Source organism: Niallia sp. FSL M8-0099 (genome assembly GCF_038006945.1).
Taxonomy (GTDB): Bacteria; Bacillota; Bacilli; order Bacillales; family Cytobacillaceae; genus Niallia; species Niallia circulans.
Genome location: NZ_JBBOWF010000002.1, coordinates 57,672 through 519,044 on the forward strand (window position 1 = coordinate 57,672; position 461,373 = coordinate 519,044).

Sequence of the window (461,373 nt, forward strand, 5' to 3'; positions counted from 1 at the left end):
GAGAAATTCCCAGAATAGGTGCATAATGATAATTATCTTCTAGTACTTCAACATACATCATATTTCTATCAGAAAAAATATCCTCTGTGATATTTTCCACTGTTTTAAATTCGATATCTTCTAATACAAGTTCTTCTTTTTCTGGTGCATCTCCTAATTTTTCAAGAAGAGAATTAAAGCCAAGTTCTTTAAAAATCTCCTTTAATTTCTCTATTTGCATGCCCGGAAATTCTGTATCTTCTAATGTTATGGTTAAAGGAGCTTCTCTGAAAATAGTAGCAAGTTCTTTACTCATTAAAGCTTGGTCCTTAAATTCTTCTAACTTTTCCTTCAGCTTTTTACCACTTACTTTGTCAATAGATTGGACTAAATTTTCTAAGGAATCAAATTCCTTCAGCAGTTTGATAGCTGTTTTTTCACCAACACCAGGAACACCCGGAATATTATCTGAGCTATCCCCCATTAGACCTTTCATATCAATAATTCGGTCAGGTGTCAGTCCATATTTTTCTTGGATATGGCTTGGAGTATAGGACTCCATATCTGTAATTCCTTTTCTGGTGATATAGACAGTTGTCTTATCCGAACTTAATTGGGTTAAATCTTTATCTCCAGAAATAACAACCACTTCAAAACCATCTTTTTCTCCTTGAAGAGAAAGTGTTCCGATAATATCATCAGCTTCATAATTTTCTAATTCGTAATGATGGATACCATAGGATTTCAACAACTCTCTAATATAAGGGAATTGCTCCGATAATTCTGGTGGCGTTTTTTGACGCCCCCCCTTATATTCACTAAACGTTTTATGACGGAAAGTTGTTTTCCCTGCATCAAAGGCAACAAGAGCATGTGTTGGCTTTTCTTCTTCGATAATTTTCATAAGCATCATAGTAAAACCATAAACAGCATTAGTGTGCACACCTTTATCATTGTTTAATAGAGGCAAAGCAAAAAACGCTCGATACGCAATACTATTACCGTCAATTAAGATTAATTTCTTTTTCAAGAAATCCTCCTCCATCCTTTTAATAAGGTATATTTTCTCGTATATAAACGGGGATTATTACACGACTCAATACTATTTATTTTACATGACATATTCATAAATGTAAAAAAGCAGAGATTGTGATAAAAGAGGTCTTACTAGACACGTGCATATTTCACCCTACAAGGAAATATGCGTGCAGTACACATCTTTTAACAACAAACTCCGCTATTTTTACAGAAGAAAAAAACAATTTAGGTATATCGACACTGGCATGGATTAGAGGATCACAATTCTACCACCAATCATTTACGATTCCTTTCCTGCCATACCCACTATTAAAAGGGGAAGCCAAAAGCGGGGTAGCTTTCAGCTTAAGTCCTTAACCAAATGGATAAGGGGGACTTCAAAAATAATTGTACCAACAAAGTGTAAACCCACCATAAACCAAATGTAAAAACAATGTAAAGGAGGTAGAAAAGCGGAGGAGGCTGTTTATCGGTGTACAAACTGGAGACTATCGACTGAGATAAAGGATACACGACGAACGATAGAGAGTCGATGTTGACTTATCGTAGGGAGATCGTCGCAAGTTTGCTAACCGATAGGCTCCGCAGCTAGACAATGAAAAGCGGAAGGTACCGTTTAGCGCCTTGTAAACTGGAGCGATTCTCTCAAGATAAAGGATACACCATGAACGCTAGTGAATGGATGTTGACTTATCGTAGAGATAATCGTGAAGTTTAGCTGGCGCTGGTACCTGGAGCTAGACAAGTAGAAAAGCGGAGGAGGCTGTTTATCGGTGTACAAACTGGAGACTATCGACTGAGATAAAGGATAATCTTCTTTCTGAAAATAATTAAAACCCCAAACAATTATACGAAATTTTCAGCACTTTACGTATAATCGTTTGGGATTATATTTGGTTAAAAAACTTAATCTCCAGTCTATTTCCTAAAATGGAAATTCCTTATGTAAAATAACAGTGAAGGTCGTTCCTTCTCCCATTTTACTCTCTACTTGAATGGTTCCTCTATGAAGTTCTACTAAATGCTTCACGATCGCCAGTCCTAATCCAGTACCTCCAGAATTTCTACTTCGAGCTTTATCCACCCGATAAAAGCGTTCAAATATTCTAGGAATTTCTTCTTGCTCTATTCCAATCCCAGTATCTTGGATTTTCACTTCGATTTTCCGTTTCTTTTCCACGACATAGACAGTGATTTCTCCATCATTCGGGGTATAGATGACCGCATTCGTTATAAGATTTAGAAAAACTTGCGTTAATCTACTTCTATCACCCTCAATTTGAATAATTTCATTCGCTTGAGGAAAAAATAGCTTAATATTTTTCGCTTCTGCTCTACCTTTCAACATTTTTGTCGCTTTATTGAGAATTTCCACCAGATTAAACTCCTCTTTATTTAAGGCAAAATGGTGTTGTTCCAATTTTGATAGATCGAGAAGGTCTTGAATTAACGTCTGTAATCGGTGACTCTCTTTTAAAATAATTCGTAAAAATTCCTCTAACGTCTCTTTATCTTCCATAGCACCGTCAAGAAGTGTTTCCGAGAAGCCTTTAATAGAAGTAATAGGTGTTTTTAATTCATGTGAGACATTGGCTACAAAGTCTTTACGAATTTGCTCGAGCTTTTTCAATTCTGTTATGTCATTAAAAACAAGTAAAATCCCCATCCATCGGTCATTCGTCCCTATAATAGGCACTCCGTATACTTGGAAACTTTTTTTCTCATTTTTAATTTCAAGGGTCATTTCTCGGATTACCTTATGCTCAGTCATAAATATTTCTTCCGCTAGATCCATCACTTGTCTGTATGGAATGACTTTGTAGTATTGTTTATAGAGATAATCAGCAGAACGGACAAAGAACATATCCTTATAGGATTTATTGATTAAATTGATATATCCTCTGCTATCAATTAATAGTAATCCACTACTAATACTCTCAATCAATGTTCCTAAACGATCTTCTTGAATTTCTTGTGCTTTTACCATCTCTTGCATATCTTTAGCTACTTTATTTAGCGAAGAACTAAGTACTCCTGTTTCATCTACTCGATCTTCATAGGTTCTCGCATGATAATTACCATTCGCTAAATCGACAGCAACTTTAGTAGCCGACTCAATGGGTCTTATATAACGATAAATTAATTTATAGCCAATTAAATAAATCACTAAAAGCGACAAGAAAAATGAAGCAAAAATAATCCAATTAATGTGCTGATAAGCATTTTCTATTTCTTCGATTTTTGCACCAATTAATAGATATCCTAATCTCCCCTCTTCACCAGTTAACTTTTGTTGATAAAAATGAAAGTTAGGATTTCCATTAATAGTTACCGCTTTAGCTTTTTCATTTGAAAGCAGTCTCTGCATTCGATTTTCATATTCTGTATCTGTCTGCAGTTCTCCTTCGTTGAAGAGAATCTCTCCAGTTTCATCCATAACAGTAATTTGTATATCTAATGCTTCGCTATATTCTTGTAATAAACGATTATTAATGTCTAACCCTTCGCCATTTTGCATTATTTGATTTGCGATTAAAGTGCCTTCTCGTTTCAATCGACTGTCAAAGGAGTCCATAAACGTCTTTTTATTATATGATTCGATAAATATTGCTACGAACAAAAACACGATAAATATAGTAAATAAAACACTCGCCATTAATCGAGATTTAAAGCTCTTCATTTACTTTGGTTCCTCTAACTTATAACCTAATCCACGAATCGTTTTAATATATATTGGTTTTTTCGTATTCTCTTCAATTTTTTCACGTAAGTGACTAATATGTACATCTACAATTCTTGTATCTCCGACGAAGTCATAATTCCAAACTGCACTTAATAGTTGATCCCTTGTAAGAACTCTTCCCTTATTTTTAACAAGATATAATAATAACTCAAACTCTTTCGGAGTTAACTCTAATAAGTCTCCTTTGAAATATGCTTCATAATAATTAGGAAGAACTCTTAGTTCGCCTATTTTTATACCATCGTCCTCTTCTTCGTCTACTTCATCCGAGGCTGCTGGCACTTGCATTTGAATTCGTCTTAATACAGCTTTAATTCGAGCAATGACTTCACGGGGGCTAAAAGGTTTAGTCATATAATCATCTGCACCTAGTTCAAGCCCTAAAACTTTGTCAAACTCATCGTCTTTAGCTGTTAACATTAAAATAGGAGTTAACACTTTCTGTTGGCGTAATTCTTTACAAACATCCATCCCATCTTTTTTTGGCAGCATTAAATCTAGTAAGATGACATCTGGATTAGCAGTTAGTGCTAGATTCAATCCTTCTTCTCCATCCATGGCAGTTAATACATCATAACCTGCCTGTTGTAAATTATACTTAAGTAGAGTTACGATAGATTGTTCATCATCTACAACTAAAACCTTTTTCTTCATATACAGCCTCCAAATATGTTAATTCCCCTAAAGTCCCCTTATACCTATTTTCATTATAATATATTGTTCACTAAAAATGGAAAAAACATTTATTTCCTGTTTACAAATAGGAAATAGTACTTAAACCTTTTCGTATTCTCTCTGATAAAGCATCAAGCTTTATTGATTAAATGAAATACAAAAAATCGGCTAGCTCTTTTTTATCGAGCTGCCGACTTTTATACTTAATTTAATACTGTCAATACACTACGAACGGAGTGAACAGATTTATCTAGAGCTGCCTTTTCTTCCTCTGTTAACTCCAGTTCGATAATTTGTTCGATTCCGTTTCCGCCAAGAATTGTAGGTACACCTAGATAAAGATCGTTATAGCCATATTCTCCTTCTAAATAAGCGATGGTAGGTAGGATACGTCTTTGACTTTTAATTATAGCTTCACACATATCTACCACAGAAGCTGCTGGAGCATAATAAGCGCTTCCGTTTCCAAGTAAATTTACAATTTCCGCTCCGCCAATTCTTGTTCTTTCAATAATCTCATCCAAGCGATGTTTTGGAATTAGTGCTTCTAATGGAATACCACCTGCATAGGAATACCGTATAAGCGGAACCATATCATCACCATGTCCGCCTAATACAAATCCTGTAATGTCCTTAACGGAAAGATTTAACTCCATTGCCACAAAGCTTCGAAAGCGTGCTGTATCTAAAACACCCGACTGCCCAATTACTCTATTTTTAGGAAAGCCCGATTCTTTATAAACAGTATATGTCATAGCGTCAACAGGATTAGTGAGCACGATAATAACAGAATTAGGCGAATATTGAACAATTTCCTTAGTTACCGATTTCATAATTGCTTGATTTGTCTGCACAAGATCATCTCTACTCATACCTGGCTTTCTAGCCATACCAGCAGTTATTACGACAATATCAGAATCAGCTGTATCTTTATAGTCGGAAGTTCCCGTTATATTTGCATCAAACCCTTGTACAGGACTTGCTTCAAACATATCCAATGCTTTTCCCTTTGTGGAGTTTTCATTTCGCGGAACATCTAATAATACGATATCACCAAGTTCTTTTTGAGCAAGCAAAAAAGCAGTTGTGGCCCCAGTAAAGCCTCCACCAATGATGGAAATTTTCTTACGTTTAACCATATTATTTCCCCCTTATTAGACCGAGAATGAATGAAGCCCCCAATAAGCAGATACTAAGCAGAGTCCCCTTTTACTCTATTTAGTAAATACTTTTCCCAGCTTATCTCATTCTAATCCAATACCGTAAATCTTCTATTTTGGACAAAAAGGAAGAAGAGATGAGACAATCTCTTCTTCAATTTGTTATTAATTCATGTTCTTAATTAATTCATCACCGAACTCGGAACATTTCACTTCTGTAGCACCATCCATTAGACGAGCAAAGTCATATGTAACAACTTTGGAAGCAATTGTTTTTTCCACGGATTGAATCACTAATTGTGCAGCTTCAGTCCAGCCTAAATGTTCAAGCAATAGAACACCTGAAAGAATAACAGAAGATGGATTTACTTTATCTAAACCAGCATATTTAGGAGCAGTTCCGTGTGTAGCTTCAAAAATAGCATGGCCAGTTTCGTAATTTATATTTGCTCCAGGAGCAATACCGATTCCACCCACTTGTGCTGCTAAAGCATCAGAAATATAATCTCCGTTTAGATTCATTGTCGCAACTACATCAAATTCTTTTGGACGAGTAAGAATTTGTTGTAAGAAAATATCAGCAATAGAATCTTTAATAATGATTTTACCTTCTGCTTCTGCTTGAGATTGCGCTTTATTTGCTGCATCAGAACCCTGTTCTTCTTTAATACGATCATACTGGGCCCATGTAAATACTTTATCTCCAAATTCTTTTTCAGCTAATTCATAACCCCAGTTTTTAAATGCGCCTTCTGTATATTTCATAATGTTTCCTTTATGTACTAGAGTTACCGATTTACGACCTTCTTTAATCGCATAATTAATCGCAGCTCTTACTAAACGACTTGTTCCTTCTTCTGATATCGGCTTAATTCCAATTCCAGATGTTTCAGGGAATCTAATTTTATTAACTCCCATCTCTTGTTGTAAAAAGTTAATTAATTTAGAAGCAGCCTCTGAGCCCTTCTCATATTCAATTCCTGCATAAATATCTTCAGTATTTTCACGGAAGATAACCATATCTGTATCTTGAGGTCTTTTTACCGGAGAAGGAACTCCTTCAAACCATCTTACTGGACGTAAACAAACAAAAAGATCCAATTCTTGGCGCAAGGCAACGTTTAAAGAACGAATACCGCCACCAACTGGTGTAGTCAATGGTCCTTTTATAGCAATTAAATACTCTCTAATTACATCCAATGTTTCAGAAGGTAACCATTCCCCTGTTTCATTAAATGCTTTTTCACCAGCTAATACTTCTTTCCAAACAATTTTCTTTTCCCCATTGTATGCTTTTTCAACAGCTGCATCCAAAACTCTTGATGATGCTGCCCATATATCTGGTCCAATTCCATCTCCCTCAATATAAGGTACAATCGGATTTGCTGGTACATTTAATACTCCATCTACTACTGTAATTTTTTCTCCTTGCATGTTTCTATCCCTCCGTAAAAAATAGTTTCCTTTTCCAATGTAACAACGTTCATTGGAAAAAGAATGAAATAAATTTATTATAACAAGCTTTTATAAGCTAATTATATTTACTATTCTGACGAATAAAAAAGGAAAACGCCAATACGCAAAGTAAATTAACCCATCATTAAGTATATATTATTCTATTACTCTATGGGAAATTATATCCTTTTTTTATCGCTCTTGAACTGGAATATATTCCAAACGCTCTGGCCCAATATAATCTGCTCTAGGTCGAATAAGGCGATTATTATCATACTGCTCCAGAATGTGAGCCAGCCAGCCAGAAACTCTGCTTACTGCAAAAATCGGGGTGAATAAGTCATGATCAATACCTAAACTATGATAAACAGAAGCTGAAAAGAAATCTACGTTTGGAACTAAATTTTTCTCTTCTTTTAACAGTGTCTCAATCTTAACACTCATATCATATAATTGAGGTTCACCCGTCAATTGTGTTAATTTTCTTGCCATTTCCTTTAAATGTTTGGCACGAGGATCGCCCTTTCGATATACTCGATGGCCAAATCCCATTATTTTTTCTTTGTTGGCCATCTTTTCTCGAATATATGGCTCCACATTTTCAATGCTTCCGATTTCTTTCAGCATTTTCATTACTGCCTCATTTGCCCCGCCATGCAACGGTCCTTTTAATGCCCCAATAGCTGAAGTAATTCCAGAATATACATCAGACAATGTAGCTACACACACTCTTGCAGTGAATGTAGACGCATTCAATTCATGATCAGCATGAAGTACAAGTGCTTTATTAAAGGCTTCAATAGCAATCGCCTCTGGTTCTTTGCCATTAAGCATATAAAGGAAATTAGCAGCAAATCCTAAATCTTTTCTTGGCGAAATTGGTTCCAGCCCTTTTCTTAATCTTGAAAAAGCTGTTACGATAGTCGGAATTTTCGCTTGAAGTCTTACAGCTTTTAAATAGTTTGCTTCAGAATCCATTGCATCGGCGTGTTCATCATACGCTCCTAGTAAAGACACACTTGAACGAAGTACTGCCATTGGATGTACGTTATTTAATGGCATTAGCTTCATTTGTTCAATCAAAGAAACAGGTAATTCAGCATTATCTGCCAATTCTTGTTTTAGCTTTGCCAGTTCCGTATCAGTTGGCAACTTTTGATGCCATAATAAAAACACTACTTCTTCAAAACTGGAATGCTCTGCTAACACATCAATATCATAACCCACATAAGCAAGTGAATCATCTATAATGGAACTGATAGAAGATGTTGTAGCAATAATCCCCTCAAGCCCTTTTGTAACAGCCATACATATCTCTCCTTTACAACTTTTCTTTAATAGTTAGTACAACTCATTCAAACTCCCAGTATTGTCCCTGTTGTAGTTACCAATATTGTGAAAATCTGTAAAACAAAACAATGGAATTCATCTTAAATAAATGTTTACTATTTTGTTAGATTAACTGAATATGTACCAAAAAATCAATTAATAATGTAATTCGGATTTATTTTATAAAAAGATGGAGGGAGTTTTTTTCAAAAATTAAAGTGAGCATAAACTAATTGAAAATGCTTACATTTCCAATTAAAAAAATAAACTATTTGGTACGTTATAGATGAGATAAACTGTAACTACACATTCATTATAAACAAAAAACTTCAAAATGTCTCATATTTTATACTTAAAAACTGTAGATATAGTAAAAAAATTTTTTTCTAATTCTCCTTTACACTATATTTCTTTCTTTTTAAAATTATACCATAAATTCCTATATCCTGTCTTTTATCTTACAACGGTAAATTAGAATAAGAGAGCGGATTAGGTTATCCACTCGACTACTTTAATGGCTGCATACGCTATTCCCGCCCCAATCAATGGTCCTACTGCCACTCCATTGAAAACCGATACAGACAAAATGGTTCCTAGAACAAGTGCTGTTGTAATTTCTGGAGAATCGGCTAATAAACTAACTCCTCCTTTTGCGAGCAGAGCAACCATAATTCCAGAAATTAAAGCTATCCATGCATACGGTGATTTAAAGGTAGCTGTAAGATCTTTAAAACCAATATCTCCAGTGGCTATCGGAACAAGAACAGCTATCGTAATAATCGTTACGCCCCAATTGATACCTTTAGATTGAATCAATGAAAATAACTTACTATCTACCCCAATTAGTTTCAGCACTAATAAGAAAATAACTGCGATAATCAAGGAATTGTTTTTAGCTATAAGAGCAATTGCTAACAGCAAATATAGAAATAAATATGGCTGGCTAAATAAAAACATAACTAACTCTCCTTTTCGAAAGCAATTGACTTAAAAATTCTCTCTTCTTTATTTAAATTAAAAAGCAGGAATTTCGATTAAAAAAGCATAAGTATAGAGAATATAAATAAAAAGGAATATATATAATCTATATCTAGTTCCTAATCACTAATGACCCATTTTCTATTATACTAAAAACGGGAGGATTGACTTTGAATTTAACTTATCTTAACCGAACAATTCGGTTTATCATAGTGATAGCAGCTACTTTCCTATTATTTGTTAGCTTTTTTTATTTATCCAAAGTAACTTATCCTTTTATTATTGGATTTCTGATTGCTTTTTTAATGAATCCACTCGTTAATTTTCTACAATTCAAATGCAAATTACCAAGGGCTTTTGCTGTTGTTTTAAGTATTTTACTCATTTTATCCGTTTTTGCTGGTTTGGTTTCTTTACTAATTGCTGAAATTGTAGCAGGAGCTGCCTATCTTGGAGAAGTTGTTCCCAAACATATAGACATCATTATTCGATACATAGAAGATTTGTTCGCAGCGCAAATTATTCCATTATATAATAAAATTTCTCAAACGTTCAATAATCTCGGTACTGGTCAACAAGATACCATTATGACAAATATAGATAAAGTGGGCGAACAAGTTGGAACGGTAATGGGAGATTTTTTACAATCCTTCTTTCTTAATATTCCTATTTTCCTGTCCTGGTTTCCAAATGCAGCAAGCGTCCTCATTTTTTCTCTATTAGCTACTTTTTTTATCAGCAAGGACTGGGGACGGTTATCATTAAAAATTGGAAAGTTCTTTCCTTCCAAGTGGTTAAATAGTGGTAAAACAGTATTCTTTGAATTAAAAAAAGCTTTGTTTGGTTTTTTAAAAGCCCAATTAACGCTTGTTTCCATTACGACTGTCATTATTCTAATTGGTCTGTTAATACTTCGAGTGGATTATGCTATTACTATTGCACTGTTAACTGGAATTGTAGATATTATCCCCTATCTCGGTACAGGGTTAATCTTTGTTCCATGGATTATTTACGAAATTATCACAGGGCAGATTGTGCTGGCAATTGGATTGTCCGTGCTATATATTATTGTTTTAGTTCAAAGACAAATCATGGAGCCAAAAATCCTTTCTTCCAATATCGGACTTGATCCATTAGCTACTTTAATTGCCTTATTTGTTGGTTTTAAGCTTTTTGGTTTTATCGGACTTATTGTTGGTCCAGTTTCCCTCGTTATCGTGACTTCCCTGCATCGAGCAAATGTATTTCATGATATATGGAAATTTATTAAAGGGGATAGTGAAATACCAAAATAAACGTATATAAAAAAAGAAGCTGGAATATTAACATTCCAACCAATTTATACCGAACAATTATACGGAGATGCTAAAAAACACTTCGTATAATTGTTTGATTTTTTATTCATTAAAAAAGGTTTGTAGTAACGAGCCGCAGACTGAATATACTTCACTTTTCATAGGACTATATCTAAGCCGCTTTGTTTTGCCCCACCTTTTCTATACTTAGTATGTTATCCATTTAATAAGGCCCTCTAATAGCGTTTTTGACCTTTTCCTCATAAAATATTCTCAATCTCTGTAATTCCTCTGTATTAAATGGTTTTTCCTCTAATGCCTTTAAATTCTCATTGATTTGCTGACGATTTTTGAAACCAGGAATGACACAAGAAATACTCGGTTGATCCAATATCCAGCGTAATGCTGCCGCTGCCATTGATTGACGACTTTCTCCAATCCAAGCAAGCTCATCTGCTAATGCAACGCCTTTTTCAAATCCAAGTCCAGCAAATGTTTCTCCTACATTAAAAGCTTCCCCATTCTCATTAAATTTACGATGATCATCTTCTCTGCTACCGTTTTGTGGGGCTGATTTATTTTTTATTTTTTCTGAATTTTATACTTATGAATAAAATAATTATAGCAAACATATTTTTTGTTAATCTAGTTATTTACTATTCGTAAAATTTGTATTATACGAATAATTAAAACAAAAAAATCTCCCCCCTTTTTTCAATTGACGAGTGAAACAAATATACTGAATCTTATAATCCTGCAATACCAAATAATAAAACAGTAAATATCACTCCAAATGACTTCATTTTCTTACTCCTAAAATAATGAATATGCATTTCTTTTCTTAAAAGTTAAACATTTCTTTATATTCCATATCTAATTGATATTCCGCATTGGATAAAAAGTAAATAATATTTAGGATTTCATTTTCTGGTGTATCATAATACTCGCTAGTAATGATTGAATTGTCCGAGAAATCAAAGGAATAGAGATTTTTTTGAAGCTGATAGAATACGAGATTTACTGAATAAAAAAGGTGTGTTAATAGAGGATACTTCTCAAGGGCCTCAGAATTTGAGTGATAAAAAATAAATAGATAAATAAAAAATAATTTATTCGTTTATTAAATGTTTTAGGAGAGTTATAAACGTATAAGAGCCTTGTCACATAAGCAAGTGTAGGAAGGCTCTAACTTATATAATAATAGATGTAACACATAGGGAGAATACTAGTATGAAGTTTACTTAAAAAAATTACTTCAACCACGTTGACTAACTACTTCTCCTTCTGGTGAAGGATTTTTCAATGTAGGACATCCTTATCATTTTAGTAAGAGATAATTTTATTAAAGACACTCATCATTTTTTCTTAAAAAATCCTATGAGTGTCTTATATTTCTACTATCTTGTTTATATTATTTGTTGTTAAACTCAATGAAATTATTAATAACAGTATCTAAGAACTTTTTTGTGCTTTTATCAGTTAATTCGCCTGTTTCATTTATTTTTTCATGAACTCTCCCTATATAAACTTCATTGCCAGGCATTAAATTTATTGCTAAAGATGGATTGGAAAGAATTTCTCTTAAATGAATTTGAGCTCTGACACTTCCTAAAATTCCAGTAGAGGATCCTATTATTAATCCAGGCTTGCCCTTAACAATAAGTTCATCGTCATACGACAGCCAATCAATAGCATTTTTCAAAGCACCTGAAATGGAAAAGTTATACTCTGGAACTGCGAATAACAGTGCATCTGAGTTTTTTATTGTTTCTTTAAATATTTTAACATTTTCTGGAATTCTATGTTTCTTATAATCAACTGAAAACATTTCTAAATTATTCACAAATACTGGATTTATCTCAAGTCTATCTGAATAGTATTTTTTTAACCATCTAACTAGTTTAAGGTTGTATGACTTGGAACTTGTACTACCAATAATAGCTTTAACATTAATAGTCAAATTTCCACCTCCTGTTTACGTTAGGACATTGCAAATTAAATTAAATTAATAGATTTTTGATTAGTTGTTTTATGTTTTCCTTTAACTTTCTGCATATACATATTCATAACTAAAGGACATGTTATAGCAGTTAATATAGCAGTGGTAATTAATACTGTATACATCTCATTGTTAAAGATACCTATTGATAATCCTGTAGTTGCAACAAATATTTCCATCCCACCTCTAGCATTTAAACATAGCGTAATCATCCACAAATCATTCCAACTAAATTTGTAGTATTTTAGAATAAGTGATGGAATGAGTTTTACAATCATACCTATAATTAAAAAAATTACTGTAAATAATAATATTTCTGTGTTTTTAAATATTAATATATTTCCATGATGACCTACCATCGCGAAAAATAATGGAGTAAAAACTTCATTTGAAAAACCGCTTAATCCTTTTTTTAATTTCATTCTATATTGTGGAATAGACGCTATTGTTAATCCAAATAACAATCCTCCCAAATAAAGGTTAATTTTAGTGACAAATTGAGTATATACACTAAAGCCTAAGAATGCTGGCCAAAATAGAAAATTAAGCTTTTTTCTACTAATAATATTTATCAGTATCCTTCCTATTAACATTAGTAGAATTACACCTAATACCATTACAAATACATTCTTAGTTATAGTAAGTACTGAGTATTTTGTAGATTGAAAAGATGTAATTAAAATTCCTATTGATAACAGAATCCAACCAACAAAATCTACAACGATAGTCGAGAATAATAGAAACTGTCCGTTTTTACTAGATGCTATTCCCCAATCATTAAGAACTCTAGAGATTATAGGTACTGCAGACATCATCAAACAAATAGATATAAATATCCCAACATGGAACAAAGGAATATCTGGTTTAATCATTACCATAGGCACTAACCATAAAATCGCGTAACCAAAAATAATAGATGTAAGTAAACTTATTAGCGTATGCCATGAAATCGTCCATTTTAATTTTCGAGGAAAGTTTGACATTTCAGCTCCAGACAATGACAACATTGTTAGAAATCCAAATAGTGTTACTATTCCCATAACCGTTTGGTCAAGATTTTCAAATTTCATGGGGAATATAAAATTATAAATATTTGGTAACATCCATTTCATAAAAGATGGTCCCCAAATTAACCCCGCCAAAAACTCCCCTACAACCTCTGGACAATTTATTTTTTTAAAGAGAAATCCTAGCACCTTAGCAGTTAAAAGCAGAACAAACATCTGGAGAATTACTTGTGCTATTATTGAATCGTTCATAGGTCCCTCCAAGTTATTATTTTCTATAAATCATAGCTTAAATTTCAAGTAATCCTCACAAACACTTATTCTTATATTTGTTTAATACGTTTAATGAATTTTGAAAGTTAACAATTCCATATCCTGCTGCATTTTTATCATCTGATATGTCAATAGCTCCTTCAATTAATAGTTTCTTAATTTCATTTGGAGAAAGTTGATTATCTTGCTCTAATAATAAAGCAACTAAGCCTGCCGATATCGGAGTAGCCATTGAAGTTCCAGACATATTAAAATAATATTCATTGACTCTATTTTTGGGGCTGATTATATCACTATATGAGCCTGGTGACCTTAAAGATATAATATTTGAACCAGGTGCTACAAGATCAGGCTTATTAAAACCATCTTTAGTAGGTCCACGACTTGAAAAGTTTGCTATAACATCATCATTGTTTTCAACTGTATTCATATCATCAGTTGCACCAATAGTAATTAATTGTGGATGTATGGCTGGACTACCAATAGTGCTACTCTTTGGTCCTTCATTCCCAGCTGCAACTAGGACTACTATTCCCATTTCCCAAGCTTTTTCTAATGCTTGACACAATGGATCCTCTTTATAAGACCTTAATGGACTTGTTCCTAAAGATAGTGACAATATATGAATATTATAAGTATTCTTATTATCAATAACCCATTCAATTCCTTCAATTATATTAGATATAGTACCTCTACCTCGTCCATCCATAGTCTTAATGGCAATAATATTTGCTTCTGGTGCAGTGCCTTCAAAAATTCCATCACTCGATAAACCATTTGAAGCAACACAACCAGCTACATGTGTTCCATGTCCATTATCATCATATGGCTCAATTTTATGATTTACCAAATCTTTAAAAGCAACTATCCGATTGTTAGGTGTAATTAGATCCTCGTGTGGATGTACTCCAGTGTCTATAATCGCTACATTTATTCCCTTACCTGTCAATGATTGCGGATTTAATTTCCTATCAACCTTATTAACTCCTGTGCTAGGAACTGCTGTATCTAATAGTAACCATGCAGGTCTATCAAGATTAATTCTGATTATTGAATCATGATTATTAAGTTCATTTAAATAATCTAGTGAAGTCTCTATTAAGTAAGTATTAATATTAGAGAATTGTTTTTGAACGTTACATCCACAATCCAAAAGAAAATTTTGTACTTTTGCTTCATGATCTTCATTAAATTGAATTAATAACTTAACCTTTTCATGATTGTCTCCTTTCGTCTCGACATAATTAATCAATGATTCATCACACTTTTGATAATTTTTTTCCAATATAAAAACCTCCTCAATTACCCTTTAATTACAAGTAATTGAGGAGGTCGAAAAAACAACTTCTTATTCAGGTTGACAACATAAAATTCCTTCGCCTTTTTCTATTTCATTCTTTAAACTAGAAAGTACTCCTTGCCACGCCATTTCGTGCCATTTAACTGCTTCATCCCACTCTTCTCCGTCTTTCCAACCCTTATGAAGTACTTTTACTATAGTTTTATCATCTTGTTCTTCTAAGTAAACATTTACTATTGTTAAATCATTATCTGAATTCATTATGGAAGCAAATTGATCTGGTCCCTTCCATGTAAACACCAATTCTTTGTTTGGAACAATACTTTTTACTTTACAACCTTTTGTGTTCATACCTTCTTCATTGCCAGGATCAAAGTAGAGTTCGAAAGCACCTCCAACTTTTGGTTCAATTACTGTAACAGGTGCAAACCATTGAGAAACTCTGTCTGAGATTGTCCAAGCATGCCACACAAGGTCTTTAGGGGCATTTATTACCACTTCTTTTGTTATTGAAGAATTAGAAATCTTGTTTTCCAAAAAAAAACCTCCCTAATGGTTGTTATATACTAATTTTACCATTAGAGAGATGGTTTTCAAGAATTTTTAGAATTTTTTCATTAATTTTTTGTATTTTTTTCAATTAATGGTTGTGATTGTGATTTTTATCTTTGCAAAAATTCCCTATATGTGTTCTAACTTTTTTTAAATATGCTACAGGTTTACCGTCAGGATCTTCCATATTATACAACGGAATCTTAATATCGCCAGTACCTCCACCTTGTCCGACTGGTGGTACATGTGTAATTTTATGTGTAAGTTCGATTGGTTCTTTATTAAAGACTGTCATGCCAATATCTTTTAAATTAAACTTAGCATAGTTATTCATTTGGCAATGTTTTGGTGCCCCGCTTTCAACGCTTGGAACTGCTGTTCCTGGTAAAACCTGACCTTGGGAAACCTTGTAATCTTCATTAATACTAACTTCTATTTTACCAAGTTTTTCACTTTCTCCCTTAACATCTAAACCCTTCATTTTAATATCAATAGATGCATCATTCCAGTTTGAGCAAGAAGGATGGTCACGTTGAATCATATAAGTACCTTTTAACTCAATCGTTTCTTCCCCAACACCAGGAACTTCAATAGTATCCCAAGTAACAAAGTCTAGAAGATCTTCACCGCCTTCTGGCATTTTAAATGGTTGTAAGTCTTCTATTTTCTTAGCTGTTGCACAGCAACCATGAGGTGCTGCGTCCTCTCCTCTAATCTCAGCTAGGGAAACTCCCGAAATGTCCGCCAGTGATTCGACAAATTCATCCCAACTTACAATTGGCTCTACATCTGGATGTTCACCTGTAACAATGCACCAAGGAACAACTTTTTTAATTAAGTCACTTGGTTCATCTGTTTCCACAACTAGAGTGGCTGCTCTATTGGCAGCATTCACATAACCAAATTCAACATCCTTTGTAAAATCCACCAATGATTTTAATAAATTTGTTGCTTGATCTGAATTAAGAGTTTCACCGACAAATGGAGTCATTGTTAAATGAATGGTATACTTCATACTTTTACCTCCTGAGAATTTTTTACCAATTGCAATTGGATAACTTTATTCTAGCAAGGTTATAAAAGCATCTTTTGTTCTAGTTTGCTCTCATAAATATTTTTTCATATTTTTTATATAAATGTTCAAGAGATAGAATTATCGGAGGATCTGCAATATTTTTTTCTCTTAGTTTTAATGGATAAGTTAAGTTAATAGAATTATCCTTTACACTTATTTTTTCTAAATGCATACAGCGATATAGATTATCTGTATCTATTGGAAATCTTAGTCCGTCCTTTTTATTAGCTCCTGCCACAAATAGATAAAATTCACCATTAGGGACGCCATCAATTAAAAAATCACCATCCCTATTTTGTATAGAACAAGCAATAGGCTCACCAGAAGGTATAAACTCATTAAATAATCCAATAAAAATAGTTCCTACAAAATTTGGAGGTGCTATAATTCTTCCAGTAATCTCCCCTCCATTAACCTTTTTATGTTGTAACTCTTTGAAATCTAAAATACTAGTTTTTTCTTTATATGTTGAAGGAGATATTCCTACTTCTGATTTGAATTTAGAAGTAAAAGTACTCAAACTATTGTAGCCTACATCAAAACAAATATCTGTTAGCCTCAAATTAGATTCATGTAACAATTGCTTACTTTTATATAATCTAATGGACATTAGATATTTCCTTGGCGGAATTCCCGTTATTTTTTTAAATACTCGATTAAAATGAAACTTACTTAAATTTACTGAGTTTGCGATAGAATCTAAGGTTAATGTATCGTCTGAATAGTTGTTTTTCATATATTCAATTGATTTAAGTACAATGTCATACTGATATTTATTCATTACATTTGGGAACATAGTCAATCAATTCCTTTATTTAAAATTTTTAAATAAACATTATTTAGTTATCAACCACATACTGGCAAGCCAAAAAGGCTTGCCTAATTAGTAATTATTTATTAACTACCTCATATTTTTTTAAAGCTTTTTTCAAGGAATCTGGTACTTCAATGACCTTAAGTTGTCCGTCTTCTTTATATAAACAAGCAATCTCTTGCTCACCTCTACACACCAACTCTAATGGAGTCGAGTCCTCACTAACTTTCCAATATTCAAATAGCATCTTGACCTTATTTAATTTAGTACCACCTGAAAACATTTTAATTTCAACTCTATCAAATGCAAATAATTCTGAAAGGTATTGGCAAGAAACTTTTGTAGTAACTAAATACAATCCTCTTTGCAACAAATCTATAATATCTGGTGCTTTATCTTTCAAAAAGAATTCTCTACATATCCCTTGCCATTTAACATAATTGGTATAGTAAACGTTGCCCACTAGATTCGTCTCTTCAAAACTAACTGTATGTTGGTAACTATAATTTTTCAATAATTAAACCTCCATAGCTAAAGTTATAATAAATGATCTATCTTCATCGTACACATTCGCTAAATAAGAATAAATTAGTGTATTGTCAGAGTTAAACACCACAAAATTTTCATTGATAGAACTTATAGTGACAGGATGATTATAGAGTTTTCCGGATTTTTTTAACGATTCCATAACAGTCCATGCCATAGTAGCACTTATCTCAAGGGCTTCCCCTGTTTCATCTGAAAGATACTTTGCCAATCTGAAATACTTTTGTCCTAGCAAACCTTCCCATCTCAGATTCTCTACTATAGCAATATCGCAACCAATATCTTTATTACTAGAAGCTGCTAAAACTAGATTATCTACTTTAGAACAAGATACTTTAATTTCATCTGTTTCAGGTTTATTGTCACTTCTTCTAAGAATGCGAGCAAAATTGGATACCACTTGTTTTGCATACATGCTATTATCAATTTTCTTAATGGCTTTATCTAAAAATACTCTTATATTCAGATTTTTTTCACTTTCATTTATCTTTCTCTCTAAAAAGGAACCTAGTAAATACGGATTCCATTCTTTTATTGGTAATTCTTCTCCAATAGTTTTCAACAAAAGCCCCTTCCAAGTCTCTAAAACAGTACCATCCTCCGAAGTTACTTGTAGGTCATATTCTAATAAATCATCGTTTTTATTTTTCTCAATACCTGTGACAATGAGATATTCATGCTGGTCTATGTTTTTGTTAATTCTTACACTTTCCACAGAAACTGGAATCAAATGCTTATGTGGAAAACATGCTTGTAGAGAATGAAGAAACGAATCTCTAGGGCCGATTGATTTGGTTATTAAATTTTGCGGGAAATATTTACCAAACCAATTTTTATATTGAGTATTTTCTACTAGTGAGATACTCTTTAAAGCTGTTACAAATTTATAGCAAACAATATTTTTAAATCTACCTTTTTGAAATAAAGTATTTTTATATAATGCTTCTGAAGGATTAGGTGTTAAAATATTATGTTTACTTTCATTATCAAAATGAATTAAAGGACTAATTCTATTACCTGAACCATATTGACAGATTCCAGTTACATGGTCTAAGAGATAATTTGTTTTCTCTGATCTAATACTTAGTTTTACCTTGTTTTTACCTATTACAAGCCCTGATATTCTAATTTTAGTTCCTAAATTATCCACTGTAATAGGGTAATTAAATTTTAATTCTTTAAATATAGGCATTTGATCTTTTTTACCTAAAATGGAATTTGAAACCTGGGAGAATGCTTCTATCATCATTACCGCTGGAAATAGCTTTTCATTATTAATTTCATGTTCATTTAGATATTGATCTTGATCATTGTGCAATTCTACTTCACTAATTAGTTCAACTCCCGGATACTCTATTAATTTATTTTCTAAAAATCTCCCCAAAAACTGAACCTTATTTGAGTTAAATTGCATCGTTGATAACTTTCCCATCCTACTGCTTACAATTACACCGGTTTTTTTTATATCGCTTTGTACAAGATCTAAGAACATATTAATTCCATTATCAATATTAATTGGAATTATTCCTTGTCTTTTTAAATAATCAATAGTTCCAATTTTTTCTCCCATACCACTTCCTTCCCAAACTGACCATTCAAGGCACAACGATTTACAGTAAGGATTAGCTATTGAAAATTCTTCTGTTACTATTCTTAATAATTCATTTGCAAACCCATAATGAGAATCTCCTTGCATCCCTGATTCACCAATAATTGATCCAAAGGTTATTAACATTTTTAAATCTTTATTGGTAACTTCACCAAGAATATTCTTAAGTCCAGTAACTTTAGGCGAAATTGTATCTTGGATATCTTTTATACTTAATTGGTTAACCAATTTTGGATGGTTGACTCCAGCTGCATGAATGATTCCTGTAATTTTCCCTATTTTATTCTGAATCTCACTAATAGCTTTTTTAACCTTTTTTTGATCTGTAATATCCACACTAATATAACTAAACTCAATATTATTTCTTAATAATTGATTTAGATTCTCCGCTAATTCTTTATTTTGTTTTGGATTTGATCTACCTAGCAAAGCAAGTTTAGAACCTGTTAGTTTAGAAAGAGCCTTAGCACATTCAGCACCAATTCCTTTTCCTCCGCCAGTTACCAAAATTACATCCTTTTTATCCAGATTTATTAAGTCTGAATCAACTTTATATTCAAGTGCTTTTAAAAAAGGAACCTGCCTTCGATTTTTACTTATATATCTAGCTTCAATAAATCCATCAGAGGCTGATATTTCATCGATAACTTTTGTATAACTTATAGCATCATTTTCAATTTTTATTAAACAAACAGTTATTTCAGGATTTTCTAGGTAGAAGGATTTCCAAAACGAAGATATTCCATCGACACCAGAAAGTACAACTACTCGACCTAATTTTTCTTTTCTGTTCTTTATATCAGTAAGAGCTTGTTCTAATAATTGGAAATCAATCTCATTAGATTGATGTATTACAAGACCACTTCCTATGTTTCTTTTATTCAACTCACTCATAAGTAAATTGACCATCTTTTTATCCTTGGAGAGGATTGTCCAGTCACCTTCTCCTTTTTTTATTGTGCACTTTTCTAGTTTTTTACTTTTCCATTCAACAGTAAATGGTCTTACCCATGAGTCTATTCCATTTATTTCTTCCACCACTGTATTATCTTGCTGTTGTTGATCATGAAGATAATCTTTTATTTCTTCAATAGTTGCATTTGCAAAATCAGTTGGAGAAACAGGTGGCGGAATATTTAAGATCCTAGATATTTCTACAATAATTTGACTTACTGAAATAGAATTTAAATGAAGATCGTCTAACATTTTATAATTATTATTAATAGTCTCAGATGGAAGCTCCGTATTTTTAGAAATAACTTCTTTAATAACTTTTATTGTCTCAGAGCTATTTTCAATCTCTACTTTCAGTTTTTCCTTACCTTCATTCTGACTTTTATCATCTAAATTATTTGTTGAACATTCTATTTGTTCACATGGAGATTCAAAGAATTGCTTTTTTCCAGAATAAACTTGATAATTTCTCCTTTTATAAAGAAGTTCCCAGTTAATTTTTTTACCTAATGCATAAGAAGCTGCCAAAACATTTAATGCAGAGATACCAGTCTCATCACCAATATTCAAGGAAGTACTTGGAACCTTAGTTATCTCATTAATAATTGGCGATAATGTATTACCTGCACCAATTTCAATAAACAAATCAACTTCATCTTTAATTTTATTTATTGCTTGTTCAAACAAAACTGGTTTAACTAATTGATTAACCATCAATTTTTTCAACTTAGTGCTTTCATTAATTAGGACTCCACTAACTGTTGAAATTATAGGTTTATTTGGTTTTTGAAATTGTATTTTATCTAGTAAAATACTAAAATCTGAAACAATTGGTTCCATAAGTCTAGAATGAAATCCTCTAGTAACTTTTAATTGTTGATTAAAATAACTTTTTTCATTTAATATTTCGGTCACCACTTTAATACTCGTATATTCTCCAGCAATTACTATTTGATTGGGACTATTTATTGCAGCAACATCAAACTTATAATTTTTTCGTAGTTGTTTTAATAGTTTTAATGGAGCATTTGTAGAAACCATTACTCCGGACTGAGTATGTTGCATTAATTCTCCTCTTTTTTTAACAATACTCATTAAGTTTTTTTCGTTTAATGCATCTACACAATAAAGGGCACTAAATTCTCCCAAACTATGCCCTAATACAATATCTGCACTAACTCCCATTTTATCTAAAAATTTTGTCCCTAAGACACTGACTTGAGCAATTAACGGTTGAGCGATTTCGGTATTTACTCTTGCAGTCTCAACAAGTTCACGATCAATATCTTTTAATTCTAGAGATGGGAAAAATTTTGAGATATATCCTGCATTTGGTGCAATAGGAGATCCTTGTCCAGGAAAAGCAAAAGCTACTTTTCCTTCACTTTCTTTACCATTGAAATAATATATTCCTTTTCCTATACTTAAAATTGTTTCTTCATTACCTACCATTTTCAAAACAGACGTTAACTTATTTTGTAATTCTTCAGGAGTTCTAGCGATAATCGCTACTCTGTGCGTTTCTTTCTCATTACCATTTTTTTGTGTTTGAATTGATAAATCAATAAATTCCGATAAAGATATTGATTCTAACTCTGAAATCATTTTTTCTAATTTACTTGCTAAAACTGCGTTATTATCATCACTAAAAATAAATACTTCAACATCTTGATAGGTACGAATGTTTTTCCTTTCATTATGAGAAAATTTATATTTGGGTTTTTCTTTATCATTTTTTTCAATAGTAATATGAGTATTGATTCCACCGAAACCCATTGAGCTTACACTAGCGCGAAGCGGCTTATTTTCCGGCCAAATTATTGGGTCTTTTGTGATTTTTACATTTGAATCTATTGCATTAATTAATGGATGTGGAGCATAACAAGCTGTTGCAGCAGGAATTATTTTTTCATTTAATGCCATCACAGCTTTAATTAAACCTGCTATGCCGGAAGCTGCTTTAGTATGACCAATATTAGCTTTTATTGAACTAATATATGTCGTATTATTGTCACCTTCTTTCATCTTTAAAAGTGTTCTTAATTCTGTCTCATCACCAACTTTTGTTCCAGTACCGTGACCTTCAATATAGGAGACACTGCTCAAATTGTAATTTGCTTTTTTATACGCTCGTTCTAAAGCAAGTGCTTGTCCATTTATTTCAGGTCTTGTAATTCCTCCTTTTCCGTCTGAAGAGATTCCCCAACCTTTAATAATTGAATAAGGCTTAATGTTTCTAAGAAAAGCGTCCTCTTCTCTCATTAGAACTACAAATCCACAGCCCTCTCCTGGCCAAAAACCATTAGACATTTGATCATAAACTAGCATATTATCTTCTGCTAATGCACCATTTTTAGCAAACCCAATTATTTCAAAAGGATCAACACTTAAATCAACTCCACCAACTACTGCTAAATCAAGCTCTTTTTTCTCAAGAGCAGAACAAGCATTACTAATTGCCAATAATGAAGAGCTACATGCACCATCAAGTGTAAATCCCCCTCCCTTAAAATCATAATAATTACAAATTCTTCCAGATATTGTATTTGATAAACCTCCAGCTAAAGTATCCTCATTAACCTCTGGAAATGGTTTTAAATACTCTTCCTTTATAGCTAAAAGAACTTCGTTCAACTTCTCACTAAAGCTTGAATCTTTTTTCAGTGCAGTCTCCAATACTCTTTGAACATATGGCCATCTAAGCCTCATAAGATTTGCTCTTGTAAACTCTCCAGTTAAAGAGTTACCAATCAATACCCCTGCTCTATCTTTAGGTATTCCATCACCATTAACAAATCCTGCATCATTAAGTGCCCTTGAAGCAACATCTAACGCCAACCAATGAGTTAAATCTGTACTTCGAAACGTTTTACCAGAGATTTTAAATTTGATTCTATCAAAATTGTAGTTATTGATTAGCGCAGCTTTTTTTGAATAAGTTTTATCTATATCTCTTTTGTCACTTGAATAATAATCATTTAAATTAAGTCGATTGTTAGGGATATTTCTGAAAACCCTTCTTTTAGAAAGGGCAAGTTCCCAAAGTTCCTTTGGAGATTTAGCATCTGGATATTCGCAAGCCATACCTACGATTGCAATTCCTGTTGACATAGTGCACCCTCCTTATTATTTAAATTTATTTTTCCTTTAACCAAATGGTATGTTCCCCTAATTACACAAACTATTAATAGAGCAAAAAATAGTGTAAAAACAACATGAAAGAGCATTAGCACACCATAAACTAAAGCCACAGAGAAACCAAACATCACTTGATTAAATGGTTTTATTGGAGTAGTACCAGGATCAGTTATCATATAAAACGTAAATAGGAGAAAAGCTAATCCTGTAACAGGTAATAATGCACCTACTAATGATATATCAGTGACTAAACTTCTAATGATAGCTTGAAAGGCAAAACCTAGAAACCAAGCTATGATTAATGGAGTCCTTTTAGTTAATTTAGTGTTTAGGATTGACCCTAATATCAAAATGATTATAGGTAAAACAATATCTCCATATTCATAAATATGTTCAGTAAAATGATATGGAGGAGCAATAGATACCCATGGAAATAAAAGCAATGTTAATGCTATACCGGTATTTGATGGGTTTAAAAAGTGTCTCACCTTTCCATTAATCCTTGCATTTATTAAGGTTTTTGATGTTATAGCTAAAGCAGATGCAAAAGCAAATGGAAGTATATTGTCCCCTGAATAAATAAGCATACCTATTGCTAATCCGGTGATATGTGCTGGTAATAAAAACGAAATAGCTTTATTTATAGAACCATAGAATGCTGGTGTTCTTTTATTTATAACTGCATCCGATAACTCTATTAAAATTTCACATAAATAGGCGGTAAAGAGTGAAACAAATAATTGTAGTAATGATTGTTCAAATCCAAGAACAGTATGTCCCAGGATATTTAAAACAGTAATTGCAATAGCGAAACCTCTTAATGCTTTTATTCGTAAGCTCATTACTTTTTACCCTCACTTAATGGTAGCCATATTGTTTGCCAACCAGAATTTACTTTAATAGTTTCAGTCACTATCTTTCCATTACTATTTCTCCAAGTAATCTTGGCAGAAGCATTTTTTAAATCTAGATCTCCTAAACCAAAATGAATTTCGTTACTTCTTTTTCCAGAATGACCATTACCACCATCAACTTGTGCAATTAAAGTTTTACCATTAGGTAAAAACACCTCAACAACTGCACCTAGTGCATACCTCTTTCTTTTTCCAATTGCTTTCCCTTTCGATACCTTTATTGAGTTTTCTTTATTAGCAATAGGAAATACAATATCTAATCCAATAAATTTATTATTTGTTTTAGTTTTATTGATATATAGAAATGAATCGTCCCATTGACTTGCCATTGCATAATCAAGTTGACCATTTCCATTTATGTCTGCAATAGCAATCCCTCTTGTTACATGCTTTTGTCCTTCCCCAAAAGCATTAGGTACATTTATATATTTATTCCGGTTCGTTTTTACAAAGAAGGCATTATCATCTTCTCCACTTAAGTCAGCACCATCAGTAAAAGTTGGCCATACTTTCGGATATTTAAGTAATTGATCATTTAAAGTAGCTAGTTCTTGTAACTCATTCCACTTATTCTTTGTTCCTTTCACAAAGCCAGTTGCTTGAATGATTTCTTTTTCTCCATCATTATTAAAGTCTGCTGCTTTGATATCCCACCCCCACGAACTCTTATTCAGTCCCAGTTTTACACTTTGGTTTTCGAATGGTGCAATTCCCTTTTCTGCTAGATCCCATTGCCCTGTATTTATAAATGCAAAATGAGATTCTAACAAAGCATATTCAGCACCAATATTACTTATCAATATATCTAGCAAGCCGTCATTATTTAAATCTACAAATTCTACTCCCATACCTTTGAAAGAATCTTTACCTAAAACTTCAGATTTCGGTTTTTTCCATGAGTCCTTTCCAGTAAGTGAAATAAAATTAAGTTTTCCTGGCTTTGAGTGGTTAAGCAAAAACCGATCTGGACCAAAATCATTCGCAAAATATATTTCTGGAAGAGAATCCTTATTTAAATCTGCCGTACCAAGAGCTAATGTCCACCCAGTTAGTAGTTCAATAGGTACTTGATCTGAAGCATCCTCATACTTAACATTAAATTTATTTTTATCTTTTCCTTTCCATAGTAAAATTCGATTTTTTCCTCCGTTAAAAGCTTGTGACATTGAATCTTGCATTTGAGCTTGATTTTTTGCTAACGGATTTAAAACACCTGAATTTTCTGGAAAATAATTTCCCACTATAAGATCTAAGTGACCATCTCCGTCTATATCCTCTACTGATAGCGCATTTGTGTACCACTCTTCATCAGTGTCAATTAGTTTTTGTGCCTCGAAACTATCTTTTGTTAAAGTATTCAAATGTGTATTTTTCTTTTGTAAGAACACCACTGGAGCCCGTCCCCAGTAATAAGCAATTATATCCATGTAGCCATCTTCATTTATATCTAATGGAACGCATCCCATAGGTGCAGCAATTGAAGATTTATCATCCAAATATTCTAATTCAAACTTTTCATATTTATTGTTTGCAGATTGAATGGTAACGTTATTGTAGCGTGGGTCAACTAAGCATATATCATCAGATAGTCCATCATTGTTAATGTCGTTAATAGCAATACCTGCACCTACCGAAGATATCCATGATTTTATTTTTTCATAACTTGGATTTACCTCTCTAATCATCCTTTCCTCTTTATCTTTTATATTTCCACTAATAGCATACTCATCAAAATCAAAATTCTCTTTTGCTTCCCCTTTGGAATCCAATATGTGCATAGAAAAAAAGAGAGTTACTACAATAACAATAGAAATATATTTTTTAATTGTTCGTTTAAAGTGTGATTTTGGATTCATTTTTAATAACCAGCTCCATTCATATAAAATTCAGCTTGAATAATATTTCTCCAGTTATCATAAACAGTTAAATTGTTTGTAACTTTAGATGCTTCTTCTAATGCAAAAGCTGTGAGCTCTGATAACGCTTTTGAGTTCATACCACAAATACTTAAACTTACTAGCTCTGTGTTTGCAGATGGAGTATTTGCTTGATATCTAGCAGTTGCAGCAAACGCTATTCCTTGAGCTAAACATGGAAAATATTCGCCAACTATTTTCTTTAAATTTTTTAGAGTTTCAATATTTAATGGTCCTGCATATGCTGCTCCAAGACCAACACCACTCCATAAATCACTTCTAATTTTTTCTTCAAAAGAATCAACTGTTTTACTAATTTCGTATATGTCCCCACCTTTAACAAACCAGAGACTTCTACCAAGTCCTTGAAAATAAACATTACTTAAATTAACATTTTGTTTAATTATCCTAGGTAGTTGTTTTTTATTAATGTACTTGTCCCAGTCAAAGTATCCGTAATAAAATCCCATTCCATCAACAATCAACCATTTTAATAATGGGTCATGTTTGTTGAATGCCTTTTTAAAAAGAAGAGGAAATTTTGCATATGCCCATCCCGCTCCGATATGTAACATATAATTATGATGTTTTCCGGCACCCTCTAAAAAATGCTTAAATCGAGAACGTTTAAACATACTTATACTATCTTGTATAATCAAGGCCATTGCAGCACCTTCATAAGCAAAACCCCTAAATTGTTGAGGTACACTTTCTAACTTACCTGTAAAATTATTTGGAAAGTTAATAACAAAGTGATACCCATCAAGAAATGTACTACCAACTTTCTCTAAATTATCTTTTGCATTTTGCTCCTTTACTTGAAATCCACGTTCTGTAACTTTCACCAATTTATATGGAATCTTTAACATTCGTTTGAACATGGGTTCACCCCTCTATTATCATTACAATTTTTTTACAATACTAAGAAGTTCAACTTTTAAACATTGAACTGCATCTTCTCTTGGAATCCTCAGAAAACTAGCAAGATACTGTATCTCATCTTCAAAAATCTTTAATAACTCTTCCATAGCCTGATAATTACCTTCATTCTCCAAATATACTAATTGATTGAAATTAAGAGGTTCTTTCTTAGATAATGAAGCGCTCGTTGCTTGCATTTGTTCACCGCCTGTTGAGAAATTTTTAGCTCTTCAGCTATTTCTTTTTCTGTATATCCCTCAATAACTACCTTATTAACTACGTATCTACCTTTTCTGTTCGGTATAGTATTTATCACTTCATCAACAAAAATCTTAGAAACTAAATCATTTTCAAATGTAGATATACTCCCAAAATAATTCGGATCCTCAAATTTCACCTCTCTTTTCTGAATTTGCTTTGAGACATACTGCATTCTCCAAGCAGCTCTCCTTAATAGAATCGAATAATCTTCTTTATTATGGGTGTATAACTTATTGCTCATTTCTGACCACCCTCCCCCTCTATAATTCTAGTAATTTATATTTGGAAATTAACAACCAAAAAAGTGAAATATTATGTTGTATTTTTTAAATTATTTTTACTATTTAAAAAAAGGAGGGATAATTATGGATGATCTTCAATTCTGGATTACAACTATAGGAAATTTTGGATTTCCTGTTGTAATCACAATGTATTTATTAATTAGATTTGAAAAAAAAATAGAGGCTTTAGAGTCTACTATTCAGGGATTAACCGAAGTAATTAGAACATGGAATAAGTAATTCGAAGTAAACATCAATAAAAACACCCGGATGGGTGTTTTTATTGAAAGAACTACTTGTTAATAAAAAGCAGAGATAAAAAACTGATGATTGGATTCAATCATCAACAAATGTACTATTTTACAATCATGAAAATCACTTTTACCTTAAAATAGCTTTCAGTTATCTGGCATTATTGACCATGTAATATCTATAGCATAATTTAGAGGACTTCCATCTGAATTTATATACCCAAATGCCGGATCAAGAATAATCTCCAATGCATCATAAGGTAAAGTAATTACATAAATTCCTTGGCCTGTTTTTTCACTGTCTGCTTCAATAAGAGTTGTATCCTTTAATACGTTTGACTGGACTTCGTTTATTATCGTTGGTAACATTCTCCACTGGTTTCAGTTTTAATGACATTCCAGAAAAATTCTTTTTGTATCTATACTTTTAAATTTTCCACTTGATACTTGTAGCTTCCAGCAATCCCTAACTTTACTTGTATCTTTAATAACAATTGTCTTATCGAAAGTTCAATAAGTATATTGTTTATCACCACTAAGTGTTAGTTCAGATAATTCACTATTACTTGGAACACTTAAAATCTCTAATGCTCCTACTTTCGTTTTAAATGTTTATGTACACTTACTCCTCTACCATTTTTACTTACTGGTGTAATTGAATAATTGTAAGTTATATCAGATACTAAAGCAACCTCATTATAATCTAAGTATTGCCCTGTATAAATTGGATTTCCATCCCTAAATCATCTATATTTGCAGACGATAACGATTTGCTGGAAGGGTACCACTGCCTTTAGCGTTATTCCCGTTTGAACTTTTATCAGATACTTCTCTTTTTGTGCAATCATCAAGAACCCACCTATTAAACAATCATTTGGATAGTTATAGAAGAAGCTAATACATTAGAATTTGATCAAATACTAAAGACTCTTCAAATTAATCCAAACGTAATTTTAGTTGTCCTAGAATTATCAAATAGCTAATTAATTGGGTTTAGCAAAACAGATTTGCATTTCTATAAACGAAAAGAGATTATTATCATTACCCATAACAAAATAATTAACAATTCTCTTTGTTCATTACCTATATTAGTCGAATAATTAGCTATAGAAAAAACCCGTAAGAAGTAGTGTACACATCTATCCTTACGGGTTTAAAAAGCTCTATACAAATAGCACCTCTATTTACATTTTTCTCTGAGTATGGCTAATTTCTATGTTATCATTTCATGTAGATCTTTACTACAAGTAGAACAGATTCCATTCGCAGCGGGCTTCATCCCTTTAAAGGTCATCCTTGCAGAGACTTCAATAGCAGTGATTTTAGATTTGCAAGGAATGTAATTAACTATACATCCTCCAATTTGACAATAGGAAGTTTGAACAATCCATCCTAATTCCCCATCATTTAAAACATCAAAGACACATTGTTTTGATTCAATTATCAACTGAATTTGATTCTCTATTCTTACTATTTCATTTGCTAATTTCTTTGCATTATCTATCATTTTGCTATTTTTATCATCCATTTCCCATTCCTCCTCATATAATTAATGGGAAATTCTTTTAACTCTTCCATTAAACTTTTGATTCCAATAGCCATTAGACATATCTGCAATTGCAACTCCGGTAGAGCTTTGGGCGCCGATGAATTTCCCTTCTCCTAAATAAATCCCAACATGCCCATCTTTTTTATAAGTATCAAAGAATACGAGATCTCCTGGTTTAGCAGCTTCATAATTAACCGCATTCCCCATTTCTTTAAGAGTGTCTGTTGTCACACCGGTTCTATTGCCTAAGGTTACTCCAACTTGTTCAAATGCCCAATGAACAAAGCTAGAACAATCAAAATACCCTCTACTTATATCCTCTTTGCTCCTTCCTCCTCCAAATACGTAATAAGAATTATTTATCCACTTAGATCCTACTGTTGTAACATCAATCCCACTATTATTATTAATATTTAGATCGATTGTAGATATGTCCTTTTGGAACTTAAAGCTCTCTGCTAACTTTATAACTTTATCAACATACCAATCTGCATGGTTATAGGCCCATATTGCCTTCTCTTTGTTATTTTCAAATCCATGAGAGGCTAAGTAATACGCTGCGCTTGCAATGCTGTCCGCTGGATTCCATGGGTCTGCTTTTCCATCATTATTAGCATCAATTCCAAACCCGTTTCCTCTTTTTATGGTTTCTAAATCGGTGATGTCTATATCTTCAGATACTAAACCTCCACCAATATCGTACTTAGATCCTACCCATGAAGAAGGCATAAATTGCATAGGTCCTATGGCTCCAACACTGGATTCCATGGTAACATGAGTAGAAAAGGAGGTTTCTACAGCATGTATAGCCGCTAAGTAATACCATGGTATGTTATAGGTCTGTTCACCATAAAGATAATATGGCATATATTCTTCTGGTACCTCTTTAGATGATGTAATGCTTTTTTGGTAAAAATCACTTTCAAATCGTTCTCCATTTACCCTGGCAATTTCATTAGTAATAGCGGCTTCAATCATCTCTTTATCCTTTGATAAAGTTTTGCTTTTTAATTCTAATTTTTCTTTTTCTTCTTTATAAGTATCCTCTTTTTCCTTCAATGCATCTATTAACTTACTGTAAGCTTCCTGTTGTTGTTGCAATTGTTCATTCAAATCGCTAAATTCATTGAGTAATGTTTGTTTTTCCATTAAATACGTAAAATCTCTGTTCAAATCTTCTACGAAATTAAAGTTCTTTACGTTCTTCTTTATAATAATATCTTCATTTATCCCGGCCAAATTATCCGAAAGAAAGGGTAGATCATTCACCGAACTTTTCTTTTTTTCCCGATATTCATGTTCTTTCGCGGCCAGTTCATCTTTAACTTTTTTTACCTGCTGTTTATTTAAGTCTATTGCTTTTTTTAAATGATTTAGTTGCCTTTTTTTTAAAACTAATTCATTTTGGGTTATATTTATAGCCTTATCCATCTTTACAATTTGTTCTTTCAAATTTTTATTATATTCATCAATCGAATCAATCGTTGTTATTTCTTTTTCACTCTCATTTGCAGCAACATGGATTGGTCCATTTATCAACCCTATGGATAACCCAATAGCAGAAAGAAAAGTGATACTTTTAATTTTACTACTCATTTTAACCCTCCCCAAAAAATAACCCCAAGAATACATAGAAATGAATGTCTCTCTATGAATCTTGGGGTTATCCCATTTGAATTTTCAATTTGTTCAACATATTCATGTATTAACACTTTAAATAATCAATTAAAATTAGGATTAATTGAGGTAATGCTAGCACAATGCCCATATTCAGACCAAAAAGTACTTTTCCTATACACATTTACTTCTCACTCTCTATCAAACCTTTGTTAAATCAAGTGATTACTTTTTCAAACATTACTCTTTGGTAGATAAAGCTACTGCTAGGATCCCCAAATACCCTTTTGTCGAGCTATTTCTTTTTTGAATACGGTTTATCATCTCAACAAGCGTTTTTTTCTCTTCTCTACTACTTTTTTCTATAATTAATTCTGCTAATTCTTTACTCTCAATTTTTTTTTAATAAAGGGTATTTCAATATATTCATATTTACTTAATTCATATCTAATTACCATATCTGTATAATCTGTAGGAAATTGAATAAAGTCGTTTTTAACTAATTCTGAAGATAGAGACATTTGTTTCTAAGCCCCCTATTCTACTTCAGCAATTGTGTCATTAATCGCATTTGCAAATTCTTGTAAATTCCCTCTTTCCAGTATAGAAATCTCAATAGGTAAAGATACCCCTCCATTATTCGATACATTTAACGAACAAGTATAACTGTTAAACAAGGGAACAATACCGATAAGAATAAGGACTAATCCTATGAAAAAATCACCATTAACAAAAGAAGGAAGTCCTAATATGAATGTAAAAAACAGACCAAACAAAAATCTCTTTAGATGAAATTTTGTTGATGTTGAAACACTAGCTATGTTCTTTAAGGACATAGTAACTTCATTTTTTCCTATAGGCATTAAACCTAAAACGGTATTACGATCATACCCTTTAAACCGTTTATTAGTTAATAATAAATCTGTTGTTAACCATCTTAATAAAACATTCGTACAGTATGTGCCTTCTTTCAGTTTTTTCTCTCTTTCCATGACGCTTTTTCTCCTTTCAACAAAAAAATCCCCCTAGAATAAGACATACAGTTTATATGTCTTCATCTAGGGGGATTCCCTCTTCGTTATTTATATAGGTAAATTATAGCAACCATATAACGAAAAGTCTAGTTGTTATTAATTTTCATTAATTTAATGTTCCTTTATCCTATAAGCACTTTTATTTTCTTATTTTCATAAGAATCGTGCTTATGTACTTATCAAAAACAAAACAAAAAGAAGAGATTATTAATCTCTTCTCTGTTCAGTAAGATGATACTTTTCTTAATCGCTTAGGGGATCTTCTATGAAATATCCTTCTATCTTCCTGTAAGGAAGCTGCTTGCTCTTTATTTGAACCTATTGATTCATAATATCTTTTTTTAGCTTCATTAAAAATCTCTTCTATAGCCTTAGTTATCTTATCCATTTGGCGTTCAGTAATACAGTCGTCTAACTCTACCATTAAATCATTAACTTGTTTTTTTTCTTCTTCCGTTAGGATATCATTCAGTTTCATGATTTCTCTCCTCTCGTCTATCTTACCTCGACTATATTCTATGCTCTTCTGCACTATACTACGATTATTGTTATAAATATTATAACATATCGAAATCATGTTGAAAAAATAAACACTACAGATCCTGATTTATCTTTCTGTTTATTTCCTCTATTCTGCTTTCCTTCTTTGATTGAAGTGATTCTTCAACTTTAATAATTGCATTTTCACCTACATATCCACCTAAGATTGATGTTAAAATTACTCGTTCCGTTCCATTTGGATCACTGAATAAAATCGTAACAATAGCTCCAACAGCTCCAAAACAACCATCCAATAAGAAACCCGGATAGAATGTAGACTGACCTAGCAATATGGGACAGTAATAAAACACCTTCTTAGGCTGCCATATTACCAAACTCTATTGGTGTGTAGTAGCCTAATTTTTCTTGAATACGTTCTTCGTTATAATATCTCATAAATTGATCTACACGCTCTTTTACTTCTTTTAAAGATAAAGAATGGAATTTAACATACTGAAATTCCTCTGATTTTAGATTAGAATGAAAGGACTCAATGACGGCATTGTCCCAACAGTTTCCTCTGCGTGACATACTACTGACTAAATTTTGCTCTCTGACCCGACTTTGATACGCATAAGAAGCATAGACACTGCCTTGATCGGAGTGGATGATTATTCCTTCAGGATTCCCTCGTTTTTCTAGTGCTTCATCCAAGGTATCCATTACTAAAGAAGTTTGTTGATGGGGATAAAGCTTATAGGCAACGATTTGATTGTTATACAAATCCATGATGGTAGATAAATATAAAGTATCTGGACCATATTGAATATAGGTAATATCCGTTACCCATTTTTCGTTAGGATTGCTTGCATAAAATTCTCGCTGTAATAAATTGGGCGCAACAATGACCGATTCCCCCTGTGATTTCCACCTTCTCTTTTGCTTTATTCTACACTGAAGATGATATTTTTGCATAATCCGTTGAACAGTATTACGGTTTAATTTAATTTGATAATTACGCTTTAACAGCTCTTTGATCTTCCGGTGTCCATATCGGTACTTTGTTTCTTTGCAGAGGGAAATAATTGTTTCCTCCTCCTTAGATAACTCCATTGGTTGCGAAGATGCCCAGCGATAATACGTAGATCTTGGAACATGTAAAGCAGATAAAATAGCTGATACAGTATATTTTTTTCGTAATGTCTGTACTAATTGGAGGACAATTTCCTTTTCAACTCCTTTTCGATTTCCAAATACTTTTTTAAGATTTCATTTTCCTGCTTTAAGTGATTCATTTGACGTTCTTTTTTATCTTCATCACTTGAATTATCTGGACCATGCCCGTATGAATACTGTTTTCCTATAGGTTGATCGAATCGATGAACTTGATTTTCCCGATACCATTTCATCCACGTTTTGATTTGAGAAACATTTTTAATTCCATATTTCTGCATGATTTCTTGATTCGTAAACTGACCACTCATCTTATCTTTAACAACTGCCCATTTAACCTCACTTGAATATATGTTTTTGCCCACGCAAAACACCTCCGAGTTAGTACTTTGTTTAAGTGTACCATTCGAAGGTGTTTTATAGTGTCTCATTTATTTAGGTTAGTCTAATGTAAGTTTATTATTCCTCGGTTTTTTTATTGTCCCATACCTCTTTGCGTGAGTTAAAACTCCCATACCAAATCCAATACAACCAGCCAAAATTATTTTATTTAACATGCCTATTCACCTCTCTTGAAAAATTTGCGCAAACACAAAAAAGCCTTTGAGGCAATAGACAATAAATACATGCGTTACATGTATTATGCCTATTAGCCCAAAGGCTGCGTGTTTATTAGTTAAGACGCTAATCCTAAATAGGATTGCCAAAAAAGAAAAAAGAAAAAATGGTTATAGATTTATTATACGATTTTCTTTCTTATAACACTACACAATTTAAAAAGAGATAGTAAACCTATCCCTTTTTACTAGATATAAATTTTCAAGTCTAAGGATTTTTATTATTTGATCACTTCTCACCATAAATTAAAATCCACATAATTTTTTGCTGACTTTAATGTAGAAAATAATAGTCGTACGTCTCCCGCTTCTTCTAATGGAACGTACTCTCCTCCTATAAATGGATAAAACATACCAATTATCCAACCGTCCCCATCTGGATTTTCTAGAACCAGATACTTAGGTATTTCATCACCATAATAAGTAATTGTTTTATGATAGCTAAAGAATCTATTAACGTCTTCTTCTCTCCAATCTATCATTATGTCCCCTCCTAAACTATTCTTACCCTCTTAACAAATTCTAACTTCTACCGATTCATTTTGGTTCATTTGCTGATATCTTAGTATTAATTCATCTAACTCTTTACTCTTCTTTATTGCTTCGGGAGAATTAAATCCCTCTGAGAATGCAATTTTTAACATTTCTTCTCTTACCCGCTCTATTTGATCTCTTAGTTTATACATGAGTATTCCTCCAATTTTATTGTTTTAGAATATCTTTGTATTACTTAACAAAACCATTTAAGTCAGTATCTGCATAACCAGGGATGCTCCAAATATTTAATTGTTTTTCTTTTGCTATATTTTCTGCATCCTTATAGACATCAATAAATTCATATTCATCAAATAAGTAAGCTAATTTAACATATCCCTCTTTTAATAAATATGACTGAATACTAATTTGATCTAAAAAGACATGCGCCAAAATTCTTCCGTACTTATCCTTTTCATCAGCATTAGGATCCAATTGATAGGTAATTTCCTTTCCTTCTATAAGGTTAGCCAGATATTCCTTACCTTCTTGTCCAAATGGCTCATTCTTCCCTTTTGTAATTTCAGGTCCATTTATTCCGATTAACCTCAAAGCGGTATACTTATCTGCTTCCAAAACTAAAGTGTCAGCATCTATCACTTTTTTTACTATAGCTTTGTGTTTTTCTGTTTTAATATCAGCTGCCTTTTCACTAGAACGATTGACATCATTAAAGTACTTCTTAAACGAAATCTCCTTTTCTACCTGATTATCAGTCTTGTAGTTCTCTTTAGACTGGTATGTAACTAGGCTATCTGTTGAACATCCACTTAATAAAAATAAAATAAATAAAGTGGAAATAATCTTTCTCATCTAAACCCCTCATTTCCAAAAAAGAGAGCACTCCAATATACTAAGACTTTACTTAGTAATTGGGGTGCTCCCATTTCTCAATATATTATATTCACTCTTCTAATTTCCTATATATTTATAATAAGGATAAAAATAGAAAAATTCAACCCAAAAAACTAAACTTTCCTTTCAGAAAAGGCAAAGCTAAATTGCTTCTATATCCTCCATGATTTTCTTAGTTTTTTCATTATTATTGATTCCACTGGCCATGGAATACCACCAAACTAAATCTTTTCTTCTTTTCTTATTATCTATTCTTGCTAACTCCATAACTAATTTAGTCACAACTTCTTTTTCTTCTTCAGTATAACTAATCATTAAATAATCCTCCTATATAGATACTTTTTTGGTATTTATATCTGCTAATAATTCATTTTCCATTAAAGTTAATGACAAAAGTGTTAAATCATCTATTTTTTCATCATCTTTATTTCGTGTGATCCCCTTTTCTTTTAGGAATTCGATTATTCTTTTTCTCTCTCTTTCCACTCTTATATGTATTTCACGATCGTAATACATCTCAGTTCCTCCATTTCACCTGTACCAATTATTACTAATATGATTTCAAAAAAATATCAGAATTTTTAATTTTCTTCATAGTAATCATCAGAGAAATCTGGTACATCCTTTTGGTTTTCACAAATATTTTTAATCTTTTCGATATCAAATAAATAAGAAACCTCTTCGCTAATATCATAATCAAACTCATTTGCAACAAATATAGCAGCTTCTTCATTTTTATAGATCATTAAACGAAATGAACTAAACTCCGATTGTGCCTCTTCAACATATAATCCATTATGCGTGGAAAATTCATAAGTTTTAAAACATGAAGTTTCAACTTTAAAGTTCACCTGTTCTACAGTATTTATTAAAGTTTCCATTCTTTTGCCTCCCTTTTTATTAAAAAACCAATGATAAATGCCAACTGGATCTCTTTTAGAAAAATGAAATTTGTCCTGACCTACTTACTTTAAATGTAACCTCACTTTTCTCCCTTGTTTCCTCATTAATATCAAAAGATTTTCTTTCGTAGCAACCAAAGTGAGCGTTCTTATTGTTATACCGAGAAACATAAAGATAATGCTTACCATTTTCAAATAAGTAATAACTCATTCCAGGGACTAAGTTAGCACAATCTGAATTTCCTAAGTATTTCCCTTTCATTAATTACATTCCTCTCCTTTCTGTGATAAACACAAAAAAGCCTTTGGTCCTTTTATTAACCTAACAAAAATATTGTTAAGTAAAAATCAAAGGCCCAAAGGCTTCGTGTCTATTCGAATATGCTTATCATAAAGATAGCTAAAAATAAAAATTACAAAAAAATGTATATATAAATTCTAGTTGATTATTTTGAAAAAAGCAATAATTACTGATTATTTACCACTTAATTTCTTATATTGGTGGGAATTTACACAGAACTCTTTTATTATCTTTTCTAGTTGCTCCTTTGTAGGATGAACAATACTCTTAGTTGTATAAATTTTTTCAATAATTAGTCCCCCACCATACACTAGCCTCACTTCAACAGTTCCGGTTAGACTAAATCTTGTGACTTCAACTCTTAATCCATACTCATTATCCTGCAGATAGTATGTAGTTTTCTTAATTTTATATTTACCATGCGAAAATGGTATAATGGTTTCTTTTTTCTTAATATAGTAGTTTTCTTCATTCATGGGAAATCCTTTCTGTTACTTATTATAGTAATGTAGAAATCCACCTGTCTTTTAATACTTATAAATATTATTTTACTTATTTTTTTGAATATAAACTACTGTATAGTATTTCCATTGTTTTTTACCCTTATAGAAAGAGGTGAAAAAATGAATAACTTAGTAAAAACCATTGGAGAAAGAGTCCGTTATTTCAGATTATATAGAGGTTTTACACAAGAGGAACTAGCTGAAAAGGCAAATGTTCACTATACATATATTGGTGGTATTGAAAGAGGAGAAAGAAATATCTCCCTGGAAACGCTTAACAAAATTACGGAAGCTCTTGAAATTTCACCTACTGATTTATTTGAACAAAACTATCTAAAAAAAGAAACTGACAGGACAGTATTATTAAAGCTTCATCAGGAATTATTAAGTACAAGAAGTACAGAAGAGATAATAATTGTCCATCAATTAACCCAAAACATTTTGCAATTAATTGATAGAAAATGATATTGTCAAATAAGATATAAAATAAAACAAAGTTAGTAAATGTGTCTTTGAAATATAGATGAACCGCTTTATTTTTTCAACGGTTATACCAAAATATAATAGCCTAACTACAATTCATTATGTAGTTAGGCTATTTAAGTCACTAGTTCACTTTTTTCTATGTTATACAATATTTCTATCGATTGCTTAAAAGATGACATTATAAAAATCAATAAGTTTAGCATATCGTCTTTCTCCATTTCTCGATTGATTTCCCATCCAGAAATCTAAAATTTATTTACAGAGCCAACTCAATTACAGTATTGAATAGCAAAACAGAAATGTGTATATGCTTTAACGTTTTTAAAGTTCTCTTTACATCGTTCAATAATACTACTTACCTAAAATTCTGTACATAATTATAAGACTTAATTTAATTGTTAATGACATAGTGTTAAATGTACTAACAAGCTGTATTCCTGTAATAAAGTAACTGATAATAAGGATTACTTTTTAAATTGATATGTATATAACTTTTATTGGAGGTTAAAATGTCGGACCGATTTTTCAATATATTTATTCCCTTAAAAGAACTTCATGAAATCATGGATGATGCTTATGTAGTAATAGACACTAATGTTCTACTCATGGCTTATCAATGGAGAGATACTACATATAAAGTCGTTTATGATATATTATCTGAAATATCTAAACAAAATAGACTAAAAATACCACACCAAGTAGTTTAAGAGTTTGCAAATAATAGAGCCGAAGTTATCCAAACTTTATATCAAGAGATACATGACAAATTGCTTAGCAAATTAGAGAAAGAAAAGCAGCCACAAAATACGATAAAAACTGTCGTTCCGGCATATGATATGTTTGATAATAAGATATTTAAACCAATACTTGATTCTGAAGAAAGATACTTAAATGCAATAAATGAATTAAACACTGCAAAAAAAGAATATAAATTATCATTAGTTAATGACTTACAGAAATTAGTGAAAAGTTTATTGTATAAAGATCCAATTAGCGAAAAATTCAAAGCATTTTTTGAAAATGGTTATATTGATGAAATCGAGATAGATAGTCAAGAGCTAACAGAAGAGTTAGCTAGACGAAAAAAGCACAATATCCCTCCAGGTTACAAAGATAATGGACATAAAGGTGATTATCTCATTTGGCAATCTATTTTAAGTTTGAAAGATAAACCTGTTATATTTGTAACAGGAGATGTGAAAGCTGATTGGGCTTATACAAGGGGTGAAGATTTTTTAGGTGGAAGGAGAGAACTTATTGAAGAGTTTTTTGAAGAAAATAATAAAACCTTACATATTATAACACCATTACAGTTTGCAGAAGCTGTGTCTTCCAGAAAAGGTAAAGCTCTAAATGAAGACGTAAAGGAAGATTTAAGGTATAAACAAAAAGAACTGGATATATATAAAGTGTTTAATTTAGGTTTTCCTACAACAAGCATAAGAAAAAAATATAAAGATCAGTTGAGTCAACAAAGAAAAGCTTCAAATAACTTTAAAAAACTTTCGAATGAGATAGAATATTATTATCATAAGGATATAATTGAGGAAAATTTATATTACGATTTAAAACATGGTCTTGAAGTTATAAATGATGATTTTCTGACAGGTGATATCAATGTTCATGATTTTCTTTATAAGTTAGATGAATTTAAGGAAAAATTATATCGTTCTTTAAGTAATTAAAGAGGTACTGCCGACAAAACGCAGATATTATACGCTAAGACATTTTTTGGATATAAAAACCCTGATTTTTCTACGCTAAGCAGAAGGATCAGGGTTTAATATTTTTCTTCGTATTCTTTTGGTTTCGTAGTTTCCAAATAATGTCATGTTGAACTAACGCACCCGTTTGTTTAAGTACATTGTTTCACATAATTCACAAAGAAAGCCGGTTTTCTTATCGAAAAACAGCTTTTTATTATCTATTTATTTTTTCAATTGTTATATTCAAGATAACTGCTGAGATAACATAAATTTGATTCATAAAATCCAATCCAGTTACAAAAATGGATATAGATATAATTCTTTAAGTTGTTTTCAGATAACCTTCATTTTGAATGTCTATTTTAACATTAATATTAATCTTCATGTTTTTAAAGTAATCTGACCTCCAGTTTTTTAATTCATCACGAGGGATTTGATTTCTAAAAAACTGACCCATTCCGAATACATCAGCCTCATTCTCTTGAAGTTTTGTAAATAATTTATTATACCTCTCAGAGATTAGAGTATTAATTTCCTCTTTAATTAAATTCAAACTGGGTTCTCCTTTTGTTTCCAATATCACAACTCTCATTTTTATTAGACTTTCCATATGTGCATCATTATTCACTAGTCTTCCTATATTGTCAGTTTTAGAACCCAGTAGCATGACTGTAGCATGTTCCATTACTTCCATTTTTCCATTACCACTCTCCCCTTTAAAAACATTGTACAGCAGGGTTTCGTTTGAACTGATTTGCTCGACCATTTTTCCTCTTTTTAATATGGCAGAACCGATTTGATCCATAGTCGTATCTTTTCCCGAACGAATCAAAGGTATAGCCACATCATGTGTATAAGAATGTATGCCTCGGAAGACCTCCCAAACTCTTGTAAGGGCAATGTCAGGATTCCAGCCTGCATTTTTTTCGAAATAGTTATAAGTGCTGAGCCCTTTTTTTTCGGCATTAATTTTAATGTTATTGAAAAATTCTTGAAGATCCTCATCACATATTGCAACTAAAGCTTTTGGGGAAACGTCTCTTGAACGCATAAATCCTGCAATTATATCGTTTATTCCATCCTCAGCAGTTTCTTTCTCAATAAAGATTAGCTTTACATGCAATAAATACACATCGCTCTCCATATTTCTACTAATTGTATCCACTGCTTTTGAGACCGTTTCAGCTTTAGCAGATACAATTTTCGTTTCCATACTACCATCTATAGGCTCTGGTATATTCAGGATCACCAAATATTGGTCGTCAACTTTCTTAACACCTATCGACACTGGTAGTAGACGATGATTTATATCCTTAATATCCCAACAACCGCTCAATATCAAAACCATAGTTAAACTACAAATTAAATAAATGACTTTTTTATTAGATAGTTTCATTTGTATCCTTCCTCTTTAATCTTCTTCCAATATAGTAAATAGAAAGAGGTACAACAATTATAACGTATGACCTTAAAAAAGAATTCATAAAAAGGATATTTTCAACATCCTTCCAGTCTGGAATCCAAAAGCAAACGAAAAAGATTGCTACAGACAAACCGAACAATAGGTAGCTAGGTCTACTTTTAGGAATGTAATAGTTGATTATTCGAATTGCTTTCCACATTAAGAGAGAGAGATACAAAATAATAAAAGCAATAAGGCTTAAAAGAAAAAACATTGTAACTCGATCAAACATTAACCAATCAATATTTATAGAATCCACAATAAGTACAAAAGGAAGAAATGCTTTTGATGCAGTCGCTTGTCCCAAAGTAAGAATTGGAATGTATACTGAAAAGAGAAAGAAAGGAATAAGAAATATCGCAGACAAAATAACATATTTTCTTTCATAAGAGAAAAATGGTTGTACAAATCCAAGAAAGAGAAACCCACCGGCGAATGCAAAATAACTCTCGAAGTAAGCAGGCTTACTAATGAATCCTAAGTCTGTGTCAAAAGGTATGGCATATCTCCAATCAACATTCTGAAATGACATGATTAAGACAAACAATAATATTGGAAAAAATAATATAAATAATAAAAATGCAGTTCGTAAAATGGCTTCGATACCTTTAGATGAAATGTATGCAGAAACAGACAACAATAATAGTATAATTGTCAATAATGGGGTATGGGATAAAAATACCAAGGTTACGATTTCTGCGTATGCTCTGACCGTTATAATAATGGCCATGATTAGATAAAGTAAAACGGGAGCAAAAAATAAAAAAGTTACCCTTTTTTTGCTTTTCGAAAATATACTTAAAATATCCTTTTTTGGAAAAAAGCTGAGACCTTTCATATAAGTCAACAAACATACAAAATGTACAATAATCCCTATTAGAATTGGGAACCAATGGCCTTGTTCTGTACTAGCAATAATATCAGCTGGAAACATAAAAAAAATTAGTCCCAGATGACAAAGCACATACATTATCATAACATGTAGACTTCTTACCACTATTGTTCCTTCCTTCCTATATTTAAATAGAGATAGGACTTGCCAAAGGTAGTTAAACTTGCCAAATAAGAACTAATAAAAACTAGACCTACTACTAATCCTAAAACTCCAAATAGTGAAGAAAGAATTACATTAATATATTTAAATGATCTGATTGAAAGCGAGCTTTGAGCCCCCACAAGGGTTGAGTTAGCAATTGTTGTTGCTGCAAGAATGATGATTAAGAGATTGCTGACTAATTTAGCTTCTACAACTGCTTGTCCTAATATAATTCCTCCAACCATTGTAATTGTGGGACCTACTAATTTTGGAAGCCTTATGCTTGCTTCTAATATCAGTTCTAGAACAACCAACATGATTATAACTTCAACAAGTGCTGGATAAGGAACCCCTTCTCGACTTTGAGCTACAGAAAGTGCAAGCTCTATCTGTAACGCTTCCGGATTTACAGCAACAAGAGCAACATACATTCCTGGACTTATTAGAGCAATTAATGCACCAATTACTCGGAGGCAACTGATAGTTATCATAATGGGAAATGGAAAATTACGATCACTCTCAACAATAAACATATCCCAAAGGAGATTAGGCAGTATTAAAGCAAAAGGTAATTGATCAACTAATATAACAACTCTTCCCTTTTTAAGAAATTGTGATGCATGAAAAGGAAGTTCTGTCGTATTAAATTTTGAAACTGTATCCCAAGATGAAAACCCCAGCATTTTTGACATGCTTTGTAAGTTACTGATATCCATACTCTTATTCTTTTCAATAAGACTATTTATATTTTCAACAAGTTCTTTATCCACTAGACCATTAATAAATAGTAAAGAAATTTTTGTCTTCTGATTTTTCCCTGTTGTGAAGGAATGAACAAGAAGTTTATTTGAAGTAAGTTGTTTACGAAGGAGTCCAATATTTGTGTCAATATCTTCTGTGAAGGAGTTTGAAGGTCCTTGAATTACACTTTCATTTGATGGAACTTCAATTGAACGATTTAACCCCTTAGGAACAGGTTCGTAAATAATAAACTTTTTTGTATGTTCTATATATATAATAAGTTTACCTTCAAGGACTGATGTAATAGCCTTTTTTGTATCGTCTTCAAAAAGTTCACCCATTAAAATAAATATAGATTCTGATGTTTTCCCTTGAGAAATTAAACCCTCTGACTGTTTTTGAAGAATTGTTTTTGTTTTTGTCATATCTACTAAAGTAGATAGTCCTAGTAACAAAACTTCCTTTTTTAAAAGGTAATCACGTTTTATAAAAAAGTCATCATTACCCCCTAACGCTTTTTTAATATCTAAAACTATTTGTTCCATAACATTTTTCCTTTCATTTCCTATATGTTTAATATGCACTTAATTTTATATAATTATTCAGGGGGAAAATTGATACTGGAACAATTTATATAACTTCTAAATGTTTAAGAAAATAAAAGGAAGTGAATGAACGCAAATTGGGAATACGAACTATTGTCCTTAGAAGAAAAAATTAAGATACAGAAATCTGGAAAAGTTGAAGTGTAGAAGTTTAGGATGAAGAGGAATACAATATTATTGTTTATAAACAGTTTGAAATAATTTTTATAATAAAAGTACATACCAGCTAAGTTACGGAATTTTTGAATAGCCACACAAATATCCCCATTTCAGGTGGGAACGAGGAATTTGTGTGAACAATCTTGATGATTGGGATTTGTTTTTATTAATAGCGCTATTCAACTAAACTCCCTCTATAAAAGAAGGGAAAACGCCGGATTACTCTTGTTTTCTTAGATTTTCATAGTTATTTACCTGTCGGTAAATGTCCTTATAGCTGGAGGATTCTCACTTGAAAGGATATATTTGGACTCTGAGAGAAAAAAGAGCTATAACCCATCAACCACCTTCTTACAACCATTGGTGGATGAGTAAAAATATGATTGCACTGGTGGATCTCCACATTTCTCATGGAGGTCAACCCTCCCATATCTCACAGAGTCTTCGCTCCAAAATTCCTTCGTCCAACCTTTCCATGAGGTGGATGTCAGTCATGCTGCCCGACAGGGTCCTTGCCCGTATTTTAGTTGTTTTACTGACTAATCCGTGCTTCAAATGTTTAAAACAATTAACCTACTAAATAATTTCAATCAAGAAAAGAAATTAAGCTGCTACCTGTAATACGTCCATATGAGGAATGTCCGATAACATGCGTTCTTCACTAAATTCGCACTGCTTTTTACCGATGGTAAATAAAATACGTATGAGCTTATTACATATTGCAATTCAATTAGAGATTGCATCTTCTTCAAAGGATTATTTGGACGCTTTGTAAAATACTCATGTAATGCTTTAAAAGCGGTATTTTTAGCGACCAAAGGCATTGCAACTCGAAAGAGGAGAGCTCTTAATGTCTTCCTACCTCTCTTGGTAATTTAGGTTTGTCCTTTATGCTTACCAGATGTATTTTCCTTAAGACTAAGCCCAGCTAGTTTGATAATCTGCCTTGGGTGGGAATAGTAACTTAGGTCTCCTACCTCTGAAAAAAAGCCTGCAACCGTGTCTTTCCCTATTCCCTTAATAGCCAACATTTGTTCAACACCTGGAATTTGTTCAAGAAGTTTATCTATGTTAGATTCCAGTTCTTCGAACTTTTCTTTTATTAGTTCATATTTGTCTATTAACGTGCGAAGCTCTAACTTAGCCATATCAGAACCTTCCCTAATACCAATTGAAGCAACTGCAATCTTCTTTAGTTCTTTTATTTTACTGAGTCCCACTGCACGTTTAACAGCTTTTCGAAGATGTACTAGTATCTCCTGTTCGGAGAGAGCTACTAACTCATGTGGCAATAAATTTAGTTTTAATAATTGTATAGCAGATTTACCTTCCCAATCCTTAAAAGACGGTAAGAAACTCTGGAAAATAGCGGTCTATCCAATTATGGACTTGCCCTTGAACTGCTTGAAGATCAACAGATAGAAGATCACGTATTTTTCTAGCCACACGAAGTTCTGCATATCTCCCGTCTTTGACCAACTGTGCGATAACTCTTGCATCCTTTACATCATTTTTAGTTGGAGAATTATCATCTAACTCTTTACTTTTCTTTACATGCAAAGGATTTACAACTACAAACTTGATATTTTTCGCCTTAATGAAGTGAGCTAAATTCAGCCAATAGTGACCTGTCGGCTCCATTCCTACGATCACTTTTTCCATATTGTTTTGATTCATTAACTTTTTTATCCACTCTAAGAAACAGTTAAAACTAGAATCTGTATTTTCAAAGTATAAAGGTGCTGAAAATTCTAAACCTCTAAAGTCTTGGGCTCTTGCCACATGCTTGTATTTAGCAATATCAACACCTATAATTAATGTTTGAGAAGTAATTTGAGCAATCTTTTCATTTTGGTTATAATTCATTTGAATAGCCTCCTGGTATATGTGTTTGTTGTCCTTTTTGCCGCCAAGCTTTGGACATTCATATCATACCAAGGGGCTTTTTTATGTTCAAACCTCATATTTCTTCATTACAGGAATGCTGCCCAGTAGTGTAAGTACACCTTTTCACAATCTCCTATATCCATTTCCTCTATATAAAAAAATACCAAAAACGACCGTTTTTGGTTGTAGAAAAGAGATTATCTAAAAATATTCAAAAACTACTTAAAACACATAACCAAAAATATAACCAAAATCAAATTACTAATATATCTATTTAAATACCCTTTATGGTATAGTAAATGTATTAAGTAAGGGGGGATTTGTGTTGAAATTTGGATATGCACGGGTAAGTACGCAAGATCAGTCATTGTCATTACAACTGGATGCTTTGAACCATTATGAAGTGGAACAGATTTTTGAAGAAAAAGAATCAGGTAAGAGGAAAAACCGGCCTCAATTGGACGAGCTACTTAAAGTTCTGCGTAAGGGCGACACAGTAGTTGTCTACAAATTAGATCGTATCAGTCGAAGTACCAAACATTTAATTGAACTCATGGAGCAGTTTGAAGCTAAGGGAATTCATTTCGTGTCTATTCAAGATAAAATTGACACAACAACAGCTATGGGGCGATTCTTTTTCAGAATGTTAGCCAGCATAGCCGAATTAGAACGGGACATCATTAGTGAACGAACTAAAGATGGACTGGTAGCTGCTAGAGCTAGGGGAAGAAATGGAGGTAGACCGAAGGTTGAACCTAAAAAAATCATGCTTGCCATGAAGATGTATGAAAGTAAAGACTACTCCTTATCTCAAATTAAAGAAGCCACAGGAATAGGAGCAACAACGTTATATCGTTACTTAGGAACAAAAGAAAAATCTGGCAAGGAGGTATAACATGAGAGGGAAAGAGCTGTTAACCTCCGATCAGCGAAATATGTTTGTGTCTATTCCTGATGATATGAATGAGCATGACATAGAAATGCACTATACTTTTACCTCAGAAGATCTTGGATTTATTAATAAGCACCGAAGAGACCATAATCGCTTAGGGGTTGCTTTACAGCTCGCTGTCCTTCGGTATCCAGGTTGGACTTTATTTCAGATTAAAGACATTCCCAGCCCAATACTCGATTATATTGCAAAACAAATTGATGTCTCCCCTCAAGAATATACCCAGTATGCAAAACGGGTAGCAACTCGAAATGAACATCTAGAGGAACTTCGGCAACATTATGGCTACCAAAACTTATCCTTTGGGGCATATCGAATAATTGCACAATTTACTCTTAAACTTGCTCTTGAGAACGGAAATACAGACTACTTGATTCGCTCAACAATTGAAGAATTGCGAAGACAAAAAGTAATTTTGCCAGCACTGACAACAATAGAAAGGATTGTATGGGAAGCTCGTCAACGGGCAGAAGAACGAATTTTTAAATCTATCATCTCTACATTAAGTGAATCTCAAAAACAAAAGTTAGATCACTTACTTGATGCAAGTTCCACCAATTCAAAGACACCCCTTGCTTGGTTGCGAGAAGTTCCCGGTCAATCTTCTCCAGATGCCTTCTTAAAGGTTATAAAACGTCTTCAAGTCATACGAACTTTGCAACTTAATGTGGATATTAAAGAAATTCATCCAAATAGGGTCTTACAGCTAGCACGATTGGGTTCCAAATATGAACCCCGTTCATTCCGTAGATTTAAAGAGAATAAGAAATTTGCGCTTTTAGTTTTACACCTCCTACAACTTAGCCAAAACCTTACTGATCATGCCTTTGAGATACATGATCGGCAAATTAGCCTATTGTTATCAAAAGGACGTAAAGCTCAAGAAGAGATTCAGAGGTTAAATGGTAAATCAGTTAATGAAAAGGTTATTCACTTTGCAGATTTGGGAACAGCATTGATTCAAGCAAAAGAACAAGGGAAGGACCCATTTGAAGCCTTAGAAGCTATTATGCCTTGGGAGGACTTCGTAAACTCAATAGAAGAGGCGAAGCAATTATCACGCCCTATGGATTACGATTACTTAGACTTACTAAAATTTCGCTTTAACTACTTACGTAAATATACTCCAACATTGTTAGAAGCCCTAGAATTCACTTCTACAAAATCAGGAGAGCCATTGCTTCAAGCTATTGAGACCATTAAAGAGATGAACAAAAATAATAAACGAAAAATTCCAGAAGGAGCTCCTTTGGACTTTATCTCGAATCGCTGGCAAAAGCACGTTTATGATGATGATGGTAATATAAATCGCCAATATTATGAGATGTCTGTTCTTACCGAGTTAAGAAATCTTGTACGCTCAGGTAACGTTTCTATTAAAGGAAGTCGTCAGCATCAAGATTTTGATAATTATTTAGTGACAAAAGAAGCATGGGAGCAAAACAAGCACCTTAATGGACTTACCGCACCACCTTCTGTTGATGAATACTTAAAATTGAAAATAGATGCATTACATGATCGGCTTGAATGGATTAAAGCGAATATCACAGAATTAGATGGGGTTAATTTTGAAGACGGACGGCTGCATCTCCATCGTTTGGAGAAAAACGTTCCAGAAACAGCACGAGAATATAGTTTATCTCTATATCAACTGATACCTCGTGTGAAGTTGACAGATTTGCTTATGGAAGTAGCAAGTTGGACGGGATTCGAAAAGCAGTTCCTCCATGCTTCTACGCTGAATCCACCGAAAGAAGAAGAAAAGCCTGCGATCATGGCAGCGATTATGGCTATGGGAACAAACATCGGTCTTACTAAGATGGCAGAAGCGACACAAGGGGTTTCTTACCGGCAAATGTCCACAGCCTCACAGTGGCGTTTATATGAAGATGCTATGAATAAAGCACAAGCCGTTATGGTGAATTTTCAACACCAGTTAAACTTGTCGTCGTACTGGGGCGATGGTACAACTTCTTCTTCAGATGGAATGCGTGTTCAAGTAGGAGTTTCATCCTTACACGCTGATGCAAATCCACATTACGGCACAGGGAAAGGAACAACCATTTATCGGTTTGTTAGTGACCAATTTTCTAGCTTCTATACGAAAGTGATTAATACAAACGCAAGAGACGCTGTTCATGTTATAGATGGTTTATTGCATCATGAAACCGACTTGCATATTGAAGAACATTATACAGATACGGCTGGTTATACGGATCAAGTATTCGGATTAACTAATTTGTTAGGATTTCGATTTGCCCCAAGACTACGAGACCTTGCAGATTCAAAACTTTATTCATTTGAAAAGCCAGACCAATATCCAGAAATGGAGAAGTTGCTTCGTGGAAGAATTAACACCAAGATCATTCAGGAAAATTATGATGATGTATTAAGGTTGGCACATTCCATTCGTAAAGGAACGGTCTCTGCTTCTCTCATTATGGGGAAATTAGGTTCTTATTCTCGTCAAAATAGCCTTGCGACAACTTTAAGAGAGATGGGTCGCATAGATAAAACCTTGTTTATATTAGATTATATTTCTAGCGAAACATTGCGTCGGCGAATTCAACGTGGATTAAATAAAGGAGAAGCTATGAATGCATTGGCACGAGCTATTTTCTTTGGGAAACATGGGGAACTTAGAGAAAGAGCAATACAAGATCAATTACAGCGTGCCAGCGCCTTAAACTTAATTATTAATGCTATTAGTATTTGGAATACCGTGTATCTATCACAAGCAATTGAACATTTTAAAAATACAGGAAAGTATCAAGAGGAATTGCTCCCGCACATATCACCATTAGGATGGGAACATATAAACTTTCTAGGAGAATATTCATTTATACCTGAGATTTTGAACTCAATACATTCCCTAAGTCCACTTAGGATATAAAAAAACCCTAATTTTTCTGCTTAGCATAGAAAAATTAGGGTTTTCATATCCAAAAAATGTCTTAGCGTATAATATCCGCGTTTTGTCGGCAGTACCCCTTAAAGATATAAGGGATGGCAGTATTGAATAATTCATGCTGCCATCTATATTTTTTGATGATAGGAAGAGGCTTAAGTTCATATAAATGAGATTTTCAAGCATTCATCTTCAAATTTTTTGTAAAAACAGGCTAATTGTTCTTTGTTTAACGCATTATCTTTATTATCTTCTATAAAGTTAGCTGCATTAGGATTGGGAATAACTCTTATTAGAGTAATCCCTTCTTCTATTGCGTATTTTACAAGTTCTTTCATATAGTAAGTAGCAATCCCACTCTTACGATAACTTTCTTTAACCCACAATAGTTCTAACTTTATACTTGGTTCTTCTTTTCGTATTTCTTGCATTATTTTACTATTTTTGAAAAAATCCATAATAAAGATAGGCTCAATTATTCCTTCCTTTTCTTTTACTAAACAAAATTTATAGCTACCATTTTTACAAAAAAAGTTTCTTTCGTTAGTTCCTGGAATCTCTGCATCATTTGTTTTTAATGTTAAATTTTCCGGCTTAATACCCTCAATCTTCGGTATATTAAATTTATCTACTATTATTATTTCTTCTGAATACATATTAACCTGCCTTCTACACTTCCATATGGTGTTCGGAGTAAAAGGGGAACCTTTAACCTAGCCCATTCTCTTATAATAATTTCTGCAAAAAGGAGCTATACTTCTAGGATTTACTGCCCCTCATTAATTCAACAATGTCTTTCGTTACTAAATTCACATAAAAAACCGTTCTACCTCTGTGAATATTTCCCCTACCTAAATTAGTTATCTAAAATCTATATATTCGATAAAGTTCACTGCATCCTTTTGTGTTTTAGCAGAAATGAAATGGCTTTGTTTATTAAAAGATATTTTATTTCTGCTACCGATATCATTGTCTGAATTACTTTTTCCAATAAAACGAGTTTATTCAGATAAAAAGTTTAGTGTTTTTCGTTAACATACTCTAATAGAATTTCAGAAACCAACTCTTCTAAAGTAAAATTCCCCTCAGAAGCAATCTGTTTCAAAGAATCCTTAACCTGGGTAGGTATTTCTATAGATAGCAACTCATATTCAGAATCTATATAAATTCCTTTAACCGTTGAGATTATAGAACCTTCCACCATATACTTCTTAATAGTTTTAATCGTTTCTTCATCTAAAGTTTCGTACGGGAAACAATATGGTTTAATTTCTAACTCGATTGTTTGTTTATTTATGTTCATTTTCATATTTGTTGGGGTGATATATTCATAACATTTATCTAAGAAAGAGTATATATTAGATTCAACATTATATTCATAAGGGAACTCAAATTTAGCAAATTTCCTTTTGGAAATTATCGAACCTCTTTCAATTAAATAAACCGGTTTAAAACCATATTGCTCAATTTTCGTATATGGAATCTTATTTCCACTAGCAGTTAATAAAAAGTAATCTTCATCTTTCCCAACCATCAATCTTCCATGTTCATCACTTCTTTCATGAATAAACAATTGAAACCAACCATGTTTATTTGGTTTGGAATAAAACTCTTTATTATTTCTACTTCTCATATTTTTATAATTTTTTTGAAAACGTTCAAGCTCCGTTTGTTTAATAAAATATAATTCCCTACCTCTATAAACTTCTTTCTCTGCAGTAAGTTTACCATCCTTTATATAGTTAAATACCGTTACAGTAGATACACCTAATTGTGTAGCAACTTCACCAGTGCTAAGTCCTGGCTTTTTTAATTTGTCTTTTACCTCTTCTACTTCATCTATATAAAAGTACTTCGTATTGTCAATTTGCCAACTTTTTTCATTCACTGCTGTTAATATGCCTTGTCTGGAATATGATAAAACTGTGTTCTCAGCAACACCTAATAATTCCGCAGCCTGTTTTGTAGTAATTTGCTTTTTCTTATCTTCTTGGCCCATTTTATTCTCCCCAACTAATCATTATTAAAATAGTGTATACATATCATTTAATATTAACTCAATATTATAATCTATTTATATGTTACCATTTACTATAGTCAATATTCAATTGGGGAATAATTCTAATTTATGTATTAATTCTTGCTTTGTTTATAATACTCACTAGCATTCTCTAAAAAATCTGTAATACATTCTTCTACCTTTTTTCTTGTTGGTTTTTCTAATGTAATACTTTTAAAAGTTTTATCAATAACTACCCCTCCTCCCCCTATCAATAATTTAATCTCCACTGTATCTTTTTCTCGACTCAAACTTCCTCTTTTATCTACAAATCTACTAACTTGCACTCTAAGACCATATTTGGATTTTTGTAAGAAATAAGTTTTCACTTGCACTTCATATTTACTTACAAAAAAAGTACTTTCATCTAATGCTCGGTATAAACTTTCGCTAATCAAAAAATCCACCTCTTCCTTTTATCATTAATCAGATTATAATATATATCTTAATATTAAACAAAGGTTTAATGTCTATTTTATATAAAAAAAATACAATACCTACTATTTTATATTAAAATGTATTTCAAATATTAATTTTATTTATATGTATATATAGTAGACAAATAAAGTATTTTTCTACTATATTAGAGGTATACATTAAATAAAATAAAATCTATATAATTACAAGTTATCCAAACCCATATATTTCCTTTTATAAGCAAACAAATTAAAAGAAGGGATAAAAATGATTTATATATATTACTACATCCAAAAAAGGATATGGATAAACGGAAAAATAGAATGGAAAATACGATTGAGGAATATAGCAGAGATTTATTAATCATGTACAAACAATTATTAGAAAATGTATCCAGTTTGGGTTGGACATATCTTCACTGCAAAAACTATTTCAATTATTTAAAGTACTTCATCAAATACATATCCGAAAATTTCAAGAGTGGCTATCGATAATGCCGTTAGGAGAGGGGCATAACGTTAAATCGGAAAATGACCGTTCTTAAAGGATTATTTTCGTTTTTATATAAAATGAAATATATAGAGATTCCGTTACATAGCCCATGTACCGAAACTTACTTCACTGATTACTAGACCTGTATCCCCTAAATTTCTATAATTCATTTCCATTAGCACCTCCACCAGCTATGATATTTTTGATTTTTCTTGAATGGCCACTATAAAAAAGAAGCTAGAATTTCCTCAAGTAAAATACCCTATTTTTCTCTAAATAGATAACCACTTCTATAGAAATTATATCAATTGCATATAAGTTTGTATATTAAATAAACAAACCAACTTTATCAATCACCTCTGTTTGGTTAATAGATAAACTGTAGTATAATTAATCAATTAGTAGAGGGACCTTTCAGAAAGAAATGATATCCTATGAAGTGCAGAAAAAATAGAATACGAGGGGATTGCGAACAGGATGCATATTACTTGGAATCAGCAGTTAGTAAAAAAAGAAAATAAGTCACTTTGTTTAAATTTAATCAAAAACACTGCTCCTATTTCTCGAGCAGATATTGCCCAGCAAACAGGATTAACAAAAGGGACTGTTTCCTCCTTAGTATCAGAGCTTATTAACGAACAATTGATCTATGAATCAGGACATGGTGAATCTAATGGCGGAAGACGACCTGTTATGCTGCTATTTAATGAGATGGCCGGTTATTCCATTGGTATTGACTTAGGTGTTAACTACATTTTAGGAATTTTAACTGATTTGCAAGGGAATATCATATACCGTATAAATGAAAAATATGAAAATTTATCTTATGAAGATACACTCCGGACAATAAAAAAGATTATTACTACTTTAATAAACGCTGCTCCTAAATCTGTTTATGGAGTAATTGGCATAGGGATTGGGGTACCAGGGATTACAAATATGGACGGTGACATTCTCCTCGCTCCAAACTTAGGTTGGAATAATGTTTCACTAAAGAGCCAGCTGGAAGAAGAATTCCATTTTCCTGTGTTAGTTGAAAATGAAGCAAACACTGGGGCCTATGGAGAAAAGAAATTCGGAGTAGGTCAGCCTTATCAAAATTTAATCTATGTAAGTGCAGCCATTGGAATTGGCGCTGGAATTATCATTAATGGAGAATTGTATAAAGGAGCACTCGGATATTCTGGAGAAATCGGCCATATGACCATTCAAAAGGATGGATTAGAATGCCGCTGCGGCAATAAAGGTTGCTGGGAACTTTATGCTTCCGAACAATATCTACTTAACAAAGCTGTCGAATTAAAGTTAAGCATAAATGGTCAGGTTTATTTGAATGATTTGATTGAGCTTGCCGACCAAGGAAATACCCAAGCTATCCATTTATTTAATGAAGTTGGCTATCATCTAGGTGCTGGAATTATTAATATTATTCATATCTTCAATCCAGAGCAAATCATTATTGGCAATCGACTTACCCTAGCTAAAAAATGGATAGAGCCACAAGTGAAAAAAATAATTAACAATTATACTCTACCCTTTCACCATTCCCAGCTTGCTATCCAATTCTCTGATATCAATTTTGCTTCCTCTGCATTAGGTGCTGCAGCCTTTTCAACTGAGAATTTTTTAAAATTTATGCTTCATCCAGAATAATAATACCTCTTTAGATTTAGATGAAGCATATATATATTAAGTTATTCTGGCTTTATTATTCGATATTTACTACTTAAAAGTAAGTAAACTAGAAAAGGATAAACAATTATCACCTTAGATACTTTCGCCTTTTTAATCGATGTATTCCAAAAATTCAGCCATTTTTAGGGTGAAAAAGTCCATCTGCCACTAAGGAAACCGTTGCATTTGTAGTAATTAATCCATTTGGATGAAGGGATTTCTCTACAAATGTCGCTTCATCTATTTTATATCTTATCTGAAAAAAAGCGCTGTATTTTATTAACATCTTCTCTTTCCCGCTCATTTCTTCCACTCAAGTCCAATTTATGCGGCAACTCGATAGGAATCACTATAAAAATGCTATAACCCTTTTTAACAACACGTTTCCATTTTATACCATTTTCTCATCTTTCCTATTATCTACTTTTATAAAATATTTTTGGACATTATTCTTCAGCTTAACAAAATTTCGAATACTGCCCATTAGAATAGACTGCTATCGTTTATAAATAATCACGGTTAGATCCCAACATTACTTCCTGACTCAAGGTTGAATAAATATTTAGCCTCTTTCCAAACGATTAGAGATACTTGGATAAAGAAATTCTCCAAATAGAATACAAAAATCCCAACTGGTTGAGCATAATGAAATTTTCCGGGAAATATTATTTTGATAACATGTTCCATCTTTTTTCCTATGTTTAACCTCGGCTTCTGGCCATTCTAGAAAATGATGGGTTTACCAAAGTGAATATTTAACTATTTATATTTATAGGATAATAGTGAGGATTTACCTCAACCTACTACTAAGGGGACTAAATAAAACTATAAATCTACAATTTCTTTAAGGATTAGTGGAAGATCTTTTAAAATTTAATCTGTTATTATTAGAGAGTATGTTTAAACACCTGAGTATGCCATAAATCCTCCATCAACTGGCACACTAATCCCCGTAACAAATCCACTTGTTTCTTCATTCACTAGCCATAGTAATGTTCCCAATAAGTCCTCTGGTTTTCCTAATCTTTTTACTGGTGTATGAGCTAATATTTTCTTCGTCCGCTCTGTATAAGACCCGTCTGGATTTTTAAGCAGTGCTTCATTTTGCTTTGTTAAGAAAAAACCTGGAGCAATTGCATTGACCCTAATTCCTGTTTCAGCCATATGAACAGCTAACCATTTTGTAAAATTCTCTATCCCAGCTTTAGCTGCACTGTAAGCAGGTACTTTCGTCATTGGACTTGGAGCGCTCATAGAGGATATATTTATAACTGTTCCACTTTTTCCAACCATTTGTTTCGAAAATATTTGGGTAGGAATTAATGTACCGATTATATTTAAATTAAATACAAAGGAGAATCCCTCCATTGTTAAATCAAAAAAACTAGTAATTCCTTCTTTATCAAGATCTTCTAATCGCAGAATTTCTTCTGAAGTAATTCCCTTTGGATGATTTCCTCCAGCCCCATTAATAAGAATGTCGCAGTTTCCAAAAGTATCAAAGACTATTTTTTCCGCTTCCTTCACACTATTTACATCTACAACATCACATGCTATAGCAATCGCCATACCACCTTCGTTATTAATTTCCTCCGCTACCTTTTGCGCTTTTTCATATGTACGATTCAAAATGGCTACCTTTACTCCTTGTCTGCCTAACTCTTTCGCCATACAGCCACAAAGTACGCCCCCACCTCCAGTAATAACTGCTACTTTTCCGGATAAATTCTTCATTAATGGTAACATTTTATCTTCCTCCTAACTTTTTTCTTATAATCTCTAAACTACTTCTCTTTCCATCTATATGTATCCTTCTAAATCAAAATTTCTTTTGAATGAAATGAAGAGTTTTTAAACTATTTTTTATATAGAGTCATTTCTTAGTACTTCTCCTTTTAAAACACTTTTAAAATCGATCTCGATTCTTTCATTTATGAACCTCGAATAGGTGATGCATCATATTTTTCACTTATATTGTTAGAAGGAGATCTTTTCAAAAAATTACGATCTATATGTTTAAGCAGCTCTCTAGAATTAAACGTCATTATCCATGCAAGCAAACTAGCAATGAAAACAATTAAAAAATCAGTAGTGATTACTGTTGCAACAGCAGTTAAAAAGAGAATCAATATATTACCTATTGTTTCTTTCCATTTTATGAATAGATAATACGCAGACAACTTTATTAAATCCCTTATTCGAAAAGTATATTTCGCATTAATTATTAACATATTTATACTAAGCATTGTCCAGATAAGCGTAAGTGCAAGCACAACAATAAAAATGATTTGATTAACTGGTGTTATGGTTATTTGAAGGTATTGTAAGTCGATGAATAAGACAAAGAATACAGCTAAGATTATTATCCACAGAAAAAATGTGCCTTTTAAATTCGATCGATATCCATAGAAAAAGTCAGTTGTCGGTGATAGCTCTTTCGTTCTTACTAATTTCTCCATCGAATAAAGCAGTCCAGATATAGCAGGTCCAGACGGTATTAAGGCAAGAGCATAGATGAGTATATTTGAAAACGATGGTGTTAATGTCATGAAGAAAAAAATAAAGATGAGATTTGTTACGACAAAATAGATATTCGTTAGTAAAATCCAGTACACATAATTACAAAATGTATATAAAATTCCTTGCCCAAACTCTCTTTGCTGCTTCATCCCTGTCACCTTCTTTCAGAATATAATAATATTACCAGCAGTGTGTGTTTCTTTATTCCCCACTGCTGGTTAGCCTCACATAACAGAACTCTTAGGAGTAGTTTTAAGTTAGTTCTTCTTGCTGCCCTTCATTAGGATGGCTAGGAATTAACTTATCCATTTTATTTATTTGTTATTTTTCTTGTATTCTTGATATGTCTTATTTGCGGTATCCACATATTGCTTTAATCCTTGACTTTGTAATTCTTTTACAAAAGCATCAAACTCACTTAAATCACGTGTTCCCAAAATAAACTTTAATGTATTTTGATTCGTATAGTCTTTTAAAGGTGTACTTTGTAATGTTGCTTTTTCTCTGTCTTCAATTGAATATGGAATTAACGGATCAGTTGGAATTGGTGTTTTTACTGCTTTCATATCATTTTGGAACTTAATCTCTTCTTCACTCATCATCGAATGAAGTAAATCGGTTGTTCCTCCATAGGAAAAAACTCCACCAGAGAATCCATAGTCAACCCGTAAATCCTTTGTTCCCTTTGGATTTAATCCATTGTAATTAATATCATCCATTAATTTTCTTACTCCATCTTCCTTCGTGAATGTTGTTCCTTCTACTCCCCATTTAGTGAATTCCTGCCCTTCATCACTGTAATATAGCCAGTCAATAAACTGAAGAATTGCTTCAAAGTTTTCACTTTCTTTAATTTTGGAGGTAATCATTACACCATTTTCTAATCTAGAGCCTGACATTAATTGACCAGCAGGACCGCCGGGAACAGTAATTTTGGAGATAGAATATTTACCTTTACCTAACGTTTTATCCATATCAACTCGATGGAGGTTGATTGTTTGAGAATTTCCATTTATAATGAATGATTTTCCTGTTACAAATTTCTGTACCGCTTGATCATCGCTTTGTGTAAAGCTCTCTTCATCTAACAATCCTTCTTCTACTAATTTGTGAAAGTATGTGAGCATTTCTTTATAGTTATTTGTTGTTGCTGCATACACAAATTTATCAGCATCTTGATCATACGATAATCCATTTCCAAATCCCCAACCAGCTTTCGTTCCGAAACTTGTTGCAGCAATATTTAGTGTACTGTTAAATGTAAAACGATCAGAGAATGGAATAGAATCTGGATAGATTTCTTTTAATTTCTTCATTGCTGTATATAATTCATCCCAAGTTGTTGGAATAGCAATATTATTTTCTTCAAAGATATCGGTTCTTACAATTAACGTATAATCTGGCCAAACCTCTTCATGTAAACCTGGCAAGACATAGAACTTCCCATCATTTTGTCGTAATGTATCTAATTCTGGACCCATATCCCATTTTTCAATTTTTTCTTTGAAGTGAGGCATTTTATCAATGTAATCGCTTACCGGAAGTGCCGCCCCCGATGCCACGAAGGCAGCTTCTTCTCCTGGATAGGTTTTTGGAATAACGATTGGGGCTTCTCCTGAACTAATTAACAAACTTCTCTTTTGCGTATAATCACTTAATGGAACAATTGTCGGCTTCAAGGTAACATTCGTAATTTCTTTTATCTTATCCCATAATAGCCAGTCTTTTTTATACGGATATGTCGGCTGATCCATAAATAAAATAGATAAATCAAATGGCTCTGTTGCTTTAAATGTGTCACCTGCGGTATATGATTCCATTGCACCTTTTGTTGCTACTTCCACTTCCTTACTTGCTGAATCATCCTTTGAACAAGCAGCAGCAATTATTACGAACACTATTAGACCTAGAAATAACCCAACCTTTTTCCAACTTTCTTTCATGGCATTTCCTCCCCTTATATATATAGGAAAAGCGTAAGTTGTTTCCTTGAAACAGGCATATGGAATAATAACCTACGCTGAACTCCCTAACTTCGGCAAGTCCTATTTTGACTATTTAATAGAGCCTAGCATTACACCCGAAACAAAATATTTCTGTACAAATGGATATACCGTTAATATTGGCAATATCGTTAAGACCATTGTTACGGATTTAATATTAGCGGAAATTTGAGTTAAATTATCAGCTGAAGTAGCACCTGCTGACATTCCACCTGTTGTTCCCGCAATCATATTCCGCAAATAAATCGTTACTGGAAATAATTCTTTTTTATCTATATAAATAAAAGCGCTGAACCAAGAGTTCCAATAAGCTACTGCGTAAAATAACACCATAGTGGCGATTACTGCTTTACTCAGGGGCAATACTATTTTTAGTAAAATACCATATGTGCTTAAACCATCAATAGAAGCTGCCTCTTCTAATTCTTCTGGCATATTTTCAAAAAAGGATTTCATGATCAGCATATTATAAATACTAATTGCACCCGGAATGACAATAGCCCACATTGTATTGGCAAAGCCTAATGAGTTGATTAAAACATAATGGGGAATTAAGCCGCCATTAAAGAACATCGTAAATACGGCAAATACAGTTAAAAACCTGCGTCCTACTAATCTTCTTTTAGAAAGCGCATATGCAAACATTGTTGTTAAAAACATGGAAATTATTGTGCCTACCACTGTGTATACAACCGTATTTTTATAATTAATCCAAAACATGGTGTCAGAAAGAACCTTCTCATATGTGTCTACATTGAATCCTTTTGGTATTAAATTTACCTGTCCAGAATTGATATAAGACTCACTACTAAAGGATTGTGCAACTACATTTATAAATGGATATAAAGTACAAAATATAATAATTAAGAGAATACAAACATTAAAGACTTTAAAAACTTTGTACTGTTTCGATTCTTTCATTAAATCTCCCTCCCTACCATAAACTTCTTTCTGTTAGTTTTCTTGATATGCTGTTCGCCGTTAATACAAGCACTAAGCCAATAATAGATTCAAATAATCCAATAGCTGCTGCATAGCTAAAATTATTGGATTCTAAACCAACACGATATAAATAAGTTGAAATAACATCAGAAGTTTCATAGGTTAATGGGTTATAAATTAATAAGATTTTTTCAAAGCCAATTGCAAGAAAGCTGCCAATATTCAAAATCAATAGGGTAACAATAGTTGGCAATATCCCTGGTATCGTAATATGAAGGGTTTGTTTCCATCTGTTCGCACCGTCAATTTTTGCTGCTTCATATAAGGAATCGTCAATCGTTGTTAATGCCGCTAAGTATAGAATGGCCCCCCATCCCATCCCTTGCCAGACTTCAGAGGTAACATAAATTGTCCGGAACCATTCTGGACTTTGGATAAAGCTTATTTTTTCTCCGGTGAAAAATTCGACTATTCCATTAATGGAACCGTTTAGAGCTGTTAATTGCAAGATCATTCCAGCAATAATAACAATAGATAAGAAATGCGGTAGATAGGAAGCTGTTTGTACAAACTTCTTAAACTTTTTGGATTTAACTTCATTCAAAAGAAGAGCGAATATAATGGGCATAGGAAAACAAAATAACAAGGTAATTCCGCCCAAAATTAATGTGTTTTTAAATACATTCCAAAAAACTGGGTCGTTAATAAACATATTAAAGTAATAAAATCCAACCCATTGTTCACCATAAATTTTTCCACCTGGCATATATCTTCTAAAAGCAATAACATTTCCTAACATTGGACCATATTTAAAAATAATTAAATAAATAAGCGGTAAGACTAATAATGAATAGAGCTGCCAATCCTTTCTAATTGCAGCTAATGTTGTTTTAAATTTGTTTCTTTTTGTCTTCATAGTTTTATTTACATGTGAATGCACAACCTCTGTTTCCATAAGTACCCCCCTCTGTTTTAATAATATCTATAGCCTTTTGCTAAATCTTTCTATAGCAGCTGACTATTATAAAGCTTCATCTTTTTAGAGGATGAAGCAAACACACATAAAAATTAAAGCGCTTACTTTTTTTGCATCAATACCCCCTTATAAAATAGCTAATAGATGGTGCAAGCAATATTTATGATGATAATCTCGGTAATGGAGTGATTAGTGAAATGAGAAAATTTAACTTGTTGTATGAAGTAGATTTTTTGTCAACTTGATTTTAACCATACTAGTATGGCAGATTAACCAAAAAAATATTGTTATTTAAATAATCTGAAACAGTGGCTTTTCTTTTATGTAATGTACAGGAATATGCGGAAAATTATTTGCTATTAGATTGGTTAAGTATTCCATGCCAGGTTCTTCACTAACTGCATGCCCAATTAGGATAAATGCTTTTTTCTTTCCTTGTTGGAGGGCATCTCTGACATACTCAGGAGACTCCCATTCTGGTCCTTCTCCTGCAATAATCAGGTCTAAATTTTGATTTTGAAATAAAGGGATCACTACTTCACCTCCTCCGCGATAACCTGCTAACAAGCCAATTCTTTGGCATTTCATGGATAACTCCCCCACAACTCTTACAAACGGGGCATCAAGCTTATCTTTCACGTATTTTGCAATATCAGCGACAGTTTTCTTTGGTGTGACAATAGTGGTTGCAATGGACAGATGCTCTTCGACATGATTCTCCCATTCCAGTTTTTGAATTAATCCCGCCATAACGCCATCTGGATTGTAACAATGATAATAATCATGAAAGCGAAAAATATGGATAGCAGTATCTTCTATTAATTGGAGCTTAGTCATGTATACTGAATCTTTCTCATATAATTTTTTCCAATTCTCATGGCTGTAAAATGGTCCTTCATGGCTTATAATCATATTTGCTCCAATAGATATCGCTTTCTCCAATACTTGCTGCGTCAACATGAATGCGGTTACAATTCCTTTCACATACGAATCTGCTGACCCTTTTATTAATACATCTGTTGTGGATTCAACCATTTTTGCGGGCTCCAATAACTTATCTATTACTTCTTGAATAGTTGTCATTCTATCTCTCCCATCAAGTTAATCCAATTATACCACGCTCAAGTTTGTTTATTCAATATACAAACTATATTTTTTTTACAACTTTTACTATATTTTATAATCAATAAGTCATTGACTTCCTCTTATTCTGTGATCGCTTTATTCATATTCTGTTTTTGCAACCGCTGAAAAAGCAGAATGCTACTCGACATTAGTATACATGCTGCGGAAATTCCACTAAAAAAAGGGAGAAGTCCAGGAATATATAATAATAGAAAAATATCTGCTGCTAACCCAAGTATAATCAATAATGTAATATGGATATTTAGAATTCCTAGAAAAAAGGAGTATTTAAAGTAATCGATGAATCTTAACTGATAATGTACATAGACAGGAAAGAAGAATAAAAGAGTGATAGCATATATGCATGTAATAAGTAGTAAAATACTTATGGAAACAATCCGAATAAATCCCCCTAAATTTAAGATTAGATAGTAATCTACATACAAGATTATACCAGCCACTATAAATACGAATCCAAAAGTATTACTTTTGATAAATTCGCTTTTATAGACAGATAGATATGTTTTCCAAATAGGAACTTCCGTTTCTTTCCGAAACCATTTACGGACAATGGTAAAAAGTGCAACTGTTGCTGGCATAAAACCAAATAGGAAAAGACCACTTGCAGTGAACATAATCCATAACAAATTAACGGAAGCCAGCTTCATTATCCATTCACAGATGGTATATAATTTTCCCATTGGTTTTGTTGTCATACTATCCCCTCTTCTTTCTTTTTCCTTCTAAGCATTGTTTTCTTATTTGCGGATTAGAACCTTTTCTGCCGCTCGTCTAACCAAAGTATGTTTGTTACACCTCTTGGATGATATTTGCTTCCCGCAATTTCTCCTGAAATTATTTGATCGCTCCAACTCCAAATGGATGGTTCTGGATATGTGAGCCATTCCACATAGAGCCGTATATACTTTCTTGATAGGAAAAGCTTGATATGGTTCCTTTTTTAAGCACCAATTTAAATATTGTGTTTCGGAGAACGGCCAAATTCTAATTCTAATCCATCCCCTATACCTGGAAAACCTAATGTAAAGTTTGAGAATGCTCCAATCGGAGAATGGTGCGCATCAAAAAAATATTTTTGAAGTCGGATGAACCCCTCCCTTTATTATCCTTTTACAGACCCAGCTGCTAAACCTTCTACAATTTTATTACTTAATAAAATGAAAGCGATTAAAATAGGAATAATGCTAATCATTAAAGTTGCTCCAATTGCTCCCCAATCTGTTAAATATTGACCTACGAAGTTATTTACACCAACTGTTAATGTCTTCCATTGATCAGAGCTAATGAACGTATTAACAAATACAAATTCATTCCAATTATAAATCATATTTATAATAACAACTGTAGCCATAACAGGAGTCGTCATTGGCAATGTGATTTGAAAGAATATACGGTGAATCGAACAACCATCCATTACAGCTGCCTCTTCTAATTCTCTTGGCAGTGCCTGATAGAATCCTAATAAAATCATGATAGTTAGCGGCAAATTAAACGCTGTATAGGATAAAAGAATAGAAATAGGATTATCAATTAGCTCCAAGTTATTAAAAAAACTAAATAAAGGGATTAACGTAGAATGTAATGGAATCATAATGCCTACCATAAACAAACCAAGAACAAGTTTACTTAACTTCCAGTGCATTCTTGTAATCGCAAAGGTAACAAAACTTGCTAATATAACCGTCAAAACTACTGCTACAACTGTAATCCATACACTATTGAAGAAATATAAGCTGATATTTCCTTGGGTCCATACTTTTACATAGTTCCCCCATTGTGGGTCTTTCGGAAGAGCAAATGGAGATAAGCCGAAAACTTCTTGATTCGTTTTTAAGGAAAAGAAGAATAACCAAACGAGTGGGTATATTTGAAAAATGGCAATTACTCCAAGCACTAGATACAAAATACCGTATCCAATCTTACTTCCCAGAGATCCTTTCGTTTTAGGAGATGTGGATAATTCAGTTTTATTTTGTTTTTTCAGGATTACTTCACTCATGATTACCTCTCTCCTTAATACTGAGCATCTTCTTTTGATGCTGTTAATTTTTGTATAACCCATGTCATCACAAGACAAATGATTAATAACGCAAAGCCAATGGCACTACCGTAGCCAAAATCATATGTTTTGAATGCTTCTTTATACATATAAGAGGCCATCACTTCACTTGCTCCATTTGGTCCTCCACCAGTCATAACATAGATTAAATCAAAATATTTTAAAGATCCTACAATGGCTAAAACAATAGTTACTTTTATTACTGGTGCAATTAATGGAATTTTGATTTTATAAGCAATTTGTAATGGGGTTGCCCCATCAATTTTAGCTGCCTCAATAATTTCATCTGCTACTCCTTTTAAAGCTGCATAATAAATAATGATGTAAAATCCAGCATATTGCCAAACAATTGGAATGAAAATGGAGTATAGTACTAAATTGGGATCCGCAAGCCATAAGGGTGTATTTTCTACTCCAAACATGGTTAAAAGCTTGTTCAGCATTCCATTTGTTGGATCAAAAATTTTCAACCATAGCTGTGCAATAGCTACAGACGATAATAACATCGGAATTAAATATATTTTGCGAAGAATTCCAGCTCCCTTAATCTTGCTTGCTAATATAAGTGAAATTACTAAATATGCAATAAGACTTACTGCAGAAAAAACAGCTAATAAAACGGAATGATACGTACTAGACCAGAACATTTTATCTTTCATAAGCTGTATATAATTATCTAAGCCAATAAAAGTCTTAGCCCCGATACCATCCCAATCCATTAAGCCATAATATCCTGTTAATACAATAGGAATATAGATTAAAACCAAAATGAGCAACAGTGCAGGGAGCACATAAAGAGTGATTACCCATTTGTTTGACATCACGTTTTTCATTTTCTGCTTTCCCTCCTTATTGATTGGGAGGAGCTTTGTTAAATGATATATAATTGTTCATGAGTTATTCATGTAACCAATATCATCGTTTAACAGAGCTTTCTCAAAAATCAATAATGTATCTTCCCAATTATCTAAAGTGATTATCTTTTAAATAGTGGAATCCACCTTTTTTATTCGATAGATTCCACCCATTCTTTATTATTCTTCTTCCGCTAAAGCTTGCTCTTGTTTGGCTGTAAATTCTTTTGGTGCTGCCTGACCGCCAAATAGTGATTGGATCATATCTAAGTGCACTTGTGCAACACTAGAGCTCATTTGAACATCTGCATATAATGTTAAATTAGAAGCATTTCCAAGGTCATTTAAAATATCGATATACATTTGATCTAGTTCAATATTGGAAGTGTCTACAACTGTCGCTGGAATTACACCTGCATCCTTAACAGAATTTTTGCCCCATTCTTCTACTAAATATGCGACAAATTTTTTCGCTTCGTCTTTTACCTTTGATTTTTCAGAAACAAATAGTCCAACCCCAGGGCCACCTACAAAACTGTTTATGTCTCCTTTTCCGCCTACATATGTTGGAAACTTAAAGTATCCTACTTTATCTTTAAATTCTTGCGTAACATCTGGGCTTGTTGTATAGTTTGGCAATTCCCAAGTCGCCATTAAATACATAGCTGCTTGTTCATTCATAAAGTACCCTTTTGCCTCATCATTTGAAAGACCATTAAACCCTTTGACAAATCCGCCCATATCTACTAATTTTTTTACTTCTTCGGCTGCTTGAACAAGCGCTGGGTCTTCAAAGCTTCCAGTACGATTAATTGCATTCGTTAACACTTCAGGCCCACCAATTCTATCTGCAAGATACATATACCACATAGAACCAGTCCAACGGTCTTTATTACCTAAAGTAATTGGTGTAACGCCGTTATCAGCTAACGTTTTAACAATATTTAAAAACTCATCATACGTTGCAGGAACTTCTAAATTATATTTCTCAAAGATTTCTTTATTGTAATAAACAGGTGTGATATTTAATTCAAGTGGAAGACCATATGTTTTCCCATCCATAGCAAATGCCTCTGTTGTACCTGCAACAAATTGGTCTTTAAAATTGCTATCAATTATATCATCTAACGGAGCAAACATTTCTCCTTTAACGAACGGCTGCATATATCCTGCTGCCCATGTCACCCCAATATCTGGTAGTTCATTTGAAGCTGATAATACTTTAATTTTATCTTTATATTGCTCGTTTCCAAGAATTTCTGTCTGAATTTTTACATCTGGGTGGTCTTTTTCATACTGTTTAATGATATCGTTTACAATAGTGTACTGTGCTTTTGAACTTCCCTCTGGCCAAAGATGCATGAATTTAATCACTGTTTTATCTCCATTTTTTGAAGCGTTTTCATTTTTGGAAGATGTCGATGAAGAACATCCTGCTAAAACTAAAACCAGCAATAAAGCAACAGATAGACATGCTGACAGTGCTTTTCTATGAAACATTTAAACTACCCCCTATACTTTCCTTTTTAATTATTCCTTCTAACAATCTAAAGTCTATCATTAATGATTTTTCTAAAAAAGGTAACAATGATTAGGAAAAGTTCTACTATTTTTAGAAAGCCCTTTCATTATTTTTCGTTATTTATTTTTCGGTAACTGCTCGGTGTTATTCCTTCTAATTCTTTAAATATTTTAATAAAATATTTGGCCGTTTTGTATCCTGACTCTTCTGCAATATCCGTAATGGAAAGTTTTGTGGAGATAAGTAGATTTTTCGCATGCTGAATTCTTCTTCTGGTGATATATTCACTAAACGTTAACCGAATCTCTTCCTTAAACAGCACACTAAAATAACTTGGATTCAAATACACATGGGCAGCTACGTCACGTTGTGTCAATTCCTCATTTAAGTGATTATCAATATATTGCAAGGCTTTCTGGATTGGCTCTCTTACTGATTCATTTGTTACTCTTGCATCAATCAGCTTATTATCAACTACTCTTGAGATAATATCATTTCTGTCTTTATCTCTATCAATCTTAAGAGCATCTTCGACGGCTTCTATTAATTTCTGTTTACTAATTGGCTTTAATAAATAATTAATAACGCCTAAGCGAAGAGCTTCTTGCGCATATTCAAATTCTGAATATGCTGAGATAACAATAACAACAGGCAGATGTTTTTGGCTTTTGATAGTTTTCAACATCGTTATTCCAGTTATTTTAGGCATGCGAATATCTGTTAGAAGAATATTTATTTTTTGTTTTTGCATTATATCAATGGCCGATTCTGCATTTTCCGAAATTAAAATTTGATATTGACCGCTAGACCAATTCTCTAGTGCTTTTTTGATTCCTTCTCTCGATCTCGGTTCATCATCAACAATCAATATTGTTTTTGCATGCATCTTACATACCCCCATCTTTTGGAATTTCAAAAGAAATGAATGTACCTTTATTCTCCATACTTTCTATCATTAATCCCTTTTGCTGTCTTTCCTGATAATAGAGCGTAAGCCTTTTATATACATTAGAAATAGCCATTCCCTTACCTGTGATTGAAGTAATTCCTTCCTTTTCCATCGATTCCTTAATCTGCTTTAATTTAGACTCGCTTATGCCAATTCCATCATCTCTAACTATTACCTTTATGTTATTATCTATCTCTCCTTGTTGCACAATAACGTCAACAGTACATTGTCCTACCTTATTCTCTGCTCCGTGCAGGACAGCATTTTCTACTAATGGTTGTATTAAAAATTTGGGGATTTTCACTTCTTCAAATACCTTTGGAAGCTGTATTTGCCAATTCAGTTGTTCTCCAAATCGCATTTTCATTATTTCCATATAGTCTTCAATATGGGCAATCTCCTCTTTTATGCGAACCCACTCATCCTCTGTAGATCGTGAAATGGTATAGCGAAATAAATTAGACATGGTAACAACGAGTTCGGCTAATTCTTCTTCGTCATTTTCCTCTAATGACCAATGGAGAGCATCTAATGTATTAAATAGAAAGTGAGGATTAATTTGTGCTTGCAAAGCTCTTAATTCACTACGGTTTCGAGTAATTTCTTTTTGATAAACCATGGTGATTAAATGGTTTGTTTCTTTTACGAGCTGATTGTATGTACTATTTAATTCATTTATTTCATTTACAGAGGGAATCTTTGGTGTCAGCGGCAAAGACCCTTCACTTGCAAATCTCATTGTGTTCGTTAAGCGGATAATCGGGCGAGTAATCATGTTAGAAAGAAAAAAAGAGCATACAAAGAAAATCATTAATCCAATTATGCCAGCAAGAAGAATGCTTGTGCGCACAACCGTTATGCCTTCCGTTAGCGTATTATAGGGAGTTAAAATAAGGACAGTCCATCCTGTCATATACGAAGAATTTTTCGTAATCATGTAATCCCTTTCATTTATCTGCACCGTTTTTTTCTTAGTCTGTAAAATGAACTCACTTGATTGCTCATAATTAGTAATAATCGGTTTACTTAATTCATCTAAAAGAATAAAATACTGATCCGTTTTGTCTGTTAATGTTTGATTAGCAAACTGAAAATAATTAGCATAAATACTAAAGAGTAAATACCCTCCATTTGTAAAACTGCGATTAATTAAATTTACTCTTCTTATAGCAAGAAAATAATTGCTGTCATTTGGATCTTCTCCAATCCAAACTAGACTTCCCTTTGCTTGGTCCGCTTTTTCTACCCAATTAGCATGCAAATCGGTCATTATTTTTGCATCATCAAGTGGTAGTATTCGTTCCTGTTCCCTGGTAAATAATTGAAATGAAAAAATCCCATCAGAATTGGCTGTAATTGTATTAACAGTGCCCATTAATTCTTGTTTTTCATAGAAGGTCACTTTCTTTTGTTCGTATTCCTTTGTTAGCAGCTTTTGTACTTTATCATTCGTCGCCGCTAATTTCGAGGCCATATTTAATTGCTCATACAGTGTCTCAATTCTTCCACTTGCTTCCACTGCGACTTGCTGAATTTGTTTTTCTGCATTATTTTCTAATAAAGTAGATACTTGATTAAATATCAATATACTTACAAATAAAAGCACGACTATCATTACGGATAAAAATACAAATAAAATTTGATTTCGGAGTGTATTCCATTTCCTTAATAAGCTGAACATAGATTTTTATCGCCTTTCGCCCCATTTGCAACTTATTATACCAAAAATCCTTTTTACTTTGTTTATTCATTATACAAATAAACATAATAATTATTCTGCTATCTAAAATTTTTATCTTTTATTTAACCAAAAAAAGAGCCTGACTATTTACTATTGTAAAAAATTCAGCCTCTTCTTTTATTCTTATTTATATGAATGGATAATGGTAACTCGATTTCTCTTTTGCAGCTTTCTTTGTATATTTCTTATAAATAAATTCTTTCCAATTCTTCTCGTTGGCGGAAATAGAATAAGGACACCTGCAATATCTGTTAAAAATCCTGGAAACAGCAATAAAAGCCCGCCAATAAGAATACAAAAGCTATCTAATATCGCATCTCCTGGCATGATTCCCTGATTTATTTGCATTTGTACATTACGTATCGCCTTTAAACCTTGTTTCTTCAGTAAAATACCGCCTAGAATTCCAGTGCCTATTGCAATAATTAAGGTTTCTGGTATACCAATTATGTTTCCGGCTATCAGAAAAACCACAAGTTCAATTAGTGGTAATAGCAGCAAGCTGATCATAAAATTTCTCAAATTGTCACCATCCTCCTTTTCATTTCCTTTTTTTATTATACCTTTTTTTTATCTGGTCTGATAGTAAGCTGCCTTCCTTTTCCCTGTTAAATAATGTAATAACGCGTTGCTGCTTATAGTCGATACCTTGGATATTTAAGAACTGAAAAAGAAGAGTAGCCATTGCCTAAAGATTATTAGGTATGGCTACTCTTCCAATTTTTATGCTTTACAGATTAAAGTACGCTCGCATGTCCGCTATATACGTAGCCGCTACGAGAATCAACTGTAATATCTAAGCCATCTTTTAAGATGCTAGTTGCGTTTTCTACTCCTACAATAACAGGAATTCCAATATTTAATCCTACAACCGCAGCATGACTTGTTAAGCCACCTTCTTCAACGATTAAGGCACTGCATTTTTCTAATGCTGGTACCATATCGCGATCTGTAGCATTTGTTACAAGAATAGAACCGAAATTAACTTTATCTAGTGCTTCTTTTGCACTAGTAGCAATTACTGCTTTACCAAAGGCTGTTTTGCGGCCAATTCCTTGTCCTTTAGCAAGTACATCGCCAATTACATGGATTTTCATGATGTTTGTTGTACCTGCTTCTCCCACAGGAAGCCCAGCAGTAATCACAACTAAATCACCATGTGTAACAATTGAGCTGTTAACACCTTCTTGAACTGCTACATCTAGCATTTCATCTGTTGATTCTGATTTTTGGCTAAGACGTGGATATACTCCCCAAACTAGCGCTAATTGTCTTTGAATTTTTGCATCATATGTTACTGCAATAATTGGAGCTTCTGGACGATATTTAGAAATCATTCTTGCAGTATGACCACTGCCAGTTGGTGTGATTACTGCTTTTACTTCTAAATTTAACGCTGTATGAGCAACAGATTGTCCGATAGAGTCTGTAATCGAATGCTCTGAATCTTTGCTGCGTTTTGAGAGGATTTCTTTATAGTTTAATGCCTCTTCTGCTCTTGCTGCAATATTATTCATTGTTTGTACTGCTTCCACAGGATATAATCCTGCAGCTGTTTCTCCAGAAAGCATAATAGCATCTGTTCCATCAAAAATTGCGTTTGCTACATCACTTGCTTCTGCACGAGTTGGACGTGGATTACGCTGCATCGAATCAAGCATTTGCGTTGCTGTAATAACAGGTTTCCCTAATGTATTACATTTTTTAATTAGCATTTTTTGAACTAATGGTACTTCTTCAGCAGGAATTTCTACCCCTAAATCTCCACGAGCAACCATTAGCCCATCAGAAACCTCAAGGATTTCATCAATATTATCCACACCTTCTTGGTTTTCGATTTTAGGTATGATATGGATATGAGAAGCATTATTATCTTCTAATAATTGCTTAATTTCTAGAACATCAGATGCACGACGAACGAAAGATGCTGCAATGAAGTCAATTCCTTGTTCAATACCAAAAAGGATGTCATTTGCATCTTTTTCCGTGATACCAGGAAGATTTACAGCAACACCAGGTACGTTTACACCTTTTTTATTCTTCAAAGTCCCTGAATTTAATATTTTTGTATGTATTTCTCCAGCAGCTTTGTCTATTTTCGTTACTTCAAGGCCGATTAAACCATCATCTAATAGAATTTTGCTACCTGGCTCCACATCATCAATTAAACCTTCGTAAGTAACAGAGAATTTCTCTGTAGTACCTTCAACTTCTGTCATAGATACGATAATATCATTACCAGCAACTAGTTCAATAGCGCCATCCTTCATGTTGTTTGTTCTAATTTCTGGACCTTTTGTATCTAAAAGAATCGCGATATTGTTACCAGTAATTTCAGCAGCTTCACGAATGTTTTTTATTCTTGCTCCATGCTCTTCAAAATCACCATGTGAAAAGTTAAGGCGTGAAACATTCATTCCAGCTTCCATTAATTGCGTTAATTTTTCTACGCTTTCACTTGCAGGACCAATAGTACATACAATCTTCGTTTTACGCATTAATAATAACCTCCGATAAATATTAGTAAAAAATAATAGCGAACTAAAACAGCATTTTAGGAATTTATGGATGATCTAATCATAAAATGCACTAGATAATCATAAATTCCTACTGATTTAAATGGATAATTCTTTTGATAAGTGATATAAATTATTATCAATCGTATGTTTACGTGCTAACGCTTCAATGATATCATAATCAACCAATTGATTTTTTTCGATACCAACAGCTCTTCCACCTTTGCCTTCTACTAAAAGCTCAACTGCATATGCACCTAGACGACTAGCTAACACACGGTCTTGGGCTGTAGGTGATCCACCACGCTGCATATGTCCTAACACAGACACACGAGTATCGAAATCTGTATTTTCTTCAATCAATTTACCGATTTCAACACCGCTGGCTACTCCTTCAGCTACGACAATAATACTATGCTTTTTACCACGCTCTTGACCTTTTTTCAATCTGCCTACAATTTCCTCCAAGTTAAAGCCTTCTTCTGGAATAAGAATTGTTTCAGCACCACCAGCTAAACCAGCCCATAATGCGATATCCCCAGCATTTCTTCCCATTACCTCAATGATGAATGTTCTCTCGTGAGATGTAGCTGTATCACGGATTTTATCAATCGCATCAATAACTGTGTTTAATGCAGTATCGAAACCGATTGTGAATTCTGTTCCTGGAATATCATTGTCAATTGTTCCTGGAACTCCAACACAAGGGTAACCTTGTTCTGTAAGCGCCTTCGCACCCATATAAGAACCATCTCCACCAATGACTACTAGTCCATCGATATTATGTTTCTTTAATTGCTCAATCCCTTTTTGTTGTCCTTCTTTTGTTTTAAATTCTTCACAACGTGCAGAGAAAAGGAAGGTTCCACCACGATGGATTATATCACCAACTGAACCAACTTCTAATTTTCTGAAGTTGCCACTAATTAGCCCAGCATAACCACCAACTACCCCATATACTTCCACACCATGGAATATCGCTTTACGAACTACGGCTCTAATAGCTGCGTTCATTCCTGGTGCGTCACCGCCACTTGTTAATACACCAATTCTTTTAACTGTCAATTTCCTCACCTCATAATTTCATTAACAAATAAATTATGTAGCATAACATACATATACTATTATATAACAAATTACTTGTCTGTAACATTTTTCACAAAATTTACATATATAATTTATGTAATGCTAACTTTTGTAAATTAATCAAGAAATTGGCTTTTCTCTATTAATTTATCTTACATTTATCCAATTATCCATTAAACAATTCTACCATATCATGAAGAATCGTGTATCTCAACTTAATATGAAAAAAAAATAAAAGACGGAATAATCAGCAAAATGCAAACGTTTTATCTATCACTATTTTGTAGCTATTTCCCCTTATCGCAAACTTTAAACCTATTAACTGGCATTCAGAAAAGAAAAATCATAAAAATAGTGTTAATAGTTTTAAAATAAAATAAACATTTTTTATTCTGCAAACTACATTTTTACCTTCTTACCGCATTTTCATACCAATAAAAAAAGAAGAAAAAACAAAAATACTTCCCAAATTGGATCGGACAAACGTTTTCCGCTATTTGATTATGTGTGTTTAGATTAGAACTCGTCCATAACGTTATAATTAAACGATGCACTGGGTGGGAAATTAAAACCTTTTGACGCATAAAAAATGAATAAAAACCCCCCAACAATCATACGAAATAGTTTTACTATCTCCGCATAATTATGGGGGGTTATCTTCGCTTGGAAATTTATTCTTAGTCTCGTTTAAAAACTCTTATCAATGATTTAAATAGACACCCATATTTTTAAACTTAGCATAGCGGTTATTCACAAGTTCTTCCTTTGTCATTCCTTTTAATTCTTTCAGAGATGCATATAATACTTCATCAATTTGTTCTGCTTGTTCTTTTATATTATGGTGTGCTCCACCTTTTACTTCCTTAATGATGGAATCAATAATGCTTAACTCTTTTAAGTCAGGTGCAGTAATCCTCATTTTTTCAGCTGCTTGTTTAGCCTGCCCAGCATCTTTCCATAAAATAGATGCGGCTCCTTCTGGTGTAATAACTGAGTATGTGGAGTTCTCTAGCATGTGAATATGGTTACCAACGCCAAGTGCTAAAGCACCACCACTACCACCTTCTCCAATTACAATACAGACTATTGGGACTTCCATCGATGCCATTTCAAATAAATTTTTGGCAATAGCTTCACTTTGTCCTCTTTCCTCTGCAGCTTTACCAGGGTATGCACCTTTTGTGTCAATAAAACAAATAATGGGACGATTGAACTTATCCGCTTGCTTCATTAGACGCAGGGCTTTTCGATATCCTTCTGGATGAGGCATTCCAAAATTTCTGCGAATATTTTCCTTTGTATCTTTTCCTCTTTGATGGCCGACAATCGTTACTGGTAACCCTTTGTATTTCGCAATTCCACCTACAATTGCCTCATCATCTCCAAAGCCTCTATCTCCATGTAATTCGATAAAATCAGTAAACAAATGGGGAATATAGTCAAGGGTCGTTGGTCTATTTGGATGTCTAGCAATTTGAACTCGATCCCAAGGCTTCATATTATCGTATACATCTTTTTCCAATTTTTTTAAGCGTATTTCTAATTTTTCAATCTCTGTACTTAAATCAACATTTGCATTTTCCGAGAAGTCTTTTAATTCTTGGATTTTATCTTTCAATTCATTAATTGGTTTATCAAAATCTAATCCTACCATTCTAATTCACCACCTGTTTGATGCATTTCAAGCACGAGGCTAAGCTTCTCTTTTAATTCTAATCTAGGTATTACCGCATCTAATTGACCATGCTTTAGTAAAAACTCTGCCGTTTGGAAGTCCTCCGGAAGCTCTTCTCCTATCGTTTGTTCAATAATACGACGTCCCGCAAAACCAATTAATGCACCTGGTTCAGCAAAATTATAATCTCCAAGTGAGGCAAAGCTTGCAGAAACGCCTCCTGTTGTTGGGTGGGTCATAATGGTAATATATAAACCGCCATTATCGCTAAATCGTTTTAATGCTACACTTGTTTTCGCCATTTGCATAAGACTTAGCACGCCTTCTTGCATTCTTGCTCCACCAGAAGCCGTAAAAATTATAAAGGGTACCGAAAGCTCATCAGCCTTTTCGACAGCGAGGGTAATTTTTTCTCCAACTACTGAACCCATACTTCCCATCCGGAAAGAAGAATCCATTACAGCTATTACTACTTTTCTGCCATTTATTTCGCCTGTTCCTGTAACAACAGCTTCATTCATATTCGTTTTTTTAATATCGCCGGCAATTTTATCTTCATAACCAGGAAACTGCAAAGGATTTCCGGTTCTCATTTCTGCATTTAGCTCAACAAAAGTTGCTTCATCCAAAATGCAATTCATTCTTTCATAAGCCTTCATAGGCAGATGATACCCACAGTTTAAACAAACCTTATGATTCTTCTGTAATTCACGTGTATACATTATTTTCTTACAATTAGAACATTTTGTCATAATCCCTTCTGGAACTTCATTCTTTGATAATTCTGAAGGTAATGTTGCATACTTAAGTTTTTTTGATTTCGAAAATATTCCCTTAATCAATATGGAAACCTCCCCATAAGTAACAATTTAGATTTGAATCGGATTCCTATCATTTCCAAGCACCAATAATCAGTTAAAATTATTGTAATTACTAAATACACTCCATAATTGCATTTGATTCTTTTTTTTTAATGAATCTAAAAGAAGGAGGTAATCCTCCCTCTTCCATTCTTTCGCAGGAATTGTTAGTGAATGATAATAGTCATTTAAAATAGTCCATAAACGATGGACCAAGAAATTATCAGCTATTTTAATGATTTGAAAGAAAAACTCACTTTCTGATATTTCTCGTTCATTTACCAACTGTTTTAAATGTGCCAATTCATCTTCTGTAATTTTTTCCATGGCAATATATAGAGCATTTAATTGAATATAGTTCTTTGTTTCCAAAACGTCTTGTTTTGCTTTATCATTCTGCAATATAAAAGTACTGATCAATTCTACTAATTTATGACCTTGAAAATCACGAAGAAAGGTTCCTTCCCCTTTTCTTGTTTCAATCAACCCAAGCAGCTCTAATGCTCTCAGAGCTTCCCTGATGGATGATCTGCCTGCATGCAGGGTTTCACTCAATACTCGTTCAGAGGGAAGCTTGTCCCCTGGTTTCAGGCCGTTTTGATCAATCATTTCTCGTAAATGATTCACGATATCCACATATAATTTGGATTCCTTTGAAGATGATTCATTCACCTTATGTCATCACTCACTTCTTTCTTGCCTTTTTTGGCAATGTTATAAGAAAATAAATAAAGTATAAGTACAAAATATCCAATCCAAAAATTTAGGCTAAGTGGTCTGACCAGTCAGCTTATTAAACAATATAACAACTTTTTAAAGTTGTAAAGTTTTATTCGGATAAGAAAACGCGATTAGCACCTAGTAAAGTAGATAATTCAACGATACATTCCTTACTTGGTGAAATTTTATATTCTTCGTTTAAAACGATGTTTTTTCCTGTTTCCTCATAATGAATAATAACTGGAGTAGTTCCCGGGAATTTTCTCATAACCGCCAGTAACTCTAATCTTTGGTTCATCATATGCTTCTCATTCATCACTTTAATAAACAACTTATGTTCCTTTTTAGAAAGTGACTGGACAATCGTCCTCATCGATTCAACTAATTGAATAACAAATTGTTTACTGCCGTTTCTTTCTTCACATTTCCCTTCTAAATATACGATTTCACCCGAGTTAAGCAGACTTTGATATTTCTTAAAAATAGTTGGAAATATAACACCTTGCATTTCTCCGCTCTGATCACTCAGCTGGATAAATGCCATCGGCTCCCCTTTTTTAGTGCGAATGATATTTATTTCTGTTATATAGACAATGCTTTTATGTTTTTTTCCTACTTCCATTCCATTAATAGCAATGGTTTGCAAAGTTGCTTGATACGGCTTATAGATAGACACAGGATGGTCTGATAAGTAAAATCCTAAGGCATCTTTTTCTAAAGCTAATTTATCTTCCACTCTGAGTGGTTCTACTTCTACATATTTCGGTTTAAAAAAGAAATCATCCTCACTAAATAAATCATTTTGCTCTTCATCCTCTGGATGAACTAATTGGGCGTGCTGTATGGCTACATCAATAGATGCCAGCAAAATAGCACGATCTACTCCGAATTCATCGAAGCTTCCGGAATAAATAAGCATTTCCAAGACTCTTCTGTTAACCGTCTTCGGGGAAACTCGTATACAAAAATCAAACAAATCTTCAAATTTTTTCTGACTTCTCGCCTTTAATATTTCTCTTAATACATTTCCGCCAATACCTTTTATGCCTGCTAAGCTATAACGGATTTTATTCTTTTCTACACGGAAAAAGTAATTACTTTGATTAATAGAAGGCGGAGTCAATTCAATATTCATCTGTTTTAACTCTTGAATATACTGAATTATTTTCCCTGTGTTTCCAAGGGAAGATGTTAATAGTGCCGCCATAAAATACAGGGGGTAGTTTGCTTTTAAATAGGCAAGCTGATAAGCAATCATACTATATGCTACTGCATGACTTCTATTAAAACCATAGTTGGCAAAACGCACAATTAACTCATATATTTCATTCGCTGTTTTTTCATGATATCCTTTTCTTTCTGCTCCTTTTACAAAATGAATTCTTTCTTTTTCCAGAATTTCCTTTTGTTTCTTACTCACAGCTCGTCTCAACAAATCCGCCTCTCCTAGTGAGAACCCAGCCATTTTAGAAGCGATTTGCATAATTTGCTCTTGATAAACAATCACTCCATAGGTGCTCTTTAGTATCTCTTCTAAATCAGGATGATAATAGTTTATCGATTCTTTGCCATGTTTTCTATTGATGTAATGCGGTATATTCTCCATAGGTCCAGGACGGTAAAGCGCATTAACAGCTACAATATCTTCAAAATTAGTTGGCTGTAACCTCTTTAATACATTGCGCATTCCTTCTGATTCTAATTGAAAGATCCCTGTTGTATCTCCTCTACTTAATAGCTTGAAAACATTTGGGTCATCAATTGGTATTTTTCTTATATCTATTCTTTTCTTTGTTGCTTTATAAAGCATATCAAGAATAGCTTCAATAAAAGAAAGATTTCTTAAACCAAGAAAATCCATTTTCAATAAGCCAAGTTCCTCTAAATATTCCATGCTATACTGTGTTAAATAAATATCGTCATGACCACCTTGAATCGGAATAATATCAACAAGGGGCTGTTGACTAAGAACCACGCCGGCAGCATGGGTTGATGTATGCCTTGGAAGCCCTTCGATTTTACATGCAGTATCAAATAGTTTTTGATTTCGAGGAGATGATTCAACAAATTGCTGCAAACGGATGGATTCTTGATAGCTTTGTTTGAGATTAACACCTAGTTTAGATGGGATCATTCTTGACAGTTCATCCAACTCTTTAACAGATAAGCCAAAGGCTCGCCCAACATCACGCAAAGCTGCTTTAGCAGCAAGCGTACCAAAGGTAATAATTTGCGCAACATGCAGCTCTCCATATTTATTTTTCACATATGAAATAACTTTATCCCGCTTATTATCAGGAAAATCAATATCGATATCTGGCATGGAAATTCTCTCTGGATTTAAAAATCTTTCAAAAAGCAATTGATATTTAATAGGATCTATATCTGTAATATGTAAAACATAGGCAACGATTGATCCCGCAGCTGACCCCCTTCCAGGACCTGTTAGAATTCCGTTCTCTCGCGCAAACTTCATAAAATCCCAAACAATTAAGAAATAGTCACTATAATTCATTCTCCCAATGATGTCCAATTCATATTCCAACCGTGCTGTGTGTTCTGGAGAAGGATGAGAATATCTGTCATTTAAACCAGCCATACATAATTCTCTTAAATAACTAAGAGCATTTTTTCCTGCAGGTACAGTATATTTAGGTAAGGTAGCAAGTATGCCATTCATTTCAATCTGACAAGACTCTCCTACCTTCCATGTGTTTTCCAGAATATCTGGTTGATCATTGAATAATGTGATCATTTCTTCTTTGTTTTTTAGATAATGCTGATTAGAACTCCATTCATCTTGCTCTATATCGGAAAGCTTCTCCCCATTTTTGATTGCCTTTAAGCATTCATAAGCAAAATGGTCCTCCTCCTCCAGGTAAAATACATTATTTGTTGCTACCAGCTTGACTTTTTCTTCAGAAGCTAATCTGAGTAACTTTTCATTTAGTGCATCTTCCACCGCAATGCCGTGTCTTTGAATAGATAAAAAGCATTGACCAGGTTCAAAAATGGACTTCCATAGCATTAATGTATTTCTTGCTGATTCCGTATCATCCCTCAGTAAATTTTGTTCAATCTCCCCTTCAAATCCAGGTGAGATTGCAACGAGACCTTTAGCATAATGCTTTAACCATTTCACAGGAATTCCCTGTGGATTTTTTGTTTGAACAGCACTCGTAATTTTCAATAAATTTTTAAATCCTAGACTAGTTCTAGCTAATAAGACCAATGGATAAACATTATCTTCTTCCCATTCACTTATTACATCTACTGTTAGTCCGATAATCGGTTTTATCCCTTGCTTTAATGATTCTTTATAAAAAGAAGCTGCACCATACATCACATTGCGATCTGTTAAAGCAATAGAACGATAGCCATGCTTTTTAGCATTTGTAACTAACTCTTTTATCGAAAGCGTGCTAGATAAAAGGCTATATGCACTAGATACTTGAAGATGTATAAAAGACATAAATTAATTCACCACTTTTCTTAAAAAATTTTTTTCCTTATAACAAAAAAATATATAAAAATGCTAGAGAAGATGTCATTTTTGCTTTATTTACAAACCTTTTTACCACTTTAAAGGCTATTCCCTTAAAAAAGCAATCATTGTTATTCTATCTTATTAGTTTGCCTCAAAATAAAAGACTTTTTCCTTTCATTATAGATGTTCACAGCAAAAAAAGAAAATATGTTCTCTTTATTAAGGAATGACGTGAAACTTCAACACTTGTATAATCGACCTTTAAATTCATTCATAAATGCAATAGATTGTCCATAATAATAAGAAGAAGAATAGAAGATTACAAGATATGAGAAAAATATACAACCGTGAGAATAAATATTTTGCTCTATGGAGAAGACTTCATTCTATTTGATTTATTGCCTGCTTAGAAACAAAAACTAATAAAAGTTAGAGAGGTAAACGTATGAATCAACAACCATTCTTCCCTACCTTCATCGAAAGCTACTTTATTGCCTTAGGGGTTATTTTAGGAGGCGCACTTTTAGGTGGACTTGCTGCATTTCTAACCGGAAAACCACTCCTTACTGAAATCATACGCATTTCTGGAATCATCAAAATTTGGGCGATTGTTACAGCGATTGGCGGGACCTTTGATGCTATTGATACGATTGAAAAAGGAATCTATGATGCTGGCACAAAAGACCTATTCAAACAAATCTTATTAATCGTTTCTGCTTTCGGAGGAGCTCATACAGGCATTACAATTATTAAGTGGATTACACAGGAGTATATATAAATGAGAATTCCACCATATTATAAAAATCAGGCTGTACAACGTTTTTTTGCCGGAATGGTTATCGGTGGAGTAATCAGTTGGTGTATTTTTGTCTTTATTTTCGGTGTATGGCAGGAACGATATAGCTCGGAAATTAAAACACAAAAAGCAACTATTGAGGATTTAGAAAGAGAGAAAAAAATATGGCAAGAGGAATTTGCTGCACAAAATAAAACGACCGAAGAAAAGCTGACAGTGGAGGATATCGTTGTAAAGATAAACAATACAGATAAAGAAAAATATGATATTAAACCCTTTAATGCCTTAGAAATGGAAGATGCCATTAAAGAAGATTTATCGACCATTATTGCAAAAGACCTCGATATGGTCTATAAAAGTCGCGCACTGTTAAAAAAGTCGATTGAAAACAAAGTAGTTGTTTCCGATAAAAAGCGTTATAAATTTAAAGTAACAGAGTTGATTATTTATACAACGGTTCATGTCGAATTAAGAGTCACCTTTGGCGATTAAAAAGAGGTGCAATCCATTATAACGTAACGGATTGCACCCTTTTTCTTTCTTGTTGAATAATTAAGCCATAAGAAAACTACCTTATTTACAAACTGCTTCTAAATCCTTCACTACTTTACAGGCATCCTCCCATTGATAAATGGTTGCGCCTGAGGCCATTGGATGTCCTCCACCATTATATTTTTTTGCAATTCCATTAATAACTGGTCCTTTTGAACGCAATCTTACACGAATTTGATCTGCTTCTTCAATAAAAAAGACCCATGCTTTTAAACCTTTTACACTCCCTAGACTGCTAACAAGTAACGATGCCTCTGCAGGAGTTGCCTGAAATTGAGCTAATATTTCCTTATTGAGCTTCATACTTGCTACTCCATTTGCATGAACTTGAAAATTTTGCAGAACATAGCCACTCAGCTTGACAATATGGGGATCGAGTTCATACATTTGGTCATACATTTCTGTGCGCGAAAAAGAATATTTGATTAATTCTCCGGCATAAAGAAATGTTTTTTCCGATGTACTTGGATATAGAAATCTCCCAGTATCTCCAACAATTCCCGCATATAGCAGCCTTGCAGCCTCATCACTCATCTTTAGCCCCTGATCTTCTCCAAACAAATAAAACTCATAGATCAACTCACTTGTCGAACTAGCTGCAGTCTCTACCCAAACTATATCGCCATATGCATCATCATTTGGATGATGGTCGATCTTTATTAGCATTTTCCCAGTCAGATAGCGCTGGTCACATACTCTTTCTTGATTAGCTGTATCACATACAATGACCAGCGCATCAGCATAGGTGCTGTCATCAATGACATCGAGTCTTCGTAAAAAGTTTAAGGAAGCTTCTTCTTTTCCTACCGTATAGACGTTTTTATCGGGATAAGAAGTTTTTATAATTTCTGCTAATCCACCTTGCGATCCATATGCATCTGGATCTGGACGGACATGTCTATGAATAATGATAGTATTAAAGGCTCTTATCGCATCTAGTATTTTCTGTTTCATTTATTTCTCCTTTCATTAATGACGATCGATTAATTGACACATCATCATCGCTTTTCCAACAAGTACTCCGTGGTTAAAAACTTCTACATCGACTTTCCCAAATTTTCGTCCAACTTCTAAAATTTTGGGAACTATTTCAATAACACTATCCATTTGAACTGGCTTGATAAAATAGATGGTCATATTTTCGACAACTAAATCACCTTTTTTAAACCCTCTAAGTACTCTGTTCGCCGCTTCGGAAACAATCGTTGTAAACACCCCATAAGATATGGTCCCTAAGTGATTCGTCATCTGCGGAGTTACTTCACAGGAAAAGGCTGTTTCCCCTTTGTTTTTTCCTTTAGTCAACAAGACATGCTTTGTGACAATATCATCAATCGTTTCGCCAATTTGAGGCTGTCTTTGGTTCATTTGCAGCGCTTTTAATACATCTTGTCTACTAATAATCCCTTCTAGCTTGTTTGCTTCATCTACAACTGGCAAGACTTCAATTCCTTCCCATACCATCATATGCGAACAAGAAGCAACACTTGTTTTGCCACTAACCGTCATTGGGTGTTTTGTCATGACTTTATCGATCGTCATATCCATCGATTTTCCAATGATATCCTTTGATGTAATCATCCCTTGTACTTTTAAACTATGATCCACTACTGGGAACCGACCGTGTAACGTTTCTTTATTATATTTATGCCACAAAGCAACATCATCCGTTGTCTTTAAGTAAATCGTTTCTTTAAGCGGTGTTAAAATATCTTCTACTAAAACAATTTCTTTTTTTATGAGCTGATCATAGATTGCCCGGTTTATCATTGTTGCAACAGTAAATGTATCATAGCTTGTTGAAATAATCGGGAGCTGCAAATCGTCTGCTAAACGTTTCACATGTTCCTCTGTATCGAAGCCACCTGTAATTAAAACCGCAGCACCAGCTTTTAATACATGTTCATGTGCCCGCACACGGTTCCCTATAATCAAGAGATTTCCAGGACCTGTATAGCGCATCATTGCATCTAATTTCATTGCCCCAATAACAAAACGATTTAAGGTTTTATGTAAACCAGCTCTCCCACCAAGAACTTGTCCATCCACAATATTAACTACTTCTGCATAGGTTAACTTCTCAATATTTTCTTTCTTCTTTCGTTCAATTCTAATTGTACCAACTCTTTCAATGGTACTTACATACCCTTTATTCTCTGCTTCTTTTATCGCTCTATAAGCTGTTCCTTCACTTACATTTAATGCTTTCGCAATTTGTCGAACAGAAATCTTTTCTCCTACTTGTAATTCATCAATATAATTTAATATTTGCTCATGTTTTGTAGCCAAATTACCACCCTCTTTTAAGAAAAGCACACTGCTTCTCGCAGACAAACTTAGAAAATTCTATTGGTTAAACTCTCTCGTTTGTTCTATGCGAAAACTGCCTGTACTAGACATTTTCATACCATTTATTTCTATTTATTACAATTTATCCATCTATGTTTCAATAGTTTTCGGCTAACTATTAATTTCTTTCATTTAAAGCTGCCTTCTTTAATATCTATGATTTCCCTAGGTAAAAAATCTATTGAAAAAAGCTTGTATATCTTTATTATAGAGTGAACTACTAGGGTATTCAATGAATTCTCTGTTAATCGCCATTAAAACATTCAGTCATTTTGTTTTTTGAGTGGAGTATGTCTTTTGTGGACATCTTTATTTCTTTAAAAAAATCTGATTGGTATTAAAATATTACATGCTAAAAGGGCTGGAAGAAAATAATTCCAGCCGTAAATAAATCGAACCACATTATACGGATATCGGCAATAAAGACCCGCATAATCATTTACCAGCATACGGACCCTTATTTATTGATAACGGGAGATAGATTTTCGTTTTAGTTCTATCTCTCTCCTCTTTTCATCTTATTGGTAATAATAGATTTTCTTCTTTTTCTGTGCTTTACTATAGGACCTTTTGGCTAGTCGTGGTTTTTTAGGGGTATATAGTAATGCAGTTAAATTTCCCGCTACTACCATTAAGGCAAAGGCTAGCCATGTAACCGAAAATATTCCTTCAGCCCCGTTACTGAAGGGAGAAAGTCTTGGCATTCCATAATATAAAAGGACACCACATAATAATATACATAGTAAATATCTATTCTTATTCATAGTCGCTAAAACCTCCTTGATACTATCCTATGCGGACAAGGACAAAAAAAGTATTTAAAAATTAGCTAAAGCATCTGATCACACAGAAAGTTTCGTAAGTCTAAATATTTACATACACGACTTATGTTGATAATCTTATAGGATAAGAATAATATTTAACTGGTCCTACAATATAAGGAAATGGAAAAAAGTATAGACTTGTTAAGAAACACTTGGAGGTAGGTTGAATTGGAAAAAAAAATAGCGTCTCTAGCAAATTGGATGAAGCAGGAAGAAATTGATTTCACTTTTTTAACTTCTACAGATAATATTTTCTATTTTAGCGGATTCTATAGTGATCCACATGAAAGATTATTGGCTTTGATTGTCTTCCCAGAAAACGATCCGATATTAGTTTGTCCTGCAATGGAAACAAATGATGCTAAAAATGCCGGGTGGAGCTATGATATCATCGGCTATAGTGATACAGAAAATCCATGGGAGGCTATTCAAAGTATGGTTCAAAGCCGTACAAACCGTACAACAAAAGTAGCTCTTGAAATAGATCACATGAATGTGGCAAGATATCAGGCACTTCAAACGTCATTTCCAAACATTGAAGGATATGTTTCAGCAGAAGAAAAAATTAATACTTTGCGCATGATAAAAACATCAGATGAATTAGCTAAGATAAAAGAAGCTTGTAAATGGGCTGATTTCGCTATAGAAGTAGGCTGTAATGAAATAGCAGAAGGCAAATCTGAAATGGAAATTCTAGCTGCAATTGAATATGAATTGAAGAAAAAAGGAATTGGTAAGATGTCCTTTTCAACCATGGTTTTAACTGGTGTGAACGGCGCTTCCCCTCATGGTAATCCAGGAGAGACAAAAATCAAAAAAGGAGACCTAGTATTATTTGACTTAGGGGTTGTTGTTGATGGATATTGTTCCGATATAACCAGAACAGTGGCATTTGGCGACATTAATGATAAGCAAAAGGATATTTATGATACAGTTTTAAAAGCTCAGCTTACAGCGATTGAAGCCTCTAAGCCAGGCGTTTCTTGTGCTACTGTTGATCTAGCTGCTCGAAACACAATAAGAGAAGCAGGTTATGGCGAGTTTTTCCCTCACCGTTTAGGGCATGGATTAGGGATTAGTGTTCATGAATTCCCTTCCTTAACTGAAACAAATTCCCTAGTTTTACAAGAAGGTATGGTATATACAATCGAGCCGGGAATTTATGTACCGAATGTTGCAGGAGTTCGGATAGAAGATGATGTTTATGTTACAAAAGATGGAGTGGAGATTTTAACTAAATTTCCGAAAGAGCTTCAAATTATTCAATAAATGGTAAACAAGAAAATCCGCCTGTTTTTTAATATCTGTCATGCGGATGTTAACCACAAACCTGTTTTCTAAATAACCCCAACGATAATTCGGAGTTTCCCCTAGCATCTCCGTATAATCGTTGGGGTTTATATGTGAATGAAATACTCATGCCCCCAAAAAAACGAATCTATTATCTTCTCTTTTAATGTACTTGCACCTAAATTTATATTTTACATAAGATACCTAAACTTAAAAAGGAATAAATGGGGGAGAAGAGAATGGTTAAATATGTAGATTATACAGATCCAAAAATCCAATACCATTTTGATGTAAATAAAAGTAATTTTTTCACAAGAGATAGTCATAACTATATTAATGTTTTAGGAGAACAACAGTTAAATTCGTTAGAGAATGTGTCATTGCTAGATATCTATTTAAGCAGAGATATTGTAGTTGAACCACATATTCACCAAAATGCGGCAGAGCTCGTATACTGCATTTCCGGTTCTGCTACTGTTTCACTATTAAATCCTTTTACAAAAAAAATCCTAAACTATACCATTACGCCTGGCCAAGTAGCTAATGTTCCCCAAGGCTGGTGGCATTATGAAATCGCAAATACAAATAAGACACATTTATTAGCTATATTCAATGCACCTACACCTGAAGCAATCTTTGGCTCTGATTTACTTCGTCTAACTCCTCCAGACTTAATGGCACATACTTATTCATTGGATCTTCATAAGTGGAAATCCACCATCTCTCCCATTAATAAAACAACAATTCTTGGCCCAGTGATTAGTAGAAATAGTTCTAGTCAAAATTATTATGCAGACGCCCCTTATCCTCAGCCTATCTACCAGCCTTACTACATTCCAAGAAATTACTAACAAGTTGAGTGCAGATGATGGATTAAAAATTAGGGCAGTTATTTATTTAAAAAGGACGATTTGTTTTGCAACAGTACTCACAGGCTGAATGGTATATATTGCTTTCCACCAGGAGAGCGTTGAGGGAGGTTCAGCCTCCTCCATTCAGCCGCAGGTCATAGTAACTTAAAACTAGTTTATCTTAAATGATAGGTGGAATTAGTTATTATTCGCCTATCATTTAAGGCTCAGGCTCTTCCTACAGTCTTTTTTGTTTAGTCCTTTATTTGTTTCTGCTCTTTATCCAAGAAGGCATCAACCGCACCGTCGTTATAGGATTCCATCACTTGGGCAGTTACTTCTTCGCTTCCTTTTTCATCAAATTGAAAATCATTCTGTATACTTTCATTTTGTTTGTGCATCTCTATTCCTTCCTTTCTTATTTTTCCCCCTATTATTTGATTGAAAAGTTAAACTTATGCATGAATTGGGTATATAATAGAAGTAGATAAACTTAAGGAGTGAATGCTTATGAACGTAAACTATCAAAACATTATTGTGGCAGTAGATGGTTCTGATGAGGCTGATAACGCTATAAAGAAAGCGATTTCAATCGCAAAAGAAAATAATGCTAGGCTTGTCATTGCCCATGTTATTGATACGAGATCTTTTGCAACAGTAGCTGCGTACGATCAATCCATTGCAGCTAAATCAGATGAATTCGCTAATGAGCTCTTAGATAAATATATTGTTCAAGCAACTGCAGCAGGAATTGAGAATGTTGTAAAGGCAATTGAATTCGGTTCTCCAAGAGCAGTAGTTCCTCGAGAAATTGCGACAAAGTACAAAGCTGATTTAATTGTGTGTGGAGCGACAGGTTTAAATGCCGTTGAGAGATTTATTATCGGCAGTGTCTCTGAAGGAATTACCAGAAATGCTCCTTGTGATGTTTTAATTGTTAGAAGCAGTGATCAATAGAAATAAAAAGAAGAAAGTTCTATTATTGAAAGCAGTGTTTGCAATCAAATAATAGAATTTTCTTCTTTTACTTCACTTCTTCTTTTTCCCAAACGCAAAGCTTTGCTTTTTCAATCGCCTGCTTTATTTGGGTAAATCCAGTTCCGCCAGCACTATTTCGTCTTTCAACTGCCGTTCTGGGATTCAATACATGGTAGATATCCTGTTCAAATAAGCTGCTCGCCGCTTGTAGTTCTGTAATACTTAAATCCTGCAAATAACATTTTTTATTCACACAGTATAGAACCAATTTCCCTACTACTTCATGTGCCTCTCTGAATGGCATCCCTTTTTCTGATAAATAATCAGCTAATTCTGTAGCATTAGAAAAGTCATTTTTCGTGGCATTTTCCATTCCTTGCTCATTAACCTTCATTGTTTGAATCATACCAGCAAAAATGCGCAAAGAGCCAACCACCGTTTTTACGGTATCAAACATCCCTTCTTTATCTTCCTGCATATCTTTATTGTATGCTAAAGGCAAACCTTTCAATACAGTTAACAAGCCCATTAAATTTCCATAAACCCGTCCGGTTTTTCCTCGGATTAATTCAGCCATATCTGGATTTTTCTTTTGGGGCATAATGCTGCTTCCCGTGGAAAAACTATCGTCTAATTCAATAAATTTAAATTCTTGAGAAGACCAAAGAATAATTTCTTCACTAAAGCGCGATAGATGCATCATTAAAATAGAACTAGTCGATAGAAATTCTAGAATAAAGTCACGATCGCTTACTGCATCCATACTATTTTCATAAATGGAATCAAAGCCAAGTAAGTCAGCACTATAGGAACGATCAATAGGAAAGGTTGTTCCTGCTAAAGCACCTGCACCTAGTGGTGATACATTAATTCTCGTTACATTTTCCTGATATCGCTGTTTGTCTCTTTCAAACATCCAGAAATACGCCATTAAATGATGCGCAAAAGAGATAGGCTGGGCACGCTGAAGATGTGTATAACCAGGCATTACTGTTTCAATATGATGCTCTGCCTTTTCCAGCAACGAGCTTTGCAGCTCATTCAATAATTGGATAATTTGTTTCACTTGTTTTCGCAGGTAAAGATGCATATCTGTTGCAACCTGATCATTTCTACTTCTACCAGTATGGAGCTTCCCACCTACAGGACCAATTAAATCCGTTAATTTACTTTCTAAATTAAGATGGATATCTTCTAGTTTTACAGAAAAAGATAATTCATCCTTTTCTGCTTGCTTTTTTAGAGTAAGTAATCCATTTTTGATTTTCTCTGCCTCTGCTACTGACAATATCCCTGTCTTAGAGAGCATTTCCACATGGGCAATGCTCCCTTCTATATCTTCTAACACTAGTTCTTGATCAAAGGAAATGGACGCCCCAAATTCATCTACCCATTCCTCGGCAGATTTTGTAAATCTGCCTCCCCATAACTTCTTCACACAGACACCTTCTTGTCGTTTTCCACAATGCTTTGAACCTTTGTAGGAAGTCCCCAAAGTTTAATGAAGCCAACCGCTGCTGCATGATCAAACTCATCGTCGGAAGTATACGTAGCAAGTTTTTCATCATATAAAGAATACGGTGATTTTCTTCCTTCTACAATCGCATGCCCTTTAAATAGTTTCACGCGAACCGTTCCTGTCACGTTTTTCTGGGTTTCTTGCAAGAAAGCTTGCAATGCTTTTGTAATTGGAGAGAACCAAAGTCCCTCATAAATAACTTCTGTGATTTTCTTTTCGATAACTGGTTTAAAATGAGCTACTTCTTTTACAAGCGTAATATCTTCTAATTCTTTATGTGCTTTCATCAATGTTAAAGCACCTGGACATTCATACACTTCTCTTGATTTAATTCCTACTAATCTATTTTCTACATGATCGATTCTACCCACACCATGTTTTCCAGCGATCTTATTTAACTCAAGAATTAGCGCAGATAAAGAATAAGTAATACCATCTATGCTGACAGGAACACCTTCCTTAAATTCAATTTCAATAATATCTGCTTGATCAGGAGCATTTTCGAGACTTACCGTTAAGTCATACGCTTCTTCTGGAGGGGCAGCCCAAGGATCTTCTAAAATTCCACATTCATTGCTTCTTCCCCATAGATTTTGGTCTATAGAAAATGGACTATCCAAGTTAACCGGGATGGGAATATTTTTTTCTTTTGCATAAGCAATTTCTTCTTCACGAGACCATCCCCACTCACGGACTGGTGCTAATACTTTTAAATTAGGATTTAATGCTTGGATAGATACTTCAAAACGCACTTGGTCATTTCCTTTTCCCGTACATCCATGTGCGACCGCAACAGCATTTTCTTTTTCTGCAACTTCTACTAATTTTTTGGAAATTAAAGGTCTTGATAATGCAGAAACAAGGGGATACTTTCCTTCATAAAGGGTATGTGCCTGCATAGCAGTAAGTGCAAAATCCTGTGCGAATTCTTCTTTTGCATCGATGACATAAGATTGAACTGCACCAACCGAAAGTGCTTTTTGTTGTATAAAGTTCAAATCCTTTCCTTCACCAACATCTAAGCAGCAAGCTACTACATCATAACCTTGATCCTGTAACCATTTTATTGCTACAGATGTATCTAATCCTCCTGAATATGCTAAGACTACTTTTGGATTTGCCATTACCTAATTCCTCCTATATGCGAATAAATATTCATTTATTTATATTTTTATTCAAAAACTATATGTATCACTTTAACAACTTTCCCTAATAATTTCAATAGAATTTTTATAAAAATTTAAATAATTTTATTTTTATACACACAAAAAGATAGGAAGTCTCAGTATACATCCTATTAATAAACTAATTATTTGTATCTATAAAAATAAACTTAATCTTTTATGCATTATTTTATACATTTCATTAGTAGATAAATTCTATTTTTATATATAAAAATAGGTCAACCCTTTTCTTTACTTGAAAAGTTATTGACCTTTTTATTATTATTTATGCAATTCGCTGACAACATGACTTAATTCAGGAAGGATTAATTTGTTCATCGCAAGCCGTACAGCACCTGTAGATCCTGGAGTACAAAAAATGACCGTATTATTAATCGTTCCAGCAATCGCTCTTGATAATATAGCACTAGAGCCTATATCTTCTGTATAGCTTAACATTCGAAACAGTTCTCCAAATCCATCTAATTCTTTTGTTAGGAGAGGTTTAATGGCTTCGATGGTAATATCCCTGGGTGAAATTCCTGTCCCTCCATTTAAGAGAATACAATTAATTTCAGCTGATTGTACCCCCGTCATTATTTCGTGTACAATTTGTTCTTTCTCATCCCTTACGATGACATACTTTTGTATAGAATGGTTTTCCTGTTCTAACAGATCAATCATCAATTTTCCGCTTTTATCATTTTCCTCAGATCTTGTATCACTAACGGTTATCACTTTACAGCCAACCTGTAAGTATTGATGCTTCGTATGGATTTGTTTATTCATATTCCCCACTCTTTCGCTCGTTTTCTTTCTCCACTGTAAAATATGCTTTATGTGCCTTATCCAATAATAACGTGGCTTTGTCGCGTGTAAATAAATGAAGGCGATGCATTGGTCTTGTCATTGCAACATATAAAAGCTTTAAATCTATTTCTTCTTGGGAAAAAGACTCATTTAACGTAAAAAGAAGAACTGCGTCAAATTCCAGTCCCTTGGAAAGGTAGCTTGGTACTATAATTAAATATTTCTTTTCAAGCTCTTCATTTTCTTGAAGAAATTGGACATTAGGCACTTTTCTTTTTTGCATCTCTTTCAATATTGCTCTACATTCTTCCTCTGTTTTACCAATAATAGCAATGGAGTGATAACCGTCATTATGCAGTCGATCTGCTACTTGAATCATTCTGTCAATCAATTCTTGTTTTTGCTCATATAAATGAACAGTCGGTTTTTCTCCATGGCGGACAACTGGTTTCACTTTGGGCAAATCTTCATTGACTAAATGCAAAATTTCATTTGCCAAAAACATAATTTCAATCGTAGTCCGGTAGCTTTTTTGCAAGGTCATATAATTCGCGCGCGGAAAAATAGTTTGCTGTAATGTCTGCCAGTTCTGTAATCCCCGATAGGAGTGAATCCCTTGTGCTAAATCTCCAACAAGGGTAAACATATCTGTTTCTAGTCCTGCTTTTAAGGCATATAGCTGAAATTCGCTATAATCCTGCACTTCATCAATGACAATATTCTTCGCTCGATATTCTTTATCTATGCCTAATATTTTATACTGCAAATAAAATAATGCCCCTAAGTCCTCGATTTCCACTTTCTTTTGTTTTAATATCTTTCGCTGGAAGGCAATCAAATAATCTAATTGCTTTTCTGTTAGCGAATCTTCCGTATATTTTCTAAGGAGCTCCTTATCCGCAAATAATCTGGAATAATACTCATATAAATCGGTTGTCTCCATTGTCTTCATATATCTTCTAACAGCAGTTGAAGCTTCTTTCTTTACAGTTGCTATTCTTTCTGCCTTCGTGTCTAGAAAATAGACAACTTTCTCTTTCCGCTTTGAATCTTCTTTTATCTTTAAGGCACGATCTAATGCATCTTCATACTTTTCTTCCAACTTACTTAAAATTATTTTCTTTTTCCGTTTTAAATCAGCTTGTAAGATTCCCTTTATTTTCTCCTTCCGTTTGATTAAGGGAAGATAATCGTATTCCTTCTTAAATAAACGCTCCAGTTTCTTTGCTCCATATAACGGGAATTTTTCTACCCGAAAATCTTCTTTTGGACTCATTTCATTACATATATCCACTAAATATTTATCCATTACCTTTTTATATTCTAAAGATCCTTTATAACGGGAAAGCCACTTAACCAGTTCTTCTTGTTTGTTCTTATGATTTATAAATGTTAGTAATTTCTTATTTGACTGAATTACTTTCATTTTCTTTCCAATGCATAGTAAAACATAATCTAGGAATGTCGTTTGACGAATCTTCTCTACTCCCAAATCAGGCAGCGCTTGTGCAATATAACCGATAAACATATTATTTGGCGCAATAATCATTAATTGCTCAGGCTGAAAATATTTTGCATAGTTATAGATAAAATAGGATATTCGGTGTAAAGCAATAGTGGTCTTTCCACTTCCGGCCGCTCCTTGGACAATGATTGGCCGATTTAGATCTGCTCGAATTATTTCATTTTGTTCAGCTTGAATAGTTGAAATGATCTCTGTTAGTCGCTGGTCTGCTTTTCCAGCAAGAGATTGCTGCAATAATTCATCTGTTGTAGTTAAATCAATATCCTGATAATGAAGGAGCTCTCCTATTTCAATTTTAAATTGTCTTTTTAATGATAAATGCCCTTCAATCGTTTCTTCATTCACTTCGTATGAAACTTCGCCCAATCGTCCATCGTAATAGACATTTGCAATTGGTGAACGCCAGTCTACAATTATTGGTTTTTGTGTGTCCTTTTCAAAAAGCGAAGTTTTTCCTAAATAATAGACATTCTTTTGGGATTTCCCTTTCATTTGATAATCAATCCGCGCAAAATAGGGAGTATCTAAAATACGTTTTAAAATACTTAACTCGGTTGTTGCAAGCTGTAAAAACTTACTATTCGTTAAATAGTTGATATAACTCAAACTACTGTCAAGCGCCTCTTCATTGCTTATGGATTCTCGCACATTTTCCTGTAATGTCCCTTGATTGATCTGCGCCTCATGCAAAACAATATTCATATAATTTTTCGTATATTCAAGTCTTTCCCTTTCCTGTTCCCATTCGTCTAATGAAAAGTCTTCCATAGTTTCCCCTTTCTCCATTTATAAGAAAATTTCCATCCGCACCTTTTTGGTCCCGGTTGCTACACTTATCTTAAAGACGGATAAATTCCATCTCGTTTACTTAGTAAATAGCTTTTTTGATAAAAATGATGTGCCAATTCCGTCATCTCTTTCGTAAAATGGTAATTCGCCGCTGCTCCTATTATGGTACCAGCCATACTCGATTTCCTTTTAAAAAATAAGATAAATGAAAGCTTTATCAGCTCACTTAATAAAGAGTGCAGCATCTTTTCCTGAACTATTTCATCCTTTCCATCATAAAAGAAACCTTGCTGTTCTTTCTCTAATTCATCCATTAGCTCATTCCATGCTTCTTTTCGCTGCTCATGCGGTAAACACCCTGCACAGAAAACTTTCAATGCTGTCATGATTTCATTGGGACTATCAGCTGGTCTCCCATATAGCGAAGCAAGAACCTGAACGGATCGAAGATTAATAATAAGCATCGAGAGAAAATCGCCCATGAAAAAACCAGTATGCTTCGAAGCCAAAGCCCCTTGGGCCGAGGCAAGCATCCTGTAATGAGCCATTTGTTTTTCTGCAATGGATTGTAATTGGTCTATACTCAATTTTGTCATATCTCTTAAAGTGAAGATGGATTCATTATGTACTCTTGCCTGCTGCATAATTTTTTGAGCGGTGTTTCGTTGAAATGTGGAATTAATTAAGATGGCATGAAGATGGAATAAGATATTATTAAGTGATCGTACAATTTTTTGTTTTTGCCATTCAGGTAAATAGGATAAGCCAGTATTTATGTAATCAGAATAAAGATGGAGAATTTTGATTGATCGTTCACTTTTCCGTTCATTTTCCCATTGCTCTAATTTATCCAAATAATAAGCTTCAGCTTTTGTAAGCATTTAATCCCCCCTGAATAATAAGAATCATTCCTTATTTTACTAAAAGAAGCCAATAAAAGACAATATATTTATCCATTCAAGTAGTATTCCTTTTTTAATAGGAAAAAGACAATCTTTCTCGTACATTATGCTACGAAAAAGATTGTCTTCTAATTTTTCATCCTAGACCTTTGTACGCTTAACTTAAATACCAGCTAATCTACAAACGTCTCTTGCAATCATTACTTCTTCATTTGTTGGGATTACCATTACTTTTACTGGAGAATGTGGATAGTTAATGAATGACTCTTCACCAGAGATTTTATTCAATGTTGGATCCCAATAAACTCCCATAAATTCAAGCCCTTGAAGAACTCTAGCACGAACAATTTCACTGTTCTCACCAATACCAGCAGTAAAAATAATTGCGTCTACACCGTTCATTCCAGATGCATATGATCCAATGTATTTATGGATGTTATCTGCAAAAATTCTCAATGCAAGTTCCGCACGATCGTTGCCTTCTTTTGCTTGCTCTGTAATATCACGTAAATCACTGGAGAAACCAGAGATTCCTAAAAGACCACTCTTCTTATTTAATACTTGTAATACTTCATCAGCAGATTGATCTGTTTTTTCCATGATAAACGGAATTAACGCAGGGTCAATATTACCAGAACGAGTTCCCATTGTAACACCTGCAAGAGGAGTGAATCCCATTGAAGTATCAACAGACTTTCCACCTTCAATAGCTGCAATACTAGCACCATTTCCTAGGTGACATGAAATTAAGCGTAATTGGTCAATAGGACGGCCTAATAATTCAGCAGCACGTTGAGACACGTATTTATGGCTTGTACCATGGAAACCATATTTACGAATTCCATATTGCTCATAATATTCATATGGAAGGCTGTATAAATAAGATTTTTCCGGCATTGTTTGATGGAATGCTGTATCAAATACTGCTACAGCCGGAACATTTGGCAATACATGTTGGAATGCACGAATACCAGTTAAGTTAGCTGGATTGTGTAAAGGTGCTAATTCAGATAAAGTATCAATTTTACCAATTACATCATCTGTAATTACTGCAGAATCAGCAAATTCTTCTCCGCCGTGAACAACACGATGACCAATTCCTTCGATTTCATCTAAAGATGCGATAATGCCTAATTCTGTTAATTTGCCTAAAAGAATCTTAACAGCGACATCATGATCAGGAATTTCTGTAACTTCCTTGATTTTTTCTCCGTTGACAGAGATATTAAATACAGCATCAGTTAATCCAATGCGCTCTATTAAACCTTTTGTAATTACTTCTTCACTTGGCATTTCGAACAATTGAAACTTTAGTGAAGAACTACCAGCATTAATCGCAATTATTTTTGCCATAAAATGATTTACTCCCCTTTTGTATAACAACTTTTTATTTACTTTGCCTGACATTGAACAGATCGAATCATACAACAGACAAGATTTACTTCTTTCAGTTTTTCATTAAAACATTCTACTAGAAACATTTCAAGCACATTATGCCCAGTTATTCATTTTTTTTTAGATTTTCGTCGATTTTTCGAAAAAAAGACAAATTTGCGCCGATTATCTTCTATATAATAAAAGGAAACTGTCTTATAACACTTAACGTAATTTAAATTATTATCCTTACTTATTTGCTTGTATCCATGTGTCCAATTCACTTAAAACTTGTTCCATTGCACGCATATTAGAGAAGCTTGGAACTTTTGCAAGTAAAACTTGCTTTGGTGCTACTATATTATTCCCCTTTTTCTGTAGAATCAATATACTTTTTGCGGACTGTTTATTTTTGAAAAGCGTTTCCGGCAATTGCATTATTGCTTGTATGTGTACTTCTTCTTTTATATAGTCATGAAGTTTAGCCGCTTGCTCTGACTCAAATAAGTTATTAGGAATAACAAAGAAAGCATAGCCCCCAGGCTTAACATAATTTATACTTTGTTCGATGAACAAATGATGTGCATATGTATGCCCATCTTCCGCTTTCACTTTAAATTCATTCGCACGAATATCGTTCGGATAATACCCTACTGGTAAATCACTTACGACAACGTCGACTGGATCAATAAACAAATGCTCTAAGCTATCTTGGTTAAAAAATTCAATCGGTTGTTCCTGAAGATTCGCATTTACTAATGCTAACTGTAAAAGCAAGTCATCAATATCAACACCGTAGGCTGCAATATTCTTACCGACTTGATGGTTCATCACAGTTGTTAATAGATTGCCTGTCCCAACTGCCAAATCTAATAACCGAAGCTCTTCACTCGTATAAAACTTTTGTACTAAATAACCAAAGAGGATTCCAATTGAATCTGGTGTCATTTGATGATTAGGCTGTGTATTTTCTTTCATTCCTTTTAAAATGACTAATTGAAATGCTTTACGAATTTCCTCTTTTGAATATTTAGCCAAGTGAATCGTTTCATATGATTTTTTTAATCTTTTTTTACTTAATTCACTTAACTCTTCCTGTAAAATCGCTTCTTGAAAAATATTCTCTCCTGTTAAAGCTAAAGATTCTAAATACGTATATTCTAGTTCTTCTTGTATAATCAATGCTGTTTCATTAAAAACTGTAAATAATTCTTCTACTGGAGAAATGTTCATGTTATCACCTAATTATTATAGATTTCTTATAAAATAAACCAAATAAAAAGAGTCTGTCCCTTTTAAAAGGCCAAACTCTAGCTTATCATACGGTTAAGAAATTAACCAGATAATCGATTGTATTATCTGCCGTTCGGCAAATTAATTAGCTTCTTTTACTGCTGCGATTGCTGCCTCATAATTTGGATGATTGCTTCCTTCACTTACATATTCTACGTATGTTACCGTATCATTAGCATCTACTACGAAAACAGCACGTGCTAATAATCGCAATTCTTTCATCACAACACCATATGCTTCCCCGAAAGACAAGTCTCTATGGTCTGATACGGTAATAACATTTTCCAACCCACTTGCTGCACACCATCTTCTTTGCGCAAAAGGTAAATCGACACTTACTGTTATTACTTCCACATTTTCAAGCTTGGAAGCTTCTTCATTAAATTTTCTTGTTTGCGCATCGCACACACCTGTATCAACAGAAGGAACTACACTAAAAAGACGAATCTTTCCTTTTGAGCTAGCTAAAGTCACTTCTGACATATCATTCGCTAATACAGTAAATTCGGGAGCTTTGTCTCCAACTTTAATTTCGTTCCCAATCAGTGTGACTGGATTATGTTTAAATGTTACATTTGCCATTTGTCTCTCCTCCATATTCATATGTAATTACTATCATCATATCGATAGTTGCTACTATTTGCAAAAAATACGAACTGTTTAAGGATATTTACAGGCAAAGTGAAACGAGCTCACCGATTCTTGTGAACTCGTTTTGCTAACAATTAAATTCGCAGTTTGCTGAACATTAAAATTCAATATCTTCTTTTTGTTGCTGTGATTGTCCTTCACTACTGTTGGAATTAGAAGATAAATCTTTCTTGGCAAACATTTGCTGAATTTTATCAACAGCTTGTGGAGCAATATCCAAGATTTTTTCATAAAGATGGGTACTTTCATCTAAGTGGACCATTTTTACTCCTTGAGCATTTACAATTAAAAATGCAATTGGTGTAATACTAACTCCACCACCGCTACCTCCACCAAAAGGATGCTTTGTTAAAGAATCATTTAATGAATGATTCTCTAACGTAAATTCGCTCCCTCCGGCCGCAAATCCAAATCCAACTTTAGAAACAGTTAAAATAACGCTGCCATCTGGTGTTTCGACAGGATCGCCAATAATCGTATTGACATCAATCATTTCTTTTAAATTTTCCATCGCAGTTGTCATTAAGCCTTGAATCGGATGATCTGACATTTTCCTATTCCTCCATTGTCTATTGTTTACTTTGGATAGACGTTTCATTTGTTTTAAAATTAGGGAAACCATCTTTCCAATATTTCACCAGTTTAATTCCTGCCATCATAGCATGCCCTAACCGAAATTGAATCATACAAGAAAATAATGTTTCAGAGGCAACTCCCTGAAATTGAGGATAGATATTTATTTTCGGCATATCACGCAGCTTCATATAATTACTCATCATTCCGATGATACTGCCTTTTACTGCCCAAATTGCACCCGAAACCATCCCTGTATGCGCCGCATCTCCTAGGCCCACAATGGAGCTCCATTCTATATTCTTTATTGTTAGTTTTGCTAAAAACGCTCTTACTATGCGGTGAAAATGAACAACATGATTTAATAACTCTTGGGAATTTGATAAAAAATTTAATAAATCTGAGCCAGAAAATTGTTTCGTATCCTCCATTGTCTCTTTTTTGCCTGTTATTTCTGTTTCTTCTTCTATTACTAATGAAGGAGAGTCCTCATCTATTTTGATTAGTGGTATCGTCTTCTTATACCGAATAATTCCAAATAACGCACGAACTTCTATTTTTAAATCATCGTTATCTTTCTTATGGTAATAGCGGATATGTATCGTTAATTTAAAAAAACATAAAGATAGTAGAAGTAATAAAAAAGCACCAATAATAATAGCTAGAATGAAAAGAACTTTCATTTTGGCAACACTTCCCTTCAGCTTATTATTATTGGATAAAGCAGCCAAAATTAAACATGCTAGGTCTGCAGTTAATTACCAGAAAGCGTGTTTCACAAAATCAATAAAAAAACCCAAACAATTATACGAAAATTACCATTTCCGTATAATTGTTCGGGTCTATATTCGTTAAAATACTGCAATCCTCGTCTCATTTTTGTTATCGGTCATGTACTACTGCCGTATCAGCAAATATATCATGAAGTCCTTGTTTCTTTGGTAAGAAGGCAACTAATGCATATAAAATGAAAAAGCTGCTAGAGATAAATCGACCTATCCACTCACGGAAAAGAATAGTATCCCATGTTAGTTTTTCTTTGTTTATCGGTACAACTTTTAATCCAAAAATCATTTTCCCTAATGTTTGTTTCAAAAACTTTGTCATTAACACAAAATATAAATAAAACGTAATAGCTGTACAAATGTTTACTGTTGAGAAAATCCCTGATTCGTATAACGGGATATCGGCTATTCGTAAAATCGGATAGATTAGAATTCGATTGACACTTGAAACAATAATTAAATCTGCTAGATATGCCCAAAAGCGCATCCAGAATCCTGCATACACATAAGGAGCTTCCCCCAATGGCAACTTCTTTTCTTTTGGTACATTTGGTGTCTGCTCATCCCTATCTACTGTTTCCTTATATGAAATAGTAGATTCTGACACTGTTTCTCCCTTTAAAGAAGTTTCAGTTTCCAACTTTTCATGTTCATTACTCAATTAGTTCCCCTCCTATTCTGCATATAAATACATTAGTCGAGGTGAGTTAGCATTTGTGACGATTTTTAATATATTTGCTAATTCTTTATCCTCACTTGTAATTAATTTTTTCGCAGTCACGCCAAACAAGGAACCAAAGCCAGTATTGTCCGTATACTTAACAACCGCAGCATCATTTAATTGATAGTCTGCTTTCATCTTTTCTACCACATCATCAAAATAACCAAAATCATCAATTAAATTTAATTCCTTCGCTTGTCTTCCATCATAGATACGACCATCTGCGATTTTCTTCACTTCTGCCTCTTTCATACCTCGTCCATCTGCGATGACTTTAACGAAACCAGCATATGAATTATCAATTAATCGTTGTAAAATGTCTCTTTCTTCCTCTGTCATTTCTCTAGTAGAACTCATGATATCCTTGTATTTACCACTTTTAATTGTAACAAATTCAACACCATACTTTTCAGCTAGACCTTCAAAATTATATCCACTCATAATAACACCAAGCGAACCAGTTAATGTTTCAGGACTTGCAAAAATTTTATCAGCAGGGGCTGAAATATAATAACCTCCAGAAGCTGCCATTGATCCCATTGAGACATAAACAGGTATTTTAGCTTCCTTTTGAATTTCCACTATTTTATCGTGAATCTGTGCACTTTCCACTACTCCTCCACCTGGAGAGTTCACTTTCAAAATAACCCCTTTTACACTTGGATCTTCTTTTATATAATCCAGCTTTTCCATAAAGGAAGTATGGTTATATCCAGCTGCTGAAAAAAGAGAATCAGCATCACCAGTATCCTGTATCGTTCCAGACACTTCTAAAACTGCTATTTTATTAGCGATATTTCCATCCTCTATGTATTCTTCTACATAAGGCGCTTTACCTTCACCTAGAAATTGTCCAAATAACTCTTCCACATCGGTTGTAAATGCTATTGATACCAAACTAGTAATAATGGAGAAGGCAAAAATAACACCTGCTATGCCTAAAGCTGCCCAACGTTTTCCATTCATTCACTCAAAACCCCCTAATATTCGTTCTCTTTCCTTTACGTTCTACCAAGAAAAATGTTTCAGAAAAATGCATAATTCCAACTATAGTATTTTATTATTTTTCTCTTATGCTATTCCTTTAGCTTCTTCTTTCTTTTTTGCTGAAGAAAATAGCTTTGTTCGCGAAAGAGAATAAATCGTTAATGCAGACCAAATAAATATAAATGCTAATAAGTGTGCCGTTGTAAATGGTTCGTGATAGACAAATACACCAAGAATTAATGTTAATGTAGGTGTTAAGTATTGTATGAATCCTAGCATGGATAAAGGAATCCGCTGCGCTCCCTTAGCGAAAAATAATAACGGAACAGCTGTCAACACGCCTGATATAATTAACAAAAAGTCTAAACTGGTTGAAACAGCCAAAAAGGCATGATTCCCTTTTGCAAATAAATAACCGATATAAAGGAGCGCAAATGGGGTAATAAACATGGTTTCCAATGTTAATCCTACATCGGAATCAACTTTGATTAATTTTTTTGCCAAGCCATATAAACCAAATGTCATTGCTAAAGAAATTGCTATCCAAGGAAAGGCTCCATGGGCGAATGTAATAATACAAACTCCGATTGCAGCTAATAGTACGGATACATACTGGATCTTCGATAATTTTTCTTTCATCACAAAAATGCCTAATAATACACTTACTAATGGATTTATATAATACCCAAGACTCGTTTCGATTATTTTGTTGGCATTTACCGCCCAAATATAGATAAACCAGTTACAACTAACTAGCACAGAAGCTATAAATAGCATAATCGCCTGTTTTTTTTGATACTTAAATGATCGTAGTGTTTGAAAAAACAATGTCCATTTCCGTGTAATAGTAAGTAAAATACACATAAAAATAAACGACCAAAATATTCTATTTGCAAGAATTTCATCTGCTCCTACTCCTTGCAGATGTTTCCAATATATCGGAAACAGCCCCCATATTAAATAGGAAATCCCCGCAAAGATGACCCCAATCCGAACATTATTTTTCTCCATTTTTCATCGCTTCTTTCTATAATCGAAATATTCCATATTATATACATTTTTTTGGAGGCTGACAATCAATCTTTTTTAGAAATCTTTGTAATGGATTAACTTCCTCTGTTAAATACGTTCGTACATTATTTCATTTCCAACAATAGTTTTCGTTACTTCGATTTGCTCTATTTCATGTGAGTTCACGTGAAATATATCCATATTTAAAATCGTAAAATCCGCTACATACCCTTTCTCAATCTTCCCCCGATCCTCTTCATGACAAATAGCATAGGCACTCCCTTTTGTATACAGGCAAACTGCTTCATAAATCGTCAAAGCCTCTCCGGGAATATATCCTTTTCCTTGTTTATCCTCTTGGTTAGATCTTGTCACTGCTGCTTGAATTCCTACTAAAGGATTCACATTTTCAATTGGAGCATCTGAACCACCTGCACAATGCAATCCTTCTTCTAATAATGTTTTCCAAGCATAACAGTATGCTAAATTTTCCTCTCCCAGTCTATCGATAACCCATGGGAAATCGGAAGCTACAAAGCTAGGCTGGATATCTAATATTAAAGGTAATCCCTTCATACGTTCGATTAAATCCTTGCGCAGCATGGTTGCATGGATAAGACGATCTCTCCCAGACCCTTGCAAGGGATACTTTTCAATAGCATTCAACACCATCTCAAAGGCAGCATCCCCAATGGCATGTACAGCAATCGGATTTTCTTTTTCTCTTGCCTTTGCTACTAGGTCATCTAACGTTTCTTGGGTAAAAATACTTACTCCATTTGTCGAAGGATCATCATGATACGGTCTACTTAAAAAGGCAGTTCTTCCTCCGAAAGCGCCATCTGCAAATATTTTCATGCTACCAAACTCTACCCATTCGGAACCACCTAAGTATTTCCCACCATCTTCTTTCATCTCTTCAAACACTTCATGGTGCACAAGCAGATGAGCTCTAAATAGATTGCCCTCTTCTTCTATTACTTTTTTAAAGGACTGATATGTTCCTTTATATCCATGATAGTAATTTAAGTCTTCTGTATGAGCTCCAGTAAGGCCTAATCGGTAAGCATCTTTAATTCCTGCTCGTAATGCATTCTCCACATATTCGTCTGTTACTTTTGGTAGAACACTTGTGATTAATTCTTGAGCTTGATCTTTAAATACGCCATTAAGGTTGCCTAATTCATCCTTCTCGATAACTCCACCAAATGGAACTGGTGTATCATTTGTAATATTGGCAATCTTCAAAGCATATGAATTCACCGCAATCGCATGCTTGCATATTCGGTTAAGGAGAACGGGATGATTGGGAACATGTTGATCAATGTCCTTAGCTGTCAGGACTTTCTGTTCAGGCCACATGTTTTCGTTCCAACCATCTCCGATAACCCATTCGCCTTCTTTAATATCCTTTGCATAACTAGCTAGCATTTGTAAAGCTTCCTCTTTCGAGGTGCAAGCAGATAAATTTAGTCTTAAAAGTTTTTCTCCGTGACCAATTAAATGCATATGACTATCAACAAAACCTGGTAGAAGCACATCACCTTTTAAGTCTATTTCTTCCTCTATGCTTTCTCCATGTTTTTCTAACAAATATTCCTTATCACCATAGTCTACTATATATTGTCCATCTGTTAAAATAGCTTCTACCAGATCTCCTTCTTCTTTAAGTGTATATATTTTCCCACCATAAATAAGTTTTCTCACGTCAATCCCTCCCCATTTTCACTTTTCTTTTTACAAAAAGGACACTCTTAAAAGTGCCCTTTTTGTCTCCCTGCTTCAATTCAATATACTGTTTTAGTACTTACTATTTTTTTCATTCTCTCTTAATTCAACTCGTCTAATTTTACCTGAAGTTGTTTTTGGCAGCTCATTCATAAATTCTATTTTACGAGGATATTTATAAGGAGCCGTTAATTTCTTGACATGGGATTGCAGCTCTTTCGTTAATTCCTCGTTTCCTTCCATTCCATCTCTAAGAACGACAAATGCCTTCACAACATTCCCTCTTATTGGATCTGGACTTGCTACGACCGCACATTCTTTCACCGCTTTATGTTTAACAAGAGCATCTTCCACTTCAAATGGTCCAATCGTATAGCCAGAACTGATAATAATATCATCTCTTCTACCTTCGAACCAATAATAACCATCTTCATCTTTTCTCGCACGATCCCCTGTGACGTAATACTCCCCGCGAAATTGATTTTGTGTTCTTTCTGGTTCTTTTAAATATTCCTTAAACAACGCTGGCGTATCTTTGTGAACTGCTATATCTCCAACTTCACCAACTGAACAAATTTCACCATCTTCATTGATGATTTCCACCAAATTTCCTGGTGTTGGTTTTCCCATGGAGCCAGGTCTTAATTCGACTCCTTTTGTTATCCCAACTAATAATGTATTTTCTGTTTGTCCATATCCATCACGTACATCTAGGTGGAAATGTTCTTTAAATACATCAATTACTTCCCTGTTTAATGGTTCGCCAGCAGAAACAGCACTTCGTAATTGGTTTAATTGATACTTATGAATATCCTCCACTTTCGCCATTAGACGATACTCTGTTGGTGTACAACAGAAAACATTCACTTCATATTTCTCCAAAAGTTGTAAATATTTTTCTGGATTAAATCGTCCATGATAAACAAGTCCAATTGCTCCAGATCCTAATACTGATAATAAAGGACTCCATACCCATTTTTGCCATCCAGGTCCTGCTGTTGCCCACACTAAATCTCCTTCTTCAATACAGAGCCAATTTGGAGCAGCTGTTCTTAGATGGGCATATGCCCATCCATGCGTATGTACAACACCTTTTGGATTCCCCGTTGTTCCTGAAGTATAGGAAATAAAAGCCGTATCTGTTTTCAATGTAGGAGCTAACTGCAGCTCGTCAGAAACATCTTCTGCTCTTGCATCTAAATGCATCCAGCCTTCTTTTCCTTCTCCCAGCACAAAGCGTTTAATCATATGTATATCTTCTACTAGTTCTAATTCGCCTATGAAAGGATAATAACTAACAACTGCTTTTACGTCTCCATGCTTGATCCGGTATTGCAAATCTTTGGCCCGCAGCATTTCAGAACTTGGTAAAATCGTTAACCCTAGTTTTAAAGCTGCTAAATATACTTGATATGCTTCTATTATTCGTGGAACAATAACAAGCACGACATCTCCTTTTTGTAACCCTTCATCCTTAAATACATTTCCTATTCTATTTGCTGCTTTCATTAAAGAGGAATATGTAACTTCTTTTGTTTCGCCTTCTTCGTTCTCCCATTTCAACGCTAGCCTATCTGGATTCTGGGCAAATTTCTCAATCTCCGAAACAAAATTATATTGTTTGGGAGCTATTAAATCTTCCGTCTTCATAACCTATTCCTCCTGATTCTAATTGTAAATACTTAACCCATTATACTACCCCATTTGTATTTTTTAAATTATTTAAATTTCAAAGCACTAGGAATTTGATAGTTTTTCAAAGAATTACTCTAAAATCTACATGAAAGTTCAATAGAAACTCACTCTGCAAAATGATAAAGTGTTTCTTTTTATAAAAATATCGTAAAGAAAAGAGCAAGGCATAACACCTTGCTCTTTGTAGCCATTTTATTCAATTATTTAGAGAAACCGCCGCCTAATTGTTGCTCAGCCATTTGAACTAAACGTTTAGTGATTTCACCACCAACTGAACCGTTAGCGCGAGAAGTTGTTTCAGCACCTAAGTTTACACCAAACTCAGTAGCGATTTCATATTTCATTTGATCTAGAGCTTGAGAAACTCCAGGTACTAATAATTGATTTGAATTGTTGCTGCTTGCCATGTGTATCACCTCCTTGTGATAATAGAATGTGTAATACACATGGCATTCATTCGTTTTAATTACTGGTAATTCTTCACAAAAATATTGGGGATTTTTGTTAGCAAAAGTTATGATGCTCCACTTAGAAAAGGGAATCCATTTCTGTGTTTATTTTATTTTCTTCTCTTTTCAGGATTATCGTTTCCACATTTTTGACTGCTTCTTCAATCAAAGGCTCAAAATCAGTAAAGCTTTCGTAATACTGTATTTTTTCCTTTTTCGGTTTTGTTTTTGGAGAAGAAGGTACAAATACTGTACAACAATCCTCATATGGACGAATGGAGATATCATGGGTATCAATTTTCTTTGCCCATTCAATAATTTCCGTTTTATCTGTTGTTATTAAAGGTCTTAAAATAGGAGTATTTGTCACGTCATTGATTGCATACATACTTTCTAACGTTTGGCTCGCCACTTGACCTAAGCTCTCACCCGTAATGATAGCTAGTGCTTCTTGTCTTTTCCGAATTTCGTCTGTGATTCTTAACATAATTCTTCGTGTTGCAGTCATCGTATAGTTCTCTGGAATTTGTTTATGAATCAACTGCTGGATTGTCGTAAATGGAACAATATGCAAGACAAAATGTCCGTTAAAACGAGCCAGTTTCTCCGAAATATCAATTACCTTTTGTTTAGCTCTTTCACTAGTAAATGGCGGACTAAAGAAATGTACTCCCTCTACTTCTAATCCCCTTTTCATGGACAAGTATCCAGCTACCGGACTATCCAATCCTCCAGATAACATCAACATCGCTTTTCCACTTGTTCCTGAAGGTAATCCTCCTGCTCCTGCTATATTTTCACAGGAAAGATAGATCGCTTCTGTTCTGACTTCAATTTGGACATTTATATCAGGGTTTTTAACATCTACTTTTAAACCAAGGATATTTTTTAATAAATGACCACCAATCGCCTGATTTATTTCATTAGTATCAAGTTCAAACCCTTTGTCTGCACGTCGAGCACTTATTTTAAAAGTAGATCCTTCCTCATATAAAGAAGTAACAATATCTAAAGCAGCCGCTTTGATTATTTCGATATCTCTTTCTAGCTTTATTGCAGGACTAAAAGATTGAATGCCAAAGATATTTTTAAGAACTTTGGAAATCTCCTCCACATCTTCCCCATTTAATAATACATACATTCTTTCTCTTTTTGCTTCAATAGACACAGCTGGAAACGCCTCTAAAGCCTTGGCGATTGTCCGTCTTAATTTATCTACAAATTGTTTTCTATTTCTTCCCTTTGTTGATAGTTCCCCATAGCGTATTAAAATACGATCATATTTCATTTCATTACACCTCTCAACCATTCTTTGATATCTTGTATAGCAGCCACTACTTTTTCCATTTCTTCCATTGTGTTTGCATACGAAAAACTAATTCGAAAAGAGCTTTCAGCAATTTGTTCGGATACACCCATACCTAATAATGTCTTACTAACTTTATTAGTTTTGGAGGAACATGCACTCGTTGTAGAAATATAAATATCACGTTCTTCTAACGCATGAACAAATACCTCTGCTTTTATTCCTTCAATAGAGAAATTAAGAATATGGGGCACACTTTTTCCTAGAGCTGGCGAATGGATAGAGACACCATCTATTCTAGCTAGCTGTTCACGCAAATAAAGATTTATCTGTGTTAGGACAGACATTTTCTTTTTTTGATTTTGTAGCTGCATTCGTAATGCCTTGGCAGTTGCTACTGCTCCAGCTACATTCTCGGTCCCACTTCTAAAAGCATTTTCTTGACCACCACCTGCTAATAGCGGTTGAATCCTTTTACCTTCTTTTATATATAGAACGCCATTTCCTTTAAGTCCATGAAATTTATGAGCTGAAATCGTATAAGCGTCTATATTTGCTTTCTTTAAAGAAATTGGCTGCTTTCCAATTCCTTGAACGCCATCCACATGAAAAAAAACATGCGGATAATTAGATAAAAACCTGCCTATTTCTTCAATCGGCTGAATTGAACCTACTTCATTATTAACATGCATCACCGAGACAAGGATGGTTTCTTTACGAATCTGTTTGATTATATCCTCTGCAGAAACTTGTCCATATTCATTAACGGGTACATACGTAATAGTAAATCCATCTTCTTCTAATTGTTCCATTACCTTGTGAATAGAATCATGTTCAATAGTTGTCGTTATTATATGATTTCCTTTTCCTTTAAACGTACGCGCTATCCCTTTTAAAACAGTATTATTCCCTTCCGTTCCTCCTGAAGTAAAAAATATTTCATTACTTTTTACTTCTAAGAGCTCAGCAATTTGTTCCCTTGCCTGTATTAGTAATTTCTCCGCTTCCATTCCTATCCCATGGATCGAGGATGGATTCCCAAAATACTTTTGAGATACAGTAGTATATGCATCAAGAACTTCTGAAAAAGGTTTAGTTGTAGCACTATTATCTATATAGATCATTACATCGGGAGTTCCTTTCCTTAAAAAAGTTAACTTTATTTAGTTAAATGGATATATTTATTAACAGCCATTTTGCTGTATCACATCATAAAAACAAAATCTTTTCTAGAAGGTAGTTTCCTTTTAAAAGAGTATTTATCGATTGAAAACTGCAACTGCTTTTTTATGTTCTTTGACAGGATATCCGATAAGTCGAACACTTCACAACAGATGCCCATTACATTTAGGTAATAAGCCCCACCATGAAAGTTTTACTTTATAATGCTACCATATGTTAAAACTTTTGCAAATACACGGATAAGCTACTATGATTTCTTCATTACATAAAAAAAGTCTGAGTTTATTTCCTCAGACTTTTTTGCACATATTGCATTAGCTTTCTAATGTTGATTTTCTTTCCATTCATTTGACCAAGCTTCGATTTTATTCATACTGCCTGGCTCTATTTCTTCGATGGTGGCTGCTGCATATTGCAATGCTTCTTTATAGCGATAGTGTCTAAAATGAGCTTCTGCTTCTAATAAACCTTGATGGACTTTTTGATATTTACGACGATACCTGTTTCCATATTGAATAATTTTCTCTGCTAAATAAACTGTTTCAACCAATTCAATTGTTACATTTACTAGCATTGTCACTTTTTCTTCGGTCACATCAATTATCTTTTTCACTTCAACCATATTTAATGGCGTATGTTCTAGCATTCTTTTTGCTTGATCAATACTCTCTTTTGCTTCTTGCATTAGTTGATTGTATTCCTCTGTGACACCTGGCAAATTGCTATTTGTCACGCTTCTTACCGCATCTGCCACTTGTTTACTTAATTCTCTTAAGCGATTATGGGCAGAAACTTCGTCTTTACGAAGAGCATGCAGCTTTTCAAATAGTGCTTTTTGTTCTAAAGAGGCACTTTCTAACTGTTCCTTTAAATCTTTTAACTCTTCTCCCAAAAGTGTATGTGCTGCAGATTCGGTCAGTAATTTATGCTCTAATACTTCATATTGCTTGAATAGAAAATTTAATTTCTTCTCCAACTTAAATTGAAGCTCAATATCTTCATTATCTAAATTATAGTTCTTTTGTAACAAGCCAACCTCGACTTGAAGCTGCGCATTTCCTTGCTGCACATCTGCTAAGATTTCTTTTGTTGCATTCATATTGATATGGCAATAATTTTTTGCCAGCACTTCTTTTTCTAATAAGTCATAAAGTAAATCTAGCTTATCCTGAATTTCAGAAACAACCTTCTCTACGGCCTCCACATTTCCTTCCTTTAAATCTGTTTCTGTGGAAGCAAGTTCATTAGTTAAACTTGCTATTTCTTCATCCATCTGCAAATGTTCTAAAATGTATCCTTGCTCCAGCATATCTGCATAGCCATCTTTTAACTCATCAAGTTGTTCAGGCAGCTTCGTTTGACATTCTATTAATAATGGAGGAATTTTTTCAATCAAATAAGTAATAGTAGATAAGCGATCTTGGATTTTATAGACTATTTCTCTTGCTTCTAAATAATCTCCATTATTCGTTTTCTCCTCATAAGTAATAAATAATTCCGCTATTTCTTGAAGCATTGTTTCAATCTTTTTCTCTGTATCACCAAAAGTATGGCGATGGGCTAAAAGATTTTTTTTACTGACACGATAGGATTCTTTTAGTTCTTCCATTTCTGTGCGGTTTTTTTCTTCACTACCGACAAGGTTATTAAGCTCTTCTAATAGTGTATCAATTCTTTTATCCACACTTTCCATTTTCATCCGAATTATATCTTGTGTCTTCTTCGCTCTTGGAAAATTATATTTATCAATATAACTCTCTGTATCAAAAAGCAGCTCTTCAATTTCAGGTAATTCAGCCGTAACGATATCGTCCCATTCTTGTCTCCATCTTTCAAATAACTCTTCAGTTTGTCCAATCATATTCAATTGTTTAACCTTCGCGAGTTCTTCCAGTACTGGACGATTCATGATATTTATTTTCCAGTTTTCTAATTCATCGACTCCGTTATAATACTTTCTTTTAATAAAATATCCCGCTACGAATAGGCAAATAATTATCCCTATTCCTCCAATTATGTAATTCATTTGAAGCCCCCTGTTCATACACCGGCCATAATTCCGTATCTATTTTCACTATTTTTTATCAAAATTAAGCAGCAGTAATCCGTAAGTAACAACAATGGATTAAATGCCCTAAAAAACTAAATAGGTTCAACAAATCTGTACGATAACAAAATAAGAAAAAAAATTAAGAGATGTCTCCCTATAAGCAAGTAAAATTCTTTGTATTTATGATAACATGTAAACGACAATTTTTGACTATTATTTTACGTTTTTTTCATAATTTTGTATTCTTTTTTCAAAGTTCGATAGTTATCTTAATTATATAAGGATTAATTCAAAAAAACACGCAGGAAAACTTCTTTATTTACCTTGCTGTTAAATTAAGTATATATTGAATATAGAAGGAATAGAAAGGATGGTAATTACGTTGAAGAAGGACGGACATATTCATACACCATTTTGCCCCCATGGAACGAAGGATTCTCTTAGACAATACGTTGAACAAGCAATTATGCTCGGTTTTACGGAAATGACTTTTACAGAGCATGCGCCATTACCAAAAGGTTTTATCGATACCACACCAACACAGGATAGTAGTATAACGCTGGAAGCACTGCCATTCTACTTAAAGGAAGTTCAGCATATCAAGAAAGAATATGAAGAAAGAATAAAGATCAATATAGGACTCGAGATTGATTATATAGAAGGATTCGAACTAGAAATAAAAGATTTTCTAGCTGAATGGGGACATTTTTTAGACGACAGTATCCTAAGTGTTCACTTTTTGAAAGATCCATTATCTAATCGCTATGATTGTGTGGATTATAGTCCTGAGTATTTTGGACATATGGTGAAACAGTATGGGGGAGTTTCAAGACTATATGACTGCTACTATCAAACACTTCTTAAATCGATTAAAGCAGATCTAGGCCCAGCCAAGCCAAAACGACTAGGCCATATCACCCTTATACATAAATTCCAGCAGCTTTATCCCCAGGAGCAGAACTTTCAAACCATTATTTTCACCATTTTAGATGAAGTGAAAAGCCATGGATATGAACTGGATTATAATGGGGCAGGCGTAAATAAGCCATATTGCAAAGAACCATATCCTCCTAAGTGGATTGTCAAGGAAGCGATAAACCGTCAAATCCCTTTAGTATATGGATCTGATGCTCATCAGGCAAAAGATTTAGGGCAAGGCTGGGACGTTATGTTATGGAATAATCAATAATTCTTTTTCGTTCAAACAAACAACATCGCGAATCCATCGGTGGATCTCTTCTATATACTTTCTTTTAAAGTAGTCCTCATTTAGAAAAATATGAAGAACCTCGGTCACATAATAAGAGTGTATAAAGGGCATCGAGAGTAGTCCTTTTAATTGAATGATACTATAAGAAATAGATTGTTTTCTAAATTCTTTGCTCTCGATCCCCTTTTCAAGGATTTGCGTAAAAATATATCTTTCTTTCACATAATAGGTGGACATTATTTCTCTTACAACTTGGGAATCGATGGATACCTCTCGTAAAACAAATCTTGTCAGCTGTGGATTTTTACATTGATAGGAAATAATGCAATCCACCATTTTTTTTAATTTCTCTGTTGGACTATCAGACTGGAGAAATACTTCTTCAAGCAGTTCTAAATACGTTTCAAAAAAGTTCATATAGCAATACTCTAATAATCCTTGTTTCCCATTGAAATAATACGATATATTGGCAATATTTACATTTGCTAATCCAGCAATATCACGTATAGAAGTACCATGATAGCCTTTTTGATTAAATAAAGAAATGGCTGCTTCTACAATGGCATCCCTTGTTGAAATTTCTTTCATCTAGTCTACCTCTTTTCTGTTGCGAATCATTAAAAAGTATGGTTGAATAATAAAAACTTCTATATAATTGAGAAAGACTGTTTTTATGAAGACAATCGTTTTCTATTTAATTACAATTTCTTTATCAGCGGAAAGAATCCTTTAAAAACCTTCCGACAAAGTGCTGGATTCTTCTGTATTTATCGTCAAAAAAACACATTTAAAACGAGAAAGATTGGTGATATACATGTTTAGTGTCGAAACATATAATGGTAACCGTGAACAACAGTATCAATTAGTTGAAAAGCAATTACGTGCTTTATTAGAGGGAGAACATAATGCTATTGCGAATCTTTCTAATGCATCCGCATTATTGAATCAATTTTTGCAAAACATCAATTGGGTAGGTTTTTATCTAGTGGAAGAAAATGAACTAGTTCTTGGACCATTCCAAGGATTACCTGCTTGTGTTCGAATTCCATTTGGGAGAGGGGTTTGTGGTACAGCCGCTCACAATAAAGAAACAGTAAGAGTTGAAGATGTCCATCAATTCCCTGGCCATATTGCGTGTGATGCCGCTTCTCAATCCGAAATTGTAATCCCATTAGTAAAAGAAGATGGCACATTAATTGGAGTGCTTGATATCGATTCCCCAGAAAAGAATCGATTTGATGAATTGGATCAAAAATACTTAGAATTATTCGCTTCTACTTTAGTTAAGTATTTATAATAATAGGAATAATTTTGTTATTGTCAGCTTGCAAAAAAGGTGTTTTATCTTTCCTCTGGAGAAAGGTAAAACACCCTTTTATTCTCTAAATAAGAAGAGTATTTTGAATGATAACCTTATCTTTTCCTGTTTCTTTTGCCGTATACAAGGCTTTATCAGCACGCTTAAAAAGAGTATGATACGTATCATTACTTTGTTTATTCCAATAAGCAACCCCGCATGAAATGGTTACTGCTGGTTTAGAATTTCTCCTTACCTTTTTTACTAATCTTTCTGCAATAGTTACACCTAAAGAGAGAGGAACTCTAGGGAGGTAAATAGCTAATTCCTCTCCCCCCCATCTAGAGCCAATATCAGAACTTCGAATATTATCTTTTATAATATTCGCTACCTGAATAATAATATCATCGCCAATTTGATGACCATATGTGTCATTTATCAATTTAAAATCATCAATATCGATTAAAATAAACGTTCCTTCTTTATCTTCCAGTAAAGACATTTGGATTTTTTCATCCAAATAATTTCTTGAATATAATTTTGTTAAATGATCTGTAACAACCATTTTTTCTAATTCTTCTCTTAACAAAGAATTGGTTAAGGCAAGGGTAGAATGATGAATCAATGATTGTAATAGTTTAAATGTATCAAAAGAAAAATGATAGGCAGAAGGATGCATGACAATCGCAACCCCCTTTAATACACCTGTCTGCATCATTGGCACAGCCATAATGGATTTATATCGTGCTCCCTCAAGCTGCATACTAAAATCTCCTAGAAACAGAGAATCTTTCTCGATCTGAATTTTTTCTTTAACATATTTAATATATTGCTGTGATTCTTGATTAAAAAAGAAAGAGGAGCTCCCGGACAGCACTTTTGTAGAATTGTTTTCAAGTGAAAATAAGATAAATCCTACTTCTTTTGCATCAAAACTAGCAGATATTCTTTCACAAATATAGTTCATCATTTCATTTAAACGTAAATTGGAATTTAATTGATGAGAAGCCTCATTAATTAGTTGCAAATCAGTAACTAATTTTTTAGATTGTTGATATAACTGAGCATTTTCCAAAGCCCCTCCTGCTGTATTAGCTAATAAAGAAATAAATTCCACTTCGTTTTTCGGAAAGGAGATTGCATTCGGAACAATAATTTGCAAAACGCCATATACACCTTGTTTTCCTTTCAAAGGTGCATAGATAACCGAACTTTTTTCCCCTTTCAAGTTTTCGAATTGTAATTCAGCTGTAACATAAGCCTCCATTGCAGCCATATTTTCGCCATTGTATTCTAAGTCCTTAACTGGTAAATCTGTTGGACTATTGTTATCATGGGAAAGCAGAAGAAAATAATGATAGAATGGGTAAACTTCCTTTAAAGTGAAGATAACTTCTCTTAATACGTCTTCCATCATCATGGATGAATGAAACTTCTCCGTCACTTTAAATAACTGCTTGTATTTCTTTTTTTCTTTCATTGTATCCACAATATTCTGCATGTTTGTAAAAAAGATTCCAACTTCTTTACCTGCCATACCAAACAAAAGACTCTCTCCATGGGGGTCATCCAATAGTTCCTTCTTCATTTTAATTGCTAAAATATAATCAACTTGTTCTTTTTCCTTGTTCTTAAGTGCTAACAACATATAATCATGTACCGAATCATCTTTTATAGAAGTTCGAGAGAATTTATATTCACATAGAAAAGATATGTCTTCATTCAGATAAACAGCCTGCTCCTTGCAATTCTTTATTACAGTTGAAGACACAATCGTCCAATTCGCATTCCATTCTTCGATAGAATATAAAGTTACTTCAACGGCACCAAGTACTTCTTGGATTGCTTCAAGTGCTGCTTGCATGATGATGCCGATGTTTTCATTTATCACTTTCATACTATATAAATCAAAAAAACGACTTTTTAACATTATTATTTTTTGGTGGCCAAGGAAGTCCATGTATTTATCACCTAATTCACCTAACTATTCTTTCTTTGATTATTTATTCCTATTTTTAGCTAGACAAAATAAACCAATATATTCCATCTCGTCGTAAATAAATTCCATCCATTTTAGTTATTCAATAATAAATATAGTTTTGGAATTCAATCGTAAACAAATTTCTGAGAAACAAACCACATAATTAAAAACAGGGAAATAATTTCTTTGAGGACGTAAACTAATAATGCTAAAAACAAAAACAGTTCTAATTACTTATAATATATACCTATTCAAACAGGAGGAATATTACTCATAAAAGCCTTCAAAGCATTACAACACAATAGGCTTTTCATGAAAATATGTATATGAACAAGTGATTTCTGGGAAATATCACCTAAATGTATAAATCTAGTTAAATTATACTAATTATATCATATTGGCAATAAATAGGTAGAAAAAAATATAAGTGATATTCTAAAATTTTTCCTAATAGTAACCTATCAGCAAATACTACTTGACTTTTCACCTATAAAAAACATATAATATTCTTTGTGTAAAATAGCGCAGCATATGTAAACACTTTTTGTCTTATTTTGTTCCTCAAATATTAATTTGATGGTGTATTGGGTAACCCTTGGCTGCTAGGGCGAAGGTACAGGAAGACAAAATAATCAAAAAGAAATGTTACATCTGTTTTTATTTTACCAAATAAAAACATGAAGGAGGAGTCAATTATGGCTCGTTATACAGGTCCAAGCTGGAAACTTTCTCGTCGTCTTGGTATTTCTTTAAGTGGAACAGGTAAGGAGTTAGATAAACGCCCTTACGCTCCAGGACAACACGGTCCAAACCAACGTAAAAAATTATCAGAATACGGTTTACAATTACAAGAAAAACAAAAACTTCGTCACATGTATGGTGTGAACGAACGTCAGTTCCGTAATCTTTTTGATATCGCAGGTAAAATGGCTGGTAAGCATGGTGAAAACTTCATGATCTTATTAGAAACTCGCCTAGATAACGTTGTTTACCGTTTAGGTTTAGCTCGTACTCGTCGTCAAGCACGTCAATTAGTTAACCATGGTCATATCTTAGTAGATGGCAAACGTCTTGATATCCCATCATACCGCGTTAAGGCTGGTCAAACTATCACTTTACGTGAAAAATCTCGCAACCTTGAAGTTGTTAAAGAAGCAGTAGAAGTAAATAACTTCGTACCTGATTTCTTAACTTTTGATGCAGATAAATTAGAAGGTACATTCACTCGTTTACCAGAACGTTCTGAATTACCAGCTGAAATTAACGAAGCTCTTATCGTTGAGTTCTACTCTCGTTAATAGAATTGCTAAAAAAAGTCCCTTTTTCCTTTTGGAAACAGGGCTTTTTTTATGATATATTTCTTTTTCTAGTCACAATTGTTTTTTCCTCCCAAAGGAAAAAGTAGTTCTCCCCAATTAGTCTTCTCTTTCAATTTTGGTCTTTTCACTAAAATATTGTTTATATATAATCCCTCTTCATAAAAAAATGTCGCTACTTGCACTTGGTGAAAAAAAGGAAAGAATAAATCTTTTATTCTCATTTCTATATCCCTTGAATATTTAATATTCGGCAGGCTAATTTGAATAACAGTCTTTTCTCTTTTTTGTTGATATACAAGCCAATATTCATGGACAACCTGGTTTATTATTTGCTGAAATCCCCATTTTTCCTTCTTCTTTTCTTCCCTGCTAGTAAGACTTATTTTATCACCTAATATCTCTTGATTCTTAAATAGTTCTATTATACCGTCTTTTTGGAAATCCACACTCCATTCGGGGGAAACAAGATCTCCTGTTAGAATTGTCGGAAAGCAGTCCATTCGATCTTCTACTTTTGTTTGTTGATTTAAATAATCTATTATCGCCATATAGGATGACCGACTATCACATTGATTCACTTGCATGAGGATTTGTTCATATATATCCTGGCGTAAATTAATTAAAGTAACAACATTATTTTTCCACTTCACTTTATCAAAAAGCATTTGAAATTCCGGAATCACATAGCTGCTCTCAAAACGACTTAAAGGGTATTGAAAAGCGATGGAATAATGATCCTTTTCATAATACTTCATCATAAACATTCGCATTACAACATACTCTAAAAAAGGAGACGGTACATTTAAGACTTCACTGTTTAGTTTCATCGATTACACAGGAAAAGTAAGTCTATTACATCTTCCCGTTTCTCCCTCCTTCAACAATTGTTTATTTTAAGTATAAAACAATTTATTGGATAAACAGATTAGAAATGGAAAAAAATATATCTTTTTCACATTTTAGACAATATATTGTAACAAAATGTTGCCATTAAAAATGCAGGATAATGAAAAATAATTCCTCATTTCATTAAACACCATTATTTCTTTTCCAAAAAACCATCCTAAAAGTTACCTTTTAGGATGGTTGCCATTAAAACTTAATTAAATAATATTTTTTCTTGCCTCGTCGAATCACGGTAAACTGTCCTTCAATTCGATCTTCTTCTGTAAGTGCATAATCTAGTTCCTGTTTGCGCTCTCCATTAATATAGACAGCACCATTTGTTATATCTTCTCGCGCTTGTCTTTTTGAGGATACAATACCAGCAGCCACTAGTATATCAACAAGCAGAGCTTCTCCTTCTGTATGTTCATATGTTGGCACATCTTTAAAGCCTTGTTTGATTTCTTCTGCCGTTAAATTTTTTATGTCTCCACTAAAAAGCGCTGCCGTTATTTTTTGTGCCTGTTCTAGTGCAGCTTCTCCATGAATTAATTTCGTCATCTCTTCCGCTAATGTTTTTTGTGCTTTGCGGAGATGAGCCTCTTCTTGCACAGATTTTTCTAATTCCTCAATTTCCTCTTTAGAAAGGAAAGTAAAGAATTTTAGATACTTAATCACATCAGCATCTGCTGTGTTAATCCAAAATTGATAAAATTCATAAGGAGTGGTTTTTTCAGGATCTAACCAAATAGCACCACTTTCCGTTTTACCAAACTTTGTACCATCTGCCTTTGTCACAAGCGGAATGGTTAAACCAAACGCCTTAGCCCCTTCTGACATGTTCTTTCTAATTAATTCTAATCCTGTGGTAATATTTCCCCATTGGTCGCTTCCGCCAATTTGCAATTTACAATCATGATGTTCATATAAATGTAAAAAGTCTAATGCTTGTAAAATTGTATACGTGAATTCAGTAAAGGAAATTCCTGTTTCTAAACGATTAGCAATGGTATCTTTTGCTAACATATAATTTATTCCAATGTGTTTTCCATAATCACGTAAGAATGTAACAATATCCATTTTCCCTGCCCAATCATAGTTATTGACCATAATTGCAGCATTTGTTCCCTCAAAATCAAAGATTCTTTCCAATTGTCCTTGCAAGCATTTCACATTATAGCCAATAACATCTAATGTTTGCAGCTTTCTTTCTTCGCTTTTTCCACTCGGATCCCCAATTAAACCTGTTGCGCCACCTACTAATACAATAGGACGATGTCCTGCGTTTTGAAAACGTCTTAACGTTAAAAACGGTAATAGATGTCCAATATGCATGCTATCAGCAGTAGGGTCTACTCCACAGTATAAACTAGTCATTTCTTTTTCTAATTGTTCTTTCAAGCCTGCTTCATCTGTCTGTTGGTAAATAATACCTCTCCATTGAAGATCTTCTAGTAAATTCATGTATATTCCTCCATTTTAAAGTAAAATATCCTTGTCCTATTTTTCGTTATTGGTTAAATAACACAAAAAGTCCCTGCATCTAATATGCAGGGACGCCAAATCAGCGCGGTACCACCCATAACTTGAGAAAATAGATTCTCCACTTCATTAGAATAACGGTCCACGCCGTTCACTGCTACTAATTTAAAATAACTTTCCCAGTGAAAGCTCCAGGAGGTAATTCATTCTTTTATTTATGCCATTTTGCACCGACCAATGGCTCTCTGTTTATAGTGATAAAAGAACTACTTCTTCCCTTCAAAGCAATAACGAATCAATATATAGTTAGTTTATTTTTATCACATAAAAGCTGTTAATGTCAAACAATTATTCGAAGAAACAGGAAAAATATCGAACTCTGTCTATATTCCCCTCTCCTTTATGCTATAATGTATGTGATTTTAGGGGGAATGATACCATGAACGAAAGGCCGAAGTGGAAAAATGCTTTAAACCATTTTAAAAACTTCTTCACCAATAAACGAACACTGAAAGGAGCCCGTTTAACTTATGAAGTAACATGGAATGTGACTTTGCTCTTTATCATCATTACTGTGGTAGGGGGTGCATTTGGGCTCGGAATTGGTGCAGGATACTTTGCATCACTTGTTAAGGATGAGCCAATCCGTCCTTACACAACTATGCAGAAAGATATTTATAATTACGAAGAAACTTCAGAGCTATTCTTTGCTAACAATGAGTATTTAGGAAAAGTGCCTACAGACCTTGAGAGGGAAGAAGTAAAAATTAAAGATGTTTCTCCCTATTTAAAAGATGCTGTTATTGCTACTGAAGATGAAAATTTCTACACTCATAACGGAGTAGTTCCAAAAGCAATCTTCCGTGCATTATTTCAAGAAGTAGCTAACTCTTCTACGCAATCTGGTGGAAGTACGTTAACACAACAGTTAATAAAGAATCAAATTTTAACTAACGAAGTCTCTTTTGAACGAAAAGCAAAAGAAATTCTCCTAGCACTGAGGCTAGAAAAATTCTTTGAGAAGGATGAAATATTGGAAGCTTACTTAAATGTTTCAACCTTAGGAAGAAATTCATCTGGCAGAAACATTGCAGGTGTACAGTCTGCAGCAAATGGTATATTTGGTGTAGATGCAAAGGATTTAACTTTGCCTCAAGCTGCATTTATCGCAGGGCTTCCACAAAGTCCATTTGGTTACACTCCTTTTACACAAGAAGGAAAATTAAAAAAGAATTTAGAACCAGGTTTAAATCGCATGAAAACAGTTTTAAACCGAATGTATGACCAAAAGAAAATCTCTAAACAAGAATATGATACTGCCATGAAGTACGACATAACAAAGGATTTTATCGGACCGCAAAAAAATCCAATTGAAGATTATCCGGCGGTAATGATTGAAATCCAACAAAGAAGCATAGAAATTATTGCCGAATTGTTAGCAAAAGAAGATGGATATACAAAAGAAGACTTACAAGAAGACGATGTATTAGCAGAACAATATACTACACTTGCTGACCGTCAAATCCACCAAAATGGATACAAAATTCATAGTACTATTAATAAGAAAATCTATGATATTCAACAAAAGACAGTCAAAAACTTCTCTCTTTTTGGACCAGATAAAAAACAACAAGTGATTGATCCAGAAACAAAAGAAAAAGTTACTATTATGGAACCTGTAGAAACTGGAGCCATTCTAATTGAAAACAAAACGGGGGCTATCATAAGCTTTGTTGGAGGGCGTGATTATAATCGAGAAGCAACAAATCATGCCACACGCAGTGTCAGACCAAATGGTTCCACAATGAAACCACTTTTAGTTTATGGTCCAGCAATTGAACTGGGAACATTATCTCCTGGAAGTGTTTTACCAGACGTTCCATTAAGATTAAATCCTAGTAAACCAGGGAGTATTTGGCCAAACAACTATGACTCGCGATTTCATGGTTTAGTAACAGCAAGATATGCACTACAGCAATCATACAATGTTCCAGCAGTAAAAGCATATATTGATATATTGCCACAGAAACCAATTAAATTCTTAGAAAAAATGGGCGTTTCGTCATTAACTCCTGCTGACGCTTCAAACAGGGCTACTGCTATCGGCGGACTGGAGGATGGTATTACTGTTGAAGAAAATACCAATGCCTTTTCTACCTTTGCTAATAGTGGGAAATTTATCGATGCTTATATGATTGACAAGATTGAAGATAAAGATGGCAATGTTATTTATCAGCATGATGTAAAACCTGTCGATGTATTTAGCCCACAAACCGCATACTTAACATTAGACATGATGAGAGATGTGATGAATCGCGGAACAGCCGCTGCCGTAAACAGCCGCCTAAAATTTAATTCTGACTGGGCAGGTAAGACCGGAACAGCCCAAAACTTTACAGATTCTTGGTTAGTTGCGACAAATCCAAATGTAACTTTTGGAGTTTGGACAGGTTATGATACACCAAAATCTTTAGAAACATCTGGTTTATCATACAGTAAACGTAATAACTACTTGTGGGCAGATTTACTAAATGCTGCATATGACGTTGCACCTGATCTTGTAGCCCCGTCCAAAAGCTTTAAAATGCCTGGAGGAATCGTAAGACAATCTGTATGTTCTATTTCTGGACTACTGCCTTCTGAAGGGTGCTCAAAAGCCGGATTAGTGACAACTGATTTATTTAAGTCAGGAACGGTTCCATCTAAGAGGGACGACAGTTTAGTTACAGGTAAATATGTAAAAATCGGTGATAAGAAATACATGGCTTTAGATTCTACTCCAAGTGAATTCGCTGAACCAGGATTAATGCTAAATCCAGACTATATCGAAAAGCTATTTGGTATTCGGATCAGCGATCCAAGTATTCTGAGCGAGAACAATCAAAAGCTTAAAAATCTTATCATTCCAAGCAATAAAATTGAAGAGAATGGGAAGACTCCTAGTCCACTAAAAATCAATCTTAAAGGTGACACTATTACATGGAGCAAGCATAGCGAAAAAGATGTAATTGGTTACCGGGTCTATAAAAATGGCAAAAAAGTAAAGAGTTTAAAAACAGCAAATACGTTAAGCTTTAAAGGTGGTAATGGAAAATATATCGTTAAAGCAGTTGATATTGCTGGTAAAGAATCAAAGGCATCAAATGAAGTGGTAATTGGCAATTCGCAAGAAAAACAAAAGGATCAATCTAAACAGGAAAATCAAGAAAAAAAGACGAGCACTAAAGAGCAAACAGCGAACAAGCCAAATAATGACAAACCCAAAGACGACAAGCCAACAGAAAATAACCAGCAAAACAATAAAGAACAAACAGAAAAGCCTGATAAAAAGACAGAAAATAATTAACTCCAATAAGGTTAGAACATAAGTATTTCAATCAAATATAACCTCAAACAATTATACGTACACACTAAAAAGTATTTGTATAATTGTTTGAGGTTTTTATTTATTTTAAGAAAGAAGGTTTGTGGTAATACCCCGCAGACTAAAATACATTTCGCTATCCATAAGATGAGCGCTAAGCCTCCTTGCTTCGTTAGTTCCTGCGGGAAGCCAGAACAAGCTTTAGCCTCCACACGCTAAAGCTTGTTCCCCGGCGCATCGAGTGTCTGTAATAGAATGACTTGGTTTCGCCACTAAATTCTTTATCCATTAAATATTTTATTCCAGCCACTTTCCTCGTTTCCTTTTTTTCTTCAACAAAAAAGACCAAAACTGGATGTACAATCCAGTTTTGGTCTTTTCCGTATCTGAACTTATTTTGTAGATTTTCGAGATTCTATACGGTGTGGAAGTGTAACAATATGATCTTCTACTGTTTCTTTATTCATATATTTAGTAAGCAATCTCATAGCCACAGCACCGATATCATACAATGGTTGTACAACAGTTGTTAGTTGCGGGCGAACCATTAATGTTAATTTTGTATTATCAGAGGTAACAATTTCAAAATCCTCAGGAACTTTATAGCCTTTGTCTTCTGCTCCATGAATGACACCTAGCGCCATTTCATCTGAGCCAACAAAGATTGCCGTTGGTTTATTATCACCTTCGATTAATTTATCGAAAGCTTCCATACCAGATTCATAGCTATAATCTCCTTCAACAACTAAAGACTCATTAAATTCGATTCCAGCTGCTTCTAATGCCTTTTTATAACCGCCTAATTTCTCATTTTTGTTGATTGGTTCTTCTAAGGATCCAAGGACAATTCCAATAGACTTATGGCCCTTTTCAACAAAGCTAGTTACTACATCATACGTAGCTTGCGCATAATCAATGTTAACAGAAGAAATCTTTTTGCTTTCTTCGATACTAGCCGCAAGCACAATTGGTACAGGAGACTTTTCAAATTCAGTAACATGTTCCTCAGTTATATTGCCACCCATAAATACAATACCATCCACTTGTTTGCCTAACATGGTATTTAATAAGTGCAGCTCTTTATCTTTATTTTGATCAGAGTTACTTAAAATAATATTATATTTATACATTGTAGCAATATCCTCAATTCCTCTTGCTAATTCCGCAAAGAATGTGCTTGAGATATCAGGGATAATTACTCCAACTGTAGTGGTTTTCTTACTTGCTAGCCCTCTTGCTACAGCATTTGGACGATATCCTAATCGATCAATAACTTCTAATACCTTTTTTCTTGTTGTTGGCTTAACGTTTGGATTTCCATTAACAACACGGGAAACGGTTGCCATAGAAACACTAGCTTCTCTTGCGACATCATATATTGTGATATTCATTGTGATTTTTGCACTCCTTTTAGTCGAACTATTTCTTTCTATTATTTTATGGCAAGAAGCTACTTTCTTAATCATAAAAGATTCCCAATTTAGCTAATCTTGTCTAATTATGTACTAATGATACGATATAGCAGGAAAACCCGCAATGACAAGCTTTCATTTTTTTTCAAAAAAAACGACTTTTTTTCGCTTTTTTAGCAAAAAAAATTTTTTATTAAACATTCTTCCATTCAGTTTACCATAAAATGATGAAAAATATAAATGAATTTGTCATACTATCAAATTCTTATTAAAAAAAGTATTTCTATAAAAAAACTCGTAAGTGTTTCTAAACACTTACGAGGCATTTATCATATTTTTATGCATTTACATATGGTGTAGCTTGTAACGCACGGTAAAATTCATCGAATTGCTCAATATCCATTTGCTGTGCTGAATCAGATAATGCGACAGCAGGATCTGGATGAACTTCTGCCATTACTCCATCTGCCCCAATTGCTAAAGCTGCTTTCGCACAAGGTAATAATAAATCCTTTCTTCCAGTTGAATGTGTTACATCAACAAAGACAGGAAGATGTGTTTCTTGTTTTAAAATTGGAACAGCAGAAATATCCAATGTGTTTCTTGTTGCCCGTTCATACGTACGAATACCACGTTCACAGAGGATAATCTGATCGTTTCCTTGTGACATTATATATTCTGCGGCATTGATAAATTCTTCAATGGTTGCCGCTAAACCACGTTTTAATAGAATCGGTTTTTTTACACTTCCTGCAGCTTTTAACAGCTCAAAGTTCTGCATATTACGAGCACCAATTTGAATAACATCAATATAATCTAACGCCGTTTCAATGTGTTCCGTACTAACAATTTCACTAATTACTGCTAAATCGTATTCATCTGCCACTCTTTTTAAGATTTTCAAGCCTTCTACACCAAGTCCTTGGAAATCATATGGAGATGTTCTTGGCTTAAACGCGCCACCACGAAGAAGCTTTAACCCTTTAGCTTGTACGGACGCTGCCACTTGAGCAACTTGTTCATATGATTCTACTGAGCATGGCCCAAACACAAATTTAGGTGTACCGTCACCAATTTTTGTTCCTTTTATATCAACAATAGTATCCTCTGCTTTTTTCTTACGAGATACTAATAACGCTTTACTGTCATCTTCTTGTTGTAATTGTAAGCCCATTTTGAAAATTTGCTTAAACAAATGTGAAATTGTCCCATTATCAAATGGTCCATCATTTTTATTTAAAATATGATCGAGCATTTTTCTCTCGCGAACAGGATCATATCGATGTGCACCGTGGGTAACTTTTGTTTGGGCTATTTTTTGCACAAGGCTTGCCCGCTCATTAATTTTTTCTAAAATTTCTAAATTTAATTCATCCACTCGATTACGTAATTCTTCTAATTCCTTATTACTCACAATCATCTCATCCCTTCATTAAAAGCACAAATCCATGTAATTTCCTTTACACTATTTGCTTAGATTCTTTATACAAATGCAAAAATATGTTACATTTCTCTTAATTGGGTTAATTATAAATCATATTTATCCCATTGTCACTAATTTTATTTAATGCTTAAACGCTTTTAAGTGTTAAAGCGTTAATTTTTGTTAAGAAGTTAGATAATTGTTTCCTATAATCTATTTTATTTTTTTATAAACAATCTTTAAATAAAAAGAAGGTGTTTTCTATGCAAAAACATGAAAAACTATTTGCATTAGATATTGGTACTCGATCAGTTGTCGGAATTATCTTGGAAAAAAAAGAGGAAAGTTATCATGTAGCTGATTTATTATCCATCGAACATACAGAAAGAGCTATGTTAGATGGTCAAATACATGATGTGTTAGCTGTTTCCAAAATTATCAAAGAAATAAAGGATCAGTTAGAAATCAAACATGGACCTTTAGAAAAAGTGAGTGTCGCGGCTGCTGGAAGAGCCTTAAAAACAGAACGGGCTTCTTATGAAATGAATATAGAAAGAAAGCCGCTCATTACAAAAGAAGATATTTTACATATGGAGTTAACAGCTGTACAGCAGGCACAAAGCTCTGTCGCAGAAAAAAACGAGCGAGATAAAAGCCAATTTTATTATTGTGTGGGCTATTCCGTACTTCAATACTCTTTAGATGATCAAGCTATGGGTAGCTTAATTGATCAGCAAGGATCAATAGCGAAGGTAGAAATTATCGCAACTTTTTTGCCTAAAGTAGTTGTTGAATCATTAATCGCTGCCTTGCATCGAGCAAATTTAGAAATGCAGGCATTGACGTTAGAGCCAATTGCTGCCATTAATGTCCTAATTCCTCCATCTATGAGAAGATTAAATGTAGCTTTAGTAGACATTGGAGCAGGAACATCAGATATAGCCATAACCGATACGGGGACCGTTATTGCCTACGGGATGGTACCTGTCGCTGGAGATGAAATAACAGAAGCAATCAGCGATGCATATTTATTAGACTTTCCATTAGCCGAACAAGCCAAAAGAGAATTATCTCAAAAAGATCAGATTTCTATTTCTGATATTCTTGGCTTTACAACGGAATTGCATAAGGAAGAAGTAATTAAGGAAATTGAACCTGCTTTAGATAAATTAGCAGATACGATTTGCCGGGAGATTCTTTTACTAAACAATCATAAATCGCCTAAAGCTGTAATGCTTGTTGGTGGCGGAAGCCAAACGCCAGCTTTACAACAAAAAATGGCAGAAATGCTTAATCTGCCTTCTAACCGGGTTGCCATCAGAGGCATTGATGCAATTACTCATCTTACCTTTGAGGAAAATTTCCATTTAGGGCCGGAGCTTGTTACACCTGTTGGAATTGCTATCGCTGCTGAAAAATCACCAGTCCAATATAAAACGGTTTATATAAATGAGCAGCCAGTAAGACTATTTGAAGTAAATAAATTGACCGTCGGGGATTGTATTTTAGCCTCTGGCATTCGAATGAACCAATTATACGGAAAGCCAGGTAATGCAATGATTGTTACACTCAATAATCAAAAAATTACCATACCCGGAAGTCATGGTGAGGGACCCACTATTTTTAGAAAAGATGTCCCATGCTCTTTAGAAGATACAGTAGAAGATGGCGAAACATTAACGGTTTATCGTGGGAAAGATGGAGAACAAGCCAAAGTTCAAATAAAGGACTTACTAGATGCGGAACCTGACAAAGAAATAAAGATCAATAATAAAAGCTACACGCTTCATACCAAAATTCTTTGCAATGGGAACCCTGTTTCTGCTGAACATCCGATTGCTGACAAAGATATTATTGAATACCGAGCAGACACTACTATTCAAGAAGCTCTTGAGTCGCTTCATTTAACGAATTTAATGGAGGAGTTAAGACCTTTCCATCTGTTGATTAACGGTAAAGAGACGATCCTTCCTGCTTTCTCTGGGAAGATTGTAAAAAATGGACTTCCTTGCCGATTAAACCAATTGCTTAGTCACAAAGATGAAGTTATCCTGGAAAAAAGAAAAACACCAACTGTTCAAGAATTAGCCGAAAGAAAACAAATTTTAATGTATCAAGTGCTTCCAGTTTATTTTAATGACAAAAAGATTACACTTACAAAGCAGCTAGCACAAATACAAAGAAGAGGACAAATCCTCCAAATGGAAGATCTTTTATTCAGCGGGGATGATATTCGTATAGAACAGAAACCATTTGAAGGCTTTTTATTTCAGGACTTATTTGCATTTGTTGATATCAATATGCCACAAAGCGGCGGAGGAACTTTTCAACTATTGCGTAATGGTGAACAAGCTACATTCTTAACCCCTATAGAAAAAGGGGATAAATTATCGATTGTTTGGCCAGCTAAAACGAAAAGCTCTTCTATAAATAATTAATATTTTACATAAAAAAGGAATTCAGAATATACTCCTTCTGAATTCCTTTTTTATCGAATGTTTATAACTTATTTTCTTCACTAACTTGTTGTAAAGAAGCTGCGGTAATCTGCCCGTGAGATGCATGCCAAACAATATTATTATGAACAAAAAGCAATGCTTGTGGTGATTCATGTCTTACTTCATATTTTTCAGCAATATAATTAGATACATCTCTTGCATCTTGCACAGTTAAATAATAAGTATCAACAGCATTATTTTTCCCTTCATATTGCTTATATTCATCGAAAGCACTTGCACTAATTGGACATGTTACACTATGTTTAACCAGCCAAAAAGCATCTTTATTCTGAACTAACTCTTCGAACTTTTCGATAGTTTCTATTTTTTCCATTCTTAAAAAATCATCCTTTATCTATTTATTTATCATAAACATATAAAAAACAGTCTATATACCGTTTCCTTCTTGCATTGTTCTAAAAGACTTGGCTCTCATTGAACGCAGAAAGCAATGTGTATATAGACTGGATACTTTATCTCACTTTTATACAAAATAATGATTAATGGTTATACTTACTTTCTGTTTCATCAAATGCACGTTTGGTTTCTTCTAACTTTTGCTGAATTTCATCAAACTCAGCGTTTTTTAAGCTTGAACTTAAATCAGATGCTTCTTCTTTCAGCTCATCAAAACGGGCTGACATATTCTCTTGCCCTTTTGTATTTTTTACTTTATCCATAATTTCAGCAGACGTTTTAGTAACAGTATTACTAATTTTGCCTGTTTTGTCTTTAGCAATAGAAATAAACTCTGATCCTTTTTCTTTTACCGTATCAGTTAACTCAATTCCTTTTTCCTTGAGCATGCCAGCTTGTCCGTTTAAATCATGAAGCAGTTCTCTTCCAGGCTTTGGTGCAAGAAATAAAGCAGTTGCCGCACCGACAACCCCACCTACTATAGCACCTAATAGAAAATCCTTTGAACTTGAGCTTTCATTTGCATGGATTATTTCTTGTTCTCGCTTCATCGTAACATCCTCCTTTAATTACTTCTTACTCGTGTTCGGCTTTGTTCAGCCTTCTTAGCTCTCCATTGATCTCTAATATTCATAAACACCTTGCTATATTGAACAATTTGAGCTATTTTATCTTGATTTTTTACAAGGGTGTTTTCCACATTATTTGTAATCGCTTGAACCGATTGATTAAACCCTTGTACACTCGTACCAACATCTTTTACTGCATCAACCACAGAATTTAAACTTTCAGATTTCTGTTGAATATCTGCAGCTAAATCATTCGTTTTTTGCAATAAAATAGTTGTTTCTCTTGTGACACCATCCAGTTGCCTTTCTAACCCGACAAGTGTTTTAGAAACACTATCCAGTGTAGTATGTAATGACTTCAATGTTCTCGCAACATAAATGACAAGAATCGTAAACGCAATAGCTATTAAAGCTACACTTAAGTATAAAAGATTTACCATATTTATCGCACCTCCACTTTATTGGTCTTTTCCCAGATTCGCGTTTGCTAAAACCTTAGTTTTATTATAATTGGAAAAACTTTCAGAAACAAATGATTCTTTAGCAAGAGTAAACCTACATTCGAAGCAAGTAATTTCTTCTCCCTATTTTTCTATTTTGAGTTTTTTTATTTAAGGAAAAAATATTTTCGGGTACAATAAGAGAGTTATCACATTTTTTTAAATTTTGGAGGTACATATGAAGGATCCACGAATTGATCAACTAGCAAAAAATTTAATTAATTATTCCATTCGCTTACAAAAAGGCGAAAAAGTTCTTATTGAAAACTTTGGACTTCAAAAGGAACTTGTAAAAGCGCTTGTGCGTGAAGCATATGCAGCTGGTGGTTATCCTTTTGTTTCACTGAAAGATAATGATATTAATCGCTCCTTGCTTTTAGGCGCTCAAACAGAACAATATGAAATGATGGCCCAATTCGAAGCAAATGTCATGAGTAATATGGACGCGTACATTGGGCTTCGAGCTGGTGATAACATTAATGAGCTTGCAGACGTTCCTGCAGAACAAATGAAAATTGAAGGTGCAACCATTGGCAAAAAGGTACATAGAGAAATTCGTGTACCAAACACAAAATGGGTAGTTCTTCGTTATCCAAGCCCATCCATGGCCCAGCTTGCGAGAATGAGCACCGATGCATTTGAAGATTTTTATTTCAACGTGTGTAACCTAGATTATGGAAAAATGGATAAAGCAATGGATAATCTAGTAGAATTAATGAATCGCACGGACAAAGTTCGCTTAACTGGTCCTGGCACTGACCTAACTTTCTCTATTAAAGATATTCCGGCAATCAAATGCTCTGGTCAAATGAATATTCCTGACGGCGAGGTTTATACTGCACCTGTACGTGATTCTATTAATGGTGTACTAACCTATAATACACCTTCGCCTTATCAAGGATTCACTTTTGAAAATGTCAGCCTGAAGTTTGAAAACGGAAAAATTGTCGAAGCAACATCTAATGACTCCGAAAGATTAAATAAAATTTTAGATACAGATGAAGGTGCTCGTTATATTGGCGAATTCGCTATTGGAGTAAATCCGTATATTCTACATCCAATGCAAGATATCTTATTCGATGAAAAAATCGATGGAAGTTTCCACTTTACACCGGGTCAAGCCTATGATGATGCTTATAACGGCAATGATTCCAATATCCACTGGGATATGGTAAATATTCAACGCCCTGATTATGGTGGTGGGGAAATCTACTTTGATGATGTACTCATAAGAAAAGATGGTAAATTTGTTATTCCAGAATTAGAAGTATTAAATCCAGAAAATTTAAAGTAAACTAGAAAAAGGAGATCAGAATATTTTCATTCTGATCTCCTTTTTCAATTTATGATTTGTTTTGATCTATTCTTTATGCTCTTCTCAAGCTGTTACCAGACTCATCCAAGTCAGTTGGCCATTTTCTTTAAGTTCACGGATCCACAAGTAAACAAGGTCTGCATAGGTAATTTTTTATGTCCCTTTAAAGGTGTCCATCGTATGCCATGCTTTTCTTTTGCATCAGGAACAAGTTGATCTAAAGCAATCATTTCTAATTGGTCTCTTTGAATAACTGTTTGGAAAGCATAATTTCACCTCTAAAAAATATCTATCTACATTTTAAAACCAAGAGCAGTTAAAATTCTAGACTAACATGATGAAACCAGGTTGATCGGAGCCGAAGGGGCGAGACTCCTATGGGAGATATGCAGTGACCCCCAAAAATTAAACACATTATTTTAACCTATGGTCTGAGTTCGATATTCTGTTGGACTCAGACCATTTAGTTTTGTTTTAATTCGTTTATGGTTGTAGTAATAAATATATTTTTCTAGTTCTTTTAAAAAATGCTCTTTATTTTTAAATTCCATGGAATAGAAAAACTCTGATTTTAGAATGCCAAAAAAATTCTCCATTACCGCATTGTCGTAACAGTTTCCTTTTCGCGACATACTTTGTGTGATTTTCCGTTCCTTTAAGGATTCACGATAAGACTTCATCTGATAATGCCATCCTTGATCCGAATGTAACAGGAGATTTGTATATTTCTTGGGCAAGCGCTTCATAGCCTTTTGTAACATTTCCGATACTAGCGAATAGGTCGGTCTAGATCCTGTGGTATACGTAATAATCTCTTGGTTAAATAAATCTAAAACAGGAGATAAATAGACCTTTTCGCCAAATAGCTTGAATTCGGTGATATCTGTTACCCATTTTTCATTCGGTTTTCTTGCAGTAAAGTCTCTTTTCAATAGATGGGGAGCAGTTTTTCCTACTACTCCTTTATAAGACTTATATTTAAGCCTAGTATTTTCATGATTCTTTGCACTTTTTTGTGATTGATTTTATATCCCCTGTTCTTTAATTCACTCCAAACACGACGATATCCATAACGGCCTTTATTTTCAACAAAGATAGAGGTAATCTCCTTTTTCCAATTTTCATCGGGATCTGGCTGATTCATTAACTTAACTCCATAGTAATACGTACTGCGACGAATATTCGCTATTTTGCATAACTTATTCACCGGATATTCATGCCTTAGTTCATACACGACCTTTATTTTGTCTTGTTTGGTGACTTTTCCTTGTCTTGAACTAAGGCATTCAACTTTTTTAAATACGCATTTTCCATACGTAATCGTTCTAATTCTCCCTTTATTTCTTTGATTTCATCTTTCTCTGCTTGTCCTTTTTTCTCCATGGTAGATTTCTCCTCTTTCCTGGAAACAAAGGCTACTTCCCCTAGACGATTATACTTCTCCTCCCACCGTTGGATAGTATACGGGGAAGGTAAGTTAAAGTAAGTGGCAGTATTCAGATAAGATGCCCCTGTCTCTACACGATATTTTAGTACCTCCAGTTTAAAGGAGGGTTCATACACCGTGCAACTATTTCGGGGCATTAGTGCCTCTACTCCATGCATTTGATATAACTTCCACCACTTTATGACTGATTTTTTATCGATCCCGATACGATTAGCAACTTCAAGAAAGGAAAATTTGCCACTTTCATATAGTACAATAGCTGATATTTTTTCTTCTATAGTCCACCGTTTTCTTTTATCCATACAAAAGCCCCAATTCTTGTGGTGTCCAATAATTGGGGTGCAGTTCAGATACGAGAAAGTCCGAGCGTATGCAACAAAGCGGCTCGGCACTCATGGATAGCGAACCCCTGTAGCGGAAGTCAACATCCCTATTAGAAGGAGTCACAAAAAAAGACCATAGACAAAACCTCAAATTTAAAAGAGTTTGTCTACAGTCTGAAGGAATCTGAATGTAAATTCTGATCCCTTTTTATTACCCTAATGTTTTTTCATAAGCACTTTGATATTTTTGAATATCTCCTGCACCCATAAACAAGATTACACTATTATCATGTTTTTTCAGAGAAGAAACTGTCTCTTCTGAAATAATTTTGCTTCCAGGTACCTTATCAGCTAAATCTGTAATACTTAGCTTTCCGTGATTCTCACGTGCAGAACCAAATATATCACATAGATAAGTAGAATCAGCTAAATTTAAGCTATCTGCAAATTCTTGAAGAAATGCTTGAGTACGAGAGAATGTATGTGGCTGGAATACAGCAACAATTTCTCTATCAGGATACTTTTGACGAGCAGCCTCCACCGTTGCTTTTATTTCGGTCGGATGGTGAGCATAATCATCGATAATAACCTGTGTACCAATTGTCTTTTCTGTAAATCTTCGTTTTACTCCTTCAAATGTCATTAAGCGTTCTTTAACGATTTCTGCATCTAGTTCCTCATAATGACTAAGCGTAATAACAGCTAAAGCATTTAAGATATTATGGTCCCCAAATGTCGGAATGGAGAAGGTGTTGTAATACGTATTACGTACATAAACTTCAAAAGTTGTACCTTCAGTTGTTTTTTCCACATTCCTCGCTTGGAAATCATTCTCATCTCCAAAACCATAAAATACAACTGGCACTTTTGCTTGAATCTTTTGTAAATGTTCGTCATCCCCGCAAGCAAAAATTCCTTTTTTAACTTGCCATGCCATCTCTTGAAAGGCAGAAAAAACATCTTCCACATTGGCAAAATAATCTGGATGATCAAAATCAATATTGGTCATCAATGCATAATCAGGGAAATAGGATAAGAAATGTCTGCGATATTCACATGCTTCAAAAGCAAAATATTCTGCTCCAGTTACCCCTTTCCCCGTACCATCACCAATTAAATATGCTGTAGGCTTTGCCCCCTTCATTACATGGGAAAGCAAACCAGTTGTAGATGTCTTTCCATGTGCTCCAGTTACAGCTATACTTGTAAATTGCTTCATAAAATCTCCAAGGAAACGATGGTATCGAATCACTGGAAGACCCAGCTTTACTGCTTCTTCTACTTCCTCATGTGTATCCGGAAATGCATTTCCTACAATAACATTCATTCCTGGTTGAACATTTTCACGTTGAAAAGGAAGAATTTTTATTCCAGCTTGTTCTAAAGCAATCTGAGTGAAAAATCTTTTATCCACATCAGAGCCTTGTACCTCAAAACCCATATCATGTAAAATTTGTGCTAACGCACTCATACCCGACCCTTTTATACCTACGAAGTGGTAAATAGTCATATAAAGAACCTCCAACTACGCATATCTTTTAACAGTATATGATATCCTCATTCAATTTGCTCATTGCATTTATGTATGCAACTTTGTTCACTTTATTTTTCTCATTCCATTAATTATTCATGTTTCTACAATACATTAACTTTTTTTTCCTTTTTTTATTTCACATTTATACATTATACCATCTTTCATGATGAAAAACTACGGAACAATATAATTCCAATCTATGGAAGCATTTTACGAAGTAATCCTTTCTCCGGTTATTCGTTTTCCTGTAATAACAGCAATTCACTTTCTGTTATTAATACGTCTCTAGGCTTTGTTCCTCTAGCTTCTGATATAAATCCCTGCTTTTCCATCATATCAATTAATCTCGCTGCTCGATTATATCCTATTTTGAATTTCCTTTGCAGACTAGATGTAGACGCTCCACCCTGTTCAATAATAAATTCACAAGCTTCGTAAAATAATTCATCTTCTTCTTCAGACATTTGAACTTTTTTTAACAGGTCTTCTTGTTCAAATAAATATTCTGGTTTTCTTTCTTTCCTAACATGTGCCACTACCTGATCAATTTCTTCATCTGATACAAATGTACCTTGCAATCGAACGGGCTTTGATGTTCCATTTTCTAAAAATAGCATATCCCCTTTACCCAAAAGCTTCTCGGCACCACTAATATCGATGACGGTACGTGAATCAATTTGAGAGGAAACAGAAAACGCAATTCGTGTTGGAACATTTGCCTTAATTAATCCTGTAATAACATCAACTGATGGTCTTTGTGTAGCAATTAATAGGTGAATCCCGCACGCCCTTGCCTTTTGAGCTATTCTACTAATCGCTTCTTCTACATCCGCAGGTGCCATCATCATTAAATCTGCTAACTCATCAATTACGATCACTAAATATGGCAATTTCTCACTATACCTTTTATGCTCTTCTGCTAATTGATTATATTTTGTAATATCTCTAACACCAGCATGTGCTAATAGCTCATATCTTCTTTCCATCTCTTCGACAGCCCATTTTAGTGCAGCAGTTGCCGTCTTTACATCTGTAATAACAGGACTTGCTAAATGGGGAACATAATTATATGGAGCTAATTCAACCATTTTAGGATCTACTAATAAGAGCTTCAATTCCTCTGGTTTTGCTTTGTATAGTAAGCTCACAAGCATTGTATTAATACACACACTTTTTCCAGATCCAGTCGCTCCAGCTATTAATCCATGTGGCATTTTGCGTAAATCTGTAACGATTGGTTTTCCTGAAATATCCAATCCCATTGCTACCGTTAAGGGAGAGGCTGAACTTTTAAATTCTTCACTTTCCAAAATCTCTCTTATAAGTACAGGTCGACTTTTTTGGTTTGGGACTTCAATTCCTACTGTATGCTTTCCAGGAATTGGCGCCTCAATTCTGATATCTTTTGCAGCCAAACTTAATTTTAAGTCATCAGAAAGATTGGTAATTTTGCTAACCTTAACTCCTGGTTCTGGTTGTACCTCATAACGTGTTACAGAAGGTCCTTGTGTAACATTTACCACCTTTGCATGAACATTGAAATTGGTAAATGTATCGTTTAAGAGCATAGTCTGCTCTTCAATCCAACCATCCTTTTCTATTTGCAAAATGGGTGGATTCAATAAATTTTCTTCGGGAAAAACGTAATAAGGTAAGTCATTTTGTTCCTCATCTTCTTTTTCTATCATAGAGGGAACTACTACTTCTGCCTGCGACTGTGGCTTTGGCTCCTCACATATTTTTTTCTCGACTTGTTGATTTGCCAATCGTTTTCTGTCTTTATTCAGCATCAACACATTAAAAGGTAAAGGACCTTTACGAGAAATTGTCTTCTTCTCCTCTATTTTCGCCTGGGAGGCTTCTTCCTTTTTTTCTACTACTAATTCTTCATCATTTTCCTGATAAACTTCTTCTACTACTTCCGCTTCTTCAAACTTTAACAATGATTGATTATTATCAAGTTCTTGGTCTTCTATTAAACTTTCTACCTGCTCATTTACTTCCTTTTCTGCTTCCCTGGCAAAAACGCTTAGAGAAGCAACATTCTCTATCTCTAATGCACTATCGGCTCTAGAAGTTATTTCTTCAGCGAAATATTCCTCAGCTTTTATAGAAAAAGATGTATCTTGCTCCATTATCCTGTCCACTGTTACCGTTTCTTGCGCAACAGCTGTCTCAGCTTTATGCAGTTCAACTGTCTCCACATGAATTTCGCCATGTTGTTGTCCAGCTTCTTGCGTTTCTGCTGACTCTATGTTACGTTCCGCTTCTTGAAGTTCTGCTACTTCCACATTCTTTTCCGCTTCTTGTAGTTCAGATGATTCTACATTTCTTTCCTCTTCTTGCGGTTCTGCTGCTTCTACATTCCTCTCTGCTTTTTGTGATTCAGCTATCTCCACATTCTGTCGAACTTCTTGTGATTCAACCACCTCATCATTCATTCCAGCGAATGTTAGTAGTTCTTCATTGCCTCTTGTTTTGTTCTGTTCTTTCTGGTTAATCCTCGCTTCTTTCGAAATTTCAACTTTTTTTTCTATTATTGGTCGTGATTCCGTAGTCCTTATCGATTTCCTTTCTGGACGGTTATATCCATATATCGGAGAAACAACTTCTGTAGGTTTGAAAGGACGATTAGTACTATATGTATTCGATACTTTTTCTTCCTTCTGATCGCTTTTCGTCTGTTCTGCATATGGTCGTTTAAATGGTTGATCGTTTTCACGTCTATTCTCTTGGAAGGCTTGCCTAGGTTCCCTTCTTTTCCTTCTATCCATCTCTTTCTTATCATCTATCTCTTCATCAGGAATTAGTGGAAAGCGAAAGTTCCCTTTCGGATATTGATAAATAATCTTTGAATCTATCTCTTTCTTCCATGCCGTAGACTCCATTTTCGGTTGCTGTTCTGCTTCAACCGATTCTTCAACTTGGTTCAGCTCCTCTTCTTCACTAGCAAACTGTTTAAATACTTTTTTGAACCAATTCACACGTAATCACTCTTTCTTTCCAATCTCATTACTATTTTAACAGTTATGTTCAGAATTTCGAGCACTATTTTTTAACAACTCTCCCTTTCCCTCTTTAGCAGAAGGTTAAACAAAGATAAATTCCCTCTTTGTTTTTTTAAATTGCCAACGCTCCAACAACTCTGGTTCTATAACTAGATACATTTATATATAGCAATTAAAAAAGAGACACTTTTTGAAAGTTTGTATATCCTAATTGCCTCTTTCATTAAGTCTCTCTTTTTTTCAGGTTAAAACAGGGAACTTATAGAAACATTCTAGCTTTTCAATCTACATAATTGTTATTTTAGTATAAAAATATTTCAATTAGATGTCATTCAAAAGTAAATTATAAATCGATTTGATTACATTGTCCCTATTCTTTTCCTCTTTTTTTATTTTTACCTAAAATAAATATAGGCTCTAATTCGCCACCCTCATACAGGAAAGATAGTGCTGTAATTGGAACTCTTCCGCTCGCAAAGAAACTCATCGTCATTTGAGCGAGGATATCGTATCCTGTTTCATTCCGAATATCACCTATAATAAGTACATCTTGATGAGGAACAGCTACCGTCATTGTGCCTTCACACTGATCATACATATCCTTTAAAAAGGCATCATTTAATATTCGACTTGCATCATAGCCATCATTGCTGTTTATAAAATAAAAAACATTACCAGCAACACTATCTGCTTTTACATTTGTGGATAAAGATCTTACATTAAAAAGAGCCATTTCCTTAATCGAAGCGGAAGACCAATTTTCTTTTTCCATCAATCTCTCATCAATAAGACGATAGGTATTCCCCATATCCAAAGCATAATATACTCTGGTTTCTGCCGTATGCTCTTCTGTTATAAAGGGAATTTCCTCATTTGATTGTTGAGGAAAAGAAGTAGAACGAATCACAGGAAATATTTTTTTCTCTTTTCCTTCTATTTCTTCATCTTTTTCAATTGCTCCTAAGCCATGTTCAATATAATAAACAATCTCATCGACTGCTTTTTCTTTTTTTGTTTCCCATTTTGCAATTATTTCAGGCAAGGAAACGGTAACTCCCTTTCCCGTTGCTTTACTTTCTATACGTACTTGATCTTTTTTACTATCAAATGTAAAAGTTCGATCCTCGTTACTTATTCGCTGCATGAGCATATCCTTCATTTTTTTACTTGTCATTTTCATTCTTGTTTCACTTCCGTCCTCTTCAATTTCTTCCTATTTATTATACTCTAAATGAATCGATAATCATCTTTTTAATAGGCAGTTTTTCTTGTAATCAATGGAAAAAGGTTATCTCCACTTAAAATATAGCAGGGAACTACGTCCCTTTCCAAGCTACATTTTATATAGGAGACAACCTTCTATAAGATAAACGTTTATTTTTACATATTACAGCAAAATAAAGAAAAAAATTCTCTACTGACTAAATAAGCCTTGACTATCCTTACTTGTGTTGAGAATAGGATAAATCATTCTATCGCCTATTGTTTTCCCTATAAAGATTCAATGAACTTTTCAATTTCTTCCTGTGTTTTTCGATCCTTGCTTACAAATCTGCCAAGTTCTTTCCCGCCCTCAAAAGCGATAAAGCTTGGAATACCAAATACATCTAGTTCTATACAAGTATCAATAAATTTATCGCGATCAACATGTATAAATGTATATTGATCAAATTTCGCTTCTACTTCTGACATAAATGGTTCGATAAATCGACAGTCTCCACACCATTCTGCTGAAAAAAGAAATATATGTTTCTCTGGACTATTTTTAAGCTCTGCAAATTCGTCTGCTGATTGTAAATGTTTCAATGTAAATGCCCCCTTCATAATATGTACCCTTTCATAAATAGTATCAGAATTATAGGTTCCTCACTACTAATATGCTTTCCTATTGCTACATTTTTATCACTTAATAGGAAAGCTTTTTCTATTTAAATTCAGCTAATTTCCAAAGTTCCTCTAGCTCTTATTTTCCTTGATATTCCAGTTGACCTAGAAGCAATTCAACAACATGTTCAAACATAGCAGTCCTATTAATTCTGCCGTTTGTGAATATTCCTATAGCACCTTCTGTTGAGCGAACATTTTCCTTTTGGGCATATTCATCCATAACCGGACCTAGTTCTCTTCCTGCAACTAGTTTTGTTTCAATTTCCTTTGGTAGTGGAATTCTTGCTCCACTAGCTATATAGGTGGTTCCATCCCTCCCAACAAGCGCTCCCCAATTAGTTAAAAAGAGAATACCATTTGTTCGGTGGACGCCTCCTTCTAAGCCAATCCCTATCTCGCCGGCTCCTTCCTGCAATGCAGCCTTCGCTCGGTTAATGGCTCCTTTGATCGTTTCCTCATCTGAAAATGGCTGTTCGCTTACCCCAGAGCTCACATTAAATGTAGCAAACTCTATAGTCATATCTTTTTCTAAACAGTTTTTTACTGCTTTTACTTTTGCTTTATTATTGGTGCCAATACAAACTTTCACTTTGCTTCACTCCTAATATAATGACCAAACAGTTTATAAAAAAGGTATCTCACATATACCAATCGTATTGGAGATACCTTTAATTAAATTTTTTAAGATGAATTATCTATAAAATAGTTTTGTTTTTTATTGATTTGCACGTAGTGTTTCAATGGTTGTATGATCCGTCGTTTTTACTAATTTAGTTAACAGTTCTTTTGCAGCCGCATAATCATCGATGTGGATAATAGAAGCACTTGTATGAATATAACGTGAGCATATGCCAATAACAGCACTAGGTACACCATTATTTGAAATATGAACCTGTCCCGCATCCGTTCCGCCTGGTGAAATAAAGTACTGATAGGCAATATTATTAGATTCCGCTGTATCTAAAATAAATTCTCTCATCCCTTTATGCATAACCATCGTTGCATCATAAATGCGTAACAATGCTCCTTTTCCAAGCTGACCAAATTGGTTTTTATCACCTGATGCATCATTTGCAGGACTTGCGTCTAAAGCATAAAATACATCTGGCTTAATCATATTAGCTGCAGTTCTAGCTCCTCTAAGACCTACTTCCTCTTGCACAGTAGCCCCAGAATATAAGATATTTGGAATCTCCTCTTCTTGAAGATTCTTTAACAATTCAATCGCTAAACCACAACCATAACGATTATCCCATGCTTTTGCCATAATTTTCTTTTCATTAGCCATTGGCGTAAATGGACAAATTGGCACAATCATTTGACCAGGCTTAATCCCAATTTTCAATGCATCTTCCTTATCATCCGCTCCGATATCGATCAGCATATTTTTTATATCCATTGGTTTACTTCTTAAGGCTTCGTCCAATAGATGTGGAGGAATCGAACCGATTACCCCAATAACAGGTCCTTTATTAGTTATAATCTGTACTCTTTGTGCTAAAAGGACTTGACTCCACCAGCCACCGATAGGCTGAAAACGAATCATTCCGTTATCCGTGATTGCTGTAACCATAAAACCAACCTCATCCATATGTCCGGCAACCATAACTGTTGGTCCATTTTCCGTTCCTCTTTTTACCCCAAAGATACTGCCAAGGTTATCTTGCACGATTTCATTTGTATAAAGACTTAATTGTTCTTTCATAAATTTTCGAACTTGATGTTCATTTCCAGCTACTCCCGGAAGTTCCGTTAATGTTCGGAACATATCTAATGTTTGTTGTTCCATTCTAGTTAAACCCCTTTAATAACTATGTATTTTAATAATATATTTATTGTACCGAAATATCTAACTGCATACCACTACTTTCCTCTACCCAATTAGAAATTATCCAATTTAAAACTTAGAACCAGTTTTCAGGAAGAAGTCGGCTAATCATTTCTTCTATGATATAAATTAGTTATAATAACAATATCTACTTTTTTGTAGTTTGAAGTACTTAGCCTAATACAAGAAAATACGACACAAAAAATAAGGAGTTCTATTATGAATTGGAAACATATCATAGGCGGTGTTGTGGCAGGACTAGCCGCAAGCTATATCGTAAAAGAAGTCATTGCTAAAAATAGTAGTCTTTCGGGTGACCAGGTCTTATCTTTAGCTAAAACAGCTTTTAAAGAAAAGGGACCGATTAATGGATCTTGGATAAATATGGAGAAAGAAATACTTCATACGCGCGAATCTTCCCTTACTGTTTATAGAGGTGGTATCACGCGCTTGAATGGTGATACCCAAGAAGTATATGAATTCATTTCAGATAGTGAGACAGGCAGAATTCTTGATGTTAATCAATTATCTTAACTTTTATTTTAGCGATAATAAGTGGCTTTTAACAAATATAAAACCCAACCAACGATACGAAATGTTTTTGGAATTCCGCATCATTGGTTGGGTATATCTCGGCTGGAAAGCTTACTCTCCAACCTCTTTTCCCCTTATTTAAATTGCACTTCACAACGATAAATTCTATTGCCTCTATTGGAAAATTTCTCTTCATATTCAGTCATGATATTGCCCTCATAATCGCTGTTATGCAAATCAAGGCTTACATATTTTAAAAGCATTCCATATTCAGAAAAACTCTTAAGAGAGTATTCAAACAGCCCTTGGTTATCTGTTTTAAAATGCACTTCTCCTTTATCAATTAGGACTGATTGATAAGAATCCAAGAACGTTTTATACGTTAGTCTCCGTTTTTCGTGTCTTGTTTTTGGCCAAGGATCTGAAAAATTCAAATAAACTCGGGCAATTTCTCCTTTTTCAAAATAATCCTTAAGCTTTTCTGCATTTATATTCATTAACTTCAAGTTTGGTACTTCTGCTTCAATTAATCGATCTAACGCAGAAACTATGACACTTTCCTGAAGTTCTACGCCGATATAATTAATGGAAGGATTTGCTTTTGCCATTTCTGTGATAAATCTACCTTTTCCAGTTCCAATCTCAATATGGATCGGCCCTTTTTGACTAAATGCCTGATCCCATTTACCTTTCCAATCTTCCGGGGTTTGGATAACATATTGCGGATATGCGCTTAATTTATCTTTCGCCCATGGTTTATGTCTTAATCGCATGTGGACACTCCTTATTAATAACTATCGTTTCAAACAATATCATGCATTATACATCGATGCAATACTCTTTTCTTGGCAATTGATTATTTTTGAAGGATAAATTTACATTAGGAACATTTGAATAAAGAAAAAAAGAATTCACAACCTATAAGTGAATTCCTTAACTGGTATTTGAAAAGAATGATTTTACTCTTTTCATACTAGAACCTATAGAAAGGGTGTTCTAAGTATGCCTATAAACCACGAGCATCAATTAGCATTATTAGCCGATATTCTTAGTAATCAACAAACAGACTGCTGTGGATCTGTAGCGGAATGCGAGCAGATCGAGAGATTGATTACTTCTTTAAGAACCAATGATCAAATTGATCAAAATATCCTTCCGATTTTAGAGGAAGTACATCTTTACAGCAAGCAAGGTGTCAATGCCTCCAATTTAGACAATCATATTCATTCACACCAAGACCAATTATCGCAATGGGTAGATGGAATTAACAATTTATCTTAAAAAGGTAAATGGCCGATTAATCAATGTCATGTAAAAATTGCATCCATTTTTGCATTTCGCTATATCGGCCTTTTTTCTTATACCAACGTATGGAATTAATCGTTTGAGCAATAACATACCATTTCATTCTTAAGGATAAATGATCGGTTAGTTCATACCCGTAAGTATGTAACCAATTTTTCCAATCTTCTTTTGGAATATACCAATAAAGTAACATGCCTAAATCAATTGCTGGATCTGCAATCATTGCACCATCCCAGTCAATTAAATACAACTGGTTGTCTTCAGAAAGCAGCCAGTTGTTATGATTTACATCACAATGACAAACGACATGCTCTGTTGTTTTGATAAATGGAAGATTCTCCTCTAAAAATTGGATATAACGAGTGATATCTTCGTTATCTTTTAATTCATCGTCTATTTCTGCTTTTATGACTGACAAAATCATTTCAGGATGAAAAGATGTTTTACCTAGTCTTTTGAGCATCTCTAATAAAGGCTTAGAGGTATGAATTTTTTTGAGTAACATGGTTACTCTTTCATCCGTCATATCCGAATGACCAAATTCTCTACCAATCAGCCATTGCTGGGCAGTAAAAACATCTCCGTTTTCAAATCTTTTTGTCCAAACAAGTTTTGGGACAATTCCTTCTGCTGACAGCACAGCTAAAAATGGAGACGAATTTCGTTTTAAAAAAAGCTTCTGTCCATTATTTTGTGCAAAAAAGGCTTCGCCTGTTTCTCCACCTGCAGGAGTTATTTCCCAATCTTGCCCTAATAAATGTTCCAAAATTGTTCACCTACTATATATTATGCTCCAAAAAAAAGATGAGAAATTCCTGTTTGAGTCTTTTTTGTCCTAAATTTGTAGGAAGAACAAACAAAAATGGTTATTAGCTATTCATCAATTATAGTAAATTATACTCATCGTACAGCTATCAATCTTTAACTAGCACATATGTGCCTAAAATTTAATGAGATAAAAAAGAAAAAGGACATAGTATCCATACAATTATACTATGTATCCAATATTTCCAATCATTTTATATTAAATTTTACTTAAATACTTATTTTTAATTGAAAGTTTCTCATTTAAATATTATCTCTTATTTCATTTTTTAGTCAAGTGAATCTCCAGTTAAAATAAATATTTCTATTAAAAAAATATCGGATTCTCCTATTAAGAACATCTCTTGTTAAATTCCCACTATTCAAGCAATAGATAATCTCACTTGCCAAATAGCATACTATTTGGCAAGTATCGTTACACTGCTTGGGTTAACTATTAGGCTATCTCCATGTATTGTTGGATAGTCGTCTTCATATACGATTCCGTCTTCCACAAGTATCTTCCATTCATCTTCCGGACAAAAGCCTTCCTCGGCAGAATCATTACCATTTATCAATACGATGATAGTTTCCCATTCTCCAAGTTGCTGCAAATCATCTAAACAATACTGGATAATGTTATTTGCTTGCTGATTTATGGTTACATGTTTTTGGATTTCCTGCACAGATCGTAAGCGAAAAGCACGATTATTTTTTCTTAGGGAAATTAATCCTTTTATATAGTCAACATTCATTAAGAATTGGTCTTTTCTATTCCAATCTAACTGATTAATCTCATCAGGCGATTGATAACTATTTTCCACACCAAATTTTGTGCGGAAAAATTCCTGTCCTGAATGCAAGAAAGGGATTCCCTGACTTAGAAGAACGAGAGAAGTTGCCAGTCGATGTTTTCTTCTTTTCTCTTCATCTGATGCCTCTGGAAAACAAATATCAATTTTATCCCATAATGTATGATTATCATGTGATTCCACATAGTTTACAGATTGCCCTGGTTCAAGAAACATGCCACCCTCTTTATAGATTCCAACGCTTCCAGCTAATAATTCAGCAATTTCTCCTTTATATTGCTTATTTCCAAGCGCGTACCCTCGATCATATTGATCAAAGGTGCTCCCCTTTATTTTATCTCTAAATTGATCATTAAACTGGCCAATTCCAGGCAGCGACTGTTGATTAGCAATAATGGCTTTCTCATCATGGTTGATAGGAGTTGCAAGATCCCAGCCTTCTCCAATAATTAAGATACTCTTATCAATATTATCACAAATTGACCGGACTTCATTCATAGTTTGGCAATCAAGTATCCCCATCAAATCGAACCGTAATCCATCTATTTGATACTCTTCTATCCAAAAACGAACGGAATCCACAATGAATCTCCTTACCATCGATCGTTCAGAAGCAATGTCATTCCCTACTCCAGTTCCATTTGCTGGCATACCATGCTTATCATAGCGGAAGTAATAACCTGGAACGATTTTTTCAAAAGAGGAATCTTCCTTTTTATAGACATGATTATACACAACATCCAAAATGACACGAATGCCTTGTTCCTGTACAGCATGAATCATTTCTTTCAATTCATTAATTCTTACATAAGGATCCATTGGGTTTGTTGAGTAACTGCCCTCTGGAACATTATAATGGGAAGGGTTATAGCCCCAATTATATTTTTTTAGTACCTCTAACTCATCAATTTCTTCAAAGTCATGTACTGGGAGAAACTCTATATGGGTAACACCTAAGTTTTTAATATAGGTTAGTCCTGACAGATTGTTTCGGGGCGTACGCGTATTTAATTCTGCCACTCCAACATATTTGCCCTTTTGCTGAATTCCACTGTCAGGATGTATCGTTAAATCGCGAATATGCGCTTCGTAGATGATACTATCTACACTCTGTTCTAACGGCGGCAAGACTGGTTTCTGCCTTTTGGTTTTATTTAAGTCAACGATTACTCCTGTTTCCCCATTTACAGAAACAGCGACAGCATATGGATCAATCGCTTCTTTCCATTCCAAGTTAATAAGGACTAGATAGCTGTAATAATAACCTTCCAAATCTGCTAAATAGGTTGTTTTCCAAACGCCTTTTTCTTGTCTTTCCATCTCTACGATTCGTCTTTCCTTACTAGATGAATCTGGGGATTGCAGCACTAATTTCACTTGTTGGGCAGTGGGAGCCCACAGATAGAAAGTGCTCTGATCGGAAGCATAATGAACACCTAGTGGTCCATCATAATAAAATTGCTTATCAAATAAAGGTGTTCTGATAACCGCACCTATCTGTAAATCTGTCACACCTTTATTTCCATCTTCAACTTCATATTTTTGTCCGATTTGTATCTTATCATGCGCACGGCATTTGTACTTGACGAAATGCTGCATTTTTTCTTTGGATTCAATCACAAGATTAGTAGCTTGTTTATCCCCTCTTAATATAAATGATGTTGATTCCCCATGAAAATACGAATAGGGAAGTAGAACAGTTATTAATGACATTTCATCTAAATAGGCAAAGAAACTCCTTCTTATCGATAACAAATCCCTCAACTCCCTTTTCTCATGAACATCCATCTATTCTCAACTTCCCCATTATTGCTTATGATTCCTCTGTATCCCATTCATACCTTCTTTTTGAATTCGTCAAACCATAATGTAAAAGACTTTCTGCTGCTTTTAATTGAATTGCTTTAATTGGCGAATGGTTATTTCTCATTTTATAAAACCAATCTTCATAGTTTCTTTTTTCGATAATTTTCAAATCATATGGTGGTGCTGGAAAATCAACATAGCCATTTCGAGTAAGAATTACTTTTTGTACAGGTAAAGTGGTGTCATACTTTTCTAGAATACCCTTTACAATTTTCTCTGTTCTGTTTATAGATATGACAGGACTAAGAATCTTTTTCTCCTTATCCCCCTTTTTTTTAAGCCAAAATTTATCATTCGAACCAACAAATACTGCTGAGTTCTCCGCTTCTAGAACATGTATACACCAAACTTCTGTTGGTGTAACTATAATGGTGTCCAATTCAACCGGAGCATTCTTCAATTGGAACAGCGGTTGATAGAGAACCAAAAATGTATCTGGGAATCTTTGCAAGAAATATTTTAATAAATCATCATAATAAAGTGTTTTTTTTACTTCTGACATTTCTGTGAGCGTAGAACTGGCCCATTTTAGCTGAAATTCAAATAATTGATTTAGAAATTGCTGTTTTAACTCATCGATTGATTGTGGATGTTTATATTTTTTGGCATCGTAATCGAAGTCTAGTTCTTCTTCATCTTCTTCCTTTTTTTGGCTATCATTTATTTTTGCCACTTCTGTTTCTTCCAACTTATTGCGATTTAAGATAGTTTTCTTTACTCTTTCCAGCAAAGTCGGTTTTTCCATTAACCAGTTGTCTTCTATTGGGTTCTCTATGTAAAAGAGACTTCTGTCTTTTGTATCAAAAGCTCTCTTTAGCCCTGTCCACTGTTGCTTTTTTAAACGAACGAAACGTGATGGATACAAGACGATGTTCTGCTCATATCGCGAAACGTAATCTTGTAATTTGATTAACTGCGCCAAGCTTTTCCCCCCTATATTACATGTTTCTATTGCTTGTGATTATGAAAGCTGTAACTTTTTATTATCTCATATTTAGGTATTTTATCCATATGTGTTTGAAACAGATGAATACTATCAATATTAGAAATTAAATTTTTAGGCAATGCAAACTCGTTTAACTCCTGCTCTGAAAAGATGGAGTCTTCCTTCCATTTTCTTGCTAAAGTCATATGTGGATGAAATGGCCGCGTTTCTAACTGAAAACCAGCCTTGCTGCTTGCAGCAAAGACCTGATTTCTTAACTCAACCAGTTTCTGCTCTTCTTTCATCCCTGCCCAGAATATCCTCGGACTTTGTCGCTGGCCGAAAACACCCAAATGATCTATATGTATTTGAAAATCGGTACTTAAAGGGAATTGATTTAAAAGAGTTTGTAACTTTTCCCTTTGTTCATCGGAGGCACTTCCTAAAAAGGCAAGTGTAATATGATAATCTAAAGGATGTACCCATCTTTTAAAAGGAAATTTTATTTGTAACTCTTTTCGCATCTTTTCTATTTCATTTATAACTTGTACATCTGGCTTAATACCAATAAAATAATGCGGAATAGTCGTTTTCATATCTAATCTTCCTTTTAGCCTTTTTCTCCAGAGTGTTGTTTCCTCATAAAATTCATTAAATTCCGGCCCCTTAATGCATGACCTGGCATCCTTTATAAGAAATATACTTTATGGAGAACAGCCTGTCTTTGTTTTGTCTTTGCTCCTAGTAACTTTATTCTATTATATAACCTATCGGATTAATTTTAACCGTATCTGTACGATGTTTTAGAAATATATATCTTACTATACCTTATTTTCCATTGAATTACTTTCTTAAAAAAAATGAGTTGTCTCAGAGACATGGCTATTAGCCAGACTGAAACAACTCATTTTTATTTTTATTTAGCAAATGCTAATTGCTTATTTGTCCACACTCACTAATGATTGCTTCAACAAATAAATTTTGGAGTTTTTTTGTCATTTCTCCAACTTTTCCTTCCTTAACGGGGACATTATTCACAGAAACGATTGGTGTAACTTCGGAAGTTGTGCTGGATAAAAAAACTTCGTCTGCATCGATTAAATCTTCGATAGAAAATGCCTTTTCTTCAACCTCAATCCCATTTTCGCCACATAATTGAATAATTTTTTGTCTAGTAATTCCATTTAATATAAATTGATTCGCTTCATGTGTTTGAATCTTTTCTCCATTTACAATCCATATATTTGAAGAGCTTCCTTCTGTTACAGATAATTCTCTATACTGGATGCTTTCATAACAATCTGCTTCTGTAGCTTTTTGTTTCGCCATTACATTACCAAGCAAATTTAAACTTTTTATATCACATCTTGACCATCTAATATCTTCTACTGTAATGGTACTCACCCCATTCTCTAGATTATCAAGTGGTCTATTTAACATCTTAGTATAAGCTACAAACGTTGGAGTAACAGCTTCTGTTGGGTAACTATGATTTCGCGGGCTCACGCCTCTTGTGAATTGCATATAAATGATACCGGTGCTTAATGAGTTTTTGGCAATTAATTCTTCTAAAAGAGTGGTTAATTCTGAGATAGAATAAGAAATAGCTATGCCTATTTTTTCACTGCTTGCAGATAATCGTTCAAGATGTTCCTTTGCCATGAACATTTTACCATTGTACACACGGATTACTTCATATATTCCATCGCCAAACTGATAACCTCTATCTTCAATATCTACTTTCGCTTGTTCTCTTGGTATAAATTCCCCATTCATTAACACCATTCTCATTTTCTCTTCTCCTTTAATAAAACTTTATTTAGCTAATTCATATATTGCTTGTGCATAAATAGCAGTTGCCTTCAACAAATCTTCTATATACATATATTCATCTTTTTTGTGTGCAATATCTTCTCTTCCTGGAAAGAGTGGTCCGAATGCAACCCCTTTTTCTAGCGATCTGGCATAAGTGCCTCCACCAATTGATAATAGCTTCGCCTTTTCACCAGTTTGCTCTTCATAGACCTTACTTAGTGTCTGAATTAATTCAGAGTCTTTTTCTACATAATGCGGTTTAGAATCCGAAAAGTTTTCAAGACTGAAATTATATTCTGCTAGTAATTTTATTAATTTTTCTTTTGTTTGATCCATATCATTTGTGACAGGATAACGTACTGTCTGTCCTATTTTTCCACCATGATCTGCCTGATAATCCAAAATCCCAGCATTTAGGGTCAGCTCTCCTGTTATCTCATCCTCATAATCGATACCAAGTTTTTTTCCTCTAGAGTCATTCACAAAGAAGTTTTTTACAAATTGAAAATAATGGTCCGCTTTTTCATCCAATTCTAACTCTACGAGAAAATTAGCCAGCTTTAATCCAGCATTTATCCCATTATTAGGCTCTAGACCATGTGCTGAAACTCCTTCTAACTCTAAAACTAAATCGCCATTATCAACTAAATAGCGGCCAGGGATATTTTCAAGTTTCAAATAATTTTGATATCGTTGAATAACCTCCGTTTGCGCTCCTTCTTTGACTTCTAACACAGCTTGCGCAAAGTCTGGGACCATATTATATCTTCTACCTGATGAAAAACGGAGAATTTTAACTTCACCAGAATCGCTAGATGCTTCCGTGTATTTTTGTACGATGTCAAAATCAGAAATTCCTTTTTCCGCATAAATAATCGGAAAATCTGCATCAGGGGCAAATCCGATTGTAGGCATACTTTCTTCTTGGAAATAAGTATCTACACATCTCCAATCACTTTCTTCATCGGTTCCAATAATCATTCGAATCTCTTTCGTTAAGGGAAGGTGCAGCTCCTTCACAATTTTCATTGCATAGTAAGCAGCCATTGTAGGGCCTTTATCATCTAAAGCGCCTCTTGCGAATATTTTACCATCGCGAATCTCTGCCTTGTAAGGGTCACTTGTCCATCCATCTCCCTCAGGAACAACATCTACATGGCAAAGAACCCCAACGCTTTCTGCCCCCTCACCATAAAGTAAATGTCCAGCAACATTTTTTACATTCTTACTAACAAAACCATCTTTTTCACCTAATGATAGCATATAGGTTAATGCCTCTTTCACGCCTTTTCCAAAAGGTGCATCCTCTGTTGCATTTTCTTCATCTAACACACTCTTTATTTGTAACAGCCCTTGCAAATCCTTAATAAAACTATCTTTACGATTATGTACTTCATTTAACCAATCAATTGAACTCATAGCTGCCTCCTTGCAAGCTTATAAATATATTATAGGAAAAACATATCATAAAACGCTTTATATGAAAAATAAAAGCTTTAAATCCCTATTTCACTAAATTATTATTAAGTATAGTATACCTTTTATTAAAAACAAAGCTATACTATATTTAATCTAGCATATGGAAGGAATGTATTTAATTGGGATATGTAGAAGATTTAAGAAAGCTTGTCGGAAAAATGCCTGTTATTCTCGTTGGAGCCGTAGTTATCCTGTTCACTAAAGACCAGAAAGTACTTTTGCAAGAGAGAAAACATCCTAAACATGTGTGGTGTTTACCCGGTGGATTAATGGAATTAGGAGAAAGTACAGAAGAAACAGCAAAACGAGAAGTTTTCGAAGAAACGGGTCTTCAAGTAATGAATCTTCAATTACTATCCGTTTATTCTGGAAAAGATTATTTTGCGGTGGCAGCAAATGGAGATCCATTTTACACTGTAACAACTGCCTACTGCACTTCAGAATATGAAGGAAAGCTCAAAAATGATCAAGAAGAGGCATTCAGTCTCCGATATTTCAATTTTGATGAACTACCAGAAAAAATGGTCGGGAGCCATCGAAGAATGATTGAGGATTTTAAAATGAATATAAAGGAAATTTAAAAAAGCTTATCCGTTTTATTTTTTATTCCATTTGGTTTATCAACCATAAAAATCGGGAAATAAAATTATTTACTTACTTTTTGCATTTTTATTCATATCATAAACATAAATTCCATATGATGAATGTAAAGAACCCTGCAGGGGGTGGTAAATTAAGACATAAATAAGCAAATATTTTGTAAATTAACGCAAATAATGTAGAATATATTAGTAAATAGGGGTACAATATTTATATAGAATTTCATTCTATTAACTATTTCACTATTTATTTAACCAGTTGAAAAGGGGTTGTCTGTGGAAAAGAAAATTACATACGCTTGAAGATTTTACTCTTCAAATAAGCTGTCGGTCGCTGGAATTTGCCAAAGGTTTGAAAAAAGGATAGGGAGTGGTTTATTGAAACCTTCAACTAACCGGATGTTAAACCGTATCAAATCCGTCTACATGTTTATTAGTAAGCGTGGAACTGTTACAACACAAGAGCTAGTGGAGGAATTTGGTATTACTCCGCGAACGATTCAAAGAGATTTGAATGTGTTAGCTTATAATGACTTGGTACAAAGTCCAAGTCGTGGAAAATGGACAACAACTAGAAAAAAAGTAAAAATGACATCCTAAAACGAATGGAACGAACTTAAGATTAAAATTTGTATAATAAAAAGCAAAAACCTTACTAGATTTTCAGGAAAGGATTGATATTTTCCTAAAATCCAAGTAAGGTTTTTACTTTCATTCCGCTAATAGGAGCTATTAAAACCCCATGTAATTATTTTACTTCATAGTTTCTTAACAGCTCTATTTCTTCTTCTGTCAACTCCCGATATTCTCCAAGCTCTAGTGTTTCATCCAGTTCTAGTGGTCCCATGGAAATCCGTTTTAAATAAACAACTTTTTTCCCAACACTTTCAAACATTCTTTTCACTTGATGAAATTTCCCTTCTGAAATCGTTAGTTCAATATCAGAAGTTTCGCCAGCTTTTAATATTACTAGGTGACCAGGCTTCGTAAGGTATCCATCATCTAAAACAACACCCTTTTTAAACGCCTCGACATCCTCTTCGCCTACTTCCCCTCTGATAACAGCAAAGTACGTTTTCGGAACATGTTTTTTGGGAGATAATAAACGATGCGCTAATTTCCCATCATTTGTGAGCAGAAGTAATCCCTCTGTATCCTTATCCAACCTACCTACAGGAAAAGGATTATAAACGGAATCCTCTATTTGCAGAATGTCTACCACTGTTTCTTCTCTTGTATCTTCAGTTGCAGAAATAATGCCAGGCGGCTTATTCATCATTAAGTAAATAAACTCTTTATATTCGACTATTTCATTATTTAACGATACTTCGTCCTTTTCAGGATCTACTTGGTGCTTTGCATCTTTAATAATTACATCATTTACTTTTACTGCCTTATTTTTCAGGAGCATTTTCACTTCTTTTCTGCTTCCATACCCTAAATTAGCGAGCATTTTATCTATTCGCATATAAACTCAACCTCTATCTATTATTTCTGTTTTTAAAGGCTCTTTTCTATTATTTATAAGCTTGCTTCCTATTGTTTCTACTAAATTAAAAAGGAAGTCTTAGTTTTTGTTTTATTTTAAAAGCTTGCTCTCCAAAAATGCGATAAACCAATTTGGAGCGGTAAGCTAAATAAACGTACATGAGGACTCCAAAAACAGCTACAATTACAACCATTAATAAAGAAGCTACAACAGACTCTGTTGATAAAAATAAACGGAGTAATGAATAGACAATATCTGTTATGATATACATCATTATCGAAAATCCAATGATGAGAATGCTTCTTCGAATAACTATTTTATAGGAATAATTTGCATATGCTTTTATTACTCCTAAATTAATTAAGATAGATACTGTATACCCTAATGAAGTTGCAAGGATAGCGCCATTTGTTTCCCATCTTTCTATGAACGGGATATTTAAGCTTAATTTAATTAAAATCCCTACTAATAAACTTAATATAGTAAATCGTTGCTCATTTAACCCTTGTAAGATGGACGCGGTAACTGGATAAAGGGAAAAAAGAATGGCAACAGGAGCATACAATCTTAGCACTTCTGCACCCATTAGAAGATCTTCTGTCCCATAAAACAACCGATACACCGGCTCTGCTAGAACAGAAAGGCCAATACATGCTGGCAAAGTAATAAATAATAAGACTTGGAAAGTTTGATTTAAGTTTGTGGCAAGACCGGTATGATCCTCTTTTATAAAGGCTCTTGTAATCATTGGAATTAATGCCATTGAAAAACCAGTTGCAAGCGATACAGGAATAATAATGATTTTATGGGTTTGGTAATTAAAAATATTTAAGGCTGTTTCAGAAATTGAACTTAGCCCAATACTACTCATCGCACGGTTAAAAGTGACGGTATCGATTGCCTGAAATAAAGGATTCGCAACTCCCACGAAAACAAACGGAGCAGCAGACAAAAGAATTTCTTTATACATAGAGCGCAGACGAATATCTGTCTGCATGCCTTTATCATATAATAAAAGATTATCATACTCGTCTTTACTTTTTCTCCAATACAATAACAGCACAGCAAGTCCCCCTATTGCTCCAACAAACGCAGCAAAAACGGAAATACTTACTGCTGTAATCAACTTTCCTTTTAATAAAAACAGAACAATAGCTGACCCGCCAAGTAAGAAAACAATCCGAACAATCTGCTCGATTACTGTCGAGACAGCTGAAGGTGCCATTGCATCATGTCCCTGAAAAAAGCCTCTGATTAAACTCATAAATGGAACGACAATCAACGCAAAGCTAACTGCGCGGATAACTGTTGTAACCTGCCCTACGGTTGAGGTCAAGTCATCGTCTGATATAATAAGCCCGGCTAGAAAGGGAGCTGCTGCATATAAAGCTAAAAAAGACAGAACCCCACTTGCCAGCATGATCATTAATCCTGACTTAAATAATCTTCTTCCAACTTTATATTCTCCCATTGCATTATATTTCGAAATAAATTTACTTACAGCCAATGGAATACCAGCTGTTGCAATACTTATTACAATAGTATAAGCTACATAAGAATATTGATATAGCACTGTCCCTTGTTTTCCGACAATCATATTGAATGGTATAACATAAAATAAACCTAACGCTTTGGATATGATAGTCCCAAGTGTTAAAATAAATGTGCCTTTAAGCAATTTTGATGACATAAAATCCCTTCCTTAAACGAAGCTCTCTTAAAACGTTACACAAATAAGTATTTTACCATGAAAATAGGCAATAAAATATATTCGACTAAAAGTAAATATGAACATTTTCTAACACACTATTAGTAGTGTACCCTTTCTTAAAAAGAAACGCTACTTTTAATAAAAAGCATGATGCTGATATGGCTCACAATAAAAGGAAATAACCTCTTTTTTAAATAAATGAGTCACTGACATATTCCTTTAAAAGATAGATACAAACTAAAATAATAGCAAAAAAAACGATACTTCTTCAAGAAAGTAGGATGTAATATGCAATATGATGTAATCGTGATTGGCGGAGGACCATCAGGATTAATGGCTGCAATTGGAGCGGCGGAACAAAAGGCGAAAGTATTACTAATCGATAAGGGAAATAAGCTTGGCAGAAAATTAGCAATTTCAGGAGGAGGCCGTTGTAACGTGACCAACCGGCTTCCAATAGAGGAAATTATAAAACATATTCCCGGAAATGGTCGTTTTCTCTACAGTGGATTTTCTGAATTTAACAATGAAGATATTATCGCTTTTTTCGAAAACCTGGGAATTGCTTTAAAGGAAGAAGATCATGGAAGAATGTTTCCTGTCTCTAACAAAGCACAATCAGTCGTAGATGCCTTATTAAGCGAACTAGATAGATTAGGGGTAACCATTCAGACAAATTCCCCAGTTAAGACAGTTAACTATCATGAAAATAAAACAAAAACGGTGATTCTACAAAATGGTGAAACTAAAACCTGTAAGTCACTAATCATTGCAGTTGGTGGTAAATCTGTTCCACATACTGGTTCTACAGGGGATGGTTATGCATGGGCTAAAAAAGCAGGGCATACAATAACGGATTTATTTCCAACAGAAGTACCTATCACTTCGAAAGAAGCATTTATTCAAAATAAAACCTTACAAGGGGTTTCGCTAAGAGATGTAGCATTAAGTGTGCTTAACCCAAAAGGCAAGCCTATTATTACCCATCAAATGGATATGATTTTCACCCACTTTGGCATTAGCGGCCCAGCTGTATTACGCTGCAGCCAATTTGTCGTGAAGGCAAAGAAAAAATGGAATTTAGAGGAAGTGAAAGTTTCCATTGATTCATTTCCAGATAAAAAAGAAGAAAAGCTTTTACAAGATACAATGAAATTACTAAAAACTGAACCAAAGAAAGCAATTAAAAATACGTTAAAAGGTCTATTGATAGAGCGCTATTTATTATATTTGCTGGAGCTAGCAAATATCGATCCAGCTGCTCCATGTGCGACTATTTCTCAAGATAAAATAAGAGTATTTGTTGGTCTATGTAAAGCTTTCACCTTTGATGTAAACGGAACGTTACCGATAGAAAAAGCTTTTGTCACTGGCGGTGGTGTATCTATTAAGGAAATTGCACCTAAGACAATGGAATCGAAAATGACGGAAGGATTATTCTTCTGTGGTGAAATATTAGATATTCACGGATATACTGGAGGTTATAATATTACATCAGCTTTTGTAACGGGAAGGCTGGCAGGTGTCAATGCTGCTTCAGTTGCTAAAAGCGAGTAAAAAATAAGCAGAGGTGCTTTCCATAAAGTCACTCTGCTTTTTATTTTTCTCTTTTTTAAGTTCTGTAAATAATCATGGAGGAGAAACAATAGATTTGATCCTCCTCATCCTCTTGCATGGCCGCGACATTGTATTTGATATCGATTAATTTCTTCTCATCTATTTTCTGTAAAAATTTATTCATCTGTAATTCTAGATCCTTCTCGTGCTCTTGATCAAATAATTTTACTTTAATCATCTTTTCTTCCTCTCCCTATTATTTTGTAGATTATAATTAAAGGATAGACAAAATTCTTACTATTCAATCAATTTCACGAAAACTTTTAACTTTCTTTTAATTTCTTAAAAAACTATTCTTATACTTTCATAGTGTAGACACTTTTAGCTTTCATTTAAGTTTTATGTATAAACGAAGTCCATATAAAAAAGCTCAAAGAATGAAGGTAAATAATACCTTATCTTTGAGCTCTTTCGCTTATATTAAGCTTATCAGCCTTTAAATTGTTTTGCCATGCCAATTTAGCATGCCGCCTTCCATATTTACCACTTTGTAGCCTTGGTCTTGCAAATAGTAACATACATTTTCGCTTCGTCTGCCTGAGCGGCAAATCATGATATATTCTTTATCTTTTGAAAAGTAATCTAAATTTTCAGGGATGCTATTCATCGGAATGTGTTTTGCTCCAGGAATAATTCCTTCTGCTACTTCTTCGTCTTCCCGAACATCAACTAATTCTAGCTTTTCTTCATTAGTCAGCTTTTCCTCTAATTCCTCAGTAGTAATTGTTTTTATCGTATCCATTTTATTTCCTCCATTATCACCTTTTATACTGTGTATATAGTTTCTCTCATTGTAATATAGATTATATGACTATGTTATGCAATTAGTCTGCCTAATTGACAGAAAGAGGAGGCTGTCAAAAAAGACAGCCTCTTCCCTTTTAATTTGCAACGATATTAACTAATTTACCAGGAACAGCAATAACTTTACGTACTTGCTTGCCATCAATTTGCTCTTTAACTTGGCTATCCTCCATAGCAATCTGCTCTAGAGCATCTTTATTAGCATCCGCCGGAACCATTAGTTTCGCTTTCACTTTACCGTTAATTTGAATGACAATTTCGACTTCATCATCAACCAATTTTGCCTCATCATATGCTGGCCATGCTTCATAGGCAATGGATTGGTTAGAACCAGTAATGATCTGCCATAGCTCTTCTGTAATATGTGGGCAAATTGGAGAAAGCAATTTCACGAATCCTTCCACATATTTCTTCGGAATACGATCTGCTTTATAACATTCATTGATAAACACCATCATTTGCGAAATGGCCGTATTGAAGCGAAGTGCTTCAAAATCCTCTGTTACCTTTTTCACTGTTTGATGATAAATTTTATCTAGCGCCTTCATTTCCTCTATATCTTGAACTTTAGAAGTAAGCTCTCCATTATCATCCACTAACAATCGCCAAATTCGATCTAGGAATCTTCTTGAACCATCAAGTCCATTTGTTGACCATGCAATTGCAGCATCTAATGGTCCCATAAACATTTCATACAGACGAAGTGTATCTGCACCATGACTAGCTACAATTTCATCTGGATTTACGACATTTCCTTTTGATTTACTCATTTTTTCATTATTTTCACCGAGGATCATTCCTTGGTTGTATAATTTTTGGAATGGTTCTTTCGTAGGAACAACACCTAAATCATAAAGTACTTTATGCCAGAAGCGTGCATATAGAAGATGCAAGACAGCGTGTTCTACTCCACCGATATACATATCGACTGGAAGCCATTCTTTAATTTTTTCAGGATCAGCAATCTGCTCGTTATTTTTTGGATCAATATAACGCAAGTAATACCAGCTGCTTCCAGCCCATTGCGGCATGGTATTTGTTTCACGTCTGCCTTTTTTTCCAGTAACAGGATCTACAACGTTTACCCATTCTGAAATATTTGCTAACGGAGATTCACCTGTTCCAGATGGCCTAATTTCAGATGTTTCTGGAAGTGTCAAAGGTAATTCCTCTTCTGGAACACCTGTCATTGTGCCATCTTCCCAATGGATAATAGGAATTGGCTCGCCCCAATAGCGCTGGCGGCTAAATAGCCAATCACGAAGTCTGTAAGTGATTTTCTTCGTTCCTATTTCTTTCCCTTCTAACCAAGTAATCATTTTGACAATAGCTTCTTCTTTATTTAAACCATTTAGAAAATCAGAATTTACATGTTCCCCATCACCAGTATAGGCCTCTGTTTCTACATTTCCTCCAGCTACCACTTCTTTAATTGGTAAACCAAATGTTTTAGCAAATTCATAGTCTCTTTCATCATGTGCAGGTACAGCCATAATACTTCCTGTACCGTAGCTGACAAGGACATAATCAGCGATCCAGATTGGCATTTTTTCGCCATTTGCTGGATTGATCGCGTAAGCACCAGTAAATACACCCGTCTTCTCTTTCGCTAAGTCCGTTCTTTCTAAATCACTCTTACTTTTAACCTTTTCTAAGTAAGCTTCTACAGCTGCCTTTTGCTCTGAAGTTGTAATTTTCTCTACTAAAGCATGTTCAGGAGCAAGCACAGCATAAGTTGCACCAAATAATGTATCCGGTCTTGTTGTAAAGACAGTGAATGTCTCATCATGATTGTCAATTTGGAAGGTAACTTCTGCTCCTTCTGAACGGCCAATCCAATTTCTTTGCATTTCTTTAATACTTTCTGGCCAATCTACTTCATCTAAATCTTCTAACAAACGATCAGCATATGCTGTTATTTTTAATACCCATTGACGCATCGGACGTCTTTCAACTGGATGTCCACCACGTTCACTCTTACCATCAATAACTTCTTCATTAGCTAAAACCGTTCCTAATGCTGGACACCAATTTACTGCTACTTCATCAACATAAGCTAAGCCCATTTCATACAATTTGAGAAAAATCCATTGTGTCCACTTATAATATTCTGGATCTGTTGTGTTAATTTCGCGATCCCAATCATAGGAAAAGCCTAATGATTTAATTTGACGTCGGAATGTGTCGATGTTTTTTTGTGTAAATTCAGCTGGATGGTTACCCGTATCCAGCGCATATTGTTCTGCAGGTAAACCAAATGCATCCCACCCCATTGGATGAAGAACATTAAAATCCTGCATCCTTTTCATACGAGAGAGAATATCTGTTGCTGTATAGCCTTCTGGATGCCCAACATGCAGCCCTGCTCCAGATGGGTATGGAAACATGTCTAAAGCATAAAACTTTTTCTTGCTTTTTTCTTCACTTGTTTTAAAAGTCTTGTTTTCTTCCCAAAACTTTTGCCATTTCTGTTCTATTTTCTGATGATTAAAACTCATCTTAAATCCTCCCATAAAGTTGTTTTGACCAAAATAAAAAGCCGCTCATCCCAAATAGGGACGAGAGGCATTATGTATAATCTCCCGCGGTACCACCCACAATTAGTGAATAAATCACTCGCTTCATTATCCTTTAACGCAGGTGTACGGCAAGCATTACTAAAAGTTCACACTTGCAACTCAAAGGTGAGTTCAAGATGTTTTTGACTGACTTGCACCATCCGTCAGTTCTCTTCTTTCAAAAGGGCATCTTTACTATTCCTTATCCGTGTTGATTACTTATATATGTTTTTTATTGTATTGTATTTTAATGTATGTTGCAAGTAGTTTTCAGATTAAGTAAATATTAATAAGAGAAATTAAATTATTCGTTTTGTAACTTAATAATAGTCAAACATTCATTAGAATTTTGCCATTTTCATTTTAAACCCATCTTCTTGACATCACATCAATGACTAAAACTACATGAACAATTTTTTATAGACGTACTTATAGATCCTCTTTATATACTTTATTTCTATAGCCTCAGCTCTTCTTTTGTCATTGTATTCACACAAAGCAACTAATTCTGCTTGAGGAAGCAACGCATAAACTTCAGCATGATAGGTACCCATCTAACTCTCAGCTTGTTTTCATTATTTCCAATGCCTACACAATTTAATCACATATATTATTCTTATTGCAGCTAACTCCGTACCTGTTTCAATAGTTTAGTTTACAATTAAAGACTACTTGAGCACTTTCAGTGGAAAGCAACCGTTAAATTCTCCAAAAAAGGATTATTCAGATTCAAGTAGTTACTTAAATTTTAAAATTGGCTCACTTTAATATTTTTCGGTCTAAAGTATCCTCTAATAAGGACCAAGCTTCATGACAGCTTGGAGCTTTGATAAACGGTTTAAACCCATAGTTTAAGTACATATTAACTGCTTGGTAACTTGTTGTTTGCGATGTAAGGTAGGCTTTTGAGTGATATTTAGCCAAGATATTCATCGCCTCGCTTAGTAAAGGTTTGGAGAGTTTCTGTCCTTGATATGCAGGGACAATTCCTACCCAATGAATTCTTCCTGTTATTTCTCCATCTCCTTTTAAGTCACCATACCATGCCGTTGTTGTTCCAATCACTTCTCCCTTTTTATTCTCGATGAACAAGCATCTATTTGTCATTTCATCAATATATGGTCCAAATTCTTTATAAAAATGCGCTAGAGCAGCTTCTTTGCTTTCAAATTCATCTACACTCGCCTCCACAAACGCCCAATGATGTTCGTCACCTTTTTCAAATAACCTAATTCGAAATTCAGCTGGAAGCGGGTATTGCGGAATATGCGACAAATCTTTTATCACCATACTAAGTGGAATTCTTTTCATTTGAATCAGCTCCTTTTATAATTGATTGTCTATCTTAAATCTCGACAAGACACCTTATGTATTTTAGCTGTTCATACCCTTTACAAATCGTTTAGTTATTTCCTGAGGACGTGTAATCGCTCCACCTACTACAACAAAAAAAGCACCAAGCTCTAATGCCTTTCTGGCATCTTCTGGCGTTTCAATTCTCCCCTCAGCTATGATAGGAACGTTTACTGCTTTAACAAGATTCTCTAATAATTCAAAGGCTGGACCATTTTTCAAATGTTGCGTTTTCACTGTATATCCAGCTAGGGTAGTACCAACGAAATCGCAACCCATAGTCTCTGCACGTATACCTTCCTCTAGCGTGGAAACATCCGCCATCACTTTTTTGTTAAGGTTATCCTTTATAAAATCAATTAATTCCTGTAAATCTTCTGCCCTTGAACGGTCGGTTGCATCTATCGCAATAATGTCGGCGCCCGCATCAGCCACAAGCTGTGCATCTGCCTTAGTTGTGGTAATAAATGCATCATAGCCTGGATAATGTTTTTTTAGAATCCCTATAATAGGTAAATCTACTTTCTCTTTAATTCTTTTGATATCCGAGTAACCGTTTGCTCTGATTCCTACAGCTCCCCCTATTTTTGCAGCAAGCGCCATTGCTGCCATAAATTCTGAACCATGTAATGGCTCAGAATCCAATGCCTGGCAAGAAACGATTAATCCTCCCTTTAGTTTCTCAATCATCAAATTACTCCTCTCGTGAATATACTAGTATGCTTTGTCAGCCACTGCTTTTGCAGTCGCTTCTCTATATTTCAATGCTTTTTCTTTTAACCGATTCTCACCCTCAAGCATAACATATCAATGACAATAATTGGGTAAACTTTGTCGACAAGGAACCGCCTCGAAGTACACTTTCTCTCGTTCCTGTTAATAAAACATCATCTACTTTCTTTGTAATGGGAGAACGTGTAAAGTGCGTAATAGATATAATTTTTGTGTTTTCTTCTGTTAATTCGGCTGCAAGCAGCGCATGGACTGCTTATTCACCGTATAAACGAAATTGTTCGGTAATCTCTTGTTTTTTTTACTAGACCATCGACAAAAGCTGTTGTTAACTGGTTCATAGGAAAGACCCTCTTACTTTGAATTTGTGTGTGGAACAACTTAATTCTACAAGAAAAAAGGTCTTCCTTTTTGTATTTATTCATTTACATACGGTACTTAGTACGCTCTTGTAAAAACTAGGTTCACTACTTCTTTTATAATATGCCTATATTTCCTTTAAGGTTATATCATTACCATTTCTTTACCCACTCAGCTACTAATTGAAGTAAATTTCTATCTTGGTTTCTACCAGCTATAAAAGAAAGACCTACTGGTACTCCATTGCTTGTAGTTAATGGTATGTTCACTTGGGGGAAACCTGTTAATCCTGCTATACAGCATAACTGAAAGGTTTGCTTTCTTCTTTCTTCTAATTCATAAACAGGTAGATTTAAAAGAGGTGCGATTCCTGGAGCTGTAGGAATGATCAAAACTGCATCATCTTTAAGCAGTTCTTCCATTCTTTGCTGAATTTTACGTCTCAACTGATGATATGGTGCTAAATCTTCGTCTTTTATAGTACTAGCCCACTTAAATCTTTCTGCTATTCCCGGACCAAACGTAGGCTTTGCTTTTTGAATCCATTCTCCATGCTCTTGCCAAATTTCTCTGCCCTGCAGCATTCTAAAGACTTCAGACCACTCATGTAGTCCTTCTTCTGCTATAACCGTTGTTACGTAATTAGGTACCGACTGTTCTAATTTCTCCAATAAAGGAGCAAAAGCTTTATGTACTTCTTGGTCGGCCAATGCCCATGCATCACTTCCCATGATAAATCTCGTAAAAGAGCCGTCTCTTTGGACAGGTAAAAGTACTTTTCCAACTTCATTTAGAATTTCTGCGTCATTTGCCATCCATCCAACGGTATCAAAGCTTTTGGCAAGAGGGATGACTCCTTCTATATTCACTACTCCATGGGAGGGGCGGATTCCATATATCCCACAATAAGAAGATGGAATTCTTATCGATCCTCCTGTATCTGTCCCTAAGGAAAAATCCGTCTGCTTAGCAGCAACCGTAACAGCTGAACCACTGGAGGAACCACCTGGAATTCTATTAGGAGACTTAGGATTGACTGGAGTTCCGTAATGAAAATTCTCTCCATTTAAACTATACATCAATTCATCTGTGATCGTTGTACCCTGCAGCCGGGCACCATTATTCAGCAAGCTAGTTATCACAGGTGCTGTTTCTTTAGCAGGGGGATGACTAGAAAGCCAATCTGGATTTCCTGCAGAGGAAAGATAGTCCTTAATTGTAAAAACATCCTTTACAGCGAAAGTCAACCCATCCAAATTTCCTCGTTTTATTGGTTTCAATGAAATATTTTTATCGATATATGCACCAAAATCGCTCATTGATCACTGCCCCTTCCAATCATTATTCAGGTATCTCCACTAAATGATCAACCAAGTTGTAATCTTTCACTTCCCAACGCTTCTCTTTATACTGAATATTGCTAATACAAGCATTTGATAAATATTTTTCTATTTTGAGCGAATCTTCTGACACTATGGTTAATAATGTATGGATAACTGCACCGTGAGCAACTAACAATACTTTTTCGTCTGGAAACCGGCAAATAACTTTTTCGAGGCCGTCCGTTAGTCTTTTTACGAGAGCTTCTCTCGACTCCTGGTTTGGATATTGGTGATCTGGATAAAGAATCGCTCGTTCCTCTCTTGTTTTTCCTTCCGCATCGCCAAAACTACGCTCCATGAATTCATCCATTTCTACTACTTCTAGTTGCAAAGCTTCATTTATAATCAACGCCGTTTGCTTTGCTCTTTTTAGAGGACTTGTAACAATGACATCCCACTCTGAATGCTTTAAATAGTCACGGCATTGTTCTGCCTGCTTCTTGCCATTTTCATTTAAAGGGATATCTGTTTTTCCTTGAATCCTTCCCAGTGCATTCCAATCTGTTTCTCCATGCCTTATTAAACATATTTTCGTCATTTATTTTATCCTCTCTCCATGCTTAATTTTGGGGTTATTACTACTTTATTAGAAAAATACTTATTTTTCAAACAAATTAAATATTAAAATTATTGTAATTGACTTTTCTTCTTAATTTACTCTTCAAAAACTCTTTTCCTCGCACTTTTCTATCAGAAAATTCCGCCTATATAAAAATGGGCACTATTCTATTGCAGGTTTGTTAAAAAGCAACTACACTTATTTTGGTATTTAAGAATAAAGTTGAAAAGGAGCATTATTATGCCTCGTTCTCTATGGCTTTTAGTTATTGGAATGGCTGTTAACGTTACAGGATCTTCCTTACTTTGGCCTTTAAATAGTATATACATTCATGAGCATTTAGGAAAAACACTTACGGTTGCAGGTTTTATTCTTATGCTTAATTCAGGAGCAAGTGTTATCGGTAATTTAATCGGAGGCATTCTTTACGATAAATTAGGGGGATATCCATCCATCTTATTAGGAATCTCTTTAACCGCCTTTTCTTTACTAGGATTGACTCTGTTCCACAATTGGGAAGCTTATTGTACATTCTTTACGTTATCTGGGTTTGGATCAGGTATTATATATCCTAGCATGTACGCAATGGCAGGGAATGTTTGGCCAGAGGGAGGAAGAAAAGCTTTTAATAGTATTTATGTTGCGCAAAACGTTGGCGTGGCACTAGGATCAGCAATTGGCGGCTTTATCGCTTCTTATTCGTTCCAATTAATCTTCTTGTCAAACACCCTAATGTATGGGGTATTTTTCCTTATTGCCTTCTTTAGTTATAAAAACATTCAAGTAAAAGCAGATGTTCTTCCCTCTACAAATGGTACTGTTTCTAAAAGAAAGGGAAAACATTTGTTAAAAGGCAGTCCTGCTATGTATTCTCTCGGAATTTTAGGATTGGGTTATTTATTGTGCTGGATATGCTATGTCCAATGGCAAGCTACCATTTCTACCCATACACAGGAGTTAGGTATTCCTTTAACACAATATAGTTTATTATGGGCTGTTAATGGTGGTCTTATTGTATTCGGCCAACCGCTGATTTCTTTTTTCACCAAAAAAGTTTGTACATCTATAAAGAAACAAATGCTTATTGGAATCGGCATTTTTATTGTTTCCTTCCTTATTGTAGGAAAAGCGGAATTCTTTACTGGTTTTCTTGCGGCGATGATTATCTTAACAATCGGAGAAATGCTTATTTGGCCAGCAGTTCCGACCATTGCTGATAAGCTGGCTCCTAAAGGGAAGGAAGGATTTTTCCAAGGAATCGTAAACAGTACAGCAACTGGTGGCAGAATGATTGGTCCACTTGTCGGGGGCATGCTTGTAGACAGCAGTGGTATGACTTTGCTTGTGCCTATATTAGTCGTACTGCTTGTAATTAGCTTGTTTACAGCCTTTTTCTATGATTATCCAACAAAAGAAGCTTCTAAGTTAACGCCTAAAACAAATTGATATAAATGTCCCAACAGTCTTCATGCCGTTGGGACATTTTTTATTAATAAATTATTCTTGTCTTGATTTGGATTTAGCAGGCTGGCCTCCAGAATTCTCATATTTCTTTTTGGCTGCTTTTATTAGATCAACATCTTTCCCCAGCTCTACATCCTGATTATTTATCCCATTACGTGTTTTTTGTTCTGGATTATTTTTCTTCGAACGTTTATCCATTTTAATTCCCCCTTAATGCAATCTTAATGTCATTTGATTTTGCATTTGCTCTATCAATAATCGCATGCGATGCAGTTCTTCTCTTTGCTGCTGGTTTGCACTGCGATCCATCGTGTGCAAATCATTGTAAATATTCTCTAATTGCATTTGTGCATCCGTATATTCCGTATCATTAAAATGTTCCTGACGTCTTGCTGCTTCATATTGCTGCTCTGCAAAATTGATTACATCATTACATCTTTGTAGTAAGTCGCTCATGGAATCACGAGTAGCCAAAAAATAACCTCCCAACAATCTTTTCAATTAGAAGCAGATTGCTTCACAAGTAGTATCTGTCTAATGTCCCTCTCCTATTACTTCCTTTTCTTAACTGATGAAGAAATTCTGTTGGATAAAGTACTGAGTCATGTTAAAATGCTTAGGTGGAAATGACAAAAAAAAGAATTAAAATTACTTAGGAGGTTACACTGATATGAATCAGAATAACCCATTCCCATTTGCCTCTGATAATAAGAGATATCATACATGGAATTATCATCTTCGAAATGAATTCGGTCACAAAGTTTTCAAAATCGCCCTAGATGGCGGCTTTGATTGTCCGAATAGAGATGGCACGGTAGCTCATGGTGGATGCACCTTTTGCAGTGCAGCTGGTTCTGGCGATTTTGCTGGCAATCGTGTGGATAGCCTTGAAAAGCAATTCCATGATATAAAAAACAAGATGCATACGAAATGGAAAGACGGAAAGTATATGGCCTATTTTCAAGCGTACACCAATACTCATGCTCCTGTTGATGTACTTCGAGAAAAATATGAAGTGGTGCTTAAGCAGGAAAATGTCGTTGGTCTTTCTATCGCAACACGCCCAGATTGTTTACCAGATGATGTTGTCGAGTATTTAGCAGAACTAAATGAACGTACTTATTTATGGGTAGAACTAGGTCTTCAGACCGTTCATGAAAAAACCGCAAACCTTATTAATCGGGCTCATGATTTTCAAACATATGTGGAAGGCGTTAATAAGCTGAGAAAGCATAATATTCGTATTTGCTCCCATATTATTAATGGTTTACCAATGGAAACGAACGAAATGATGATGGAAACAGCCAAAAGCGTTAGCGAGCTAGATGTACAAGGAATTAAAATCCATTTGCTTCATTTATTAAAGGGAACTCCGATGGTCAAGCAATATGAAAAGGGCCTCCTGGAATTTTTAACATTTGATCAATATATATCATTGGTTTGCGATCAATTAGAAATATTACCACCAGAAATGATTATTCACCGAATTACTGGAGATGGACCAATTGAATTAATGGTTGGACCAATGTGGAGTGTAAATAAGTGGGAAGTGTTAAACAAAATTGATGCAGAATTAAAAAGCCGCAATAGCTGGCAAGGTAAATTTTATCAGGCAAATAAGAAGGTGACACAATGAAGTTAGACAGAGTCATTCCATTTGCTCATCAATTATTGGAAAAAGCAATATCGGCCGGAGATATTGCAATCGATGCTACAATGGGAAATGGTCATGATACCGTTTTTTTAGCCAATCTTGTTGGAAAAAAAGGAAAGGTATTCAGCTTTGATATTCAGGAAGCTGCTTTACTGGCGACAAAGGACAAGCTAATTAATCAAGCATTGCAAGAAGCTGCTTCTCTTCATTTGTGCGGACATGAGCATATAATGAATGTGATTCCTTCTCAGTACCACGGAAAAGTCACAGGAGCTGTTTTTAATCTAGGCTACTTACCTGGTGGGGACAAGTCGATTGTCACAAAGGCTGAAACAACTATTGCCGCAATCGAACAGCTACTTCAAATCCTGTCTAAAGAAGGAATTATTGTATTAGTGATTTATCATGGTCATCCAGAGGGAGCTATTGAACGGGACAAACTTATTACCTATGTTGAAAATATAAATCAACAGGAAGCTCATGTGCTTCGTTATCAGTTTATAAACGGCATTAATAATCCTCCTTTTATTATCGCGATTGAGAAAAAGTAGTATTAATATTTATAACTTCCTACCAAAGGATACCTTTAAAAACGAAATGAAATGGAATGGAGCTATGGACGTTTTTCTCCTGCGGATAACAAGTGCCCATAGCTCAATAGAGTAAAATAGACAAACTCCACTTCCAGGGAGTTTGTCTATTTTTATTTGCTCAATGCTCTCAATGCTCCAATCGGTATTACTTTTTGAAACTTTCTATAGGCTCTTCCGTTCAGATAGAAAAAATAACCGATTGGACCAGATGTCCTTATCATGTTTTTAGCAAGTTTGCGGATATTTCGTTGCTTATTTACCTTCTCATCAGATAAATAGACGCCTAATAAACCTCTGTTAATCAGTTTATGAAATTTTTGATGAGGGAGTTTATTAGTATGGCGATCGGCTTCTGTTACAAAATGCTTTAGACGATTAAATAATTCCTCTTCATTTTTATAATAGAAACAAAAGTTTAAGTCGCCACCTATTTTATCCTCTTCTTGATCGATAAAATAGTCCAGTAAGATATGCAGTCCTTGAATATAAGGAAAATATCCATCTCGAATTAGCGCCGGATAAGAATCATCAAAATCATCACGAAATGCATAAGAGACTAAGCAAAAAATTCCTAAAGTCGAGCCAGAGCAAGCAGAAAATTCATACCACTCCATTTTAGGGACATGATTTTTATTTTTTTCAAACCAAAATTTCAGTCGAGGAATCCGTTCTTCCATTATCACATGTTTATGTATCTGTAAATCACAGTAGTAGCGGCATAATTCTAAAAGCTGTTCCTTAATGCTTCCGTAATTCTGCAGCTTTGACAGCGTATCTCTGCATGTCTTAGCTAAATCATATAAATAGCCTCCATCATCTTGATCCTCTCGATAACGATAATAATTACTTGGTTTAGCTCCAACTGTTAAAGCGTGTTCCATTGATTCATGTAAAGCAGAAAAATCTTTCGGGTCAAGCGAAGTGCTTCGATCACAAAGATTATCTAAATAATCACTTATCGTTTGGTAGGCTACAATAAATTTAATCACTTCTTTGTACTTACTCATGGCAATTAGAGCCATGATGGAGCCACCTTCACAATGAAATGTTTTATTCTCAATACTTGCTAATGCTTGTTTTCTTAATTCTAAATTAGGAATACTCCCTGCCCTTTGCGTCCAATAACTTAATTCCTGATGGACAACTGGAAAAACCTTTAAGTAAACTTTTGACATTAATGTTAATGGCATCTTTGGAACTGACATATAAAAAACCTCGCTTATACAATATAACCAATTGCTTTCAATTGACTATTAATAAAATCCTTCGTGTATTCAAAAACTTCATCTCTTTCTGGCTCATTAAAAATTTCATGATAAAACTCTGGCCATTCTTTATATCTCTTTTCAGATAATGGTATCATATTGAACCAGGTTTTTACCATTTTTTTATCTACAACTAAATCGCCGCCGCCTTGCATAAGCAAAAGGGGCAAGTCTTGCGTATTGGCTATGTCTTCAAAGGCTTTCTTTGTTGCATTAATCAATTCTCGGTACCATCTGATAGAAACTTTTGTTATATATAAGGTATCATTTGAATCAATTTCTCTTACTTCTGCATTACGAGTTGCCATATCAATCGTTAAACCGGAATTAACCCTTAGCTTTGGGGCCACTTTATTCAAGAGAAGTGATACTAAACTCATCAGCTTGGAGGGGTAATTAATCAGCCCTAAGCATGGTGAAGATAAAATCAAGCCTGCTATCTTTAATTTCTCCTGTTGGAGAAGTCTGATAGAAGCAAGGCCACCCATACTATGCCCTAATAAAAAAATAGGCAGATCAAATTGATAGGCAGCTTGAATCCAGTCTTTAATTTCTATTGTATATTCATCAAATGAATCAATATGTCCTCGATCAGATCTAGTTGTCATTCCCTGTCCAGGAAGATCTCCCATTACAACATGAAAACCAGCTAACCGAAACATTTCGATAAGCCAGCCATATCTACCATGGTGCTCCATTGCTCCATGAACAATAACAATGACCGCTTTCGCGTTTCCCTCAGCTTCCCATTTCCACATAAAAGCTCCTCCATCCCATGTAAAAAATCTAAATTAGCTTTATCCAACTTTAACAAACCAGCAAATTATTGAGAAAAAATAAAAATTTGCTTTGTAATATAATCATTATAATAAATGCGAATAAACGAAGATCAGCTTTTTTATTATGAGCCAAAGTTACTTTAATTATAGCAAATTACTTAGAAATGTACCTTTATAATACAAACCTCATCATTATTCAAAAAAAATGGTATACTAAAATGGTTTCATTTGTCGAAAAATAGGGAAAAGGAACGCAAAAATGGTTACCATTTTTTTAGAAAGTTCCCATATTAACTTAAAGAAAGGAAATTTAGTGACAATTTATATATTTTCTAAAAGAACTTTTTTTCAAGCCGATATAATTTAATAAAGAAATTGATTAGGTGATATTTAAATGGAATCAAATACAATAATAGTAATTTCATTGATTACTTTATTTTTCTTATTATATTTATTAGTAAGAAATAAACTAAGCATCTTTGTCAAAAGTCTCTATTTATTTACGATATTCGCCATGATTGCAATTAGTTTTCTACTTATAAATAGAGACGGCTATCAAGCAATTGTTTATGCGAAGGAGTTTGCCACACAGAATACTCGAAAAGCCCTCATATCCATAAAAGAGGAAACAAATTTAATAAAAGAATCTGTATTATTAGATGCGCCTATTTTAAACCAGTTACCAGAGCTTCCACGAGGCTGTGAGGTAACAAGTCTTGCTATGCTGCTTCAATATGCAGATGTAGATGTCGATAAAATGACACTAGCAAAGCAAATTAAAAAAGATACTACTCCCTATACAAGAGTCGATGGTAAAATTTATTATGGACATCCGAATGATGGATTTATTGGGGATATGTACTCATTAAGCGGTCCAGGTTTAGGTGTATACCATAAACCAATTGCTGCATTAGCGGAGAAATATTTACCAGACTCTATTGTCGATTTCACTGGATCTGATTTTGAGGAAATAAAAAATCATCTATCAAATAATCGACCTGTATGGGTCATTACAAATTCAACATTCAAAAAGTTACCAGAGAGCCAATTCCGGACATGGAACACACCAAGCGGAACTGTAAAAATAACTTATTCAGAGCACTCGGTTCTTATTACTGGCTATGATGAAACATTTGTCTACTTTAATGATCCACTTACAGGAGAAAAAAATAAAAAAGCACCCATAAAGGATTTCAAAGAATCCTGGGTGCAAATGGGAAGTCAAGCAATTACGATTAATTCTTAATTGCTACCTTTCCTTCTTTTAAATATTCCTTTTCGAAGGAATATTTTTTTTCAATATAAATACTGTGCCAAACCATGAACATCAGTACGGTCCATATTTTACGGCTATTGTCTGCTTTACCTTGACAATGGTCTTCTAGCAACTGTAGAACAACCGATTTATTTAATAAGTGATCTGTATCACTTTCTTTAATAATGTTTTTCGCCCAGTCATTCATTTCATCTTTTAACCAATGACGAATTGGAACAGGGAAACCTAGCTTTTTACGATTTAGTACATGCTCTGGAACAAAGGATTCTGCTGCTTTTCGTAAAATATATTTTGTTGTACCATCCGCCGTTTTTAAGGAAGTAGGAATTTTAGAAGCAACCTTAAAGACCTCTTTATCTAAAAATGGTACCCGTAATTCTAGTGAATGAGCCATCGTCATTTTATCCGCTTTTAATAAAATATCCCCACGCATCCACGTATGAATGTCAATAAACTGCATACGATCCACAGGATCATACCCTCTGCTTTCTTCATATAATGGATTAGTAATATCACGATAATGCAAACCATTGTTGTAGACAGAAAGTAGTTTTTCTTTTTCCAACTCAGAGAACATTTTCGCGTTTCCAATATATCTTTCTTCCATCGGTGTAACTCCGCGTTCAATAAAACTTTTTCCTTTCACGCCTTCTGGAAGAATATTTGCTACAGCTCGTAACAATTTTTTTCCGACATTCGGAATTTTATTAAATACTTCAAGAGATTGTGGTTCCCGATAAATATTATATCCACCAAATAATTCATCTGCACCTTCTCCAGATAGAACAACTGTTACATGCTTTCTTGCTTCACGGGCAACAAAATATAATGGCACACAAGCTGGATCTGCTAAAGGATCATCCATATGCCACATAATTCTCGGAATTTCGTTCATATATTCCTGTGGAGTAATGATATAACTAATATTTTCTAATCCTAATTTATCAGCTGTTTCTTTTGCTACATCGATTTCACTGAATCCATTATGTTCAAATCCTACAGAAAATGTTTTAATGTTTGGATGGAATTCCTTGGCAATACTGGCAATAATGGATGAATCAATGCCTCCTGAAAGGAATGATCCAACAGGAACATCACTTCTCATATGCATTTTCACACTATCAAACAACACATCTTTAATTTCTTTTGTATACTCGTCCTCTTGCTTTACAACAGGTTTAAAGGATGCTCTCCAATAACGTTTAATCTCCATTGGCTTACCAATTTTTTTGGTAAAATAATGGCCTGGTTCTAGCTTTTTAATTCCCTCTGACATCGTATAAGGCTCAGGAACAAATTGATAGGTTAAATAATGCTGCAGAGAACGATAATCAATAACATCACTTTCTAATGCCAATGATATACTTTTCTTCTCAGAAGCAAAGTATGTTTTCTCTCCGTCATCAAAATAAAAGAATGGTTTAATTCCAAACGGATCGCGTGCTCCATATAATGTTTCTTCTTGTTTATCCCAAATGATAAAAGAGAACATACCACGTAATTTCTCTACCGCTTTTTCCTTTTCATGGCTATATAAAGCAATAATTACTTCTGTATCTGAATTTGTTTGGAAGGTCAATCCCGCCTTCACTAACTCTTCTCTTATTTCTAAATAGTTATATACTTCTCCGTTAAAGATTATCCAATAACGTTCATTTTCATATGTTAAAGGCTGATGCCCACTTTCAATATCGATGATACTTAATCGGCGAAAACCGAATTGAATGTGGTTATCATAATAATATCCTTCATCGTCAGGACCTCTATGTGTTATAACACGATTCATTCCTGCAAATAGTTCTTTTTGTTCTTCTTGAAAGTTCTGTGCTTTTTCATGTACACAGCCAACAAAACCACACATATTGCTCTCACCTTCTCCATTTCTTTTCCTACATGCATTGAGACATCTATAACTAACTCATTGTTCTAATAGCAGAACTATAATCAATTTTTTACTATACGCTTAAATAGAATAGATGTTAATAGGTAATAAGTTTTATAAAATCTTCACTTAGTCTTCTATTTTAACATAAATAGTGTAAATATATAAATCAGTTATTAGCATTTCCATCCTTATTTTTTATACATGTAAAACAATTGTCATCATTAAGTATTAGACGAAAAAAAAAGAAAGAAGTTACACTTTCTTGTAACTTCTTTCAGATTAACCGCAAACTCCTGTATTTTGGAAGAAGAAGTTTGAGTATAGCATATATATTAATCACTTTGAATCGGAATGCTGCTTTCCGTGAGCACGCGCTGAGCCGCAGTTTGCCTTCAACCTGCAGGGGCTCAGACTGTCTCGCTAATCCCACAGGAGTCTCACCCCTACCACTTTAAGCAATGCATGAAATTGTAATGCTAATTTTCATATACCCTTTTTGTTAACAAAAAGAAATAATTTTTATGCTTCTACTGCTTTTTTTACTAGCTCTGCTCTATCTGTACGTTCCCATGGTAGATCGATGTCCGTACGGCCAAAATGTCCGTAAGCGGCTGTTTGTCTGTATATTGGTTTGCGAAGATCGAGCATTTTAATAATTCCTGCTGGGCGCAGGTCAAAATTTTCACGAACTGCTTCTACTAGTTTATCTTCTGAGACAATCCCTGTGCCAAACGTATCAACAGAAATAGATACTGGCTGCGCTACGCCGATTGCATACGCTAATTGTACTTCTACTTTATCAGCTAATCCTGCAGCGACAATATTCTTTGCTACATAACGTGCTGCATAAGCTGCGGAACGGTCAACTTTTGTTGGATCCTTTCCTGAAAACGCTCCACCGCCGTGCCGTGCATATCCACCATATGTATCAACGATGATTTTACGTCCAGTTAATCCAGCATCACCTTGTGGTCCGCCGATCACGAAGCGTCCAGTAGGATTAATAAAATACTTCGTGTTTTCATCGATTAATTCAGCTGGTACAACAGGATTGATTACATATTCCTTAATATTGCGCTGAATTTGTTCTAATGTCACTTCAGGATGATGCTGTGTGCTAATTACAATTGTATCAATGCGCACTGGTTTATTATTCTCATCATATTCGACTGTAACTTGTGTTTTACCATCTGGACGTAGATATGGTAAGATTTCTTCTTTTCTAACCTCAGCTAGTCTTCTTGATAATTTATGTGCTAACGAAATGGGTAAAGGCATAAGTTCCTTAGTTTCATTACATGCAAATCCGAACATTAAGCCTTGATCTCCTGCACCAATTGCTTCTATTTCCTCATCCGTCATCTTACCTTCACGAGCTTCTAGAGCTTGGTCTACCCCTAATGCGATATCAGCGGATTGCTCGTCAATAGAAGTTAATACTGCACTTGTTTCTGCATCAAATCCATACTTTGCACGTGTATATCCTATTTCTTTAATCGTTTCACGAACAATTTTTGGAATATCCACATATGTAGAAGTAGTTATTTCACCTGCAACGAGTACTAGACCTGTTGTTACAGAAGTTTCAGCAGCAACTCTTGCATTAGCATCTTTAGCCAATATAGCGTCCAAAATAGCATCTGAAATTTGATCACAAATTTTATCTGGGTGACCTTCAGTTACCGATTCAGAAGTAAACAAGCGACGTTTTGTTGACATCTGATTTCCTCCTTATTTTAGAAAAAAGTAGAGTGTGGTTTCTTCCTGCACTCCTTAACCTTATCTTGATACGGTACTCATTCCCTAGATAGTATGAAGTAAAAATGGCGTTTTTATCCGAAGTCAATTCCGTGCATTATTATATGTAAAACTGAAAAAATGTTTAAAAATATAATATATATAACGAAGATTTTTGTTTCTAATAAAAACACACATCTAAAAATATACATTTTTATAAAAGATAAATAATTCATTTTACACAAAAAACCTTTTCATTAGTGAAAAGGCTCCTAGTAAAATCAATTCGCACCTTTCACTCTTATCGTTCAAGGAAGAATTTCCTTGCTTCAGGTTAGCACCTTTCCTAAGAGAATGTCTGTCCCATTACATGTAAACATGAATGATTCAGTAATTTTCTTCACATAGTAGGTTGCTGGGTTTCATCGGGCCAGTCCCTCCACCAGCTCAGGATAAGAGAGTATCCGTTCAAGGTAAAATGATAGCTTAATCCATCAATACATGTCAATCATTTTTCACTTTATTCATTAATTTGTGGAATTTAATGAAATCAATTTATAAGTAATCGATGTTTTATTCTTTTCCCATTCTAATTTTTCAATCGTAGCAATCCCCGATATCTCAGCAGTTTTTGTTCTTCTTACCTCTAACGGGATATTCATTGGATATAAACGATAATCTTCTTTTTCTAACAAAAATAAATTTTCTTCTAATCTTATTTCTTTTCCCTTTGTAACAATCATTGTATTTAATTCTAAAGGCATGCCCATTTTACATTCCCCTTCTCTATTTTTTTCTCTTTCGTAATATGTTACCGGCAATCAAGGCTCCTTGCATGACCATAAAATCGGAACATCAACTAAGATAATAAAGCTTATTTTTTATTTTACCATCCTTTCCGTTTGTTTTTTCATCCAACTGGTTAAGGATGTGACCACTTTTCGATTTGTAGCTGGAGGAAAGTAATGAGTAAACTCTGGAAAATACCAAGAGTCTACTTCTTTTCCGAGTTGTTTTAATCTTTCTTCTAATTTGAGACTATGATCAATCGAAACATTTTTATCCAGCTTCCCATGAATAATAAGAGTAGGAGCATTTATTTGTTCTAATTGATAAAGCGGAGTTCTTTCTTCATATCTGTCTGGATATTTAGAAGGAGTTCCCCCGATAACTCGTTTCATCATCCTGCGCAAATCTTTACGTTCTTCGTATGTTAAGAACATATCGCTTACGCCGCCCCATGTAACAATTGATTTTACAGGGCAGTAAATACCTACAAATAGAGCCATAACTCCTCCTCTTGAAAAACCAAATACATGGACATCCTGAACATTCGATAAATTCTTAAGGAGTGTAAATGCTGCTATAGCATCATTTTTATCTTCTCCTGCAAAATCTTCATTTCCATCGCCACCCTGATTCCCTCTATAAAAGGGAGCAAAGACTACAAAGCCTTCGGATGCAAATTGAATAATTCTTCCCGGACGGACTTTGCCAACATTTTTTATACCCCCTCTTAGATAAAGAAAGCCGTCATAAGTTTTCCCATCATTTGGTGAAGCGAGCATTCCTTTTACTCGTAAACCATCGACATAATAAGTAACTAAAAATAAATCAATGGAAGGGTTAGGAGATGGAAATCGAATTTTCTCTATTATATCGCCATTTTGCATACTATCTGCTCCTTTCCTTTTTTCTCCTATATTACCCCTTCTTTTTGCTTAATAATTCATTTTCAATATAAGATATACAAAATTGGATGACCTCATCCTGCATAATAAAACTAAAGGAATCTTTCCATCGCTTTTTTATTATATTGCCAGTAATCAAAACAGGACCATCTGTCTCAAGATAATCCTCTTTGGAGCTTAACTGACTGATTCTTGCAAAAAATACATCCTTCAAAAAAGGAACCTCCCCAAAAACCTGATAAGCTGCAATCCATTGCAGACTTTTTATAATGCCGCCTGTTTCCTCCATCACTTCTCTCTGAGCTGTTTGAATAGTAGTTTCGCCCGTTTCTCTCTTTCCACCTGGAAACTCCAATCCACGTTCCTTATGTTTTGTTAATAACCATTGATCTTTATACTGACAGATAACTAATACATGTCTTGCTTCTTCGTTCCATTCATTTTTTACAAATGAAAGTTTCACTAAATTGTTGTTTTGATCATAAAATATTTCCATACCTACTCCATTATTATGTATTATTAATATAAGTAGCTTGCATACTAAAGCAAACAGCATGCCATTAAGCTGATTTACTGTCTATTATTATCATAGCAAATACTACCATTGAAACAGGAGTTTTTTCCACTAAAATAGGGTATATTTTTTATAGAAGAGACAGTTCTTAATGATATTTATTTTCAGAGTGAATTTTCATGTATGGTAATTAGAATGGCACATGAATATTTGTATTATTCTTTAACATAATGTTCACATAATAGCTAGTAATAATAGGATGTAATCATATATAATACGGTTAAATAAAACGGTTACATTTAAAACTGGCTGAAATAGGAGGAAACAATGATGAAAATTGTAGATGAACTATATAACTTATATAAAAATAAATTAACTGGTGATGAAGAGGATATCGATATGCTTGCCTTTGCTTTTTTAGAGGAAATGAGTAGAGAAGATTTATTACATATAATCCAAGAATTAAATGAACAAGAATTATATGATTTAATGGGTCTTTATTTAATTGAAAGTTTAAAGGGTAAATTTGCAAGTGAAGATTATCGAAAACCGAATAACCCAATCTTTACCCATCGAAATCTCCATTAATTTTCTATAAAAAGGCTGTTTGACATCCCAAACAAAATGTTTAGGATAGCAAACAGCCTTTTATATTATGGATTTGTTATATAATCAAATATATTTTTTCCAATTAAAATAGCGGAGACCAAGACAAATAATATTTTTACATAGTTAGACCCTTTCGCAATAGCTACTCTAGAACCAATGTATGCTCCTAAAATCATGGCAATGCCCATCACAAGCCCATATAAATAATACACAGAATCATAATATAAAAAAACAATAAGTGCTGTAAGGTTACTTCCAAAGTTAAGAACTTTAGCATTTCCCGCAGATTCCACAAAATCAAATCCCATCAGAAGAAAGGAAAATAAAAAGAACGAACCCGTTCCTCCTCCTAAAAAACCATCATAGAATCCTATTAATGGTACAATAAATAGAGCAAATAAGAGTTTCTTTTTCGTCATTCCGTTGTATGTAGAATGAATTCCCCATTCTTTTTTCGTAAGGGTATAAATGGTCACTACAATTAAAACAACAAGAATCAGCGGCTTGAGCGATTCTGATGGGATTTTTTGTACTACATAAACTCCAATTGCAGAACCAATAATGGAAAGAGGTAAGAGTTTTGATAGTAAATTTTTATCTGTTTTTCCATGCCTTATAAAAGAGATCGAGCTTGTTAATGAGCCCATAGTGGAAGCAAGTTTATTTGTTCCTAACGCAATCTGCGGCGGCAATCCAGTGAACAATAGAGCCGGTAATGAGATTAGTCCGCCGCCGCCAACTACGGAATCGATAAATGCTGCGATAAATCCAGCGGCAATTAAAAAGAGTAGCATACCAAGATGTAATTCTTCCATAAAAGCTCCTTACTTTAACTCGTTTTTTCCAACATAAAACTTAATCTATGGTGAGATTTAAGCTAGCAGTCTTGAGGTTAAAAACCATATATCTTGCATAAACAACTTTGCTATTATTTATTAAGTAAGTACTTCTCGTTTTATCTTTACTTTATCACATTAAAGAAAAAAGGGAAATTCTTCTTTTTTAAAATAAATACAAAATAGTACAAAGTTTTACCCTTTTACCCTATAATTATACAGGATATTTATTTTAGAGCAGTCATATACACACTCTATCTTATTTTTATCGCACATATTATTGCTTTTTTTGTGAGAAAGGACAAAATTCGATGCACATCTATTCAATTGTTTTAAGTGTAATTATTATACTTAATATCATTTTTGCTTTTCTTGTTATCTTCTTCGAAAGAAAAGATCCTATTGCAACATGGGCATGGCTAATGGTGCTGACCTTTATCCCCATTCTTGGGTTTATCTTATATTTACTTTTCGGGCAAAATCTACGAAATAGAAAACTATTTCAATGGGATGGCCGAAAAAAACTTGGCATAGAGCCAATTTTAGCTTCTCAACTGTTGCAAATAAGTTCTAATCAATTGCGGACAACAAATGAAGTCATTAGAAAAAACCAAGATCTTATTTATATGAATTTATTTAATAATGATGCAGTACTTACGGAGAATAATGCTGTTCAGATATTTACAGATGGTCATAAAAAATTCGATCAATTATTTGAAGATATCAGAAATGCTAAAAAATCTATTCATTTACAATACTATATTTTGAAGAATGATGGGATCGGCTCCGATCTTATTAGCTTACTTGTTGAAAAGGCAAAAGAAGGAGTAGAAGTACGCTTATTATATGATGAGCTCGGCTCAAGAACGTTACGTAAAAGGGTTTTTAAAGAGCTGCGGGCAGCTGGCGGCTTTGTTGAAGTTTTTTTTCCTAGTAAATTTCACCTCATCAATTTGCGATTAAATTATCGCAATCACAGAAAATTAGGAATTATTGACGGGAAAATCGGCTATATCGGCGGCTTTAATGTTGGTGATGAATACTTAGGACTTCACCCGAAATTTGGATATTGGAGAGATACTCACTTACGTATTGTTGGTACAGCTGTCTATGCCATTCAAACAAGATTTATTCTTGATTGGAATCAAGCTTCTCATCTCCATGAAATTCAATATTCGCCTGAATATTTTCCTGGTAAGATTGAAGAAATTATTGGTAATATCGGAATGCAAATCGTTTCAAGCGGACCTGATTCAGAGTGGGAACAAATAAAAAATGGTTATATAAAAATGATCACGTCTGCTAAAGAAAGTGTTTATATCCAAACACCTTATTTTATCCCTGATGCCAGTTTGCTGGATACCTTAAGAATTGCAGCTCTTTCAGGAATAGACGTTAAAATTATGATTCCTAATAAACCGGATCATATGTTTGTTTACTGGGCCACTTATTCTTATATTGGAGAAATGTTAAAAGCAGGAGCAAAGATTTATATATATGAAAATGGATTCATCCATGCAAAAACAATTTTAGTCGATCGAAAAATCGCTTCAGTTGGAACTGCTAATATTGATATGAGAAGCTTTAGACTCAACTTTGAAGTAAACGCCTTTATTTATAGTGAACAGATTGCTAATGAGCTGACAGACGATTTCTTAAAGGACATGGACTTATCCACACATTTAACAGCCGACCAATATTCAAAAAGATCCTTATGGATCCGTTTCAAAGAATCATTTTCAAGGCTTCTTAGTCCCCTTTTGTAGAGCTTAATATTTTGGTTATTATGTTTTAAAGATAAATCAATTTTATGAATAAAAACCCAAACAATATACGGAATTTTTCATTAGCATTTCCGTACAATTTGTTTGGGTTTCTATTTGGTTGGAATGTTTATTTCTTTTTTTAAGCAAAAACCTGTTTTAATTCTTCTTTATCTTTGCTTAACCAGAAATTCATCAGCTTTTTTGCACCTTCTAAATCATGTAGTTTTGCTTGACCGCATTGTGTTTCATTAGCTGCTGGAATTTCAGTAATTTCAATTGCCGTTTTCATCGTTGCCTCTAATAAATCGATAATTTCCTCAACGGTTGGTTCCCCACTTACAACTAAATAATAGCCAGTCTGACACCCCATTGGAGAAATATCAATAATATCAAAATGATTGTACTTTTCTACATGTGCGCGTAAATTAAAGGCAAGTAGATGCTCTAACGTATGAATAACATCTGGCTTCATTGCCTGCTTATTTGGCTGACAGAAACGAATATCATATTTATTAACTACTCCATCACTACCAACTTTGTGTACACCACAATGTCTTACATATGGGGCTTTTACGGCAGTATGATCTAATTCAAAACTTTCAACTGAAGGCATAAAGTCATCTCCCTTTCTTCTTCTATCTTTATTATATCTAAAAAGCCGAGTAATTTCATCAACTTAATATATATAATATTTTTCCAGTGGGAATTTTGTGTTAAACAGTGATTACTTTTACTCCTCTCTTCACCCATGTTATACTACATGCAAAGAAGGAGAGGAAACAGCATAATGAAATACGTCTTTTTATTTATTATCCAATTTTATCGCAAAGTAATTTCTCCAATAAAACCGCCAACTTGCCGTTTTTATCCAACCTGCTCTAGTTATGGCTTAGAAGCGATTCAAAGATTTGGCGCTTTTAAAGGAGGGTACTTAACCATTAAACGAATTCTTAAATGTCATCCCTTTCATCCAGGTGGTCTGGATCCAGTACCAGAAGATTGGCACTGTAGAAATCATCCTCATTCGCCAAAAGAGAAAAATTAATAACCGTCTATTACCAAGTCTAATTTTCCAGTCTTTGGATCTATCACTAACCCATGAACTGGAACGCCACTTGGCAATAGCGGATGCCTTTTAATCATTTCTACACTATGGGTAACACTATCTGATACAGAATCAAAACCTGTCAACCATTTTTCTAGATTAATTCCAGAATGTTGTAAAGTTGCAAACGTTTCGTCTGATATGCCTCTTTCTTTCATTTTTTCCACCATGCTATCTGAATGCAATGCACTCATCCCACAGTCATGATGACCTATTACCATCACTTCATCAGCTTGCAGCTCATATACTGCAACCAAAATACTTCGCATAATACTTCCAAATGGGTGAACAACTACTGCTCCTGCATTTTTTATAATTTTCACATCTCCGTTAGAAAGATTTAATGCTTGTGGCAAAAGTTCTAACAATCTTGTATCCATGCAAGTTAGAATCACCATTTTTTTATTGGGAAATTTACCTGTAATAAATTTTTCATATTTTTGTTCCCTTACAAATTCTTCATTATAGACTAACATATCTTGTAATAGGCTCATTTTTGCACTCCTTAAAAAATTCAATTCATAAAATACAAATAATTTCTGTTCTAAAGAAAGAGTCTCCTTATTAATAGTAATGAAAATTTGCCTAATATACAAATTTGAAATAGATGATACTTTCCAACATTGGTACTTCTTTTCATTTGTCCTATGTATGTAATTCCTCCAACCTTCTAATAATACTAAAGTGCAATGACTGTTAACAGTCTCAATTGCATCCTATGTGCAAATAGAAGACATCTCCTAAAAAGGCTTTGGATTAACAACTTAAGAAAAGGAGTGGTATCCTATGGCAAAAGACGTACTTTGTGAAGTAAGGAATTGTACTTTTTGGGAAAAAGGAAACCGTTGTGGAGCCGACCAAATTTATGTTGTAAGTAATGTGGGAAAACATGCGGATACAAGTTATGAAACAGACTGTAAGACATTTGAACCTGAAAATAGCTTAAGCTAAACTTATGGAAATGCAAAGAGGAATCCCAATCAAAACTACTAGGGATTCCTTTTTTTTATCGATCTAATCGTACCAAATCAGCATCAGGGTGCTTCCCCTTTATTATTAAATCCTTCAATATGGTCGAACCGAAAGCACTATAAACTGTACCATTTCCTCCAAATCCTAAACAATAATATAAATTCTTTTGCTGTGGATGTTCGCCAATAAAGGGAATTCCGTCCTTTGATTCTCCAAATGTTGCTCCATATACATAGTCAGCTTTTAGTTGCAAATGGGGAAAATGTTCTTTAATACGAACTAATAATCTATCCGCATATAATTGTAAAATCTGATCGTCTCTAGGCGCTTCCATTATTTCTTCATCTAAACCACCCGCTATTATCCTTCCATCAAGGGTTGTTCGCATATAGAAATACGGACGTTTGGTTTCCCAAATTAAACACCGATCCTCCCAATGTGGAAAAGAAGATACTGGGTTTGTAACGATTGCAAACGTTCTATTTATTTTTGTAGGTATGTCTATTGCAAAATTATCTAAATCATACCCAGTTGCATACACGACATGCTTTGCCTTTATACTTGAATCGCCATTGTTAAACAACCAGCAGCCATCTTTATTCTGAGGCTTTGAAACTTCCGTGTTTTCAAAAACTTGAACATTGCTCTTTTGTGCAGCCTCTTTTATTAAGGAAATAATAAACCTTTCTGGGTTCACTTCTGCGTCCCCACTTGTTCTTATTGCCGCATGTTTATTAAATCCATATGCTTTATAAATCATATCCTTTTCTAAAAATTCTACTGGGAATTTATACTTTTTTAGCATCTCATATTCTTTTCTTAGAGAAAATACGTCTGAATCTGTACTTGCGTAATATAAGCTTTGTCTATTTACAAATTGGACATCTTCGTGTAAGGAACTTGCGATACTTTTCAATTCCTTCATCCCATTAAGGCATAATTCGTAAAATCGAACAGCATCTTCTTCCCCAATACTTTCTGCAAAGGAATGCAGCATTTTATCATTAGAATACTGCAATAGCCCTGTGTTGGCAGCAGAGCTTCCATTGCCAACACTACCTTTATCCACTAGAATCACCTGAAGCGATTCCTTTGCAAGCATATAAGTTAATAAGGCGCCTGACATTCCAGCACCAATTACAAGCACATCACAAGTAACATGATTATTCAACTTTGGATAAACGGGTCTTTCATGAACCGTTGTTGGCCAATATAATGATCCATGATATAAGCTCATACGTACACTTCTTTCATTGAATTTTTTTACTAGTAGCCACAACAACATGAACTAGTTAAAATTACAAAGATAAGTCCGATTGTTCCTCTATCCATTTTCTTAATTCTCTTCTGACTATTTTTCCTGAGGCATTTCGTGGAACTTCTGATATAAAAAATACTCTTTTGGGGATTTTATATTTTGCTAAAACGTTTGTACATTTTTCGATAATTGTATTCTCTTGCATACTTTCATCTGTAACAATAAATGCAATCGGTACTTGTCCCCATTCTTCATCAGGAATCCCTATCACTGCCGCTTCTTTTATCCCGTCCATTTCAGTCAGTACAGCTTCGACTTCTGCTGGATAAACATTTTCTCCACCCGAAATAATTAAGTCTGACCGTCTATCTAACACATAGAGAAATCCTTCAGAATCTATATACCCTATGTCACCGGTAAAAAACCAGCTATCTTGTAAATGATTCTCTTTATTTAAATAGCCTTTTGATACATTCGGCCCACACACTTTAATTTCGCCTACCTCATTTGATCCTAAACGCTCTCCTGCTTGATTAACAATTTGTAATTGAGCAGGAAAAAGTGGCTTTCCGGCTGAACCAATTTTTCTAATACTATCCTCTGGCGAAAGGGTAACAATTTGTGAGGCAGTTTCCGTCATTCCATATGAATAATAAACAGAAATCCCTTTATTCATACATCTAGTCAGCAGTTCTATGGAGGCTGGCCCCCCACCTAAAAGCATATACCGAAAATAAGGTGGAAACTTATCATGAGCAGCCTTTTCGATTCGCTCTAGCATCGTGGTGACAACCGATATAATCGTTACTTTTTCTTTCCATAAATCCTCTAATACCCTCTTTTCATCAAAGGAATCATGCAAAACGACTTTCATCCCATAAATGATACTTCTCATTAAAATCGAATATCCACTGATATGAAATAATGGAACGGTACATAACCAGGTATCCTTTTCATATAGGCCTGCATTCAACGTATTTCCCACGGCACTCCACCAGTGATTACCGTAAGATTGAATGACTCCTTTCGGAAGTCCGGTTGTTCCTGACGTATACATTATCGTACAAGTTTCCTCTAAAGACACTTGATCCTTTTCTTTTGGCTCAATGTAGGTACTTTCTGTTATATTTTCTTTATAAAATACAGTCATTTCTTTCTCTTTTTCAAGCAAAGCTGCCTTCTCTTTAAACGCTTCTTCTGAGATTAAATAGGAAACATTCGCATCGTTTAATTGATAAGCCATTTCCTTCGCTGTTAAGCGATTATTAAGAAGAACTGCCTTTGCTCCAATAATTTGCATAGCAAATAAGTGAAGTACAGTTTCTAAATCACTTTTAACAAGAAACCCCACATAATCTGTGTCATTTACTCCAATGGCTGACCAAATCCCTGCACGGTAATAAGCCATTTCATATAATTCTTTAAATGTTAGTCTTTCTTCTTTAAATACAATTGCCTCTCTATCTGGTGTTAACTGTGCTCTATTTTTAATAAAATTCGGAAGTATTTCTGTCATAATTTATTAACCCTCTTTTCTATACAAACAAAGGTGACACTATTATTAGCATGTCCATTAAAACACCATTGCTAAAAACGAGTGTCACCCCAGTATCTATTAATTAATACGAATGAATTGCGATTCCATCTCTTGGATAGCTAGCTTTTCATTCATCCTTTTCCATTAAGGAAAACGCGGGAATTGTCCAAAATCAGGTTTGCGTTTTTCCTTAAAGGAATCTCTTCCTTCTTTTGCTTCATCGGTTGTATAGTAAAGCAAAGTTGCATCACCGGCAAATTGCTGTATACCAGCTAAACCATCTGTATCTGCATTAAAGGCAGCTTTTAAGAAACGAAGGGCAGTTGGACTTTTCTCTAAAATCTCTTCACACCATTTAATCGTCTCTTCTTCTACTTTTTCTAACGGCACTACCGTATTTACTAATCCCATATCTAGAGCTTCTTGGGCATTATATTGACGGCATAAGAACCAAATTTCCCTAGCTTTTTTATGGCCAACGATTCTTGCCAAATAACCAGAACCATAACCAGCATCAAAGCTACCTACCTTTGGACCAGTTTGTCCAAAAATAGCATTATCTGCAGCAATCGTTAAATCACAGACAATATGCAGCACATGTCCTCCACCAATTGCATATCCTTTTACCATCGCAATGACAGGCTTAGGAATAACTCTGATTAGACGTTGTAAATCAAGGACATTTAGGCGGGGAATTTGATCTTCTCCTACATATCCACCATGACCCCTAACTTTTTGATCTCCACCAGAACAGAATGCTTTATCGCCTGCACCAGTTAAAATGATAACTCCTACATCACTATCATCTCTTGCCATTGCAAACGCATCAATTAATTCACTAACGGTTCTTGGCGTGAATGCATTATGTACATGAGGTCTATTAATTGTAATCTTGGCAATACCATTATATGTTTCATAAATGATTTCTTCATATTGTCTGCCAGCTACCCATTCCACTGTCATTCTTTTTCCTCCTTATTAATAGGGCTGAACATCAATGTCAGCTCCTTAAAAACTCCAATACTATTGTACCAAAAATTTCTGGTTTCTCCACATGAATTGCATGACCAGCATCATTTATAGTTAAATGCTTTATTTTTTTATTACAGTCAACCATTTCTTCAGCGATTTGACAAAACTTCTGATCAAGTTCTCCTGTAATTAACAATGTATCTATTGATAAGCGAGAAAGAGAGGACCAATACGAATTTTGTGCACCTGTCCCCATTCCTCTTAAACTATTTGCTAATCCAACTGGGTTATTAGCTAGCCGCTGCTTCCTAATTGCTTTCTTTGCAGCTTCACTCAGCTTCTTTTGACTTTCAAACAATGGAATTTCTTCCCATTTTTTCACGAAGTTTATTATTCCTTGTTCAAGGATAGAGTCTCCCAGTTTCTCATCTTGTATTCGTCTTTGCTTTCTCTCTAAATCCGTTTTTAAGCCGGGAGAGGAACTTTCTAGAATAAGTTTTTTAACTGTTTCAGGATAATTCATACCGTATGCTAACGCTAACCTACCACCCATCGAATAACCTAATAAATAAACAGAAGCCAATTGAAGATGATCAATAAGCGCTCTTAAATGAGTGACACTTTCTTGCATAGTATACTTTTCTATTTCTTCCGGCGAATCCGTCTTTCCATGACCAATAATATCGACCGTAATAACCGTATAGTTCTTCTTCCATAAAGGAATAAATGGCATCCAAGTTCCACTATCCCCAGTAAATCCATGTAATAATAAAAGAGGCTCTCCTTCTCCTTCAACCGTTACATGATAGCTTATATCCTGTAGTTTGATAAACATAGGCTTCACCTTTTTAATCTAATTGATCTAACATCTTTAGAATCCGATTCGTCATTTGCCGATGTTCTAAAAGATTATTTTCCCGATTAGTGCGTATTTCCCATACTCTTAAGCCCTCCGCGAAATCACTATCTTGGAATAATATCTCTAAATGATTCCAACTGTTAACAAGCTGATATTGTCCTTTATACATTTCCACTGCATGCTTAAAGTCAATATTTAAAGGCGTTCCAAATAATAATTCAAAATGTCTCGGCAATTCTACTTGAGGAAGAAATGAAAAGATTCCGCCTCCATTATTATTTATTAATATGACAGTGATTGGAAGCTGATATAGCTCAGAAAGGATTAATCCATTTAAATCATGGAAAAAGGTTAAATCCCCTACAATTAAAAAGAGCGGCTGCTTAATAACCCCCACTCCGAGCGCAGTAGATATCGTCCCATCAATTCCATTTGCTCCTCTATTTGCAATAATGGTTACTTGTTTTTTTTGTTTATGAAAAAAAGTATCCAAATCGCGAATGGGCATACTATTTCCTACAAATAAAACGGCCTTATTGGGAATCATTTCACCCAAGCAATGAAAAAGCTTTGCCTCACTCATTTCTTTAATTTCTGCTGTTTTTGTTAATTCCTTTTTGGTTTTTTCATTAATTTCTATCCATTTATTCAAATAGTGATTTATTGAGCAAGGAGAAACAAACGATGAAAGCTGTTCACAAAAATATCCTTCTTCACAATAAACCATTTCTGTTGTCAGTTGATTGGGATCACGGTAGCCGCTTCCCCCATCTATTACAATCTGTTTTGCCTTTTCATTTTCTCGTAAGAATATAGTTAATGGTTTAGAAATCGGCATGCTTCCAAAACGAATAACGATATCCGGTTTTAATAGTGATTTAATCCTTTCATTTCGCAAAAAAGTATCATAGGTGTCGATGACAACGTCCTTGTCCGCACTCTTACTTCGTAGTTGGGAAAGTGGATCAGCTATAATCGGAAAACCAGTTTTTTCAGCCAATTGAAGTATTTTTAAAGAAAAGTCCTCTTTATCGATTTCTCCACAGATGATAATCCCTTTTCTTTCCTCTTCCGCTTCCAGGCTTGCTGCTAAATCATGAAAATAGGAATCATGAATCGTAAACTCCCCGGTTTTAATCTGGATAGTTCTTGTTTCCTGGTCTTCTGAACGGTAGCGTTCTAAATTATTTAAATCAGGAATTAATGGTTCTCTCAATGGAATATTCACATGCACTGGACCGCTAGGATGCTGTTTTGCCATTGCTACCGCTCTAGCACCCACTGTTTTAGCATATCTTATCATACCTGGACTATTATCAGGTGTCGACATTTCCATAAACCATTTAACATGCTTTCCATAGAGATCTAATTGATCAATTGCCTGCGGTGCTCCCACATCACGAAGTTCATGGGGCCGATCTGCCGTCAGTACGATTAAAGGTATGCGAGAAATCTTCGCCTCTACAATTGCCGGAAAATAATTTGCAGCGGCAGTACCAGAAGTACATACTAATACAGTTGGTTTTTTGGACGCTTTCGCTATTCCTAAAGCAAAAAAGGCAGCTGATCTTTCATCAATATGAACATGCAGTTTTATGTCCTCTTCCTCTGCAAGCAATAAACTGATGGGGGTTGATCTTGATCCTGGACTGATAACAGCATGTTCTACCCCGTTTTTTACCAACTCAGATATTAGCGCATCCAAATAGGCAGTTAACTGTTGCTGATGACTCATTTTATTTTCCTCCTAACGCAGTTAGCATTGGCTTAAATTTAATTGCAGTTTCTACATACTCAGATTCTGGATCAGAGTCAGCTACAATACCGCATCCAGCAATAATGGTTGCGGCATTCCCATCTATTAAGCCCGAACGGATGCTTACTGCAAATTCTCCATTCCCCTGGTAATCAAGCCAACCGATAGGAGCACCATACATCCCTCTATCTAATCCTTCCACCTCTCTAATAACCTTTAAGGCTTCCTCTCGAGGGAATCCACCAAGAGCTGGAGTTGGATGCAATAAGCGAATAAAGGAAATTAAGGATTCTGTTTCTTTTACCTTCCCGCTAACTGGAGTATAAAGATGTTGAATATCTCTCATCTTCAAGATTTTTGGATTGGATGGCATTTCTACCGTACTACAGACTTCCTCCATAGCATTCTTAATCATTTTAACAACATAATTATGTTCTTCTCTATTTTTCGAATCCGAAAGTAAGGCTTGTGCAAAGGTATCGTCTTCTTCTTTGTTTTTTCCCCTCGCAATTGACCCGGCCAGACAGGTAGAAAAAACAGTTGGTCCTTCTTTTTTTACCAATCTTTCTGGAGAAGCTCCGATGAAACATTTGTTTTTTGCTTCTAAAGCAAAAATATAACCATTGCTTTGTTGTTGTATTAAATTTTTAAGAACAAACTCTGTCTCAACATCATTAGAAAAATGCACTTGAGTAGCACGTGCTAACACTACTTTTTTTAAATCTCCATTTAACTCATTTATTACTTTATTAACTTTATCCTTCCATGTTTCTTGATCGATTTCAGTAATCTTTTCAATCAAAGGCAAAGTTGTAGAAAATGCTTCTACTCTTTGATACCTAATAGAATGCTTTTTTAACTCTTCTTTTGCATCATCCTTTTTATCTGATTGAATCATTATATTAGTAGTAATAAATTGACTTCCATTTATTTCACTTAACATAAATTGAGGTACGTAAAAATGTGCTTCCGAGAAGCCATCCCAGACTTGTGTTTTCTCTTTTAATGGATCAAAGGAGAAACCACCTAAAAGGACTGGTCCGATCCCTATTTCATTATATTCATTAAATACTATTGCATTGTCTAACAGCTGTCTCCATTTTTTTTCTACAAATGAATAAGAGTTCTCCCCTAATGAATACTCTATCCCTTCACAAATGCCGATTCCTACAAGCATGTTTTTTTCAGAAGGGTCCTTCCAGAAAAAACGTTTTCCTTTATAAGAACTGTAATTTGAAAAAAACTCCAGAATATCTATTTTCTTTTCTAGTTTCTTCACTTCACTAACTAAGATAGTAGGAGAATCACTTTCCTTTATTATTGTTTGTACCATTATTCCTTTGCTATCATTCATCCCTTTGTAAATCCCCCTAAAACTAATCAAGAATATACGCTTGATTATATTGGTTCAAAGATATACGCCACTTACTATTTTAGCATATTTTACGATACACCTGTCTTTAATATTATGTCAATCATAGTGAATTCTTAATGCACTTTTCAACTATTTATTTTTCTTAAGAAAACGATAACAAATGGAAAACTAGGTTTGATAAACATAAAACAGGGAAATTTATGAACAGGTTGTCTATATATACTAATAGTAGGAACAGATAAGGATGTGTTTACCTTGTTATCAACAGAGCAAATAAGTCATTTAAAAAAAGAATTAGAAGAAAGAAAAGCAACTTTATTAGATAGAACAAACGGATACGCCAGTGAAGAAAATGCCTTGGAATCAGTTGGAGAATTATCTAGTTATGATAACCATCCAGCAGATCTGGGAACAGAATTATTTGAAAGAGAAAAAGATTCTGCCCTAGAACAACATGACCAATCTGAATTAGAAAAAATCAATAACGCCTTAAAGGCAATAGAAGACGGATCTTATGGAATTTGTAAGGTTTCAGGTAAAGAAATTCCTTACGAAAGATTAGAAGCAATTCCGACAGCTCTTACGCTAAAAGAATATAGTGATGAACAAACTATTGCAAATGATCGACCTGTAGAGGAAGATATTCTAGAATTAGCTCATGGTAATGAATTTCGTCATTATGATACTGGCGATGTTAGAGACTACGATGATAGTTTTCAAGAGGTAGCTCGCTATGGAACTTCTGAAACGCCATCAGATTTACGAGGTGATTTCGAAGATTATGACAGTCTCTACGATAGAGAGAACGACGATGATACCTTCCCGGAAGATTATGAAAACTTTACAGCTACAAATATCGATGGAACAGAAAGAGCTGTATATCCATCTAAAGATCAAGAAAAATATGAACAAGCATTAGATGAGGAAGGAATAGAAGCTCCCTTTGGTGATGTTCCATTCCATAAATCAGATGGATATATAGAAGAGGATACTGAAGAAGAGGAGGATTAAGAGACTTTTAAATAAAACTAAAGGTCCAATCAGTGAAGGTGAATATTTTTGGTTTAATTTTCGTTGGGAAATTTATTGGATAATAAAGGAGTCGGAAAAATAAAGCAGCCTGCATGCTCGAAGAGTTTCTATGGGAGTGGCGTGAGAACGGTGTCGTCTAACAGGAGAACTCACCGCTCGCCCCATGGAAATCAAGGTGTATCAGGCATGAATTAAACTACAAACCTTCTTTTTTTAATGAATAAAAAAACCAAACAATTATACGAAGCTTATTAGCATCTCCGTAAAATTGCTCGGTTTTTGGCTGAATTTCTTTATATCCCAGCCTGCTTCTAAACAATTAAATATAAGGTTTTATACGCCAAATATCCTCTGCATATTCCTTTATTGTTCGATCGCTTGAAAAATGGCCCGACATCGCAATATTTACAATGCTTTTTCGCAGCCAGTCTTGTTTATTCTTAAATGCTTGGTTCACCTTTTCATGAATGCTTGCATAAGAATTAAAATCTTTTAATACAAAGAACTGATCATTCTCAATTAGTAACGAATCAAAAATAGGATCGAATTCACCCACTGGATGATCATAAAAACCATTTTTTAATTGATTCACTACTTCATGAATTCTATCATCATGGTAAAAATACTCCCGAGAGCTGTAGCCACCATTTTGATAAAGCTCTAATACTTGATCTGCATTCATCCCAAAGATGAAAATATTATCATCTCCCACTAATTCATGCATTTCAATGTTTGCTCCATCCATTGTTCCAAGTGTCAATGCACCATTCATCATAAATTTCATATTACCAGTGCCCGACGCTTCTTTACTTGCGGTGGAGATTTGCTCACTTACATCAGCAGCTGGAAAAATATGTTCCGCTAAGGAAACTCGATAATTTTCTATAAAAACAACCTTTAATTTATTTTGTATCCTTTTATCATTGTTAACCTTATGAGCAACTGTATTAATTAATTTAATAATCTTTTTTGCATAATAATATCCCGGTGATGCCTTTGCTCCGAAAATAAACGTTCTAGGCTCCATATCAATGGATGGATCTTCTCTTAATTTATTATAAAGAGACATGATGTGCAAAATATTTAATAATTGTCTTTTATAAGCATGCAGTCTCTTTACTTGAACATCAAAAATAGAGGAAGGATCTACAAGAATTCCATTTTTCTCCTTGATTATCTTTGCAAGTCTTTCCTTATTACTTTGCTTAATTGCTGCGAGATTTTCTTGTAAACTAGCATCTTCTTGATAATTTAATAATTCCCTTAATGATTCTGGCTGATCGACCCATTTATCACCAATTATATTAGAAATTAAGTTTGTAAGCTTAGGATTTGCCTTTATTAGCCACCTTCTATGAGTAATTCCATTCGTTTTATTATTAAACTTTTCTGGATAGAAGGCATAAAAATCAGCCATTTCTCGTTTCTTCAAAATTTCTGTATGAATTTCCGCTACTCCATTTACACTATAGCTACCCACTAATGCTAAATGGGCCATCTTAATCATGCCATGGGCAATTATAGCCATTTTTTCAATTTTCAAAAAATCACCAGGATACTTTTTCCATAACTTCATGCAGAAACGTTCATTTATCTCATCAATTATCATATAAATTCGGGGTAATAGGGGCTGGAATATATAGATTGGCCATTGTTCTAATGCTTCAGATAACGTGGTATGATTGGTGTAAGAAATAGTATTTGTAGTAATCTCCCATGCTTCATCCCAGCCTAATCCTTCTTCATCCATTAATATTCTCATTAGCTCTGGGATTGCCAATACGGGATGTGTATCATTTACATGTAAGCTTATATAGTGATGCATTTCACTAATGTTTTTATATTGCTGCTTATAATTTCGAATAATGGATTGCAAGCTTGCAGAAACTAAAAAGTATTGTTGTTTTAACCGTAATATCTTTCCCTCATCATTGGAATCATCTGGATATAAAAAACCAGATATCGATTCTGTTTCTCTTTTATAACGCATTATATCCTTCACATCTTTTGCAATTAAGGACGACGGTTCAGCATTCCATAATCTTAATGTGTTAACAGTCGTCGTATGATAGCCAATGACTGGTACATCATGGGGAACTGCTGTTACAGTTTCGGCATTTAAATGCCGAAACTGTAACTTTCCATTCTTCTCATACATATCAATATTTCCCCAGAAATAAATATCTACCGCTAAGTCTTCCTTTCGAACTTCCCAAACCTGGCCTTGCTTTAACCATTGTTCTGGCAATTCAAGTTGGTATCCATCAACAATTCGTTGTTCGAATAAACCATGTTTATAACGTATCCCACAACCATGCCCTGGTAAGTCTAATGTAGCTAAAGAATCCAAAAAGCAAGCTGCTAACCTTCCTAATCCACCATTGCCTAGTCCGGCATCGTGCTCCATATCTTCCACTTCAAAAAAATCGATTCCAAGATCTTTCAAACCTTCGATAACAACTTGATCAATCCCTAAGTTAATTAAATTATTATGAAGTAATCTCCCTAATAAAAACTCAATAGAAAGGTAATATACCTGTTTTCCGTTGTTGTTACGACTTTGTTCATTTGTCTGAATCCAGTTTGAGCTTACATATTCTCTAATCATATGCCCTAACGTTTGAAAATGATCACTACTTGTTGTATCTTCAAAGGTCTTTCCATAAGTCATTTCAAGCCTTTGTAAGAAATACCTTTTAAAACTTTCTTTATTAGAAAACATGGGATTCACTCCTCGAGATAAGCTCTGCATATAACTGATTATATTTAAATGCAGATTGAGCCCAACTATTATCCATCGACATGGCATTCTTCATTAGCTTATGCCATACTTCTTTTTCCTCTTTATAAAAATGAAGGCCTCTTCTAATCGTGTAAAGCATGTCATGGGCATTGAAATTAGTGAAACTAAATCCATTTCCTTCCTCTGTCCATTCGTTATAAGAGAAAACAGTGTCATTTAGCCCTCCTGTCTCTCTCACAATGGGGATATTCCCGTATCGTAAAGCAATTAGCTGCCCTAATCCACAAGGCTCAAATTTTGATGGCATTAAAAATAAGTCTGCACCTGCGTACATCTGATGAGCTAAATTTTCATCAAACCCAATATAAGCTTTGCATTTGTCAGAATACGTATATTCCATCTCACGGAAAAAGTTCTCGAATTCAGGATCTCCTGTTCCTAATACGAGAAACTGTACATCTTCTTCCATTATTTCATGAAATATATGTCTAACTAATTCTAATCCCTTTTGACTAGTTAACCTAGTTATCATACAAATTATTGGGATTTCAACGTCTTCCTTCAATCCGAATTTTTTCTGAATAAATCGTTTATTTTCTTGCTTTTTATCTAGAGAAGTAACCGTATAATTTGCTGCAATTACCGGATCTGTTTCTGGATTATATGTTTCTTCATCAATCCCATTTATAATTCCATATAAATCTTTCTCTCTCTGCTTTAATACATTATTCAGCTTCTCACCATAATATTCTGTTTGTATTTCGTTTTTATAGGTAGGACTTACTGTCGTTATCTTATCAGCAGCGATAAGCCCCCCTTTCATCAAATTAACATTTCCATAGAATTCCAGATTATTTGTTGTAAAGTAATAATCATTTAGATTAAATAAATCACCAAGAACTTCTCTTGGCAATATTCCTTGAAACTGAAGATTATGTATGGTAAATACAGTCTTAATATTGCTATACTCTTTTTTCCATTTATAGTCTACATCCAACAGGAAAGGAATCATAGCCGTATGCCAATCATGGCAATGAATAATATCAGGATAGTCTGTTAAATAAGGTAAACTCTCTAGTACGGCTCGATTAAAGAAGGCAAACCGTTCTCCATCATCTCCATAACCATATAAACCACTTCTCTTAAAATACCATTCATTATCAATGAAATAAAAAGTAATTCCATCTACTTCTAATTCTTCAATTCCACAGTATTGATTTCGCCAACCTACTTGAACAAAGAAATAGCATCTTTTCTTAACATTGGCAAGTAAATGTGCTGGAATATCTTGATACTTTGGCATAATTACCGCTACATCCGTACCTTGCTTCTTTAATTCTTTAGGAAGAGAACCAGCTACATCTGCCAGTCCCCCTGATTTTATAAATGGTACACATTCTGAAACTGCAAATAATACTTTCACGAATTCATCAACGCTCCTTGCACTGTTCCTTTTCTGACTACAAAGGGAGAACTTGCAGTACCAGTCATCACAGTACCACTTTCTACAACCACATCTTTATCTAAAATAACTGAGTCCAAGTGGCAATTTTCTCCAATCGTACATTTTTGCATAATAATGCAATTCTTTAAACTTGAACCTCTTCCAACCTTAACCGCTCTAGAAACAATACTATTTATAATCTCGCCTTCAATAAAACACCCATTTGCTATCATGGAGTTTTTCACTTCACCTGTAGTTGTATATCGTGTAGGTGGTTCATCTTTAACTTTTGTAAATATTGGTCTTTCTTTGATAAAAAGCTGATTCCAGACTTTAGCTTTTAATATATCTTTACTTACATGATAGTAACTGGATATTGAATCTATTTTTTCGGCATAGCCGTTATATTCATATTCACATATTTTTAGCTGATTATTCATATCTAAGATAACATCATTCATACATGTATAACCTGTAACAGCTCTAGATTCTATTAAATCAATCAGCTTTGACTTCTTAATTAGATATATTTCTAACGAACTTCCATTATTCGTGATCTCCGTTATATCACAACCAGAAGAGAGATGCCGCTCTAATACAGGATTAAAATTCATATTAAACACAGTAAAGCAATTTGCAACTAGCGCATATTCTTGCTTGCTTCTCTGAAAATAATCCATATTTGCCGCAAAATGATTAAAAGAACCTATTCCATCTGTATTTGTTGCGGTTAAAGATGCTGGGAAAAAGAACAATCCATCTCTCTTTCTATCTAAATCCCAGTTTTTCCCCGAACCTAAATGATCCATTAACGAGCGATACTGATACTTTGGAAAAATAGCAACACTACCTATTCCAGAGTTCACCATATTGGAAAGGACAAAATCAATTAAGCGGTACCGTCCGCCTATCGGAAGTGCAGCAAGTGTGCGATGTGCAGTTAATTCTTTTAAATCTTCCTTATGTGTTGTTGCATCAATAATGCCCAGCATAGATCTTATCATCTTAACCCCTCCTATCTAGTTTGTTAGGAAATCACTTCATTAACCATTTCTTCTGTTACAAGGACTACTTCATTGGAGTCTTTTTTTGGTTTAATGACCATTCCATCTGGTATGGATATTTCAGAAGGGACAATAGCCTTTTCAATATAAACATTATTACCAATCTTCGCATCAGGCATGATGACAGAACTTCTAATAATTGTCCCTTCTCCTACAGTAACACCTTGAAAAACAATGGTTTTCTCTAAATTCCCACTAATAATACACCCTTCATTCACCATCGACTCTTTCACATGCGCCTCACTAGAAATATATTGTGGTGGATGATTGGGATTTACCGTATAAATTCTCCAATTATAATCAGAAATATTTAATTCACAATTATCATCCAATAAATCCATGTTTGCTTCCCATAGGCTTTGAACAGTTCCGACATCTTTCCAATACCCTTTAAATGGATAGGCAACCACTTTTTTCTGTTTTTCGATGAGTAAAGGAATAATATCCTTGCCAAAATCATGGGAGGAATTTTTATTTAAATTATCTTCTACTAGTAATTCTTTCAGAACATGCCATTTAAAAATATAGATTCCCATCGAAGCTAGATTATTTTTTGGATGTTTAGGCTTCTCTTCGAATTCTACAATGTTCATCTCTTTATTTGTATTCATAATACCAAACCTACTCGCTTCCTCCCATGGTACTTGAATCACGGAGATAGAAGCATCTGCTTGCTTATCTATGTGATATTCAAGCATTTCTTCATAATTCATTTTGTAAATATGGTCTCCTGATAAAATGAGAACATATTCGGGATCATATTGAGACAAGTAGTTCTGATTTTGATAAATAGCACTTGCTGTTCCTGTATACCATTTCACTTCTGATGACTCACTATAAGGAGGTAATACGGTTACTCCTCCATTAACACGGTCTAAATCCCATGCACTCCCTATTCCAATGTATGAGTTTAAAACGAGCGGCTGGTATTGCGTTAAGACGCCAACAGTTTCAATTCCCGAATTGGAACAATTACTTAAAGTGAAATCGATAATTCGATATTTTCCTCCAAAAGGGATTGCTGGCTTTGCTAGACTTTTTGTTAAGGAATAAAGTCTACTCCCCTTTCCTCCTGCTAATAGCATTGCGACGCACCGTTTCTTTCCCATTTCCTTTTCTCCCCTTCCGGTGTTGAACTGGACGTAAAATGATTATACTGAAAGCTGGTATCGTTAGTTGAACAGAATAAGGTTTTCCATGAAATTCTACTTTTTCTGCTTTTATTACCTTTTTATTTATATAATTAGCTCCACCAAATCTATCAGTGTCACTATTTAATATTTCTCGGAAAGAGTTATTTAAAGGAACGCCGATTCTGTAATTTTCATATGTATGATAAGTGAAATTACAAATGACGACTAAATAATCTTCTTCTTTTTCTGCCCTACGTATAAAAGAGAAGATAGACTGCTCTCTATTATTTACATCAATCCAATCAAAGCCATCATTGACATGATCCAACTGATATAAAGGTTTGGACCTTTTATAGATTTTTAGTAATTCCTTCATATACTCATTTGCTTTTTGATGCATCTCATAATCTAGCAGCATCCAATCTAACTGTTCTTTATCCTTCCATTCAGCAAAATGGGCGAATTCATTTCCCATAAATAATAATTTTTTTCCTGGATGTGTAATCATATATCCTAAGAGGAGCCGGAATTGAGCAAATTTTTGCCAATAATCTCCTGGCATCTTATCTACTAACGATTTCTTTCCATGAACAACTTCATCATGTGAAAATGGTAAAACAAAATTTTCGGAAAAGGCATAATGTAGGGAAAAGGAGACTTTATCATGTACTTGCTTTCGATTAACTGAATCAGTTTCCATATAGGTTAAAATATCATTCATCCAGCCCATATTCCATTTGTAGTGAAATCCAATGCCACCATAATGAACTGGTGCAGTTACTTGAGGCCAATCAGTAGAATCCTCTGCAAACATTAGAACTGTTGGATCGTATTGACAAACTGTTTGATTCAGTTTTTGGAGGAAATCGATTCCAAATTGGTTCACGCTATTTTCATTTGAATTTGGCCAATAAATAATATTAGAAACAGCATCAACTCTAAATCCATCTACATGGAAATATTCCATCCAAAAAATTGCATTTGAAATTAAAAAGCTTTGGACTTCATTTTTTCCTAAATCAAAATTGGCCGTTCCCCAAACATAATTTTCTCTATCCACCGGATTCTTATAATCATATTGACTAGTTCCATCAAATTGATAAAGTCCATGCTCATCTTTACAAAAATGTCCAGGTACCCAATCTAATATCACGCCAAGCCCATGTTGATGACATTGATCGATGAAATACATCAAATCCTTTGGCTCTCCAAATCTGCTTGTTGCAGAATAGTATCCTGTACCTTGATATCCCCAGGAAATATCGAGTGGATGTTCTACTAAGGGCAGCACTTCCAAGTGGGTAAATCCTTGTTCCACAACATATGGAATTAATTCATCAGCAAGTTCCCTATAGGTATACAGTTCTCCATCCTCATGGATTTTCCATGATCCTAAATGGACTTCATATATAGCAAGAGGTTCATTTAAATAGTTCTTTTTTGTCTTTTTTTGTTTCCATTTTGTATCATTCCACTTGTAACCTTCCAAGGAATAAACAATGGAAGCTGTATTAGGTCTTACCTCGGAGAGAAAAGCATAAGGATCAGCTTTAAGAAAAACTCTTCCATCAGGTGCAGTTATTTTATATTTATACATAGCACCCGTTAAATCCCTCTCTACATTTAGAAGCCACACACCTTCATTATTAATTTTTTCAAGGGAATAACCTTCACCATTCCAATTATTAAAATCCCCAACCACTTGAATACTTAGAGCATTGGGAGCCCAAACACAAAAACTGGTATAATTCTCTCCATTTTTATGATGAATATGGGATCCAAATAATCTATAGCTCTCAAATAAGTTTCCTTCATGAAATAAATGTAGTTGAAATTCTGTTGGATATACTGTCTCCACTGTCATCCTACTTTCTATTACAAATAATATTAAGTGAGTAAATTTTACACTTTGTACTTTTCAATTCCCTTTTTTTTTGCTTCCAAAACAATTTATGGCATACATTGCTAAAAAATTGGTGATTAATTAAATTTGATTAATTTTAATATTCTATCAATAGAAGGTAAATCCTTTTTTGTTTTTAAAATTTTATGATACTATAAATCTTTTTATGTTTAATTGACTCATTTAGATTGTGAACTTTTAACATAGTTTTTTTGATGAAGAGGAATACTAAAGTGAATTTCTAACATAAGGAAGGAAAATGATAATGAGTAAAAGGGAAGAAGAATATTTAAAAGAACAAATAGGGGAAGAAATGAATCCTTTTTTTGAAACAACAGACAAAAAAGTTCTAGCAATTGATCTGTTTAGAGGTCCTGATACTGGATTTTTTTCTGATTTTGATTAAAAAAACCCGGGGAATAGATTATTTACAAGTGAGGATAAATGGAAGAAAATCTGAGACAGGGAAAATTTTAATCGATACAAACTCATAGGTTCTCCTAGAGACTATAGAGAATTTATCGGAAAGAATCTTATAAGAAATAAAAAAACTGATAGCAAATGCTATCAGTTTTTATGACCCGTACGGGATTCGAACCCGTGTTACCGCCGTGAAAGGGCGGTGTCTTAACCACTTGACCAACGGGCCAATGGCGGAGAAGGAGGGATTTGAACCCTCGCGCCGCTTACGCGACCTACACCCTTAGCAGGGGCGCCTCTTCAGCCTCTTGAGTACTTCCCCAAAAAAATGGCTCCGCAGGTAGGACTCGAACCTACGACCGTTCGGTTAACAGCCGAATGCTCTACCACTGAGCTACTGCGGAATATTTTTATGGTGGGCCTAAATGGACTCGAACCATCGACCTCACGCTTATCAGGCGTGCGCTCTAACCAGCTGAGCTATAGGCCCATATATGGAGCGGGTGATGGGAATCGAACCCACGACATCAGCTTGGAAGGCTGAGGTTTTACCATTAAACTACACCCGCATATTTTATTTGTATGGGGCGACTAGTGGGAATCGAACCCACGAGTGTCGGAGCCACAATCCGATGCGTTAACCACTTCGCCATAGCCGCCATTATACTTATTATTCATTTTAGATTGTACTAAAATGGTGGCTCAGGACGGAATCGAACCGCCGACACAAGGATTTTCAGTCCTTTGCTCTACCGACTGAGCTACTGAGCCATTTTATATGGCGGTCCGGACGGGACTCGAACCCGCGACCTCCTGCGTGACAGGCAGGCATTCTAACCAACTGAACTACCGGACCAGATTGCGGGGACAGGATTTGAACCTGCGACCTTCGGGTTATGAGCCCGACGAGCTACCAGACTGCTCCACCCCGCGACAATATTATAATTTAATATTTATGGAGGAGGAAGGGGGATTCGAACCCCCGCGCGGTTTGACCCGCCTGTCGGTTTTCAAGACCGATCCCTTCAGCCGGACTTGGGTATTCCTCCTCAATAATATGGTGGACCTTGTAGGACTCGAACCTACGACCGGACGGTTATGAGCCGTCTGCTCTAACCAACTGAGCTAAAGGTCCAAGATAATATGTATGGTAGCGGCAGAGGGGATCGAACCCCCGACCTCACGGGTATGAACCGTACGCTCTAGCCAGCTGAGCTACGCCGCCATCATATTAAGAATTATAAAATTGGTGGAGCCTAGCGGGATCGAACCGCTGACCTCCTGCGTGCAAGGCAGGCGCTCTCCCAGCTGAGCTAAGGCCCCATATAATGAGAATAATGGTCGGGAAGACAGGATTCGAACCTGCGACCCCTTGGTCCCAAACCAAGTGCTCTACCAAGCTGAGCTACTTCCCGAAATATAATGGCGCGCCCGAAAGGAGTCGAACCCATAACCTTCTGATCCGTAGTCAGACGCTCTATCCAATTGAGCTACGGGCGCATTAATATAAAAACAATGGTGCCGAGGACCGGAATCGAACCGGTACGGTAGTCACCTACCGCAGGATTTTAAGTCCTGTGCGTCTGCCAGTTCCGCCACCCCGGCATTGTTTTATGGAGCGGAAGACGGGATTCGAACCCGCGACCCCCACCTTGGCAAGGTGGTGTTCTACCACTGAACTACTTCCGCATCTATTTAATTGATAATAAATTGGTGCGGGTGAAGGGAGTCGAACCCCCACGCCTTGCGGCGCTAGATCCTAAGTCTAGTGCGTCTGCCAATTCCGCCACACCCGCTTAATACTATTTTGAATTTTCTAATGGTGAGCCATGGAGGATTCGAACCTCCGACCCTCTGATTAAAAGTCAGATGCTCTACCGACTGAGCTAATGGCTCATTAGATGGTGCCGGCTAGAGGACTTGAACCCCCAACCTACTGATTACAAGTCAGTTGCTCTACCAATTGAGCTAAACCGGCGTAAATATAGTTGTCCAATAATAAATGGTGGAGGATGACGGGATCGAACCGCCGACCCTCTGCTTGTAAGGCAGATGCTCTCCCAGCTGAGCTAATCCTCCATATATAAAGCCTGGCGACGTCCTACTCTCACAGGGGGAGAACCCCCAACTACCATCGGCGCTGAGAAGCTTAACTTCCGTGTTCGGTATGGGAACGGGTGTGACCTTCTCGCTATCGCCACCAGACTTTTCTCAAGACATATTTTATTATACATGTTTTTGAGATTTTTTCAAGTATAATTTTAGAAAATTATTCCCTGAAAACTAGATTATGGTAAGAAGAAAGAAACAAGTAATCATTTTGTCCAGCTCCAACGCCTATCGCCTATCAAACTTCTGATCATCTCCCTACGATAAGTCCACATCGATTCACTAACGTTCATCGTGTTTCCTTTATCTCAGTCGATGCTCCTCCAGTTTGTACGCCGATAAACAGGCGTTTCCGCTTTTCATTTTAGTTAAGTCCTCGATCTATTAGTATCAGTCAGCTCCACATGTCGCCACGCTTCCACCTCTGACCTATCAACCTGATCATCTTTCAGGGATCTTACTAGCTTGCGCTATGGGAAATCTCATCTTGAGGGGGGCTTCATGCTTAGATGCTTTCAGCACTTATCCCTTCCGCACATAGCTACCCAGCGATGCCTTTGGCAAGACAACTGGTACACCAGCGGTGCGTCCATCCCGGTCCTCTCGTACTAAGGACAGCTCCTCTCAAATTTCCTACGCCCACGACGGATAGGGACCGAACTGTCTCACGACGTTCTGAACCCAGCTCGCGTACCGCTTTAATGGGCGAACAGCCCAACCCTTGGGACCGACTACAGCCCCAGGATGCGATGAGCCGACATCGAGGTGCCAAACCTCCCCGTCGATGTGGACTCTTGGGGGAGATAAGCCTGTTATCCCCGGGGTAGCTTTTATCCGTTGAGCGATGGCCCTTCCATGCGGAACCACCGGATCACTAAGCCCGACTTTCGTCCCTGCTCGACTTGTAGGTCTCGCAGTCAAGCTCCCTTGTGCCTTTACACTCTACGAATGATTTCCAACCATTCTGAGGGAACCTTTGGGCGCCTCCGTTACTTTTTAGGAGGCGACCGCCCCAGTCAAACTGCCCACCTGACACTGTCTCCCACCCCGATCAGGGGTGCGGGTTAGAATGTCAATACAGCCAGGGTAGTATCCCACCAATGCCTCCACCGAAGCTGGCGCTCCGGCTTCCAAGGCTCCTACCTATCCTGTACAAGCTGTACCAAAATTCAATATCAGGCTGCAGTAAAGCTCCACGGGGTCTTTCCGTCCTGTCGCGGGTAACCTGCATCTTCACAGGTACTATAATTTCACCGAGTCTCTCGTTGAGACAGTGCCCAGATCGTTACACCTTTCGTGCGGGTCGGAACTTACCCGACAAGGAATTTCGCTACCTTAGGACCGTTATAGTTACGGCCGCCGTTTACTGGGGCTTCAATTCAGAGCTTCGCACTAACGTGCTAACCCCTCCTCTTAACCTTCCAGCACCGGGCAGGTGTCAGCCCCTATACTTCGCCTTGCGGCTTCGCAGAGACCTGTGTTTTTGCTAAACAGTCGCCTGGGCCTATTCACTGCGGCTCTCGCAGGCTTGCACCCGCAAGAGCACCCCTTCTCCCGAAGTTACGGGGTCATTTTGCCGAGTTCCTTAACGAGAGTTCTCTCGCTCACCTTAGGATTCTCTCCTCGCCTACCTGTGTCGGTTTGCGGTACGGGCACCCTAAATCTCGCTAGAGGCTTTTCTTGGCAGTGTGGAATCAGGAACTTCGGTACTATATTTCCCTCGCCGTCACAGCTCCGCTTATGTGGTAATGGGATTTGCCTCATTACCAGCCTAACTGCTTGGACGTGCTAATCCAACAGCACGCTTACCCTATCCTCCTGCGTCCCCCCATTGCTCAAACGATTTAAAGGTGGTACAGGAATATCAACCTGTTGTCCATCGCCTACGCTTTTCAGCCTCGGCTTAGGTCCCGACTAACCCTGAGCGGACGAGCCTTCCTCAGGAAACCTTAGGCATTCGGTGGATGAGATTCTCACTCATCTTTCGCTACTCATACCGGCATTCTCACTTCTAAGCGCTCCACCAGTCCTTACGGTCTAGCTTCAACGCCCTTAGAACGCTCTCCTACCACTGACATCATAGATGTCAATCCACAGCTTCGGTGATACGTTTAGCCCCGGTACATTTTCGGCGCAGAGTCACTCGACCAGTGAGCTATTACGCACTCTTTAAATGGTGGCTGCTTCTAAGCCAACATCCTGGTTGTCTAAGCAACTCCACATCCTTTTCCACTTAACGTATACTTTGGGACCTTAGCTGGTGGTCTGGGCTGTTTCCCTCTTGACCACGGATCTTATCACTCGTAGTCTGACTCCCAAGAATAAGTATTTGGCATTCGGAGTTTGTCTGAATTCGGTAACCCGATGGGGGCCCCTAGTCCAAACAGTGCTCTACCTCCAATACTCTAAATCTTGAGGCTAGCCCTAAAGCTATTTCGGAGAGAACCAGCTATCTCCAAGTTCGATTGGAATTTCTCCGCTACCCACACCTCATCCCCGCACTTTTCAACGTGCGTGGGTTCGGGCCTCCATCCAGTGTTACCTGGACTTCACCCTGGACATGGGTAGATCACCTGGTTTCGGGTCTACAACCACATACTATTTCGCCCTATTCAGACTCGCTTTCGCTGCGGCTCCGTCTCTTCAACTTAACCTCGCATGTAATCGTAACTCGCCGGTTCATTCTACAAAAGGCACGCTATCACCCATAAATGGGCTCTAACTACTTGTAGGCACACGGTTTCAGGATCTATTTCACTCCCCTTCCGGGGTGCTTTTCACCTTTCCCTCACGGTACTGGTTCACTATCGGTCACTAGGGAGTATTTAGCCTTGGGAGATGGTCCTCCCTGCTTCCGACGGGATTTCTCGTGTCCCGCCGTACTCAGGATACACTCAAGAGGGAACGAAGTTTCGACTACAGGGTTTTTACCTTCTACGACTGACCTTTCCAGATCGATTCGTCTACCCCGTTCCTTTGTAACTCCATATAGAGTGTCCTACAACCCCAAGAGGCAAGCCTCTTGGTTTGGGCTAATCCCGTTTCGCTCGCCGCTACTCAGGGAATCGCGTTTGCTTTCTCTTCCTCCGGGTACTTAGATGTTTCAGTTCCCCGGGTCTGCCTTCAGTACCCTATGTATTCAGGTAAAGATTCTATCCCATTACGGATAGAGGGTTTCCCCATTCGGAAATCTCTGGATCAAAGCTTACTTACAGCTCCCCAAAGCATATCGGTGTTAATCCCGTCCTTCATCGGCTCCTAGTGCCAAGGCATCCACCGTGCGCCCTTTCTAACTTAACTTAATTTCGACCAAAGATAAGCGGCGTATCTCTTCGTCAGCTTCTTCACTCTGCTCCTCACGTACTTTCGTACGCTCCGGTGCTCGTTCGGTCGCTTCCTTGACCTACTTGCTTCTCTTTGCTCTCCAATCTTTGAAGGAGTATTCGTTTAATACGACTACTTTCAAAGAAGTAATTCTCTAAAATAGAGAATCTAAGATGGCGATTACTCGGTTTCTTTCTTGGTTCTTACATAATCTAGTTTTCAAGGAACAATCAGGCTTATTCAGCCTATCATTTTGAGGAATTGCTCCCTCAAAACTGAACAATCAAATCGTCAACAATCTTTGATGGAATGTAAATTCCATTTTCCTTAGAAAGGAGGTGATCCAGCCGCACCTTCCGATACGGCTACCTTGTTACGACTTCACCCCAATCATCTATCCCACCTTAGGCGGCTGGCTCCAAAAGGTTACCCCACCGACTTCGGGTGTTACAAACTCTCGTGGTGTGACGGGCGGTGTGTACAAGGCCCGGGAACGTATTCACCGCGGCATGCTGATCCGCGATTACTAGCGATTCCAGCTTCATGTAGGCGAGTTGCAGCCTACAATCCGAACTGAGAATGGTTTTATGGGATTTGCTCGACCTCGCGGTTTTGCTGCCCTTTGTACCATCCATTGTAGCACGTGTGTAGCCCAGGTCATAAGGGGCATGATGATTTGACGTCATCCCCACCTTCCTCCGGTTTGTCACCGGCAGTCACCTTAGAGTGCCCAACTGAATGCTGGCAACTAAGATCAAGGGTTGCGCTCGTTGCGGGACTTAACCCAACATCTCACGACACGAGCTGACGACAACCATGCACCACCTGTCACTCTGTCCCCCGAAGGGGAACGTCCTATCTCTAGGAGTGTCAGAGGATGTCAAGACCTGGTAAGGTTCTTCGCGTTGCTTCGAATTAAACCACATGCTCCACCGCTTGTGCGGGCCCCCGTCAATTCCTTTGAGTTTCAGCCTTGCGGCCGTACTCCCCAGGCGGAGTGCTTAATGCGTTTGCTGCAGCACTAAAGGGCGGAAACCCTCTAACACTTAGCACTCATCGTTTACGGCGTGGACTACCAGGGTATCTAATCCTGTTTGCTCCCCACGCTTTCGCGCCTCAGCGTCAGTTACAGACCAAAGAGTCGCCTTCGCCACTGGTGTTCCTCCACATCTCTACGCATTTCACCGCTACACGTGGAATTCCACTCTTCTCTTCTGCACTCAAGTCCCCCAGTTTCCAATGACCCTCCACGGTTGAGCCGTGGGCTTTCACATCAGACTTAAAGGACCGCCTGCGCGCGCTTTACGCCCAATAATTCCGGACAACGCTTGCCACCTACGTATTACCGCGGCTGCTGGCACGTAGTTAGCCGTGGCTTTCTGGTTAGGTACCGTCAAGGTACAAGCAGTTACTCTTGTACTTGTTCTTCCCTAACAACAGAGTTTTACGATCCGAAAACCTTCATCACTCACGCGGCGTTGCTCCGTCAGACTTTCGTCCATTGCGGAAGATTCCCTACTGCTGCCTCCCGTAGGAGTCTGGGCCGTGTCTCAGTCCCAGTGTGGCCGATCACCCTCTCAGGTCGGCTACGCATCGTCGCCTTGGTGAGCCGTTACCTCACCAACTAGCTAATGCGCCGCGGGCCCATCTGTAAGTGACAGCGTAAACCGTCTTTCAGCTTTTCCTCATGAGAGGAAAAGGATTATCCGGTATTAGCTCCGGTTTCCCGAAGTTATCCCAGTCTTACAGGCAGGTTGCCCACGTGTTACTCACCCGTCCGCCGCTAACTTTAAAAGCAAGCTTTTAAAGTCCGCTCGACTTGCATGTATTAGGCACGCCGCCAGCGTTCGTCCTGAGCCAGGATCAAACTCTCCAATAAAGAGTTGATTAGCTCATTGCTAAACTCTAGCTTTTTATTACTTTTTTTGTTTTACAACATTCGTTATAAAACGATTATTGTTGACGTTTGTTCGTTCAGTTTTCAAAGAGCAATTTAGTTAGCCGCTCAAGAAGCGACTTTCCTAATATAACATCTATTAACTATCAATGTCAATAGTATTTTTAAAATTCTTTTCCGTCATTTACTTTAACATTTCGTGTTGTTTCAGCGACGGATATTAATATAACATTGTTTAAAGTTAACCGTCAATACTTTTTTTAAAAAATATTCCATTATTAAAAAGGAGTACCATTTCTATAAGAAGAATGTTTTTCTCCAAATAACATACACTTAATTAATATTTAGTGTTTACAATAAACCGTTATAGGATATTATACTTTAAGTTTTTAAAAATCGTAGAATTGTTTTCAATAATTTCCCCTAGCACCTTGTAGCCTTGTTTAATTTCCTGTTCTTTATATAGTGAGAATTAATAATCAACCACGACACTTGACTACAATAAATTAAATACAGGAGAGGAAACATAGAATGGATATTAATATAGATTTTTTATTAAAAATAGGTATTTCCGCTGGTTTCGGATTGATCATTGGATTAGAGCGAGAAATTAAACGTAAACCTGTAGGTCTAAAAACTAGTCTTGTAATAAGTATTGTGAGCTGCTTATTAACTATTATTTCGATTGAAGCAGCCTATAAATTTCCTGGTAGCGATCAAGTTAATATTCAAATGGATCCGTTACGTTTACCGGCTCAAATTGTTTCTGGGATCGGTTTTTTAGGTGCTGGAGTTATACTGAGAAGAGGAAATGATAGTATTTCTGGATTAACTACAGCAGCTTTAATATGGGGAGCAGGAGGCATAGGGATTGCAGTCGGAGCAGGATATTATATAGAAGCTTTAATTGGGGTTGTCCTTCTATTAATTAGTGTTAAATTTATACCATTTTTCATGAGTATGATTGGTCCTCGTCAGTTGAGAGAAAAAGAAATTAAAGTAAAACTAAAAGCTGACCAAAAGGAAAATGTCTCAACTATTATTAAGGCGATACGTAATTTAAGAACAGGAATAAAACATATACGAATTAAAGATTTAGAAACGGGAGAACATTCTATTTACCTTATTATCATAGTTGATCAAAAAAGAGAAATAACAGATGTTTATAGAGATGTTTCTGACATTCATGGAGTGAAAGAAATTGAAATAGAGAGTTTAAATTAATTTCAATCATTAAAAAGGAGAAGGTTCATATACCCCTCATTTGAACCTTCCTTTATAGGTATAGAAATTTCCTTACATATTATTCCTTCATTAACTTGAAATTTTTCAGTATACTCATTTTCAATAAATTCTGCTAATCTTTTAGTTTTATAAAGGGTTCTATTTATTCCAATCCAATAATTCATTCAACCACTTGAAGTTTTTATTTAATTTTGTATAATGTATATAGATATTATTATGGGGGCTTAGCTCAGCTGGGAGAGCGCTTGCATGGCATGCAAGAGGTCGTCGGTTCGATCCCGATAGTCTCCACCATATTTTTCATAACCTAACGGCGATAATAGTCGTTTTTTTTATTTTATTTTCTAAAAGAGAGCAAGCTATTCTCTGAGAGGTTTCCTCTTAATCCCACAATAAATCATTTGTTAGCCCCCTCCTTTTCTTCCCTAATTTTACAGCTGAATTTCCTGTCTATAAATTTTCATTAAATTTTTTTTATATTTTACTGGATTATATAGATTATTTGACGCACATTATGTATAATCAGCCTTATTGAAATTTTTTAGGTAGTATTAAAGGAGGTTATTCATGTTGGGAAAAGCATTAATTATTGGTGCTGGCGGAGTGGCAAGTGTTGTCGCACATAAATGCTGTCAAGTACCAGATGTATTCGAAGAAATTTGCATTGCAAGCAGAACACTTTCAAAGTGTGAAGCAATTAAAGATAAAATTGATGGTGGCAAAACAAAGGTTACTGTTGCTCAAGTTGATGCTGATAAAACAGAAGAAGTAATCGAGTTAATCAATAGCTTTAAGCCAGAAATAGTAATCAACGTTGCATTACCATACCAAGATTTAACTATAATGGATGCGTGTCTAGCTACTGGGGTCCATTACTTAGATACTGCAAACTATGAACCACCTGAAACAGCTAAATTTGAATATAAATGGCAATGGGAATATAAGCAAAAGTTTGAAGAGGCTGGCTTAACCGCGCTCCTTGGAAGTGGGTTTGATCCTGGAGTAACAGGTGTTTTCACGGCTTATGCACAAAAACATCATTTTGATGAAATTAATTATATAGATATTGTTGATGCTAATGGCGGAGACCATGGCTATCCATTTGCTACAAACTTTAATCCAGAAATCAATATTCGTGAAATTACAGCGAACGGAAGATATTGGGAAAACGGCGAATGGATTGAAACACCACCACTTTCTGAAAAAAGAGAATATAATTTAGACCAAATTGGCCCTAAAAACATTTATCTTTTATACCATGAAGAACTAGAATCATTAGCAGTAAATATTAAAGGACTTAAGAGAATCCGTTTCTGGATGACTTTCTCTGATAATTATCTAAACCACTTAAAGGTTCTTGAGAATGTTGGAATGACATCTATTGAACCAATTAATTATGAAGGAAAAGAGATTATCCCATTACAGTTTTTAAAAGAAATTCTCCCTGATCCTGCATCACTTGGACCTAGAACAAAAGGGAAAACCAATATCGGCTGTATCATTCAAGGTACAAAAGATGGAAAGCCTAAAACTTATTATGTATATAATATTTGTGATCACCAAGAATGTTATCGCGAGGTAGGATCTCAAGCAATCTCATATACAACTGGTGTTCCAGCGATGATTGGTGCCATGCTTATCATGAAAGGCCAATGGAAGCGTCCAGGCGTATACAATGTAGAGGAATTTGATCCAGATCCATTCATGGATGCATTAAATAAATATGGATTACCATGGCAGGAGAACTTTTCTCCAACTCTTATAGATTGAGAGGAATGAAATGAAAAAGATTGACTTTACAAAAGCTCCATCACCAAGTTACGTAGTGGACGAGCGTCTTTTAACAAGAAACTTAGAAATTTTACAGTCTGTACAGGAACGTACAGGGGCAAAAATTCTACTTGCATTAAAGGGGTTTTCCATGCACTCTGTATTTCCTCTAGTAGGTAAATACTTAGCAGGAGTAACATCCAGTTCGTTATTCGAAGCTAGACTTGGCTATGAGAAAATGGGAAAAGAAGTACATGCATATGCACCTGCATATGCAGAAAGCGAATTTGATGAATTACTTCAATATACAGACCATATCGTCTTTAATTCGCATAGTCAGTGGAATCGATTTAAAGATAAGGTTCAAAAAGCGGGGAAGAAAATTGATGTAGGTCTTCGAATCAATCCTGAATACTCAGAAATTGAAACACAGCTTTATAACCCATGTGCTCCTTATTCTCGATTTGGTATTACCTTAGATAACTTTAATCCAGAAGAATTAGATGGAATAGATGGACTTCATTTTCATACGATGTGTGAGCAAAATTCGGATACTTTAAAACGCACGATAAAAGTAGTCGATGAGAAGTTCGGCGAATATATAAAAAAAATGAAGTGGATTAATTTTGGTGGAGGACACCATATTACTCGTCCAGATTATGATATTGAAACTTTAGTTGAATCTATATTATTTATAAAAGAAAAATATAATGTAGATGTTTATTTAGAACCAGGCGAAGCCATTGCATTGAATACAGGTTACTTAGTATCCACTGTCCTTGATATTGTTCATAATGGAATGGATATTGCTATACTTGATACATCAGCAACTTGTCATATGCCAGATGTACTTGAAATGCCATATCGACCTAATATTATTGATGCTGGGAAGCCTGGTGAAAATGAATATACCTATAGACTTGGCGGTATGACGTGCTTAGCCGGAGATGTTATTGGGGATTATTCTTTCAAAAAACCACTAAAGCCTGGCGATAAAATTGTATTCTGCGACATGGCCCACTATACAATGGTTAAAAACCATATGTTCAACGGCGTTAATTTACCTTCTATTGCTTCTTATAATGAAGAAGAAGGCTTAAAAGTTGTTCGCCAGTTTGTCTTCGAAGATTACAGTAATCGCTTATCTTAATTGAAATGATTCAAAAAGCGGATGTTTAAAAGGGGTTTTCCCCTTAAACATCCGCTTTTTATTTGTTACGCAACTCTCTATACATCTTTAAAGAAAACACGGTAAGACAATGGTAACTGCAGTTCCCCATCCCTCTTTACTTTTCACTACCATATCTCCTTTATTTTGCTTGAGAAGCTTTAAACATATCGTTAAGCCTATGCCAGTTCCTTTTTCTTTGCTTGTATAATACGGTTCTCCAATCCTAGCTAGTCTTTCTTTACTTATTCCGTCTCCATTATCAATTATTCTAATTCTACAAAAATCATCTTTTTGGTCGAGTATTGCTTTTACTTTCCCTGTTTGAGGTTCAATTGCCTCTATACTATTTTTCAATATATTTAATAAAACTTGTTTAAATTGAGAATTATCAATTGAAGCTATTATTTCTTTATTCTCTCTATTTTCTAAGATGATCTCTTTATTTTGTTCATTAGCCAGGGCATGAAATAGGACTTTTAGATTTTTTAATTCTAAAAATGCTTTTGTAATCGGAAGAGCATTATTATCATTTTCTTTCGCCTCAGGTTTACTTAGTATAAGCAACTCTTTTAAGACTTCATTAATCCGATCAATTTCATCCAGTAATATCGTTTCATAGCCAGAAGCATCGTTTTTTTCCTTCAAAAGCTGGATAAACCCTCTAATAGTTGTCAACGGATTTCGAATTTCATGGGCAACACTGGCAGCCATCTCTCCTACCACTTTTAATTTTTCAGAAGAAATCATTAGTTGTTCATTATGCTTCTGATCCGTAATATCATGTCCAAAATAGATATGATATTCTTCTCCAGTACTATGTATAAGTTCCTTTTTCCCCCATATAATAAAATAGTTCTTCCCGCTGCTATCGACAAATCGATGCGGTTCGTCTGTCTCCATATTAATACGTTTTTCTATATAAGAAAATGGACGCCCTAACCAATTATTGTTTTCAAGCGATAATAGCTTTAAGAAGGAAGGATTCATTTTTACTATTTGTTCCTTCTTATTTTTAACTAATAAATAATTCGGGTTTATATCCATAATAGCTTCGAGTAACTCACTTTGCCTCGATAACTCTGCATTCATATTATTCAGATGTGTCGATTGCATTTGAAAAAAGCTTAAAAATAAAATAACTGCCGCTATCAAAGAGTTAAAACTAGAGAAAAATAATGGAATAAAAATAAAACCACTAAATACACCATTAATATAGATGATTAAAACAGCGATTACAAATTTGATATAAAAGCTTTTATAAATGGGATCCCTAATTTTAAAGGAAATCACCAATAAAATGATAGTGTTCAAATATAATAAAACAATATTTAAGATGAATAATACATTCCACTTTCCGTAAATAGGAAGAATATACTTAGAAGAAAGTAAATTTCCATCCATAACAATAAAATCCTTCACACCAAGGCTAGTAAAATTAATAAAATAGGCAAATAAACTATATAAAATTAAAACGTATAAAAATGGCTTATTAAACAATACTCTAAATCGTTTAAACTCTTTATGTTCACTTACTAAATAATATGAAAAATAATACATAACTGGCATTATACAAATAGTTCCTAGCCGGAATATTTTAAATAAGAGTTCAATTGTCCCCTGACTTAAGAAATCTCCTGCATATAAAACTGCGATATCCATTTGCCAGAAGGAGAGCATACATAAGAAAAGAGATAAGGCTTTTGTTAATTGAGACTGTGAATAAAAAATAATAGTCACAGAAATAATGAGTGGAACTAACGAAACCATCAATAATAATATAGCTTCCACTTTATGCTCCTCCTTTTGTTATCATCGCGCACCCATTATTTCCTCCATATCCATGTGCTGTTATTAAAACGCGATCAACATCTTCTGTAATTAGCTGTGTCACTATTGGATAATCTCGATAATAATCAGATATTTCCTGACTTATGGTTGCAGGAATAAAGCTTTTTTTGATACTTATTAAAGAAGCTATTATTTGAAAAAGCGGCGAAACTCCCATTGCATGCCCGACCGTTCCCTTAATGGATGTAATAGGAATCTTAGATCCTGCAAAAAACCTCTTATATACACCGATTTCAATATGATCATTTTCCAATATTCCTAAAGCTTGACTATTTATGTAGGTTGGCATATTCTCTTGTAAACATTCAGCAACTGCTTTTTCCATAAGCAAACCTGTTGAGTCTGACTGAAAAGGAGAGATAGCGTCCTGTGTTACACTTGTAGCTTCTACTTTTCCTAATATGGATGCATGACGCTGAATGGCTACTTGCTCATTTTCAACAATTAAAACACCTGCTCCTTCCGAAATCGAAAATCCTTTCCCACCTGAAAATGGCCCAAAAGAGGGTTGAGGATTATTTCCAGCTTGTAAAACACGATGTGGAAGGAACCCTTTTATTATAGGATCACAAATTGATTCATCACTAGCACCAACTATGCAAACATCAATTTGATTTGACTCAATTAATATTCTCGCTAAATTTAATGCATCTATACCCGATGTACAACTATTTGCCAATGATAATGCTATACCATTTAACTGCAAATAAGCACTAATGCTAGAAGATAGAGAATTAGCATTCATATTTCCAATAGTATAAGGAGAAAGCCTCTTGCCTTTTTCCAAAGAAAAAGTGGCTTTACTGATTTCTGCTAAGCCACCAGCCGAAGAACCGACAATGACCGCTGTTCGATAGTCTCTAACGCTTATATTGGCCTGTTCTATTGCTTCTTTACATGCATGGAGAATCATACGAACAGGTTTAGACATTTTTTCTTGCCTTTTATGTACCTTGTTTATTTGCTCTTCCCTCACTCTACCTGTGTATATGTATTTCCCTTCATATTTCTCCTGTTTCAACATACTTTTATTACTTTGAAGCACTGTCATAAACTCTACTATATTGGAAAATCCTGCTCCTATTATTCCCATTCCAGTAATAACTGCTTTCATCTTAATTCTCCTATAAAAGTATTCATATATATATTACTATGAAAATCGTTTTACAGCAGTAAATTCCGAGAAATTTCTAAATTGCCACAAAACAAATAAAAAACTGCACGAAAGTATTTCCACCTTATAAGATAAATTGGCTAATTTCTTCGAGAACAAAATAATTAGCTTTATTCTATCCTATAAAGTTAAAATCTAACGTGCAGCCTATTCTAATCCTTTTTACTTACTGATACCCATTTTCTCTATCAGATGCTTCATCTTGGATTTCTTCTCTAAACGACTGAACTGCAGCTTCTCTTCTTTTATTCTTTTGTTGAATCATTTCTTTTTCATCAGAACTCGCATTTACCAGCGTTTCTTCTGCTTTATCGATATTTTCTAACGTGTTTTGTACCATGTCCTGTAATTTTTCTACATTATCAGAACGATTATCAGGGTTTGGCTTTTGATAACTCATGATGATTCCTCCTTCCTAATACACTACGTATGTATTTTGGTTATCTACGGAATTTTTTATACAAAGCTTCTCAACAAATGTAACCTACCATTTATTAACAAGAACTACTTTTCCAACAGCTTTGCCTGATTCTAAATATTCATGCGCTTTACTAATTTCCTCGAAAGAAAATGTTTTTTTATCAAGTAGTGGTTTTAACTTATTTTCTTCTACTATCTTCGTGATATTGCGTAAAATATCCCCATGCTCTATTCGCGAATCCTCATTAAGCATCTTGAGAAGCATAAATGTTACATGTAACGAAAGCCCCTTTGAATGTAAAGGAGTTAAATCATGTGTTGATCTGGCAGCAATGGTTAAGACACTTCCATTTAAAGCTGCTGCTTCAAAGGATTGGTCTAGATTTCTACCGCCGACAGTATCAAAGATCAATGGATAGCCTTTTCCATCCGTATATTTATCAATATATTCTTTCACCGACACATCTCGATAATTAATAATATGATCTGCACCTATTTTTTTAACAATCACTTGCTTTTCTATGGTTGAAACGGTTGTAGAAACAATAGCTCCGGCCCATTTAGCGAGCTGAATGGCAATATGGCCGACCCCGCCTGCTCCACCATGAATAAGGATATTATCTCCTTTCTTTAATCCCCCCTTAGTAAATAATGATTCCCATGCAGTTATCCCAACAAGAGGGATTGCAGCTGCCTCTTCCATAGTGATATTTCTTGGTTTATGTGCTAATAGTCGATAATCAGCAATCATATATTCAGCCAATGCACCTTGTAATCCCTTAAAACCGCCAGCACATCCATATACTTCATCACCAATTTGAAAGGATTGTACCGCTTCTCCTACTTCTTCAATAACGCCTGCTACATCTCCGTGTAATATAGCGGGAAAAGACGGAGAAACACCTGGTACTGCTCCACTTCTCACTTTAATATCAATAGGATTGACACTAGTAGCTTTTACTTTTATTCGGACTTGGTGTGGCAATAAATCAAGTGTTTCTATTTCCTTCAACTTAAATACCGTAGACTCACCAAATGCTTCAATTATCATCGCTTTCAATGAAAATCATCTCCTTTCTCTCCATATTACCGAATATAAACGATTTTTTCGAAAATTTAGTATTAAAATTTTAATTATTTACTTACCAACTCATAAAACGTTTCTATTTCATTAAAAATGGATATTAGTATCTTATATCTATCATAATAACAATATCATTATCGATATTGATCGAGGAGGATACTAAAATGAATGACCTTAAAAATAAAGTAGCGATAATTACCGGGGCAGCTTCCGGGATTGGAAAAGCAGCAGCCATCTCACTTGCAAATAAAGGAATGAAAGTAGCACTAGTAGACTTAAATGCTGATGAGCTAGAAGAAGTGAAAGCAACGATTAATAAAAAAGGTCAAGAAGCGATCTCATTAGAAGCCAATGTCGCAGAGCCTCCTTCCATTCAACAGGCTATTGAGGAAACCGTAAAAAAATGGAATAGAATAGATACAGTTTTTATTAATGCGGGAATTAACGGGGCAGTGTCTTCTATTGAAGACCTGACACCCTCTGAATGGGATACAACCATTGAAACAAATTTGAAAAGTACATTTTTAACTGTTAAATATAGCATTCCCCATATGAAAACCAATGGTGGCAGTATTATTATAACAAGCAGTATTAACGGAAATCGCATTTTTAAAAACTTCGGAATGTCTGCTTATAGTACATCGAAAGCTGGACAAGTGGCATTTGGAAAAATGGCGGCATTAGAATTAGCCCAATACAAAATAAGAGTCAATATGATCTGCCCTGGAGCAATCGATACAAATATAGAAAAGAATACTTTTAAAGATGAAGAACACTTAAAAGAAATAACTATCCCTGTTGAATATCCAGACGGGAACCAACCATTGTCCCAGCAATCTGGAAGCGCTCAACAAGTAGCTGATCTAGTTTATTTCTTAAGTTCTGACTTATCTAATCATATTACTGGTACAGAAGTATATATAGACGGCGCTGAATCTCTCTTATAAAATTCAAAAACCTGCCTATTTTGTTATTGGTAGGTTTTTTTATGCTAAAAAGTTGTCATGACTCTATCTGGCTCAATGAGATATTTTTTCTTTTCGCTATGCTAAAATAAAGAAAATACGAAAAAGGAGAATCACTAGATGAATGAAATCATACAACATTTAAAAAAACATCGATCTTATCGTAAATATCAAGATAAAGAAGTAAGTTTGGAATCACTGCACTCAATTATGGAAGCAGCACAAAGTGCCCCTTCTTGGATTAATGGACAGCATGTTACAGCCATCTTGGTTCGAGATAAGGATAGAAAGAGACATTTAGCTGAATTATGCGGGAATCAAAAGCATGTTGAAAATGCTCCGGTCTTCCTCATCTTTTGTGCTGATTTCTATCGAGCAAAGTTAGCTAGTGAAATGGAAGGAAAGGAGTTTAAAGCAATCGATGATGTTGATACGCTCTTAATTGGGGCTACGGATGTTGGTCTGGCCATACAAAATGCCATTACTGCTGCCGAGTCACTCGGGTTAGGAACAGTTCCCATAGGAGGTATTCGTCGGAATTCTTTAGAGGTAATTGACTTCTTGCAATTACCTAGCTATGTCATACCAATTGCTGGACTCTGCCTTGGATATCCTGATGGGGATCCCGGATTAAAACCTAGATTACCTTTACAAGGTGTTCTTCATGAAGAAAAGTATGATAGAAATCAACAGGAAATGCTTGAAAAATATAATCAAACATACAGCGAGTATTTAAAGAACAGAGGGGAAACCCCAGTGGGATGGACCAATCGCATTGCAAACTTTTATGATAAATCCTACTACCCAAGTAATGCTAAAATGATTAAACAACAAGGATTCCTAGCGAAAGATATGCAAGATAACAATTAAAATGAAAGTAGCTATTATTAAAATGGTTCTCATATACCCGTTTTGTAATAGCTATTTTCTTTATTTTATTTAGGGAAACTTATTCCAAAAGTAGTCCCTTTTTCTAACATATGCACTATCCATTTCGCGTTAGAGAGGCAAAAACTTCTTAATTTATCCTTAAAATACTACCCTTTCTTTCATCTAAAAAAGGCAGCTTTCCTCTCCTTCAATAAAAGGAAAAGAAATAACTGCCTCTTTTTTATACCAGTTTAGATTACTTCTGGAAGAATAAAATAATTCGCTAGTTTAGCATTTACATGTGTCTGCCAATGATGTAATGGTACTCCATTCTTCTCTAATATTTTATAGGCATGAACCCACGCACTCATCTCTGCGTTGACACGATAAGACCAATCATGCAACCATTTATCATGATCGAGGTCGCCATTGACATAATCAATAACATGGCCAATTTCATGTGCAAGTGCATAGATATTTTCCAATGAAAATTGATAAGGAACCGTTATATACATATTTGTATTAAAACTAATTTTTTTTGTCGAATCATATACAACTTTGCATCCTAAATCTTCAGCAACCTCTACTACTTTCATAAATTTTTCTCTCGTAACTTTCATTCACATTTTCCCCTTTACCAAAATTTTCTATACCAAAAAATATATATTTATGTTTATTATGTTCAAATTCGGCTATATAACCAATGTAACGTTAATTAAAAATCTTTAATAGGAGTGATAGAAATGGCAGACAACAAAATGAGCAGAGAAGAAGCAGGTAGAAAAGGCGGAGAAGCTACTTCTAAAAATCACGACAAGGATTTTTATCAAGAAATCGGACAAAAAGGTGGACAAGCTACTTCTGAAAACCACGACAAAGAATTCTACCAAGAAATCGGTAAAAAAGGTGGAGAAACCACTGCTGAAAACCACGACAAAGAATTCTACCAAGAAATCGGTAAAAAAGGTGGAGAAACCACTGCTGAAAACCACGACAAGGAATTCTACCAAGAAATCGGTAAAAAGGGTGGAGAAGCTACTTCTGAAAACCACGATAAAGACTTCTACCAAGAAATTGGTCGAAAAGGTGGAAATTCACGTAACGACAATAATTAATAGATACAGAAATATCCACTCACCCATAGTAGGATATGGGTAACAACCAAGTGGAAATTCCACCAAAACTAGTTAAATAATTAAAGTAATGAAGGATAAAAACTGAGAAACAACCATTTAAGTGGCTGACCTGTACAAGATCAATTCTTTGTATTAGGTCAGCCCTTTTACATTATTATATTATATATTATTCAGAAAAGTTATTCAAAGATTTGATTTTGATTTTTGTTAGCACTTAATAAATAACAAACTCCTTTTTCCCGTTTTTAATTCTTTCCATATTTTATCGTTGTTCAGATAATTTGTAATTTAATGCTATTATTTCCATACAACATTTGTTACAATATTTTTGTTGAGTTTTACAAATTTCGATAATCTACTCTCTTTAACACGATAAATATAATATAATCTAATATACCTATTAAAATAACATTATTTATGATTTAAAATAACTATAATTGAGATTTTTATAGATTATATTAATCTATTTTTATTGTAAATAGAGAGAGGGAGTAAATCGTGGGCATCATGAATGCAGGTGAGTTTATAGAAACCGTTTATTTTAAAGGTCTCCAAATTTCGTTAATGGCCGCTGGAGATGGAACCGAAGTAATCTATCATAAATTACAACCCGGTTCTAGTTGGGCACTTGGCCCGGAAGAGAATTGGACTGGTCTTGAATTTATATATATACTCTCTGGAAAATTACTTTATCATACGGATGAAAGAACAATCGAATTAAGTACTGGACAATCTTTCTCTGAGAGTCCCATAATGAAATTCACCAATTTTTATTCTCAGGAAGAAACTGAGTTTATATATGTAACAAGTCAGCCAGTTTTTCATAATTATAGCAAACTTTCTAAAGATTTAATGGAATTAGCCATATCTATTGAGGAGAAAGATGGCTATACCGTTGATCATTGTGAAAGAATTAAACATTATTCCATGTTGGTGGGAAAAGCACTAGAATTGTCCACTAAACAAATTACACTGTTAAATCTCGCCTCGTTTTTTCATGATGTTGGAAAGGTTAGAGTCCCATTAGAAATTCTTCAAAAACCTAGTAAGTTAACTAGTGAAGAATGGGAGATTATGAAAAAACATACCACATTTGGAAGACAGTTATTAGAAGAAGCGAACATCCCTCTATTAAATGAAATTGCATTAATTGTTGAACAGCATCATGAAAGATATGATGGAAAAGGTTATCCAAAAGGTCTGAAAGAAGATGAGATTACCATCGAATCTGCAATTATATCAGTTGTTGATTCCTTTGATGCAATGACTACAGACAGAGTATATAAAAAGGGCAAATCTGCCGAAGAAGCTTTTCAAGAAATTTTAAATAACCGGGGTACTATGTATCACCCTAAAGTGGTCGATACTTTTATAGCACTAAAAGAAGAAATAATTAAATATGAAAAAGGAGAGAGCTTATGAAAAAATTAGTATGGAGTTTATTAGCTGTAGTATTAATTGTATCCTTTCAAGTAAAGCCTGCTGAAGCTGCTTACCTACCTGAGTATGACAAATACATCGAAGTCTCTTATGATCAAGCAAGACAAATTGCAGATGCACTTGGACTCAAAAATGTACCACTAGGTGAACAAACTGCCCAGATTTCTTTTGATGTTCAAGAAAAAGTTATCGCGAAAATCGAAAAAATCCTTGGTAAAGAAATTGACCGTTACTATATTTGGTTAACAGTTAACGGCGAAAAAGTCCTCGGAATTGACCCTCCAATTCCACAAGCTTAATACAAAAAAGCATCGAAGGCATAATCGGTTTCGATGCTTTTTTATCCTTATATCCTAATAGCCTTTACTTAGACTTCCATATTTACGTAAAATTAATAAGTAACTTTATCCATCCAAAAAAAGAAATCCATAATGGGATACTAATAATAACTCCCCATTTTAGTCCATTAAAAAAGTTTGTTTGTTCTTCCATCGTTATCCACTCCTTATTAGTAAGTAGATCTATACATTTATTATATTAGAAAACGCTTTCATTATTACTGATTTTCTTATAACCTCTATGCTTATATTATTAATTTGTATACCTTTATAAAATTATTCTCTATTTTTAGCAAGTTTAAACATACAATTTTTAACTAACATGGATAATATCGTAATTTTTAACCGCTGCCTTAATTTTAGGTATGAAAAAAACCCGAAATCTCTTTCGGGTAAAATATATTTTAAGAGGGGAAACTCTTAACCTGTTTATAGAATACCGAATAATTATGAACAAATAATGAACAAAAGATTAAAAAATAAAAAAATCTATTATAAATTAAGGGATATATCTTTATAGGAAAATGATTGAAAGTCGAATAGTCCTTTATCTGTTAATTTCAAGGCAGGAATTACCGTTAATGATAAAAAAGATAAAGTTAAGAATGGATTAAAGGTATCATACCCTTGCAGAATTTGGACCTTATGATTTAATATTTTTAGTTGTTCGTACACGGTTAAATAATCTTGATCAGAAATCAATCCAGCTATTGGTAAGGGAAGTGTCGCTACAACTTTACCTTCTGATACTACAACGATTCCTCCCTTTATTTCTTGTAACTCTTGAATAGCAGATAGTAAATCAGCATCGTTTGTGCCAACTGCAACAATATTATGGGAATCGTGAGAAATGGTCGTGGCTATTGCACCTCTTTTAAAGCCAAATCCTTTCACAATCGCTTTTCCAATATTCCCAGTTTGATGATGTCTCTCGACTACTACAAGTTTTAGTTGATCCTTTTCTAATGATGGCTGAAAATAGCCATCTACTACTGGTACTTTTTCGATTACTTCCTTCGTTACAATACTATTAGGAATAATTTCGATTATATGGCATCTTTCAGAAGTTAATGGTAGCTTTAAGTCAGCTGATGACACTTTTGCACAATTTATTGTCGGTAAATTCGTACCCAAATAGGATGGTTTGAAGCGTTCCACTTCTCTTCTTAATTTTCCCTTTTCCACCACACATTGACCATTTCTATATACACTATGAATGGAAAATTCCTCAAGATTATCTAAAAGTAGAAAATCTGCGCGGTAACCTGGAGAAACTGCCCCGATCGAATCTAACTGAAAACATTCGGCAGCATTAATGGTGGCCATTTGAATAGCAATAATCGGATCTAGTCCTTCTTGTATCGCTAATCGTACGCTATGATTTACACTCCCCTCTTCCACTAAATCATCTACCAATTTATCATCTGTTACAAACAAACATCTTCGCGAATTTCTCATTGTTATTGCAGGTAATAAAGCCTTTAAATCTTTCGCAACCGTTCCCTCTCTTATCATCAGATACATTCCTAAATCTAACCGATCTTTTGCTTCTTGTAGTGTGGTTGCTTCATGATCATTTCGAATTTCAGCTGCGCTATATACATTTAATTTCTCTCTTTCAATTCCAGCAGCATGACCATCCATTAAACGATTTTGTTTTTTTGTCAAAATAAATTTATCTATCATATCTGACTGCGTTTCATAAACAGATGGAAAATCCATTATTTCTGCTAAGCCAAGTACTCTATCATATGAATAAAAGGGTGCTAAATCCTTTGCATATAGTGTTGCTCCATTTGAATCCTCTGGAACTGCAGGAACACAAGATGGTAACATGACACGAATATCTATCGGAAGATCTTCTGATGCATCCAGCATATATTGAATCCCCGCTGCCCCTGCCACATTTGCAATCTCATGCGGATCTGTGATAACAGTCGTTACACCATGCAATAATAATATTTTGGCAAATTCTTGCGGTGTAAGCATACTGCTTTCTATATGTACATGGCCATCAATGAGGCCCGGAACGATATATTTGCCTTCGGCATCAATTATTTGTTTCCCTTTATAGCTTCCAATTCCTGCTATTCTATCATCTGCAATTGCTACATCCCCATCCATTAGTTCTCCTGTAAAAACATTAACAATTTTACCATTTGTAATTACTATATCAGCTGGCTCTTTTTTGGCAGAAATTCTAATCCTTTTCTCCAATTTAGCTCTCAAGTCTGAATCCCCCTTTTTTATTCTGAATATTCACATTTTTAAAATTAAGCCACTACCACTTGAAAAGAATGAAACTATTTTATAATTTCTTAAAAACTCTACTATAAAGAACTTTATTTCCTGAAGTAAATCAAAGAATAACCAAAATAGAAAGGGTATAATGAAGAATTATTTACGAAAGCTAGATGATAATAACTTTAACTTAAATATATTTTTATTATTTTAATATATGTTGGTTTAATTTTCAATGAGTAAGAGTAATAAAACATATACATGCTTTCTATATTCCTTAAACAAAATATAAAATTAGTGGTAAGATAATTACGTGTCATTACTATCGTTAGAGTTGTTAAGAAAGGAGATATATCTTTATGTATAAAGATTTAATTCTAGGCATGCTTCGGGCTGGCATTTTCGGCTTTGGTGGTGGTCCTTCTGTTATTCCTCTGTTTCGTCACGAAGCAGTAACAAAATATAAGTGGATGGCTAATGATGAATTTGGGGATGCTTTAGCAATTGCGAATACACTTCCTGGACCTATTGCCACAAAATTAGCTGCCTATATAGGTTATCATCAAAAAGGGATAATCGGAGCAATCATAAGCGTAATCGTTCATATACTACCGACTTGTTTAGCAATGGTATTCTTATTTTCCTTTATCTCTATCCTCAGTCATTCACCAATAATAACAAGTATGATTGGAGCAGTCGTTCCTGTCATTGCCGTTATGCTTGGCTTAATGGCATATGAGTTTGGAGAAAAGGCGGTCAAAGGATTAGGAATCTATGCTGGAATTGGATTAACACTTGTCTGCCTTCTATTGCTACAAGTATTTTCCATACATCCAGGTATTGTTGTACTTATTTTTCTTATCTATGGAGCATTCCATTTTAAATTAAAAGATAAACTTCTACATAACAAAGAAAGAGGCATATAAGATGATTTTTGTAAGTATTTTCCTCAGTTTTCTTGTAGCAAATTTATTAGGTTATGGCGGTGGTCCTGCTTCTATTCCTTTAATGTATGAGGAGATAGTTAATCGATATAATTGGTTATCCAACATTGAATTTTCCAATATGCTCGCTTTTGCTAATGCTCTGCCGGGACCAATTGCTACCAAAATAGCTGCATATGTAGGCTTTGGAGTTGGAGGATGGGGTGGATTTATTGTTGCTTTATTGGCAACTATTCTCCCTTCAGCAGTTGCTCTTATTTTTTTATTAAAATTAATGAAAAAACATCAAAATTCGAAGATTGTCAAAGGCATGACGCTTCTTGTACAGCCTGTAATAACAGCATTAATGTTGGTTTTAACCTATGAAATGTTTCAAGATTCCTATCATTCCATCGGTATCATTCAATCTGTTTGCATTGCTGTCATTGCCTTTTTATTACTGCAGAAGTGGAAGGTACATCCTGCCCTAGTTATAATAATAGCCTTTCTATACGGAGGATTCATTGCTCCTCATTTAAGCTAAAAAGCTCTTTAAAAGAAGGGTTGGCAATTCATATCATAGAAAAAGATAAATACATGAGCTATGAAAGGTAAATTAATATACGAAATAGCCTGAATGAGGCACTCAGGCTATTTCTATTCCTATTAACTTTCATACAAAGCTCGCAGCTGGTTCCACTCCTTTATTCTATTCAACTCCTCTAAATGTTGATTATAGGGATGATCCTTTACATACAGCTTTGTGGTATATCCTTGAAGCGTTTCTAGGACAGCAGGTTTATCATCAAAATAGTAGTCTAATTGAAGCTCCTGGATGATACAAATTTTCTCGTGATCTTCCATTCCACAAAAAAAATGACTATCAATCACCGGAAACCCTGCTTGCTTCATCCAATCTTTCGTCTTTTCGGCAAATTGTTTTTTTCGTGCTGTAATATAATAAACCTCATGACCATTACTAACAAGTTCATTTAGTGCTTCAATGGCATCTGGAAAAGGAGGACAATTTGTAAAATATATTTCTTCTCTAAGAGAGTTCCAAAGCTGCTTTCCTTCAGTAGCATTTAATCCAAATGGTTCGTGAATTTCAACCGTTTTTAATGCATGGAAGTCTTTTAATGGAATATTTTTCTTTAACTTATGATTATAAAGTTCAAAAGCATGTTGTCTTAAATTGATAAGTGTATCGTCTATATCAAAACCAAACTTCATTATTTCCTCCGTAGAAACACTATTTAATTATATCGGGATAAGCAGTTATTTTCATATCCGCGCCCACCCATTCCGTCTTTTCAAATCTTAAGGAAACTGCTTCATCTACTGTATCAATATCTTCCCCTTTAAATGGTGTAAAGGAATTGGCACCACCTACTATTTTAGGAGCAATATATACTAAATACTTTTGAATAAGTTGCTGACGCATAAAACTTGCATTTACTTCACTTCCACCTTCAAGAAGAATATCTGTAACTCCACGTTTATATAATTCCTTTAAAACTATCTCCAAATCTAATTTCCCCTGAATAGAAGGAACTGTGAATAATTCTACACCCTTTTCTTTTAAAACAGCTGCTTTCTCTGATTGAAGGGTAGCACTTGTAGCAATGATTGTTTTTGCTTCCCTACAATCAGTAATATTAGCATCTAGGGGTGTTCTTAAATTTGCGTCCAAAATAATCCGAATTGGATTCTTTGATGGCCCCTCTAATCGAGTTGTTAATTTAGGATTATCAGCGAGCACAGTACCAACACCAACTAAGATTGCATCTACTTCATTTCTTAAAAGATGCACTTCTTTTCTTGCTTCTTCTCCTGTAATCCACTGACTATGTCCTGTATGGGTAGCAATTTTGCCGTCTAAGGTCATTGCTACCTTAGATATGACAAAAGGTTTTTCATGTATCATATTATGAATAAAACGTTCATTTAATTGCTGGGCTTCTTTTTTTAGAACACCAACTTCTACATCAATTCCTGCTTCCCTCAAGATGTTAATACCTCGTCCAGCAACTTGCGGATTTGGATCTTCTGTGGCTACTACCACTCTTTTCACTCCAGAGTCTTTCACTAAAAGTGCACAAGGTGGTGTTTTCCCATAGTGTGAGCATGGCTCTAGCGTCACATAAAGAGTTGCATCTTTTGCATGGTCTCCAGCCATTTTAAAAGCATGGACCTCAGCATGTGGCTCTCCTGCTTTGCGATGGAGGCCAGTTCCGACAATTACTCCGTCCTTTACAATGACAGCTCCCACAACTGGATTTGGATTTGTCTTACCAAGTGCAGATGCTGCAAGGTCTAACGCTATTCTCATATAATCTTGATCATGCTTCATACCTTATTCTCCTTAAATGGTCACTGTATTTTTCAAGGGAATATGACCAGATTTATTCACTTTCGTGTTTAAATAATTCTCATTATAAGTTGAGACATCCCCCCATAAGGGAATATTTTCTTCTGCTGTAAGACCAAGTTTTTTAAGTGCATCAAGCTTCTTTGGATTGTTAGTTATTAATTTAACTGGTTTTTGTCGAAGGGCTTGAAGTACTTTAATCGGTGCTTCATAACTTCTTAAATCATCAGGAAAATCTAGTGCGAGATTTGCCTCCACAGTGTCTAGACCATTTTCTTGTAAAAGGTAAGCAAGGGATTTAGTAAATAGCCCAATACCTCTTCCTTCATGATTAGCTAAATAAAAGAGAGCTCCATTTCCATTCTCTACAATCATGCGCATCGATTCTTTTAATTGATATCCGCAATCACAACGTTTACTACCAAAAATGTCGCCAGTATGACATATACTATGCATACGTATTAATGCATTTTCTGCATTTTTGAAGTCACCGTATACTAAAACAGAGGATTGTTGATAATCCGCTAAATGTAAACTCGGTAAAGAACGAAGTACTTCCTCTTTCGTTTCATCCTTCTTTATCGGTAACCATGTATACCATTGAAATGTCACTACTTGATCGTCCAATTGAACTGGTAATTTTACTGGTCCAACTAAACTTAAATTCTGTTCTTCATTAAATGCGATTATTTCCATCTTATTTTGAAGAAGATCGATAACATTTTGATCCATTACAAAATCTCCTTTATCTTCTGTTATGTTCTTACTTTTATTTCTTATCGGTATAGAATTTTTGATTATTAAAGTTCTTTACACTTACTATATGTAAAATATAAAGAATGTAGACAAACTGATACTTACGATACGTAAGTAAGTTTATTATTATAAGAAACGCTCGTCAAGGAATCAGCTCGATTTAATTAACTTAAACCAATTGGATTACTCAACTTTCGCCCTTCATCTTTTTATGCGTATAATCATATAGCAAATCTTTTTTTCGCACAATTCGTAACTACTTCCCTCAATTAAGAAGAAGCAAAGCCCTATACATTGATTTTTTCCTTCAATTACTATATAATTTGACTGATTAGTCACATATATTAGAAAAAGATGACCAATAAGTCAAGGTGTACTTCCTATACGTTCAGGAGGAAATTACGTGAAAGAAAAAGAAAAAATAATTATAGATTCTGCCATAAAGTTTTTTGCTCAAAAGGGATTTTCTTCTACATCAGTGCAAGAAATTGCAAGTGATTGCGGTATATCAAAAGGAGCCTTTTATTTATACTTTAAATCAAAAGACTCTCTTCTTTATAAAATTATGCAATATTACTACGATGAATTGATTACTACTATGGAAGAAATAAGTCAAAGGCGAATCCCTGCAAGAGAAAAATACATCGATCAGCTTACCTTTATGTTTAATCATGCTTTAAAACATAAAGAGTTTATTGTCATGCAATCAAAAGAACAAGCTATTCCCTTAAATAATTCTATCAAAGATCTGTTAGTAAAAATGCAGTCCGAGCTTCAAAGTTATAATCTCCAAGGACTCCACTCTATTTATGGGGAAGAGAAAAAGCAATACCTTTTAGATTTGCTTATGATCCAAGATGGCCTTATTCATTCTTTTTTAAAACTTGTGATTTTAGAGCCTATTAATGTCTCAACAAGGGATATTTCCATCTACTTATTAAAAAGATTAGATTCAATTATAACAGATATGGACAAAAATAATGAGCATCCACTCTTTTCTACTTCTTTTCTAAAATATATAATTAAAAAGCCTAAAATTAACTTTATGGAACATAGCCATCAAGATATACTAGATGCTATTGCCTCCATCCAACGTAAGATTGAGCATGGAGCAAACAAACAAGAGATAGAAATAACACTAGAAGTATTAATGGCAGAGATTCATGCTGATGAACCAAGAGTACCCATAATTAAAGGCATGCTCTCTAACTTGAACGACTATAAAAACTTTGAAGAAGAACAGAAAACAATTGCTTCTTTTTATCATATCCAACTTTAAAAATATCCTGATAAAAAACTTTCATTGATTATGAAAGTTTTTTTATTGGTCAATAATGCAAAGGATAACAACTATTATGAGGTGTTTACTTTGCCTAATTCTATGCTTTCTAGATTTTTAAGATTACCGTTAAGTATTCGTGTTTTATCGATTTCCTTAACTATTATAATCCTATTCGGCTGCTTTATCACTTTAGTGGAACCAGAAACATTTCCCACTTTATTTGAAGGCATTTGGTGGGCCATTATTACTACCTCTACCGTTGGATATGGCGATTATGCTCCTATTACCGTTCTTGGGAGAATAACCGGCATGCTGTTAATCTTAACAGGCGTCGGATTTCTCTCTACCTACTTAGTAACATTGGCAACAGCAGCTGTGGCTAAACAAAACGCGTATCTGGAAGGAAAAACCACTTATAGAGGACAAAACCACTTGATAATTGTCGGCTGGAATGAACGGTCCAAACTAATCATCCATTCTATCATTAAAGATCGCGAAAACATTCCAATTACTTTAATCGATGAGTCCTTAGCAACAAATCCAGTTCCAGAAACTATTCATTTTGTAAAAGGGAATTCTAATTTAGATAGTGTCCTATTGAAAGCGAATATCATGACTGCTAGTAAGGTCATTTTAACAGCAGATCAAAACAAAGAAGAATTACAAGCAGATATGCACACTATTTTAACTTTACTTGCTATTAAAGGACTAAATGCAAATGTACCTTGCATCGTTGAAATACTTACTGCTGAACAAATACAAAATGCTAAAAGAGCTGGTGCAGATGAAATAATTGAAACAAACAGCCTTACTAGCTTTGTTATGCACAACAGTTTAAATTCACAAGATACGATGATTGCATTTTTAGAGCTTTTAAATCAATTGAAGGATAAAAAGCTTCAATTTATTCCAGTGAAGAATATAGAGGAAGAATTAGTTGATTATCTGACTTTAAACAATTTTTTATTAGCTGAGGGTAAATTATTATTAGGGGTCAAACGTGGGGGAACTAGTTATCTAAATCCAAAGTCTTCATTTGAATTTGAGGAAAAGGATGAGTTAATTATTATTACTTAGAAATGTTGTTAGCTAAATGAGTACAGGAAGTTGTCATGAAAGCAGAAGAGAAAAATTCTTTTTTTAAATTATGGTTTTTCGAGGCTGTCGCTCGCTTAAAACTGTTTCGAACCGCCTCCTCGAAAAACCAATTTTTTTCTCTTTCAATAAAGAGCTAAGTCTTTATTACAACCTGTTATGCTTCTAAAAATGTTTTACATGCTTCTACACACTCTTTACAGATTTCTGCACAATATTGACAATGGCGATGATCGTGTTTCTTACATTCATTTGCACAATCCTCACAAACAGAAAGGCATATTTCTGCAAATTCTTTTGCATATGGAGATTTTCTGATAATTGCCTGCTCTAAGTAACTACAAAATTGAATACTTTCCCTATTCATATGAATACAATCAAGCATTGGTGCTACCTGCTCTTCTGTTAAACATTCATTTAAGCAATGATTACAAACAATCATGCATTCCTGTAATGATTTAATCAATAACTGTTCTTTTTCAACAAGCATTCCTATTTCCTCCTTCTATTACCCCTTTCTATTTATTTAACCTCTCTTAAAACCTTTAAACATCTTGAATTAAAAATGAATAGAGAAGCAAGTATGTTTTCCTAAATAAAAAAGCTGTCGAATACTCAAATACGAGTATATCGGCAGCTCAATCCATTCTATCTTATAGACGACTTTCTAACTCTGCTTTTTTCTCTTCAAAGCCAGGTTTACCTAGTAAAGCAAACATATTTACTTTGTATGCTTCAACCCCTGGTTGATCAAATGGGTTTACTCCTAATAAATATCCACTAATCGCACAAGCTTTTTCGAAGAAATACACAAGATATCCAAATGTATATTCATTCATTTCTGGTATTGTTACAATTAAATTTGGCACACCGCCATCTGTATGTGCAAGTAACGTACCTTCAAATGCTTTATTATTAACAAAGTCAACAGTTTGTCCAGCTAAATAATTTAGCCCGTCTAAGTCATTTTCTTCTGCTTCGATAACTAATTCATGACGAGGCTTATCTACTTTAACAATTGTTTCAAAAATATCGCGACGGCCTTCCTGCACATATTGTCCTAAAGAGTGAAGGTCTGTTGAGAAGTTTGCTGAAGAAGGATAAATACCTTTTTGGTCTTTCCCTTCACTTTCACCAAACAATTGCTTCCACCACTCAGAGAAGTATTGCAATCCTGGCTCGTAGTTGATTAACATTTCAATTGTTTTTCCTTTGTTATAAAGAACGTTACGAACTGCAGCATATTGATAGGCAATGTTATTTTTTAATTCAGATGTACCGAAATCTGTTCTAGCCGCTGCTGCCCCTTCCATCATTGCTGTAATATCCGCACCGCTGACAGCGATTGGTAATAAACCAACTGGTGTTAAAACAGAATAGCGTCCACCAACATCATCTGGGATAATAAATGATTCATAGCCCTCTTCTGTAGCAAGAGTTTTTAAAGCTCCTTTTGCTTTATCAGTAGTAGCATAGATTCTCTTTCTCGCTTCTTCTACTCCATATTTTTGTTCCAACAATTTACGGAAAATACGGAACGCAATTGCCGGCTCAGTAGTTGTTCCAGACTTAGAAATAACGTTAATAGAGAAATCTTTATCTCCAAGGAAGTCAATAACATCACTCATATAAGTGGAGCTAATATCTTTTCCAATAAAGATAATTTGTGGTGTTTGTCTCTTTTCTTTTGATAAAGAATTATAGAAGCTATGATTTAACATTTCAATTGCAGCACGTGCTCCTAGGTAAGAACCACCAATACCGATTACAAGTAAAACCTCTGAGTCGCTTTTAATTTTTTCTGCTGCTTTTTGAATGCGAGCAAATTCTTCTTTATCATAATCTACAGGAAGATCGATCCATCCTAAAAAATCACTTCCTTGTCCAGTTTTTTCATGCAAGGAATGATGGGCAACTTTAACTGCATCTTCTAAATATGTAATTTCGTGCTCTCCAAAGAAACTTAATGCCTTTGAGTAATCAAAACGAACGTGTGTCATAAATGATCCTCCAATATAATTAATTTATACTCCTCTTCCACTTTATCGGAAGTAGAAAAAGTAATCAAGAAAGAACTTGATATGAAAACGGATACAAACTGTTTTTTTTAATTTTTTCACCAATTATTCCATTTCTTCTTTATTACAGAAAGACGAACAAACAATTCATGCGAACTGTTTGCTCGTCTTTCTTCATTTTTTTATAAAGAGGCTTTATAAATTGCTAAAACATCCTCTGCATCTAACACTTTAAATTGGCCAAATCCACCATTCGTCATTGCTTTTTCAACCATTAACTCAAGTTTACTATCATCAATGTCGTAATCAGCTAAACGAGAAGGTGCACCAAGGTCATTCCAGAATGCTCGTAATTTCTCAATTCCTTCTAGACCAGCTTCTTCCGCTGTTTTCCCTTCTGGGTCTACCCCAAATACGCGAACAGCTAATTGCTTAAAGCGTTCTGGTTTTACTGCTAAATTATGCTTCATCCAATTAGGAAAAAGAATGGCAAGTCCTCCACCATGAGGAATATCATACACTGCAGAAACAGCATGTTCAATGTTGTGGGTAGCCCAATCACCACGATATCCCATATTAAGCATACCATTAAGAGCCATCGTTCCACAATATAATATTGCAGCACGATATTCATAATTTTCTAGGTCGTTTACAAGTTTTGGCCCAAACTCTATAACCGTTTTCAATACAGATTCACACATATAATCCTGTAATTCTGTGTGTTCTTCTAAATGGAAATAATGTTCAAACACATGTGACATCATATCTACAATTCCGTATATTGTTTGATCTTTCGGAACTGTATATGTATTTTCCGGATCTAAAATAGAAAATACCGGGAATGTAAATGGACTTCCCCAGCCAACTTTCTCTTGTGTTTCCCAATTAGTAATAACAGAGCCAGAGTTCATTTCAGAACCAGTGGCTGCAAGTGTTAAAACTGTGCCAAATGGTAACGCTGCTTTAGGCATAGCTTTTTTTGTGATGAACTCCCAAGGGTTCCCATCAAATTTTGCTCCTGCTGCAATGGCCTTAGTACAGTCAATAACGCTTCCTCCACCAACTGCTAAAATAAAATCAATGCCTTCTGTTTTACATATATCAACTCCACGTTGTACAGTAGTTAATCGAGGATTAGGCTCTACACCAGATAATTCAAATACCTCTTTGCCATTTTCCTTTAAGATGGTCATTACATTATCATATAGACCGTTTCTTTTAATACTTCCTCCTCCGTATACTAAGAGGATTTTTTTACCATAGGAAGCTAATTGATCTTTTAGTTGTGCCAATTGCCCTTTACCAAAAATAAGTTTTGTCGGGTTATAAAAAACAAAGTTTTCCAAATGAATGCCTCCCATTCTGTTTTTACATTAGTACAAAGAAATACTAATTGTACGCTTATTATTAATCAAACTTATGAGAAAATCAAAAGATTGAGCTTAGTACTGACAAATAGTATGTGTTTTCTCTATCATTCATTATTCGTTAAATTTTCCCCAAATGCATACTTTCGTGAATTCTACTAAGAATAAGAAAGATTCCACTATATTTTTTAAGGAGGACATAAAATGAGCGCAATCCAAAGAGTTGCATTAATATTAACGATTATAGGAGCAATAAATTGGGGATTAATTGGCTTTTTTCAATTTGATTTAGTGGCAACATTATTCGGCGGCCAAGGATCTGTCGTTTCTCGTATTATTTACGGTTTAGTCGGAATTGCAGGATTAATTAACCTTGGTTTATTATTTAAGCCATCTTCTGCAGCTGAAAGAGAGTCTATCCCAAAAACAGCTAGATAAATAAAAATGGATAAACAAAAATAAAGCCGAACAATTCAACTTGCTGAATTGTTTGGCTTTTTTGTAAGGAATGGTTCGTTTTTATTTAGTTTAGATCCTGGATATCCTCATTTAATACTTGCTTTATACGCTCTATCGCCCAATCTAGCTCTTCCTTCGTAATCGTTAATGGTGGAGCAAAGCGAATGACGGAATCATGGGTTTCTTTGCATAACAGTCCTACTTCTTTTAACTTTTCACAATAAGTTCTAGCCTCAACCTTTAATTCAACCCCTATAAACAATCCTCTTCCGCGTATTTCTTTTATTATTGGATTTGTTATTTCCGATAACTTTTGAAGAAAGTACTCGCCTAATTGCGCCGAACGATCGGTCAAATTCTCTTCTAAGATTACATCTATAGCTGCAATTGATACAGCACACGCCATTGGATTTCCTCCAAAGGTTGATCCATGAGAGCCTGGATTAAAAACACCTAATATGTCTTTATCTGCAACTACACATGAAATAGGAAAGACTCCTCCTCCAAGCGCTTTTCCTAAAATATACATATCTGGTACAATATCGTACCACTCACTCGCAAATAATTTACCTGTTCTTGATAGACCTGTTTGAATTTCATCGGCAATAAACAAAACATTATTAGCCTTACATAATCGATAGGCTTCTTCCATAAAGCCTAGAGGCGGAATGATAATACCAGCCTCCCCCTGAATTGGTTCTACAATAAATGCGGCTGTATTTGCGGTAATCGCTTCTTGTAATTGTTCAATATCTCCATAGGCAATTGTTTTAATCCCTGGTAATAATGGTCCAAATCCGCGTTTATATTCTTCATCCGAGGAAAGAGAAACGGCTCCCAGTGTTCTTCCATGAAAATTCCCCTCGCACACAATGAGTTCTGCTTTGTCCTTTTCTATTCCTTTGCAGTCATATCCCCATCTTCTTGCTGCTTTGATAGCAGTTTCTACGGCTTCAGCACCTGTATTCATCGGTAAGATCATCTCTTTTTTTGTTAGGGAGCTAATCTTTTCATACCAAGGACCTAATTGATCATGATGAAAGGCTCGAGAAGTTAAGGTTACACGGTCCGCTTGTCTCTTCAATGCTTGGATTATTTTAGGATGACGATGCCCTTGGTTTAATGCGGAATAAGCACTCAGCATATCCATATATTTATTTCCTTCAGGGTCGGTAATCCAGACTCCTTCTGCTCCTGAAATAACAATCGGCAATGGATTATAATTTTTTGCTCCATATTTCTCTGACTGTTCCATTAGTGAGATAGATTTATTAACTTCTTGTACCATTTAATCATCCTCCCATTTAATGTATAAATGTAAGTAAAGATCTATATTATTAACTTTAGCTGATTTTTCTACAGATGGATAGATATTTATTTTCTAAAAATTCATTCTAGATTACCTCTCCCTTGAAAAGCGCAAAAAAGGCTGCCTAATGTGTAATTCACATTGGACAGCCCTTTATAAAATGTTATTTTTTAATTAAATCATCGCGGTTAGATTGATCAATCCACTCTTGTAATTTATCTTTTAACGTATTAAATCCTTGTACGTTTTCTGTTTCAACTACAGCAGCTGTTTGACGTTTAGGACGAGGTTTTTTTGCTTTAGCAGCTTCTGGTTGCGCTGGTGCTTCTTCTGTTGCACGGATAGAAAGACCAATTTTTCCAGCATTTTCGTCAATGGAAAGAACTTTAACGTTCACTTCATCGCCAACTTTTAAAAATTCATTAATATCTTTTACATAACCATGGGTTACTTCAGAAATATGAACTAAACCTTGTGTATTTTCATCTAAAGAAACAAACGCACCATATGGTTGAATGCCTGTTACCTTTCCTGTAATAACACTTCCAACTTCAATTTTATCTGACATGAGAACACTCCTAATTGTTTATATTAATTTTCCTTTTATATGCATTATAAGATTATATCACAATATCGCCATATTTACAAAAGGATTTATTTTTACTGTTATAATTCCCGTTAATCTTTTGCTTAAACTATGACCTTTACGGAACCAGCTTAAATAAAAAAAGGCATTTGAAAGGATGGGACTTCCCATCTATTCAACACCTCTTTTTGCCTTTATTTAGAATATTTTTCGACAAATCGCTTCATTCGTTTCATAGCTTCTTGCAATTGTTGCAACGATGTAGCATAGGAACAACGAACGTGTCCTTCGCCACTTTCACCAAATACACTTCCTGGCACAACTGCTACTTTTTCTTCCATCAGCAGTCTTTCTGCGAATGACTCTGCATTCATTTTTGTCGCTGTTATATTAGGAAACGCATAAAAAGCTCCGCCAGGCATATGACAAGTTAACCCCATATCATTTAAGGATTGAACGATAAAATTCCTTCTGCGCCGGTAGCTTTTCTTCATTTCTTCTACATCGTTTTCACCACTTCGCAATGCTTCTAATCCAGCATATTGAGCCATCGTTGGGGCACACATTAAACTATATTGATGAATCTTTAGCATCGCTTGAATTAATTCCTCTGGTCCACAAACAAAACCTAGTCTCCAGCCTGTCATGGCAAATCCCTTTGAAAAACCAGAAAGGAGAATAGTACGTTTCCATGCTCCCTCTATTGCTGCTGTACTTGTATATTCTTCATCATAGCAAAGCTCTGCGTATATTTCATCGGAAAGAATAAGCAAGTCATACTTTTCTGCTACTGCCACAATTGCTGCAAGCTCCTCTTGAGAGAGTGTGGATCCGGTAGGATTATTAGGCGAACAAAGCATAATTGCTTTTGTTCGGTCCGTAATGACTTCTTCTAGTTGAAAAGGCTTGATTTTAAAATTATTCTCCTTTAAGCTTTGAACCGCAATTGGAACCCCTCCTGCAAGCGTTACTAACGGTGCATAGGAAACAAAGCATGGTTCAACAACAATAACCTCTTCTCCTTGGTTCAAAATAGCCCGTAAAGCGATATCGATTGCCTGACTAGCTCCAACAGTTACAATGATTTCTGAAGATGGCTTATAGGATACCATAAATCTTTTTTGCATATAATGACTGATTTCCTCTCGAAGCTCGAGTAGTCCAGGATTTGCCGTATATGAGGTATACCCTTGTTCGAGTGATAAAATTGCTGCCTCTCTTGTTGACCAGGAGGTGACAAAATCTGGCTCTCCTACACCGAGGGAAATAACTCCTTCCATACCGGATGCTAAATCAAAAAATCTGCGTATTCCAGATGGTTTCATTTCCTCAACCTTTTGTGCAATATAACTTTTTGTTTGTCTCATTACGGTGACACCACAATTCTTTTGTCATCATCCGATTGTTCAAATATTGTTCCATCATGCTTATATTGTTTTAAAATAAAATGAGTTGTTGTTGAGATAACTGAATCCAATGTAGATAGTTTTTCTGAAACAAATCTTGCTACTTCATTCATCGATTTGCCTTCAATAATAACTGATAAATCATATGCTCCTGACATTAAATATAGTGACTTAACCTCTTTAAAACGATAAATTCTTTGAGCAACCTCGTCAAAGCCTACCCCTCTTTTAGGTGTAACTTTTACATCAATCATTGCAGTAACACCTTCATGACCTTCCACTTTTGACCAATCTACTATTGATGTATAACGCACTACGACATTTACTTCTTCTAATTTCGCAATCAACTCTTTTGTCTTTTCTAAATCTTCCCCAATCATCTTAGCTATATCTTCATCAGAAATCCTCGCATCTTTTTCTAGAATTTCTGCAATTTCAATTTCTTTATCTGTTAGTTTCATGTCCATCCTCCTGCTTGCCTTTTAAATATTCTCATTATATCAAATTATCACTAAATTTAATGCGCTAATTTCATTTTTTAAAACCAAAATTATATGCAAATTATTTGCTGGAATTTCTATCTATAAAAAAACTTTAGAAGTTGAAAAGAGAAGCAACTGATAACTTTTTATTCATCAAAAAGAGTTTATTTGACTCTCTAAAAAGAGCAGGAACTGTTTCGTTTTAGAGATAAAAGTTTATGAGAGATTGCTGTGCAATCCTCTAAAGGGAGCTTCTCTTCAAAAGAAAATTCAAAGATAGCTTGGATAGAAGCTGCTAGATCATCTTCCAAATCAACATCATGTATTGCTTGAAGAATATCCGCAATTTCAGTATCATAATTGCCCTCTCCTATTGAAAAAGGGTCCCATTCATTTAATAAACGCACACATTCTAAATTAATTTCCTGACTATTCATCCGTTGTCACCTTTCGTTCCATTTGTTCAGAAACCATTCTATCATATATCCTTCTGAAGAAGATAACAGAAATGGAGAGCCCCCTCCAATCTAGCTATTTTAAAGGTAAATTTTTATTGACAATTCAGTATTTTAGCTTTATTATTCATTTAGTGAAAATTCCATAATTACTTATCAAGAGAGATTGAGGGAACAGGCCCGATGACATCCAGCAACCTCCTTTCCTAAAGGAAGGTGCTAACTCCTGCAGAATGACTTATTCTGAAAGATAAGATCGGTATATTTAATACGATACTTCTTTCAAAATGAAAGAAGTTTTTTTTATTTCCCAGACTTACCGAAAGGAATTTTCACCAATCTTAACCGATAAAGGTTTTAAAATAATGTTACAAAACATGGCGTTTTTGGCAAAGGGGGATAGTATTTTCTAATGATACAAATAAATGATTTGGTCAAAATATATAAAACAAAAAAAGAACAAGTCATTGGTGTTGACCATGTTTCTTTATCTATTAAAAGAGGCGAAATATTTGGAATTGTCGGCTATAGTGGAGCAGGTAAAAGCTCTCTGCTTCGCTGTCTCAATTTATTGGAAAAGCCAACCAGTGGAGAAATTATCATTGACAATATTTCTTTAACAAAGTTAAATCAAAAGCAATTAAGAGCTGCTCGCTTAAAAATAGGCATGATCTTTCAACATTTTTACCTTGTTAGTAGTAAAACGGTATATGAAAATATTGCTTTTGCTCTTAAAGCAGCTAATTTACCTTCTAAGAAAATACATAAACGGGTATTAGAGTTGCTTGATATGGTGGGGCTGGCAGATAAGAAAGATGTCTTTCCTGCCCAATTAAGTGGAGGACAAAAGCAAAGAGTCGGAATCGCAAGAGCCCTTGCAAATAATCCAACCGTACTTCTTTGTGATGAAGCAACTTCTGCACTTGATCCAACTACAACAAAATCCATTCTTGCGTTATTAAAAAAAATTAATAAGGAACTTGGTTTAACCATCGTTCTAATCACCCATGAAATGGAGGTTGTGAAAGATATTTGTGATCGAATGGCTGTCATGGAAGCAGGGAAGGTAGTGGAAGAAGGTCCAGTTTACGATATGTTTGCAAACCCAAAACAGGAGCTTACTAAAAACTTTGTAAATAGCATTCTTCAATTTGAATTACCTAACCACCTATTAGAAGAAAGAAAAGGGAAAATTATTAAGGTTACCTTTCAAGGTGCCATCGCGGAAGAGGGAATTATCTCGGACGCCTTTCAGCACTATCAGGTGAAGGGAAATATTCTTCATGGAAAAATTGAATATATTCAAAATAATCCCCTTGGTATTTTTATCATGGAATTAACAGGGGAAGAAAATGAAATTGTAAAAGCGATACAGTATATTAAAGATCGCACCAAAAATGTGGAGGTGATATATCATGCCTCTTAGTCTGGATTGGAATTATTTGATCGAGTTACTTCCCGACTTAAATTCAGCATTTTTTGAAACCTTATATATGGTTGGCATTTCTATTGTTGTGGCTATTATTGTGGGTTTACCGATCGGAATCCTCTTATTTGTAACAGATAAAGGATTGTTTCTCGAAAATACACTATTAAAAAACACGGTGGGCTTTGTTGTAAACATGGTGCGGTCAATCCCTTTCATTATCTTACTAATCGCCCTTTTACCATTAGCAAAATGGATTACCAACACAACGATTGGTCCTACTGCTGCTTCTGTTTCTCTATCTGTTGCTGCGATTCCGTTTTTTGCAAGAATAGTAGAACAAGCTTTTCGTGAAATTGATAAAGGAGTAATTGAAGCTTCCGTTGCTATCGGCGCTTCCCCATGGATGATTATCTGGCAAGTCTTAATACCAGAAGCAAGACCTGGAATTATTCAAGGAATCACTATTACCATTATTAATTTAATTGCCTATTCTGCTATGGCTGGAATAGTCGGCGGCGGCGGTGTAGGTGATCTTGCCATTCAATACGGCTATTATCGCTATGATAATACTGTCATGATTACGACTGTCGTTGTTCTCATTTGCTTAGTTCAAATCATTCAATTCTTTGGGGATAAAATATCCAAGACATTGGATAAGCGTTAATAATCACTTTAAGTTAATAGGAGGAAAAGACAATGAAAAAAATACTTATAGGAATTCTATTATTATTATCATTTACAGTACTTAGTGCTTGCGGACAAGACAAAAACAATGCAGATTCAGGGGAGAAAAAGGAAATTAATATTGGTGCTACTTCTGGTCCCTATGCAGACATGGTTAAAAAGGCAATTAAACCTATTTTAGAAGAGAAAGGCTATAAAGTAGAAATTACAGAGTTTACAGATTATGTGCAGCCAAATAAAGCTCTAGCCGATGGTAGTATTGATGCGAATCTATTCCAACATAAAATTTATATGGAATCTTTTGCTCAACAAAATAACATAGAGTTATCTGAACTAATTTCTGTTCCAACTGCACCAATGGGTATTTATTCCAAAAAGTTTAAAAGCTTGGAAGATATTACAGATGGGGCAACAATTGCTATCCCTAACGATCCGACCAATGCGGCTCGTGCCTTCTTAATTTTAGAGGAAGCTGGCTTAATTAAAATTGATCAAGCTGCGGATCCACTTACTGTGTCTGAAAAAGATGTGACAAAGAATATTAAAAACCTAAAATTTGAAACAATTGAAGCGGCACAATTACCTCGTGCAGTTGACAGTGTAGATTTATCCGCTGTACCAGGCAACTTCGCCCTAGCAGCAAAAATGAACTTATTAGATGCACTAAAACTAGAAAATATGCTCGATCAATATCGTAATCGTGTTGTTGTTAATACAAAAGACATAGATGCTCCATTCGCTAAAGATATCAAAGCCGCTGTTGAATCAGCAGAATTCGAAAAAGTAATTGATGAGGATTTTAAAGGCTTCGGTAAACCAGAGTGGATGAATCAATAAATTGATGTTACGCAGTTATAAAGAAGCGAGGTTTGTTGGGAATTTTTTTCCCGACAAACCTCGCTCTTTTTTTTATGCAAAACGAATAACTGATGGAAGAAAAAGCCTGTTGCCAATTTTCTGATTATTAAAATAAAGTCACATATTCACCATATTTCTTTCACAAATTAGTCACACCTCCCCCCTCTACAACTACAAACTGTATGTTAATATAATGTTGTATTGTGAATCCATTCACATAACAATATAAAGAACATTTATAGGGGGAACTAATCATGAAAATTACACCAAAAGTTTTACTAGCTTCCATCTTAGCAGGAGCACTTTTAACTGCTTGTGGAAATACAGACACAGAACCAAAGAAAGAAGAGAAAAAAGCAGAACAATCAGCTGATGTAGTAACAACAGCTTCAATCGTAAATGAAGCAGATCCACTAGTGAAAGCATTAAGTGCTGATGGAACTTGGATTGTTGCAACACTTCAAGATTTAAAAGTAGACAGTGATATCTTAGTAGCTGGTGAATTCCACGATAAAAATGATGCTGCTAATCCAATCTATCGTAAACTTGCTCTTTATACACAAGATGAAGACCATAACATTATTGATTCCTTCACTTTAACAGCTCCTAAAATGACTGTACAAAGTGAAAATTTCAAAATCCAAGGCGGTACTTTTGTCGGTGATGTTTACGTAGAAGCTAATGGATTTACTATTGACGCTACTGCAAAAGTAGATGGTAATGTTTATTACAAAAGTGATGCATTTAAATCTTCTGCTGTAATTGATGGCGAAGTAACTGGTACACAAGAAGTAAAATAATAGCTTATAATACCTAGCTGGAAATTCAGCTAGGTATTTTTTGTATTTCCTGTATTCTACACTCCCATACTCCCTCAACAAATTAACAAAAATTCCTATAAATTAATAACACAAATAGATTGACAATTTTCTAATTTAGGAATATCTTTTATATAAAAGTTGCATTAACGAAACTTTTTAAACCAAAGCAAAATCAGGTGAGAAAAATGGACAGAAATCGATCTTTAGAAAAAATTCATTCTAAATCAGCAAAAAGTGTGTTTAGCAAGGAAGTTAAAGGTTGGAAAAAAATCCTTCCGTTTCTAGGACCAGCATTCATTGCGGCAATTGCCTACATTGATCCAGGAAACTTCGCAACGAATATTGCTGCTGGATCAAAATATGGATACTTATTATTATGGGTTATTCTTTTTTCTAATATTATGGCGTTAATTATTCAATCCTTATCAGCAAAATTAGGTATCGCTACCGGTAAAAATTTAGCAGAGATAGCACGAGAGGAATTTCCCAAGCCTGTATCTATCGGCTTGTGGATACAAGGTGAGCTTGTCATTATGGCAACAGATTTAGCAGAGTTTATTGGTGCAGCACTTGGTATTTATCTTCTCTTTGGTATTCCTTTACTGGAAGCTAGTCTGATTGCTGCTGTAGGATCTTTTGCTATTCTTGAATTACAAAGACGGGGATACCGTTCTCTAGAAGCAGGAATTACTGCGATGCTATTTATTGTTGTCCTTTCTTTTATTGTACAAATGTTCTTTGCGAAGCCAGATGTTCCATCTTTATTACATGGGTTATTCACTCCACAATTTGATGGAGTAGATAGCGTAATTTTAGCTGCTGGGATCCTTGGGGCTACAGTAATGCCACATGCGATTTACTTACATTCTGCATTAACACAGAATAGAATTGTTGGGGAAACGGATAAAGAGAAAAAGCAAATCTTCCGCTTTGAATTTATCGATATCCTTATTGCCATGTTGATTGCAGGATTTATTAATGGGGCAATGCTTATCGTCTCTAGTGCATTATTCCATAAAAATGGATTATTTGTAGAAGATTTAGATGTAGCTTTTAACTATTTTGGACAGTTAGTAAATCCCGTTTCAGCAACTTTATTTGGACTTGGTTTATTAATTGCTGGATTATCCAGTTCATCTGTAGGAACGATGTCTGGAGATGTTATTATGCAAGGATTTATTCATTTTCGCATTCCTTTATATGTAAGAAGATTTATTACAATGGTGCCTCCTATTGCTGTCATTGCATTAGGTATTAATCCAACAACTGCACTAGTAATAAGTCAAGTAATTTTATCATTTGGAATTGGTTTTGCTCTTATTCCATTAATAATGTTTACTAGTTCAAAACGTATCATGGGAAACCTAGTCAATACAAAATGGATTACGATTATTTCATGGGTTATGGCTATTTTAATTGTTGGATTGAATATTTTTATTCTCGTACAAACATTTCAGTAAAACAGGAATCTTATAAAGGCGAATCTAAATCTTTTTCGTATAAAAGAAGCAGAATAACAACACTAAAAAATCCTAAAACATTTTTTGTTTGTCCCAGCTTCTTAGAAATGAACCAAAGAAACAACAGGCAATCCTAAAAGTCGCCTGTTGTTTCATATAGAATTATTTCTTTTTAATCGATCCACATGCGATTCTTTCGCCTGAATCCCCTGCAGGTTGAGTCATTCCGTCATCTTGTTGTTCGGTAATAACGATTGAAGTCCCTTTTTTGCTGAATAATGATTTTTTTCCATCTCTAAGGGTTACTTGTGGTGCCATTAGCTCAGCTTTTACGGTTCCATCTTCCTTTACCAAGATATTAGGTAAATCACCTGCATGGGCACCTTCTGGGTGAAGTAAACCATGTTCTTTATTATCTGGATTAAAGTGATTGCCTGCCGATTGAAAATCTGGAGCATCACATTTATTTGTTTCATGTATATGAATACCATGGATTCCTGGAGTTAGACCTTTTAAATTTAAAGATAATTTTACTCCGTCAGCCTGCTCCTGCAATTTAATTGTTCCTAAAGAGTCTCCCACATCATTAAACATTTCTACCTCTGCTTTTGTCACTTCCCCCTCCGCACAGCCGGTTAGGAAAATGGTTATCAGCACTAATAAACTCAGTTTTCTCATCTTTTTTCCTCCATGGACGGTTTGGTATTAATATTTGAAAAAAGACTCCTTATTATGCAGTTATTCTCGTTTATCAAACTATAGCCTTTGTGATACTATTAAAGGAAAGAAAATCTGGAGGGATTAGATTGTCAGAACTAGCTATCGGTTCCATCGTCACCGCTTTTTATAAAACTGGAAAATACATCGGGGAAATTACAGAGATTCGTCCTCAAAGTTATTTAGTAAGGGTTCTTGCGGTCTTAAAGCATCCGATGCAAGGGGATTTGCATCAGCCAAAAGAGGCCATAGTTGATATTTTCCATGAAAGAAAAGCCCTTTCTTACCGAGAACAGATGAATGCTTCAAAGAAAATGGTCAAGCTATATAAGGAAGACTCCATTCCTTCTTATAATGATTCCCTACAAACAGCTATCGAAAAAATGCGTAAAGAGCTTCAAGAAGATGATTCTGCTTTCGCTATTCAAAGTTTAAAAAACCTGGAAATACTTAATGCAGAATACTATAAAATCGTTTAGAAGAAAATAACAAAAAAGACGAGGAATGTATTCTTCGTCTTTTTTATGCAAACTTATTAAATAATTTAGACATATCAATTAAGTCTCCAATGGTTGGTTGATTAGATTTCCCCAAGTACTTCTTATCTTGCTCAACAAGTTTAAAAATATGATAAGTGGTTAAGGCATCATCTAAAGCACGATGATGTTTCCCAGTTCCCTCTCTGCCATATTCCCTAACTGCTTTCCATAAGCCTGTTTGGTTTTTATCACCAAAAAACCGCTTATATTCCATCGATAAATCAACTTCTTTACAAGATAGAATAAAGGGAAGTTGTGCTTTATGACAATTATCCTTTAGCACTTTCATATCCATGTTTCCCCATGTAACAATAATATTTTGATATCCGTTACAAATTGCCTCAAGCTTTTTCATTAGATCGTATAAAGATATCCCGTTATTTACTTGTTCTTGTGAAATATGTAGAAAAGATTTGCATCTCCTTGAAAGGGTTGAAAACTTACGGGGTACTACATATGAAGAAAACTGTTCCCTTATGGTATCACCAACAACGGCTACAATACCAACTTCAATAATTTCTGGATAAAACCCCTTAAACTTACTACTTTTCTCTGGCATGGTGAATTCAAAGTCAATAAATAAATACTGTTGCTTTTCCATTCTTTCACCTTCTTTTTTATCGATATTTCACATGAATCATCCTGTCTAAACCGTTCTTTCTTCTATGCATCTCGATAAACTAGCTGTCTTTTATTTATCTATATTATAACAGAATATCACTTAACCTTTTTAATTTTCTGTATTTTTATCTTTATTTTTTTTATTAACTTATCAGATCCATTTATTGGTTCTATGCAGAAATGCAACGTAAAAAAAACTGGATAGCTCTCCTGTTTAAATATAGTTTGGGAAATACGAAAGACTGCTTCCATTTGGATATTTATGAAATAAACAAGTTTTTCCCTTACACATATTTTTCCTTCTACTGCAGAACATAAAAAAAGAACAACCCTTAATAAACGGCTGTCCCTTTTCGCTGCATTATTCTTCTGCGATTATCCTGATATATTCTCTTGGTTGAAAAGGAATCATCGTTTCATCCAAAAAAGGAGAGTTTGCCTCTTCTATGAAAAGAAGTTCCTCCAGTGAATAAAACTCTCTTTTTTGGAAGTTGTCCAATAAAATTCCAACAAAAAGACATAAAGAAAATAGACAAATGGAAATATTTACTTTTATTTTTAATTGCAAAGTATACCACCTCACCATTAGTTTGAACAAAAAGATGGATGTTTTACACAAAAAACAAAAAATTTTTTCCTGTTTTAGACCATGTTTCTACCTATTTAATAGAAAGGTTTAGTCTTAACTTAATTTCTAGTTTCCTATATGCAGAGCGTTTTTTTTTGCGTTATACTTTAACATGTTCAATCATTTCAAGCGTCTTTTAGCAAAGTTAAAGGAGGGGTTAATTTGTCTATTCTTCACTGGGCTGTACTTGCACCATTTTTATACACCCTATTAATACCGATCACATTTATATTTAGGAAAAAAATACATACGGGATGGTTTGTTCTTCTACTTCCCTTGCTGTTGTTTATTTATTTTTGCCGAAACATTGGGACAACCTCAAATTTACATACAAAAGTAGAATCAATCCCCTGGATCCCATCACTAGGAATCGATTTCGCCGTAAAATTAGACGGTCTTGGCATGCTATTTGCCTTATTAATAACTGGAATCGGTTCTCTTGTTATTCTCTATTCCATTTATTATTTGGATAAAAACAAAGAGAAGGTCAATCATTTCTATGTATATCTTCTGTTATTCATGGGAGCAATGCTCGGGGTCGTCTTATCTGATAATCTCATTGTTCTTTATATGTTCTGGGAAATTACAAGTATTTCTTCGTTCCTTTTAATAGGTTTTTGGAATAATCGAAGTAATTCGCGATATGGCGCAATCAAATCAATGGTTGTTACCGTATTTGGTGGTCTTTCCTTATTAGCAGGGATTGTCCTACTTTACCTAATGACCGGTTCCTTTACTATTTCAGAAATAATTACTTCTGTTCAACAAGAATCTATTATGTCTCATCCGTTATTTATTTTAGGGATGATTTGCATCTTACTTGGAGCATTTACAAAATCGGCCCAATTTCCCTTCCATATTTGGCTGCCTGATGCAATGGAAGCTCCAACACCAGTCAGCAGTTATTTGCATTCCGCTACAATGGTTAAAGCTGGAATATATCTTGTGGCCCGTTTAAGTCCTGTCTTTGCAGTGTCTGGTTATTGGCTGTGGATTGTATCACTTGTCGGGATTGTTACACTGATATATGGATCTTTTATGGCGATAAAACAAGTAGACTTAAAAGGTCTTCTCGCCTACTCAACCATTAGTCAGCTCGGAATGATTATGTCTTTACTAGGGATTGGAGCTGCTGGTGTCCACTATGACAATGAAAGTGTGTATTACATTGCTACAGCTGCTGCAGTCTTCCATCTTGTCAACCATGCAACCTTTAAAGGAAGTTTGTTTATGATGGTTGGAATTGTTGACCACGAAACTGGAACAAGAGATATTCGCCGTTTAGGCGGCCTGATGAAAATTATGCCTATCACATTTGCTATCGCATTAGTCGGCTCGATGTCTATGGCTGGAATCCCCCCATTTAATGGATTTCTAAGCAAAGAGATGTTCTTTGCAAGCATGTTAAATATTCTTGATTTCCAAATGTTTAACCTAGATACATGGGGAGTTTTATTACCTGTCATCGCCTGGGTCGGCAGCATCTTTACATTTGTCTATAGCATGATTCTTGTATTTAAAACTTTCACTGGAAAATATCAACCAGAAAAATTATCTGCTAAACCACATGAAGCACCAATGGGTATGCTGATTTCACCCATTATCTTAGTATCACTTGTTGTCATATTTGGATTATTTCCTGGTCTTCTATCCAATACCATTCTTTCTCCTGCTATTACATCTATTTATGGCGGAGGCGTTTATGATCTGCATATCTATCACTGGCATGGATTTGAACCTGAGTTATTTATGACAATTGGGGTCATTGTATTGGGAATAATTCTCTATTTAACTGTGGGAAAATGGTCTGTTATCTATCAAGCCATTCCTGTTATTTGGAATCGAATATATGATTGGTTATTTGGCGAAACAGAAAATGGATTTAACAAGCTGACAAACAGATATATGACAGGTTCCTTGCGCACCTATCTCATTTATGTCTTTTCTTTCTTTATCCTAATCCTTTCTTATACTTTATTTGCAAAGGATGGATTTACAATAGACACTTCCCGACTAGCACCAATTGGTGGATACGAAGTAGTACTGTCGCTTGTTCTGGTGATTTCCACCATAGCTATACTATTTGCTAAATCCCGTTTGACCTCTATTATTCTTTTAGGGGCAGTCGGATATACCGTTTCTTTATTTTACGTAGTATTTCGCGCACCTGACCTTGCTTTAACTCAATTAGTTATTGAAACAGTTTCCGTTGCTTTATTCTTATTGTGTTTTTACCATTTACCTAGAAATGCTAGAAAAAAGGAAAGTATTCCTTTCAAATTATCAAACGCAGTCATTTCCGTACTAGTAGGACTCGTAGTGATGGTTATTGCGATTGCCTCCTATAGCACGAAACTGTTCGATTCCATTTCTCAATTTTATGTGGAGAATACTTATACGAAAGCAGCAGGAGAAAACATGGTAAATGTTATCTTAGTGGATTTCAGGGGATTTGATACACTCTTTGAAATTACAGTATTAGCTATTGCTGCTATTGGTATTTATTCGATGATAACTTTGAGAATGGGAGGAAAGAAAAATGAAAATAAATAATTTAGTTTTACAAACCATTACAAAAGTCATTGTCTTTTTGATACTTCTGTATGCAGTTGATCTCTTTTTTTCTGGTCACTATACACCAGGCGGAGGCTTTATCGGCGGATTAATGGCAAGTGGAGCAATAGTTCTATTGCTGATAGCTTATGATTTAAAATTAGTAAAAAAAATCTTCCCTGTTAATTTTATCTATGTTACTGCAATAGGCTTGCTGATAAGCACTTTAACAGGAATGATTGCCGTATTAGATGGGAAACCATTTTTAACGCATTTTTTTAATAAACATGCGCACTTGCCTTTATTAGGAGAAACGTCCCTTCACACTGCTGCACTGTTTGATCTCGGGGTTTTCCTAGTAGTAGTGGGAGTTACAATGACCATTATTCAAACGATTGGAGAGGATGACTAATGGAATTCTTAATGGCATTCATTATCGGCATTTTATTTATGTGTGCGACGTATTTAATTCTTTCTAAGAGTCTATTGCGCATTATTATTGGAACTGGCCTTCTTAGCCATGGGGTTCACTTATTAATATTAACGATGGGTGGTTTAAAGAAAGGTGCTGCTCCTCTCTTAGGTCAGCATGCTGACAGTTATTCTGACCCGTTACCCCAAGCATTAATATTAACTGCGATTGTTATTAGCTTTGGTGTCACTTCCTTCTTATTAGTACTTGCATACAGAACTTATCAAGAATTAGGGACAGATAATTTGGAGAAATTGAGAGGGAAAAAGCATGAGTAATTTAATTCTATTTCCAATTTTAATTCCTTTACTCACAGGAATCATGTTGATTTTCTTTTATAAGAAGACCATCTTACAACGGATTATTTCCTTATTGAGCACTAGTGTTTCGATTATTATTGTGCTATTTATAATAGATAAAATCAAAAACGAGGGAATTCAAACAGTAAATTTGAGTAATTGGGATGCTCCGTTTGGGATAACGATTGTATCAGATATGGTATCAGCACTTCTTGTGTTAACAACAAATATAATCGCCTTTTGTTGTATCCTCTACTCCTTTAAGGGAATCGATAGAGAAAGGGAAAATTACTTTTATTACGCTATGATTCAATTTCTCTTAGTTGGTGTTATTGGTGCGTTTTCAACTGGCGATATCTTTAACTTGTTTGTATTCTTTGAAGTAATGTTAATGGCTTCCTATGTACTACTTGTTCTTGGAAATACAAAAATTCAATTAAGAGAAACAGTAAAATACATTATTGTAAATGTTGTCGCTTCTGCACTCTTCGTTATTGCCGTTGCCTATATTTATTCTGTTGTTGGCACTTTAAATATGGCGTCTATTTCAGAACGAATCAGCGAAGTGGATGGATCAGGCATATTAACGGTCATAGCTGTCCTGTTCTTAATCGTTTTTGGATTAAAAGGAGCTCTCTTCCCGTTATTTTTCTGGCTTCCAGGATCTTATTATGCCGCTCCAATACCGATACTTGCATTATTTGGAGCGCTATTAACAAAAGTTGGAGTTTATTCGATTGCCCGGACGTACTCCCTCTTCTTCTATGAAGATTCTTATGTCTTTACATTATTAGGTAGCCTTTCTCTACTAACCATTATTTTAGGAGCAATTGGAGCAATTGCCTATAATGATGTCAAAAAAATTATTATCTATAATATCGTTACGGCAATTGGGGTTATCTTGTATGGATTCTCTATTTTTAATAGTACTTCCTTAAATGGATCGATTTTCTACCTTTTACATGACATGGTTATTAAAGGAGCACTGTTTCTATTAATCGGAATCATGATTTATATTACTGGAACTAGTAATTTAAAATATATGAGTGGCTTAATGAAAAAATATCCTCTACTTACTTGGACTTTCTTTCTTGCAGCACTTGGACTTGCAGGTATTCCGCCATTAAGTGGCTTTATTGGTAAATTACTAATTATCCAGGGAGCGTTTGAAGAAAGTAATTATATTGGAAGTTTTATTGTTGTGCTATCGAGTCTCCTCGTTCTACTATCTGTTATCAAGATATTTGTTAAAGCTTTTTGGGGAGAAGAATTAGATAATATTACTAGAAAGCCTATAAAAACACTTTTACTGCCCGGATGTTTACTAGTCCTTCTTTCTTGTCTAATCGGAATTGGTGCAGAGGTGATTTCACCATATATTTCTCTCGCTGTTGAAAGTTTATTGCAGCCGGAAAACTATATAAATGCCGTATTAAAGGAGTGATGACAATGGCATTTCAATTATTATTAAATTTTGTAATCAGTTTTATTTGGATGTTTCTGAAAGGCTCCTTCGCTCCAGATACGTTTCTAATCGGCTTTATTATCGGATTGATTCTCATTTTTATTACAAGAAGATTTTTCTCCGATAAGTTTTATTTATATCGAGTTGTTTCTATATTAAAGCTTTTAGGTATTTTTCTAAGAGAATTAGTACTTTCTAATATTGCCGTGTTAAAAATTATTCTTCGACCAAGGTTAAAAGTAACGCCGGGTATTTTTGCCCTCGAAACGGATTTAAGGAAAGACTGGGAAATAACGCTACTTTGTAACCTTATCACCCTGACACCTGGAACCCTTGTTGTAGATATTTCAGAAGATAATAAAATCCTATATATTCATGCAATCGATATTAGCGATAAAGAGGCCGCTATCAGCAGTATCAAAAATAGCTTTGAAAAAGCCATACAAGAGGTGAGTATTTGATGTTCCAGACGATTATGCATATATCTTTATTTATTGTTTCTACCTCGACGATTTTATTTATTTATCGAGTTGTAAAGGGACCTTCTACTCCCGATAGAGTAGTCGCTTTAGATGCCATCGGAATCAACCTTGTTGCGATTACTGCTATTTTATCAGTGGTGTTAAAAACATCAGCCTTTTTGGAAGTTATTCTTCTCATTGGTATTTTAGCCTTTATTGGTACGGTAGCTTTCTCGAAGTATCTGGAGAAAGGAGTAATAATCGAAAATGACCGCGACAATCATTAGCATTATCATAGCTATTCTTATTCTCTTAGGAGCCTTATTAAGTCTGGTTGCAAGCATTGGCGTATTACGATTACCTGATGTGTACACAAGAAGTCACGCAGCATCTAAATCTGCGACACTAGGGGTCATGTTTATCCTTCTTGGTGCTTGTCTCTACTTTTTCCAGTCGGAACAAATTTTCAATTCCCGTTTAATTCTTGCCATCGCCTTTATTTTCTTAACATCTCCAGTTGCGGGACAACTTATTATTCGCTCTGCTTATAACAGAAAAATACCAATGGCAGATGAAGCGATAAGAGATGATTTAAAAGAAGCGAGAAACGCTGCTGCGAAAAGCAAATAAGCCCATCATTTGCCTGCGGAACCAATGTTTTTAGCAGGATAAGCTATCGATCATAAGCAAATAATATTCCTGTCCTGTCATTGGACTAATACAGAACAGGAGTACAATAATATGAAAAATATACGTGAAGGATTAATCCCTACTGTTCTTGGAACAGCCGTTACAACTGCTGGCATTGCCATGAAAAAAAATCGTAAAATCGATTCCATGATTTCCAATACAGTCTTTGGATTTGGACTAGCACATGTGGTCTTAGGAACAATTGATCTAATCGAACACCGTAGTAAGTTTTAAGAAACAAATAAAACATCTTAAAGTTATGCATATTTTAAAGACTTGAAATCGAAACAGGCTATTTTTTCCTGATGTGATTTCAAGTCTTTTCTTATTCATAAATTCCCTTTATAAGGAATAGAATAAAAGAAGCAAAATTATGCATGAAAGGAATGGCTACTATGTACCACGCTCGATATTATCATCGTAAAATCCCTACTTTAGCAGCATTCCACCCATATCTTCATTACCCTCTCTATTTTCGAGAACTCCCAGAAGCGAATCCTTCTAAACTCATCAATTCTGCTAAGGATACCCTATCTTTATTGCCTGATGTGGAGACCTGTTTAAAAAAATTTGCTAACTCTCCTGACTTTTCCAAGAATCTCATGAATGCCGCTCAATTATCTAAAACGGAAACAGTGGAGCAATTAATAAAATCAATTGGCGTAAAAGAATCCCCTACAATAGCTTATAATCCTGATGGGATTACATTAAATTTCGACCATAAAAATAAGCCACCCTATTGCTGCTTCTTATCTGTTCAATTGAGATGGCGTTAGCATTTTTTAATTGTTCATAATAGATTATTTCAGGCTGTATAACGTACTGCCTGAAATAATCCGATAAAGAATAAGTGAACTTTATTTTTCTAAAACGCTTTTTGTTATGATTGATTATACCTGTTCAATCATTGCTATATAATTAATTGTACCTTTTACCAAAACAGCTATTCTTCTATCCAATTGATGGATTTTTTAGTAATAAGGATACGGTCCATATGGTCCCGGAGCAAACGGAGCTGGACCAAACGGAACAGGGCCATATGGGACAGGACCAAAAAACGGTCTTGGTCTCACTAAAGCCCCGCCTATTACTCCTCCTAATAAACCACCCACAAAGGGTGCTGCAAACCAGGCTCTTGAATCTTGCTGTGGATATTGATACTGATAAGGGTATCCATACATTCTTCAACATTACCTCCACTCTCATTTTAGACTTATTTCTCTTCTCTATTTTCTATGCGAATGTCCCCCTTTTGGACTGGGCTATCGCCTTATATCGCTAAATTTCTAGAAATAAATGCTTTCTTTGTTAATAAAAAAAGTGCAGGATAGGCATAGGTAATTCCATTAATTTATTCACGCTTAGGTCATTGCTTGTCTATACTATATGGAATAGATGTCGCAGGAGGAATGGTAAAGAAAATGAATTCACTTTTTGATTTCACGAATAAGACGGCAATTATCTCAGGGGGAAGTCGAGGGTTAGGAGAACAAATGGCCAAAACGCTGGGTGAATCTGGGGCTAACATTGTCATTTGTTCCAGAAACTTAGAACAGTGTACAAAAACTGCTGCTAAATTACAAGATAAAGGAATAAAGGTATTAGCCCTTCCATGCGATGTATCCAAAAAAGAGGATATAGACAATGTTATTAGCCAAACAATCGCCAAATTCCAAACTATAGATATCTTAATTAATAACAGCGGTACTTCCTGGATGGCACCTTTTCTTGATTATCCCGAAGAGAAATGGGATAAAGTACTTGATGTTAATCTCAAAGGATCTTTTTTATTTTCACAGGCAGCTGCTAAAAAAATGGCAGAACAAAAAAAGGGCAAAATAATTAATATTTCTTCTGTTACCGCATTTAACGGAACTCCGCCGCACTTATTAGATGCAATTGCTTATAACACGAGTAAAGGCGCACTCATTACATTAACCAAAGAATTAGCTATTAAGTTAGCCCGTTATAATATCCAAGTAAATGCGATTGCACCAGGTTTTTTCCCGACAAGTATTACGACTAAATTAGAAGATAGTAAAAACCTAATTACTGCTGGAATTCCAGCAAGGCGCTTAGGGGAATTAAGTGATTTAGATGGAATTATTCTGCTCTTAGCTGGAGAATCTTCCAATTATATCACAGGACAAACAATTGCCATTGATGGTGGACTTTCCTCTAGTTTATAAAAAAGGGAGTCTAGAAATAAGCTTTAGGATGTTCACTAAAAAAGAAAAGAAAGAGGGATAGGAAAATGGCACACGTTACAATCGATTTTTATGAGTTATTAAAGAAAGGCGGCACTTTATTACAATATCGGTTAAATAACCGTATTAAGAACAGTTTAAATCAAATGTCCATTATTGATTTCACAACTTCAAAAATGAATCCATTAACAAACAAATTAGATCAAATTCAAACTTATACAGAGCAATTAAGTAATTATATGAATCTACCTACTAAAACAGACCTTGCAAACGCAACCCAGTTAATTCTTCAATCAGAAGAAAAAATCGATAATCTTGATGATCAGTTATTTGAATTAACGACAATGATGAAAGAAGTCAAACAACTAATTGAACAATTAAGCATGAATCCTTCTGATGATTACTCCAATCAATTGACAAATATCATTACGGAGCAAGAACAGCGTATTTCCACACTTCAAAATGAATTAGTGCAAGCAAAACAACAATTGGATTCACAAAAAGACGAACTCAGCTTTTCTACTATTTCCAATCAGGCGATATAATATGGCAAAAAAAAGTCTAGCTAAATTTATTCATACCTTATCGTACGATCCTGCCGTTGGACAATCAGAAAAATATGCCATTTGGAAAAAAAACAAAGCAACTTTATGGTATTACCCTTCTAAAGAAAGAAAATATAAAGAATCGATTTTTCTTGTTTATTCAATCGTGAATAAACCATATATTCTTGACTTAGGTCCCTCCATGAGTTTAATTGAGGCATTTAATAACGCAGGATATGATACGTATTTAATTGATTTTGGGATTCCTGCATACGAGGATCGTCATTTAACCATTGATGATTATATAGCAAAGTATATTCAACCAGGTTTTAAACGTGCGATGCGACATGCTAACTCCGATTCCTTTACTGTCATTGGTTTTTGTTTAGGAGGAACACTTGCCAGCATATTTGCAGCATTAGATAATCGTTATATTAAAAATTTAATTCTTGCGGTGTCTCCAATTAACTTTTCCGATTTTCCGGACTATGATAAGTGGCTGAATGCTCTTCGCGAAAATGAACTGCACCTTGAGGAATTAATCGATAAAATGGGCATTGTACCTCCTGAATCGGTTAAATATGGAACTAGGTTACTTGTTGCTCCTCTTTCCTTCAGCCATTATTTAGCACTTTTAAATCGTTCTGGCGAAGAAACATACTCGGAAAAATGGGCACGAATGAACAAATGGACACTCGATCATATCCCTGTAGCTGGGGCAACGTTTAAACAACTTATGAATGACTTTGTCAGGGACAATAAGATGATTGAGGGTGGTTTAACAATCAATGGAGAAGAGGTTGATTTGTCTAACATTCACTCTAATTTACTTGTATTTTCCACCAAGAATGATCCTCTTGTTCCAAGTTCTCTCTGCGAACCAATTATGGATCTTGTTTCAAGTCAAGATAAATCCTTTGTTTTATTTGATGGCGGGCATGCTGGTCTCGTTGCGAGTACTCATATGCCAGAACCAATGGAAAAGTGGCTGCAAGCACATAGTACCCCCCTATAAAAAACCAGACCCCATCAATCGATAAAATGGGGTCTGGTGATTTCTTCTATAGATCTACGTATTTTCTATTTTATACTTTCAAATCTTTCTACAAACAATGCTAATGTTCTAGTCATAGCGCCTGTTCCACCTGGCTGACCTAAATCAGTAGCCTTACTTTGTGTAGATGTTCCAGCAATATCTAAATGAACCCATGGTGTTTCCTCTGCAAATTCGCCGATAAAGGCACCACCCATGATTGCATGACCAGCGGCACCTGGTGAATTATTTAAATCTGCAATCGGACTATTGCGCACTAATTTCTTATGACTCTCAAAAATAGGCAGTCTCCACATTTGTTCCCCTGCTTCATAGGAAGCTTCTAACACCTGTTCAAATAAAGATTCATTATTCGTCATTGCACCTGTCGTTTCCATTCCTAAAGCGGTAATTACTCCACCTGTAAGGGTTGCGACATCTACAAGGTAGTCAGCGCCATGATGTTTTGCGTAAGTTACTGCATCTGCTAAAACTAAGCGACCTTCTGCATCTGTATTTAATACCTCAATTGTTTTTCCACTCATCGATGTGATAACATCATCTGGTTTAAACGCATTACCACTTATCATATTATCAGTAGATGGAATAACTGCAACGACATTTTGTTCTGGTCTCAATTCTCCAATAATCTCCATTGCTCCAAGAACTGCTGCTGCACCGCCCATATCCGTTTTCATACCGACAATACCAGTTTTTGTCTTAATAGAATAACCACCTGTATCAAAGGTAATCCCTTTTCCTACTAAGCCGATGACATCTTCCCAGTTATCTTTTCCCTGGTATTTCAGCACAATCATTTTAGGAGGCTCTGTCGAACCTTGGTTCACAGCAAGCAATGCACCCATACCAAGCTTTAGCATATCTTCTCTCTCTAATATTTCTGCCTCAAAGCCATATTTTCCCGCTAATTCTAGTGCATAATTAGCTAAATCTGCTGCTTTTAACATATTCCCTGGCAGGTTAACTAGCGTACGCGCAGAGTTTGTTGCCTGACCATATACATACCCTACTTTTAGCGCTGACATAACTTCCTCTTCCTCTACATGACTATAAACAGTAATTTCTGTAATCTTTTTTTCTGGTTCATTTGATTTTTGTTTATAACCTGAAAACTCATAGGTAGCAAGACCAAACGCTTCACTGCTTGCATGAGCAACATCTTGTGCATCATTTTCCTCTGATACAAAGGAATCCAAGTATATAGCTGTTTCCACCCATTTTTCACTAGTAATGCGTTTAAAGGTTGCTCCAAAGATTGCTTTTAGCTCATCAAAGGTCAGTTCTTTCTCTTTTCCTAATCCAACAAAAATAATTCGTTTTGCTCCAATTTTTCCAAAAGTATGTATAACCGTAATGGCCTTTTTCTTTGCTGAAATATCCCCATCTTTTACTAAACTAGTTAATTCTCCTTCAAACTGTTCGTCTAGTAATTGCAGCTTACCTTCTAATTTAATAGACTTATCAAATAATCCAATAATAATATTTTCATGATTATTTTGAAAATCCCATTCTTTCTGATATGAAAACATAATCAATTCCTCCATTCTATTTCTTCTTCTATTATAACGAATTTATTTATCATTTCGTATATCTAATTAAATTTACCTCATCCATTTCTAAATGATAATGCTGCATTCCTAAAGATTAGCTGCAGCTGAATGATTTATTTTGAAAAACAACTTTCTTATAAAAGGTACCAAAATGTAAAAAGATTTTTCGAATTTAAGTAGAAAGCACAATATTTGGTTATGTTATAATAAGATAAGTGGAAAAGCAAAAAGAGCATTGAAAATTGCTCTCAATCATTTAAAAATGAATCGCATTTTTGTTTTTCCATGGCTTTGAAAGCAAATAATACAGAATGAAATTCATTTTAACCCTATATCTAGCTCCACTGTCTACCTCCTTATTTCCATTAATTCTCCTTATATGAAAGATTAATAATGAGTTAAATAAGGTATACATACTAAAAGTACATATTTTTCACAGAATGATGAGGTGTTTTTATGGAACTACTAGCTAACTTTCCTTTACTTGCGAGTTTGGCTGCAATCTTTTTTGCGCAATTTGTCAAAGTGCCAATCACTTTTTTTGTTACGAAAAAAATTGACTGGTCTTTGTTAACTAGTACAGGAGGAATGCCAAGTTCTCACTCAGCAGCTGTAACTGCTCTTTCTACTGGTGTGGCTCTGCAAACTGGCTTTGATTCACCGATCTTTGCAGTTGCTGCTATTTTTGCGATAATCACTATGTTTGATGCTACAGGCGTTAGAAGACAGGCAGGAGAACAAGCAATTGTTTTAAATCGCTTAGTAAACGATTTTAATAAGTTCTTAAATGAAGCAAAAGGATGGCAAAACAAACCGGAGCAGGAAAAAAGAAAAGAATTAAAAGAATTGTTAGGACATAAACCGATAGAAGTATTTTTTGGTGGACTAACCGGAATTGTATTGACGCTTGTTTTACATATGCTAATTTATTAACCTTGACTTTATAAATACAAATAAATACTGCTTAAGATATTATATTCTAAAGCAGTTTTCAGACTGTCGACAACATAAAACTGCTTAAGCTATTCTAAAGCAGTTTTATTTATTCTAAAAAAGAAGGATATCCTAAAAAATCAACTAACATTTTTTGTTAGGACCTTGATTTTAGAATATCCTTTTTACTTGATAATTAGTATGTAATTATTTATTTTCTGCTTTTGTATACTGTTGACGGAATACTTGCATAGATTCTTCTTCATTTAACGCACTTAACGTTTCTTCTGTTAGTTTGCCTTTACCCATTTCCACTATGTATACATCTATTGTTTTCTTGCCCCATTGACTATATACATCTTGTACGGTTTCATAGTATAAATCTAATCTATTGCCATTAATTGCTGAACCAGTATCTGCCACAACCCCAAATCCATAATCAGGGATAAAAAGAATAGTTCCAATTGGAAATACACTAGTATCAGCAGCTATGGTACTATATAAATCTCTTTTTACTTTTACGCCTGAATAGGTAATACCGAATTGTGGATGCCCTGGGTTCTTGCCAGTTGACTCATATCCAGCGGTATAGCCTGTTGCTATCACCCGTTTTGTCGGATATTGTGACCAATCCTTCATATTTTCTAGCAAAGGGGGTTTACCTGCAACCTCTTTACTGGATGAAATTTGTGTTTTTTCCGCCAATGCTTTTTTAAAGCTTTTTAATGCTACACTCATTTGTTTTATTGTATGATCAATATGACCGGTATCTTTACTTACCTGAGATTGTTCGTTAGTACTAATATTTATCGAACTCGCCTTAACACCTGAAATCGATTGGAACGTGGTTAGTAGTGCTGCCATTAAAAGTAGAACCATTCCTACTCTTCTAAAAAACTTTTTATAATAATTCATATTTTTCACTCCTCTCAAAACTATTCATTTCCCATATTCAAAGAATTTATTCATAAAAAGGTTAAAAGCAGAACTTTCCCCTAGTAAAATACCAAAAAAATACAAAAAAACATCGATTAGAAGGTTCTAATCGATAATTTCTACATTATTTTCCGAATTATACTATTACCAATAAAAGTTAAAAGTTGGAAATTCTTTATTTTATAAAATTTATGAGTAGGATGGTGGTCCTAGATAGCTTTCAAAATTGGAAGATTAAAAAAGTGAGAAATCATAATCATTATGATATGATAGCTTGTAGAACTGATCTTTATTAGGAGGGTTTAGGAAAATTGGAAGAAAATCAAACCATTTATGATATTACTGTTATCGGTGGTGGACCTGTAGGCATGTTCACTGCTTTTTATGGAGGGATGAGACAAGCAACCGTTAAAATCATCGAGAGTCTCCCTACCCTTGGCGGTCAGCTTACAGCACTTTATCCCGAAAAATATATATATGACATTGCTGGATTTCCAAAAATTCGTGCTCAAGAGTTAGTCGATAATTTAGAAGAGCAAATGAAAAAATTTGAACAGTCTATCGTACTAGAACAAGCTGTTCAAACAGTGGAGAAACAAGGTGACGGTATATTTAAAATTACTACCGATAAAGAAGTCCATTACTCCAAAACTATTATTATTACAGCTGGAAACGGAGCTTTCCAACCTCGTAAATTAGAGTTGGAACAAGCGAAAGAATATGAAGGAAAAAATCTTCATTACTTTATCAATGACTTAAATCAGTTTGCAGGGAAAAAGGTAATGGTGTTTGGTGGTGGAGATTCTGCTGTTGACTGGGCATTAATGCTAGAGCCTATTGCGGATACTGTTTATTTAGCACATAGACGTGATAAATTCCGTGCACATGAGCATAGTGTAGAAAACCTTAAAAATTCAAAAGTAAACATCAAAACTCCTTATATTCCTTCAGAGTTAGTAGGAGATGAGGAAATCAAACAAGTGATTCTTGAAAATGTAACAACACAAGAAAAAGAAATTATTGATGTAGATGCAGTTATTGTAAACTATGGATTTGTTTCTTCTTTAGGCCCAATTAAAGAATGGGGCTTTGAGATTCAAAAGAACTCTATTGTTGTTAACAGCAAAATGGAGACAAATATTCCAGGTATCTATGCAGCTGGAGACATATGCACATATGATGGAAAAGTGAAATTAATAGCTACAGGTTTTGGCGAAGCGCCTACAGCAGTCAATAATGCTAAAACATATATGGATCCAAAAGCTCGAGTACAGCCTCTTCACAGTACTTCTTTGTTTAAATAACCTTTTCTAAAGACTAATGATAATCAGTTGTTTTCTCTCAATGGTTTGGAAAACAACTGATTACATTCAGTCTTTTTTATTAAATAAAAAAACCGCTGTGTCATGAAGACCAAAAGGTGTTCATGACACAGCGGTGTTCAACTTTTAAAGCTTTGTTCTTAACACTCTTCTGGTGTTCCAGCCACTTTCGCTGTACGGAAAGAAGACCCGCAACCACATGAGGCAATCGCATTAGGATTGTCGATGGTGAATCCGCCGCCCATTAGGGATTGCTTGTAATCAATTTTTGTTCCTTTTAAAATAGGGCCATCGTTTTGATCAACTAACACACGAATGCCATATTGCTCAAAAAGTTGGTCATTTTCTTCTTTATCCGGTGAGAAACCCATTCCATAAGATAAACCACTGCAGCCTCCACCTTTTACTGCTACTCTTAAGTAGGAACCTTCTTCATCGTTCGCCTTCATCATTTCTTTTATTTGAAGAGCAGCGGCTTCTGTTATGTGTACAATTTCTTCTGTCACTGTTCATTCTCCTTTCGTCCTGTTATTACTTCTTATTATATTATATACCGCTAATCAAAACTACTCAACTGAAGGGACCTGTGTAAAACATGGTAACAAAACAGGTCTATGTGATAATCTGCACGAACATTTTTCAAGTATTTTCGATTAAAACATTATTATCGTTTACTGTTCCCACTTTGAAGAAATCCCTTAATATAATATAGACTTTTCACCTATCTGTAAAATTTTTATAGGGAATATTACTCACGATAAGGTATAATAAAATATATAAATATCTAGCCTTTTTACCTAACAACAAAGGGAGTGAGAAATTTGAACAAAATCGAACCGTTATTTGATAAGCAATGTACCTGTTTGCTTTGTCACACTAAATTTACAACAAAAAAATTACGTTCAAGATTTGTCAAATTGAAAAATTTAGATACAGATTTCTTTCCTGTCTATGCTGAGCATAATCCACTCCTTTATTACATAAATGTCTGTCCTGCTTGCGGGTTTTCTTTTAGTGATGATACAGTTTCTTATTTTTCTCCAGAAAGTAAAAGGATACTAATCGAAAAAGTATGTTCCCAATGGATTCCACATTCCTTTGGAAAAGAACGTAACATAGAGGATAGTATTAAAACATATAAATTAGCTGCTTATTGTGCTTCTTTACGGAAGGATAAGCATATTACCCTTGCAGGACTCCACCTGCGGATTGCATGGCATTATCGTATGTTAAATAATCATAAACAAGAGAGGCGTTTTATATCCCTTGCATTATCAGAATATGAAACTTCCTATTCTGTTGGTGACTATCAGGGAACTCCTGTTTCTGAATTAAGAACCATTTATTTAATAGCAGACCTTTCCAAGCGGACAGATAATCTAGAAAAAGCTACAAAATATTATTCGAAAGTAATCGAGCAGCAGAGTAGGACAGTGGAAACACAAATTGTCAAGCTGGCAAAAGAAAGCTGGCAGGAAATAAGAGACAGGCAAAAAACCTTCATCTAAAAACCGCTTATATCAGTGAATTAATTTTAAACACACTGATATAAGCGGTTTTATGTTGGATTTGCCTTCAAATATTGATAGATATTCTCAACAAGCTCGTTTACATCTTTCCCTTTGACTACTTCACCATCTACTAACGCAAATAACGAATCGCCACATTGCCCACAATAACTTAAACACCCATAGTCAATCACATCTAAAGAATCATCCTGTTCAAGACATTCTTTCGCTTCATATGCGCCTGATGCTAGGTTACTCGCACAAAATTCAATTAGCGGTTTAAACAAACATCTCACCTCCCTCTGAATTATACAGGTTTTTCTTAGTGTTGAACGCAAAAATTGTCTGATTTCATACTTCCTTTCTTAATCTGTAAGGGGAAAAGTCATTTTCCTTCTATAATGAAGAATAAACAGTCCTAACCTTTTAATATACTCTAAAAGGAGCAGATCTAAAATTACGAACTAATTTTTAAAGAATAGATTTTCTCATGAGCACAATAAGGGGGAAAAAATGAAAAAATTAATAATATTAGGCGGCGGTTATGGTGGTATGCGTGTTTTATCCTCTATCATACCTCATTTACCATATAATTTTATGGTCATATTAATAGATAAAGTCCCATTTCATTTTCTAAAGACAGAATATTATGCTCTTGCAGCTGGTACTGTACTGGATAAAACCCTACAAATTCCTTTTCCTAAACACCCTCAAGTAAGCATTATACAAGCAGAAGTGGAAAAAATTGATTTGGAAAACAATAAAGTTTGGTTAGCGGGAAGAAATCCGATCGATTATGATGATTTGATTATTGGACTTGGCTGTGAGGATAATTATCACCAAGTCGAGGGCGCTAAAGACAACACTCATAGTATTCAATCCATCAATAAATCCAAACGAACACATAAGCAGCTCCATAGCTTGTCTCAGGGGGCAAAGGTTGCAATTATCGGCGGCGGCTTAAGCGGCGTTGAGTTAGCAGCTGAATTAGCTGAAAGTAGCAGCCTGCAAATCACACTTTTGGATCGTGGAAATACCATATTATCTTCTTATCCTAAAAAAGTAAGAAACTATGTAGAACGATGGTTTACAGATAGAAAGGTTAATCTTATCAAAAATAGCAATATTACTTGTATAAAAAAAAATACAGTTTATAATCATGGAATCCCACAGCATTATGACTGTATTGTTTGGACAGCTGGGATTCAACCAAATAAAGTTGTACGGGAACTTGACGTGGAAAAAGATAAGAAAGGACGCATTCTCTTATCCAAGCATCACCACCTTCCTAATAATGAGCATGTTTTCGTAGTTGGTGATTGCGCAAGCCTTCCTCATCCTCCCAGTGCACAGCTTGCAGAAGGACAGGCAGAACAAATTGCTTTTGTTTTAATTTCTCGTTGGCAAGGGAAAGTACTACCTGATTATATGCCGCCAATCAAGCTAAAAGGGGTCCTTGGGTCATTAGGAAAAAAAGCCGGTTTCGGACTTATTGCCAAAACCGCTTTAACAGGAAGAATTCCACGCTTAATTAAACATGGAGTGCTATGGAAAGATAAAAATAATAAAAATAAAATTAACGACTAGTAAAAGAATGGGAGTGTGTCACACTTATTCCAGCTTAAGATAACGCTGGAACAAGAAAATACCAATAATATTCCCTATCGATTTTAATCGATAATAAGAGTTATAGTTATCCTTCTAGACTGAATATACTTCCTATTGTATCGATAGCCATGTGTATTCAGTCTACTCCATTATTTCTGAAAAAACGGATACAATTTTAACCATTAAGCACTAGTATATCCGTATTTCTCAAATTCTGCATAAATTTTCTTCAACTTCGGATTACCTTCGCCTACAATCTCTCCCTCAATTACTACTACTGGATAGAATAAATCTTCCTCTATAATTTTCTGACAGAATTTATTTTTATCTTCCGTATAATTGGCTTGAAAAATATCATAATATTTAATCTGAAAAGTTTGCTCTGGAAATTTTCTACTTAATGCAGCCTGGAGCCATTCATATGTGTCCTTAGAAGATGGCAGGTTAACACAGCTGGCACAAATTTGTTCTGCTCCATAAATACTTACTTCAATTTCCTTTTTCAAATAAACTCTCCTCCATGGGATAGACAAGCTTGCCTATCCATTATTTTTCCGGTATTATAGGGTTTTGTTATATATCCAATTTTTTGTTTATTTAATTCGTGTTTCTTGATTATAGATTTTTCATCCTAATGTGATTATAATAAATAATAGGAAAGGAGTCGATATGTATGCAAGAAGTTGAAATGAAAGAACAAGTCCAAGAAGTACTAGATAAATTACGTCCATTCCTTTTAAGAGATGGTGGAGACTGTGAATTAGTGGATGTAGAGGATGGCATTGTAAAACTACGCTTATTAGGTGCTTGCGGAAGCTGTCCAAGTTCTACTATTACTTTAAAGGCTGGTATTGAACGTGCTTTATTAGAGGAAGTACCAGGCGTTTATGAAGTAGAACAAGTATTTTAATTTTTGATGAGAAAATGCAGAAAGAGGATGCAATTGCATCCTCTTTCTTTTTTATTTAACTTCTGTTGCAAGTACTCCGGAGCAAGTACTGCCTTTCTTGTCTATTTCCAATGGGAGGAAACGCATATCAGGTAATTTCGGCACTAATCCATCTATTAACGTATTCATTTTTCCTGGTTCTACAAAACACAATACTGTCGGCCCCGCTCCACTTAAAGCCACCCCATAAGCACCTAGCTCGCAGGCATGTTCTTCCATTAGCTCTAAGTGCGGTACTAACTCTTTCCGATATGGCTGATGATACTTGTCCTTTTTCATCATTTTTCCAGCAAGTTTCCTATTACCTGTAAGCAGTGCCGCAACTAATAGATTAGATACTGCACCTGCTGAAACAGCTTCAGCAAAAGAAAGAGTGTCCGGTAAAACTCCTCGTGAAGACTTTGTTAATAGCTCTTCTGCTGGAATCACAGCTAGTACTTCCAAATCTACCGAATGAATGATTTCTGCATCTACTTCTTCTCCTAATTGACAGCCAACAACTAAGCCGCCGAAAATACTCGCTCCAACATTATCTGGATGCCCCTCCATTTTGGAGGCAATTGCAAATTTCTGTTGTTTAGTCAATTGTAAATTACCAACTTGATCTGCTAGTTCAATTCCTGCCACAATAGCGGAAGCACTAGATCCAAGTCCTCTTGCTAAAGGAATATTACTATTCACTTTTATTTGACAAGGAGGAAGAATAGTATGAAATGATTTCGCCACCTCGATCGCTGTTTTAATAATGAAATTACTTTCATCACTTGGAAATTCCTTCAATTCATCTGTTAACGGAATAACCTCCCAACAGTCACTTTGAACAACTTCCAATGTTAAATATAAGTTTAACGCTAGTCCAATACTGTCAAAGCCTGGCCCGAGATTAGCAGTACTCGCTGGGACTTTAATTAGCAGCATCTCTCCTTCGTTCATATATGAACGACTCCCTTAATGTGATTAGCTACTGCTTTTTCATCATTAGGTAATACTACTGGCTTAATTGGACTTACATCGATTGCTGTATTCGGATCTTTCAAGCCATTTCCTGTAAGGATCGCTACTATTCTACTTCCTTTAGGAATTTTCCCATTTTGAATATGCTTATAAACACCTGCAATCGATGCACAAGAACCTGGCTCAGCAAATACCCCTTCTTTTGCAGCAATCGTACGATATGCAGCAATAATCTCTTCATCTGTTACTTCATCAATAATTCCCTTGGACTCTTCTTGTGCTTGAACAGCCAGCTTCCAGCTAGCAGGGTTACCAATTCGAATGGCTGTAGCAATTGTTTCTGGATTTTCAAATACGCGATTATGAACAATCGCTGCTGCTCCAGCCGCTTCAAAGCCGTGGATTTTCGGCAGTCCTGTTTGCTTTATTTCGTGGTATTCTTTAAATCCTTTCCAATAAGCACTAATATTTCCAGCATTACCAACAGGAATTGCCAATATATCTGGCGCTCCTCCTAATTGGTCACAGACTTCAAAAGCAGCTGTTTTTTGTCCTTCTAAACGATACGGATTCACTGAATTAACAAGTGCAACTGGTTCTGTTTCACTAATTTTGCGTACCATCTGTAATGCTTGATCGAAATTCCCTTCAATCGCAATAATCTCAGCACCATACATAACAGCTTGTGCTAATTTTCCCATCGCGATTTTTCCTTCTGGTATAACGACAATACAGCGCATCCCTGCACGTGTAGCATAGGCAGCTGCTGCAGCTGACGTATTTCCCGTAGAAGCGCAGATAACGGTTGAGTTTCCTTCTTCCTTTGCTTTAGCTACAGCCATGACCATTCCTCTATCTTTAAAGGAGCCAGTTGGATTAGTTCCTTCCGTTTTGACAAATAGCTCTACGCCCCATTCCTCAGACAACTTTTCCAGCTTAATTAAAGGTGTGTTTCCTTCATTCAGTGTTAACATTGGTGTCGATTCATTTATTGGTAAATACTCTTTATATTCTTCTAAGAGACCCTTCCATCTCATTACTTTGTTCCTCCTTCAACTCGATAAGAACTTTTAACTGTTCGAACAGATGATAAGTCCCTTAATTCTAATAAAATATTCTCATAGTTTAATAAAGACGCATGGTGTGTTACTAAGACTATTTCTGCCAACCCTTTTTCCTTCACTGGTAACTGGAGGATCTTCTCAAAGCTGACTCCATGCTGGGAGAAGATAGATGTAATTTCCGCAAATACTCCAACCTCATCCACTACTTGCAGTCGTAAGAAATATTTAGAAAACATTTCGTCTGGCTCTTTTAGCTTCTTTTTAAATTGTGGAGCGATTGCACCTTTTCCATTAACGCCCAAGCGCATATTTTTCAAAACATTCACTAGATCCGATACAACGGCTGTTGCAGTTGGTAAGCTTCCGGCACCAGGTCCATAAAACATCGTTTCTCCAACCGCTTCTCCATATACATAAACAGCATTATACTCATTATTAACGGCTGCCAATGGATGGCTGTCGACAATAAAAGTAGGCTGGACACTAACTTCTACTTTTTCTTCCTGTCTTTGAGCAATACCAATGAGTTTCATTGTATATCCTAACTGCTTTCCATACTGTATATCGTCATCTGTTACATTCGTTATGCCTTGTACCTTTACATCTTCCAAGCCAATATTCATCGAAAAGCCTAAAGTTGCTAAAATAGTCATTTTTCTTGCTGCATCCAGCCCTTCGACATCAGAGGTAGGATCACTTTCCGCAAAACCTAATGCTTGCGCTTCTAAAAGAACATCCTCATACGGTCTTTGCTGTTGACTCATCTTCGTTAAAATAAAATTAGTTGTTCCGTTCACAATTCCCATTAATTTAATGATACGGTCAGAAGCTAACCCATCTACTAAACCTCTTAGAATAGGAATTCCACCAGCAACACTTGCCTCATAAAATAAATCACAATTATTTTGGGAAGCTGCTTGCAGTAGCTCTGCTCCATGTACTGCCATTAAATCCTTGTTAGCCGTTACTACTTGTTTTTTATTTTTTAAGGCTTTTAGCAGGATGTTCCTTGTCTCTTCAATCCCACCCATTACTTCTATAACCACATCTATTTCAGGATCATCTAATATATCATTAGCATCAACTGTTAAGAGAATATCATCGGTTATCTCTACTTCTCGTTCTTTCTTTACATTCTTGACGAGTATTTTTTTTACCTGCACTGGACAGCCGACTTGATGCATGATTTTATCTTGATGATTTTCAATAATTTTTACAACGCCCGATCCAACAGTTCCTAAGCCGAGTAGTCCAATTGAGATTGCCTCCATCTGTTTACCTCCCGTTGATGTTCTTTTTACGAGAACAACTGTCTTTGTATAGTAGACATTATAGTGTTTGATTCCTTTTTTTACAAGGGGTGTTTAAACATTCTTTTAAAATTTTTATTTTAAAAGAATAAGAATAGCTTTTCCCTTTTAAAAAGAATATTTGTGCTCGTTTACTTAATGAATCCATTATATAGGAAGATGCTAAAATTCCAAAAGAAAAATTATAAATTTTATGTATATTTAGATTTTTTAAGCAGTGAGTCGACGAAGCGCTCGTCGCTCACTCCATGGAAAAGAAACTGTATTCATAAAAAAAACCAGACAACATACGAAATTCCCATGAATATCTCCGTATAATTGTTAGGATTTTCCTTTTTTTGAACACTTATATCCCTGACTATTTATGCCCTTCGCTCCAAACCAATTATTTACAACCAGGAAACAATAGGGATTTTCAATGTTTTAACTGGCACTTCTGTGTTGTCATAAAATTCTTTCAGAAATATTTCTAAATCCCTCGACTGGCTGAGCATTTTCTTTAACCGTTCTTCTAGAAATAGACGGTCCGCCTCCTGTATAGCAGAATAATAACTTTCGATACATTCCACATAATGAATGGGGAATAACAGCCTTGCATATATTAATCTCCATGCAAAAGAACTTAGGGGCATAACACTTTGATACTCCTCATAAAACGTCTTTACTTCTCGATGATATGTTTTGATATTTCGAAAATATCGATCTCTTGTCCATTCAGCAAGATCTCTTCCACAATGATCAAACACCCAATCAAATGGATTTTTAATATAATATTCTCCTGCCCATGTGTCTTTGGTAAAACGGTTATAACAAATTGTTCCACTATCTACAGCAGTTGGATCATCATCTAGCTCTGTATCGACAAGATACTGAATGGCATTCTCAGCAATCCCCATATAATATGGAAAAGATTCTAAAAATAATTGATCGAATTCACTTTCTGGCTGTTTGTATAACATACTGTTCCAGAAACCCTCCAATTGGCCCAATCTTTGTTCCCACATACTCTTCCACTGCCCCATTCTACTTATTTTTTGGACACCAAATGGTACAGTTCTGCCTCTAAAATGAAACTTCCCCAGTTTTCGCCCTAATTTCCGAGATTGAAAGGGACGTAGTCGTTCATTCATAAGCACACAATAAAGCTGCTCATTCATTTCAGTATGTTTGCTTCCTTCTTTTGACTCTAATAACATGCTGACATGTTTATCACCAATCTGATAGATATGTGCAGCAATTTGGTCTCTTTCTGTTAGTTCTTCTTCCTCTATATTTCCTACTGGGACAATAGTATACAGTTTTCCTTTGCTTATACAAGCTTCATAATGACCGACTCTTGTTTCTTCTTCTACATCAATTCCATACTTTGTCGATAAAATTTTCTTAATCATTCTTTTCCTCCTCCTCGTTATTCTCTCTTTTAGAAGTATATGACAAGGAATGTTAAAACTTGTTAAGAGGATACAAATCATGAATTGCCCCTATTATGGAAACAATAGCTGTAAGGAACATCTAACAGCCATCATGCATATAATAATAAACACTGTGAATACATAGTGAATAATTAAAGAAAAGGTGAAGTTCATGTCATTAAAAGACCTAACAGAAAAAACAGCCAGAAAGTGGTTACATGAACGTGGAGTCGAAATAGAAGACATAGCGAATCTTGTTTATCTCTTACAAGAGAAATATCATAAAGATTTACAAATGGAAGACTGTATTCATAATGTCGAGCGCGTTCTTTCCAAAAGAGAGGTTCAAAATGCCGTTATCACAGGGATACAATTAGATGTACTCGCCGAAAAAAAGCTCCTGGAATCTCCCCTGCAAGAAATTGTCGAAACAGATGAAGGGCTTTACGGGGTAGATGAAGTGCTTGCTTTCTCGATTGTAAATGTATATGGTTCCATCGGATTTACTAATTATGGCTATGTAGATAAATTGAAACCAGGCATTTTACAAAAGCTAAATGATAAGAGTTCTGGTGAATGCCATACCTTTTTAGACGATATTGTCGGTGCTATTGCAGCAGCAGCTTCAAGTAGACTAGCTCACCGTGCTAATGGGGAAGAATAAGTCACCTTGTAAAAAAAGACGTTTCATACACTGTAAACAGTAGCGAAACGTCCTCTTTTTATGTCCTTATTTTATTATAGCCCACTCACTTAAGCTATCAACCGTGTAGGTTGGCTTGACAGAATGTCCGCTTAGTTGCTCTTTCGTTGTAACTCCTGTATATACGAGAAGTGTATCCATCTTTGCATTGATGCCTGCCATAATATCTGTTTGATAATTATCGCCAACCATCAAGACGTCTTCTTTCGGCAGATCTAATAATTTGATTGCTTGATCTACAATAATTGATTCTGGTTTGCCGACAACAACAGGCTGTTGCTGAGTACTTACCGAAATAACAGAAGTTAAGGCACCATTTCCAGGTAATAATCCTCGCTCACTTGGCAAAGCCGTATCCCCATTTGTAATGACAAATTGTGCGCCATTTCGGACTGCTAAGCATGCCACTGTAAGCTTTTCATAGGTAATCTGTTGATCAAGTCCAGCAACCACATAATCAACATTTTCTGAATCCTTCATTAACTTCAAGTCTTTTTCCTCTAAAGCGTGCTGAAGTCCTTCTTCCCCTATCATAAACACATTTGCTCCAGGGGATTTTTCGACAATATAATTAGCAGAAGCCATGGCGGAAGTAAATACCTCACTCGCTTTTGCCGGTATTTGAAACTCCTGTAGTTTTTTGGCCACTTGTTCTGGTGTTTTTGTCGAATTATTGGTGACATATAAATAGGGAATTTGCGCAGCAATCAATCGCTTAACAAATTCAGCTGCCTCTTCAATTACTTCTGTTCCCCGATACATTGTTCCATCTAAATCTATTAAATATCCTTTATACGCTTTCATTAAGAAAATCCTTTCAATTGCTATGTATTAATTCAGGAACTATTTAAAAAAGCACGTTGCTTTTTTCACAGCTTGAAAATTATTCTTTATTTGATTAAAATCATTTTCTTTAAAAATAATCTAATTTCTAAATGCAGAAACAGGTCCTAATTCATGAATTAAGTATTCTTTTACAGATGGAGCAAAGGCTTTTATGGAGAGTAGCTTCGCTTCAAATGCTGCAATCAATCCCTTATGATCAATATTAGTATACTGATGTACAAGCTGTTTGCGCCAAAGAATGAGTTCCTTAATGTCTTTTCCTATTTCCATAGTAATAACTTTTTCATCAATAAGTATATCGACAATGTCGTCATAACTGCCCGGATCCCTCATAATAAAACCATCAATCATACTATTTCCTACATCTAAGATGACTTCAATCATCATATGTGTCAATCTTTCAAGTGCCACTTTCTCAAGAAATGTATTCCACGTTTCTTGCGTTTCAAACTGACTGATGAGCTCATGGTAATAATTTAACTGTTCTTCTATTTTTTCTCGGTCCACAAAATACATATTCCCTTACTCCTTCCGCATACTATGAGATTTGTAAATGGTTACTAAGACTAGTAGGCTTGGCGTAAAAATATCCTTGAGCTAAATCCACTTTATTTTTCGATAAAACAGAGGCTTCCTCTGCATTTTCAATTCCTTCTGCTACCACAACGGAGCCCACTTCTTTTGCAATAAGAAGAAGTCCTTGTAGCATCGATTCCTTTACTGAATTTTTATCAATATTCTGGATTACAGAACGGTCAATCTTAATAATATCTGGCATGATTTCACTGATGGAATTTAGACTAGCATAACCCGCGCCAGTATCATCAACTGCGATTAAAAAACCAAGCATTCTTAAAACCTTTAGATTTTTAGCAAAATGCTCTAACCCTTCAAATGAATCTCTTTCTGTAATTTCAATTGTTATTTTTTTCGGGGAAATCCCTTTATACCTACGAATTACGCTCTTTATATCTTTAATAAATCTTTGGTTACCAATTGTGACTGGTGTAAAATTAATAAAGATATTATGCCTCCATTTTGTTTGCTGGATTTGTTCAAAAGCCTTATCAAGAACAATCATTTCAAGATCATACAAAAACTTCGTTTGCCTTGCTAAAGAGAAAAGTTGAAGTGGATTTTCTAACGGTGTTCCTTCTGGGCCTCTTGTCAGCATTTCACAAGCGTGAATTTTATTTGTTTCTACATCCATAATTGGTTGTGCCAGTAATCGGATGCTTTTTTTCGCCACAATATTACTCAAAGTATAGACTAATTTATTGAATTCCGGATCAGTTCTTTTATGTGCCATTGCAAGGGCAAATTCATAAGCCGTTTGAATAGCATCAGAAAGATAGGTATATTTATTCTCGATAAACATGTATCCTGTATGAAATTCAGGCGGAATGCTCCCAATTTCACGAAAGTCATTTTCCACATTATGTATAATATCTTTAATTAACCCATCTATTACTGGTAAACATTCGGATCCTTGTTCCCATTTCATAAACATGGTTAAGCCGTTCGGATTATAATCATGAATAGCAATGATTTCATTAGAAGCTTTTAATTGTATCGTTTTGCCAAATAATTTTTTTAGCAATCGAATATATTGTCGAAAATCTTTTGCTTCTAATTGTTGCTTTATTCTATGTAAATTCGATATATCTATTACAATAACAGCTACCTCATATCCTTTTATCATCGCTTTTTGTACTTGATGAATAATAGGGTCTCGTAATACAAATGATGGAGGAAAATACTTAATAAGTTTTGCCGGAAGAAGTAATTTTCCCCAATTAAATAATCTTGAACAGACATTCTCTTGATATTTCATAGCCCCATTCCTCTCAAAATGCCAACTTTTTCTGTCATTAAAGCAAATTAATTCTCTTTAGATGGACTTTTCCTTACTTCTATTGCTACAAGACTTACAATTAGAAGCAAAAAGTCGCATTGGGGAATTCAAATGGTAAGATAATCATTCATGGCTTTGCTTAAGAAACTGAGTTAGATGGATTTCCTTACACTTGGATAAAGATAAGTAATTATTAACAAAACAGTTTCTCCATTTGCTAAGCCAGTCCATTTCTTGTTTTCTTTCTGAATGGAAGCTCCTTCTTCAAGATCAAAATAAAGGATAACCTTTTTATTTTGTTTTTTTCACTACAAAATAGGCACAGCCAAAATTACAATATTCATATAAATATTCCGTTAACGTGCTTATTTTCGTGTCAAAACTTGATTTTTGATTATGATCATCAAAAAAGCCACGTAATCTTAATTGTCCATAACCCCAATCTCCGACAATATAATCGTATTTCGTTAATATGTCACTATATCTATTTTTAAATGCTTCTTCATTAAAACCTGATTTTCTTTCTTCAATCAGTTCATAACAATGATTATTAATACAAACCAATCGTATCACCTCAAAACCTGTATATATTTCCAAAATATAAAACTTCCAGCCATGCAGCTTTGCTTTTTAACTTCACTGATAATTAGTTGAACTATTCGTATCTTGGTATAAATAGTCCAATTATAACATTGCTCACTATCATTATAACCTTAGGATAGATATTTACATAGCACTAACAATAAAATCTTCCTATAAAAATACAGAATTTTTATTCTATACTGTTAAATACCTTTTGATTATGGGCTGATATTCTTAATTAATTCTGGTTGAATAAAAAAAACCCAAACCATTATACGAAATATTTTTAGTATCTCCGTATAATGGTCTGAGCTAATATTCAGCGGAAAATTTATCCCTTTAGTCTTATTCTTTATTTATGCTTCTTTTGCATGTTCAGCCATTTGCTGATTTTTTTTCGCTTCGTTTACTTGCTCATCTGCGTGATAAGATGAACGAACTAATGGACCTGCTTCACAATGGCTAAATCCTTTACTTAAAGCAATCTCTTTTAACTCTTTAAATTCATCTGGATGATAATATTTTTGTACTTTTAAATGTTTGACAGTTGGTTGTAAATATTGGCCAATGGTCATAATATCCACATTATTTGCTCTAAGATCATCCATTGTGGCGATAATTTCTTCTTTCGTTTCCCCTAACCCAACCATAATACTAGACTTAGTAGGAATATTAGGCTGCATCTCTTTTGCTCTTCGTAAAAACTCAAGAGAACGATGATATTTTGCTCTGGCACGTACTCTAGGGGTCAATCTTTCTACTGTTTCAATATTATGGTTCAAGATATCTGGCTTAGCATCCATTAATAATCGAAGGTTTTCTTCTACCCCTCCCATATCAGATGGTAATACCTCAATGCTGGTGAATGGATTTTTTCTGCGAATGGCACGAACAGTTTCTGCAAATACAGCTGCTCCGCCGTCTTTTAAGTCATCTCTTGCAACAGCAGTAATAACCACATGCTTTAAGTTCATTGCAAACACAGAATCAGCAACTCTTTCTGGCTCTTGCCAATCTAATTCAGTCGGTAATCCTGTTTTGACTGCACAAAAACGACAGGCTCTTGTACAAATAGCTCCTAAAATCATAAATGTTGCCGTTCTTCTAACTGCCCAGCACTCATGAATATTTGGACATTTTGCTTCCTCACAGACTGTATGTAGCTGCTTTTCCTTCATCATTTTTTTCAAACCTGTATAATTTTCATTCGTATTCAATTTAATTTTTAACCATTCAGGTTTGCGCAAATATTCTTGTTTTTTTTCTGACACCACATTCATCTCCTAGTAAAATAATTTTCATCATTTTTACTTAAAAAACAGTATTGTATAACAGCTATCCCTCAGATTTTTTGTATGTTATACACAGTAAAAGGATTGTCTCTTCTTCATTTGTCACTTTAACATAATGGAAATGCGTCTACAAGTTATTCATTTAAAATGATTACCATTAATTGATAATTATTTTTTTTGATATAAGTCACAAAATATAACGACAGAATAAGAAGGGAGGGACTAATCTTTGCACAGGTTAATATTTATAATCATTATTCTTATGTTTTTACTACCTAACACCGTCACATATGCTAATGAAAAAATGAATGACCCTTACACAAAAAGGATGGAACTTTATAAAAAAATAGAAGCATTATATCATATTCCTTGGTATTATATAGCGGCTGTCGATCAATATGAGCGTAACATTCGCTCTTCAAGAAAAGATATCCCTAAGGCAAAGGGATACACTGGGATTTATTTTACGAAGGAAGAATGGGCTGGTATTATTAATCCCAATCCAGAGGATGATAACCCTTTAACCATTCCTTTATTTGGAGGACTTGGTGCTGACGGTGATGGAGATGGAAAAGCAGATAGATTTAATGATGAAGATATCCTTTCCGCATTCTCCAATTATATAAGTCAATATGGCATTGATGAGGATAACTTTAAAATCGGATTATGGAACTACTATAAAAGGGATAAAACTGTTAGCATCATAATGGGAAAAGCAGCCATATACAACCACTTTGGCAGATTAAATTTAGATGATCATGCCTTCCCTCTGCCATTAAGAAGTGATCATAGCTATCGCAGTACTTGGGGGGACGCCCGCGGCTGGGGAGGAAAAAGAATTCATGAAGGTACAGATATTTTTGCAGACTATGGAGTCCCTGTAAAAGCGACTTCCTATGGTATTGTAGAAATGAAAGGCTGGAATAATTATGGCGGATGGCGCATCGGAATAAGAGATATTAATAATAATTATCATTATTTTGCCCATTTAAATGGATTCTCGAAAGAGATTCAGGCTGGAATGGTCGTAGAGCCAGGGATGATTATTGGTGGAGTTGGAAGTTCAGGATACGGACCGCCAGGAACCTCAGGAAAATTCCCTCCTCATCTACATTATGGTATCTATAAAGATAATGGCTATACAGAATGGTCCTATGATCCATACGCACATTTACGATTATGGGAAAGACAAGAAAAGATAAAAACAAGAAAGAAAAAATAAATTACTTACTTGGCGATAAGGATCTAGTGCTTCATTCTTATCGCCTTTATGTTCACAAGGGATTTTGGAGAGAATCACATTGCGTTATGACAATTGAAAGATTTTCCTTTAAATTCAAGTCATATGGAGGAATTTCTTTTCCCTCTCTTTCCACAATTCGTATAATTGGTCTTTCATTCATCCCCTTATTTTGTTTACATACAATCCCTTTTTCTCCATTGCTTAGCATAACACTTAACCCATTAGGATAAAGGACTATCGCTCTTCTAAATGCTTCAACAATTTTTGCATCATATAGATAACCTGATCCTGTATACAAAATCTCTAGTGCTTCATGTGGTAATAAAGCATCATGATAGACGCGATTAGATGTAATGGCATCAAAAACATCTGCTACAGCAATAATTTTTCCAAACAAATGAATATCTTCTGCTTTTATGCCTCTCGGATAGCCAGAACCATTTAATCGTTCATGGTGCTGGTAGGCACAATGACTAACGAGTAAAGGCAGTGTCTCCACTTTTCTTAGCATCTCAAAGCCTGCTTCAGCATGACTTTTTATAATATCAAATTCTTCTGCCGTCAACTTTCCTGGTTTCAGGAGAATTTCTAATGGAACTGTCATTTTACCAATATCATGTAAAATAGCCCCAAGCCCTAAGATTTCCATCTGCTTCGGCGGAAGTTTTAACTCTAAACCTAATGCCAACGAGTAAATAGTTACATTTAAGCTATGCGAAAAAATATAATTATCATATAGATAAACATCAGACATAACAGAAGAAAGATGTTCATGATTTTTTAATTCCAATAGTACTTTTTCAACCAAATTTTTAAAAACCGGTGTATTCTTCTCCATCACCATCGAAATATTATCAGCATCCGCACTTTTTATCATATCAAAACTTTTCTCAATAGTTTGCATCGCTTCCATCTTAACTTGCTCTGAGATAGCATCATTCACTTTAATATCCTTTGTATTTTTATCTTCTAAATAAACATAGCTAATACCAAAGTCAAGCAGCCTTTTAATCATCTTTTGCTCTAATCTTATCCCGCTATTTATTAACACTCTTCCGCGATCATTTAATATAGGCTTAGCTAAGATTGCACCTTCTTTTATATTTTTTGTCCCAACTAATCTCATGCTTTAATAGCTCCTAATAATTTATATAGTAACTATTATATCGTACTTTTGCTTCTGTTTCTTTATACCTATAAAAGAAAAGTAAAATTTATAAGAAATTGTCTAAATGCAGGGATATTCATTTCCTTCTCTTCCAAAAAAGAAGGTTTAACGAAAAGGGGCTCCCCTCTGATTCGTTAAACCTTCTTAACCTCTTTATCCTTTATACCATTTTCAATAATGCTTCTCTTCCAATCATCCCTTTATGAATTCCATATGCTTCTGCTTCTATTGTCACTGACTCTAAGGGTGCATTTAGTAATTGTTCAATCGTTTTCACACCAACAGCTCTACCAGCAATAATTTTCCGGTCTTTCAGCTTATCATTTAACAATGCCACATCTAAAGCACCGCACATAATGTAGCCTTTATCATTTTTTACAGCAAGCAAAGTAGTTTTAGGCAATAATACCGAGACCGCAATAAAAATATGTCCATTGATATCAACAGGATACACATCAATCATAATACTCTGTGCTCACTCCTCTCTTTCCCTTCCTAATAAGTATATTCAAGAGAGGAGAAATCGGTGTTTTCTTCTTTATTTAAGAATGATAAAATGACCCTTTACGCTTTTATCCTATTTTGTAAAGTGTCAGCAAGAATATTACGCATAAATTCAGGAAGAAAATAGTCTTTCTTCGTTGCCCGATAAATGGCTGGAAAAAAATTACCGAATGTAAACATATCAGGTACTGTTACAACATAATTCTGATCTGCCTGTATTTCCTGTGCATGGATATAGTACTGTTCTTTTTCTCCGATTGTCTCTTGCGTAATGCCTGCTGCAATCATTTTCCCCATTAATGTTCCCCGGAATCCAAGACCCTTGACAGGCATTATCTCCCACTTATCGGATTTCATATCAAGCAGAATTTCTTTCAGTTCCGCTCCGGTTAATGTCACATTACATGGATTAATTGGATGTGGACAAATCGATAATAAATCAAAGAAAGTGATCTCCCCGGCTTGCAATCCTTCTAAAATTAAGCCCTCATTTATAATTGCACAATCCGATTGACACCACGAAATTAATTTTTTGCAAAGCATTTCTGCTAGCGCTTCTCTAGATAAATACTCATCAATCGTTGCTGCCTTTTCTGATAAAACCAATTTCCCTTGCTGGTAATAATTTTCCACAATGGCTTCTTCTTTATTTGCAATCGGCAACTTACTTGTTTCATATAATATGGCTTTTTTATCGATTACCCTTTTGGAAGCATCAACCTTTAATTCAATATGACCAAGATAATAGCCATATTTACCGGCAGCACCTTGAAGATTATTATTAATTATTTTTCCTTGATGGAAAATATGATGGGTATGTGCACCAAGAATCACATCTATTTCTGGATAATTAGCTGCAATCATCTCATCGTCATTTATCCCTAAATGGGAAAGCAATACAATAATATCAACATTTCCTCTAATTTTTTCTAATTGCTTTGATAGTTCTTCTATTGGTTCTGTCAATTTCCATCCTAAGAGCTCATATAACTTTTCGAAATAGGCTGTAATACCGATTACCCCAATTTTTGTTCCTTTAGCTGTCTTAAATATTTGATGAGGAATAGCCCAATCAGGACGTTCCCCATTACGTTTGTATAGATTTGCAACAATTACATCAAATTTGGCTTCATCATATAAATGATCTAATCCTTCATATGACAAAGTAATTCCTTCATTGTTCCCAATTGTCACTGCATCATAGTGTTCCTCATTTAACAGCTGTGTGTTAATTCTACCTTTAGTTGCTTCCGTATAAGGATGAGACAAATCTAAATGGTCACCTATATCAAATAAATAAACAGCTTCGCCAGCCTCTTTATGCCATTTTTTTCTTTCACGCAGCAATTCATAAATTCTTGGCCAATTTTCAAAATGGCTATGTAAATCATTAGTATGATATATGTGGATGACTTCCATCTTCTCGCCTTCCTTATTTGTATTTTCACTTTTTTAGGCAATTATCTATTCTATAGCAGAGAATGCTCTTCTCCACTCTTCTGATAGTTAGAATAAATCCAATTGTCTTGGAGCTAAATCCGTATATTCTATATTTAATAAATCAATCAGTTCTCGTGCGTTGTCAGCCGCATCTCCACCAGAATTATTATTAAAGAGCACATAAATATTTTTACATTGCTTTTCAAGCTGGCGAATATTTTCAGCCCATTCACTTAATTCTGCTGTGTTATACCGATATAAATAGCGAACTTCTCGCCAATTTGGATTATTATTTTGCTGCCAACCATAATAATTTCTTCCGTGAAGCCGAATGAGCACCTTATCTTCGCCAACCGCTTCTAGAACAGTAGGAACAGAAACAGGCATTACTTGAGGCTCATCACAAATACTATGTATCCAATTCTCTTCCTTCATAAACTGAAGGGTATTTGCTCGATATTTGGGATTAAACCATGATTGATGTCTAAATTCAAGTGCACAAGGTATATCTCCCATCCTTTTTCTACACGCTCTTAAGAATTGGACATTTTCCTTTGTGCAATCAAACCAAGGAGGAAATTGGAATAACACCATCGCCAATTTGCCACTTTTTCTATATGGAACTAAGGAATCGATAAATGCAGCAAACATTTCATCATTCGAGGCAAAAGGAATGTCTCCACGATTATGGCCTGTCATCCCTTGGAATGCCTTTACGATAAATTGAAAAGAGTCAGGTGTTTTCTTTACCCAAGACTCCGCATTCCGGACTGGCTGCACCGCATAAAAAGAAGCATCCACTTCCACAGTAGGAAAATACCCGGCATATTCCATTAACTTATTTTGCGATGAAGTATTTTTTCCATATAGACTCGGATGATCTCCCCAGCCTGTTAATCCGATATGAATCAATAAAATCACCTCGATAACATTGTTTTTCTCAAAGCGATACTCACATAGAGAAAAACACTAACTTCATTTCCAAAAATATATCTGTTTTTTTATTTCTTTATATTAAATATCATATCATAATCATCATAAATAACTAAGTTAAAAGAAAAAGAGGTACCAATAAATCAGTCACCCGATTTATTGGTACCTCCAAGATAAATTTAAAAATAAGTACAGATACTTTCAGATATTGAACTAGTAAAAATATCTATGCTTCTCTTAAGGCTGTTTACCAATATAAGCCAGTATTCCGCCATCTACATAGAGAATATGACCATTCACGAAGTTCGATGCTTCAGATGCTAAAAATACGGCTGAACCAGCTAGGTCTTCAGGATTTCCCCAACGTGCTGCAGGCGTTTTTCCAATAATAAACTGATCAAATGGATGACGGGATCCGTCTGCCTGCTTTTCGCGTAATGGGGCAGTTTGTGGTGTAGCGATATAACCTGGTCCGATTCCATTACATTGAATATTGTATTCTCCATATTCAGAAGCAATATTTTTTGTCAGCATCTTTAACCCGCCTTTAGCAGCAGCATAGGCACTGACTGTTTCCCTGCCAAGTTCACTCATCATGGAACAGATATTGATGATTTTACCGCCGCCATTTTGAATCATATCAGGTATAACTGCTTTAGAAACGATAAATGGTCCATTCAAATCTACATCTACTACTTGGCGGAAATCTTCTGCAGACATTTCTACCATTGGCACACGCTTGATAATCCCAGCATTGTTAACTAAAATATCAATCGGACCAACCTCTTCTTTAATCTGCGCAACCGCAGCTTGTACGGCTTGTTCATCTGTAACATCAAATACATAGCCTTTTGCTTCAATTCCTGCTTCTTGATAACTTTGAAGTGCTTGATCGACAGATTCTTGATTTAAGGAATTAAAAACGATTTTTGCACCCGCTTCCGATAAAGCGCTTGCAATTTCAAAACCAATTCCATATATTGCACCTGTAACTAAGGCTACTTTTCCATCAATGCGGAATTTATCCATCGTGAATGCCATTGTTTTCTCTCCTTTTATTTCAATTTATTCATTGGAATCATGTCCATATCGGTATACGTGATATTTTCGCCACACATTGCCCAGATAAAGGAATAGTTGCTTGTGCCAACTCCAGAATGAATAGACCAGCTTGGTGAAATAGCAGCTTGCTCACTGCTCATAACTAGATGCTTTGTTTCATCCGGTTTCCCCATCATGTGAAAAATACGGGTATCTTCTTCCATATCAAAGTAAACATATGCTTCCATGCGTCTTTCATGTGTATGAGAAGGCATTGTATTCCATGCACTTCCAGGCTCTAAGATAGTATAGCCCATTTGCAATTGGCAGCTTTCACATACATTTGGATGTATGTATTGATAAATTTTACGCTGATTTAATGTTAGGGCTTCTCCTGTTTCCATTGGTTTGATATGATCAATACTAATTTTTACATTTGGATATTTGTGATGTGCCGGTACGGAGCTAATATAAAATTTAGCTGGATTGTTTGGATTCTCGGAAGAAAAGACAACATGTCGTGTCTCTTTGCCAATATAGTATCCATCTTGTTTTTTCATTTCTTCTTTTTCTCCGTCGATTTCGATATAACCAGGTCCACCGATATTAATAACTCCCAGCTCACGGCGTTCCAAATAATATTCCACACCCAATTGCTTATCCAATATGATTTCTAAGGATTTATCGGTTGGCGTAATTCCACCAAAAATCATGCGGTCGTTATGCGTATACGTTAAGCTAATTTCCCCTGGCACAAATACTTTTTCTACTAAAAATTCTTTTCTCAATTGTTCTGTAGAGTAATGACGTATATCCTCGGGGCTATGTGTATAACGCGTTTCCATGTTTTGCATTTTTCTACACTCCTATCGATTTATTTTTCCAGAGCCAGCTAGTAAAAAGCTGTTGACTTCTGGTTCGTTAAATTGATTACAATCACCTTGAACTGTATGTTTCAAAGCAGATGCAGCTGTCGCAAAGTCAATCATTTCCTGTGGACTTTTTTGTGCTAGTATTCCATGCAGAACTCCACCGGAAAAGGCATCACCTGCTCCTACTCGATCAACGATTGGATTAATAACATGTTTTTGAGATTCATAGTAGTAATCATCCATCCATAATGTTCCTATTAATTCATTGCTACTAGCAGATACCACCGTTCTTTTTGTGGAATATAGAACAGAGATAGCAGGAAATTTTTTCTGTATTTCTTGATAGTAGTAAACTAATTCATTCTCCTGTTCAGTCGCCTCAGGAATTCCTAACAAATAGAGAGCATCAAGCTTGCCAGCTGAACAGTAATCTACCAAAGGCAATATTTCAGAAATTGTCTCACCTGCTTCTTTTTGAGACCATAATTTTCCTCGATAGTTAATATCAAAACTGATTTTACAGCCAGACTCTTTTGCTGCTTCTATTAATGAGATTGTTGTTTTTTTCCAACTTGAAGATAACGCTGGTGTAATTCCTGAAATATGAAAGATATCTACGTTATTAAACAGTTCTTCCTTTTTCCATTCACTCTCTGTCATTTCGGCGAAACTCGAACCAGCACGGTCATAAATGACATTGGCTGCTCGTTCACCAATTCCAGCCTCTACATAATAAGTGCCTAACCTGGATCCTCCTTTTAAAAGAAAGTCAGTATGAACGCCATAACAACTTAAATGCTTTACTACACCTTCTCCTAAGCCATTGTCTGGAATTTTACTAGCAAAGTAAACATCGTGACCAAAATTGGCTAGTGAAATAGCGACATTGGCTTCACCCCCGCCATAATGTGCACGAAAATTATCAGCATGGGCAATTCGTACACCAGAATCAGTGGATAGACGAAGCATGATTTCACCTAACGTAACTACCTTCCCCATATTTATGCTCCTTTAATTTGATGAAATTTATCCATATATTGACTAGCAATCTCTGTAACTTTAGCAAAATCCCCTTTTGCCACAGGTGCTAATAGGTTTCCTCCTACGCCAACTGCTACTACTCCTGCTTTAAACCAGTCTTCCATATTTTCCAGGCTAACTCCGCCTGTCGGCATAATATTAACTTGAGGCATTGGAGCTTTAAAAGCGGATACAATACTTGGTCCATAGGCACTGCCTGGGAATAATTTGATAATATCTACTCCTGCCTTTAATGCATCTTTCATTTCTGTAATCGTTAAGCATCCCGGAAGATAGGGAGTTTGATAAAGATTACATAGTTCTGCAGTTTCTCTATCAAAATTTGGGCTGACAATATATTCTGCTCCAGCCATGATAGCTAAACGAGCAGTTACTACATCTAACACAGTACCTGCACCTATAACAATGTCAGAATCATTCTTATACAACTCTACTAATTCACTAATGGCTTTATCTGCATTAGGAACAGTAAAAGTTAATTCAATTCCCTTCATGCCACCTTGAACTACTGCATTACTTGCCTTCACAGCCTCTTCCTTGCTGTTCCCTCGGACTACTGCGATTATTCCAGCACTCTTTAAGCGTCGTAATGTTTCAACTCGTTTCATCTCTACCACTCTTTTCCTATTTAGAAATACAATTTTACTATTAAGAAACTCACCTTGATTATACATACTTTTTTGAAAAATGTAAACGCTAATCATTAAATAAAAAAAATCGCCGAAACGATTTAACGAGCCACAACTTGCATTATCTCATTTTTCGTTTCGACGACAGCCTTTATTATTTGTTTTTTAAATTCTTCTGTGAGCCTATATTTCGGCATACTTACACTAAATGCTCCAATGATTTTTCCATCTTTTTTTAAAGACGCTCCAATACAGAAAATATCTTTCTCCATTTCTTCGTCATCAAAAGCAATACCAGTCTCTCTCACTTTCTGCAATTCTGATGCAAGCTTTAAAGAGTTGGTTATCGTATGCTCTGTATATGGAACTAAAGGAGTTGTTTTTAGATAATTTAAATACTCTTCTTCTTCCAATTCTGCAAGAACTGCCTTTCCCATTGCTGAGCTGTACAAGGGCCTTGTTATCCCAATCCTTGATGACATTCTTATTGTCTGATGTTTAGCCTCTAGCTTGTTTACATATAAAATTTCATTATCTGCAAGTACGCCTAAATGAATGGTTTCATCAATTAACTTTTGCAGTTTTTCTAAATAAGGCAATGTCAGCTCTACTAAGTCCAGCTGATCCACACCTTGATTGGCATATCGAATAAGTTTAGATCCTAATCGATAATTTTTATTTTTATCTCTGCTCACAAAGCCAATTAACAATAAAGTGTCCAATATTTTCAAAGTAGTTGAAGTTGTCATCTCTGTGTTTTGAGCAATTTTCTGCAATGCTTGATTAGGATTGTCTGAAAGGTAATCCATAATTTTTGCTGCTCTTAATAGAACCGTACCATAAGGTTTTGTTTTCTCCATTATACACCCTCTTTTCCAATAAAGAAATTATATACGAAAAGAGGAGAAATGAAAAGCTTTCTCTTCCTAAAATCACATTTGGGATTCACTTCTTACATTATTTTCAAATAGATAGATTCTATCTTCCATCTATGAAAGAGATAACAGTTGAATGATTGTTCTCATTACACCATCTTCTTCATTTGAACGAGTGATGAAATTTGCTGTCTCTTTTAATTCCTTTACGGCATTACGAACAGCAAAACTATATGTACTGCGACTCATAAGTTCTATGTCATTATAGCCATCACCAAATGCCATTGTTTCTTCAGGGGTAACATTTAGTACTTGTTGTAAATGCTCAACTGTTGTCCCTTTATGTACATTTACATTGGCTATATCAATCCAAGCTGCCTCAGATGCTACAATATAAGCGGATTCGAAAAAGGATGATAATCTTTCTTTTGTCTCAAAACATTTAAGCTCTGAATCGTGAATTGTTATTTTCACAAAATCTTCCGTTATTTCTTTAAAGTCTGACACCTTTCTCACCTGTGCATAAGACTTTCTTACAATAGCAGTTTCTTCCGGGATAACGTTATCCTTTATAACTGCACCGCTTCTCGTACAAGCAATAATAGTATGATTTAGACTGATTTCCTCTAGCAAACGAATAATCGCTAGGCCCAATTCATTACTTAACAGCGATTCATAAACAAATTTGCCATTATGCTTAATGCGGGTGGCGCTATCCCCTAGAATCCACATATCTTTCGCATCTTCACCAAATAATTCTTCAACCCGTTCACATTGTTTACCAGTAACAGGAGCAAAAGCTACGCCTTTTTCTTTCATTAAATTCTTTACTTCTTTGAACAATTCCCGGTCAAAATCACCATTATTATTTAAAAATGTTCCATCCATGTCTGTCAGCACTAATTTAATCATTCGCTTTCCCCCACCTCTGGTATTCTACTCAACTATTTTTTTTAGAATTCTTGCCGGATTTCCACCAATAACAACATTATCTGGTACATCCTTTGTCACAACTGCACCAGATGCAACCACCACATTATTCCCAATACTTATTCCGGGATTGATAACTGCTCTTCCTCCCACCCAGACATTATTTCCGATATTCACCGGCTTTCCGTACTCAATTCCTGCTATTCTCTCTTGAGCATTTACAGGATGTGTCGCTGTATAAATATGTACTCCTGGGGCGATAAAGCAATTATCCCCAATTCTAATCTCACAAACATCCAAAAACACACAATCAAAATTAGCAAAGAAGTTTTCCCCTACATGGATGTTATATCCATAGTCACAACGAAAGGTTGGTTCTATGAATATATTAGTTCCTGTGGAACCAAATAATTGTTTTAATAGGACGGACCGAATATCATCTTCTGTTTCAATGGATTCATTAAATACTCTTGTTAGCTTTCGCGCATTACTTCTATCCTTTATTAATTCTGGATCTGCTGGATTATAGAAGTCTCCATTTACCATTTTTTCTTTTTCTGTTTTCACTTTATCATTCCTTTCTATCCACATTAAACCGTCAACTCTAAAAGATTTCCTTCCGGATCTTCTATCACACTTTCATAATAGCCGTCCCCTGTTAGACGAGGCCCATTAACTAACAAATAACCATCCTTTTGCAATCGTTCCGTCAGTTGATTAACTGCTTCTTCACTTCCTAATGAAATAGCAATATGCGCCCAGCCAACTCTATCATTTGAATCATCCTTATCGATCCCAGCTTTCCGCATAAGTTCTAAGCGAGCTCCTTCCTTGAACGATATAAAATAGGATTCAAATTTCTTTTCTCTATTTTGATATTTCGAATTTGCTCTCCCACCAAAATAGGTTGTATAAAATGTCTTCATTCCTTCTAAATCTTTCACCCATATTGCAACATGTTCTATTTTCATGTTCCTGTCACTCCTTCTTTAATTAGCTTAAATTACACGCGCTGTATCCCTTTTTATTTCTTTTTTATGCAATACTCCATTTAACCTTTCCGATCCCCATAGCATAATGGCAATAAAGCCTGCAATAACAAAAGGGAAAATTCCTATTGTTGATTTGGCTGCAGCATATCCCAGAATGGGAGGAAGAAAGGTACTGCCTGTATAGGCAATAGCCATTTGATAACCCATTATGGTTTGGGAATGTTTCTTTCCAAAACGTAATGGTGTTTCATGCAGCATACACGGAAATATCGGCGCTAAACCTAAACCGATCATAATAAAGCCTGCCAGTGAAAAAAGAACAGGGAATGGCAAAAATAATAGAACTGCACCAACTAACGCAATTATTTGTCCCCATCTTATTAACCTTTTATTACTCATTTTTAATGTAATAAAGCCTGTGATAAATCTTCCAATGGTGATTCCTGCATAAAATAAGGAAACCCATTTGGCTGCTACATCTATCGATAAATTTTTAACATTTACGAGAAAACTGCTTCCCCAAAGCCCAACTGCCGCTTCCGCCCCGCAGTAAAATAAAAATGCAAGTAAAGCTAGCTTAACCCCTCTTATTTGCCAAGGCTTTTGATTTTCCAAATATGTTTCATCCAATGTACTAGTTGAATCATCTCTTTTATACTCGTTCTCCTGCTTAGGGATCCTTTCTATCTTTTTCCATAAGGGAAGTGTGAAAAGCAAAATGACAACTAAAATAAATTGAATACATGCGATGGCAAAATAACCACTTCGCCAAGAATTATCTCTAGATATAAACTGTGCTACAATAATCGGGCCAAGCGTAGCTCCAACTCCCCAAAAACAGTGAAGCCAGCTCATATGGTGCGCTTTGTAATGACTTGCCACATAGTTATTTAAACCCGTATCTACAGCACCTGCACCTAATCCAAGCGGGATTGCAAAGATAAACAGCCATATAATGGATGGGGCAAAATGAAACCCTAATAGAGCTCCCGCTGTCATAAAGCAGCTTACAAATGTAACCATTCCAGTTCCGAATTTTTTCAGCACTATACCGCTAATAAAGCTGGAAATAATCGTCCCCGCTGCAATTGTCATAAACAGTACTCCTGCAGTTTCAAGGGGTGCCTTAAATTCCACTTGCATTAAAGACCATGACACTCCCAATAAAGAATCAGGCAAACCTAAACTGATAAAAGCCAAATAGATGATTACTAAAAAGAATGTCGCCAATAGTTAACCCCCACTCTGTAAGCTTTCTGCAAACTATTCATTTGTTTTACTACTTATTCCTGTAATGATTAAATCGAGTCCAAGTCTTTGTAACCCATATAAATAATCTTGCTTCCAGTCACTCATTCTAAATTCAGGAAGATGCTCTGCCGGAATATAGGTGGAGCTTTGTTGTTTGATTTGGTTGATTGTGGTTTGAGTGACTTCATCATCACAGAAAATAACCGCATGCGGGTTAATAATTGCCACAAAGGAAGCAATTAATCTACTTATGGCATCTACTTCATCTTCCTTTGAAAAGAACACTTTTCCATTTGTAAAGGTCTGTCCAAAGTTTCGGTTATTATATTGCGGAACAAAAGATACTTCCCCTGCGAAATTAGTACTCCCTCGTACAATCTTTCCATTTACGATAATTCCAGCTCCTGGACCATTTTGGCCAGAATAGAGATAAACAAGTGATTTATCGTTCTTTTTCTCCTGCTGATCTTGATAACCTAATACTGCTGCATTCATATCATTTTCAATGACCACTGGAATCGAAAAATAATTTTCTAAGTATCCCTTTAAATCAAAATCGTGAAGATATTCATAATCAGGACTGTAGATGATTCGACCATTATCAACCGAACCAGGCACCCCAATAGAGATAGAGCTAATCTTCGGATATTGTGTTTGTAGCGCTTCCACGTACTCGATCAGTAATTTAACATTGTCATCCCTTAATGCACTGGAAATTTTGCCAGTCTCCTTTTCTTCCCCTAGGCAGTTAAACACAATATAATTGGTTTCAGTCTTTTCTAAAAAAATAGCTAGCCCCAACATATATTCAGGATTATATGTATACCGCTTCGCTCGTCTGCCGCCACTTGAATCATCTAAACCTGCTGATTGTAATTCTCCATTCTCTTCCATCTGCGCCGTAAATTTGCTAATAGTTGGGAAACTAATTCCTAATTTATCACTCAACTCCACCTTCGTAGCACTTCCATTTGCTAAAAGAAGTTGACGAATATTTTGCTGGATAATATTTTTCATAGATTTTGGCGTCGCATCCACTTTATTTCCCTCCTTTCCATCCAACTTATTAAAGATATTTAATAAGTGAGCAAAATAAAACTTATTAAACTTCTTTAATAAGTACTTGAGGCTAATATAACACACTAATTTTGGGAATGCAATATAGTTCATATGCAGCTAAAAATATTTTCTTCCTGACAAAAACAAAAGAAGACGAACCTCAATAGTTCATCTTCTTTACTGGATATATTAACCGATAGAGCCTTCCATCTCGAACTTGATCAGACGGTTCATCTCTACTGCATATTCCATTGGTAATTCTTTTGTAAATGGCTCGATAAAGCCCATTACGATCATTTCTGTTGCCTCTTCTTCCGAAATACCTCTACTCATTAAGTAGAATAATTGTTCTTCTGATACTTTTGAAACTTTTGCTTCGTGCTCTAATGAAATATTATCATTTAAAATTTCATTGTATGGAATTGTATCAGATGTAGACTTGTTATCCATAATTAACGTATCGCATTCGATATTAGAACGAGCACCGTCTGCTTTACGTCCAAAGTGAACGATACCGCGGTATGTTACTTTTCCGCCTTGTTTCGAAATAGACTTAGAAACAATTGTAGAAGATGTATTTGGAGCTAAGTGAAGCATTTTTGCTCCAGCATCTTGGTGTTGTCCTTTACCAGCAAGAGCGATAGATAAAGTCATTCCTCTTGCTCCCTCACCTCTTAAGATGACAGCAGGGTATTTCATCGTTAATTTAGAACCAATATTTCCATCGATCCATTCCATTGTAGCATTAGCATCGCAAACTGCACGCTTTGTTACTAGATTGTATACATTGTTTGCCCAGTTTTGAATCGTTGTATAACGGCAATATGCGTCTTTTTTAATAATGATTTCAACAACGGCACTGTGAAGAGAGTTCGTTGTATAAACTGGTGCTGTACAGCCTTCTACATAATGTACACTTGCACCCTCATCCACGATGATTAATGTTCTTTCAAATTGACCCATATTTTCGGAGTTAATACGGAAATACGCTTGTAATGGCGTGTCTACTTTAATTCCTTTTGGAACATAAATGAAAGATCCACCAGACCATACAGCTGAGTTTAAAGCAGCAAACTTATTATCCGTAGGTGGAATAACAGTTGCCCAATGCTCACGGAAAATATCTTCATTTTCTCTTAATGCAGAGTCTGTATCTTTGAAAACAATTCCCATTTTCTCAAGATCTTCCTGCATATTATGATAAACAACCTCAGATTCATACTGAGCAGATACACCTGCTAAGTATTTTTGCTCAGCTTCTGGAATACCAAGCTTATCAAATGTTTGTTTGATTTCATCTGGAACTTCATCCCAAGATCTTTCTGTTTTCTCTGATGGCTTTACATAATACGTAATTTCATCAAAGTTTAAAGCAGAGAGATCGCCGCCCCATTGTGGCATTGGCATGTTGTAAAAATGCTCTAATGCTTTCAAACGAAAGTCTAGCATCCATTGTGGTTCAGCCTTCATTTTTGAAATTTCTTCAACGATTTCTTTCGTTAATCCACGTTTAGAACGAAAGATAGAAACGTCTTTATCTGAAAATCCATATTTATAATCCCCAATATCGGGCATCTTTTTTGCCATTTCATTTTCCTCCATTCTACATGCAACCTTGGTAGTAAATTATGAATCTAATCCTTCATTTACGCCTTTTTCCATAGCCTTCCAAGCTAATGTTGCACATTTAATTCTTGCTGGGAATTTACTAACACCTTGAAGTGCCTCAATATCCCCCAGGTCCATATCATCAGCGTAGTCTTTACCTTGAATCATTTCAGAGAATGACTCAGACATTTTTAACGCTTGTTCGACTGTTTTCCCTTTAATTGCTTGTGTCATCATGGATGCAGAAGACATGCTTATGGAACATCCTTCTCCATCGAATTTTGTGTCAGCGACAATCCCATCTTCAATTTTCATTGTAAGAAGGATACGGTCCCCGCAAGTAGGGTTATTCATATTGACAGTCAAACTGCCTTCAAGAACTCCTTTATTCCGGGGATTTTTATAATGATCCATAATTACACTTCTATAAAGTGAATCTAAATTATTAAAAGACATCGCTAAAATACTCCTTTGTCTTGCCAATCCCTTCCACAAGCTTATCAACATCTTCTTCTGAATTATAAAGATAAAAGCTTGCTCGAGCGGTTGCAGAAACATTTAGCCATTTCATTAATGGTTGTGCACAGTGATGTCCTGCACGTACGGCAATTCCTTCAGCATCTAATACTGTTGCAACATCATGTGGATGAACATCTTCAATATTAAAGGTGATCACGCCAGCACGGTTATTTGCGTTTTGCGGTCCATAAATAGTTAAACCATTAATAGATGACAATTTCTCCAATGCATATGCTGCTAATTTATGCTCATGTTCGGTTATATTCTCTAAGCCAATTTCTTCGAGAAAATCAATGGCTGCTCCTAAACCGATTGCCCCTGCAATGATTGGCGTTCCAGCTTCAAACTTCCACGGAAGTTCTTTCCAAGTCGACTCATATAATCCGACGAAATCAATCATTTCTCCACCAAATTCAATTGGCTCCATATTTTCTAAAAGATGTTTCTTTCCATAAAGTACCCCAATTCCTGTTGGACCACACATTTTATGTCCAGAGAATCCAAGGAAATCACAATCCAAATCTTGCACATCGATTTTTACATGTGGAGCTCCTTGTGCAGCATCTACAACGAGTACAGCTCCATTTTTATGAGCAATAGCCGCAATTTCCTTTATTGGATTGATAACCCCCAGAACATTTGAAACATAGGTAATGGAAACTACTTTTGTTGCTGGCGTGATTGTATTTTCAACATCGGCAAGTGCAATTGTTCCATCTGCTTGCAGCGGCAAATATTTAAGTGTTGCTCCTGTTTTTTTGGCAACTTGCTGCCAAGGAATAATATTACTATGATGCTCCATCGGGGTAATGACTATTTCATCCCCCTCTTTTACATTTTCCATCGCATAGCTTTGTGCAACTGTATTCAGCGCAGTTGTCGTACCACGAGTAAAGATAATTTCCTCGATGGAAGAAGCAGAGATAAACTTTCTTACCTTTTCCCTTGCTCCTTCATAAGCATCTGTCGCTCTTGTGCCTAAGGTATGAACGCCACGATGAACATTGGAATTATATTCTCGATAGTAGTTCTCGATTGTTTCAATTACCTGGACTGGCTTTTGAGAGGTAGCTGCACTATCAAGATAAACCAATGGATGTCCGTTGACTTCTTGGTTTAAAATTGGGAAGTAAGAACGAATATGTTTGCTATCCATTATCTTACTTTCCTTTCAATTACCTCAACTAATTGCTTTTTCACACCTTCAATTGGCAATTGTTCTACTACAGGAGCTAAGAAACCATGAATAACTAATCTTTCTGCTTCATGTTGTGGAATACCACGGCTCATTAAGTAATACAATTGTAAAGGATCTACTCTACCAACAGATGCTGCATGTCCTGCCGTTACATCGTCTTCATCAATTAACAGAATTGGATTCGCATCGCCTCTAGCCTTTTCGCTTAACATTAGAACACGAGATTCTTGCTCAGCGTTTGCTTTTGTTGCACCATGTTCAATCTTACCAATTCCGTTAAAGATGGAAGAAGCTTTATCTTTCATTACACCATGCTTTAAGATATAGCCTTCAGAGCTCTTACCGTAATGAACTACTTTTGTAGTGAAGTTTTGTTTTTGATCGCCGCGTCCAACTACTACAGACTTCGTATCGCCATATGAGCCATCACCCATCAAATATGTTGTATTATCAGAAATCGTATTACCGTCATTCATGAAGCCTAATGCCCATTCTATTTTAGCATCACGACCTGCAACACCACGGCGATTTACATACGTAGTAACCCCATGCGCTAGATTATCAACAGCACCATATTGAACTTTTGCATTTGCATTGGCTATTACTTCTGTCACAATATTGAATACTGCTTCTTCAGGATCCACAGTAGAAACATAGTTTTCTACATAAACAACAGAGCTATTATCTTCAGCCACTACAATAACATGGTTAAAAAGGTTCGCTTCCTTGTCATCATGTAAGAAAATGGATTGAATTGGTTCTTCTACTACTACGTTCTTAGGAACATATAAGAATACTCCACCATTTAAAAGGGCTGCATGTAAAGCCGTTAATTTATGCTCATCTATCTTTACAGCATCTTTCATAAAGTATTTTTGCAGTAAGTCACTGTATTCTCTTGCAGCTGTGAAAATATCAGTGAAAACTACGCCGCTTTCTTTTAATTCATTAGAAACAGCTAAAAAAGTTGGACGGTTATTTCTTTGGATATAAAGTGTTTTATTTTTTTCTAAATCGATAAGTGCTTTTACTTGTTCTGGTAAATCACTTACATCTGAAAAATCTTCACTGCTTACAATATGCTTTTCAAATTGGGTAAAGTTCCAGTTTTTAATATTTGTTTTGTCCGGTCTTGGCATCGGAAGAGCCTCTGCTTGTTGTAAAGCATTTACACGCAGCTCTGTCAGCCAAGAAGGTTCATTCATATCTTTCGAAAAAGAGGAAAGATACTCTTGGTCAAATGGTAATTTAATATCCGTTGTCATTGGTCAATCCTCCTAACAATTACGCTTCTTGTTCAACAGTTTCGTCTTCAATACCAAGCTCTTTTTTAATCCAGTCATATCCTTCTGCTTCTAAGCGTTGAGCAAGCTCAGGTCCACCAGATTTAACAATACGACCTTGCATCATTACATGAACGTAGTCAGGAGTAATGTAGTTTAATAAACGTTGGTAGTGAGTGATAATTAAGCAGCCGAACTCTTCTTTACGCTCTTCACGCATTTTGTTAATTCCTTTTGAAACAACTTTCAATGCATCGATATCCAAACCAGAATCGATTTCATCTAAGATCGCAATTTTTGGATTCAACATCATTAATTGAAGAATTTCATTACGTTTCTTCTCCCCGCCAGAGAAGCCTTCATTTAGGTAACGTTGTGCCATATCTGGATCCATTTCTAGGTACTCCATGTTATCATCCATTTTACGGATAAATTTCATTAAAGAAATTTCATTCCCTTCACCTAAACGGCTGTTTAAAGCAGAACGTAAGAAGTCTGCATTTGTTACACCACTAATTTCACTTGGGTATTGCATAGCTAAAAATAGACCTGCACGCGCGCGCTCATCTACTTCCATTTCTAATACATCTTCGTCATCAAGACTTACATCACCGCTTGTTACTTCATACTTTGGGTGACCCATGATTGCAGAAGATAATGTTGATTTACCCGTTCCGTTTGGCCCCATGATTGCGTGAATTTCTCCACCCTTTATTTCTAAGTTAAGACCTTTAATAATTTCTTTTTCTTCGATTGAAACATGTAAATCATTAATGACTAATTTAGGTTGACTCATATTATATACCTCCATAGTAAAAAGAAGTTTTGTTCACAAAATTGTCGAAACTTCATTATCAATTTATTATCATTCTAATCTTATAACAAATAAAATCTGATAGCAACCTATTGCTTCCCGTTCAATAAGGAAAATTCGCATGAAACAAATAAATACGCTTGATTCCTTATAATTTCGCATGAGTTTGCTTTCTTTAAAATAATTTCTCTCCTTATTACGGTCCCGAACAATTCACTGGCATAAACGATAACGATAGACTCAAAAATATATTCACTTGAATAGTTTCGTTTTAGTATTTATACACGAAATAAATTTAGCCCTAGTACTTATTGGAAGACGATTCCGCTAAATATTATTTGATCATACAAAAATAAAAAATGTTCCTATAAAGACTTCTACACATGCTATATCCATTATTAATAGAATCAACTTAATTCTCAATTGGATATATACTATATGTTTAATCTTTTATAGGAACATCTTCTTACTTATTATTCACTAACTGGTACAACTGCACCTTTATACTCTTTATTAATGAAATCTTGAATTTCTTTAGAATGCAGTACTTCTACTAAAGTTTTAATATCTTCACGATTTTCGTCTCCTTTACGAACAGTAATGATATTCGCATATGGAGATTCGCTTCCTTCGATTTCAATAGAATCTTTCACAGGGTTTAAGCCAGCATCTAATGCATAGTTGGCATTAATAACAACTGCATCCCCTTCATTATTATTAAAAATTTGTGGAAGTAACGCTGGCTCATAATCTGCTTTTAATTTAACATTTTTCGGATTTTCCGCAATATCTTCAATCTTTGCATTTACTTTATCAATTCCATCTTTAAGCTTAATTAATCCACCTTTTTCTAAAAGAGACAGTACACGGCCATGTTCAGCAACAGAGTTACTAAAAATAATGGTTGCTCCATCTGGAAGCTCATCTAAACTCTTATATTTCTTAGAGAATACAGCCATCGGCTCAATATGAATTCCACCTGCATTTACAAAATCATAACCATTTTCTTTAATTTGTTGGTTTAAGTATGGAATATGTTGAAAATAGTTTGCATCAATTTCTTTTGATTCTAAAGCTTTATTTGGCAATACATAATCTTGGAAAGGAACGATCTCTAAATTAATTCCTTTTTCCTTCAAAATTGGTTTTGCTTTTTCCAAAATTTCAGCATGTGGTACATTGGAAGCACCTACTACTAATTTAGTTGATTCTTTGTCACTGTTAGAAGCGCCGTTTTCCTTGCTATCATCATTAGAGCTGCCGCATGCCGCAAGCACAAATACAAATGTTAATGCAATCAGTAAAGACCATAATTTTTTCATGTGTTTTTCTCCTTATCTTTTGTCTATTTTTTTTGTTATAAAATCACCAATAAATTGGATGATAAAAACAATGATTAAAATAATAACAGTTGAAACAAGTGTCACATCACCATTACCTCGTTGAAATCCTTGTAAATAGGCTAAATTCCCAAGACCGCCGGCACCAATTATTCCAGCCATTGCGGTCGATCCTACTAATGCAATTGTAGTAACCGTAATTCCTGAAACAAGTGCTGGCATAGATTCTGGCAAAAGAACTTTAAAGATAATAGTAGTTGGTTTTGCTCCCATTGACTTTGCCGCTTCAATAACACCTTTATCCACCTCTCGAAGGCCAATTTCCACAAGTCTTGCATAAAATGGAGCAGCACCAATGATTAAAGAAGGCAGCGCCGCTTTCGGTCCAATCATTGTCCCGATTAGTAAAGTTGTTAATGGGATTAATAGAACTAATAAAATAATAAAAGGAATGGAACGGAAAATATTCACGACTGCACTGATGATTCTATTAAAAAATACATTATTCCACATATTCCCTTTATCGGTTAAAAACAGCGTAATCCCAAGAATAATTCCAAGTATAAAGGTAAAAATAATCGAGAATCCAGTCATAAATAGGGTCTCTTTCGTGGCATTCCACATTATTTCCCAATCTACATTTGGCAATAATCTTTCCATCATCCTTCAATCACCTCCACACTAATTTCTTGCGCATGAAGATATTGAATAGCTTTTTCTATTTCTTGTTTCTCTCCATCTAAATGAATATATAATGTTCCATAGGATCCATGCTGTGTCGGGGAAATTTTCCCTTGAATGATATTCACAGAAACAGCAAAAGTTCGAATGAGATTGGTGATTACAGGCTGTTCAGCACTTTCGCCGACAAATCCCAGCATGACAATACTGCCTGTTTTATATTGCGCTATTAAGTGTTCAATCGTATCCTTCGCCTCTTCTGGTTCAATTACTTGTTGAACAAAACGTTTCGTAATTTCTTTCTTTGGCTGCTTAAATACATCAATCACTGGTCCTGTTTCTACTACCTTCCCGTCTTCCATCACTGCCACTCGATGACAAATCTTGCGAATAACGTGCATTTCATGGGTAATCAACACAATAGTAAGACCAAGACGTTTATTAATGTCCACTAATAAATCTAAGATGGCATCTGTTGTTTGTGGATCCAATGCTGAGGTTGCTTCATCACAGAGAAGTACTTTCGGATCACTAGCAAGTGCTCTTGCAATCCCAACCCGCTGTTTCTGCCCACCACTTAATTGAGAAGGATAAGCATCTTCTCGTCCTTCTAATCCAACCAGTTTGATGAGTTCTAATACCTTCTTGTCTCTTGCTGATTTTTTTACTCCCGCTATTTCTAAAGGAAAAGCAATATTTTCTTTTACAGTTCTTGACCATAGCAGATTAAAATGTTGAAATATCATACTGATTTCTTGTCTCGCCTTACGAAGTTTGCTTCCTTTTATTTTAGAAACTTCGTGACCTGCAACCGACACACTTCCAGCAGTAGGAATCTCCAATCCGTTCAGCATTCTGATTAATGTACTTTTACCTGCACCACTATATCCGATTATTCCAAATATCTCTCCTGAATCGATGGTTAAATCCACGTGATCAACCGCAGTGACCTTCCCACTTCTAGAGGAGTATACTTTTTTTACTGAGTTTACATTAATCAATGTATTCACCTACTTCTTATTTAAAATCACTCTATCGATCACTATATTTAAATAGTTTTTAACAAAGCATATCATATCATTCCAGATAACAAAAAAACCTTTCTGCAAGAAGAGCAGAAAGGTTTTTATTATGATTAATATCCCTTTCTCTCATCTATCAAAGCATGACGCTTTGTGTGAATTGGCACCGTTTCAGTATACTGACGGTTGCCGGGTTTCATAGGGCACATCCCTCCACCTCTCTTGATAAGAGTTTCGTTATTTATATGAAATGTAAAAATCGTTAATATGATAGATGTAATTTACCATTTCCCGAAATGACTGTCAACACCTTTTTTAACATAATTTCTTTTCTGAATTTTCAATTAAAATAAGTTAGATTTTCTGACATAATTAATTCAATGAGAAAGCTTGGATTTAAAACCAATATGGGGAAAAATTCTTTCAAAAAAAATAACCCGAAATACCTTCACTTTTTGTTAGCAAAGGCGGATTCCAGGTAAACATCAAAACTATTATCCAGTGTGGGGAACTGAACGTGAACGGCTTAAGAAAAACAAAGATTCAAGTAAGAGGATTTTCCTTAAGGAGCCTTCTAATTGAATAGATCCATTCTTTTTTGCTTCTCTAAGAAGAAACTCGCCTTCCATAACGAGGCTAATACTAGTCATATCCCCCGTTAACCATATATCTGGATTATCATCATCCTTCATCCTTCTCCATGAAAAGCGATTGTTCTTAAGCTCCATATAATAGGATTCATTTTGACATGTTAACACTAAGGAAAGCGAAGCGTTTCGTAATAATGGTTTTAACGATTCTTTCCGATTCAGCTTTTCTACAAAATATTTCATCCAATCCTGCAAAAGCATCTCCTACTTTCTGCCGAACAATCTTATATTACTTATTCTTGCAGCAGCAGAAAAAAACCTTTTTTAAAAGTAATCTTTATAAAAAAGGCGATTGATGCTTTTAACCATGCCAGCTTTTTAAGGGCAGCATCCGTTTAATGGAATTGGCACTCTAATATAACCCTTTCATGAAAATGTCCATGTCCTGCTTATTTTATATAATTATGGATAACTTCTACTAAATGAGGGACTGATTCAAAGCGATATACTTTTTCTTTTAACTCCCCCTTTTCCATAATAACTAGACAGGGAACACTTTCTACCTCATATTTTGCTGCTAAACCGGGGGCATAATTTAAATCCATTTTTCCTAAATTCAACTCTGGCTTCATTGTATGCAATACTGTCAACATTTTTGATGCAACCATACACGTACCGCAAAGAGGAGTATACAAGTAAAGAAAGGCAGCATCTGTATCCTTTACTTGTTTCTCCCATTGATCAAGGTTCCAATCTATCATAATCCATTCATCCTTGTATCTAAATATTTTGCTTCAATCTCAATATCAGCTTGTAATAATAGGGTTGCTAAGTGACATTCAGGAGAGGCAGCAACTTCTTTATATTTGCGATCTATATAAAGGAATTCTGCTTCAGGAAGTTCTCGTTTAAACTGTTTTCTTATCTTATCTCCTGACTTATCTGCATCCACTAAGATATACACATCTTTATCCATTAGCTCGTCTAGTAATTCATCCAGCTTTGAAACTCCAATTGTTCCATTCGTACAAATAATATCGACTGGTTCACGCACAATCTTCTCTACTTTTTGTTTGTCTGATTTGCCTTCAACAATGATTACTTTTTTCATATTGATCACCTAAAGGAGTTATTTCATTTACTTTAACATATTCAAACAGGAAGAGAAAGAAGTAGGTTTTCTGGTATATATCGGTGATAGATAGACATATCGCCCCTTTATATTCTCCTAAAAATTAAAAAAACCAAACAAGTATACGAAAATTTTTATTAGCATCTCCGTATACTTGTTTGGATTAATAGGTGGTTGAAATATCTTTATCCCGGTCTCTACATTAAATTAGCCTTCATTTGTCATTTCTTCATACTGCTCTGCTGACATAAGCGCGTCAATATCCGCTTTATCACTTGGCTCAATAACAACCATCCATGCTTTTTCATAAGGAGATTCGTTCACAAATTCTGGATTGTCACTAAGCTCTTCATTTACTTCAACTACTTTTCCGCTGATAGGAGCATATAATTCAGAAACTGTCTTAACAGATTCTACACTTCCAAAAGGTTCATTTGCTGTTACTTCATCGCCTACTTCTGGTAGTTCAACAAATACGATATCGCCTAATTCAGATTGTGCAAAATATGTAATCCCTACACGTGCGTTATCTCCTTCAACTTTTACCCATTCATGTTCTTTTGAATATCGCAAATCCTTTGGTACTGCCATTATAACCCCTCCGTATTTATCATTTTTACTCTGTTAAACAGAGTTACTATTAAAAAAAGCAGGTCGCTTAAGCCCAACTTTCTTTAAACATCTCTTCTTTAAAGCCTAATGTTACTTTATTTCCATCTGTAGTTAAAGGGCGTTTAATTAACATGCCATCAGAAGCAAGCAAATCTAGTAATTCCTCATCCGACGCTTCCTTTATTTTATCCTTTAATCCAAGATCTCTGTATTTCTGACCTGAAGTATTGAAGAATTTCTTTAATTCAAGGCCACTTTTTTTATACAAATCCTCTAATAACGCACGAGAAGGAGGATTGTCCACAATATGTACTTCTTCATATGACACATGATTTTCATCCAGCCACTTTTTCGCCTTGCGACAAGTTGAGCATTTTGGATACCAATAAAAAGTAACTTTCATTCCATCACCCATAATCTATGTATTTTGAAACATTCAACTAAATATTATCACAATTTGATATAAAGTAAAACTTCAATCAGTGCCCACTTGTGCCAACTGTTATTTCCTTTCTTGCATTTTTCAGCTATTTCTTTAAGCAGGATAGATTACGACAGAATCAAACTAGATGAATCCCTCAATCAATTGACTAAAAAGAGGGTTCTTCTGATTCGTTTATTCCAGAAGAACCTGTTTGACTATTTATGATTACGCCTTACCCAAGATACTCTCCAGCTGTTAATAAATGTTTAGCAGCCTCTCTTTTCCTTGCAATGATTGGCTTTGGTGTGTATCTTGTATATTTCTTTAATACAGATAGTGCTAATCTTAGTTCATCACCGCTCAGCATATATGCTAACGTGTCTATTGCCTCTGTGATTACTTGTTGAAAGGCCTCTTGGCAATATATTTCGGTATATAATAATTTTTGTTTTTCTTCTTGCCCATTTTTCCCCATTGCCTTTTCTGTTCTTAAAATACAAGAATCCATTGCAAATACAGCATTAAAAATATTTGCTAGATTGACCATAATCTCTTGCTGCTCTTCCAATTTTTCTTTATATTTTTTCAACATCATTCCAAATAGCAGATAACTGATTTTTCTAGTATTGGAAAGAAGCATTTTTTCTTGGGATAGCAGCTTATCATCCGGCTCTTTCGGTAGGAAGGAGAGCATTTCCTTTTCCGTCATTTTGGCTAGTGCCAACAATGGGATTTCTCCTTTTAAACTCTTTTTAGCTAAGGTAGGAGGAATTAATAAGCGATTAATTTCATTTGTTCCTTCAAAAATGCGGTTGATACGCGAATCGCGATACATTCTAGCAATATCATAATCTTCCATAAATCCATTGCCACCATGGAGCTGCACACATTCATCTACTACCATATCTAATACTTCCGAGGCAAAAATTTTATTTAAGCTGCACTCTATAACATATTCATTTATGATTTTCGCCATTAGTGTCCATTCTATATCTGCATCTACTCCATCCATGGCTGAGGACAGTAATCCTGCTGTACGATAGACACTACTTTCTGCCGCGTAAATATATGCTGCCATTGTTGCATACTTTTCAAGCGAAAGCGGAAAATGAGATAATGGAGCCGAGAATTGCATCCGCTTATCCGTATAAGCAATCGTCTTTTTTAATGCTTCTTTACTAGCACCAATTGCTCCCAGACCAAGCTTATAGCGACCAATATTTAAAATATTTAGTGCGATTAAATGGCCTTTTCCGATCTCTCCTAGCACGTTTTCCACTGGTACATCGACATGATCAAAACGAACGGCGCAGGTGGAAGAGCTCTTGATTCCTAATTTATTTTCTTCTTTCCCTATTGAAACACCTGGAAAGTCTTTTTCTACAATAAACGCAGTAAAATGTTCTGAGTTTACTTTTGCATAGACGATAAAGACATCTGCAATTCCTGAATTAGTAATCCACTGTTTTTCGCCAGTAAGGGAATAGTGCGTGCCTTCCTTATTTAAGACTGCAGTTGTTTTTATACTAAGAGCATCCGATCCTGCTGAAGGTTCCGTTAACGCATAGGAGGCGATTTTTTTACCAACGGCTAAATCCGGTAAATATTTTTCCTTCTGCTTCTTATTTCCAAATAAAACAATTGGTAATGAACCAATCCCTATATGAGCCCCATGGGTTACAGAAAATCCCCCTGCAACAGACATTCTTTCAGAAATAATGGCTGTGCTGATTTTATCTAAACCCAAACCGCCATACGGTTCTGGAATATCTGAACTTAACAGACCCAGATTCCCTGCCTCTTCCATCAGCTGTTTTGTTATTGTAAATTGGTGATTTTCCATCTCCGCCAAATGAGGTAGTACTTTTTTCTGAACAAACTCACTTGTCATTTCTGCAATCATTTGATGCTCTTCTGTAAAATCCTCTGGAGTAAAAATTGCGTCTGTGGTGACCTGTTCCGTTAAAAAACTTCCACCCTTTTGCATAGTAATCCTATCCTTCCTTTCTTCCAGCACTTAATGTTTATGATAAAAATATTATATCTTTTTCGTCGTTAATGGTTTTCCTGTTTGCAATAGATAAAGCATTCTTTTTTGTGTCTCCTGCTCTTGTATTAATTGGATAAACGCTTCTCTCTCTAAATCTAATAAATAGTCCTCTTCCACTAATGTACCAAATTCTACACTGCCACCTGTAAGAACTGTAGCAAGATTGCTGGCAATCTCGGCATCATATTCTGAGATAAAACCTATTTTTTTAAGTTTATCAACTTCTTTCATTAAGAAGTCATAACCCTTTTTACCTGTAACCATAATCTTTTCTTTTTTAGCCGCTTGAAACTTTTCATCCGCTAATTGTAGAACTGCTCTTTTTGCATCTCTTAATAAAAATCGATCATTATTAGTTATCCCATCTCTCTCTGTTAAGAAGCCTAGTTCTTTCGCTTGAACCGCAGAGGCAGCTACCTTAGCAGTCAAAATGGTCTGAAATACTTCTACAGTAAGCTTCAGCATTTCCTCTGGTAAAAGTTGTTGATTTCCCTGCCACTTATTGCAATATAAGGCTGTTGTTCCGCCTCCGCCAGGGATAAGCCCTACCCCTGTTTCTACTAGTCCCAGATACGTTTCTAACGATGCTTGCACCTTACCTGCCGCCAGACAAATTTCTGCTCCTCCTCCCAATGTTTTTTGATAAGGGGCAGCTACCACTGGCTTCTGGCAATATTTTATGCGCTTCATGGCTTGCTGAAAACGGCGGACGGCTATCTGCAGCTCTACAATATCCTCATTTTGGGCTTCTAATAGCATTAAAGCTAAATTAGCCCCTAGACTAAAGTTCTTTTTTTCACTGCCTATAATCAGCCCCTTATATGCTTCTGACTCTACTTTTTCGATCGCCTTATCAATCATCGCAAGAATATCCATGCCAATGCTCATATTGGAGCTGTGTAATTCCAGTAATAATACTCCGTCTCCGATATCCATTAAACTTGCTCCATTATTGGAAAGAAGCACGCCTCTTTGCTTCTTCCATTCTTGTATGCATATTTGGTCCTCACTTTTTGGAATAGGCAGATAGTTGCCTTGATGGTAATAATGTTCTACTCCATTAATCTCTTTATAAAAGGATTCAAATCCTTGATCCAACATTTCTTTAATCCATCCAGGAATCTCTCTTGAATCTTTTTCCATTCGTTCTACTGTAGATTTTAGTGATAGTTCATCCCATAAACGAAACGGCCCATTTCTCCAATTAAATCCAGACTGAACAGCTTGATCTATCTCATAAATAGAATCGGAAATCTCCCCAACCATTTTGGCTGAATACAGTAAAAATGGAGCAATTCCTTTCCAGAGAAATTGTGCTTTTGGATTTTTTTGTTCTAAAAATAGAGGAAGCGATTGTTTCGCTGCTTTCTTTTTCATTCCAGTCAAATTCTTATACGTCCATGTACGATAATCTAGAACTTGTAGCCCCTCTTCCGTTTTTCGATAAAATCCCTTTTGTACCTTTCTGCCCAACATTTTTTTCTTAAGCATTTCTTCTAATAAAACAGGAATTTGGTACATCTCTATTTCTTCTGTGTCATTCATTTTTCCTTGCATATTATGAATAACTTGATAAAAAGTGTCTAATCCAACCATATCTAGCGTATGAAAGGTGGCACTTTTTGGACGACCAATTAGTGGACCTGTTAATTGATCAACCTCTTCGATTGTTAAGTCTGCCTTTATCATTTCTTTTACAATATTTAAAAAAGCAAAGGAACCAATCCTATTTGCAATGAAGTTAGGAGTATCATTCGCTTTTACTACTACCTTTCCTAATTCTTCTTCTGCAAATTGACTGATTGTTTTTACAACATTTGAGGCAGTAACTTTAGTAGGAATAATTTCAAGTAATTTAATATAACGAGGTGGGTTAAAAAAGTGTGTACCTAAAAAATGGGCCTGAAAATCTGGAGAAAGATTTTCTTTCATCTGGTTAATCGATATACCAGAAGTATTGCTGCTGATAATAGATCCTTTTTTACGGTACTGATCTATCTTTTTAAAGAGTTCCTTCTTTATTTGCATATCTTCAATAATTGCTTCCACAATCCAATCTGATTCTTTTAATAAGGCAAAATCATCTTCTAGATTCCCAATTGTTAGTTGCGCTAAATTATTTAAAGATGTAAGCGGGCTGGGGGATTCTGATTTCATTTTTTCAATAGCAAGCCTGCCAAATCGATTCCTCACAACCTTATCTTTTAATGTAAGTCCTGCTTCTATTTCTTCTGCTAATAACTTAGTTGGCACGATATCCAGCAGAACCGTAGAAATTCCTGCATTAAGAAATTGTGCTGCAATCGCTGCCCCCATAACTCCAGAACCAATAACCGCAGCTGATTTTATCTCTTTCACCATGCATCCTCCTTGAAAAATGTATTAAAATTTGATGGTTTTCAAATGGCTTTAAAAAGGCTCCATTACTCTTTGTACGTCCAAGTGACGTGATTTTTAACAATAATTGTGTCAAATTATTCGTTTTTTCTCCATGCCGTGTACTCATTAAATAAGAAAAATAGGAAATGCTAGTAAAGAAATAGTAAAGGGAGGTGTATAAATAAATGGCTCGTCTTAAGAAGAACCCTTCTAAAGCAGGAGTTAGTGCGGCAAGTGTAAAAGGTAACGCTGGTCCAACAGTTGAAACAGATGGTGGCGGAAAAGTTAACAGTCAAAATAATCAATATAAAAAGCAATAGTTTAACAGGAGGTCGATTTTGATGCAGCAGCAACCAACTAATATGACACAACCTAACGGGATGATGATGAAACCACCTGTTATGGTAACAGTCAAAGATTCCCTTTACTTAACAGATATGCTTTCTTGGAATTTACTAGCAATGAAAAAAGCGCATTTTTTTGCACAAAATGCCCAAGATCCGGCAATTAAATCTCAGCTTGAGAAATGTGGACAAATGCATCAGCATCATTATGAAAGAATACTTAGTCACTTAGATACTAATAGTCAGCCAATGGTACAGCAACAGCAATAGATAGTAACGAAAAAAATTAGTGATTGTTTATTCAATTTTGCTCATTCTGCTAAAGAGATTGCCAAACCTTTTTTAGTTGACTATGCCTTTTGTAGAATGAGCACCTTTTCTTCGTAAAGGACTTTGAATAAGCAATCATCTTACTAAAACAATGATTTTATGAGGGAGGACAAAGAAAATGGATCAACAAAAGCCAATTCAAAACCCTGAGTCACAGGTTCCCAAAACACCGCAAATGAATGATCGCGATTTTACTAACGACATGCTTTCAACAGAAAAATACATGACTGATGCTTATTCAACAGCTTTAAACGAAGCTAGTAATGAAACACTCTATCAAGATTTATTATCCATTTTTACCGAAACACAAAATATGCAAAGAGAATTGTATGATTTAATGTTTCAAAAAGGATGGTATAAGCTTGAAGCTGCTGAGCAACAAAAAATCCAGCAATCTTATCAGCAATTCAAAGGATACAGTAACCAATTTCCATATGGAAACACCACTATTCAGTAAAACTCTCATTTTTTATCCACCCAAACACATTGTTATGGGTGGTGTTTTTTTACGCTTTGTCCAGCTTTCTTTATAGCATATGTTTTATTTTTGATTTTGTTTTCTTATCTCATTCATTTTTTTTATTTCCGATATAATTTGAACTATTGTTTGTTTCCCATCAGGGAATTTAGCATTCCAATGTTTTACTAAACCTGGCATATTTTTGGACATATAGGTATAGAGCATCCATATTTGCACTTTTTCCTTTAATTCCTCATTCTCTTCTCCAAGAAGTAATTCCGTATAATTACTCAATAAGGCGTCAAACTCCTCTTGAAATTTCTCGTCCAATTTCTATTCCCCCTTCGATTTTCATTGACAACGTGATTGAGTTGCTCTATTATAAGAGTACACCTAATGATAATGATTATCAATATCATTTAACTTCCCATAATTGATATTCTTTCCTTTTCTTTCCCCCTCATTTAAAGAATCGAGAAAGAATACACAAAAAGAGGCTGCTTCCCTGTCAGCCTCTTTTTGTCGTTAAATAAAAACCGTTATTCATCACTAGAAAACATATATTTTTTATAATGATATCGAATGGAAAAAATCAATCCCATCGAAAGCATATTTCCCATCAAGGAACTACCTCCATAGCTAATAAAAGGGAGTGGTATCCCTGTAATAGGAAGAATTCCTACCGTCATCCCAATATTTTGGAAAACATGAAAACAAAGCATACTAATAATCCCTACGCTCATACAAGTATAAAAAGTATTTTTTGTTTCTAAGGCAACTTTTGTTATGTGATAAATAAGCAAGAAAAATAAACTAATAATAATACTAGCTCCAATGAAGCCAAATTCTTCGCCGACTACACTAAAAATAAAATCAGTGTGATTCTCCGGAAGCACTACTTCACTTGTGCCAACACCCTTTCCCGTTGTCTGGCCAGAACCAATTGCAAGCAAAGACTGTGTTAAGTGATATCCCGTTGTACTTTGGTATGTATAGGGATCTAACCAGGAATAAATTCTTCCCATCTGATATTCCTTCACTCCAAAATACATGGTAATCCAATCTGGATGCCAAATAACAAGGTAGAGGACAGCTGTTGCAATCACAGCAAAACTAGAAAAAATCGGCGTTAAAATCTTCCAGGAAATACCGGATATAAAAATCATCCCCAGCATAATAGCAAGAAAAACTAAGGAGGTTCCCAAATCTGGCTGCTTCATGACAAGAAGAAGTGGAGGTACCGTTACAGCTCCAATTTTAAATAAGAGAAAAAAGTCACTTTGTATCGTCTTTACTATATACTTTTCCTGATGATCTACAATGATTCTTGATAGTGCCAGTACTAAAAATACCTTTACAAACTCAGAAGGCTGCAGAGAAAAACCAGGTAAAGTGAACCAACTTTTGGCACCATTAATTTCTCGGGCAATACTGGATGGGGCGAATATAAGCACTACCAATAAGAATAGACCAAAAGCATACAGATACCAGGTCAGTTTCTTCAACTGATCCGAATCTAAACGAATTACGCCAATAATAATACCTATACCAACTACATAATACATAACTTGCTTTAACACATAGGATGAGTTTGCTCCATATATAGCAATAAGGCTAGTTAAACATAGAAGCATTAATATTAGAACAAGTGTATAATCTATTTTCGATGAATTTTTTGGGGACATATTGTCATTGCTCCTTGTTCAGTAAAACTTTTAACAGCTTATCATTCTTCCATTCAGAAATAATCATTTTTCACCATTTATATTTACCCCTAAATAAATAGAGTCATTCACACACATTTACAATTCTCCATTATATTTGTATTTGCATGAAATAACAACTTTCGACAATCATTTTTATAAAATTATTTATTTTCATTTCTAACTTTAACCAAATTAATAAAAAACTGTTTAAAATGTCATATAACTTACTCTTTTTATTTTCCCCCAAAAAAAGAGAATGATCAAATTAGCTCCACACCCAGAAAATATTCTGGGATGTTAACTGCTACTTTGACCACTCTCTTATTTAGCCTTCTACATGTATGGTTTTTGTCAACTCCACTAAATCGTCTGCAATTTTAGCTAATGATTTAGTGGAGGAAGTGATTTCTTCCATTGCCGCCAGTTGTTCCTGAGAGGCTTCTGACACGTTCATGGAATTTTGACTGTTTTCCTTGGCAATGCCAGTAACTTGATCTACCGAACCTGCAACCTCTACTATATTCGTAGAAATTTTATGAGCAGCCTCTAAAATACTTTCCATTTGCTGACTCATGGATAACATCGATTCCGAAATTATCGTAAACTTTTCTTTTGTATCATTGGTAATATCAATGCCGTCTTTTACTTCCTCTGTCACTCGTTTCATTGTTTTAACAGAAGATAGAGTATCTTTTTGAATTTCATTTACCAGAACAGCGATTTGCTCAGCGGACTGATTGGACTGTTCTGCCAATTTCCTTACTTCCTCTGCTACTACTGCAAACCCTTTGCCTGCTTCGCCAGCCCTAGCAGCTTCGATGGCTGCATTTAATGCCAATAAATTTGTCTGATCAGCAATTTCTGTTATAACATTTAAAAATTGACCAATCTCCTGGGAACGCTCTTGTAATAATACAATAGAGTCATTCGATTCTTGCACTGAATTTTGAATCAAACTCATTTGCGTTACAGTATTATCAACAACTGCTTGTCCTTCTTTAGCTTTCAATACAGTATTATGAGTGCTTTTCACCATTTCTTCTGTATTCTTCGCAATATCTTTAATTTCATTATTCACAACAGCAACCGAATCAACAATGAAATCCATTCCTTTTGTCTGCTCTTCAGAACCAGCAGCAACACTTTGAATGGCAGCTGAAATCTGCTCTGATACATGGTTTGTTTCCACTGTATTAGCAGTCAGCTTTTCGGCAGAAGCATTTATTTGTTCAGATGTTTCATTCACTTTTTGTACTAAGTTGCGAATAAATTCTTTCATCAAAATAAACGCATCTGTTAGTTGGCCAATTTCATCATTAGAAGCTTTATGAATTTCAATATCTAATTCGCCTTCTGTAATTTTCTTTGTTGAATGCAATAATTTTTTCAGAGGAGAAATAATGATTCTCCGTGTAAATAATGCGACAATAACAGTTACAAAAATTAAATTAATGACAGTATTAACAAAAATACTGAATTCTTGTGGGAAGAAGCCGGCTTCTAGAATCATCTCATTTAGCTTAAAGGATATCATGGTGCTAAATAATGTAGCAAAAAAGATAATCACAATCATTTTTGTTCGTAAACTGCGAAAAATACTTCGTTTCTTCATATATATTCTCCTTCTTACCCTATAGTTATATATAGCTGTTTTTATACCAAGATAAAACTTTAACAATTATGTAATAAGACCTATTAATATCCAATATTAATAAATTGTTATAAATTAAATAGTTGTTTATACCTATTTTACAAAAAACAGTGTATTTAAGCAATTTTTATCCTTTTCCAAAAAAAAGGGGTATAGCCAAACGTACGGCTATACCCAAAGTGAGAGGAGGTTATGGGGTTACGGTATAAAGAATATGCTGTGTATTCAGCTTCTAAGAAGGTGATACAAGCTATTCTTTATACTTATTAGATATGCTTTTTTATAAAATCAGTGAGGGCTTATCCCCTTTATTAATAAAAAAGGGCAATCATCCTTTTGCCTTTTTAACGGTAGTATATTTCATTATTCGGACATATACTACATTATAAAGATTAGCGGAAAGAAGGTTCTAAATGAAAAACACCTTATATGTAAACTCCATCATCTATTGCTGTTTGTTGACTGTCTTTGCGACGACTCTTTTTTATATACTGACTGGTTTAACCGTTTTTACTATTGCCTCCTTGATTTCAGGGGTGTTAGTAGCTTTCATTAGTTTATTAGAAGAAGAGGTCATCCATAAGAAAATCCATGACGAACATTGAGTTTATTAAAAAAAAATAAATTAGTCTTTTATGTATAAAAAAAGAAAAAGGGGACCACAATGATACTACAAAGTGTAATTCCCCCTTTTGTTTAGAGCTGTTTCAGATTAATTCTCGCTTTTGAGAAATTCCTGACCAGCTCTTTTTTTATTGAATTAATTGAAGAAATTGCCGTGTTCTTGCTTCTTTAGGGTCAGAGAAGATTTCATGCGGGCTGCCTTTCTCTACAATATAGCCACCATCCATGAAAATTACTTCGTCCGCAACTTCTTTCGCAAATTTCATTTCATGGGTAACAATAATCATCGTCATGCCTTCATTCGCAAGTTGCTTTATTACTTTTAAAACTTCTCCAACAAGCTCTGGATCCAACGCAGATGTTGGTTCATCGAATAACATTACTTCTGGTTCCATCGCAAGTGCTCTGGCAATGCCGACTCGCTGCTGCTGCCCACCTGACAGTTGGAATGGGTAAAAATCGATTTTATCACCCAGTCCTACTTTATTTAGTAAATCAGCCGCTTTCATGCTTGCCTTTTCTTTTGATTGCTTTTTCACCGTGATGGGACCTTCCATCACATTCTCAATGGCAGTTTTATGGGGAAAAAGATTATAGCTTTGAAAAACCATTCCTGTTAATTTTCGAAAATCTGTTATAGCCTTTTTCGTTACTTTCGTCGAGAAATCCAATTGCTTATTCTCTATTGTAATATGACCACTAGTTGGTATTTCTAATATGTTTAAACATCGAAGCATCGTCGTTTTTCCTGATCCAGAAGGACCAATAACAACAATGACTTTCCCTTTGTCCACTTCTAAATTTATGTCCTTTAATACTTGTAAATCGCCAAAATGCTTAGACAACCCTTTAATTGAAATCATGATGTTCGCTCCTTCCTCTATCGATTATTTTAGTCTTCCTGCCTAATAGAAGCTTTTTTATTTACTTAAGTGACGGCCGAATCGATTTTCCAGTCCTTGCTGGATAATAGAAAGAGGGAAACAAATAAGCCAATACAATAGGGCTACCTCTGAATATAGCAATAAGAACTCATAATTCGTACTTGCGATTTCCTGTGCCTTTCGAAACATTTCTGTTACTAGAATTAAGGCTGCTAGAGACGAATCTTTAATTAAACTGATAAATGTATTAGACAATGGCGGAATCGAAACACGTGCAGCCTGTGGCAAAATAATTCTTTTTAAATTTTGAACATAGCTCATCCCAATGGAATAGCCAGCTTCCCATTGACCATTAGGAATACTTAAAATGGATCCTCTGACTATTTCCGATCCATACGCTCCAACACTTAATGAAAAACCTATAATAGCTGCTATAAAAGGTTCGAGCGTAATACCAACATTGGGTAACCCGTAAAAAATAATAAAAAGCTGTACGAGTAATGGTGTTCCGCGAATGATGGAAACATAGATTCCAGCAATCGCCCGAAAAATTTTTATACTGGATAATCTAGCTAAAGCGGTTAATACAGCTAAAATTATCCCAATAATAAAGGATATAATGGATAGTGGTATCGTATATAAAATAGCCCCCTTCACCAAAGGAAGAAGGGAACTAACTGCTATATCATAATATCGTTGGAATGCTTCTGGGTCAGTAAAAATGCTATTTAAGTACATCTTCTCCGAACCATTTCTCTGATATTGATTTATACGTACCATCATCAATCATTTCTTTAAGTGCTTTATTTACCGCTTTAACTAATGTATCATTTCCTTGTCTAAACATTAAACCACTATGCGCTACATCATCAGCAGTATCGACAATTTTAACTTTTACATCTGGCTTTTGCTTTTTAAAATCTAAGAAAGATAATTTATCATTAACGGTAACATCTACTCGTTTGGCGTTAAGAAGTTCAATCGCTTGATTAAATCCATCCACTCCAACTAACTCTGCACCATTCGTTTTGGCAATTTCCGCATAATTACTTGTTAATGATTGTGCTGACTTTAATCCTTTCATATCTTTAAAACTTTTCACATCTGAATCTTCTCTCGTGATAAGAACAGCAGCAGAAGAAATGTAAGGATCAGAAAATGTATACTTCGCTTTTCTTTCATCATTAATCCCTACTTGGTTTGCAATCATATCAAAGCGCTTTGCATCAAGGCCTGCAAACATGGCATCCCATTGTGTTTCCTTAAATTCAGCTTTCACCCCTAAACGTTTTGCCACTTCTTGTGCAATTTCCACATCAAATCCAGTTAGCTTCCCAGAATTATCATGAAAAGTAAAGGGAGGGTATGTACCTTCCGTACCAACTATTAATGTGCCCTTATCTTTAATTTGTGCCAATAAATCTGCGTTGCTATCAGCTTTTTTATCTGCAGAATCTTTTGATCCCTTATCTGAATTGCTGCCACAAGCAGTTAACACAATGGTAATACTTACCAACAAACTTAATAATATACTAAATTTTCTCATATTATTCCTCCTTATTCCGATAAGACTTGTCAGCAATAGCTATCATAGTATAGGGGATTACCATTTGTCAAAGCATTGATTCTCCTTTTTATTTTCACCAAAAGTTCTGACATTAACCATGTGAAATATATCCATTTGATACAAAAAAAAGCGACCTTTTAAACGGTCACTTTTTTCCAATTATATAAAAATAAATGCATTAGGCTGCCGGCTTTCTGAAAACAAGTGAGTATTGATGTAATTTCCCTTCATAGACTTTTTGCATTTTATATTCATCTAATAAATCATAGGGGGTCATTAAACATGGAGGCTTATTAAAAAATAGGACACCACTGTCATGCAAAATCGATGCAACAAATTGCGAACAAAAATAAGCATTTTTACGATTATATGGGATTTTTAGTAAAATAAATAAAAGCCCAAGTAAATTGTAGCGATAATTTCTTTGTTCTTTTTCCATCTGCTCAATTTTTTTCTTCATGTTTTCATATTGTGTTTGCGTAACAGAAATGGAATAAATAATACACCTACTGTTTCGAAAAAAACTATGCTGGACATTTTCCTTCACAAATCCACCGATAAATGGATTGCTTGGCTTTCTTCTTCCAAAACTATAAACTTCATTTAATTGCGGATCAAAAGAAATAGATGCATGATTATGGGGCTTTCTTGTAAAAAATTTAATACAACGTGTAAATAAAGTGCCTGTATCCGTTAAAATAATATATACCTTTCTTTCAGTCACACAAACACCCCTCCTTCGCATTAATATTTACTTATCGAAAAAGCTGTTAATCCTGGCTTCTTTTGTAAACACCTTCGAATAAAAGTTATAATCTTTAGGACTCCTCTTTGTTATCATATAGAGTTTAACCCCGGCTGGAAACAAACTCTTGTATTATTTTTATCTACGTCTTTAGACTTAAAAAGGTTACAAAAAAAAGCATACTTACTTAGATATATAATAATTCTCTATAAGTAAGTATGCTTGATAGAAAAAAGCATGCCTTTTTCCAGTTTTCAAATTCAACGCAATATCTATGCAATCCTATCTCCTATACTTCGTTTTCACAGGGCAATGGTGATTCAGCTCTTCCCATAATCATTTGATAATCTGGAAGAATCGGCAAGGAACCAGCCTTTGTAGCTACTATTGCCCCCAACCGATTAGCTTGATCCATATAAGACTCCATCTCTTTTTTGCAAGCTGGAAATCCCTTTTTATAAATACATGCAAGAATCGTTGCCATAAACGCATCGCCTGAACCATTCGTATCTATTGCCTTTACCACCTTTCCAGCCATTTGGACTTTTTCTTCGTATAATAGTCCAATTGCCCCCTTTTCGCCCAAAGTAATTAGCTTGAGAGGTATTTGGAACTTCTCCAAATTTGCTAAGCCCTTCTCTACCGATTGAACCTCTAATAGAAAGAGAAGTTCTTCTTTTGACATTTTTAGAATATCTACAAAAGACAAAAATTCCATCATCACTTGTCTACATTCCTCTTCATTTTTCCATCTTTTAATCCGAATATTTGCATCAAAAGCAATGAATAAGCCTTTTTCCTTTGCGATTTCAATCGCCTTCTTTGTCGCTGCTCTTGCACTTGGATGAAAGAGTGTCCCAGAACCAAAATAAAAGATTGATTTATTTTCAAAAGATGATTCCTTAAGATCTGATTCTAATACAACTTCATTTGGCGTTTCATTTTCATATTTATGAAAATATCTTTCTCCAGATGCATCTAAATGGACATATACTTTCGATATTTTCTTGGTTGGTGTACGAATGCTGTCTTCAAGATTTATTTTTTCTTTTAACATTTCCTTTTCGACAAATTGGCTATCTTCTCCGCTTCCTAGTTTTGTAAGATAAAAACTAGGAATAGTAAATCTACTGATATGTACAGCAACGTTCACAGAAGCTCCCCCTAAACTTCTTTCAAAACAATTATTATCACTCGATCGTGAAACATAATCGATAAACGCATCGCCAAGAGACAGGATTCCTTTTCGTTCCATTTCATGATTCTTCCTCTCTATCTTTTTCTATCTTTCTAGTATATCTTCTTTTATTTCTTTCGCTAATATTAATTAGTGAAACTTCTGTATTTCTTTCTGCGTTATACTTTATGTGTTTTTATATCGAAAAATGGAATAGGAAACCAAGTCTAATTTAATATTCAATATAGCATTCAGCTTTTGCTAAATTTTTGATATGATAGATAGGCGTATGCTTTCGAGTAAGAATATAATTTTGAAATGAATGGATAAATAGGAGTGAAAAAATGTTGGATAAGTTATGGGATTTGATAGTGGCCTTTATTTTGGGCATAGTAGAAGGTTTGACGGAATTTGCACCTGTATCATCAACTGGACATATGATACTAGTCGATGATTTATGGTTAAAGTCAGGGGAGATTTTTTCACCTGAAGTAGCTAATACCTTTAAAGTTGTTATTCAATTAGGGTCGATTTTGGCAGTAGTAATTATCTTTAAAGATCGTTTCTTAAATATTCTTGGTTTGAAAAAAACAATTAATGGTGAAAAAGTAGTCGGACATAAATTAAGCTTAGTACAAGTTCTTATTGGGTTAATTCCAGCTGGTGTTTTAGGACTTCTTTTTGATGATTACATAGATGAACATCTATTTAATTTTGAAACAGTTGCATATGCTTTAATTGTGGGTGCAGTCCTAATGATTATCGCAGACTTTACGCAAAAGAAGAAGAAACCAACCACAACTTCTTTGGATCAAATTACAAATAAGCAAGCATTTTTCATTGGTTTATTTCAATGTATCGCCCTATGGCCAGGCTTTTCAAGATCTGGATCAACGATATCTGGCGGTGTACTTATGGGGCTAAGCCACCGGGTAGCAGCTGACTTTACCTTTATCATGGCAGTACCAATTATGGCTGGTGCAAGCTTTATCTCTTTACTAAATAATTGGGAATACATTACATCTGCTGCTCTCCCATTCTTTATCGTTGGATTTATCAGTGCATTTATTTTCGCATTAATTTCTATACGCTTCTTTTTAAAGCTAATCGATCGAATTAAATTAACACCATTTGCGATCTATCGTATTGTGCTTGCTATCATTATCATTGTTGTGTTTATTTAATAATATTTATAAAGAAAAAGTCATCTCCCCGGAGATGACTTTTTCTTTATACCCACTTATTTTTCTATTATGGATTCTTTTCGTTGTTTTTCACTCTTCACTTCTAATATATCTAACAAGAATATAAAAATCGGAATACCTACAATTAATCCCCATACTCCAAAGAAGTGTTCGGAAAATATTAAAACAATGAATGTGAAAAAAACTGGTAAATCGGTCTTAGAAGACATTAGTTTAGGATTTAATATATATGCTTCAAGCGCATGAATTACAACAATTAAGATAACAATTGAAATGACATGTGTTATTCCTCCGACCGTATAACCGATAATACATAATGGAATAAAGGAAATAATAACCCCGGCAACTGGTATTAAACCCAGTAAGAAAATCATAATACCTAATCCAAATAATTGAGGAAAGCCTAAGAAATACAAGGAAGTTGTCGTTAACACACAATTAATAATGGCAATAATAAATTGTGCTTCTATTACTTTTCCAAAGGTTGCTACAAATTTTTTACAGAAATATTTACATTCAAAGTAAATTGGTGCTATTTTACTAGTATGAAAACGAGTAGCAAACAACCGTAATCTGTCTTTTTCTAACAAAAAGAATAGGCTTAATACTATCGCCATAAACACTTGAAGCAGATTTCCCCATATATTTGTAAAATACTTAAATATAAAGGTAAAGCCCTGATGTAAATAGGTCGTTACATTAAGATTATTTATTGTATTTACTATAAAATTCAAGACTGCATTGTCATGTGGCTGCATATAAAAGTCTGTGATTTGGATAACCAAAATCGAGATTTGCTGGATGACAACAGGTAAATAGGTGGAAATCCCATATATGAGCAAAAATAATACAGTAAAATATAGCAAAATAACCGCAATTGATCGCTTTATCGCAAATTTGCTTGTAAAAAACTGAACAAGTCGATCCATTAGGTAAGAAAATATAAAAGTAAATAAAATGAGATTTATCATACTACGTACAAAATAAAGGCTTAAACCAATTAAAAACAAAATTAAAAATCTTTTTACTGCTTTTTTTTGAAAAAAATGAAGCAACATCTCCATGCAAAAGACTCCTGACGATTTAAAATACCTAACTACTATAAAATATCTTTTCTTTATCCTTTATTATCAATCCAAAAATGAAAAATAACAAGAAAAAACGTTTTTTTTCACAGATTAATTTCAATTCCATTATCTAGGAAAAATTTCATTTAATCCGATTTCCTTCATCCACTTACAACAAAATCATAGCCTATATGAAAAGGAAGGCTTTAAGTATATACCCTAAATGCCTTCCTCTTGCTTATTAATCCTTTATTCGTTTAAATGGCCACCAGTTTGCTTCTCCAAAATTCTTTACTAGAACAGGTATAAGCAATGGCAAAATGATAAATGCATATAGGAATAATCCAACTAATACAATGCTTGCTATCTGTAATAGGGATAACATTCCTGATGGCATCATCGCTGCAAATGTTCCACCTAAGATGATAGCTGCAGAAATGATGACTGTCCCCATCTTCTTCATCGCTTCTAACATCGCATCTTTTATCGTTAAATTCTTATATTCATTAAATCGATCCATAAGGAAAATACTATAATCCACACCTAAAGCTACTAAAATAACAAATCCAAAGAATGGTACTGCCCAACTGATCCCAGAATAGCCCAGCAGATTCACGTAGATTGCCTCATTTATTCCAAGCGTTGTATAGAATGTTAAAATTAACGATCCAATAATATAAGCCGGCATAATGATTGACCGGAATAAAAAGATTAAAACAATCGAAATCCCAATCATCATCCAAATAACAGTATTTGTATAATCAGCATTGGACATAGTGCGAAGATCTGCATTGGTACTAGTAATCCCGGAAACAGCAATTTCCGCATTTTCAAGCTTGGTTCCTTTTGTTATTTGATCAACTCTATCTTTTATCCTATCAATTTGATCAATTGCTTCATTTGAATATGGATTGTCTGAGAATACAACGTCAAATGTCATGATTTTGCGATTTGGAGATAGGTACGTATCTAATGCCCCTTTAAATTCATCACTCGCTAATACTTCATCTGGAATATAGAAACTGTTTGTTTCGTTTTTAGATAATCCAGATAAATAATCCGTAGCAGAACCTAAACCTTCAGAAACTTGATCTAATCCTTCAGCACTTTGTGTTAATCCGTCCGTTAATTGGCCAAGCTGACCACCTATATCACTAAACCCATCTAGTAATTGCTTCTGTCCCTCATTAATACTACTTAATCCATTCGTTAATTTAGGCATATTGTTCACAATCTGCCCTTGGCCATCTGCTAATTGGTCTAATCCTTGTTGCTGTTGATCGATACCAGCAATTAATTGCTCCAGTCCAGCCGAAATATTTGCTTGATTTTTTAATATTTCTGCATAGCCTGCATTCGCTTTACTCATTCCTGTTTGTAATTTAGCTAACCCTGTATTTAATTGATCGATACCAGCATTAATTGCGGGTAATTGTTGTTGTGCTCCTAAAAATCCTGCTTTAATTCCTATATATGCTGGGTTATCAGCTAATCCAGCATATGTCCCTTCTAAAGAACCAAACGATTCTTTTGGTACTTTATTTAGCCCCTGTGCCAATTGCTCTAAACCTGAATTAATTTTTTGATATTCCCCGAGAATAGCAGATAGACCTTTCTCTGCCTCTTTATATCCAGTTTGTAATTTATTATGCTCATTCAACAGTGCTTCTGCCCCTGTTTTTGCCTGTTGTAATCCTGACTTTATTTGATCAGAACCAGCAGAACCTTGGCGAATACCTTGTTCAATTTTTTCTAAGTTAGACTGAATTTCTCCCAAACCAGATTTCACATCATTTGTTCCTTTAATGAGCCCATTAATCCCATCTGCTGCGTCATTCAACTGTGGTCCTGATTTTTGCAGTTCATCTCCGGCACTGTGAAGCCCCTCACTTATTTGATCAATTCCTTCTTTTCCTTGGCCCAAACCTTCTTCTAAGGTTTTCGCTTGATTAGAAATATAAAGATCTTCAATGGAGTCTCCCATTGGTCTCGTTACAGACCGAACTCTATCCACCAAATCTACTTTAGCTAATTCATTCGTAATTGTATCTGCTAAAGATAAATACTCTATTGTATCTAATTGGTCATCATTTTTTAAAATTACGGTTGTTGTCATGGACTCGCCTGGTCCAAAGCTGTCCGCAATTGCATTAAATGCTTTTATCGATGAATAATCATCCCCAATTTCTTCTAAAGAATTAAAAGAAATATCACCATCATAGGTAACAAGGAAGGGAACACAAATACATGCTACAACCAATAAGGATAGCAGCGGTCTTTTTATAGAGAAATTACCCGCCACTTCCCAAATCTTGCTGTCTCCATGCTCTGCCGACCCTTTAGATGGCCAGAATAATTTCTTCCCTAATAACAGCATAAAAATTGGTACAACCGTAAATAAGGCGATAAGTAAAATAGCTACCCCCACTGCTACGGCAGAAGCAGATTGATAAAGCATAAATTTAGAAAATCCTATCGCAGCAAACCCAATCATTACCGCAATACCGCTAAAAAAGACTGTTCTTCCCGCATTTTTGTACGTTTCGACTATCGATTCCCAAATACTTTCCCGATGCATCATTTCCTCTTTAAACCTACTTAATAGTAGAATACAATAATCCGTCCCTATTCCAAAGAGAACAGCAACCAAGAAAATTTGTGTATACGTGGAAAGTGGGAAATTAAATTGATCTACTAGAATAGACACAATAGATTGGGATGCTAAGTATGTAAGTCCTACTGTAATTAAAGGAATAAATGGCGCAATTACAGATCTAAAAACAATTAACAATACAGCCAGAATGAAGACAACTGTGATTCCTTCTGTCTTCTTTAATCCCTCTTGAGAACTATTTACCAAATCCTGATCAATCATCCAGTTGCTGGTATAATAGTGATCCACATCATATTTTTCAATTGTTTTATATAATGCGTCGCTGACCTCTTCCGCTTCTCTATCATTCCAACTAATAGTCAATGATGTGAGGATGGTTTTTCCATCATCTGAAACCAACTGGTCCTTTAATTCCTCCTTTTCAAACGAGGAAAGTATATCTGTAATTCCTAACTTTTTCTTATTGGCTTCTAATGCATCCACTGCTTTTTTCGCTTCCGCAATATCTTTTTCCGTCAACTTCTTATCATTATGAAAGACTAAAGCCACTGTTGACTGTTCCCCTGCATTTTTCTGATTCTGAATTTCATCAAGAATTTTTCCAGCCTCAGAAGAAGAGTATTCATCAGGTATAGTAATCTGTCCTTTTTCCTTCACTAAATCTCCCATATTTGGAGCTATTAAAAATAAACCGACTATAGCGATAATCCATGCTCCAAGAATAAACCATTTTCCCTTTAAAATAGCATTCAACTTTATTCCCCTCCAGCTTCTATTCTCTATTTTTCTTCAATTAATCTATCTAACTTGGCATACGTGTCTATAAAGTTTTGAATTTCAGTATGATCAAATTGCGAAATAACAGACACAATCACACTTTGAATTTTTTTCTCCATCTCGCCAAATATTACTTTTCCTGCTGAAGTTAAAGTTAAATAAATAACACGCCTATCCTTTTCATCTCTTGTTCTCTCAACCCATCCCTTTTCAACTAAGCGGTTGATGATAGGAGTAATGGCACTTTTTTTCACCCCAAACACAATCGCAAGCTCTGTAGATGTACATACTTCGACATTGTTGATATGGCGCATCGTAAAATGCTGTTCTGTTGTTAGAACATCTCCTATTTCCTGTCTAATTAACTGATCAAATTTACGATTAACAGAAAAATTTATACTTACATATCGATCAATAATCTGATTTATCTCTGTTCGATTAATAACATTCACCCCACATCTATTTAGTTAAAGGGTTTAACTATTAAACATTTTAACTTTATTTTTATTTTTATGTCAACACAAAATTTTCATGCCAAAAAGGGAGATATCAACAGCACTAGGATTGCAATAATTCCTCCTTTAATTGATTATGCTATAATAAGAAAAAAATTAATGGAGAATAAGAATATGTTTCCAAATATCTCAATAAAAAATACACTTATGGAAAGTCTAGGAATCAATATTGTTGAAGTTAAAAATGGGGTATGCATTGCGACAATGCCAGTAGATGAACGAACAAAACAACCTTTCGGCTATCTACACGGCGGGGCTTCCGTAGCTTTAGCGGAAACTGCTGCAAGCGTTGGAGCAGCTAGTCTAATTGATGCCAAAAAACAAGCGGTGTTTGGCCAAGAAATAAACGCAAACCACATTCGCTCGGTAAAAGAAGGAATTGTAACCGCAACTGCTACAGTTATTCATCAAGGAAAATCCAGTATGGTTTACGAAATTAAAGTAGAGAATGATAAAAAGGAATTAATATGTATCTCACGGTGTACGCTGGCAGTAATTTCTTTAGAGAGATAGTTTGTCTTTAAGGAATTTGGAGGAGAAATTTAATTTTAGTTGATATATTGGGAGGTTGGCTGATTCCTCCCTCCTTTTGGCTGATATTTCGGCACTTTGGCTGATATTTCAGCACTTTGGCTGATTCCTCCCTTCTTTTGGCTGATATTTCAGCACTTTGGCTGATTCCCCTCTCCTTTTGGCTGATATTTCTGTTCTTTGGCTGATTTCCTCCTCCTTTTAGGTAATTTCTTCGATCTTTGTTCCCTATCCAGCACTTATTTTTTCAAATCAATACAAAAAGTGCATTTCAAAAATCAATTTGCTGATTTTTGAATGCACTTTTCTCTTAACTATCTCTTATTTACAAGTATACATTCTTGCTTCATATGGTTTCAATGAAATGGAAGTTGTTGGCTCATGTTCTTCAACTGAGTAATTTGCTAACAGTAAATTTTCATGCTCCAATTCGACGACACGATTTTCAAACACTGCCTCTTCTGCTGATAAATTAGAAATGATCACTATCTTTTTATCATCCAGGGTCCGAGTGTAGGCAAAAACCTGTTTATTCTCTTCATCCACTAAATCAAAGGTTCCATATGTTAAAATGGGACCAGATTTTTTCAAATCTATCATCTTCTTATAAAAATGATAGATAGAATCTGGATCTTGCTTTTGACTTTCCACATTGATATCTAAATAGTTTGGATTCATTCCCATCCAAGGCTTGTGTTCAGAAAAACCAGCATATTCATCACTAGACCATTGCATTGGGGTTCTGGAATTATCACGGCTAGTAGACCAAATAATCTCCATCACTTCCTTATGGCTAAATCCTTCTTCCCGTTTCAATTTATAAAGGTTTTTCGTTGCCACGTCATCATATTCCTCAATCGTTGGAAATTGAACATTCGTCATTCCTATTTCTTGACCTTGATAAATGAATGGAGTTCCTTGCATAAAGAAATACATCATCCCTAAAGCCTTGGCACTTTCTTTCCAATATTCCTTATCATTACCCCATGTGGAAACAGATCTTGCTTTGTCATGGTTTTCAATAAACAAAGCATTCCATCCCTTGTTTTCTAAACCTTTTTGCCATTTATTTAAAACCTGTTTCAATTCCATAACATCGACGCCATAATTTTTTTCGTTATCCCATAAATCTAAATGTTCAAATTGGAAAACCATATTAAATTTTCCCTTTGTTTCTCCAACCCATAGCTCTGCTTCTTCTACCTTTACACCATTGGCTTCTCCGACTGTCATAATATCATATTTTGCAAATGTCTCATTCTTTAACTCTTCTAAAAATGGTTGAATTCCTTCTACATTCATATGCTTATCAAAAGATGGGACATAGTCTAAGCCTAGTGGATTATCCATATCTTTTAATCCTTCTTCTTTTTTAATATGACTGATGGCGTCAATTCGGAAACCGTCAATACCTTTGTCAAGCCACCAATTAATCATATTGTATAGAGCTTTTCTTACTTCTTCATTTTCCCAATTTAAATCTGGCTGTCTTGTTGAAAAAATATGCATAAAATATTGTCCAGTTGTCTCATCCAGTTTCCAAGCAGAGCCTCCAAATATACTTTCCCAGTTATTCGGCTCTTTCCCATCTACTCCATCTCTCCAAATATACCAGTCTCTTTTCGGATTATTTAAGGAAGACCGAGATTCTACAAACCATTCATGCTCATCACTTGTATGATTAATTACTAAATCAATAATTAACTTCATTCCACGTTGATGTACTTCATATAGAAGCAAGTCAAAATCATCCATTGTTCCAAACTCATCCATAATATCTTGATAATCACTAATATCATAGCCATTATCATCATTTGGCGATTTATACATTGGACAAATCCAAATACAATCAATCCCAAGTTCTTTTAAATAATCTAATTTAGTTATAATTCCTTTTAAATCCCCTATTCCATCTCCATTTGAATCCATGAAACTTCTAGGATAAATCTGATAGGCTACTGCCTCTTTCCACCACTTTTGAGTCACTCTAATTTCTCCCTTTCTACATCTACTTTCTGTTTTATTACCACATTAAAGGTCGTTTTATTCCGCTACTCGACAACAAGAGTTTCTTTCCACCATTTTCGCAGGTACGGTAATTCGCTTAGTTACAGCATTAGGATACGTAATATTATCGAGTAAGCACTTGGTTGCTTCAACACCAAGCTGAAAAATATTAATATCCACACTTGTTAAAGAAGGCTTCATATACTTACCAGTTGAAATATTATTAAATGCAACAATGGATAAATCTTCTGGAATAGATATGGAAAGTTCCTCTGCATAGCTAATTAATTCAATGGCAATAAAATCATCGGAGACAACAAGCGCTGTCGGTCGGCTTTCCAAATTCAAAATCTCTGTAAGCTTCTCTTTTGTTCGATCCACTAATTCCTTATCATAAATGATTAACTCTTTTTGATAAGCAATTCCATTTTCCTTTAATGCTTGTTTAAAACCTTTCAAACGGTCAATCGTAAAAACCATTTCCATATTGGCTCCAATAAAGGCAATTTTCTGATGACCTAATTGAATTAAGTACTCGGTAATTTGTTTCGTAATAAACACATTATCGTTATCCACAAATGTAATTCTTTCAGCATTTTGATAGGGCCTCCCAATAACAGTAAAGGGAAATTTATTTTGTAAAAGATAATCCATAATTTTATCATTCGTTTTACTATATAATAGAATAATGCCATCTACCCTTTTCCCCTGGACCATCTCGATTACTTCCTGCAATATTTCCTCTTCTGATGCTCCGGTTGTTAAATAAATGCCAAACTGACTTTTTCTTGCCTCCAAACTAATACCTCTTAAAACTTCTGGAAAAAATGGATTTTCTAGCACCCTTTCTGTCGAATGCGGCATAACAATTCCGATTGTTTTCGTGCTCTTAACTACTAAGCTTCTTGCTTGAAGGTTTGGATGATATCCTAATTCCTCCATTGCTTCCCGGACTTTGCGCTTTGTTTCATCACTTATTTTCGGATGATTCGCCAGTACCCTTGAAACAGTGGATGGAGAAACATTTGCTAATTTACCAACATCTTTAATGGTTACTGCCATACTTTCCCCTCCGTTATTTTTAGCACAATAATGGTAAACGCTATCATTTTATATTAAAAAAATTGTTCTATCATTCACCTTTTCGTGCAAACGATTGCACTAGCATATGTAGAATATACCATAGGAAGAGCTTTATATCAATAAAAAATATTAAAATGGTAGCCAAGATTTATATTCCCATTTCTATAATATAAGCACTGAGAGTCACTCTCTGTGCTTATACTGTCACATATCCTCTCGTTCATTATTTACTATCCTAACATTATTTGTCTATCGATTCTAATTCTTTTATCACAGGAGGACTTTCAAGTACCGTATCCATATAATTTCGTCCCCAGCTATACATAGCATCTAAAATAGGCATAAGCGATTTTCCTTCATCTGTTAAGGAATATTCTACTTTTGGAGGGACAACTGGATAAACAACTCGTTTTACAATATAGTCATTTTCTAACTCACGCAATTGGTTGACAAGCATACGCTGTGTAATTCCGGGAATTAAAGCTTTTAGTTCTCCAAAGCGCTTTGTTCCTTCCTTACCCAAATGCCAAAGAATTAACATTTTCCACTTTCCACCAATTATACTTAAGGTTAGTTCTTTCTCACAATTAAATTCTTTGCCTGCCATTCGTTCCATCATCATTCCTCTTTCCTTAATTGATACTTAGTATACTTTTAGACACTATATAAAAAAAAAGTGCGTACTTACTTAAATGGATTATAAAACGTATAATAACGGTTGTACAGAAATTAGACATATTTCCAGTATTCTGCGTGCAAGATAAAATGAAAAAAAGAAAAGGAGTTAAACAAAATGAAATTACAATTAGCATTAGATTTAGTTAATATCCCACAAGCAATAGAGGTTGTTTCTCAGGTTGAACAATATGTTGATATCGTTGAGATTGGTACACCTGTAGTAATAAATGAAGGCCTTCACGCTGTTAAGCAAGTAAAAGAAGCTTTTCCTAATTTGTCTGTATTAGCGGACTTAAAAATTATGGATGCAGCTGGTTATGAAGTAAGCCAAGCAGTTAATGCTGGTGCTGACCTTGTCACTATTTTAGCTGTTGCTGAAGACGAATCTATTAAAGGTGCAGTTGCTGAAGCGAAAAAGCTTGGCAAAGAAATTCTTGTCGATATGATCGCTGTTAAAGATATTAAAACACGCGCACAACAACTTGATGAGTTTGGTGTTGATTACATTTGTGTTCATACTGGCTATGACTTACAAGCAGTTGGCAAAAACTCTTTTGAAGATTTAAAAGCAATTAAGAGTGTTGTCAAAAAAGCGAAAACTGCTGTTGCAGGTGGCATAAAACTAGAAACATTGCCAGAAGTTATTGCTGCTCAACCAGATTTAGTTATTGTTGGTGGGGGAATTACTAGCCAAGAGAACTTAAGTGAAGCTGCTTCTAAATTTAAAGAACTAATTGCTCAAGGATAAGTAAATGAAAACAAGCGATTATCTTGACCAAGTCATTCAGGAATTAACGCAGGCAGGAGCACTTATTGCAAATGAGGACTTAGAAAAGCTTGTCGAGCGTATTCTGCAATCAAAAAAAGTTTTCGTTTATGGAGCTGGTCGTTCTGGATTTATGCTTAAATCATTTGCAATGCGAATGATGCACATGGGAATTGATGCTTACGTTATTGGAGAAACGGTTACTGCTACCTATGAAAAGGATGACCTTCTCATCGTAGGAACCGGTTCTGGCGAAACAAAAAGTATTCTAACCATAGTAGAAAAAGCAAAAAGTATTGGTGGGAATATTACAGTCCTAACTATTTCTCCTGATTCTACTGTTGGGAAACTGGCTGACCAAGTTATTAAAATGCCTGGTTCACCAAAAGATCGAGGTAATAAAGAAGCGAAAAGTATTCAACCAATGGGTTCCTTATTCGAACAGTTACTCCTTATCGTCTTGGATAGTGTGATTTTAAAATACATGGAAATAAAAGAATTGGATTCCAGTAAAATGTATGGGAAGCATGCTAATTTAGAATAGATTTTTCCTAAAATAGAAAAAGATAGACATATGCTTTATCTATCTTTTTCTTCTACTAATCAGAACCTCCACCACAGCTTGAACAGGAGCTATCAGAGGAGCAAGCGCTATCAGACGAACAGAATACCGACCCAGTTCCACAACTAGTGCAGCTTGCTGAACTATCACTACTCATTTTCATATAACTGGAAAATTCAGCGTAATGAAAATAAGAAACAGATAAGTAAGGAATAAGCATGGAATTGAATTTTTGTTCCCTTTTACTTTTTTTCATTTTGTCATAGATGGTACTTTTTTGATAATCTCTAACCTTCTTTACCGACTTTTTCATAGCGGTAATCAGCGCATAAACAGTAGTATGATATTTCGTGTCCGTTTTAAAATATCGATTTAATAAGTCGTCTTCAGCTAAGTTTTTAAAGTCTTCGATAATAGTTGGATGAACTGGATGTCGAAAAAATCCCTTATATAAATAGATATTCTCTTTTCTTATAAGAAAAAGCTCTGCATAAACCCAATCAAAGAATCCCCGTAGATCAGGATTAGATTTCCCCTTTACATTAGGACTGTGATGGAGAGTAGAGCCTAAGTATTTATGGGAGAAATCCTTATATTCTCGGGTAAACATGAGCATCTGATGCCATAATTCATCAACTTTCACGCTAAACATAGGAGATTCTTTTAAAAGAGAGGTTAAAACAAAATATCGTTTTAAATCAAGTAAGCGCCATTCATACTCATTTTCTCTTAACTTGTTCTCCCTCCTTACTCGTTCTTCTACATTTTCCATATAACTTCTAGTAAGAGAATGTTCTAGGTCTTCACTTAGTTTTTTTAACCCTTTAATTGGCTGAATCTCTAATACTTTAGGAGATACACCAAATTTAAAGGTGAGTCTTGTGCGCAGAAATAAAATAATCCAAACCATAATAGCGGTAAGTAGAAGCAGCCATGCCATCTCATCTCTCCCCTTCCATTTAGAAACATTATCTAATTTATAAAGCATAAATTAGATATTAATAATACGAATTTTATTATGTAAAGTTCCGCCTTTAATAATTTTTTTATGCATTTAAAATGTAGCAGATAAAAAATACACCACTAATAACTAAGTGGTGTACGTATTAAGATAATATGTGTAGATTCTTATCTGCTGTTACGAGTATTTTTTCATTTACAGAGTTGGTATAATCACTATATTCTTTTAGCATAAATAATATAACGCTGCGGTGCATTGCCTACAAAGCGAAATGGATAACATGTTGTCAGGATAAGTTCTTCTTGTGAATCATCTAGTGTAATAATCGATTGATCATCGGCCTCGACTATTTTAGTAGAAGTGATTTGATAAGAGAATTCCCCATATGGCAAAATAATTTTAAGCTCGTCTCCTATTTCTAATTCTCCTGCTCTCCTAAAAACCGTATCACGATGGCCCGATAAGACGATTTGTCCATTTTCATCTGGATAGAAGCTGCCTTTATAATGTCCGACCCCTTTTTCCAAATCATCTGGATCTGTCCCTTCCACAATTGGTAACTCCCCATCAATTTTGTCAATCTCTAATAGCCCAACAGCATCTCCAATAGATGGGACAAAACGTTTACTTTCTTTATCCACCCACTTTTCATTCCCCTTGTTAATGGCTGCCTTAGCTTCGGATAAAGAGTTCTCCGTTTGCGCTTTCGTATCCATTATATTCCAAACGCCATACCCAATAAAAAATACTCCGCCTATTATAAGCAGGAGGGATAACCATTTAGTCCACTTCATATCATCCTATGCCTTTCTTCATTAATTTATTAAAACAACTATTTCGTATTACGACCAGTATAATTTCTACTTTGATTAAATTGTAAGCTATTGTCACAGTATCTGGCAATAGCTTTCCTTCTCTACTTTTTGTTATTTGTACTCATTACAAACATACATACATATTATTCACACGTACTTACTATCAAAAAAGTAGAAAAAAAATAATTGACATTTTTTACTTTGTTTAAAACAAAGAGAAAGCGTTTAATATATTAATCCATAAAAAATTCGGTTTTTATTCAAATCCTCCTGAAACGATTTATGTTAAGATAGTAATGTTTTTCCTTATAGCTTTCAGGAAAGAATTATCTCGCAAGGAGCGTAATACCATGATTGATAAATTAAAACCAATTCCCTCTTTATCTTCTAATTCTGTATTCTTAGCCGCTTTATTGGGAATGGTTGGCGGCTTTTTAGATGCGTATACCTTTATTAGCAGGGACGGCGTATTTGCCAATGCGCAAACAGGGAATATTGTTTTGTTTGCAGTGAACGCAGCGACTGGCGAATGGAGAGAATCCCTTCATTATATTCCACCGTTAATAGCTTTTATTTTAGGAGTCCTAGTCTCAGAAATTGTGAAGATTCCTTCTTTAAGAGAGATCTTATACAGCTATAGACGTTCGATTCTAATATTGGAATGTATTGTCTTAATTACCGTTGGCTTCTTGCCGGCATCTATACCAAACATTATTGTGACAACAAGTATTTCTTTTGTATCTTCCTTACAAATATCTACTTTTAATAAACTCGATAAATGGGCCTATAATTCTACTATGACTACTGGTAATTTACGAACTGCGACACAAGCGGCTTATGCTGCTTTTATCAAACAAAGTCAAGAGGCAAGAATCCAATTTAAAGAGTTTTCCCTTATAATTGGCTCTTTTATTTTCGGAGCGCTACTAGGAACGTTTACAACCACTCAATTTGGCAATAAAGCTATCTGGATATCTGCCATCATTTTAATTATTGCATTAGTTCTCTATCATAAAGATAAAGGATATATTCGTAAGCGTTGTGCACAATAATTAATGTAAAAAGGAGAAAGGCTGAGTCTTGGCAGCCTTTCTCCTTTTTATTTGCTATTCATAAGGGTATACAGTTCCTCCCATCTTCTTTCCAGCCTTTCCTTTTCCGATAAAAATTGCGCTAAGCTCTCCCATTCCGTCTCTGTTTCTATTCTTCTCTCTACTTCTGATATCTCCTTCTCCAATCCTTCCAGTTCATTTGCCAAATCCACTGGATTAACGGCAGATTCGGTTCTTTGTCTTTTCTTAATCGGCTGCATCCTCTTTTTCGATGTTATTGTTTCGTCTATAGGCACTTGTGTCCTTTTTCTTTCCTGTGACTTTTCTCGCGCATACGTATAATTTCCTTCATAACATTGAATCTCTTGTGACTCAATCCAATAAATCTTTCGAAAAAGCTTATTTAAAAAGTAGCGATCATGGGAAACAGCAAGAATAGTACCATCAAAATTCTCTAGAGCATCTTCCAATACTTCACGAGAATCAATATCTAAATGATTCGTTGGTTCATCTAATACAAGCAGATTAATTTCTTGATGCATCAGCTGTGCTAATCGCAGCCTCATTCTTTCTCCGCCGCTTAAATTGGCAGTCTTTCGAAAAACAGAATATCCATAAAAGAGAAATTGCGCTAAAATATGTCGAGCCTCCCCTTCTGTCACAGATACTTCATTTCGAAAAGCCTCGATAACTGTTTCTCCTTCCATTTCTGTTAAGGTATGCTGAGAAAGATAACCGATTTTAACATTACTACCGATCTTTATTTCTCCTTCATCTGCCTTGATTTGCTGAAGAATCATTTTTAATAAAGTTGATTTCCCTGTGCCATTCTCTCCAATAATAGCTGCCCTATCCTTGTAGCTAATCTTCATCTGTACATCTTGAAAGAGGATTTGCTCTCCAAATTTTTTGGAAACATTACGAAGTTGAATCACATCCTTGCCACTTCGATCACTTGATTCCATTTCAAAATTCATTTTCTTTCTATTCATATTTGGCCGAGACAATTTCTCCATTCTCTCTATAGCCCGTTCCATGTTTCGCGCACGCTTATGCAGTCCTTCATTAGGCGGGTTGGCACGATTGGCCCATTCACGCAAGCGTTTAATCGCTTCCCTCATTTTCTTGATTTTCTTTTGCTGCTCCTCGTAAGCTTGGAATTCTCTTAAAAGTCTTTCTTCCTTTTCCTTCGTAAAATTGGTGAAATTAGTATGATAGGTCGTTACTTCTCCATCCTCTAAATCGATGACTTTTTGAATTACTTCATCTAAAAAGTAGCGATCATGAGAAATAAGTAAAATGGTTCCACTATAATCTTGAAGAAATCTTCCTAGCCACTCCACTGCCATTAAATCTAAATGGTTCGTCGGCTCATCTAATAAAAGGAAATCTGGTTCTTCCAGAAGAATCATGGCTAAACCAATTTTAGTTCGTTCTCCTCCACTTAAATCTCCATATTTTTTGGTTACTAAATGTTGAATGTTTAACCCGTTTACAATCTTTTCAATTTTGGCATCCATCTCATATCCGCCAGCATTTGTAAAAAACTCTTGCAGTTTTCCATACTCCTCGATTAAAAGCTGTAATTGGCTTGGAGAATTGTCCTTCGCCATTTCCTGTTCCATCTGTTTCATCTTCTCTTCGATGATAACTAGATTTGAAAATGCTTGCTTTAAAACATCCTTTGCCATCCATTCTGGTTTAAATTCTGGTATTTGTTCTAAATACCCAATTTTCATGCCTTTTTTCCAATGAATTTGCCCAGCATCTGGTGTTTCCTTCCCAGCTAGAAGCCTAAACAAGGTTGTCTTGCCACTTCCGTTTCTGCCAACAAGACCTACTTTTTCCTTCTCCTTGATCTCTATAGAAATATCTTCAAATATGGTATTTCCTCCATACATTTTAGCTATCTTATTTACGCTGCAAATAATCATTTTACCGCTCTCCTTTGTTATGATTATCTCTTTTCCCAACCTCTAAACGGACGATTCCAGTCCATTTAAAGCAACACAAAAAGCCATGGAAAACAACTTCTCCATGACTTATCTGTTATAGAAAAGACCTATCTTCTTTTCTATCCATATAACCCTCTACATCTATAACTATAAAAAATTTCCATGTACTTTTCTAAAGACTTTTGATTTTTATAAATCTATGCAAAAAGGAGCGCATGAAAATGCACTCCTTTTACCGTCCATTAGATGTGGGTAAGAGATGTTTTCACCGTTTTAATTTGCTATTTAGTTGTTTAAAAAAGGACACACTTATCCCGTTAACAACTACAATTGCAAATTTCGCACGGTTAATATAAAGACTTTCCATCATATAACCTTGCACTAAAACGGTTGAACTTAACATCCTTTCCCACCTCTTTTCTTTGTAAGATAAATTTATTATACCTTTATCAGGCATACTATACAAGAAAAATCAGTAAACTTCGAATCAAAATAATATTCACTAATTTATCAAGTTTCTTTCTATCGAAGAGGCCTTCTTGTTAAAAAGCAAAGCAGTGGATATAATAAAATGAAAACAACGTTGTTATTTTTATTTATGGATGAATCGGAGGGATGAAGATGAGTGTCACTATTAAAGATATAGCTAAAAGTGCTGGAGTAAGCTATTCCACCGTTTCAAAGGCACTTCGTGATAGTCCATTAGTAAAGAAACCTACGAAGGATCTCATTATGGCGGTTGCTAATGAATTAGGTTATCAACCCAATATTGCAGCTAGAAGCCTTGTTTCCAAAAAATCCTTTACTATTGGTGTTGTGTGGCCTACCATTGAACAAACCGTTCTCTCAAAGCTTATTACAACTATTAACAAGGAATTGGAGGAGCTTTCTTATACAACATTGATATCTATAAATGAAGTAAAGTCTGCTTTAAAAATCTTTAGCCGCTATCAAGTAGATGCCATACTAGTATTTGATTCTAGTCAATCCATCGTTTCTTCTTATTCAGATGTTCCTATTGTCATGCATGGACTAGCCAATAAGCAAACTCCTTATCCTGTTATTGATGTAAATCGCCAAAAAGCAACTTATCAAGCTGCGCAATATCTTTATAAGATGGGGCATCGTTACATTAGCTATATTGGAGATGTAGAAGGTGATAAACTGCAAAAAGAAAAGGTCAAGGGATTTGAACAGGCGATTTTAGAGTTGGAATTACCGACTTATTCTTTTCAAAAAATACGAGTGAATAATTTTGAACAATATGACGGCTATGAGGCTGCTAAGCAATTACTAACTTTAGCTAAACGGCCAACTGCCATTCTTACAGGGAGCTATGACCTTGCGCGCGGTGCTCTTCAAGCTATTTATGAATCTAACTTATCCATACCAAATGATATTTCTATAATTAGTTATGATAACTTTCCAGCACTAGAGCATTTTGATATACCCCTATCAACAGTCGGAGTTCCACTAGACAAAATTAGTGAAAAAACAATTGAAATATTGATGAAAGTGATTAACGACGAAGAAGTAGAAACTAAAATTTTTATGGAACCAGAATTAAAAATTACAAATTCCTGCACAAAAATCTCCTAGATAATAAAAGGAAACTTCTATGAAAATAGAAATTTCCTCCTGTCAAACTAACACTCTATCTAAAAGTTCACCAATGAATCTAGTTTTACTGGCATGCCAGTTTTTATAGAAATATTTCCGGCAATCCCTGTTAAAATAGATTTCACGCCGTCAATATGGGTGGCGGCACGATGAAACCGATCTTCGACAGGCTCCCCAAATATATCGCGAAGCAATATTGGATCTCCTCCACCATGACCCCCCTCTCCCTCTTCTATCTCTACTTCATATGGTTTTCCTAGCATGGGATGCACAGTAATAGATTTTGAGGATAAGGCTCCTTCCTCTTCCTTATTACCTCCTGAATTAACATATGATTTTTCGACTACGTTGACTTCTAATCTGCCCTTTGATCCATTTAAAACAACATTGAATCCTTCCCACGGTGCATAAGCATGTAAAGAATAAGTGAGAATCGCTTTATTTTTAAACTTAGCTATTAACCCTAATGTGTCTTCTGTGCTAATGCCATCTCCAAACACACTTTGATCTCGCTGATATCCATCTTCTTTTTCGGCATTCAGATACATTTCCTTTAAGTGCTCATTTTTTTCTAAGTGTAAGGCAAAATGATCCGATTTTGCATATTTACTGCCATAAGCTCTTTGATAAAACTTAGTTTCTCCGCGTTTTTCCGCATTTTCTCTTCCATAAAACATCAAGTCCCCCATTGCTAAAACAGTATCTGGATAGGACTGCAGCCAGAAATTAACAAGATCAAAATGATGAGTTGATTTATGAACAAGCAAGCCGCCACTATTCCGTTTATCCCGATGCCATCTTCTAAAATAATCAGCTCCATGCTCTGTATTCAGCAGCCATTCAAAATGTACAGCATGCACATCTCCAATTACTCCATCTTCAATTAATTCTCTAATTTTGGTATTATGGGGAGCATAGCGATAGTTAAAAGTTACTCGTAGTTTTCTATTTGTACGTTCCACTGCATCTAAAATAGACTGTGCCTTTTCTTCGTCAATCGTCAATGGCTTTTCTGTAATAACGTCACATCCCAATTCCATCGCCTTTATTATATATGTATGATGGGTGCGATCCATTGTTGTAACAATGCAGTAATCTGGGGTTTGGTCTTTCAGCATTTGTTCAAATTGATCTGCTGTATATGTTGGAACCTTTTTATAACTATACTTTGATTCTAATAGATGGTTAGCATAATCCATTCTCGTTTGATTTAAATCACAAAAACCTACTAAATCTGCCGTATCTCGAAAATCTCGCGCAACTGCTCCATAAAAAAATTCCGCCCGTCCACCTGTTCCCACTAATGCATATGTTTTCTTCTTCATAATTTTTCCTCCTTATTGTTTAACCATTTTGATTACTGCCTAACATAAACTTATTGTTGTTTTTAACCACATCAAGAAACTTTGTATACATGGAAAGTACTATAAGCACACACAATAGAAAACGTTTACATTTTATTAATAAATTAATGAAGCTATCTGCTGTGCAATATTTACAATCGAGGATCAAAATAAATAGAGAGTACAATTGAAAAATAACAACGTTGTTATTTTCGATTATAAAGGAACTTTCCCTATATATCAACCATCTAAAAGTCCCCTTTTACCACATCCTTATGTGAAAATACAACATAATTAGATTGATAGCTCCTAATACCACTTTGTTATTAGGAGCTACAAGCATTATATTTGGGACATTATTATTTTGTAGCTATAGGCCGGAATTTTATATGTTCCCTCCACTAATTTTTTCTTACTTTTCCACTCCCAACTATTTTCTGGCACGGTTATGTCACCAGTTCCTCCATCCATATTTATCGCAACCCAGTAAGTGGCATTCCCTCCGATTCTCGGGATAAGAACAGTACCAGGAGTGGCTTTTATCTCCCGTCTTATAGCAGCTATTTCTGCATAATGCTGAATCAATGCCTCCAGCATTTCTTCTCCTGATTTGCCAAGGGGAAAACTGCCAAGCATAACTATTTTTCCTTTGCCCCTTTTAGTCTCTTTGATAAATGTTCCTCCAGCACCTAGTCCTTCTTTGATTAAGCCTATATTTCCTTCTTTTTCGGTATTAAAAATAGTGCTCCATAAGCCTAACTCTGCTGTGATTCCAAACGCTTCCCCTAATGTATTCGTTCCGTCTAATGGATTTGTAAATAAAGCCTCCGTACCTGCTGCCTTTTCTAGCTCTCCAAGTGCACAATCTGTATGGATAGTATGTTCACTCGTACGTCCTCCGGTAAGCGGGCCCACAATCCAAATCCCTCCTTTTTCAACAAATGTTTCGGCTCTTTTTATATACTCTGTTGAAAGATAAGGAATAAATGGGGTAAACAATATTTTATAACCATCTAAGTCTGCTTTTTCCATAATCAAGTCACGTTGAATGCCCAAAGAAAGGAAGCGTTCATAAAAACTCGTTAAAATCTGTTTATATTGAACTCCATTAAATGGCTCTGTTTGAAAATAGGCTTTAGCCTGGTCCGAATAGCAAATCGCCACCTCTGCTTGCTTTGGCCTCGTATGAAGCAGAAGCGGTTCTAATTCTTTTCGAATTCGTTCTACTTCTAATACATTTTTATAACCAATTGTTGGATTTCCCCAAGCACTAATAACAGATCCATGAGAAATCTCACAACCGCTTCGCTGTTGTCTCCAAAGCCAGTAGCAAAAACCTTCAGCTCCTGCAGCATAAGCATATGCTGCTTCTGCCTGCAAATAACCATCTAAATGTGGATTTGCATATCTTTCCAGTGATGCACTAAAAGAAGTACTTGTTTCCATCAGCCAAAATGGGCTATCTTTCTTTATGTTTCTATACAAATCACACAGCATCATAAAGGAACTAGCATTTTCCTGGACCGCATATGTATCAAAAGAAGCAAAATCTAGATTTTCAAACAATAATGCTTGATCCAGATCAAAAAAGACTGTTGCATTATGTGTAATAGGTGCATTTGAATGTTGACGAATAATAGCGGCTTGCTCTGTTGCAAACTCTGCTATTTTTTCATGTGTGAATAATTTATACATTGTTAATAAAGATGCATTATGCAAAAAAGGTGTTTGTTTAGGCTGTGGAATTTGTTCAAATGTTTGATAGTATTGGCTCCATATATGTGTGCCCCACGCTTCATTTAAATTTTCAATTGTTTCATACTTTTGTTTTAACCAACGATGCCATTCAGATTTACAAGTATCACAAAAGCAGTCTCCGACATGACATTTAAATTCGTTATCTAACTGCCAGGCAATGATACCAGGCAGCTCACCTAACTCCTTTGCCAGTGTCTCCGTTATAATGGCTGCCTTTTCACGAAAATAGCCATTATTTGTACATACATGCTGCCTTGCTCCATGACTCATAACAGTACCATTTTTATCTACATGCATACGTTCTGGATGTTGATAGGACATCCAGATTGGCGGTGTTGCAGTCGGTGTGCATAGGATAGTATCAATACCATTATCTTTCAATTTCTTAATCACTTCTTTCAAAAAAGAAACATTCACATTTCCTTCTTCTTTCTCGATAAAGGACCAAATAAATTCACCTATACGCACCACATTAATTCCTACTTCTTTCATTAGTTGGATGTCTTCTTCAATAATTTCTTGATCCCATAGCTCTGGATAGAAGGCTGCTCCATGATATAACTTTTGCAAATTTATTTCCTCCTCCTTATAACTTTCTGCTAACAATAACTGTATAAAAATTCGGATAGACATAAAATCGCTAATGACTGTCCATATGGCATCGTAGTCATCGGAATTTGGCGATAAAATTCCAGTGTTTCTCCCATTCCAGTTCCTACTGATACTTTTTGTAAAGCACCTTGTTCATTTATTTCTTGGATAATTGCCTGTACTGCCTTTAAAGCAACCTCTTTATATTCCGAGCCAATGTACCTTTTGTGAACTGCTTTCAATATTCCGTACGCAAAGCCAGCCGTGGCGGATGCCTCTAAATAGGAGGATCGATCGGTAATCAAGGTATGCCACATACCTGTTTCATGTTGATATTCTTTTAATCTCTCTATCTGCCTAGTTAGTGTCTCTAATAAATATTCACGAAAGAAATCTCCCTTTGGCAGTTCAAGCAAATCGATTATTTCAGGAATAGCAATGGTAATCCAGCAATTACCTCGTGCCCATAGAGCCTCCGCAAAATGGTGATCCCCCTCAAACGTCCAGCCATGGAACCATAATCCCGTTTTTCGATCACACAGATATTTTGTATGAATTAGAAACTGCTTTTTCGCTTCTTCTATATACATTTGGTTATGAAGCAGTTTTCCAATTTTTGCAAGAGGTAAAACAGTCATCATTAGTGTATCATCCCATAGCTGATTTTTATTTTCAGGTCCATAGGTCATGTGCTGAAGTCCACCTTCTTTTGTCCTTGGCATTTCATATAGCACCCAGTCAGCCCACTTCTCTAAATAAGGTAAATACGTTCGATCCCTTGTATCTTCATATAGGTATGCCAAGGTAAGCAGAGGCGCCATCGTATTGACATTTTTAGGTGGAACTCCCTCTTTTAATCTTCGGTAATACCATTCTGTGATTATTTGCTTTGCCTTTTGATCATTCGATATTTTCCAATAATTATAGATTCCATATAAGCCTACACCCTGTGGCCAATTCCATACTTCCCAGCTTTTATCATCCACCACAACTCCATCAAAATGTAGTAAGTACTCACCTGTTTGATCTTTAATACTCGCTAAATTCTCCATCAACTTTTCTATCGAACCAACCACTTTTTGTTTTTCTAACAAAAGTCTTGTATCAACCATCTCTTTCCCTCCATGTAAAGAATAAAGAAAATGTTCAACTGAAAAGATCTCTTTTTTCCGCTGCTATTTTAAGCCACTTGTACTGATACCTTCCACAATATACTTTTGGAATACGAAGAAAATCAAAATAACTGGTAATAATGAGACAACAGACATAGCAAACATTGCTCCCCAATTTGATGCTGACTCCGTATCTAAAAATAATTTTAGAGCTAGAGAAACAGGGTACAATTCTGCTTTATTTAAATATAAAACTGGATTGATTAAATCCTCCCATTTCCAATAAAACGAAAATATAGCAGATGTTGCTAACGCAGGTGTTATCAAAGGTAATATGATGCGAAAGAAGATACTAAAGCGGCCGCACCCGTCTATTCTAGCTGCTTCATCTAACTCTACAGGGATGGTACGAATAAACTGGACAATTAAAAAGATGAAAAAGGCATGCCCAAAAAACTGTGGAACAACGATTGGTTTAAAACTATTTATCCAGCCTATTTTGGCAAAGATGATATATTGAGGAATCATTAATACTTCGTGTGGAAGCATCATCGTCACCATCATGCATGCAAACCAAAAGCTTTTGCCTTTAAACTGAATTCTCGCAAATCCATAAGCGATTAGCGCAGATGAAACTACCGCACCAATGGTGGAAAGTCCAACAATAATCAAGGAGTTTTTAATGAAAGTACCAAAAGACTGTCCAGCAATTCCCTGCCAGCCATCTGCATAGTTGGTCCAAATAAATCTTTCCGGAATAAGCGAATGAGCAGTAACAAAGATAGAGGAACTTTCTTTAAAGGAGCTCACAATTAACCATATAACAGGATAGAGCATAATAATAGCAATGATGCTAGTAATCAGATGAAAGAGTATTTTTTTCGGTCTGATCTTTTTTCTTTTCTTTTCTATTGTTGGCCTGATGTCTGGTTCGATAACATTATTGGTTGCTTGTTTAAATGTCTCCACCTTTATTAATCCTCCTTCGACTCGTAATAAACCCATAAAGATGATGTTTTAAATAAAATGAGTGTGGTAAGGCCTACGATAATCAACATTACCCATGCCATGGCAGAAGCATATCCCATTTGGAAAAAGTTAAATGCTTTTTGGAATAAATAAAGTGGGTATAGTAAAGTACCATCTAGAGGACCACCCTCCCCTTTAGAAATAATGTAAGCTGGTGTAAAAGTCATAAAGGCAGATATTGTTTGCATGACTAAATTAAAAAAGATAATGGGGCTTAAAAGCGGTAATGTAATTTTGAAAAATTTGCGAATAGCATTTGCGCCATCTACACTTGCCGCTTCATAATATGTTGGCGGAATATTTTTTAGTCCTGCCAGGAAGATAAGCATGGAAGAACCAAACTGCCATACAGCAAGTAGAATCAATGTCCATAAAGCGCTTGTCGGATCTTGATACCACAGAATCTTGTTATCAATCCCCATAAAGAACAATAGCGCATTGATTACTCCTTCGTTACCAAAAATATTACGCCACATAATCGCAACTGCCACACTACCTCCGATAATCGATGGAAGATAAAAAAGTACGCGGTAAATCCCTATTCCTTTCATGTTTTGGTTTAAAAGCATTGCTACAAATAAAGCAAACATTAAACGTAGAGGAACCCCTGCAAGTACATAATAAAAAGTAACACTTAATGATTTCCAAAACTTCTCATCTCCAAAGAACATTTCTTTATAATTACCAAGCCCTATCCATGTCGGGGTTGTAAATAAATCATAATTAGTGAAGGATAAGTATAAGGAAATAAGCATCGGAACAACCGTAAATGTTGTAAATCCAATAATAAATGGTGATATAAAAGCATATCCGGATAAATTATCTTTTAATGCACGTGATTTCATAACGAAGACAACTCCTCTCTAATCAGAAATAAAGCACGAATCATTCAAAATAGAACTTTTCGTGCATTTGGTCAAGGTTGGATATGTGCTTTCATGAAAATGTTCTTTAATAGAAGGCTACAGGAGCTCTCTATTTATTTCTTCCTAGAATTTCATTTGCTTGTTCTCTAAATTTCTCTGCACCTTCTGCTGGCTTAATTTGTTTAAATAATATTTGATCGGAAACATCTTTCAGTGCTTTAATTACTTCTGCACTTCCAATCGGATCTGGCGGATCTGCCTGGCTTGCATGTTGTGCCGCAGCTTCTACGTATTCGACAATTTTTGTTTCTGACTCGCTTAACTCTGGCTTGATTGCCTCAGATACTTCAGTAGAAACTGGTACTCCTCTTTCTCCTTTAATCAATTTATTTGCTTCCACATTATTCACAAAGTAATCAATAAATTTTGCTGCCTCTTCTTTTACCTTCGAACTTTTCGGAATAGAGAATAACATACTTGGTTTTAAGAATAAGGCACTTTCCTGTTCTTGGGCTGGAGGAAAGTTAATGGTAAGAGAATCATCGGTTAATTGAGAGAATGCTAAGTATTGATTAGAGTAATTCCATGTAAATCCAGTAGCACCTTTTACGATAAAATCATCTTCCATCCCTTTTATTTGTGCTTGTTCATCTGGTGTTGGAGATGCATCTGCCTCAATTAAGCGCAATTGTCTTTCAAAGTAATCAATAAATAATTGATCATCCTCGTAAGCTAACCCTGTACCATCTTCCTTATAAAAACGCTCCCCTTGTGTTCTTAAATAATACGGAAAGAATACATCTGGGGGATGCATCCCATTCGAACCATAGATTCCTAGTTTTTCTTGTAGCAGCAAGGCTGTTTTTTCATAGTCATCCCATGTCCAAGTTTGGCTGTCAAACTCAATTCCAGCCTCTTTTAATAAGCGATCATTGGAAATAACGGATAATACATTCACACCTGCTGGTAACCCATAAAGGCTATCATCGATTTTCCCTCCTGAAATATTATTTTCAGGAATATTTGCTGTATCTATTGTTCCATTTTCAAGATAAGGTGTTAAATCTTCCAATTGTCCTTTTTCACCGTACTGAGATAAATAGGCCATATCCATTTGAATTACATCAGGTAATTGGTTTGCCGCCGCCTGCGGAGCTAACTTTTTCCAATAATCATCCCAGTTAGCAAACTCTGGCTCGATGTTCACATTAGGATTTTCCTTTTCATACATCTCAATAACTTTTGTTGTGTAATCATGACGAGGCTGACCACCCCACCACGCAAACCGGATGGTAATCTTGTCGCTGCCATTTTTTCCATCTGATTCGTTACTGCTAGATGCACTACAACCGCTAAATGCTGTTACCACAAACAGACTTAAGGCTAAAATGAGAATCTTCCTCACCAAATCCCCCTCTTCCTTCTTTATTGTAAGTGCTTTCATCATGATTCTAAATGTTATTACCACATGATGGAATATAAAAAATAGAGAAATCCTGTTTAAAAAACAGAGGTATTTATTTTAGAAAATTCATCAGTAAAAAGCTCCTAATCTCTTCTTTCCCAAAGAGATTAGGAGCTTTTTATCGTGCGTTCTTATATTCAGAAGGGGTATATCCCGTATGTTTTTTAAATACCTGACTAAAGTATTGCGGATTATCGCCGAATCCAATCATTTCTGCCAGTGTTAGTATTTTTACATCATCCGTCTTCTGAATTTCTTCCATTGCCTTATTTACTCTCATTCTCGTCACATATGTCGAAAACTTTTCCCCTGTTTCTTGCTTAAATAATTTGCCTAGATAATCTGCATTCATATAAACCTGTTTAGCAACCCACTTTAAAGAAAGGGCTGGATTGCTTAATTCACTATTAATTATTTCTTTCATTTGCTCGATTATATGCGACTGAGAAGATTTATGTTTTTCATAATAGATAAAGGTGATTTCCTTTGTATGATGGAGTAAAAACTCCTTCATGGCCTGAATGCTATCGACTTCTAGTAAATAAGAGATTTTCCCCATATAGTCAGGCAGACTTTTAGCCCAGCATGTTTGGATCATGGTGAGAAAAAGTTGAATAACATAGGTTCTTGTCAAATGAATCGGATCTCTTTTAGCTGCAATCTGCTGGAATATATCGTCCATCTCTTGCTTTACTTTATTCCAATTTCCTGATTTTATTTCTAAAAACAATGGTAAATCTCCAAATTCCAAGTTATTTATTTCCTGTTCCTGCTGAATATCTTTTTTTGTTATTATGCTTCCCTCTCCTAAATAAAAACAATGACTTAGACATTCAAGCGCTTCTTGATAAAGTTTTCGCGTTAATGTAATAGGACCTGCTCCGCTCACAGCAACCGTCATATCCATTTCGTAGACAGCATAGAAATTTTTACGGATCTCTTCAATTCTCTCTTGTAATTCATCCTGGCCATTATTTTCATCTACTAGAAACAAAATATATTCTCCGATATTAGACGATAGAATAGGTGATCCAAAAATGTCACTTCCAACATTCTCTAACATAAATAAATGTTCATAGTTAAAATCTCCTTCGAGATGAAACAGCACAACAAAAACTTTCTTACCTTCTAATCTAGTATGAAAAATTCTTTGATAATAGGCTAAAACGTTTTTTTCTGATTTTTTACTAGTAACAAGCTCTGTCAGTAATTGCTTTTTTACAAAAGGCTGCACAGTATCCATTTTCTTTTTCATTTCTAGCAAGTAACGCTTTCTTTTTTCTTTCATCCGAATTTCACTAATCGTCTGTTGAATCGCTTCCATAATTTGCTTTTCGTTACAAGGCTTTAATAAATAATGTTTAACTCCATACTCCATTGCTTTTTTCGCAAAATGAAATTCGGAAAATCCAGATAGAAGGATAAAATGAATAGAAGGATATTCCTTTTTAATTTTAGAAACTAACTCAACGCCATTTAATCCCGGCATCTTTATATCACTAATAACAATATGCGGCTGTAAATTTTTAATTAATTGATAGGCTTCCATCCCATTGGCAGCCTTACCCACGAGCCTTGTATGTAACATATCCCAGTCAATAATACTAGAAATGCCATCTAAAATGATTTTTTCATCATCTACTAGAATTACCTTATACATGTTCTCACCGCCATTTATTTGGAATAATTAGATGTACTTGTGTTCCTGTTCCTCGTTTACTTTTAATTATTAAACCAAATTCCTCACCGTATAGAAGCTTTATCCGTGAATCAATATTATAAAGGCCGATTCCAGTTCCTCTTGTTTTTACTTCCTGCTTTCTAACTTTTGCTAATAGTTCCTCCTCCATTCCTGGTCCATTATCCTCTACTGTAATATGCAAATTATTTTCTCTAAGAACAGCACGGACCGTTATTTTGCAAGGCTCTATCATCTGTTCGAGCGCATAATGAATAGCATTTTCTACGAGCGGCTGAATCATCAATTTAGGTATATAGCAATTCTTCGTCTCTGGAGGTATCATTTTATGAAAAGTTAAGCGGTCACCATATCGATATTTTTGTATTCTTATATAATGATCTACAATAAATATCTCCTCTTCTAACAGAACTGCATCATTTTTTGCACTAATGGCATTCCGCAATAAGTAACCCAATGACTCCACCATACTGGAAATATCAGTTTGCCGATTCATCTTTGCCTGCCAATTAATCGATTCCAATGTGTTGTATAAAAAATGGGGGTTTATTTGTGCCTGTAATGCTTTAAATTCTGTATCCTTAATTAATAATTGTTTCTCATAGTTTTCTTTGATTAATGTATTAATACGTTCAATCATCAAGATAAAATGATCAGTAAGAATGCCGATCTCATCTTTCGCTTGCACAGGCTGCAATGTATTTTTTATGGATAAATCTCCTTTTGGGACATTTTTCATCGCAGACACTAACTGTTCTATCGGCTTTGTCAGTTTACTAGAAAAAACGACTGCCATAAATAAAACAACTAAGTTCAGCAAAAAGAAAATCGCCAGCATAATGTATTTTGTTGTTTGCACTTTTGCAATAATCGAATCAAATGACACAATATTCCAATAAACCCAGTTAACATAGGAGGAAGAAGTATGTGTAATAAAGTATTTCTGACCGCCTATTGACTGAATTTCATAGCCGACCTTCTGATTCGGCAAATAGGGAATATTTTCTATTTCTTTGAATATTCCTTTATAAAAGAATTGATTATCTTCTCCGCTAATCATCATATTACTTGTCACTTTATTATTTTCTGATACACTGTCTTCTACAATTTTATCTACATTGACTTGAATAAGGAGTGTGCCTAAATTATCTAAACTCAAGTTCTGATGGGTTCTGATTTTGCGAATAGCAAAGATCTTATTGCTGTCTGTCTCTGTTACCCACTGATTAGCTCCTTTTTTTCCTTCTCCTATCTCAATCCATTTTTCCTTTTTGTTTGAAATCATGGATGATGTATATCCGCCAGCTCGATATTCCCTTCCATTTGCATCAAATATGTGAATCGCATGAATATATTTTGAAGAGCCCACGTACTCTGTCAGCAGATCCCAAAGCTGGTTATCCAGCTGATAGCGCTGGTAAGGATTGGAGTCCATCTTTATTTCCGAAAGAATTTTTTGAATTTTATTATCTGACATGAGGGAAAAGGAGACTTCCTCAATACTTTTTAATTCTTTTTCTAATTGCTTGGATGACATATGCAAGACATCCGTTGTCTTTTGATAATACAATTGATCGTATACATGAAAGGCATATTGAAATCCAATTAATAAAAAGGATAAGGAACCAACCATTATGAATAAAATGGTTAACGTCAACTTTTTCTTTATTTTTAACTGTCGGTATTTATTTATAATAGAAAAAATGAAATGTTTCATCGTTAACCCCTTTTCATTTTTAAACAATCCTTTGTTGGGTCATTTTCTTTAAACGATGATCAATACTGCCAAAAGCTCTGGCAGCCAGCCAAGTAATAACAAATGCAAGGGTACTAATACTAAAGAATAGAAGAAGCGTTATATGAAGTGATGCCAGAAAAGCTATACAAAATACAGCCATAAAGATTCCTACTGTATGGGCGGGACGTAGAAACCCGATAACAAATGCATATTTTATGTATTCTAATAACTTGAGATCGTAGTATGTGTAAACTGGTAGAAGATATAAAAAAGTCGTACTAAAAAAAAGAAGTAATCCACAAATAAAAAAAAGAAGAAGTGTTGTGGGGCCATCCAATATGCCGATAATCCGAAAATCCATATAAAGTAACAGGAAAATAAGCATGAAAATCATCCCAAGAATATTGCCTTTCCACCAATCTTGCTTATAGCTGGCCCAAAATAGAGGAAAAATGCGGATATCCCTTTCCCCATTCACCCATTTTTTTGTAATGGAAAACATAGCAATACTTGCTGGCATCCATCCAAAAAAGCCTAATCCTAAAAATGTAAAAAATATCCATAGTAAATTTACATAGGCTAGTCGTGTTACCCATTCGCAAAACTTATAAGCACCATTTGTTAAACTGTGTACCAATCTCCCATCTCCCTTATTACATTTTTATTTATTGTACACCAAATCTGTAAGCCTTTACATACTATTATGTAAAGAAAAGGAAAGCAATCAAAAAATTTTAATAACTATCAAAGACTGGAGTGCTTTAACTGACTCTATCGCTCCCTTCGGATAGGATTCATTCATAAATGAAAAAAATTGGTTTAAGCCTATCCAATTGCGGATATATCAAATACTGAAAAGACAAGTCCAACAGGAGGAGAAAACATGGCTTCTACTAAATTAGCAATACATGAAACGTTAGAAGTACATGAAGTACTGACGTTAAAACAGAGTTGTCTCGTAAAATCCTATGCATTACAATCCCTGGTTGATGATGATACTTTAAAAGCAATTTTAGATAATGATGTATCTAGTTCAGAGAAAGCAATCAAAGAACTACAGGAAATTCTAAAACAATAAAGGGACGGGTGATGGGAATGAGCTTCATGGATAAATTAAAGGCCACTGGAAAAATGTGTGATGAGTTAATTGCTACAGAGCTGCTGATTTCTGCGAAAGCAACGGTAAGAACATATGCTGTTGCCATAACAGAGACAGCTTCTCCACAAGTAAGAGAAATCCTAAAGAAACAACTCAATGAAGCGATTGACAATCATGCTAAAATCGCCAATTATATGATAAAAAATGATATGTATTATGCCTATGATGTGGATAAACAATTAGAGCATGATAAAGAAAAAATAGACATATCATTAGAATTAGTAAAATAAATTAAAAGAAGGAGATAAGTGATATAGTCAGCTTATCTCCTTCTTTTTAAACTTTAAATCAATATTTTAATATTTTGGGTTTAATTATGTTTATAATAGGGTAAAGTAGTTTATCGAAAACTATTATTTGTGTAGTTTAGTATATTTCATACTTAAATTAAATCCATGGGAGTAACGAAAATGAACACAATAATGTACATAAAGGACGAATTAAAAAATTTCATTAATGAGAATGGGAACACCTTCAATCAAAAATTATTGACAGAAGCAACAAATGTTTCTATAAAAATTACCGATATATTAAATAAAGGAAATATTGATTTGCTAAAAAATGCCAAAAAACTGATATTTTACACAGTAGATCAACAAGAGTCAGATTTAATTTCTTTTGCCAAAGTAGAAGGAATTGCATGGGCTAAACACTCTTTGACCTTAGAATTAAAGCTAGAATGGGTCCAAGCCATCAGAAGAACCTTATGGCATTTTATTAGCATGATTGATGAGGAAAAGGATATCATACATAATCGCGAGGATTATTATGGAATGGAAAAATTATTTAACGAAAAGATAGATCAATTTTTAAATAATTTTTTCCTTAGCTATTCGCATTATAAAGATGAGATGTTGAATAAACAAAGAAAAATGGTTGAACATTTATCTGTTCCCATTATTCCGATTAAACAATCTATTTCCGTTTTACCATTAATCGGTACCATTGACTCATATAGAATTAAAGTTATTGAAGAGAAAGTTTTAAACGATATAGCTGATTCAAAAATTCAAACATTAGTGATAGATCTTTCGGGTACAGCAAAAATGGAAATGGATGTTATTGATTATTTTGAAAAAGTATTAGCTGGTATTTCGATGATGGGCTGTAACGCCATCCTTACTGGACTTAGACCAGAGTTAGTAAAAAAAATGGTGCATGCCGGTATTCATTTTGAAAAAAATGCTGAAACAAGAGGCACCCTCCAAGAAACCTTAAAGAATATTCTTTAAAACTCCTATTGAAAATACTTAGCAAGGGTATTCAACCAAAGATAGTCATCTGAATATTGGTTGGATACCCATTATTTTTATTTTTCAATCGTTATAATGGTGGTTATTCCCCCGCAGCCTGAATACATTTTGTTTCCTAATGTGGCGAGTGTGGTTTCGTTTATCCTAAAAAGTCTCAGCCATTCTTGCAGCTGCTAAGGAGGGGCAACGTATATTAAGTTGCTTAATTTTAAATAATATATTTTTTATGCTAAATTTTCCAATTCTCTTTCTATACTGGCTATCTTACATATTTATATCACCTGGCTGAATGGGATATAATGCTCCACCCAATGTAAACGATATTCTCCCTGTTTCCTCTGACACAACAATCACTAATGCATCTGATATTTCACTTAACCCAATGGCTGCTCTATGTCTTGTTCCTAATTTATCCTTGCCGTTAAATTTACTTGCAGTTGGAAATATATTGCCTGCAGAAATAATCGAATCCTCTTCGATTAACACTCCCCCATCGTGCAATGGGTTTCCAGGATAAAAAATTGCTTCTAGTAAAGAAGCAGATAATTTTGCATGTAAGGGGATTCCAGAATGAATCAATCTGTCTAAAGAATCCTTACGCTTAATAGCTATTAACGCTCCATGTCGTTTATCAGAAAGAGCTTGGGCGCTAGCAGTAAGGATTTCTAAATTCTTAGTATATGGCTTTAAATATAATTGTAAATAAAATGTAGCTGCACGATGATGAATACTTTTAAATAACTTATTTACTTCCTCAAAATCGTTTAAAATACAGCAATCTTTTTCATCCAGCGTATTTTTTAGTTCGCTAAGTTCCGCCTCTAAATCCTCCAGTAATTGATGCATCTCTTGGTTAAACTCATTAGGTAAATGGTTGTCTCCTTCCATACCAACACTCCCTTTTTTGTTACCTTGTCCAGCTTTAATGAATTTATACAAGCAAGATAATCATTCAAAGGGTTTTGCATGATTGTATTCCATTTTCACTAATGATAGACTGATAGTTGAATATTACTATGGGAGGAAAAATTTCACATATGAAATTTTGGACTTGGACTATTATTATTTTACTATCTGTTACCGCAATAGGTGTTTCTTCCTATTTTATTTTCCAATCATTATTTGACAGCAAATCACCCTTGCAGTCAGAAAACGACCGTCCAGTTGTGAAACAAGCTTCATCAGAGACAGAAGAAAGCTTTGATAAAGAACAGGTCAATACACCAGTCAATGAGGAAGTGGTTGTTCTGGCAGATGGCACAAGTGGACACACCTTTATTTCTAAATGGCATGATTTTTATAACAAAACATTAGGCTGGGGCAGACTAGAAACAACAAACTACGAGAAGCAAAAAGAAGCAGCTTCATCCATCCTGGAGGCTCTAAAGAACATAAAGGTTAACGATGAGCAAATTAAGCATGATATTAATGATATTGGCGCAAATGCTCAAATAGTAGCAGAGAAAGATGATCGTATCGCCATGCGAAATCTACATCGCTATTTTCATGATTTAGATATTTATTTTAATGGCTATAATTATGAGCAAACTTTTGGAATTACTGAATTTAGAGGGAACTAATCTTTAAGACGTTCCACTCTCTTTCCGTTTTTTTTAATGTTATTGGGCATTTTTACTTCATCATTATTTAAGTACTTTACGAATTATCTTCTCTTTCTTATTCGTGTATGGTGGAAAAAGAAAGGGAAGATCTACTTTAGTACTCTTTCTAAGGATACTTTTTTGATGAGAGAATGTTTTAAAACTGTATTCACCGTGATAAGCTCCCATTCCCGAGGCACCTACACCGCCAAAAGGCAGACTAGGCGGGACAATGTGGGTTAACACATCATTAATACAAACACCTCCTGATGATAGGCAACGAATCACTTTCGCTTCTGTTTCCTTGTTATTTGTAAAAAGGTAGAGTGCTAACGGTTTCTCCAGCTTCCGAATCGATTCCATTGCGTCCTCTAGTTTTGTATAGGTTAAAATAGGCAAAAGCGGTCCAAAGATTTCTTCTTGCATTGTTGCGGAATCCCACGTAGCATCCAGTAGCGTGGGTTCAATAAAACGTGTATCTCGATTGTTCTTCCCGCCAAAAAGGATGGTCTTCCGATCAGCTTCTAGCATTGCAATTAAGCGCTGAAAATGTCGATCACTCACAATTCGGCCAAAATCTTCTTTATCTTCAATCTCTTCTCCAAAATAGTTTCCTAGTGTCTTTTTCATTTCGACAATCAATGGTTCTTTAACTGACTCATGCACCATAATATAATCTGGTGCTACACATGTTTGTCCGGCATTTAACGTTTTTCCCCATATAATACGCTTGGCCGCTACATTTAAATTTGCAGTCTCATCGATAATTACTGGACTTTTCCCACCTAATTCGAGCGTTACTGGTGTTAAGTGCTGAGACGCTGCTTCCATCACAATCTTCCCTACCTTCGTACTGCCTGTAAAGAAAATATAGTCAAAATCAGCGTGTATCAATGCTTGATTTGTTTCTATTCCCCCTTCTATTGCACTAATATAGGCAGGATTAAAGGTATTATTTATCATGTCCGTTACAACAGCTGAAACTGTTGGCACAAGCTCCGAGGGCTTTAAGATCGCACAATTTCCTGCAGCGATGGCCCCAATTAAAGGCTCGATTAATAATTGAAAAGGATAGTTAAATGGACCGATAATAAGAACCGTTCCATATGGCTCATATACAGTTTTCCCCCTTGAAGGAAATAGACTCCATGTACTTTTTGCTTTTTGGGGCTTCATCCATCTCTTCAAGTGTTTCGTTGTATGACGAATACTCTGAAGCACAAAGCCAATTTCAGAGGCATATGATTCAAAAGGATGCTTTCCCAAGTCTTTCTGTAGTGCCTTTATAAGAAGAAGTTCTTTTTCTAAAATAACATTTTTTAATTTTTCCAGCTGCTCTATTCGAAAAGAAAGGGGCAATGTTGCTTGCGTCGAAAAGAATGAATTTGTTTGTTCTAATCTTTGATTTACTTCCATTTTTTATTTACGCTCCCTTAATGGGTATTATTTTAATGATGAGTGTATCAAGTAATTCTTCCTATAAGCAAGTTTAAAAAAACACAGTTGAAAAATAACAATAAGGATTTCGCATAAGAATGAGGTTTCTTACACGAAATCCTTGTTATAAACTTTTATGTAAAACATTTAAAATAGTTCTCAACTCTTCTAATGGAATTTGTCCTGGTGCAGATGCCTTATTTGCTGCAGCAAATGTAATTGCAGACCCAAATACTTCTCCTGCCATCCTGCTCACAGCTCCTTTTCCTCCCATTGACATCGTGACAATCGGTTGATTGGGGGCTTCTTCCTTCATCGTAACAGTCGCATCTAATAATGCTATAACATCCTTAACTGATTTTGGCATGACCGCAATTTTGGGAATATCAGCACCTAGCTGGCGCGCCATTTGTAGGCGCGAAACAATTTCCTCCTTAGATGGTGTTTTGTCAAAATCATGATTAGATACGACAACGGCAATTTGTTTAGAATGGGCCATATTTACAACTTCTTTAATGGCTTCCGTCTCCATGAATAACTCTATGTCTAGTAAATCAATCAGTCCTGTTTCTAACACACTTTTGTTTAACGAGAAATATTCTTGCTCCTCTATTTGTCTTTCGCCCCCCTCTTTTGCTGTACGAAATGTAAATAGTAAAGGCATATTGCCAATTATTTCTCTTACTTGCTGCAGCATTTCTATTACCCTTTTTTTATTATCTATTTCTGTGAAATAATCTGCACGCCATTCAAGGATATCTATCCTCAGCTCCTTTAATGCTGCTGCCTCTTCCCTTAGCTCTTCTTTTGTTCTACCAATAAGAGAAACACAAATTTTCGGGATTCCTTCTCCAATAATGACCTCTCTTACCTTTATGCTTTTACTCACCATTTTCCCCTCCAAGAGCTTACTTTTAAGCCAGATCCAATGAATCTATAATAGCATCAACTGTTTCCTCTACCTTGTTTCCATCGGTTGTGACTTTCAGATGGTGATTCCTATAAATTTCTTTTCTCGTATTAAATAACGCCTTTACTTCATCATCAGTCTTACCTTGCAGTACAGGTCTACTATCAATAATAAACGGGATTCTTTCCTTCCACGCCTTAAAGGACATATCGATATATATAACTATCCCATTTTCTAGACAAGCATTGCGAATATCTTCTTGCAGAAAAGCTCCTCCTCCAAGCGAAATCACTTTTTCCTTCTGTTCCGATAACGCCTTAATCAGCTCTTTTTCCTTTTTCCGAAAAAAGGCTTCTCCATAATGGCTAAAAATTTCTGGAATGGTCATGTTATACTCTTCTTCTATCTGATGATCAACGTCTACAAATTCACGTTGAAGTTTTTTCGCTAATTCTTTTCCAATCGTCGTTTTTCCGACTCCCATAAACCCTATTAAAAAAATACTTTTCTCTTTCACTGATCCATTCTGCAGCATGAAATGAAGCCCCCTATAACTATATCCGGCAAAATCTTTCTTTTCATTATAAGGGAAATTGAGTCTTTATCCTAGCAGATTATTGGAATAAATCTGTTTCTTCTCACATATAATGCAGTGGATAAAAGCTATCTTCTTTTGAAAAAACACGTTTTTCTCCCATCCTATATTCTCATTCATGCGCATACGTTCTCTATTAGTTATTTTTTCAATTTTCTAATCCTATCAAGTATTACGTAGTTTTAATGGTTAAATACATTTATAAATTACTATTTTAGAACTTATTTATAATTATTATAAAATTATATTGATTTTTTAATTATAGATGATATTATAATATACATATGCTAAAGAACTAAATTATGAGGTGATTTTTTATATGTCAAATAATCGATTAACGACTAGCTGGGGAGCACCAGTTGGGGACAACCAAAATTCTATTACTGCTGGCCATCGTGGACCAACATTAATCCAAGATGTACATTTACTTGAAAAATTAGCTCATTTTAATAGAGAACGTGTGCCTGAGCGAGTTGTTCATGCTAAAGGGGCTGGAGCTCATGGATATTTCGAAGTGACAAATGACTTAACGAAATATACAAAAGCTAACTTCTTATCTGAAGTAGGAAAAAGAACTCCAATGTTTATCCGTTTTTCAACCGTTGCAGGGGAGCTAGGTTCTGCAGATACTGTTCGTGATCCACGTGGATTTGCGGTGAAGTTTTATACAAAAGATGGAAATTATGATATCGTTGGTAATAATACACCTGTATTCTTTATTCGTGATGCCATTAAATTTCCTGATTTCATCCATACACAAAAAAGAGATCCAAAAACACATTTAAAAAACCCAACAGCTGTATGGGATTTCTGGTCTCATTCCCCTGAATCTTTACATCAAGTAACTATCCTGATGTCAGATCGTGGTATTCCAGCAACATTACGTCATATGCATGGTTTCGGAAGCCATACTTTTAAATGGGTAAATGAAGAGGGAGAAGGCGTTTGGGTTAAATATCATTTTAAAACAGAACAAGGGATTAAAAACCTGGATGTTAATTTAGCTGCTAAACTTGCTGGAGAGAATCCTGATTATCATACAGAAGATTTATTTAATGCAATAGAAAAAGGAGATTTTCCTGCTTGGACACTATACGTACAAATTATGCCATTAGAGGATGCCGATACGTATCGTTTTGATCCATTCGATGTAACAAAAGTATGGTCACAAAAAGATTATCCGTTAATCGAAGTTGGTCGTATGGTACTTGATCGCAACCCAGAAAACTACTTTGCAGAAGTGGAGCAAGCTACATTCTCTCCTGGAACATTAGTACCTGGTGTAGAAGTTTCACCAGATAAAATGCTACAAGGCCGTCTATTTGCTTACAGTGACGCACATCGCTACCGTGTAGGTGCAAACCATAATGCCCTTCCAATTAACCGTCCACGCAATGAAGTAAATAACTATCAACGTGATGGGCAAATGCGCTTTGATGGTAATGGCGGCGGTTCTGTTTATTATGAGCCAAATAGCTTTAGTGGTCCAAAAGAAACACCTGAAAACAAAACAACGCCATTTGCAGTATCTGGAGTAGCCGAAAGTGTAGCATATGATCATAATGATCACTACACACAAGCAGGAGATTTATACCGTCTAATGACCACAGAAGAACGCGAAAGATTAGTCGCAAACATTGTTGGCGCAATGAAACCTGTAGCATTAGAAGAAATCAAGCTTCGTCAAATCGGTCACTTCTACAAAGCAGATCCTGAATACGGCACAAAAGTTGCTGAAGGCTTAGGTCTAAGTGTTCCCGAAACAGTAAAATAATAATAATTGGCGAAAAACCCTCTTTTCTGAGGGTTTTTCTTTTCTATTTGGAGGAGGTTGTAATACTATAATATAAGGATTACAGCCTGTTGTTTGTTGGTACAGTACCCCTTTTAAGTGAAACTCAAACTAATTTTATGATAATTTGTAGTCACTTATTTTTAAGGGATTATTTTCATTGCGTCATTTGCCTAGATGCTTGCTGTTTTTAGCAAATTACTTGCGGGTTTCGGCATTTTTTTGCGGTTATTTATCTTTTCCTTGCGACTTTTCGCTTTTTACTTGCGACTCCGAACCTATTACATACGGCTCCCCCCCTTCGTACAATCCATGCATTTCATCTCAATTATTTGATAATCCCTCAAGAAAGCGCTACTCTTAGAATAGGAAAACTATATTCTAACGAGGTGAAAAGATGGAATTATCAATCAATTCAACAAAAAAACTAAGCAATGGCGTAGAAATTCCTTATTTAGGTTTTGGTGTTTTCTTAGTAAATGATCCAAAAGAATGTGAAGAAAGTGTCCTTGCAGCCATAAAAAATGGTTATCGCTCCATTGATACCGCTACAAGATATGAAAACGAAGAATTTGTAGGCACTGCGATAAAAGCTGCTGGTGTCCCTCGTGAAGAATTGTTTATCACTACAAAAGTGTGGGTAACAGATTTTGGTTATGAAGAAACAAAGAAGGCATTTCATGAATCTTTAAAGAAGCTTCAGTTAGATTATTTAGATCTTTATCTTATTCACTGGGCTGCACCTGGATTTGAAGAAACATGGAGAGCAATGGAAGATCTTTATGAAGAGGGGTTAATCCGCGCAATTGGTGTATGCAACTTCCAAATCCACCATTTAGAAAAATTAGCGGAAACAGCGAGAATCACTCCTATGCTAAATCAAGTTGAAACACATCCTCTTTTCCAACAGGTGGAACTAAGAAATTACTTAGCACAACATAATATTGCCCATGAAGCGTGGGCACCGCTTGGACAAGGTAAGAATGGATTATTCGATTTACCAGCTTTAACGGAGATTGCTAAAAAACACAATAAAACAGTTGCCCAAGTAATTCTAAGATGGCATTTAGAACGTGATACCATCATTATTCCTAAATCAGTTCATGAACATCGCATTATGGAAAATGCTGATTTATTTGGTTTTGCACTTGATTCAGAGGATATAAAAACCATTACTTCCCTCGATACAAACGAACGAAGCTTTGGGAATCCTGATGATATCGAACGGTTTAAAGCGATGCAGGAAGCTGCTTCAAAATAATGTTCCTATATTTAGTCTATTATTGAGTGGCAGGAGGCGTATAACCTCCTACCACTCCACCAAACACAATATAGTTCTGTGCATTTATCAGGAAAAGATTTTGCAGGAGCTTAAGATATATTAAAACAAACAATCAAATTATTAACCTCATATACTTATCCCTTCATGCCTGTTATGGATATTCCTTCAATTATATGACGCTGTGCAATAATATACACAATTAATACTGGAATAATAGATATAACTGTACCTGCCATCATTAACGACCAGTCAGCTGTATATAGCCCTTTAAAAGAATTTAATAATAAAGGTACAGTAAAGTTCTCAGGAGAATTCAGATATATCAAAGGATCAAGAAAGTTATTCCAAGATTGCATAAAAGTAAAGATACCAATGGCAGCTAAAGCAGGTCGAATTAATGGTAATATGATATTCCAATATATTCGAACATATCCTGCCCCGTCCATTATAGCTGCTTCTTCTAACTCTTTTGGAATCCCCATAACAAATTGTCTTAATAAAAATACTGCAAAAGCATTAAATAGTGCTCCTGGTACAATTAATGTTAAATGAGTATCTAACCAACCTAATTTATCCATTACCAAATATAAAGGAATCATTGTAACCTGCTTTGGTATCATCATCGTAGCCAGAAATAAAATAAAAAGAAGATTGGCACCTTTAAAATTAATTTTTGCAAAGGCATAAGCTGCCATTGAAGCAGTGAATAATGTAAAGCCCACGATAATAACAGTAATATAAAAGCTATTAAAGTACGCTAAATTAAAGGGCATTGCCTGTAAAGAATCAAGAAAATTACTCCAAACAAAAGGATCAGGAATCCATTTTGGCGGAATAACAAATATTTGGGACATATCCTTTAAGGAGCTAAGGATCGTCCAAACAAACGGGAAGATCATTACTAGTGCCCCAATTCCCAATATAAAATGCAGAACTAATTTTGGGATAAATGTTCGTCTCTTACGTGCTTTTTGGATGTCAAATTTAGTATCAGTATTTAATACATATTTATTCTCCATAAAACACCCACCTTTTTTGAAATTTAAATTGGATAAGTGTAAAGATTAAAATAATAACGAATAATATCATGGAAGCAGCGGCACTCTTTCCCATCGTAAAATCAACAAATGCCTGATCATAAATGTGGAAGACAATGGTATAACTTGCTTTTGCAGGTCCACCATTTGTCATAACAAATGCTTGGTCAAATACTTGGAAGGAAGAAATGATGGTCATGATTGTTACAAAAAAGGTAGTTGGTGTTAGTAATGGTAACGTTATGTGCCTAAATTTCTGAATAGCATTTGCCCCATCCATTTCTGCAGCTTCATAATAGCTCCTTGATATGCCTTGTAGTCCTGCCAAGAAAATTACCATGTTATATCCAAGCCCCCACCATATACTTAATAATGCAATGGAAGGTATTACCCACTTAGTATCAGTTAACCAATGAGGTCCAGTTATCCCAATATAGGATAACAATTCATTTAAAATACCGAAATCTCCATTTAGAATCCACATAAATATTACCCCTACAGAAACTGAACTTGTTACTACAGGCATAAAGAAAAAGACACGGTAGATTGCTTTACCTTTTACTTTATTAAGGGCAACAGCTAAAATTAGCGCTAACGCAATTCCAATAGGTACAACTAAAAACATATAATAGATTGTATTAACCATTGCCTTCCAAAAATCAGGGTTATTTATTTGATTAATATAATTAGATATTCCAATAAAGCTGCTACTCCCAAATCCACTCCAGTCTGTAAAGCTTAAATAAAAGGCATAGATTAATGGAACTAACGAAAAAAACAGCAACCCTAATAGCTGAGGACTAATAAAAAGAAAACCCCATAAATTCGCATTTTTTCTAGCCAACTGCCCCACACCCCTTTAGGAAAATATACCAAGAAGGTTTATCTTCTTGGTATATTCTCTCTTTTTAGAAAGATAGAATTATTTATCCACATACTGATTAATTATCTTAATTACCTTATCAATAGTAGTATCAGCGTCTTCTTTACCAAGGAACATTAAGTCAATTGTCTCCGATATTTCAGTCGTTAATCCTGCAAATTGGGCATCACGCGCAAAGTTAGAACCATGTGTAAAACCATTATTCCGCCCATCAAATAAATACTCCATATGTTTTTCACTACTACCTTCTAGTGCATTTTCATCTGCGGAAGGGAGAGATGGGAGTGCATTTCCGTCTTTTCCAGTTCTTGCTTCTTGCCCTTCTTTCCCAACATAATAAGACACAAATTTCATCGCTTCTTCCAAATGCTCACTTTTCTTATTTACTGACATATAGGCTACTGGTACACTTACCATTTCTTGTTTTTCTTTAGTGTTACTCGGAAAATAGATATAATCATAATCTAAACTAGGATTTTGATCGAATTGGGGAGTAAACCAGCGACCGCCTGCTACCATACCTACTTGATTAGACATAAACATGGCGTCAACCCCTTGACCTTGTGGTAGCGAACCTGCATATACTGCATTTCCATTGGAAACTAAATCATGTAAAAAATGAAAGGTTTCCTTCGCTTTCTCATTTTCTGGTAATACAAAATTACCTTCTTCATCAAAGATTCTTCCTCCATTTGACCAAATCCAGCTATACCAATGCCCCTGCCAGTTTTCCATAATTAATCCTTCTTTTCCTGATTCCTTAATCTTACTAGTAACCTCAATAAATGTATCCCAGTTCCAATTGCCCTCTTCATAATATTCTTGTGGCGTTTTTAGACCAGCCTCTTTAAAAATGGTCTTATTATAATAGATAACCATCGGGTTTGCATCTGGAGCAACTCCATAGGTAATTCCTTCTTGTCTTGCTGGACCAAATAATCCTTCAGGAAACTCCTTTAAGTTCACATAACTTGCTTCACTATTAAAAAAATCATCCAATGGTTGTACCACATCTGCCTCTATCATTTGCGGCATAGTTGGCTCATGTGCATAAAACACATCTGGTCCCTTACTTCCTTGTAAAGAAGTCATTAGCTTTTGATCATACTGATCACTTGAAACCGGAACTAGTTTCACCCTAATATTAGGGTTTTCATCCATAAACCCATCAATTGCTTTCTGATAAACTTTTAATTCTGCAGGGTTTCCCCATGCTTGCATCGTTAATTGAATTGTTTTTCCATTTCCTGAACTGGTTTTACCACTGGAAGTACTATTACTGCTGCAACCGATTACAATAAACATAACTAAAAGTATCCATATCCCACTTTTAATTGGATTACTAATTTTCATCTAGTTACCTCCCAACTTATAGTTATCTTTAACTAAACTATAACTCCTTTATCTGCTTACTAACTGGGCGTTCTTTTGCTTTATCTGCTTCCCCTGCATTTTTATTTGCAGCTTCCCTGTCTTTCTCCATTTCTTCAATTGTTTTTACTTTTAATCTTGCTGCTCCACGATATTCTTTTGTCGGTAGAAGGTTCCCAGATTTCAGTCTAATTTTCGCTTCTGCTATTGCTTCTGCATATTGAGGGAGCCATTCTGCTTGAGCAACTAATAATTCATCAACCATCTGCCATATTTCTTTCGGATTACAAACCGCACCAACAAGTGGATCCATCATCATCGCTTGACGTAATAATTGATCATCACCTCTCACTGCAGCTTCCACTGCCAATCGTTGTACAGAAATACTCACATTACATACTGCTGCACATCCGAGTGGTAATTCTCCAACTAGAGGCATATTAATACCATTTCTATCTACATAGCCTGGTGCTTCAATAATAGCGTCATCTGGAAGGTTTGAAATTACTCCATTGTTAACCATATTAAAGTGACCTCGATATACTCTCCCTGTTTCAAGCCCTTCTAAAATATAGGAACCATGCTCTTCACTCCTATTCTCTTGCTTATATTCAAGAGCAGGATCCTTTAACCAATTAGGAAAATCAGTTTTAAACCAAGTACGCCCTTCTGTACAAACCCTTAAATACCCTCCAGTTTCTCCGTTAATCCATGACCCTAAATCAATCCATTCCCTTATTTCTTCTGGTCTTTTTCGATACCATGGAACATACTCACTGAGATGCCCATTGGACTCTGTACTGTAATAACCGAATCTGCGTAGCATGTCAATCCTTACTTTTTCTGTTTGGCTGTATTCTGGATGATTTTCAAAAGCAGTCAATAATTTACTAGTTTGATCCTGTCCCTTATAGCCAACCTTGATATACCAAGTTTGATGATTAATACCAGCACAAATAATATCAAGGTCATTTTTGTCTTTTCCTAATACATTAGCGATTTGTCTATGCCCGCCTTGTACGCCATGACATAAGCCAATAGTTCGGATACCGCCATATTTGTTACAAGCCCATGTTATCATTGCCATCGGATTTGCATAGTTTAATAGAAGACAATCCTCTTCTGCCACCTCTTTAATATCTTTGCAAATTTCTAACATTTCAGCTATTCCTCGTTGACCATACATAATTCCACCAGCACTTAACGTATCACCAACGCATTGATCTATTCCGTATTTCAAAGGTATCTCAATATCTTTTTGAAATGCAGACAGTCCTCCAATACGAACCACATTAAAAATATACTTTGCACCCAACAACGCTTCTCTGCGATTAGTAGTAGAATGAATAGTGATTTTCAAACCATTTTCATTAATGTCACGTTGGCATAGTTGCGTTACCATAGCCAAATTATCTTGATTTATGTCAGTAAAAGATACTTCCATGTTTCTAAACTCTGGTACAGAGAGTAAATCTCTTAATAGACCTCTCGTAAACCCAATGCTTCCAGCGCCTATAAATGTAACTTTAAATGCCATTTTAACCCTCCTTTTCGTTATATTTATGTTACCATCGGAAAAATGTAAACGCTTTAAATAATCTCATCTCTTCTTTAGATTTTTGTGTACTATTCTAACCTGTTAAAATTTAGTCTATGATCCCCTTCTTTCTTAGGGCTGAAGGAGTTATACCAATGTGCTTTTTAAATACCTTGCTAAAATATTGACTACTATTCATCCCAATAAAACTAGCAACTTTCGTAATCGGTATATCTGTTTGTGTAATAAGCATTTTCGCTTTCTCTATTCTAATCTTGGTTAAGTATTCAATGATGGTACATCCCATTGACTCCTTAAAAATTCGATGGATATAATTAGGGTGAAGATGAGTAATCGCAGATAGATGCTCTATTCTTATATCATAATCATAATTCTCATGAAGATATTCAATTACCTTTTTTAAATATAGATTCGATAGCTGTGTGGATTCATTTTTAGCTTGAACTACATTTCTTGCAATAAGTAATAATAACTGGGTAAAAAGTATATGAACCATTAAATAATTGTCGCTTGTATCATTCATCTGACTGTCTAACTCCAACACTAGATTTCTTAATGAGTGAAAAACACCGTTTCTATCTTTCAAAAAATGATAGGCCTCTTTCATTACTAGTAATTCTTGTAATTCTTTGCTTTCTTCTGCAAGCTCATTAATAGGAGGAAATGTACGATTCATTTCAGTTAATGCAAATTCCAAATTCAACATTCTACAAGGCTTATTTTTTTCAACAATCAAACGGTGGGGTACTTCACTATCAATAAAAATAAATTGATGCTTTTTCATTTGAAAATCTTGCCTTTCTACCTCCACCCGGCATTCACCAGATATAACATACATAATTTCCATAGAAGAATGCGTATGATTGGCCATATAAAATCCATCCCACTCTTTGAAGTAATAAGCAGTAACCTTAGGATGGTAACCTTTACTGCTACTAATTTGATATAAACTACCTGAGTTTATCATTATGTATTCCTCCCTCATTATTTTTTAAATAAAGAAGACAGACAGTTACCTTTTGAAGCTGTTTTTCTATGCTTATTAATTCTTTTAAATTTAAATCGCTAATTATTTCTGGAAAATTTTAAATTTTCCCTTTATCCTTATTTTTATCCTAACTTAAAAAAGGGTTAGAAAATAGAAAAGGCGGATATTTTTCTGTAGCGAAAAAAGAAAAGGCGAATCGCAAGCTAATTGTGAATAAAAATGGGAAGAACCAAAAAAGGTATACTGAAACGAAGCTTTCAGAAGAGGAAACAGCTAAGATTTACCATCAATCTAAGATTGATGAGAAGCCAGTTTTTAGATTCACAAACGCTATAGGCTTTTGAGAAATCCAGAGTTAAAAATAAAACTGGTTTAAGCATTAATAATCGCTGTGGGAAAATATTCCATTAATTAGGTGAAATTTTGCTAAAATTCCTTAAAGCAAGTAAAAAAAGTGAAATCACACCCGGCGACTTCACTTTTTTTTACTTAAAGAGACTTGTGTTCCAACCTCTTTATTTTAATCAAATTTTATTGCTTCTTATTTGTTGAAGTCCACTGGTTATCTGTTGCTGTTTTATGCTGCTTTTTACTTGTAACTTCTGTATTAGCAGTTGCCCATTGGTTATTTACTTCAGACTTTTTCTGCTTCGCCATTATTCATTACCTCCCGCTAGAAATAATTACGTACTATTCTAGTATGAGATAAAGTGGCAAAGATTATGAAGCAAACAGAAAATTGTTTTGCTCTTATAGTTTTAAACGCTGCAAGCGAAGAGCATTTAGTACAACAGATACGGAACTAAAAGCCATTGCAGCACCAGCCAGCCATGGTGCAAGCAAACCAATTGCCGCAATTGGTATACCAAGCGTATTGTAGCCAAAAGCCCAGAATAAGTTTTGTTTAATATTTGTTATCGTTTTTCTACTGATTAAGATACTGTCTGCAATTGCTTGTAAATCTCCACGGATAAGTGTAATATCAGCTGCCTCCATGGCAATATCTGTTCCTGTTCCAATCGCCATCCCGATATCCGCTAATGCTAGTGCAGGAGCATCATTGATTCCATCTCCAACCATTGCCACTTTTTTTCCTTGTTGCTGTAGTTTTTTCACTGCTTCTGCTTTTCCATCTGGCAATACCTCTGCAATGATATGGTCAATTCCTGCTTGTCGTCCGATGGCTTCCGCTGTTTGCTGGTTATCTCCTGTAATCATCATGACATCAATGTTCATCTGTTTTAATCGTTTAATGGCATTTTTAGAAGTTTGTTTAATTGTATCGGCTACAGCCAGCAGTCCAGCATATTTGCCATTAACACTTACAAGCATCGCTGTTTTCCCTTGGGATTCCAGGTCTTTCATAATCGGAAGAATTTTCCCGACATTTATCCGGTAACGATCCATTAATCGTCGTGTTCCGACTAAGAGTTCACGGCCATCCACATTTGCACGAATTCCGAAACCTGGGATTGCTTCAAAGTCAGCAGTTTCTCGCAGAACAATCCCTCGCTCTGTAATTCCTTTGACTATCGCCTCTGCAAGAGGATGTTCGGATTTGCTTTCCGCCGCTCCCACTAAAGAAAGTAATTCTTCTTCTTGCCATTCCGTTACTATATCTGTTAAGATTGGCTTTCCATTTGTTACAGTTCCTGTCTTATCTAATAAAATCGTATCAATTTTATGGGTCATTTCTAGGTGTTCTCCACCTTTAAATAATATTCCATATTCTGCAGCTCTTCCTGATCCAGCCATAATAGATGTCGGTGTCGCAAGCCCTAATGCACAAGGACAAGCAATAACTAAAACAGCGATCAGCTTTTCGAGACTTTCCGCAAAATCACCAGGTGTAATGATAAAATCCCAGAAAAGAAAAGTAATCAGCGCAAGACTCACAACAATGGGCACAAAAATACCAGAAATATGATCGGCCAAACGCTGAATGGGCGCTTTCGAACCTTGTGCTTCTTCGACCACTTTAATGATTTGTGCCAGTGCGGTTTCTTTGCCAACCTTTGTTGCTTTTATTTTTAAAAAGCCATTTTTATTTATGGTGGCCCCTATAACAGTGTCCCCAGCCTGTTTATCAACTGGAATGCTCTCCCCCGTTAACATGGATTCATCAATGGCAGACTGTCCTTCGATAATTTCTCCATCAACAGGAATTTTTTCACCTGGTTTTACAAGCAGTATCTCACCAGCCACAACTTCTTCAAGCGGTATTTCCATTTGTTCTCCGTGGCGAATAACAACCGCTGTTTTTGCTTGAAGCCCCATTAATTTTTTTATCGCCTCAGAGGATCTTCCTTTTGCTTTGGTTTCAAATAATTTACCTAATAGAATTAAGGTAATCAAGATTGCACTTGTTTCAAAATAAAGCCCTGCAGGGTGGCCAGAATGTCCCAATGCTTCAAAGGATAAATAAACGCTATAAAAATAGGCAGCGGAAGTTCCTAACGCAACTAGAACATCCATATTAGCGCTCTTATTTTTCAATGCTTTATATGCCCCTACATAAAACTGCTTCCCGACAAAAAATTGAATAGGAGTTGCCAATGCCATCTGAACCCATGGATTCATCAATAAATCTGGGACATATAGAAAAGAAGTAAAGGAAAAGTGGCCCACCATTGTCCATAAAAGAGGCAGTGATAAAATCATCGAGAAGATAAATTTGCGTTTTTGTCTCTTAAATTCTGCTTCTTTTTGATTGATGGATGCTTGTTTGGATTCTTTCTTCGTTGCCCCATAACCAAGCTTTGTTACTTTACTAATTAGTTCCTCAGGTACCACAGTTGCTGGATTATATTCTATCGTCGCATTTTCTAAAGCCAGATTAACGGTTGCTTTATTCACCCCAGCCATTTTATTAAGTCCTTTTTCAATTCTTGTTGCACATGCTGCGCAGGTCATTCCTGAGATGTCTAATTCAATTTTTTCCGTAACAATTCCATAACCTAACCCTTCCACTTTTTCTTTAATCTTGCTTGGAGAGAGTTCATCCACCCTATATTTAACTGTCGCTTGTTCCAGCGCCAAATTTACAGTAGCATTCTCTACACCTTGCATTTTATTTAATCCTTTTTCAATACGAGTTGCACAAGCAGCACAAGTCATTCCCGTAATTTCAAAGGTTTGTTCTTTTACTTGCTCTTTCCTTTTCATAACACTTTGTTCCGCCATATCACAAAACTCCTTATACCTATATAGGGTATATTTTATTGAAAATAAAAATGTGCAAAAAAACAGCACATTTCCTCTTTAAATTACTTTACATCATAACCTTGCTCATCAATTGTTTCCTTAATCATGTCTAGAGTTACTTCATTTGCATTGTATGAAACATCAACTAATCCTTCTTTTAAATGAACTTTGACAGCAGAAACTCCATTAAGCTCTCCTACGCTTCCTTCTACCGCTTTCACACAATGATTACAAGACATGCCCTCTACTGTTAATGTTACATTTTCCATTTAAAACACTCCTTATTTTTTCATTAATTTCTGAATAGTTGTTAAAACCTCGTCGACTACTTCCATGTCGCCTTCTTGGATACGTTCAACAACACAGTTTTTTAAATGTCCTTCTAATAAAATCTTTGCTACACTATTTAAAGCAGATTGAGTCGCAGAAATTTGTGTAATAACATCATCACAATACGTATCTTTTTCGATTAACCCTTTTATGCCTCTGATCTGGCCTTCAATCCGATTTAGCCTAGTAACTAAGTTTTGCTTTACTTTATCTGAATGATGACTTTTTCGGTCACTCGTTAAATGGCAATTATCTATTCCTTGTTCCTTCTTCTCCAATAAGTCTCCCCCCTTCTTCCATATTCCACCTTATATTTATATCATACCCCCGTATCGTATAAATGTAAACAATAAAGTATGACAAAATAGTGAAAAATACTCTTTTTCCCTAATATAACCAAATTATGATATATTATTGCTATGAAAAATATTAGGCATATTCCTCGTCAATCATTAAGAGATCAAGTATACGAACAGTTAAAATCAGCAATCATTCATCTTGAATTAACACCAGGGGAAAGAATTAACGATAAGGCACTGGCTGAACAATTTGGTGTAAGCAGAACCCCTGTACGAGAAGCAATCAAAAAATTGGAGGATGAAGGATTAATTGTAACTTCTCCAGGTTCAGAAACCATTGTCAGTCTAATAGAAGTAGACCAAGCAATGCATGCCTTAACAGTCGTTGCCGCGCTCCATGCATTAGCAGCTAAATTAGCTTCTATTACTTTGTCTTCTACCGATGTCGAAAAAATGAAGGCCATTAATAACGAATTTGGTGAAGCACTCAAATCTGAGGATAAGTATAAAGCAATTCAAAAAGATGACCAATTTCATGCCGTTATTTTAGAAGCATCTCAAAATCCAGAAATAGTTATCGCTCTAGAACGACTTCTCCCTAAAATTCGGCGTTTAGAATTATTAAAATTTAATACTATTGATGGGAAAAAGTCGATCAAACAGCATCACGAGATTATTACATGTATTGAAAAGGGAAACAAATCCCTGCTTCCAACCTTAATCGAGAATAATTGGCTAAGCTTGGTCGAATATTTAGCAGAAAAATGAAAGTAGGAGGGGAATTTTTTATTCCCCTCCTACTTTCATTTTTCCTTCTCTACCGTCACCATATTACTCATTAATTCTGGATAAATCTTAAATAGTAAGGAAAGTAATTGCTGCTCCTCTTCTTCCGTTAGATTTTTCGTCATCTCTTTATTTAATCTTTCTAGCACTTTTTGTATTTCTGGAAAAATGTTCAATGCTTTTGTAGTTGGATATAAATTATAGGCACGCCGATCGTTATCATCTGTATGCCTAACAATATATCCCACGCTTTCTAGATGTTTTACCGCTCTAGCTGTTGTTGCTTTATCAAATTTTAAAACAAAGGAAAGTTCGTCTTGATTAATTCCTGGTTTCGCAATAATTGTTTTCAAAAAAGCTTGCTGCCCACCATTTCCTAATTTATAAGGTTTTAATTCCTTGGAAAGGAATTTCTGATTCTGCCTGTGAATCATCGATACAATCCTTCCAATTGGTATATCGCTCATTATGTTCCTCCCCCCCTCGGATAGTTTCGCTTCGGAAAGCGAACACTAAAATCACTGATTGTAGCATACAAAATAATAGTTGCCTGCGCAACTAACTTATTTTAAAATAAAGCAATAATAGTTGCTCATGCAACTAAATAAATGAGGTGATTATTTGCATACTTCTGTAACTGAAAATAAAAACGAAGGTCATCAGCGCCGATGGCTCATTTTTATTGTTTTAAATATATTCACATTTATGGGGACGCTCGATGCGAGTATTGTCAATATTGCGCTTCCGACTATATCTAAACAATTAAGTCTTGCTTTTGCTAACTCTCAATGGATTGTGATTAGTTATTTACTAACCATTTGTACCGTTATCCTTTTTTTCGGAAAACTGGGAGACATATTTGGGAAAATCAAAGTTTTTAAATGGGGATCTGTTCTGTTTATTATTGGTTCTTTTCTTTGTGGCTTGAGTGGTTCGCTTGCTTTTTTAGTCTTTTCTCGAATTATCCAAGCAATTGGTTCAGCTATGACGATGGCAAATAGCCAAGGGATTGTGACAGAAATTTTTCCAGTTAAAGAAAGAGGAAAAGCCCTAGGACTTATTGGTACCTTTGTCTCTCTAGGAAGTATTACTGGACCAAGCTTAGGAGGAATTATTATTTCAAGTTTAGGATGGGAATACATATTCTGGATTAACCTCCCCATTGGCGTTATTGCTATATCACTAGCATGGAAGACCCTGCCTAAGGATATAACACTAACTAAGACAAAAATCGATGTAGCAGGAAGTTTATTATTCAGCATTGCGATTATTCTCCTTATCGGCGGCTTACTGCTTGGTCAGCAATATGGCTACAACAACTGGATGATTATTGCTTCTATCCTAATCGGTTTGATTACATTCATCAGTTTTGTCATGGTGGAATATCGAAGAGAAAGCCCAATGTTAGAGCTCTCGATTTTTAAAAATCCACTTTTTTCTATTAGTATTTTTTGTGCATTTATCGTTTTTATTGCGAACTTCTGCTTTAATATCCTATCACCATTTTACACACAGGACATTCTTGGGATGTCTGCATTACATTCAGGATATATTCTGATGCTCTTTCCGATTACGATGGCCATTGTGGCTCCAATAAGCGGCTCGTTATCGGACAAAATTAGCGGTCAGGCCATTACTTTTGCTGGATTATTAGTAATGATTGCTGCTCAAATTGGACTAACATTCCTTCATGAAGGAAGTTCTATAACTCACCTTGCCTTGTGGATTATTATGCTTGGTGCGAGTTCGGGTCTCTTCCAATCCCCTAACAATTCGCTAATTATGTCAACCGTAGAGCGAAAGCAGTTAGGAATAGCTGGAAGCATTAATTCACTTGTTCGAAACTTAGGAATGGTTGTTGGTATTTCTCTTGCTACAAGCATCTTATTCTCTGTGATGAGCATGAAAGCAGGATACCGAGTAACTGCCCTGATTCCTGGTAGACCTGATATTTTTCTAAGCGGTATGCATGTCGTATTTCTTGTATCCAGCAGCCTTTGTTTCATTGGTTTGCTTCTCACCGGCTGGAGATATGCTGCATCGCACAAAGCGGATGAAAAAAAAGTTCGAAACGCTTCTTAATCGATAACTTGTTAAGAAAGCTCCTTGATTTTCATCAAGGAGCTTTTTCATTAACTAGCTATTAATCAGAATCCATACCGGTATAAATTAAAATAGCTTCGCGTAAAAACGCTGTCGTCCCTACTTGCACCTTATCATAATATGCCGTAAATCGTTCATCAGCAATATACATATCAGCAAGTCCTGCATGTGCCTCTTTCTTGTATTCTGGCCAATTGAAGGTTAGCCATTGGCGATGTAAATCAGCAGCATTCTGAGCAGCTTTCCCAGCAGGATTACCTTCTTTTAGCGCTTCTTTAAGAGTGGAAAAAAGCTTATTTTCTATCTCTATCATATTGCGGTAATCCTCTTCAGACATATTCATTAGTTTCGCATTAGATTGGTCGATAATTTTTTCGCCATACTTTTCTCGCAGTTCTTTCCCATACTTTGCTTCATTATCAGAAATCAGCTTATTCTTAAAGCCCTCGAACTTTTCTTTATCAGACATTGTCATACTCCCTTCTAATGTTTTCATCGTTTTCTCAACATTTTCAATCAATTGTATTAACTGTTTATGCTTTGCCAGAAGTTTTTCGTGATGCTCCTTTAACGCTTCTTTGACGTCAAAAGAAGGAGAAGCCATCATTTTTTTTATTGTTTCTAATGGAACATCTAATTCGCGGTAAAAAAGAATTTGCTGTAACCTATCTACTTCATTTGGTCCATAAATCCGATATCCTGATGAATTGATTCTCGCCGGCTTGAGAAGATCAATTTCATCATAATAGCGTAATGTTCGTGTGCTTACTCCAGCTAACTTTCCTAATGACTGTACGGTATATTCCATCTTTTCATCTCCTGACTATTCCATCATAAAAGATTAACGTAACGTTAATGCAAATTGTTTTTTTCATACTTGAACAAAAAAGCAGTTATCACATCGAAGGATAACTACTTTTTTGATTAAAGACAATCAATCTCTCATTTAATTAGTTAAGGAAAAAGATTTCGTCATTCCACCTTGTTTGTATCCAATGATATAAAAACAGACTAAATGAATTTTCCCTATAGTGTTGAGCCACCAATTTATCTTTTTAAATTTACAGTTGTTACTTCAAATTTGTCATAGCGGTGACGGGAAAAGGAATACTCAAATGGAACGCCATTGTTTAAATATCCTACATGCTCTACTTCTAGAATTGGATCATTTAATTCACATTCCAGATGTTCATGGTCCAATTCTGTTGATTTACATGCTCTTATTTTTCGATGGGAACCAGCTATGGTTAACCCTAATGTTTTGGTAATATGCTCATAAACCGATCCATATAACACTGCATCATTTAATCCCGAAATAACTGTCGTTGGCATATAAGTAATTTCTAAAACATATGGTTCACTTTTTACAGATCTTAATCGGATTAAATAATATACAGGTGTTTTAATATCTATCGCTAAGTGGGCTGCAACCTCCTCGGAAGGAAAATGGACTTCAAATTTAATAATTTTGCTTTCAATCTTTTCGCCATCCAATAGCTTGGAAAGTCCAGTTATTTCATTTGTTAACACATTTACTCTGCTAGCATGCAAAGCGGATTGAACTATAAAGGTTCCATGCCCTCTTTTTCGATAGAGCAGCCCTTCCATCACTAGTTTGTCCAATGCTCTTTTCATTGTCATTCTACTGCAAGAAAACTCTTTAGATAATGATATTTCATCCGGTATTGGATGATCCAATGGGTAATAATTTTCTTTAATTCGACGTTTTACTTCGACTGCAATTGCTTCATACTTGTTCATACACGAGCCACCTTAATTAAGAAGAAATAATTCTAAATATGTTATTTGTTATTTTAATTATAAACATTTATCTTTAAAAGTCTATACTTTAAAAACCAACCCTTAGTATATCTATTTATAGTATAGTACATTTTCTTATAAATCGTATACTTTTTTAAAAACGCTTTCAAAAAAATAACAAAGAGAGATAGCCATCTCTCATGCGACTATCCCTTGCTCTTTTTTATTTATTCTTATCGAATATTGGTTATTTCTTCGGAATTTCGCAGCCTTCATCTGTACAAATAGCACCTTCTGCATCAGTTCCTGAAAGATCTTGAAATTTAGGGGCTGGATGGTCTTCCTGCCACACTTGTTCAAGCACACGTTTGAAAGTCTCTGTAGGCTGCGCACCAGAAACAGAGTATTTTTGATTGATTACAAAGAATGGGACACCAGTTACGCCGATTTGGCTAGCAAGCGCTTCGTCTATTCGGACATCATTAGCAAAGCTTGTGGAATCAGCCAATACTTGTCTTAGTGCTTCCTCTTCCAACCCTACTGATTTCCCTATTTCCACCAAAGTATCTGGATCACTTATTAGTTTTCCTTCTGTAAAGTAGGCATGCAATAACTGCTCGGTTAGCTCTTTATCTTTTCCAACCGTTTTCGCATACTTTGTTAGTCGATGGGCATCAAATGTATTGGTAGGTTTCATATTATCAAAATCATATTTCAAGCCTGTGCTTGCAGCTTGACTTCCTACATTGTTATTAGCATTTTTTGCTTCTTCAATACTCATTCTGTATTTACCAGCAAGTACTTCATGAATACTTTTACCACTGTAAACTTCAGCATTTGGATCTAATTCAAAGCTCTTAAATTCTACTTCCACTTGATCTTTATAAGGAAATTGCTCTAAGGCAATCTCTAAACGGCGTTTTCCTATATAACAAAATGGACACACAAAGTCTGACCATACTTCAATTTTCATCATTTCACCTTCTTCATAATGATCCTATAATCCTATCACACCAACAGAAATATTACTTCTATTTTGCTTTAGGTAATGCTGCCCATCTCTTACTAATAGAAAAACCCCTGTTACAGGAGTCCTTCTGGTTATCTTGTTTATTTATATATTTTCACGCGATCCTCTAATGGTTTGAATTCTTTTTCTCCTGGTTCTGCTATTGGCTTGCCGAATGGTATTTGGGCAACAAGCTTCCAAGAAGAGGGTATCGACCATTCTCCTTGTACTGCCTCATCAATAAGTGGATTGTAGTGTTGTAAAGAAGCTCCGAATCCCACTTCCTCCAGAGCAGTCCAAATGACTAATTGATGCATAGCATTTGTTTGATTAGCCCAAACAGGAAAATTCTCAGCATATAGGGCAAATTGTTTTTGTAGTCCTTCTATCACTTCCTGATCTTCGAAGAACAAAATCGTTCCATATCCTGCTTTAAAAGAATTTATTTTTTCTTTTGTAGAAGAGAAATTCTCAGCAGGAACAATTTTTTCTAACTCACTTGCTGTCATATCCCATAGTTTATCATGCTGTTCCTGTAATAAAACCACTACTCTTGAACTTTGAGAATTAAAAGAAGAAGGCGTATGTAGCACAGCTTCATTTACTATTTCTTGGATTTTTTCATCCGACACAACAGCTTCTTTGCTTATACCATAATAGGAACGACGATTTTTTATTGCTTCTAAAAATGCACTCATTTTTTCCTCCAGTAAAAAATTTTTTCTTCTATAATATTACCCATTTGTCTTATTCTTAAAATGACTTCTAAAAAATTTTACAAGGCTTTATCTCTTCGATATTTCTCAAAAAAGAGAGTAATCTTTAAAAGGCTTACTCTCTGTACTGCATTATCCACGAATGGTTTTTAATGCAGTGCTCCAAGCGACTACTTGGTCAAGCATCGCATTCATATTTTCTAAATGTAGAGGTGCTGGTTTAAAGGTTGTAAAGTTCTCAAAATCTGTAAATAGTGAAAGGGTAGGATGAACGCGAACATCTGCAATATGTAATTCGCCCAGAATTCCTCTTAAGTGTTCTGCTGCACGTGCACCACCTGTGGATCCATAACTTACGATTCCTGCTGCTTTATTATTCCATGCTTCTCTTGCAGAATCTAATGCATTTTTTAATGCGCCAGAAATACTGTGATTATATTCCGCTACAACAAATACGAAGCCATCCAGGCTTGCTAACTTTTCATTCCATGCTGCAACATTCTCTTGTCCTTCAGCTGCACCTAAAAATGGTAAGTTAAATTCGGCAATATCAACGATTTCATATTCGGCATCGCCACGCTTGTCAGCAATTTCCTTTACCCATGCCCCAACTTGTGGACTTACTCTTCCTTGACGAGTGCTGCCTAAGATAATTCCAATTTTCATCATCCAACCTCCAAATTTTTAAAATATTATTACATTTTTTATCCTAATACTGAGATTATTTAATTGCAAGCAAAAACACTTACTATTATTCAAAACGTTATTAAAAGTAACTAACTTGTACTTATGTTATTTAAGAGTTCTAACAAACGTCCTTGACTATTTCCCCCAAATTTGTAATTCCCTTTATAATCTTTTCTTCTGACATATAAGAATAATTTATTCGGCAATGATTTTTCTCTTGCTTATTAGGGAAAAAACTCTCTCCAGGAACATAGGCAACCTTAGCGATTGGTAAACTGTGTTCCTGCATGAGTATTTTTGTATCGATATGCTGTGGAAAAGTAAGCCATGTAAACAATCCTCCCTGTGGATTTGTATAGGTAATACTATTAGGAAAAGTATCGCGTAAGGTTTGGAACATTACTTCTTTTTTCTGTTTATACGTTTCACGAATATGGGCAATATGTTCATCTAAATCATACATGTCCATAAATCGGTTCACTACATACATATTTAAGGTAGAATTTTGTGTATCTGAAGCCATTTTTAATAGGCTTAGTTTTTCTGCTAAATCACGATTAGCAATTAACCAACCTAGGCGGAGACCTGGACTAAGAATTTTTGAGAAGCTGCCAATATGAATCACTCTTCCCTCTGTATCAAAACTTTTAATCGCAGGCAAATCCTTCCCTTCATAACGTATTTCCCGATATGGACTATCCTCTACGATAACCACATTATATTTATTGGCTAAGCTTACTAGGGCCTTTCTTCTCTCTAAGCTCATTGTCACACCTGTAGGATTCTGAAATTCAGGAACCGTATAGATAAGCTTGGCATTGGGATGCTTCTGTAATGCCGCTTCAAGCTCGTCCATACGCATCCCATTTTCATCCATCGAAACACCTACATATTCCGGTTCATATGGGTTAAACGCAGCAAGTGCTCCTAGAAAAGTCGGATTCTCTGTAATTATGATATCTCCTCTATCGATAAATGCTTTAGCTGTAAGGTCTAAACCTTGCTGACCTCCTTGAATAATAAAAAGATTATCAACACTACAGCTTATCCCAATCGTTTTTACTCGACTTACAAGCTTTTCTCTTAATGACATTAGCCCCTCTGTCCCTGTGTATTGAAGCGCTAACTTTCCTTCTTCCTGCAAAACCTGATCATACACCTTCCTTAATTTTTCAATAGGAAAAATTTCCGGGTCTGGATATCCGCCCCCAAATGAAATAATAGCTGGATCTCCCCCTAATCTTAATAATTCGCGGATAGCTGATGGCTTTACTCTTTCTATTCGATTAGCAAATTTATATTTCATTTTGTCCTCCTTATGTCTATTCCCCTCTTTTTATTGTAGGCGGAATTTTCAGTATATTTATTCATTATATGGTAATGTTTCAATCTTGGAAATATTATTTTTTAAGATATGAGTGGATAATGGCAAAATAAAAGCTATTCTCTTCCATAGAGAATAGCCCAGCTTGTCGACAAAAAGATATTGGAGAAGTAAAAATGCATTTTCATGCGTTGCTTGGAGTGGAGGGGGTGAGACTCCCTCGAGGAAAGTTGATATACCAACGTTTACAGCGTTATTTTTTTAGTCCAATATTTTTTTAGGAAAACTCTTTGAATCATATTTTAACTAACTATTCCATTAATTATAATATTTGGTAAGTAAGTGGACGCGACGCTAGAGCCAATAGGGATTTATTGACAAATATACACTATTAGATGCATCCGGTATCTCTACTCTTCTTATGAGGACGTACCCTCCCATGTCTCTTAGCGTCGCGCGCTTACATTCCTTCGTTTGGTCTCATCATAAGGCAGAGGCTGGCATCATGCTCCTGTATGGACTCTAAGTCGTAAGTCTCTCTAAAAGCCAGCTTTCCTGTCATCTTTTTGAATATAACCGTCTTATAGATTTTTATTTGGGTTGGAGGATAGAGAGATCTTGTCTCATTCGCTCCTTATCAAACAGTACTTCTTGCTGACAAAGTCCATGAAAAATCTTTAACATTTTATTACATAGAACGACTAATGCTTCTTTCTTCTTCAAAGGGTTTTCTTTTCTAGAGATATAATACTGATATAAATCATAAAAGGTTTCATTATTTCTAATCAAAGGCAAGACAGCACGATAGAGAAGGGCTCGCAGCTTTCTTCTCCCTCTTTTGGAGATTCGCTTTTGTCCAATCATCTTTCCAGAAGAGTTCTCTCGTAAGGTTAATCCCGCTAATTTAATAAGTTGGCGTGGATGTTTATAATGCTTGAGAGAACCCACTTCTGCTAGTAAATCTATAACGGTAGTTTCCCCAATGCCAGGGATTGATAATAAATAATGATATTCCGCTTGTTGCTCTGCTAGTGTCTTTAAACTTTCATTTACCTGTTCTAATTGCTTTGTCAGAAGTTCGTATTGAGTAATTAAAGAGTAAATTTCTATACGAGCCATATTGGAGCCTTCTGTTAATCCAATAGATTGTACCGCCACTCTCTTTAGTTGTGCTATTTTAGGTCTTGCTGGATACTTTAGTTTTTCCTTTTCCAAGTATAAAAGGACTAACTCCTCGATTTCTTTTTCCATTAAGTCTACTGGTAAAGGGGTATGTTTTAATATGGCACATGCATTCAGCCCTAAATCTTTAAATGCTACTTTAAATTCAGGAAAGTAACGATCCGTCCAGCGAATGATACGATTCTTCACTTTCGAAATGTCCTTTTTCAGATTCCACCGAATAGAGGAACCTTCTCTAAGCTCTGCTTCTATTCCTTCTATTTGACGAGGATCACTAAAGTATCCATTGGTTATTAGTTTAGCAATGACTCTCGCATCCTTCTTATCATTCTTCGTTTGTAAGTTATCATCCAACTCCTTGGAACGATTCACATGTAGAGGATTGACCATGACAAAACGAATATCATTTTGGGTAAGAAAAGCAGCTAAATTCATCCAATAGTGCCCAGTAGGCTCGAATCCAATCAATAAATCATCCTTTTGATGAATTGCCTTTAGATTTTGAAGCTTGAGATAAAATTGATGAAAACCATGATGAGACTGGTGGATAGAAAAAGAGGTACTTAACTCAACCCCTCGATCGTCCACCGCACATGCATAGTGTGTATTTTTAGCAATGTCAATTCCAATGATTAAAGTGGAAGTAGACACTTGATTTAAACGGTGATTACGGGTATTATTCATAATAGATTCTCCTTCTGACGCTGTGTTGATTGGTCTCAATATAAGCATCATAAAGGAGGATCTTTTTTTGTGCAATACCACAGAAACTAATCCCACAGGAATGCTCCTGTGGGATTAGCGAGACAGTCTGAGACCCTGCAGCTGTAAGCCGAAGCGGCTCAGCGCGAGCCCCACGGAAAGCGAACCCCCGGAGCGGAAAGTAACGTCTAAATTCAAAGAGATTAATAAATATACTTTACTCAAACTTCTATTTCCAAAATACAGGAGTTTGTCTACAGTCTGAGCTATTCTCTTCCATAGAGAATAGCCTTTTAAAGAAAAATTATATTTTGGTTGGAGTGATTTTTTTTATCCTTTTTTCCATCGTTACCGCTTTGACGGACAGCCCATTAGGATTAGGAGCTGTCTCTTCTTTTGTGATGACAAATCCTATTTTTTCGTATAATTGGATATTTTTTAGGACATTCGCTCTTACTTTACACACTACTTTCTGCTTGCCATTTTGGATGGCATATTCTTCTATCCAAGCTAGCAGTTTTTTAGCTATTCCTTTCCCTCTTGCTGACGGAATGACAGAAAGTCTGGAAAAATAGAGAGAATCATCTTGAAGCTGCAGACGAGAAGAACCAAGGGGAACATCATCTATCCAACATATGATTGCTTGCTCTGTTCCATTTTTAAGAGCATAAAGGAATTTGTCAGCTGGTTCCGTTAGCGCACTAGAAGGTACCTCGCTATAACGGTAATCTTCAAATGCTTCTAGCATTAGTCTATGAACAATCGGAGCATCTTCTTCTGTCACAAGCCTTATCCGCTCTTTTCGCTTCCTATCTATTAAGATACCCTTTAAGGAAGAAATACTGCCTGCAATAAATGTTGCCTTTACTTTGTTCAGCTCGTCATAGGACCCATAGCCGTAAGTAACACCGATTGAATCTATTCCTGCATTGTTCGCTCCAATAATATCATGTTCCCGATCTCCTATCATCACAAACTCTTCAGGCTTATACGCAGGATACAATTCTAATATGTATTGAATTATTTCTGTTTTCGATGATCTAGTGCCATCCAGATTACTTCCAATTATGTGGGTAAAGTACGTTTCTATTTGAAAATACTTCAAAATCTTTTCTGCGAATATAGTTGGTTTTGAAGTTGCCACAATCATAATACAGCCTTTTGCTCTTAAGCTTTCAAGTAATGGAATAATTTCAGGATATAGTTCATTTTCATACATTCCTAACTGCGTAAACCTCTCTCTATAATAGGAAATCGCTTGATCCGTTATTTCTTGATTATAACCATAATATTCCATAAATGATTCTTGTAGAGGTGGTCCAATAAATCTTTCTAGTTTACGTAAATCAGATTCTTTCTTTCCAAGCTTTTGTAGTGCATATTGAATAGATTTTGTTATTCCTTCTTTAGGATCTGAAATCGTACCATCTAAGTCAAATAATATTATTTGATAATTCCCCATTAAGACACCTCTTTTTCTATACTAAAAAACTCAAAATTCTCAATCTTCTCATCCTTTTGCCCTATTATAACGAATGGTTCCCCTCGCCTCAATAGAAATTTTGCCATACAAAAAAATATGATTGTTTATTTCAATTCCTTCTTAACCACTATGAATAGTCAATTATTTGTTGTATAATAAAAGAAAGCTTCGGCAAACTTAATAATTATTATTCTAGTGCACTCAAATTCACTTATTAATAGGAGGAAGTAAAATGGTTTACTATGATAAATCGAAAACCGTTAAAAATATATTGATCCAAAAGATTGTTTGCAATAGCGGTCTCTCCTCTGAAATGCTACAAACTCTCTCTATTCCTGAATTAAAAGAAACATTAAACAAAGTTTACCCCAGCACACATCCACATAATGGCTGCGGTTCTCTTAAATGGAAAAAAGTACGATAATTTCACATACAACCAAAAGGAGAGTGGGACATAACAAAATAATTATTGGAGAAAGACGAACAATCTCTAAATTAGTAGGGAAACCAATTCGTTCCATTACGCTACAGACACTCTATGCGCCAGTGAGCAAACTAAGCCTGTGGGGTCTTAGGCTTTGCTCTACTTCCCGCAGGAGTTGAGTGTCCTCCGCTCCATTTCACTCCGTTTTTAAAGATTATTTAGTTCTAGCATTTTTTTCAAAAGAAAATAAAATGGAGCAGACTGAATACACTGCGCTCGGAAAGCGCAGTGTATTCAGTCTGCGGCGATTACCACAAACCTTCTTTCTTAAAATAAATAAAAAACCCAAACAATTATACGATTTTTTTTAGTGTACACATATAATTGTTCGGGATTAAATTTAATTGAAATACTTATGTCTTAGTATGTTTTTATATGGAGAAATCTTCTGGAATAAATACTTTTAATTGATTGGGCTTCACGTAAACCTGGTCTTTTAAATGAATAGAAAGTGACCGATACATTTCTTTTGTAATTTCTGCTTCTAAAAATTCATCTGAATCCTCTCTCTTTAATTCTAAATGGACAATCGGACCGACTATATGAATATGATGAATCGAGGCTAAAATTGAATCATCTCCTTGTTCTTCTTTACTTATATGAATATCATGGGGACGAACATATCCTATTGCTTGCTTGTTATGTTCATGCTTCCACTCTGGAACAGAAAAACTACTCTTTCCTTGAATAAGCTTTCCAGCTTCAAGTCTGCCATAGAATAAGTTTACATTGCCGAGAAAGTCATATACAAACGGACTATTTGGGTGTTCATACACTTCTTCCGGTGAACCAATTTGCTCTATTTTCCCTTCATTCATAACAACTATTCGATCAGCGACGTCCAGTGCCTCTTCTTGGTCATGGGTAACAAACACACTTGTAATATGAAACTCATCATGTAGCCGCCTTAACCACCGTCTTAAGTCCTTTCTAACCTTTGCATCTAACGCACCGAACGGCTCATCCAGCAATAGCACCTTAGGCTCCACTGCCAATGCCCGTGCTAAGGCGACTCGTTGCTTTTGGCCTCCAGATAATTGGGAAGGATAGCGGTTTTTTAATTCTTCCAGTTTCACTAATTGTAATAATTCATTTACCTTTGATTCGATATCATGCTTTGCAGGTCGGTCTTTTCTTGGTTTTACCTTTAGTCCATAAGCAATATTATCAAAAACAGTCATATGGCGAAAAAGAGCATAATGCTGAAAGACAAACCCAACATTTCTCTCCTTTGTGCTTATTTCCGTCATATTATTTTCTCCAAAGTAAATGACTCCTTGATCCGCGGTCTCCAATCCAGCAATAATTCTTAATAGAGAGGTTTTTCCGGATCCTGAAGGACCTAGTAAGGCAACTAATTCCCCTGAATTAATTTCTAAATGTATATCCTTTAATGCTTGGAAAGAACCAAATGCTTTGGAAACATCTTTTATTAAAATACTCATCCCTATTTCCTCCTCTCATATGACTAATTATTCATAAGCTGTTTTTTTGGTCTTCCACTCTAGTAAGCTTTTAATAATTAAAGTGATAATGGCTAATATAGACATAAGGGTTGCGACTGCGAATGCAGCGGCAAAACGATACTCCCCATACAAGATTTCTATATGCAGAGGCATGGTATTTGTCAATCCACGAATATGGCCTGAGACAACAGACACAGCTCCAAATTCTCCGATTGCTCTTGCATTACATAGAATAACTCCATATAATAATCCCCACTTTATATTCGGCAATGTTACATACCAAAACGTTTTCCAGCCTCCTGCCCCGAGTGTCAGTGATGCCTCTTCTTCTGAAGTTCCTTGTGCTTGCATTAAGGGAATTAATTCTCTTGCAACAAAAGGTAAGGTAACAAAAACAGTTGCAAGGACAATACCTGGAACAGCAAAGATAATTTTTATATTATGGGATAAAAGCCATTCCCCAAACAAACCATGGGTACTAAAAAGCAGCACGAATACCAATCCAGCTATTACTGGCGATACGGCGAAAGGTAGATCAATTAATGTAATGAATAGATTCTTTCCTTTAAAATGGAACTTTGATACAGCCCACGCTGCAGCAACTCCGAAAATCGCATTTAACGGTACTGCAATCACTGCTACCAATAAAGTAAGCTTTATTGCAGCTAAAGCATCAGGTTCAGTAATTGCTGCAAGATATAGCTTAGCCCCTTGATCAAATGCTTGAATAAAAATAGTCGCTAAAGGTAGTAACAAAAACAAGGCCAAGAATAAAAGTGCAGCACTAATGAGTACCCAACGCAGCCATTTTGGCTCTGAAGTATTTGATGTAGTTTGAATTGGTGTGGATACTTGCTGTAATCGCACATTTCCTGCCATATTTCACTCCTCCTTTCTTAATTTGGCGTCATATTTCGATTTGTCCACCACTGTAATAGATTTATGCAGAAAAGCAAAATAAAGGAGATAAATAACATGACAGATGCAATCGCAGTGGCACCCGCATAGTCATACTGCTCCAGTTTCGTAATTATTAATAATGGCGTAATTTCTGTTTTCATCGGCATATTTCCCGCGATAAAAACAACAGAGCCATATTCTCCTAACGATCGTGCAAATGCCAGCGTAAATCCTGCAAGAATTGCCGGCAGCAGCTCTGGAATTATTACTTTAATAAATGTCTGGAGCCGTGATGCGCCAAGGCTTGCTGATGCCTCTTCTATCTCCTTATCTAAATTTTGCAAAACTGGCTGAACCATCCGAACGACAAAAGGCAATCCAATAAAGGTTAAGGCAATAGTTATCCCAATAGGCGTAAAGGCAACCTTAAACCCAAGGAGACTGCCTATCCATCCATTTGGAGCATAAAGTGTTGTCAGTGCAATCCCTGCCACAGCAGTTGGAAGTGCAAAAGGCAAATCAACTAATCCATCCACCATTCTCTTGCCTGGAAAGGGATAGCGAACTAATACCCATGCAAGCAGCACACCAAATACTACATTTATTAAAGCAGCCGTAAAAGAAGCTCCAAAGCTTAATTTATAGGAGGCAACTACCCTTGGATCTAGGACCGTATCCCAAAACCTCTCCCAGCCCATTTTGGTTGTATTAAAGAAAATCATCGTTAATGGCAAAATGACCAATATACTTAGATAGAGCATAGTATATCCCAAGGACAAACCAAAGCCAGGAAGAGCATTATTCATTTTAATCCTTCTTTTTTGTTTTTTTCCGTTCCTCATTTCTTCACCTCTTTAGCTTGTAAATTAAATTGTTTTACACAAATTCATCATCATTCCCATATAACTGTATTAAAGGGAATGATGATGTAAAAATATGTTTCTCATAAAAATGCCCTTTTTCTCGTTCACTTAATTAGAAGGTATATAGATTTGATCAAATGTCCCACCATCACTAAAATGTTTTTCTTGTGCCTTTGTCCAGCCGCCGAAATCATCATCAATCGTAACTAATTCTATCTCTTCGAATTGATCTGCATATTTTTTTAACACTTCTGGATTCCTTGGACGATAATAATTTTTTGCAGCAATTTCCTGTCCTTCCTCACTATACAGAAACTGAAGGTACTCTTTGGCAACTTCTGTTGTTCCCTTTTTCTCTGTAATTCCTTCGACAACCGCTACTGGCGGCTCCGCTAAAATACTAAGAGATGGACTAACAATTTCGAACTTTTCTTTTCCTAACTCATCAATTGCTAAATACGCTTCATTTTCCCATGCTATTAAAACATCACCTATTCCTCTTTGAACAAATGTGTTCGTAGAATCTCGCGCTCCTGAATCAAGAACTTCTACATTTTGAAATAGTGCTTTAATAAATGCTTTGATTTTCTCTTCATCGCCATTAAACTGTTTGGCAGCATAAGCCCATGCAGCTAGATAATTCCACCTTGCTCCACCGGAGGTTTTAGGATTAGGTGTAACAACAGAGACATCAGCTTTAATTAAATCATCCCAATCCATAATATTCTTGGGATTTCCCTTTCTGACAAGAAACACAATAGTTGACGTATAAGGTGTAGAATTACTTTCAAACTTTGTTTGCCAATCTTCTGGAATAGCTCCTCTTTCCTTTACAATCGCATCAATATCACCTGCTAATGCTAGTGTAACTACATCAGCTTCGATACCATCAATTACTGCTCGAGCTTGCTTTCCAGATCCGCCATGAGATTGTTGTATCGCTACATCCTGGCCGGTTTTTTCTTTCCAATGTCTTGTGAATGCTTTGTTATATTCTTGGTAAAGTTCTCTCGTGGGATCATAGGAAACATTCAATAGTTCTATCTTAGAAGCATTAGTATTTTCTCCACTACTTTTTTCGCCACTGCATCCAGAGAGTACTAGTGATGCAGCTAAGAGAATGGTAAACATCTTAACAAATGATTTGACCTGTTTTTTCATAAAATAACTCCCCCTCTTTTGCAATAAAAAAGGCTGTTACCCTCTTTATTTAAGGTAACAGCCTTCAGTTTATCTGATCAGCATTCTTCCAATTGGAATATTAAATATTTTCAATAAATTTATTATTATTAATTTATACTCATTTCTCTTATAAGTCAACTAGGAATTATATTTTTCTTAGTGTATTATTTATCTAACTCTCTTCCTTATTTAACTAGTTATCTTTCCATGGAAAAACTCTATAATAGAATTATTATTTAATAAAGAGGTGCATAATTGGAAAATAAAAAAATCTGTTTCTTGAAGGGAAAGAAAAATTACATGTTTTCTTCTTTTATACAGGCATGCGAAACTATATGGAAGAAGTCCTGCGCTTTATTTATGCTGGTATCGAAGCAAGAGAATATGTAATCCTTATCGACAATGATCGAAATTGCAAAAGGATATTCGAATAATTAAAATACAAACTTACATCTTCGCAATTGAAACAGATCCATTATGTAAATAGCTTAGATTTTTATTTTTCAAGTGGAAGTTATCATCCACCAGCTATTACAGATTATTTTAATAAAATGGTTCAGCCTTATCTAGATCAAAGTATTCCCTTTCGATGTAGAATGGGCAACGATGGAAGAGCCTTTTCATTTAATCGGAAATTTTGAGAAAATAGTTAATAACGCTGCCAACCACGTTTCCTTTCCATTAATTTGTGCTTATGGAGAATGGAAAGTGCCAAGTGTCTTAGAAACTACCTTGCACGAGACTCATCCTTATATTTTAAAAGATGATAAGCTTATTTCATCAAAAAAATACATAACAGATACACCCTTTTATGAAAAAGACGACAATTGAACTTGATTGATACGTAATTAATCGTTTAAAGGAGTAGGAGCAATCACAGTCTTTAATAATTGCTCCTACTCCTTCCCATATATCTCCATTCCTCACTGCCTCCTTTTGCTTCTATTAAACCTCAAATCTGATCTCTATAATTTCCATTAGATTAAAAAAAGCTCGCATAATTTTTTTTACATATTTCACCACGAAATCCTTTACTCTACTAATATGTTAAATTATTTTATTGACAACTTCTTTTTTGGTATGGTAAATTTTATACATTAGTTTATCACTCTAATATATTATCGAACTAAAGGATTTTAGTTTTATAGATTTTTTGTACTGAAAACATAATTTATAAAGGTGGCTTTCACAACATGAAACGTTTAGCAATTAATTTAGTTATTTTGGCATCTGTATTTTTCATTTTTACGGCATGTTCCAACAATTCTAAAGATAATAAGGAAGATACATTAGTCATTGGTATTGATGATAAATTCGCTCCAATGGGGTTTAGGGATGACAATAATGAAATTGTCGGCTTCGATATTGATTATGCAAAAGCTGCAGCTAAAAAAATGAATATGTCAGTTGAATTTCAACCAATTGATTGGAAAACAAAGGAATCAGAATTAAGCAGCGGCCGGATTGACTTAATTTGGAATGGCTATACTATTACAGATGAACGAAAAGAAAAAGTTCTTTTCACAAAGCCTTATCTAAAAAATGCACAAGTTGTCGTAACATTAGCGGACTCAAAAATAACCAAATTAGATGATTTAGAAGGAAAAGTTGTTGGTCTCCAATCTCTTTCTTCTGCATCCGATGCATTAAATGGTAGTCCTATTAAATCAAAAATTAAGGAAGTTACCGAGTTTTCCGATAACGTATTAGCATTAAATGATCTGAAATCTGGTCGTTTAGATGCAGTTGTCATAGATGAAATTGTTATTGATTACTATATGACAAAAGAACAAGATTCCTTTAAAATCCTTGATGAATCACTTGCCCCAGAAGAATACGGAATTGGGGTTAAAAAAGGGAACGAAGCATTATTAGAGAAGCTTCAAAAAGCACTTGATGAGATGAATGAAGATGGCACAGCCGCTGAAGTTTCCGAAAAATGGTTTGGTGAAAATAAAGTATTAAAGTAACATCGCAAATGAATCATAAACAAAACAGGATTTCTTTCCGAAACCCTGTTTTGTTTTGTTGGAGGAATAGAAATGGAAATTGATTATATTATATCGATACTAAAACCAATGTTGGAAGGGGCCAAAGCAACCGTTCTTTTATTTCTTATTGCTATTGTAGTGTCCATTCCATTAGGTTTCCTATTAACACTCGCAATCCGATCTACCATCAAGCCAATTGCATGGCTGGCAAGCTGTTATGTTTACATCATGCGCGGTACCCCGCTCTTACTGCAATTATTGTTTATATGCTTTGGGTTACCAATGATTCCAGGAATAGGAGAATATTTAGTCCTAGATCGTTTTGTCGCTGCCTCTTTAGGATTTATTTTGAATTATGCAGCCTATTTTGCCGAAATTTTCCGCGGAGGTCTGCTTGCAATTGATAAAGGTCAGTATGAAGCTTCTCAAGTGCTTGGTTTAAGTAAATGGCAAACAACCACACGGGTTGTTTTACCACAAATGTTTCGAATTGCCCTTCCTGCTGTGGCAAATGAATCTGTCACATTAGTGAAGGATACAGCCTTGCTGTATGCTGTTGCTGTACCCGAGTTACTGCACTTTGCCCAAACGGCGGTAAACCGAGATTTTACGATTATGCCCTTTTTTATTGCTGGGATTATTTATCTTATCATGACCCTGCTATTAACAGCATTATTTAAATGGCTGGAGCGCAGATTTAAATTTGAATAAGAAGGACGGATACTTATGGCAATCATTGAAATAGAGAATATAAAAAAATCATACGATAAGGTCGAAGTATTGAAGGGGATAACCTTTGATGTCGATAACAATGATGTTGTGGCTGTTATTGGTCCCTCTGGTTCTGGTAAAAGCACAATGCTCCGTTGTCTTGTCGATTTAGAAAAAATCGATGGAGGAACGATTCGTGTTTCTGGAGACGAGTTAGTGAAAGATGGAATATATGCTCCGCAGCAAAAAGTCAAACAAATTACTGCAAGAATGGGAATGGTTTTTCAGCATTTTAATCTATTTCCACATCTTACTGTAATAGACAATATTCAGCTTGCACCAAAATTAGTGAAGAAAGAATCTGCTTCTTCCCTTCAAGAAAGAAGTATGACAATCCTCGAAAAAATTGGTCTATCTAATTTTGCTAATGTCTATCCTGCCAAACTATCTGGAGGACAAAAGCAACGTGTGGCAATTGCTCGAGCATTAATGATGGAACCAGAAATTCTACTGTTTGATGAACCTACCTCCGCTTTAGATCCCGAACTAACAGGGGAAGTCTTAGCAGTGATGAAAGGTTTAGCAAAAGAAAAAATGACCATGATTGTCGTCACACACGAAATGGGATTTGCCAAGGAAGTGGCAAACAAAGTGGTTTTCATGGACAATGGAGTAATCGAAGAATCAGGTCCACCAGAAAGTCTATTCTCAATCCCCAAATCTGCCCGTACAAAAGCATTTCTTAGTGGGAAATTGAAATAATAATAAATCGAAAGAGCTTGAGATTTCAAGTTCTTTTTTTGTAGGAGAGATTGTTGTAAGAAATGATTGTTATTATAACAGACCTATAATTCCTATTAAAAATGAAATAATCGGATGCCCTTAAAATGACTTTGTGTAGAGAATCATGTTGTTATAATTAATATAATATATTTCATTCCTTTTTTTAGTTATATGGTAAAACTTGACTGCAGACTCTGTCTGATCCAGGGTATATGCAGTCTTCTTTTATAGTAAAGAATTGTATCATTGGCCTCTATGAAATACGTGCAACTATCTTAATAAGTTATATATCTTGCAGAGATACTAGCTGATTTTATCATAAATAGATTATTGTTTATAGCAGTCTGATGTAGTTAACGTATATATATAGTACAGGCATCGATAAAAGATAAATGAAGGAGCGTGAAATTATGATTCATAGTTCAGTATCTTGGAGGTGCGATAAGTGACTGATTTTGCATCAATATTTACCATTGCTTCATTCCTAACTACGATGATTTTGATCTTTTGGCGTCCTAAGGGAATGAACGAAGCAACTGCAGCAACCATTGGTGCCGTGTTAATCTTAATTAGTGGAAGTGTAACATTTTCTGATCTAGCAGATATTGGCTCAAAGGTTACTGAGGCAGCTATAACTATCATTGCTACAATGGTTATGGCATTAACAATGGAAAGCATTGGTTTTTTCCATTGGGCTGCTACCCGATTATTAAAAGCCGCAAAGGGATCTGGAAAAAAACTCTTTTGGCTGACTAACCTTCTTTGCTTTCTTATGACACTATTTCTCAATAACGATGGAAGTATCATAATAACTACACCTGTTCTACTGATGCTGTTTAGAAAAATTGGTATGAAGCAAAAGGAAAAATTTCCTTATTTAATTAGTGGAGCACTTATTGCAACTGCTTCTAGTGTTCCTATAGGTGTAAGTAATATTGTTAATTTAATCTCTTTAAAAATAATTGGTTTGGATCTTTATATGCAAACTGCTATGATGTTTGTCCCAGGAATAATTGGTTTAGCATTCCTCTATTTTATGTTGCTGGGAGTATTTTATCGACAACTGCCTAAAAAAATACCACTTGTTACCAAGAATATAGATTATAGACATATCTCTTCCTTGCATCCATTACTTTCAGATCCAAATACAGAAGAAACAAAGCGACAAACAAAACTAATGGTTGGTGTATTTGTGTTCATTTTTATGGTAAGAATTCTTCTATTTGTAGCCTCTTATTATCATATCCCCATCTCCATTGTTGCCGTAACTAGTTCTCTTCTTCTGTTAAGCTGGCGATGGATTTACTTGAAAGTAACTCCAAATGATATGTTGAAAAAAACACCTTGGGATATTTTTCTCTTTGCTTATTCTATGTATATTGTTGTCTATGGACTCCATAACATTGGACTAACAGGTTTCTTAGTTCAATTGGTTGAACCAACCATGGGGGAGCATTTGTTTAAAGGAAGTATAACAATGGGATTACTCTTGTCTGTAATGTCGAATATATTTAATAATCATCCCGCCTTAATGATTGGAACATTTACATTAACTGAAATGAATTTAGAGCCTGTCGTTCTAAAGACTTTATATTTAGCAAATATCATTGGAAGCGATATAGGATCATTGTTGATTCCCTCTGGAACATTAGCTACTTTGATTTGGATGCACATCTTAAAGCGGAATAAAGTAAATATATCTTGGGGGCAATATCTTAAAGTTACCATTCTTGTAATTCCAGCAACTGTATTGTTTACACTAGCCCTTCTTTATATGTGGATAGAACTATTTTTTTACTAATAGAATGCTTCTTTGAGATTGTACTTGAAAACATAGCGCTCTATCCAAAAGCACTTAAAAAAGAATATAACTAAAGGCATTAACTTTTTGATAAAGATTTAATGCCTTTTAACCAGATATAATATCTTACTTTAATGATATGTTATGGCAAATGAACAGATTTTATATGGGAAAGTTTCCAGAAAACTATATTTGCCTCTGCATTAACTAGTTCCACAATATTGTTTGAAATGTTTTGTATTAAACCAACCTTATTTGGATTCTCACCTAAATCAAAAACAAGCAAATGGCCGATATATTTTTTCAATTGCTCTTCAAAAGTACGAGCTAGTGGAATAGTAGAAGGAACAACAGGTAAATCGGTATTGCTTAGTGTGTAAGGGGTTAGATTTGTACTATATGGTATAAGCCACTTTATGTGCTGCATAGATAGAAAAACGGTTTTAAACACAGGAGAGTAAAATACGATATAGTCATTTAAAACACTAGTGATATAACCGTGTATAGACCTATTTCCTGTAACACATAGTTCAATAAATTGACCTTTTGCATTCATTAATATTTTTCGAAAAGATATTGGTTCTGACTCCTCCAGAAATGGCATTTCAGAATAAGGCTTCTCAAGTGAATCCTCTGAATTATTTCTTTTTTTTATATTATGAAGGTGTAGTAATGGGATATACATGTATTTCCGCCCATTGTACAGCACTAGAATGTCTAAACCATTATCTATTAAAATACCAGAGAAATAAGCTTTTCCGGAAATCTCGATATCAACTTCTTCGTCAATTAAATCCTTGAAATTATTCATTGATTTAGCTCCTTTACATTGTGCTCATATCAGAGAGTACCTATTATCTTAATCACTATTAGTACTCTTTTTTTTAAAGATAACCAAATGCATTCTGGAATTGTCTTGGATAGCGATGATTGGAATCCTTCAAACGGTTTGAGGATTTTCTAATTTTCAGCCGGATTGATAAGAGCGAAAAACTAAGATAATATAAAGGTGACTCTTGAGAATTACTTCTTTAATCGTTCATTTCTTAATTTTTTATACATATACTCAGCATGTTTCATTAGAGAATAATATTGTTTTTCTAATAGAAAATTCTGCTCTATAGGGTCTAAATTTTTTTCATTAGTTTCGACTGGTTTGACGTTTTTTTTTGTTCCAGAGGTAAGTTTTGTTTTTTTATTTTTTTTCTTATTTTTACAATTATAAAGTCTACCCAATTCATTTAATGGGTGGCTGATATAGCCAGGAGCCATTTCCATTTTTGGAATACTGCTATAGTTTTTTCTCTTAGCATTTTCTAATGGGGCTTTTTCTATAGCTGGCTTGCTAAAATCTTTTATGGTTGAAGAATCATCATACCCACCATTTTCCGATTGGTAATGAGTATCAGGATCTATAGCTGCTTCCTGATTAATAGTTAAAATGGGATTTTCTAATTTGCTATCTGAAATCAAATTTATAAAGGGATTCGCATTATAATTGGTAACAGTTTCCTTATCTCTTGAAGCAGCGTACAATTCATTAATAGTATCATTGCTAGTAGATGATGAAGATGTGTCTGTAATATTGGGGAAACTTAAACTTTCAGGAAAAGAAACAGCTTCCTGGGTTGCAATATTTTTCTCATTATCATTATCTTCTTTGCGAATCAGGTTATGTGCTGGTGTATTATCCATCAAATACTGTGATTGATTGTCTTCCACAACATCGTTATCTTTCACATGTATAATCTCTTCTTCGAGAATTTGGAATTGGGGAGATTGATTGTTTGTCAAAGGGAGATCTTTATCGTCTTTATGTTCAATATAGTCTTTTGCCTGAATATCTTCCTTTTGCTCAATGGCTGGTATATGGTTTATTACATGGAGAGATTCCTTTTCTTCCTTTTTAGCGTTGTCTTTCTCATCATGAACTTCTTCGTTGGAAATTGGGCTTTCTGCTGATAGATTACTACTGTCTGAAAGGGTAGATTCATTCTCATTATAGATTCCATTATAGATACCGACAATAAAGGATCTTTGTATATAGATTTGGTCATCCTCATTTAAGAGCATGACATAGTCTTCAGTTATTTGGCTTAATAGCCCAACAAAAAGCTGGTTGTTAATGCTTTGAATTGTTATCCAGCTATATTTAAAATCGTACAGCAAATCAAGCAAACTTTTCTTATTTTCGTGAGATAATAAAGAGGTTTGTGGAGAAATATTTTTTGCATTTTTTGTAATGGCGTGAATTTGATCATAGGCAAAATAAAATATCTTATCGTCTAATTGTAATACAATATGGTCCTCTTTCACATCAAGCAAAATTCCAACTATAGTTCGTGTGCTATTCAAAAAAATCCTAATCTTATAACCCTTTAATTGTTCTAGAGCCTGGGAAAAACTAAGCTCCTTCATTGCATAACCTCCTCACCCTATTAGGAAATCTCAAAAGGGTCTTCTCTAAAAGATGAAAAATGAAAAGTTAAAAAAGTTCCGTTATAACTTTCTAACAATTAATAATCCTTTTGAGATCAACCCTTATGAGATGATTATCCATTTTAGTCTATCTTTTCTTCTTTTTGTTCTTCTTGCTTCTCTTCCTTCTCTTCCTTTTCTTTCTCAGGCTTTTCAACTACTGCCCCATAGCTAATATTGTGGATATGGAACAAAGACAGTCTAATAATTTCTTCATTTGAAACAACTGTAACATAATCACTGTTGATGGCTTCTAAAACTCCTTCAATACTATCTTTGCCGCCGCGATTAATTTTGACCCAGTAGTATTCAAGTGAATCAAGTATTTCTGCAAAAGTTGAAGCTTCCTTATATTCAAAACTTTCAGGGATTACAAGTTCAAAAGGAAGTCCTTTCTTTGCATTTTCGGTAATACTCTTTATATGATGTAATTTATAATATACGATCCCATCATTTTCAATTAAGATTGTTAGAAAATCATCTCCTACTGCAAGCAGCAATCCAACTTTAGAATTGGGGCCACCTCTATCAATCTTTACAACTTTTCCTACTAATGTTTGTAATAATTCAACATTCATTCTCCCATTTCCCTCCTAATGATGTTTTCCCTGTATGTATATGTGTGCAGGAAAGATATTGTACTATTGCAATTGCCTATTTTATGGATAAAAACAGCATTTAGCTAAAAATAATAAGTGAAAATGGAAATGAAATTCCCGAAAAAAAACCGCTAAAATTCCACGGCATTAAGTCAGATTTTTTAACTGATTAGATAAGTACCTGTTTCTGTTTTGGATATAGGAGAGAATAAATTGTTTTTCCTTATCAAAAAAAGATGCAAGACGCGATGAAAAGGGGTCTTTTTCTATTTGAGGTTTTATTTTGGTAAATAGTTCTTCGATAATAGGAGATTGTGTTTTAGCAGTGAAGGAATCATTTAATATTTCCTCTAATATATTCTTATAGATTTTTCTAAATGCTGGGATATGAATGAGCCTCGCAGAAAGTGTGTTATATCCTTCTATAGGTACAACATCGTAATTTAACACTTTTCCATGTCTATTTCTACCCCATGTTCCATCGCAATCCCACGGAGATATCTCAAATAAATTGGTTGAACTATTGAAGTATATTGCATAGTTATGATCAAATCCATCAAAATGTTGTATACAGACAACTCCTGCAAGCCATTTTAGATATTTTTCGATATCCAGCATTTTAGGAATTATTTGTTCAAACTCAAGATTTAGTAATGTGTTGATTTTAAATAAAAGATCTGAGAATAATTGATTGCTATTACCTATTTGATATTTGGGAGTGTATCCCTGAAGTATCTCTTTTTTTGGTTTTCCCTCAACTGTTAATAATGAAAAATTGGCATCGTCATCTGTGGCATACAAGATGTCTCCATCTGCTAGATTTCTCTTTCTCAACAAGTATTCATCAAGGGACTCTATCTGTAGGTATATTCCTCTGTATTGACCGTTAATAGTCAAGAGAACATGCTGAGTCTGTGGGGAAAGAACACCAATGCTGTTGAAGAAATCCAAAGAAAGTTTACTGCGTATTAAAGAAGGATCCTTAGACTCCGCATTTAAATGAATTTCGTGTGTACCATTTACAGTAGAGGGATTTTGAAAAACAATGCTGTAAGATTTTTTTGTATGATTTCTAGTGGAATGACCACGATAAGATATTCCAATTAAATATTTATTCTTTCCTTCTTTGAGATAACCGGACACATAGTCATCACTCCAGATATCTTTTCTCAGATTTTTATAATCATTAGGATGAATGTAAATGTTGTATGTTTTCATCATTCTAACCTTCTCTCAATTTATTTATTAAATAAAATATGTACTATCTTTATTAAAGTTGCAGAAAAGGCTAGTATAAATCTTTGCAATGCAGTCAAAAGTCTAAACAGTACTTTCATTTAAAGCATAAGATGTATTAAACTTTTTGAAAGTGGTGGGGATTCTTGAGTGAAGATCTATTGGTAAAAGAAGCCATAAAACAAGCCATTGTGAATGGCTTAGATATTTTTCTAAATAACAATCCTATTGAACAGGATGAAGCTACAACAAATAATAAAAAATCCCATGGCGAGAAGGATAAATCTAAAGGCTGCAAATCTCATGGCAAGAAGGATAAATCTAAAGGCTGTAAATCTCATGGCAAGAAGGATAAATCTAAAGGCTGCAAATCCCATGGCAAGAAGGATATATCTAAAGGCTGCAAATCTCATGGCAAGAAGGATAAATCTAAAGGCTGCAAATCTCATGGTGAGAAGGATAAATCTAAAGGCTGCAAATCTCATGGTGAGAAGGATAAATCTAAAGGCTGCAAATCTCATGGTGAGAAGGATAAATCTAAAGGCTGCAAATCTCATGGTGAGAAGGATAAATCTAAAGGCTGCAAATCTCATGGTGAGAAGGATAAATCTAAAGGCTGCAAATCTCATGGTGAGAAGGATAAATCTAAAGGCTGCAAATCTCATGGTGAGAAGGATAAATCTAAAGGCTGCAAATCTCATGGTGAGAAGGATAAATCTAAAGGCTGCAAATCTCATGGTGAGAAGGATAAATCTAAAGGCTGCAAATCTCATGGTGAGAAGGATAAATCTAAAGGCTGTAAATCTCATGGAGAGAAGGATAAATCCAGAGGCTGTAAATCTCATGGAGAGAAGGATAAATCCAGAGGCTGTAAATCTCACGGAGAAAAGGATAAGTCCAGAGGCTGTAAATCTTAGATTGGCAAAAATAAGTCTAAAAGAAAGTAAATCAATCAGTAAAAGGATAGTTAAATTCGTTTAGAAGTTTAGCAAGGATAATTAAGATGGGATGTGTTCATTAATTTTTAGACCCCCGTCTTTTTTTTGTTATTTTTAACTTTTAGTTAGGAAGCGAATAGAGATAGCTGCTGTGATACCCCCATATGAATACTGTTTTCCAATTAGTTGGTCGAATCTATGAAATTGATTTTCATGATAGCTTTCATTCACTTTTTAATTTGAGAAACATTTTTAATCCCATATTTCTGCATGATTTCCTTATTCGTAAACTGACCACTTTTAACACCCTGAATTAGTTTTTGTCTAATCGTGCCATTTTAGAAGGTATTTTATGCATCTCATTTATTTAGGTTAGTCTAGTACCTCATTTTCTTTGACATTCTCTTCACTCCAATGGTTATTGTTGATATTTTTCATTAAATAAGACTTCTTCAGCAACTGCATTTGACATTAACTCTAAGTCAACAATTGCGAATTTTTGAATGGATAAAATACTTAGGTAGAATCCCATACAGATAGTAATAATTGATATATTATATTCCATTTTTCACAAGTATAAAACTTCCATGAGTAATTTTTAGCATTAAGAAAAAAATAAACCTGTACTATTAATTTAAACAAGGAGTGATTGAAATGAAAAAACAGAATTCCGATCAAAGTACTGAACTTGCAGGACGTTACTATAACCCAAGTGATTATGAAAAAAAAGACCAACTTTCTTCTGGCTTGGCAACTACTCATGAACAAGCTACTGATACATATACAGAAGGAGAAATTGGCGCTGTAATTGATGATGTGGATGGCGAGGATATAGAGATAGGGAAGAATAGAACTAAATAACAAATAGAAAAAGGATGCATACTTTTGAGAGAAAGCATCCTTTTTCTATTTTTCATGCCTATGCTATGCTTGCTAAGAAATTGTTACTCTGGAATATATGGTAATTCAAGTGTTTTCGGGATATTAATTACATGGGTCTCTACATAAGATTTTAATCCTTCTTCTCCATACTCTCTTCCAACTCCAGATTGTTTCACCCCGCCAAATGGGAATCGCACATCCAAGCCTTGAACAGCTGCAGTATTAATCATTGTTGTGCCTGCCTCAATGCGACGGGCAACTTTAATTGCATGTTCTTCTTCGCCCCAAACAGAACTTGTTAGACCATAAATACTCTCATTGTGTAACTCAATTACTTGCTCTTCATCATCAAAAGGCAAAATTGGCACAGTCGGTCCAAATTGCTCTTCTACAACAATTGGATCATGAAAATCAGCGCCTAATACTAATGTAGGCTGCAGAAAATATCCATTATCCATTAATTCGGGATTGAGAATTTCCCCTAATGGAATCACTTTAGCCCCTTTACTTTTTGCATCTTCTACAAGACTTTTAACATATTTCACCTGATTTTTATTATTTACTGGTCCTACTGTTACATCAGGATGAAAAGGATCGCCAACGCGAATCCACTTATTCGCTGCTTCGATATATTTCTCTACGAAAGCATCATAGATTGATCGATGAACATAAATGCGTTTCGCTATCATACATATTTGTCCTGCGGTAAGGAAGTTTGAAATTACCATTCTTCGCATCGCTTTTTCATCATTTACATCAAAGTCTTTTAGCACGATCGCGGCATCATTTCCTCCTAGCTCCAGCGTCATCTTTTTAATCGTTTCCGAAGCAGCCTTCATAATACTCTTAGCTGTCTTCGTTCCACCCGTGAAAGCAATCTTTGCAACTTTTGGATTCGATGTAAGCTCTACCCCTACCTCTGCATCCCCATGGACAAGATTGAGCACACCTGGAGGAAATTCTTCTGCGATAATTTCTACTACTTTACTGACAGCTAAAGGAGCAAAGGGACTTGGTTTTACAACCATTGTATTTCCAGTTAACAAGGCTGGTGCTATTTTAATAGTGGATAAAGAAATAGGATAATTCCATGGAGAAATAGCGGAAACCACACCTACTGGATCAAATGTAATGATTGTTCTCCCATTTTCATGCTCTTTTTCTTGGGGAGCAACAACTTTCTTTACATTCTTGCATGCAAATTCCATCCACATGATAGAGATTGCTATTTCACCTTTGGAATCATATAAAGCTTTCCCATGTTCCCGAGATAACAAAGTAGCTATTTCAGGTGTTGCATCCTTTAATTTTTGAATAGCTCGTTCCATTCTTTCGATCCGCTCATCTACATCCGTCCAAGCCCAGCCTTTTAACGCATCATAAGCTGCATCAATCGCTAGTACCGTTTCTTCTTTCGTATTAAGAGGTGCATATCCTACAATCTCATCCGGATGTGTTGGATTTTCACGTGGAGCTTGCTTTTCAGTTGGTACTTTCTCTCCATTGATAATGGCATGTATAGTAATTGGTTCTGTTTGCATATTCCGAATCCTCCTTGCAGGAACTATTTTACTTCATTAGTATGAATTAGGTTGTTTAGGTATATACAGTGAAAACGATAAAAACAAATAGATTTTCTTGAGAGACTAATAATCCCTATAACTGAAATACAGTAACACTATATTAACTTATACACTTTTTAGTAGGGGATTAATCTAAAAAAACTACTTTTTTGTGAAAAGTAGATGAATAAGGACTAAGCAGTTTGTCTGTAAAGGCGAACATTTCCTCCTTTAACTATTATTTGAAACTAGTTCGCACGGATATTTGGAGAGGGAATTTTGGACACTCACTCTATGGAAGAGAAGGTATATTTCAATTTGCAGCAGTTACTAAATGCACAAACATTTATATATTAAAAAAAAAAACCGAACAATTATACGCATATTGGCTCTCTGTAAAATTGTTCGGAATCTCTTCGACTGGAAGCTTTTCTCTTTATAGGTTAATTTTGGCCATAGTAAGCATATGCTCCGTGTTTTCTAAGATAGTGCTTATCTAATAAATGCTGATCCATAGAAGGAATAGCTGGATTTAGATTAAGTGTGTGATATGCCATTTTGCATACTTCCTCTAAAATAACAGCATGATGAAGTGCATCTTTTGCATTCTTTCCCCAAGCAAATGGGCCATGACTAGATACTAAAACTGATGGAATTTCATTGGGATTTATTCCGTTTTTATAAAATGTCTCTACAATGACATTCCCTGTCTCTCGCTCATAGTCCCCTTTGATTTCTTCTTCTGTTAAACTTCGGGTGCATGGAACAGAACCATAAAATGTATCTGCTTGTGTAGTACCTAAAGCAGGCAATTCCTTAGTTGCTTGAGACCAAATAGTAGCCCATGGGGAATGTGTATGAACAATTCCGCCGATATCTTTAAAGTTTTTGTACAACACTATGTGAGTACTAGTGTCAGATGAAGGTTTTAAATGACCCTCAACTACTTTCCCTTCAAGGTCAACTACAACTAAGTCACCTACTTTCAATCTCTCATATTCCACTCCACTTGGTTTAATAACAACTAGTCCCGAATCACGATCAATACCACTTACATTTCCCCAAGTGAATGTCACTAAATGATGTTGAGGTAAACCTAGATTTGCTTCTAAGACTTGTTCTTTTAATTTTTCAAGCATAGCTTTTCCACCTCTCCTTAATGATTCCCTATTTTTACGACTTTGCGAAAATTTTATCTATCAATCTACTAGTTATCATCAAAAGATACTAAAACCTTATTGTATTTCAATGTTCGCCCTGCCATTTTTTTTAAATATGCACCAACTTCATCAACAGTAATCTTATGAGAAATCATTGGTTTAAATTTCAGAGTGCCTTTTGTCATGAAATCTAAAGTTGCTTTCCAAGCAATTCCCGGATAGGGGGCTGTATATGAATTCCATGTACCTTGAATTTTTATCTCACCTCGAAGAACATGCTCTATTGCCTCTTCTGCTAATGGAAGATTTGAATGTGCAATACCCAAAAAAACTACACGTCCTTTTTTCTTGGCTGCTAATATGGATTGTTGCTGTGTAATTTTACTTCCGGCAGTTTCAGCAACGACGTCTGCTCCTCCATCAGTAAACTTGTGGATTTGTTGAACAACATCAGATACTTTTGCATTTATTACAATATCTGCTCCTAAATCTCTAGCAAGTTCCAGTTTTTCTTCAAATATATCTACCGCAATCACAGTAGATGCTCCAAAGATTTTTGCCCATTGTATTGTTAATTGTCCAATGGGTCCACACCCCATCACGACTACCGTTTCACCCGGTTGAATTTGTGCTTTTTGTAAGCCATGATAACCAATAGTAGCAGGTTCCACTCCTGCTGCCGTTTCATAATCTAGCCGATCATCGATTTGCAGAACATGCTTTTGGGGTACTTTTACATATTCTGCAAAAGCTCCATTACTTCCCGTTCCAATTATGTTATAATTTTCACATAATGCATAATCACTTGCCTGGCAAAATTTACATTCCCCACAAGGTACAAGTGGAGCAACTACTACTCTATCTCCCTGTTTTACATTCATTACATTTCCACCAATTTTAGCGACTTTCCCAGTAAATTCGTGCCCTAAAATAAGCGGATATGTCCGCGCTCCACTTACCATAGAACGCGGTACATCAGAACCACAAATACCACAATAAACTACCTTGATCAAAACTTCATCTTCATTGATTTGCGGTATGTCTATTAACTCTGTTTTGATATCTCCCAATGAGTGTAAAACTGCGGCTTGCATTTTTTGTTGCATTTTCAAACTCCTTTCTCAATTTGTATGAACACTTTCTGTAATTATATAAGATTGTAATTACCAACCATTTATCCGGTATACCAGTCAACTCGATTTGAAAACTTCCCCCTTATTCTCCCGTGCTGACTAGCCACACAATAGGATGCAGAAATCTCTATCTATGCTGCGGAAGATGTTTCTCTGTCTTGAGAATTTTTTTCAGCTTGACGATCTAAATAATCATAAATCGCCATTTTATTTTTTCTAAAAAAGAACCATAGAATGAAATAAGCGACAATCGTTAATCCAATAAAAATAGGATTCTGACTTAAAAATGCTAAAAAAATTAATCCTATTAATGGCTTTCCTAGTATATTGAAACTTGTTATTAACAATGCTCCAGCTGGTAAAGCAATGCCGACATCTTTGGCAATTTCAGTAAATAGAGGAGCTGTATACGTACACATGTATAATCCAAGGCCAAACCAGATAGCTCCATTGACCATAATCTTAGCGATATTGCCATTTGAAATAGCTACCAGACCTTGAACCATAAAGGGAATAGCTAATAAGTCAACAACTGGAAGCACTTTATTCCCTGGAAGAACCATTGCTAGGAATACCATCACTGGTATTAGTAACACTCCCGTCATTAAAGTTGCTTGTTCCCCAAAACCAGCAGCATCATTTACCGCTAAATACCATTCCCGATTAGAGCCCTTTTCTTTTTTGACTGTATTTTTTCTAGCAGCCTCTGTAATTGGACTAAATGCTTGAGCAAAAAGTCCAGCAACGCGTGGGAAAATTGCCATTACCGCACTTGTTGCAATTCCAACCAAAGCAATGGATCCCCAAGCATCCAAACTGTTTAATGTAGTTAAATTACCTAATACTCCAATGAATATTCCTAGAAACAAACCTAAAGTAATAGGTTCACCTAAAAATCCTAACCGCTTTTGCAAGGTTGCTGGATTTAATTTGATTTTATGGAATCCTAGTTTATTTAAAAGGGGATCCATTAAAACTCCAAATATAGTAGGTTCAATATTATGCATCGCAATAATTGTTGCATTTGGATAATTGTAATATTTTGACCATCTTCTTGCCATCAACTCTGCATTCAATAAGCTATAGAGGTTAAGAACAATCATACATCCAATCGATAAAAGCATATTATTTGTGACAAGATAAACCATTGATCCCCAAATAACATAGGAATAATTATTCCATAAGTCTGAAGGCTGGAAAACATCTGTCCATTTCACCAGGAATAATACCGTCTGCAGAATTAAGCCAACCGCTAGGAATATCATTCCAGGTTCGGTAGAAAAACCTACTATTGCTGTGGCTTGCCATCCCACATCAAAACCCGTTAATTCCATTCCAGTAATATCAACCATGTTTTGAATTACAGGTGAAATAATTGGCGTAAAGGCACCTAAAACCATTGTAAATCCTTGTAATCCAATACCGGCATAGAGAGCGGAAATAAATGCTTTCTTCATCGATACTTTAAGTAATAATGCAATAATAAAAATAATGATTGGAACTATAATTGGAGCGCCAAACGTATCAAAAACTTCTTTCAACGTTTCTAAAAACATTCCCATTCCCCCAGTCTATTATTTATTTAGTGCTTTAAGCACTTTTTCCACTTCCTCATAAAACTCCTCTTCTCCTATTCCAGTTAAACAGCTGCTAGCACTAATGGTTGGGATACTATAATCCTCAACTGGCAATGGACTAGTATGTGTAATTAAGTCATAATTTCCACTTTGAGCATAATTTAGAGCTTCTGTTGGTTTTGCTTCTGTAGTTCTAACATGAAAGCCTCTAGTCTCCATTTCCTCTTTCAGCTTCTCAGCTACCATCGATGACGTAACCGTTCCTGAACCACATACGGACAATATGTTGTAACTTTTCATTAAAAGCCCCCCAATTCAAATTTATTTAAGCTAAAGCATTACTTAAAATAGCAGAGATAACTCGACTATCTTCAGCCTTTTCCATTCTATTTAAAAGCTCTTCGTTCTGAAATATAGCCATTAGCTGCTTTAATAATTTCACTTGCTTTTTTGGTTCTTTAACTGCTAGTAAAAAAACTAGTTTCACATCAACTTCCTGGGCAGGATCAGCCATTAATTGAAAACTGACCGGTTCTTCTAAAGTAGCTAAAGCAATGGTTGATTCCTTTACATGTGTTGAGTCTGTATGTGGAATAGCAACATTAATGTGGCCTATTTGCAGACCAGTAGGCAAAGACAGCTCTCGTTGAAGCACTGCATCAATGTAAGTGTCCGTAACATAACCAGATTCTAATAACATCTCTCCCAAAATCTTAATTACTTCCTCAGAGCTATTTACTTTTAATTTTACTTTTACTAAGTCTAAAACCATGATTGTCTCCTCACATTTCACATTTCTAATGAAAATAATAAGCACTTGTGTTAATCCAATTATTAATTAGTGTGCAGCACCTCCATAAATGAATGAAAATCTTTTGTTTGAATTAACTCTTGAACTTTATCTTTAGATTTAACCAATTGATAAAGTTGTTTAAAAACCTTATAGTGATTTTCTCGATCTACTTCACTTGGTAAAATCAAAAAGACAAGCTGCACATTTGTTTTTCCCCATGGGATAGGTTTATGATTGATAGCTATATAAATCATCGTTTCCTCATTTTCCGTTCTTGCAATAGGATGTGGCATAGCTACATAATTCCCAACTTCTGTTGACGACATCTCTTCTCTTGTTAAAATACCGTCTAGCAAATATTCCATTTTCACTTTTTCTGTTAATCTTAATAAGAAGTCATGTTTGTTGTTTTCATCTAAAAGAATGAATCGGTTTTCACTTAAAGTCCGATCAAGAAAGCCTTGATTAATAGCTACAGCTATTTTCTTTAAGTCTTGTTCATCAAGAAACTCATTAACATGAATAATGGGAATACCATTCTTCTTCACATCCATTGTTGAAATAATTAATGAAATATTTTCTTCTATTTGATCTAACATTTGTAAAGAATATTCTCCTGCAATTTCAATATCTAAAAAATGTCTTTGAATTTTCTGCTTCAATATCATCGAAGCACCAATTCCACTTCCAGAAACGATTGCGACTCTTACTTTTTTTCTTTTTGTTCGTTCAATATGTGCAGCAATATGAAGAGCAATGTATCCGATTTCACTTTCTGGCACAACAAAGGTTAAATGTTTCTCCAAACGATGTGCTAAGAGAACTGCAATGTGATAAGCCAATAAGTACTCCATCTTAATATGAGAAATATAAGGATTTTCTACATAAAGCTGATATTGAAGAGGATATTGGGCTTTTGCTAAGTGAAAAAGCAATCCTGACACAAGTAGGCGATCTTCATTAAAGCGAAAATCGTATTGCTTTCCAAGATCATGTAAGCTTTTTTCTAACTCTCGTTTCAGTTCCTGAGGAATATTGGTTTCATTATTATAAAAACTAACTATTATACGCTGGCTTATTAGGTGTAGGCTAAAGTACATTTTCTCTTGATTTCCAATATCTATTTGAAATATCTCCTGAACATCCTCTAAAATCTTAGATGCCAATTCAAATTCTTCATAATCTAAAGATTGCTCTACTTCCTTTCCTTCGCGGATCTCATATCCATGTCGGATACGGTATATCGCAATAATTAAATGCACTAACAAACTACTTAATTTCCCTGTGGGAATATCGTGAATATACTTATTTAGATTCTCAATCACCACTGCTGACAGTAAATTTAATTCTTCTTCTAAAACCCAGCCACCGAAGCGAACTAGTAATTCTTTATACAGCTCTTTTATTGTCATAAAGTTTTTTTCTACTAAACTCTCAAGTAGTAATCTTTTGTCAAATTCATCCCCCTCTAATCGAATCCCTTGAAAAACTAATGCTTCCACGGATAAATTTCTTTTTTGGGAGGTAATCATTTGAGAGATTCGTTGAATATCTGACCGAATCGTTTGTGGAGAGAAATAAATCATTTGGGATAATTGTTCGTATGTTGTCCATTCCTTTGTATCTAGAAGTGCCTTTACAATATAAAATGCACGCTCCTCAAATTCAATATGATGTCTCTGTTTAAAACCAACTAACTCACCTTCAAGTTGATAACCTTGGCGTTTATTTGAAATAATGCGTGCACCAATGAGATAGTTATCATTCAAATCTTTAATGTCGTTTCTCACCGTTCTGGAACTAATATTTAGCTGTTCACTAATTTCATTTCCTGTTACAAACCCATCTGAATTTTGAAGTATGTGAAGAAGCTTGGTATATCTGTCTCTCATAGTGAATACCTCCTGTATCTACATCATAAAAAAGAAAGCATTTTCACGCTATTTTGTTCTTTTTCCTATTAGTAAGGAAATGAAAGACTACAACAAAACTTTTCCTATTGATAATGGCAAACTTTAATGATAGTTACAATGAAACTTTGTGTGCAAATGTTTTAGCTGCTGGTTCATTTGTCATTAGTGAATTGAATCGAAAAGCATTGATGGAAAAGATTAAAAAGAGGAGTCTAAGAAAAGAATGATAACGCACAGGAGTGTTATAATTAATAACTAGAGGAAACTTGTTTTAGAATCTATACTTCCACTCAATATAAACTAATTAAAAGCCCTTTCCTATTTAACAAAAACAAAAAGACAGGATTCCTATAGTACAGAAATCACTGTCTTTTTGGACCAAAAATAAATGGGAAATGAAAAGTCTATTCATTTCCATTAGATCTAGTATTTAATAAAAAATAAAAAACCACCAAATATGTATTTGGTGGAGACGGTGGGAATCGAACCCACGTCCAGAAATATCGGCACTTAAGCTTCTACGAGTGTAGTCAACATATTCGTATTTCGCTTATTCTTCTGCCTGTTGACAGGCGTCCGATAAGCTAGTCTGGTTGTTCTCTTCCTTCTTCCTCAGACGGTGGAATCCGGCGTAGCCCACTTAAAGTGAGTCCCTGACCCTACCACATGGGCGATGGAGGGAGGAACCGCTAAGCGCTATTAAGCAGCTAAAGCGAAGTTGTTTTGTTGTTTGCCAGTTATAGGCTTTGACGTTTTAACGAGGCCGATCCCCTCGACTCGCAACCTAAGCTCGAACTATCCCTGTCGAATCCGTAGCGTCCCCATTATAAGGATAAAATCAAGTAATTGTTACATTACAAGATTCTTAGCATTTAAGCTTAACGTTTCGGAAGCTCTGAAATAGGAGCTTAAAGTTATGTTGTCTTATCGACATAAATTATTATAACATAACTGGAGCGTATTTCAATTGTAAAGTTTTGGATTACATTTTTTGCCTTTCACGTAAAGCACGTTCAATACTGCGATTTGCTTCTTTACGTTTTAAAGTTTCACGCTTGTCATAGTTCTTTTTACCCTTACCTAGACCAATCAAAACCTTTGCATAGCCATTTTTAAAATACAGTTTCAGTGGAACTAAAGCATAGCCCGCTTCTTTTGTATCCCCGATTAACTTATTAATTTGTTTGCGATGTAATAAAAGCTTTCTTGTTCTTAATGGATCATGATTATAGCGATTTCCTTGTTCATATGGACTGATATGCATCCCTAATAGAAATACCTCGCCATTAATAATCCGCGCATATGATTCCTTCAAATTTACTCTTCCTGCACGAATCGCTTTAATTTCTGTTCCTTGGAGAACAATTCCTGCCTCATAAGTCTCTTCAATAAAATAGTCATGGTTTGCTTTTTTATTCTGTGCTACTAATTTCCCTTCACCTTTTGGCATGTCTCTTCCCCCTACTCTGCCAATAATTTTATCAAAAGAACGCTTAATATACAAACATCCTCTGCATGTGGCTTCTTCATCCAAAAGAAACCACATGCATAAATGCATCTATTTATCTCTTAGCGTTTCTTTTTCTTTCTCTTTGCTTTTGGAACATTCTCGAAGTGTTTTCTATCATTCTTTCCTTTACGTCTTGATTCACCTGTTTTTCCTTTACGATCCGTATCTCTATCTGATTTGCCTTTACGCGGGGCACGAGAGACACTGCCAGTAGAAAATACCTTCCCTTCTTTCTTCGGATCTCTGCGGCGTGTTCCCTTCATTCCAACTATTTCAAAGTCAATGGCACGTTCCTCTTTGTTAACATTCACAACGCGAACAGTAATTTCGTCTCCAATACGGAAAACCTTCCCTGTTCGCTCGCCAATCATAGCAAAATGACGCTCATCATAACGATAGTAATCATCCGTCATATAGCTTACATGGACAAGTCCTTCAATCGTATTCGTAAGTTCCACAAACATACCAAAATTCGTAACAGAACTAATAATACCATCATATTCTTTGCCAATTTTATCAAGCATGTACTCTGATTTTTTCAGTTCATCCGTTTCACGTTCTGCTTCTACTGATCTTCTTTCCATACTAGAGGAGTGCTCAGCAATTTCTGTTAGGCGGCTGTTCCACTTTTCTTGTGTAGCAGAACTAATATCCCCTTCAATTAAATACGTACGAATTAAACGATGTACGATTAAATCCGGATAACGTCTAATCGGCGATGTAAAATGCGTATAAAATTCTGTTGATAAACCAAAATGCCCTAAGCTTTCTGGATAGTATTTAGCCTGCTGCATGGAACGCAGCATGACAGTCGAAATGACCATCTCTTCAGGAGTTCCCTGTACTGACTCAATAATTTCTTGTAACGCTCTTGGATGAACAGAGTTCGCTGTACCTTTCACGATATAACCAAAGTTTGTAATAAACTCGAAAAATCTTCTCAGCTTTTCCTCTTTTGGATCTTCATGAATACGGTAAATAAATGGAACCTGCATCCAATGAAAATGTTCCGCAACTGTTTCGTTGGCAACAAGCATAAACTCTTCAATTAGTTTTTCTGCGACAGAACGTTCTCTTAAAATAACATCCTGTGGCTTTCCATCTTCATCTACAATTACTTTAGATTCTTTAAAGTCAAAATCAATGGCACCACGAGTCATCCGTTTTTTGCGCAGGATGGCTGCTAGCTCCTCCATTCGTTCAAACATCGGGACAAGACCTTCATACTTGGCTCTCAACTCTTCATCTTTATCATGTAGAATCGAGTTCACATCAGCATATGTCATACGTTCCGTTGTTTTAATGACACTTTGAAAAATTTCATGTGAAACTACTTCTCCCTCAGGCGAAATTTCCATCTCACAGGAAAGAGTTAAGCGATCAACCTTGGGATTTAAGGAACAAATTCCATTAGATAAACGGTGCGGAATCATTGGAATAACACGGTCAACTAAATAGACGCTAGTACCTCTCTCCTCGGCTTCTACATCTATTGGTGAGTTTTCCGTTACATAGTAAGAAACATCTGCAATATGAACTCCTAATTTATAATTACCGTTCCCTAACATTGTGACTGTAACGGCATCATCCAAATCTTTCGCATCTGCCCCATCAATCGTGACAATAGTTTCATTGCGCAAATCACGTCTATTGGCAATTTCCTTTTCATCAATCGTATCTGGTGCACTATTCGCTTGTTCTAACACGTTATCTGGAAAGGCAAGTGGTAATCCATGCTTATGAATTACCGATAAAATATCGACACCAGGGTCATTTTTATGTCCTAGTATTTTAACAACTTCTCCCTCAGCATTCTTTCTGCCTTCAGGGTAAGAAGTTAATTTTACGACAACCTTATGACCTTCTATTGCCCCTTTTGTGCTGCCTTTTGGAATAAAAATATCTGTCGCGATTTTTTTGTCATCAGGGATCACAAAGCCAAAATGCTTGCTCTCTGAATATGTACCAACAATTTGCTGTACGCCTCTTTCAATAATTCGTACAATCGTTCCTTCTCTTCTTTGTCCAGAGCTTTCAGAAGTGACACGTGCTAATACAATATCACCATTTAACGCAGTTTTAACTTCATTTGGCGGGATAAAAATGTCATCCATGCCTTGTTCTTCAGGAATAACAAAAGCAAATCCTTTTGCATGACCAGCTAATTTCCCCCGAATAAGGTTCATCTTCTCTGGAAGTCCATAGCGATTGCTTCTTGTCCGAACAACTAGCCCCTTCTCTTCCATCTGTACAAGTGCCTTGACAAAATCTTTAAAGTGAGAAGAATCCTCTATTCCGAAAGCTTCCTCTAGCTCTTGCACGGTTAGTGGTTTATATGCTTCATCTTTCATATAAGTTAATAGCTTCTCGACATTTTCCTTAATTATATCTTCCAAACAAAAAACCTCCTTTACATCTTATTCATTCCAATCTAGTTTTTCTAAAAACTGATAGAAATCTTCAAAAACTTTTTCTTTTTCTTTATCATGTGTAATAACATGTCCAGAGTTTTCATACCATTTAATATCTTTTTGAATCGATTCCACTTCTTCATATATGATATTCGCACTATTTGTATCAATCATTTGATCATGTCGTGCCTGAATAACAAAAACTGGTGAATAAATAAGATCAACCGATTCTCTTACTTCTTTGATTAAATTTTGTAATTCCTTTAATGTATTCATTGGCTTAAATTGAGCCATTTCCTGCTCAATAACTTCTTCTGATTTCTTCTCTCGCTGCTTATAATTACGAGCATATTCAAGTACGCCTTCATACATAACATCTTCACTTTTAATGTACATTGGAGCACACATAGTTACGATACCCTTTACAGGTACAGTGTAACCTAATTTAAGGGAAAATACCCCTCCTAAAGAAAGACCTCCGACGGCAATTTCTTCAAACCCCATCTCCTTTAAATGCTGGTATCCTTCCGTGACATCCTTCCACCAATCCTTTGGACCGTATTCCACTAATTCCTCTGGCGGTACCCCATGACCTTTATATAAAGGTACATAGCAAGTGTAGCCCTTTGTATTTAAATATCTGCCAAGTAAGCGTACATCTGATGTATTTCCCGTAAAGCCATGCAATAAAAGCACTGCACGTTTATTATCTCCTTTAAAAGTTAATGGTTTCTGTTCTACTATTTTCATTAGATAAACGCTCCTTTGTCTTATTATTTTCTCCTTCGCCCTATTCTATAATATAAAGTGACCAATTTATTCGAAAAAGAACTATCCTTTTATTTTAGTAAAAAAGAAAAGAAAGAATCCAGTGATATGATTACACCTTCCTATAGCTCTTTATAAATCTTATTTATGTACAACTCCACTTGTTTTCCGAAAAAAAACCTGACCTTTCTTGGCCAGGTTTTTTTCATCTATACCGAATTTCGTTATTATAGATCAAAATAACTAACTGCAATCGTTAAGACAAAGAATAAAATTGCTAAAACGATTGTTGCATTGTGAAGGATTAATTCTAAACCACGTGCTTTTTGTTTACCAAATAACTGCTCTGCACCACCAGAAATTGCTCCAGATAGTCCAGCACTCTTACCATTTTGAAGAAGTACTACTACGATTAATGCAATCGCAACGATAATCAATAAAGTAATCAAAACTGTGTGTATCATATCAAACACCTCCATTAAAACCAACCTACATTAATTTAAATGTATCATATTTTATGTTTTGTCACAATAGTATGTCGCCTCTTTGTCATAATAATTAGTAGAATACACTTTGGGATAGTAGATAATGATTGAGAAGTCTCTTAAAAAGGATATAGGTATTTCGTTTTTATGTCTGTTATGTTTACGAGTAGAGAGAATGACTCTCTGTTCCCTTCTTCAGGTATCCAGCTAGCTAATGGATACTCCATCTCTCCTAACAAAAGCACATTCTCAACTATAACAAAAACACTCTAGCTTAAAGGAAAACTCCTAAAGCTAGAGTGTTTATCAAGTTAAGACAGGCTTTACTTCCTTATTTTTTAAGGTTGTAGAAAGATTTAAGACCATCGTATACTGCTAATTCGCCAAGCTCGTCTTCGATGCGAAGAAGTTGGTTGTATTTAGCGATACGGTCTGTACGAGATAATGAACCAGTTTTGATTTGACCAGCGTTTGTAGCAACCGCGATGTCAGCGATTGTAGCATCTTCTGTTTCACCAGAACGGTGAGAAACTACTGCTGTGTAACCAGCACGTTTAGCCATTTCGATAGCTTCAAAAGTTTCAGTTAAAGTACCAATTTGGTTAACTTTGATAAGGATTGAGTTTGCAATTCCTTTTTCGATACCTTCAGCTAATTTTTTCGTGTTTGTAACGAATAAATCGTCACCTACTAGTTGTACTTTAGAACCGATACGGTCAGTTAATAATTTGTGACCTTCCCAGTCGTTTTCATCTAAACCATCTTCAATAGAGATGATTGGGAATTCGTTAACTAATTCTTCATAGAAGCTTACTAATTCTTCAGAAGTTAAACCAGTACGGCCTTCTCCTGCAAGATCGTATTTACCAGTTTCTTTGTTGTAGAACTCAGAAGAAGCAACGTCCATACCTAAGAATACATCTTTACCAGGCTCGTATCCAGCTTTTTTGATTGCTTCGATGATTACTTCTAATGCTTCACGGTTAGAACCAAGGTTTGGAGCGAATCCACCTTCGTCACCTACAGCAGTGTTTAAACCTTTTGCATGTAAAACTGCTTTTAATGCATGGAATACTTCAGCACCAGTACGTAGAGCTTCTTTGAAAGTTGGAGCTCCTACTGGTAAGATCATGAATTCTTGGAAATCAACGTTGTTATCAGCATGAGAACCACCGTTGATGATGTTCATCATTGGAGTTGGTAATTGCTTCGCGTTGAATCCACCAAGGTAACGGTATAATGGAAGACCTACTACTTCAGCAGCAGCATGTGCAACAGCCATAGATACACCTAGGATTGCGTTAGCACCTAATTTACCTTTGTTTTCTGTACCATCAAGTTCGATCATTGTTCTGTCGATTCCAACTTGATCTGTAACGTCCATACCGATAATTGCTTCAGCAATTACTTCGTTTACGTTTTCTACTGCTTTAAGAACACCTTTACCAAGGTAACGAGATTTGTCACCATCGCGTAATTCAACTGCTTCGTATTCACCAGTTGAAGCACCAGATGGAACTAGTGCACGACCAAAGAATCCTGATTCAGTTAATACTTCTACTTCTACTGTTGGGTTACCACGTGAATCTAATACTTCACGAGCATATACTTGTTGAATATAAGGCATAATTTTTCTCTCCTTTTAAAATATCTTATTTTTTAATAATAGATGTTCCAGTCATTTCTGCTGGCTTTTCTACACCTAATAAATCTAACATTGTAGGAGCTAAATCTCCTAAAATACCATCTGTACGTAATTCAGCATTTTTATCTGTTACGATAACAGGTACTGGATTTGTTGTATGTGCTGTCATTGGTTTTCCTTCAAGTGTTACCACTTCATCAGAGTTACCATGGTCAGCAGTGATAATAGCTTTACCACCTTTTTGTTCAATTAAAGTGATAATTTTTCCTAAACATTCATCCACTGTTTCAATCGCTTTGATTGTTGGTTCAAGCATTCCGGAGTGCCCAACCATATCAGGGTTTGCGAAGTTTAGAATAATTGCATCAAAATTATCTGCTTCAATTTCCTTCAATAGCGCATCTGTTACTTCATATGCGCTCATTTCAGGTTTTAAATCATAAGTTGCTACTTTTGGTGAATTGATCAAAATACGTTTTTCACCAGGGAACTCTGCTTCACGTCCACCGCTCATAAAGAATGTAACATGTGGATATTTTTCCGTTTCCGCAATACGAAGCTGAGTCAAGCCATTTTGTGCAAGAACTTCCCCTAAAGTGTTATCAAGGTTTGTTGGCTTGAATGCAACATACCCGTTTACTGTTTCACTAAAATGAGTTAAACATACAAAGTAAAGATTTTTTGGATGTTTTTCTCCACGATCAAATGAACGGAAGTCCTCATTTGTGAATGTATTTGAGATTTGAATAGCACGGTCAGGACGGAAGTTATAAAAAATTACAGCATCTTCATCTTCAATCGTTGCAACTGGTTCGCCGTTCTCTTTTGTGATAACAGATGGAAGCACGAACTCATCAAAGATTCCGTTATTGTAATTATCCTCCACTACCTGTAATGGATCGGAATATGCTGGTCCTTCTCCATATACCATTGCGCGGTATGATTTTTCTACTCGGTCCCAACGCTTATCTCTATCCATAGAATAGTAGCGTCCAGAAATAGTAGCAAATTCGCCTACACCGTATTCAGCGATTTTTTCTTGTGTAGCTTTAATGTATTTTTCAGCAGTCTTTTGACCGACGTCTCGACCATCTAAGATACCGTGAATGTATACATTTTCTACTCCCTCTTCTTTAGCTAATCGAAGAAGTGCAAACATGTGCTCAATGTGGCTATGAACTCCACCATCGGATAATAATCCGAATAAATGAAGATTTTTGCCTTTTTCTTTTACATGCTTAATTGCATTAACAAAAGTTTCGTTTTTGTAAAATTCGCCTTCTCTTATAGACAGATTCACTCTTGTTAAACTTTGATATACGATCCGGCCGGCACCGATATTCAAATGTCCAACTTCAGAGTTACCCATTTGTCCTTCTGGAAGACCAACAGCTTCCCCGCTGGCTACTAAAGTAGCATGAGGATAAGAATTCCAATATTTATCGAAATTAGGCTTATTTGCTTGTGCTACTGCATTACCCATGCGTTCGCTTCTTAAAGCAAAACCATCTAAAATGATTAAAGCTACTGGAGATTTACTCATTCTTACCTGCCTCCAATAAAGCTAAAAAGCTTTGAGCTTCTAGGCTAGCTCCGCCTACTAATGCTCCGTCAATATCTGGCTGCGCCATATATTCTTTAATATTTTCAGGCTTAACGCTGCCACCGTATTGGATACGGATTTCTTCTGCAACTTCTGGTGAAAATTGTTCACTTACTACTTTACGAATATGTGCACATACTTCGTTTGCATCTGCAGAAGTAGAAGATTTACCTGTTCCAATTGCCCAGATTGGCTCATATGCAACAACTGTTGCTTTTGCTTGTTCTGGAGTTAAACCATTAAGTGCTTTTGTTACTTGAGTTGCAACAAAGTCATTTGTTTCGCCATTTTCTCTTTGCTCTAGTGTTTCCCCACAGCAAACAATTGGAGTTAAACCATTTTCAAATGCAGCGATTGTCTTTTTGTTAACAGACTCATCTGTTTCATTAAAGAACTCACGACGCTCTGAATGTCCAAGTACTACATATTTTGCACCGATATTTTCTAATGCAACTGGGCTGATTTCGCCAGTGAATGCACCATTTTTTTCGAAATGCATATTTTGTGCACCGATTTTTACATCTGTGCCATCAGTTAATTCTACTAATTGTCCTAAAAATAACGCAGGCGCACAAACAACTGTATCCACTTTTTCACTTGATGGAACAGATGCTTTTACTTCTTGGATAAACTCAACAGCTTCAGGAAGCGTTTTGTTCATTTTCCAGTTACCCGCAATAATTGGTTTGCGCATGTTAAACATCCTTTCATGCATATCTATAAAGATATTATTTGTCGTTTAAAGCCACTACCCCTGGAAGTTCTTTACCTTCCATAAATTCTAATGAAGCACCGCCGCCAGTAGAAATATGACTCATCTTATCTGCTAAATCAAATTTCTCAACTGCTGCTGCAGAATCTCCACCACCAATTACTGAATATGTATCTTGAGATTCAGCAAGTGCTTCAGCTACTGCTTTTGTACCATTTGCGAATGCATCTAATTCGAACACACCCATTGGTCCATTCCAAATTACTAATTTAGAATTTTTAATAACATCTGCATAGATTTCACGTGTTTTAGGTCCGATATCTAATGCTTCCCAATCAGCTGGGATTTCTTCGATAGAAACAGCTTTGATGTTTGCATCATTTGAGAAATCATCTGCAACGATAACATCAACAGGCATATAGAATTTAACGCCTTTTTCTTTTGCCTTTTCCATATAAGATTTAGCAAGATCGATTTTATCTTCTTCTAATAAAGATTTACCAATTTCATGGCCAAGAGATTTAACAAAAGTATAAGCTAAGCCTCCGCCGATAATTAAGTTATCTACTTTATCAAGAAGGTTATCAATTACACCAATTTTATCCTTAACTTTCGCTCCCCCAATGATTGCTGTGAACGGACGGTCAGGATTGGATAAAGCTTTGCCAAGAACATCTAGTTCTTTTTGCATTAATAATCCAGATACTGCTGGAATATAATGAGCAATTCCTTCTGTTGAAGCATGGGCACGGTGTGCAGCACCAAATGCATCATTTACAAATACATCTGCAAGCTCTGCATATTGTTTTGCTAATTCTGCATCATTTTTTTCTTCACCAGCATTGAAACGTACGTTTTCAAGAAGGATTACATCCCCTTCTGATAACTTGCTGATCTGTGCTTTAACAGCTTCACCATATGACTCATCTGCTTTCGCAACTTCTTTCCCTAGTAATTCAGAAAGGCGTTTTGCAACAGGAGTTAAACGCAGCTCTTCTACAACTTCACCTTTTGGACGTCCTAAGTGACTTGCTAGAATAACAATTGCACCACTCTCAACTAATTCCTTAATTGTTGGAAGTGCTGCTTGAATTCTTGTTTCGTCCGTAATTTGTTGATCTTTCATCGGTACATTGAAGTCAACACGAACAAATACTTTTTTCCCTTTTAAATCAATATCACGAATTGTTTTCTTGTTCATTATAGGTACCCTCCACTGCATATTTTTAAAATAGCGGAAACAAAGTTGTTTCCGCTGTTAGATTAAAGGGGGTGCTTATTAACTCGCACATAATTCCATTTATAAAGGGAAATTATTTTGTTGCAAGTTGTGCAAAGTGCTTAACAGTTCTTACTAATTGGTTAGTGTAAGACATTTCGTTGTCATACCAAGCAACTGTTTTAACAAGTTGTTGATCACCAACAGTGATAACTTTTGTTTGAGTTGCATCGAATAATGAACCGTAGCTAATTCCGATAATATCAGAAGAAACAAGCTCTTCTTCAGTGTAACCAAAAGATTCGTTAGCAGCTTCTTTCATTGCAGCGTTGATTTCTTCAACTGTAACTTTTTTATCAAGAACAGTTACAAGCTCAGTTAATGACCCAGTTTTAACTGGAACACGTTGAGCAGCTCCGTCTAATTTACCTTGTAGTTCAGGTAATACTAAACCGATTGCTTTTGCAGCACCAGTTGAGTTAGGAATAATGTTTTCAGCAGCTGCACGAGCACGACGGAAGTCACCTTTTGGATGTGGAGCATCTAAAGTGTTTTGGTCGCCAGTGTAAGCATGGATTGTAGTCATTAAACCAGATACGATACCGTATTTATTTTGAAGAACTTGTGCCATTGGAGCAAGACAGTTAGTAGTACAAGAAGCACCAGAGATAACTGTTTCAGTTCCATCAAGAACATCATGGTTAACATTGTAAACAACTGTTTTCATTTCGCCAGTTGCTGGAGCAGAGATAACTACATTTTTAGCACCTGCTTGAATGTGAGCTTCTGCTTTTTCTTTTGTTGTGAAGAAACCAGTAGATTCGATAACTGTATCTACACCAAGTTCTCCCCATTTAAGATCAGCTGGGTTTCTTTCAGCAGTTGTAACAACTTTTTGACCATTTACTAAGAAGTAACCTTCGTGTACTTCGATTTCACCTTGGAAAGTTCCTTGAGATGAATCATATTTTAAAAGATGTGCTAGCATTTTAGTATCAGTTAAATCATTGATTGCAACCACTTCTAATTCTGGGTTTTCCATGATTTTTCTGAATGCTAAACGTCCGATACGTCCAAAACCGTTAATACCTACTTTTACTGTCATTGTAAATTTCCTCCTCTAATTTTAAGAGTATTAAATATATAAAGGGATTTCCCATTATATCAACTTTTTTGCGGCTCCTTCATCTGTTATTAAAATAGTTGAAGTTGGTGCTTCTTTTAGATAAGCACGAATAGCCTTTGACTTCGATGCTCCACCTGCTACTGCGATGATATTAGGTACAGTAGATAAGTCTTCCAGTCTAAGGCCAATTGTTTGAACCTTGTGGACAACTTCTCCATCTTCATTAAAATAGTACCCAAATGCTTCGCCAACAGCTTCTGCATTTTTAATCTTTTCTAGATCACTTTTGCTGGTATTTCTGCGATTCGCCATTGTAAGCGCCTCGCCAATGCCGTGAACTAAAAGATTTGCGGAACGAATGAGTTTTAATACTTCGCTTATACGAGGATCTGTGGAAATGCTTTTGTACATTTCTTCGCTGACCTCATCAGGAGCGTATAAAACTCGATGTTTAGATGCAGTATGATCTGCCATCATGGAACAAATTGTATTTGCCTGATTTTTAACATCTTCTCCTATTCCACCACGTGCAGGGACAAATAATAATTCTCCATCTGCAATACTAGGTGTCAGTGCCTCTGCAACAGAGGACATAGTAGTCCCACCATTAACTGCGATGATATTATTTCCCTTTAGAAGAGATTTCATACAATTTGCTGTGGCAAGTCCTAATTCTTTTTTTACCCATGGAGAGTGATCACTGTCCCCAGCTACAATGATAACTCGGTTAATACCTAGTTTTCTTTGCAGCAGCTGCTCCATTTCGTTAATACCCGTTACTTCCCTCATTACACTGGAAAGACTTTCCAATACTTCTTCCCCTATCGAAGTGACTGTCATGCCGATGTTTGAAATATGTATAAGCTGCTGATCCTTTAAAAACTCGACTTCACTTCTCAAGACTCTTTCGGTCAGTCCTAGGCTCACTGCCAGACTTCTTCTTCCGACAGGCTGCATATTCTTGATATACTGCAGAATATAGTACCTTTTTTGCATAACTGTAAGTAAATCTGGTAATAATCTTTTTTGAATCTCAATAAATGAAACCATGCTTTTGATGCGCTCCTTCACTTACAGTGGTCGTCAGAAGTCCCACATAGACATTTTCCGTCCCGGGTACTACAAAAAAATAATTCCTTGCTACAAGAACAATTCTAACACCAGTATAGTATGAATTCAACTGATAAGTGTCTATTTTTTGTTAAATTTGGCGAAAAAGTGTCGTTCTATCTTTTCATATTATTTGGAAAAAACTAATTATTATTCATGTTATTGATTTGTTAAGAAAATATACCTTTAAATATGCTTTCTTTATAAGAAAAGCCTTCATTTACTATACTAATCATTTTATGAGAATAACTTTCATCATGATACGAAATCGGATAAAGTTTGTTGATTTTAGCAGTAACGCTGAGGATTAGCCACAAATTAGAGTTTTCAGCCTTAATTATGGGAATATCATCCATACTTCTGATTTATCTGCAAAACCAAAAAGGGTAGAATATTAATTAGGAAAGGATAAATCTGAAAAGAGCGTTAACTGATTGAAAAAAGAGTCTATCTAAATAATTGGATGAATGCCCCCAAAAATTTAGATAAACCCTTTTACAGGAATGCTTAGCGCCCTCGGAGGGAATCGAACCCCCATTTTAAGAACCGGAATCTTACGTGCTATCCGTTGCACCACGAGGGCATTATGTTAAAGTTACGCTTTCATATTATAAGCGAACTTTCCGTTTATTGCAATAGAAGATGTTTAAAAAAAGGTGCAGTGGGTATCATGGAGAAAGGATTGTAACCGGAATAAAGGGATGGTATTTGATAATAGCTTTCTATATCTCCAATAATGAAAAAGATGTCGAATGATATTTTCAGGGAATCAAGCTTTAACGTTTGACCTTAATTGACCATCCGTGTATCATTAGGAATACATACAGTTTAGATGTTTTGCATCTTTCTGAAGAAACAAATACTTATGCTTTACGAACAGATATTAAAAAGGAGGATTTTAAATGAATTTAATTCCTACAGTTATTGAGCAAACAAATAGAGGAGAACGTGCTTACGATATCTACTCTCGTTTATTAAAAGACCGTATTATTATGCTTGGCAGTGCTATCGATGATAATGTTGCTAACTCTATCGTATCACAGCTTTTATTCTTAGAAACAGAAAATCCAGAAAAAGATGTATCTATTTATATCAACAGCCCTGGTGGAAGCATCACTGCAGGTATGGCAATTTATGATACAATGCAGTATATTAAGCCGGATGTCCAAACAATTTGTATTGGTATGGCTGCTTCTATGGGTGCATTCTTACTTGCTGCTGGTGCAAAAGGTAAACGTTATGCATTGCCTAATAGTGAAGTGATGATTCACCAACCACTTGGCGGAGCACAAGGTCAAGCAACTGAAATTGAGATTGCTGCTAAACGTATCTTATTCCTACGCGATAAATTAAACGGTATTTTATCTGAGCGAACTGGTCAACCAATGGAGGTAATCGCAAGAGATACAGAACGCGATAACTTTATGACTGCTGAAAGAGCAAAAGAATATGGTTTAGTTGACCATGTTATCAGTCGTAATTCTCTTGAAGACAAGAAAAATTAATAAAAGAACTCTTAATAATTAAAAAAGGTCGTTCCAAATTAGATTTCTATAGATGATATCCTCTATAAAATCTTCCTATTTGGAACAGCCTTTTTTATTAGGAGAGTATTCTACATATTAAACAGCTTTACTTTAATAATCCTTTTAAATTCTGAAGCGCTTCCACTTCATCGCTGCCATCAACTATTAATTTTATTGTTGCTCCTGAATGAATGGCTAAACCCATTATCCCCATGATACTCTTTGCATTCACTCTTCTTCCATCCTTTTCAATAAACACTTCAGATAAATAGTTACTTGCCTCTTGAACAAATAAAGCTGCGGGTCGTGCTTGAAGTCCAGATTTTAAGTCCACTGTAATCTCTTGCTCTACCATCGAACATCCTCCCCTTCATCAATGTAGTAATATATCTATTATACAAGGAAAAGGAAATTTTTGCTCGATTCACCTCCAATAATATTCAGTTTAGAATAATTTTTCTGATAATAATTCTAAAAAATAAAAATGGATAATATATATCGTTTACTTGATATATTATCCATTTTTATTAATTGACTTTTTCTCCACGACGAAGTGCATCGGCAATTTCATCTATTTTTCTTAGACGGTGATTGATGCCAGATTTACTGATATTACCAGATGACACCATTTCTCCTAATTCTTTTAAAGTTACATCTTGATAGGCAACTCGAAGTTCTGCAATTTCTCTAAGTTTATCAGGTAGAATTTGTAAGCCAACTGTTTTATCAATATAACGAATATTCTCAACCTGTCGTAATGCAGCCCCGATTGTCTTATTTAAATTAGCCGTCTCGCAATTGACTAAGCGGTTAACTGAATTTCTCATATCTCTCACAATTCGAATGTCTTCAAAACGAAGAAGTGCTCCATGGGCTCCGATAATATTAAGAAATTCGGTGATTTTTTCTGCTTCCTTTAAATAAGCAATAAAACCTTTTTTTCTTTCTAGCGTCTTGCTTTTTAATCCAAATGTATTCATTAAATCACTGAGCGCGATAATATGTTCTTTATATAAAGAAGCAATTTCCAAATGGTATGAAGAAGTTTCTGGGTTATTAACCGAACCTCCTGCTAGAAAGGCTCCGCGTAAATAAGATCGTTTACAGCATTTTTTCTTAATTAGGTCTGGTGAGATTTCATGAGTAAACACAAAACCTTCTTTAAGTATACTCAGTTCCTCAAGCACTTCTTTGCCCTGATTAGAAATGCGCACAATATAGACATTGTTCTTTTTCAAACGCATTTTTTTGCGGACTAATAGTTCAACCGGGATATCAAAATACCTTTTTATTAGAGTATAAATTCTTCTTGCGATAGCTGCATTCTCTGTCTGGATATTTACAACTAGCCTCTGGTTAGAAAAGGAAAGTGTCCCATTCATTTGAATTAGTGCTGATAATTCTGCTTTTCCACAACAATTTTTGGCTTCAATTGTTGTTAATTCTTTTTTAGTTTCTGAAGCAAAAGACATGTCCTTCCCCCCTTATAGACTCGGAGCATATTTTTCCAATACCTTGTCTAAAAAGTTACTCTTCCTTCAATCAATAATTGAATAGAGAATTTTCGCCACTTCTAGTGTGTTATGGCGAATAACACCTTGATCAAGCTTAATGATATCACCAGCTATTACATCCAAATCCATCCGTTCCAGCCGATTAATATCAAAAACTACAGGCTTTGCTTTTTCTTCATCATATCTTTGTTGTATATTTGCAGGAATATTCGTTTTGTTCACGATTATTGTATCAATAAATGGCTTTTCTACATGTTCATATAATGCTTTCACATGATCACTCGCCGTATAATCGGATGTTTCTCCTGCTTGTGTCATTATATTGCACACATAAACTTTTTTTGCTTTCGCTTCTCGGACTGCCTCTTTGATTTCTGGAACTACTAAGTTTGGCAAGATACTAGTGTATAAGCTTCCAGGCCCCATCACAATTAAGTCGGCTTGCTCGATAGCATGTATCGTTTCAGGAAGCGGCTCAGAATCTTCGGGAGTAAGGAAAACTTTCTTTATCTTTTTCCCAGCCTCCGGAATATTAGATTCTCCCACTACTACCGTTCCATCTTCCATTACCGCATTTAAGATAACACTATGACTAGTCGCAGGTAATACTTTACCACGAACATTAAGTACTTTGCTCATTTCTTGAATCGCATAGGTAAAATTACCAGTAATGGAAGTCATGGCAGCTAAGATTAAATTACCTAATGAATGTCCATCTAAATCCTTGCTATTCGTGAAGCGATGTTGAAACATTTCCTCCACTAAGGGCTCGACATCCGATAACGCGGCTAACACATTACGAACGTCTCCAGGAGCAGGGATATCGAGGTCCTCTCTTAACCTTCCAGAGCTTCCTCCGTCATCGGCTACTGTTACGATTGCCGTTATATCTACTGGATACTTTTTCAATCCACGCAGAAGCACAGAAAGGCCAGTTCCTCCTCCGATGATTACAATTCTTGGCTGTTCCTTTTCACTCATGCCTGTTGGTCCTTTCTCCTCTCCATATCACGGTGAGCAATAGCAATATTATATTCTTTTTCAAAATGATGGCCGATATACTCAGCTAATGCAACAGATCGATGCTGTCCCCCGGTACAGCCAATCGCAATAACAAGCTGCGATTTTCCTTCTCTCTTATATTGGGGCAGCATAAATGTTAATAAATCAATGACTTTTTCTAAAAATTGGCCTGTTTCCGTCCATTTCAATACATAACTAGATACCTCTACATCTAATCCAGTTTTTGGTCTCATATGCTCAACGTAATGAGGGTTTGGTAAAAAACGCACATCAAATACTAAATCCGCATCAATAGGAAGTCCATGTTTAAATCCAAAACTCATCACATTTACAGTAAAGATAGATTGTTTATTAACAGAGAATTCTTTTAAAATCTTTTCGCGTAGTTCTCTCGGAGAGCTTTGTGATGTATTATAAATAATTTGTGCTCTCCCTTTGAGTTCTTCTAACAATTCTCGTTCCAATTTAATTCCTTCTAAAGGAAGCCCAGCCGGTGCAAGGGGATGAACTCTTCTAGTCTCCTTATATCTTCTAACAAGGGCGCTGTCATCAGCGTCAAGAAAAAGAATCTTGGGAACAACCCAGGAAGTTGCCAAATCATCTAATGCAGTAAACAAATCATCAAAAAATTCTCTCCCCCGCAAATCCATCCCAAGAGCAACCTTATTCATCTTATTCTCCGACTCTTTCATAAGTTCGAGAAACTTAGGTAAAAGTGTAGGTGGTAAGTTGTCCACACAAAAAAAACCTAAGTCTTCAAAGCTTTGAATAACAACTGTCTTTCCTGCTCCTGACATTCCTGTGATGATTACGACTTGTGGTTCCATTTTAATTCCCCCTATAAATCTTTAGCTTGGATCTAATCGGTAACTAATTAATTCGAAATCTGGTGTATAAGTAAATGTTCCATAGATTATTCCATTTCCATGGATCATGTAATCTAAAATATGATAATCGCCCTCAGCCATTGGCAAATTTTTCACATCATCTAAATCGTGCCAGACAATTTTCCCTTCAGCTGATTCGTCTACATTGACACCATCTGCATTCGTAGAGAAAAAGGTGAACATCATCCACTCCGATATAATTTTATCTCCCTCTTTAATAATAAAGGTAAAAATTCCTTTGATGTTAGGATTTCGTAAATAAATACCTGTTTCTTCTCTATACTCACGAATACAGGAATCTCTCACAGACTCTCCCGGCTCCATTTTTCCGCCAGGCGCTACCCACCAGCCACGTCTTGGTTTTTGTAGCAATAAGACTTTATTATCTTTAAGTAACAAACAATTCGTCACACGTTGCAAAATTATTCACCCCAATTTTCTCTATATGTAGGCACTGCTTTTTATCCATTCCTTTTATTATACTATTATTGTCATGCCCCCACAATCAATTGCCTTTTCCAATTATGAAGGATTCTTTATTCCTGACAGAGAAATGATTATATATCTTTAGAAAAGGATGTGGGTACTTTTGTATGTTAACCTTGTTAAAAAGGATTTAAAGTTAAGAAAATTAGAAGCACTCTTAAAACGCGGAGATAAACATTCGGCCATCAAAAAAGATGTTTCGATTTATTTACGGGGCTATAAAGGAGAAAAGCATCTAACCTATTATCTCGATTTTATCCCTGAGAAAGATTGCTTTATTATTCATAACCTTCGTTTATACGATGGAAAATCTTATTTCCAAATCGACTATCTCTTGTTGACACATTGCTTTTTTATTATTATTGATTGTAAAAACTATTTAGGCACATTACTATTTGATACAAACTTAAACCAATTTACCCGAACACGAAATAATCAAGAAGAGGGTTACCTGGATCCCATCTCTCAAGTAAAAAGATTAAAGCACCAACTAGAATCATTCTTACAAAAACGCCACTTTCCTATTCCTCCTATCGAGCCAATCGTTATTATATCCAAACCTTCTACTATAATAAAAGGGAATCCCTCGATAAAAAATCATGTTTTCCACAGTCATAGTTTTCTTGAAAAATGGGATCAATTACAAAGAAAATACAAAGGAAATATTCTCGATGACAAAAACCTTCGCAAAATCTCCAAATTCCTGCGCAAGCATCACACTCCAGATCATACTAATGTATTGGAAAAATACAATTTAAGCAAAGAGGATATTATAACAGGCGTTCAGTGTCCACATTGCATGGCATTTGCAATGGTTAGAAAAAAGCGCAGCTGGTTTTGTCCATCCTGTTCCACATTTGATAGAAAAGCCCATATTAAAGCAGTGGAAGATTATTTCCTTTTAATCAAACCTTCTATAACCAGTAAGGAATTTCGTGAATTTGTCCATATTTCTTCCAAAGATACCGCTAATCGACTTCTTGTCTCGATGAAATTACCTTATACAGGTGAAAATCGAGGAAGAATTTATTACCCGACAAAAGATTTTTTGGAATAAGTAGCAGTTATTACACTATATTCGCGTAATTACCTCTTAAATTCGCGAAATACACAAAGTATTCGCGAAAACATTCCAGTTATTCGCGAAAAATAACATTTATCAGCCAAAGCCTAAATCGAGCAAAATCCATAAAAAAAGGCATAGGCTCCATTTTTGAGCCTATGCTAAAAAATATATCTTAAAAGGGGGTCAATTTCTATTTCTATGATACCCTAACTATGTTTCACTACTGTTACATTCCAATTAAAACGTAATGACACTTTCTTATGCTTGTTGTTTTAGCTCTTCAGCCAGCTCTTCTACATAGTGCTGTGCACTTTGCGCTGCGATACTTCCGTCTCCTGTTGCTGTAACAATTTGACGAAGTGTTTTTTCACGAATATCACCAGCTGCAAAAATTCCAGGCACCTTCGTTTCCATTTGGTCATTCGTTTCAATATAACCATTTTCATTGGTAATTCCTAAGCTTTCGAAAGGTTTAGATAATGGTACCATGCCAATGTATATAAAGACACCATCTGCCTCTAATTCTTGCTCGGTCTGATCTACTGTTGAAACAAGTGTCACACTGCCAACTTTGCCCTCTTTTTCATTAATGGACTTAATGGTATGGTTCCAGATAAAGTCCACTTTTTCATTATCAAACGCTCTTTTTTGCAGGATTTTCTGTGCTCTTAATTCGTCACGTCTGTGCACAATGGTAACTTGGGAAGCAAAACGAGTTAAGTATACCCCTTCTTCAACAGCTGAATCTCCGCCTCCAATGACGAATAATCGCTTATTCTTAAAGAATGCTCCGTCACAAACAGCACAATAAGATACGCCGCGTCCACCTAATTCTTTTTCCCCAGAAACTCCAACTTTTTTATATTCTGCTCCTGTTGAGATAATAATAGATCTTGCTTTAAATTCTTTTGATCCAGCCTTAACTGTTTTATATTCTTTTCCGTCCACTATTTCCTTAATGTCACCATATGCGTATTCTGCACCGAATTTTTTCGCATGATTAAACATTTTATTGGATAAATCTGGTCCTAAGATACTTTCAAATCCAGGGAAATTTTCTACATCTTCTGTATTTGCCATTTGCCCGCCTGGTATTCCTCTTTCAATCATTAATGTAGAAAGATTAGCACGAGATGTATATACGGCAGCTGTCATTCCAGCTGGTCCTGCTCCAATTATAATAACATCATAAATTTTTTCTTCCGTCATTTCAAAAACTCCTTTTCCATTAACTACCCAATGCATCTATTAGAATCCACATTGTCCATTTATTATTATAAGTATGATTATCTATTACTATCCTATAAAACAATCTCTTATCCGTCCAAATATCTGCTCATAAATAGTTATAATAAGTTCTTTAATTTCTTTGCCTCATTTTCTTCTTGATTTCTTTATCACTATATGCCTTTTTATTATTTTCCCAATTTGGTTTTAATAAATCTAGTTCTTCATCATGCCGAATTTAAAAATTCCCCAATTTTTATTTTTAATTCTCCTTTTTACTTAAAAATTACTCTTAAAACGAGGAGATAAAATGTCACTAATTGGTTTGGTTTCACTCTTTGTATTACATCCATATTCCAGATGAAATGTATGGCACTCTACATCTTGTATTTTACTTATATGGAAAACTTCATATCAAACATCACATAGATTAATTATAACTGTTTTTATTATATATTTAATTAGGCTTTTTAAAAGCTTATAAAAAAGAAGCAGTCCAATTCCTAACTGCTTCTTACTACTATTTATTCAATAAATGCATAAAACATCAAAATAATGGAATCTTAGCTATAGATGGGCTGCATAAAATTCTTCATTGATTTTATATATTTTTGTAAAGTAGAGGTAGAAAGTCCATAATGATTAGCAATTTCTTGCTGAGTTTTTTTCTTCTCGCGAGATTGACTCCACAGATAGTCAATAGCAGCTGCACTCGCAATACAATTTTTAAATAAAGCTCCAGCTGTTTGCATTTCCATGACAGCTGAAAACCATAATAAATATAAACTAGTTTCTTCCGTACCAATTGGATGATAGTTGGTATAAATTTGTTCGGCTGTATGATGTGCAACATATAAGAATGGATCCTCTATCTCAGTGCCATTCTTCACAAAATCACGATAATCTTTTTCTATTTGTGTAAAAACATTCTGTTGCTGAAAAACAGAAGAAGACAGAATCTTATCTTTTTGAGAAGATATTGAAGTTAAAAAAGTAGCAAACATTCGCTCCTCAGCATGGCTGCTTTCAAATCTTTTGAGAATGGAGCTTACATGCTCCTCAAATCCATTGATTGTATATTCCAAATTATTCCAAGGCTCTTGTCCTTCTTTTTCAGGATGAATATCCATTACCTTTTTCCATGCTTTCTTTGCCGTTTGCTTATTTCCTGTGTAATAAGCTGCGTAAGATAACCAATAGTAAAAAGAACCGTCTCCCTGAAATCCTTGTTTATAAATCTTCTTCAACCAGAAATAGGCTGTATCATATTCACCAATAAGTGCGAAAGTGGTCCCTAGTTTGAACTGATGATCAATAGAAATAGGGTTGATTTTTCTTAATATAGCAGCCATTTCTTTCACATGCCTATCGTTATTTTGATAATAAGCAAATACAAGTTTATTACATAAAGCATGTAAGTTTCCGATATTATTCGTTAAAACATGCTCCAAAATCTCACTGGCCTTTTCCGATTGTCCTAGGTAGAAGTGTGCTAACGCTAAATTGTTATATGCTGACCAATATTCTGGATAATCTTGAATAACCTTTGTTAAAGCTTCCACAGCCTGCGCAAAGTTACCAGATTCAAGCAGAGCCCTTGCCTGTTCCTGTCTTGTAATAAGATCTTCTTCCTCGTTAGCTTCCTCTTCCTCGAGCTCCTCTGATTCAAGAGATAACACTTCCATAAGATCTTCCGTATCCTCTACAAATTCCCCATCTTTATCTAAACTTAAATATAGTTTTGCATGATAATATGCATCTTTAAAAAATCCCAAATGGGCGTAATTATTCGCTAGGAAATAATAACACTCAACCATGTCCTCATCTAATTCTTCAATAATAACATGGAGAAGTTCATTAGATTTTTGATATTCTCCAATATCTGCATAAACGACTGCAAGCTGACATGCAATCATTGGTTCTCCCGGTTCTAACGCCAGTGCTCTTTGCAAATATTTAAGGGATTTATAATAATCTCTTTGATGATATGCCTTAATTCCTTTGTTAAAATAAAATTCGCCTGTAGGATTAAATGTAATAAGTTTACCCACTGGTTGTACTCTATCTGAGTTTTTATTCATAAATCCTCCAATATATATGTTCCCTTATCAAGCTGCATTATAAAGTTCCTATTAACTCAACAAGTATACCATACTAAATACAAATCCGAGAAGAGTCAATGCCTTTTTGGAAAAACTTTTAGAGGAGAGAATTTAAATAAAAGAGACATGTGTGGAAAAGAGAGCGGCCCTCTAGATGAACCATTCTCTAGTTTGCTTACTTCCCTGTCTTTTCTTCATGGCGCGCTTCTAGCACCTGCAAAATCTCAGAAAATGGAAGTTTTTGTTCTCGTAATAAGACAAATAAATGGTAAAGAAGGTCAGATGCTTCCCACTTCAATTCTTCTGAGTCGCGATTTTTTGCAGCAATAATAACTTCGGCGGCTTCTTCGCCAACTTTCTTGAGAATTTTATCTACTCCCTTTTCAAATAGATACGTTGTATAGGTACCTTCTGGGCGCTTAATATCTCTTTCTTCAATAACTTTTTCTAAGTTAGCAAGAATTTGATAGTCCGCTGAAGTTACATCCCTTTCTTTGTTTTGATACATACTGTCTACAAAACAGCTTGTTGTTCCATTATGGCAAGCGGGTCCATTCGGTTGAATCAGTACTACTAATGCATCTTGATCACAGTCGTATTTTATTTCTACAATAGATTGTGTATTTCCACTTGTTCCTCCTTTATGCCATAATTCCTGTCTAGACCTGCTATAAAACCATGTCTCTCCGGTGCTCATGGATTTTTCTAATGATTCTTTATTCATATAAGCCAGGGTTAACACCTCTTTTGTCACAACATCCTGTACGACAGCAGGTATTAATCCTTTTTCATCAAATTTCAATTCATCTAATATCATCTTACAAGCACTCCTTTTTCCTTTAAATAGCTCTTCACTTCCAAAACAGATGTTTCTTTATAATGGAAAATGGAAGCCGCAAGTGCAGCATCAGCTTTGCCATCTTTAAATGCCTCTTCAAAATGTGCGGCGTTGCCGGCTCCTCCAGAAGCGATTACTGGAACAGAAACAGCCTCACTTACCGCTTTGGTCAATGCTAAGTTAAATCCCTTCTTCTCCCCATCCGTATCCATGCTTGTTAATAATATTTCTCCTGCTCCTAAAGCAACAGCCTCTTTTGCCCATGTGATTACATCCTTATCTACTGGTTTCCTTCCACCATGGGTATAGACACGCCATGTACCAAGCTCAGTATCATATTTAGCATCAATGGCAACAACGATACATTGAGATCCAAAAAAATTAGCTCCCTCTTCAATCAAAGCAGGATTTAACACTGCTGCTGTATTTAAAGATACTTTATCGGCACCAGCCCGCAGAATCTTCTTCATATCTTCTAGGGAGTTTATTCCTCCTCCAACAGTAAAAGGAATTGCAAGCTCGGATGCAACTTCTTTTACTACCTCCACCATTGTTTTTCTACCTTCATGTGATGCAGAAATGTCGAGAAATACAAGCTCATCTGCTCCTTGTTCATCATAGAAACGCGCTAATTCAACGGGATCCCCCGCATCTCTTAATTGAACAAATTGAATTCCTTTGACCACACGTCCCTCTTTTACGTCTAAACATGGAATAATTCGCTTCGTTAACATTAATAAACTCCTCTCACCATATCCAGTTACTTCCCATTCAATCGTTCTAAAGCCTCTCGGAGCGTGAATCTTTTTTCATATAATGCTTTACCAATAATGGCACCTTTAGAGTCGCTTTCCTTTAGTTGGTTCAAATCTTGTATACTGCTGATTCCGCCAGATGCGATCACTTCTTTTTTCGTTATCAGAGCCATTTCTTCAATCGCTTTAACATTGGGTCCACTTAGCATTCCATCTGTTGCAATATCCGTAAAAATAAAAGTTTCCGCCCCAGCATCTGCAAAGCGTTTTCCAAGTTCTACTGCTTTTACTTCTGAAGTGGACAGCCAACCATGTGTCGCAACAAATCCATTTTTTGCATCGATACCTATCACTATTCCCTTTCCATATTTGCGGATCATCTTGATCGCAAAGTCTGGCTGTGAAACAGCGATACTGCCAATTATTACTCTTGTTATCCCATTCTCAAGGTAATGGACAATATCTTCTTCTTTCCTAATACCGCCACCAATTTGCACTTTTACCCCTAATTTTGTTGCTGTATCAATGACAAATTGATCATTTACTTTCTTGCCGTCCTTCGCACCATCTAGATCAACCATATGAATCCACTTCGCACCTTGGTCTACAAAGCTTTTTGCCATATCAAATGGTGAATCTCCATAAATAGTTTCTTTTTCATAATCCCCTTGCAGTAAACGAACACACTTTCCGCCTCGCATATCAATGGCTGGATATAAAGTAAAGGTCATCTTGTTTATCCTTTCTGTATTAAATTTGCGAAGTTGCTTAATAATTGCATTCCCAATTTGCTACTTTTCTCTGGATGAAATTGCATGCCAAACACATTGTTTCTTCCTACTACTGCTGGAACCTCTTTATCATAGGAACAGCTTGCTATAATAACGTCTTCTTTTGTTTCTGCATAATAAGAATGCACAAAATAAACGAAATCATCGTTCAAATCAGGTGTGACTAAAGACTCTCTTTTAAAATGCAGCTTATTCCAGCCAATATGAGGAACTTTATAGGCAGTACCATCACCTGTAATGCCAGGAAAGCGAACCACTTTTCCAGGTAATAAATTTAACCCTTCACTATATCCATACTCCTCACTTGATTCGAACAATAACTGCATCCCCAAGCAAATGCCTAACAAAGGCCTCCCACTATCAACAAATACAGAAATCATTTCAGATAGGCCCGTCTTCTTTAATTTTTCCATTGCATCTTTAAACGCTCCTACGCCTGGAAGAATCAATGCATCTGCCTGAAGTAATCTATCTTTATCCTCTGAAATAAAATAGGGAGCATCTAATCTTTCTAACGCTTTACTTACGCTGAACAAATTCCCCATTCCATAGTCAATAATTCCGATCATTTACAGCATCCCTTTCGTGGAAGGAATCCCCTTTATTCTAGGGTCAATTGTTGTTGCTTCATCTAATGCTCGTGCCATTGCTTTAAAGATTGCTTCGATCATATGATGAGTATTTTTCCCATAATGCAAAATAACGTGAAGATTCATTCTAGCTTCTAACGCTAGTTTCCAGAGAAACTCATGTACCAGTTCTGTATCAAAGGTTCCTACTTTATCATTTGGAAACTCTGCTCGGAATTCTAAATGAGGTCTATTGCTTAAATCGATAACCACTTGTGCTAATGTTTCATCCATCGGCACAAAGCTATTCCCATAGCGTTTAATCCCTCTTTTATCTCCAAGCGCATCTTTAATAGCCAATCCTAAACATATCCCAATATCCTCTGTCGTATGGTGATCATCTACTTCAATATCTCCATTCGCTTGGACTGTTAAATTAAATTGGCCATGTTTGGTAAATAAGTCGAGCATATGATTCATAAATGGTACACCTGTATCTAGTTCAGAAACTCCTTCTCCGTCTACATTAAACGATAACTGAATGTTCGTCTCACCTGTTTTTCTACTAATTGCAGCCGTCCTTGCCATTTTCCTTCCTCCTTTTATTATGTAGGTCTTTCAACTAGCGTCTAATCATCATATCGCGCTTCTATTGCTCTTGCGTGAGCTTCTAATCCTTCTAAGCGGGCAAATTTGACTATTTTATGGGCGTTTTCTTTAAATGCTGCTTCACTATAATGAGTGATACTTGATTTCTTTTGGAAATCATCTACGTTTAGTGGATTGGAGAATCTTGCTGTTCCATTTGTCGGTAAAACGTGGTTTGTTCCAGCAAAATAATCTCCGACTGGCTCTGAGCTATATCTTCCTATAAAAATGGATCCTGCGTGACGGATATGTTCGAGGATATCGTATGGATTCTTTGTTAGGATTTCTAAATGTTCTGGCGCAATGGTATTGATGACTGCGACAGCCTTATCCAATGTTTCTACAACTACTATTAATCCATATTGGTCAATTGATTTTTCCGCTATTTCCTTACGTGGTAAATCATTTAACTGCTGCTTCACTTCTTGAGAGACCTCTTCAGCTAATAAAATAGAAGTAGTAACAAGAACAGAGGAAGCTCTTTCGTCATGCTCTGCCTGTGATAATAAGTCTGCAGCAATTTCTTTGGCACTTGCTGTTTCATCAGCTATAATGGCAATTTCACTTGGTCCTGCAATCATATCAATAGCAACATCGCCAAAAACTTCTCTTTTTGCAAGGGCAACAAAGATATTTCCAGGGCCGACAATCTTATCAACTTTCTCAATTGATTCCGTGCCGTACGCTAATGCTGCAATAGCTTGAGCGCCTCCCACTTTGTAAATTTCCTTTACCCCAGCAATATCAGCTGCTACTAAGACAGCACTAGGAAGAATTCCATTTTCATTCGGTGGAGATACCATAACTATCCGCTGAACTCCTGCAACTAATGCTGGAATGACGTTCATTAATACAGACGAAGGATAAGCTGCTGTTCCCCCTGGAACATAAACACCAACGGAATCTAATGGGAGAATCCGTTGACCAAGAACGGAGCCATTGTCTTGGGTAAAATCCCATGAGGTTTTCAGCTGCTTTTGATGGTATTCTTTAATATTTGCGGCTGCCTCTTTTATAATTGAAACCATTTCCTCTTCTACATGATTGTAAGCAGCTGCTACCTCTTCTTCCTTCACCCGAAGACATGTCAATTCGGCTTTATCCCATTTTTTTGTATATTCAATTAAAGCTTGATCACCACTTCTTTTTACCTCTCCCATAATCTCCCGGACCGCTTTTCGCTGTTCTTCCGTACCTGCATCAACAGAGCGCTTTAAACTAATATTCTCAATATCTGTCACAATTCTCATCTAGAATACTCCTTATTCGTTATTTCACACTTTGTTTCGACTTTACTACTGGCTGAAGCCGCTCTACTAATTCACTAATTCGTCTGTCCTTCAATCGATAGCTTGCAGGATTGACAATTAATCTTGAAGTAATATCTACGATTCTTTCGTATTCAATCAGGCCATTCTCAGCGAGTGTCTTTCCTGTCGAAACAATATCGACAATTCGATCTGTTAAGCCGATAATTGGTGCAAGCTCAATGGAACCATTCAGCTTAATAATTTCTACTTGAGAGCCTTGTTCACGAAAATAGGCTGCTGCCACATTAGGATATTTTGTCGCAATTCTAGGAGCAATTTCATTCAGTTCTGTATGAGGAAGCCCTGCTACTGCTAAATAACAGGCACTAATATGTAAATCTAGCAATTCATATACGTCTCTTTCTTCCTCAAGCATGACATCCTTTCCTGCAATCCCCAAATCTGCTACTCCATGCTCCACATAGGTAGGAACATCCATAGGCTTAGCCAAGATAAAGCGGAAGTTTTCTTCTTCAACCTCTATAATTAATTTCCGGGAGTCGTCAAACTCTGCTGGTAAACGAAAGCCTGCATCTCTTAATAAATCAGCTGCCTCTTCGAAAATTCTTCCCTTTGGCATTGCGATAGTTAGCATGTCATTCATTTGATCACCTCCACCCCTTTTTTCCCGACCAATAGTGTGATTTCACTATACTGTTTTGTACAGGCATCTACATCTTTCACTCCATTAATATCTTGCGTAATGACATGGATGCCAGCACGCCTTTTTTCTTGTGCTAATAGAAACGCTTCTTTTCTGCGTTCATTACTAAATAAAATACATTCGATTATGGTCGTTTTTGCCACCCTACCTAATGCTTCTAATAGTCGATCCACTCGAATAGCAAAACCAGTTGCTCCAGTGTCTTTGCCGAATTTTTCTAATAGCAAATCATACCGGCCCCCACTTCCAATGGGAAAGCCCACTCCTTCTGCATATACCTCATATACAATGCCAGTATAGTAGCTCATATGACTGACAAGTGATAAATCAAATGTCACTCTATCTGCTACTTCGTAATCTATGAGAATGTCCCTTAGCTGTTTTAAGTCATCGATTGCTTTTATACCTTGATCTCCTTCCATTAATTGATAGGCAAGGTTAATCACTTCTTCTTTTCCTCTAAGCGTTAAGAAGTCATTTAAGCGCTGTTTATCAATACTTGATAAAGCAAGCTGTTCTACATGCTGACGATAGCCGACATAATTTTTCTCATATAGATACTTGGTTAAACTGTCCACTCTATCTTTTGTTCCAAGAATTTGTTGGAAAAATGATTGGACAAAGCCAATATGTCCTACCGAAACTTGATAGTTTTTCACTCCTGCTTGTTGAAGAGAGGAAATAAGTAGAGAAATTCCTTCTCCATCCGCACTAATGGTTTTATCGCCAATATATTCAACACCTATTTGTTCAAACTCCGCCGGTCTGCCGCCTTCCCGCTGCTGTGCTCGAAACACGGACGCATTATAGGCAAGGCGTAATGGCAAATCTTCTGATAGAAGCTTAGATGCCGCTACTCTTGCTATTGGCGCGGTCATATCTGGGCGAAGAACTAGTGTATGTCCCTGCTGATCCAATAATTTAAAAAGCTGCTGGTCTAAAATAGCGGAGGCTGTGCCGACTGTTTCATAGTATTCTAATGTCGGAGTTTCAATAAATTGATAACCCCATTTTTTAATTTCTGTATCTATTTTTTGTTTTACTTTATATTTTCTTTCGTAAATCGCTGGTAATGTATCTCTCATGCCTAATGGCTTTTCAAACATAAATAAGCTACTCATCATTACACCTCGTGTTTTAAAATTCCGAATGCTTTAGTTCGCTAATATACTACCAAATTAAAGAGTTGTTTTTAGTGTACTCTTCGTCTGATTCGAGGTCAAGAGAAAAGTTTCATTTATTAGATCTTTCTAAAAAATCCAAGACTAATAAATTCCTTATATAATTCTTTCGATAAATTCCATTTATTGTTATACCCCTCTTTATTTTTTATTTATTCTGATATTTTAAAAAAGACCTATCTTTTCATTACTCCTAGAAACTTATTCTTGAAATAATGGACAGATAGGTATTCTATTTATTCATCTAAAACATAGGAAGGCTCATTTCGTTTACGTTCTTCCATTTGTTCTGCGGTATAAATGATTTGCATCGGATTTCCCCCAACAAAGCTTCCTGCCGGGACGTCCTTATGTACTAATGTACCTGCAGATACAATCGCACGGTCACCAATTGTCACACCTGGAAGAATAGTGGTATTGGCGCCAATCATGACTTCATCGCCAATTTCAACCTCTCCTAGCCTATATTCCTCTATTAAATATTCATGGGCAAGAATAGTGGTATTGTAGCCTATGACACTATTCTTGCCGACCTTAATTTTTTCTGGAAACATAATATCAAGCATTACCATTAAAGCAAAGGAGGTTTGTTCTCCCACCCGCATTTTTAATAGCTTTCGGTACATCCAATTTTTCACTTTCAAAAAAGGCATATATCTTGCTGTCTGAATAACAATAAAATTTTTAATTACTTTCAAAAACGGAACTGTTTTATAAACATGCCATAAGGAATTTGATCCACTAACCGGATATCTCGTCGTTTTTCTCATGTTTGTTGTACTTCAGGAATAGAAAGGATGTCTTTCATATTCTCAAAAATATAATCAGGATTATATGCCTGCAAAAATTCTTTCCCCTTTAGCGTCCAAGCAACACCCGCTGTTAAAGTACCTGCATTTTTCCCAGACAAAATATCGTGTTTATTATCTCCAACCATAATCGCTTCGCTAGGGGAAGCCTTTAATTTTTCAAGAGCAAGAAGAACCGGCTCGGGATCTGGTTTAGCTTTTGTTACATGATCTAAAGCAACCACTACATCAAAAAATTCATCTAGCTTCGTCAATTTCAAGCCCATTTCCACTACATCGGAAAGTTTCGTTGATACAATTGCCAGCTTAAAGCCTCTTTGCTTTAATTCTTTCATAGCATCGTACACACCATCAAATATCGTAACAATCTTATCGTGATTCGCAATATTATAAGAGCGGTACATTGCCATCATTTCTGGAGCACGCATTTTATCAATCGACTCAAATGTTTCCAATAATGGTGGTCCCATAAAAGGAATGACATCAACTCGTTTATATTTTCCTGGGTAATAATGATTTAATGTATGTAAGTAGGAGGAAATAATTAATTCATTTGTATTTATTAGCGTTCCATCCAAATCAAATAATGCTGTATTAATCTTTCCAGTCAACCTAAACATTCCTTTCCATGATTAACCATTTGTATCTAAATAACGTTCACTCGCAATACCCGTTTTCCGTCTATAAGCGATACAGATAATAGAAATGACAATTAACGCTAAAGAAATTAATTGAGCCATCCGTAAGTCACCTATCATAAGGCTGTCTGTTCTCATTCCTTCGATAAAGAATCTTCCAATCGAATACCAAATAACATAAGATAAAAAGATTTCTCCTCTACGTAAGTTCACTTTCCGTAAAACTAGTAAAATCACGAATCCAACAATATTCCATAATGATTCATATAAAAAAGTAGGATGATAGTAAGTGCCGTTAATATACATTTGATCGATAATAAAATTCGGCAAATGTAAGCCTTCTAAAAAGGAACGTGTGACTTCTTCGCCATGTGCCTCTTGATTCATAAAGTTGCCCCAACGGCCAATAGCTTGTCCCAGAATTAGACTAGGTGCAGCGATGTCTGCCATTTTCCAGAAGGAAATATCCTTTTTCTTTGTAAAAATATAAGTAGTTACGATTGCACCAATTAAAGCTCCATGAATGGCAATTCCACCATTCCAAATTTTCGGTATATCCCCTAGATGATCTTTATAGTAGCTCCATTCAAAAATGACATAGTAAATTCGCGCACATATAATGGAAATCGGGATTGCCCATAACATTAAATCAGGGAAGTCATCCTTTCCAAGTCCTCTTCTATTTCCTTCTCGCATTGCAATAATAAGAGCAAGAATCAATCCAGAGCCAATGATAAGTCCGTACCATCTAACATCAATCGGCCCTAACGAAAAAGCAATTGGATCAATTGGTTGTATATCTTCCATTCGATTTCCTCCTATTTCCCATGTTTTTACTATTTACTTCTAGCTATTTATTTTCGTTCGTCAGATATAACATTGTTTAATTTATTCGTGAATTGTTCGGCTGCATTAACACCCATTCTTTTTAAACGGAAATTCATTGCTGCGACCTCAATAATTACCGCTAAATTTCGCCCAGGGCGAACTGGAATTGTCAGCTTTGTTACTTCTGTATCAATTATTTTCATTTTTTCTTCATCTAAACCTAAACGGTCATATTGCTTGTTCTGCTCCCATAATTCCAGAGACATAACTAAAGATATCTTTTTGTGGGTACGTACAGCCCCAGCTCCAAAAAGCGTCATGACATTAATGATACCTAATCCACGGATTTCCAATAGATGTTCAATTAACTCTGGTGAACTACCAACAATTAAATTCTCATCTTCTTGGCGTATCTCCACACAATCATCAGCAACTAATCGATGCCCGCGCTTTACAAGCTCAAGGGCTGTTTCACTTTTACCAACACCACTTTTACCAGTAATTAAAACGCCCACACCATAAATATCAACAAGTACCCCGTGAACTGCTGTCGTTGGTGCTAATTTTCTTTCTAAGAAGTTTGTAAGACGACTGGAAAAAAGCGATGTTTTATGCTTAGATCGTAGTACAGGTACAGCTAATTCTTCTGATGCCTCTATTAATTGAGGAGGCACCTCCATATTTCGTGTAATGATAATTCCAGGCGTTGTATCACTACATAATTTAGTTAAGCGATTTGCTCTATCTTCCTCACTTAACCGTTCGGCAAAGGTCAGTTCTGTCTTCCCTAACAACTGAACACGTTCTGCTGGATAATAATTAAAATAGCCGGCCATCTCGAGACCTGGTCTTGATATATCACTAACTGTAATTGGTCGATTAATTCCCTCTTCTCCACTTACAATTTCTAAATCAAACTCTTCGATAACATCTTTTATTAGTACTTTCGCTGCCATGAAGCTCCTCCTTTAAAGGTCATTGCTGTTAAGTTTTTATAAACAGTATAGGGTGTTTAAGGTAGTTTTTTTTAGAATTCCATATTCACCTTATTTTAGCATTAAACTCTAAATATATGCTAGAATTCAGTCAAAATAATAAGAAAAGCTGCTAAGTAAAGCAATGGCCTTTTCTCCACTCCTTTACTCGGCAGCTTTTATCCTTTTCCTCGAAGAACTGTGTTTTGAACAATTATATTGCAAAGTGACAGCAGAATGCTAAAAAGTAAACACATACCAAAACTCGAAATTTCAAAACTATCTCCCATTAGCCTGTCTGTTAATGACAGCGTAATAGCGTTGATGACAAATAAAAATAGACCAAGCGATAACACTGTTACAGGTAACGTCAATAAAATTAAAATTGGTTTGACAATAATATTTAGCAAGGATAAAATCACACTTGCCCCAATTGCCGCACCTATTCCCGATAAATAAAATTGTTCCTGAAATAAACCAGCTAATGCTACAAAGAAAATAGCATTAATCAGTATTCCGATTATCCATCTCATTCCAATTACTCCTTATTAAACACAGAAGAAGCTGATTAATTTAAGATACAGAAGAAGACAACTTTTTATTTCTTGTCTTCTCCAACGTGCAGTCCATGTATCTTATCCAATTCTTCTATTAAAATTAATTGCTTTTATCAATTTTCTTCACTTTAATCGATCCTGTTTTAGTATTAGCTTCAATTTTTGTATGATGCTCACTTGATTGGATTGATTTAAATTGTAACGTTTTTTGCAGAACTTCATTTTTTTCTTCTATTATTTGTATTCCCTCTAATTCTACATTGAATCCACCAAAATTCGTTTTTAATTCACCGCTAACCGCTAAAGATTCTGGTAAACTTACTTCAATGCTTCCTGTTGTTCCTTGAAGTTCAAGGATTTCACAGGCTTCTGAATGATTCACACAAGAAATACTGCCGTTGAAGGCTTGTAAATCAACTTTATTAAAATAACCATCAACCGTAATAGAGCCATTTATTGTTTCTGCATCCAGCTTTTCCATCTTTCCTTTTTCAACTTTAATACTGCCGTTTGCAGCGTCTGCCTCCACTTTTTTATTTTCACCAGCTTTTAGCGTTATTTTACCATTTGCTGTTTTAGCATACAATTTTTCCGCTTTAACATCAAAAGTAGTAATTGGTCCATTAAATAAACGGATAATGGCTGATTCATATGAAATTTGTGGAATATAAACCTGTGTTTTCACTTTCATCCACTTATGGTTCGTTTTCAATACTAAGCGCTCCTCATCTACGATTACATCTACTTCCTTGAGAAATACCTTTTTTGCTTCCTCTAAAGAATTCACTCGATAGACCTTAGCTTTACACTCAATACTTACTTCCTCTTGATCCCATGGAATCAGCTCCACTTCCCCATTGGGAATATCGATATCCACCTTTTTTGGGGCAATATTATGGTATTGAAAAATGTGAGAAACTTCTTCAAAATGACCAAAGTTTAAATCAAGGTCTACTTCCTTCACCTTTTTTATGGTTGTATCAACTATGTCAAAAAGCTTATCTTTCGCTGCTTGAAAATTAAATCCATAATTTGAAGATGTTTCTTTCTTCTTTTCATGAAACTTTGTTTCCTTTTGAAAATCTTCTAAAATTATCTTTTCTTCTTCATTTAAAGACTTCTTCTCATTCACTTCATCAACCTTTTCCATTAGCTTTAACGCTTCATCTACAGTTAATTTTCCACTTTCCACTAATTCTAAAATTCGCTTTTTCTCGTCTGCCACTGTAAATCCTCCTCAAAATAACGATTTTATTCTTTTTAGTACTTTTCACATAAATAAGACGTTAAAACACTGCTTATTTTCATTTGCTAATGTAAAGACTATTTTGTTAAAGGAAAAAACACTTCCAAAGCCGCTCAGTGGTTGAAATTACTAATCAACAGTACGGACTCCTATATGTTAATACGGAATCACCCCTGCAAAAGTTTCAATCTGAATACTTTCTGACCTTTTTATTTTATGTAGCGATTTTCTAATTCAGAAGAACTTCTGCGTAAGTAAGAAAAAAAGAGACGAGGCTTAGCAGATAGCCGAATTGAATAATTAATTCAGCTTTTCTACTTTCCTCGTCTCTTGATTTAAGTTGTAGCGATCTTTTCAGCTTCTATGATACTATCCTTCATTCTTTGCCGTTCTCTCTCTAGGATTGGCTTTAAATATTTCCCTGTATAAGACCCTTTTAGATTGGCAATATCCTCAGGAGTCCCTGTTCCTAATATTGTGCCACCTTTATCTCCGCCTTCTGGTCCTAAGTCGATAATATAATCTGCTGTCTTAATGACATCGAGATTATGTTCAATAACTAGTACTGTATCTCCATTTTCGACTAGTCGCTGAAGAACAATCAATAGTCTTGAAATATCATCAACATGTAAGCCTGTTGTCGGCTCATCCAAAATATAAAAGGACTTACCCGTAGATCGGCGGTGTAGTTCTGATGCTAGTTTTACCCTTTGTGCCTCTCCGCCTGATAAAGTAGTCGCTGGTTGTCCGAGTTTAATATATCCTAAACCAACGTCCACAATTGTTTGCAATTTACGATGAATTTTCGGTATATTTTCAAAAAAGGATACGCCATCTTCTACTGTCATTTCCAATACATCGGAAATATTTTTCCCTTTATATTTCACTTCTAATGTTTCCCTATTGTATCGTTTGCCATGACAAACTTCACAAGGAACATAAACGTCTGGAAGGAAATGCATTTCAATTTTTATGATTCCGTCTCCACGGCAGGCTTCGCATCTTCCACCTTTGACATTAAAACTAAAGCGTCCTTTTTTATAACCGCGTACCTTTGCTTCATTGGTTGTCGCAAAAACATCACGTATATCATCAAACACTCCAGTATAGGTTGCCGGATTCGATCTTGGTGTTCGGCCAATTGGAGATTGGTCAATATCAATGACTTTTTCCAATTGTTCAATTCCCTTAATTTCCTTATGGGCACCTGGCTTTGCCTTCGCACGATTTAGCTTTTGAGCCAAGCCTTTATGAAGAATTTCATTAATTAAAGTACTTTTTCCTGAACCAGAAACCCCTGTCACAGCAATAAACATTCCGAGCGGTATTTTTACATTTACATTCTTTAAATTATTTTCTTTTGCCCCGGTAATTTCAATAAATCTGCCATCACTTTGTTTTCTCTCTAATGGAAGTGGAATGAATTTCTTTCCAGATAAGTACTGACCAGTTATCGATTGTGGATCATTCATTACTTCTTTTGGTGTTCCAACAGAAATAATTTCGCCACCATGGACACCCGCACCTGGTCCTACATCTATTAAATAGTCAGCAGCCATCATAGTGTCTTCATCATGTTCTACAACAATCAATGTATTCCCTATGTCACGCATCTGTCTTAGTGTATCGATTAATTTATCATTATCTCTTTGGTGAAGCCCAATAGAAGGCTCATCCAAAATATAAAGTACACCCGTAAGCCTTGAACCAATTTGTGTTGCTAAACGTATTCTTTGTGCTTCTCCACCAGATAAAGTTCCTGCAGCTCTACTTAGTGTTAGATAATCTAATCCAACATTGATCAAAAATCCAACTCTTTCTTTTATTTCTCGAAGAATTAAGTTAGCAATTTGTTTTTCTTTATCTGTTAAATCAACCTTCTCCATAAATTCATAGCATTCCACCACTGATTTTTCAGTTATTTTACCGATATGCTGTCCGTTAATTAAAACAGCCAAAGCCTCTTTCTTTAGGCGATATCCTTTACATGTGCGACAAGGCTGTTCCGCCATGTATTTTTGCATTTGCTCACGGATGTAGTCAGAACTAGTTTCTTTATATCTTCTTTCCACGTTTTTAATAACGCCTTCAAATTGGATATCATTTTCTCTCACTTGGCCAAAGTCATTTTCATAACGGAAATGGATATATTCCTTTCCAGATCCATAAAGGATTTTATCCATTAGATTCTTCGGAATGTTCTTTACAGGTATATTCATGTCAATCCCATAATGATTACATACACTTTCAAGAAGCTGCGGATAGTATTGAGAACTAATAGATTCCCATGGAGCTATCGCATTTTCCTTTAAAGTTAAATTCCAATCAGGAATAACTAAATCTACGTCTACAACTAGTTTATTTCCGAGGCCATCACAATCTGGACAAGCTCCAAATGGACTATTAAAAGAAAATAACCTTGGTTCTAATTCACTAATAGAGAAACCGCAAATTGGACAAGCGTGATGTTCACTAAACAGTAATTCCTCTTGTCCCATCACATCAATAATGACTTTTCCATTCCCAAATTGTAAGGCTGATTCCAATGAATCTGCCAGACGAGCAGTTATTCCCTCTTTGACAACAAGTCGATCGATAACTACTTCAATATTATGTTTCTTATTTTTCTCTAGAGAAATATCATCACCAATTTCAAACATTTCTCCATCGATGCGCAAACGAACGTACCCTTGTTTTTTTACATCTTCAAGTACTTTCACATGTGTACCCTTGCGCCCTGATACAACTGGCGCAAGTACTTGCAGTCTAGTTCTCTCAGGATATTCGAGAATACGGTCTACCATCTGTTCTATTGTCTGAGAAGAAATTTCAATACCATGCTCTGGACAAGTTGGTCTTCCTACCCTCGCAAATAATAATCTCAAATAATCATAAATTTCGGTTACAGTCCCCACAGTGGAGCGGGGATTTCGACTTGTCGTTTTCTGATCAATGGAAATAGCGGGAGATAAGCCTTCTATTGAATCAACATCAGGCTTATCCATTTGTCCTAAAAACTGCCGCGCATAGGCGGATAAAGATTCTACATATCTTCTTTGTCCTTCTGCATAAATCGTATCAAAAGCAAGAGAAGACTTTCCTGAACCAGATAAACCAGTTATCACTACTAATTGATCTCTCGGTATTGTTATATCAATATTTTTTAAATTATTTGCACGTGCACCTTTTACAATAAGTTTATCTTTTGCCATTGTTCTCTCACCCCTCAGCCTTTAATTCAAGCAATAAATCGCGAAGTTCTGCAGCTCTTTCGAAGTTTAATGCTTTTGCTGCTTCTTTCATTTCATTCTCCATTTGTGCAATCATTGCTTCTTTTTCTTTTTTCGTTAATTTATCAAGTTTTGTAGTTGTTCCATACTCTTCAGGCTCCTCTGCTGCTTGCGTAGCACGGATTGTGTCTCTAATTCCTTTTTGAATAGTTTGCGGGGTAATTCCATGTTCTTCATTATATTTTTCTTGAATTTCTCTACGTCTTTTCGTTTCACTGATGGCGACTTCCATTGAATGGGTTATCTTATCAGCGTACATGATGACTTGACCATTAGAATTTCTCGCTGCACGTCCGATTGTTTGAATAAGGGACCGCTCTGAACGAAGGAATCCTTCTTTATCTGCATCCAAAATCGTAACGAGTGAGACTTCAGGAATATCCAAACCTTCTCGCAATAGGTTAATTCCTACCAATACATCGTATTTCCCAAGACGTAACTCTCGAATAATTTCAATCCGTTCTAATGTTTTTACTTCGGAATGTAGATACTGTACTTTTATCCCTATTTCTTTCAGATAATCTGTTAAATCCTCTGACATTTTTTTCGTTAGTGTTGTTACCAATACCCGTTCATTTCGTTTAATTCTCTCATGGATTTCCGCTATTAAATCATCAATCTGTCCTTCAATTGGACGAACATCAATGGTTGGATCAAGCAATCCAGTTGGACGGATTATTTGTTCAATCATAACAGGAGTATGTTCGATTTCATATGGTCCTGGTGTTGCAGAAACACAAATCATTTGATTAATATGCTTCTCAAATTCTCCAAACGTTAACGGGCGGTTATCAAGTGCTGACGGCAGGCGAAAACCATGCTCTACTAATACGTTTTTCCGCGCTTGGTCACCATTATACATTCCTCTAATTTGCGGCAATGTAACATGAGACTCGTCAATCACAAGTAAGAAATCTTTTGGAAAATAATCCAGCAATGTATAAGGAGTAGATCCAGGAGGTCTTAATGTTAAATGTCTTGAGTAATTTTCTATTCCTGAACAGAATCCCATTTCTCGCATCATTTCTAAATCATAGCGGGAGCGTTGTTCTAGACGCTGAGCCTCTAATAATTTATTATCTGCTCTTAATTGCTCTAATCGTTCTTCTAATTCTTTTTCAATGTTTTCAATTGCTATTTTCATTTTCTCTTCTCTTGTTACGAAGTGAGACGCCGGAAAAATAGCAATATGATTTCGTTCTCCTAATATTTCACCAGTTAATGCATCCACTTCCCGAATCCGATCAATTTCATCTCCAAAAAATTCGACTCTAATACAATGTTCATCTCGGGACGCTGGGAAAATTTCGACTACATCACCACGGACACGAAAAGTTCCCCGTTTAAAATCAATATCATTTCGATCGTATTGAATATCCACTAATTTACGAAGCAATTGATTTCTTTCCAATTCCATACCGGTTCTTAATGATACAACCATTTCTCGATATTCTTCTGGAGAACCTAATCCATATATACAAGATACACTGGCAATAATTATTACGTCATCTCTTTCAAATAAAGAAGATGTTGCTGAGTGACGGAGCTTATCAATTTCATCATTGATGCTTGCATCCTTTTCAATAAACGTATCCGTTTGCGGGACATAAGCCTCTGGTTGGTAATAATCATAGTAGCTAACAAAATATTCTACTGCATTATTAGGAAAAAATTCTTTAAACTCACTATATAATTGACCTGCTAAGGTTTTATTGTGAGCAATAATTAAAGTTGGCTTTTTAACTTCTTTAATCACATTGCTTATGGTGAACGTTTTACCCGTCCCAGTTGCCCCCAGCAAGGTTTGAATCTTCTCTCCTGCTTGTATACCTGAGACTAATTTTTTGATTGCTTCTGGCTGATCTCCTTGAGGAGTATACTTTGAAACTAATTCAAAATCATGACTCACTAAACCATCCTCCGATCTATATAAGCACGCCTGCTTATTCATCCATTCCTTTGCTGCTTTATGTTAATACTCCATTATATTTAGAAGTTATTTTCGTAACTCTGTTGTTTTAAGGATTTAAATTCTTCACAAAAAGCGTCATATTAAGGAAAACAACAAAAATGGAAAAGGCGATTTTTACCATTTCTTTTTTATAATTCCTACCTATGTAATCAATATAACATCATTCTACCACAAACCTTCCATTTCAAACCACAAAAAAGAGAACAAACATTCGATTTATTTTTGAATATAATTTAGAATTAAGACAAAAAACATTTCCCTATAAAAAAATGACTACACGAATACCTATCCTCTTTATCGACGGAAAATCGTTTAGTCATTCTTCTTCTCTATTCTTTTTTATATTTCTTCTATTAAGTATCCTTACTTGCTAATCTCTCTTTCCAATTTCTACTGATCATATAACCAATAGTCATAGAAAAAGCATCAACAACAATTAATAAAAATGTATCAGTATATCCTCTATAAACCGAAGCAGCTATTAAAGCTACGGTTAAGACTAAACCAATAATTGGATAATAGGTTGCTTTTGAAAAAAGGATTACCAATAGGCACGGGAAAAATAGTGCAGCTAGATATTTCCCCATCTATATACACCTCTATTTAACAAATTTCACTTCATTGACCGTTAATCCAAATTTTCCTAGCGCACTTGCTAAATTATTAAATATTGGTATCTGGCTAAAATCTACACCTAGTTGAATAGCTGTTTGTGCCACCTCTGGTCTTAATCCTGAAAGATAACCTTTGACACCAATTAATCGCAAAGCATGAATCACTTGGAAAATTTGATGCGCAACCATTGTATCAATTAGGGGCACACCCGATAAATCAATAAATAAGTGATTAAATCGTTTCTCGTTACATTCCTTTAGTGTATTCTCCATAATTAATTGCGCTCTCTTTGTATCAATATCTCCGATTAATGGAAGAACACCAATTCCCTCCGTAATCGGGATAACTGGGCTGCTTAATTCATATATAGTTTCTTGCTGTGCCATCAATTGCTGAAATTTATATTTATCATAAGAATCAATAAAAATATTTACAAATAAATCAAATGCATAATGAATTAATCGTATCCATTCAAAGAGTGTAGGAATTGTTAAATGAGCAGTAGTCTCCGCAGAAAACTTCTCTACATATGATAAAAGAATCCCTTTAACCGTGTTAAGCTGTTCAATAGATTCTAAAATCGGAACTAAGTCTTTCGCCCGCTTTTCTGCAACTTTAATAGCCCATTCAGAAATATTTGCTGAATACACTTCTTCTTCCTCAATAAAAACCTTTATTACATTTTCTAAAAGAGTTTGATGTGCGGTAATTAGTTCTTCCATATTCTCTGCTGATTTATGGACTGAATAAAAGGATGAAATACTATTTTCTATCTTGCTTAGCCACTCTTTACGCATATCAACAAGATGGTCATTTAAATAAGTATATAAACTTTGCATACAAGGTTCCAACTAATTCTCCTCCTAATTCAAGAAACAAGGCTTCATTAGGTTTCTATATGGCTATTTCTCACAATACAATAACAGTAGCATCCACAACTGTCTATTGTTGATATTCTACTTGTTTTCTTAAAAATCGTTCTAGTGTTTATCGATAAATATATACTATTATATAGTTCTCCTCATAGTGAAACAAGCAAGAAGTCTTTTTTCTAGAAGTAGAATCCTTATGTATTTTTTAACAAGCTTGTTGCAATCACTTGAAAGATTGGTTTCACAGAAGATGCTCTTTTCTTAGCATGCTCTAGCAATACAATAATATCATCTACTTCTTCATGACTTAACTCTTCCACAATCCAATCTTCCAAATCCTGATTCTTAATGACTATCGTACGATTTGGTATATCAATCGTACGATACTTCCTCAATTCATTATGAATGAAATTAATATGATGTTGATATTTCTTTTGCTTATGTAAAGAAAATGTATTTTTATTCAATCGATTCTTCTTCATCCTTATGCTCCTCTCTATATGTATCTATGCATCTTCTTCTATTCTATTTTTGTTAAATATATAGCTATTATAATAGGAAAAATATTCAGAAGGCCTTAATCCCTAGTAAATTCTACTAAAATAGGCAATAAGAAGTGTGATAACTAGTCAGAAAGTCTGTTTTATCTACGATAGAGCTAAGGTAATATTTACTAATAAGGGGATGCGAAGCAGCAATATATAGCCATTACGTAAAGGAGACAAATAATATGGGAAAAGGAACTATGAATATTGTTGGGTATCGTATAAAAAGGGATGTTTATTCAAACTCTATTGAAGGCTTATTTCTACTAAAAAAGAACTCCATCTTAACGAAGAAGCATATTGACTTACTTACAAAGCATCAGGTTAATCCATTTGATGTAATTGAACCTACAGATGAAACCTCTGCCTCCTCCGATAATAAGGAATTTACTAATTTGCTAGATGAGGTAAAAGAAACTTTCCATCGCATCATCAAACAAGATAACAGCACGGTGGAGAAACTTCTGCATGATTTTAAAAACACTATTAATTCTTCTCTTCAAGAATTAGCGATTTTAGAAATGCTTCATAAAGAAGTCTCACCAGATGATTATATTTACCAGCATAGTATTAATGTTGGAATCCTTTCTGCCATTATTGGGAAAATTTTAGGATTACCTAAAAAGCAATGCCATCTGCTTAGTCAAATGGGATTATTTCATGATATCGGCATGTTAAAATTGGATCCATCCATTTTAAAAGTATCTGCTCGTTTAACACAAACAGAATATAAAGAAATGCAAAAACACACGATCTATGGAAAAGGCATCTTATTTCAAGTTCCGCAATTGGATATATTAATATCGCGAACTGCTCTGTTACATCATGAAAAAATAAATGGCAAAGGCTATCCCTCTCAGCGTACAGAAAAGGATATTCCCTTCTTGATCCAAATCGTTTCCGTTGCAGACATATTTAATAGCATGTGTACTTCTAATACGTATAAAGACAAGAAAACCTACATTGAAGCTATCGATGAATTAATAAATGAATCCTATGGAAATGCTTTAAATCCTGCTATTGTTATTCCATTTACCAATTTCATTATGAGAAAGCAGCTCTTTAAAAAAGTCATACTATCTAATAATGAAACGGCAGAAATTATCTTTATTCATCAAAATGAACCTCATTTACCATTGATTCGGCTAAAGGATTCCTATATTGATTTACGCAGGACTTCCTCTTTGAAGATTACTGGATTAGCAAATTGAATAAAAAAAATGGTCAAATCACAAAGATTTGACCATTTTTTTTATTATTCAGGGATTTTTCAAACCCCTTTATAGGCTTTACGATAAATATCTGCCAACTCTGTAACTAATGGTAATTTAGGGTTAGCTGTTGTACATTGATCCTCAAAAGCCCGGTCCGCTAAATAATCCACTTTTGCTTCAAATTCTTTTGCATCTACGCCTTGGGCAGCAATACTCATAGGAATATTCAGTTCTTTCCCTAGTCTAATTACTGCCTTCACAAAGTTGTCTACACCTTGTTCAACTGTATTTGCTGGCAATCCAAGAATTCTGGCAAGCTCTGCATAACGTTCATCTGCTTTAAAGTATTCATATTTAGGGAATGACATGAATTTTTTTGGTTTCTCTGCATTATATCTGATAACATGTGGCAATAAAATTGCATTGGAACGACCATGTGCGATATGGAATTCGGCTCCTAATTTATGTGCCAAGCTATGGTTAATTCCTAAGAACGCATTTGCAAACGCCATACCAGCAATCGTAGAAGCATTATGCACTTTTTCACGTGCTTCTTCATCATTTCCATTGCGATATGCTCTTGGTAAATATTCAAAGATCAATTGAACAGCTTTAACTGCTAATGCATCTGTATAGTCATTTGCCATATTTGATACATATGCCTCCACAGCATGTGTTAGTACGTCCATACCTGTATCTGCTGTAACGGATGGTGGAACTGTCATCACAAATTGTGGATCAATGATTGCTACATCTGGTGTTAGCTCATAATCTGCTAAAGGATATTTAATATTTTGCTCTTTATCTGTAATAACCGCAAAGGATGTTACTTCAGAACCAGTACCAGAAGTAGTTGGAATTGCCACAAATTTAGCTTTTCCTCCCAACGCTGGATATTTATATACTCTTTTACGAATATCTAAGAACTTTTGCTTTAAGCCGAAGAACTCTTCATCTGGATGTTCGTAGAATAACCACATTCCTTTTGCTGCATCCATTGGAGATCCCCCACCAAGAGCGATAATACAATCTGGCTGGAATTTAGCCATCATTTCTGTTCCTCTAACAACTGTTTCAATAGATGGATCTGGCTCTACATCGGAAAATACTTCTACTTGCACTAGATTTGAACGTTTTCTTAAGTTATAAAGTAATTTATCTACATATCCAAATTTGACCATATATGGATCAGTTACGATAAACACCCTAGAAATGTCCTTCATTTTTTGTAAATACTGTACAGAGTTTTTCTCAAAATAGATTTTTGATGGAACTTTAAACCATTGCATATTTACATTCCTTTTTGCTAGTTTTTTTACATTCAATAAATGAATGTCTGTTACGTTAGTAGATACAGAGTTTTTACCATAAGATCCACAACCAAGTGTTAAAGATGGCATGAAGGCATTGTAGATATCACCGATCGCACCCTGAGAAGATGGTGCGTTGTTAATAATGCGGCATGCTTTCATTCTTAGCGCAAAGCTTTCGATTACTTTTGGATCTTCAGAGTGAATAACTGCTGAGTGTCCTAAACCGCCAAATTCTAGCATTTCTTCTGCACGTTTGATTCCTTCTTCTGTTGATTCTACTTTATAGCATGCAAGGACTGGACTTAATTTTTCTCTTGATAGCGGGTAATTCGGTCCCACACCCTCTAATTCTGCAAGAAGTATTTTAGTATCTTCCGGAACTTTTACTCCTGCCAATCCTGCGATATAATGAGCAGATTTACCAACGATATCAGGATTTACAGCACATGTGTTTTCATTAATTACTAGTTTTTCTACTTTAGCTAATTCCTCTTTATTTAAGAAGTAACAGCTATTACGAACTAATAGATTTTTCACTTCTTCATAGATTTCTTTATCAATGATTACTGCTTGTTCAGAGGCACAAATCATTCCATTATCGAATGTTTTAGAAAGAATTAAATCAGTGACTGCTCTTTTAACTTTTGCTGTTTTTTCAATATAACAAGGTACATTACCAGCTCCAACTCCCAGTGCTGGTTTGCCACAGCTGTATGCAGATTTAACCATACCTGGTCCACCAGTTGCAAGAATCAGCGCAATATCGTTATGGTTCATTAGTGCTTTTGTTGTTTCAATCGAAGGCTTTTCAACCCATTGAATACAGTTCTCTGGTGCTCCTGCTTTTACAGCTGCATCCCTTAAGATTCGAGCCGCTTCACTGCTGCATTTTTGTGCAGAAGGATGGAAAGCAAAAATAATTGGATTGCGTGTTTTAATAGCAATAATAGCTTTAAACATTGTAGTAGATGTAGGATTTGTAACAGGTGTTACTCCTGCAATCACTCCAACTGGATCAGCGATTTCGACAATTCCTGTTTGTTGGTCTTCATTTATTACCCCAACTGTACGATCATATTTAATATTGTGGTATATATATTCAGTAGAGAATATATTCTTTGTTATTTTATCTTCATAAATACCTCTTCCGGTTTCTTCTACTGCTAGTTTAGCTAAATACATATGCTTATCTAAGCCAGCAAGAGCCATTGCTTTTACAATTTCATCTACTTGCTCTTGATTTAAGGACATAAACTCCTTTAGTGCTTTTTTTCCTTTCGCTGCCATTTCATCAATAACTGCTTGCACATCAACTTGTTCGTTTTTCCCTTTTACTTCTTTTTCAACAACTGACATTGTAGATCCCTCCAATTATAGAGAATGATAATTATGTGAATGTTATCACATATAACTTTAAAGAAAAAACCACTTTTCAAAAGCAGTCTATTTGTGATTATTTTCACAAATTCTTCTTTAAAGAAAAACTACTAATATAGTAGTTTAATTTTCCTACCAACTTACAGTTCTTGTTGCTTTTTTGCAAATTCTCGTTAGTTTTTCTTTACATGCTTATCATATAACGACTCGCAAAAACCTTCAAGCCTATTTAAATAAAATTGTTCATGTTTTCACAAACTTGTTCACATTTTATTCAAATTTGAAATATCCCTTTATTTTTTCTATAATATTAAATGTGATAAATTCAACAATGAAAGGGTTTACAATGTGAATAAAAAAATAGTTAAGTCAAATACCAATCATGATACCTATCATTTCATTATCCATGTTTCCTATCAGTTATTTATGGAATTAGGATATCGGAAGGTTAGTACAAGGATGATTGCAGAACATTGTGGAATTACACAGCCAGCTTTATATCATCATTTTAAAAATAAACAAGATATTTATAAAGAAGTAATTAATACATCTATAAAGCAAACAGAACATGCTCTCTTAAACATTACGAAAGAATTTGAGAATCTTGAAGAATGTCTCTATCAAATTGCTATTTACTTTTTAGAAAATTATCAAGAGGATTTAATGCAAATGTTTCATGACTTACAGCATGAAATGCCGTCTGATGTCCAAACACATTTAAGAATTCGCTGGCAGGAAGGATTTTTGAATCCCATTATACATGTATTTGATCAAGAGGAAAAAAACAATGCAAATATTTCCTACAATAAAATAGACACTAATAGCAAAGAAATTGCCTTGATGTTTCTTCAATATATTCAAACAGCAATGCAGCCTTCTTATATGAAAGAACTATCTTCTAATCAACAAAAAAAAGAAATCCAGCGAAAGGCAAAGTTAATTGTTCATTTATTTTTGTTCGGCCTAGTAGATAGGTAATGATTTTGTAAAAAACACTTCATTTCTTTCTGTATTAATTATATACTCAACTTATCAATCGATAAGTTTTTTTACATCTTACTTATCGATTGATAAGTTACGTCTTTAAGGAGTGGAAAAATGAAACATTATATTCAGCGATATTTTACTGCAGTAACCAGTAAAAAGGGAAAGTGGATTACTTTAATTGCCTGGCTTCTCCTTGTCGGAATAGTAAGCATGTTTTTACCTCAGGCTAGCTCACAGAAAAATGATTTAGCTAGAAATATTCCCACTACTGCTTTATCACAGCAGGCAGAGGAAAAAATGAAAGAAGAATTTCCCAATGAACAAGGAACGCCGGCATTAATTGCTTGGTATCGATCAACAGGATTATCTAATCAAGATTTACAACAAATCCAAGAGCTTACCAAACAACTAACAGAGAAGCCGCTAATCCATCAAGAAATGATTATTCCCTATCATCAACTACCGATAGAGGCAGTAAAGCGACAAATTTCTGAAGATGGAACAACATTCGTTCTCCCGCTTTTATTTGAAAATAATTTAGCAACAAGTGAACTCAAGACAGGTGTTCAGGAATTAGAAAAAGCTGCTAGTAACTTATGGGGAGAAAATCCTTTTAACACCTCTATAAAAGATGAAACAAAATTACATGCAAGAACAACCGGTCCAGTAGGTATCTCTATTGATGCGACAGAGCTGTTTAGCCAAGGTGACTTATCATTACTCATTGGCACAGTTATGATAGTTTTAATTTGTTTGCTTGTCATTTATCGTTCTCCAGTATTAGCGTTAATCCCGCTAATCGGAGTTGGAATCGCTTATGGAGTTATCAGTCCTTTACTTGGCTTCTTAGGTGAGTTAGGGTGGATTGAATTTGATTCTCAAAGCATTGCTATTATGACCGTATTGCTTTTTGGAGCCGGTACAGACTATTGTTTATTCATTATCAGTAGATATCGTACGTTACTAACCCAAGAATCAGTAAAGGAAATTGCGATGCAAAAAGCCTTAAAACGTTCTGGCGGAGCCGTGGCGATGAGTGGTTTAACAGTATTTTTCTCCCTCATTGCATTATTATTAGCTCAATATGGGGCAGTTCACCGATTTGCCATTCCATTTAGCTTATCTATACTCATAATGATGATTGCTAGTTTAAGTATTGTCCCTGCCATTTTAGCTATTATCGGGAGACTATCTTTTTATCCATTCGTTCCTAGAACAGAAGAATTATTAGCAAAAAAGGGCATGAAAAAAACAGCGAAAAAAAGAAAATCACTTGGAAACGCGATTGGTACAGTAGTAACAAAACATCCATGGAAAGTGACGATTCTCACGACAATATTACTTGGAATTTTTGCTCTTTTTTCTCTTAAAACAGAGTATACGTATGACTTATTATCCTCATTTCCGGATGATATGCCCTCAAGAGAAGGCTTTACTTTAATTGAAGATCATTTTAATGCAGGGGAACTTGCTCCCTTATCGGTTATTATTAACACCGAAGGAGAAGCTGTAAAAGTCGAGGAGTCATTGAAGCAATTAGATTTTATCGCAAAGGTTTCAGAGGGTGAAGCAGGGAAAAAGAATCCTGATTTAATCAAATATTCAGTGGAGCTTCAAACTAATCCTTATTCAAATGAAGCGATGGATAAACTACCAGCAATTCGGGAAACATTGGAAGAAGTGCTTCAGGAGAATGGTATCAAAAATGCGAACGATAATGTTTGGATTGCTGGAATTACTGCAGAGCAATACGATACAAGAGAATTAACAAATGATGATGCGCAAATGGTCATTCCTGTTATTTTAACCATGATTGCCATCCTTTTACTTATTTATTTACGCTCTATAACAGCAACCATCTATTTGATTGCAACCGTTCTGCTTTCCTATTTTAGCGCATTAGGATTGGGCTGGATTATCCTTCATTACGGATTCGGAGTGGAGGCAATTCAAGGATTAATTCCGCTATACTCTTTTGTATTCATTGTGGCATTAGGAGAAGATTATAATATCTTCATGATTTCAAGCATATGGAAGAAACGCAAAGAAAAGCCCCTCTTACAAGCGGTGAAAGAAGGTGTAGCAGAATCTGGCGGTGTTATTACTTCTGCTGGAGTCATTTTAGCTGCTACCTTTATGGTACTTACGACTTTACCAATGCAAGTACTTGTCCATTTTGGAACCATAACTGCAATCGGAATTGTGCTGGATACCTTTATTGTAAGACCATTTTTAGTGCCTGGAATAACTTCCCTATTAGGAAATGCTGCCTTTTGGCCAAGCAAGAAACTACATGTAAAAGAAAAAGAATAGATTATTTATTCCTCCAAGTCCTGTCTCACCAGAAAGCTTGGAGGATTTTCTTCTCTCCCTTCCATTTAGTCCTTCTTTTTTTAATTTATTTGATTTTCTTAAAACAAAATCCCCTTTCCATACGTCTATTCCTTGTAAAACTTAAGTTATTACGTATTTCTTCCATAAAGGAGCTCTTCTATGTTAAACAAAAATAAAAAAGAAACGGAGTTAATTACATTTATTATGGATCATAAGGAAAGCTTCTACCGATTTGCATACTCTTATGTACGGAATCAAGAAGATGCCTTGGATATTGTACAAGACTCTATTCATAAAGCGTTAAGAAAACAACATCAATTAAAAGATACTGCTATGATGAAAAGTTGGTTTTATCGTATTGTCGCTACAACGTCTCTTGATTTTTTGCGAAAAAAGAAACGGTGGTATGTGGCAGACGATGACAGTTTAGAAGTGCTTGCTTCAAGTTCTGTCGATACTTACAAAAATTTAGATTTAGAACAAGCAATGAATCAACTTCCACCATCTTATAAAACCATTGTGATTCTTCGTTTTTTTGAAGATTTAAAGCTCGAAGAAATCGCTTCTGTATTAGATGAAAATATAAATACAGTAAAAACAAAGCTTTATAAGGCACTAAAAATACTTCGTATAGAAATGAAATAGTGGAGGAATATAATGGATAGAAAATTAGAAAAGATGAAAAAGGATTATTTAAATATACCCATACCAAATGAATTGGAGAAACAGACACATAAATCGATTAAACGATATCGTACTTTGAGAAGTGTTTCAAAAAACGCTATCTTCTTAGCTGCTTCCATCCTTTTATTCATTACAACGGTTAATATAAGTCCGGCAGCAGCAAGCACCTTATCAGATATCCCTTTTTTAAACAAAGTCATTAAGGTCGTTACAATAACAGAGTGGAAAGAAACGAAAGAGAACAATCAGCTTGATATCAAAACACCTGAAGTAACTGGCTTAAAGAATAAAACTCTTTCACAGACATTAAACCAACAATACGTTCAAGAATCAAAAGAGCTTTATTCTAAATTTCAACAAGAAACAGCAAATGAGAATGGAAACTACTCGCTCGAAAGTGGCTATATCGTTAAAACAGATGATGATTTGTTATTATCGCTGGGTCGATATACGGTCGAAACAAAAGCATCTGCTGCAGAATCTATTCACTATGATACAATCGATAAACAAAACGAACTGTTAATTACATTACCAAGTTTATTTAAAGATGATTCTTACATTGATGCTATTAGTTCGTACATTTTACATGAAATGAACAAGCAAATGAAAGCAGACACCGGAAGCTATTTCATAAAAAATGATACCGATCCAGAAGGATTTGATAAAATCGATCCACACCAAAATTTCTATATAAACAAACAGCATAAATTGGTCATTTGCTTTAATGAATACGAAGTAGCACCTGGATATATGGGAACAGTTGAATTTCTCGTTCCATCCGAGGTAATAAAGGATTATTTAGTAAGTGATTTATATATAAGATAATTGGTTATCAATGATAAGTCAGAGGATAGGATTTATTCCTTCCCTCTGACTTTTCTTCTTTTATAATTGAAAAGTTTTCCTCTGGCAAACTGTTTTCTCTTCCTCATACTTTTGTTGATAGGTATAAAAACGTTGCTCTAGACCCACCCTATAGTGACTTGATATGATTAGTGAGGTAGTTAAGGAGGCATTTGCAATGGATAAAAAATATGCAGACTTAAAGCTCGGAGAACGAGCCGCGATATTAAGCATTATTACATATATTATTTTAGCATCAGTGAAATTAATTATTGGAAATAGCACAGATTCGCAAGCTTTAAAAGCAGATGGATGGAATAATTTCACCGATATTATTGCTTCTGTTGCCGTTTTAATTGGCTTGCGACTATCTCAAAAACCAGCTGATAAAGACCATCCTTATGGTCATTGGAAAGCGGAAACTGTTGCTTCGTTAATTGCTTCCTTTATTATGATGAGTGTTGGATTACAAGTATTATACCAAGCAATCTCTTCCTTCTTTACTCATTCTAGACAAGCACCTGATTTAGTGGCAGCATATACAGCTATCGCCTGTGGTGCTGTTATGTTCTTTGTCTATCGGATCAATTTACGATTAGGAAAAAAAATAAATAGCCAAGCTGTAAAAGCAGCAGCGAAAGATAATTTTTCTGATTCGATAGTTAGTTTTGGTACTGCTGTCGGCATTTTTGGAGCACAATTAAACTTGGAATTTTTAGATCCACTAGCGGCTTGTATCGTTGGCCTCTTAATTTGTAAAACAGCTTGGGGAATTTTCCGAGAAACCACTCATTATCTGACAGATGGTTTTGATGTTTTATTGATTGATAAATATAAAAAGACCATTTTGCATACAGATGGCGTTAAAGCTGTAAAAGAAATTAAAGCGAGAAACTATGGGAACAGCCCAGTTGTGGATGTTGTTATTACTGTTAATCAGAAACTAGATATTACCGATGCCCATGATATCTCTTCTGCTGTAGAGAATGCTTTAATAAATGAATTTAATGTATTAGAGGTCCATGTCCATATTGAGCCAGACGAAGAAAAACAATAAAAAAACAAATGAGATAGTATTTAGAAGTATAACGGAGAAATCTGGAGATCGACTTTTTTAAGTAATCCCCAAATACAAAAAGGCGGAATTTTCCTCACTATAGGCTAATGCTGCCTTTTGCTTTTTTGAGTATCATGAGTATATATGAGCACACACACTATTATGTTGTATAGAGTAAGAAAATAGCCAACTCATTGAGTTGGCTTACATCATTACTCTTTAACTCGTTCCAATAAAATATAAAATAATAATATGTATTGGATAAAAGAAATAGAAAAAATATTTTAAGCCAACTCCTTTTTCCCCATTATAAAAATAGAGCAATGGCAAAGCTAAAATCATCATCCATTGGAAGTCTGCAAACGGAAGTAAAAGTCGGGAAAACCAATTTAAACTACCTCCCCATTTTTCATATACTAAAAAGATAAAAAGGCAATAAATCGAATAGCTTATTACTAGTTGTTTTTTATTTCTAAATAAATAAAAAACAATACCTAATAAAACGAACAAGATTCCCCCTTCTACATGCAGTACATTTCCAAATATAGCTCCATAAAAAGGATATGTCAGAGCTGCATTTAATATAAATATTTCTTTAAAGAGGGTAGAAAGCACCGTACTTATCATCTGCCATATTAAGTAGATACTGAAATATCTCCAACTTCGCTTATCGATTACATAAATTAATAATGCAATTGCAAATAATGTCGCAAAAAAATTATTAGTAATTCCTACTCCCGTATTATAATTTTGATTAATAAACACATTAATGCAATCCATGATAACACTAGCAATATACAAACGGAAGAGATATCGATGTTTATTAGATGTGTGAGTCATACCTATTATCACAAAATAAATAAAAATCGGTGCTGCTATTCTCCCTACCCATCTTAAATATACTGGAGTACCAGGAATAAATTCCCCTATATGATCTATTAGCATAAAAATTAAAGCTATTATTTTTATTATAGTAGTAGTCATTATCGTCTCCTTAATAATGAAGAGAAGCACCTATAAAACTAGGTGCTTCTTTATATTTGTCATTGTACACTGCCACTGAAATTACTAGGCGCTGAGAAAGTTAGATAGTATAATCCAGAAGCTTTCAAACCTGTTGGGAAAGCACTTAACGAATAGCCTGGTTTCAAAGTCCAAGTTTTTATTGCTGTCCATTTAGAATCATCATATAGTTTAATCTTTAAATCTTTTGTAGCATGATTGTTTTTTACATTAATTCTATATGATGCTTTTCCTGTAAAAAATTTATTAGAATATAGTTTCGATGTTACTGCATTCCCTGCGAAATACATCGCCCCACTCTTTGAAACATTATGAGAAGTTGTTGGCTTTCCTACTCCGAATATACCTACCTCTCCATCGTTAGGAATTTCTGTTACACCAAAATTCTCATTAACAATACTTTCATTTCCTTCGATTTTCTCAATAACTGTGTTTTCATCTGCAAAGGCTACTGAACTTACAGATAGAATAGATAGAACCAATATTGCTACAAATCCTAATTTTGTTTTTTCATTTTTTTCCTACTATTGATGTTATTCCAACAAATCTATCATACTTCCAAATGTCAACGTGTTTTTACAAATATTCAGTATTTTTTAAAAGTGAATACACATTATTCTACAATTATCTAAGAATAAAATGCTTCTTTTATTGATAAGGAAATCAGATAACTTTCTGACTTCCCTATAAAATATAACTCTTTCCTTCTTCGTCTGTTTCTTTTGTTAAAAACATAGATAATATATCAAAGTCCACTCCAAAAAAGTTCTAAATTTCTTGATCGTCTATAGAATTGATTTAGGCAAAAATATTAATATGCTTTTGCCCAATATACTAATTTATTAGCTTTTTTGCCACAGCATACACAAGTGTCAGCGATGGTTTCTTGCTCAAAAGGCATACATCTAGATGTTGCACTTGTTTCTTCCTTTATTTTATCTTCACACGCTTGATCTTCACACCACATTGCTTTAATAAATCCTGGCTTTTCTTTTGCCGTCAACTGTTTAAATTCATCAAAATTTACAGCAGTATGAGTGTTTTCTTCTCTATGATCTGTGGCTTTCTTTAACAAGTTGTCTTGGATATCTGTTAATAATTGCGTAATTGTTTCTTCTAATCCATCCATAGAGACAAATTGTTTCTCTCCAGTATCTCTTCTCACAAGAACCACTTGATTTTTCTCGATATCTTTTGGTCCCACTTCTAGACGGAGAGGAATTCCTTTCATTTCATACTCATTAAATTTCCAGCCTGGCTTTTTATCACTTGCATCGATACCAACGCGGATCGAATTACTTAGTTTCTTCTGCAAATCGTAGGCAAAATCCAATACCCCTTCCTTATGCTGGGCAATTGGTACAATCATTACTTGTGTTGGTGCAATCATTGGCGGTACTACTAAGCCGCGGTCATCCCCATGAACCATAATCATGGCACCAATGATTCTTGTCGTAAAGCCCCATGATGTCTGCTGAACATGCTGCAAGTTGCCATCTCTGTCCGAGAACTGAATTCCAAAGGATTTCGCAAAGCCATCGCCGAGATTATGCGAAGTACCTGATTGTAATGCTTTGCCGTCATGCATCAGGCTTTCAATTGTATAGGTGTATTTCGCGCCTGCAAACTTTTCTTTTTCCGTTTTACGCCCTTTGATCACTGGAAGCGCCAAGTACTTTTCGCATATTTCGGCATAGACCTGAAGCATTTGAATTGTTTCTCTATCTGCATCCTCTTCCGTTTCATGACATGTATGCCCTTCTTGCCATAAAAATTCTAAAGTACGTAAGAATGGACGTGTCGTCTTTTCCCAGCGCACAACATTGGCCCACTGATTATATAGCTTAGGAAGATCGCGATAGGAATGAATAATATTTTTATAATGCTCTGCAAAAAGCACTTCTGATGTTGGGCGCACACAAAGTCTTTCTGCTAATTTCTCGTCTCCTCCATGTGTAACCCATGCTACTTCTGGAGCGAATCCCTCAATATGATCTTTTTCTCTTTGTAAAAGGCTTTCTGGAATAAATAATGGCATATAAACATTCTCATGCCCTGTTTCTTTAATACGTTTATCTAAAGCTTCTTTAATATTCTCCCAAATCGCTGTTCCATATGGTCGAATAATCATAGAACCTCTTACACTTGAATAATCGATTAGTTCCGCTTTTGTCACTACATCTGTATACCACTGGGCAAAATCATCTTCCATGCTAGTAATGCTTTTTACAAAATCCTTCGCCATTTTAAAGGGCCTCCTATTTTATCTGTGTTTTATTTCAAGTGGTCTTTTCTTAGTAAAAGACCATAAAAAAAAGCTTTGCTATTCATTAGGGACCAATTAATGGCGGTACCACCCTAATTCAAAGCAAAGCTTTACACTCTTCCATGTTAACGGTATTGAACCGCTGAATCTTCTTAAACAAAGTCTATTCGATACAGAACGAAAAAGGCAGGTTCAACAGGTAAGCCTATAGGTCCTTTCAGCATTTAGACCCTCTCTTTTTATAGACATTGCTGCATACTAATCCTTTTTATAGTTTCATTATTCATTTCTTTGTGAAAAATCATATCGGATAGAAACATTATTGTCAATATAGATTTTTTTATTCTTTTTTAACCGATAGGGTATTTTTGAAAAATGGCGAAGGAGTAAGTGGCTTCTCTGTGTGCTTTTAGGCATAGAAAGTGATTATCTGTACCTTCTTCTTCTTTGAGTTCTTGCCTTTGGGCAAAGAGAGTGTTTCTCTGGCCCCTTAAATATTATCCTCTTGAATAAAAATTTAGCGCTGCTTGCAGTGCTTGGCCTGCAGGGAGTTTTACCCCATGTCTAATGAGGCATGCCTCTAAACTCGCAAGCACAAATAAGACATTCTCTTTGCGACAGCTATAGCCCATTGTTCCAATTCTCCATATTTTTCCGTGTAATGGACCGAAAGAGCTGGCTATTTCTACTCCAAATTGCTCAAGCATCATGCTACGAACAGATTCTGCATCAATCCCTTCTGGAACGTTGATGCATGTTACCGTTGGCAGCTTCCACCTTTTATCACCGAACAATTCAAGACCCATTCCTTTTATTCCTTCTATTAGCGCTTGTTCATGATACTGATGACGAGCAAATCTATTTTCTAATCCCTCTTCTAAAACAATTCTTAATCCTTCATAAAGAGCATATAACATGGTAGTTGCTTCTGTATGATGATTCAGCCTTCGCGGGCTCCAATAATCCTGCAATTGTGCCAAATCTAAATAATTCGAGCGAATTGGGGCATGAGCATTTATCTCTGCTAGTTCAATATCAGTAGCTATTCCTCTTTCTACTTTCTTCCGTGCAATTAACACTTTTTCCACTCGATCATTATACGTAATAGGGGCATTTCCAGATGGAACAGATAAACATTTTTGATTGCCCCCAATTACTGCATCTATATACCAATTATCTGTTTGAACATCTACTCCTCCAATTGTTGCAACAGCATCAACGATAAAGAGAATATCTTGTTCTCGACATGCTTTGCCGACCTCTTCTAATGGCTGCATACACCCTGTTGATGTTTCTCCATGAACAAGAGCAACTACTTTCGGTCTCACCTTTTTCATTTCTGCAATAATTACTTCTGGATCAAAAACCTCGCCCCATTCACACTGGAGCAAATGAATCTCTGCCCCATATCTTTCAGAAATTTCCGTTAACAAATGTCCAAATCTTCCGTAAATTGGAATTAACACTTTATCTCCTGGCTCGATGACACTGGCCAATACAGCTTCCAGCCCAGACCTTGATGTTCCATCAACTGGATAAGCCCATTGATTTTTAGTTTGGAAAACTTGTTGAATCATTCTCATAACATCATTCATGATGGAAGTAAATGCAGGATCAAATTGTCCCAAAATAGGTGTGCTTAGTGCCCTTAACACTCTCGGATCAACCTCCACTGGTCCTGGTGTCATAATCGTTCTTAAGGGTGTGTTTAGTTCTAAAAAAGTCACTATGCTACTTCCTTTCCTTATCTATATTATTGGTAAATCCCTCTACTTGGGGAATAAGTGATTAATTCTTCGTTTTTCATACTGTTATTTAATTGATGAAAACCACTCTTTCCTTTCTTCTCTCACTTTTCGGTTTTCATCGACCTCCTGAACACCACTTTTTCCTTTCCTCTCTCACTTTTCGGCTTTCATCAACCTCCTGAACACCACTTTTTCCTTTCCTCTCTCACTTTTCGGCTTTCATCAACCTCCTGTACACCACTCTTTCCTTTCTTCTCTCACTTTTCGGTTTTCATCAACCTCCTGTACACCACTTTTTCCTTTCTTCTCTCACTTTTCGGTTTTCATCAACCTCCTGTACACCACTTTTTCCTTTCCTCTCTCACTTTTCGGCTTTCATCAACCTCCTGTACACCACTTTCCGCCTTTCCTGCGCCTTAAGTATGTTCGATCTAAAAAATCAATAAGCCAGACGGTGTAGTAATTCTATAAGGACAACAACCCCATTTTTTAAATCTTCTAGTTTCGTATGTTCCTTTGGTGAATGACTGATTCCATTTACACTAGGAACAAATAGTAACGCTGTCGGGCAATAGGTTCCGAAAATTTGTGCATCGTGACCGGCACCACTAATCATTTTTTGATAAGGAATATCTATTTCCTCCACAATTCTCTCCGATAGCTGCGTTAATTTAGCGTCCATTGCAACGGCCTTAACATCCAGCCATTGATTCCATCCTACTTCCATATCAGCAGTCTTACCTCTCTGTTTAAAATAAGCAAAAATTTTCTCACAATAGTAATCTAGTACTTCTTCTTGGTGGTGCCGGACATCCAGTGTAAACGTAACCTCTTTGGCAATCACATTAGGAATATTAGGAACTGCCTGTATTTTCCCAACTGTCGCCACTAAGTGAGCGTCTATTTCCGTAACTTGTTTAATAGCATATGTAATTAATTCTGCTGCAAGATGTACACTGTCCTTCCGATAGAGCATTGGGGTTGTACCTGCGTGGTTACTCTCCCCCATTACTTTGATCGTAAATCTTCTTTGTCCTACTATATGAGAGACAATCCCTATAGACTTCTGCTCTTTTTCTAAGACAGCCCCTTGTTCTATATGTATTTCTATAAAGCATTCAATATCCTCTCGCTTTACTTGTTTTTCATCTGGCTGCAAACCCGCCGATGTCATAGCTTGAGCAAAGGAAATATTTCTTACGTCAGCTAATCCTTCACAATCCCTTTTAGTAAATTTTCCTGTTACCGATCCAGATCCCCAGAAAGCTAAAGGAAATCTACTCCCCTCTTCCTCACATAACGAGACTACTTCTACTGTCTTTTTTGGTTTGCCATAATGCTTCTTCAAATAATTGACAGCGATAAAACTCGCCATAATCCCGAAGGCTCCATCGTATTTTCCGCCATCTACAACAGTATCAATATGAGAACCTGTTAATATAGCTTTCTCCTCTTGATCTGTTCCTTCTAACCTGCCAAATAAGTTGCCAACGCCATCAAAATAAGGATTCAAACCACTTTCTTTCATTTTTTGAAAAAGAGAATGTTGTGCTAAGCGCCAGTTTTCATCATAGAGAAGTCGTGTAACTCCACCACTTTTCGTCTTTCCAAATCGAGCAAGCCATTCTAGCCAATCCCCTACCTCTTTTGTTTCAATATCAATAGTTGTCTTCATTGCTTCCGCTCCCCTCCCTGATACTCTCCCCACATTCAAAATAAAAAGAAAGGACTCTCCTCTCTCCTTTTGTTATTTTCTAATAATATTTAAATCTACTTAAAACGCACTCATATTATGTAACCATTATTTTAATAATCACCTGCTAGCAATTCATTAGACAAAATGTTAGAATTATCTAAATAGTTTGTATAAAATAACTAAAGAAGCTTCTTGATTAATTGGATTACTTTAGGAGGGATACATTTGAAATTAGCAGAGATATTACAAAAACCTGCCTTTAAAGAGGTGCAAGTAATTGCAGGTCACAAGGGATTAAATAAAGACATAAAGCATATTACCATGATGGATGCACCTGATATCGTCGACTTCTTAAACCCGAACGATTTATTAGTCACTACTGCCTATCATCTTAAAGATAATCCTGGTGTTCTGCTCTCCTTAATAAAAAGTATGCATAAAAGAGATTGTACAGCCTTAGGAATTAAGTCCAAGAGATTTTTAGGACATATACCACAAGAGGCGATTCAATTCGCTGATGAAATAGGATTTCCCCTATTAGAAATACCTTTAGAAACTTCACTAGGGGAAATCGTTAATGCTTCTTTAAACTATATGTTGAGTCAAAGAACAGCAGAGTTAACCACTGCCTTTGAAACTCATCGAAAATTTACGCAGCATATTCTGAAAGGGAAAGGGATAAAAAGGCTTATTGATGACTTATCTCAAATGATTAACAAGCCGATTGTTTTACTGGATGCCCATTTCCAATTACACACTTCTTCTCATAATCGAACATCCATCGATAACTTTTTTAGCTCTCTCCATGCAAAAGGATTTGAATTTTTATTAGCTAACGCACCTTATTCATGTTTTTCGAGTAGAAATACAGAAGAAGTGTTTACCATTTTCCCCATTTATACTCATATGAGAAAACCAGCTTTTTTAGTTGTTCTGGGAGAAATCCCCATGAAAGATCACAGCTTACTTCTTACGATTGAACAGGCAACTAATGTGCTTTCTTTTGAGCTAATGAGGGAAAATACAGTGAAGCAATATACTAGAAGAGCAAGAAATGACTTCTTCGCTCACTTTATGGAAGGAAAGTTTAGCTTTGCTGAGGAAATCGAAAGCAGAGCTAAAGAATTTTTCTTAAAAAAAGAACAGGCTTCCATCGCAATAATTGGCAAATTGGATAGCGGCGATCAATATAAATCTTTCACACAGCATTCTGTTGAGGTAGATTATGTATATGAATTTATCGAAACAGAAATAAAAAAGGCACCTTTCGCTTCTCAGCTTTTTCTTATACAAGACCATTGTATTATTATCATGGAAGTTACCCATTCCTCTTATGAGCTAGACAAAACTATTCTTCCTTATTTACAAAATATCCAAACCTATCTTGCGAACACATTTAAAACAAGTATCTCATTCGGTATCAGCAATGTTTATCAGCGTCTGTTAAGTTTACCCAATGCTTATCAGGAGGCGCTTAGTGCTTTACATACTGGACAGCTTTCTGGAAACACGCCTTTTATCCAGATACATCGACCAAAGGATGCCTTTGAAATGTTAAGAATCATTCCAACAAAGGATCTGCAGGAATTTTATGACCATATCTTCCATTCTTTTTCTAACAGTCACCAGCAAGAAGAAGAACAAATATTACTCCATACATTATCTGTTTACTTAGAGACCCATTGCCAAATCTCTGAGACGGCGAAACGCCTTTATGTACATCGTAATACAGTAATTTATCGCTTAGAAAAATGTGAGGATCTCTTAGGAAAAAGTCTTAAGGATCCAGAGACTACCTTCCACCTTCGTTTTGCTTTTCGGATTAAATCGATTTTAAAAATGAATGAAAGAAAAAAACAAATACAAATCTAAAAAGTTTCTTTAACGTCTTAGATATATAATCTATACTTTCTAAATATTTTGTATAATGTAACCAATGACTTCTTTCTTCTCACTGCTTATGATGTTAATTAACATAACAATATGTGTTAATTAAATGGCACAAGGAGAAGGAGTGTTCATATTGCCTCAAAATAACGAAAAGGGATTACAAATTTTTTCTTTAGGTCTTCAACATGTTCTTGCTATGTATGCTGGTGCTATCCTTGTTCCACTATTAGTTGGAAGAGCATTGAATTTAACAACCGAACAACTAGCTTATCTTGTTGCAATTGATCTTTTAACATGTGGAATTGCCACATTGCTCCAAGCCTGGAAAAACCAATATTTAGGCATTGGCTTACCAGTTGTACTAGGTAGTTCATTCGTTGCGGTTACTCCGATGATTTCGATCGGAACAAATTATGGAGTCACTGCTATTTATGGAGCCATTATTATTACAGGAATTTTTATGATTATTTGTGCTCCCTTTTTCAGCAAAATTACCAAGCTTTTTCCTCCAGTTGTAATTGGAACAGTTGTAACTATTATCGGTTTATCTCTTATCCCATCCGGTATTAAAAATATGGGTGGAGGAGCAACAAGCAAAGACTTTGGCTCCATTGAAAATTTGATTTTGGCATTCGGAGTCCTATTATTCATTCTTTTGTTAAACCGGTTTACAAAAGGATTTATACAATCATTGTCCGTCCTAATTGGAATTATTGCTGGTACTATCATTGCTGCTGTTCTTGGTAAGGTGAACCTTACCCCAGTAAGAGAAGCTAGTTGGTTCCATTTTCCTGAACTATTTTATTTTGGGACACCCAGCTTTGAAGTTGGGCCAATTCTTACTATGTTAATTGTCGGTTTAGTTATTGTGATTGAATCAACTGGTGTCTTTTTCGCACTAAGTAAAATAACGGAGACTCCACTAAGTGAAAAGGATTTAACGCGTGGGTATCGTGCCGAGGGTTTAGCCATTACTATAGGTGGACTATTTAATGCTTTTCCCTATAATACCTTTGCTCAAAACGTCGGTCTTGTTCAGCTATCAAAAGTCAAAACAGTAAATGTCGTGATTGCAGCAGGAGGAATTCTTGTTTTTTTAGGCTTCATTCCTAAGGTTGCGGCTTTTGCCACTATTATTCCGACACCAGTATTAGGCGGAGCAACCGTTGTTATGTTTGGAATGGTTGTTGCTTCTGGCATCAGAATGCTGAGCAAAGTTGATTTTACCAATCAGGCTAACTTGTTAATCATGGCTTGCTCTATTTCTGTCGGTTTAGGAGCAACAGCAGTTCCTAATTTATTTGACCAGCTTCCTTCCGCCTTAAGAATCATTGTAAGTGATGGGATTATCACAGGAAGTCTGGCTGCCATTTTATTAAATCTTCTTTTTAATGTTAAAACAAGTAAGAAAAGCTCTAATGCCTCTCTCTTGAGCAAACAAATAGGCGAAACACATACATTGTAAACAAAAAGAGGCTGCCATTTGGCTCGAGCCTCTTTCTCTCTCTCTTTATTGTTTATCAATAATCGTCGCTTTCATGGTTTTCAGCCTTACATCTTCTGGATTAACTTGAATTCTTGCTACATTTGTTTCCATTGCTGCTTTTGCCACAGCTGAAGCAACAGCGGGAGCAACTCTAGGATCAAAGGGACTTGGAATTACATAATCTTCATTCAACTCGGCATCCGCAACTAATCCTGCAATCGCTTCTGCTGCTGCTTTTTTCATTTCTTCATTAATAGTGGTCGCACGAACATCTAAAGCACCACGAAAAATACCTGGAAAGGCCAATACATTATTAACTTGGTTCGGAAAATCTGATCTTCCTGTTCCAACTATGATGGCGCCCGCTTCTTTCGCATGTGCAGGACTTATTTCTGGTACTGGATTTGCCAGTGCAAAGATGATCGCATCCTTATTCATTGTCTGTACCATTTCTTTCGTTAAAGTGTCTGCTACAGAAACGCCAATAAATACATCTGCTCCTACCAAAACATCTCTCAGTGTACCTGTCGTCAACTTAGCATTCGTATATGCTGCTATAGATTCTTTCGCTGGATTCATCCCAGCTTTCCTGCCAGCAAAGATCGCCCCTTTTGTGTCACATATAATCATATTAGTTACACCATAAGAGTTGAAAAGCTTGGTAATAGCAATACCTGAAGCGCCAGCACCATTTATTACTATTTTCAAATCCTTCATTTCTTTCTTTACAATCTTAAGGGCGTTCAGAAGTCCTGCCAAAGCTACGATTGCTGTACCATGCTGGTCATCATGATAAACAGGAATGGCTAATTCTTGATTTAATCTTTCTTCAATCTCAAAACACTGCGGAGCAGCAATGTCTTCAAGGTGGATGGCGCCAAAAGTAGGAGCCATTAGTTTAACTGCTTCTACTATCTTGTCTACATCTGTTGAATTTAAAGCAATTGGGAAGGCATCTACTCCTGCAAAACTTTTAAGCAATATTGCTTTCCCTTCCATTACTGGCAATGATGCCTCAGCACCAATATTCCCCAAACCGAGTACGGATGTACCATTAGTGATAAGTCCCACCATATTGCCCTTCATGGTAAAGTCATAGACAGTTTCCGGGTTTTCAAAAATTTCTTTACATGGTTCTGCTACTCCTGGAGAATAAGCTAAACTTAAATCTTGGGCATTTTTCACTTCCACTTTTGCATGGATTTCCAATTTCCCTTGTTTGACTTGATGCATATGTAAAGCATCTTCTCGTAAAGACATTCTATCTCTCCCTTATTTCTGTAACATGATTGCATCCTTCCATTGGATGCATTTCTTAGATAAGGATTCCCTTACCTATCTACGATAATATAACGTAGAAACAAAAAAAGAAACGCTTTCAAGCAAAAATAAAGATATCTTTAAAACAGCTCCAAAGCATTTCCATAAACCGCCATTATCCTTCCGTTACAAGGGAACTTATTCTACATAAATCCCCTATATCTAAAGCATTATCTGTTCTTGTGCTCCACGCTAATTTGATCTTGCTCATTTATTGAAATTAATACGTCTACCATATTAATAAAAAGGCCATTCTCTACTACCCCTACTATATTATTCAAGTCTTGATGTAATTGAGTGGGGTTTTGGATAGTAGGAAAGGAACAATCTATAATATAATTTCCGTTATCTGTTACGAAGAGCTCGCCATCTTTCTGCCGTATTGCTGTTTTGCAGCCGAATTTTTGAATAGCTTTCTCTGTATGTTCACAGCCAAAAGGTACGACTTCAATAGGCAGAGGGAATTTCCCCAATGATTGCACTTTCTTACTTCCATCAGCAACTACAATAAAGGTTTTAGCAGCATTAGCAATTATTTTCTCACGCAATAATGCTCCGCCTCCCCCTTTTATTGCAAAGAAGTTATCATCAATTTCATCCGCTCCATCAATAGCAATGTCTAATTGCTCCACTTCATTTATATCAACCAGCTGAATTCCACATTCACTGGCTAACTTTTCTGTAGCCTTTGACGTTGCTACACCTTTTAATTCCATCCCTTCCTTAATCATTTCTCCCATTTTTTTTATCACATAATAGGCAGTAGTTCCCGTGCCTAGTCCCACTGTCATCCCATCTTTCACAAATTGAACGACCGCTGCTTCTCCGACTATTACTTTTTCATCCTGTCTTTCCATTCTGTTCACCTACACACTTTTATTGTATTCATCCAAATAGTTATCCTCCTTCTATAATAGATGATAACGCCTTCTCTTTCATCTATTTTCCTTAGAATTTTCTCCTAAATATACTTTTACTTTATTTTTCATTTGTACCATTTTATCTGCATTCTTCCTATAGATCGCTTTTGCAGCTGTGTTATCCGTTTACAAGGAGTACAATTCTACGGTCTTTCTTGCGGCTCTGCCAGTTCCATCTTATCATCATATATATCAATCGTAAGTTCCCCATAGGAATTGACCCGTCCTAGAAAAACGTTCTCAAGTGTTACATCTAGCTTATCTAATTCCGTCTGCAGCCATGAAGCGGTCTTTTCTATTTTCGTTAAAGACTCATAAACAATTTTGCCATCATTTGCTGTGCTTTTTCCCTTTTATATTTAATACACTTGCAACTGAATTTCATGTTTCATTTCACTAACTAACACCATCGCTTCATGAAAAGCTTTCTGGGCCTCTTCCTCCCTGGAATGAAGTGCTAAGACAGATAGCTGGGATTCAATTCCTTTTAGACTTGCTAAGGTTTGCTTCCCTTCTGATGCAATAATCATATTTTCCTCCATAAAAGAAGCCATTATATATTTTTTTGAAGAGAAGTTATTCCGCTAGAAAGCTTTTTGATTTCTGTAGAATATATTTCTACATCGATTTTCAAACTTGCATGAATGGATGACAGTTATGCTGTCCGAATTCTTTCTTGTTCCTTTTTATATGATTTCATTTCCTTTCTTTGTTATTCCTCAAAAAAATGCCAATTTGCAGAGTCATATTTCTTATGGCTTTCATTTGAAACTTTTTTGCGCGTTTATCGTATTAATTACTAAACGATACAAGGGAGTTATATGATGATTGTTATTGTGATTGTATTAGCTATATTCTTGATTTCCTTAGCTGGAATTATCACGGATCATTTAGAAAAAAGGACTAAGCTCAACAGAGCAATCCTAAAAGATCAATTAGAGCTTGAACGATTAAAACATGAGAATTTTTTATTGGAAACAGAAAAATTGAAAGTAGAAGTGGAAAAAATGGAGAAGGAAAACAACTTATTAGAGAGGAAGTAATGATGAATCCTATTAAGACGAAAACCGGAGTACACTTCCTTTTCGGGTGCGTGTACTCCGGCTGAATCAATCCTGTTCTATTAAA

General features: G+C 35.1%; 422 protein-coding genes, 23 tRNA genes, 3 rRNA genes, 1 other RNA gene, 3 pseudogenes, 3 riboswitches and 3 other annotated features (1 of these 458 cut by a window edge). Of the genes and pseudogenes, 109 read left to right on the plus strand and 343 right to left on the minus strand.

Annotation, left to right across the window (positions count from 1 at the left end; translation table 11 throughout):
- The 7 genes from polA to NSQ92_RS15230 form a co-directional block, all read right to left on the minus strand.
- On the minus strand, nt 1-1,009 hold the 5' end (the start) of the coding sequence (polA, locus tag NSQ92_RS15200) for a DNA polymerase I (protein WP_053215650.1). 1,616 nt of this gene lie to the left of the window's left edge; the window shows 1,009 of its 2,625 coding nt (coding positions 1-1,009); it begins with the start codon at nt 1,007-1,009; its stop codon lies off the left edge, out of view.
- A 933-nt stretch (nt 1,010-1,942) separates the two neighbouring features.
- Nucleotides 1,943-3,697 (minus strand): two-component system histidine kinase PnpS, encoded by a 1,755-nt coding sequence (gene pnpS / locus NSQ92_RS15205; RefSeq protein WP_047941885.1) that lies wholly within the window; start codon nt 3,695-3,697, stop codon nt 1,943-1,945.
- Entirely contained in the window at nt 3,698-4,414 is a 717-nt protein-coding gene (locus NSQ92_RS15210) for a response regulator transcription factor (RefSeq protein ID WP_047941884.1), read from the minus strand. It abuts the gene before it with no gap.
- Nucleotides 4,415-4,638: 224 nt separating this feature from the next.
- Complete coding sequence (gene mdh, locus NSQ92_RS15215) at nt 4,639-5,574, minus strand: malate dehydrogenase (RefSeq protein WP_047941883.1); 936 nt, start codon at nt 5,572-5,574, stop codon at nt 4,639-4,641.
- Nucleotides 5,575-5,760: 186 nt separating this feature from the next.
- Nucleotides 5,761-7,029, minus strand: a complete 1,269-nt coding sequence (gene icd / locus NSQ92_RS15220; protein ID WP_047941882.1) for an NADP-dependent isocitrate dehydrogenase — start codon at nt 7,027-7,029, stop codon at nt 5,761-5,763.
- Between the two features lie 213 nt (nt 7,030-7,242).
- Complete coding sequence (gene citZ, locus NSQ92_RS15225) at nt 7,243-8,358, minus strand: citrate synthase (RefSeq protein ID WP_047941881.1); 1,116 nt, start codon at nt 8,356-8,358, stop codon at nt 7,243-7,245.
- 510 nt (nt 8,359-8,868) lie between these two features.
- Complete coding sequence (locus tag NSQ92_RS15230) at nt 8,869-9,336, minus strand: DUF441 domain-containing protein (RefSeq protein ID WP_047941879.1); 468 nt, start codon at nt 9,334-9,336, stop codon at nt 8,869-8,871.
- 191 nt (nt 9,337-9,527) lie between these two features.
- Between NSQ92_RS15230 and ytvI the strand changes: the two genes are divergently transcribed.
- Nucleotides 9,528-10,652: a sporulation integral membrane protein YtvI gene (ytvI, locus tag NSQ92_RS15235; protein ID WP_061798705.1), complete on the plus strand. Its 1,125-nt coding sequence runs from the start codon at nt 9,528-9,530 to the stop codon at nt 10,650-10,652.
- Between the two features lie 223 nt (nt 10,653-10,875).
- On the opposite strand, the gene NSQ92_RS15240 is transcribed toward ytvI, so the two are convergent.
- From NSQ92_RS15240 to NSQ92_RS15300, 13 genes are all read right to left on the minus strand, one after another.
- Complete coding sequence (locus NSQ92_RS15240) at nt 10,876-11,238, minus strand: aldo/keto reductase (RefSeq protein WP_418789681.1); 363 nt, start codon at nt 11,236-11,238, stop codon at nt 10,876-10,878.
- Nucleotides 11,239-12,063: 825 nt separating this feature from the next.
- The gene (locus NSQ92_RS15245; protein ID WP_341152927.1) at nt 12,064-12,612 is read right to left on the minus strand and encodes an NADPH-dependent FMN reductase; all 549 of its coding nucleotides are present in this window, start codon (nt 12,610-12,612) and stop codon (nt 12,064-12,066) included.
- Nucleotides 12,613-12,647: 35 nt separating this feature from the next.
- Nucleotides 12,648-13,910, minus strand: a complete 1,263-nt coding sequence (locus tag NSQ92_RS15250) for a cation:proton antiporter (protein ID WP_341152928.1) — start codon at nt 13,908-13,910, stop codon at nt 12,648-12,650.
- Between the two features lie 55 nt (nt 13,911-13,965).
- Nucleotides 13,966-15,216 (minus strand): S8 family peptidase, encoded by a 1,251-nt coding sequence (locus NSQ92_RS15255; RefSeq protein WP_336045521.1) that lies wholly within the window; start codon nt 15,214-15,216, stop codon nt 13,966-13,968.
- Nucleotides 15,217-15,279: 63 nt separating this feature from the next.
- On the minus strand, nt 15,280-15,768 hold the full coding sequence (locus NSQ92_RS15260) for an SRPBCC family protein (RefSeq protein WP_251630111.1): 489 nt from the start codon (nt 15,766-15,768) through the stop codon (nt 15,280-15,282).
- Nucleotides 15,769-15,871: 103 nt separating this feature from the next.
- Nucleotides 15,872-16,798, minus strand: coding sequence for a DUF6073 family protein (locus NSQ92_RS15265; protein WP_251630110.1), 927 nt, complete (start codon nt 16,796-16,798; stop codon nt 15,872-15,874).
- Nucleotides 16,799-16,877: 79 nt separating this feature from the next.
- Nucleotides 16,878-17,654: a helix-turn-helix transcriptional regulator gene (locus tag NSQ92_RS15270; RefSeq protein WP_341152929.1), complete on the minus strand. Its 777-nt coding sequence runs from the start codon at nt 17,652-17,654 to the stop codon at nt 16,878-16,880.
- A 94-nt stretch (nt 17,655-17,748) separates the two neighbouring features.
- Nucleotides 17,749-18,186, minus strand: coding sequence for an acyl-CoA thioesterase (locus NSQ92_RS15275; protein ID WP_336045532.1), 438 nt, complete (start codon nt 18,184-18,186; stop codon nt 17,749-17,751).
- A 3-nt stretch (nt 18,187-18,189) separates the two neighbouring features.
- Nucleotides 18,190-23,892: an SDR family NAD(P)-dependent oxidoreductase gene (locus NSQ92_RS15280; protein ID WP_341152930.1), complete on the minus strand. Its 5,703-nt coding sequence runs from the start codon at nt 23,890-23,892 to the stop codon at nt 18,190-18,192.
- Nucleotides 23,868-24,761 (minus strand): enediyne biosynthesis protein UnbU, encoded by an 894-nt coding sequence (locus NSQ92_RS15285; protein WP_336045091.1) that lies wholly within the window; start codon nt 24,759-24,761, stop codon nt 23,868-23,870. The genes NSQ92_RS15280 and NSQ92_RS15285 overlap by 25 nt, the downstream gene beginning before the upstream one ends.
- Nucleotides 24,761-26,689: a CRTAC1 family protein gene (locus NSQ92_RS15290; RefSeq protein ID WP_336045090.1), complete on the minus strand. Its 1,929-nt coding sequence runs from the start codon at nt 26,687-26,689 to the stop codon at nt 24,761-24,763. Before NSQ92_RS15290 ends, NSQ92_RS15285 begins: the two co-directional genes overlap by 1 nt.
- Before the next feature lie 2 nt (nt 26,690-26,691).
- Nucleotides 26,692-27,630 (minus strand): DUF1702 family protein, encoded by a 939-nt coding sequence (locus tag NSQ92_RS15295; RefSeq protein WP_336045089.1) that lies wholly within the window; start codon nt 27,628-27,630, stop codon nt 26,692-26,694.
- A gap of 179 nt (nt 27,631-27,809) precedes the next feature.
- Nucleotides 27,810-28,172, minus strand: coding sequence for an RNA polymerase sigma factor (locus tag NSQ92_RS15300; RefSeq protein ID WP_336045087.1), 363 nt, complete (start codon nt 28,170-28,172; stop codon nt 27,810-27,812).
- A 124-nt stretch (nt 28,173-28,296) separates the two neighbouring features.
- Here NSQ92_RS15300 and NSQ92_RS15305 point away from each other — a divergent pair, with 124 nt between their 5' ends.
- Nucleotides 28,297-28,452 carry a YvrJ family protein gene (locus NSQ92_RS15305; protein WP_341152931.1) on the plus strand — a complete coding sequence of 52 codons (156 nt, stop codon included), beginning with the start codon at nt 28,297-28,299 and terminating at the stop codon, nt 28,450-28,452.
- A gap of 158 nt (nt 28,453-28,610) precedes the next feature.
- Here NSQ92_RS15305 and NSQ92_RS15310 read toward each other — a convergent pair whose 3' ends face one another.
- The 16 genes from NSQ92_RS15310 to NSQ92_RS15385 all read right to left on the minus strand — a co-directional run bounded on the left by NSQ92_RS15310 (nt 28,611) and on the right by NSQ92_RS15385 (nt 38,001).
- The gene (locus tag NSQ92_RS15310; protein WP_336044841.1) at nt 28,611-28,832 is read right to left on the minus strand and encodes a hypothetical protein; all 222 of its coding nucleotides are present in this window, start codon (nt 28,830-28,832) and stop codon (nt 28,611-28,613) included.
- Between the two features lie 844 nt (nt 28,833-29,676).
- Entirely contained in the window at nt 29,677-29,991 is a 315-nt protein-coding gene (locus NSQ92_RS15315) for a hypothetical protein (protein ID WP_336044842.1), read from the minus strand.
- A gap of 21 nt (nt 29,992-30,012) precedes the next feature.
- Entirely contained in the window at nt 30,013-31,608 is a 1,596-nt protein-coding gene (locus tag NSQ92_RS15320) for an NlpC/P60 family protein (protein ID WP_341152932.1), read from the minus strand.
- Between the two features lie 398 nt (nt 31,609-32,006).
- A complete protein-coding gene (locus NSQ92_RS15325) occupies nt 32,007-32,150 on the minus strand; it encodes a hypothetical protein (protein WP_341152933.1) in 144 nt (47 codons plus the stop codon).
- A 15-nt stretch (nt 32,151-32,165) separates the two neighbouring features.
- Nucleotides 32,166-32,621, minus strand: a complete 456-nt coding sequence (locus NSQ92_RS15330) for a hypothetical protein (RefSeq protein ID WP_341152934.1) — start codon at nt 32,619-32,621, stop codon at nt 32,166-32,168.
- A gap of 265 nt (nt 32,622-32,886) precedes the next feature.
- The gene (locus NSQ92_RS15335) at nt 32,887-33,141 is read right to left on the minus strand and encodes a hypothetical protein (RefSeq protein WP_016204214.1); all 255 of its coding nucleotides are present in this window, start codon (nt 33,139-33,141) and stop codon (nt 32,887-32,889) included.
- Nucleotides 33,142-33,256: 115 nt separating this feature from the next.
- A complete protein-coding gene (locus tag NSQ92_RS15340) occupies nt 33,257-33,514 on the minus strand; it encodes a DUF4257 domain-containing protein (protein WP_341118214.1) in 258 nt (85 codons plus the stop codon).
- A gap of 4 nt (nt 33,515-33,518) precedes the next feature.
- Nucleotides 33,519-34,681 (minus strand): IS3 family transposase gene (locus tag NSQ92_RS15345; RefSeq protein ID WP_341132941.1). Its coding sequence is split into 2 segments (ribosomal slippage): nt 33,519-34,405 and nt 34,405-34,681, totalling 1,164 coding nucleotides; the frame shifts between segments, so codons are not numbered across the junction.
- Nucleotides 34,682-35,169: 488 nt separating this feature from the next.
- Nucleotides 35,170-35,415, minus strand: a complete 246-nt coding sequence (locus tag NSQ92_RS15350; RefSeq protein WP_144545658.1) for a hypothetical protein — start codon at nt 35,413-35,415, stop codon at nt 35,170-35,172.
- Nucleotides 35,416-35,445: 30 nt separating this feature from the next.
- Complete coding sequence (locus tag NSQ92_RS15355) at nt 35,446-35,619, minus strand: aspartyl-phosphate phosphatase Spo0E family protein (protein WP_016204211.1); 174 nt, start codon at nt 35,617-35,619, stop codon at nt 35,446-35,448.
- A gap of 40 nt (nt 35,620-35,659) precedes the next feature.
- Nucleotides 35,660-36,280 (minus strand): thermonuclease family protein, encoded by a 621-nt coding sequence (locus NSQ92_RS15360; RefSeq protein WP_336045455.1) that lies wholly within the window; start codon nt 36,278-36,280, stop codon nt 35,660-35,662.
- Between the two features lie 183 nt (nt 36,281-36,463).
- Complete coding sequence (locus NSQ92_RS15365) at nt 36,464-36,637, minus strand: hypothetical protein (protein ID WP_186325669.1); 174 nt, start codon at nt 36,635-36,637, stop codon at nt 36,464-36,466.
- 12 nt (nt 36,638-36,649) lie between these two features.
- The gene (locus tag NSQ92_RS15370) at nt 36,650-36,838 is read right to left on the minus strand and encodes a hypothetical protein (RefSeq protein WP_047944802.1); all 189 of its coding nucleotides are present in this window, start codon (nt 36,836-36,838) and stop codon (nt 36,650-36,652) included.
- Nucleotides 36,839-36,903: 65 nt separating this feature from the next.
- The gene (locus NSQ92_RS15375) at nt 36,904-37,203 is read right to left on the minus strand and encodes a hypothetical protein (protein ID WP_047944801.1); all 300 of its coding nucleotides are present in this window, start codon (nt 37,201-37,203) and stop codon (nt 36,904-36,906) included.
- A 55-nt stretch (nt 37,204-37,258) separates the two neighbouring features.
- Nucleotides 37,259-37,486, minus strand: coding sequence for a hypothetical protein (locus NSQ92_RS15380; RefSeq protein ID WP_341152935.1), 228 nt, complete (start codon nt 37,484-37,486; stop codon nt 37,259-37,261).
- 212 nt (nt 37,487-37,698) lie between these two features.
- Nucleotides 37,699-38,001: a hypothetical protein gene (locus NSQ92_RS15385; RefSeq protein ID WP_016204207.1), complete on the minus strand. Its 303-nt coding sequence runs from the start codon at nt 37,999-38,001 to the stop codon at nt 37,699-37,701.
- 147 nt (nt 38,002-38,148) lie between these two features.
- Between NSQ92_RS15385 and NSQ92_RS15390 the strand changes: the two genes are divergently transcribed.
- Nucleotides 38,149-38,493 carry a helix-turn-helix domain-containing protein gene (locus tag NSQ92_RS15390; protein ID WP_341132880.1) on the plus strand — a complete coding sequence of 115 codons (345 nt, stop codon included), beginning with the start codon at nt 38,149-38,151 and terminating at the stop codon, nt 38,491-38,493.
- A 584-nt stretch (nt 38,494-39,077) separates the two neighbouring features.
- Nucleotides 39,078-40,199, plus strand: a pseudogene (locus NSQ92_RS15395) (PIN-like domain-containing protein).
- Between the two features lie 343 nt (nt 40,200-40,542).
- Here the strand turns inward: NSQ92_RS15395 and NSQ92_RS15400 are convergent.
- From NSQ92_RS15400 to NSQ92_RS15415, 4 genes and pseudogenes are all read right to left on the minus strand, one after another.
- The gene (locus NSQ92_RS15400) at nt 40,543-41,616 is read right to left on the minus strand and encodes a Ger(x)C family spore germination protein (RefSeq protein ID WP_336045549.1); all 1,074 of its coding nucleotides are present in this window, start codon (nt 41,614-41,616) and stop codon (nt 40,543-40,545) included.
- Nucleotides 41,603-42,658 carry a GerAB/ArcD/ProY family transporter gene (locus NSQ92_RS15405; RefSeq protein WP_341153290.1) on the minus strand — a complete coding sequence of 352 codons (1,056 nt, stop codon included), beginning with the start codon at nt 42,656-42,658 and terminating at the stop codon, nt 41,603-41,605. Before NSQ92_RS15405 ends, NSQ92_RS15400 begins: the two co-directional genes overlap by 14 nt.
- A gap of 20 nt (nt 42,659-42,678) precedes the next feature.
- Complete coding sequence (locus NSQ92_RS15410) at nt 42,679-44,004, minus strand: spore germination protein (protein ID WP_341152936.1); 1,326 nt, start codon at nt 44,002-44,004, stop codon at nt 42,679-42,681.
- Nucleotides 44,005-44,826: 822 nt separating this feature from the next.
- A pseudogene (locus tag NSQ92_RS15415) lies at nt 44,827-46,089 on the minus strand (IS110 family transposase).
- Between the two features lie 346 nt (nt 46,090-46,435).
- Between NSQ92_RS15415 and NSQ92_RS15420 the strand changes: the two are divergent.
- The gene (locus tag NSQ92_RS15420; RefSeq protein ID WP_000668444.1) at nt 46,436-47,005 is read left to right on the plus strand and encodes a recombinase family protein; all 570 of its coding nucleotides are present in this window, start codon (nt 46,436-46,438) and stop codon (nt 47,003-47,005) included.
- 1 nt (nt 47,006) lies between these two features.
- Nucleotides 47,007-49,955 (plus strand): Tn3 family transposase, encoded by a 2,949-nt coding sequence (locus NSQ92_RS15425; RefSeq protein ID WP_341152937.1) that lies wholly within the window; start codon nt 47,007-47,009, stop codon nt 49,953-49,955.
- A gap of 176 nt (nt 49,956-50,131) precedes the next feature.
- On the opposite strand, the gene NSQ92_RS15430 is transcribed toward NSQ92_RS15425, so the two are convergent.
- The 3 genes from NSQ92_RS15430 to NSQ92_RS15440 all read right to left on the minus strand — a co-directional run bounded on the left by NSQ92_RS15430 (nt 50,132) and on the right by NSQ92_RS15440 (nt 52,427).
- Nucleotides 50,132-50,626 carry a GNAT family N-acetyltransferase gene (locus tag NSQ92_RS15430; protein WP_286905150.1) on the minus strand — a complete coding sequence of 165 codons (495 nt, stop codon included), beginning with the start codon at nt 50,624-50,626 and terminating at the stop codon, nt 50,132-50,134.
- A gap of 362 nt (nt 50,627-50,988) precedes the next feature.
- Nucleotides 50,989-51,969, minus strand: a complete 981-nt coding sequence (locus NSQ92_RS15435) for a helix-turn-helix domain-containing protein (RefSeq protein ID WP_341132883.1) — start codon at nt 51,967-51,969, stop codon at nt 50,989-50,991.
- A 134-nt stretch (nt 51,970-52,103) separates the two neighbouring features.
- Entirely contained in the window at nt 52,104-52,427 is a 324-nt protein-coding gene (locus NSQ92_RS15440; protein WP_341152938.1) for a hypothetical protein, read from the minus strand.
- Between the two features lie 988 nt (nt 52,428-53,415).
- Here NSQ92_RS15440 and NSQ92_RS15445 point away from each other — a divergent pair.
- Entirely contained in the window at nt 53,416-54,591 is a 1,176-nt protein-coding gene (locus NSQ92_RS15445) for an ROK family transcriptional regulator (RefSeq protein WP_341152939.1), read from the plus strand.
- 154 nt (nt 54,592-54,745) lie between these two features.
- On the opposite strand, the gene NSQ92_RS15450 is transcribed toward NSQ92_RS15445, so the two are convergent.
- From NSQ92_RS15450 to dnaE, 20 genes are all read right to left on the minus strand, one after another.
- Complete coding sequence (locus NSQ92_RS15450) at nt 54,746-54,916, minus strand: hypothetical protein (protein WP_341152940.1); 171 nt, start codon at nt 54,914-54,916, stop codon at nt 54,746-54,748.
- A gap of 596 nt (nt 54,917-55,512) precedes the next feature.
- On the minus strand, nt 55,513-56,358 hold the full coding sequence (locus NSQ92_RS15455; RefSeq protein ID WP_047941876.1) for an SDR family oxidoreductase: 846 nt from the start codon (nt 56,356-56,358) through the stop codon (nt 55,513-55,515).
- Between the two features lie 185 nt (nt 56,359-56,543).
- Nucleotides 56,544-57,281, minus strand: a complete 738-nt coding sequence (locus NSQ92_RS15460) for a YesL family protein (RefSeq protein ID WP_061798711.1) — start codon at nt 57,279-57,281, stop codon at nt 56,544-56,546.
- Between the two features lie 165 nt (nt 57,282-57,446).
- Nucleotides 57,447-59,075, minus strand: a complete 1,629-nt coding sequence (locus tag NSQ92_RS15465; RefSeq protein ID WP_047941873.1) for an ABC transporter substrate-binding protein — start codon at nt 59,073-59,075, stop codon at nt 57,447-57,449.
- Nucleotides 59,076-59,186: 111 nt separating this feature from the next.
- Nucleotides 59,187-60,056: a carbohydrate ABC transporter permease gene (locus NSQ92_RS15470; protein ID WP_341152941.1), complete on the minus strand. Its 870-nt coding sequence runs from the start codon at nt 60,054-60,056 to the stop codon at nt 59,187-59,189.
- A gap of 13 nt (nt 60,057-60,069) precedes the next feature.
- Entirely contained in the window at nt 60,070-61,032 is a 963-nt protein-coding gene (locus NSQ92_RS15475) for an ABC transporter permease (RefSeq protein WP_061798712.1), read from the minus strand.
- A 312-nt stretch (nt 61,033-61,344) separates the two neighbouring features.
- Nucleotides 61,345-62,136 carry a Nif3-like dinuclear metal center hexameric protein gene (locus NSQ92_RS15480; RefSeq protein ID WP_341152942.1) on the minus strand — a complete coding sequence of 264 codons (792 nt, stop codon included), beginning with the start codon at nt 62,134-62,136 and terminating at the stop codon, nt 61,345-61,347.
- 122 nt (nt 62,137-62,258) lie between these two features.
- Complete coding sequence (locus NSQ92_RS15485) at nt 62,259-62,894, minus strand: YesL family protein (protein ID WP_047941867.1); 636 nt, start codon at nt 62,892-62,894, stop codon at nt 62,259-62,261.
- A gap of 407 nt (nt 62,895-63,301) precedes the next feature.
- Nucleotides 63,302-64,198, minus strand: a complete 897-nt coding sequence (locus NSQ92_RS15490) for a carbohydrate ABC transporter permease (protein WP_047941866.1) — start codon at nt 64,196-64,198, stop codon at nt 63,302-63,304.
- Nucleotides 64,199-64,212: 14 nt separating this feature from the next.
- Complete coding sequence (locus tag NSQ92_RS15495; protein WP_095258042.1) at nt 64,213-65,091, minus strand: carbohydrate ABC transporter permease; 879 nt, start codon at nt 65,089-65,091, stop codon at nt 64,213-64,215.
- Between the two features lie 201 nt (nt 65,092-65,292).
- Nucleotides 65,293-66,612 carry an extracellular solute-binding protein gene (locus tag NSQ92_RS15500; RefSeq protein ID WP_047941864.1) on the minus strand — a complete coding sequence of 440 codons (1,320 nt, stop codon included), beginning with the start codon at nt 66,610-66,612 and terminating at the stop codon, nt 65,293-65,295.
- Between the two features lie 128 nt (nt 66,613-66,740).
- On the minus strand, nt 66,741-67,520 hold the full coding sequence (locus NSQ92_RS15505; RefSeq protein WP_341152943.1) for a response regulator transcription factor: 780 nt from the start codon (nt 67,518-67,520) through the stop codon (nt 66,741-66,743).
- 1 nt (nt 67,521) lies between these two features.
- Complete coding sequence (locus NSQ92_RS15510; protein WP_095258039.1) at nt 67,522-69,264, minus strand: sensor histidine kinase; 1,743 nt, start codon at nt 69,262-69,264, stop codon at nt 67,522-67,524.
- A gap of 183 nt (nt 69,265-69,447) precedes the next feature.
- Entirely contained in the window at nt 69,448-69,846 is a 399-nt protein-coding gene (locus NSQ92_RS15515; protein ID WP_047941861.1) for an FxsA family protein, read from the minus strand.
- Nucleotides 69,847-70,061: 215 nt separating this feature from the next.
- Nucleotides 70,062-71,822 (minus strand): pyruvate kinase, encoded by a 1,761-nt coding sequence (gene pyk, locus NSQ92_RS15520; protein WP_047941860.1) that lies wholly within the window; start codon nt 71,820-71,822, stop codon nt 70,062-70,064.
- 117 nt (nt 71,823-71,939) lie between these two features.
- Nucleotides 71,940-72,905 (minus strand): 6-phosphofructokinase, encoded by a 966-nt coding sequence (pfkA, locus tag NSQ92_RS15525; protein WP_217275753.1) that lies wholly within the window; start codon nt 72,903-72,905, stop codon nt 71,940-71,942.
- Nucleotides 72,906-73,626: 721 nt separating this feature from the next.
- Complete coding sequence (accA, locus tag NSQ92_RS15530) at nt 73,627-74,580, minus strand: acetyl-CoA carboxylase carboxyl transferase subunit alpha (RefSeq protein WP_047941859.1); 954 nt, start codon at nt 74,578-74,580, stop codon at nt 73,627-73,629.
- Nucleotides 74,574-75,443: an acetyl-CoA carboxylase, carboxyltransferase subunit beta gene (accD, locus tag NSQ92_RS15535; RefSeq protein ID WP_047941858.1), complete on the minus strand. Its 870-nt coding sequence runs from the start codon at nt 75,441-75,443 to the stop codon at nt 74,574-74,576. Before accD ends, accA begins: the two co-directional genes overlap by 7 nt.
- Nucleotides 75,444-75,512: 69 nt before the next feature.
- Nucleotides 75,513-76,133 (minus strand): FadR/GntR family transcriptional regulator, encoded by a 621-nt coding sequence (locus NSQ92_RS15540; RefSeq protein ID WP_082138306.1) that lies wholly within the window; start codon nt 76,131-76,133, stop codon nt 75,513-75,515.
- 157 nt (nt 76,134-76,290) lie between these two features.
- Entirely contained in the window at nt 76,291-79,653 is a 3,363-nt protein-coding gene (dnaE, locus tag NSQ92_RS15545; protein ID WP_095258038.1) for a DNA polymerase III subunit alpha, read from the minus strand.
- Between the two features lie 460 nt (nt 79,654-80,113).
- Here dnaE and NSQ92_RS15550 point away from each other — a divergent pair, with 460 nt between their 5' ends.
- A complete protein-coding gene (locus tag NSQ92_RS15550; RefSeq protein ID WP_016202788.1) occupies nt 80,114-80,446 on the plus strand; it encodes a YtrH family sporulation protein in 333 nt (110 codons plus the stop codon).
- On the plus strand, nt 80,447-80,956 hold the full coding sequence (ytrI, locus tag NSQ92_RS15555; protein WP_047941855.1) for a sporulation membrane protein YtrI: 510 nt from the start codon (nt 80,447-80,449) through the stop codon (nt 80,954-80,956).
- Nucleotides 80,957-81,037: 81 nt separating this feature from the next.
- Here the strand turns inward: ytrI and NSQ92_RS15560 are convergent, their stop codons facing one another.
- The 3 genes from NSQ92_RS15560 to NSQ92_RS15570 all read right to left on the minus strand — a co-directional run bounded on the left by NSQ92_RS15560 (nt 81,038) and on the right by NSQ92_RS15570 (nt 84,129).
- The gene (locus tag NSQ92_RS15560; RefSeq protein ID WP_061798728.1) at nt 81,038-81,970 is read right to left on the minus strand and encodes a DHH family phosphoesterase; all 933 of its coding nucleotides are present in this window, start codon (nt 81,968-81,970) and stop codon (nt 81,038-81,040) included.
- Nucleotides 81,971-81,985: 15 nt separating this feature from the next.
- Complete coding sequence (locus tag NSQ92_RS15565) at nt 81,986-83,305, minus strand: CBS domain-containing protein (RefSeq protein WP_047941853.1); 1,320 nt, start codon at nt 83,303-83,305, stop codon at nt 81,986-81,988.
- A gap of 578 nt (nt 83,306-83,883) precedes the next feature.
- A complete protein-coding gene (locus NSQ92_RS15570; RefSeq protein ID WP_341152944.1) occupies nt 83,884-84,129 on the minus strand; it encodes a hypothetical protein in 246 nt (81 codons plus the stop codon).
- A gap of 228 nt (nt 84,130-84,357) precedes the next feature.
- Between NSQ92_RS15570 and NSQ92_RS15575 the strand changes: the two genes are divergently transcribed.
- Both NSQ92_RS15575 and NSQ92_RS15580 read left to right on the plus strand, forming a co-directional pair.
- On the plus strand, nt 84,358-85,458 hold the full coding sequence (locus tag NSQ92_RS15575) for a M24 family metallopeptidase (protein WP_082810047.1): 1,101 nt from the start codon (nt 84,358-84,360) through the stop codon (nt 85,456-85,458).
- A 260-nt stretch (nt 85,459-85,718) separates the two neighbouring features.
- A complete protein-coding gene (locus tag NSQ92_RS15580) occupies nt 85,719-86,330 on the plus strand; it encodes a cupin domain-containing protein (protein ID WP_047941851.1) in 612 nt (203 codons plus the stop codon).
- Between the two features lie 254 nt (nt 86,331-86,584).
- Here the strand turns inward: NSQ92_RS15580 and NSQ92_RS15585 are convergent, their stop codons facing one another.
- Nucleotides 86,585-86,731 (minus strand): hypothetical protein, encoded by a 147-nt coding sequence (locus NSQ92_RS15585; protein ID WP_156485418.1) that lies wholly within the window; start codon nt 86,729-86,731, stop codon nt 86,585-86,587.
- Nucleotides 86,732-86,840: 109 nt separating this feature from the next.
- On the opposite strand from NSQ92_RS15585, the gene NSQ92_RS15590 reads away from it, so the two are divergent.
- Nucleotides 86,841-87,287 carry a universal stress protein gene (locus NSQ92_RS15590; protein WP_047941850.1) on the plus strand — a complete coding sequence of 149 codons (447 nt, stop codon included), beginning with the start codon at nt 86,841-86,843 and terminating at the stop codon, nt 87,285-87,287.
- Nucleotides 87,288-87,354: 67 nt separating this feature from the next.
- Here NSQ92_RS15590 and argH read toward each other — a convergent pair whose 3' ends face one another.
- From argH to ezrA, 19 genes are all read right to left on the minus strand, one after another.
- A complete protein-coding gene (gene argH, locus NSQ92_RS15595; protein ID WP_047941849.1) occupies nt 87,355-88,746 on the minus strand; it encodes an argininosuccinate lyase in 1,392 nt (463 codons plus the stop codon).
- Complete coding sequence (locus NSQ92_RS15600; protein WP_047941848.1) at nt 88,743-89,951, minus strand: argininosuccinate synthase; 1,209 nt, start codon at nt 89,949-89,951, stop codon at nt 88,743-88,745. The genes argH and NSQ92_RS15600 overlap by 4 nt, the downstream gene beginning before the upstream one ends.
- 321 nt (nt 89,952-90,272) lie before the next feature.
- Nucleotides 90,273-90,779, minus strand: a complete 507-nt coding sequence (locus NSQ92_RS15605; RefSeq protein WP_047941847.1) for a MogA/MoaB family molybdenum cofactor biosynthesis protein — start codon at nt 90,777-90,779, stop codon at nt 90,273-90,275.
- Nucleotides 90,772-93,093, minus strand: a complete 2,322-nt coding sequence (gene helD / locus NSQ92_RS15610; protein WP_341152945.1) for an RNA polymerase recycling motor HelD — start codon at nt 93,091-93,093, stop codon at nt 90,772-90,774. Before helD ends, NSQ92_RS15605 begins: the two co-directional genes overlap by 8 nt.
- 65 nt (nt 93,094-93,158) lie before the next feature.
- Entirely contained in the window at nt 93,159-93,995 is an 837-nt protein-coding gene (locus NSQ92_RS15615; RefSeq protein ID WP_341152946.1) for an EcsC family protein, read from the minus strand.
- Between the two features lie 183 nt (nt 93,996-94,178).
- Entirely contained in the window at nt 94,179-95,369 is a 1,191-nt protein-coding gene (locus tag NSQ92_RS15620) for an acetate kinase (protein ID WP_047941845.1), read from the minus strand.
- A 270-nt stretch (nt 95,370-95,639) separates the two neighbouring features.
- The gene (locus tag NSQ92_RS15625; protein WP_061798736.1) at nt 95,640-96,623 is read right to left on the minus strand and encodes a class I SAM-dependent methyltransferase; all 984 of its coding nucleotides are present in this window, start codon (nt 96,621-96,623) and stop codon (nt 95,640-95,642) included.
- A gap of 141 nt (nt 96,624-96,764) precedes the next feature.
- Nucleotides 96,765-97,265 carry a thiol peroxidase gene (tpx, locus tag NSQ92_RS15630; RefSeq protein WP_047941843.1) on the minus strand — a complete coding sequence of 167 codons (501 nt, stop codon included), beginning with the start codon at nt 97,263-97,265 and terminating at the stop codon, nt 96,765-96,767.
- A 166-nt stretch (nt 97,266-97,431) separates the two neighbouring features.
- On the minus strand, nt 97,432-97,884 hold the full coding sequence (gene ytfJ, locus NSQ92_RS15635) for a GerW family sporulation protein (RefSeq protein WP_047941842.1): 453 nt from the start codon (nt 97,882-97,884) through the stop codon (nt 97,432-97,434).
- Between the two features lie 19 nt (nt 97,885-97,903).
- Nucleotides 97,904-98,590 (minus strand): DUF2953 domain-containing protein, encoded by a 687-nt coding sequence (locus NSQ92_RS15640; protein WP_047941841.1) that lies wholly within the window; start codon nt 98,588-98,590, stop codon nt 97,904-97,906.
- A gap of 199 nt (nt 98,591-98,789) precedes the next feature.
- On the minus strand, nt 98,790-99,353 hold the full coding sequence (locus NSQ92_RS15645; RefSeq protein ID WP_047941840.1) for an RDD family protein: 564 nt from the start codon (nt 99,351-99,353) through the stop codon (nt 98,790-98,792).
- Nucleotides 99,354-99,365: 12 nt separating this feature from the next.
- Nucleotides 99,366-100,379 (minus strand): signal peptide peptidase SppA, encoded by a 1,014-nt coding sequence (gene sppA / locus NSQ92_RS15650; RefSeq protein WP_047941839.1) that lies wholly within the window; start codon nt 100,377-100,379, stop codon nt 99,366-99,368.
- Between the two features lie 105 nt (nt 100,380-100,484).
- Entirely contained in the window at nt 100,485-101,411 is a 927-nt protein-coding gene (rarD, locus tag NSQ92_RS15655) for an EamA family transporter RarD (protein WP_061798739.1), read from the minus strand.
- A 108-nt stretch (nt 101,412-101,519) separates the two neighbouring features.
- On the minus strand, nt 101,520-103,118 hold the full coding sequence (locus NSQ92_RS15660) for an amidohydrolase (protein ID WP_061798742.1): 1,599 nt from the start codon (nt 103,116-103,118) through the stop codon (nt 101,520-101,522).
- A gap of 93 nt (nt 103,119-103,211) precedes the next feature.
- Entirely contained in the window at nt 103,212-104,789 is a 1,578-nt protein-coding gene (gene mbcS, locus NSQ92_RS15665) for an acyl-CoA synthetase MbcS (protein WP_047941836.1), read from the minus strand.
- 245 nt (nt 104,790-105,034) lie between these two features.
- The gene (locus NSQ92_RS15670; RefSeq protein WP_031534962.1) at nt 105,035-105,241 is read right to left on the minus strand and encodes an alpha/beta-type small acid-soluble spore protein; all 207 of its coding nucleotides are present in this window, start codon (nt 105,239-105,241) and stop codon (nt 105,035-105,037) included.
- A gap of 121 nt (nt 105,242-105,362) precedes the next feature.
- Complete coding sequence (gene thiI, locus NSQ92_RS15675) at nt 105,363-106,571, minus strand: tRNA uracil 4-sulfurtransferase ThiI (RefSeq protein WP_047941835.1); 1,209 nt, start codon at nt 106,569-106,571, stop codon at nt 105,363-105,365.
- Nucleotides 106,568-107,713, minus strand: coding sequence for a cysteine desulfurase family protein (locus tag NSQ92_RS15680; protein ID WP_061798746.1), 1,146 nt, complete (start codon nt 107,711-107,713; stop codon nt 106,568-106,570). The genes thiI and NSQ92_RS15680 overlap by 4 nt, the downstream gene beginning before the upstream one ends.
- 380 nt (nt 107,714-108,093) lie before the next feature.
- Nucleotides 108,094-109,797 (minus strand): septation ring formation regulator EzrA, encoded by a 1,704-nt coding sequence (gene ezrA, locus NSQ92_RS15685; RefSeq protein ID WP_341152947.1) that lies wholly within the window; start codon nt 109,795-109,797, stop codon nt 108,094-108,096.
- A gap of 406 nt (nt 109,798-110,203) precedes the next feature.
- Between ezrA and hisJ the strand changes: the two genes are divergently transcribed.
- The gene (gene hisJ, locus NSQ92_RS15690; RefSeq protein ID WP_047942138.1) at nt 110,204-111,010 is read left to right on the plus strand and encodes a histidinol-phosphatase HisJ; all 807 of its coding nucleotides are present in this window, start codon (nt 110,204-110,206) and stop codon (nt 111,008-111,010) included.
- Here the strand turns inward: hisJ and refZ are convergent.
- Entirely contained in the window at nt 110,993-111,619 is a 627-nt protein-coding gene (gene refZ / locus NSQ92_RS15695; protein ID WP_047941832.1) for a forespore capture DNA-binding protein RefZ, read from the minus strand. The genes hisJ and refZ overlap by 18 nt on opposite strands.
- A gap of 226 nt (nt 111,620-111,845) precedes the next feature.
- Here refZ and NSQ92_RS15700 point away from each other — a divergent pair, with 226 nt between their 5' ends.
- The gene (locus NSQ92_RS15700; protein ID WP_047941831.1) at nt 111,846-112,328 is read left to right on the plus strand and encodes a GAF domain-containing protein; all 483 of its coding nucleotides are present in this window, start codon (nt 111,846-111,848) and stop codon (nt 112,326-112,328) included.
- Nucleotides 112,329-112,413: 85 nt separating this feature from the next.
- Here NSQ92_RS15700 and NSQ92_RS15705 read toward each other — a convergent pair whose 3' ends face one another.
- Entirely contained in the window at nt 112,414-114,288 is a 1,875-nt protein-coding gene (locus NSQ92_RS15705; protein WP_341152948.1) for a sensor domain-containing diguanylate cyclase, read from the minus strand.
- A gap of 716 nt (nt 114,289-115,004) precedes the next feature.
- On the opposite strand from NSQ92_RS15705, the gene rpsD reads away from it, so the two are divergent.
- Complete coding sequence (rpsD, locus tag NSQ92_RS15710) at nt 115,005-115,607, plus strand: 30S ribosomal protein S4 (protein ID WP_047941829.1); 603 nt, start codon at nt 115,005-115,007, stop codon at nt 115,605-115,607.
- A gap of 68 nt (nt 115,608-115,675) precedes the next feature.
- On the opposite strand, the gene NSQ92_RS15715 is transcribed toward rpsD, so the two are convergent.
- Together NSQ92_RS15715 and tyrS are read right to left on the minus strand one after the other, a co-directional pair.
- Nucleotides 115,676-116,398 carry a hypothetical protein gene (locus tag NSQ92_RS15715; RefSeq protein ID WP_141232337.1) on the minus strand — a complete coding sequence of 241 codons (723 nt, stop codon included), beginning with the start codon at nt 116,396-116,398 and terminating at the stop codon, nt 115,676-115,678.
- Nucleotides 116,399-116,720: 322 nt separating this feature from the next.
- Complete coding sequence (gene tyrS / locus NSQ92_RS15720; RefSeq protein WP_061798754.1) at nt 116,721-117,977, minus strand: tyrosine--tRNA ligase; 1,257 nt, start codon at nt 117,975-117,977, stop codon at nt 116,721-116,723.
- An 85-nt stretch (nt 117,978-118,062) separates the two neighbouring features.
- Nucleotides 118,063-118,287 (minus strand) — a binding site (T-box leader).
- Nucleotides 118,288-118,434: 147 nt separating this feature from the next.
- Between tyrS and NSQ92_RS15725 the strand changes: the two genes are divergently transcribed.
- Nucleotides 118,435-121,341: a transglycosylase domain-containing protein gene (locus tag NSQ92_RS15725; RefSeq protein ID WP_341152949.1), complete on the plus strand. Its 2,907-nt coding sequence runs from the start codon at nt 118,435-118,437 to the stop codon at nt 121,339-121,341.
- Between the two features lie 410 nt (nt 121,342-121,751).
- Here NSQ92_RS15725 and ccpA read toward each other — a convergent pair whose 3' ends face one another.
- Together ccpA and NSQ92_RS15735 are read right to left on the minus strand one after the other, a co-directional pair.
- Entirely contained in the window at nt 121,752-122,750 is a 999-nt protein-coding gene (gene ccpA / locus NSQ92_RS15730; protein ID WP_047944490.1) for a catabolite control protein A, read from the minus strand.
- 358 nt (nt 122,751-123,108) lie between these two features.
- The gene (locus NSQ92_RS15735; RefSeq protein WP_047944526.1) at nt 123,109-124,185 is read right to left on the minus strand and encodes a bifunctional 3-deoxy-7-phosphoheptulonate synthase/chorismate mutase; all 1,077 of its coding nucleotides are present in this window, start codon (nt 124,183-124,185) and stop codon (nt 123,109-123,111) included.
- Nucleotides 124,186-124,457: 272 nt separating this feature from the next.
- On the opposite strand from NSQ92_RS15735, the gene pilM reads away from it, so the two are divergent.
- Nucleotides 124,458-126,632: a cell division protein FtsA gene (gene pilM / locus NSQ92_RS15740; protein ID WP_047944491.1), complete on the plus strand. Its 2,175-nt coding sequence runs from the start codon at nt 124,458-124,460 to the stop codon at nt 126,630-126,632.
- 61 nt (nt 126,633-126,693) lie between these two features.
- Here the strand turns inward: pilM and ytxJ are convergent, their stop codons facing one another.
- The 3 genes from ytxJ to NSQ92_RS15755 all read right to left on the minus strand — a co-directional run bounded on the left by ytxJ (nt 126,694) and on the right by NSQ92_RS15755 (nt 128,118).
- Nucleotides 126,694-127,026 carry a bacillithiol system redox-active protein YtxJ gene (gene ytxJ / locus NSQ92_RS15745; RefSeq protein ID WP_047944492.1) on the minus strand — a complete coding sequence of 111 codons (333 nt, stop codon included), beginning with the start codon at nt 127,024-127,026 and terminating at the stop codon, nt 126,694-126,696.
- Nucleotides 127,027-127,192: 166 nt separating this feature from the next.
- On the minus strand, nt 127,193-127,660 hold the full coding sequence (locus tag NSQ92_RS15750) for a YtxH domain-containing protein (RefSeq protein ID WP_047944493.1): 468 nt from the start codon (nt 127,658-127,660) through the stop codon (nt 127,193-127,195).
- Nucleotides 127,661-127,674: 14 nt separating this feature from the next.
- Nucleotides 127,675-128,118 carry a DUF948 domain-containing protein gene (locus NSQ92_RS15755; protein ID WP_047944494.1) on the minus strand — a complete coding sequence of 148 codons (444 nt, stop codon included), beginning with the start codon at nt 128,116-128,118 and terminating at the stop codon, nt 127,675-127,677.
- A 238-nt stretch (nt 128,119-128,356) separates the two neighbouring features.
- Between NSQ92_RS15755 and NSQ92_RS15760 the strand changes: the two genes are divergently transcribed.
- Nucleotides 128,357-129,472 carry an aminopeptidase gene (locus tag NSQ92_RS15760; protein WP_047944495.1) on the plus strand — a complete coding sequence of 372 codons (1,116 nt, stop codon included), beginning with the start codon at nt 128,357-128,359 and terminating at the stop codon, nt 129,470-129,472.
- 110 nt (nt 129,473-129,582) lie between these two features.
- On the opposite strand, the gene NSQ92_RS26845 is transcribed toward NSQ92_RS15760, so the two are convergent.
- From NSQ92_RS26845 to NSQ92_RS15795, 8 genes and pseudogenes are all read right to left on the minus strand, one after another.
- The gene (locus NSQ92_RS26845; protein WP_445669270.1) at nt 129,583-129,723 is read right to left on the minus strand and encodes a transposase; all 141 of its coding nucleotides are present in this window, start codon (nt 129,721-129,723) and stop codon (nt 129,583-129,585) included.
- Nucleotides 129,724-129,912: 189 nt separating this feature from the next.
- Nucleotides 129,913-131,242, minus strand: a pseudogene (locus NSQ92_RS15765) (IS3 family transposase).
- Nucleotides 131,243-131,474: 232 nt separating this feature from the next.
- A complete protein-coding gene (murC, locus tag NSQ92_RS15770; RefSeq protein WP_047944496.1) occupies nt 131,475-132,773 on the minus strand; it encodes a UDP-N-acetylmuramate--L-alanine ligase in 1,299 nt (432 codons plus the stop codon).
- A 257-nt stretch (nt 132,774-133,030) separates the two neighbouring features.
- Nucleotides 133,031-135,781, minus strand: a complete 2,751-nt coding sequence (locus NSQ92_RS15775; protein ID WP_341152950.1) for a DNA translocase FtsK — start codon at nt 135,779-135,781, stop codon at nt 133,031-133,033.
- A 394-nt stretch (nt 135,782-136,175) separates the two neighbouring features.
- Nucleotides 136,176-136,979: a DUF1444 domain-containing protein gene (locus NSQ92_RS15780; RefSeq protein WP_047944527.1), complete on the minus strand. Its 804-nt coding sequence runs from the start codon at nt 136,977-136,979 to the stop codon at nt 136,176-136,178.
- 317 nt (nt 136,980-137,296) lie between these two features.
- The gene (locus NSQ92_RS15785) at nt 137,297-137,611 is read right to left on the minus strand and encodes a thioredoxin family protein (RefSeq protein ID WP_047944498.1); all 315 of its coding nucleotides are present in this window, start codon (nt 137,609-137,611) and stop codon (nt 137,297-137,299) included.
- Nucleotides 137,612-137,768: 157 nt separating this feature from the next.
- Complete coding sequence (locus NSQ92_RS15790; RefSeq protein WP_047944499.1) at nt 137,769-138,281, minus strand: DUF84 family protein; 513 nt, start codon at nt 138,279-138,281, stop codon at nt 137,769-137,771.
- Between the two features lie 126 nt (nt 138,282-138,407).
- On the minus strand, nt 138,408-139,481 hold the full coding sequence (locus NSQ92_RS15795) for a M42 family metallopeptidase (RefSeq protein WP_047944500.1): 1,074 nt from the start codon (nt 139,479-139,481) through the stop codon (nt 138,408-138,410).
- Between the two features lie 258 nt (nt 139,482-139,739).
- On the opposite strand from NSQ92_RS15795, the gene NSQ92_RS15800 reads away from it, so the two are divergent.
- Nucleotides 139,740-140,054 carry a PepSY domain-containing protein gene (locus tag NSQ92_RS15800; protein ID WP_047944501.1) on the plus strand — a complete coding sequence of 105 codons (315 nt, stop codon included), beginning with the start codon at nt 139,740-139,742 and terminating at the stop codon, nt 140,052-140,054.
- A gap of 134 nt (nt 140,055-140,188) precedes the next feature.
- On the opposite strand, the gene trmB is transcribed toward NSQ92_RS15800, so the two are convergent.
- Nucleotides 140,189-140,827: a tRNA (guanosine(46)-N7)-methyltransferase TrmB gene (trmB, locus tag NSQ92_RS15805; RefSeq protein WP_047944502.1), complete on the minus strand. Its 639-nt coding sequence runs from the start codon at nt 140,825-140,827 to the stop codon at nt 140,189-140,191.
- Between the two features lie 229 nt (nt 140,828-141,056).
- Between trmB and NSQ92_RS15810 the strand changes: the two genes are divergently transcribed.
- Entirely contained in the window at nt 141,057-141,335 is a 279-nt protein-coding gene (locus tag NSQ92_RS15810) for a YtzH-like family protein (protein WP_047944503.1), read from the plus strand.
- A gap of 16 nt (nt 141,336-141,351) precedes the next feature.
- Here NSQ92_RS15810 and NSQ92_RS15815 read toward each other — a convergent pair whose 3' ends face one another.
- The 6 genes from NSQ92_RS15815 to pepV all read right to left on the minus strand — a co-directional run bounded on the left by NSQ92_RS15815 (nt 141,352) and on the right by pepV (nt 149,000).
- A complete protein-coding gene (locus NSQ92_RS15815) occupies nt 141,352-142,125 on the minus strand; it encodes a phosphotransferase family protein (RefSeq protein WP_047944504.1) in 774 nt (257 codons plus the stop codon).
- 457 nt (nt 142,126-142,582) lie between these two features.
- Complete coding sequence (gene pulA / locus NSQ92_RS15820; RefSeq protein ID WP_144581411.1) at nt 142,583-144,730, minus strand: type I pullulanase; 2,148 nt, start codon at nt 144,728-144,730, stop codon at nt 142,583-142,585.
- A 58-nt stretch (nt 144,731-144,788) separates the two neighbouring features.
- The gene (locus NSQ92_RS15825) at nt 144,789-145,763 is read right to left on the minus strand and encodes a nuclease-related domain-containing protein (RefSeq protein ID WP_341152952.1); all 975 of its coding nucleotides are present in this window, start codon (nt 145,761-145,763) and stop codon (nt 144,789-144,791) included.
- A 26-nt stretch (nt 145,764-145,789) separates the two neighbouring features.
- A complete protein-coding gene (thpR, locus tag NSQ92_RS15830) occupies nt 145,790-146,362 on the minus strand; it encodes an RNA 2',3'-cyclic phosphodiesterase (RefSeq protein ID WP_061798763.1) in 573 nt (190 codons plus the stop codon).
- A 334-nt stretch (nt 146,363-146,696) separates the two neighbouring features.
- On the minus strand, nt 146,697-147,557 hold the full coding sequence (dat, locus tag NSQ92_RS15835) for a D-amino-acid transaminase (RefSeq protein WP_047944507.1): 861 nt from the start codon (nt 147,555-147,557) through the stop codon (nt 146,697-146,699).
- Between the two features lie 24 nt (nt 147,558-147,581).
- Nucleotides 147,582-149,000, minus strand: coding sequence for a dipeptidase PepV (gene pepV / locus NSQ92_RS15840; protein WP_047944508.1), 1,419 nt, complete (start codon nt 148,998-149,000; stop codon nt 147,582-147,584).
- A gap of 179 nt (nt 149,001-149,179) precedes the next feature.
- Here pepV and NSQ92_RS15845 point away from each other — a divergent pair, with 179 nt between their 5' ends.
- A complete protein-coding gene (locus NSQ92_RS15845) occupies nt 149,180-149,641 on the plus strand; it encodes an NUDIX hydrolase (protein WP_341152953.1) in 462 nt (153 codons plus the stop codon).
- 396 nt (nt 149,642-150,037) lie between these two features.
- On the plus strand, nt 150,038-150,259 hold the full coding sequence (locus tag NSQ92_RS15850; RefSeq protein ID WP_016202849.1) for a DeoR family transcriptional regulator: 222 nt from the start codon (nt 150,038-150,040) through the stop codon (nt 150,257-150,259).
- Nucleotides 150,260-150,407: 148 nt separating this feature from the next.
- Here NSQ92_RS15850 and NSQ92_RS15855 read toward each other — a convergent pair whose 3' ends face one another.
- The gene (locus NSQ92_RS15855; protein WP_047944510.1) at nt 150,408-151,127 is read right to left on the minus strand and encodes a pseudouridine synthase; all 720 of its coding nucleotides are present in this window, start codon (nt 151,125-151,127) and stop codon (nt 150,408-150,410) included.
- 85 nt (nt 151,128-151,212) lie between these two features.
- Nucleotides 151,213-152,838 (minus strand): putative polysaccharide biosynthesis protein, encoded by a 1,626-nt coding sequence (locus tag NSQ92_RS15860; protein WP_047944511.1) that lies wholly within the window; start codon nt 152,836-152,838, stop codon nt 151,213-151,215.
- Between the two features lie 309 nt (nt 152,839-153,147).
- Here NSQ92_RS15860 and NSQ92_RS15865 point away from each other — a divergent pair, with 309 nt between their 5' ends.
- The gene (locus tag NSQ92_RS15865; RefSeq protein WP_047944512.1) at nt 153,148-154,416 is read left to right on the plus strand and encodes a BaiN/RdsA family NAD(P)/FAD-dependent oxidoreductase; all 1,269 of its coding nucleotides are present in this window, start codon (nt 153,148-153,150) and stop codon (nt 154,414-154,416) included.
- Nucleotides 154,417-154,471: 55 nt separating this feature from the next.
- Here NSQ92_RS15865 and NSQ92_RS15870 read toward each other — a convergent pair whose 3' ends face one another.
- From NSQ92_RS15870 to NSQ92_RS15900, 7 genes are all read right to left on the minus strand, one after another.
- Nucleotides 154,472-154,654 carry a sporulation protein Cse60 gene (locus NSQ92_RS15870; protein ID WP_047944513.1) on the minus strand — a complete coding sequence of 61 codons (183 nt, stop codon included), beginning with the start codon at nt 154,652-154,654 and terminating at the stop codon, nt 154,472-154,474.
- 258 nt (nt 154,655-154,912) lie between these two features.
- Entirely contained in the window at nt 154,913-155,218 is a 306-nt protein-coding gene (locus NSQ92_RS15875) for a rhodanese-like domain-containing protein (protein ID WP_047944514.1), read from the minus strand.
- A gap of 139 nt (nt 155,219-155,357) precedes the next feature.
- Nucleotides 155,358-157,778, minus strand: coding sequence for a leucine--tRNA ligase (gene leuS / locus NSQ92_RS15880; RefSeq protein WP_047944515.1), 2,421 nt, complete (start codon nt 157,776-157,778; stop codon nt 155,358-155,360).
- 53 nt (nt 157,779-157,831) lie between these two features.
- Nucleotides 157,832-158,056, minus strand: a binding site (T-box leader).
- A 541-nt stretch (nt 158,057-158,597) separates the two neighbouring features.
- Nucleotides 158,598-159,149, minus strand: coding sequence for a GNAT family N-acetyltransferase (locus NSQ92_RS15885; protein ID WP_047944516.1), 552 nt, complete (start codon nt 159,147-159,149; stop codon nt 158,598-158,600).
- Nucleotides 159,150-159,212: 63 nt separating this feature from the next.
- The gene (locus NSQ92_RS15890) at nt 159,213-159,881 is read right to left on the minus strand and encodes an N-acetylmannosamine-6-phosphate 2-epimerase (RefSeq protein WP_047944517.1); all 669 of its coding nucleotides are present in this window, start codon (nt 159,879-159,881) and stop codon (nt 159,213-159,215) included.
- Between the two features lie 554 nt (nt 159,882-160,435).
- Nucleotides 160,436-161,602 carry an amidase gene (locus NSQ92_RS15895; protein ID WP_061798772.1) on the minus strand — a complete coding sequence of 389 codons (1,167 nt, stop codon included), beginning with the start codon at nt 161,600-161,602 and terminating at the stop codon, nt 160,436-160,438.
- 22 nt (nt 161,603-161,624) lie between these two features.
- Entirely contained in the window at nt 161,625-162,203 is a 579-nt protein-coding gene (locus NSQ92_RS15900) for a histidine phosphatase family protein (RefSeq protein WP_047944519.1), read from the minus strand.
- A gap of 261 nt (nt 162,204-162,464) precedes the next feature.
- Here NSQ92_RS15900 and NSQ92_RS15905 point away from each other — a divergent pair, with 261 nt between their 5' ends.
- Nucleotides 162,465-163,670: an MDR family MFS transporter gene (locus tag NSQ92_RS15905; RefSeq protein WP_095322998.1), complete on the plus strand. Its 1,206-nt coding sequence runs from the start codon at nt 162,465-162,467 to the stop codon at nt 163,668-163,670.
- A gap of 51 nt (nt 163,671-163,721) precedes the next feature.
- Here NSQ92_RS15905 and NSQ92_RS15910 read toward each other — a convergent pair whose 3' ends face one another.
- Nucleotides 163,722-163,886 carry a hypothetical protein gene (locus tag NSQ92_RS15910; protein WP_047944521.1) on the minus strand — a complete coding sequence of 55 codons (165 nt, stop codon included), beginning with the start codon at nt 163,884-163,886 and terminating at the stop codon, nt 163,722-163,724.
- 12 nt (nt 163,887-163,898) lie between these two features.
- Nucleotides 163,899-164,162, minus strand: a complete 264-nt coding sequence (locus NSQ92_RS15915; RefSeq protein ID WP_047944522.1) for a YtzC family protein — start codon at nt 164,160-164,162, stop codon at nt 163,899-163,901.
- Nucleotides 164,163-164,358: 196 nt separating this feature from the next.
- Between NSQ92_RS15915 and NSQ92_RS15920 the strand changes: the two genes are divergently transcribed.
- Nucleotides 164,359-165,324 carry a TIGR01212 family radical SAM protein gene (locus NSQ92_RS15920; RefSeq protein ID WP_047944523.1) on the plus strand — a complete coding sequence of 322 codons (966 nt, stop codon included), beginning with the start codon at nt 164,359-164,361 and terminating at the stop codon, nt 165,322-165,324.
- Complete coding sequence (locus NSQ92_RS15925; RefSeq protein WP_047944524.1) at nt 165,321-165,893, plus strand: tRNA (mnm(5)s(2)U34)-methyltransferase; 573 nt, start codon at nt 165,321-165,323, stop codon at nt 165,891-165,893. The genes NSQ92_RS15920 and NSQ92_RS15925 overlap by 4 nt, the downstream gene beginning before the upstream one ends.
- Before the next feature lie 152 nt (nt 165,894-166,045).
- Here the strand turns inward: NSQ92_RS15925 and NSQ92_RS15930 are convergent, their stop codons facing one another.
- The gene (locus NSQ92_RS15930) at nt 166,046-167,140 is read right to left on the minus strand and encodes a tetraprenyl-beta-curcumene synthase family protein (protein ID WP_047944529.1); all 1,095 of its coding nucleotides are present in this window, start codon (nt 167,138-167,140) and stop codon (nt 166,046-166,048) included.
- Between the two features lie 14 nt (nt 167,141-167,154).
- A complete protein-coding gene (locus NSQ92_RS15935) occupies nt 167,155-167,958 on the minus strand; it encodes an alpha/beta hydrolase (RefSeq protein WP_047944530.1) in 804 nt (267 codons plus the stop codon).
- A gap of 415 nt (nt 167,959-168,373) precedes the next feature.
- On the opposite strand from NSQ92_RS15935, the gene NSQ92_RS15940 reads away from it, so the two are divergent.
- Entirely contained in the window at nt 168,374-169,225 is an 852-nt protein-coding gene (locus NSQ92_RS15940) for a C39 family peptidase (RefSeq protein ID WP_047944531.1), read from the plus strand.
- Here the strand turns inward: NSQ92_RS15940 and asnB are convergent.
- From asnB to ytkD, 5 genes are all read right to left on the minus strand, one after another.
- Nucleotides 169,215-171,116: an asparagine synthase (glutamine-hydrolyzing) gene (gene asnB, locus NSQ92_RS15945; protein ID WP_047944532.1), complete on the minus strand. Its 1,902-nt coding sequence runs from the start codon at nt 171,114-171,116 to the stop codon at nt 169,215-169,217. The genes NSQ92_RS15940 and asnB overlap by 11 nt on opposite strands.
- A 543-nt stretch (nt 171,117-171,659) precedes the next feature.
- Entirely contained in the window at nt 171,660-172,859 is a 1,200-nt protein-coding gene (gene metK / locus NSQ92_RS15950; RefSeq protein ID WP_047944533.1) for a methionine adenosyltransferase, read from the minus strand.
- A 316-nt stretch (nt 172,860-173,175) separates the two neighbouring features.
- Nucleotides 173,176-173,336: riboswitch (SAM riboswitch) on the minus strand.
- Nucleotides 173,337-173,404: 68 nt separating this feature from the next.
- Nucleotides 173,405-173,647 carry a DUF2584 domain-containing protein gene (locus NSQ92_RS15955; protein WP_047944553.1) on the minus strand — a complete coding sequence of 81 codons (243 nt, stop codon included), beginning with the start codon at nt 173,645-173,647 and terminating at the stop codon, nt 173,405-173,407.
- Between the two features lie 111 nt (nt 173,648-173,758).
- Nucleotides 173,759-174,550, minus strand: a complete 792-nt coding sequence (locus tag NSQ92_RS15960; RefSeq protein WP_047944534.1) for an alpha/beta hydrolase family protein — start codon at nt 174,548-174,550, stop codon at nt 173,759-173,761.
- A gap of 31 nt (nt 174,551-174,581) precedes the next feature.
- Nucleotides 174,582-175,064 carry an RNA deprotection pyrophosphohydrolase gene (ytkD, locus tag NSQ92_RS15965; protein WP_047944535.1) on the minus strand — a complete coding sequence of 161 codons (483 nt, stop codon included), beginning with the start codon at nt 175,062-175,064 and terminating at the stop codon, nt 174,582-174,584.
- Nucleotides 175,065-175,412: 348 nt separating this feature from the next.
- Between ytkD and NSQ92_RS15970 the strand changes: the two genes are divergently transcribed.
- Entirely contained in the window at nt 175,413-175,670 is a 258-nt protein-coding gene (locus tag NSQ92_RS15970; protein ID WP_047944536.1) for a DUF6154 family protein, read from the plus strand.
- Nucleotides 175,671-175,735: 65 nt separating this feature from the next.
- Here NSQ92_RS15970 and NSQ92_RS15975 read toward each other — a convergent pair whose 3' ends face one another.
- Nucleotides 175,736-176,506: a sulfite exporter TauE/SafE family protein gene (locus tag NSQ92_RS15975; protein WP_047944537.1), complete on the minus strand. Its 771-nt coding sequence runs from the start codon at nt 176,504-176,506 to the stop codon at nt 175,736-175,738.
- A 332-nt stretch (nt 176,507-176,838) separates the two neighbouring features.
- Here NSQ92_RS15975 and cls point away from each other — a divergent pair, with 332 nt between their 5' ends.
- A complete protein-coding gene (gene cls, locus NSQ92_RS15980; RefSeq protein WP_047944538.1) occupies nt 176,839-178,293 on the plus strand; it encodes a cardiolipin synthase in 1,455 nt (484 codons plus the stop codon).
- Nucleotides 178,294-178,432: 139 nt separating this feature from the next.
- Here the strand turns inward: cls and NSQ92_RS15985 are convergent, their stop codons facing one another.
- A complete protein-coding gene (locus NSQ92_RS15985) occupies nt 178,433-178,906 on the minus strand; it encodes an S-ribosylhomocysteine lyase (protein WP_047944539.1) in 474 nt (157 codons plus the stop codon).
- 174 nt (nt 178,907-179,080) lie between these two features.
- Here NSQ92_RS15985 and yidD point away from each other — a divergent pair, with 174 nt between their 5' ends.
- Nucleotides 179,081-179,338, plus strand: a complete 258-nt coding sequence (yidD, locus tag NSQ92_RS15990) for a membrane protein insertion efficiency factor YidD (protein WP_047944540.1) — start codon at nt 179,081-179,083, stop codon at nt 179,336-179,338.
- Here yidD and NSQ92_RS15995 read toward each other — a convergent pair.
- On the minus strand, nt 179,335-179,892 hold the full coding sequence (locus tag NSQ92_RS15995; protein ID WP_047944541.1) for a beta-class carbonic anhydrase: 558 nt from the start codon (nt 179,890-179,892) through the stop codon (nt 179,335-179,337). The two genes, yidD and NSQ92_RS15995, sit on opposite strands and share 4 nt — an antisense overlap.
- Before the next feature lie 292 nt (nt 179,893-180,184).
- On the opposite strand from NSQ92_RS15995, the gene NSQ92_RS16000 reads away from it, so the two are divergent.
- Nucleotides 180,185-180,349 carry a DUF1540 domain-containing protein gene (locus tag NSQ92_RS16000; protein WP_082138439.1) on the plus strand — a complete coding sequence of 55 codons (165 nt, stop codon included), beginning with the start codon at nt 180,185-180,187 and terminating at the stop codon, nt 180,347-180,349.
- Between the two features lie 55 nt (nt 180,350-180,404).
- Here the strand turns inward: NSQ92_RS16000 and NSQ92_RS16005 are convergent, their stop codons facing one another.
- From NSQ92_RS16005 to NSQ92_RS16030, 6 genes are all read right to left on the minus strand, one after another.
- Nucleotides 180,405-181,607, minus strand: a complete 1,203-nt coding sequence (locus NSQ92_RS16005; protein ID WP_176474107.1) for an NAD(P)/FAD-dependent oxidoreductase — start codon at nt 181,605-181,607, stop codon at nt 180,405-180,407.
- A 61-nt stretch (nt 181,608-181,668) separates the two neighbouring features.
- A complete protein-coding gene (locus NSQ92_RS16010) occupies nt 181,669-183,144 on the minus strand; it encodes an o-succinylbenzoate--CoA ligase (RefSeq protein WP_095258017.1) in 1,476 nt (491 codons plus the stop codon).
- 165 nt (nt 183,145-183,309) lie between these two features.
- Complete coding sequence (gene menB, locus NSQ92_RS16015; protein WP_047944543.1) at nt 183,310-184,128, minus strand: 1,4-dihydroxy-2-naphthoyl-CoA synthase; 819 nt, start codon at nt 184,126-184,128, stop codon at nt 183,310-183,312.
- A 37-nt stretch (nt 184,129-184,165) separates the two neighbouring features.
- Nucleotides 184,166-184,972: a 2-succinyl-6-hydroxy-2,4-cyclohexadiene-1-carboxylate synthase gene (menH, locus tag NSQ92_RS16020; protein ID WP_341132909.1), complete on the minus strand. Its 807-nt coding sequence runs from the start codon at nt 184,970-184,972 to the stop codon at nt 184,166-184,168.
- A 13-nt stretch (nt 184,973-184,985) separates the two neighbouring features.
- Nucleotides 184,986-186,731, minus strand: a complete 1,746-nt coding sequence (gene menD, locus NSQ92_RS16025) for a 2-succinyl-5-enolpyruvyl-6-hydroxy-3-cyclohexene-1-carboxylic-acid synthase (RefSeq protein ID WP_095323007.1) — start codon at nt 186,729-186,731, stop codon at nt 184,986-184,988.
- 1 nt (nt 186,732) lies between these two features.
- Nucleotides 186,733-188,106 (minus strand): isochorismate synthase, encoded by a 1,374-nt coding sequence (locus NSQ92_RS16030; protein WP_061798785.1) that lies wholly within the window; start codon nt 188,104-188,106, stop codon nt 186,733-186,735.
- Between the two features lie 267 nt (nt 188,107-188,373).
- Here NSQ92_RS16030 and NSQ92_RS16035 point away from each other — a divergent pair, with 267 nt between their 5' ends.
- Entirely contained in the window at nt 188,374-189,138 is a 765-nt protein-coding gene (locus NSQ92_RS16035) for a TraR/DksA C4-type zinc finger protein (protein ID WP_309325578.1), read from the plus strand.
- A 340-nt stretch (nt 189,139-189,478) separates the two neighbouring features.
- Here the strand turns inward: NSQ92_RS16035 and NSQ92_RS16040 are convergent, their stop codons facing one another.
- The 5 genes from NSQ92_RS16040 to glgB are packed head-to-tail and all read right to left on the minus strand — an operon-like array spanning nt 189,479 to nt 197,407.
- Entirely contained in the window at nt 189,479-191,881 is a 2,403-nt protein-coding gene (locus NSQ92_RS16040; RefSeq protein ID WP_341132911.1) for a glycogen/starch/alpha-glucan phosphorylase, read from the minus strand.
- Nucleotides 191,871-193,325, minus strand: coding sequence for a glycogen synthase GlgA (glgA, locus tag NSQ92_RS16045; RefSeq protein ID WP_144545027.1), 1,455 nt, complete (start codon nt 193,323-193,325; stop codon nt 191,871-191,873). Before glgA ends, NSQ92_RS16040 begins: the two co-directional genes overlap by 11 nt.
- A complete protein-coding gene (locus NSQ92_RS16050) occupies nt 193,322-194,350 on the minus strand; it encodes a sugar phosphate nucleotidyltransferase (RefSeq protein WP_341152954.1) in 1,029 nt (342 codons plus the stop codon). The genes glgA and NSQ92_RS16050 overlap by 4 nt, the downstream gene beginning before the upstream one ends.
- A 23-nt stretch (nt 194,351-194,373) precedes the next feature.
- The gene (locus tag NSQ92_RS16055; RefSeq protein ID WP_341152955.1) at nt 194,374-195,519 is read right to left on the minus strand and encodes a glucose-1-phosphate adenylyltransferase; all 1,146 of its coding nucleotides are present in this window, start codon (nt 195,517-195,519) and stop codon (nt 194,374-194,376) included.
- Nucleotides 195,467-197,407 carry a 1,4-alpha-glucan branching protein GlgB gene (gene glgB / locus NSQ92_RS16060; protein WP_095258013.1) on the minus strand — a complete coding sequence of 647 codons (1,941 nt, stop codon included), beginning with the start codon at nt 197,405-197,407 and terminating at the stop codon, nt 195,467-195,469. The genes NSQ92_RS16055 and glgB overlap by 53 nt, the downstream gene beginning before the upstream one ends.
- Before the next feature lie 304 nt (nt 197,408-197,711).
- On the opposite strand from glgB, the gene NSQ92_RS16065 reads away from it, so the two are divergent.
- Nucleotides 197,712-197,852, plus strand: coding sequence for a hypothetical protein (locus NSQ92_RS16065; RefSeq protein WP_176474108.1), 141 nt, complete (start codon nt 197,712-197,714; stop codon nt 197,850-197,852).
- Between the two features lie 171 nt (nt 197,853-198,023).
- On the opposite strand, the gene NSQ92_RS16070 is transcribed toward NSQ92_RS16065, so the two are convergent.
- The 24 genes from NSQ92_RS16070 to NSQ92_RS16185 form a co-directional block, all read right to left on the minus strand.
- Nucleotides 198,024-198,095, minus strand: a tRNA-Glu gene (locus NSQ92_RS16070).
- Nucleotides 198,096-198,097: 2 nt separating this feature from the next.
- A tRNA-Ser gene (locus NSQ92_RS16075) sits at nt 198,098-198,188 on the minus strand.
- A 7-nt stretch (nt 198,189-198,195) separates the two neighbouring features.
- Nucleotides 198,196-198,270 (minus strand) — tRNA-Asn (locus tag NSQ92_RS16080).
- A 9-nt stretch (nt 198,271-198,279) separates the two neighbouring features.
- Nucleotides 198,280-198,356: transfer RNA gene (locus tag NSQ92_RS16085), tRNA-Ile, on the minus strand.
- 5 nt (nt 198,357-198,361) lie between these two features.
- Nucleotides 198,362-198,435: transfer RNA gene (locus NSQ92_RS16090), tRNA-Gly, on the minus strand.
- A gap of 14 nt (nt 198,436-198,449) precedes the next feature.
- Nucleotides 198,450-198,525 (minus strand) — tRNA-His (locus tag NSQ92_RS16095).
- 36 nt (nt 198,526-198,561) lie between these two features.
- A tRNA-Phe gene (locus NSQ92_RS16100) sits at nt 198,562-198,637 on the minus strand.
- 8 nt (nt 198,638-198,645) lie between these two features.
- Nucleotides 198,646-198,722, minus strand: a tRNA-Asp gene (locus NSQ92_RS16105).
- Nucleotides 198,723-198,725: 3 nt separating this feature from the next.
- Nucleotides 198,726-198,799: transfer RNA gene (locus tag NSQ92_RS16110), tRNA-Met, on the minus strand.
- Nucleotides 198,800-198,822: 23 nt separating this feature from the next.
- Nucleotides 198,823-198,915, minus strand: a tRNA-Ser gene (locus NSQ92_RS16115).
- A gap of 9 nt (nt 198,916-198,924) precedes the next feature.
- A tRNA-Ile gene (locus NSQ92_RS16120) sits at nt 198,925-199,001 on the minus strand.
- 13 nt (nt 199,002-199,014) lie between these two features.
- Nucleotides 199,015-199,091, minus strand: a tRNA-Met gene (locus tag NSQ92_RS16125).
- A gap of 22 nt (nt 199,092-199,113) precedes the next feature.
- Nucleotides 199,114-199,189: transfer RNA gene (locus NSQ92_RS16130), tRNA-Ala, on the minus strand.
- A gap of 15 nt (nt 199,190-199,204) precedes the next feature.
- Nucleotides 199,205-199,281: transfer RNA gene (locus NSQ92_RS16135), tRNA-Pro, on the minus strand.
- An 8-nt stretch (nt 199,282-199,289) separates the two neighbouring features.
- Nucleotides 199,290-199,366 (minus strand) — tRNA-Arg (locus tag NSQ92_RS16140).
- 16 nt (nt 199,367-199,382) lie between these two features.
- A tRNA-Leu gene (locus NSQ92_RS16145) sits at nt 199,383-199,471 on the minus strand.
- Nucleotides 199,472-199,480: 9 nt separating this feature from the next.
- Nucleotides 199,481-199,555, minus strand: a tRNA-Gly gene (locus tag NSQ92_RS16150).
- A 22-nt stretch (nt 199,556-199,577) separates the two neighbouring features.
- Nucleotides 199,578-199,662: transfer RNA gene (locus NSQ92_RS16155), tRNA-Leu, on the minus strand.
- A gap of 24 nt (nt 199,663-199,686) precedes the next feature.
- Nucleotides 199,687-199,762, minus strand: a tRNA-Lys gene (locus NSQ92_RS16160).
- A gap of 6 nt (nt 199,763-199,768) precedes the next feature.
- Nucleotides 199,769-199,844 (minus strand) — tRNA-Thr (locus tag NSQ92_RS16165).
- A 25-nt stretch (nt 199,845-199,869) separates the two neighbouring features.
- Nucleotides 199,870-199,945 (minus strand) — tRNA-Val (locus NSQ92_RS16170).
- Between the two features lie 9 nt (nt 199,946-199,954).
- Nucleotides 199,955-200,071, minus strand: a 5S ribosomal RNA gene (gene rrf / locus NSQ92_RS16175).
- Nucleotides 200,072-200,339: 268 nt separating this feature from the next.
- Nucleotides 200,340-203,275: ribosomal RNA gene (locus NSQ92_RS16180) — 23S ribosomal RNA — on the minus strand.
- Nucleotides 203,276-203,630: 355 nt separating this feature from the next.
- A 16S ribosomal RNA gene (locus NSQ92_RS16185) occupies nt 203,631-205,178 on the minus strand.
- Together the 16S, 23S and 5S rRNA genes with 21 tRNA genes alongside form the textbook arrangement of a ribosomal RNA operon.
- 549 nt (nt 205,179-205,727) lie before the next feature.
- On the opposite strand from NSQ92_RS16185, the gene NSQ92_RS16190 reads away from it, so the two are divergent.
- Complete coding sequence (locus tag NSQ92_RS16190) at nt 205,728-206,420, plus strand: MgtC/SapB family protein (protein WP_047942178.1); 693 nt, start codon at nt 205,728-205,730, stop codon at nt 206,418-206,420.
- 2 nt (nt 206,421-206,422) lie between these two features.
- Here the strand turns inward: NSQ92_RS16190 and NSQ92_RS16195 are convergent, their stop codons facing one another.
- The gene (locus NSQ92_RS16195; RefSeq protein WP_047942179.1) at nt 206,423-206,605 is read right to left on the minus strand and encodes a hypothetical protein; all 183 of its coding nucleotides are present in this window, start codon (nt 206,603-206,605) and stop codon (nt 206,423-206,425) included.
- Nucleotides 206,606-206,659: 54 nt separating this feature from the next.
- Here NSQ92_RS16195 and NSQ92_RS16200 point away from each other — a divergent pair.
- The 3 genes from NSQ92_RS16200 (at nt 206,660) to nspC (ending at nt 209,361) form a co-directional block, all read left to right on the plus strand.
- A tRNA-Ala gene (locus NSQ92_RS16200) sits at nt 206,660-206,735 on the plus strand.
- Between the two features lie 276 nt (nt 206,736-207,011).
- A complete protein-coding gene (locus NSQ92_RS16205; RefSeq protein ID WP_047942343.1) occupies nt 207,012-208,211 on the plus strand; it encodes a saccharopine dehydrogenase family protein in 1,200 nt (399 codons plus the stop codon).
- 10 nt (nt 208,212-208,221) lie between these two features.
- Complete coding sequence (nspC, locus tag NSQ92_RS16210) at nt 208,222-209,361, plus strand: carboxynorspermidine decarboxylase (protein ID WP_047942180.1); 1,140 nt, start codon at nt 208,222-208,224, stop codon at nt 209,359-209,361.
- A gap of 87 nt (nt 209,362-209,448) precedes the next feature.
- On the opposite strand, the gene NSQ92_RS16215 is transcribed toward nspC, so the two are convergent.
- From NSQ92_RS16215 to NSQ92_RS16230, 4 genes are all read right to left on the minus strand, one after another.
- A complete protein-coding gene (locus NSQ92_RS16215; RefSeq protein WP_053215670.1) occupies nt 209,449-211,170 on the minus strand; it encodes an ATP-binding protein in 1,722 nt (573 codons plus the stop codon).
- A gap of 1 nt (nt 211,171) precedes the next feature.
- On the minus strand, nt 211,172-212,344 hold the full coding sequence (locus NSQ92_RS16220) for a beta-ketoacyl synthase N-terminal-like domain-containing protein (RefSeq protein WP_341152956.1): 1,173 nt from the start codon (nt 212,342-212,344) through the stop codon (nt 211,172-211,174).
- Nucleotides 212,345-212,570: 226 nt separating this feature from the next.
- Entirely contained in the window at nt 212,571-212,804 is a 234-nt protein-coding gene (gene tlp, locus NSQ92_RS16225) for a small acid-soluble spore protein Tlp (RefSeq protein WP_047942182.1), read from the minus strand.
- Between the two features lie 84 nt (nt 212,805-212,888).
- On the minus strand, nt 212,889-213,884 hold the full coding sequence (locus NSQ92_RS16230) for a zinc-dependent alcohol dehydrogenase family protein (protein WP_047942183.1): 996 nt from the start codon (nt 213,882-213,884) through the stop codon (nt 212,889-212,891).
- Nucleotides 213,885-214,072: 188 nt separating this feature from the next.
- On the opposite strand from NSQ92_RS16230, the gene NSQ92_RS16235 reads away from it, so the two are divergent.
- Nucleotides 214,073-214,855, plus strand: a complete 783-nt coding sequence (locus tag NSQ92_RS16235) for an SDR family oxidoreductase (RefSeq protein ID WP_047942184.1) — start codon at nt 214,073-214,075, stop codon at nt 214,853-214,855.
- Nucleotides 214,856-214,993: 138 nt separating this feature from the next.
- Nucleotides 214,994-215,743: an NADPH-dependent oxidoreductase gene (locus NSQ92_RS16240; protein WP_047942185.1), complete on the plus strand. Its 750-nt coding sequence runs from the start codon at nt 214,994-214,996 to the stop codon at nt 215,741-215,743.
- A 251-nt stretch (nt 215,744-215,994) separates the two neighbouring features.
- On the opposite strand, the gene NSQ92_RS16245 is transcribed toward NSQ92_RS16240, so the two are convergent.
- Complete coding sequence (locus tag NSQ92_RS16245; protein WP_341152957.1) at nt 215,995-216,363, minus strand: hypothetical protein; 369 nt, start codon at nt 216,361-216,363, stop codon at nt 215,995-215,997.
- A 123-nt stretch (nt 216,364-216,486) separates the two neighbouring features.
- Between NSQ92_RS16245 and gsiB the strand changes: the two genes are divergently transcribed.
- The 3 genes from gsiB to NSQ92_RS16260 all read left to right on the plus strand — a co-directional run bounded on the left by gsiB (nt 216,487) and on the right by NSQ92_RS16260 (nt 218,618).
- On the plus strand, nt 216,487-216,858 hold the full coding sequence (gene gsiB / locus NSQ92_RS16250) for a glucose starvation-inducible protein GsiB (protein WP_047942187.1): 372 nt from the start codon (nt 216,487-216,489) through the stop codon (nt 216,856-216,858).
- 528 nt (nt 216,859-217,386) lie between these two features.
- On the plus strand, nt 217,387-218,301 hold the full coding sequence (locus NSQ92_RS16255) for an HD domain-containing phosphohydrolase (RefSeq protein WP_217275771.1): 915 nt from the start codon (nt 217,387-217,389) through the stop codon (nt 218,299-218,301).
- Nucleotides 218,298-218,618, plus strand: a complete 321-nt coding sequence (locus NSQ92_RS16260) for a hypothetical protein (RefSeq protein ID WP_047942189.1) — start codon at nt 218,298-218,300, stop codon at nt 218,616-218,618. Before NSQ92_RS16255 ends, NSQ92_RS16260 begins: the two co-directional genes overlap by 4 nt.
- Nucleotides 218,619-219,149: 531 nt before the next feature.
- Here the strand turns inward: NSQ92_RS16260 and ade are convergent.
- The gene (ade, locus tag NSQ92_RS16265; RefSeq protein WP_061799012.1) at nt 219,150-220,886 is read right to left on the minus strand and encodes an adenine deaminase; all 1,737 of its coding nucleotides are present in this window, start codon (nt 220,884-220,886) and stop codon (nt 219,150-219,152) included.
- A 371-nt stretch (nt 220,887-221,257) separates the two neighbouring features.
- On the opposite strand from ade, the gene NSQ92_RS16270 reads away from it, so the two are divergent.
- A complete protein-coding gene (locus NSQ92_RS16270) occupies nt 221,258-221,824 on the plus strand; it encodes a chromate transporter (RefSeq protein WP_061799014.1) in 567 nt (188 codons plus the stop codon).
- A 1-nt stretch (nt 221,825) separates the two neighbouring features.
- Entirely contained in the window at nt 221,826-222,365 is a 540-nt protein-coding gene (locus tag NSQ92_RS16275; protein ID WP_061799016.1) for a chromate transporter, read from the plus strand.
- A 122-nt stretch (nt 222,366-222,487) separates the two neighbouring features.
- On the opposite strand, the gene NSQ92_RS16280 is transcribed toward NSQ92_RS16275, so the two are convergent.
- Genes NSQ92_RS16280 through NSQ92_RS16290 form a run of 3 tightly spaced genes read right to left on the minus strand, consistent with a single transcriptional unit; the run spans nt 222,488 to nt 224,924 of the window.
- Nucleotides 222,488-223,054 carry a 5' nucleotidase, NT5C type gene (locus tag NSQ92_RS16280; protein ID WP_047942193.1) on the minus strand — a complete coding sequence of 189 codons (567 nt, stop codon included), beginning with the start codon at nt 223,052-223,054 and terminating at the stop codon, nt 222,488-222,490.
- A gap of 19 nt (nt 223,055-223,073) precedes the next feature.
- Nucleotides 223,074-224,174: a bifunctional diaminohydroxyphosphoribosylaminopyrimidine deaminase/5-amino-6-(5-phosphoribosylamino)uracil reductase RibD gene (ribD, locus tag NSQ92_RS16285; protein ID WP_061799018.1), complete on the minus strand. Its 1,101-nt coding sequence runs from the start codon at nt 224,172-224,174 to the stop codon at nt 223,074-223,076.
- 12 nt (nt 224,175-224,186) lie between these two features.
- Nucleotides 224,187-224,924: a GTP cyclohydrolase II gene (locus NSQ92_RS16290; protein WP_047942195.1), complete on the minus strand. Its 738-nt coding sequence runs from the start codon at nt 224,922-224,924 to the stop codon at nt 224,187-224,189.
- A gap of 427 nt (nt 224,925-225,351) precedes the next feature.
- Here NSQ92_RS16290 and NSQ92_RS16295 point away from each other — a divergent pair, with 427 nt between their 5' ends.
- Nucleotides 225,352-226,227 (plus strand): TetR/AcrR family transcriptional regulator, encoded by an 876-nt coding sequence (locus NSQ92_RS16295; RefSeq protein ID WP_047942196.1) that lies wholly within the window; start codon nt 225,352-225,354, stop codon nt 226,225-226,227.
- Between the two features lie 90 nt (nt 226,228-226,317).
- Complete coding sequence (locus NSQ92_RS16300; RefSeq protein ID WP_341118290.1) at nt 226,318-227,307, plus strand: potassium channel family protein; 990 nt, start codon at nt 226,318-226,320, stop codon at nt 227,305-227,307.
- A 175-nt stretch (nt 227,308-227,482) separates the two neighbouring features.
- Here NSQ92_RS16300 and NSQ92_RS16305 read toward each other — a convergent pair whose 3' ends face one another.
- From NSQ92_RS16305 to NSQ92_RS16315, 3 genes are all read right to left on the minus strand, one after another.
- Nucleotides 227,483-227,815 (minus strand): four-helix bundle copper-binding protein, encoded by a 333-nt coding sequence (locus NSQ92_RS16305; RefSeq protein ID WP_047942197.1) that lies wholly within the window; start codon nt 227,813-227,815, stop codon nt 227,483-227,485.
- A gap of 163 nt (nt 227,816-227,978) precedes the next feature.
- Nucleotides 227,979-229,325, minus strand: coding sequence for a glucose-6-phosphate isomerase (locus tag NSQ92_RS16310; protein WP_061799020.1), 1,347 nt, complete (start codon nt 229,323-229,325; stop codon nt 227,979-227,981).
- A 200-nt stretch (nt 229,326-229,525) separates the two neighbouring features.
- On the minus strand, nt 229,526-230,689 hold the full coding sequence (locus NSQ92_RS16315; protein WP_061799022.1) for an iron-containing alcohol dehydrogenase: 1,164 nt from the start codon (nt 230,687-230,689) through the stop codon (nt 229,526-229,528).
- A gap of 225 nt (nt 230,690-230,914) precedes the next feature.
- Here NSQ92_RS16315 and NSQ92_RS16320 point away from each other — a divergent pair, with 225 nt between their 5' ends.
- Complete coding sequence (locus tag NSQ92_RS16320) at nt 230,915-231,148, plus strand: DUF378 domain-containing protein (protein ID WP_047942200.1); 234 nt, start codon at nt 230,915-230,917, stop codon at nt 231,146-231,148.
- A gap of 85 nt (nt 231,149-231,233) precedes the next feature.
- Here NSQ92_RS16320 and NSQ92_RS16325 read toward each other — a convergent pair whose 3' ends face one another.
- From NSQ92_RS16325 to NSQ92_RS16345, 5 genes are all read right to left on the minus strand, one after another.
- Nucleotides 231,234-232,457 carry an ornithine--oxo-acid transaminase gene (locus tag NSQ92_RS16325; protein WP_047942201.1) on the minus strand — a complete coding sequence of 408 codons (1,224 nt, stop codon included), beginning with the start codon at nt 232,455-232,457 and terminating at the stop codon, nt 231,234-231,236.
- A 184-nt stretch (nt 232,458-232,641) separates the two neighbouring features.
- Nucleotides 232,642-233,046 (minus strand): S1 domain-containing post-transcriptional regulator GSP13, encoded by a 405-nt coding sequence (gene yugI / locus NSQ92_RS16330; RefSeq protein WP_095259324.1) that lies wholly within the window; start codon nt 233,044-233,046, stop codon nt 232,642-232,644.
- Between the two features lie 212 nt (nt 233,047-233,258).
- Nucleotides 233,259-234,431 (minus strand): aminotransferase, encoded by a 1,173-nt coding sequence (locus NSQ92_RS16335; protein WP_341152958.1) that lies wholly within the window; start codon nt 234,429-234,431, stop codon nt 233,259-233,261.
- Nucleotides 234,431-234,931, minus strand: a complete 501-nt coding sequence (locus NSQ92_RS16340; RefSeq protein ID WP_047942204.1) for an Lrp/AsnC family transcriptional regulator — start codon at nt 234,929-234,931, stop codon at nt 234,431-234,433. The genes NSQ92_RS16335 and NSQ92_RS16340 overlap by 1 nt, the downstream gene beginning before the upstream one ends.
- A gap of 197 nt (nt 234,932-235,128) precedes the next feature.
- Nucleotides 235,129-235,389: a DUF1871 family protein gene (locus tag NSQ92_RS16345; protein WP_047942205.1), complete on the minus strand. Its 261-nt coding sequence runs from the start codon at nt 235,387-235,389 to the stop codon at nt 235,129-235,131.
- Between the two features lie 168 nt (nt 235,390-235,557).
- A riboswitch (SAM riboswitch) is annotated at nt 235,558-235,664 on the plus strand.
- Between the two features lie 155 nt (nt 235,665-235,819).
- Between NSQ92_RS16345 and NSQ92_RS16350 the strand changes: the two genes are divergently transcribed.
- From NSQ92_RS16350 to NSQ92_RS16370, 5 genes are all read left to right on the plus strand, one after another.
- Complete coding sequence (locus NSQ92_RS16350; RefSeq protein WP_061799037.1) at nt 235,820-236,833, plus strand: methionine ABC transporter ATP-binding protein; 1,014 nt, start codon at nt 235,820-235,822, stop codon at nt 236,831-236,833.
- A complete protein-coding gene (locus tag NSQ92_RS16355) occupies nt 236,823-237,500 on the plus strand; it encodes a methionine ABC transporter permease (protein ID WP_061799039.1) in 678 nt (225 codons plus the stop codon). Before NSQ92_RS16350 ends, NSQ92_RS16355 begins: the two co-directional genes overlap by 11 nt.
- A 32-nt stretch (nt 237,501-237,532) precedes the next feature.
- Complete coding sequence (locus NSQ92_RS16360) at nt 237,533-238,357, plus strand: MetQ/NlpA family ABC transporter substrate-binding protein (protein WP_341152959.1); 825 nt, start codon at nt 237,533-237,535, stop codon at nt 238,355-238,357.
- Between the two features lie 275 nt (nt 238,358-238,632).
- Complete coding sequence (locus NSQ92_RS16365; protein ID WP_061799041.1) at nt 238,633-239,178, plus strand: polymer-forming cytoskeletal protein; 546 nt, start codon at nt 238,633-238,635, stop codon at nt 239,176-239,178.
- A gap of 206 nt (nt 239,179-239,384) precedes the next feature.
- Nucleotides 239,385-240,659, plus strand: a complete 1,275-nt coding sequence (locus NSQ92_RS16370; protein ID WP_144581254.1) for an Nramp family divalent metal transporter — start codon at nt 239,385-239,387, stop codon at nt 240,657-240,659.
- A gap of 162 nt (nt 240,660-240,821) precedes the next feature.
- Here NSQ92_RS16370 and NSQ92_RS16375 read toward each other — a convergent pair whose 3' ends face one another.
- Nucleotides 240,822-241,337 carry a superoxide dismutase family protein gene (locus NSQ92_RS16375; protein ID WP_341151756.1) on the minus strand — a complete coding sequence of 172 codons (516 nt, stop codon included), beginning with the start codon at nt 241,335-241,337 and terminating at the stop codon, nt 240,822-240,824.
- A 128-nt stretch (nt 241,338-241,465) separates the two neighbouring features.
- Between NSQ92_RS16375 and NSQ92_RS16380 the strand changes: the two genes are divergently transcribed.
- A complete protein-coding gene (locus NSQ92_RS16380; protein ID WP_341152960.1) occupies nt 241,466-241,855 on the plus strand; it encodes a kinase-associated lipoprotein B in 390 nt (129 codons plus the stop codon).
- 43 nt (nt 241,856-241,898) lie between these two features.
- On the opposite strand, the gene kapD is transcribed toward NSQ92_RS16380, so the two are convergent.
- Together kapD and NSQ92_RS16390 are read right to left on the minus strand one after the other, a co-directional pair.
- Nucleotides 241,899-242,516: a 3'-5' exonuclease KapD gene (gene kapD / locus NSQ92_RS16385; RefSeq protein WP_047942214.1), complete on the minus strand. Its 618-nt coding sequence runs from the start codon at nt 242,514-242,516 to the stop codon at nt 241,899-241,901.
- A 381-nt stretch (nt 242,517-242,897) separates the two neighbouring features.
- Nucleotides 242,898-243,104: a hypothetical protein gene (locus NSQ92_RS16390; protein ID WP_047942216.1), complete on the minus strand. Its 207-nt coding sequence runs from the start codon at nt 243,102-243,104 to the stop codon at nt 242,898-242,900.
- A gap of 222 nt (nt 243,105-243,326) precedes the next feature.
- Here NSQ92_RS16390 and NSQ92_RS16395 point away from each other — a divergent pair, with 222 nt between their 5' ends.
- From NSQ92_RS16395 to NSQ92_RS16435, 9 genes are all read left to right on the plus strand, one after another.
- On the plus strand, nt 243,327-245,717 hold the full coding sequence (locus NSQ92_RS16395) for a Na+/H+ antiporter subunit A (protein WP_341152961.1): 2,391 nt from the start codon (nt 243,327-243,329) through the stop codon (nt 245,715-245,717).
- A complete protein-coding gene (locus NSQ92_RS16400; protein ID WP_047942218.1) occupies nt 245,704-246,129 on the plus strand; it encodes a Na(+)/H(+) antiporter subunit B in 426 nt (141 codons plus the stop codon). The genes NSQ92_RS16395 and NSQ92_RS16400 overlap by 14 nt, the downstream gene beginning before the upstream one ends.
- Nucleotides 246,129-246,467 carry a Na(+)/H(+) antiporter subunit C gene (locus NSQ92_RS16405; RefSeq protein WP_047942219.1) on the plus strand — a complete coding sequence of 113 codons (339 nt, stop codon included), beginning with the start codon at nt 246,129-246,131 and terminating at the stop codon, nt 246,465-246,467. The genes NSQ92_RS16400 and NSQ92_RS16405 overlap by 1 nt, the downstream gene beginning before the upstream one ends.
- Nucleotides 246,460-247,932, plus strand: coding sequence for a Na+/H+ antiporter subunit D (locus NSQ92_RS16410; RefSeq protein WP_341152962.1), 1,473 nt, complete (start codon nt 246,460-246,462; stop codon nt 247,930-247,932). Before NSQ92_RS16405 ends, NSQ92_RS16410 begins: the two co-directional genes overlap by 8 nt.
- 5 nt (nt 247,933-247,937) lie before the next feature.
- The gene (locus NSQ92_RS16415; protein ID WP_251688413.1) at nt 247,938-248,414 is read left to right on the plus strand and encodes a Na+/H+ antiporter subunit E; all 477 of its coding nucleotides are present in this window, start codon (nt 247,938-247,940) and stop codon (nt 248,412-248,414) included.
- On the plus strand, nt 248,414-248,701 hold the full coding sequence (locus tag NSQ92_RS16420; protein WP_047942223.1) for a Na(+)/H(+) antiporter subunit F1: 288 nt from the start codon (nt 248,414-248,416) through the stop codon (nt 248,699-248,701). The genes NSQ92_RS16415 and NSQ92_RS16420 overlap by 1 nt, the downstream gene beginning before the upstream one ends.
- Entirely contained in the window at nt 248,682-249,044 is a 363-nt protein-coding gene (mnhG, locus tag NSQ92_RS16425) for a monovalent cation/H(+) antiporter subunit G (RefSeq protein WP_095259317.1), read from the plus strand. Before NSQ92_RS16420 ends, mnhG begins: the two co-directional genes overlap by 20 nt.
- A 111-nt stretch (nt 249,045-249,155) precedes the next feature.
- Nucleotides 249,156-249,338 carry a hypothetical protein gene (locus NSQ92_RS16430; protein WP_047942225.1) on the plus strand — a complete coding sequence of 61 codons (183 nt, stop codon included), beginning with the start codon at nt 249,156-249,158 and terminating at the stop codon, nt 249,336-249,338.
- 143 nt (nt 249,339-249,481) lie between these two features.
- Entirely contained in the window at nt 249,482-249,880 is a 399-nt protein-coding gene (locus tag NSQ92_RS16435) for a hypothetical protein (protein WP_144546589.1), read from the plus strand.
- A gap of 195 nt (nt 249,881-250,075) precedes the next feature.
- Here NSQ92_RS16435 and NSQ92_RS16440 read toward each other — a convergent pair whose 3' ends face one another.
- On the minus strand, nt 250,076-250,285 hold the full coding sequence (locus tag NSQ92_RS16440) for a hypothetical protein (protein ID WP_061799055.1): 210 nt from the start codon (nt 250,283-250,285) through the stop codon (nt 250,076-250,078).
- 240 nt (nt 250,286-250,525) lie between these two features.
- Between NSQ92_RS16440 and NSQ92_RS16445 the strand changes: the two genes are divergently transcribed.
- From NSQ92_RS16445 to NSQ92_RS16455, 3 genes are all read left to right on the plus strand, one after another.
- Nucleotides 250,526-251,293 carry a glucose 1-dehydrogenase gene (locus NSQ92_RS16445; RefSeq protein WP_341152963.1) on the plus strand — a complete coding sequence of 256 codons (768 nt, stop codon included), beginning with the start codon at nt 250,526-250,528 and terminating at the stop codon, nt 251,291-251,293.
- A 65-nt stretch (nt 251,294-251,358) separates the two neighbouring features.
- Nucleotides 251,359-251,856, plus strand: a complete 498-nt coding sequence (locus NSQ92_RS16450; RefSeq protein WP_047942228.1) for a hypothetical protein — start codon at nt 251,359-251,361, stop codon at nt 251,854-251,856.
- 1 nt (nt 251,857) lies between these two features.
- Entirely contained in the window at nt 251,858-252,871 is a 1,014-nt protein-coding gene (locus NSQ92_RS16455) for an alpha/beta fold hydrolase (RefSeq protein ID WP_053215672.1), read from the plus strand.
- Between the two features lie 65 nt (nt 252,872-252,936).
- Here NSQ92_RS16455 and NSQ92_RS16460 read toward each other — a convergent pair whose 3' ends face one another.
- The gene (locus tag NSQ92_RS16460; protein ID WP_061799061.1) at nt 252,937-254,439 is read right to left on the minus strand and encodes a leucyl aminopeptidase; all 1,503 of its coding nucleotides are present in this window, start codon (nt 254,437-254,439) and stop codon (nt 252,937-252,939) included.
- Nucleotides 254,440-254,916: 477 nt separating this feature from the next.
- Between NSQ92_RS16460 and NSQ92_RS16465 the strand changes: the two genes are divergently transcribed.
- Nucleotides 254,917-255,393, plus strand: a complete 477-nt coding sequence (locus NSQ92_RS16465) for a divergent PAP2 family protein (RefSeq protein ID WP_047942230.1) — start codon at nt 254,917-254,919, stop codon at nt 255,391-255,393.
- A gap of 207 nt (nt 255,394-255,600) precedes the next feature.
- On the opposite strand, the gene NSQ92_RS16470 is transcribed toward NSQ92_RS16465, so the two are convergent.
- Nucleotides 255,601-256,308, minus strand: a complete 708-nt coding sequence (locus NSQ92_RS16470) for a 3D domain-containing protein (protein WP_047942231.1) — start codon at nt 256,306-256,308, stop codon at nt 255,601-255,603.
- A gap of 332 nt (nt 256,309-256,640) precedes the next feature.
- Between NSQ92_RS16470 and NSQ92_RS16475 the strand changes: the two genes are divergently transcribed.
- Complete coding sequence (locus NSQ92_RS16475; RefSeq protein WP_095322188.1) at nt 256,641-257,633, plus strand: NAD(P)/FAD-dependent oxidoreductase; 993 nt, start codon at nt 256,641-256,643, stop codon at nt 257,631-257,633.
- Between the two features lie 158 nt (nt 257,634-257,791).
- Here NSQ92_RS16475 and NSQ92_RS16480 read toward each other — a convergent pair whose 3' ends face one another.
- The gene (locus NSQ92_RS16480) at nt 257,792-258,157 is read right to left on the minus strand and encodes a HesB/IscA family protein (RefSeq protein WP_082138323.1); all 366 of its coding nucleotides are present in this window, start codon (nt 258,155-258,157) and stop codon (nt 257,792-257,794) included.
- 315 nt (nt 258,158-258,472) lie between these two features.
- Here NSQ92_RS16480 and NSQ92_RS16485 point away from each other — a divergent pair, with 315 nt between their 5' ends.
- Nucleotides 258,473-259,159, plus strand: a complete 687-nt coding sequence (locus NSQ92_RS16485) for a DUF2225 domain-containing protein (RefSeq protein WP_047942234.1) — start codon at nt 258,473-258,475, stop codon at nt 259,157-259,159.
- A 50-nt stretch (nt 259,160-259,209) separates the two neighbouring features.
- Here NSQ92_RS16485 and NSQ92_RS16490 read toward each other — a convergent pair whose 3' ends face one another.
- On the minus strand, nt 259,210-259,446 hold the full coding sequence (locus NSQ92_RS16490) for a DUF1450 domain-containing protein (protein ID WP_047942235.1): 237 nt from the start codon (nt 259,444-259,446) through the stop codon (nt 259,210-259,212).
- 226 nt (nt 259,447-259,672) lie between these two features.
- Here NSQ92_RS16490 and NSQ92_RS16495 point away from each other — a divergent pair, with 226 nt between their 5' ends.
- Complete coding sequence (locus NSQ92_RS16495; RefSeq protein WP_047942236.1) at nt 259,673-260,746, plus strand: NAD(P)/FAD-dependent oxidoreductase; 1,074 nt, start codon at nt 259,673-259,675, stop codon at nt 260,744-260,746.
- 203 nt (nt 260,747-260,949) lie between these two features.
- Here NSQ92_RS16495 and NSQ92_RS16500 read toward each other — a convergent pair whose 3' ends face one another.
- Entirely contained in the window at nt 260,950-261,273 is a 324-nt protein-coding gene (locus tag NSQ92_RS16500) for a YuzD family protein (RefSeq protein WP_047942237.1), read from the minus strand.
- Between the two features lie 167 nt (nt 261,274-261,440).
- Here NSQ92_RS16500 and NSQ92_RS16505 point away from each other — a divergent pair, with 167 nt between their 5' ends.
- A complete protein-coding gene (locus tag NSQ92_RS16505) occupies nt 261,441-261,677 on the plus strand; it encodes a NifU family protein (RefSeq protein ID WP_047942238.1) in 237 nt (78 codons plus the stop codon).
- A 51-nt stretch (nt 261,678-261,728) separates the two neighbouring features.
- Here NSQ92_RS16505 and thrB read toward each other — a convergent pair whose 3' ends face one another.
- From thrB to yutH, 4 genes are all read right to left on the minus strand, one after another.
- Nucleotides 261,729-262,649, minus strand: a complete 921-nt coding sequence (gene thrB, locus NSQ92_RS16510; protein ID WP_061799069.1) for a homoserine kinase — start codon at nt 262,647-262,649, stop codon at nt 261,729-261,731.
- On the minus strand, nt 262,646-263,707 hold the full coding sequence (thrC, locus tag NSQ92_RS16515) for a threonine synthase (RefSeq protein ID WP_047942240.1): 1,062 nt from the start codon (nt 263,705-263,707) through the stop codon (nt 262,646-262,648). Before thrC ends, thrB begins: the two co-directional genes overlap by 4 nt.
- Nucleotides 263,707-265,005: a homoserine dehydrogenase gene (locus NSQ92_RS16520; protein WP_047942241.1), complete on the minus strand. Its 1,299-nt coding sequence runs from the start codon at nt 265,003-265,005 to the stop codon at nt 263,707-263,709. The genes thrC and NSQ92_RS16520 overlap by 1 nt, the downstream gene beginning before the upstream one ends.
- 428 nt (nt 265,006-265,433) lie before the next feature.
- A complete protein-coding gene (yutH, locus tag NSQ92_RS16525) occupies nt 265,434-266,435 on the minus strand; it encodes a spore coat putative kinase YutH (RefSeq protein ID WP_341152964.1) in 1,002 nt (333 codons plus the stop codon).
- A 193-nt stretch (nt 266,436-266,628) separates the two neighbouring features.
- On the opposite strand from yutH, the gene NSQ92_RS16530 reads away from it, so the two are divergent.
- A complete protein-coding gene (locus tag NSQ92_RS16530) occupies nt 266,629-267,120 on the plus strand; it encodes a phosphatidylglycerophosphatase A family protein (protein WP_095320553.1) in 492 nt (163 codons plus the stop codon).
- A 66-nt stretch (nt 267,121-267,186) separates the two neighbouring features.
- Here NSQ92_RS16530 and NSQ92_RS16535 read toward each other — a convergent pair whose 3' ends face one another.
- From NSQ92_RS16535 to lipA, 5 genes are all read right to left on the minus strand, one after another.
- The gene (locus NSQ92_RS16535) at nt 267,187-267,963 is read right to left on the minus strand and encodes a TIGR01457 family HAD-type hydrolase (protein WP_341152965.1); all 777 of its coding nucleotides are present in this window, start codon (nt 267,961-267,963) and stop codon (nt 267,187-267,189) included.
- A 120-nt stretch (nt 267,964-268,083) separates the two neighbouring features.
- Entirely contained in the window at nt 268,084-268,521 is a 438-nt protein-coding gene (locus tag NSQ92_RS16540) for a DUF86 domain-containing protein (protein ID WP_061799075.1), read from the minus strand.
- 22 nt (nt 268,522-268,543) lie between these two features.
- Entirely contained in the window at nt 268,544-269,839 is a 1,296-nt protein-coding gene (locus NSQ92_RS16545; protein WP_095322187.1) for an EAL domain-containing protein, read from the minus strand.
- Nucleotides 269,840-270,151: 312 nt separating this feature from the next.
- Nucleotides 270,152-270,424, minus strand: a complete 273-nt coding sequence (locus NSQ92_RS16550; RefSeq protein ID WP_047942248.1) for a YutD family protein — start codon at nt 270,422-270,424, stop codon at nt 270,152-270,154.
- Nucleotides 270,425-270,798: 374 nt separating this feature from the next.
- A complete protein-coding gene (gene lipA / locus NSQ92_RS16555; RefSeq protein ID WP_235844501.1) occupies nt 270,799-271,713 on the minus strand; it encodes a lipoyl synthase in 915 nt (304 codons plus the stop codon).
- A gap of 283 nt (nt 271,714-271,996) precedes the next feature.
- On the opposite strand from lipA, the gene NSQ92_RS16560 reads away from it, so the two are divergent.
- Entirely contained in the window at nt 271,997-272,956 is a 960-nt protein-coding gene (locus NSQ92_RS16560) for a M23 family metallopeptidase (protein WP_047942353.1), read from the plus strand.
- Nucleotides 272,957-273,008: 52 nt separating this feature from the next.
- Here the strand turns inward: NSQ92_RS16560 and NSQ92_RS16565 are convergent, their stop codons facing one another.
- The 29 genes from NSQ92_RS16565 to NSQ92_RS16705 all read right to left on the minus strand — a co-directional run bounded on the left by NSQ92_RS16565 (nt 273,009) and on the right by NSQ92_RS16705 (nt 301,346).
- Nucleotides 273,009-274,103 (minus strand): HD-GYP domain-containing protein, encoded by a 1,095-nt coding sequence (locus tag NSQ92_RS16565; RefSeq protein ID WP_061799077.1) that lies wholly within the window; start codon nt 274,101-274,103, stop codon nt 273,009-273,011.
- A gap of 202 nt (nt 274,104-274,305) precedes the next feature.
- Nucleotides 274,306-274,608: a YunC family protein gene (locus NSQ92_RS16570; RefSeq protein ID WP_047942252.1), complete on the minus strand. Its 303-nt coding sequence runs from the start codon at nt 274,606-274,608 to the stop codon at nt 274,306-274,308.
- A gap of 101 nt (nt 274,609-274,709) precedes the next feature.
- A complete protein-coding gene (locus NSQ92_RS16575; RefSeq protein WP_047942253.1) occupies nt 274,710-276,068 on the minus strand; it encodes a bifunctional metallophosphatase/5'-nucleotidase in 1,359 nt (452 codons plus the stop codon).
- Nucleotides 276,069-276,155: 87 nt separating this feature from the next.
- Nucleotides 276,156-277,001 (minus strand): DUF72 domain-containing protein, encoded by an 846-nt coding sequence (locus NSQ92_RS16580; RefSeq protein WP_144581275.1) that lies wholly within the window; start codon nt 276,999-277,001, stop codon nt 276,156-276,158.
- Between the two features lie 258 nt (nt 277,002-277,259).
- Complete coding sequence (locus NSQ92_RS16585) at nt 277,260-278,063, minus strand: gluconate 5-dehydrogenase (protein WP_047942255.1); 804 nt, start codon at nt 278,061-278,063, stop codon at nt 277,260-277,262.
- Between the two features lie 14 nt (nt 278,064-278,077).
- A complete protein-coding gene (gene kduI / locus NSQ92_RS16590) occupies nt 278,078-278,908 on the minus strand; it encodes a 5-dehydro-4-deoxy-D-glucuronate isomerase (protein ID WP_341153291.1) in 831 nt (276 codons plus the stop codon).
- A 21-nt stretch (nt 278,909-278,929) separates the two neighbouring features.
- Entirely contained in the window at nt 278,930-279,934 is a 1,005-nt protein-coding gene (locus NSQ92_RS16595; protein WP_047942257.1) for a sugar kinase, read from the minus strand.
- 2 nt (nt 279,935-279,936) lie between these two features.
- Entirely contained in the window at nt 279,937-280,584 is a 648-nt protein-coding gene (locus NSQ92_RS16600) for a bifunctional 4-hydroxy-2-oxoglutarate aldolase/2-dehydro-3-deoxy-phosphogluconate aldolase (protein WP_047942259.1), read from the minus strand.
- Between the two features lie 122 nt (nt 280,585-280,706).
- Nucleotides 280,707-281,465: an IclR family transcriptional regulator gene (locus NSQ92_RS16605; protein WP_047942260.1), complete on the minus strand. Its 759-nt coding sequence runs from the start codon at nt 281,463-281,465 to the stop codon at nt 280,707-280,709.
- A 129-nt stretch (nt 281,466-281,594) separates the two neighbouring features.
- A complete protein-coding gene (locus NSQ92_RS16610) occupies nt 281,595-282,392 on the minus strand; it encodes an HAD family hydrolase (RefSeq protein WP_341152966.1) in 798 nt (265 codons plus the stop codon).
- Between the two features lie 24 nt (nt 282,393-282,416).
- On the minus strand, nt 282,417-282,977 hold the full coding sequence (locus NSQ92_RS16615) for a maltose acetyltransferase domain-containing protein (RefSeq protein ID WP_047942354.1): 561 nt from the start codon (nt 282,975-282,977) through the stop codon (nt 282,417-282,419).
- Nucleotides 282,978-283,000: 23 nt separating this feature from the next.
- A complete protein-coding gene (locus NSQ92_RS16620) occupies nt 283,001-283,381 on the minus strand; it encodes a VOC family protein (RefSeq protein ID WP_047942262.1) in 381 nt (126 codons plus the stop codon).
- Nucleotides 283,382-283,408: 27 nt separating this feature from the next.
- Entirely contained in the window at nt 283,409-284,632 is a 1,224-nt protein-coding gene (locus NSQ92_RS16625; protein ID WP_341132929.1) for an MFS transporter, read from the minus strand.
- Nucleotides 284,633-284,665: 33 nt separating this feature from the next.
- Nucleotides 284,666-285,670 carry an ROK family transcriptional regulator gene (locus tag NSQ92_RS16630; protein WP_341153292.1) on the minus strand — a complete coding sequence of 335 codons (1,005 nt, stop codon included), beginning with the start codon at nt 285,668-285,670 and terminating at the stop codon, nt 284,666-284,668.
- Between the two features lie 231 nt (nt 285,671-285,901).
- Nucleotides 285,902-287,299: a Fe-S cluster assembly protein SufB gene (gene sufB / locus NSQ92_RS16635; RefSeq protein ID WP_047942264.1), complete on the minus strand. Its 1,398-nt coding sequence runs from the start codon at nt 287,297-287,299 to the stop codon at nt 285,902-285,904.
- A 39-nt stretch (nt 287,300-287,338) separates the two neighbouring features.
- Complete coding sequence (sufU, locus tag NSQ92_RS16640; protein ID WP_047942265.1) at nt 287,339-287,776, minus strand: Fe-S cluster assembly sulfur transfer protein SufU; 438 nt, start codon at nt 287,774-287,776, stop codon at nt 287,339-287,341.
- Nucleotides 287,766-288,995: a cysteine desulfurase gene (locus NSQ92_RS16645; RefSeq protein WP_341152967.1), complete on the minus strand. Its 1,230-nt coding sequence runs from the start codon at nt 288,993-288,995 to the stop codon at nt 287,766-287,768. Before NSQ92_RS16645 ends, sufU begins: the two co-directional genes overlap by 11 nt.
- A complete protein-coding gene (gene sufD / locus NSQ92_RS16650) occupies nt 288,995-290,302 on the minus strand; it encodes a Fe-S cluster assembly protein SufD (protein WP_095259305.1) in 1,308 nt (435 codons plus the stop codon). The genes NSQ92_RS16645 and sufD overlap by 1 nt, the downstream gene beginning before the upstream one ends.
- A 19-nt stretch (nt 290,303-290,321) precedes the next feature.
- Entirely contained in the window at nt 290,322-291,116 is a 795-nt protein-coding gene (gene sufC, locus NSQ92_RS16655) for a Fe-S cluster assembly ATPase SufC (RefSeq protein WP_047942270.1), read from the minus strand.
- 491 nt (nt 291,117-291,607) lie between these two features.
- Complete coding sequence (locus NSQ92_RS16660) at nt 291,608-292,456, minus strand: MetQ/NlpA family ABC transporter substrate-binding protein (RefSeq protein WP_047942271.1); 849 nt, start codon at nt 292,454-292,456, stop codon at nt 291,608-291,610.
- A gap of 12 nt (nt 292,457-292,468) precedes the next feature.
- A complete protein-coding gene (locus tag NSQ92_RS16665) occupies nt 292,469-293,137 on the minus strand; it encodes a methionine ABC transporter permease (RefSeq protein WP_047942272.1) in 669 nt (222 codons plus the stop codon).
- The gene (locus tag NSQ92_RS16670; protein ID WP_047942273.1) at nt 293,134-294,156 is read right to left on the minus strand and encodes a methionine ABC transporter ATP-binding protein; all 1,023 of its coding nucleotides are present in this window, start codon (nt 294,154-294,156) and stop codon (nt 293,134-293,136) included. Before NSQ92_RS16670 ends, NSQ92_RS16665 begins: the two co-directional genes overlap by 4 nt.
- Before the next feature lie 147 nt (nt 294,157-294,303).
- A riboswitch (SAM riboswitch) is annotated at nt 294,304-294,409 on the minus strand.
- Nucleotides 294,410-294,671: 262 nt separating this feature from the next.
- On the minus strand, nt 294,672-295,022 hold the full coding sequence (locus NSQ92_RS16675; RefSeq protein ID WP_172866040.1) for an alkyl sulfatase C-terminal domain-containing protein: 351 nt from the start codon (nt 295,020-295,022) through the stop codon (nt 294,672-294,674).
- Nucleotides 295,023-295,216: 194 nt separating this feature from the next.
- Entirely contained in the window at nt 295,217-295,528 is a 312-nt protein-coding gene (locus NSQ92_RS16680; protein WP_047942275.1) for a thioredoxin family protein, read from the minus strand.
- On the minus strand, nt 295,525-295,878 hold the full coding sequence (locus NSQ92_RS16685) for a toprim domain-containing protein (protein ID WP_082138325.1): 354 nt from the start codon (nt 295,876-295,878) through the stop codon (nt 295,525-295,527). Before NSQ92_RS16685 ends, NSQ92_RS16680 begins: the two co-directional genes overlap by 4 nt.
- Before the next feature lie 228 nt (nt 295,879-296,106).
- Complete coding sequence (gene gcvH / locus NSQ92_RS16690) at nt 296,107-296,490, minus strand: glycine cleavage system protein GcvH (RefSeq protein WP_047942277.1); 384 nt, start codon at nt 296,488-296,490, stop codon at nt 296,107-296,109.
- Between the two features lie 67 nt (nt 296,491-296,557).
- Nucleotides 296,558-296,914: an arsenate reductase family protein gene (locus NSQ92_RS16695; RefSeq protein WP_047942278.1), complete on the minus strand. Its 357-nt coding sequence runs from the start codon at nt 296,912-296,914 to the stop codon at nt 296,558-296,560.
- Nucleotides 296,915-297,167: 253 nt separating this feature from the next.
- Entirely contained in the window at nt 297,168-298,922 is a 1,755-nt protein-coding gene (locus tag NSQ92_RS16700) for an acyl-CoA dehydrogenase family protein (RefSeq protein ID WP_251688392.1), read from the minus strand.
- A 51-nt stretch (nt 298,923-298,973) separates the two neighbouring features.
- Nucleotides 298,974-301,346, minus strand: coding sequence for a 3-hydroxyacyl-CoA dehydrogenase/enoyl-CoA hydratase family protein (locus NSQ92_RS16705; RefSeq protein WP_341152968.1), 2,373 nt, complete (start codon nt 301,344-301,346; stop codon nt 298,974-298,976).
- Between the two features lie 203 nt (nt 301,347-301,549).
- Here NSQ92_RS16705 and NSQ92_RS16710 point away from each other — a divergent pair, with 203 nt between their 5' ends.
- From NSQ92_RS16710 to NSQ92_RS16720, 3 genes are all read left to right on the plus strand, one after another.
- Entirely contained in the window at nt 301,550-301,684 is a 135-nt protein-coding gene (locus tag NSQ92_RS16710; RefSeq protein WP_082138326.1) for a YuzL family protein, read from the plus strand.
- 21 nt (nt 301,685-301,705) lie between these two features.
- Nucleotides 301,706-301,978, plus strand: coding sequence for a hypothetical protein (locus NSQ92_RS16715; RefSeq protein ID WP_047942281.1), 273 nt, complete (start codon nt 301,706-301,708; stop codon nt 301,976-301,978).
- Nucleotides 301,979-302,156: 178 nt separating this feature from the next.
- Nucleotides 302,157-302,495, plus strand: a complete 339-nt coding sequence (locus tag NSQ92_RS16720) for a spore coat protein (protein ID WP_047942282.1) — start codon at nt 302,157-302,159, stop codon at nt 302,493-302,495.
- 84 nt (nt 302,496-302,579) lie between these two features.
- Here the strand turns inward: NSQ92_RS16720 and NSQ92_RS16725 are convergent, their stop codons facing one another.
- The 3 genes from NSQ92_RS16725 to NSQ92_RS16735 form a co-directional block, all read right to left on the minus strand.
- A complete protein-coding gene (locus NSQ92_RS16725) occupies nt 302,580-302,828 on the minus strand; it encodes a DUF2573 family protein (protein ID WP_047942283.1) in 249 nt (82 codons plus the stop codon).
- A 209-nt stretch (nt 302,829-303,037) separates the two neighbouring features.
- The gene (gene rodA, locus NSQ92_RS16730) at nt 303,038-304,183 is read right to left on the minus strand and encodes a rod shape-determining protein RodA (RefSeq protein WP_047942284.1); all 1,146 of its coding nucleotides are present in this window, start codon (nt 304,181-304,183) and stop codon (nt 303,038-303,040) included.
- Nucleotides 304,184-304,529: 346 nt separating this feature from the next.
- A complete protein-coding gene (locus NSQ92_RS16735) occupies nt 304,530-305,816 on the minus strand; it encodes a methyl-accepting chemotaxis protein (protein ID WP_053215673.1) in 1,287 nt (428 codons plus the stop codon).
- Between the two features lie 452 nt (nt 305,817-306,268).
- Here NSQ92_RS16735 and NSQ92_RS16740 point away from each other — a divergent pair, with 452 nt between their 5' ends.
- Complete coding sequence (locus tag NSQ92_RS16740; RefSeq protein WP_141231662.1) at nt 306,269-306,460, plus strand: hypothetical protein; 192 nt, start codon at nt 306,269-306,271, stop codon at nt 306,458-306,460.
- 147 nt (nt 306,461-306,607) lie between these two features.
- Here the strand turns inward: NSQ92_RS16740 and NSQ92_RS16745 are convergent, their stop codons facing one another.
- The 5 genes from NSQ92_RS16745 to NSQ92_RS16765 form a co-directional block, all read right to left on the minus strand.
- Complete coding sequence (locus NSQ92_RS16745; protein ID WP_047942286.1) at nt 306,608-307,342, minus strand: amino acid ABC transporter ATP-binding protein; 735 nt, start codon at nt 307,340-307,342, stop codon at nt 306,608-306,610.
- A gap of 57 nt (nt 307,343-307,399) precedes the next feature.
- A complete protein-coding gene (locus NSQ92_RS16750; protein WP_095320544.1) occupies nt 307,400-308,101 on the minus strand; it encodes an amino acid ABC transporter permease in 702 nt (233 codons plus the stop codon).
- Complete coding sequence (locus NSQ92_RS16755; RefSeq protein ID WP_341152969.1) at nt 308,088-308,909, minus strand: amino acid ABC transporter substrate-binding protein; 822 nt, start codon at nt 308,907-308,909, stop codon at nt 308,088-308,090. The genes NSQ92_RS16750 and NSQ92_RS16755 overlap by 14 nt, the downstream gene beginning before the upstream one ends.
- A gap of 199 nt (nt 308,910-309,108) precedes the next feature.
- On the minus strand, nt 309,109-309,654 hold the full coding sequence (locus NSQ92_RS16760) for a hypothetical protein (protein ID WP_047942291.1): 546 nt from the start codon (nt 309,652-309,654) through the stop codon (nt 309,109-309,111).
- A 310-nt stretch (nt 309,655-309,964) separates the two neighbouring features.
- Nucleotides 309,965-310,930: a carbohydrate kinase family protein gene (locus NSQ92_RS16765; protein ID WP_047942293.1), complete on the minus strand. Its 966-nt coding sequence runs from the start codon at nt 310,928-310,930 to the stop codon at nt 309,965-309,967.
- A 266-nt stretch (nt 310,931-311,196) separates the two neighbouring features.
- Here NSQ92_RS16765 and NSQ92_RS16770 point away from each other — a divergent pair, with 266 nt between their 5' ends.
- Nucleotides 311,197-312,036 (plus strand): undecaprenyl-diphosphate phosphatase, encoded by an 840-nt coding sequence (locus NSQ92_RS16770; protein WP_047942294.1) that lies wholly within the window; start codon nt 311,197-311,199, stop codon nt 312,034-312,036.
- A gap of 56 nt (nt 312,037-312,092) precedes the next feature.
- On the opposite strand, the gene NSQ92_RS16775 is transcribed toward NSQ92_RS16770, so the two are convergent.
- The 3 genes from NSQ92_RS16775 to NSQ92_RS16785 form a co-directional block, all read right to left on the minus strand.
- The gene (locus NSQ92_RS16775; RefSeq protein WP_047942295.1) at nt 312,093-313,121 is read right to left on the minus strand and encodes an AI-2E family transporter; all 1,029 of its coding nucleotides are present in this window, start codon (nt 313,119-313,121) and stop codon (nt 312,093-312,095) included.
- A gap of 244 nt (nt 313,122-313,365) precedes the next feature.
- Nucleotides 313,366-316,491, minus strand: coding sequence for an MMPL family transporter (locus tag NSQ92_RS16780; RefSeq protein WP_341152970.1), 3,126 nt, complete (start codon nt 316,489-316,491; stop codon nt 313,366-313,368).
- Nucleotides 316,492-316,517: 26 nt separating this feature from the next.
- A complete protein-coding gene (locus NSQ92_RS16785; protein ID WP_082138327.1) occupies nt 316,518-316,967 on the minus strand; it encodes a MarR family winged helix-turn-helix transcriptional regulator in 450 nt (149 codons plus the stop codon).
- A 177-nt stretch (nt 316,968-317,144) separates the two neighbouring features.
- On the opposite strand from NSQ92_RS16785, the gene NSQ92_RS16790 reads away from it, so the two are divergent.
- A complete protein-coding gene (locus tag NSQ92_RS16790; protein WP_082138328.1) occupies nt 317,145-317,543 on the plus strand; it encodes a hotdog fold thioesterase in 399 nt (132 codons plus the stop codon).
- A 339-nt stretch (nt 317,544-317,882) separates the two neighbouring features.
- Here NSQ92_RS16790 and NSQ92_RS16795 read toward each other — a convergent pair whose 3' ends face one another.
- From NSQ92_RS16795 to NSQ92_RS16805, 3 genes are all read right to left on the minus strand, one after another.
- Nucleotides 317,883-319,547 carry a glycoside hydrolase family 13 protein gene (locus tag NSQ92_RS16795; RefSeq protein WP_095259298.1) on the minus strand — a complete coding sequence of 555 codons (1,665 nt, stop codon included), beginning with the start codon at nt 319,545-319,547 and terminating at the stop codon, nt 317,883-317,885.
- A 57-nt stretch (nt 319,548-319,604) separates the two neighbouring features.
- Nucleotides 319,605-320,630: a LacI family DNA-binding transcriptional regulator gene (locus tag NSQ92_RS16800; RefSeq protein ID WP_341152971.1), complete on the minus strand. Its 1,026-nt coding sequence runs from the start codon at nt 320,628-320,630 to the stop codon at nt 319,605-319,607.
- A gap of 262 nt (nt 320,631-320,892) precedes the next feature.
- Nucleotides 320,893-321,267 carry a winged helix-turn-helix transcriptional regulator gene (locus NSQ92_RS16805; RefSeq protein ID WP_047942300.1) on the minus strand — a complete coding sequence of 125 codons (375 nt, stop codon included), beginning with the start codon at nt 321,265-321,267 and terminating at the stop codon, nt 320,893-320,895.
- 177 nt (nt 321,268-321,444) lie between these two features.
- Here NSQ92_RS16805 and hxlA point away from each other — a divergent pair, with 177 nt between their 5' ends.
- Together hxlA and hxlB are read left to right on the plus strand one after the other, a co-directional pair.
- A complete protein-coding gene (gene hxlA, locus NSQ92_RS16810) occupies nt 321,445-322,077 on the plus strand; it encodes a 3-hexulose-6-phosphate synthase (protein ID WP_047942301.1) in 633 nt (210 codons plus the stop codon).
- 4 nt (nt 322,078-322,081) lie between these two features.
- Nucleotides 322,082-322,639 carry a 6-phospho-3-hexuloisomerase gene (hxlB, locus tag NSQ92_RS16815; RefSeq protein WP_095320540.1) on the plus strand — a complete coding sequence of 186 codons (558 nt, stop codon included), beginning with the start codon at nt 322,082-322,084 and terminating at the stop codon, nt 322,637-322,639.
- Between the two features lie 55 nt (nt 322,640-322,694).
- Here hxlB and NSQ92_RS16820 read toward each other — a convergent pair whose 3' ends face one another.
- Both NSQ92_RS16820 and NSQ92_RS16825 read right to left on the minus strand, forming a co-directional pair.
- The gene (locus tag NSQ92_RS16820; RefSeq protein WP_047942304.1) at nt 322,695-323,597 is read right to left on the minus strand and encodes a hypothetical protein; all 903 of its coding nucleotides are present in this window, start codon (nt 323,595-323,597) and stop codon (nt 322,695-322,697) included.
- Nucleotides 323,598-323,833: 236 nt separating this feature from the next.
- Nucleotides 323,834-324,412: a class D sortase gene (locus NSQ92_RS16825; protein WP_047942305.1), complete on the minus strand. Its 579-nt coding sequence runs from the start codon at nt 324,410-324,412 to the stop codon at nt 323,834-323,836.
- A gap of 371 nt (nt 324,413-324,783) precedes the next feature.
- Between NSQ92_RS16825 and NSQ92_RS16830 the strand changes: the two genes are divergently transcribed.
- The gene (locus NSQ92_RS16830; protein WP_047942306.1) at nt 324,784-325,485 is read left to right on the plus strand and encodes a YoaK family protein; all 702 of its coding nucleotides are present in this window, start codon (nt 324,784-324,786) and stop codon (nt 325,483-325,485) included.
- A 47-nt stretch (nt 325,486-325,532) separates the two neighbouring features.
- On the opposite strand, the gene abc-f is transcribed toward NSQ92_RS16830, so the two are convergent.
- Together abc-f and NSQ92_RS16840 are read right to left on the minus strand one after the other, a co-directional pair.
- Entirely contained in the window at nt 325,533-327,419 is a 1,887-nt protein-coding gene (gene abc-f / locus NSQ92_RS16835; RefSeq protein ID WP_251688375.1) for a ribosomal protection-like ABC-F family protein, read from the minus strand.
- 286 nt (nt 327,420-327,705) lie between these two features.
- Nucleotides 327,706-327,843, minus strand: coding sequence for an RAxF-45 family protein (locus tag NSQ92_RS16840; protein WP_162837580.1), 138 nt, complete (start codon nt 327,841-327,843; stop codon nt 327,706-327,708).
- Nucleotides 327,844-328,061: 218 nt separating this feature from the next.
- Between NSQ92_RS16840 and NSQ92_RS16845 the strand changes: the two genes are divergently transcribed.
- Nucleotides 328,062-329,039, plus strand: coding sequence for a LacI family DNA-binding transcriptional regulator (locus NSQ92_RS16845; protein WP_047942308.1), 978 nt, complete (start codon nt 328,062-328,064; stop codon nt 329,037-329,039).
- 59 nt (nt 329,040-329,098) lie between these two features.
- On the opposite strand, the gene NSQ92_RS16850 is transcribed toward NSQ92_RS16845, so the two are convergent.
- The 9 genes from NSQ92_RS16850 to NSQ92_RS16890 all read right to left on the minus strand — a co-directional run bounded on the left by NSQ92_RS16850 (nt 329,099) and on the right by NSQ92_RS16890 (nt 341,298).
- Nucleotides 329,099-330,385, minus strand: a complete 1,287-nt coding sequence (locus NSQ92_RS16850; RefSeq protein ID WP_095258646.1) for a Gfo/Idh/MocA family protein — start codon at nt 330,383-330,385, stop codon at nt 329,099-329,101.
- A gap of 360 nt (nt 330,386-330,745) precedes the next feature.
- Nucleotides 330,746-332,731: a beta-galactosidase gene (locus tag NSQ92_RS16855; RefSeq protein WP_186325706.1), complete on the minus strand. Its 1,986-nt coding sequence runs from the start codon at nt 332,729-332,731 to the stop codon at nt 330,746-330,748.
- A gap of 29 nt (nt 332,732-332,760) precedes the next feature.
- Nucleotides 332,761-333,864 (minus strand): beta-galactosidase BglB, encoded by a 1,104-nt coding sequence (gene bglB / locus NSQ92_RS16860; protein WP_095258641.1) that lies wholly within the window; start codon nt 333,862-333,864, stop codon nt 332,761-332,763.
- Nucleotides 333,865-333,927: 63 nt separating this feature from the next.
- Nucleotides 333,928-334,800: a carbohydrate ABC transporter permease gene (locus NSQ92_RS16865; protein ID WP_047942359.1), complete on the minus strand. Its 873-nt coding sequence runs from the start codon at nt 334,798-334,800 to the stop codon at nt 333,928-333,930.
- A gap of 38 nt (nt 334,801-334,838) precedes the next feature.
- Nucleotides 334,839-335,738, minus strand: coding sequence for a carbohydrate ABC transporter permease (locus NSQ92_RS16870; protein WP_047942313.1), 900 nt, complete (start codon nt 335,736-335,738; stop codon nt 334,839-334,841).
- Nucleotides 335,739-335,868: 130 nt separating this feature from the next.
- Nucleotides 335,869-337,164, minus strand: coding sequence for an ABC transporter substrate-binding protein (locus NSQ92_RS16875; protein WP_047942314.1), 1,296 nt, complete (start codon nt 337,162-337,164; stop codon nt 335,869-335,871).
- Between the two features lie 178 nt (nt 337,165-337,342).
- A complete protein-coding gene (locus NSQ92_RS16880; RefSeq protein ID WP_341152972.1) occupies nt 337,343-338,884 on the minus strand; it encodes a response regulator transcription factor in 1,542 nt (513 codons plus the stop codon).
- Nucleotides 338,885-338,888: 4 nt separating this feature from the next.
- A complete protein-coding gene (locus NSQ92_RS16885) occupies nt 338,889-340,640 on the minus strand; it encodes a sensor histidine kinase (RefSeq protein WP_095258640.1) in 1,752 nt (583 codons plus the stop codon).
- A 19-nt stretch (nt 340,641-340,659) separates the two neighbouring features.
- Nucleotides 340,660-341,298, minus strand: coding sequence for a YesL family protein (locus tag NSQ92_RS16890; RefSeq protein ID WP_047942317.1), 639 nt, complete (start codon nt 341,296-341,298; stop codon nt 340,660-340,662).
- A 246-nt stretch (nt 341,299-341,544) separates the two neighbouring features.
- On the opposite strand from NSQ92_RS16890, the gene NSQ92_RS16895 reads away from it, so the two are divergent.
- From NSQ92_RS16895 to NSQ92_RS16905, 3 genes are all read left to right on the plus strand, one after another.
- On the plus strand, nt 341,545-341,739 hold the full coding sequence (locus NSQ92_RS16895; RefSeq protein ID WP_047942318.1) for a hypothetical protein: 195 nt from the start codon (nt 341,545-341,547) through the stop codon (nt 341,737-341,739).
- Between the two features lie 26 nt (nt 341,740-341,765).
- A complete protein-coding gene (locus tag NSQ92_RS16900) occupies nt 341,766-342,050 on the plus strand; it encodes a spore coat protein (protein ID WP_053215677.1) in 285 nt (94 codons plus the stop codon).
- 180 nt (nt 342,051-342,230) lie between these two features.
- Nucleotides 342,231-343,052, plus strand: coding sequence for an STAS domain-containing protein (locus tag NSQ92_RS16905; protein WP_047942319.1), 822 nt, complete (start codon nt 342,231-342,233; stop codon nt 343,050-343,052).
- Nucleotides 343,053-343,337: 285 nt separating this feature from the next.
- On the opposite strand, the gene cdaS is transcribed toward NSQ92_RS16905, so the two are convergent.
- Nucleotides 343,338-343,961, minus strand: a complete 624-nt coding sequence (gene cdaS / locus NSQ92_RS16910; protein ID WP_047942320.1) for a sporulation-specific diadenylate cyclase CdaS — start codon at nt 343,959-343,961, stop codon at nt 343,338-343,340.
- 149 nt (nt 343,962-344,110) lie between these two features.
- Here cdaS and NSQ92_RS16915 point away from each other — a divergent pair, with 149 nt between their 5' ends.
- The gene (locus tag NSQ92_RS16915; protein ID WP_053215674.1) at nt 344,111-344,653 is read left to right on the plus strand and encodes a hypothetical protein; all 543 of its coding nucleotides are present in this window, start codon (nt 344,111-344,113) and stop codon (nt 344,651-344,653) included.
- A 63-nt stretch (nt 344,654-344,716) separates the two neighbouring features.
- On the opposite strand, the gene NSQ92_RS16920 is transcribed toward NSQ92_RS16915, so the two are convergent.
- The 3 genes from NSQ92_RS16920 to NSQ92_RS16930 form a co-directional block, all read right to left on the minus strand.
- Complete coding sequence (locus NSQ92_RS16920; RefSeq protein ID WP_047942321.1) at nt 344,717-346,090, minus strand: aldehyde dehydrogenase; 1,374 nt, start codon at nt 346,088-346,090, stop codon at nt 344,717-344,719.
- A gap of 145 nt (nt 346,091-346,235) precedes the next feature.
- Nucleotides 346,236-347,000, minus strand: coding sequence for a type I 3-dehydroquinate dehydratase (gene aroD / locus NSQ92_RS16925; RefSeq protein WP_047942362.1), 765 nt, complete (start codon nt 346,998-347,000; stop codon nt 346,236-346,238).
- A 25-nt stretch (nt 347,001-347,025) separates the two neighbouring features.
- Entirely contained in the window at nt 347,026-347,556 is a 531-nt protein-coding gene (locus NSQ92_RS16930; protein WP_047942325.1) for a shikimate kinase, read from the minus strand.
- 379 nt (nt 347,557-347,935) lie between these two features.
- Here NSQ92_RS16930 and katA point away from each other — a divergent pair, with 379 nt between their 5' ends.
- Both katA and NSQ92_RS16940 read left to right on the plus strand, forming a co-directional pair.
- A complete protein-coding gene (gene katA / locus NSQ92_RS16935) occupies nt 347,936-349,390 on the plus strand; it encodes a catalase KatA (RefSeq protein ID WP_341152973.1) in 1,455 nt (484 codons plus the stop codon).
- 415 nt (nt 349,391-349,805) lie between these two features.
- On the plus strand, nt 349,806-350,669 hold the full coding sequence (locus tag NSQ92_RS16940; RefSeq protein ID WP_061799126.1) for an aldo/keto reductase: 864 nt from the start codon (nt 349,806-349,808) through the stop codon (nt 350,667-350,669).
- Nucleotides 350,670-350,824: 155 nt separating this feature from the next.
- Here the strand turns inward: NSQ92_RS16940 and NSQ92_RS16945 are convergent, their stop codons facing one another.
- From NSQ92_RS16945 to NSQ92_RS16985, 9 genes are all read right to left on the minus strand, one after another.
- On the minus strand, nt 350,825-351,709 hold the full coding sequence (locus NSQ92_RS16945) for a carbohydrate ABC transporter permease (RefSeq protein ID WP_095258638.1): 885 nt from the start codon (nt 351,707-351,709) through the stop codon (nt 350,825-350,827).
- Entirely contained in the window at nt 351,699-352,571 is an 873-nt protein-coding gene (locus tag NSQ92_RS16950; RefSeq protein ID WP_047942328.1) for a carbohydrate ABC transporter permease, read from the minus strand. Before NSQ92_RS16950 ends, NSQ92_RS16945 begins: the two co-directional genes overlap by 11 nt.
- A 78-nt stretch (nt 352,572-352,649) precedes the next feature.
- A complete protein-coding gene (locus tag NSQ92_RS16955; protein WP_053215675.1) occupies nt 352,650-353,963 on the minus strand; it encodes an ABC transporter substrate-binding protein in 1,314 nt (437 codons plus the stop codon).
- Between the two features lie 37 nt (nt 353,964-354,000).
- Complete coding sequence (locus tag NSQ92_RS16960) at nt 354,001-355,518, minus strand: alpha-glucosidase/alpha-galactosidase (protein WP_047942329.1); 1,518 nt, start codon at nt 355,516-355,518, stop codon at nt 354,001-354,003.
- A 109-nt stretch (nt 355,519-355,627) separates the two neighbouring features.
- Nucleotides 355,628-356,506, minus strand: a complete 879-nt coding sequence (locus NSQ92_RS16965; RefSeq protein ID WP_047942330.1) for a helix-turn-helix transcriptional regulator — start codon at nt 356,504-356,506, stop codon at nt 355,628-355,630.
- A gap of 552 nt (nt 356,507-357,058) precedes the next feature.
- Nucleotides 357,059-357,184, minus strand: a complete 126-nt coding sequence (locus tag NSQ92_RS16970) for a hypothetical protein (protein ID WP_095258636.1) — start codon at nt 357,182-357,184, stop codon at nt 357,059-357,061.
- 93 nt (nt 357,185-357,277) lie between these two features.
- A complete protein-coding gene (locus tag NSQ92_RS16975) occupies nt 357,278-359,710 on the minus strand; it encodes a heavy metal translocating P-type ATPase (protein WP_341152974.1) in 2,433 nt (810 codons plus the stop codon).
- Between the two features lie 83 nt (nt 359,711-359,793).
- Complete coding sequence (gene copZ / locus NSQ92_RS16980; RefSeq protein ID WP_047942331.1) at nt 359,794-360,000, minus strand: copper chaperone CopZ; 207 nt, start codon at nt 359,998-360,000, stop codon at nt 359,794-359,796.
- A 12-nt stretch (nt 360,001-360,012) separates the two neighbouring features.
- On the minus strand, nt 360,013-360,339 hold the full coding sequence (locus tag NSQ92_RS16985; protein ID WP_047942332.1) for a metal-sensitive transcriptional regulator: 327 nt from the start codon (nt 360,337-360,339) through the stop codon (nt 360,013-360,015).
- Nucleotides 360,340-360,480: 141 nt separating this feature from the next.
- On the opposite strand from NSQ92_RS16985, the gene NSQ92_RS16990 reads away from it, so the two are divergent.
- On the plus strand, nt 360,481-361,128 hold the full coding sequence (locus tag NSQ92_RS16990) for a GntR family transcriptional regulator (RefSeq protein WP_047942333.1): 648 nt from the start codon (nt 360,481-360,483) through the stop codon (nt 361,126-361,128).
- 35 nt (nt 361,129-361,163) lie between these two features.
- Here NSQ92_RS16990 and NSQ92_RS16995 read toward each other — a convergent pair whose 3' ends face one another.
- Nucleotides 361,164-361,613, minus strand: coding sequence for a MarR family winged helix-turn-helix transcriptional regulator (locus NSQ92_RS16995; RefSeq protein WP_047942334.1), 450 nt, complete (start codon nt 361,611-361,613; stop codon nt 361,164-361,166).
- A 154-nt stretch (nt 361,614-361,767) separates the two neighbouring features.
- Between NSQ92_RS16995 and NSQ92_RS17000 the strand changes: the two genes are divergently transcribed.
- Nucleotides 361,768-363,228: an MFS transporter gene (locus tag NSQ92_RS17000; RefSeq protein WP_047942335.1), complete on the plus strand. Its 1,461-nt coding sequence runs from the start codon at nt 361,768-361,770 to the stop codon at nt 363,226-363,228.
- 61 nt (nt 363,229-363,289) lie between these two features.
- Here the strand turns inward: NSQ92_RS17000 and NSQ92_RS17005 are convergent, their stop codons facing one another.
- The 8 genes from NSQ92_RS17005 to NSQ92_RS17040 form a co-directional block, all read right to left on the minus strand.
- Nucleotides 363,290-364,057 carry a MerR family transcriptional regulator gene (locus NSQ92_RS17005; protein ID WP_061799149.1) on the minus strand — a complete coding sequence of 256 codons (768 nt, stop codon included), beginning with the start codon at nt 364,055-364,057 and terminating at the stop codon, nt 363,290-363,292.
- A gap of 239 nt (nt 364,058-364,296) precedes the next feature.
- Nucleotides 364,297-365,010 (minus strand): GntR family transcriptional regulator, encoded by a 714-nt coding sequence (locus NSQ92_RS17010; RefSeq protein ID WP_047942337.1) that lies wholly within the window; start codon nt 365,008-365,010, stop codon nt 364,297-364,299.
- A 247-nt stretch (nt 365,011-365,257) separates the two neighbouring features.
- Nucleotides 365,258-365,983 carry a DsbA family oxidoreductase gene (locus tag NSQ92_RS17015; RefSeq protein WP_047942338.1) on the minus strand — a complete coding sequence of 242 codons (726 nt, stop codon included), beginning with the start codon at nt 365,981-365,983 and terminating at the stop codon, nt 365,258-365,260.
- A 137-nt stretch (nt 365,984-366,120) separates the two neighbouring features.
- The gene (locus NSQ92_RS17020) at nt 366,121-366,717 is read right to left on the minus strand and encodes a nitroreductase family protein (protein WP_341152975.1); all 597 of its coding nucleotides are present in this window, start codon (nt 366,715-366,717) and stop codon (nt 366,121-366,123) included.
- Between the two features lie 150 nt (nt 366,718-366,867).
- Complete coding sequence (locus NSQ92_RS17025; RefSeq protein WP_095258633.1) at nt 366,868-367,401, minus strand: NADPH-dependent FMN reductase; 534 nt, start codon at nt 367,399-367,401, stop codon at nt 366,868-366,870.
- Nucleotides 367,402-367,540: 139 nt separating this feature from the next.
- On the minus strand, nt 367,541-368,728 hold the full coding sequence (locus NSQ92_RS17030) for an aminotransferase-like domain-containing protein (protein WP_341152976.1): 1,188 nt from the start codon (nt 368,726-368,728) through the stop codon (nt 367,541-367,543).
- A 609-nt stretch (nt 368,729-369,337) separates the two neighbouring features.
- Entirely contained in the window at nt 369,338-370,612 is a 1,275-nt protein-coding gene (locus NSQ92_RS17035; RefSeq protein WP_047945042.1) for an IS110 family transposase, read from the minus strand.
- Nucleotides 370,613-370,934: 322 nt separating this feature from the next.
- Nucleotides 370,935-372,092 carry a GNAT family N-acetyltransferase gene (locus tag NSQ92_RS17040; protein ID WP_144546328.1) on the minus strand — a complete coding sequence of 386 codons (1,158 nt, stop codon included), beginning with the start codon at nt 372,090-372,092 and terminating at the stop codon, nt 370,935-370,937.
- A 253-nt stretch (nt 372,093-372,345) separates the two neighbouring features.
- Between NSQ92_RS17040 and NSQ92_RS17045 the strand changes: the two genes are divergently transcribed.
- Nucleotides 372,346-372,537, plus strand: a complete 192-nt coding sequence (locus tag NSQ92_RS17045; protein ID WP_144546326.1) for a hypothetical protein — start codon at nt 372,346-372,348, stop codon at nt 372,535-372,537.
- A 431-nt stretch (nt 372,538-372,968) separates the two neighbouring features.
- Here the strand turns inward: NSQ92_RS17045 and NSQ92_RS17050 are convergent, their stop codons facing one another.
- The 4 genes from NSQ92_RS17050 to NSQ92_RS17065 all read right to left on the minus strand — a co-directional run bounded on the left by NSQ92_RS17050 (nt 372,969) and on the right by NSQ92_RS17065 (nt 376,987).
- Complete coding sequence (locus NSQ92_RS17050) at nt 372,969-374,042, minus strand: sulfate/molybdate ABC transporter ATP-binding protein (protein ID WP_144546324.1); 1,074 nt, start codon at nt 374,040-374,042, stop codon at nt 372,969-372,971.
- 27 nt (nt 374,043-374,069) lie between these two features.
- Nucleotides 374,070-374,942 (minus strand): sulfate ABC transporter permease subunit CysW, encoded by an 873-nt coding sequence (gene cysW, locus NSQ92_RS17055; RefSeq protein WP_341152977.1) that lies wholly within the window; start codon nt 374,940-374,942, stop codon nt 374,070-374,072.
- Between the two features lie 17 nt (nt 374,943-374,959).
- A complete protein-coding gene (gene cysT, locus NSQ92_RS17060; RefSeq protein WP_095322135.1) occupies nt 374,960-375,805 on the minus strand; it encodes a sulfate ABC transporter permease subunit CysT in 846 nt (281 codons plus the stop codon).
- Nucleotides 375,806-375,934: 129 nt separating this feature from the next.
- On the minus strand, nt 375,935-376,987 hold the full coding sequence (locus NSQ92_RS17065) for a sulfate ABC transporter substrate-binding protein (RefSeq protein WP_144546320.1): 1,053 nt from the start codon (nt 376,985-376,987) through the stop codon (nt 375,935-375,937).
- Between the two features lie 627 nt (nt 376,988-377,614).
- On the opposite strand from NSQ92_RS17065, the gene NSQ92_RS17070 reads away from it, so the two are divergent.
- From NSQ92_RS17070 to NSQ92_RS17090, 5 genes are all read left to right on the plus strand, one after another.
- The gene (locus tag NSQ92_RS17070; RefSeq protein ID WP_251688454.1) at nt 377,615-377,839 is read left to right on the plus strand and encodes a hypothetical protein; all 225 of its coding nucleotides are present in this window, start codon (nt 377,615-377,617) and stop codon (nt 377,837-377,839) included.
- A gap of 362 nt (nt 377,840-378,201) precedes the next feature.
- Complete coding sequence (locus NSQ92_RS17075; RefSeq protein WP_061799168.1) at nt 378,202-378,978, plus strand: amino acid ABC transporter substrate-binding protein; 777 nt, start codon at nt 378,202-378,204, stop codon at nt 378,976-378,978.
- A gap of 72 nt (nt 378,979-379,050) precedes the next feature.
- The gene (locus tag NSQ92_RS17080; protein ID WP_047943804.1) at nt 379,051-379,710 is read left to right on the plus strand and encodes an amino acid ABC transporter permease; all 660 of its coding nucleotides are present in this window, start codon (nt 379,051-379,053) and stop codon (nt 379,708-379,710) included.
- 15 nt (nt 379,711-379,725) lie between these two features.
- A complete protein-coding gene (locus NSQ92_RS17085; protein ID WP_047943803.1) occupies nt 379,726-380,472 on the plus strand; it encodes an amino acid ABC transporter ATP-binding protein in 747 nt (248 codons plus the stop codon).
- A 493-nt stretch (nt 380,473-380,965) separates the two neighbouring features.
- Entirely contained in the window at nt 380,966-382,294 is a 1,329-nt protein-coding gene (locus NSQ92_RS17090) for an arsenic transporter (protein WP_144546336.1), read from the plus strand.
- A gap of 142 nt (nt 382,295-382,436) precedes the next feature.
- Here the strand turns inward: NSQ92_RS17090 and NSQ92_RS17095 are convergent, their stop codons facing one another.
- The 4 genes from NSQ92_RS17095 to NSQ92_RS17110 form a co-directional block, all read right to left on the minus strand.
- Complete coding sequence (locus NSQ92_RS17095; RefSeq protein ID WP_047943802.1) at nt 382,437-383,105, minus strand: hypothetical protein; 669 nt, start codon at nt 383,103-383,105, stop codon at nt 382,437-382,439.
- 212 nt (nt 383,106-383,317) lie between these two features.
- Nucleotides 383,318-384,712 carry a DUF2642 domain-containing protein gene (locus tag NSQ92_RS17100; RefSeq protein ID WP_047943801.1) on the minus strand — a complete coding sequence of 465 codons (1,395 nt, stop codon included), beginning with the start codon at nt 384,710-384,712 and terminating at the stop codon, nt 383,318-383,320.
- A gap of 143 nt (nt 384,713-384,855) precedes the next feature.
- A complete protein-coding gene (locus NSQ92_RS17105) occupies nt 384,856-385,350 on the minus strand; it encodes a hypothetical protein (protein WP_047943800.1) in 495 nt (164 codons plus the stop codon).
- A gap of 168 nt (nt 385,351-385,518) precedes the next feature.
- Nucleotides 385,519-386,592 (minus strand): CotH kinase family protein, encoded by a 1,074-nt coding sequence (locus NSQ92_RS17110; protein ID WP_047943799.1) that lies wholly within the window; start codon nt 386,590-386,592, stop codon nt 385,519-385,521.
- A 252-nt stretch (nt 386,593-386,844) separates the two neighbouring features.
- Between NSQ92_RS17110 and NSQ92_RS17115 the strand changes: the two genes are divergently transcribed.
- Nucleotides 386,845-387,588, plus strand: a complete 744-nt coding sequence (locus tag NSQ92_RS17115) for a hypothetical protein (protein ID WP_341152978.1) — start codon at nt 386,845-386,847, stop codon at nt 387,586-387,588.
- Nucleotides 387,589-388,199: 611 nt separating this feature from the next.
- Nucleotides 388,200-388,406, plus strand: a complete 207-nt coding sequence (locus NSQ92_RS17120; protein ID WP_047943797.1) for a YozQ family protein — start codon at nt 388,200-388,202, stop codon at nt 388,404-388,406.
- 83 nt (nt 388,407-388,489) lie between these two features.
- Here the strand turns inward: NSQ92_RS17120 and NSQ92_RS17125 are convergent, their stop codons facing one another.
- The 19 genes from NSQ92_RS17125 to NSQ92_RS17215 all read right to left on the minus strand — a co-directional run bounded on the left by NSQ92_RS17125 (nt 388,490) and on the right by NSQ92_RS17215 (nt 409,737).
- Nucleotides 388,490-389,968: an aldehyde dehydrogenase family protein gene (locus tag NSQ92_RS17125; protein ID WP_061800328.1), complete on the minus strand. Its 1,479-nt coding sequence runs from the start codon at nt 389,966-389,968 to the stop codon at nt 388,490-388,492.
- A gap of 464 nt (nt 389,969-390,432) precedes the next feature.
- Nucleotides 390,433-391,128 carry an L-ribulose-5-phosphate 4-epimerase gene (gene araD / locus NSQ92_RS17130; RefSeq protein WP_047943795.1) on the minus strand — a complete coding sequence of 232 codons (696 nt, stop codon included), beginning with the start codon at nt 391,126-391,128 and terminating at the stop codon, nt 390,433-390,435.
- Nucleotides 391,129-391,196: 68 nt separating this feature from the next.
- On the minus strand, nt 391,197-392,255 hold the full coding sequence (locus NSQ92_RS17135) for a galactitol-1-phosphate 5-dehydrogenase (RefSeq protein WP_336044847.1): 1,059 nt from the start codon (nt 392,253-392,255) through the stop codon (nt 391,197-391,199).
- A 158-nt stretch (nt 392,256-392,413) separates the two neighbouring features.
- Entirely contained in the window at nt 392,414-393,838 is a 1,425-nt protein-coding gene (locus NSQ92_RS17140; protein ID WP_047943793.1) for a PTS galactitol transporter subunit IIC, read from the minus strand.
- Nucleotides 393,839-393,856: 18 nt separating this feature from the next.
- Nucleotides 393,857-394,159, minus strand: coding sequence for a PTS fructose transporter subunit IIB (locus NSQ92_RS17145; protein WP_047943792.1), 303 nt, complete (start codon nt 394,157-394,159; stop codon nt 393,857-393,859).
- A 25-nt stretch (nt 394,160-394,184) separates the two neighbouring features.
- The gene (locus NSQ92_RS17150) at nt 394,185-394,631 is read right to left on the minus strand and encodes a PTS sugar transporter subunit IIA (protein ID WP_144546312.1); all 447 of its coding nucleotides are present in this window, start codon (nt 394,629-394,631) and stop codon (nt 394,185-394,187) included.
- Nucleotides 394,632-394,693: 62 nt separating this feature from the next.
- Nucleotides 394,694-396,544 (minus strand): BglG family transcription antiterminator, encoded by a 1,851-nt coding sequence (locus NSQ92_RS17155; protein WP_341152979.1) that lies wholly within the window; start codon nt 396,542-396,544, stop codon nt 394,694-394,696.
- 485 nt (nt 396,545-397,029) lie between these two features.
- Nucleotides 397,030-397,388: a transfer-messenger RNA gene (gene ssrA / locus NSQ92_RS17160) on the minus strand.
- Nucleotides 397,389-397,547: 159 nt separating this feature from the next.
- The gene (gene smpB / locus NSQ92_RS17165; RefSeq protein WP_016203855.1) at nt 397,548-398,015 is read right to left on the minus strand and encodes an SsrA-binding protein SmpB; all 468 of its coding nucleotides are present in this window, start codon (nt 398,013-398,015) and stop codon (nt 397,548-397,550) included.
- 119 nt (nt 398,016-398,134) lie between these two features.
- Nucleotides 398,135-400,426, minus strand: a complete 2,292-nt coding sequence (gene rnr / locus NSQ92_RS17170) for a ribonuclease R (protein ID WP_445669272.1) — start codon at nt 400,424-400,426, stop codon at nt 398,135-398,137.
- Between the two features lie 66 nt (nt 400,427-400,492).
- Nucleotides 400,493-401,236: an alpha/beta hydrolase gene (locus NSQ92_RS17175; protein ID WP_047943789.1), complete on the minus strand. Its 744-nt coding sequence runs from the start codon at nt 401,234-401,236 to the stop codon at nt 400,493-400,495.
- Nucleotides 401,237-401,481: 245 nt separating this feature from the next.
- Nucleotides 401,482-401,715 carry a preprotein translocase subunit SecG gene (secG, locus tag NSQ92_RS17180; protein WP_031540682.1) on the minus strand — a complete coding sequence of 78 codons (234 nt, stop codon included), beginning with the start codon at nt 401,713-401,715 and terminating at the stop codon, nt 401,482-401,484.
- 355 nt (nt 401,716-402,070) lie between these two features.
- Nucleotides 402,071-403,366, minus strand: a complete 1,296-nt coding sequence (eno, locus tag NSQ92_RS17185; protein WP_047943788.1) for a phosphopyruvate hydratase — start codon at nt 403,364-403,366, stop codon at nt 402,071-402,073.
- Between the two features lie 25 nt (nt 403,367-403,391).
- Complete coding sequence (gene gpmI / locus NSQ92_RS17190) at nt 403,392-404,927, minus strand: 2,3-bisphosphoglycerate-independent phosphoglycerate mutase (protein ID WP_047943787.1); 1,536 nt, start codon at nt 404,925-404,927, stop codon at nt 403,392-403,394.
- Nucleotides 404,920-405,681 carry a triose-phosphate isomerase gene (gene tpiA, locus NSQ92_RS17195; protein ID WP_047943786.1) on the minus strand — a complete coding sequence of 254 codons (762 nt, stop codon included), beginning with the start codon at nt 405,679-405,681 and terminating at the stop codon, nt 404,920-404,922. Before tpiA ends, gpmI begins: the two co-directional genes overlap by 8 nt.
- A gap of 34 nt (nt 405,682-405,715) precedes the next feature.
- Nucleotides 405,716-406,900, minus strand: a complete 1,185-nt coding sequence (locus NSQ92_RS17200; RefSeq protein ID WP_047943785.1) for a phosphoglycerate kinase — start codon at nt 406,898-406,900, stop codon at nt 405,716-405,718.
- Between the two features lie 112 nt (nt 406,901-407,012).
- Nucleotides 407,013-408,023, minus strand: a complete 1,011-nt coding sequence (gap, locus tag NSQ92_RS17205) for a type I glyceraldehyde-3-phosphate dehydrogenase (protein WP_047943784.1) — start codon at nt 408,021-408,023, stop codon at nt 407,013-407,015.
- A 54-nt stretch (nt 408,024-408,077) separates the two neighbouring features.
- On the minus strand, nt 408,078-409,094 hold the full coding sequence (locus tag NSQ92_RS17210; protein ID WP_047943783.1) for a sugar-binding transcriptional regulator: 1,017 nt from the start codon (nt 409,092-409,094) through the stop codon (nt 408,078-408,080).
- A gap of 571 nt (nt 409,095-409,665) precedes the next feature.
- A tRNA-Arg gene (locus NSQ92_RS17215) sits at nt 409,666-409,737 on the minus strand.
- A 319-nt stretch (nt 409,738-410,056) separates the two neighbouring features.
- On the opposite strand from NSQ92_RS17215, the gene clpP reads away from it, so the two are divergent.
- Nucleotides 410,057-410,659 (plus strand): ATP-dependent Clp endopeptidase proteolytic subunit ClpP, encoded by a 603-nt coding sequence (gene clpP, locus NSQ92_RS17220; RefSeq protein ID WP_047943782.1) that lies wholly within the window; start codon nt 410,057-410,059, stop codon nt 410,657-410,659.
- Between the two features lie 127 nt (nt 410,660-410,786).
- Here clpP and NSQ92_RS17225 read toward each other — a convergent pair whose 3' ends face one another.
- The 5 genes from NSQ92_RS17225 to NSQ92_RS17245 form a co-directional block, all read right to left on the minus strand.
- Complete coding sequence (locus NSQ92_RS17225) at nt 410,787-411,035, minus strand: HPr family phosphocarrier protein (protein WP_047943781.1); 249 nt, start codon at nt 411,033-411,035, stop codon at nt 410,787-410,789.
- Nucleotides 411,036-411,207: 172 nt separating this feature from the next.
- On the minus strand, nt 411,208-412,152 hold the full coding sequence (gene whiA, locus NSQ92_RS17230) for a DNA-binding protein WhiA (protein WP_047943780.1): 945 nt from the start codon (nt 412,150-412,152) through the stop codon (nt 411,208-411,210).
- Nucleotides 412,153-412,218: 66 nt separating this feature from the next.
- Nucleotides 412,219-413,175 (minus strand): gluconeogenesis factor YvcK family protein, encoded by a 957-nt coding sequence (locus NSQ92_RS17235; protein ID WP_047943779.1) that lies wholly within the window; start codon nt 413,173-413,175, stop codon nt 412,219-412,221.
- On the minus strand, nt 413,172-414,044 hold the full coding sequence (rapZ, locus tag NSQ92_RS17240) for an RNase adapter RapZ (protein WP_047943778.1): 873 nt from the start codon (nt 414,042-414,044) through the stop codon (nt 413,172-413,174). Before rapZ ends, NSQ92_RS17235 begins: the two co-directional genes overlap by 4 nt.
- 21 nt (nt 414,045-414,065) lie before the next feature.
- Nucleotides 414,066-414,524 carry an NUDIX hydrolase gene (locus NSQ92_RS17245; protein WP_047943777.1) on the minus strand — a complete coding sequence of 153 codons (459 nt, stop codon included), beginning with the start codon at nt 414,522-414,524 and terminating at the stop codon, nt 414,066-414,068.
- A 169-nt stretch (nt 414,525-414,693) separates the two neighbouring features.
- On the opposite strand from NSQ92_RS17245, the gene NSQ92_RS17250 reads away from it, so the two are divergent.
- On the plus strand, nt 414,694-415,647 hold the full coding sequence (locus NSQ92_RS17250) for a nuclease-related domain-containing protein (protein WP_341152981.1): 954 nt from the start codon (nt 414,694-414,696) through the stop codon (nt 415,645-415,647).
- 267 nt (nt 415,648-415,914) lie between these two features.
- On the opposite strand, the gene trxB is transcribed toward NSQ92_RS17250, so the two are convergent.
- The 21 genes from trxB to NSQ92_RS17355 form a co-directional block, all read right to left on the minus strand.
- Complete coding sequence (gene trxB, locus NSQ92_RS17255; protein ID WP_251688335.1) at nt 415,915-416,865, minus strand: thioredoxin-disulfide reductase; 951 nt, start codon at nt 416,863-416,865, stop codon at nt 415,915-415,917.
- Nucleotides 416,866-417,446: 581 nt separating this feature from the next.
- Nucleotides 417,447-418,964, minus strand: coding sequence for a tetratricopeptide repeat protein (locus NSQ92_RS17260; protein ID WP_095258585.1), 1,518 nt, complete (start codon nt 418,962-418,964; stop codon nt 417,447-417,449).
- A gap of 196 nt (nt 418,965-419,160) precedes the next feature.
- Complete coding sequence (gene hisIE / locus NSQ92_RS17265; protein ID WP_047943773.1) at nt 419,161-419,802, minus strand: bifunctional phosphoribosyl-AMP cyclohydrolase/phosphoribosyl-ATP diphosphatase HisIE; 642 nt, start codon at nt 419,800-419,802, stop codon at nt 419,161-419,163.
- On the minus strand, nt 419,799-420,557 hold the full coding sequence (gene hisF / locus NSQ92_RS17270) for an imidazole glycerol phosphate synthase subunit HisF (protein WP_047943772.1): 759 nt from the start codon (nt 420,555-420,557) through the stop codon (nt 419,799-419,801). The genes hisIE and hisF overlap by 4 nt, the downstream gene beginning before the upstream one ends.
- A 26-nt stretch (nt 420,558-420,583) precedes the next feature.
- Complete coding sequence (gene hisA, locus NSQ92_RS17275) at nt 420,584-421,309, minus strand: 1-(5-phosphoribosyl)-5-[(5-phosphoribosylamino)methylideneamino]imidazole-4-carboxamide isomerase (RefSeq protein WP_047943771.1); 726 nt, start codon at nt 421,307-421,309, stop codon at nt 420,584-420,586.
- A gap of 5 nt (nt 421,310-421,314) precedes the next feature.
- Entirely contained in the window at nt 421,315-421,938 is a 624-nt protein-coding gene (gene hisH, locus NSQ92_RS17280) for an imidazole glycerol phosphate synthase subunit HisH (protein ID WP_341152982.1), read from the minus strand.
- Complete coding sequence (gene hisB / locus NSQ92_RS17285; protein ID WP_095258582.1) at nt 421,939-422,526, minus strand: imidazoleglycerol-phosphate dehydratase HisB; 588 nt, start codon at nt 422,524-422,526, stop codon at nt 421,939-421,941.
- A 41-nt stretch (nt 422,527-422,567) separates the two neighbouring features.
- Complete coding sequence (gene hisD / locus NSQ92_RS17290) at nt 422,568-423,836, minus strand: histidinol dehydrogenase (RefSeq protein WP_341152983.1); 1,269 nt, start codon at nt 423,834-423,836, stop codon at nt 422,568-422,570.
- Nucleotides 423,837-423,855: 19 nt separating this feature from the next.
- The gene (gene hisG / locus NSQ92_RS17295) at nt 423,856-424,500 is read right to left on the minus strand and encodes an ATP phosphoribosyltransferase (protein WP_047943767.1); all 645 of its coding nucleotides are present in this window, start codon (nt 424,498-424,500) and stop codon (nt 423,856-423,858) included.
- Complete coding sequence (locus NSQ92_RS17300) at nt 424,497-425,681, minus strand: ATP phosphoribosyltransferase regulatory subunit (RefSeq protein WP_341153293.1); 1,185 nt, start codon at nt 425,679-425,681, stop codon at nt 424,497-424,499. Before NSQ92_RS17300 ends, hisG begins: the two co-directional genes overlap by 4 nt.
- A gap of 296 nt (nt 425,682-425,977) precedes the next feature.
- Nucleotides 425,978-426,511, minus strand: coding sequence for an acyltransferase (locus tag NSQ92_RS17305; RefSeq protein WP_061800355.1), 534 nt, complete (start codon nt 426,509-426,511; stop codon nt 425,978-425,980).
- The gene (gene ppaX, locus NSQ92_RS17310; protein ID WP_095258577.1) at nt 426,508-427,161 is read right to left on the minus strand and encodes a pyrophosphatase PpaX; all 654 of its coding nucleotides are present in this window, start codon (nt 427,159-427,161) and stop codon (nt 426,508-426,510) included. The genes NSQ92_RS17305 and ppaX overlap by 4 nt, the downstream gene beginning before the upstream one ends.
- Before the next feature lie 21 nt (nt 427,162-427,182).
- Nucleotides 427,183-427,995 (minus strand): prolipoprotein diacylglyceryl transferase, encoded by an 813-nt coding sequence (gene lgt, locus NSQ92_RS17315; protein WP_047943763.1) that lies wholly within the window; start codon nt 427,993-427,995, stop codon nt 427,183-427,185.
- Between the two features lie 47 nt (nt 427,996-428,042).
- The gene (hprK, locus tag NSQ92_RS17320) at nt 428,043-428,972 is read right to left on the minus strand and encodes an HPr(Ser) kinase/phosphatase (RefSeq protein WP_047943762.1); all 930 of its coding nucleotides are present in this window, start codon (nt 428,970-428,972) and stop codon (nt 428,043-428,045) included.
- Nucleotides 428,973-429,169: 197 nt separating this feature from the next.
- Nucleotides 429,170-429,523, minus strand: coding sequence for a phage holin family protein (locus tag NSQ92_RS17325; protein WP_047943761.1), 354 nt, complete (start codon nt 429,521-429,523; stop codon nt 429,170-429,172).
- A gap of 124 nt (nt 429,524-429,647) precedes the next feature.
- Nucleotides 429,648-430,772 carry a DUF4097 family beta strand repeat-containing protein gene (locus NSQ92_RS17330; protein WP_095322102.1) on the minus strand — a complete coding sequence of 375 codons (1,125 nt, stop codon included), beginning with the start codon at nt 430,770-430,772 and terminating at the stop codon, nt 429,648-429,650.
- 356 nt (nt 430,773-431,128) lie between these two features.
- Nucleotides 431,129-434,005, minus strand: coding sequence for an excinuclease ABC subunit UvrA (gene uvrA / locus NSQ92_RS17335; protein ID WP_047943759.1), 2,877 nt, complete (start codon nt 434,003-434,005; stop codon nt 431,129-431,131).
- A 7-nt stretch (nt 434,006-434,012) separates the two neighbouring features.
- Entirely contained in the window at nt 434,013-435,992 is a 1,980-nt protein-coding gene (uvrB, locus tag NSQ92_RS17340) for an excinuclease ABC subunit UvrB (protein ID WP_095258576.1), read from the minus strand.
- 416 nt (nt 435,993-436,408) lie between these two features.
- Nucleotides 436,409-436,642, minus strand: a complete 234-nt coding sequence (locus NSQ92_RS17345) for a CsbA family protein (RefSeq protein WP_047943757.1) — start codon at nt 436,640-436,642, stop codon at nt 436,409-436,411.
- Nucleotides 436,643-436,654: 12 nt separating this feature from the next.
- Nucleotides 436,655-437,521: an STAS domain-containing protein gene (locus NSQ92_RS17350; RefSeq protein ID WP_053215762.1), complete on the minus strand. Its 867-nt coding sequence runs from the start codon at nt 437,519-437,521 to the stop codon at nt 436,655-436,657.
- Nucleotides 437,522-437,736: 215 nt separating this feature from the next.
- Nucleotides 437,737-438,024: a hypothetical protein gene (locus NSQ92_RS17355; protein ID WP_235844534.1), complete on the minus strand. Its 288-nt coding sequence runs from the start codon at nt 438,022-438,024 to the stop codon at nt 437,737-437,739.
- Nucleotides 438,025-438,272: 248 nt separating this feature from the next.
- On the opposite strand from NSQ92_RS17355, the gene NSQ92_RS17360 reads away from it, so the two are divergent.
- Nucleotides 438,273-439,298 (plus strand): HD-GYP domain-containing protein, encoded by a 1,026-nt coding sequence (locus NSQ92_RS17360; RefSeq protein WP_053215761.1) that lies wholly within the window; start codon nt 438,273-438,275, stop codon nt 439,296-439,298.
- Nucleotides 439,299-439,357: 59 nt separating this feature from the next.
- On the opposite strand, the gene adhE is transcribed toward NSQ92_RS17360, so the two are convergent.
- Nucleotides 439,358-441,970, minus strand: coding sequence for a bifunctional acetaldehyde-CoA/alcohol dehydrogenase (adhE, locus tag NSQ92_RS17365; RefSeq protein WP_047943756.1), 2,613 nt, complete (start codon nt 441,968-441,970; stop codon nt 439,358-439,360).
- A gap of 369 nt (nt 441,971-442,339) precedes the next feature.
- Between adhE and NSQ92_RS17370 the strand changes: the two genes are divergently transcribed.
- The 5 genes from NSQ92_RS17370 to NSQ92_RS17390 all read left to right on the plus strand — a co-directional run bounded on the left by NSQ92_RS17370 (nt 442,340) and on the right by NSQ92_RS17390 (nt 447,896).
- Nucleotides 442,340-442,969 carry a TetR/AcrR family transcriptional regulator gene (locus NSQ92_RS17370; RefSeq protein ID WP_047943755.1) on the plus strand — a complete coding sequence of 210 codons (630 nt, stop codon included), beginning with the start codon at nt 442,340-442,342 and terminating at the stop codon, nt 442,967-442,969.
- 120 nt (nt 442,970-443,089) lie between these two features.
- Nucleotides 443,090-445,291 (plus strand): MMPL family transporter, encoded by a 2,202-nt coding sequence (locus NSQ92_RS17375; RefSeq protein ID WP_144546302.1) that lies wholly within the window; start codon nt 443,090-443,092, stop codon nt 445,289-445,291.
- 180 nt (nt 445,292-445,471) lie between these two features.
- Nucleotides 445,472-445,957 carry an RNA polymerase sigma factor gene (locus NSQ92_RS17380; RefSeq protein ID WP_047943753.1) on the plus strand — a complete coding sequence of 162 codons (486 nt, stop codon included), beginning with the start codon at nt 445,472-445,474 and terminating at the stop codon, nt 445,955-445,957.
- 12 nt (nt 445,958-445,969) lie between these two features.
- A complete protein-coding gene (locus tag NSQ92_RS17385) occupies nt 445,970-446,821 on the plus strand; it encodes a DUF3298 and DUF4163 domain-containing protein (protein ID WP_047943752.1) in 852 nt (283 codons plus the stop codon).
- Nucleotides 446,822-447,017: 196 nt separating this feature from the next.
- Complete coding sequence (locus NSQ92_RS17390; RefSeq protein WP_047943751.1) at nt 447,018-447,896, plus strand: cation diffusion facilitator family transporter; 879 nt, start codon at nt 447,018-447,020, stop codon at nt 447,894-447,896.
- Between the two features lie 219 nt (nt 447,897-448,115).
- Here NSQ92_RS17390 and NSQ92_RS17395 read toward each other — a convergent pair whose 3' ends face one another.
- The 5 genes from NSQ92_RS17395 to allC all read right to left on the minus strand — a co-directional run bounded on the left by NSQ92_RS17395 (nt 448,116) and on the right by allC (nt 454,608).
- Nucleotides 448,116-448,880 (minus strand): TraX family protein, encoded by a 765-nt coding sequence (locus NSQ92_RS17395; RefSeq protein ID WP_047944901.1) that lies wholly within the window; start codon nt 448,878-448,880, stop codon nt 448,116-448,118.
- Nucleotides 448,881-448,939: 59 nt separating this feature from the next.
- On the minus strand, nt 448,940-449,401 hold the full coding sequence (locus NSQ92_RS17400; RefSeq protein WP_095258567.1) for a hypothetical protein: 462 nt from the start codon (nt 449,399-449,401) through the stop codon (nt 448,940-448,942).
- A 329-nt stretch (nt 449,402-449,730) separates the two neighbouring features.
- Nucleotides 449,731-451,164, minus strand: coding sequence for a proline--tRNA ligase (proS, locus tag NSQ92_RS17405; RefSeq protein ID WP_047944899.1), 1,434 nt, complete (start codon nt 451,162-451,164; stop codon nt 449,731-449,733).
- Between the two features lie 84 nt (nt 451,165-451,248).
- Nucleotides 451,249-451,466, minus strand: a binding site (T-box leader).
- 216 nt (nt 451,467-451,682) lie between these two features.
- Nucleotides 451,683-452,873, minus strand: a complete 1,191-nt coding sequence (locus tag NSQ92_RS17410) for a pyridoxal-phosphate-dependent aminotransferase family protein (RefSeq protein WP_095258591.1) — start codon at nt 452,871-452,873, stop codon at nt 451,683-451,685.
- A gap of 499 nt (nt 452,874-453,372) precedes the next feature.
- Nucleotides 453,373-454,608, minus strand: coding sequence for an allantoate deiminase (gene allC / locus NSQ92_RS17415; protein ID WP_095258560.1), 1,236 nt, complete (start codon nt 454,606-454,608; stop codon nt 453,373-453,375).
- A 246-nt stretch (nt 454,609-454,854) separates the two neighbouring features.
- Between allC and NSQ92_RS17420 the strand changes: the two genes are divergently transcribed.
- Both NSQ92_RS17420 and NSQ92_RS17425 read left to right on the plus strand, forming a co-directional pair.
- Nucleotides 454,855-456,501, plus strand: coding sequence for a PucR family transcriptional regulator (locus NSQ92_RS17420; RefSeq protein WP_341152984.1), 1,647 nt, complete (start codon nt 454,855-454,857; stop codon nt 456,499-456,501).
- A 151-nt stretch (nt 456,502-456,652) separates the two neighbouring features.
- Nucleotides 456,653-457,984, plus strand: a complete 1,332-nt coding sequence (locus NSQ92_RS17425) for a nucleobase:cation symporter-2 family protein (protein ID WP_445668963.1) — start codon at nt 456,653-456,655, stop codon at nt 457,982-457,984.
- Between the two features lie 45 nt (nt 457,985-458,029).
- On the opposite strand, the gene NSQ92_RS17430 is transcribed toward NSQ92_RS17425, so the two are convergent.
- The 4 genes from NSQ92_RS17430 to NSQ92_RS17440 all read right to left on the minus strand — a co-directional run bounded on the left by NSQ92_RS17430 (nt 458,030) and on the right by NSQ92_RS17440 (nt 460,775).
- Nucleotides 458,030-459,265 carry a malic enzyme-like NAD(P)-binding protein gene (locus NSQ92_RS17430; RefSeq protein WP_144546292.1) on the minus strand — a complete coding sequence of 412 codons (1,236 nt, stop codon included), beginning with the start codon at nt 459,263-459,265 and terminating at the stop codon, nt 458,030-458,032.
- 230 nt (nt 459,266-459,495) lie between these two features.
- Nucleotides 459,496-460,182: a ribose-5-phosphate isomerase RpiA gene (gene rpiA / locus NSQ92_RS17435; protein WP_047944890.1), complete on the minus strand. Its 687-nt coding sequence runs from the start codon at nt 460,180-460,182 to the stop codon at nt 459,496-459,498.
- Nucleotides 460,183-460,388: 206 nt separating this feature from the next.
- The gene (locus tag NSQ92_RS26850; protein WP_445668943.1) at nt 460,389-460,568 is read right to left on the minus strand and encodes a hypothetical protein; all 180 of its coding nucleotides are present in this window, start codon (nt 460,566-460,568) and stop codon (nt 460,389-460,391) included.
- 36 nt (nt 460,569-460,604) lie between these two features.
- Nucleotides 460,605-460,775, minus strand: coding sequence for a DUF1657 domain-containing protein (locus NSQ92_RS17440; protein ID WP_082138459.1), 171 nt, complete (start codon nt 460,773-460,775; stop codon nt 460,605-460,607).
- Between the two features lie 291 nt (nt 460,776-461,066).
- Here NSQ92_RS17440 and NSQ92_RS17445 point away from each other — a divergent pair, with 291 nt between their 5' ends.
- Complete coding sequence (locus NSQ92_RS17445; RefSeq protein ID WP_321198338.1) at nt 461,067-461,288, plus strand: hypothetical protein; 222 nt, start codon at nt 461,067-461,069, stop codon at nt 461,286-461,288.
- The last annotated feature ends 85 nt before the right edge of the window (nt 461,289-461,373 follow it).

Bases quoted from the DNA above. Each gene is read 5' to 3' on its own strand.
- pnpS (WP_047941885.1), bottom strand. From the start codon at position 3,697: ATGAAGAGCTTTAAATCTCGATTAATGGCGAGTGTTTTATTTACTATA.
- NSQ92_RS15210 (WP_047941884.1), bottom strand. From the start codon at position 4,414: ATGAAGAAAAAGGTTTTAGTTGTAGATGATGAACAATCTATCGTAACT.
- mdh (WP_047941883.1), bottom strand. From the start codon at position 5,574: ATGGTTAAACGTAAGAAAATTTCCATCATTGGTGGAGGCTTTACTGGG.
- icd (WP_047941882.1), bottom strand. From the start codon at position 7,029: ATGCAAGGAGAAAAAATTACAGTAGTAGATGGAGTATTAAATGTACCA.
- citZ (WP_047941881.1), bottom strand. From the start codon at position 8,358: ATGGCTGTTACAAAAGGGCTTGAGGGGATTATTGCTACAACATCTTCT.
- NSQ92_RS15230 (WP_047941879.1), bottom strand. From the start codon at position 9,336: ATGTTTTTATTTAGCCAGCCATATTTATTTCTATATTTGCTGTTAGCA.
- NSQ92_RS15250 (WP_341152928.1), bottom strand. From the start codon at position 13,910: ATGAACGATTCAATAATAGCACAAGTAATTCTCCAGATGTTTGTTCTG.
- NSQ92_RS15265 (WP_251630110.1), bottom strand. From the start codon at position 16,798: ATGAAGTATACCATTCATTTAACAATGACTCCATTTGTCGGTGAAACT.
- NSQ92_RS15270 (WP_341152929.1), bottom strand. From the start codon at position 17,654: ATGTTCCCAAATGTAATGAATAAATATCAGTATGACATTGTACTTAAA.
- NSQ92_RS15280 (WP_341152930.1), bottom strand. From the start codon at position 23,892: ATGTCAACAGGAATTGCAATCGTAGGTATGGCTTGCGAATATCCAGAT.
- NSQ92_RS15285 (WP_336045091.1), bottom strand. From the start codon at position 24,761: ATGAGCTTACGAATAAAAGCATTAAGAGGTTTCGCTATTGCAATTACT.
- NSQ92_RS15290 (WP_336045090.1), bottom strand. From the start codon at position 26,689: ATGAATCCAAAATCACACTTTAAACGAACAATTAAAAAATATATTTCT.
- NSQ92_RS15295 (WP_336045089.1), bottom strand. From the start codon at position 27,630: ATGTTCAAACGAATGTTAAAGATTCCATATAAATTGGTGAAAGTTACA.
- NSQ92_RS15300 (WP_336045087.1), bottom strand. From the start codon at position 28,172: ATGAGCAATAAGTTATACACCCATAATAAAGAAGATTATTCGATTCTA.
- NSQ92_RS15305 (WP_341152931.1), top strand. From the start codon at position 28,297: ATGGATGATCTTCAATTCTGGATTACAACTATAGGAAATTTTGGATTT.
- NSQ92_RS15310 (WP_336044841.1), bottom strand. From the start codon at position 28,832: ATGTTACCAACGATAATAAACGAAGTCCAGTCAAACGTATTAAAGGAT.
- NSQ92_RS15315 (WP_336044842.1), bottom strand. From the start codon at position 29,991: ATGGATGATAAAAATAGCAAAATGATAGATAATGCAAAGAAATTAGCA.
- NSQ92_RS15320 (WP_341152932.1), bottom strand. From the start codon at position 31,608: ATGAGTAGTAAAATTAAAAGTATCACTTTTCTTTCTGCTATTGGGTTA.
- NSQ92_RS15325 (WP_341152933.1), bottom strand. From the start codon at position 32,150: ATGTCTCTATCTTCAGAATTAGTTAAAAACGACTTTATTCAATTTCCT.
- NSQ92_RS15330 (WP_341152934.1), bottom strand. From the start codon at position 32,621: ATGGAAAGAGAGAAAAAACTGAAAGAAGGCACATACTGTACGAATGTT.
- NSQ92_RS15335 (WP_016204214.1), bottom strand. From the start codon at position 33,141: ATGAAACTGAATGATATCCTAACGGAAGAAGAAAAAAAACAAGTTAAT.
- NSQ92_RS15350 (WP_144545658.1), bottom strand. From the start codon at position 35,415: ATGATAGATTGGAGAGAAGAAGACGTTAATAGATTCTTTAGCTATCAT.
- NSQ92_RS15355 (WP_016204211.1), bottom strand. From the start codon at position 35,619: ATGTATAAACTAAGAGATCAAATAGAGCGGGTAAGAGAAGAAATGTTA.
- NSQ92_RS15360 (WP_336045455.1), bottom strand. From the start codon at position 36,280: ATGAGAAAGATTATTTCCACTTTATTTATTTTATTTTTATTAAGTGGA.
- NSQ92_RS15365 (WP_186325669.1), bottom strand. From the start codon at position 36,637: ATGATTAGTTATACTGAAGAAGAAAAAGAAGTTGTGACTAAATTAGTT.
- NSQ92_RS15370 (WP_047944802.1), bottom strand. From the start codon at position 36,838: ATGTATTACGATCGTGAAATACATATAAGAGTGGAAAGAGAGAGAAAA.
- NSQ92_RS15375 (WP_047944801.1), bottom strand. From the start codon at position 37,203: ATGGAAACTTTAATAAATACTGTAGAACAGGTGAACTTTAAAGTTGAA.
- NSQ92_RS15380 (WP_341152935.1), bottom strand. From the start codon at position 37,486: ATGAAAGGGAAATACTTAGGAAATTCAGATTGTGCTAACTTAGTCCCT.
- NSQ92_RS15385 (WP_016204207.1), bottom strand. From the start codon at position 38,001: ATGAATGAAGAAAACTACTATATTAAGAAAAAAGAAACCATTATACCA.
- NSQ92_RS15390 (WP_341132880.1), top strand. From the start codon at position 38,149: ATGAATAACTTAGTAAAAACCATTGGAGAAAGAGTCCGTTATTTCAGA.
- NSQ92_RS15400 (WP_336045549.1), bottom strand. From the start codon at position 41,616: ATGAAACTATCTAATAAAAAAGTCATTTATTTAATTTGTAGTTTAACT.
- NSQ92_RS15405 (WP_341153290.1), bottom strand. From the start codon at position 42,658: ATGATAATGTATGTGCTTTGTCATCTGGGACTAATTTTTTTTATGTTT.
- NSQ92_RS15410 (WP_341152936.1), bottom strand. From the start codon at position 44,004: ATGGAACAAATAGTTTTAGATATTAAAAAAGCGTTAGGGGGTAATGAT.
- NSQ92_RS15425 (WP_341152937.1), top strand. From the start codon at position 47,007: ATGAGAGGGAAAGAGCTGTTAACCTCCGATCAGCGAAATATGTTTGTG.
- NSQ92_RS15430 (WP_286905150.1), bottom strand. From the start codon at position 50,626: ATGTATTCAGAAGAAATAATAATAGTAGATAAATTTAATATACCGAAG.
- NSQ92_RS15435 (WP_341132883.1), bottom strand. From the start codon at position 51,969: ATGGGCCAAGAAGATAAGAAAAAGCAAATTACTACAAAACAGGCTGCG.
- NSQ92_RS15445 (WP_341152939.1), top strand. From the start codon at position 53,416: ATGCATATTACTTGGAATCAGCAGTTAGTAAAAAAAGAAAATAAGTCA.
- NSQ92_RS15450 (WP_341152940.1), bottom strand. From the start codon at position 54,916: ATGAGCGGGAAAGAGAAGATGTTAATAAAATACAGCGCTTTTTTTCAG.
- NSQ92_RS15455 (WP_047941876.1), bottom strand. From the start codon at position 56,358: ATGTTACCATTAATGAAGAATTTATCCGGAAAAGTAGCAGTTATTACT.
- NSQ92_RS15460 (WP_061798711.1), bottom strand. From the start codon at position 57,281: ATGAAGCAGCAAAGAGAGTTTGGGCAAGGAATTTTATATACATTTTGT.
- NSQ92_RS15465 (WP_047941873.1), bottom strand. From the start codon at position 59,075: ATGAAAGAAAGTTGGAAAAAGGTTGGGTTATTTCTAGGTCTAATAGTG.
- NSQ92_RS15470 (WP_341152941.1), bottom strand. From the start codon at position 60,056: ATGAAAGAATCGAAACAGTACAAAGTTTTTAAAGTCTTTAATGTTTGT.
- NSQ92_RS15475 (WP_061798712.1), bottom strand. From the start codon at position 61,032: ATGGAAACAGAGGTTGTGCATTCACATGTAAATAAAACTATGAAGACA.
- NSQ92_RS15480 (WP_341152942.1), bottom strand. From the start codon at position 62,136: ATGACAACTATTCAAGAAGTAATAGATAAGTTATTGGAGCCCGCAAAA.
- NSQ92_RS15485 (WP_047941867.1), bottom strand. From the start codon at position 62,894: ATGACAACAAAACCAATGGGAAAATTATATACCATCTGTGAATGGATA.
- NSQ92_RS15490 (WP_047941866.1), bottom strand. From the start codon at position 64,198: ATGAGTGAAGTAATCCTGAAAAAACAAAATAAAACTGAATTATCCACA.
- NSQ92_RS15495 (WP_095258042.1), bottom strand. From the start codon at position 65,091: ATGAAAAACGTGATGTCAAACAAATGGGTAATCACTCTTTATGTGCTC.
- NSQ92_RS15500 (WP_047941864.1), bottom strand. From the start codon at position 66,612: ATGTTTCATAGAAAAGCACTGTCAGCATGTCTATCTGTTGCTTTATTG.
- NSQ92_RS15505 (WP_341152943.1), bottom strand. From the start codon at position 67,520: ATGCATGCAAAAACAATATTGATTGTTGATGATGAACCGAGATCGAGA.
- NSQ92_RS15510 (WP_095258039.1), bottom strand. From the start codon at position 69,264: ATGTTCAGCTTATTAAGGAAATGGAATACACTCCGAAATCAAATTTTA.
- pyk (WP_047941860.1), bottom strand. From the start codon at position 71,822: ATGCGTAAAACGAAGATTGTATGTACTATTGGTCCTGCAAGTGAAAGC.
- accA (WP_047941859.1), bottom strand. From the start codon at position 74,580: ATGGTAGGATTAGATTTTGATAAACCAATTAATGAATTGAAAGATAAA.
- dnaE (WP_095258038.1), bottom strand. From the start codon at position 79,653: ATGTCTTTTATACATCTTCAAGTATCTAGTGCATATAGCCTTTTATCT.
- NSQ92_RS15550 (WP_016202788.1), top strand. From the start codon at position 80,114: ATGAATCAACAACCATTCTTCCCTACCTTCATCGAAAGCTACTTTATT.
- ytrI (WP_047941855.1), top strand. From the start codon at position 80,447: ATGAGAATTCCACCATATTATAAAAATCAGGCTGTACAACGTTTTTTT.
- NSQ92_RS15560 (WP_061798728.1), bottom strand. From the start codon at position 81,970: ATGAAACAGAAAATACTAGATGCGATAAGAGCCTTTAATACTATCATT.
- NSQ92_RS15570 (WP_341152944.1), bottom strand. From the start codon at position 84,129: ATGAATAAGAATAGATATTTACTATGTATATTATTATGTGGTGTCCTT.
- NSQ92_RS15580 (WP_047941851.1), top strand. From the start codon at position 85,719: ATGGTTAAATATGTAGATTATACAGATCCAAAAATCCAATACCATTTT.
- NSQ92_RS15585 (WP_156485418.1), bottom strand. From the start codon at position 86,731: ATGCACAAACAAAATGAAAGTATACAGAATGATTTTCAATTTGATGAA.
- NSQ92_RS15590 (WP_047941850.1), top strand. From the start codon at position 86,841: ATGAACGTAAACTATCAAAACATTATTGTGGCAGTAGATGGTTCTGAT.
- NSQ92_RS15600 (WP_047941848.1), bottom strand. From the start codon at position 89,951: ATGGCAAATCCAAAAGTAGTCTTAGCATATTCAGGAGGATTAGATACA.
- NSQ92_RS15605 (WP_047941847.1), bottom strand. From the start codon at position 90,779: ATGAATAAACAAATCCATACGAAGCATCAATACTTACAGGTTGGCTGT.
- helD (WP_341152945.1), bottom strand. From the start codon at position 93,093: ATGGAAGACTTTTCATTAGACGAATGGGAACAGGAAAGGGAAAGACTT.
- NSQ92_RS15615 (WP_341152946.1), bottom strand. From the start codon at position 93,995: ATGCTTACAAAAGCTGAAGCTTATTATTTGGATAAATTAGAGCAATGG.
- NSQ92_RS15620 (WP_047941845.1), bottom strand. From the start codon at position 95,369: ATGGCAAAAATAATTGCGATTAATGCTGGTAGTTCTTCACTAAAGTTT.
- NSQ92_RS15625 (WP_061798736.1), bottom strand. From the start codon at position 96,623: ATGAACATTTCTCCAGTAGAAGAATTATTTACAGTTTTTAATGAAACA.
- tpx (WP_047941843.1), bottom strand. From the start codon at position 97,265: ATGGCAAATGTAACATTTAAACATAATCCAGTCACACTGATTGGGAAC.
- ytfJ (WP_047941842.1), bottom strand. From the start codon at position 97,884: ATGTCAGATCATCCGATTCAAGGCTTAATGACAACTGCGATGGAAAAT.
- NSQ92_RS15640 (WP_047941841.1), bottom strand. From the start codon at position 98,590: ATGAAAGTTCTTTTCATTCTAGCTATTATTATTGGTGCTTTTTTATTA.
- sppA (WP_047941839.1), bottom strand. From the start codon at position 100,379: ATGAATGGAAAACGTTGGGCAGCTTTAGGCATAGCAGGTGTTATTTTT.
- rarD (WP_061798739.1), bottom strand. From the start codon at position 101,411: ATGGAGAAAAATAATGTTCGGATTGGGGTCATCTTTGCGGGGATTTCC.
- mbcS (WP_047941836.1), bottom strand. From the start codon at position 104,789: ATGAAGACGGAAGATTTAATAGCTCCCAAACAATATAATTTTGTTTCG.
- NSQ92_RS15670 (WP_031534962.1), bottom strand. From the start codon at position 105,241: ATGGCAAGCAGCAACAATTCAAATCAATTATTAGTACCTGGAGTTTCT.
- thiI (WP_047941835.1), bottom strand. From the start codon at position 106,571: ATGAAATATGATCGTATTTTAATACGCTATGGGGAACTATCAACAAAG.
- NSQ92_RS15680 (WP_061798746.1), bottom strand. From the start codon at position 107,713: ATGATCTATATAGATAATAGTGCTACAACTAAACCTTTTTCAGAAGTT.
- ezrA (WP_341152947.1), bottom strand. From the start codon at position 109,797: ATGAATTACATAATTGGAGGAATAGGGATAATTATTTGCCTATTCGTA.
- refZ (WP_047941832.1), bottom strand. From the start codon at position 111,619: ATGAAAGAAATTTCAACAAGGGATGCCATTGTAGAAGCAGCCATTTCT.
- NSQ92_RS15700 (WP_047941831.1), top strand. From the start codon at position 111,846: ATGTTTAGTGTCGAAACATATAATGGTAACCGTGAACAACAGTATCAA.
- NSQ92_RS15705 (WP_341152948.1), bottom strand. From the start codon at position 114,288: ATGGACTTCCTTGGCCACCAAAAAATAATAATGTTAAAAAGTCGTTTT.
- rpsD (WP_047941829.1), top strand. From the start codon at position 115,005: ATGGCTCGTTATACAGGTCCAAGCTGGAAACTTTCTCGTCGTCTTGGT.
- NSQ92_RS15715 (WP_141232337.1), bottom strand. From the start codon at position 116,398: ATGCGAATGTTTATGATGAAGTATTATGAAAAGGATCATTATTCCATC.
- tyrS (WP_061798754.1), bottom strand. From the start codon at position 117,977: ATGAATTTACTAGAAGATCTTCAATGGAGAGGTATTATTTACCAACAG.
- NSQ92_RS15725 (WP_341152949.1), top strand. From the start codon at position 118,435: ATGAACGAAAGGCCGAAGTGGAAAAATGCTTTAAACCATTTTAAAAAC.
- ccpA (WP_047944490.1), bottom strand. From the start codon at position 122,750: ATGAATATCACAATATATGATGTCGCAAGAGAAGCTAGTGTTTCTATG.
- pilM (WP_047944491.1), top strand. From the start codon at position 124,458: ATGCAAAAACATGAAAAACTATTTGCATTAGATATTGGTACTCGATCA.
- ytxJ (WP_047944492.1), bottom strand. From the start codon at position 127,026: ATGGAAAAAATAGAAACTATCGAAAAGTTCGAAGAGTTAGTTCAGAAT.
- NSQ92_RS15750 (WP_047944493.1), bottom strand. From the start codon at position 127,660: ATGAAGCGAGAACAAGAAATAATCCATGCAAATGAAAGCTCAAGTTCA.
- NSQ92_RS15755 (WP_047944494.1), bottom strand. From the start codon at position 128,118: ATGGTAAATCTTTTATACTTAAGTGTAGCTTTAATAGCTATTGCGTTT.
- NSQ92_RS15760 (WP_047944495.1), top strand. From the start codon at position 128,357: ATGAAGGATCCACGAATTGATCAACTAGCAAAAAATTTAATTAATTAT.
- NSQ92_RS26845 (WP_445669270.1), bottom strand. From the start codon at position 129,723: ATGATTGCTTTAGATCAACTTGTTCCTGATGCAAAAGAAAAGCATGGC.
- murC (WP_047944496.1), bottom strand. From the start codon at position 132,773: ATGACTATTTACCACTTCGTAGGTATAAAAGGGTCGGGTATGAGTGCG.
- NSQ92_RS15780 (WP_047944527.1), bottom strand. From the start codon at position 136,979: ATGACAAGTAAAAAAATGAAGGATATGCTCATGCAGCGAATAAGTAAC.
- NSQ92_RS15795 (WP_047944500.1), bottom strand. From the start codon at position 139,481: ATGGAACAACAAACATTAGATATGTTCCGAACATTAACGGAACTTCCG.
- NSQ92_RS15800 (WP_047944501.1), top strand. From the start codon at position 139,740: ATGAATTGGAAACATATCATAGGCGGTGTTGTGGCAGGACTAGCCGCA.
- trmB (WP_047944502.1), bottom strand. From the start codon at position 140,827: ATGCGATTAAGACATAAACCATGGGCGAAAGATAAATTAAGCGCATAT.
- NSQ92_RS15810 (WP_047944503.1), top strand. From the start codon at position 141,057: ATGCCTATAAACCACGAGCATCAATTAGCATTATTAGCCGATATTCTT.
- thpR (WP_061798763.1), bottom strand. From the start codon at position 146,362: ATGAAAACGACTATTCCGCATTATTTTATTGGTATTAAGCCAGATGTA.
- dat (WP_047944507.1), bottom strand. From the start codon at position 147,557: ATGAGAATGGTGTTAATGAATGGGGAATTTATACCAAGAGAACAAGCG.
- pepV (WP_047944508.1), bottom strand. From the start codon at position 149,000: ATGAGTTCAATTGATTGGTTAAATGAAGTACATAATCGTAAAGATAGT.
- NSQ92_RS15855 (WP_047944510.1), bottom strand. From the start codon at position 151,127: ATGCGAATAGATAAAATGCTCGCTAATTTAGGGTATGGAAGCAGAAAA.
- NSQ92_RS15860 (WP_047944511.1), bottom strand. From the start codon at position 152,838: ATGTCATCAAAATTGCTTAAAGGCACATTTATTTTAACACTTGGGACT.
- NSQ92_RS15865 (WP_047944512.1), top strand. From the start codon at position 153,148: ATGCAATATGATGTAATCGTGATTGGCGGAGGACCATCAGGATTAATG.
- NSQ92_RS15870 (WP_047944513.1), bottom strand. From the start codon at position 154,654: ATGATTAAAGTAAAATTATTTGATCAAGAGCACGAGAAGGATCTAGAA.
- NSQ92_RS15875 (WP_047944514.1), bottom strand. From the start codon at position 155,218: ATGGATACGATAAAAACAATTACTACTGAGGAATTAGAGGAAAAGCTG.
- leuS (WP_047944515.1), bottom strand. From the start codon at position 157,778: ATGAGTTTTAATCATCAGAAAATAGAACAGAAATGGCAAAAGTTTTGG.
- NSQ92_RS15885 (WP_047944516.1), bottom strand. From the start codon at position 159,149: ATGAAAAGAATTCCACTTAGTATGGTGATAAAAGATTTGTCGCATATT.
- NSQ92_RS15890 (WP_047944517.1), bottom strand. From the start codon at position 159,881: ATGATTGAGAAACTAAAGGGAGGATTAATCGTTTCTTGCCAGGCATTG.
- NSQ92_RS15895 (WP_061798772.1), bottom strand. From the start codon at position 161,602: ATGAGCGATTTTGGTGCATATATCGATAAAAATATTTCATTGAAACCA.
- NSQ92_RS15900 (WP_047944519.1), bottom strand. From the start codon at position 162,203: ATGACGAAAATATGTTTAATAAGGCATGGAGAAACAGATTGGAATGCA.
- NSQ92_RS15905 (WP_095322998.1), top strand. From the start codon at position 162,465: ATGCCTCGTTCTCTATGGCTTTTAGTTATTGGAATGGCTGTTAACGTT.
- NSQ92_RS15910 (WP_047944521.1), bottom strand. From the start codon at position 163,886: ATGGATAAACGTTCGAAGAAAAATAATCCAGAACAAAAAACACGTAAT.
- NSQ92_RS15920 (WP_047944523.1), top strand. From the start codon at position 164,359: ATGAATCAGAATAACCCATTCCCATTTGCCTCTGATAATAAGAGATAT.
- NSQ92_RS15925 (WP_047944524.1), top strand. From the start codon at position 165,321: ATGAAGTTAGACAGAGTCATTCCATTTGCTCATCAATTATTGGAAAAA.
- NSQ92_RS15930 (WP_047944529.1), bottom strand. From the start codon at position 167,140: ATGTCAGTTCCAAAGATGCCATTAACATTAATGTCAAAAGTTTACTTA.
- NSQ92_RS15935 (WP_047944530.1), bottom strand. From the start codon at position 167,958: ATGTGGAAATGGGAAGCTGAGGGAAACGCGAAAGCGGTCATTGTTATT.
- NSQ92_RS15940 (WP_047944531.1), top strand. From the start codon at position 168,374: ATGGAATCAAATACAATAATAGTAATTTCATTGATTACTTTATTTTTC.
- asnB (WP_047944532.1), bottom strand. From the start codon at position 171,116: ATGTGTGGTTTTGTTGGCTGTGTACATGAAAAAGCACAGAACTTTCAA.
- metK (WP_047944533.1), bottom strand. From the start codon at position 172,859: ATGTCAACAAAACGTCGCTTGTTTACTTCTGAATCGGTAACTGAAGGT.
- NSQ92_RS15955 (WP_047944553.1), bottom strand. From the start codon at position 173,647: ATGGGCATGCCTTTAGAATTAAATACAATGATTGTTACAAAGGGAAAA.
- NSQ92_RS15960 (WP_047944534.1), bottom strand. From the start codon at position 174,550: ATGCAAAATGGCGATATAATAGAGAAAATTCGATTTCCATCTCCTAAC.
- ytkD (WP_047944535.1), bottom strand. From the start codon at position 175,064: ATGGAAATATTTTATGATCAAAACAACAATTTAGTGAAACTTTCATTT.
- NSQ92_RS15970 (WP_047944536.1), top strand. From the start codon at position 175,413: ATGAAAATTGTAGATGAACTATATAACTTATATAAAAATAAATTAACT.
- NSQ92_RS15975 (WP_047944537.1), bottom strand. From the start codon at position 176,506: ATGGAAGAATTACATCTTGGTATGCTACTCTTTTTAATTGCCGCTGGA.
- cls (WP_047944538.1), top strand. From the start codon at position 176,839: ATGCACATCTATTCAATTGTTTTAAGTGTAATTATTATACTTAATATC.
- NSQ92_RS15985 (WP_047944539.1), bottom strand. From the start codon at position 178,906: ATGCCTTCAGTTGAAAGTTTTGAATTAGATCATACTGCCGTAAAAGCC.
- yidD (WP_047944540.1), top strand. From the start codon at position 179,081: ATGAAATACGTCTTTTTATTTATTATCCAATTTTATCGCAAAGTAATT.
- NSQ92_RS15995 (WP_047944541.1), bottom strand. From the start codon at position 179,892: ATGAGCCTATTACAAGATATGTTAGTCTATAATGAAGAATTTGTAAGG.
- NSQ92_RS16000 (WP_082138439.1), top strand. From the start codon at position 180,185: ATGGCAAAAGACGTACTTTGTGAAGTAAGGAATTGTACTTTTTGGGAA.
- NSQ92_RS16005 (WP_176474107.1), bottom strand. From the start codon at position 181,607: ATGAGCTTATATCATGGATCATTATATTGGCCAACAACGGTTCATGAA.
- NSQ92_RS16010 (WP_095258017.1), bottom strand. From the start codon at position 183,144: ATGACAGAAATACTTCCGAATTTTATTAAAAATAGAGCACAGTTAACA.
- menB (WP_047944543.1), bottom strand. From the start codon at position 184,128: ATGACAGTGGAATGGGTAGCTGGCAGACAATATGAAGAAATCATTTAT.
- menH (WP_341132909.1), bottom strand. From the start codon at position 184,972: ATGTTTATCAAACTACAGGATATAAGCTATCATGTAACGGTTGAAGGA.
- menD (WP_095323007.1), bottom strand. From the start codon at position 186,731: ATGAGTCATCAGCAACAGTTAACTGCCTATTTGGATGCGCTAATATCT.
- NSQ92_RS16030 (WP_061798785.1), bottom strand. From the start codon at position 188,106: ATGAATGATAGCAAAGGAATAATGGTACAAACAATAATAAAGGAAAGT.
- NSQ92_RS16040 (WP_341132911.1), bottom strand. From the start codon at position 191,881: ATGTTTTCTAATAAAGAAAGTTTTAAAAGGTATTTCTTACAAAGGCTT.
- NSQ92_RS16050 (WP_341152954.1), bottom strand. From the start codon at position 194,350: ATGATAAGATCTATGCTGGGCATTATTGATGCAACAACACATAAGGAA.
- NSQ92_RS16055 (WP_341152955.1), bottom strand. From the start codon at position 195,519: ATGGGAAAGAAACGGTGCGTCGCAATGCTATTAGCAGGAGGAAAGGGG.
- glgB (WP_095258013.1), bottom strand. From the start codon at position 197,407: ATGACAGTGGAGACAGTATATCCAACAGAATTTCAACTACATTTATTT.
- NSQ92_RS16065 (WP_176474108.1), top strand. From the start codon at position 197,712: ATGAGTAAAAGGGAAGAAGAATATTTAAAAGAACAAATAGGGGAAGAA.
- NSQ92_RS16190 (WP_047942178.1), top strand. From the start codon at position 205,728: ATGGATATTAATATAGATTTTTTATTAAAAATAGGTATTTCCGCTGGT.
- NSQ92_RS16195 (WP_047942179.1), bottom strand. From the start codon at position 206,605: ATGAATTATTGGATTGGAATAAATAGAACCCTTTATAAAACTAAAAGA.
- nspC (WP_047942180.1), top strand. From the start codon at position 208,222: ATGAAAAAGATTGACTTTACAAAAGCTCCATCACCAAGTTACGTAGTG.
- NSQ92_RS16220 (WP_341152956.1), bottom strand. From the start codon at position 212,344: ATGAAAGCAGTTATTACTGGAATGGGAATAATAGGAGCAGGATTTTCC.
- tlp (WP_047942182.1), bottom strand. From the start codon at position 212,804: ATGAGTTATCAAAAGCCAAACCCTGATAATCGTTCTGATAATGTAGAA.
- NSQ92_RS16235 (WP_047942184.1), top strand. From the start codon at position 214,073: ATGAATGACCTTAAAAATAAAGTAGCGATAATTACCGGGGCAGCTTCC.
- NSQ92_RS16240 (WP_047942185.1), top strand. From the start codon at position 214,994: ATGAATGAAATCATACAACATTTAAAAAAACATCGATCTTATCGTAAA.
- NSQ92_RS16245 (WP_341152957.1), bottom strand. From the start codon at position 216,363: ATGAAAGTTACGAGAGAAAAATTTATGAAAGTAGTAGAGGTTGCTGAA.
- gsiB (WP_047942187.1), top strand. From the start codon at position 216,487: ATGGCAGACAACAAAATGAGCAGAGAAGAAGCAGGTAGAAAAGGCGGA.
- NSQ92_RS16255 (WP_217275771.1), top strand. From the start codon at position 217,387: ATGAATGCAGGTGAGTTTATAGAAACCGTTTATTTTAAAGGTCTCCAA.
- NSQ92_RS16260 (WP_047942189.1), top strand. From the start codon at position 218,298: ATGAAAAAATTAGTATGGAGTTTATTAGCTGTAGTATTAATTGTATCC.
- NSQ92_RS16270 (WP_061799014.1), top strand. From the start codon at position 221,258: ATGTATAAAGATTTAATTCTAGGCATGCTTCGGGCTGGCATTTTCGGC.
- NSQ92_RS16275 (WP_061799016.1), top strand. From the start codon at position 221,826: ATGATTTTTGTAAGTATTTTCCTCAGTTTTCTTGTAGCAAATTTATTA.
- NSQ92_RS16280 (WP_047942193.1), bottom strand. From the start codon at position 223,054: ATGAAGTTTGGTTTTGATATAGACGATACACTTATCAATTTAAGACAA.
- ribD (WP_061799018.1), bottom strand. From the start codon at position 224,174: ATGAAGCATGATCAAGATTATATGAGAATAGCGTTAGACCTTGCAGCA.
- NSQ92_RS16290 (WP_047942195.1), bottom strand. From the start codon at position 224,924: ATGGATCAAAATGTTATCGATCTTCTTCAAAATAAGATGGAAATAATC.
- NSQ92_RS16305 (WP_047942197.1), bottom strand. From the start codon at position 227,815: ATGCTTGTTGAAAAAGAACAGTTATTGATTAAATCATTACAGGAATGC.
- NSQ92_RS16310 (WP_061799020.1), bottom strand. From the start codon at position 229,325: ATGACACACGTTCGTTTTGATTACTCAAAGGCATTAAGTTTCTTTGGA.
- NSQ92_RS16320 (WP_047942200.1), top strand. From the start codon at position 230,915: ATGAGCGCAATCCAAAGAGTTGCATTAATATTAACGATTATAGGAGCA.
- NSQ92_RS16325 (WP_047942201.1), bottom strand. From the start codon at position 232,457: ATGGTACAAGAAGTTAATAAATCTATCTCACTAATGGAACAGTCAGAG.
- yugI (WP_095259324.1), bottom strand. From the start codon at position 233,046: ATGTCAGATAAAATTGAAGTTGGAAGTGTTATTACAGGAAAGGTAACA.
- NSQ92_RS16335 (WP_341152958.1), bottom strand. From the start codon at position 234,431: ATGAGACAAACAAAAAGTTATATTGCACAAAAGGTTGAGGAAATGAAA.
- NSQ92_RS16340 (WP_047942204.1), bottom strand. From the start codon at position 234,931: ATGAAACTAACAGATAAAGAAATTGAAATTGCAGAAATTCTAGAAAAA.
- NSQ92_RS16345 (WP_047942205.1), bottom strand. From the start codon at position 235,389: ATGAATAGTCAGGAAATTAATTTAGAATGTGTGCGTTTATTAAATGAA.
- NSQ92_RS16350 (WP_061799037.1), top strand. From the start codon at position 235,820: ATGATACAAATAAATGATTTGGTCAAAATATATAAAACAAAAAAAGAA.
- NSQ92_RS16355 (WP_061799039.1), top strand. From the start codon at position 236,823: ATGCCTCTTAGTCTGGATTGGAATTATTTGATCGAGTTACTTCCCGAC.
- NSQ92_RS16360 (WP_341152959.1), top strand. From the start codon at position 237,533: ATGAAAAAAATACTTATAGGAATTCTATTATTATTATCATTTACAGTA.
- NSQ92_RS16365 (WP_061799041.1), top strand. From the start codon at position 238,633: ATGAAAATTACACCAAAAGTTTTACTAGCTTCCATCTTAGCAGGAGCA.
- NSQ92_RS16370 (WP_144581254.1), top strand. From the start codon at position 239,385: ATGGACAGAAATCGATCTTTAGAAAAAATTCATTCTAAATCAGCAAAA.
- NSQ92_RS16375 (WP_341151756.1), bottom strand. From the start codon at position 241,337: ATGAGAAAACTGAGTTTATTAGTGCTGATAACCATTTTCCTAACCGGC.
- kapD (WP_047942214.1), bottom strand. From the start codon at position 242,516: ATGGAAAAGCAACAGTATTTATTTATTGACTTTGAATTCACCATGCCA.
- NSQ92_RS16400 (WP_047942218.1), top strand. From the start codon at position 245,704: ATGAAAATAAATAATTTAGTTTTACAAACCATTACAAAAGTCATTGTC.
- NSQ92_RS16405 (WP_047942219.1), top strand. From the start codon at position 246,129: ATGGAATTCTTAATGGCATTCATTATCGGCATTTTATTTATGTGTGCG.
- NSQ92_RS16410 (WP_341152962.1), top strand. From the start codon at position 246,460: ATGAGTAATTTAATTCTATTTCCAATTTTAATTCCTTTACTCACAGGA.
- NSQ92_RS16415 (WP_251688413.1), top strand. From the start codon at position 247,938: ATGGCATTTCAATTATTATTAAATTTTGTAATCAGTTTTATTTGGATG.
- NSQ92_RS16420 (WP_047942223.1), top strand. From the start codon at position 248,414: ATGTTCCAGACGATTATGCATATATCTTTATTTATTGTTTCTACCTCG.
- mnhG (WP_095259317.1), top strand. From the start codon at position 248,682: ATGACCGCGACAATCATTAGCATTATCATAGCTATTCTTATTCTCTTA.
- NSQ92_RS16430 (WP_047942225.1), top strand. From the start codon at position 249,156: ATGAAAAATATACGTGAAGGATTAATCCCTACTGTTCTTGGAACAGCC.
- NSQ92_RS16435 (WP_144546589.1), top strand. From the start codon at position 249,482: ATGAAAGGAATGGCTACTATGTACCACGCTCGATATTATCATCGTAAA.
- NSQ92_RS16440 (WP_061799055.1), bottom strand. From the start codon at position 250,285: ATGTATGGATACCCTTATCAGTATCAATATCCACAGCAAGATTCAAGA.
- NSQ92_RS16445 (WP_341152963.1), top strand. From the start codon at position 250,526: ATGAATTCACTTTTTGATTTCACGAATAAGACGGCAATTATCTCAGGG.
- NSQ92_RS16450 (WP_047942228.1), top strand. From the start codon at position 251,359: ATGGCACACGTTACAATCGATTTTTATGAGTTATTAAAGAAAGGCGGC.
- NSQ92_RS16455 (WP_053215672.1), top strand. From the start codon at position 251,858: ATGGCAAAAAAAAGTCTAGCTAAATTTATTCATACCTTATCGTACGAT.
- NSQ92_RS16460 (WP_061799061.1), bottom strand. From the start codon at position 254,439: ATGTTTTCATATCAGAAAGAATGGGATTTTCAAAATAATCATGAAAAT.
- NSQ92_RS16465 (WP_047942230.1), top strand. From the start codon at position 254,917: ATGGAACTACTAGCTAACTTTCCTTTACTTGCGAGTTTGGCTGCAATC.
- NSQ92_RS16470 (WP_047942231.1), bottom strand. From the start codon at position 256,308: ATGAATTATTATAAAAAGTTTTTTAGAAGAGTAGGAATGGTTCTACTT.
- NSQ92_RS16495 (WP_047942236.1), top strand. From the start codon at position 259,673: ATGAAAAAATTAATAATATTAGGCGGCGGTTATGGTGGTATGCGTGTT.
- NSQ92_RS16505 (WP_047942238.1), top strand. From the start codon at position 261,441: ATGCAAGAAGTTGAAATGAAAGAACAAGTCCAAGAAGTACTAGATAAA.
- thrB (WP_061799069.1), bottom strand. From the start codon at position 262,649: ATGAACGAAGGAGAGATGCTGCTAATTAAAGTCCCAGCGAGTACTGCT.
- thrC (WP_047942240.1), bottom strand. From the start codon at position 263,707: ATGAGATGGAAGGGTCTCTTAGAAGAATATAAAGAGTATTTACCAATA.
- NSQ92_RS16520 (WP_047942241.1), bottom strand. From the start codon at position 265,005: ATGGAGGCAATCTCAATTGGACTACTCGGCTTAGGAACTGTTGGATCG.
- yutH (WP_341152964.1), bottom strand. From the start codon at position 266,435: ATGATTAAGAAAATTTTATCGACAAAGTATGGAATTGATGTAGAAGAA.
- NSQ92_RS16530 (WP_095320553.1), top strand. From the start codon at position 266,629: ATGTCATTAAAAGACCTAACAGAAAAAACAGCCAGAAAGTGGTTACAT.
- NSQ92_RS16535 (WP_341152965.1), bottom strand. From the start codon at position 267,963: ATGAAAGCGTATAAAGGATATTTAATAGATTTAGATGGAACAATGTAT.
- NSQ92_RS16540 (WP_061799075.1), bottom strand. From the start codon at position 268,521: ATGTATTTTGTGGACCGAGAAAAAATAGAAGAACAGTTAAATTATTAC.
- NSQ92_RS16545 (WP_095322187.1), bottom strand. From the start codon at position 269,839: ATGAAATATCAAGAGAATGTCTGTTCAAGATTATTTAATTGGGGAAAA.
- NSQ92_RS16560 (WP_047942353.1), top strand. From the start codon at position 271,997: ATGTTTTTACTACCTAACACCGTCACATATGCTAATGAAAAAATGAAT.
- NSQ92_RS16565 (WP_061799077.1), bottom strand. From the start codon at position 274,103: ATGAGATTAGTTGGGACAAAAAATATAAAAGAAGGTGCAATCTTAGCT.
- NSQ92_RS16570 (WP_047942252.1), bottom strand. From the start codon at position 274,608: ATGATTGATGTGTATCCTGTTGATATCAATGGACATATTTTTATTGCG.
- NSQ92_RS16575 (WP_047942253.1), bottom strand. From the start codon at position 276,068: ATGGAAGTCATCCACATATATCATACTAATGATTTACATAGCCATTTT.
- NSQ92_RS16585 (WP_047942255.1), bottom strand. From the start codon at position 278,063: ATGGCATTCACGATGGATAAATTCCGCATTGATGGAAAAGTAGCCTTA.
- kduI (WP_341153291.1), bottom strand. From the start codon at position 278,908: ATGGAAACGCGTTATACACATAGCCCCGAGGATATACGTCATTACTCT.
- NSQ92_RS16595 (WP_047942257.1), bottom strand. From the start codon at position 279,934: ATGGGGAAGGTAGTTACGTTAGGTGAAATCATGCTTCGTCTATCCACT.
- NSQ92_RS16600 (WP_047942259.1), bottom strand. From the start codon at position 280,584: ATGAAACGAGTTGAAACATTACGACGCTTAAAGAGTGCTGGAATAATC.
- NSQ92_RS16605 (WP_047942260.1), bottom strand. From the start codon at position 281,465: ATGGAGAAAACAAAACCTTATGGTACGGTTCTATTAAGAGCAGCAAAA.
- NSQ92_RS16610 (WP_341152966.1), bottom strand. From the start codon at position 282,392: ATGATTAAATTAGTGCTGACAGACATGGATGGAACATTTTTAAATAAT.
- NSQ92_RS16620 (WP_047942262.1), bottom strand. From the start codon at position 283,381: ATGAAAATAGAACATGTTGCAATATGGGTGAAAGATTTAGAAGGAATG.
- NSQ92_RS16630 (WP_341153292.1), bottom strand. From the start codon at position 285,670: ATGAAAAATATTATCCAGCAAAATATTCGTCAACTTCTTTTAGCAAAT.
- sufB (WP_047942264.1), bottom strand. From the start codon at position 287,299: ATGGCAAAAAAGATGCCCGATATTGGGGATTATAAATATGGATTTTCA.
- sufU (WP_047942265.1), bottom strand. From the start codon at position 287,776: ATGTCTTTTAATAATTTAGATTCACTTTATAGAAGTGTAATTATGGAT.
- NSQ92_RS16645 (WP_341152967.1), bottom strand. From the start codon at position 288,995: ATGGATAGCAAACATATTCGTTCTTACTTCCCAATTTTAAACCAAGAA.
- sufD (WP_095259305.1), bottom strand. From the start codon at position 290,302: ATGACAACGGATATTAAATTACCATTTGACCAAGAGTATCTTTCCTCT.
- sufC (WP_047942270.1), bottom strand. From the start codon at position 291,116: ATGAGTCAACCTAAATTAGTCATTAATGATTTACATGTTTCAATCGAA.
- NSQ92_RS16660 (WP_047942271.1), bottom strand. From the start codon at position 292,456: ATGAAAAAATTATGGTCTTTACTGATTGCATTAACATTTGTATTTGTG.
- NSQ92_RS16665 (WP_047942272.1), bottom strand. From the start codon at position 293,137: ATGATGGAAAGATTATTGCCAAATGTAGATTGGGAAATAATGTGGAAT.
- NSQ92_RS16680 (WP_047942275.1), bottom strand. From the start codon at position 295,528: ATGATAGATTGGAACCTTGATCAATGGGAGAAACAAGTAAAGGATACA.
- NSQ92_RS16685 (WP_082138325.1), bottom strand. From the start codon at position 295,878: ATGAAAAAAGTAATCATTGTTGAAGGCAAATCAGACAAACAAAAAGTA.
- gcvH (WP_047942277.1), bottom strand. From the start codon at position 296,490: ATGGCAGTACCAAAGGATTTGCGATATTCAAAAGAACATGAATGGGTA.
- NSQ92_RS16695 (WP_047942278.1), bottom strand. From the start codon at position 296,914: ATGAAAGTTACTTTTTATTGGTATCCAAAATGCTCAACTTGTCGCAAG.
- NSQ92_RS16700 (WP_251688392.1), bottom strand. From the start codon at position 298,922: ATGCAAAAGGGTGGAAGTTTTTTAACGGAACAGGTCACCACAGACGCA.
- NSQ92_RS16705 (WP_341152968.1), bottom strand. From the start codon at position 301,346: ATGGTGAAAGAGATAAAATCAGCTGCGGTTATTGGTTCTGGAGTTATG.
- NSQ92_RS16710 (WP_082138326.1), top strand. From the start codon at position 301,550: ATGGCTCGTCTTAAGAAGAACCCTTCTAAAGCAGGAGTTAGTGCGGCA.
- NSQ92_RS16715 (WP_047942281.1), top strand. From the start codon at position 301,706: ATGCAGCAGCAACCAACTAATATGACACAACCTAACGGGATGATGATG.
- NSQ92_RS16720 (WP_047942282.1), top strand. From the start codon at position 302,157: ATGGATCAACAAAAGCCAATTCAAAACCCTGAGTCACAGGTTCCCAAA.
- rodA (WP_047942284.1), bottom strand. From the start codon at position 304,183: ATGTCCCCAAAAAATTCATCGAAAATAGATTATACACTTGTTCTAATA.
- NSQ92_RS16735 (WP_053215673.1), bottom strand. From the start codon at position 305,816: ATGAAGAAACGAAGTATTTTTCGCAGTTTACGAACAAAAATGATTGTG.
- NSQ92_RS16740 (WP_141231662.1), top strand. From the start codon at position 306,269: ATGAAAAACACCTTATATGTAAACTCCATCATCTATTGCTGTTTGTTG.
- NSQ92_RS16745 (WP_047942286.1), bottom strand. From the start codon at position 307,342: ATGATTTCAATTAAAGGGTTGTCTAAGCATTTTGGCGATTTACAAGTA.
- NSQ92_RS16750 (WP_095320544.1), bottom strand. From the start codon at position 308,101: ATGTACTTAAATAGCATTTTTACTGACCCAGAAGCATTCCAACGATAT.
- NSQ92_RS16755 (WP_341152969.1), bottom strand. From the start codon at position 308,909: ATGAGAAAATTTAGTATATTATTAAGTTTGTTGGTAAGTATTACCATT.
- NSQ92_RS16765 (WP_047942293.1), bottom strand. From the start codon at position 310,930: ATGGAACGAAAAGGAATCCTGTCTCTTGGCGATGCGTTTATCGATTAT.
- NSQ92_RS16770 (WP_047942294.1), top strand. From the start codon at position 311,197: ATGTTGGATAAGTTATGGGATTTGATAGTGGCCTTTATTTTGGGCATA.
- NSQ92_RS16775 (WP_047942295.1), bottom strand. From the start codon at position 313,121: ATGGAGATGTTGCTTCATTTTTTTCAAAAAAAAGCAGTAAAAAGATTT.
- NSQ92_RS16790 (WP_082138328.1), top strand. From the start codon at position 317,145: ATGTTTCCAAATATCTCAATAAAAAATACACTTATGGAAAGTCTAGGA.
- NSQ92_RS16800 (WP_341152971.1), bottom strand. From the start codon at position 320,630: ATGGCAGTAACCATTAAAGATGTTGGTAAATTAGCAAATGTTTCTCCA.
- NSQ92_RS16805 (WP_047942300.1), bottom strand. From the start codon at position 321,267: ATGGAACGAATGGCAGGCAAAGAATTTAATTGTGAGAAAGAACTAACC.
- hxlA (WP_047942301.1), top strand. From the start codon at position 321,445: ATGAAATTACAATTAGCATTAGATTTAGTTAATATCCCACAAGCAATA.
- hxlB (WP_095320540.1), top strand. From the start codon at position 322,082: ATGAAAACAAGCGATTATCTTGACCAAGTCATTCAGGAATTAACGCAG.
- NSQ92_RS16820 (WP_047942304.1), bottom strand. From the start codon at position 323,597: ATGGCATGGCTGCTTCTACTTACCGCTATTATGGTTTGGATTATTTTA.
- NSQ92_RS16825 (WP_047942305.1), bottom strand. From the start codon at position 324,412: ATGAAGTGGACTAAATGGTTATCCCTCCTGCTTATAATAGGCGGAGTA.
- NSQ92_RS16830 (WP_047942306.1), top strand. From the start codon at position 324,784: ATGATTGATAAATTAAAACCAATTCCCTCTTTATCTTCTAATTCTGTA.
- abc-f (WP_251688375.1), bottom strand. From the start codon at position 327,419: ATGATTATTTGCAGCGTAAATAAGATAGCTAAAATGTATGGAGGAAAT.
- NSQ92_RS16840 (WP_162837580.1), bottom strand. From the start codon at position 327,843: ATGTTAAGTTCAACCGTTTTAGTGCAAGGTTATATGATGGAAAGTCTT.
- NSQ92_RS16845 (WP_047942308.1), top strand. From the start codon at position 328,062: ATGAGTGTCACTATTAAAGATATAGCTAAAAGTGCTGGAGTAAGCTAT.
- NSQ92_RS16850 (WP_095258646.1), bottom strand. From the start codon at position 330,385: ATGAAGAAGAAAACATATGCATTAGTGGGAACAGGTGGACGGGCGGAA.
- bglB (WP_095258641.1), bottom strand. From the start codon at position 333,864: ATGGTTGATACAAGACTTTTGTTAGAAAAACAAAAAGTGGTTGGTTCG.
- NSQ92_RS16870 (WP_047942313.1), bottom strand. From the start codon at position 335,738: ATGAAATCACGTGCATTAAAAGATAATTTATCCGGATATGCTTTTATA.
- NSQ92_RS16880 (WP_341152972.1), bottom strand. From the start codon at position 338,884: ATGTATAAGGTAATTCTAGTAGATGATGAAAAAATCATTTTAGATGGC.
- NSQ92_RS16885 (WP_095258640.1), bottom strand. From the start codon at position 340,640: ATGAAACATTTCATTTTTTCTATTATAAATAAATACCGACAGTTAAAA.
- NSQ92_RS16895 (WP_047942318.1), top strand. From the start codon at position 341,545: ATGGCTTCTACTAAATTAGCAATACATGAAACGTTAGAAGTACATGAA.
- NSQ92_RS16900 (WP_053215677.1), top strand. From the start codon at position 341,766: ATGGATAAATTAAAGGCCACTGGAAAAATGTGTGATGAGTTAATTGCT.
- NSQ92_RS16905 (WP_047942319.1), top strand. From the start codon at position 342,231: ATGAACACAATAATGTACATAAAGGACGAATTAAAAAATTTCATTAAT.
- cdaS (WP_047942320.1), bottom strand. From the start codon at position 343,961: ATGGAAGGAGACAACCATTTACCTAATGAGTTTAACCAAGAGATGCAT.
- NSQ92_RS16915 (WP_053215674.1), top strand. From the start codon at position 344,111: ATGAAATTTTGGACTTGGACTATTATTATTTTACTATCTGTTACCGCA.
- NSQ92_RS16920 (WP_047942321.1), bottom strand. From the start codon at position 346,090: ATGGAAGTAAATCAAAGATTAGAACAAACAAATTCATTCTTTTCGACG.
- NSQ92_RS16930 (WP_047942325.1), bottom strand. From the start codon at position 347,556: ATGCTGCAGAATGGATCAGTGAAAGAGAAAAGTATTTTTTTAATAGGG.
- katA (WP_341152973.1), top strand. From the start codon at position 347,936: ATGTCAAATAATCGATTAACGACTAGCTGGGGAGCACCAGTTGGGGAC.
- NSQ92_RS16940 (WP_061799126.1), top strand. From the start codon at position 349,806: ATGGAATTATCAATCAATTCAACAAAAAAACTAAGCAATGGCGTAGAA.
- NSQ92_RS16945 (WP_095258638.1), bottom strand. From the start codon at position 351,709: ATGGAGAATAAATATGTATTAAATACTGATACTAAATTTGACATCCAA.
- NSQ92_RS16955 (WP_053215675.1), bottom strand. From the start codon at position 353,963: ATGAAAATTAGTAATCCAATTAAAAGTGGGATATGGATACTTTTAGTT.
- NSQ92_RS16960 (WP_047942329.1), bottom strand. From the start codon at position 355,518: ATGGCATTTAAAGTTACATTTATAGGCGCTGGAAGCATTGGGTTTACG.
- NSQ92_RS16965 (WP_047942330.1), bottom strand. From the start codon at position 356,506: ATGATAAACTCAGGTAGTTTATATCAAATTAGTAGCAGTAAAGGTTAC.
- NSQ92_RS16970 (WP_095258636.1), bottom strand. From the start codon at position 357,184: ATGGCGAAGCAGAAAAAGTCTGAAGTAAATAACCAATGGGCAACTGCT.
- NSQ92_RS16975 (WP_341152974.1), bottom strand. From the start codon at position 359,710: ATGGCGGAACAAAGTGTTATGAAAAGGAAAGAGCAAGTAAAAGAACAA.
- copZ (WP_047942331.1), bottom strand. From the start codon at position 360,000: ATGGAAAATGTAACATTAACAGTAGAGGGCATGTCTTGTAATCATTGT.
- NSQ92_RS16990 (WP_047942333.1), top strand. From the start codon at position 360,481: ATGAAAAATATTAGGCATATTCCTCGTCAATCATTAAGAGATCAAGTA.
- NSQ92_RS16995 (WP_047942334.1), bottom strand. From the start codon at position 361,613: ATGAGCGATATACCAATTGGAAGGATTGTATCGATGATTCACAGGCAG.
- NSQ92_RS17005 (WP_061799149.1), bottom strand. From the start codon at position 364,057: ATGGAATATACCGTACAGTCATTAGGAAAGTTAGCTGGAGTAAGCACA.
- NSQ92_RS17010 (WP_047942337.1), bottom strand. From the start codon at position 365,010: ATGAACAAGTATGAAGCAATTGCAGTCGAAGTAAAACGTCGAATTAAA.
- NSQ92_RS17015 (WP_047942338.1), bottom strand. From the start codon at position 365,983: ATGAAAATTGAAGTATGGTCAGACTTTGTGTGTCCATTTTGTTATATA.
- NSQ92_RS17020 (WP_341152975.1), bottom strand. From the start codon at position 366,717: ATGAGTGCATTTTTAGAAGCAATAAAAAATCGTCGTTCCTATTATGGT.
- NSQ92_RS17025 (WP_095258633.1), bottom strand. From the start codon at position 367,401: ATGAAAATTGGAATTATCTTAGGCAGCACTCGTCAAGGAAGAGTAAGT.
- NSQ92_RS17030 (WP_341152976.1), bottom strand. From the start codon at position 368,728: ATGAAATATAAATTTGCTAATCGAATAGAAAGAGTAAAGCCATCAGCT.
- NSQ92_RS17035 (WP_047945042.1), bottom strand. From the start codon at position 370,612: ATGAATAATACCCGTAATCACCGTTTAAATCAAGTGTCTACTTCCACT.
- NSQ92_RS17040 (WP_144546328.1), bottom strand. From the start codon at position 372,092: ATGGGGAATTATCAAATAATATTATTTGACTTAGATGGTACGATTTCA.
- NSQ92_RS17045 (WP_144546326.1), top strand. From the start codon at position 372,346: ATGGTTTACTATGATAAATCGAAAACCGTTAAAAATATATTGATCCAA.
- NSQ92_RS17050 (WP_144546324.1), bottom strand. From the start codon at position 374,042: ATGAGTATTTTAATAAAAGATGTTTCCAAAGCATTTGGTTCTTTCCAA.
- cysW (WP_341152977.1), bottom strand. From the start codon at position 374,942: ATGGCAGGAAATGTGCGATTACAGCAAGTATCCACACCAATTCAAACT.
- cysT (WP_095322135.1), bottom strand. From the start codon at position 375,805: ATGAGGAACGGAAAAAAACAAAAAAGAAGGATTAAAATGAATAATGCT.
- NSQ92_RS17065 (WP_144546320.1), bottom strand. From the start codon at position 376,987: ATGAAAAAACAGGTCAAATCATTTGTTAAGATGTTTACCATTCTCTTA.
- NSQ92_RS17070 (WP_251688454.1), top strand. From the start codon at position 377,615: ATGGAAGAGCCTTTTCATTTAATCGGAAATTTTGAGAAAATAGTTAAT.
- NSQ92_RS17075 (WP_061799168.1), top strand. From the start codon at position 378,202: ATGAAACGTTTAGCAATTAATTTAGTTATTTTGGCATCTGTATTTTTC.
- NSQ92_RS17080 (WP_047943804.1), top strand. From the start codon at position 379,051: ATGGAAATTGATTATATTATATCGATACTAAAACCAATGTTGGAAGGG.
- NSQ92_RS17085 (WP_047943803.1), top strand. From the start codon at position 379,726: ATGGCAATCATTGAAATAGAGAATATAAAAAAATCATACGATAAGGTC.
- NSQ92_RS17095 (WP_047943802.1), bottom strand. From the start codon at position 383,105: ATGAATAATTTCAAGGATTTAATTGACGAAGAAGTTGATATCGAGATT.
- NSQ92_RS17100 (WP_047943801.1), bottom strand. From the start codon at position 384,712: ATGAAGGAGCTTAGTTTTTCCCAGGCTCTAGAACAATTAAAGGGTTAT.
- NSQ92_RS17105 (WP_047943800.1), bottom strand. From the start codon at position 385,350: ATGAATGTTGAATTATTACAAACATTAGTAGGAAAAGTTGTAAAGATT.
- NSQ92_RS17110 (WP_047943799.1), bottom strand. From the start codon at position 386,592: ATGATGAAAACATACAACATTTACATTCATCCTAATGATTATAAAAAT.
- NSQ92_RS17115 (WP_341152978.1), top strand. From the start codon at position 386,845: ATGAAGCTACAACAAATAATAAAAAATCCCATGGCGAGAAGGATAAAT.
- NSQ92_RS17120 (WP_047943797.1), top strand. From the start codon at position 388,200: ATGAAAAAACAGAATTCCGATCAAAGTACTGAACTTGCAGGACGTTAC.
- NSQ92_RS17125 (WP_061800328.1), bottom strand. From the start codon at position 389,968: ATGCAAACAGAACCAATTACTATACATGCCATTATCAATGGAGAGAAA.
- araD (WP_047943795.1), bottom strand. From the start codon at position 391,128: ATGCTTGAAAAATTAAAAGAACAAGTCTTAGAAGCAAATCTAGGTTTA.
- NSQ92_RS17135 (WP_336044847.1), bottom strand. From the start codon at position 392,255: ATGCAACAAAAAATGCAAGCCGCAGTTTTACACTCATTGGGAGATATC.
- NSQ92_RS17140 (WP_047943793.1), bottom strand. From the start codon at position 393,838: ATGTTTTTAGAAACGTTGAAAGAAGTTTTTGATACGTTTGGCGCTCCA.
- NSQ92_RS17145 (WP_047943792.1), bottom strand. From the start codon at position 394,159: ATGAAAAGTTACAACATATTGTCCGTATGTGGTTCAGGAACGGTTACG.
- NSQ92_RS17150 (WP_144546312.1), bottom strand. From the start codon at position 394,631: ATGGTTTTAGACTTAGTAAAAGTAAAATTAAAAGTAAATAGCTCTGAG.
- NSQ92_RS17155 (WP_341152979.1), bottom strand. From the start codon at position 396,544: ATGAGAGACAGATATACCAAGCTTCTTCACATACTTCAAAATTCAGAT.
- smpB (WP_016203855.1), bottom strand. From the start codon at position 398,015: ATGCCAAAAGGTGAAGGGAAATTAGTAGCACAGAATAAAAAAGCAAAC.
- rnr (WP_445669272.1), bottom strand. From the start codon at position 400,426: ATGAAAGATGAAGCATATAAACCACTAACCGTGCAAGAGCTAGAGGAA.
- NSQ92_RS17175 (WP_047943789.1), bottom strand. From the start codon at position 401,236: ATGAAAATAGTAGAACAGAAACCATTAACTTTTAAAGGAGATAATAAA.
- eno (WP_047943788.1), bottom strand. From the start codon at position 403,366: ATGCCTTATATTCAACAAGTATATGCTCGTGAAGTATTAGATTCACGT.
- gpmI (WP_047943787.1), bottom strand. From the start codon at position 404,927: ATGAGTAAATCTCCAGTAGCTTTAATCATTTTAGATGGTTTTGCTTTA.
- tpiA (WP_047943786.1), bottom strand. From the start codon at position 405,681: ATGCGCAAACCAATTATTGCGGGTAACTGGAAAATGAACAAAACGCTT.
- NSQ92_RS17200 (WP_047943785.1), bottom strand. From the start codon at position 406,900: ATGAACAAGAAAACAATTCGTGATATTGATTTAAAAGGGAAAAAAGTA.
- gap (WP_047943784.1), bottom strand. From the start codon at position 408,023: ATGACAGTAAAAGTAGGTATTAACGGTTTTGGACGTATCGGACGTTTA.
- NSQ92_RS17210 (WP_047943783.1), bottom strand. From the start codon at position 409,094: ATGGTTTCATTTATTGAGATTCAAAAAAGATTATTACCAGATTTACTT.
- clpP (WP_047943782.1), top strand. From the start codon at position 410,057: ATGAATTTAATTCCTACAGTTATTGAGCAAACAAATAGAGGAGAACGT.
- NSQ92_RS17225 (WP_047943781.1), bottom strand. From the start codon at position 411,035: ATGGTAGAGCAAGAGATTACAGTGGACTTAAAATCTGGACTTCAAGCA.
- whiA (WP_047943780.1), bottom strand. From the start codon at position 412,152: ATGTCTTTTGCTTCAGAAACTAAAAAAGAATTAACAACAATTGAAGCC.
- NSQ92_RS17235 (WP_047943779.1), bottom strand. From the start codon at position 413,175: ATGAGTGAAAAGGAACAGCCAAGAATTGTAATCATCGGAGGAGGAACT.
- rapZ (WP_047943778.1), bottom strand. From the start codon at position 414,044: ATGGAACCACAAGTCGTAATCATCACAGGAATGTCAGGAGCAGGAAAG.
- trxB (WP_251688335.1), bottom strand. From the start codon at position 416,865: ATGACGGAAGAAAAAATTTATGATGTTATTATAATTGGAGCAGGACCA.
- NSQ92_RS17260 (WP_095258585.1), bottom strand. From the start codon at position 418,964: ATGAATAAAAACTCAGATAGAGTACAACCAGTGGGTAAACTTATTACA.
- hisIE (WP_047943773.1), bottom strand. From the start codon at position 419,802: ATGATATTAGATGAATTGAAATTTGATGAAAAAGGATTAATACCTGCT.
- hisF (WP_047943772.1), bottom strand. From the start codon at position 420,557: ATGTTAACGAAGCGAATTATTCCATGTTTAGACGTAAAAGAGGGACGT.
- hisA (WP_047943771.1), bottom strand. From the start codon at position 421,309: ATGACCTTTACTTTATATCCAGCCATTGATATGCGAGGCGGAAAGTGT.
- hisH (WP_341152982.1), bottom strand. From the start codon at position 421,938: ATGATCGGAATTATTGACTATGGAATGGGGAATTTGTTCAGCGTAAGT.
- hisB (WP_095258582.1), bottom strand. From the start codon at position 422,526: ATGGCAAGGACGGCTGCAATTAGTAGAAAAACAGGTGAGACGAACATT.
- hisD (WP_341152983.1), bottom strand. From the start codon at position 423,836: ATGAGAATTGTGACAGATATTGAGAATATTAGTTTAAAGCGCTCTGTT.
- hisG (WP_047943767.1), bottom strand. From the start codon at position 424,500: ATGAATGACATGCTAACTATCGCAATGCCAAAGGGAAGAATTTTCGAA.
- NSQ92_RS17300 (WP_341153293.1), bottom strand. From the start codon at position 425,681: ATGAGTAGCTTATTTATGTTTGAAAAGCCATTAGGCATGAGAGATACA.
- NSQ92_RS17305 (WP_061800355.1), bottom strand. From the start codon at position 426,511: ATGAGAAAAACGACGAGATATCCGGTTAGTGGATCAAATTCCTTATGG.
- lgt (WP_047943763.1), bottom strand. From the start codon at position 427,995: ATGGAAGATATACAACCAATTGATCCAATTGCTTTTTCGTTAGGGCCG.
- hprK (WP_047943762.1), bottom strand. From the start codon at position 428,972: ATGGCAGCGAAAGTACTAATAAAAGATGTTATCGAAGAGTTTGATTTA.
- NSQ92_RS17325 (WP_047943761.1), bottom strand. From the start codon at position 429,523: ATGAGATGGATAATCGGAATACTGATTAATGCTATTTTCTTTGTAGCA.
- uvrA (WP_047943759.1), bottom strand. From the start codon at position 434,005: ATGGCAAAAGATAAACTTATTGTAAAAGGTGCACGTGCAAATAATTTA.
- NSQ92_RS17345 (WP_047943757.1), bottom strand. From the start codon at position 436,642: ATGGGGAAATATCTAGCTGCACTATTTTTCCCGTGCCTATTGGTAATC.
- NSQ92_RS17355 (WP_235844534.1), bottom strand. From the start codon at position 438,024: ATGAAGAAGAATCGATTGAATAAAAATACATTTTCTTTACATAAGCAA.
- NSQ92_RS17360 (WP_053215761.1), top strand. From the start codon at position 438,273: ATGGGAAAAGGAACTATGAATATTGTTGGGTATCGTATAAAAAGGGAT.
- adhE (WP_047943756.1), bottom strand. From the start codon at position 441,970: ATGTCAGTTGTTGAAAAAGAAGTAAAAGGGAAAAACGAACAAGTTGAT.
- NSQ92_RS17375 (WP_144546302.1), top strand. From the start codon at position 443,090: ATGAAACATTATATTCAGCGATATTTTACTGCAGTAACCAGTAAAAAG.
- NSQ92_RS17380 (WP_047943753.1), top strand. From the start codon at position 445,472: ATGTTAAACAAAAATAAAAAAGAAACGGAGTTAATTACATTTATTATG.
- NSQ92_RS17385 (WP_047943752.1), top strand. From the start codon at position 445,970: ATGGATAGAAAATTAGAAAAGATGAAAAAGGATTATTTAAATATACCC.
- NSQ92_RS17390 (WP_047943751.1), top strand. From the start codon at position 447,018: ATGGATAAAAAATATGCAGACTTAAAGCTCGGAGAACGAGCCGCGATA.
- NSQ92_RS17395 (WP_047944901.1), bottom strand. From the start codon at position 448,880: ATGACTACTACTATAATAAAAATAATAGCTTTAATTTTTATGCTAATA.
- proS (WP_047944899.1), bottom strand. From the start codon at position 451,164: ATGGCGAAGGATTTTGTAAAAAGCATTACTAGCATGGAAGATGATTTT.
- NSQ92_RS17410 (WP_095258591.1), bottom strand. From the start codon at position 452,873: ATGACACCAGGACCAGTGGAGGTTGATCCGAGAGTGTTAAGGGCACTA.
- allC (WP_095258560.1), bottom strand. From the start codon at position 454,608: ATGAAGACAACTATTGATATTGAAACAAAAGAGGTAGGGGATTGGCTA.
- NSQ92_RS17430 (WP_144546292.1), bottom strand. From the start codon at position 459,265: ATGTCTTTACGAGAAGATGCTTTACATATGCATCAAGTCAAACAAGGG.
- rpiA (WP_047944890.1), bottom strand. From the start codon at position 460,182: ATGGAAAGACAGGATGAAAAAGTAATAGTCGGAGAAGCAGCGGTCGTT.
- NSQ92_RS17440 (WP_082138459.1), bottom strand. From the start codon at position 460,775: ATGATTATTGCATCAGAAGGGAAGCAAACCTTAGCAAGTCTAAAAGGA.
- NSQ92_RS17445 (WP_321198338.1), top strand. From the start codon at position 461,067: ATGATGATTGTTATTGTGATTGTATTAGCTATATTCTTGATTTCCTTA.